459 protein-coding genes, 20 pseudogenes, 4 riboswitches and 5 other annotated features (2 of these 488 cut by a window edge) are annotated in these 461,373 nt (G+C 35.1%); of the genes and pseudogenes, 121 read left to right on the plus strand and 358 right to left on the minus strand.

The window, feature by feature from the left end:
- From PSR14_RS15065 to PSR14_RS15105, 9 genes are all read right to left on the minus strand, one after another.
- Positions 1 to 1,560: the 5' portion of an MMPL family transporter gene (locus PSR14_RS15065; protein WP_142328646.1), read on the minus strand. Its footprint begins 1,557 nt before the window's first position; the window shows 1,560 of its 3,117 coding nt (coding positions 1-1,560); the start codon lies at positions 1,558 to 1,560; its stop codon lies beyond the left edge, outside the window.
- A 253-nt stretch (positions 1,561 to 1,813) separates the two neighbouring features.
- Positions 1,814 to 2,380 (minus strand): TetR family transcriptional regulator, encoded by a 567-nt coding sequence (locus PSR14_RS15070; RefSeq protein WP_001107293.1) that lies wholly within the window; start codon positions 2,378 to 2,380, stop codon positions 1,814 to 1,816.
- Between the two features lie 229 nt (positions 2,381 to 2,609).
- Positions 2,610 to 3,767 (minus strand): enhanced intracellular survival protein Eis, encoded by a 1,158-nt coding sequence (gene eis / locus PSR14_RS15075; protein ID WP_001100974.1) that lies wholly within the window; start codon positions 3,765 to 3,767, stop codon positions 2,610 to 2,612.
- 134 nt (positions 3,768 to 3,901) lie between these two features.
- The gene (gene aroA / locus PSR14_RS15080) at positions 3,902 to 5,191 is read right to left on the minus strand and encodes a 3-phosphoshikimate 1-carboxyvinyltransferase (RefSeq protein ID WP_000664611.1); all 1,290 of its coding nucleotides are present in this window, start codon (positions 5,189 to 5,191) and stop codon (positions 3,902 to 3,904) included.
- Between the two features lie 16 nt (positions 5,192 to 5,207).
- Positions 5,208 to 6,308, minus strand: a complete 1,101-nt coding sequence (tyrA, locus tag PSR14_RS15085; RefSeq protein ID WP_061536117.1) for a prephenate dehydrogenase — start codon at positions 6,306 to 6,308, stop codon at positions 5,208 to 5,210.
- Complete coding sequence (hisC, locus tag PSR14_RS15090; RefSeq protein WP_098487212.1) at positions 6,301 to 7,401, minus strand: histidinol-phosphate transaminase; 1,101 nt, start codon at positions 7,399 to 7,401, stop codon at positions 6,301 to 6,303. The genes tyrA and hisC overlap by 8 nt, the downstream gene beginning before the upstream one ends.
- An 18-nt stretch (positions 7,402 to 7,419) precedes the next feature.
- A complete protein-coding gene (aroC, locus tag PSR14_RS15095) occupies positions 7,420 to 8,592 on the minus strand; it encodes a chorismate synthase (RefSeq protein WP_001269408.1) in 1,173 nt (390 codons plus the stop codon).
- Between the two features lie 53 nt (positions 8,593 to 8,645).
- Positions 8,646 to 8,865: a binding site (T-box leader), on the minus strand.
- A gap of 9 nt (positions 8,866 to 8,874) precedes the next feature.
- The gene (locus PSR14_RS15100; RefSeq protein WP_001273581.1) at positions 8,875 to 9,951 is read right to left on the minus strand and encodes a bifunctional 3-deoxy-7-phosphoheptulonate synthase/chorismate mutase; all 1,077 of its coding nucleotides are present in this window, start codon (positions 9,949 to 9,951) and stop codon (positions 8,875 to 8,877) included.
- A gap of 195 nt (positions 9,952 to 10,146) precedes the next feature.
- Positions 10,147 to 10,383, minus strand: a binding site (T-box leader).
- Positions 10,384 to 10,437: 54 nt separating this feature from the next.
- Positions 10,438 to 10,674, minus strand: a binding site (T-box leader).
- A 108-nt stretch (positions 10,675 to 10,782) separates the two neighbouring features.
- Positions 10,783 to 14,295 (minus strand): DUF4020 domain-containing protein, encoded by a 3,513-nt coding sequence (locus PSR14_RS15105; protein ID WP_406644024.1) that lies wholly within the window; start codon positions 14,293 to 14,295, stop codon positions 10,783 to 10,785.
- 150 nt (positions 14,296 to 14,445) lie between these two features.
- On the opposite strand from PSR14_RS15105, the gene PSR14_RS15110 reads away from it, so the two are divergent.
- A complete protein-coding gene (locus PSR14_RS15110) occupies positions 14,446 to 14,883 on the plus strand; it encodes a YndM family protein (protein WP_000997701.1) in 438 nt (145 codons plus the stop codon).
- A 168-nt stretch (positions 14,884 to 15,051) separates the two neighbouring features.
- Here the strand turns inward: PSR14_RS15110 and PSR14_RS15115 are convergent, their stop codons facing one another.
- From PSR14_RS15115 to PSR14_RS15125, 3 genes are read right to left on the minus strand one after another with little or no spacing between them, the layout of a single operon-like run.
- Positions 15,052 to 15,582, minus strand: coding sequence for a cysteine hydrolase family protein (locus PSR14_RS15115; RefSeq protein ID WP_073535833.1), 531 nt, complete (start codon positions 15,580 to 15,582; stop codon positions 15,052 to 15,054).
- A gap of 16 nt (positions 15,583 to 15,598) precedes the next feature.
- Entirely contained in the window at positions 15,599 to 16,132 is a 534-nt protein-coding gene (locus PSR14_RS15120; protein ID WP_061130973.1) for a GNAT family N-acetyltransferase, read from the minus strand.
- A 21-nt stretch (positions 16,133 to 16,153) separates the two neighbouring features.
- Positions 16,154 to 16,450 carry a YfzA family protein gene (locus tag PSR14_RS15125; protein ID WP_061130972.1) on the minus strand — a complete coding sequence of 99 codons (297 nt, stop codon included), beginning with the start codon at positions 16,448 to 16,450 and terminating at the stop codon, positions 16,154 to 16,156.
- 100 nt (positions 16,451 to 16,550) lie between these two features.
- On the opposite strand from PSR14_RS15125, the gene PSR14_RS15130 reads away from it, so the two are divergent.
- A complete protein-coding gene (locus PSR14_RS15130) occupies positions 16,551 to 17,066 on the plus strand; it encodes a kinase (protein ID WP_098487214.1) in 516 nt (171 codons plus the stop codon).
- Between the two features lie 51 nt (positions 17,067 to 17,117).
- On the opposite strand, the gene entB is transcribed toward PSR14_RS15130, so the two are convergent.
- Positions 17,118 to 18,908 (minus strand): cell wall-binding protein EntB, encoded by a 1,791-nt coding sequence (gene entB, locus PSR14_RS15135; protein WP_406644025.1) that lies wholly within the window; start codon positions 18,906 to 18,908, stop codon positions 17,118 to 17,120.
- A 479-nt stretch (positions 18,909 to 19,387) separates the two neighbouring features.
- Here entB and PSR14_RS15140 point away from each other — a divergent pair.
- Positions 19,388 to 19,486, plus strand: a pseudogene (locus PSR14_RS15140) (N-acetyltransferase); the annotation flags it as partial.
- A 56-nt stretch (positions 19,487 to 19,542) separates the two neighbouring features.
- Here the strand turns inward: PSR14_RS15140 and PSR14_RS15145 are convergent.
- From PSR14_RS15145 to PSR14_RS15155, 3 genes are all read right to left on the minus strand, one after another.
- Positions 19,543 to 21,078 (minus strand): MFS transporter, encoded by a 1,536-nt coding sequence (locus PSR14_RS15145; protein ID WP_098487275.1) that lies wholly within the window; start codon positions 21,076 to 21,078, stop codon positions 19,543 to 19,545.
- 20 nt (positions 21,079 to 21,098) lie between these two features.
- A complete protein-coding gene (locus PSR14_RS15150) occupies positions 21,099 to 21,674 on the minus strand; it encodes a TetR/AcrR family transcriptional regulator (protein WP_098487276.1) in 576 nt (191 codons plus the stop codon).
- A gap of 134 nt (positions 21,675 to 21,808) precedes the next feature.
- Entirely contained in the window at positions 21,809 to 22,855 is a 1,047-nt protein-coding gene (locus tag PSR14_RS15155; RefSeq protein WP_098487277.1) for a DUF2332 domain-containing protein, read from the minus strand.
- Between the two features lie 381 nt (positions 22,856 to 23,236).
- Here PSR14_RS15155 and PSR14_RS15160 point away from each other — a divergent pair, with 381 nt between their 5' ends.
- The gene (locus tag PSR14_RS15160; RefSeq protein WP_000069168.1) at positions 23,237 to 24,739 is read left to right on the plus strand and encodes a malate:quinone oxidoreductase; all 1,503 of its coding nucleotides are present in this window, start codon (positions 23,237 to 23,239) and stop codon (positions 24,737 to 24,739) included.
- 44 nt (positions 24,740 to 24,783) lie between these two features.
- On the opposite strand, the gene lsrB is transcribed toward PSR14_RS15160, so the two are convergent.
- From lsrB to PSR14_RS15180, 4 genes are read right to left on the minus strand one after another with little or no spacing between them, the layout of a single operon-like run.
- On the minus strand, positions 24,784 to 25,827 hold the full coding sequence (gene lsrB, locus PSR14_RS15165) for an autoinducer 2 ABC transporter substrate-binding protein LsrB (RefSeq protein WP_098487278.1): 1,044 nt from the start codon (positions 25,825 to 25,827) through the stop codon (positions 24,784 to 24,786).
- Complete coding sequence (locus PSR14_RS15170; RefSeq protein ID WP_113732524.1) at positions 25,824 to 26,813, minus strand: ABC transporter permease; 990 nt, start codon at positions 26,811 to 26,813, stop codon at positions 25,824 to 25,826. Before PSR14_RS15170 ends, lsrB begins: the two co-directional genes overlap by 4 nt.
- On the minus strand, positions 26,810 to 27,763 hold the full coding sequence (locus PSR14_RS15175) for an ABC transporter permease subunit (RefSeq protein ID WP_098487280.1): 954 nt from the start codon (positions 27,761 to 27,763) through the stop codon (positions 26,810 to 26,812). The genes PSR14_RS15170 and PSR14_RS15175 overlap by 4 nt, the downstream gene beginning before the upstream one ends.
- Positions 27,760 to 29,241, minus strand: coding sequence for a sugar ABC transporter ATP-binding protein (locus tag PSR14_RS15180; RefSeq protein ID WP_113732525.1), 1,482 nt, complete (start codon positions 29,239 to 29,241; stop codon positions 27,760 to 27,762). Before PSR14_RS15180 ends, PSR14_RS15175 begins: the two co-directional genes overlap by 4 nt.
- Positions 29,242 to 29,438: 197 nt before the next feature.
- On the opposite strand from PSR14_RS15180, the gene PSR14_RS15185 reads away from it, so the two are divergent.
- The 4 genes from PSR14_RS15185 to lsrF are packed head-to-tail and all read left to right on the plus strand — an operon-like array spanning position 29,439 to position 33,110.
- Complete coding sequence (locus PSR14_RS15185) at positions 29,439 to 30,371, plus strand: sugar-binding transcriptional regulator (protein WP_000192720.1); 933 nt, start codon at positions 29,439 to 29,441, stop codon at positions 30,369 to 30,371.
- Positions 30,371 to 31,933, plus strand: a complete 1,563-nt coding sequence (gene lsrK / locus PSR14_RS15190) for an autoinducer-2 kinase (RefSeq protein WP_142328652.1) — start codon at positions 30,371 to 30,373, stop codon at positions 31,931 to 31,933. The genes PSR14_RS15185 and lsrK overlap by 1 nt, the downstream gene beginning before the upstream one ends.
- 25 nt (positions 31,934 to 31,958) lie before the next feature.
- Positions 31,959 to 32,321 (plus strand): dimethylsulfonioproprionate lyase family protein, encoded by a 363-nt coding sequence (locus PSR14_RS15195; RefSeq protein WP_000909989.1) that lies wholly within the window; start codon positions 31,959 to 31,961, stop codon positions 32,319 to 32,321.
- A 6-nt stretch (positions 32,322 to 32,327) separates the two neighbouring features.
- Positions 32,328 to 33,110, plus strand: coding sequence for a 3-hydroxy-5-phosphonooxypentane-2,4-dione thiolase (lsrF, locus tag PSR14_RS15200; protein ID WP_000219760.1), 783 nt, complete (start codon positions 32,328 to 32,330; stop codon positions 33,108 to 33,110).
- Positions 33,111 to 33,209: 99 nt separating this feature from the next.
- Here the strand turns inward: lsrF and PSR14_RS15205 are convergent, their stop codons facing one another.
- The 5 genes and pseudogenes from PSR14_RS15205 to PSR14_RS15225 all read right to left on the minus strand — a co-directional run bounded on the left by PSR14_RS15205 (position 33,210) and on the right by PSR14_RS15225 (position 37,208).
- A complete protein-coding gene (locus PSR14_RS15205) occupies positions 33,210 to 33,713 on the minus strand; it encodes a GNAT family N-acetyltransferase (protein WP_000204931.1) in 504 nt (167 codons plus the stop codon).
- A gap of 284 nt (positions 33,714 to 33,997) precedes the next feature.
- Positions 33,998 to 34,381: pseudogene (locus PSR14_RS15210) on the minus strand (DNA polymerase subunit beta); the annotation flags it as partial.
- An 88-nt stretch (positions 34,382 to 34,469) separates the two neighbouring features.
- The gene (hmoA, locus tag PSR14_RS15215; RefSeq protein WP_000469503.1) at positions 34,470 to 34,796 is read right to left on the minus strand and encodes a heme-degrading monooxygenase HmoA; all 327 of its coding nucleotides are present in this window, start codon (positions 34,794 to 34,796) and stop codon (positions 34,470 to 34,472) included.
- 96 nt (positions 34,797 to 34,892) lie between these two features.
- Positions 34,893 to 36,113: an MFS transporter gene (locus PSR14_RS15220; RefSeq protein ID WP_098487282.1), complete on the minus strand. Its 1,221-nt coding sequence runs from the start codon at positions 36,111 to 36,113 to the stop codon at positions 34,893 to 34,895.
- 51 nt (positions 36,114 to 36,164) lie between these two features.
- Complete coding sequence (locus PSR14_RS15225; protein ID WP_098487283.1) at positions 36,165 to 37,208, minus strand: helix-turn-helix transcriptional regulator; 1,044 nt, start codon at positions 37,206 to 37,208, stop codon at positions 36,165 to 36,167.
- A 163-nt stretch (positions 37,209 to 37,371) separates the two neighbouring features.
- Here PSR14_RS15225 and PSR14_RS15230 point away from each other — a divergent pair, with 163 nt between their 5' ends.
- Positions 37,372 to 38,565 (plus strand): NupC/NupG family nucleoside CNT transporter, encoded by a 1,194-nt coding sequence (locus tag PSR14_RS15230; RefSeq protein ID WP_000273608.1) that lies wholly within the window; start codon positions 37,372 to 37,374, stop codon positions 38,563 to 38,565.
- Positions 38,566 to 38,614: 49 nt separating this feature from the next.
- Here the strand turns inward: PSR14_RS15230 and proA are convergent, their stop codons facing one another.
- Positions 38,615 to 39,862 carry a gamma-glutamyl phosphate reductase gene (gene proA / locus PSR14_RS15235; RefSeq protein ID WP_001006729.1) on the minus strand — a complete coding sequence of 416 codons (1,248 nt, stop codon included), beginning with the start codon at positions 39,860 to 39,862 and terminating at the stop codon, positions 38,615 to 38,617.
- A gap of 29 nt (positions 39,863 to 39,891) precedes the next feature.
- Positions 39,892 to 40,995 (minus strand): glutamate 5-kinase, encoded by a 1,104-nt coding sequence (gene proB / locus PSR14_RS15240; RefSeq protein WP_000744725.1) that lies wholly within the window; start codon positions 40,993 to 40,995, stop codon positions 39,892 to 39,894.
- A gap of 145 nt (positions 40,996 to 41,140) precedes the next feature.
- Positions 41,141 to 41,351 (minus strand) — a binding site (T-box leader).
- A 338-nt stretch (positions 41,352 to 41,689) separates the two neighbouring features.
- Between proB and proC the strand changes: the two genes are divergently transcribed.
- Positions 41,690 to 42,508, plus strand: coding sequence for a pyrroline-5-carboxylate reductase (gene proC / locus PSR14_RS15245; RefSeq protein WP_000360709.1), 819 nt, complete (start codon positions 41,690 to 41,692; stop codon positions 42,506 to 42,508).
- A gap of 142 nt (positions 42,509 to 42,650) precedes the next feature.
- On the opposite strand, the gene PSR14_RS15250 is transcribed toward proC, so the two are convergent.
- Together PSR14_RS15250 and PSR14_RS15255 are read right to left on the minus strand one after the other, a co-directional pair.
- Entirely contained in the window at positions 42,651 to 44,291 is a 1,641-nt protein-coding gene (locus tag PSR14_RS15250; protein ID WP_000049552.1) for a M20/M25/M40 family metallo-hydrolase, read from the minus strand.
- Between the two features lie 75 nt (positions 44,292 to 44,366).
- A complete protein-coding gene (locus PSR14_RS15255) occupies positions 44,367 to 45,116 on the minus strand; it encodes an IclR family transcriptional regulator (protein ID WP_000250772.1) in 750 nt (249 codons plus the stop codon).
- A gap of 267 nt (positions 45,117 to 45,383) precedes the next feature.
- Between PSR14_RS15255 and PSR14_RS15260 the strand changes: the two genes are divergently transcribed.
- On the plus strand, positions 45,384 to 46,808 hold the full coding sequence (locus PSR14_RS15260; RefSeq protein ID WP_061536125.1) for an amino acid permease: 1,425 nt from the start codon (positions 45,384 to 45,386) through the stop codon (positions 46,806 to 46,808).
- A 62-nt stretch (positions 46,809 to 46,870) separates the two neighbouring features.
- Here PSR14_RS15260 and PSR14_RS15265 read toward each other — a convergent pair whose 3' ends face one another.
- From PSR14_RS15265 to PSR14_RS15280, 4 genes are all read right to left on the minus strand, one after another.
- Positions 46,871 to 48,058, minus strand: a complete 1,188-nt coding sequence (locus PSR14_RS15265) for an RtcB family protein (RefSeq protein ID WP_098487284.1) — start codon at positions 48,056 to 48,058, stop codon at positions 46,871 to 46,873.
- 273 nt (positions 48,059 to 48,331) lie between these two features.
- Positions 48,332 to 49,363: a fatty acid desaturase gene (locus tag PSR14_RS15270; RefSeq protein WP_000171517.1), complete on the minus strand. Its 1,032-nt coding sequence runs from the start codon at positions 49,361 to 49,363 to the stop codon at positions 48,332 to 48,334.
- 293 nt (positions 49,364 to 49,656) lie between these two features.
- Positions 49,657 to 52,041: an immune inhibitor A domain-containing protein gene (locus PSR14_RS15275; RefSeq protein WP_098487285.1), complete on the minus strand. Its 2,385-nt coding sequence runs from the start codon at positions 52,039 to 52,041 to the stop codon at positions 49,657 to 49,659.
- A 258-nt stretch (positions 52,042 to 52,299) separates the two neighbouring features.
- Positions 52,300 to 53,973 (minus strand): alkaline phosphatase, encoded by a 1,674-nt coding sequence (locus PSR14_RS15280; protein WP_000497796.1) that lies wholly within the window; start codon positions 53,971 to 53,973, stop codon positions 52,300 to 52,302.
- Between the two features lie 267 nt (positions 53,974 to 54,240).
- Here PSR14_RS15280 and PSR14_RS15285 point away from each other — a divergent pair, with 267 nt between their 5' ends.
- Entirely contained in the window at positions 54,241 to 54,723 is a 483-nt protein-coding gene (locus tag PSR14_RS15285) for a DUF2975 domain-containing protein (RefSeq protein ID WP_000809098.1), read from the plus strand.
- A gap of 10 nt (positions 54,724 to 54,733) precedes the next feature.
- Complete coding sequence (locus PSR14_RS15290) at positions 54,734 to 54,949, plus strand: helix-turn-helix transcriptional regulator (protein WP_000974621.1); 216 nt, start codon at positions 54,734 to 54,736, stop codon at positions 54,947 to 54,949.
- Positions 54,950 to 54,989: 40 nt separating this feature from the next.
- Here the strand turns inward: PSR14_RS15290 and PSR14_RS15295 are convergent, their stop codons facing one another.
- The 8 genes from PSR14_RS15295 to PSR14_RS15330 form a co-directional block, all read right to left on the minus strand.
- Positions 54,990 to 55,301 (minus strand): hypothetical protein, encoded by a 312-nt coding sequence (locus PSR14_RS15295; RefSeq protein ID WP_000845529.1) that lies wholly within the window; start codon positions 55,299 to 55,301, stop codon positions 54,990 to 54,992.
- 106 nt (positions 55,302 to 55,407) lie between these two features.
- The gene (locus PSR14_RS15300; RefSeq protein ID WP_001230588.1) at positions 55,408 to 55,794 is read right to left on the minus strand and encodes a DUF3887 domain-containing protein; all 387 of its coding nucleotides are present in this window, start codon (positions 55,792 to 55,794) and stop codon (positions 55,408 to 55,410) included.
- Positions 55,791 to 56,474 (minus strand): YhfC family intramembrane metalloprotease, encoded by a 684-nt coding sequence (locus PSR14_RS15305; protein WP_001013699.1) that lies wholly within the window; start codon positions 56,472 to 56,474, stop codon positions 55,791 to 55,793. The genes PSR14_RS15300 and PSR14_RS15305 overlap by 4 nt, the downstream gene beginning before the upstream one ends.
- An 89-nt stretch (positions 56,475 to 56,563) precedes the next feature.
- Positions 56,564 to 57,880 carry a GHKL domain-containing protein gene (locus PSR14_RS15310; protein WP_000276085.1) on the minus strand — a complete coding sequence of 439 codons (1,317 nt, stop codon included), beginning with the start codon at positions 57,878 to 57,880 and terminating at the stop codon, positions 56,564 to 56,566.
- On the minus strand, positions 57,880 to 58,614 hold the full coding sequence (locus tag PSR14_RS15315) for a response regulator transcription factor (protein WP_000021630.1): 735 nt from the start codon (positions 58,612 to 58,614) through the stop codon (positions 57,880 to 57,882). The genes PSR14_RS15310 and PSR14_RS15315 overlap by 1 nt, the downstream gene beginning before the upstream one ends.
- Positions 58,615 to 58,776: 162 nt before the next feature.
- A complete protein-coding gene (locus tag PSR14_RS15320) occupies positions 58,777 to 59,358 on the minus strand; it encodes a kinase (protein ID WP_000107742.1) in 582 nt (193 codons plus the stop codon).
- Positions 59,358 to 59,900 carry a GNAT family N-acetyltransferase gene (locus PSR14_RS15325; protein ID WP_000506659.1) on the minus strand — a complete coding sequence of 181 codons (543 nt, stop codon included), beginning with the start codon at positions 59,898 to 59,900 and terminating at the stop codon, positions 59,358 to 59,360. Before PSR14_RS15325 ends, PSR14_RS15320 begins: the two co-directional genes overlap by 1 nt.
- A gap of 14 nt (positions 59,901 to 59,914) precedes the next feature.
- Positions 59,915 to 60,298, minus strand: a complete 384-nt coding sequence (locus PSR14_RS15330; RefSeq protein ID WP_001049851.1) for a VOC family protein — start codon at positions 60,296 to 60,298, stop codon at positions 59,915 to 59,917.
- 284 nt (positions 60,299 to 60,582) lie between these two features.
- On the opposite strand from PSR14_RS15330, the gene PSR14_RS15335 reads away from it, so the two are divergent.
- Positions 60,583 to 60,828 carry a hypothetical protein gene (locus PSR14_RS15335; protein WP_000433609.1) on the plus strand — a complete coding sequence of 82 codons (246 nt, stop codon included), beginning with the start codon at positions 60,583 to 60,585 and terminating at the stop codon, positions 60,826 to 60,828.
- Between the two features lie 336 nt (positions 60,829 to 61,164).
- On the opposite strand, the gene PSR14_RS15340 is transcribed toward PSR14_RS15335, so the two are convergent.
- On the minus strand, positions 61,165 to 61,701 hold the full coding sequence (locus PSR14_RS15340; RefSeq protein WP_000448685.1) for a DUF2812 domain-containing protein: 537 nt from the start codon (positions 61,699 to 61,701) through the stop codon (positions 61,165 to 61,167).
- A 7-nt stretch (positions 61,702 to 61,708) separates the two neighbouring features.
- On the minus strand, positions 61,709 to 62,026 hold the full coding sequence (locus tag PSR14_RS15345; RefSeq protein WP_001092642.1) for a PadR family transcriptional regulator: 318 nt from the start codon (positions 62,024 to 62,026) through the stop codon (positions 61,709 to 61,711).
- Positions 62,027 to 62,232: 206 nt separating this feature from the next.
- Between PSR14_RS15345 and PSR14_RS15350 the strand changes: the two genes are divergently transcribed.
- Genes PSR14_RS15350 through PSR14_RS15360 form a run of 3 tightly spaced genes read left to right on the plus strand, consistent with a single transcriptional unit; the run spans position 62,233 to position 65,406 of the window.
- Entirely contained in the window at positions 62,233 to 63,162 is a 930-nt protein-coding gene (locus PSR14_RS15350) for a MoxR family ATPase (protein ID WP_000608772.1), read from the plus strand.
- Positions 63,159 to 64,322 carry a DUF58 domain-containing protein gene (locus tag PSR14_RS15355; protein ID WP_001014371.1) on the plus strand — a complete coding sequence of 388 codons (1,164 nt, stop codon included), beginning with the start codon at positions 63,159 to 63,161 and terminating at the stop codon, positions 64,320 to 64,322. The genes PSR14_RS15350 and PSR14_RS15355 overlap by 4 nt, the downstream gene beginning before the upstream one ends.
- The gene (locus PSR14_RS15360; protein WP_000860526.1) at positions 64,297 to 65,406 is read left to right on the plus strand and encodes a DUF4018 domain-containing protein; all 1,110 of its coding nucleotides are present in this window, start codon (positions 64,297 to 64,299) and stop codon (positions 65,404 to 65,406) included. The genes PSR14_RS15355 and PSR14_RS15360 overlap by 26 nt, the downstream gene beginning before the upstream one ends.
- 56 nt (positions 65,407 to 65,462) lie before the next feature.
- Here the strand turns inward: PSR14_RS15360 and PSR14_RS15365 are convergent, their stop codons facing one another.
- Together PSR14_RS15365 and PSR14_RS15370 are read right to left on the minus strand one after the other, a co-directional pair.
- A complete protein-coding gene (locus PSR14_RS15365; protein WP_001186942.1) occupies positions 65,463 to 66,920 on the minus strand; it encodes an MFS transporter in 1,458 nt (485 codons plus the stop codon).
- Between the two features lie 238 nt (positions 66,921 to 67,158).
- Complete coding sequence (locus PSR14_RS15370) at positions 67,159 to 68,376, minus strand: aspartate aminotransferase family protein (RefSeq protein ID WP_001286491.1); 1,218 nt, start codon at positions 68,374 to 68,376, stop codon at positions 67,159 to 67,161.
- A gap of 272 nt (positions 68,377 to 68,648) precedes the next feature.
- Between PSR14_RS15370 and PSR14_RS15375 the strand changes: the two genes are divergently transcribed.
- Positions 68,649 to 70,025 (plus strand): catalase, encoded by a 1,377-nt coding sequence (locus PSR14_RS15375; RefSeq protein WP_098487287.1) that lies wholly within the window; start codon positions 68,649 to 68,651, stop codon positions 70,023 to 70,025.
- 81 nt (positions 70,026 to 70,106) lie between these two features.
- Here PSR14_RS15375 and PSR14_RS15380 read toward each other — a convergent pair whose 3' ends face one another.
- The 6 genes from PSR14_RS15380 to PSR14_RS15405 all read right to left on the minus strand — a co-directional run bounded on the left by PSR14_RS15380 (position 70,107) and on the right by PSR14_RS15405 (position 77,036).
- Complete coding sequence (locus PSR14_RS15380; protein WP_000114664.1) at positions 70,107 to 70,931, minus strand: ABC transporter permease; 825 nt, start codon at positions 70,929 to 70,931, stop codon at positions 70,107 to 70,109.
- 14 nt (positions 70,932 to 70,945) lie between these two features.
- Complete coding sequence (locus tag PSR14_RS15385; protein ID WP_000255350.1) at positions 70,946 to 71,725, minus strand: ABC transporter ATP-binding protein; 780 nt, start codon at positions 71,723 to 71,725, stop codon at positions 70,946 to 70,948.
- Between the two features lie 14 nt (positions 71,726 to 71,739).
- A complete protein-coding gene (locus PSR14_RS15390; RefSeq protein WP_000239838.1) occupies positions 71,740 to 72,762 on the minus strand; it encodes an ABC transporter substrate-binding protein in 1,023 nt (340 codons plus the stop codon).
- Positions 72,763 to 72,936: 174 nt separating this feature from the next.
- Positions 72,937 to 74,382: an aryl-sulfate sulfotransferase gene (locus tag PSR14_RS15395; RefSeq protein WP_046199287.1), complete on the minus strand. Its 1,446-nt coding sequence runs from the start codon at positions 74,380 to 74,382 to the stop codon at positions 72,937 to 72,939.
- An 89-nt stretch (positions 74,383 to 74,471) separates the two neighbouring features.
- Positions 74,472 to 74,951 carry a MarR family winged helix-turn-helix transcriptional regulator gene (locus PSR14_RS15400; protein ID WP_001044428.1) on the minus strand — a complete coding sequence of 160 codons (480 nt, stop codon included), beginning with the start codon at positions 74,949 to 74,951 and terminating at the stop codon, positions 74,472 to 74,474.
- Between the two features lie 336 nt (positions 74,952 to 75,287).
- Complete coding sequence (locus PSR14_RS15405) at positions 75,288 to 77,036, minus strand: adenine deaminase C-terminal domain-containing protein (RefSeq protein WP_000531397.1); 1,749 nt, start codon at positions 77,034 to 77,036, stop codon at positions 75,288 to 75,290.
- 218 nt (positions 77,037 to 77,254) lie between these two features.
- On the opposite strand from PSR14_RS15405, the gene PSR14_RS15410 reads away from it, so the two are divergent.
- Positions 77,255 to 77,593, plus strand: coding sequence for a DapH/DapD/GlmU-related protein (locus PSR14_RS15410; RefSeq protein WP_113732942.1), 339 nt, complete (start codon positions 77,255 to 77,257; stop codon positions 77,591 to 77,593).
- A 287-nt stretch (positions 77,594 to 77,880) separates the two neighbouring features.
- Here the strand turns inward: PSR14_RS15410 and PSR14_RS15415 are convergent, their stop codons facing one another.
- The 11 genes from PSR14_RS15415 to PSR14_RS15465 all read right to left on the minus strand — a co-directional run bounded on the left by PSR14_RS15415 (position 77,881) and on the right by PSR14_RS15465 (position 86,873).
- Entirely contained in the window at positions 77,881 to 78,519 is a 639-nt protein-coding gene (locus PSR14_RS15415) for a LysE family translocator (RefSeq protein ID WP_098487288.1), read from the minus strand.
- On the minus strand, positions 78,512 to 79,273 hold the full coding sequence (locus tag PSR14_RS15420) for a YqcI/YcgG family protein (RefSeq protein WP_001143350.1): 762 nt from the start codon (positions 79,271 to 79,273) through the stop codon (positions 78,512 to 78,514). Before PSR14_RS15420 ends, PSR14_RS15415 begins: the two co-directional genes overlap by 8 nt.
- Before the next feature lie 23 nt (positions 79,274 to 79,296).
- Positions 79,297 to 79,773 carry a YbaK/EbsC family protein gene (locus PSR14_RS15425; protein ID WP_000278064.1) on the minus strand — a complete coding sequence of 159 codons (477 nt, stop codon included), beginning with the start codon at positions 79,771 to 79,773 and terminating at the stop codon, positions 79,297 to 79,299.
- Between the two features lie 616 nt (positions 79,774 to 80,389).
- On the minus strand, positions 80,390 to 81,556 hold the full coding sequence (locus tag PSR14_RS15430) for a serine hydrolase (protein WP_000747151.1): 1,167 nt from the start codon (positions 81,554 to 81,556) through the stop codon (positions 80,390 to 80,392).
- A 258-nt stretch (positions 81,557 to 81,814) separates the two neighbouring features.
- The gene (locus PSR14_RS15435; protein ID WP_098487289.1) at positions 81,815 to 82,321 is read right to left on the minus strand and encodes a DUF3902 family protein; all 507 of its coding nucleotides are present in this window, start codon (positions 82,319 to 82,321) and stop codon (positions 81,815 to 81,817) included.
- Between the two features lie 194 nt (positions 82,322 to 82,515).
- On the minus strand, positions 82,516 to 83,250 hold the full coding sequence (locus tag PSR14_RS15440) for a hypothetical protein (protein WP_001284544.1): 735 nt from the start codon (positions 83,248 to 83,250) through the stop codon (positions 82,516 to 82,518).
- A gap of 15 nt (positions 83,251 to 83,265) precedes the next feature.
- Positions 83,266 to 84,375 carry a DUF58 domain-containing protein gene (locus PSR14_RS15445; RefSeq protein ID WP_098487290.1) on the minus strand — a complete coding sequence of 370 codons (1,110 nt, stop codon included), beginning with the start codon at positions 84,373 to 84,375 and terminating at the stop codon, positions 83,266 to 83,268.
- Positions 84,372 to 85,304 carry a MoxR family ATPase gene (locus PSR14_RS15450; protein ID WP_098487291.1) on the minus strand — a complete coding sequence of 311 codons (933 nt, stop codon included), beginning with the start codon at positions 85,302 to 85,304 and terminating at the stop codon, positions 84,372 to 84,374. Before PSR14_RS15450 ends, PSR14_RS15445 begins: the two co-directional genes overlap by 4 nt.
- A 143-nt stretch (positions 85,305 to 85,447) precedes the next feature.
- Positions 85,448 to 85,741 carry a putative quinol monooxygenase gene (locus PSR14_RS15455; protein WP_098487292.1) on the minus strand — a complete coding sequence of 98 codons (294 nt, stop codon included), beginning with the start codon at positions 85,739 to 85,741 and terminating at the stop codon, positions 85,448 to 85,450.
- 46 nt (positions 85,742 to 85,787) lie between these two features.
- Complete coding sequence (locus PSR14_RS15460) at positions 85,788 to 86,426, minus strand: nitroreductase family protein (protein ID WP_000185409.1); 639 nt, start codon at positions 86,424 to 86,426, stop codon at positions 85,788 to 85,790.
- Between the two features lie 18 nt (positions 86,427 to 86,444).
- Entirely contained in the window at positions 86,445 to 86,873 is a 429-nt protein-coding gene (locus PSR14_RS15465; protein ID WP_000204165.1) for a MarR family winged helix-turn-helix transcriptional regulator, read from the minus strand.
- Positions 86,874 to 87,138: 265 nt separating this feature from the next.
- Here PSR14_RS15465 and PSR14_RS15470 point away from each other — a divergent pair, with 265 nt between their 5' ends.
- Positions 87,139 to 89,082: a translation factor GTPase family protein gene (locus tag PSR14_RS15470; RefSeq protein ID WP_098487293.1), complete on the plus strand. Its 1,944-nt coding sequence runs from the start codon at positions 87,139 to 87,141 to the stop codon at positions 89,080 to 89,082.
- A 46-nt stretch (positions 89,083 to 89,128) separates the two neighbouring features.
- On the opposite strand, the gene PSR14_RS15475 is transcribed toward PSR14_RS15470, so the two are convergent.
- The 7 genes and pseudogenes from PSR14_RS15475 to PSR14_RS15505 all read right to left on the minus strand — a co-directional run.
- Complete coding sequence (locus tag PSR14_RS15475; protein WP_000679148.1) at positions 89,129 to 89,773, minus strand: alpha/beta family hydrolase; 645 nt, start codon at positions 89,771 to 89,773, stop codon at positions 89,129 to 89,131.
- Positions 89,774 to 89,794: 21 nt separating this feature from the next.
- Positions 89,795 to 90,262: an NUDIX hydrolase gene (locus tag PSR14_RS15480; protein ID WP_098487294.1), complete on the minus strand. Its 468-nt coding sequence runs from the start codon at positions 90,260 to 90,262 to the stop codon at positions 89,795 to 89,797.
- Between the two features lie 365 nt (positions 90,263 to 90,627).
- Positions 90,628 to 90,921, minus strand: a complete 294-nt coding sequence (locus tag PSR14_RS15485) for a YfzA family protein (RefSeq protein ID WP_000768433.1) — start codon at positions 90,919 to 90,921, stop codon at positions 90,628 to 90,630.
- A 29-nt stretch (positions 90,922 to 90,950) separates the two neighbouring features.
- Complete coding sequence (locus PSR14_RS15490; protein WP_000933347.1) at positions 90,951 to 91,568, minus strand: ABC-2 transporter permease; 618 nt, start codon at positions 91,566 to 91,568, stop codon at positions 90,951 to 90,953.
- Complete coding sequence (locus tag PSR14_RS15495) at positions 91,556 to 92,428, minus strand: ABC transporter ATP-binding protein (RefSeq protein WP_000432461.1); 873 nt, start codon at positions 92,426 to 92,428, stop codon at positions 91,556 to 91,558. Before PSR14_RS15495 ends, PSR14_RS15490 begins: the two co-directional genes overlap by 13 nt.
- Positions 92,416 to 92,805, minus strand: coding sequence for a GntR family transcriptional regulator (locus PSR14_RS15500; RefSeq protein ID WP_001167462.1), 390 nt, complete (start codon positions 92,803 to 92,805; stop codon positions 92,416 to 92,418). The genes PSR14_RS15495 and PSR14_RS15500 overlap by 13 nt, the downstream gene beginning before the upstream one ends.
- 478 nt (positions 92,806 to 93,283) lie before the next feature.
- Positions 93,284 to 93,766 (minus strand): annotated as a pseudogene (locus PSR14_RS15505) (NAD-dependent dehydratase); the annotation flags it as partial.
- Positions 93,767 to 94,120: 354 nt separating this feature from the next.
- Between PSR14_RS15505 and PSR14_RS15510 the strand changes: the two are divergent.
- The gene (locus PSR14_RS15510; protein ID WP_098487274.1) at positions 94,121 to 95,350 is read left to right on the plus strand and encodes an IS110 family transposase; all 1,230 of its coding nucleotides are present in this window, start codon (positions 94,121 to 94,123) and stop codon (positions 95,348 to 95,350) included.
- 146 nt (positions 95,351 to 95,496) lie between these two features.
- Here the strand turns inward: PSR14_RS15510 and PSR14_RS15515 are convergent.
- From PSR14_RS15515 to PSR14_RS15550, 8 genes and pseudogenes are all read right to left on the minus strand, one after another.
- Positions 95,497 to 96,039 (minus strand): annotated as a pseudogene (locus PSR14_RS15515) (NAD-dependent epimerase/dehydratase family protein); the annotation flags it as partial.
- A 161-nt stretch (positions 96,040 to 96,200) separates the two neighbouring features.
- A complete protein-coding gene (locus PSR14_RS15520) occupies positions 96,201 to 96,872 on the minus strand; it encodes an ABC transporter ATP-binding protein (RefSeq protein ID WP_098487296.1) in 672 nt (223 codons plus the stop codon).
- Positions 96,872 to 98,137 (minus strand): ABC transporter permease, encoded by a 1,266-nt coding sequence (locus PSR14_RS15525; protein WP_001237488.1) that lies wholly within the window; start codon positions 98,135 to 98,137, stop codon positions 96,872 to 96,874. The genes PSR14_RS15520 and PSR14_RS15525 overlap by 1 nt, the downstream gene beginning before the upstream one ends.
- Positions 98,138 to 98,142: 5 nt before the next feature.
- Positions 98,143 to 99,228 (minus strand): ABC transporter permease, encoded by a 1,086-nt coding sequence (locus PSR14_RS15530; protein ID WP_001048979.1) that lies wholly within the window; start codon positions 99,226 to 99,228, stop codon positions 98,143 to 98,145.
- Between the two features lie 342 nt (positions 99,229 to 99,570).
- Positions 99,571 to 100,515, minus strand: a complete 945-nt coding sequence (locus PSR14_RS15535) for a serine hydrolase (RefSeq protein WP_098487297.1) — start codon at positions 100,513 to 100,515, stop codon at positions 99,571 to 99,573.
- A 24-nt stretch (positions 100,516 to 100,539) separates the two neighbouring features.
- Entirely contained in the window at positions 100,540 to 101,430 is an 891-nt protein-coding gene (locus PSR14_RS15540) for a GyrI-like domain-containing protein (protein WP_073541991.1), read from the minus strand.
- A 48-nt stretch (positions 101,431 to 101,478) separates the two neighbouring features.
- Positions 101,479 to 101,949 (minus strand): GNAT family N-acetyltransferase, encoded by a 471-nt coding sequence (locus PSR14_RS15545; protein WP_001266048.1) that lies wholly within the window; start codon positions 101,947 to 101,949, stop codon positions 101,479 to 101,481.
- A gap of 17 nt (positions 101,950 to 101,966) precedes the next feature.
- A complete protein-coding gene (locus PSR14_RS15550) occupies positions 101,967 to 102,374 on the minus strand; it encodes a DUF3980 domain-containing protein (RefSeq protein ID WP_000610502.1) in 408 nt (135 codons plus the stop codon).
- 95 nt (positions 102,375 to 102,469) lie between these two features.
- Here PSR14_RS15550 and PSR14_RS15555 point away from each other — a divergent pair, with 95 nt between their 5' ends.
- A complete protein-coding gene (locus PSR14_RS15555; RefSeq protein WP_048557754.1) occupies positions 102,470 to 102,937 on the plus strand; it encodes an NUDIX hydrolase in 468 nt (155 codons plus the stop codon).
- 18 nt (positions 102,938 to 102,955) lie between these two features.
- Here PSR14_RS15555 and PSR14_RS15560 read toward each other — a convergent pair whose 3' ends face one another.
- Positions 102,956 to 103,867 (minus strand): DMT family transporter, encoded by a 912-nt coding sequence (locus PSR14_RS15560; RefSeq protein WP_000832953.1) that lies wholly within the window; start codon positions 103,865 to 103,867, stop codon positions 102,956 to 102,958.
- Between the two features lie 125 nt (positions 103,868 to 103,992).
- Here PSR14_RS15560 and PSR14_RS15565 point away from each other — a divergent pair, with 125 nt between their 5' ends.
- On the plus strand, positions 103,993 to 105,435 hold the full coding sequence (locus PSR14_RS15565; protein WP_098487298.1) for a PLP-dependent aminotransferase family protein: 1,443 nt from the start codon (positions 103,993 to 103,995) through the stop codon (positions 105,433 to 105,435).
- A gap of 92 nt (positions 105,436 to 105,527) precedes the next feature.
- Here the strand turns inward: PSR14_RS15565 and PSR14_RS15570 are convergent, their stop codons facing one another.
- Complete coding sequence (locus tag PSR14_RS15570; protein WP_098487299.1) at positions 105,528 to 106,313, minus strand: GNAT family N-acetyltransferase; 786 nt, start codon at positions 106,311 to 106,313, stop codon at positions 105,528 to 105,530.
- Between the two features lie 163 nt (positions 106,314 to 106,476).
- Here PSR14_RS15570 and PSR14_RS15575 point away from each other — a divergent pair, with 163 nt between their 5' ends.
- A complete protein-coding gene (locus PSR14_RS15575) occupies positions 106,477 to 106,917 on the plus strand; it encodes a YaiI/YqxD family protein (protein ID WP_000708753.1) in 441 nt (146 codons plus the stop codon).
- Between the two features lie 86 nt (positions 106,918 to 107,003).
- Here the strand turns inward: PSR14_RS15575 and PSR14_RS15580 are convergent, their stop codons facing one another.
- The 6 genes from PSR14_RS15580 to PSR14_RS15605 form a co-directional block, all read right to left on the minus strand.
- On the minus strand, positions 107,004 to 107,318 hold the full coding sequence (locus tag PSR14_RS15580) for a DUF3892 domain-containing protein (RefSeq protein WP_046199307.1): 315 nt from the start codon (positions 107,316 to 107,318) through the stop codon (positions 107,004 to 107,006).
- An 80-nt stretch (positions 107,319 to 107,398) separates the two neighbouring features.
- Entirely contained in the window at positions 107,399 to 108,223 is an 825-nt protein-coding gene (locus PSR14_RS15585) for a DUF2785 domain-containing protein (protein WP_061403031.1), read from the minus strand.
- 72 nt (positions 108,224 to 108,295) lie between these two features.
- On the minus strand, positions 108,296 to 108,487 hold the full coding sequence (locus PSR14_RS15590; RefSeq protein ID WP_098487300.1) for a uridine kinase: 192 nt from the start codon (positions 108,485 to 108,487) through the stop codon (positions 108,296 to 108,298).
- 173 nt (positions 108,488 to 108,660) lie between these two features.
- Complete coding sequence (locus PSR14_RS15595; protein ID WP_000410979.1) at positions 108,661 to 109,404, minus strand: metallophosphoesterase; 744 nt, start codon at positions 109,402 to 109,404, stop codon at positions 108,661 to 108,663.
- A gap of 13 nt (positions 109,405 to 109,417) precedes the next feature.
- Positions 109,418 to 110,344 carry an aminoglycoside phosphotransferase family protein gene (locus PSR14_RS15600; protein WP_071743091.1) on the minus strand — a complete coding sequence of 309 codons (927 nt, stop codon included), beginning with the start codon at positions 110,342 to 110,344 and terminating at the stop codon, positions 109,418 to 109,420.
- A 14-nt stretch (positions 110,345 to 110,358) separates the two neighbouring features.
- Positions 110,359 to 111,156 carry a VOC family protein gene (locus PSR14_RS15605; protein ID WP_000943359.1) on the minus strand — a complete coding sequence of 266 codons (798 nt, stop codon included), beginning with the start codon at positions 111,154 to 111,156 and terminating at the stop codon, positions 110,359 to 110,361.
- A gap of 206 nt (positions 111,157 to 111,362) precedes the next feature.
- Here PSR14_RS15605 and PSR14_RS15610 point away from each other — a divergent pair, with 206 nt between their 5' ends.
- Positions 111,363 to 112,265: a TSUP family transporter gene (locus PSR14_RS15610; protein ID WP_001170753.1), complete on the plus strand. Its 903-nt coding sequence runs from the start codon at positions 111,363 to 111,365 to the stop codon at positions 112,263 to 112,265.
- Positions 112,266 to 112,285: 20 nt separating this feature from the next.
- Here PSR14_RS15610 and PSR14_RS15615 read toward each other — a convergent pair whose 3' ends face one another.
- Positions 112,286 to 112,747: a GNAT family N-acetyltransferase gene (locus tag PSR14_RS15615; RefSeq protein ID WP_000764614.1), complete on the minus strand. Its 462-nt coding sequence runs from the start codon at positions 112,745 to 112,747 to the stop codon at positions 112,286 to 112,288.
- A 323-nt stretch (positions 112,748 to 113,070) separates the two neighbouring features.
- A riboswitch (Lysine riboswitch) is annotated at positions 113,071 to 113,263 on the plus strand.
- Positions 113,264 to 113,375: 112 nt separating this feature from the next.
- Between PSR14_RS15615 and PSR14_RS15620 the strand changes: the two genes are divergently transcribed.
- From PSR14_RS15620 to PSR14_RS15630, 3 genes are all read left to right on the plus strand, one after another.
- Positions 113,376 to 114,842, plus strand: coding sequence for an amino acid permease (locus tag PSR14_RS15620; protein ID WP_001083374.1), 1,467 nt, complete (start codon positions 113,376 to 113,378; stop codon positions 114,840 to 114,842).
- 265 nt (positions 114,843 to 115,107) lie between these two features.
- On the plus strand, positions 115,108 to 115,413 hold the full coding sequence (locus PSR14_RS15625) for an iron-sulfur cluster biosynthesis family protein (protein WP_001026161.1): 306 nt from the start codon (positions 115,108 to 115,110) through the stop codon (positions 115,411 to 115,413).
- A 32-nt stretch (positions 115,414 to 115,445) separates the two neighbouring features.
- Positions 115,446 to 116,216 (plus strand): DNA alkylation repair protein, encoded by a 771-nt coding sequence (locus PSR14_RS15630; RefSeq protein WP_000049974.1) that lies wholly within the window; start codon positions 115,446 to 115,448, stop codon positions 116,214 to 116,216.
- 169 nt (positions 116,217 to 116,385) lie between these two features.
- Here the strand turns inward: PSR14_RS15630 and PSR14_RS15635 are convergent, their stop codons facing one another.
- On the minus strand, positions 116,386 to 117,153 hold the full coding sequence (locus PSR14_RS15635; protein ID WP_001090706.1) for a MerR family transcriptional regulator: 768 nt from the start codon (positions 117,151 to 117,153) through the stop codon (positions 116,386 to 116,388).
- A 340-nt stretch (positions 117,154 to 117,493) separates the two neighbouring features.
- On the opposite strand from PSR14_RS15635, the gene PSR14_RS15640 reads away from it, so the two are divergent.
- Positions 117,494 to 118,255 carry a class I SAM-dependent methyltransferase gene (locus tag PSR14_RS15640; protein WP_000828025.1) on the plus strand — a complete coding sequence of 254 codons (762 nt, stop codon included), beginning with the start codon at positions 117,494 to 117,496 and terminating at the stop codon, positions 118,253 to 118,255.
- 84 nt (positions 118,256 to 118,339) lie between these two features.
- Here PSR14_RS15640 and PSR14_RS15645 read toward each other — a convergent pair whose 3' ends face one another.
- The 3 genes and pseudogenes from PSR14_RS15645 to PSR14_RS15655 form a co-directional block, all read right to left on the minus strand.
- Complete coding sequence (locus PSR14_RS15645) at positions 118,340 to 118,525, minus strand: antitoxin VbhA family protein (RefSeq protein ID WP_000143190.1); 186 nt, start codon at positions 118,523 to 118,525, stop codon at positions 118,340 to 118,342.
- Between the two features lie 30 nt (positions 118,526 to 118,555).
- Positions 118,556 to 119,632, minus strand: coding sequence for a hypothetical protein (locus tag PSR14_RS15650; RefSeq protein WP_001997760.1), 1,077 nt, complete (start codon positions 119,630 to 119,632; stop codon positions 118,556 to 118,558).
- Between the two features lie 119 nt (positions 119,633 to 119,751).
- Positions 119,752 to 120,264, minus strand: a pseudogene (locus PSR14_RS15655) (NUDIX hydrolase); the annotation flags it as partial.
- Between the two features lie 195 nt (positions 120,265 to 120,459).
- Here PSR14_RS15655 and PSR14_RS15660 point away from each other — a divergent pair.
- The gene (locus tag PSR14_RS15660) at positions 120,460 to 121,092 is read left to right on the plus strand and encodes a CmcI family methyltransferase (RefSeq protein WP_071713438.1); all 633 of its coding nucleotides are present in this window, start codon (positions 120,460 to 120,462) and stop codon (positions 121,090 to 121,092) included.
- Positions 121,093 to 121,125: 33 nt separating this feature from the next.
- On the opposite strand, the gene lepB (PSR14_RS15665) is transcribed toward PSR14_RS15660, so the two are convergent.
- Complete coding sequence (gene lepB, locus PSR14_RS15665; RefSeq protein ID WP_000806877.1) at positions 121,126 to 121,647, minus strand: signal peptidase I; 522 nt, start codon at positions 121,645 to 121,647, stop codon at positions 121,126 to 121,128.
- 81 nt (positions 121,648 to 121,728) lie between these two features.
- Positions 121,729 to 123,882: a penicillin-binding protein 2 gene (locus PSR14_RS15670; RefSeq protein WP_113732367.1), complete on the minus strand. Its 2,154-nt coding sequence runs from the start codon at positions 123,880 to 123,882 to the stop codon at positions 121,729 to 121,731.
- A gap of 289 nt (positions 123,883 to 124,171) precedes the next feature.
- Between PSR14_RS15670 and PSR14_RS15675 the strand changes: the two genes are divergently transcribed.
- Entirely contained in the window at positions 124,172 to 124,753 is a 582-nt protein-coding gene (locus tag PSR14_RS15675) for a hypothetical protein (protein WP_000132272.1), read from the plus strand.
- A gap of 55 nt (positions 124,754 to 124,808) precedes the next feature.
- On the opposite strand, the gene PSR14_RS15680 is transcribed toward PSR14_RS15675, so the two are convergent.
- The 12 genes from PSR14_RS15680 to PSR14_RS15735 all read right to left on the minus strand — a co-directional run bounded on the left by PSR14_RS15680 (position 124,809) and on the right by PSR14_RS15735 (position 134,945).
- A complete protein-coding gene (locus PSR14_RS15680; RefSeq protein ID WP_001183815.1) occupies positions 124,809 to 125,537 on the minus strand; it encodes an NAD-dependent protein deacylase in 729 nt (242 codons plus the stop codon).
- A 76-nt stretch (positions 125,538 to 125,613) separates the two neighbouring features.
- Positions 125,614 to 126,261 (minus strand): pyroglutamyl-peptidase I, encoded by a 648-nt coding sequence (gene pcp, locus PSR14_RS15685; RefSeq protein WP_000859733.1) that lies wholly within the window; start codon positions 126,259 to 126,261, stop codon positions 125,614 to 125,616.
- Positions 126,262 to 126,277: 16 nt separating this feature from the next.
- Positions 126,278 to 127,240, minus strand: a complete 963-nt coding sequence (locus PSR14_RS15690; RefSeq protein ID WP_048557745.1) for a DUF979 domain-containing protein — start codon at positions 127,238 to 127,240, stop codon at positions 126,278 to 126,280.
- Between the two features lies 1 nt (position 127,241).
- Positions 127,242 to 127,937, minus strand: a complete 696-nt coding sequence (locus PSR14_RS15695; RefSeq protein WP_000239804.1) for a DUF969 domain-containing protein — start codon at positions 127,935 to 127,937, stop codon at positions 127,242 to 127,244.
- Between the two features lie 23 nt (positions 127,938 to 127,960).
- Complete coding sequence (gene pxpA, locus PSR14_RS15700; protein WP_000207334.1) at positions 127,961 to 128,722, minus strand: 5-oxoprolinase subunit PxpA; 762 nt, start codon at positions 128,720 to 128,722, stop codon at positions 127,961 to 127,963.
- A 12-nt stretch (positions 128,723 to 128,734) separates the two neighbouring features.
- Complete coding sequence (locus tag PSR14_RS15705; RefSeq protein WP_098487301.1) at positions 128,735 to 129,730, minus strand: biotin-dependent carboxyltransferase family protein; 996 nt, start codon at positions 129,728 to 129,730, stop codon at positions 128,735 to 128,737.
- Positions 129,721 to 130,434, minus strand: a complete 714-nt coding sequence (gene pxpB / locus PSR14_RS15710; RefSeq protein ID WP_074543690.1) for a 5-oxoprolinase subunit PxpB — start codon at positions 130,432 to 130,434, stop codon at positions 129,721 to 129,723. The genes PSR14_RS15705 and pxpB overlap by 10 nt, the downstream gene beginning before the upstream one ends.
- A gap of 14 nt (positions 130,435 to 130,448) precedes the next feature.
- Positions 130,449 to 131,201, minus strand: coding sequence for an IclR family transcriptional regulator (locus PSR14_RS15715; RefSeq protein ID WP_000026387.1), 753 nt, complete (start codon positions 131,199 to 131,201; stop codon positions 130,449 to 130,451).
- 257 nt (positions 131,202 to 131,458) lie between these two features.
- Entirely contained in the window at positions 131,459 to 132,010 is a 552-nt protein-coding gene (gene lepB / locus PSR14_RS15720) for a signal peptidase I (RefSeq protein WP_000662493.1), read from the minus strand.
- Positions 132,011 to 132,033: 23 nt separating this feature from the next.
- Entirely contained in the window at positions 132,034 to 132,711 is a 678-nt protein-coding gene (locus tag PSR14_RS15725) for a copper homeostasis protein CutC (RefSeq protein ID WP_000895083.1), read from the minus strand.
- A 195-nt stretch (positions 132,712 to 132,906) separates the two neighbouring features.
- Positions 132,907 to 134,037, minus strand: a complete 1,131-nt coding sequence (gene spoIIP / locus PSR14_RS15730; protein ID WP_001045277.1) for a stage II sporulation protein P — start codon at positions 134,035 to 134,037, stop codon at positions 132,907 to 132,909.
- Between the two features lie 203 nt (positions 134,038 to 134,240).
- The gene (locus PSR14_RS15735; RefSeq protein ID WP_001103828.1) at positions 134,241 to 134,945 is read right to left on the minus strand and encodes a helix-turn-helix transcriptional regulator; all 705 of its coding nucleotides are present in this window, start codon (positions 134,943 to 134,945) and stop codon (positions 134,241 to 134,243) included.
- Between the two features lie 69 nt (positions 134,946 to 135,014).
- Between PSR14_RS15735 and PSR14_RS15740 the strand changes: the two genes are divergently transcribed.
- Positions 135,015 to 135,485 (plus strand): DinB family protein, encoded by a 471-nt coding sequence (locus PSR14_RS15740; RefSeq protein ID WP_000991268.1) that lies wholly within the window; start codon positions 135,015 to 135,017, stop codon positions 135,483 to 135,485.
- Between the two features lie 141 nt (positions 135,486 to 135,626).
- Entirely contained in the window at positions 135,627 to 135,986 is a 360-nt protein-coding gene (locus tag PSR14_RS15745; RefSeq protein ID WP_098487303.1) for a DUF4440 domain-containing protein, read from the plus strand.
- A 137-nt stretch (positions 135,987 to 136,123) separates the two neighbouring features.
- Here the strand turns inward: PSR14_RS15745 and PSR14_RS15750 are convergent, their stop codons facing one another.
- The 4 genes from PSR14_RS15750 to PSR14_RS15765 all read right to left on the minus strand — a co-directional run bounded on the left by PSR14_RS15750 (position 136,124) and on the right by PSR14_RS15765 (position 140,912).
- Positions 136,124 to 137,272 carry an acyl-CoA dehydrogenase family protein gene (locus PSR14_RS15750; protein WP_046199437.1) on the minus strand — a complete coding sequence of 383 codons (1,149 nt, stop codon included), beginning with the start codon at positions 137,270 to 137,272 and terminating at the stop codon, positions 136,124 to 136,126.
- A gap of 152 nt (positions 137,273 to 137,424) precedes the next feature.
- Positions 137,425 to 138,057: a YdcF family protein gene (locus tag PSR14_RS15755; RefSeq protein WP_000662214.1), complete on the minus strand. Its 633-nt coding sequence runs from the start codon at positions 138,055 to 138,057 to the stop codon at positions 137,425 to 137,427.
- 330 nt (positions 138,058 to 138,387) lie between these two features.
- Entirely contained in the window at positions 138,388 to 138,975 is a 588-nt protein-coding gene (locus PSR14_RS15760) for a GNAT family N-acetyltransferase (RefSeq protein ID WP_000402574.1), read from the minus strand.
- A 608-nt stretch (positions 138,976 to 139,583) separates the two neighbouring features.
- A complete protein-coding gene (locus PSR14_RS15765; RefSeq protein ID WP_001289404.1) occupies positions 139,584 to 140,912 on the minus strand; it encodes a YjiH family protein in 1,329 nt (442 codons plus the stop codon).
- A gap of 158 nt (positions 140,913 to 141,070) precedes the next feature.
- Here PSR14_RS15765 and PSR14_RS15770 point away from each other — a divergent pair, with 158 nt between their 5' ends.
- Positions 141,071 to 141,226: a hypothetical protein gene (locus PSR14_RS15770; protein ID WP_002170213.1), complete on the plus strand. Its 156-nt coding sequence runs from the start codon at positions 141,071 to 141,073 to the stop codon at positions 141,224 to 141,226.
- A gap of 44 nt (positions 141,227 to 141,270) precedes the next feature.
- Here PSR14_RS15770 and PSR14_RS15775 read toward each other — a convergent pair whose 3' ends face one another.
- Both PSR14_RS15775 and PSR14_RS15780 read right to left on the minus strand, forming a co-directional pair.
- Positions 141,271 to 141,768 carry a GNAT family N-acetyltransferase gene (locus tag PSR14_RS15775; RefSeq protein ID WP_000417624.1) on the minus strand — a complete coding sequence of 166 codons (498 nt, stop codon included), beginning with the start codon at positions 141,766 to 141,768 and terminating at the stop codon, positions 141,271 to 141,273.
- A 157-nt stretch (positions 141,769 to 141,925) separates the two neighbouring features.
- On the minus strand, positions 141,926 to 143,107 hold the full coding sequence (locus PSR14_RS15780) for a YhgE/Pip domain-containing protein (protein WP_098487305.1): 1,182 nt from the start codon (positions 143,105 to 143,107) through the stop codon (positions 141,926 to 141,928).
- A gap of 171 nt (positions 143,108 to 143,278) precedes the next feature.
- On the opposite strand from PSR14_RS15780, the gene PSR14_RS15785 reads away from it, so the two are divergent.
- Positions 143,279 to 143,896 carry a TetR/AcrR family transcriptional regulator gene (locus PSR14_RS15785; protein ID WP_001205689.1) on the plus strand — a complete coding sequence of 206 codons (618 nt, stop codon included), beginning with the start codon at positions 143,279 to 143,281 and terminating at the stop codon, positions 143,894 to 143,896.
- A 56-nt stretch (positions 143,897 to 143,952) separates the two neighbouring features.
- Here PSR14_RS15785 and ppsA read toward each other — a convergent pair whose 3' ends face one another.
- Complete coding sequence (ppsA, locus tag PSR14_RS15790) at positions 143,953 to 146,559, minus strand: phosphoenolpyruvate synthase (protein WP_098487306.1); 2,607 nt, start codon at positions 146,557 to 146,559, stop codon at positions 143,953 to 143,955.
- A gap of 446 nt (positions 146,560 to 147,005) precedes the next feature.
- Between ppsA and PSR14_RS15795 the strand changes: the two genes are divergently transcribed.
- Together PSR14_RS15795 and PSR14_RS15800 are read left to right on the plus strand one after the other, a co-directional pair.
- Positions 147,006 to 147,668 (plus strand): DUF1796 family putative cysteine peptidase, encoded by a 663-nt coding sequence (locus PSR14_RS15795; protein ID WP_098487307.1) that lies wholly within the window; start codon positions 147,006 to 147,008, stop codon positions 147,666 to 147,668.
- A gap of 193 nt (positions 147,669 to 147,861) precedes the next feature.
- Positions 147,862 to 148,719: an MBL fold metallo-hydrolase gene (locus PSR14_RS15800; RefSeq protein WP_098487308.1), complete on the plus strand. Its 858-nt coding sequence runs from the start codon at positions 147,862 to 147,864 to the stop codon at positions 148,717 to 148,719.
- A 475-nt stretch (positions 148,720 to 149,194) separates the two neighbouring features.
- On the opposite strand, the gene PSR14_RS15805 is transcribed toward PSR14_RS15800, so the two are convergent.
- From PSR14_RS15805 to cotF, 3 genes are all read right to left on the minus strand, one after another.
- Entirely contained in the window at positions 149,195 to 149,992 is a 798-nt protein-coding gene (locus PSR14_RS15805) for a cytochrome c oxidase assembly protein (RefSeq protein ID WP_073541528.1), read from the minus strand.
- Entirely contained in the window at positions 149,982 to 150,488 is a 507-nt protein-coding gene (locus tag PSR14_RS15810) for a DUF2243 domain-containing protein (protein ID WP_000247605.1), read from the minus strand. Before PSR14_RS15810 ends, PSR14_RS15805 begins: the two co-directional genes overlap by 11 nt.
- 344 nt (positions 150,489 to 150,832) lie before the next feature.
- A complete protein-coding gene (gene cotF, locus PSR14_RS15815) occupies positions 150,833 to 151,315 on the minus strand; it encodes a spore coat protein CotF (protein ID WP_000121380.1) in 483 nt (160 codons plus the stop codon).
- Positions 151,316 to 151,834: 519 nt separating this feature from the next.
- Here cotF and PSR14_RS15820 point away from each other — a divergent pair.
- Both PSR14_RS15820 and PSR14_RS15825 read left to right on the plus strand, forming a co-directional pair.
- Positions 151,835 to 152,593, plus strand: a complete 759-nt coding sequence (locus PSR14_RS15820) for a YqcI/YcgG family protein (protein ID WP_073541527.1) — start codon at positions 151,835 to 151,837, stop codon at positions 152,591 to 152,593.
- 91 nt (positions 152,594 to 152,684) lie between these two features.
- A complete protein-coding gene (locus PSR14_RS15825) occupies positions 152,685 to 153,311 on the plus strand; it encodes a LysE family transporter (RefSeq protein ID WP_000510853.1) in 627 nt (208 codons plus the stop codon).
- Between the two features lie 51 nt (positions 153,312 to 153,362).
- Here PSR14_RS15825 and PSR14_RS15830 read toward each other — a convergent pair whose 3' ends face one another.
- The 3 genes from PSR14_RS15830 to PSR14_RS15840 all read right to left on the minus strand — a co-directional run bounded on the left by PSR14_RS15830 (position 153,363) and on the right by PSR14_RS15840 (position 155,294).
- Positions 153,363 to 154,706: an amino acid permease gene (locus PSR14_RS15830; protein ID WP_098487309.1), complete on the minus strand. Its 1,344-nt coding sequence runs from the start codon at positions 154,704 to 154,706 to the stop codon at positions 153,363 to 153,365.
- 14 nt (positions 154,707 to 154,720) lie between these two features.
- The gene (locus tag PSR14_RS15835; protein WP_000872949.1) at positions 154,721 to 154,873 is read right to left on the minus strand and encodes a hypothetical protein; all 153 of its coding nucleotides are present in this window, start codon (positions 154,871 to 154,873) and stop codon (positions 154,721 to 154,723) included.
- A 208-nt stretch (positions 154,874 to 155,081) separates the two neighbouring features.
- On the minus strand, positions 155,082 to 155,294 hold the full coding sequence (locus tag PSR14_RS15840; RefSeq protein WP_000069660.1) for an alpha/beta-type small acid-soluble spore protein: 213 nt from the start codon (positions 155,292 to 155,294) through the stop codon (positions 155,082 to 155,084).
- 274 nt (positions 155,295 to 155,568) lie between these two features.
- Between PSR14_RS15840 and PSR14_RS15845 the strand changes: the two genes are divergently transcribed.
- Positions 155,569 to 156,045 carry a YndM family protein gene (locus tag PSR14_RS15845; RefSeq protein WP_070806423.1) on the plus strand — a complete coding sequence of 159 codons (477 nt, stop codon included), beginning with the start codon at positions 155,569 to 155,571 and terminating at the stop codon, positions 156,043 to 156,045.
- A 35-nt stretch (positions 156,046 to 156,080) separates the two neighbouring features.
- On the opposite strand, the gene PSR14_RS15850 is transcribed toward PSR14_RS15845, so the two are convergent.
- Together PSR14_RS15850 and sasP are read right to left on the minus strand one after the other, a co-directional pair.
- A complete protein-coding gene (locus tag PSR14_RS15850; RefSeq protein ID WP_000512122.1) occupies positions 156,081 to 156,596 on the minus strand; it encodes a DUF3231 family protein in 516 nt (171 codons plus the stop codon).
- A 292-nt stretch (positions 156,597 to 156,888) separates the two neighbouring features.
- A complete protein-coding gene (gene sasP, locus PSR14_RS15855) occupies positions 156,889 to 157,101 on the minus strand; it encodes a small acid-soluble spore protein, SasP family (protein WP_000002841.1) in 213 nt (70 codons plus the stop codon).
- A gap of 247 nt (positions 157,102 to 157,348) precedes the next feature.
- Between sasP and PSR14_RS15860 the strand changes: the two genes are divergently transcribed.
- Entirely contained in the window at positions 157,349 to 158,482 is a 1,134-nt protein-coding gene (locus PSR14_RS15860; RefSeq protein WP_071743135.1) for a zinc-dependent alcohol dehydrogenase, read from the plus strand.
- Positions 158,483 to 158,713: 231 nt separating this feature from the next.
- Positions 158,714 to 159,568 (plus strand): manganese catalase family protein, encoded by an 855-nt coding sequence (locus PSR14_RS15865; RefSeq protein WP_071743138.1) that lies wholly within the window; start codon positions 158,714 to 158,716, stop codon positions 159,566 to 159,568.
- A 718-nt stretch (positions 159,569 to 160,286) separates the two neighbouring features.
- Here PSR14_RS15865 and PSR14_RS15870 read toward each other — a convergent pair.
- Positions 160,287 to 162,029, minus strand: coding sequence for an alpha-keto acid decarboxylase family protein (locus PSR14_RS15870; protein ID WP_073541537.1), 1,743 nt, complete (start codon positions 162,027 to 162,029; stop codon positions 160,287 to 160,289).
- 663 nt (positions 162,030 to 162,692) lie between these two features.
- On the opposite strand from PSR14_RS15870, the gene PSR14_RS15875 reads away from it, so the two are divergent.
- Together PSR14_RS15875 and PSR14_RS15880 are read left to right on the plus strand one after the other, a co-directional pair.
- Positions 162,693 to 163,139: an N-acetyltransferase gene (locus tag PSR14_RS15875; protein WP_000725628.1), complete on the plus strand. Its 447-nt coding sequence runs from the start codon at positions 162,693 to 162,695 to the stop codon at positions 163,137 to 163,139.
- 494 nt (positions 163,140 to 163,633) lie between these two features.
- Positions 163,634 to 165,211: an FAD-dependent oxidoreductase gene (locus PSR14_RS15880; RefSeq protein ID WP_076868694.1), complete on the plus strand. Its 1,578-nt coding sequence runs from the start codon at positions 163,634 to 163,636 to the stop codon at positions 165,209 to 165,211.
- A 310-nt stretch (positions 165,212 to 165,521) separates the two neighbouring features.
- Here the strand turns inward: PSR14_RS15880 and PSR14_RS15885 are convergent, their stop codons facing one another.
- The 9 genes and pseudogenes from PSR14_RS15885 to PSR14_RS15925 all read right to left on the minus strand — a co-directional run bounded on the left by PSR14_RS15885 (position 165,522) and on the right by PSR14_RS15925 (position 178,619).
- The gene (locus tag PSR14_RS15885; RefSeq protein WP_218952603.1) at positions 165,522 to 166,850 is read right to left on the minus strand and encodes an MATE family efflux transporter; all 1,329 of its coding nucleotides are present in this window, start codon (positions 166,848 to 166,850) and stop codon (positions 165,522 to 165,524) included.
- A gap of 914 nt (positions 166,851 to 167,764) precedes the next feature.
- Positions 167,765 to 167,830, minus strand: a pseudogene (locus tag PSR14_RS15890) (spore protein); the annotation flags it as partial.
- Positions 167,831 to 168,739: 909 nt separating this feature from the next.
- Entirely contained in the window at positions 168,740 to 170,326 is a 1,587-nt protein-coding gene (locus PSR14_RS15895) for an APC family permease (protein WP_098487311.1), read from the minus strand.
- Between the two features lie 832 nt (positions 170,327 to 171,158).
- Positions 171,159 to 172,748, minus strand: coding sequence for a bifunctional UDP-sugar hydrolase/5'-nucleotidase (locus tag PSR14_RS15900; protein WP_073540898.1), 1,590 nt, complete (start codon positions 172,746 to 172,748; stop codon positions 171,159 to 171,161).
- 557 nt (positions 172,749 to 173,305) lie between these two features.
- Positions 173,306 to 174,945, minus strand: a pseudogene (locus PSR14_RS15905) (catalase).
- 350 nt (positions 174,946 to 175,295) lie between these two features.
- Entirely contained in the window at positions 175,296 to 176,246 is a 951-nt protein-coding gene (locus PSR14_RS15910; protein ID WP_074570875.1) for a magnesium transporter CorA family protein, read from the minus strand.
- Between the two features lie 457 nt (positions 176,247 to 176,703).
- Entirely contained in the window at positions 176,704 to 177,729 is a 1,026-nt protein-coding gene (locus PSR14_RS15915; RefSeq protein WP_098487313.1) for a ParM/StbA family protein, read from the minus strand.
- Between the two features lie 35 nt (positions 177,730 to 177,764).
- Entirely contained in the window at positions 177,765 to 178,157 is a 393-nt protein-coding gene (locus PSR14_RS15920; RefSeq protein WP_000683204.1) for a hypothetical protein, read from the minus strand.
- A gap of 75 nt (positions 178,158 to 178,232) precedes the next feature.
- Complete coding sequence (locus PSR14_RS15925; protein ID WP_098487314.1) at positions 178,233 to 178,619, minus strand: general stress protein; 387 nt, start codon at positions 178,617 to 178,619, stop codon at positions 178,233 to 178,235.
- Between the two features lie 119 nt (positions 178,620 to 178,738).
- On the opposite strand from PSR14_RS15925, the gene PSR14_RS15930 reads away from it, so the two are divergent.
- A complete protein-coding gene (locus PSR14_RS15930) occupies positions 178,739 to 178,858 on the plus strand; it encodes an acyl dehydratase (RefSeq protein WP_098487315.1) in 120 nt (39 codons plus the stop codon).
- 103 nt (positions 178,859 to 178,961) lie between these two features.
- Here PSR14_RS15930 and PSR14_RS15935 read toward each other — a convergent pair.
- The 4 genes and pseudogenes from PSR14_RS15935 to PSR14_RS15950 form a co-directional block, all read right to left on the minus strand.
- Positions 178,962 to 179,260 (minus strand): annotated as a pseudogene (locus tag PSR14_RS15935) (hydrolase); the annotation flags it as partial.
- A gap of 115 nt (positions 179,261 to 179,375) precedes the next feature.
- Positions 179,376 to 179,726 carry a hypothetical protein gene (locus PSR14_RS15940; protein ID WP_277561464.1) on the minus strand — a complete coding sequence of 117 codons (351 nt, stop codon included), beginning with the start codon at positions 179,724 to 179,726 and terminating at the stop codon, positions 179,376 to 179,378.
- Positions 179,727 to 180,326: 600 nt separating this feature from the next.
- Positions 180,327 to 180,491 carry a DUF2197 domain-containing protein gene (locus tag PSR14_RS15945; protein WP_069355893.1) on the minus strand — a complete coding sequence of 55 codons (165 nt, stop codon included), beginning with the start codon at positions 180,489 to 180,491 and terminating at the stop codon, positions 180,327 to 180,329.
- Between the two features lie 28 nt (positions 180,492 to 180,519).
- Positions 180,520 to 181,149 (minus strand): TetR/AcrR family transcriptional regulator, encoded by a 630-nt coding sequence (locus tag PSR14_RS15950; RefSeq protein WP_073540908.1) that lies wholly within the window; start codon positions 181,147 to 181,149, stop codon positions 180,520 to 180,522.
- A gap of 184 nt (positions 181,150 to 181,333) precedes the next feature.
- Here PSR14_RS15950 and PSR14_RS15955 point away from each other — a divergent pair, with 184 nt between their 5' ends.
- Entirely contained in the window at positions 181,334 to 182,764 is a 1,431-nt protein-coding gene (locus PSR14_RS15955; protein ID WP_109629801.1) for an IS4 family transposase, read from the plus strand.
- Positions 182,765 to 182,960: 196 nt separating this feature from the next.
- Here PSR14_RS15955 and PSR14_RS15960 read toward each other — a convergent pair whose 3' ends face one another.
- Positions 182,961 to 183,833 (minus strand): LysR family transcriptional regulator, encoded by an 873-nt coding sequence (locus PSR14_RS15960; RefSeq protein WP_048556953.1) that lies wholly within the window; start codon positions 183,831 to 183,833, stop codon positions 182,961 to 182,963.
- 120 nt (positions 183,834 to 183,953) lie between these two features.
- On the opposite strand from PSR14_RS15960, the gene PSR14_RS15965 reads away from it, so the two are divergent.
- Positions 183,954 to 184,850 carry a DMT family transporter gene (locus PSR14_RS15965; RefSeq protein ID WP_073540912.1) on the plus strand — a complete coding sequence of 299 codons (897 nt, stop codon included), beginning with the start codon at positions 183,954 to 183,956 and terminating at the stop codon, positions 184,848 to 184,850.
- A 137-nt stretch (positions 184,851 to 184,987) separates the two neighbouring features.
- On the opposite strand, the gene PSR14_RS15970 is transcribed toward PSR14_RS15965, so the two are convergent.
- The 3 genes from PSR14_RS15970 to PSR14_RS15980 all read right to left on the minus strand — a co-directional run bounded on the left by PSR14_RS15970 (position 184,988) and on the right by PSR14_RS15980 (position 186,292).
- Positions 184,988 to 185,203: a WYL domain-containing protein gene (locus PSR14_RS15970; protein ID WP_333563970.1), complete on the minus strand. Its 216-nt coding sequence runs from the start codon at positions 185,201 to 185,203 to the stop codon at positions 184,988 to 184,990.
- Positions 185,204 to 185,417: 214 nt separating this feature from the next.
- Positions 185,418 to 185,651, minus strand: a complete 234-nt coding sequence (locus PSR14_RS15975) for a transcriptional regulator (RefSeq protein ID WP_011181751.1) — start codon at positions 185,649 to 185,651, stop codon at positions 185,418 to 185,420.
- 11 nt (positions 185,652 to 185,662) lie between these two features.
- Positions 185,663 to 186,292: a DUF1349 domain-containing protein gene (locus PSR14_RS15980; RefSeq protein WP_073540991.1), complete on the minus strand. Its 630-nt coding sequence runs from the start codon at positions 186,290 to 186,292 to the stop codon at positions 185,663 to 185,665.
- 659 nt (positions 186,293 to 186,951) lie between these two features.
- Here PSR14_RS15980 and PSR14_RS15985 point away from each other — a divergent pair.
- Positions 186,952 to 187,317, plus strand: coding sequence for a YxeA family protein (locus PSR14_RS15985; protein WP_000714884.1), 366 nt, complete (start codon positions 186,952 to 186,954; stop codon positions 187,315 to 187,317).
- A gap of 87 nt (positions 187,318 to 187,404) precedes the next feature.
- Here the strand turns inward: PSR14_RS15985 and PSR14_RS15990 are convergent, their stop codons facing one another.
- From PSR14_RS15990 to PSR14_RS16025, 8 genes are all read right to left on the minus strand, one after another.
- Entirely contained in the window at positions 187,405 to 188,115 is a 711-nt protein-coding gene (locus PSR14_RS15990) for an alpha/beta hydrolase (RefSeq protein ID WP_073540914.1), read from the minus strand.
- Between the two features lie 103 nt (positions 188,116 to 188,218).
- Positions 188,219 to 188,731, minus strand: coding sequence for a carbonic anhydrase (locus PSR14_RS15995; protein WP_073540916.1), 513 nt, complete (start codon positions 188,729 to 188,731; stop codon positions 188,219 to 188,221).
- Between the two features lie 78 nt (positions 188,732 to 188,809).
- Complete coding sequence (locus PSR14_RS16000) at positions 188,810 to 191,434, minus strand: DUF2309 domain-containing protein (RefSeq protein ID WP_073540918.1); 2,625 nt, start codon at positions 191,432 to 191,434, stop codon at positions 188,810 to 188,812.
- Positions 191,434 to 192,966 (minus strand): NADH dehydrogenase subunit 5, encoded by a 1,533-nt coding sequence (locus tag PSR14_RS16005; protein WP_073540920.1) that lies wholly within the window; start codon positions 192,964 to 192,966, stop codon positions 191,434 to 191,436. Before PSR14_RS16005 ends, PSR14_RS16000 begins: the two co-directional genes overlap by 1 nt.
- A 642-nt stretch (positions 192,967 to 193,608) precedes the next feature.
- Positions 193,609 to 193,971 carry a DUF2294 domain-containing protein gene (locus PSR14_RS16010; RefSeq protein ID WP_000798157.1) on the minus strand — a complete coding sequence of 121 codons (363 nt, stop codon included), beginning with the start codon at positions 193,969 to 193,971 and terminating at the stop codon, positions 193,609 to 193,611.
- Positions 193,972 to 194,321: 350 nt separating this feature from the next.
- The gene (locus PSR14_RS16015; protein ID WP_003267067.1) at positions 194,322 to 195,410 is read right to left on the minus strand and encodes an endospore germination permease; all 1,089 of its coding nucleotides are present in this window, start codon (positions 195,408 to 195,410) and stop codon (positions 194,322 to 194,324) included.
- A 27-nt stretch (positions 195,411 to 195,437) separates the two neighbouring features.
- Positions 195,438 to 196,625, minus strand: a complete 1,188-nt coding sequence (locus PSR14_RS16020) for a Ger(x)C family spore germination protein (protein ID WP_073540922.1) — start codon at positions 196,623 to 196,625, stop codon at positions 195,438 to 195,440.
- A complete protein-coding gene (locus tag PSR14_RS16025) occupies positions 196,622 to 198,214 on the minus strand; it encodes a spore germination protein (protein ID WP_073540924.1) in 1,593 nt (530 codons plus the stop codon). Before PSR14_RS16025 ends, PSR14_RS16020 begins: the two co-directional genes overlap by 4 nt.
- Positions 198,215 to 198,860: 646 nt before the next feature.
- Between PSR14_RS16025 and satA the strand changes: the two genes are divergently transcribed.
- Positions 198,861 to 199,418 carry a streptothricin N-acetyltransferase SatA gene (gene satA / locus PSR14_RS16030; protein ID WP_073540926.1) on the plus strand — a complete coding sequence of 186 codons (558 nt, stop codon included), beginning with the start codon at positions 198,861 to 198,863 and terminating at the stop codon, positions 199,416 to 199,418.
- 78 nt (positions 199,419 to 199,496) lie between these two features.
- Here the strand turns inward: satA and menA are convergent, their stop codons facing one another.
- The 4 genes and pseudogenes from menA to PSR14_RS16050 all read right to left on the minus strand — a co-directional run bounded on the left by menA (position 199,497) and on the right by PSR14_RS16050 (position 203,196).
- Entirely contained in the window at positions 199,497 to 200,408 is a 912-nt protein-coding gene (gene menA / locus PSR14_RS16035) for a 1,4-dihydroxy-2-naphthoate polyprenyltransferase (RefSeq protein ID WP_073540928.1), read from the minus strand.
- A 297-nt stretch (positions 200,409 to 200,705) separates the two neighbouring features.
- Positions 200,706 to 201,701 carry a glycosyltransferase gene (locus tag PSR14_RS16040; RefSeq protein ID WP_073540930.1) on the minus strand — a complete coding sequence of 332 codons (996 nt, stop codon included), beginning with the start codon at positions 201,699 to 201,701 and terminating at the stop codon, positions 200,706 to 200,708.
- A 246-nt stretch (positions 201,702 to 201,947) separates the two neighbouring features.
- Positions 201,948 to 202,157, minus strand: a pseudogene (locus PSR14_RS16045) (DJ-1/PfpI family protein); the annotation flags it as partial.
- Positions 202,158 to 202,212: 55 nt separating this feature from the next.
- Complete coding sequence (locus tag PSR14_RS16050) at positions 202,213 to 203,196, minus strand: phosphotransferase (RefSeq protein ID WP_130776784.1); 984 nt, start codon at positions 203,194 to 203,196, stop codon at positions 202,213 to 202,215.
- Between the two features lie 147 nt (positions 203,197 to 203,343).
- Here PSR14_RS16050 and PSR14_RS16055 point away from each other — a divergent pair, with 147 nt between their 5' ends.
- Positions 203,344 to 203,826 (plus strand): hypothetical protein, encoded by a 483-nt coding sequence (locus PSR14_RS16055; protein WP_113732430.1) that lies wholly within the window; start codon positions 203,344 to 203,346, stop codon positions 203,824 to 203,826.
- Positions 203,827 to 203,916: 90 nt separating this feature from the next.
- On the opposite strand, the gene PSR14_RS16060 is transcribed toward PSR14_RS16055, so the two are convergent.
- From PSR14_RS16060 to PSR14_RS16085, 6 genes are all read right to left on the minus strand, one after another.
- Complete coding sequence (locus PSR14_RS16060; protein ID WP_073540936.1) at positions 203,917 to 204,750, minus strand: GNAT family N-acetyltransferase; 834 nt, start codon at positions 204,748 to 204,750, stop codon at positions 203,917 to 203,919.
- 153 nt (positions 204,751 to 204,903) lie between these two features.
- Positions 204,904 to 205,308, minus strand: a complete 405-nt coding sequence (gene arsC, locus PSR14_RS16065) for an arsenate reductase (thioredoxin) (protein ID WP_000428334.1) — start codon at positions 205,306 to 205,308, stop codon at positions 204,904 to 204,906.
- 25 nt (positions 205,309 to 205,333) lie between these two features.
- On the minus strand, positions 205,334 to 206,374 hold the full coding sequence (gene arsB, locus PSR14_RS16070; protein WP_073540938.1) for an ACR3 family arsenite efflux transporter: 1,041 nt from the start codon (positions 206,372 to 206,374) through the stop codon (positions 205,334 to 205,336).
- Positions 206,375 to 206,392: 18 nt separating this feature from the next.
- Positions 206,393 to 206,830, minus strand: a complete 438-nt coding sequence (locus PSR14_RS16075; protein WP_001271030.1) for an ArsI/CadI family heavy metal resistance metalloenzyme — start codon at positions 206,828 to 206,830, stop codon at positions 206,393 to 206,395.
- 60 nt (positions 206,831 to 206,890) lie between these two features.
- On the minus strand, positions 206,891 to 207,196 hold the full coding sequence (gene arsR / locus PSR14_RS16080; RefSeq protein ID WP_001982246.1) for an arsenical resistance operon transcriptional regulator ArsR: 306 nt from the start codon (positions 207,194 to 207,196) through the stop codon (positions 206,891 to 206,893).
- A gap of 514 nt (positions 207,197 to 207,710) precedes the next feature.
- Positions 207,711 to 208,220: a DinB family protein gene (locus PSR14_RS16085; RefSeq protein WP_001076313.1), complete on the minus strand. Its 510-nt coding sequence runs from the start codon at positions 208,218 to 208,220 to the stop codon at positions 207,711 to 207,713.
- A gap of 347 nt (positions 208,221 to 208,567) precedes the next feature.
- On the opposite strand from PSR14_RS16085, the gene PSR14_RS16090 reads away from it, so the two are divergent.
- Together PSR14_RS16090 and PSR14_RS16095 are read left to right on the plus strand one after the other, a co-directional pair.
- On the plus strand, positions 208,568 to 209,113 hold the full coding sequence (locus tag PSR14_RS16090) for a dihydrofolate reductase family protein (protein WP_046199563.1): 546 nt from the start codon (positions 208,568 to 208,570) through the stop codon (positions 209,111 to 209,113).
- 107 nt (positions 209,114 to 209,220) lie between these two features.
- A complete protein-coding gene (locus tag PSR14_RS16095; protein ID WP_001015238.1) occupies positions 209,221 to 209,388 on the plus strand; it encodes a hypothetical protein in 168 nt (55 codons plus the stop codon).
- 447 nt (positions 209,389 to 209,835) lie between these two features.
- Here PSR14_RS16095 and PSR14_RS16100 read toward each other — a convergent pair whose 3' ends face one another.
- The 5 genes and pseudogenes from PSR14_RS16100 to PSR14_RS16120 form a co-directional block, all read right to left on the minus strand.
- Positions 209,836 to 211,692, minus strand: coding sequence for an alpha/beta fold hydrolase (locus PSR14_RS16100; protein ID WP_098487318.1), 1,857 nt, complete (start codon positions 211,690 to 211,692; stop codon positions 209,836 to 209,838).
- Between the two features lie 58 nt (positions 211,693 to 211,750).
- Positions 211,751 to 212,317 (minus strand): TetR/AcrR family transcriptional regulator, encoded by a 567-nt coding sequence (locus PSR14_RS16105; RefSeq protein WP_130776785.1) that lies wholly within the window; start codon positions 212,315 to 212,317, stop codon positions 211,751 to 211,753.
- A gap of 418 nt (positions 212,318 to 212,735) precedes the next feature.
- Positions 212,736 to 215,618, minus strand: coding sequence for a collagenase ColA (gene colA / locus PSR14_RS16110; protein ID WP_073540944.1), 2,883 nt, complete (start codon positions 215,616 to 215,618; stop codon positions 212,736 to 212,738).
- Between the two features lie 415 nt (positions 215,619 to 216,033).
- A pseudogene (locus tag PSR14_RS16115) lies at positions 216,034 to 216,326 on the minus strand (cell filamentation protein Fic); the annotation flags it as partial.
- A 211-nt stretch (positions 216,327 to 216,537) separates the two neighbouring features.
- Positions 216,538 to 217,728 (minus strand): MFS transporter, encoded by a 1,191-nt coding sequence (locus PSR14_RS16120; protein WP_048556936.1) that lies wholly within the window; start codon positions 217,726 to 217,728, stop codon positions 216,538 to 216,540.
- Positions 217,729 to 218,090: 362 nt separating this feature from the next.
- Here PSR14_RS16120 and PSR14_RS16125 point away from each other — a divergent pair, with 362 nt between their 5' ends.
- Positions 218,091 to 218,666 carry a TetR/AcrR family transcriptional regulator gene (locus tag PSR14_RS16125; RefSeq protein WP_001190902.1) on the plus strand — a complete coding sequence of 192 codons (576 nt, stop codon included), beginning with the start codon at positions 218,091 to 218,093 and terminating at the stop codon, positions 218,664 to 218,666.
- 538 nt (positions 218,667 to 219,204) lie between these two features.
- On the opposite strand, the gene PSR14_RS16130 is transcribed toward PSR14_RS16125, so the two are convergent.
- Together PSR14_RS16130 and PSR14_RS16135 are read right to left on the minus strand one after the other, a co-directional pair.
- Entirely contained in the window at positions 219,205 to 219,642 is a 438-nt protein-coding gene (locus PSR14_RS16130; protein ID WP_048556935.1) for a MarR family winged helix-turn-helix transcriptional regulator, read from the minus strand.
- Between the two features lie 139 nt (positions 219,643 to 219,781).
- Positions 219,782 to 220,012, minus strand: a pseudogene (locus PSR14_RS16135) (CorA family divalent cation transporter); the annotation flags it as partial.
- On the opposite strand from PSR14_RS16135, the pseudogene PSR14_RS16140 reads away from it, so the two are divergent.
- Positions 220,012 to 220,137: pseudogene (locus PSR14_RS16140) on the plus strand (PadR family transcriptional regulator); the annotation flags it as partial. The pseudogenes PSR14_RS16135 and PSR14_RS16140 sit on opposite strands and share 1 nt — an antisense overlap.
- Positions 220,124 to 220,282 (plus strand): annotated as a pseudogene (locus PSR14_RS16145) (DUF2812 domain-containing protein); the annotation flags it as partial. The pseudogenes PSR14_RS16140 and PSR14_RS16145, both read left to right, overlap by 14 nt.
- A gap of 310 nt (positions 220,283 to 220,592) precedes the next feature.
- On the opposite strand, the gene PSR14_RS16150 reads toward PSR14_RS16145, so the two are convergent.
- From PSR14_RS16150 to PSR14_RS16160, 3 genes are all read right to left on the minus strand, one after another.
- Complete coding sequence (locus PSR14_RS16150; RefSeq protein ID WP_000577089.1) at positions 220,593 to 221,039, minus strand: hypothetical protein; 447 nt, start codon at positions 221,037 to 221,039, stop codon at positions 220,593 to 220,595.
- Positions 221,040 to 221,282: 243 nt separating this feature from the next.
- Positions 221,283 to 221,465, minus strand: a complete 183-nt coding sequence (locus PSR14_RS16155) for a hypothetical protein (RefSeq protein ID WP_001037653.1) — start codon at positions 221,463 to 221,465, stop codon at positions 221,283 to 221,285.
- Between the two features lie 439 nt (positions 221,466 to 221,904).
- Positions 221,905 to 222,669, minus strand: a complete 765-nt coding sequence (locus PSR14_RS16160) for an SDR family oxidoreductase (protein ID WP_113732428.1) — start codon at positions 222,667 to 222,669, stop codon at positions 221,905 to 221,907.
- 168 nt (positions 222,670 to 222,837) lie between these two features.
- Here PSR14_RS16160 and PSR14_RS16165 point away from each other — a divergent pair, with 168 nt between their 5' ends.
- Positions 222,838 to 223,278 carry an Lrp/AsnC family transcriptional regulator gene (locus tag PSR14_RS16165; protein ID WP_001178573.1) on the plus strand — a complete coding sequence of 147 codons (441 nt, stop codon included), beginning with the start codon at positions 222,838 to 222,840 and terminating at the stop codon, positions 223,276 to 223,278.
- A gap of 65 nt (positions 223,279 to 223,343) precedes the next feature.
- On the opposite strand, the gene PSR14_RS16170 is transcribed toward PSR14_RS16165, so the two are convergent.
- Positions 223,344 to 224,549, minus strand: a complete 1,206-nt coding sequence (locus PSR14_RS16170; protein WP_000501354.1) for a M20 family metallopeptidase — start codon at positions 224,547 to 224,549, stop codon at positions 223,344 to 223,346.
- An 88-nt stretch (positions 224,550 to 224,637) separates the two neighbouring features.
- Positions 224,638 to 224,739, minus strand: a riboswitch (SAM riboswitch).
- A gap of 75 nt (positions 224,740 to 224,814) precedes the next feature.
- On the minus strand, positions 224,815 to 227,124 hold the full coding sequence (locus tag PSR14_RS16175; protein WP_113732427.1) for an AAA domain-containing protein: 2,310 nt from the start codon (positions 227,122 to 227,124) through the stop codon (positions 224,815 to 224,817).
- 111 nt (positions 227,125 to 227,235) lie between these two features.
- Between PSR14_RS16175 and PSR14_RS16180 the strand changes: the two genes are divergently transcribed.
- The 5 genes and pseudogenes from PSR14_RS16180 to PSR14_RS16200 form a co-directional block, all read left to right on the plus strand.
- Positions 227,236 to 227,628, plus strand: a complete 393-nt coding sequence (locus tag PSR14_RS16180; protein ID WP_073540952.1) for a VOC family protein — start codon at positions 227,236 to 227,238, stop codon at positions 227,626 to 227,628.
- 69 nt (positions 227,629 to 227,697) lie between these two features.
- Positions 227,698 to 228,018 (plus strand): hypothetical protein, encoded by a 321-nt coding sequence (locus PSR14_RS16185; protein WP_130776786.1) that lies wholly within the window; start codon positions 227,698 to 227,700, stop codon positions 228,016 to 228,018.
- A 405-nt stretch (positions 228,019 to 228,423) separates the two neighbouring features.
- Entirely contained in the window at positions 228,424 to 229,455 is a 1,032-nt protein-coding gene (locus PSR14_RS16190) for a YdcF family protein (protein WP_048556930.1), read from the plus strand.
- A 223-nt stretch (positions 229,456 to 229,678) separates the two neighbouring features.
- The gene (locus PSR14_RS16195; protein ID WP_048556929.1) at positions 229,679 to 230,032 is read left to right on the plus strand and encodes a YxeA family protein; all 354 of its coding nucleotides are present in this window, start codon (positions 229,679 to 229,681) and stop codon (positions 230,030 to 230,032) included.
- Positions 230,033 to 230,235: 203 nt separating this feature from the next.
- Positions 230,236 to 231,112 (plus strand): annotated as a pseudogene (locus PSR14_RS16200) (IS4 family transposase); the annotation flags it as partial.
- 120 nt (positions 231,113 to 231,232) lie between these two features.
- Here the strand turns inward: PSR14_RS16200 and PSR14_RS16205 are convergent.
- Complete coding sequence (locus tag PSR14_RS16205) at positions 231,233 to 233,308, minus strand: serine hydrolase (RefSeq protein ID WP_098487319.1); 2,076 nt, start codon at positions 233,306 to 233,308, stop codon at positions 231,233 to 231,235.
- 476 nt (positions 233,309 to 233,784) lie between these two features.
- Here PSR14_RS16205 and PSR14_RS16210 point away from each other — a divergent pair, with 476 nt between their 5' ends.
- On the plus strand, positions 233,785 to 234,267 hold the full coding sequence (locus tag PSR14_RS16210) for a PRK06770 family protein (RefSeq protein ID WP_000758844.1): 483 nt from the start codon (positions 233,785 to 233,787) through the stop codon (positions 234,265 to 234,267).
- 448 nt (positions 234,268 to 234,715) lie between these two features.
- Here the strand turns inward: PSR14_RS16210 and PSR14_RS16215 are convergent, their stop codons facing one another.
- The 5 genes from PSR14_RS16215 to PSR14_RS16235 all read right to left on the minus strand — a co-directional run bounded on the left by PSR14_RS16215 (position 234,716) and on the right by PSR14_RS16235 (position 241,602).
- Positions 234,716 to 235,021 (minus strand): monooxygenase, encoded by a 306-nt coding sequence (locus PSR14_RS16215; protein ID WP_000323755.1) that lies wholly within the window; start codon positions 235,019 to 235,021, stop codon positions 234,716 to 234,718.
- 189 nt (positions 235,022 to 235,210) lie between these two features.
- Entirely contained in the window at positions 235,211 to 235,588 is a 378-nt protein-coding gene (locus PSR14_RS16220) for a DoxX family protein (protein ID WP_000284352.1), read from the minus strand.
- Positions 235,589 to 235,773: 185 nt separating this feature from the next.
- Complete coding sequence (locus tag PSR14_RS16225) at positions 235,774 to 236,193, minus strand: MarR family winged helix-turn-helix transcriptional regulator (protein ID WP_001048557.1); 420 nt, start codon at positions 236,191 to 236,193, stop codon at positions 235,774 to 235,776.
- Between the two features lie 282 nt (positions 236,194 to 236,475).
- Entirely contained in the window at positions 236,476 to 239,673 is a 3,198-nt protein-coding gene (gene cypD, locus PSR14_RS16230; RefSeq protein ID WP_000359067.1) for a bifunctional P-450/NADPH--P450 reductase, read from the minus strand.
- A gap of 450 nt (positions 239,674 to 240,123) precedes the next feature.
- Positions 240,124 to 241,602 (minus strand): DHA2 family efflux MFS transporter permease subunit, encoded by a 1,479-nt coding sequence (locus PSR14_RS16235; RefSeq protein ID WP_000005130.1) that lies wholly within the window; start codon positions 241,600 to 241,602, stop codon positions 240,124 to 240,126.
- A gap of 392 nt (positions 241,603 to 241,994) precedes the next feature.
- Here PSR14_RS16235 and PSR14_RS16240 point away from each other — a divergent pair, with 392 nt between their 5' ends.
- On the plus strand, positions 241,995 to 242,597 hold the full coding sequence (locus PSR14_RS16240) for a hypothetical protein (protein WP_000554439.1): 603 nt from the start codon (positions 241,995 to 241,997) through the stop codon (positions 242,595 to 242,597).
- Positions 242,598 to 242,860: 263 nt separating this feature from the next.
- Here PSR14_RS16240 and PSR14_RS16245 read toward each other — a convergent pair whose 3' ends face one another.
- From PSR14_RS16245 to PSR14_RS16285, 9 genes and pseudogenes are all read right to left on the minus strand, one after another.
- Positions 242,861 to 243,547 (minus strand): YwbE family protein, encoded by a 687-nt coding sequence (locus tag PSR14_RS16245; RefSeq protein ID WP_000038574.1) that lies wholly within the window; start codon positions 243,545 to 243,547, stop codon positions 242,861 to 242,863.
- A 391-nt stretch (positions 243,548 to 243,938) separates the two neighbouring features.
- Positions 243,939 to 244,016: pseudogene (locus PSR14_RS16250) on the minus strand (cytoplasmic protein); the annotation flags it as partial.
- Between the two features lie 253 nt (positions 244,017 to 244,269).
- On the minus strand, positions 244,270 to 244,809 hold the full coding sequence (locus PSR14_RS16255; RefSeq protein ID WP_406644031.1) for a hypothetical protein: 540 nt from the start codon (positions 244,807 to 244,809) through the stop codon (positions 244,270 to 244,272).
- Between the two features lie 551 nt (positions 244,810 to 245,360).
- Positions 245,361 to 246,653, minus strand: coding sequence for an acetyl-CoA carboxylase biotin carboxylase subunit family protein (locus PSR14_RS16260; protein ID WP_000549726.1), 1,293 nt, complete (start codon positions 246,651 to 246,653; stop codon positions 245,361 to 245,363).
- A gap of 14 nt (positions 246,654 to 246,667) precedes the next feature.
- Positions 246,668 to 247,912 carry an MFS transporter gene (locus tag PSR14_RS16265; RefSeq protein WP_000678801.1) on the minus strand — a complete coding sequence of 415 codons (1,245 nt, stop codon included), beginning with the start codon at positions 247,910 to 247,912 and terminating at the stop codon, positions 246,668 to 246,670.
- A 611-nt stretch (positions 247,913 to 248,523) separates the two neighbouring features.
- Positions 248,524 to 248,622, minus strand: a pseudogene (locus PSR14_RS16270) (LysE family transporter); the annotation flags it as partial.
- 109 nt (positions 248,623 to 248,731) lie between these two features.
- Positions 248,732 to 248,947, minus strand: coding sequence for a hypothetical protein (locus PSR14_RS16275; protein WP_001104097.1), 216 nt, complete (start codon positions 248,945 to 248,947; stop codon positions 248,732 to 248,734).
- Positions 248,948 to 249,316: 369 nt separating this feature from the next.
- A complete protein-coding gene (locus tag PSR14_RS16280; RefSeq protein ID WP_098487320.1) occupies positions 249,317 to 250,762 on the minus strand; it encodes a L,D-transpeptidase family protein in 1,446 nt (481 codons plus the stop codon).
- A gap of 912 nt (positions 250,763 to 251,674) precedes the next feature.
- Positions 251,675 to 252,097, minus strand: coding sequence for a hypothetical protein (locus tag PSR14_RS16285; protein ID WP_098487321.1), 423 nt, complete (start codon positions 252,095 to 252,097; stop codon positions 251,675 to 251,677).
- A 102-nt stretch (positions 252,098 to 252,199) separates the two neighbouring features.
- Here PSR14_RS16285 and PSR14_RS16290 point away from each other — a divergent pair, with 102 nt between their 5' ends.
- Positions 252,200 to 252,490: a hypothetical protein gene (locus tag PSR14_RS16290; protein WP_001176307.1), complete on the plus strand. Its 291-nt coding sequence runs from the start codon at positions 252,200 to 252,202 to the stop codon at positions 252,488 to 252,490.
- 169 nt (positions 252,491 to 252,659) lie between these two features.
- On the opposite strand, the gene PSR14_RS16295 is transcribed toward PSR14_RS16290, so the two are convergent.
- From PSR14_RS16295 to PSR14_RS16555, 53 genes are all read right to left on the minus strand, one after another.
- Positions 252,660 to 253,655, minus strand: coding sequence for a D-cysteine desulfhydrase (locus PSR14_RS16295; RefSeq protein WP_061536159.1), 996 nt, complete (start codon positions 253,653 to 253,655; stop codon positions 252,660 to 252,662).
- A 351-nt stretch (positions 253,656 to 254,006) separates the two neighbouring features.
- Positions 254,007 to 255,239, minus strand: a complete 1,233-nt coding sequence (locus PSR14_RS16300) for a DUF4073 domain-containing protein (RefSeq protein WP_000754280.1) — start codon at positions 255,237 to 255,239, stop codon at positions 254,007 to 254,009.
- A gap of 302 nt (positions 255,240 to 255,541) precedes the next feature.
- Complete coding sequence (locus tag PSR14_RS16305; protein WP_048556829.1) at positions 255,542 to 255,955, minus strand: DUF6892 domain-containing protein; 414 nt, start codon at positions 255,953 to 255,955, stop codon at positions 255,542 to 255,544.
- Between the two features lie 69 nt (positions 255,956 to 256,024).
- The gene (locus PSR14_RS16310; protein WP_000807031.1) at positions 256,025 to 257,137 is read right to left on the minus strand and encodes an aminopeptidase; all 1,113 of its coding nucleotides are present in this window, start codon (positions 257,135 to 257,137) and stop codon (positions 256,025 to 256,027) included.
- A 349-nt stretch (positions 257,138 to 257,486) separates the two neighbouring features.
- Positions 257,487 to 258,311 (minus strand): CPBP family intramembrane glutamic endopeptidase, encoded by an 825-nt coding sequence (locus tag PSR14_RS16315; RefSeq protein ID WP_061536160.1) that lies wholly within the window; start codon positions 258,309 to 258,311, stop codon positions 257,487 to 257,489.
- Between the two features lie 109 nt (positions 258,312 to 258,420).
- On the minus strand, positions 258,421 to 259,215 hold the full coding sequence (locus tag PSR14_RS16320; RefSeq protein ID WP_000288010.1) for a MerR family transcriptional regulator: 795 nt from the start codon (positions 259,213 to 259,215) through the stop codon (positions 258,421 to 258,423).
- Positions 259,216 to 259,360: 145 nt separating this feature from the next.
- The gene (locus tag PSR14_RS16325) at positions 259,361 to 260,242 is read right to left on the minus strand and encodes a class I SAM-dependent methyltransferase (RefSeq protein WP_262726966.1); all 882 of its coding nucleotides are present in this window, start codon (positions 260,240 to 260,242) and stop codon (positions 259,361 to 259,363) included.
- A gap of 188 nt (positions 260,243 to 260,430) precedes the next feature.
- Positions 260,431 to 261,225: a GH25 family lysozyme gene (locus PSR14_RS16330; protein WP_262726918.1), complete on the minus strand. Its 795-nt coding sequence runs from the start codon at positions 261,223 to 261,225 to the stop codon at positions 260,431 to 260,433.
- Positions 261,225 to 261,536 (minus strand): hypothetical protein, encoded by a 312-nt coding sequence (locus PSR14_RS16335; protein ID WP_392387638.1) that lies wholly within the window; start codon positions 261,534 to 261,536, stop codon positions 261,225 to 261,227. Before PSR14_RS16335 ends, PSR14_RS16330 begins: the two co-directional genes overlap by 1 nt.
- Before the next feature lie 61 nt (positions 261,537 to 261,597).
- Positions 261,598 to 262,167, minus strand: a complete 570-nt coding sequence (locus tag PSR14_RS16340; RefSeq protein ID WP_262726919.1) for a serine O-acetyltransferase — start codon at positions 262,165 to 262,167, stop codon at positions 261,598 to 261,600.
- 81 nt (positions 262,168 to 262,248) lie between these two features.
- On the minus strand, positions 262,249 to 264,477 hold the full coding sequence (locus PSR14_RS16345) for a BppU family phage baseplate upper protein (RefSeq protein WP_262726920.1): 2,229 nt from the start codon (positions 264,475 to 264,477) through the stop codon (positions 262,249 to 262,251).
- A 4-nt stretch (positions 264,478 to 264,481) separates the two neighbouring features.
- Positions 264,482 to 266,437: a phage tail spike protein gene (locus PSR14_RS16350; protein WP_262726921.1), complete on the minus strand. Its 1,956-nt coding sequence runs from the start codon at positions 266,435 to 266,437 to the stop codon at positions 264,482 to 264,484.
- Position 266,438: 1 nt separating this feature from the next.
- Complete coding sequence (locus tag PSR14_RS16355; protein ID WP_262726922.1) at positions 266,439 to 267,197, minus strand: phage tail domain-containing protein; 759 nt, start codon at positions 267,195 to 267,197, stop codon at positions 266,439 to 266,441.
- Positions 267,197 to 269,686 carry a phage tail tape measure protein gene (locus PSR14_RS16360; protein WP_262726923.1) on the minus strand — a complete coding sequence of 830 codons (2,490 nt, stop codon included), beginning with the start codon at positions 269,684 to 269,686 and terminating at the stop codon, positions 267,197 to 267,199. Before PSR14_RS16360 ends, PSR14_RS16355 begins: the two co-directional genes overlap by 1 nt.
- Positions 269,687 to 269,980 (minus strand): hypothetical protein, encoded by a 294-nt coding sequence (locus PSR14_RS16365; protein ID WP_262726924.1) that lies wholly within the window; start codon positions 269,978 to 269,980, stop codon positions 269,687 to 269,689.
- Positions 269,981 to 270,000: 20 nt separating this feature from the next.
- Positions 270,001 to 270,420, minus strand: coding sequence for a hypothetical protein (locus PSR14_RS16370; RefSeq protein WP_262726925.1), 420 nt, complete (start codon positions 270,418 to 270,420; stop codon positions 270,001 to 270,003).
- A gap of 317 nt (positions 270,421 to 270,737) precedes the next feature.
- Entirely contained in the window at positions 270,738 to 271,610 is an 873-nt protein-coding gene (locus PSR14_RS16375) for an Ig-like domain-containing protein (protein WP_262726926.1), read from the minus strand.
- Positions 271,611 to 271,628: 18 nt separating this feature from the next.
- Positions 271,629 to 272,039, minus strand: a complete 411-nt coding sequence (locus tag PSR14_RS16380; RefSeq protein WP_262726927.1) for a hypothetical protein — start codon at positions 272,037 to 272,039, stop codon at positions 271,629 to 271,631.
- On the minus strand, positions 272,036 to 272,458 hold the full coding sequence (locus tag PSR14_RS16385) for a hypothetical protein (RefSeq protein ID WP_262726928.1): 423 nt from the start codon (positions 272,456 to 272,458) through the stop codon (positions 272,036 to 272,038). Before PSR14_RS16385 ends, PSR14_RS16380 begins: the two co-directional genes overlap by 4 nt.
- Positions 272,455 to 272,685: a hypothetical protein gene (locus tag PSR14_RS16390; RefSeq protein ID WP_262726929.1), complete on the minus strand. Its 231-nt coding sequence runs from the start codon at positions 272,683 to 272,685 to the stop codon at positions 272,455 to 272,457. Before PSR14_RS16390 ends, PSR14_RS16385 begins: the two co-directional genes overlap by 4 nt.
- An 88-nt stretch (positions 272,686 to 272,773) precedes the next feature.
- The gene (locus tag PSR14_RS16395) at positions 272,774 to 273,157 is read right to left on the minus strand and encodes a hypothetical protein (protein ID WP_262726930.1); all 384 of its coding nucleotides are present in this window, start codon (positions 273,155 to 273,157) and stop codon (positions 272,774 to 272,776) included.
- Positions 273,158 to 273,196: 39 nt separating this feature from the next.
- Entirely contained in the window at positions 273,197 to 274,063 is an 867-nt protein-coding gene (locus PSR14_RS16400; RefSeq protein WP_262726931.1) for a hypothetical protein, read from the minus strand.
- Positions 274,064 to 274,140: 77 nt separating this feature from the next.
- Positions 274,141 to 274,713: a DUF4355 domain-containing protein gene (locus tag PSR14_RS16405; RefSeq protein ID WP_262726932.1), complete on the minus strand. Its 573-nt coding sequence runs from the start codon at positions 274,711 to 274,713 to the stop codon at positions 274,141 to 274,143.
- A 90-nt stretch (positions 274,714 to 274,803) separates the two neighbouring features.
- Positions 274,804 to 275,829, minus strand: a complete 1,026-nt coding sequence (locus PSR14_RS16410) for a minor capsid protein (protein WP_262726933.1) — start codon at positions 275,827 to 275,829, stop codon at positions 274,804 to 274,806.
- Entirely contained in the window at positions 275,816 to 277,306 is a 1,491-nt protein-coding gene (locus tag PSR14_RS16415) for a phage portal protein (RefSeq protein WP_262726934.1), read from the minus strand. Before PSR14_RS16415 ends, PSR14_RS16410 begins: the two co-directional genes overlap by 14 nt.
- Positions 277,307 to 277,353: 47 nt before the next feature.
- On the minus strand, positions 277,354 to 278,664 hold the full coding sequence (locus PSR14_RS16420; protein ID WP_262726935.1) for a PBSX family phage terminase large subunit: 1,311 nt from the start codon (positions 278,662 to 278,664) through the stop codon (positions 277,354 to 277,356).
- 80 nt (positions 278,665 to 278,744) lie between these two features.
- The gene (locus PSR14_RS16425) at positions 278,745 to 278,873 is read right to left on the minus strand and encodes a hypothetical protein (protein WP_262726936.1); all 129 of its coding nucleotides are present in this window, start codon (positions 278,871 to 278,873) and stop codon (positions 278,745 to 278,747) included.
- Positions 278,870 to 279,316 (minus strand): terminase small subunit, encoded by a 447-nt coding sequence (locus tag PSR14_RS16430; RefSeq protein WP_262726937.1) that lies wholly within the window; start codon positions 279,314 to 279,316, stop codon positions 278,870 to 278,872. The genes PSR14_RS16425 and PSR14_RS16430 overlap by 4 nt, the downstream gene beginning before the upstream one ends.
- A gap of 1,488 nt (positions 279,317 to 280,804) precedes the next feature.
- Positions 280,805 to 281,002, minus strand: coding sequence for a hypothetical protein (locus PSR14_RS16435; RefSeq protein WP_262726938.1), 198 nt, complete (start codon positions 281,000 to 281,002; stop codon positions 280,805 to 280,807).
- A 49-nt stretch (positions 281,003 to 281,051) separates the two neighbouring features.
- A complete protein-coding gene (locus PSR14_RS16440) occupies positions 281,052 to 281,240 on the minus strand; it encodes a hypothetical protein (RefSeq protein ID WP_262726939.1) in 189 nt (62 codons plus the stop codon).
- A gap of 303 nt (positions 281,241 to 281,543) precedes the next feature.
- Entirely contained in the window at positions 281,544 to 281,816 is a 273-nt protein-coding gene (locus PSR14_RS16445) for a hypothetical protein (RefSeq protein ID WP_262726940.1), read from the minus strand.
- Positions 281,817 to 281,958: 142 nt separating this feature from the next.
- The gene (locus tag PSR14_RS16450; protein WP_262726941.1) at positions 281,959 to 282,180 is read right to left on the minus strand and encodes a hypothetical protein; all 222 of its coding nucleotides are present in this window, start codon (positions 282,178 to 282,180) and stop codon (positions 281,959 to 281,961) included.
- 177 nt (positions 282,181 to 282,357) lie between these two features.
- Positions 282,358 to 282,531, minus strand: coding sequence for a hypothetical protein (locus PSR14_RS16455; RefSeq protein WP_406644032.1), 174 nt, complete (start codon positions 282,529 to 282,531; stop codon positions 282,358 to 282,360).
- The gene (locus PSR14_RS16460; protein ID WP_262726942.1) at positions 282,528 to 282,680 is read right to left on the minus strand and encodes a hypothetical protein; all 153 of its coding nucleotides are present in this window, start codon (positions 282,678 to 282,680) and stop codon (positions 282,528 to 282,530) included. Before PSR14_RS16460 ends, PSR14_RS16455 begins: the two co-directional genes overlap by 4 nt.
- Positions 282,680 to 283,282: a DUF1064 domain-containing protein gene (locus tag PSR14_RS16465; protein WP_262726968.1), complete on the minus strand. Its 603-nt coding sequence runs from the start codon at positions 283,280 to 283,282 to the stop codon at positions 282,680 to 282,682. Before PSR14_RS16465 ends, PSR14_RS16460 begins: the two co-directional genes overlap by 1 nt.
- On the minus strand, positions 283,282 to 283,524 hold the full coding sequence (locus PSR14_RS16470) for a hypothetical protein (protein ID WP_262726943.1): 243 nt from the start codon (positions 283,522 to 283,524) through the stop codon (positions 283,282 to 283,284). The genes PSR14_RS16465 and PSR14_RS16470 overlap by 1 nt, the downstream gene beginning before the upstream one ends.
- A 20-nt stretch (positions 283,525 to 283,544) precedes the next feature.
- Positions 283,545 to 283,730, minus strand: a complete 186-nt coding sequence (locus PSR14_RS16475; protein ID WP_262726944.1) for a hypothetical protein — start codon at positions 283,728 to 283,730, stop codon at positions 283,545 to 283,547.
- Between the two features lie 25 nt (positions 283,731 to 283,755).
- Positions 283,756 to 283,956: a hypothetical protein gene (locus PSR14_RS16480; protein WP_262726945.1), complete on the minus strand. Its 201-nt coding sequence runs from the start codon at positions 283,954 to 283,956 to the stop codon at positions 283,756 to 283,758.
- Positions 283,957 to 283,961: 5 nt separating this feature from the next.
- The gene (locus PSR14_RS16485) at positions 283,962 to 285,287 is read right to left on the minus strand and encodes a replicative DNA helicase (protein ID WP_262726946.1); all 1,326 of its coding nucleotides are present in this window, start codon (positions 285,285 to 285,287) and stop codon (positions 283,962 to 283,964) included.
- A gap of 297 nt (positions 285,288 to 285,584) precedes the next feature.
- Positions 285,585 to 286,460 carry a Rha family transcriptional regulator gene (locus PSR14_RS16490; RefSeq protein WP_262726947.1) on the minus strand — a complete coding sequence of 292 codons (876 nt, stop codon included), beginning with the start codon at positions 286,458 to 286,460 and terminating at the stop codon, positions 285,585 to 285,587.
- 65 nt (positions 286,461 to 286,525) lie between these two features.
- Positions 286,526 to 286,873: a hypothetical protein gene (locus PSR14_RS16495; protein WP_262726948.1), complete on the minus strand. Its 348-nt coding sequence runs from the start codon at positions 286,871 to 286,873 to the stop codon at positions 286,526 to 286,528.
- A gap of 39 nt (positions 286,874 to 286,912) precedes the next feature.
- A complete protein-coding gene (locus PSR14_RS16500) occupies positions 286,913 to 287,107 on the minus strand; it encodes a hypothetical protein (protein WP_262726949.1) in 195 nt (64 codons plus the stop codon).
- A 53-nt stretch (positions 287,108 to 287,160) separates the two neighbouring features.
- Positions 287,161 to 287,319, minus strand: a complete 159-nt coding sequence (locus PSR14_RS16505) for a hypothetical protein (protein ID WP_262726950.1) — start codon at positions 287,317 to 287,319, stop codon at positions 287,161 to 287,163.
- Positions 287,320 to 287,353: 34 nt separating this feature from the next.
- A complete protein-coding gene (locus PSR14_RS16510) occupies positions 287,354 to 288,127 on the minus strand; it encodes a hypothetical protein (RefSeq protein WP_270792660.1) in 774 nt (257 codons plus the stop codon).
- Complete coding sequence (locus PSR14_RS16515; protein ID WP_270792659.1) at positions 288,124 to 288,705, minus strand: hypothetical protein; 582 nt, start codon at positions 288,703 to 288,705, stop codon at positions 288,124 to 288,126. Before PSR14_RS16515 ends, PSR14_RS16510 begins: the two co-directional genes overlap by 4 nt.
- 1 nt (position 288,706) lies before the next feature.
- Positions 288,707 to 289,243 carry a hypothetical protein gene (locus PSR14_RS16520; RefSeq protein WP_262726953.1) on the minus strand — a complete coding sequence of 179 codons (537 nt, stop codon included), beginning with the start codon at positions 289,241 to 289,243 and terminating at the stop codon, positions 288,707 to 288,709.
- A 40-nt stretch (positions 289,244 to 289,283) separates the two neighbouring features.
- A complete protein-coding gene (locus PSR14_RS16525; RefSeq protein WP_262726954.1) occupies positions 289,284 to 289,592 on the minus strand; it encodes a hypothetical protein in 309 nt (102 codons plus the stop codon).
- Positions 289,592 to 290,263: an ERF family protein gene (locus tag PSR14_RS16530; RefSeq protein ID WP_262726955.1), complete on the minus strand. Its 672-nt coding sequence runs from the start codon at positions 290,261 to 290,263 to the stop codon at positions 289,592 to 289,594. Before PSR14_RS16530 ends, PSR14_RS16525 begins: the two co-directional genes overlap by 1 nt.
- Entirely contained in the window at positions 290,260 to 290,745 is a 486-nt protein-coding gene (locus tag PSR14_RS16535; protein ID WP_262726956.1) for a siphovirus Gp157 family protein, read from the minus strand. Before PSR14_RS16535 ends, PSR14_RS16530 begins: the two co-directional genes overlap by 4 nt.
- 12 nt (positions 290,746 to 290,757) lie before the next feature.
- Positions 290,758 to 290,958, minus strand: coding sequence for a hypothetical protein (locus PSR14_RS16540; protein ID WP_262726957.1), 201 nt, complete (start codon positions 290,956 to 290,958; stop codon positions 290,758 to 290,760).
- Complete coding sequence (locus PSR14_RS16545) at positions 290,955 to 291,167, minus strand: hypothetical protein (protein WP_262726958.1); 213 nt, start codon at positions 291,165 to 291,167, stop codon at positions 290,955 to 290,957. The genes PSR14_RS16540 and PSR14_RS16545 overlap by 4 nt, the downstream gene beginning before the upstream one ends.
- Positions 291,148 to 291,381 (minus strand): hypothetical protein, encoded by a 234-nt coding sequence (locus PSR14_RS16550; protein ID WP_262726959.1) that lies wholly within the window; start codon positions 291,379 to 291,381, stop codon positions 291,148 to 291,150. Before PSR14_RS16550 ends, PSR14_RS16545 begins: the two co-directional genes overlap by 20 nt.
- A 295-nt stretch (positions 291,382 to 291,676) precedes the next feature.
- Complete coding sequence (locus PSR14_RS16555; protein WP_262726960.1) at positions 291,677 to 291,934, minus strand: helix-turn-helix domain-containing protein; 258 nt, start codon at positions 291,932 to 291,934, stop codon at positions 291,677 to 291,679.
- Positions 291,935 to 292,293: 359 nt separating this feature from the next.
- Between PSR14_RS16555 and PSR14_RS16560 the strand changes: the two genes are divergently transcribed.
- Together PSR14_RS16560 and PSR14_RS16565 are read left to right on the plus strand one after the other, a co-directional pair.
- A complete protein-coding gene (locus tag PSR14_RS16560; protein WP_262726961.1) occupies positions 292,294 to 292,938 on the plus strand; it encodes a LexA family transcriptional regulator in 645 nt (214 codons plus the stop codon).
- Positions 292,939 to 292,958: 20 nt separating this feature from the next.
- On the plus strand, positions 292,959 to 294,332 hold the full coding sequence (locus PSR14_RS16565; protein WP_262726962.1) for a recombinase family protein: 1,374 nt from the start codon (positions 292,959 to 292,961) through the stop codon (positions 294,330 to 294,332).
- 25 nt (positions 294,333 to 294,357) lie between these two features.
- Here the strand turns inward: PSR14_RS16565 and PSR14_RS16570 are convergent.
- A pseudogene (locus PSR14_RS16570) lies at positions 294,358 to 294,423 on the minus strand (methyltransferase); the annotation flags it as partial.
- A 213-nt stretch (positions 294,424 to 294,636) separates the two neighbouring features.
- Here PSR14_RS16570 and PSR14_RS16575 point away from each other — a divergent pair.
- Both PSR14_RS16575 and PSR14_RS16580 read left to right on the plus strand, forming a co-directional pair.
- A complete protein-coding gene (locus PSR14_RS16575) occupies positions 294,637 to 295,218 on the plus strand; it encodes an ATP-binding protein (RefSeq protein WP_406644033.1) in 582 nt (193 codons plus the stop codon).
- 150 nt (positions 295,219 to 295,368) lie between these two features.
- Entirely contained in the window at positions 295,369 to 296,487 is a 1,119-nt protein-coding gene (locus PSR14_RS16580) for an LPXTG cell wall anchor domain-containing protein (RefSeq protein WP_074604395.1), read from the plus strand.
- Positions 296,488 to 296,552: 65 nt separating this feature from the next.
- On the opposite strand, the gene PSR14_RS16585 is transcribed toward PSR14_RS16580, so the two are convergent.
- Both PSR14_RS16585 and PSR14_RS16590 read right to left on the minus strand, forming a co-directional pair.
- Entirely contained in the window at positions 296,553 to 297,224 is a 672-nt protein-coding gene (locus tag PSR14_RS16585) for an ABC transporter ATP-binding protein (RefSeq protein WP_073540963.1), read from the minus strand.
- Positions 297,224 to 298,288, minus strand: a complete 1,065-nt coding sequence (locus PSR14_RS16590; RefSeq protein WP_098487323.1) for an ABC transporter permease — start codon at positions 298,286 to 298,288, stop codon at positions 297,224 to 297,226. The genes PSR14_RS16585 and PSR14_RS16590 overlap by 1 nt, the downstream gene beginning before the upstream one ends.
- Before the next feature lie 184 nt (positions 298,289 to 298,472).
- On the opposite strand from PSR14_RS16590, the gene PSR14_RS16595 reads away from it, so the two are divergent.
- Together PSR14_RS16595 and PSR14_RS16600 are read left to right on the plus strand one after the other, a co-directional pair.
- Positions 298,473 to 299,093, plus strand: a complete 621-nt coding sequence (locus PSR14_RS16595) for a winged helix-turn-helix domain-containing protein (RefSeq protein ID WP_073540965.1) — start codon at positions 298,473 to 298,475, stop codon at positions 299,091 to 299,093.
- A 220-nt stretch (positions 299,094 to 299,313) separates the two neighbouring features.
- Positions 299,314 to 300,573 (plus strand): MFS transporter, encoded by a 1,260-nt coding sequence (locus PSR14_RS16600; RefSeq protein ID WP_000353351.1) that lies wholly within the window; start codon positions 299,314 to 299,316, stop codon positions 300,571 to 300,573.
- 144 nt (positions 300,574 to 300,717) lie between these two features.
- Here the strand turns inward: PSR14_RS16600 and PSR14_RS16605 are convergent, their stop codons facing one another.
- The 4 genes from PSR14_RS16605 to PSR14_RS16620 form a co-directional block, all read right to left on the minus strand.
- Positions 300,718 to 301,188 carry a DinB family protein gene (locus tag PSR14_RS16605; RefSeq protein WP_073540966.1) on the minus strand — a complete coding sequence of 157 codons (471 nt, stop codon included), beginning with the start codon at positions 301,186 to 301,188 and terminating at the stop codon, positions 300,718 to 300,720.
- Positions 301,189 to 301,388: 200 nt separating this feature from the next.
- On the minus strand, positions 301,389 to 302,765 hold the full coding sequence (locus PSR14_RS16610; RefSeq protein WP_000839500.1) for a cell wall metabolism sensor histidine kinase WalK: 1,377 nt from the start codon (positions 302,763 to 302,765) through the stop codon (positions 301,389 to 301,391).
- A 1-nt stretch (position 302,766) separates the two neighbouring features.
- Positions 302,767 to 303,444, minus strand: a complete 678-nt coding sequence (locus PSR14_RS16615) for a response regulator transcription factor (RefSeq protein WP_073540967.1) — start codon at positions 303,442 to 303,444, stop codon at positions 302,767 to 302,769.
- 80 nt (positions 303,445 to 303,524) lie between these two features.
- Positions 303,525 to 304,190 (minus strand): YitT family protein, encoded by a 666-nt coding sequence (locus tag PSR14_RS16620; RefSeq protein ID WP_000873870.1) that lies wholly within the window; start codon positions 304,188 to 304,190, stop codon positions 303,525 to 303,527.
- Between the two features lie 114 nt (positions 304,191 to 304,304).
- Here PSR14_RS16620 and PSR14_RS16625 point away from each other — a divergent pair, with 114 nt between their 5' ends.
- From PSR14_RS16625 to paiB, 3 genes are read left to right on the plus strand one after another with little or no spacing between them, the layout of a single operon-like run.
- A complete protein-coding gene (locus tag PSR14_RS16625; protein WP_000658986.1) occupies positions 304,305 to 304,757 on the plus strand; it encodes a MarR family winged helix-turn-helix transcriptional regulator in 453 nt (150 codons plus the stop codon).
- 25 nt (positions 304,758 to 304,782) lie between these two features.
- Entirely contained in the window at positions 304,783 to 305,301 is a 519-nt protein-coding gene (locus PSR14_RS16630; RefSeq protein WP_000207282.1) for a GNAT family N-acetyltransferase, read from the plus strand.
- Positions 305,302 to 305,324: 23 nt separating this feature from the next.
- The gene (gene paiB, locus PSR14_RS16635) at positions 305,325 to 305,948 is read left to right on the plus strand and encodes a protease synthase/sporulation negative transcriptional regulator PaiB (RefSeq protein ID WP_073540969.1); all 624 of its coding nucleotides are present in this window, start codon (positions 305,325 to 305,327) and stop codon (positions 305,946 to 305,948) included.
- A gap of 196 nt (positions 305,949 to 306,144) precedes the next feature.
- Here the strand turns inward: paiB and PSR14_RS16640 are convergent, their stop codons facing one another.
- The 3 genes from PSR14_RS16640 to PSR14_RS16650 form a co-directional block, all read right to left on the minus strand.
- Positions 306,145 to 306,984 (minus strand): YitT family protein, encoded by an 840-nt coding sequence (locus PSR14_RS16640; RefSeq protein WP_000747496.1) that lies wholly within the window; start codon positions 306,982 to 306,984, stop codon positions 306,145 to 306,147.
- 337 nt (positions 306,985 to 307,321) lie between these two features.
- The gene (locus tag PSR14_RS16645; RefSeq protein ID WP_098487324.1) at positions 307,322 to 307,591 is read right to left on the minus strand and encodes a 2TM domain-containing protein; all 270 of its coding nucleotides are present in this window, start codon (positions 307,589 to 307,591) and stop codon (positions 307,322 to 307,324) included.
- A gap of 178 nt (positions 307,592 to 307,769) precedes the next feature.
- The gene (locus PSR14_RS16650) at positions 307,770 to 308,396 is read right to left on the minus strand and encodes an ATP F0F1 synthase subunit alpha (RefSeq protein WP_073540971.1); all 627 of its coding nucleotides are present in this window, start codon (positions 308,394 to 308,396) and stop codon (positions 307,770 to 307,772) included.
- 285 nt (positions 308,397 to 308,681) lie between these two features.
- Here PSR14_RS16650 and PSR14_RS16655 point away from each other — a divergent pair, with 285 nt between their 5' ends.
- Both PSR14_RS16655 and PSR14_RS16660 read left to right on the plus strand, forming a co-directional pair.
- A complete protein-coding gene (locus PSR14_RS16655; protein WP_073540973.1) occupies positions 308,682 to 309,713 on the plus strand; it encodes a S66 peptidase family protein in 1,032 nt (343 codons plus the stop codon).
- A 75-nt stretch (positions 309,714 to 309,788) separates the two neighbouring features.
- Positions 309,789 to 310,184, plus strand: coding sequence for a DUF3224 domain-containing protein (locus tag PSR14_RS16660; RefSeq protein ID WP_000454087.1), 396 nt, complete (start codon positions 309,789 to 309,791; stop codon positions 310,182 to 310,184).
- Between the two features lie 125 nt (positions 310,185 to 310,309).
- Here PSR14_RS16660 and PSR14_RS16665 read toward each other — a convergent pair whose 3' ends face one another.
- The 12 genes from PSR14_RS16665 to PSR14_RS16720 form a co-directional block, all read right to left on the minus strand.
- Complete coding sequence (locus PSR14_RS16665; RefSeq protein ID WP_073540975.1) at positions 310,310 to 311,557, minus strand: DUF1015 domain-containing protein; 1,248 nt, start codon at positions 311,555 to 311,557, stop codon at positions 310,310 to 310,312.
- A 13-nt stretch (positions 311,558 to 311,570) separates the two neighbouring features.
- Positions 311,571 to 312,743, minus strand: coding sequence for a 3-phosphoglycerate dehydrogenase family protein (locus tag PSR14_RS16670; RefSeq protein WP_073540977.1), 1,173 nt, complete (start codon positions 312,741 to 312,743; stop codon positions 311,571 to 311,573).
- Between the two features lie 12 nt (positions 312,744 to 312,755).
- Positions 312,756 to 313,838 (minus strand): 3-phosphoserine/phosphohydroxythreonine transaminase, encoded by a 1,083-nt coding sequence (gene serC, locus PSR14_RS16675; RefSeq protein WP_061130605.1) that lies wholly within the window; start codon positions 313,836 to 313,838, stop codon positions 312,756 to 312,758.
- 208 nt (positions 313,839 to 314,046) lie between these two features.
- Complete coding sequence (locus PSR14_RS16680) at positions 314,047 to 314,238, minus strand: DUF378 domain-containing protein (RefSeq protein ID WP_000670803.1); 192 nt, start codon at positions 314,236 to 314,238, stop codon at positions 314,047 to 314,049.
- An 89-nt stretch (positions 314,239 to 314,327) separates the two neighbouring features.
- Positions 314,328 to 315,395 carry a glycoside hydrolase family 113 gene (locus PSR14_RS16685; protein WP_141114581.1) on the minus strand — a complete coding sequence of 356 codons (1,068 nt, stop codon included), beginning with the start codon at positions 315,393 to 315,395 and terminating at the stop codon, positions 314,328 to 314,330.
- 200 nt (positions 315,396 to 315,595) lie between these two features.
- Positions 315,596 to 315,835 (minus strand): cupin domain-containing protein, encoded by a 240-nt coding sequence (locus tag PSR14_RS16690; protein WP_000997186.1) that lies wholly within the window; start codon positions 315,833 to 315,835, stop codon positions 315,596 to 315,598.
- A 293-nt stretch (positions 315,836 to 316,128) separates the two neighbouring features.
- Positions 316,129 to 316,956 (minus strand): AraC family transcriptional regulator, encoded by an 828-nt coding sequence (locus tag PSR14_RS16695; RefSeq protein ID WP_000762809.1) that lies wholly within the window; start codon positions 316,954 to 316,956, stop codon positions 316,129 to 316,131.
- A gap of 553 nt (positions 316,957 to 317,509) precedes the next feature.
- Positions 317,510 to 319,900 (minus strand): penicillin acylase family protein, encoded by a 2,391-nt coding sequence (locus PSR14_RS16700; RefSeq protein ID WP_000454348.1) that lies wholly within the window; start codon positions 319,898 to 319,900, stop codon positions 317,510 to 317,512.
- A 99-nt stretch (positions 319,901 to 319,999) separates the two neighbouring features.
- Positions 320,000 to 323,419 (minus strand): DUF4132 domain-containing protein, encoded by a 3,420-nt coding sequence (locus PSR14_RS16705; protein WP_073540981.1) that lies wholly within the window; start codon positions 323,417 to 323,419, stop codon positions 320,000 to 320,002.
- 109 nt (positions 323,420 to 323,528) lie between these two features.
- On the minus strand, positions 323,529 to 324,281 hold the full coding sequence (locus PSR14_RS16710; RefSeq protein ID WP_000312105.1) for a DnaD domain-containing protein: 753 nt from the start codon (positions 324,279 to 324,281) through the stop codon (positions 323,529 to 323,531).
- A gap of 290 nt (positions 324,282 to 324,571) precedes the next feature.
- Positions 324,572 to 326,347, minus strand: a complete 1,776-nt coding sequence (locus PSR14_RS16715) for an S-layer homology domain-containing protein (RefSeq protein WP_073540983.1) — start codon at positions 326,345 to 326,347, stop codon at positions 324,572 to 324,574.
- A 526-nt stretch (positions 326,348 to 326,873) separates the two neighbouring features.
- The gene (locus tag PSR14_RS16720) at positions 326,874 to 327,332 is read right to left on the minus strand and encodes a hypothetical protein (protein WP_000978300.1); all 459 of its coding nucleotides are present in this window, start codon (positions 327,330 to 327,332) and stop codon (positions 326,874 to 326,876) included.
- 305 nt (positions 327,333 to 327,637) lie between these two features.
- Between PSR14_RS16720 and PSR14_RS16725 the strand changes: the two genes are divergently transcribed.
- The gene (locus PSR14_RS16725) at positions 327,638 to 328,345 is read left to right on the plus strand and encodes a DNA alkylation repair protein (protein WP_000346346.1); all 708 of its coding nucleotides are present in this window, start codon (positions 327,638 to 327,640) and stop codon (positions 328,343 to 328,345) included.
- A gap of 99 nt (positions 328,346 to 328,444) precedes the next feature.
- On the opposite strand, the gene PSR14_RS16730 is transcribed toward PSR14_RS16725, so the two are convergent.
- A complete protein-coding gene (locus PSR14_RS16730) occupies positions 328,445 to 328,777 on the minus strand; it encodes a DUF3895 domain-containing protein (RefSeq protein WP_001071911.1) in 333 nt (110 codons plus the stop codon).
- 380 nt (positions 328,778 to 329,157) lie between these two features.
- Here PSR14_RS16730 and PSR14_RS16735 point away from each other — a divergent pair, with 380 nt between their 5' ends.
- The gene (locus PSR14_RS16735; protein WP_073540987.1) at positions 329,158 to 330,240 is read left to right on the plus strand and encodes an S-layer homology domain-containing protein; all 1,083 of its coding nucleotides are present in this window, start codon (positions 329,158 to 329,160) and stop codon (positions 330,238 to 330,240) included.
- A gap of 179 nt (positions 330,241 to 330,419) precedes the next feature.
- On the opposite strand, the gene PSR14_RS16740 is transcribed toward PSR14_RS16735, so the two are convergent.
- From PSR14_RS16740 to PSR14_RS16755, 4 genes are all read right to left on the minus strand, one after another.
- Complete coding sequence (locus tag PSR14_RS16740; RefSeq protein ID WP_000166303.1) at positions 330,420 to 330,620, minus strand: NETI motif-containing protein; 201 nt, start codon at positions 330,618 to 330,620, stop codon at positions 330,420 to 330,422.
- Positions 330,604 to 331,800 (minus strand): MFS transporter, encoded by a 1,197-nt coding sequence (locus tag PSR14_RS16745; protein WP_000027642.1) that lies wholly within the window; start codon positions 331,798 to 331,800, stop codon positions 330,604 to 330,606. The genes PSR14_RS16740 and PSR14_RS16745 overlap by 17 nt, the downstream gene beginning before the upstream one ends.
- Before the next feature lie 114 nt (positions 331,801 to 331,914).
- A complete protein-coding gene (locus PSR14_RS16750) occupies positions 331,915 to 332,142 on the minus strand; it encodes a hypothetical protein (protein ID WP_000546480.1) in 228 nt (75 codons plus the stop codon).
- Between the two features lie 60 nt (positions 332,143 to 332,202).
- Entirely contained in the window at positions 332,203 to 333,120 is a 918-nt protein-coding gene (locus tag PSR14_RS16755) for an alpha/beta fold hydrolase (protein ID WP_113732809.1), read from the minus strand.
- 175 nt (positions 333,121 to 333,295) lie between these two features.
- Here PSR14_RS16755 and PSR14_RS16760 point away from each other — a divergent pair, with 175 nt between their 5' ends.
- The 3 genes from PSR14_RS16760 to PSR14_RS16770 all read left to right on the plus strand — a co-directional run bounded on the left by PSR14_RS16760 (position 333,296) and on the right by PSR14_RS16770 (position 336,287).
- A complete protein-coding gene (locus PSR14_RS16760; protein ID WP_000343680.1) occupies positions 333,296 to 333,712 on the plus strand; it encodes a MarR family winged helix-turn-helix transcriptional regulator in 417 nt (138 codons plus the stop codon).
- Between the two features lie 15 nt (positions 333,713 to 333,727).
- Positions 333,728 to 334,927, plus strand: a complete 1,200-nt coding sequence (locus tag PSR14_RS16765) for an MFS transporter (RefSeq protein WP_406644036.1) — start codon at positions 333,728 to 333,730, stop codon at positions 334,925 to 334,927.
- 100 nt (positions 334,928 to 335,027) lie between these two features.
- The gene (locus PSR14_RS16770) at positions 335,028 to 336,287 is read left to right on the plus strand and encodes a serine hydrolase (RefSeq protein WP_098487325.1); all 1,260 of its coding nucleotides are present in this window, start codon (positions 335,028 to 335,030) and stop codon (positions 336,285 to 336,287) included.
- 420 nt (positions 336,288 to 336,707) lie between these two features.
- On the opposite strand, the gene PSR14_RS16775 is transcribed toward PSR14_RS16770, so the two are convergent.
- Genes PSR14_RS16775 through PSR14_RS16785 form a run of 3 tightly spaced genes read right to left on the minus strand, consistent with a single transcriptional unit; the run spans position 336,708 to position 338,634 of the window.
- The gene (locus PSR14_RS16775; protein ID WP_098487326.1) at positions 336,708 to 337,496 is read right to left on the minus strand and encodes an ABC transporter permease subunit; all 789 of its coding nucleotides are present in this window, start codon (positions 337,494 to 337,496) and stop codon (positions 336,708 to 336,710) included.
- On the minus strand, positions 337,493 to 338,398 hold the full coding sequence (locus PSR14_RS16780; RefSeq protein WP_098487327.1) for an ABC transporter ATP-binding protein: 906 nt from the start codon (positions 338,396 to 338,398) through the stop codon (positions 337,493 to 337,495). Before PSR14_RS16780 ends, PSR14_RS16775 begins: the two co-directional genes overlap by 4 nt.
- Positions 338,395 to 338,634: a PLD nuclease N-terminal domain-containing protein gene (locus PSR14_RS16785; protein ID WP_001175969.1), complete on the minus strand. Its 240-nt coding sequence runs from the start codon at positions 338,632 to 338,634 to the stop codon at positions 338,395 to 338,397. The genes PSR14_RS16780 and PSR14_RS16785 overlap by 4 nt, the downstream gene beginning before the upstream one ends.
- Positions 338,635 to 338,759: 125 nt before the next feature.
- Between PSR14_RS16785 and PSR14_RS16790 the strand changes: the two genes are divergently transcribed.
- Positions 338,760 to 339,302, plus strand: coding sequence for a transcriptional regulator (locus PSR14_RS16790; protein WP_000066860.1), 543 nt, complete (start codon positions 338,760 to 338,762; stop codon positions 339,300 to 339,302).
- A 161-nt stretch (positions 339,303 to 339,463) separates the two neighbouring features.
- Here the strand turns inward: PSR14_RS16790 and PSR14_RS16795 are convergent, their stop codons facing one another.
- The 6 genes from PSR14_RS16795 to PSR14_RS16820 form a co-directional block, all read right to left on the minus strand.
- Complete coding sequence (locus PSR14_RS16795; protein WP_001080894.1) at positions 339,464 to 339,883, minus strand: DUF5360 family protein; 420 nt, start codon at positions 339,881 to 339,883, stop codon at positions 339,464 to 339,466.
- Complete coding sequence (locus tag PSR14_RS16800; protein ID WP_001198606.1) at positions 339,880 to 340,242, minus strand: multidrug efflux SMR transporter; 363 nt, start codon at positions 340,240 to 340,242, stop codon at positions 339,880 to 339,882. Before PSR14_RS16800 ends, PSR14_RS16795 begins: the two co-directional genes overlap by 4 nt.
- Positions 340,243 to 340,256: 14 nt before the next feature.
- Positions 340,257 to 340,814, minus strand: a complete 558-nt coding sequence (locus tag PSR14_RS16805; protein ID WP_000813654.1) for a TetR/AcrR family transcriptional regulator — start codon at positions 340,812 to 340,814, stop codon at positions 340,257 to 340,259.
- Between the two features lie 384 nt (positions 340,815 to 341,198).
- A complete protein-coding gene (locus PSR14_RS16810) occupies positions 341,199 to 341,951 on the minus strand; it encodes a DUF6998 domain-containing protein (RefSeq protein WP_000158219.1) in 753 nt (250 codons plus the stop codon).
- 503 nt (positions 341,952 to 342,454) lie between these two features.
- Positions 342,455 to 343,861 carry an MFS transporter gene (locus PSR14_RS16815; RefSeq protein ID WP_000367359.1) on the minus strand — a complete coding sequence of 469 codons (1,407 nt, stop codon included), beginning with the start codon at positions 343,859 to 343,861 and terminating at the stop codon, positions 342,455 to 342,457.
- 506 nt (positions 343,862 to 344,367) lie between these two features.
- Complete coding sequence (locus tag PSR14_RS16820; RefSeq protein WP_000418191.1) at positions 344,368 to 344,793, minus strand: MarR family winged helix-turn-helix transcriptional regulator; 426 nt, start codon at positions 344,791 to 344,793, stop codon at positions 344,368 to 344,370.
- A 120-nt stretch (positions 344,794 to 344,913) separates the two neighbouring features.
- On the opposite strand from PSR14_RS16820, the pseudogene PSR14_RS16825 reads away from it, so the two are divergent.
- Positions 344,914 to 345,488, plus strand: a pseudogene (locus tag PSR14_RS16825) (transposase); the annotation flags it as partial.
- Between the two features lie 121 nt (positions 345,489 to 345,609).
- On the opposite strand, the gene alo reads toward PSR14_RS16825, so the two are convergent.
- Positions 345,610 to 347,148: an anthrolysin O/cereolysin O family cholesterol-dependent cytolysin Alo gene (gene alo, locus PSR14_RS16830; RefSeq protein ID WP_073541206.1), complete on the minus strand. Its 1,539-nt coding sequence runs from the start codon at positions 347,146 to 347,148 to the stop codon at positions 345,610 to 345,612.
- Between the two features lie 408 nt (positions 347,149 to 347,556).
- Here alo and PSR14_RS16835 point away from each other — a divergent pair.
- Positions 347,557 to 348,902: pseudogene (locus PSR14_RS16835) on the plus strand (short-chain fatty acid transporter).
- Positions 348,903 to 348,942: 40 nt separating this feature from the next.
- Here PSR14_RS16835 and PSR14_RS16840 read toward each other — a convergent pair.
- The 4 genes from PSR14_RS16840 to PSR14_RS16855 form a co-directional block, all read right to left on the minus strand.
- Complete coding sequence (locus tag PSR14_RS16840; protein ID WP_113732908.1) at positions 348,943 to 349,296, minus strand: group-specific protein; 354 nt, start codon at positions 349,294 to 349,296, stop codon at positions 348,943 to 348,945.
- Positions 349,293 to 349,868, minus strand: coding sequence for an NAD(P)H-dependent oxidoreductase (locus PSR14_RS16845; RefSeq protein ID WP_001101676.1), 576 nt, complete (start codon positions 349,866 to 349,868; stop codon positions 349,293 to 349,295). The genes PSR14_RS16840 and PSR14_RS16845 overlap by 4 nt, the downstream gene beginning before the upstream one ends.
- Positions 349,869 to 349,891: 23 nt before the next feature.
- Complete coding sequence (locus tag PSR14_RS16850; protein WP_001997853.1) at positions 349,892 to 350,329, minus strand: SWIM zinc finger domain-containing protein; 438 nt, start codon at positions 350,327 to 350,329, stop codon at positions 349,892 to 349,894.
- 203 nt (positions 350,330 to 350,532) lie between these two features.
- A complete protein-coding gene (locus PSR14_RS16855; RefSeq protein WP_000171478.1) occupies positions 350,533 to 350,790 on the minus strand; it encodes a hypothetical protein in 258 nt (85 codons plus the stop codon).
- Between the two features lie 100 nt (positions 350,791 to 350,890).
- A riboswitch (SAM riboswitch) is annotated at positions 350,891 to 350,989 on the minus strand.
- A gap of 122 nt (positions 350,990 to 351,111) precedes the next feature.
- Here PSR14_RS16855 and PSR14_RS16860 point away from each other — a divergent pair.
- Entirely contained in the window at positions 351,112 to 351,303 is a 192-nt protein-coding gene (locus tag PSR14_RS16860; protein ID WP_000545001.1) for a hypothetical protein, read from the plus strand.
- 32 nt (positions 351,304 to 351,335) lie between these two features.
- On the opposite strand, the gene PSR14_RS16865 is transcribed toward PSR14_RS16860, so the two are convergent.
- The 7 genes from PSR14_RS16865 to rraA form a co-directional block, all read right to left on the minus strand.
- Positions 351,336 to 352,058, minus strand: coding sequence for a YwiC-like family protein (locus PSR14_RS16865; RefSeq protein WP_000779951.1), 723 nt, complete (start codon positions 352,056 to 352,058; stop codon positions 351,336 to 351,338).
- 183 nt (positions 352,059 to 352,241) lie between these two features.
- Complete coding sequence (locus PSR14_RS16870) at positions 352,242 to 352,943, minus strand: ECF transporter S component (RefSeq protein ID WP_073541212.1); 702 nt, start codon at positions 352,941 to 352,943, stop codon at positions 352,242 to 352,244.
- Positions 352,916 to 354,577, minus strand: a complete 1,662-nt coding sequence (locus PSR14_RS16875; protein WP_033688067.1) for an ABC transporter ATP-binding protein — start codon at positions 354,575 to 354,577, stop codon at positions 352,916 to 352,918. Before PSR14_RS16875 ends, PSR14_RS16870 begins: the two co-directional genes overlap by 28 nt.
- Positions 354,550 to 355,428, minus strand: a complete 879-nt coding sequence (locus PSR14_RS16880) for an energy-coupling factor transporter transmembrane component T (protein WP_002163588.1) — start codon at positions 355,426 to 355,428, stop codon at positions 354,550 to 354,552. Before PSR14_RS16880 ends, PSR14_RS16875 begins: the two co-directional genes overlap by 28 nt.
- Positions 355,429 to 355,450: 22 nt before the next feature.
- A complete protein-coding gene (locus PSR14_RS16885) occupies positions 355,451 to 356,293 on the minus strand; it encodes a DUF4430 domain-containing protein (RefSeq protein ID WP_000041425.1) in 843 nt (280 codons plus the stop codon).
- 57 nt (positions 356,294 to 356,350) lie between these two features.
- Positions 356,351 to 358,156, minus strand: coding sequence for a DUF4430 domain-containing protein (locus PSR14_RS16890; protein ID WP_073541214.1), 1,806 nt, complete (start codon positions 358,154 to 358,156; stop codon positions 356,351 to 356,353).
- 338 nt (positions 358,157 to 358,494) lie between these two features.
- Positions 358,495 to 358,974 carry a ribonuclease E activity regulator RraA gene (gene rraA, locus PSR14_RS16895; RefSeq protein ID WP_000266062.1) on the minus strand — a complete coding sequence of 160 codons (480 nt, stop codon included), beginning with the start codon at positions 358,972 to 358,974 and terminating at the stop codon, positions 358,495 to 358,497.
- A gap of 200 nt (positions 358,975 to 359,174) precedes the next feature.
- On the opposite strand from rraA, the gene PSR14_RS16900 reads away from it, so the two are divergent.
- The gene (locus PSR14_RS16900; protein WP_001176951.1) at positions 359,175 to 360,605 is read left to right on the plus strand and encodes a YfcC family protein; all 1,431 of its coding nucleotides are present in this window, start codon (positions 359,175 to 359,177) and stop codon (positions 360,603 to 360,605) included.
- A gap of 100 nt (positions 360,606 to 360,705) precedes the next feature.
- Here the strand turns inward: PSR14_RS16900 and PSR14_RS16905 are convergent, their stop codons facing one another.
- The 3 genes and pseudogenes from PSR14_RS16905 to PSR14_RS16915 form a co-directional block, all read right to left on the minus strand.
- On the minus strand, positions 360,706 to 361,164 hold the full coding sequence (locus PSR14_RS16905; protein ID WP_000415684.1) for a DUF2262 domain-containing protein: 459 nt from the start codon (positions 361,162 to 361,164) through the stop codon (positions 360,706 to 360,708).
- Between the two features lie 267 nt (positions 361,165 to 361,431).
- Entirely contained in the window at positions 361,432 to 361,806 is a 375-nt protein-coding gene (locus PSR14_RS16910; protein WP_073541367.1) for a hypothetical protein, read from the minus strand.
- 128 nt (positions 361,807 to 361,934) lie between these two features.
- Positions 361,935 to 362,037, minus strand: a pseudogene (locus PSR14_RS16915) (TetR/AcrR family transcriptional regulator); the annotation flags it as partial.
- A 227-nt stretch (positions 362,038 to 362,264) separates the two neighbouring features.
- On the opposite strand from PSR14_RS16915, the gene PSR14_RS16920 reads away from it, so the two are divergent.
- The 3 genes from PSR14_RS16920 to PSR14_RS16930 all read left to right on the plus strand — a co-directional run bounded on the left by PSR14_RS16920 (position 362,265) and on the right by PSR14_RS16930 (position 363,901).
- The gene (locus tag PSR14_RS16920) at positions 362,265 to 362,408 is read left to right on the plus strand and encodes a hypothetical protein (RefSeq protein WP_000808927.1); all 144 of its coding nucleotides are present in this window, start codon (positions 362,265 to 362,267) and stop codon (positions 362,406 to 362,408) included.
- Positions 362,409 to 362,472: 64 nt separating this feature from the next.
- Positions 362,473 to 363,231 (plus strand): MerR family transcriptional regulator, encoded by a 759-nt coding sequence (locus PSR14_RS16925; RefSeq protein WP_000581351.1) that lies wholly within the window; start codon positions 362,473 to 362,475, stop codon positions 363,229 to 363,231.
- 13 nt (positions 363,232 to 363,244) lie between these two features.
- Complete coding sequence (locus tag PSR14_RS16930) at positions 363,245 to 363,901, plus strand: GAP family protein (protein WP_000536412.1); 657 nt, start codon at positions 363,245 to 363,247, stop codon at positions 363,899 to 363,901.
- Positions 363,902 to 363,987: 86 nt separating this feature from the next.
- On the opposite strand, the gene PSR14_RS16935 is transcribed toward PSR14_RS16930, so the two are convergent.
- The 4 genes from PSR14_RS16935 to ybaK form a co-directional block, all read right to left on the minus strand.
- Positions 363,988 to 365,004, minus strand: coding sequence for a S9 family peptidase (locus PSR14_RS16935; protein ID WP_073541216.1), 1,017 nt, complete (start codon positions 365,002 to 365,004; stop codon positions 363,988 to 363,990).
- A 12-nt stretch (positions 365,005 to 365,016) separates the two neighbouring features.
- Positions 365,017 to 366,141 carry a helix-turn-helix domain-containing protein gene (locus PSR14_RS16940; protein WP_000659036.1) on the minus strand — a complete coding sequence of 375 codons (1,125 nt, stop codon included), beginning with the start codon at positions 366,139 to 366,141 and terminating at the stop codon, positions 365,017 to 365,019.
- A gap of 358 nt (positions 366,142 to 366,499) precedes the next feature.
- Positions 366,500 to 367,171 (minus strand): hypothetical protein, encoded by a 672-nt coding sequence (locus PSR14_RS16945; protein ID WP_000579419.1) that lies wholly within the window; start codon positions 367,169 to 367,171, stop codon positions 366,500 to 366,502.
- Positions 367,172 to 367,862: 691 nt separating this feature from the next.
- A complete protein-coding gene (ybaK, locus tag PSR14_RS16950) occupies positions 367,863 to 368,339 on the minus strand; it encodes a Cys-tRNA(Pro) deacylase (RefSeq protein ID WP_000710876.1) in 477 nt (158 codons plus the stop codon).
- Positions 368,340 to 368,678: 339 nt separating this feature from the next.
- Here ybaK and PSR14_RS16955 point away from each other — a divergent pair, with 339 nt between their 5' ends.
- The 3 genes from PSR14_RS16955 to PSR14_RS16965 all read left to right on the plus strand — a co-directional run bounded on the left by PSR14_RS16955 (position 368,679) and on the right by PSR14_RS16965 (position 371,283).
- Positions 368,679 to 369,956, plus strand: coding sequence for a histidine--tRNA ligase (locus tag PSR14_RS16955; RefSeq protein ID WP_073541218.1), 1,278 nt, complete (start codon positions 368,679 to 368,681; stop codon positions 369,954 to 369,956).
- Positions 369,957 to 370,117: 161 nt separating this feature from the next.
- Entirely contained in the window at positions 370,118 to 370,429 is a 312-nt protein-coding gene (locus PSR14_RS16960) for a hypothetical protein (protein ID WP_000860710.1), read from the plus strand.
- A gap of 254 nt (positions 370,430 to 370,683) precedes the next feature.
- Positions 370,684 to 371,283 carry a hypothetical protein gene (locus PSR14_RS16965; RefSeq protein WP_000914519.1) on the plus strand — a complete coding sequence of 200 codons (600 nt, stop codon included), beginning with the start codon at positions 370,684 to 370,686 and terminating at the stop codon, positions 371,281 to 371,283.
- 49 nt (positions 371,284 to 371,332) lie between these two features.
- Here the strand turns inward: PSR14_RS16965 and PSR14_RS16970 are convergent, their stop codons facing one another.
- Positions 371,333 to 371,722: a helix-turn-helix domain-containing protein gene (locus PSR14_RS16970; protein WP_000340663.1), complete on the minus strand. Its 390-nt coding sequence runs from the start codon at positions 371,720 to 371,722 to the stop codon at positions 371,333 to 371,335.
- A gap of 336 nt (positions 371,723 to 372,058) precedes the next feature.
- Positions 372,059 to 373,414: an RNA-guided endonuclease TnpB family protein gene (locus PSR14_RS16975; protein ID WP_073541221.1), complete on the minus strand. Its 1,356-nt coding sequence runs from the start codon at positions 373,412 to 373,414 to the stop codon at positions 372,059 to 372,061.
- A gap of 359 nt (positions 373,415 to 373,773) precedes the next feature.
- On the opposite strand from PSR14_RS16975, the gene PSR14_RS16980 reads away from it, so the two are divergent.
- Positions 373,774 to 374,457, plus strand: coding sequence for an NAD(P)H-dependent oxidoreductase (locus tag PSR14_RS16980; protein ID WP_061536094.1), 684 nt, complete (start codon positions 373,774 to 373,776; stop codon positions 374,455 to 374,457).
- A gap of 147 nt (positions 374,458 to 374,604) precedes the next feature.
- The gene (locus tag PSR14_RS16985; RefSeq protein ID WP_001997837.1) at positions 374,605 to 374,886 is read left to right on the plus strand and encodes a DUF1292 domain-containing protein; all 282 of its coding nucleotides are present in this window, start codon (positions 374,605 to 374,607) and stop codon (positions 374,884 to 374,886) included.
- 47 nt (positions 374,887 to 374,933) lie between these two features.
- On the opposite strand, the gene PSR14_RS16990 is transcribed toward PSR14_RS16985, so the two are convergent.
- The 6 genes from PSR14_RS16990 to PSR14_RS17015 form a co-directional block, all read right to left on the minus strand.
- Positions 374,934 to 376,004 carry a pyruvate kinase gene (locus PSR14_RS16990; RefSeq protein ID WP_073536287.1) on the minus strand — a complete coding sequence of 357 codons (1,071 nt, stop codon included), beginning with the start codon at positions 376,002 to 376,004 and terminating at the stop codon, positions 374,934 to 374,936.
- Positions 376,005 to 376,085: 81 nt separating this feature from the next.
- On the minus strand, positions 376,086 to 376,790 hold the full coding sequence (locus PSR14_RS16995) for a hypothetical protein (protein WP_073541224.1): 705 nt from the start codon (positions 376,788 to 376,790) through the stop codon (positions 376,086 to 376,088).
- Between the two features lie 337 nt (positions 376,791 to 377,127).
- Complete coding sequence (locus tag PSR14_RS17000; protein WP_000716986.1) at positions 377,128 to 377,886, minus strand: SDR family oxidoreductase; 759 nt, start codon at positions 377,884 to 377,886, stop codon at positions 377,128 to 377,130.
- 56 nt (positions 377,887 to 377,942) lie between these two features.
- Positions 377,943 to 379,601, minus strand: coding sequence for a putative ABC transporter permease subunit (locus tag PSR14_RS17005; RefSeq protein ID WP_000036874.1), 1,659 nt, complete (start codon positions 379,599 to 379,601; stop codon positions 377,943 to 377,945).
- Positions 379,594 to 380,319, minus strand: a complete 726-nt coding sequence (locus tag PSR14_RS17010) for an ABC transporter ATP-binding protein (protein ID WP_000570055.1) — start codon at positions 380,317 to 380,319, stop codon at positions 379,594 to 379,596. The genes PSR14_RS17005 and PSR14_RS17010 overlap by 8 nt, the downstream gene beginning before the upstream one ends.
- Before the next feature lie 86 nt (positions 380,320 to 380,405).
- On the minus strand, positions 380,406 to 380,600 hold the full coding sequence (locus PSR14_RS17015) for a hypothetical protein (protein WP_000935861.1): 195 nt from the start codon (positions 380,598 to 380,600) through the stop codon (positions 380,406 to 380,408).
- A 179-nt stretch (positions 380,601 to 380,779) separates the two neighbouring features.
- Here PSR14_RS17015 and PSR14_RS17020 point away from each other — a divergent pair, with 179 nt between their 5' ends.
- Together PSR14_RS17020 and PSR14_RS17025 are read left to right on the plus strand one after the other, a co-directional pair.
- Entirely contained in the window at positions 380,780 to 381,139 is a 360-nt protein-coding gene (locus tag PSR14_RS17020; protein WP_000859221.1) for a DUF3796 domain-containing protein, read from the plus strand.
- On the plus strand, positions 381,127 to 381,330 hold the full coding sequence (locus tag PSR14_RS17025) for a helix-turn-helix transcriptional regulator (protein ID WP_000896292.1): 204 nt from the start codon (positions 381,127 to 381,129) through the stop codon (positions 381,328 to 381,330). Before PSR14_RS17020 ends, PSR14_RS17025 begins: the two co-directional genes overlap by 13 nt.
- Before the next feature lie 54 nt (positions 381,331 to 381,384).
- On the opposite strand, the gene PSR14_RS17030 is transcribed toward PSR14_RS17025, so the two are convergent.
- The 5 genes from PSR14_RS17030 to PSR14_RS17050 all read right to left on the minus strand — a co-directional run bounded on the left by PSR14_RS17030 (position 381,385) and on the right by PSR14_RS17050 (position 386,233).
- On the minus strand, positions 381,385 to 382,347 hold the full coding sequence (locus PSR14_RS17030; RefSeq protein WP_000955097.1) for a hypothetical protein: 963 nt from the start codon (positions 382,345 to 382,347) through the stop codon (positions 381,385 to 381,387).
- 172 nt (positions 382,348 to 382,519) lie between these two features.
- Complete coding sequence (locus PSR14_RS17035) at positions 382,520 to 383,230, minus strand: YjjG family noncanonical pyrimidine nucleotidase (protein ID WP_000875919.1); 711 nt, start codon at positions 383,228 to 383,230, stop codon at positions 382,520 to 382,522.
- Positions 383,231 to 383,274: 44 nt separating this feature from the next.
- Complete coding sequence (locus tag PSR14_RS17040; RefSeq protein WP_033670767.1) at positions 383,275 to 384,219, minus strand: phosphotransferase family protein; 945 nt, start codon at positions 384,217 to 384,219, stop codon at positions 383,275 to 383,277.
- An 89-nt stretch (positions 384,220 to 384,308) separates the two neighbouring features.
- Positions 384,309 to 385,331: a tyrosine-protein phosphatase gene (locus PSR14_RS17045; protein WP_061131005.1), complete on the minus strand. Its 1,023-nt coding sequence runs from the start codon at positions 385,329 to 385,331 to the stop codon at positions 384,309 to 384,311.
- Between the two features lie 179 nt (positions 385,332 to 385,510).
- On the minus strand, positions 385,511 to 386,233 hold the full coding sequence (locus tag PSR14_RS17050; protein WP_000207380.1) for an acetyltransferase: 723 nt from the start codon (positions 386,231 to 386,233) through the stop codon (positions 385,511 to 385,513).
- 123 nt (positions 386,234 to 386,356) lie between these two features.
- Here PSR14_RS17050 and PSR14_RS17055 point away from each other — a divergent pair, with 123 nt between their 5' ends.
- Positions 386,357 to 387,196: a DUF2785 domain-containing protein gene (locus PSR14_RS17055; RefSeq protein WP_000355462.1), complete on the plus strand. Its 840-nt coding sequence runs from the start codon at positions 386,357 to 386,359 to the stop codon at positions 387,194 to 387,196.
- A 17-nt stretch (positions 387,197 to 387,213) separates the two neighbouring features.
- The gene (locus PSR14_RS17060) at positions 387,214 to 387,675 is read left to right on the plus strand and encodes an NUDIX hydrolase (RefSeq protein ID WP_073541227.1); all 462 of its coding nucleotides are present in this window, start codon (positions 387,214 to 387,216) and stop codon (positions 387,673 to 387,675) included.
- A gap of 96 nt (positions 387,676 to 387,771) precedes the next feature.
- On the opposite strand, the gene PSR14_RS17065 is transcribed toward PSR14_RS17060, so the two are convergent.
- The 5 genes from PSR14_RS17065 to PSR14_RS17085 form a co-directional block, all read right to left on the minus strand.
- Positions 387,772 to 388,872: a low temperature requirement protein A gene (locus PSR14_RS17065; RefSeq protein ID WP_000920606.1), complete on the minus strand. Its 1,101-nt coding sequence runs from the start codon at positions 388,870 to 388,872 to the stop codon at positions 387,772 to 387,774.
- Positions 388,873 to 389,480: 608 nt separating this feature from the next.
- Positions 389,481 to 389,861 (minus strand): VOC family protein, encoded by a 381-nt coding sequence (locus tag PSR14_RS17070; protein WP_074532901.1) that lies wholly within the window; start codon positions 389,859 to 389,861, stop codon positions 389,481 to 389,483.
- Between the two features lie 61 nt (positions 389,862 to 389,922).
- Positions 389,923 to 390,951, minus strand: coding sequence for an ROK family protein (locus PSR14_RS17075; protein WP_130777041.1), 1,029 nt, complete (start codon positions 390,949 to 390,951; stop codon positions 389,923 to 389,925).
- A gap of 336 nt (positions 390,952 to 391,287) precedes the next feature.
- Positions 391,288 to 391,851 carry a maltose acetyltransferase domain-containing protein gene (locus PSR14_RS17080; RefSeq protein ID WP_000845609.1) on the minus strand — a complete coding sequence of 188 codons (564 nt, stop codon included), beginning with the start codon at positions 391,849 to 391,851 and terminating at the stop codon, positions 391,288 to 391,290.
- 210 nt (positions 391,852 to 392,061) lie between these two features.
- Positions 392,062 to 393,099, minus strand: coding sequence for a tryptophan--tRNA ligase (locus PSR14_RS17085; protein ID WP_113732980.1), 1,038 nt, complete (start codon positions 393,097 to 393,099; stop codon positions 392,062 to 392,064).
- Positions 393,100 to 393,104: 5 nt separating this feature from the next.
- Positions 393,105 to 393,310 (minus strand) — a binding site (T-box leader).
- A gap of 137 nt (positions 393,311 to 393,447) precedes the next feature.
- Between PSR14_RS17085 and PSR14_RS17090 the strand changes: the two genes are divergently transcribed.
- Positions 393,448 to 394,605 carry a 1-deoxy-D-xylulose-5-phosphate reductoisomerase gene (locus PSR14_RS17090; RefSeq protein ID WP_000241812.1) on the plus strand — a complete coding sequence of 386 codons (1,158 nt, stop codon included), beginning with the start codon at positions 393,448 to 393,450 and terminating at the stop codon, positions 394,603 to 394,605.
- Positions 394,606 to 394,634: 29 nt separating this feature from the next.
- On the opposite strand, the gene PSR14_RS17095 is transcribed toward PSR14_RS17090, so the two are convergent.
- Positions 394,635 to 395,756 (minus strand): AI-2E family transporter, encoded by a 1,122-nt coding sequence (locus tag PSR14_RS17095; protein WP_001992620.1) that lies wholly within the window; start codon positions 395,754 to 395,756, stop codon positions 394,635 to 394,637.
- A gap of 63 nt (positions 395,757 to 395,819) precedes the next feature.
- Complete coding sequence (locus PSR14_RS17100) at positions 395,820 to 396,068, minus strand: GlsB/YeaQ/YmgE family stress response membrane protein (protein ID WP_000539725.1); 249 nt, start codon at positions 396,066 to 396,068, stop codon at positions 395,820 to 395,822.
- Positions 396,069 to 396,204: 136 nt separating this feature from the next.
- Here PSR14_RS17100 and PSR14_RS17105 point away from each other — a divergent pair, with 136 nt between their 5' ends.
- Together PSR14_RS17105 and PSR14_RS17110 are read left to right on the plus strand one after the other, a co-directional pair.
- Entirely contained in the window at positions 396,205 to 396,663 is a 459-nt protein-coding gene (locus PSR14_RS17105) for a GNAT family N-acetyltransferase (RefSeq protein WP_073541230.1), read from the plus strand.
- A gap of 42 nt (positions 396,664 to 396,705) precedes the next feature.
- Positions 396,706 to 396,847, plus strand: a riboswitch (cyclic di-AMP (ydaO/yuaA leader).
- 97 nt (positions 396,848 to 396,944) lie between these two features.
- Positions 396,945 to 397,088 (plus strand): hypothetical protein, encoded by a 144-nt coding sequence (locus PSR14_RS17110; RefSeq protein ID WP_000945244.1) that lies wholly within the window; start codon positions 396,945 to 396,947, stop codon positions 397,086 to 397,088.
- A gap of 55 nt (positions 397,089 to 397,143) precedes the next feature.
- On the opposite strand, the gene PSR14_RS17115 is transcribed toward PSR14_RS17110, so the two are convergent.
- Both PSR14_RS17115 and PSR14_RS17120 read right to left on the minus strand, forming a co-directional pair.
- Entirely contained in the window at positions 397,144 to 397,899 is a 756-nt protein-coding gene (locus PSR14_RS17115) for a bifunctional 2-polyprenyl-6-hydroxyphenol methylase/3-demethylubiquinol 3-O-methyltransferase UbiG (protein ID WP_073541231.1), read from the minus strand.
- 40 nt (positions 397,900 to 397,939) lie between these two features.
- Positions 397,940 to 398,482 carry a CGNR zinc finger domain-containing protein gene (locus tag PSR14_RS17120; protein WP_000081062.1) on the minus strand — a complete coding sequence of 181 codons (543 nt, stop codon included), beginning with the start codon at positions 398,480 to 398,482 and terminating at the stop codon, positions 397,940 to 397,942.
- Between the two features lie 113 nt (positions 398,483 to 398,595).
- Between PSR14_RS17120 and PSR14_RS17125 the strand changes: the two genes are divergently transcribed.
- From PSR14_RS17125 to PSR14_RS17135, 3 genes are all read left to right on the plus strand, one after another.
- Entirely contained in the window at positions 398,596 to 399,795 is a 1,200-nt protein-coding gene (locus PSR14_RS17125) for an MFS transporter (RefSeq protein WP_073541235.1), read from the plus strand.
- 153 nt (positions 399,796 to 399,948) lie between these two features.
- Positions 399,949 to 400,326, plus strand: a complete 378-nt coding sequence (locus PSR14_RS17130) for a hypothetical protein (protein WP_000823782.1) — start codon at positions 399,949 to 399,951, stop codon at positions 400,324 to 400,326.
- A 76-nt stretch (positions 400,327 to 400,402) separates the two neighbouring features.
- Positions 400,403 to 400,642 carry a DUF3923 family protein gene (locus PSR14_RS17135; protein WP_000747691.1) on the plus strand — a complete coding sequence of 80 codons (240 nt, stop codon included), beginning with the start codon at positions 400,403 to 400,405 and terminating at the stop codon, positions 400,640 to 400,642.
- Positions 400,643 to 400,739: 97 nt separating this feature from the next.
- Here the strand turns inward: PSR14_RS17135 and PSR14_RS17140 are convergent, their stop codons facing one another.
- The 4 genes from PSR14_RS17140 to PSR14_RS17155 all read right to left on the minus strand — a co-directional run bounded on the left by PSR14_RS17140 (position 400,740) and on the right by PSR14_RS17155 (position 403,808).
- The gene (locus tag PSR14_RS17140) at positions 400,740 to 401,288 is read right to left on the minus strand and encodes a DUF2179 domain-containing protein (RefSeq protein ID WP_000938434.1); all 549 of its coding nucleotides are present in this window, start codon (positions 401,286 to 401,288) and stop codon (positions 400,740 to 400,742) included.
- Between the two features lie 198 nt (positions 401,289 to 401,486).
- Entirely contained in the window at positions 401,487 to 401,900 is a 414-nt protein-coding gene (locus tag PSR14_RS17145; protein WP_000616837.1) for an ATP synthase subunit I, read from the minus strand.
- 52 nt (positions 401,901 to 401,952) lie between these two features.
- Positions 401,953 to 403,281, minus strand: a complete 1,329-nt coding sequence (locus tag PSR14_RS17150; RefSeq protein ID WP_000402267.1) for a hemolysin family protein — start codon at positions 403,279 to 403,281, stop codon at positions 401,953 to 401,955.
- A gap of 119 nt (positions 403,282 to 403,400) precedes the next feature.
- Entirely contained in the window at positions 403,401 to 403,808 is a 408-nt protein-coding gene (locus PSR14_RS17155) for a MerR family transcriptional regulator (RefSeq protein WP_000285640.1), read from the minus strand.
- A gap of 276 nt (positions 403,809 to 404,084) precedes the next feature.
- Here PSR14_RS17155 and PSR14_RS17160 point away from each other — a divergent pair, with 276 nt between their 5' ends.
- From PSR14_RS17160 to PSR14_RS17180, 5 genes are all read left to right on the plus strand, one after another.
- A complete protein-coding gene (locus PSR14_RS17160; RefSeq protein WP_048557677.1) occupies positions 404,085 to 404,879 on the plus strand; it encodes a glycosyltransferase family 2 protein in 795 nt (264 codons plus the stop codon).
- A gap of 114 nt (positions 404,880 to 404,993) precedes the next feature.
- Positions 404,994 to 405,761: a glucose-1-phosphate cytidylyltransferase gene (gene rfbF / locus PSR14_RS17165; protein WP_098487329.1), complete on the plus strand. Its 768-nt coding sequence runs from the start codon at positions 404,994 to 404,996 to the stop codon at positions 405,759 to 405,761.
- 1 nt (position 405,762) lies between these two features.
- Positions 405,763 to 406,818: a CDP-glucose 4,6-dehydratase gene (gene rfbG / locus PSR14_RS17170; protein WP_061536103.1), complete on the plus strand. Its 1,056-nt coding sequence runs from the start codon at positions 405,763 to 405,765 to the stop codon at positions 406,816 to 406,818.
- A 12-nt stretch (positions 406,819 to 406,830) separates the two neighbouring features.
- Positions 406,831 to 408,054, plus strand: a complete 1,224-nt coding sequence (locus PSR14_RS17175; RefSeq protein WP_098487330.1) for a class I SAM-dependent methyltransferase — start codon at positions 406,831 to 406,833, stop codon at positions 408,052 to 408,054.
- A complete protein-coding gene (locus PSR14_RS17180) occupies positions 408,051 to 408,974 on the plus strand; it encodes an NAD(P)-dependent oxidoreductase (protein WP_113732824.1) in 924 nt (307 codons plus the stop codon). The genes PSR14_RS17175 and PSR14_RS17180 overlap by 4 nt, the downstream gene beginning before the upstream one ends.
- Here PSR14_RS17180 and PSR14_RS17185 read toward each other — a convergent pair.
- Together PSR14_RS17185 and PSR14_RS17190 are read right to left on the minus strand one after the other, a co-directional pair.
- On the minus strand, positions 408,943 to 409,740 hold the full coding sequence (locus PSR14_RS17185) for a glycosyltransferase family 2 protein (RefSeq protein ID WP_000797329.1): 798 nt from the start codon (positions 409,738 to 409,740) through the stop codon (positions 408,943 to 408,945). The two genes, PSR14_RS17180 and PSR14_RS17185, sit on opposite strands and share 32 nt — an antisense overlap.
- A gap of 63 nt (positions 409,741 to 409,803) precedes the next feature.
- A complete protein-coding gene (locus tag PSR14_RS17190) occupies positions 409,804 to 410,154 on the minus strand; it encodes an SH3 domain-containing protein (protein ID WP_000875277.1) in 351 nt (116 codons plus the stop codon).
- A gap of 202 nt (positions 410,155 to 410,356) precedes the next feature.
- Here PSR14_RS17190 and PSR14_RS17195 point away from each other — a divergent pair, with 202 nt between their 5' ends.
- Entirely contained in the window at positions 410,357 to 411,241 is an 885-nt protein-coding gene (locus PSR14_RS17195; protein WP_000814745.1) for a DMT family transporter, read from the plus strand.
- Between the two features lie 45 nt (positions 411,242 to 411,286).
- Here PSR14_RS17195 and PSR14_RS17200 read toward each other — a convergent pair whose 3' ends face one another.
- Positions 411,287 to 412,108, minus strand: a complete 822-nt coding sequence (locus tag PSR14_RS17200; protein WP_046198387.1) for a pentapeptide repeat-containing protein — start codon at positions 412,106 to 412,108, stop codon at positions 411,287 to 411,289.
- A 195-nt stretch (positions 412,109 to 412,303) separates the two neighbouring features.
- Here PSR14_RS17200 and PSR14_RS17205 point away from each other — a divergent pair, with 195 nt between their 5' ends.
- Entirely contained in the window at positions 412,304 to 412,480 is a 177-nt protein-coding gene (locus PSR14_RS17205) for a DUF1272 domain-containing protein (RefSeq protein WP_001207874.1), read from the plus strand.
- Between the two features lie 182 nt (positions 412,481 to 412,662).
- On the opposite strand, the gene PSR14_RS17210 is transcribed toward PSR14_RS17205, so the two are convergent.
- From PSR14_RS17210 to PSR14_RS17260, 11 genes are all read right to left on the minus strand, one after another.
- Positions 412,663 to 413,730, minus strand: coding sequence for a lactonase family protein (locus PSR14_RS17210; RefSeq protein WP_073541237.1), 1,068 nt, complete (start codon positions 413,728 to 413,730; stop codon positions 412,663 to 412,665).
- Positions 413,731 to 413,850: 120 nt separating this feature from the next.
- Positions 413,851 to 415,392 carry a gluconokinase gene (gene gntK / locus PSR14_RS17215; RefSeq protein WP_073541238.1) on the minus strand — a complete coding sequence of 514 codons (1,542 nt, stop codon included), beginning with the start codon at positions 415,390 to 415,392 and terminating at the stop codon, positions 413,851 to 413,853.
- A 55-nt stretch (positions 415,393 to 415,447) separates the two neighbouring features.
- The gene (gntP, locus tag PSR14_RS17220; protein WP_001057620.1) at positions 415,448 to 416,773 is read right to left on the minus strand and encodes a gluconate permease GntP; all 1,326 of its coding nucleotides are present in this window, start codon (positions 416,771 to 416,773) and stop codon (positions 415,448 to 415,450) included.
- 389 nt (positions 416,774 to 417,162) lie between these two features.
- Entirely contained in the window at positions 417,163 to 417,831 is a 669-nt protein-coding gene (gene fsa, locus PSR14_RS17225) for a fructose-6-phosphate aldolase (protein WP_000667676.1), read from the minus strand.
- Between the two features lie 51 nt (positions 417,832 to 417,882).
- Positions 417,883 to 418,776 carry a phosphogluconate dehydrogenase (NAD(+)-dependent, decarboxylating) gene (gene gnd / locus PSR14_RS17230; protein WP_001195906.1) on the minus strand — a complete coding sequence of 298 codons (894 nt, stop codon included), beginning with the start codon at positions 418,774 to 418,776 and terminating at the stop codon, positions 417,883 to 417,885.
- A gap of 104 nt (positions 418,777 to 418,880) precedes the next feature.
- The gene (gene tkt, locus PSR14_RS17235) at positions 418,881 to 420,875 is read right to left on the minus strand and encodes a transketolase (RefSeq protein WP_000193024.1); all 1,995 of its coding nucleotides are present in this window, start codon (positions 420,873 to 420,875) and stop codon (positions 418,881 to 418,883) included.
- A 39-nt stretch (positions 420,876 to 420,914) separates the two neighbouring features.
- On the minus strand, positions 420,915 to 422,399 hold the full coding sequence (zwf, locus tag PSR14_RS17240) for a glucose-6-phosphate dehydrogenase (protein ID WP_000445343.1): 1,485 nt from the start codon (positions 422,397 to 422,399) through the stop codon (positions 420,915 to 420,917).
- 349 nt (positions 422,400 to 422,748) lie between these two features.
- Positions 422,749 to 423,297: a glucose-6-phosphate dehydrogenase gene (locus PSR14_RS17245; RefSeq protein WP_074532883.1), complete on the minus strand. Its 549-nt coding sequence runs from the start codon at positions 423,295 to 423,297 to the stop codon at positions 422,749 to 422,751.
- Positions 423,298 to 423,386: 89 nt separating this feature from the next.
- Complete coding sequence (locus PSR14_RS17250; RefSeq protein ID WP_000643802.1) at positions 423,387 to 424,340, minus strand: NADP-dependent oxidoreductase; 954 nt, start codon at positions 424,338 to 424,340, stop codon at positions 423,387 to 423,389.
- 13 nt (positions 424,341 to 424,353) lie between these two features.
- Positions 424,354 to 425,307 (minus strand): LLM class oxidoreductase, encoded by a 954-nt coding sequence (locus PSR14_RS17255; RefSeq protein ID WP_000410338.1) that lies wholly within the window; start codon positions 425,305 to 425,307, stop codon positions 424,354 to 424,356.
- 134 nt (positions 425,308 to 425,441) lie between these two features.
- Positions 425,442 to 425,621: a hypothetical protein gene (locus PSR14_RS17260; RefSeq protein ID WP_000534221.1), complete on the minus strand. Its 180-nt coding sequence runs from the start codon at positions 425,619 to 425,621 to the stop codon at positions 425,442 to 425,444.
- A 105-nt stretch (positions 425,622 to 425,726) separates the two neighbouring features.
- Between PSR14_RS17260 and PSR14_RS17265 the strand changes: the two genes are divergently transcribed.
- Positions 425,727 to 426,722 (plus strand): zinc-dependent alcohol dehydrogenase family protein, encoded by a 996-nt coding sequence (locus PSR14_RS17265; RefSeq protein ID WP_000647245.1) that lies wholly within the window; start codon positions 425,727 to 425,729, stop codon positions 426,720 to 426,722.
- A gap of 254 nt (positions 426,723 to 426,976) precedes the next feature.
- On the opposite strand, the gene PSR14_RS17270 is transcribed toward PSR14_RS17265, so the two are convergent.
- Positions 426,977 to 427,771 (minus strand): SDR family NAD(P)-dependent oxidoreductase, encoded by a 795-nt coding sequence (locus PSR14_RS17270; RefSeq protein WP_000551090.1) that lies wholly within the window; start codon positions 427,769 to 427,771, stop codon positions 426,977 to 426,979.
- Between the two features lie 729 nt (positions 427,772 to 428,500).
- Between PSR14_RS17270 and PSR14_RS17275 the strand changes: the two genes are divergently transcribed.
- Positions 428,501 to 428,818 (plus strand): helix-turn-helix domain-containing protein, encoded by a 318-nt coding sequence (locus PSR14_RS17275; RefSeq protein WP_001064754.1) that lies wholly within the window; start codon positions 428,501 to 428,503, stop codon positions 428,816 to 428,818.
- Between the two features lie 175 nt (positions 428,819 to 428,993).
- Positions 428,994 to 429,629 carry an FMN-dependent NADH-azoreductase gene (locus tag PSR14_RS17280; protein WP_000002013.1) on the plus strand — a complete coding sequence of 212 codons (636 nt, stop codon included), beginning with the start codon at positions 428,994 to 428,996 and terminating at the stop codon, positions 429,627 to 429,629.
- Between the two features lie 346 nt (positions 429,630 to 429,975).
- Here PSR14_RS17280 and PSR14_RS17285 read toward each other — a convergent pair whose 3' ends face one another.
- Positions 429,976 to 431,430, minus strand: coding sequence for a GMC oxidoreductase (locus tag PSR14_RS17285; protein ID WP_001190592.1), 1,455 nt, complete (start codon positions 431,428 to 431,430; stop codon positions 429,976 to 429,978).
- A 410-nt stretch (positions 431,431 to 431,840) separates the two neighbouring features.
- Here PSR14_RS17285 and PSR14_RS17290 point away from each other — a divergent pair, with 410 nt between their 5' ends.
- Positions 431,841 to 432,698 (plus strand): GRP family sugar transporter, encoded by an 858-nt coding sequence (locus PSR14_RS17290; protein WP_000353538.1) that lies wholly within the window; start codon positions 431,841 to 431,843, stop codon positions 432,696 to 432,698.
- A 16-nt stretch (positions 432,699 to 432,714) separates the two neighbouring features.
- Positions 432,715 to 433,500 carry a glucose 1-dehydrogenase gene (gdh, locus tag PSR14_RS17295; RefSeq protein WP_098487331.1) on the plus strand — a complete coding sequence of 262 codons (786 nt, stop codon included), beginning with the start codon at positions 432,715 to 432,717 and terminating at the stop codon, positions 433,498 to 433,500.
- A 691-nt stretch (positions 433,501 to 434,191) separates the two neighbouring features.
- Here gdh (PSR14_RS17295) and PSR14_RS17300 read toward each other — a convergent pair.
- The 10 genes from PSR14_RS17300 to PSR14_RS17345 all read right to left on the minus strand — a co-directional run bounded on the left by PSR14_RS17300 (position 434,192) and on the right by PSR14_RS17345 (position 442,889).
- Positions 434,192 to 434,326, minus strand: a complete 135-nt coding sequence (locus PSR14_RS17300; protein WP_002163576.1) for a hypothetical protein — start codon at positions 434,324 to 434,326, stop codon at positions 434,192 to 434,194.
- A gap of 66 nt (positions 434,327 to 434,392) precedes the next feature.
- Positions 434,393 to 434,614, minus strand: a complete 222-nt coding sequence (locus PSR14_RS17305; protein ID WP_000407000.1) for a hypothetical protein — start codon at positions 434,612 to 434,614, stop codon at positions 434,393 to 434,395.
- 226 nt (positions 434,615 to 434,840) lie between these two features.
- Entirely contained in the window at positions 434,841 to 435,626 is a 786-nt protein-coding gene (gdh, locus tag PSR14_RS17310; protein ID WP_098487332.1) for a glucose 1-dehydrogenase, read from the minus strand.
- Between the two features lie 16 nt (positions 435,627 to 435,642).
- On the minus strand, positions 435,643 to 436,500 hold the full coding sequence (locus PSR14_RS17315) for a RhaT/GlcU family sugar-proton symporter (protein ID WP_000353541.1): 858 nt from the start codon (positions 436,498 to 436,500) through the stop codon (positions 435,643 to 435,645).
- A gap of 241 nt (positions 436,501 to 436,741) precedes the next feature.
- Complete coding sequence (locus PSR14_RS17320; RefSeq protein WP_000158931.1) at positions 436,742 to 437,341, minus strand: nitroreductase family protein; 600 nt, start codon at positions 437,339 to 437,341, stop codon at positions 436,742 to 436,744.
- A gap of 364 nt (positions 437,342 to 437,705) precedes the next feature.
- Positions 437,706 to 438,779, minus strand: coding sequence for a hypothetical protein (locus PSR14_RS17325; protein ID WP_061184475.1), 1,074 nt, complete (start codon positions 438,777 to 438,779; stop codon positions 437,706 to 437,708).
- A gap of 426 nt (positions 438,780 to 439,205) precedes the next feature.
- Positions 439,206 to 440,045 carry an aldo/keto reductase gene (locus tag PSR14_RS17330; protein WP_000793586.1) on the minus strand — a complete coding sequence of 280 codons (840 nt, stop codon included), beginning with the start codon at positions 440,043 to 440,045 and terminating at the stop codon, positions 439,206 to 439,208.
- Positions 440,046 to 440,061: 16 nt separating this feature from the next.
- A complete protein-coding gene (locus PSR14_RS17335; RefSeq protein ID WP_098487333.1) occupies positions 440,062 to 441,276 on the minus strand; it encodes an MFS transporter in 1,215 nt (404 codons plus the stop codon).
- 581 nt (positions 441,277 to 441,857) lie between these two features.
- Positions 441,858 to 442,331, minus strand: coding sequence for a tautomerase family protein (locus tag PSR14_RS17340; RefSeq protein ID WP_098487334.1), 474 nt, complete (start codon positions 442,329 to 442,331; stop codon positions 441,858 to 441,860).
- 42 nt (positions 442,332 to 442,373) lie between these two features.
- Positions 442,374 to 442,889, minus strand: coding sequence for a heme-degrading domain-containing protein (locus PSR14_RS17345; RefSeq protein ID WP_113732531.1), 516 nt, complete (start codon positions 442,887 to 442,889; stop codon positions 442,374 to 442,376).
- Positions 442,890 to 443,401: 512 nt separating this feature from the next.
- On the opposite strand from PSR14_RS17345, the gene PSR14_RS17350 reads away from it, so the two are divergent.
- Positions 443,402 to 443,884: a VOC family protein gene (locus tag PSR14_RS17350; RefSeq protein WP_061129150.1), complete on the plus strand. Its 483-nt coding sequence runs from the start codon at positions 443,402 to 443,404 to the stop codon at positions 443,882 to 443,884.
- 159 nt (positions 443,885 to 444,043) lie between these two features.
- On the opposite strand, the gene PSR14_RS17355 is transcribed toward PSR14_RS17350, so the two are convergent.
- The 6 genes from PSR14_RS17355 to spxA all read right to left on the minus strand — a co-directional run bounded on the left by PSR14_RS17355 (position 444,044) and on the right by spxA (position 448,363).
- Positions 444,044 to 445,363, minus strand: a complete 1,320-nt coding sequence (locus PSR14_RS17355; RefSeq protein ID WP_098487336.1) for an aromatic amino acid transport family protein — start codon at positions 445,361 to 445,363, stop codon at positions 444,044 to 444,046.
- Between the two features lie 1,149 nt (positions 445,364 to 446,512).
- Entirely contained in the window at positions 446,513 to 446,848 is a 336-nt protein-coding gene (locus PSR14_RS17360; RefSeq protein ID WP_000987468.1) for an IDEAL domain-containing protein, read from the minus strand.
- Between the two features lie 116 nt (positions 446,849 to 446,964).
- Positions 446,965 to 447,378, minus strand: a complete 414-nt coding sequence (gene saiR / locus PSR14_RS17365; protein WP_000093217.1) for an Rrf2-family transcriptional regulator SaiR — start codon at positions 447,376 to 447,378, stop codon at positions 446,965 to 446,967.
- A gap of 163 nt (positions 447,379 to 447,541) precedes the next feature.
- Positions 447,542 to 447,676 (minus strand): BA3454 family stress response protein, encoded by a 135-nt coding sequence (locus PSR14_RS17370; protein ID WP_000573531.1) that lies wholly within the window; start codon positions 447,674 to 447,676, stop codon positions 447,542 to 447,544.
- A gap of 109 nt (positions 447,677 to 447,785) precedes the next feature.
- A complete protein-coding gene (locus PSR14_RS17375) occupies positions 447,786 to 447,920 on the minus strand; it encodes a BA3454 family stress response protein (protein WP_000573519.1) in 135 nt (44 codons plus the stop codon).
- Between the two features lie 47 nt (positions 447,921 to 447,967).
- Entirely contained in the window at positions 447,968 to 448,363 is a 396-nt protein-coding gene (gene spxA, locus PSR14_RS17380) for a transcriptional regulator SpxA (RefSeq protein ID WP_000261180.1), read from the minus strand.
- A gap of 600 nt (positions 448,364 to 448,963) precedes the next feature.
- On the opposite strand from spxA, the gene PSR14_RS17385 reads away from it, so the two are divergent.
- Positions 448,964 to 449,308, plus strand: a complete 345-nt coding sequence (locus PSR14_RS17385) for a helix-turn-helix domain-containing protein (RefSeq protein ID WP_000860831.1) — start codon at positions 448,964 to 448,966, stop codon at positions 449,306 to 449,308.
- Positions 449,309 to 449,372: 64 nt separating this feature from the next.
- Here the strand turns inward: PSR14_RS17385 and PSR14_RS17390 are convergent, their stop codons facing one another.
- A complete protein-coding gene (locus PSR14_RS17390; RefSeq protein WP_098487338.1) occupies positions 449,373 to 450,110 on the minus strand; it encodes a GntR family transcriptional regulator in 738 nt (245 codons plus the stop codon).
- 369 nt (positions 450,111 to 450,479) lie between these two features.
- Here PSR14_RS17390 and PSR14_RS17395 point away from each other — a divergent pair, with 369 nt between their 5' ends.
- Positions 450,480 to 451,709: an IS110 family transposase gene (locus tag PSR14_RS17395; RefSeq protein ID WP_098487274.1), complete on the plus strand. Its 1,230-nt coding sequence runs from the start codon at positions 450,480 to 450,482 to the stop codon at positions 451,707 to 451,709.
- Between the two features lie 166 nt (positions 451,710 to 451,875).
- Here the strand turns inward: PSR14_RS17395 and PSR14_RS17400 are convergent, their stop codons facing one another.
- The 4 genes from PSR14_RS17400 to PSR14_RS17415 all read right to left on the minus strand — a co-directional run bounded on the left by PSR14_RS17400 (position 451,876) and on the right by PSR14_RS17415 (position 455,504).
- A complete protein-coding gene (locus tag PSR14_RS17400; RefSeq protein WP_000176610.1) occupies positions 451,876 to 452,937 on the minus strand; it encodes an oxidoreductase in 1,062 nt (353 codons plus the stop codon).
- 216 nt (positions 452,938 to 453,153) lie between these two features.
- Positions 453,154 to 454,326, minus strand: a complete 1,173-nt coding sequence (locus tag PSR14_RS17405) for a cyclopropane-fatty-acyl-phospholipid synthase (RefSeq protein WP_000229046.1) — start codon at positions 454,324 to 454,326, stop codon at positions 453,154 to 453,156.
- 320 nt (positions 454,327 to 454,646) lie between these two features.
- Positions 454,647 to 454,973: a helix-turn-helix domain-containing protein gene (locus tag PSR14_RS17410; RefSeq protein WP_000816333.1), complete on the minus strand. Its 327-nt coding sequence runs from the start codon at positions 454,971 to 454,973 to the stop codon at positions 454,647 to 454,649.
- Between the two features lie 189 nt (positions 454,974 to 455,162).
- Positions 455,163 to 455,504: a helix-turn-helix domain-containing protein gene (locus tag PSR14_RS17415; RefSeq protein ID WP_000860838.1), complete on the minus strand. Its 342-nt coding sequence runs from the start codon at positions 455,502 to 455,504 to the stop codon at positions 455,163 to 455,165.
- Between the two features lie 412 nt (positions 455,505 to 455,916).
- Between PSR14_RS17415 and PSR14_RS17420 the strand changes: the two genes are divergently transcribed.
- Both PSR14_RS17420 and PSR14_RS17425 read left to right on the plus strand, forming a co-directional pair.
- Positions 455,917 to 456,927: an aldo/keto reductase gene (locus tag PSR14_RS17420; RefSeq protein WP_000040518.1), complete on the plus strand. Its 1,011-nt coding sequence runs from the start codon at positions 455,917 to 455,919 to the stop codon at positions 456,925 to 456,927.
- A 78-nt stretch (positions 456,928 to 457,005) separates the two neighbouring features.
- The gene (locus PSR14_RS17425) at positions 457,006 to 457,422 is read left to right on the plus strand and encodes an SRPBCC family protein (RefSeq protein WP_000951517.1); all 417 of its coding nucleotides are present in this window, start codon (positions 457,006 to 457,008) and stop codon (positions 457,420 to 457,422) included.
- Between the two features lie 44 nt (positions 457,423 to 457,466).
- Here the strand turns inward: PSR14_RS17425 and PSR14_RS17430 are convergent, their stop codons facing one another.
- From PSR14_RS17430 to PSR14_RS17445, 4 genes are read right to left on the minus strand one after another with little or no spacing between them, the layout of a single operon-like run.
- Complete coding sequence (locus PSR14_RS17430) at positions 457,467 to 458,033, minus strand: SGNH/GDSL hydrolase family protein (protein ID WP_073541260.1); 567 nt, start codon at positions 458,031 to 458,033, stop codon at positions 457,467 to 457,469.
- A 16-nt stretch (positions 458,034 to 458,049) separates the two neighbouring features.
- Entirely contained in the window at positions 458,050 to 458,877 is an 828-nt protein-coding gene (locus tag PSR14_RS17435) for an MBL fold metallo-hydrolase (protein WP_001992904.1), read from the minus strand.
- A 25-nt stretch (positions 458,878 to 458,902) separates the two neighbouring features.
- A complete protein-coding gene (locus PSR14_RS17440; protein WP_001102937.1) occupies positions 458,903 to 459,460 on the minus strand; it encodes a DUF7010 family protein in 558 nt (185 codons plus the stop codon).
- 27 nt (positions 459,461 to 459,487) lie between these two features.
- Positions 459,488 to 460,336: an aminoglycoside phosphotransferase gene (locus PSR14_RS17445; protein ID WP_076868579.1), complete on the minus strand. Its 849-nt coding sequence runs from the start codon at positions 460,334 to 460,336 to the stop codon at positions 459,488 to 459,490.
- Between the two features lie 175 nt (positions 460,337 to 460,511).
- Here PSR14_RS17445 and PSR14_RS17450 point away from each other — a divergent pair, with 175 nt between their 5' ends.
- Complete coding sequence (locus PSR14_RS17450; RefSeq protein ID WP_000801653.1) at positions 460,512 to 460,721, plus strand: hypothetical protein; 210 nt, start codon at positions 460,512 to 460,514, stop codon at positions 460,719 to 460,721.
- A gap of 32 nt (positions 460,722 to 460,753) precedes the next feature.
- Here PSR14_RS17450 and PSR14_RS17455 read toward each other — a convergent pair whose 3' ends face one another.
- On the minus strand, positions 460,754 to 461,373 hold the 3' portion of the coding sequence (locus PSR14_RS17455; RefSeq protein WP_000849350.1) for a PhzF family phenazine biosynthesis protein. Its footprint extends 280 nt past the window's final position; 620 of the gene's 900 nt are visible here — the last part of the coding sequence; its start codon lies beyond the right edge, outside the window; it ends in the stop codon at positions 460,754 to 460,756.

Genomic DNA, 461,373 nt, shown 5'->3' on the forward strand with positions numbered 1-461,373 from the left:
TCCATCAATTAACTTTTGAACGTTTGCAAGACTATTTGAATCCTTACTACCCATTTTATCTTTCGCAGTAGTTAATCCATCATTAATTTCCTTTATACCACCATTGGCATCTCCTAAACCTGTATTTAGTTCACCCGCTTGTTTATTTATATATAGTTCTTGAATTCTTTCACCAGTTGGACGTGTCGGTGCATATACTTCTGAAACACCTTTCACTTTCAAAATCTTTTCAGTTAGTTCATCTAAAGTTTGAAGCGAACTCGCCTCATCTAACTTATTATTCGATTGAATGACTAACGTACTTGGTGAAGAAAAACCAGGTGGAAAATGTTCTTCTATTACGTTAATCCCCATTTTCGACTCATATTTATTGTCTACTTCAAATAAATCGTTGTAATTAAGTGTATTAGAATACTCTAATACGAAAGGAATCGATATCACGAATACAATAATTAAAGCGACAAACGGTCTTGCAACTGAATTTTTCGCAAAGAATCCCCATAGACGACTATCTTCATGGCCTTTAAATGTTTTAACTGGATAAAACATCCCTTTTCCTAGAAGCACCATGAAAAATGGATTTAACGTAGTTAATACGAGTAATAATACTGCAACACCAATTGCTACCGCTGAAGTAGATTGATATAATTTAAAGCTCGCTAAAGCAAGAGATGCAAAACCAATTAGTACTGCTATCCCGCTATATAAAACGGTTTTCCCTGCCGATTTAAATGTTTCTTTCGTAGCCAAAAATGAGTTTTCTTGTTTACTTAATTCTTCTTTAAATCTCGTAAATAATAAAATGTTATAGTCTGTTCCAACCCCAAACAGGACAACAACTACAAAGACTTGCGTAAAGTTTGAAAACGGGAAATTAAATTGATCTACAAGATGGGCAATAACCCCCATTGAAACTAAGTACGATACACCAACTGTAAGAAGTGAAATAATCGGAACAACAGGTGAACGGAATACAATGATTAATACTACAAGAATGAAAATGATAGAAATAACTTCAGTCTTTTTCACTCCCTCTTGAGAAGATGTAAGAAAATCACCTGCTACTAAGTCACTTCCTGTTAAGTACGTTTTTACCCCTTTCGTTTTCACTTTATTATGAAGATTATTTGAAACTTTCGATATTTCACCATGTTTTTTATCTATCGATATTTGCGTTAAAATAGTCGTATTATCTTTAGAAACGAATTGTTTCTCTAATTCTTTATTATCTAAATGTGAAACAACTTCTTTAATTCCTAATTGTTCTTTTTCATTTTGCAAAGCATTGATTGTTTTTGTTATTTCCTCTTTTTGTTCAGTCGTTAAAGCTGTTTTACTACCACTATTAAAAACTGCTATAATCTCATACTTTTCTGTCCCGTCTTTATTCATTTCTTTTATCATTTTGTCAGCAATACTACTTTGTTCTGTATTAGGAATCGTAATGTGCCCTTTTTCTTTCACTAATTTATCCATATTAGGCATCGTAACGATCATTGTAATGGTAATAACTATCCACAATAGAAAAGATAAACTTCTCCAATTTCTCAGCTTGCTCATTTTCATCATCTCCCACGATTAAAATTTTACGTTAGTTACGGAATGAATATTCATTCCTATTATTTTGAAAACACCCTTTCGGAATGAACGTTCATTCCTCTCGTTCTATTAATTTACTTTTTAGCTCTATTAAACTATGGATTTCGGAATGAATATTCATTCCTTTAATTGTACAGATTGATCATCTCCTACTTTTCTTTTTCACACCCTCATCGGAATGAATGTTCATTCCTATCCTTATAACGCTATAGAATCAAATGATTCTAATAGCATTCCAACAGCTTTCTTCCAGTTCTTTTACCAATTCTTCTGTATATTCTAATTGGCCTGTTTCCATTACTTTAATTAATTTTTCAATCGGTTGATATACAATGATAATTAACGCAATTGGTGGTAATGGACGGAGAAAACCTTTTTCGATTCCATCCTCAATCAAGTCCATAAAGAAACCCATAAAATCCTCGAATATTTCATTACTATGTTCATCGAGAAAATAACTATCACAGTGAGAATTCGTAAAAAGAAAAGCATCTGCATTTTGTCTTGCAAATTCAAATAAACGGTTGTATGTATGGCTAAACTGTTCACGAATATTTGCATTGACTGGAAAGTCGGTTTTTATTAACTCTGATAGCTGTAAAACACTTTTCGTAAATAAAGAATTAACAAGTGCTTCTTTATTTTCAAAATAACGATAAATGGTACCAGCACCTACTTTTGCTTTTTCAGCAATCATCGGAATTGTTGTACCATCATAACCTCGTTCTGCAAAAAGTTGTATTGCCGCATCAAAAATGTCTTCTTGTTTATTTTTAGCCATTTTTTCACCTCAATTTCAGGAATGAAAATTCATTCCGGTTTTAATTATAAATTACATCGGTTAAAAGTCAAGTGTGTGACAAGTATCATTGCGTTTTTAATCCCTTGTTTTGTGAAAAAATTTATATCAGCGATCTTCAAAATATATCGACTTACCGACAAAAACTGACAACATTTGAAGAAGCTATTCCAAATGAAATTTTAGAATAGCCCGATTTCAAATATGCAGATTAAAAGAAATCATAAATAAACGGCTTGTGCACTGGTACTACATTCTCAAACGCCCGTATTTCCTCTTCGCTTCCGCTAATTAATTCTAATTCATTTAGTTCTAATGGGCGTTTGTATCCAAGCAATATTGTAGATAGTGCATTTATATCTAGCTTGATCCCTTTATCCATCGTTTCTTCTATAATTGTTATTTCATAATTTGCAAGTCTCACTGATACATTATTCCACGGTGCAAATGAATCTGTAATGTGTAGAATGACTTCTTGTTGTACATTGTTCCAGTTTAACTCATACTGTTTTAAGAAATGCTCTACATCTACAATTCTTCCCATAAAATATGGTTTTATTTCTGTTTTCACACGTGGTTCTTGCAATGTATATAACAACTGTTCGTTTTCACTTACTGTCATTTCAAGTTCTTTAATCATAGAATCATGTTGGCAAATAAAGTTCCATAGACCATTTCGTGCTTCATTATGCAGTGGTACGAATTCTTCTACAGTCATTTTAGATTTTTCTATTTTATATAACATGTAACCTGCTGCAGTTTTATTTTCATCGTAGTAAATTGCTAATGTTAAATCCTCATAAACAGCTTGTAACCACCATTTTTCATTGCGAACAAGCATACCAGAAAAACGTTCTGCAAATGTTTCATAAAGCTTCTCGACTTCTTCTGGGTGATTTTCTTTATTGAAACGTTTCACAGTACCATTCACTTGTTTTTTCATAACTAAATCACTCTTTGTCAAATGACATACGAGAAGATTCGCACAAAGTTCCCAGCCGTATTTACGGTAAAATGTAACAGCAAATGGATGTAACATTGATACTGTATATCCGTCTTTTTTCATCGTTTGAAGAGAATGTTGAAGCAATTCTTTCACATATCCGCTTCTTCTGTATTCTGGATACGTCGCTACCCCTGCAACGCCACCCATTTTAAATTTTTCTTTTCCTATGTATATATGAAACGGAATAAGGTGTAGTTTTGCAGCTAAGTCATTACCTTCCATAATACCGTATACTTCATGACTTTCCTTCATTCTTGTAAGTTGCTGCTGCATTCGTTCTTCTTCAACTTTATATTGAAAAGCGTATTCTGATAAGCGTAATGCTTCTCTAAATTTATCTTCTTTTAATCGTATAACGTTCATAAATTTTCCCCCTTCTTTATTTGAATTGTACCATAATTTAAAATATTACAGTGCGGTGAATGAAATTATATAGACTTAACGACACAAATTCAATATAAAAAAGCAGATACATCCTGTATCTGCTTCTCATCCATTTATTTAGTTAACCTTTGAAGTTCTTCGAAGAATGTAGGGTATGATACGCCTACTGCTTCTGCGTCTTCAATTGTTGTTTTTCCTTCTGCTAGACAGCCGGCAATCGCAAGCATCATTCCGATGCGGTGATCACCATAACTATTAACTGTATTTCCTTTTAAAACTGATTTCCCGTAAATAATCATCCCGTCTTCAGTTGCTTCTATGCGAGCACCTAGTTTCGTTAATTCCGCTACGACTGTATCAATACGGTTTGTTTCTTTTACTTTTAATTCGTGTGCATCTTTAATTACTGTAATTCCTTCTGCTTGCGTTGCCGCTAATGCGATTACAGGAATTTCATCAATTAATCTAGGGATAATATCTCCGCCGATTTCGATTCCTTTTAATGAAGATGTTTCAATTGTAATGTTTGCAGCTGGTTCTGATGCTCCTTCGTTAATTGGCTCTACAGTGAACGTAGCACCCATTTTCTCTAAAACATCAATAATACCTGTACGTGTTGGATTCATACCTACGTTTTGTAATACTAGTTTACTATTTGGAATAATTGCACCTGCTACTAAGAAAAAGGCAGCTGATGATACGTCACCTGGTACTTGAACATCCGTCGCTGTTAACTTTTGTCCACCTGCTAGTTTCACTGTCTTTCCTTCGCGAGTTACTTTGACGCCAAATGCTTCAAGCATTCTTTCCGTATGATCGCGAGAAATATGTGGTTCTGTAACAGCTGTTACACCTTCTGCACGAAGTCCTGCAAGTAAAATAGCTGATTTCACTTGTGCGCTTGCTACCGGGGAAGTGTATTCAATTGCTTTTAAATCCCCACCACGTATTGTTAGCGGTGTAAACGTTCCTTCTTCGCGGCCATCAATGTTTGCACCCATTTGTTTTAATGGATTTGTTACACGTTTCATCGGTCTTTTTGCAATAGACGCATCACCTTGTACGCAAGAGAAAAATGGTGTATTTGCCAAAATTCCTGACATTAAACGTATAGTTGTACCAGAATTACCAACATCTAATACAGCTTTCGGTTCTTGTAAACCTTCTAATCCTTTACCAACTACAGTGACTTCATCACCGTTTTGTACGATGTCTACTCCCATTTCTTTAAAACAAGAAATCGTACTTAAACAGTCTGCACCAGGCAAGAAACCTTTAATTGTTGTTTTTCCTTCTGCAATCGCACCGAACATGACAGCGCGGTGAGAAATCGATTTATCTCCTGGAATTGTAATATTGCCATTTAATCCGTTATTAACAGGTTGTATTGTTCTTTCCTTCACGTTTTCACCTTCTCATTTAAATTGTTTCATACGTTTGGTATTTTTCTTCTCCAAGCGCTAGCTTTGCTTTCATACGATCTTCTTCTCTTTGGAAGCTAATACGTAATACCCCAAGCAATCCTTCACGTGCTTCTAATATTTGCAAGTTCGTAATACTAATTTCTTCGCGCGCTAAAATACTTGTAATGTGAGCCAATGCCCCTACTTTATCTAAAACATCGACGTATAAGTCGTGATAGGCAGGAATCGCCCCTCTCTTTCTTACCGGTAAAGAGTCACGGTATTCTTTCGCATCCGCAAAATAGTTTTGAATCTCGCCTGCATCTCCGCTAGAAACTGTATCATATAAATCTTCCATTTCAGAGATCCACTCTTTTAATAATACCATTAAATGCTCTCGATTTTGCTTAACAATATCACTCCACATTTTCGGACTACTAGATGCGATACGTGTAATGTCTTTGAAACCTCCAGCAGCTAGCTGATGAATAAGTGGATTATCTCCTGCATGTTTCTCCACTTGCTTTACTAATCCAGCGGCAATAAGATGCGGGAAATGACTAACGATCCCTGTTACATAATCATGTTCTTCTGTATTTAAAACAAGGAAATGTGACCCTGTTCCTTTTAACCAATCTTTTAACTCTTCCACAGGTTCATTTGGCACATGATTCATTGGCGTTAAAATATAAAATGCATTTTCAAATAAATGCGCTTTTACACTTTCAACTCCCGTTTTATGAGAACCTGCCATCGGATGTCCACCAATGAAAGAAATTTCCTTTGAAAATAAAGCTTCCGCTTCATTCATAATTGTTCCTTTTGTGCTACCAACATCGGTTACAATAACATCTTTTCGTAAACGAAATGACGCTAATTTGTGTAATAACTTCTTCGTTTCTTCAACTGGTGAAGCAAAAACAATTAAATGTGCCTCTTCACATGCATGTTGTAAATTTACTGCTATTTCATCTACTACGTGTAATTCTTTTGCACGCTCTACTTGTTCTTGAAATATATCATAACCTGTTATCGTTACATCGTGCTCTTTCTTAATTGCTAATGCGAGAGAGCCTCCGATTAAACCAGTTCCAATTAATACTACCTTCTTATGCATTTGCCTCATCTCGAGACTTTCTTTTTTTATTTTCAAAGTGTTGTTGTAACACTGAAATCACTCCTTTATTTTGCTCCCTTGTTCCGACTGTAATACGGACGCCATTTGGGAACGGACGAATAATAAATCCTGCGTGTGCACAAGCTTCATAAATCTCTCCAGCATTCTCAACTGGCAAAAAGATGAAATTTGTTTGCGATGGATAAAATGGAATATCATGTTCCTTACAAAAGCTCTCGTATTGTTGTAATCCCTCTGTATTTACACGAACTATTTCCTCAATAAACTCCTCATCACCAAAAGCAATCGTCGCTGCTTTTTGTGCTAATGAAGATACGTTAAATGGCAAACGTACGACATTTAATTTTTCGATTAACTCTTCATGTCCAACCGCATATCCAACGCGGAAAGAAGCTAATCCGTACGCTTTAGAAAACGTTCTAAGTACAAGAATATTTTTATGTTTTTCTAAAAGCGGTAATGTCTCTGGAAAATCTTTTGCTGTTACGTATTCATAGTACGCTTCATCAATGACAATTAACGTATTTTCACTAATGCCTTCAATAAATTGAGTCAATTTTCGGTCATTCACATATGTGCCTGTCGGGTTATTTGGATTACAAATCCATACGATTTTTGTATTGTTATCTACTACTGAAGAAATTTCGTCTAAGTCGTATACACCGTTATTTAACGCAACTTCCTTCACTTCGCAACCTTCTATAATTGCATGATGACGATACTGTGGGAATGTTGCTCCAGCCGTTACGATGTTATCACCTACTTTTAGTACTGCACGGCTTATTATTTGAATGACTTCATCTAAACCACTACCGCAAAGTACTTGTTCCATTTGCACATGTAACTTATTTGCAATTGTTTGACGGAGCGTTGTAGCACCTCCGTCAGGATATAAAGCATGATCCAACCACGATTTTTGCAACTCATCTAAAACTCGTGGTGAACAGCCGAATGGATTTTCATTCGATGCTAATTTAACAAACGAATGATCTCCGTACACTTCTTTCATTTGTTCAGGTGATTTACCTGGTTTATATGGTTGTAATGATGATAGTTGCTCTTTTACTTGCATGTTAAAACCACCTTTTTATTAAAATTCTTTTGCGTATTTATTATGTTGCGTAATGTTTTGTTGAATTAATTCCATACGATCTTTTCCGAATTGTTCGACTAGTGCATGTGCAAGTTCCCATGCTACAACAGATTCAGCTACTACACCTGCTGCTGGTACTGCACAGCTATCAGATCTTTCAATACTCGCTTGGAATGCTTCTTTCGTATCAATGTCAACGCTTGCTAACGGTTTGTATAATGTAGGTATTGGTTTCATTACACCTCTTACGACAATTGGCATTCCCGTTGTCATACCGCCTTCTAAACCGCCGGCATTATTCGTTTTTCTCGTGTATCCTTGTTCTTCATCCCATAAAATTTCATCATGCACTTTACTTCCTGGCTGTCTTGCCGCTTCAAAACCAACGCCAATTTCAGCACCTTTAAATGCATTAATACTCATAATCGCACCAGCAAGTTTTGCATCTAATTTACGATCGTAATGAACGTAACTACCGACGCCAATTGGCATACCTTCTGCAATAACTTCAACTATACCACCGATTGAATCTCCGCTACTTTTTGCGTTATCAATCGCATCCATCATCTCTTGTTCTACTGTTTTATCTAAACATCGAACTGGTGAATTTTCAGTAATTGTTTGAATTTCTTCAATTGACAAGTTTGAAATATGTTTTGCTTTTACTCCACCAATTTCAAGTACATGCCCTGCTATTTCTACGCCTAATTCTTTTAAAATTTGTTTCGCAACTGCACCAGCAGCTACACGAACTGTCGTTTCTCTTGCAGATGAGCGCTCTAGTACGTTTCTTATATCACGGTGACCGTATTTAATTGCCCCGTTTAAATCCGCATGTCCTGGACGTGGTTTCGTAATTGTACGTTTCATTTCTTTACTTTCTTTTTCCGAAATTGGCTCTGCACCCATTACTTTCGTCCAATGTTTGAAATCATCATTTTTTACGATTAACGTAATGGGTGAGCCAAGTGTCATCCCATGACGAACACCACTTACAATTTCAACTGTATCTGTTTCAATTTGCATACGTCTTCCGCGTCCGTGCCCTTTTTGTCTTCTTAATAATTCTTTATTAATATGTTCCGCCGCCAGCGTTAAACCTGCTGGTACACCTTCTAAAATAACTGTTAACTGCGGTCCATGTGATTCTCCAGCTGTAATGTATCTCATTTCTCTTGCCCCTTTACTATTTTTTTGTACAAAAAAGTCCCTACTGAGCGCTCAGTAGGGACGATGTTCATCGCGGTACCACCCTAGTTGTAGACTTCTTTCGTCTACCTCTCTTCTTCTTTAACGATCATTAGACCGTCTTTCCCATCAAAACTTGACGAAAAAGATGCTCCAAGGCTGTAATTCATGCTTACCTTTGTACTGATTCACACCAACCATCAGCTCTCTTTAACAGTGAGATAAGCACTACTGTTTCCTCTTCAGCGCATATATGATATGGAATTAAGATAATTTATTTTTGAATCCTTTTAACTCTTCCATGAATTTATGGAATTCTGGAATATCCATTTGTTGTGCAGAATCTGATAATGCAACTGCAGGGTCTGGATGTACTTCAGCCATTACTGCATCTGCGCCAATTGCAAGAGCCGCTTTCGCTGTTGGTAATAATAAATCTCTACGTCCAGTTGAATGCGTTACGTCAACAACAACTGGTAAATGTGTTTCTTTCTTTAAAATCGGTACTGCTGAAATGTCTAATGTGTTACGTGTTGCTCTTTCGTATGTGCGGATACCACGCTCACATAGAATAATTTGGTCGTTACCTTGTGCAATGATGTATTCTGCTGCATTAATGAACTCATCAATTGTTGCTGCTAATCCACGTTTTAATAATACTGGCTTGTTAACTTTACCTACAGCTCGTAGTAAATCGAAGTTTTGCATGTTACGTGCACCAACTTGAATTACATCAACGTAGTCTAATGCCATTTCAACATCATTTGGATTTAAAATTTCACTAATGATTGCTAAGTCGAATTCATCTGCTACTTGGCGTAAAATTTGTAATCCTTCTACTCCTAAACCTTGGAAATCGTATGGCGATGTTCTCGGTTTGAAAGCACCACCGCGCATTAATTTTAAGCCTTGGTCTTTCATCGCTTGCCCTACTTGGCGAACTTGTTCTAAGCTTTCTACCGCACAAGGTCCCATGATGAACGTTTGTGTGCCGTTACCAATCAATTCACCTTTTACATCAACGATTGTGTTTTCTTGTTTCTTTTTACGTGATACTAGTAATGCTTTACGGTTATCATCTTCTTGTAATTCTAAGCTAGCTTTGAAGATTGTTTTGAAAATATGTTGAACCGTTGACGTTTCGAATGGTCCTTCGTTATTCTCAGCGATCATATCAAGTACTTCACGCTCACGTACTGGATCAAAACGTTTCGTACCTTGTACTTGCTTTTGCTCCCCAATTTTTTGAACGATTTCACCACGTTTGTTTAAAAGGTGTAATAGTTGTAAGTTAATTTCATCTACCTGTTTACGTAATTGATCTAATTCATGATTTGCCATTTGGAAATCCTCCTCTAATGTTTTAAAAGTATAGTAAGAGAATGAAAAATTCTCTATTTTCTGAACTGGTCAATTATACAAATTTAAAGTGGAATCGATACCTCTTCTTATTTTAAACTAATCATTCGTACAAAGACACTCTCTACTAGTTAAAAACCCACTTTTTTTGTACAAAAAATCCCTACTGATGCAATCAGTAGGGACGATATTTATCGCGGTACCACCCTAGTTGTAGACTTCTTTCGTCTACCTCTCTTCATTGTTAACGATCATCTGACCGTCTTTCCCTTCATAAAGATATATACTATCTTTACTACGAAAAAGATGCTCTAGGACTGTAATTCGCTCTTGTTTTTGTACTGGTTCACACCGACCACCAGCTCTCTGTTACAGGGAAACAACAACTACTGCTTTTCCTTTCAACGCATACATATTTAATTTTCAAGTTGGGCCATTAAAACACAAAAAGTCCCTACTGAATAAATCAGTAGGGACGATATTTATCGCGGTACCACCCTAGTTGTAGACTAAATTTCTGTCTACCTCTCTTCACTGTTAACGATCAATTGACCGCTTTTTCTTCATAAAGACAATACTATCTTTACTACGAAAAAGATGCTCCAAGACTGTAATTCATGATTATCTCTGTACTGGTTCACACCAACCACCAGCTCTCTGTTACAGTAAGACTAACCACTACTGTGATCTCTTCATTGCACTTTGTTTATTCAAATGTTTTTTGAAATTGAATAAGTATGATTCGTATTATAGAACGCTTTTCAAAACACTGTCAACAACTTTTTATATATTTTTTTAAATTACATTTTTGCCCTACATTTCTTCTTGTAAATTCTCCAGAACAATTCCGATGCGAATTATCTCATTATCTATTGCATTTATTACACATTTTTCTACTCTATATCCAATTAATAATTCTTTTATTTGAATGATTTCCGTTTCAAGTAAATTAGCTTCCTGAAGCGTTTGCAGTAAAGTGAAAAATACGTTTGCATACAACTCTTTATACATTTTTATACTCTCTGTCTTCTCAAGTATTTCATGAAATAACTGTTTTAACTCCGTTTGATTCCCTTTTCCACCCACGTCCAAAAATGTTTTACAAATGATAGATAATCCTCTTTCTACTATTTCATCCATAAATAAAATAATACGTAAAAGCATTACATATTCTCTAGCTGTGATTCCCCCCATTTTCGGTCGCTCTCGCAAAAATATACTGAGCCAAGCTGCCCAAAATTTTTGTTGTTCTTTTGCACTTAACGTTTTGACATAATAGCATAAGAACTGCATAAATTTAATTTTATTTTCTTCATTTTCTCGTATAAGTAAAGGGTATAACCAGTCTGTTTTTTGTTCCCAATACAGTACACATTTAATAAATACAAAACTGAGCCATTTTAAGAAAGCTTCCCTCGTATGCGGATGTAATACTTTCAAATGTTCTACCGCATACTTAATAAAACGCTTCATTTCTGTAAATAAAGGTAAATTGATTTGTGTGTAACATAGGCCAGCCCATGCATATTTCGTAATCTCATTTTCCTTCTTTAACTCTAAGTACGGCAACAAATATTTTCGGCACCATTGCTTCTCAATATGATAAAGAAATGTAATATCTGCTACTAAACGAGCTATCATAAAATTTGTCCGTTCTGTACTAATTCTTACTTGTTCTTCAAACAAAAATAAATATTCATACACATTACGATCGTATAAATGATCATATGATAACAGTTTTAATAATACTGCTGTCATTTTCCCAACAGGATGCTGAATCGATTCATTGTAAAAATCTTGTTTTGCCAGCTTAAAATCCGTGTCACTTTTCATGACTTGAGGGAATACCGAAAAAGCAAACCGCTTTACATTGCGTATACTATTTTCCTCTAACTCTTCTAATCGATTACTAATTTCATATAGAAAGCTACTAATTAACCAGTGAAAAGCTGTATTTCTAACGAATTTCTGTAATAGAGGAATAACTTTTTGTATTTGTTCATTTGTCAGTCCTCGGTTATTTCGCCACTCCCTAATACAAACAAACCATACTTCATTACTTATTTCGTGCATTCCAACTAATTGATATGCAAATGAAATACTCCATTCTGTATTCAATTTACATGCTTTCGATAACATCTCTAAAAAATGACGTTGTTCAAAAACACCATCTTGAGAAAATTGCTGAACTTGCTTCATAATTTCATCGTCTTTTAGTTGCAATAATCCATCAGCTGTCACATTACAAGTAATACTTTGTTCTGCCGCCTCTTTCTTTTGTACACTGTATCGCTCAGAATGAAAATGAGGATGTTTTTGCTTCATTAACTCGTAACCTTTTGCCGTAGATGGACTATTCGAATCACAAGTGAATAATAAATCCAACACGAAACAAACATCAAATGCTCTTTCCTCCGCAAGGTCCTTTAATACAATTTGAATGACTTCTTCCTTTGTTTTTTCTAAAGAGAGTGCGTAATGATTTTTTATAAGTTGAAAAACTTCTTGTTTATACGTGACGTCTAAAAGAATTCCTTCCTGTAACAACCATTTCATTTTCTCATCGGCGCTAACAAATACATTTTTATTCATCGCATCAATTGCAATTCGATTTTGAAGTACGCTGTTTGCTTCTATCATTTCTGTAATATAATAATTTGCTTTTTTCTCATCGTTTTCACATAGATAGGTTAAACATTCTTTTACAATTTGAATTAAAAACGCTAGATCATTTTGCTGAAACTCTTTTTCCACATTTTCCTTATCCCTTTTTTTCAGTGCCGCTTGCCTTAGTGATAACATCCGCATCTTCTCTATTCCCATCATCATAATTGGAACGGCATAATAGGAAATATGCGGTTTCATCTTTTCATTCCAAATTTGCTCCACAAAAGAAAATGTCGACACGGGTAAACGACTCGATTCCTCAAGTTCTATTGATTCCCCGGTATCATTTCCCCACTTTCTTTCACGCTTCAACTTAAGTTTGCCGCCCAAAATAAACGTTAGTAATAATAAAGCGATTTCTTTATGCTCAGGAAAAGAACATTTTTGCAGTAAGTAAGAAATTGTTTCGATCGATTTACTATCTTTTTCAGCTGTTTCTAATAAAAGCAGTGTCCACCTTGCAAACAACAACGGGTCCATTTTCATTTTCGTTTCGTTTAAGTAGCTACAAATTGTTCTCCATAATAACGGAGATAGTTTAGAATGATTTTTAAAAATTAATTGAAATAATTCTTTTTGATGACTAAAAAGAAATTGTTCCACTAACCATTTTGCAAGTAATTCATCTACCTCATTATAGTTTGATTTAATTAAAAATAAATTTTGTAATTTCCCTTCCGCTTCAAGCCATTCCACCCATTCATAATCGTGAGCAAATTCAACGAAGTAGCGGACTGTTTCAATTTTTTTTATAGATTGTTTTATGTATGATAATTGTTCCTGCTCTACTGACGGCGGTACTGTTACTATGTCACGAATTCGCATTCGTTTTGTAATATAATTATCCCCCATTAACTCCGCCCATCGTTTTACTGCTTTAACGAGAGATTGATGATTATTACCTTTATTCGGATATACAATCGGCCGTATTCCTAAATGCTCCCAGTGGTACGTATTTTCCCCTTGTGCGACAAATGCATAACGTCTTGTACTTGGTGGTAAACCAGTTGCTAAATATTTCATTACTGGGTCATTATGGCTATATCCAACGAATAAAACGGTATAATTCGAGAATAAATCAACTAAAAACCTTCTTGCCCATCCTTCTGTCAAGTAAGCCCTTCCAAAATCACCATCTGTTAAAATTAACGCTTCTTTTTCTTGTTCTATATTGCCATGTATGTAAGCAAGTCCTTTAAACGCTCTACCTGTAGGTAACGCAGGTGCGTAATATACGTTTAATTCTCTATTCATTTCTTTTATCGCAGTTGTAAAATGTCGATCAAAATTTGTTGTTACAATGCGGACTTCTGTATCTAAAGGAAACAACCTCGGAATCGCATAATGAAGCGGATTCGGCTTTGACTTTTCAATATGAACTAAATCTCTTGCAACTTGGTGTACATCTTTTGTTTTCGCAATTTTACCAAGATAATAATCATGCGGTTCTGTAATTTCACGTTTTTCGACATATAACGTTTTTGCAATTTCATCAACTAAATCATCAAAATTCGGTAAGTTTGATTTCCCTTTCATAGAAACTCCCGCTCCAACAAATAGCACTAACTTTCCTTTTTCAAGATGATCAATTAACTCGTCTGGAATTTCTACTTCTGAAGTAATCCACACCGAGGATTCCCCCTTACCTAAAAATGTCATATACTCTCATTTTACTATAACATTTTCCCTTTGTTTTTTTAATATTTAGACAAATAATTGACATGAAAAAGTTTTATGTAAATATATCCGTTACAATGTATGAACTCCTATATTTATTGCAAAACTATGGATAAAACGGAGGTGTAAATTTTGAATGATTTCACAGTAGTGCTTATCAAGTTTATATCGTGCATTATCGCATTTAGTATCGGACTCGCTTTATTTTTCCCAGCAACGTTCGTCCAAATTATTTCGTTCAGTCTCTTTGTTACAATCGTATCTTATATGTTCGTTGATAAAATCATATTAAATCGAATCGGTAATACCGGTGCTATTATGTCGGATTTCTTACTAACGTATTTAAGCGTATGGATTTTCGGTAATATTTTATTAGACAACTACATGCAAATTGCATGGGGAAGCATCCTTTCCGCAATTGTCTTCACATTATCAGAAGTAATCGTTCATCGCTTCTCTAACTCTCACACAAAGCACCACAACGATAATATTCGTATTAATCGTCGCTTCGCATATGGTACGGAGTTTGCTGAAGAGCAAAATATATTGGATAAAGATAAAAAGAAGTAATATTTTGATGTAGGAGCGCCCTTTTTAATTTTGTGGTGCTCTTTTTTTGTGTTTTCATTATGGTACGTGAAATCATATAAACGATTTTTCAAATATATCAACGATTATTGCAATATATCGACTTACCGACATTATTTGACATGATTTCCTCTAATAAAAAACTGCCTCTTATTTAGAGACAGTTTCTTTCAAATCTTTTAACGTAACAACATTAGCAAACGCTCCAAACACTACGTTATGATGCTTCACAATGTCTTCAGCACGTAACACCTCTGTATCAAACGTACTATGTGCATCGCTCACTAACGTTACTTTATACCCTTCACTAAACGCTCTTCGCGTTGTCGTATCCACACAGTACTCCGTTTGCATTCCTGAAATGATAACATGATCGATTCCCTTGTCTTGCAATACTTCTTTTAGGTTCGTCTTGTGGAATGAATCTGGGGTCGTTTTTTCAACGATACTGTCCCCTTCTTGTGGTGCAATTTCCACATGGATCTTCCAGCCATCTGTACCTTTTTCTAACGGATGATCTTTTGGTCCGTTATGTTGTACATAAATAACCGGTATATCATTTAAACGGCATTCCCCAATAAGCTCTTGTAATGTCTCTAAAAACTTTTCCCCATTATGTACTGGCATTCCTGCTGTATACATACCTGCTTGTACATCGATTACTATTAATGCTTTTTTCATATCGCGCAGCTCCCTTTTATTTATATTCCATCATCCAACAATCTTCTAATACCCCTTCATGCAGTTCATGTTCCTTTAAAATCTTCACCTTTTTAAATCCACATTTTTCATAACACTTTATTGCACGTTCATTATTTACTTTCGGATCCATTGCGATTGCTTCTGCTCCTATTTCGCTCAAAATGTATGTAATTGCGGCCTTAACAAATTTTGTTCCAATTCCTTTTCCCCAATAAGTTGGTTCTCCAATAAATTGATCCATCCCCCATACATTTTGTGATGCTTCATAGCCATATAAAGTTTTCCACTCCGAATCAACTGGATACATTTGAATATAACCGATCGGCACACCATCAAACTCTATTAAGCATCTTTTTTCATGACTATTTGGATTATGTATAAAATGATCCAGTACCATTTCTACTGATTGCGGGTTATCTCGTCCTTCGTAATATTGAAGTACTTCTTGGTCTGTTAACCATTTTGAAATGATTGGTGCATCCTCTTCTACTACGTACCTAACCGATACATTATCTTTTTGAAATAGCATATAGTACCTCTTTTTAATTCTTTATATTTTTCTTGTAGTGAAATCTTTCATTGCACCTATTAGTGCGTATGGTAACAATGTAATCGCAAAAAATGCTGTAAACACATTAAAATGAGGAATTTCATATGGAGTGAACCATTCTGTGAAAAATTGAGAATTTAATACTCTATTAAAAAATTCTCCGCCAGGTCTAAAGTTTGGTGCCCATGCAGTTACTTCACAAATAATAAACAACAATTGTAAAATTATAAATACCCCAAGATAGCGAAACCATGTTCGTTTCCAAATTGGTTGCGCCTTATTTAAATTCGCTTCCATTTCGCCCCACCTTTTTTATTTACATCATATTAATTATACACTTTCTACGTTTCATTTGTTAAAATTTTCTATATAATCATTCACGTTGGGGGAATACATTATGTCTAATCCTATAAAATCAACATTAATCATCCTTAGAGGAAACTCCGCAAGTGGTAAAACAACAATCGCAAAGCAACTACAAGAACATTTCGGACAAGGCACACTTTTAGTATCACAGGATGTTGTACGTAGAGATATGCTTAGAGTACACGACACGATCGGTAATTTATCACACAATTTACTATTTGAAATTACAAAGTACGGAAAAGGGAAATGTGAGTTTGTTATTTTAGAAGGTATTTTAAACAGACGTAGATACGGTGATATGCTGAAAGAATTAATACATTTTTTTGAAGGAAACGCGTATACATATTACTTTGATTTATCGTTAAAAGAAACGATTCGACGACATAACACAAGGGAAAAGCGGCATGAATTTGGTGAGGACTCCCTACAAAAATGGTATAATCCGCACGATACAATTGAAGTTACTAGAGAAACTATTTTTACAGATAACTTCACACAAAAAGATATATTTGATGCAATTCTTAATGATGTGATGGTACGAAAATAAGACTGACAGAATATGTCAGTCTTATTTTCATTATGTTATATTCTAGATTTATTATAAAATCTTCACTTTAACTGTTTGTCTTCCCCAATTCATCGCTTTACTTTTTGAACCCATTAATACATCAATGCGATTACCTTTAATTGCACTTCCGGTATCTCCAGCGATTGCTTCTCCATAACCTTCTACCCATACTTTAGATCCTAATGGAATTACTTTCGGATCTACTGCGATAATTCTCATATTTGGATTAGCCGTTAAATCATGCCCCATCGCAGTTAAAACGCGTCCACCATATGTACCATTCTCACTCGGATCAGCAGTATATGCTGTCGCCACCACCCTTAATTCACGTTTAGCAGACTGCGCGTTATTTTTAGACTCTTCTTTTGCCTTTAGTGCTTCTCGTGCTTTTGCCTCTTCCTTGGCTTTGGCTATTTCTCGTGCTTTCGCTTCTTCCTTAGCCTTTGCTATTTCTCGTGCTTTCGCCTCTTCCTTAGCTTTGGCTATCTCTTGTGCTTTCGCCTCTTCCTTAGCTTTGGCTATTTCTTGCGCTTTTGCTTCTTCCTTAGCCTTTGCTATCTCTTGTGCCTTTGCTTCTTCCTTAGCTTTGGCTATCTCTTGCACTTTTGCTTCTTCCTTAGCTTTGGCTATCTCTTGCACTTTTGCTTCTTCCTTAGCTTTGGCTATCTCTTGCACTTTCACTTCTTCCTTAGGTTTCGCTACTTCTTGCACTTTCACTTCTTCCTTAGGTTTCGCTACTTCTTGCACTTTCACTTCTTCCTTAGGTCTCGCTACTTCTTGCACTTTCACTTCTTCCTTAGGTTTCGCTACTTCTTGCACTTTCACTTCTTCCTTAGGTTTCGCTACTTCTTGCACTTTCACTTCTTCCTTAGGTTTCGCTACTTCTTGCACTTTCACTTCTTCCTTAGGTTTCGCTACTTCTTGTACTTTCACTTCTTCCTTAGGTTTCGCTACTTCTTGCACTTTCACTTCTTCCTTAGGTTTCGCTACTTCTTGCACTTTCACTTCTTCCTTAGGTTTCGCTACTTCTTGCACTTTCACTTCTTCCTTAGGTTTCGCTACTTCTTGCACTTTCACTTCTTCCTTAGGTTTCGCTACTTCTTGTACTTTCACTTCTTCCTTAGGTTTCGCTACTTCTTGCACTTTCACTTCTTCCTTAGGTTTCGCTACTTCTTGCACTTTCACTTCTTCCTTAGGTTTCGCTACTTCTTGCACTTTCACTTCTTCCTTAGGTTTCGCTACTTCTTGCACTTTCACTTCTTCCTTAGGTTTTATTGTTTCTTTTGCCTTTGTTATCTTCTGTGTTTTAGCTTCTTCCTTAGCTTTCACCGATTTTTGTACTTTCGCTACTTGCTTCGTTTTCTCGTCAGCCTTTTTTTCAATTGGTGCTTTACTTGATAAGAAAGAAGCATTTACATAAGCTGTTTTTCCCTTATACTCAAATTGTAGCCATCCGTCTTTTACTTGCTTCGTTGATTCAATTACATCATCTTTTTTCAGTCTGCCAAGAATTTTTGATTCTGTGTTTGATTCAGAACGTACATTTAACAAATCTGCTGTTACATGGTAAATATCTTTCGTAAACTCCGAGCTTACAAATACTTCTTTACCATTTAACTCAATTTTTGACCAGCCATCTTCGGTATTGATGACTTTTAACTCTTCCCCGTTTTTTACTTTTTCGACCACTTTTGATTCTGTAGTCGGTTTTTCACGTACGTTGAGTACATCTGCTGTTACGATCGTTTCTGCAGTAGCAGTTGTAGTAAATGCTCCCAATCCGAAAACAGTTGCTGTTGCTGCGCCAATTACTTTTTTCATATTAACCTCCATTATATTTTTTGAATTCTATCAAATACTCCCATTAAAATAAGAGATTTAATGAAAGCATTCACAACAGATATATTAATACGACTTAATATACTGTTATTAAAACTCCTTACTCCAATACTATCAAATTCTTATTTCTAATTCTATATATTATAACTTTCTATATCCCCTATAAACGTTTTATCCCCTTCTTCATACTTAATAGTTTTCTTTCAATTACTAAAACATATATAAAACCAACCTATCCTCAATATAGCCAAAAATACATATATGACATGTTACGACTTAGTAATGAGCGTACCAATGAACTTTTAATACATTACAACATTCAGGGAATCTTACATTAGATGGAGCGTGTTTTACTGAAAACAACGGTTATGGTAGTGTAAGTAATAGTGTTAAAGACAATCTTTTCTGACGACCAAAAAAAATTTTAGTTTGGAGGAATACTATGCCAAAACTATATTGTAATTATTGGTCCGAACAACATCCCCTCGCGCAAAATTTTACTAAATATAAGTTTTACATCCAAGAAAATTTGTGAGGTTGATGGATTACCTGGGTTTTGATTAAATACATATCACTATAAAAAGGCTGTGCTCTATATGACGCACAGCCTTTTTCTTTATTCAAACGATCCTCTTCTTTTCTTCTCTAATAAGACTCTTCCTATATTAAAAATAAATGCGATAAAAAATATAGTTGCGCCCATTAAAAATGCTAAATTATAACTACGAATTATTCCTTGCTGATATTCCTCCTTTACTTGTTTGTAAATTTTTCGCTCTCCATCAGGTTTTAAGATGATTTGCTGTTTTTTATTTACCGCTTGCAGTACTTCCCCCCTTTCTAAATTTGACAAATCACTTTTTTTAATCACAGTTACTACTTCCCTATTTACCTTCTCTTTTTCAACTAACAATTGATGATTCAGAAACATCACAAGTATCGCAACCCCAACAATACTTCCAACTGTTCTTGAAATATTACAAATACTTGCAGCAACACCTGACTTTTCAATAGGCACACTTAAAACTGCCGTTGTTGTATATGGTGCTAATGTGCACCCAGTTCCAATTCCAACGATTATTAGCCTCCAAATATAATCCCATGTAGTAAAGTTTGAATCTATTTGACTAAATAAATATGACGCTACGATAAATGTTAATAGCCCTATACTACCTATTAATGAACTTCCCCGCTTTGCTGCAAGTGGTGTTACTATTGCTGTAACAAGCATCGAAACAATCGCTAGCGTGCTAATTATTAAACCTGACTGTAATTCAGACATACCTTCTACTTGAACAAAATAAAAAGCAAGTATAAATAAAAAGTTCATTAGTCCCATTCCAACAAAGAATAAAGAAAAATTCGAGATTGAGAACTCTTTATTTGTGAATATTCTTAATGGCAACATTGGATTTTCACTTTTCTTTTCAATGATAAAAAATAATATAAAACCTATGAATGAGAGCATAAAAAGAAGTATTAATCTTATCGTGCTTAAATGATTTGTATTTACTTGTATGAGTGCATATACGAGTAAGCATAGTGCAGATGCAGAAGTAATCATCCCTGCCCAATCTATTTTAGAGCTTGTAGCATGATCATACGATTCCTTAATACAAAGAATCACGAAGATGAAAGATAATATACCCACTGGTATATTAATAAAAAACACCCAACTCCAATTTAATTTGTCAGTTAAAACACCTCCAAGTGAAGGGCCAATTGCCGCTGCTAATCCCCCAAAAGCTCCCATGATGCCTCCTATCATACCTTGTTTCTCTTTCGGTACTAAATTAAGGCCTAATGGCATAGCAACTGGTACGATAACTGCGGCGGAAATTCCTTGTATTATCCTAAAAGCTACTAATATATGAAAAGAATTGGCTATACCACACATAAATGAACTAACAGAAAACCCCAATAAACCAATAATATACAGTTTCTTGCGACCAAACTGATCCGCCAGGCGTGCTGCAATTAATACAAACGATACAAAGGCAACATTATAACTATTAGCAACCCAAGAAATTGTATCAATTGAAGTATGAAATGTCTTTGTCATTTCTGGTAATACAATATTCACAATATTCGAATCTAAAATTGCCATAAAAAAACCTGCAATTAAAGCTATTAATGCAAATATATTCCTCATTTCTGCCACCCTTATTCGTTTTATTTATTTAAAATCCCATTCATAAATAAATTTACACATGTCTCTATATACTCTTCTAATTGAATTTCTTCTTCCGATATACTTCCATTCATAATGTATAAAAACAGTTGTCCATAAAACATATTCGCTATCAAACGGTAATTACAGTTGGAAATGTGTCCCTTCTCACCAAGTTGCTTTAAATATCTTTCTAAGTGATTCACTAGATGTGAATTCAACTCATGTAGTAATGCTTTCATTTCACTATTTTGTCTTGATTCTATTAACGCAGCCCAAATATAATTTAGCTTTGGTAAATTGGTTTGAATATATGTTTCCGCCACTTTCGTAAGGTCCTTATGTAAATCACCAGTAAATTGCTCTTCTATTTCCTCTAGCAAAGCAACTGGTGTCGTCCGTAAAATAATACTCTCCCTAAAAAGATTTTCCTTATTTTTAAAATTACGGAATATCGTTAATTCGCTTACTCCTGCTTTTTCTGCCACTTCACGAATGGTTGTCGCTGTATACCCCTTTTCCCCGAATAATAGCGTAGCAGCTTCCATAACTTTTTCTCGTGCTGTTAATTTCCCCATTTTTATTCCTCCATTCAATATGTAAGTAAGTAATTACTAACATATTATCACAAAAGAAAAATGAAAGTAACTAGTCACTTTCATTTTCTGGAATTTCATTATCTAATTTCTTGAAAATAAAAATTTCTCAAATATTAACAAAGCATCTCATTCCCAAGTTTCCAGCTAAACCATCTCCCATGCCCTTCCGTTTCTCCAACCGTTTCACGATATTCGTTTCCGTTAATATAATAATCAATATGAAGGTCCCGGTCCCACATGTTGTTATAAAGATGGAATACATCACGCTTTGCACCGATTTCTTGGATTTGTTTTTCCAGCTTACGTTTTACTTGTTCTGGTATTTGATTGGCGACGTGTGTATGGAAAATGCAGATAACAGCATCTTCACTTATTTGTTTAATAATAGATGGTAATAACTCTACACCGTCTCCTTCTATTAATTGAACAGATTTATTTTTTACTAAAGATGCAGCTTTGTCAAACAGTTCAAGCCTTTCTTTATGTTCTGGCCAAATGGGTGCACGTAGCCATAAATAATCTTCATCACTATGTAAATCGTTTACATGTAAATCTAGTCCAATTCTTTCTACGACAGGTGGACTTTCTTTTAATAAATGAGGCACATTCTCCCCTCTTATTTCAGAAGTTACATGTACATTCGAGTTTATATTTCCGTATGTTTCATCTGTACCGTACGAATAGCTATATTGGTCCCAAAATAATTGTAATCCAGAACTTGTCCCAATTTCTATTAACGCTAACGGTTTATTCACTTTGTTAAATATGTAACTGAAACTTGGATATAAGTACGCACATCGTCTTACTTCATTCGTTTGAACGAGTTTCGTTTGTAATAAATTAATCATTTCTTCTCTGTACATTTTACAGAAATCTTTAAAATGATTAAAAGCTTGATCTAAATCCGTATTAGCATGTTCAACTAAGCTACTATAATACGTTTTTACATGATGTTCTTTCCCTGCTAACAATAAATAATGTACTGCACCTAATAATAAGTTTGGGACTGGTTGACCTATCTGAGCATAGGACGATAGTGTAAGTACTTCCTCATCTTCAGCAATTTTCATTGATAAATATTCATATAAGTCACTTGACCCTTTACATTCCTTTATTGAAAAATTTCGAAATAAGTTTGCGATTTGTTCTTGTGTACGCATGTGTATCCCTCCTTTTAACTTTCAGAATAATCATACAATAGGTTTTGAAAAAAGTCCCATAAAAAAGGTATCCTTTCTACCCACTTTTGGATACGTAAGCTTTTTCGAGATAATTTCAAACTGTAATTTTTTTCTATTTATCACCTTAAAAGAGCTTGTTAAATAAGATTTTTGGCGAATAAAACGTTAAATAGTTTAAAATTATCAGATAACACTAGATATTTTAGTCTATTAATTATTATAATAGAGTATGAGATGGTTATATAATTGAGACAAAAAAGGTAAATACCTAGGTGGGGCCTAGGCGGTGTTTTCTTTTTACGGCTTAGACACAGTAAACACCTACTCTTTTTTGCCAATATAGGGGATGGAGAGATTATCATGAGCAACATGCAGCAAAAAACAGACGTTATCTTAATTGGTGCAGGAATTATGAGTGCAACGTTAGGCTCATTGCTAAAAGAATTAGCACCAGAATGGGAAATTAAAGTTTTTGAAAAACTCGCAAGTGCCGGGGAAGAAAGCTCTAATGAATGGAATAATGCAGGTACAGGGCATTCTGCGCTATGCGAACTGAACTATACTTCCGAAAAATCTGACGGATCTATAGATATTAGTAAGGCTGTAAAAGTGAATGAGCAATTCCAGCTTTCAAGACAATTTTGGGCATATCTTGTAAAAAGCAAATTAATTCGTAATCCACAAGATTTTATTATGCCTCTACCTCATATGAGTTTAGTACAAGGTGAAAAAAATGTGCAGTTTCTAAAAAACCGTTTTGAAGCGCTTTCAAAAAATCCGCTGTTTCAAGGAATGGAGTTTTCCGATTCTCCTGAAACATTAAAAAAATGGCTTCCACTCATTATGGAAGGTCGTACATCTAATGAGCCTATGGCGGCAACGAAAATTGACTCTGGAACAGATGTTAATTTTGGTGCATTAACACGAATGTTGTTTGATTACTTAAAAACGAAAAATGTCGAGCTAAACTACAAACATAGTGTCGAAAACATTAAACGCACGAAAAATGGTTTGTGGGAAGTGAAAGTACACGATATGAATAGTGGTAAAATTGAGCATCACACTGCTAAATTCGTCTTTATCGGCGGCGGTGGCGGTAGCCTACCCCTACTTCAAAAGACTGGTATCCCTGAATCAAAACATATTGGTGGATTCCCGGTAAGTGGACTATTTATGGTATGTAAAAACCAAAAAGTTGTAGAGCAACATCATGCGAAAGTATACGGTAAAGCTAAAGTTGGCGCTCCGCCAATGTCTGTACCTCATCTAGATACGAGATATATAGACAACAAAAAAGCTTTACTGTTCGGACCATTCGCAGGGTTCTCTCCTAAGTTCTTAAAAACTGGTTCAAACCTTGACTTAATTGGTTCTGTAAAACCAAATAACGTCTTAACGATGTTAGCTGCTGGTGTAAAAGAAATGGGACTAACAAAATACTTAATTCAGCAAGTTATGTTATCACACGAAAAACGTATGGAAGAATTACGCGAATTCATTCCGAACGCGAAAAGTGAAGATTGGGATATTGTAGTTGCTGGTCAGCGTGTACAAGTAATTAAAGATACTGATGCTGGCGGTAAAGGAACACTTCAATTCGGTACAGAAGTTGTTAGTGCGGCTGATGGATCAATCGCAGCATTACTAGGTGCTTCACCGGGTGCTTCTACTGCCGTTCATGTTATGCTTGAAGTATTAGAAAAATGTTTCCCAAGTCGAATGGTAGAATGGGAAGGAAAAATAAAAGAAATGATTCCTTCTTACGGCATTTCATTAACAGAAAATCCAAGATTATTCCAAGACCTTCACACTTCTACAGGTCGTACCCTTGGATTAAATGAAAAAGAAACAGTTCATAATTAATGAAGAAATAAAAACGTCCGATACATTCGGACGTTTTTTCGTTACTAGAAATTATATTTTTCAATATTATCCTTTGTAAATACAACTCGCTCTGGCAATACGATAATTCCGTTTCCTTCTGCCTCATAATCATATCCTTGAATGGAGTTTGGCTCTACTTTCACTTTTCCAATTCCTTTTACTTCGAAGCTATCCCCTACTTTTAACTTCTTCCCTTTTACAACAATTTCATTTGCTACATACGTTGCGAGTGCACCTTGTTGTTTTACGTCCCATAATCCGAATTGTTGTACAGTTCCTCGTTTTACGTAATCACGCATAACGTTTGGTGTAGAGAAGCCAGTTACGACAACCTTTTTATCCATTTTTAAATTTTCAGCTGCTTGTGCCATTGCCGGAAGTGCCGTTGCATCTGGACAAATGACCGCATTAATATCAGGGTACGTTTTTAAAATATTCTCCCCTACTGACAGAGACTTTTGCGCATTATTTTCACCGTACTGCGTCGTTACAATTTCCCAGTTCGGATATTTCTCTTTAATAATTTCTTTCGCTTTCGTTACCCATTGGTTTTGATCTGTTACTGTTGGGCTAGAATAAAAAAATGCTACTTTCCCTTTATCTCCAATTTGCTTGGAAGTCATTTCTATTAATAAATTAGCAAGTTGGTCTGGTGTTCCTTGGCTTATATAAAAGGAACGATCTTTCGGATTCACATCGGAATCCCATGTTAACACCGTCATTCCTTTTTTCTTAGCACGTTGTAGTGATTGCGATAAACCATCAACTGATGTAGAGGAAACCATAAGTGCATCATAGTTTTGGTTAATAAAATTATTTATATACTTTACTTGCCCTGATACGCTCGCTTCAGACGCTCCATCATACTTCACTTGCACGCCTAACTTATCTCCCATCTCTTTTGCCCCTTCACCACCCGATGTGAAGAAACCAACTCCTGTTAATTTCGGAATAAATGCAAATTTTACATCATCAGCCTTTTTCTTATCTGCCGTTTGGCTAGAACACGCAATTAAACCGATTAAACAAATACATACAATCAATACAATCCCTAGTTTTTTCTTCATGACATTTCCCCCTTATGCAAATTCCTTCTTTTCTCCGCTAAGAATTGATGTAATTTGAAATGTCTCATAATAACTGAAAGAATAAGGATAATACCTATTACTACATTGGATTGTTCATTTGTTAAACCCGTCATTTGCAAGCCATACTGCATGAGCCCAATAAAAACACTCGCTAGTACAGTACCAATAATACTTCCTTTTCCCCCCGTAATAAGTGTCCCGCCTAATACGACTGCTGTAATGATTGGTAAAATTGTTTCACTTCCCATATCAGCACGTGCGGAACCAAAATATGCGGTTAAGAAAGCACCTCCTAATCCACCTCCTAACCCGGAAAATATGTAAGCGATAATGACTACTTTTTTCGTTTTAATCCCGGTGTATTTTGCAGTATTCTCGTTCGCACCTGTTAATTTTACATGGCGCCCGTATATAGTTCGGTGAAATAATACAGTACATAAAACTGTTAATACGATCAGTAGCCATAATAAATTCGGTATTCCTATAAAACTACCGTTTGCCAGTTGTACAAATGTGTCAGGTAAACCGCTTATTCCTTCGTACCCAGAAGCACCTGCTCCTCCTGAAATAACGAGTGCAATTCCTCCGTATAAAAACATCGTTCCGAGTGTAACGACGAGTGGTTCTACATCTGTCATTTTTATAATGAGTCCGTTTATAGCGCCTGCTAAACAACTAATTATTAGGGCGATTATGACAGCAAACAAAATAGGTATTCCGTTCATCCAAAGTACACCGATCAAGATCGAAGTGAGCCCCATTATTGAGCCGACCGATACATCAATTCCTCCTGTTACAATAACAAAAGTCATTGGTATCGCCGCAATTGCGATAAATAGGAAATCATTTGTACTAAAAAGGAGATTACTAATATTTAAGAAATCACTATTGATTAAACTAAAGAGAATGAATTCTATAAGAAGCAATACAATTAGAACACCTTCCCATCTGTATACATACTTCATAGATTCATCCTCCTTTCTGCCTTCCACTTTTTCATAACGCTATCTAATATGACGATTAGCAATAATAAGAAACCTGAAATAGCATTATTCCAAAATGCTGGTATTTTTAAAAAGACGAGTGAACTGCTTATCGCCTCTAAAAATATCGCTCCTAATGCAGCTCCAACTATAGAACCTGTTCCTCCTTTTAAATGAACTCCCCCTAGTACAGCAGCTGCGATAACCTGTAGTTCTATCCCAGTTCCTGTTTGATTAGGAACGAATCCGATATTCATAACAAATATGCAACCAGCGAGCGCAGCACTTATGCCTGAAATCATAAACGCACATATTTTCACTTTATTAACAGGTATACCAATAAGTCTCGCGCCATCTTCATTATCACCTACCGCATAAAAGTATCTTCCAAATGGCACTTTCCTTAAAAAGAAATATAGTAGTAGTAAAATAATAAGAACGAACCATACAGTTATAGGTAAACCAAAACTGACGATAGATGACAGCTGCTTAAAATCGTTTGGAATATCTTCAATCCACTTCCCGCCTGTAAAAATTAACATGGCACCCCTAATAATTCCTAACATGCCTAATGTCATAATAATGGCTGGTACTCGAAACTTCGCAACGCCCATCCCGTTTACGAAACCGATAATAGCGCCAAGTGTAATAGCAGCAAGTATGGACAGAGATGCATGATATCCATCAGTTAACAACATTCCGCAAACTGCTGCACTTAACCCCATGCTTGAACCAACTGATACATCTATATTTTTCGTAAATAAGACGAACGACTGGCCAATTGCTAACACGACTAAAATAACGCTTGATTTCACCATTAAAGATAACGAGTTAAATTGAATAAAACTAGGATTTATCATTCCTACAATAGCTATATAAATTAGTAGTAACGTTATGATAGACGTTTCGTGCATTTTTAGCATGCGTTTCATTCCGCTACACCTCCGTATGCAAGGCGTGTAACTTCATTCACACTCAGTTGTTCTTTTTCCATATGAGAAACAAATCGTCCATTTCTCATTACATATACACGGTTTACTAATTGAACAATTTCTTCAACATCTGAAGAGATTAATAAAATTGCGAGTCCTTCCCTTTTCATTTTTTCGATCGTCTCATACACTTCAAGCCTTGCTTTCGCATCAATTCCACGAGTCGGCTCATCAAGAATAATAACTTTAGGATTACATGCGAGATACTTTGCAAGCACGACCTTCTGCTGATTACCTCCTGATAAAGATGCCAGTTCTTCATTCATATCCTGTACAACAATTCGGAACTGTTCTATAAACGAATTAACTAAAGCGCTTTCTTTTTCTTGATTTATAAAAAAGCGATTATTTTGCTGTAAACTTGCTGCTGCAATATTTTCTTTAACAGAAGCAATTGAGAAAATGCCATTCCTCGCCCTATCCTCCGGCACATAAACTAGTCCTTCGTCTAGCCTTTTATGCAAAGAACATGTATCAATTGATTTCCCATCTAATAAAATAGACCCTGTTTTTACAGTTTTCAATCCAAATATCGCTTCTGCTAATTCCGTTCTGCCCGATCCAACAATGCCAGCAATACCTACAATCTCACCAGCATGTACAGTGAATGAAATATTTTCGAATGCGTGACCATTTATATCAATTACTTCTAATATTTTTTTCATCCTTGTGTTCTCTTGAACTACTTCTATTTTCTCTTTCTGTTTATACCCTTTTGGCAATAGCCCCTCCATCAGCATGTCATATGTATAGTCACATACATCTCCTTGACTTACAATCATTCCATCACGTAGTATTGCTACTTTGTCGGCAATTTCAAAGATTTCTGGAAAACGATGCGTAATATAAATCATCCCTATTCCTTTTTCTTGTAAACTTTTCATCAACACAAAAAGACTCTTAATTTCGTGTGTTGTTAATGTCGATGTTGGTTCATCTAGAATAAGAATCTCAGCTTCTCTTATTAATCCTCTAACGATTTCTACTAACTGTTGTTGCGCAATCGATAATGATCCTCCTAGTTCATTAAGGTCAATATCCCACCCTAGACTGTTAATCAATTGCTCAATCTGTACTCTTAATTTCTTTTTCTTTTCTTTTAACCCGATACATATATTTTCTTCAATAGTCATATGCGGAAAAATGAGCGGTTCTTGCGGTATTAAATACATACCTTTTCGGTGTGCTTCTGACGGATTTGAAAACTGTTGCTTCGTTCCTTTTACATATATTTCTCCATCATCATACGAATATAACCCCGTTAATATTTTCATTAATGTTGATTTCCCAGCACCATTCCCTCCAACTAATGCGTATATATCTCCGCGCTCTACTTGAATGTTCACTTCTTTTAATACAAGTTGATTTAAAAACCCCTTACTCATTTTTTTTACTTGTAATAAAGGTACGTTCTCCACATGATGTCACCTGCCTTTATACAGAACATTTTTTGAGAAAATGATTATTTGTTCTACTTGTTTTGTAGCATTGTATATTCCTTTTTTTATATCTAGAACACTTTTTTCTACGTACTATTAATCGCTTCAACTGGAATAAACAAAATATATGGTACATATGTTTAAGCTGTGGTCAATTGTTGAAAGGGATGAAGAGTATGACTCAGCTGAACTTTGAAGAGAATTTATTAACGAAAGTAGCTTGGTACTATTATAAGGACCAATTAACACAACAGGAAATCGCTTCACTTCTTCATATTTCAAGAAATAAAGTCGTCCGGTTATTAGATAAGGCGCGGAGTGAAGGTATCGTTACATTTCACGTAAAAGGGACTGGTTTACACTGTTTAAGTATTGAGCGTGACTTAATGAAAAAGTTCTACTTAAAAGATGCTTTTATTATCCCGACCCCAGTAAACAATTATCACGATTCTCTCGGAAAAGCTGCTGCACAATATTTAGAAACTCAGCTCCAGCAAGGAGATTTACTCGGTATTGGCTGGGGAGAAACAATTAGCAAAATGCTAGAAAACATTCATTTCGAAAGTTCTATTAATCTCTCAATCGTAACGTTAACAGGCGGAGTAAATCACTATCTCCCGAGAAAACAAAACTATTTACATTACATGCAAGGTGATCTTCACATTATCCCTACGCCGTTTCTAGCGTCTACAACCGAAATGGCACAAAGTATTCTATCAGAACCGAGTGTAAAAGATATGCTTCATGTCGCTTCACTTGCTCATACGGCTGTTGTCGGTATTGGAGGACTATCTCAAGACGCTACGATTGTAAAAAAAGAAAAATTAACATTACGTGAGATGACATATATTCGTAGTCAAAACGGTGCTGGCGATATTTTAGGACAGTTTTATGATACAAATGGCAATTTATTAGAGCTCTCGCATCACAATCGTCTAATTGGCACGCCTCTCTCTATTTTGCGCAATATGAATCATGTCGTCGGTGTTGCTGGAGGTATAGAAAAGATAGATGCAATTTATGGTGCCTTAAAAGGAAAGTTTATTCATACATTAATTACCGATGAGGAAACTGCCCTCTCCTTATTACGAAAGGATGGTGATTGTTAATGTCCCATTTATTAGCTTTCGATGCTGGTACAGGAAGCATTCGAGCAGTTCTTTTTGATTTACATGGTAATCAAATTGCAGTAAGTCAAAAAGAATGGATTCATAAATCTGACCCTCGTTACCCAGGCTCTATGAATTTTGATGTAATAGAAAATTGGAAGCTAGTACAAGAATGCACGAAAGAGGTTCTTCAAAAAAGCAATACTCCTGCCTCTTCTATTCTTGCTATTAGCGCTACAAGTATGCGGGAAGGATTTGTTTTATACGATCAAGATGGGCAAGAAATATGGGCTTGTGCAAATGTTGATGGACGCGCATCTGCAGAGGTTAGTGAACTAAAAGAAATTCGGTCACATCTTGAAAAAGATTTATATACAAAGTCTGGTCAAACTTTTTCATTAGGTGCTTTACCTCGCCTACTTTGGATAAAAAAACATGAACCCGACGTCTATAATTCTATTCACTCTTTTACAATGTTAAACGATTGGATTTTATATAAACTAAGCGGCGTGCTGCAAATTGATCCTTCAAACGGTTGTACGTCTGGAATCTTTGATTTACAAAATAGAAATTGGGATAACGATGTAGCTAAAGAGTGTGGTATAACTTTACCATTTTCACCAAAAGTAAATGAAGCTGGCACTGTGATTGGTAATGTTACAAAAGAATGTGCAGCATTAACTGGATTACGTGAAGGAATTCCTGTTGTAGCCGGGGGCGGAGATGCTCAAATGGCATCACTCGGAACTGGAGTCGTGAAACCACATCAAACATTAATATGCGGAGGTAGTTTTTGGCAACAAGAAGTGAATGTTACTGAGCCAATACCAGATCCGCATGCTGCGATTCGTATAAATTGTCACGTCGTACGTAACCTATGGCAATATGAAACGATTGCCTTTTTCCCAGGCCTCGTTATGCGCTGGTTTCGAGACGCTTTTTGCCAAGAGGAAAAGAAACTTGCTGACAAACTCGGTGTAGATGCTTATGAATTATTAGAAGAACAAGCAAAAGACGTACCTGTCGGCTCACATGGCATTATCCCTACTTTTTCAAACGTTATGAACTACATTTCTTGGCGTCATGCCGCACCATCTTTTTTAAATTTAAGTTTAGACGCTGACAAATGTGGAAAAAAAGAACTGTTCCGTGCTATTGAAGAAAATGCCGCCTTCGTTACACTTGGAAACTTAAAATTAATAGAAAATCTCACAGGGACATTCCCTTCTGAAGTCGTTTTTGCTGGTGGTGCCGCTAAAGGAAAACTATGGCCACAAATTCTATCAGACGTCCTTGGTATTCCTGTAAAAGTACCTGTTGTGAAAGAAGCAGCTGCTTTAGGAACTGCGATTGCTGCAGGAGTTGGTGCTGGCATATATGCATCTATGGAAGAGACTGCCGAAGAGTTTGTACAGTGGGAGCAAACATTCGAACCAGTAACTGAAAATCACGAACTATATAAAGAGTTCTATGAAACATGGAAAACTGTATATGACAGTCAGCTCGCTTTAGCTGATAAAGGACTCACTTCACATATGTGGATTGCGCCTGGTGCACTGTAACACATTACATAAAGGAGTGGAATGTATGTTAAAAGCGAATGAAAATGACTTCTCCTATCGCTTCGGTGATAACGGGCCGAAATATTTAATACAAGGTCCGAATATTGATCTTGGCCTTGTTGTCATTCAGCCTGGGCAGGAGTTTCAAAACCATTATCATACGACGTGCGAAGAGGTCTTTTATGCATTAGAAGGTGAAATAGATTTCTATGTAAATAACGAAAGAGTTCCAATGAAACAAGGTGACGTCCTGCAAGTTCGTCCTCATGAATCTCACTATCTTATTAACCATTCTGACAAACCTTTTAAAGCGGTTTTTATAAAGTCACCACATTTACCAAATAAAGATACTGTTCAAACGGAAAATCCAACATTAACGAAGGAGTGATTTTGAATGACTTGGGGATTTAAAAATCGATTAAATACAATTTTACCTGATGGTAGAGCGGTTATGTTAGCGATAGATCACGGCTACTTTTTAGGACCAATTCACGGGCTTGAACAACCACTTGAAACAGTTAAAAACTTGCTTCCTTACACAGATTCCCTCTTTTTAACGCGAGGTGTACTTAACTCCTGCATTCCTGAAAATTGCAGTACACCGATGGTTATGCGCGTATCAGGCGGAGCTACTGTCGTCGGTAAAGACTTAGCGAATGAAACAATTGTTACCCCTGTAAAAGAAGCAGTAAAACAAAATGCAATTGGCGTCGGTGTATCTGTTTTCGTCGGATCAGACTATGAAACACAAACAGTTACAAATCTCGCAAATGTAGTTTCAGAAGCTCATGATTATGGTCTGCCAGTACTTGGCATTACCGCAGTTGCAAAAGAACTGCAAAAACGTGAAGCTCGCTTTTTAGCACTTGCTTCCCGTGTATGCGTTGAAATGGGTGCTGACATTATTAAAACGTATTACTGCGAAGGATTCGAAAAAATTACAAGCACTTGCCCTGCCCCAGTCGTCATCGCGGGCGGCCCAAAACTAGATTCAATTGAAGACGCATTAAACATTACGTATAACGCCCTGCAAGAAGGTGCAATCGGCGTAGATATGGGCCGCAACATATGGCAATCCGAACATCCAGCTGCGATGATTCAAGCGATACATGGGATTGTGAAAAATGGGTTGAATGTGAAAGAGGCACTCCAATTATATGAGGATGTAAAAAATTAAAACAAACTATTGCATTTAAAGGAAAAGCCCATATGCTAGATTACTGAGTAATCTAACATATGGGCTTTCTTTTACGTTTTTCATTGTTTTGAATTTAATCTATAGATCGCGCACATTCCAAACAATCTCACCGCGTTCGCCAAACGTACTATGATGTCGCGTAAATCCTAACTTCTCTAACACCCGAAAAGACGCAGTATTCCAAGCGCCTACAGTAGACCATAGTCTTTTGCGCCCCGTAGCAATCGCAGCCTCCAATACCGCTGATGCTGCCTCTGTCGCATAACCCATGCGATGAGCACTACGGAACAACTCGTATGCAATCTCCGGCTCTTCAAGCGTGGAACGACCGATAATTAAGCCACAGTAACCGATGAAATCGCCTTCGTCTCGTCTACGAATCGTGAGAAGAGAAATACCATTTTCAGCTGCTATCTTGCGCTTCTCAATAAGATCGTTACGAACAGATTCAACGGTTGGCATTTCAACTCCACGTTCACCAACTAGTTCTCTAAGCCAGACTGCATCGGATTCCTCCCACATATTCAGGTCGAGTCGTTCCGTTTTCAGCTGGAACGCCATATCTTTAAATACAGATGTCATAGCGGTAACCTCCTATTTATATCACTGTACTACTTATAATCGTTTCGTACTGTACCATATGGGAAACCTGCTAGATTCTCTAGTTTTTTTGCATTAAGATACATTATTGTTATTTTATGCATAAGCAATTCCTTTGCAAAATAGACCTTGTTATGAAACTTCATTTTAAAAATTTAACTAGATTACACTCTTTTAGTTGCTACTTATACAGTATATGAAATTTATATCAACGATTTTCTCGATATATCGACGATTCAACACAACATATCGATTTACCAACAATATTATTTATGAAGCACCCACTCAATTAACTCAATTGCTGCTTTAATACGGCCCTTCGTATCATCTAAAAATAGTTTATTAAGTAACGCATCTAAATGAATTGGCTTATTCGGTAACGTTTGAATATACTTCAAAACAGATCCAGCTGGAGGTACTGGCTTATTATTAATAGCCCATATTCCTTCTACCAATGTCCAAGTTGACGTATGAACTATGTATGAAGCTTTTAACTCATCATTTGCTTTCAAAGCAGATTGAATTTTAATAAGCGAACTATGCAACCAATGAGAAATGCCTTTCACTTTGTCGCTAGAAACACGATAGTTTTCAAATTCAGATATAGCTATTTCTTTTAGTTTTTTTAAGTCACCACTTTTATCAAATAAACATTTATCACATCCATATTTTACTATAAATCAAAAAAGAGGATATTTGTTTATTAATAAACAAATATCCTCTACCTTTACATATATATTACGACTGTTGATAAGCCGCTTTCGATGATTTTACATAATAAACTGCATGATCTACATTAATAATATGATCTGGTTTTGGTTTACCACGGCTCGCTCTATGACCTGCTAAATGCTCTTCACTTGTTTCCCAGTTTTTCCATGCTTCTTCAGATTCCCAGCGAATCATAACGACTACTTCTTCGTCGCCTCGTCTTACTTTTTTCACAAGAACACTCAAGTCGATAAAGCCTTCAAACTTTTCAATAATACCTTCTCCAGTAAAACGTTCTACAACTATATTTGATGTACCTTCTTTTACTGTAAATGTTTTCGTTTCGATAAACATATATCCCACTCCTTCATTGTAATACGAATACTACTATTCTTCTATTATAGTTGATTATGATAATTATTTTCAATTATAAAGTTTAGATTTTTCGAATTATGCTGTTTTCTCTTCAACTGCCCCATCTAAAAATTTGAAATATGGGAGTAAGATTCCGATTAAAGAAGTGACACATATAATTGAACCGATAATAAAGTATAGCGCTCTTACTCCCCACATTTCACTCAATATTCCCCCTACTAACACACCTAACGGCATAGCGGATCGTATGAAAAATAATCGCACTGAAAATACTTGTCCTATCATATTGTTCGGAACTGACTGTTGGCATATCGTTGTGTTATGAACATTGAAAAATGCAATACAAATCCCTGCTATTACTTCAACTATTATTGCAATGATAATACTATGATTGAACCCTAGCGAAATGTATGTGAGCCCCCCTATAAACAATCCTCCAAGCATAAGTATAGGCCGGCTTTTATATGTTACTTTTCCGACTAGTATAGATCCAACTACATAGCCAAGTGGGAATCCGGCCATAAAATAACCAAATTCCGCATATCCCGCTGATAGCTCATCTTTTATATAAGGAAGGTTTGTGACCATTGTTACTCCTACTCCAAATTGAACAAAAGTTAGAAATATACCGAGCCAAACGATGATTGGTTTTGTGAAAAAATATGTAAAACCGTGAAGAAACTGTTCTAGCCACGTTTTCCGGATAGGTTGCGACGTTCTATTTTCTTTTATATAAAGTAAGAAAGTGCCACTAACAAATAAACAAATGCATACGAAAGATAACGCAAGTTCTGTGCCAATCAAATGAATGACTACTCCACCTAATACTGGCGCAAGAAACATCATAAGACGAGTCATTCCATCAATGTACGCATTTGCATCTTGAAGTTGTTCTTTCCCTACAATGCTCGGTGTAATTGCTTGACTTGCAGGTGTATAAAGTGGTGTAATAAGTCCCACTACAATTTGAACAACATAAATGTGCCAAACTTCTAAACTACCGGAAACTAACATTATCAAAGGTAATAAGAATACGGACGCTCGTATCCATTGTGAAAAAATCATAATCCACTTCCGACTCCATTTATCAATAAATGGGCCACTGATTAATTGCAGTATGAGTGATGGGATGAAATATAATAGCCACATACTACTTAAAGCCATTTCCGATCCTGTTAACTCATATACTAGAATTGAATTACATAACGTTCCGAACCCCCCTCCTAATTCTGAGATTGCACTACCAATCCACATAAAAAAGAACGAACGATTTTTCAATACATTTTTCAATTTCACACACCAACTTTTCTTTTATATTCCTCCCTTTATGTACATTCTTGTTGTATATTATCTATTTAAAAACGCATCTAATTCTTTCGCTAACGATTGTACTGCTTTCTTTCTTAATACATATTTCCCATCATGTATATCCACTAACTTCGCTGCACGTAACAATTTCAAATGGTGGTGTACAGTCGATTTACCAAGTTGCAATCTTTCTGTAATTTCCTGCAATGTTCGTTCTTTTTCGAACAACATTTTTACAATGCGTAACCTCGCTTCATCTCCAAGAGCTTTATGTTTTTGAACTAAAAAATAGTTCGGTTCATATGGATCTTCAGGATGGATACTTTCGTTTGCAACTGGATAATGAAATACTTTCGTATCTTCAACATCCGCCTCAATATTCCACGGTCTGTACGTTATTTGCGGGATAAGAAGTACGTGATGAACACTTGGCTCTGGCATATAGTTCACGCCACCAGTGACCCACTCGACAAACTCTTCCGGTTTCATTTTTTTATTCATTTCATTCTTTGCTTCATAATCTCGTTTGAATATAGAAAGTATTTGTTCTTCCTCTCTTTTAATAACACTGTCGTACCACCCTGTCATAACAGCAATTAAATGGGATTTTAGCACTTGTACATCAACATCACATATAAAACGAATATAAGTAGAGAAAAACTGATGTTCTTGTGTCAGTTCCATTAGTTCATGTATTGCAGTTACGTTTCCACTTGCCGCTAAAATTCTTTTTTCTTGGTACTTCTCTCCTAAAAACGGTAAACATATATACTTCAAATCTTCTTCTGAAAGTAAATCGATTTTAGCGTGAAACTGCGATACATCCTGCATGTCTTCTTCATACAACAACTGAAGCAATGCTTTCCACGTATTATTTTCTTCGACAAATTGTAAATGCTCTCTCATTTCTTCTGTTAATGATTTCTTAATTTCTTCCCATTCATTTTGACTCTTTTCAAGTGTATCAATTAACCTCTTATGAGTAATTGCTGCAATGCCAAGCGCACATTCGAAAAGTATCGAATATTTCACTTGAACGTTATAAGTTTCCCTCTTTCTACTCGTTATGTGATAGACCTCCATTTTTATCCCTCCTTGTTTGCTATATATTAAATTCTATGTTTATCGAATTTTACCTTCTATATTTTTAGAATCAACAAAATTTTAGTTGAAATACATTCATTCTAAATTAAGGAGAATAGGAGCTTTTTTATATACAAATAATAAGCCTCAAGGAGTTGTTGACATGTATTTCATATTGAATATGTTAGGGATTTTCGTTGTCATATTAATTGTTTACTTATGTTCGCCTAATAAAAAACATATAAAATGGAGACCAATTGTAATTCTCATCATATTGGAGCTTTTTATTACGTGGTTTATGTTAGGCACAAAGCTAGGCAGTATTATCATTAATAAAATTGCTTCATTTTTCAGTTGGCTACTGGCATGTGCGAATGAAGGAATTCGATTTGCATTTCCTTCTGCTATGGAAAATCAAACAATTGATTTCTTCTTTAGCGCATTACTTCCTATCATTTTTGTTATCACGTTCTTTGATATTCTTTCTTACTTTGGAATCTTAACTTGGATTATTGATAAAGTTGGTGCAATTATTTCAAAGATTTCTCGTTTACCAAAGTTAGAAAGCTTCTTTTCGATTCAAATGATGTTTTTAGGGAACACCGAAGCGCTTGCTGTTGTTCGGGATCAATTATCTGTTTTAAAAGAAAATCGTCTGCTGACTTTTGGAATTATGAGTATGAGTAGCGTCAGCGGATCCATTCTTGGTGCTTATTTATCAATGGTTCCAGCAACATATATTTTCAGCGCAATCCCATTAAACTGTATTAACGCATTAATTTTAGCCAATGTATTAAATCCTGTGGAAGTTTCGAAAGAAGAAGATGTTGTTTATTCACCTTCCAAACATGAAAAAAAGGATTTCTTTTCTACTATTTCCAACAGTATGTTAGTCGGGATGAATATGGTTATCGTTATTTTAGCTATGGTAATTGGATATGTAGCTTTAACAGCATGTTTAAATGGGATTTTAGGATTTTTTGTAACGGGTTTAACAATTCAAAAAATCTTCTCTATTATCTTTAGTCCTTTCGCTTTTTTACTCGGTTTATCGGGCAGTGATGCCATGTATGTAGCTGAACTAATGGGGATCAAAATAACGACGAATGAATTTGTTGCAATGATGGATTTAAAATCAAACTTAAAGTCTTTACAACCGCATACGGTTGCGGTTGCCACAACATTTCTAGCTTCTTTTGCTAACTTTAGTACAGTAGGTATGATTTATGGAACTTACAATTCATTATTTGGCGGCGAAAAATCATCAGTCATCGGGAAAAATGTTTGGAAGCTTCTTGTGAGCGGAATGGCTGTTTCCTTATTAAGCGCTATGCTTGTTGGGCTTTTTGTATGGTAAATAATTTTTAAAATAAAAGACACCCAAACGAATTGAGTGTCTTTTATTTTTATTTTCGAATTTGTCCATTTCCACGAATGACGTATTTTGTGGAAGTTAATGCAGGAAGTCCCATTGGTCCCCTTACGTGTAGCTTTTGTGTACTGATGCCAATCTCAGCTCCGAATCCGAATTCAGATCCATCAGTAAAACGAGTTGATGCATTGTGATACAGCGCAGCAGCATCAACAGATACGAAAAATTTGCTGACGTTTTCCTCGTTTTCTGAAATAATCGCTTCAGAATGCATAGATCCATACGTATTTATGTGGTGAATCGCTTCTTCTATAGAAGAAACTAATTTAACTGCTAGCGTGAGAGATAAAAATTCTGTCCCCCAGTCTTCTTCTGAAGCAAGTACAATTGATGAATCAATTGCCAATGCTTTTTGATCACCACGTAGCTCCACGCCTCTTGCCTTCAAAGAAGAAAACAACTCGCTACCATATTGCTCTGCCCACTTCTCATGAAGTACAATCGTTTCAATCGCATTACATACAGATGGACGCTGCGTTTTTGCATTTATAATAATATCAAATGCCATTTGTTTACCCGCTGTTTCATCAATGAAAATATGACAATTCCCCGCACCTGTTTCAAGTACTGGAACAGACGCTTCCCTCACAACAGTATCGATTAATTGTTTGCCACCTCTTGGAATAAGAACGTCTAAATAATCATTCATTGTAAATAACTGCTTCGCGCTATCTCGCGTTGTATCTTCTATAAGCTGTACACTTTCTTCTGGTAAGCTTGTTTGTTTGAGCGCTCTGTGAATAACGGCAACAATGGCTTTATTAGAATGAATAGCAGAAGAACTACCACGTAATATGACTGCGTTTCCTGTCTTCAAACAAATAGTAGCAGCATCCACTGTTACATTCGGTCTTGCCTCGTAAATCATCCCAACAACACCAAGTGGTACACGCATTTCCTGAATAGATAGTCCATTTGGCCTTTCCCATGCACTTACACATTCTCCTACAGGATCACGTAATTCAATTAGCTGCTTAATCCCCTCTGTCATATCAATAATACGATTTTCAGTTAGCATAAGACGATCAAGGAGTGAATCCGAAAATCCTTTTGCCTTACCTTCTTCTATATCGCGTTTGTTTTCCTCTAAAATATAAGCTGTTTCACTTATTAATTGATTTGCAATTGCAGCAAGTGCTTCGTTTTTTTGATCCGTATTTTTAAGCACAAGTTCTCCAGCGATTTCTTTCGCTTTTTTTCCCTTTACTAACACTTCATTCATTTTTATTTCCTCCTTTTTGATCCCTCTTCTTAAAGTGAAACCCAATGATCTCTATGGATGACTTCATAACTATGCCTTTCGCCTCTTGCTTGAATATGTTGGCTTTGCATACCTTTTATCTCTCTTAATTCCTCTGCGCTATATGTGCATTGTCCTTTTCCAATTACGCGCCCTTGTTGCGTCATGACTTCTACAACATCGCCAACTTTGAAAAATCCTGACACATTTGTAACACCCGCAGGAAGAAGACTCTTGCCATGCTGAATGATAGCTGTAGTTGCTCCAGCGTCTATTTCAATTTGACCGCTAACAACCGAATGCAAGGCAATCCATTGCTTGTTCATCTTCATTTCTTTTTGAGGGGCATTTCCGACATACGTCCCGTCACCTTTCCCCTTTAAAACATCAACAAATTTCTCTTGTCCACGTCCTGTTCCGATAAATACACTTACTCCAAGAGAGAGTGCTGTCTTTGCAGCATCGATTTTTGATTTCATACCACCAGTCCCAAGTTTTGAGCCAGCATCTCCAGCAAGAGAAGCGATTTCTTCTGTAACTTCAGGAAGGAAATAATATTTTTTCGCATCCTCATTTTTTTGAGGATTTTTATCATATAAACCGTTCACATCTGTAAAAATCATCAGCATATCTGCCGAAACAAGTCCGCTTACTAAAGCTGACAGCATATCATTATCACCGAACGTTAACTCCTCTAAAGAGATGGAATCATTTTCATTAATGATTGGAAGAGCAGAACGGTTTAGTAACTCTCCTAACGTAGCGTATGCGTTACTATATTGTTCTTTTCTAGAAAAATCACTTCTCGTCAGCAAAAGTTGCGCAGTAACAATACCATATTTACGGAATTCCTCCGTGTACGCCTGCATTAACAAACTTTGTCCGACTGCCGCTGCAGCCTGTTTCCCTTTAATTGTTACAGGTCTGCTAGGGTATCCTAGAGCAGAAAAACCTGCAGCAACGGCCCCAGATGTAATTAACAACACTTCATGCCCTTCCTCTTTCAATCGAGCTAATGCGGCAACATGATCTGAAAGTTGTTCTTTAGAAATGCCTCCATGACTATCCGCCAAAGAACTGCTCCCAATCTTTACAACTATTCGCTGTTTCTTCACTTTTTTATCCCCCAAGTCTAAAATCAAAGTTTTTTATACATTACATTTCTATTCATACAGCTTGCAGCGATTTCTATTCTTATGAGTGCTGCACGTAGCCTATTTAAGAGCAAAATAAAAATGACCGCTTCGCCCTTCATAAAATAAAAAGGACGAAACGGTCATTGTTCCGCGGTACCACCTTAATTGATATACATAGATATCCACTTGGTGCCTATAACGCAGGCGAACGCCTAAACTTTCATTTAAGACTCAGGGATAGGTTCGATATATTCTATACGAGGAATCTTTCAGCCGGTGAATTCCACTCTCTTTCGCAAGAAGACATATGTACTATTTCCCTTCAACGATTTTCGGTTTAATTTTTTTATATTATGCGATATAGTTCGATTTAGTGTCAAGAGGTATTTTTAAAAATACATAGAGCTGCGAGTTACTTGTATGAAGTTATTGCCCTACTGAATGAAAATACAAATCAATATAAGTTCAACTCATATTTATAAACATAAACCTTACATTATAGTGTATACATTTACAAAATGTCGAATATAATTAATTTTTATCTTTTCATGTTGCAAAAAGGAATATATTCTCTTAGAATGTTTCTTTATATTGCACAGAGATGTTATTGTTATATTAAGATAATACTTTCGAAATGATATAATTTATTAAAAAGGAGCAAGATTGAATTATTATGGATAAACAAATTGGATTCATCGGATGCGGAAATATGGGGATGGCTATAATTGGCGGGATGCTAAACAAAAAGATAGTGTCTTCAAATAAAATCATGTGTTCAGATTTAAACACAACGAATTTAGAAAATGCTAGTACAAAGTACGGAATAACTATAACTACTGACAACAATGAAGTCGCTAAAAATGCTGATATTTTAATTTTATCAATTAAACCAGACTTATACTCATTAGTAATTAACGAAATTAAAGAAGTAATAAAAAACGATGCTATCATCGTTACGATCGCTGCTGGTAAAAGTATTGAAAGTACTGAAAATGCCTTTAATAAAAAAATAAAAGTTGTACGAGTAATGCCTAATACTCCTGCTCTTGTTGGAGAAGGAATGTCAGCATTATGTCCGAATGAAATGGTGACAGAAAAAGATTTAGAAGATGTGCTAAACATTTTCAATAGTTTTGGTCAATCAGAGATTGTAAGTGAAAAGTTAATGGATGTTGTAACATCTGTAAGTGGCTCTTCACCAGCATACGTATATATGATAATAGAAGCGATGGCAGATGCTGCTGTACTAGATGGTATGCCAAGAAATCAAGCATATAAATTCGCAGCTCAAGCTGTATTAGGATCTGCAAAGATGGTACTAGAAACAGGCATACATCCTGGTGAATTGAAAGATATGGTTTGTTCTCCTGGGGGAACAACGATAGAAGCTGTAGCTACATTAGAGGAAAAAGGTTTACGAACAGCTATCATTTCAGCTATGCAACGTTGTACACAAAAGTCTGTTGAACTATCTGGTCAAACGAAAAAGTAAAACTATAAAAGAGATCACATTAGTTATGAATTTAATTAGAAATGCACTACATGATAAACGGCCAAACTCGAATTTACTTGAGTTTGGCCGTTTTAGCTATTAATTATATTAAAATAATTTACCTTTTCTTTTCCCTTCCCTACTATACTTGTGTAATTTTATTAGAAACAAGTAATTTTTCAATGCAAATCGGTAACATATCTAATAGCGTTTCAAATGCGTAATTTACATCTAGACGTTCTGTCCATTGATGTGCATCTTTTCCTACCGGCCCCATATTTAATACTGGAACATCAAATTCTTCTAGTTCCTGAAGTGGAATTGAGTAACCTTTATCCCATAATGGCATATTGTCTACAAGTGAACTCATTGAATGTAATGGATTTTGTAAGCCCACGTAGCTTAAATCTGAAATTCCTCCAAAATAGTTTTGGTTTTCAAATGAAATATTATGATTGAAGTGTGCATACTTTTCCATCTCTCCAACTACCTCTTTAATTAACTGGTTGTTGCGTGAACTTACAGCTGGATAATATGGCGGAGCAAAGAAAAGCACAATCATCGGCGCCTTTTCTTTACATAAAATAGCTAGTTTATCTACTAAATCAATCGTTACCGCACGATCATCTTTACCTTCTCTATTTTTAATAATGCTAGATTGAATTTCATTTATTTTCTCTTGCCCATGTTGTTCAATTGCATAAGTGATAAGCTCTTCATACGTTAATACATTCACCTTCATATTAGGCGGTATAAACGGATTATATTTAGAAAAACGATATGCTTGCTTTTCATATTGCTCTTCTATTTTTTCTGCTACTTTCGTTACTTTTTGACGCAGCAATGAAACGACATCTGTCATTGATTTTTCTAGTAAAAACAAATTAAATAATGTGACTGCGCGATGCGGAATTTGTACAGAATACTCCTCCTTTAAGTCCCTTTGAAGTAAGTTAGTTGGCGGAGGACTCGCTTCCCCTTCTACAATATCACAAAGGTCTGTATTCAACTCTAATTCTGCTGTTATTAATGAAGCCATATAACTCCCATTTAAGCCTGCAAAAGGTTCACCTACATGGGTCTCTTTTCCGTAGCAAAGAAAACCAGGTAACACTTTACCAATAGAACCAGTATAAATATATTTCTTTTGATCACCAGGGTGCCTTGAAAACATAGGCTCTGAATTTAGTACCGTTTTATACTCTAAATCATGTTCTCTTGCTAAATCTAGTAATCTTGGGACAGCAGCTCTCATCCCTACAGAGTTTACTTCTTCATCTGGTACAGCCAATAAAAGAACATTCCCATCAAATCTTCCTTCACAAGCTTGCTCAATCATTGCCATTTGTAACGTGAGGCCGCATTTCATATCCATTGTTCCTCTACCAAACAGCCAATCTCCATGTTCTATATCTTCACGTACATGGTCTGGAAGCTCATCTTTATGAGAATAAAACATAGACGTTAACTTTTTAGGATTGAATGCATCTTCTTTCCACACTCCATAATCTTGTACATCTACAACATCAAAGTGACTTACTAAAATTACGGTATTTTTTGTACGATCGCTTTTCTTTACTAGTGCTGTAACAAAATATCGTCCGTCCCCAGTCGGATTTTTTTGCAAATGGTGCGGATTTTCTTTGAAGTACTGTAAATCAGATAATTGTTCCACAACGAAGTCTGGCAATATCACTTCAGCTTCTGTACCTGTAATACTAGGAATTTCAACAAGACTGCTTAATAATTGAATCAATTGTTCTTTTGATTGCCACTTTGACATATAAATCCCCCTATTTTTCCGCATTATGAAAATGAATTCCAGTATATGAATAAAAAATGACGACAGTTATCAAAATTATAGTTCTGATGTACTGCCGATTTTTATTGATATTTCATGTGCTGCTTGTTTTACCTTACTAATAAGAAAAGATAGTCGATCATCATTAATGCGATGACTAATTAACCCAACACTTAATGCTCCTACTACTTTATGATTAAATCCGATAATAGGTGCAGCTACTGAAGCTGTCCCTTCTGTTTTTTCTCCATAACTGACAGCATATCCTTCGTTTCTTATTTGCTTTATTTGATCAAGAAGAATTTGCTTTTGTTCTGGTAAAGCAGAAAGTAGTTGCTCAACAATATATTCCATTTCATTCTGTTTCATATTGGCAAGCATCGTTTTATTTGCAGCACCAATTGAAAGAGGAATCTGTTCCCCTAAGTTATCAATAACTCGAATTTTTAAAGGGCTATCCATTCTTTCAATAATAATAGAATGTGTTCCATTTGGAATGTTCAAATAAACACTTTCTTCCACTTCATAGGCCAATCGTTTCATTACTTCTCTTGCGACTGATCTGTAGTCTACCTTCTCCAATTGTCGTAATCCTATTTCCATCCACATTGGTCCAATTTTGTACTGTTTCGTCTCTGAAATTTGTGTAACTAGCCCATGCTCGATTAGAGAGTTAAGTAATCTATGTACTGTACTAACTGGGAGATGTGTTCTGTCCGCTATATCAGAAATGGCCCAATACTCTTTTTCATTAGTAGAATTTAATAACTTTATAATACTTATCGCTCGATCAATGGACTGTACCATAACTCACCTCTACTTCACTTGTAATATGTTAGCACGCTCAATTACCTATCAATTTAACAAACATTCGAAATGAAATCAATCTATTTATTCAATTTTCTAAAAATAAAAATATGTTGCGAACAATAATTTGAAAGCGCAAACAAAAAAATATTGACTTTTCTTTTTAATTATCTGAAAATTATAACAAGATTTCACATCACGGAATATATTCCACAATACGGAAAAACATCAAAATTTATGCTATCAACTACGAAAGTGAGGAAAACAATGGCGCAAGTAAATAATACAAACAATGAATTAAAACGTACGATGAAAAGTAGACACTTATTCATGATTGCACTCGGTGGCGTGATTGGAACGGGATTATTTAACGGATCTGGTTTTATTATAAGTCAGGCTGGACCTGGTGGATCCGTACTTGCCTTTATAGCCGGTGGATTATTAATGTATTTCGTTATGCTATGTCTTGGTGAACTCGCTGTAGCCATGCCTGTTTCGGGGTCTTTCCAGGAATATGCCACTAAGTTTATCAATCCTGCAACTGGCTTTACAATCGGATGGTTGTATTGGTTAAGCTGGGCGAATACGACCGGCCTTGAATTTACAACTGCTGGCATTACAATGCAGCGCTGGTTTCCTGATATTCCTGTTTGGGTTTGGTGTTTAATATTTGGAGTTACAATCTTCACGATTAACGCACTATCTGCTCGTAGTTATGCAGAAACAGAATTTTGGTTTTCAAGTATAAAAGTATCTGCCATTATCGCTTTTATTATTCTTGGTGGCGCCGCTATGTTCGGTTTTATTGATTTAAAAGGCGACGAACCAGCTCCGCTATTATCAAATTTCGTGAATCATGGTGGTTTATTTCCAAATGGACTTGCAGCTATTCTATTAACAATGGTTACAGTCAATTATTCCTTCCAAGGTACAGAACTTGTTGGAATCGCTGCAGGTGAAAGTGAAGATCCAGCAAAAACTTTACCTCGTTCTATTAGAAATATTATATGGCGTACGATGTTTTTCTTCGTCTTAGCAATCTTTGTTCTTGTTGCTTTAATTCCTTGGGAAGAAGCAGGATTAACAAAAAGCCCGTTCGTTGCCGTTTTTGATAATATCGGTATTCCCTATGCGGCTGATATTATGAACTTTGTTATTCTTACTGCTGTTCTTTCTGTCGCAAACTCAGGACTATACGCGGCAACTCGTATGCTTTGGTCATTATCCAAAAATGAAATGGCTCCAGCCTTTTTAAAGAAATTATCATCACGAGGAATACCTTTAAACGCTTTAATTATGACAATTGCTATTTCTGCTTTTTCTCTTTTAACAAGCGTTGTAGCTGCTGAAACGGTTTACTTATGGCTCATTTCCATTTCTGGAGTTATAACAATCATTGTTTGGATGTCAATTTGTGTCTCTCAATTCTTTTTCCGTAAACATTATGTAGCAGACGGCGGAAAATTAGAAGACTTAAAGTTCAAAACGCCACTTTATCCACTTGTACCAATACTTGGTTTTGGATTGTATGGCATTATATTAATCAGTCTAATCTTTATCCCAGAACAACGTCTAGGAATCTATTGCACTGTACCATTTATCATCTTTTGCTACACGTACTATCACTTTAAAGTTAAGAAAAGACTTGCTACTAACACTCGTAGTGAAAGTAAAATTAGCGAGACTATGTAATACTATACTTATATATAAAAGACCGCACATAGCTTTTACCTTATGTGCGGTCTTTTATCATTCTAATTCGCTTTAAAATTATATAACGGCTTAATAATATGCTTTATATCTATTGTCTCTTTCGTATTTTCGATAATTTCATTCATTGGCTTGTATACCATTGGTGCCTCATCAATTGTGCTCTCTGCTACCGATGTAGTCCAAACTTCTGTCATCGTATTTTGGAAGTCCTCTAGACTCAATAATTCTTTAGCCTTCTTACGACTCATGATACGTCCTGCCCCATGCGGACCAGAAAAATTCCAGTCTGGATTACCTTTACCAAATGCAATAATTGAACCATCTCTCATGTTAATTGGAATAATGACTCGTTCATCTTTCTGAGCTGAAATAGCACCTTTTCGTAGAATCATATTTTCTATGTCTATATAGTTATGTATTGTAGTAAATTGATCGGTTACTTTCCAGTCCATTTTCGTAACAATTTCATCAATCATTGCTTTACGATTTAACGCAGCATACTTTTGAGCAATATTCATGTCATTCATATAATCTTTGAATCCCTGTCCTTCTAAATAAGCTAATTCTTTTCGAATATTAGGCTTCTTTATTCCACGTAAAGTTTCTTGTATTTCTTTTTCTCTCCCCTCTTTCATTAATCTCTTAATAATCTCATCTTTCATTGATGTAACATCAATGAGTTGTTCATATGCGAAGTTTTGGTAATACTCTGCTATTTGTTTACCTAAATTACGAGAACCACTATGAATGACAATATATACATTCCCTTTATCGTCCTCATTCAATTCGACAAAATGATTTCCTCCCCCAAGTGTACCAATACTTTTTTGAGCGCGTTGTAATGTAAATGGAGCTCTCACACCATCAAAATCAATCATTTTTGAGAATCGATGTTCTTTATCTCGGATACGAAAACCACTTGGAACGAATTTACGAATTGTTTCATCTAAACAATCGAAATTAATTTCTTCTTTTTTCTTATCAATTACAACAACTTCCATACCACAACCAATGTCTACCCCTACAAGATTAGGAACAATTTTATCTTGTATTGTCATTGTTGTCCCAATCGTACACCCTGCTCCCGCATGTGTATCTGGCATAATACGAATTTGACTATCCTTTACAAATTCTTGGTTACAAAGATCAATAATCTGCCCTGTCGCAGTCTCATCAACGTTATTCGTAAATACTCTCGCTTCATTGTATTTTCCTTGTAATTTCAACATCTTTCATTTCCCCTTCCTTTTGAAAGAATTATTTTATTACGTTGTTTCTATTCTCATCATTACTCTCATCCACCTTCTGCTTTCCATTATATATGTATGATATCCTTCACAATAATAAAAAAAATGATGTTTTATATTGTTTACATAATATGATTATCATATCCTTGAATTTATACCTACATATGAGTATTCCACGTCCTCAATATCCGTTATATATAACAAAAACTCCCCTTAAATCGAAAATGATTAAGGGGAGTTTTATAGCCGATGAAATTATAATTCCGATTTCACCCGGACAGAAACATTATTTTTAATTATATTTTTGACTTCTTTAAAGCTAACAAAATTGTTACTTTTCTCATCCCACAGACGGAAACGTAGTGATTGTAAGCTTGTAGCAAGTGTAATTGTTGGTACATTTTTTAACGGAAGCGTATTATTGTGTGCCTCTTCTAGCTTATAATTAGGTACTCTTGGACTTAAATGGTGAACATGATGAAATCCAATATTACCAGTTAAGAATTGCAAGATTTTTGGAAGTTTATAAAATGAACTTCCTTCTACTGCCGCTTTTACATATTCCCAATCTTTATCCTCTTCAAAATAAGAATCCTCAAAAGTGTGCTGTACGTAAAACAGCCAAATCCCTACTGAACCTGCAATTAAGAATATCGTACCATGTACTAATAGAAACGATTGCCATCCTATTGCCCAGCAAAGTATAGCTACTACAGCAACGATAATAATATTCGTCAAATACGTATTCATACGTTCTTTCTGTCTTGCACCTTTTCGGTTAAATCTATTTTTAAGCAAGAAAACATAAATCGGACCTAATCCAAACATAACGAATGGATTGCGATATAAACGATATGCTAAACGAAGTCTAAATGGTGCAGCTACATATTCATCGACTGTAAGCGTCCAAATATCTCCTGTACCTCGCTTATCTAAATTACCACTTGTAGCGTGATGAATCGCATGCTCATGCCCCCATTGATCAAATGGGAATAACGTTAACACACCCATACATGTACCTACTATTCTATTTGCACGTCGACTTTTAAAGAATGAATAATGGGTACAATCATGAAAAATTATGAAAATTCGCGTCATAAAACCAGCAGCTAACAAAGATGGAACTAATGCTAACAGATAAGAAACAGACAAACTTTTATAAGCGAGATACCATAAAACAACAAATGGCACGACTGTGTTAATAAGTTGCCACACACTTTTTTTAATTGTTGATTTTTCATATGGAGCAACTTGTTTTTTTAAATTTTTAGTATTTTCTAATGTCATTTTACTAATTCCTTTCCTTTTTGTTGCTAATTCATATTATAGCATACTATTAGTATCAGGTGTTAAAAGTAGATGTAATAAATATTATTATATACTATAAAATTCTCTTTTTTCTTACTCAATACTTACAAATTACTTACGCTCAAAATAGCGCTATAATTGAACAGATTGAGCATTTTATTTATCAAATACATTTCCAATCTTTACAATTAAAACCGAGAACTTTTTACAAGCAGAAAAGAGCTGCCATAAGTCAGTTTCACCGGCTTATGGCAGCTCCTCTTCATTTCATTTTATCGATGGATCCAAACTGCACCTGCAGACTTGTCTTCAGCTTGACCTACTACTTCAAACTTCAATCCTAGTTTAGGTAACTTACGTCCCGCATCTGGAATAACGCTGTTGATGTATTGCTTAGAATCATCAAATTTTGCAACTCCTGGTAATCCTTTATAGTCAAAGATACCGCGAGTTGGTGAATTTACTTTCCATGCTGGCGTTTGATCAAATGAGAATGCCGCATCGGCAATTTGATAACGTGTACTGCTCTTCACAGTAGGTTGTCCGTTTAATGTTCCTACGATTGCCTCTGGATGAGAATCTACTACTCCAAGGAACCCTTCACCTGGATGAACGCCTACCCAGTTATCTGTAAAGCTTTGATCCGCATACCATACAACCATTCCTGTATTAAATACTGGACCACGTGCATATTGTAATGCAGTATCAGACCCAGCGTAATTACGCCACTCGATATAGTAGTTATGTTTCTTCTGTTCAAATCCGTTAGACACAGTAAATCCTTTTAATGTCATTGCTGGCTGGCCTTCTGCGTCATCAGAGAAAACAACTTTTCCATCTACAGTTAATGCTGCATTGTCTAACGCAAATCCTTTATATGCTACTGCAATATCTGTTACATACTCAAATTGCAGTTTTACTTTCTTTCCTTTGAATTGATTTAAATCATATGATTTATCAATCCACTTACCATCCGTTGTATCTATACCGCCTTTTACATCTTTTTCGCCCATTCGATCAATGCGTGTCTTCGTTCCATCTTCTGCAATCGCATATACGTCAAGGAAATCATACTTCGCTTCCAGTTCGTAAAATGCCTTATAATCGAACTTGGCATCCGTTGCAGTCGTTAAGTCAAATACTGGTGTCTCAAGTGTTGTATGAATGTCATTTCCTTTCGTGCTGTAATAAAACTTCTTACCAAATGCTGACTCAATATTTTTTATATCTTTGTCTGGCAAGTTAACACGAATGATTCCTGGTCGTTTTGATTTTGTCACACTTTGATCTAAATACGTTGCAGTACCTATTCCCGTGCGAAGTTTATCATAATCTACCTCAACAATATTCGCCCAGTTCCCCTTCATATTTTTTTGGAAAAACTCTTTATTTTGCGGTGAGAAACTTGTTGGCTCTGTACCTGCAATTTTTCCAGCCCAGCTACCGCCGCTCATTAGGGACCATGATTCAACTGGTTCACCTTGTCCTGAATACTTTGTATCATATTCATCTGGCAACCCTAAATCATGACCATACTCATGTGCAAACACACCAACCGCTCCGTCTTCAGGCTCGATTGTATAATCGTATGCTGCCATCTTTCCGCCCCAGTTCGAAACAGAAGATTTTGTCCCATCAATCGCATATGGCTTCGATCCTAGTTTTGAACGATGAGACCAAATCGCATCATCTTTCAATTTACCACCGCCAGCTTCTTGACCCACGCCTGCATGTACTACCATTAAATGATCAATGATTCCATCTGGCTCATTTTTATTTCCATCACCATCTTGATCGTATTGATCAAATTGATCATAATCAGCTAAATTAATGCCTTTTGCTACTGCTGCTTTCAATGCTTCTTTCACAAAATCTTTTGGGCCTAAAGGACCTTTGTTGTCATGACCAGTTCCCGCATCAGCACCATAATCTGACGCTTTTCCTGGAACAGTAAGCCATTCTGTTACAGTTCCATCAACTGTGTAGCTTCCGCCAGATTGTTCTTCATAATATTGTTTAAATGTATTAATCTTCGATCCATCAAATAACGTAAATGGCTCATCACCAAATAACATTTTTTGATAATGTTCACGATTAAAGTCCTTAGAATACATATACCCCGGTTCTTGATCGATATTATTATGCTTAAAATCGCTAAATTCTACGAGTAATACAAGTACTTTATCTTTTCGAACAGCCCCATTGTACTCAGCTTGCTTCGCTGGTGTAGTTGGTACTTTTCCATTTAATTTTCCTGGGTTCAATCCTGCACTTTGCCCAGCTACTGGTCCTACTTCGGGCTGCTGCGCTTGTTCATTTTCCTTCATTTTTGCATCTTTTACTTTTTTCATAAAATCTGAAGCTTCTTGCGTAAGATTATCTCCTGTCAAGATTTCTTTTCCAGGGTTTTCCCCTTTCTTTTTCTCAACATATTTTTCGACAGCCTTTGATGTCTCAGCTTGTGATGCAGATTGATCGATTACTCCCCGTTGCTTCAACGCTTCTGCCAAGCGTTCCTCTGGTATTAAATGCTCATCAATTGGTAGAGATGGTGGCGTATCAGCATACGCTGCATGACTTCCAAAAGCAAACGTACTACTTAGCACTGCTGCTGTTGTTAATACCGCTAAAGGTTTTAATTTCTTTTTCTTTCTCAATGTATTTCCTCCCCAGTGTCTGCAAATTATCGATTTTTGCCGATAGCAATATAATATTCGTTATAATACGAATATTCAATCTTTTTAAAGCGCTAAAATATTGAGAAATATTTTTTCTAGGATGAAAAACATAAAATAGGTAAATTCACAGGAAGTTCACTCTAGAATTTGTTGTTCTCTTTCCTCTTTTTTTCGAGTGAAATCTCATCTATACAAAAATGCCAATTCCTAAGTAGTAGCTAAGGAATTGGCATTTTTTTAACGAGAATGCTTTATGAATAAACGACTTGCTTCTTCTGGTACATAGAACTTACCATTGCTTTCTACAACAACACTTCCTAGTTCATAATCTTTATTCTTAATACGAATTATATTTTTGTTAACAAATAATTGAGCTGTTACATTATTATGTTTTACTATGAGTACAGGATTCGCTACATCAGTTTTATCTATTGTTACAGTTGCACCATTCTGCTTAAAAGCTAATTCACTCTCTACAAATAATTTGTTTGTTACTTCTTCTAAGTTAAAGCCCATCGCTTTCGCTATTGTCTTTGCAACGTCCGTGTTTTGAATCAAACCAACTGGCTTTTGAGGGCCGTATGAATATAAAAATACATCCTCACCAGTATGACCTCCTGTTGTAAAGCCTATGTTCGCACGGTTAGCCAATAATGTAGTGAAAATTGGACCTACGTCTATTTTCTTTTTAACCACTTTTAACCTTTCTTTTTCATCATAAGTTAAATTGTCCAACCCGTATAATTTAGCTACCTCTTCTACATTGGATAGATCAGATTTCAAATTATTGATAGCCCCTTCAAGTGTCATTTTCGCTTTTTTCAATGGATCAATATATGCAGAGACCGGCGTAGTATTATAACCTTTTGTCGTATTCATATTGCCAATAGAAATACCGCTATTACCATGGTCCGCTACGGCGATTAGCATCGTATTACCATCTTTTTTTGCAAATCTTAATGCTTCTGCAACTGCATGATCAAATGCTAACACATCACTAATCATCCCAATTGGATCATTCACATGTGCTGCCCAGTCTGGCTTGCTTCCCTCCACAAATAAAAAGAATCCGTCTTTATCTTTTGATAACGTTTCAATTGCTTTTTCCGTCATTTGCGAAAGCGTTGGTTGCTTTGGATTTGTTGCTTCTCGGTCCATATCAAACGCTAAGGCATTATGTGAAAAAGAGCCCCAAATTTTATTAGATTTAGATTTCAATAATGCCTCTTTCGTTTCCACAAATTCGTATCCTTTGTTTTGAATTACTTCTATTAAATCTTCACCATCTTTTCGAATTCCACTACTTTTCACAGGGAGAAGTGCCGCTTTTCCCCCGCCTAATACGACATCTATATTTTGATACACTTGCTGCTCCGCGATCACTTCAAAATTTTTACGATTCACATGATGAGCGGAGAATCCAGCAGGAGTAGCATGCTGAATTTCAGCTGTGGCAACAATTCCAGTAGCGCGACCAGTACGTTTGGCACCTTCTAAAACATTGGCAACTGGCCGTAACTTGTCCTCTTCTTTTATTGGTTTTAGGCCAGGTGAACTCACAATAGTAGGTAATACCCCTACATATCCTGAATTCGATTTATTCCCCGTTGCTAAAGCTGTAGCTGCTGGAGCTGAGTCTGTTATAGCTGATTCCGCCGAATATGTACGAACTCCTCCTGTTACAATTTCATCTAATGCAAGTGGTTTCCCTTTATACAAGCGAGCTAATGTGGTTGCTGAAGAACTCGTTCCGTCCATAACCATCATGATTACATTTTTCGGTTGTTGTTCTACTTTTTTCACTTTCGCTTCCACCGTATGATCATCCATCATACTTTCAGTACATAACATACTTAGTGTTATCGTTCCTACTAACAGTAACTTCTTCATCTTTAAACCCAATACAAACATGATTGCGCCTCCATTAGTTTCACATTCATTTACATACAAAATTCTGACTGCCTACATATGTTTTATTAGTTCCCAATTTTTCTAAAGCTAACAATAGGAACTTTCTTATTCATTACATCTCGGTATAGTTCATCTATCTTATAAAGAAGATTTTTCATTATTAACTTGTTAAACAATAAATCCCCAATTGAATTAAATAAAAATTTATTGTTTAACAATAAATTTCGTGGTAAATTAATAAGATATTAAATAAATGAGGTGCTTTTTATGAAACAAGGATCAACACTCTTCCTAAAGACAGCTGTGATTCTAATGGGTATCCCTGTTCTTGCTATGTGCATTTTTTTAGTTCCTAAAATAGGAAACTTCGCCGCAGAATTATATCCTGATATTGCATATATTAAATATCTTGTATTTATCAACTTATACGCAACAGCAATACCTTATTACTTTGCGCTGTATCAAACATTCAAACTTTTAAACTATATTGATAAAAACAACGCATTCTCAGAGTTGTCTGTTAAAGCTTTAAAAAATATTAAGTACAGCGCACTAGCCATTAGTGTATTATATGTATTAGGTATGCCACTTTTCTATCTTGTGGCAGAGAGAGATGACGCCCCTGGTATTATTGTTATTGGAATGATTATAATTTTTGCTTCAATGGTAATCGCGGTCTTTGCTGCCGTTCTCCAAAGACTATTAAAAGATGCGATAGATATAAAATCAGAAAATGATTTAACGGTCTGAGGTGAATAAAATGGCAATTATTATTAATATTGATGTAATGTTAGCGAAAAGAAAAATGAGTGTAACAGAGCTTTCGGAGAAGGTTGGAATTACAATGGCTAACCTTTCGATCTTGAAAAATGGTAAAGCAAAAGCAGTCCGTTTTTCAACTTTAGAAGCCATTTGTAAAGCATTAGAATGCCAACCTGGGGATATTTTAGAATATCAACCAGAAGAAAGCGAATAAAAAGAGTCCTTCATACGAGAAGGACTCTTTTTATTGCACATTACGGCGCAAAACTAATTTGACCAGTAAACAATAAAATAATTGCGATGATCCAAAATATAAAAAATGATGAGGACAGTATTAACGAAAGAATAGCAATCCCCTTCTTTTCAGTTTTTTTCGCCATTGTAATGACAGAAAGTATGATACCTGCAACTGTCAGGGCAACTGTAACATAATCTCCCACTATATTACCTGCATTCGCTATCCTTGTCGGTGTAATAAATACGAACAGAAAACATAAAATGCCGATGAGTAAACATATGTAGCTTATTATACTGTACTTCTTTTTAGGACCTATTTCAGTTTTCATACTAATCCCCCCTTCTATATAGCTATAAGTTCATAGTAGCACAAATAACCATAATTTGGTTAAAACAAAAAAAGAGATACAGCGGAACTTCCGCTGTATCTCTTTTTTATTTAATAAATAAACCTGCGATTTCTTCTTTGTCATTATAAGTAATAATAAAGGTACGTTGTTCTTTACTGTACTTCGCTACAAGAATAACCGTATATAAACCATCTTTTTCTTCAATCGATTGTTTTTCAATTTTTTCAAATGTACCAGCTTTCTCAATTACAGGTGTAAGATCTTTCATTTTTTCTTCTGGTAATCCAGCTTTCATTTTACTATCAAATTTCTCATGCACTTCTTTATATTTTGCCTCATTTAATAATGATACAATTCCTTCCGCTTTTGAAATAATTTTTTTAGACGTACTTTCATCTACTTTATTACCGGTACATGCTACAAGTACAAACACCGCGATAGCACTTATAATAATAAGTAACATTTTTCTCATTTGAATACACCCTTTCTTTTTAAAATGAAACTATAACTAAAAGTGAGTAACGCAAAAATTGCTATTGAAACTTCTGACATAATAATCCCGCTTTTCCCTGGCACATATAGCGATATAATGCCAGCTAATGCATTTACAGTCCCATGGATGAGAATTGCATATACAACATAACGAAATTTCTTTTGGACAACAGCTTGCAATACAATGAAAGAAAGCCCAACATGCAATACCATCGCAAAGATGCGTTCAATACCACCGAGATAATAACTGTCACCATTTTGAATGACTGTTTGTGATAATAATAGGGATATTACTGGGATACCGACTATCAACACCGCCTCAATACCACCATGCCCTGCTCCAAATAAAAAACCAGACTGCCAATCTCGTTGCTTCATAAAATAACGCATTGCGATAAAACGAGCTATCTCTTCAAAAATTCCAGCTGATATACTAAGCAAAACTGCAAATAGTATAGGCTGCATAACAGAAAACATTTGAAAATCTGTGCTAGTTCCATTTAAATAATTTAGCATTGGTATGCGAATCAATATTTGTGATACAACAAAAGCCAATATACCTAACATATATGGAATATAGCGTTTCTTCCAAAAAGCATATAAAAGTGCTATAAGCGGTAAACCAAAGCTAATCATTGTTGTAAAAATAAGACCATTCATCTCGCTTCACCTCTTACTTGAAGTGTATAAAATTGAGTGAAGAAAGTATGTAGTTATTTCTTATTCGGTTTCCTTTTCATCATAGATGGTCATTTCATCTCATTTAATATAAATGTTTGTGTGAAATAAGGACTTACATAAGTTGTTTCTAACGTCGCATTATTTGTTTTATTTATGATTCGTTTTAACGAAAATAGCCCGTACCCTCTAGCACCTTCTTTACTTGAATGGTTTTTCTCATAAATTTTTTGTAAATCAATCGCTTCACCCTTTGAACTATTACGCACGATAAAATATTGTCGTGAATCCATTTCAAAGAATGCGATTTGTAATATCTTTTCCTCACTACATACTGCTTCCTCAATTGCATTATCTACTAAAACTGAAATGATACGAATAAATGAAATAATCGTCATCGAAACACTTTCAATGTTCTCTGGTATATCAAGCATTACTTTTATTTGTTGCTGCTGAGCAGTGCTAACTTTTGCTCTTAATACGCTTCTTACTTCAGGAATTTGTATGCGAGATAATTTTGCGATATCAAGTTCATGATCATTTATTGTTTTTAATGTGGGAGCAATAACATCGTAGTACACTTGCTCAATTTCTTTCACATTTTTTGTACGTATTCCTTCTTCTAACGATAGTAATACATTCATATAATCATGACGAAAACTAGCAAGCTCATCATGCATATCCTCTAATTTTTCCACATAATCTAATAACTCTTTATCTAAACGTTTTTCATGCTCTTCTCGTAACTTTTCTTTCGATAAATGTGAGCTTATTAGTACGATGATTAGTAATAATAAAAAAATAATAATCGCTGAATTATAACTTACTTCACTGTATTGTTGATTTATTTTTGCTAAAAACTCAGTTGACGGCTGAGTTAAAATTAATTCAATAATAAACCCGATCATTAATAATATATAAGTTACATAGTATAACGGACTACTTACTATATATTGAGCGATTTTTTGAATTCTTTTTCGCGCTACTAAAATACCGATAAAAGTAAGGATTGATACGATAAGATGAATAATACTACCTGTCCATAAATATAAATTGAATGGCGTTAACATAAAGATTTTCATCCCTAAATCTAATAGCAACATTTTCACTAACGTTATAATCACCATACTCACCAGTGCAAAATATAAATTATGCTTAAATTTCAATTCATTTTGCATTAATCCTAAACTTATTAAAAATAACACAATCGTACTATTCAATTCTGGATATCTCGTTACTGTTACGACAATAGCAAGTAAAATAATGAATACCGTACTTAAAGCTATTAACATTCTAACTGACAATCTGTTGTATCGGATTAATTGTATATATAAAAACGTATGACACATACTAGTAAGCAGTATTGCAAATAAATCATAAATATACATTACATCTCACCCTTTAACATGTTACGTACTTTACTCACTAAACGCCGTGACACTGGAATGCGTTTCCCGCTTTTTAAAACTATCATTTTTTGTTTCGCATCGTAAGAAGACATTTGCTTCGTATTCACGATATATGACTGATGGCAACGAAATAAACGTTCATCTATTATTTCTATCTCCTTTAATGCTCCATAAAAATAAACGATTCGATCTAACGTCACTAATGCTAACCGGTGCGGTTCATCAGTCATAACATATTCAACTTCATGAAAAGGAACCCGCACAGTGGCATTACTATTTGCAACGATAAAGTCATCCGACGGAATAATATGCTTATTTCTTGCTTCATATTGAAGTAAACATTGTTCAAAAACTTTATATCTCTCCTCGTATGGCAACCCTTTATCAATAAAAGTTAAAGCTGATACCATGTATTGATATGAAATAGGTGCAAATTCAGAATGCGTCGTTACAAACACAATAATTCCTTGCGTATCATACTTTCGTATCTCTTGTGCTACTTGTAACCCTTTACGCTCTTCCCTTTTAATCTCTATATCTAAAAAATAGATTGGAACATACTTCGCCTTCGGAATATTAGTAATAATATTTTCACTTTTACTAGTCACCTCAATAAAATCAAAAGGCAACATATATTTCTCACAAATCTCTTCAACTAACCGCTTCATTTGCTGTGCTTGTATAACATCGTCTTCTAAAATGAAAATACTCATGTAATCACTCGCTTTATTGGAATCTTTTCATCTATAGATTTATCTATAAATATATAATTCAAATTATAATAATATTCTCCTTCTCATTAATTGAAATAATTAATCTGCTATTACATAGAGAAACCTCAACTTTTCAAACAAAAAGTTGAGGTTTTCTTCAAATCAATTTATAACTAAATCCGCCCAATCCTTCGGCAATTCCGTTTCTAAGTAATAATCCTCTGCTTTCCAATACCTATTCTCAAACTTTGAAAGGTTTTTCTGTGTTTTCTTACTCTCGCGTAGAAATCTTGTCTCTCTTGGACAATCCAAGTACACCATATAATGAAAGAAATCTCTCCATTCTTTTCGCTGTAGAAAAACACCTTCAATTACAATTACGCCTACTATGGGAATCTGTACTTTCTTCATTTCACATGAGTCTACCTCATCATTATAGAACGGTAATTTCAGTCTCGTTTCATTTTGTAACTTTTGAAAAAACTTTTGCCGAAGCCACTCAATATCCCATTGCAAATAATAATACTCATACCATTCTTCAAATCCGGTATCATAGCGTTTATTACGCTCCACTATATGATCATCAATATGAAAAATATGAAACGGAATGCTTTCCTGTTTCATATTTTCCTTTAAATTTGCAACAAATGTTGTTTTTCCTGAACGACTTAAACCATCTATACCTAAAATGAACCTATTTTCTTTATGCTTCTTCATAACATTTATCAATTCACTCGTACTCATTATTTCTTCCACTCTTCTTTTAATAAAGAATATAAAATCGTATCATGCGCAACTCCATTTTGAATCATATGTTTTCGAAGTAATCCTTCTTCTTGAAATCCTGCTTTACTTAATAATTTTTGAGAAGCTTTATTCTCTACATATACAACAGCAGCAATTCTTATAAGTTGCAACGTTTCAAACCCGTAAGCTAAAATCGCCTGTAACGCTTCCGAGGCGTATCCTTGTCCCCAATATGTATCGTCTAATTCATAACCAATTTCAGCTCGCTTATGATGATGGTTAATTAAATGAAAACCGCACGTTCCGATTAATTGGCCCGTCCCCTTTTTCTCTATTCCCCAGCGAAATACACTTCCCTCTTCATAACGATTTTTAAACGTTTGAATCGTTGTTTTCGCTTGCTCAATATTTTCGAAAGAATCCATTCCGAAATAACGTATTACAGATTCTTTTGAAAAATAATGGAACATCGTTTCTGCATCTAACAGTGTTAGTTCTCTTAATTGTAAACGTTCTGTTTCTAGTTTCGGAAATCCCATCTCTTTTTCTCCTTCTATTCTAATGAACTGCAAATTTCAATATAATTTCCATCTGGATCAGCAATATATGCAATGGTTTGCCCCCACGGCTTTACAATTGGTTCAACTAAAACCTTAATACCTTGTTCTCTAAGTTGCTCAATCGTTTCTTGTACATTTTTGACAACGAATCCTAATTCAAAATGAGAAGATTGTAACTCGCCTTCTGTAAGTGGTAATCCTGTTAATTCTTTCACATCTTGCCGCGTATTCATTGCTAATATTGTAGATCCCGTATTAAATTCAATATATGTACCGTGCTCTGATTTTATAGGTAACTGTAAAATATCTTTATAGAATTTTAAACATTCCTCAAACTTTTCTACATATAAAATGATGTACTTCATTTTCAAATTCATTTTACATCCCCCCTTTATATCCATCCCTAAAATTTCGACAAAAGTCTCATAAAAACCTTGTTTCCTATAGTAACGAGCACAAAAAAATGAGGCCGATTTCTCGGCCTCCCAGCTTATTGGCATAAAACAGGAGATTTGGTTTGGACATAACCAGTTCGTACTCTTATTATATTTTATTTTTTCTGAATTTTAAATACATTAAACACCTATTTATATTGAGAAAGTTTTTTCGCTTGCATAAAATTAATGAGTTTAAGAAATGCTACAAATGGAGGTGTATACATATGGAACCAATGCTATGTCCAAGTTGTAAAACGAACCGTACTCGCTTTAATATTCTTGAGCAACAAGTAAAACCAGTCAAATTAAATCCACAAACTGGTCAAGTAGAAGAAGAATATACAAATGAAACGATGAATGCTTTTCATATGGCCTATCAAGGACCTACTTACAGAGTCCAATGCGCTGTATGTGGGCTTGTTGAAAATCCTGAACAATTTATTAAACCTGCTCAAAATCAGTCTTTCTAATAAAAACATGATTATCCCTTGTAGAAATAGATTTTTCTATAAGGGATTTTTTCGTTTTATACTTTAATAAAAAACGTGTTTCTTCCTTATTATAAGTTACACCCCACATCTTTTTAGTCATCTTTTATTTTTTGATCCTCAATATGAATCTTTTTTCTTCATTTATTATTTTCAGGATAAATTGCGGCTTTGATATTGTTAATTTTATGCCTTCATATAGATTTTTATTATATAAAAAAGAGTGAGCAAAAATACGATTATATAGAAACAAAAGAAGTTGATTCCCATATTAATTACCTCTTTACAAAATCAACTTCTTTTCAACTCCACTTTTTATTATAATATTTCACTTTTTAATTTCTTGATTTTCCAAGAAAGTCTTATAAAGAAGTACATCCACATACCACCTGTAAGACCGGTCATAACTTTCGCCCACATTGGCACTCTTGATTCCATCGGGCTTAAAAACAGATTATACATTGATGGTAATAAACTTGCTGATATAATAACAAGGAATAACAATAATTCATTTAGTTTTTGTATCCTCGTCTCCTTTTCTGAGTAAATATCAGGCAATTCATTTACTTCTTCTACTTCTTTACAAAAATAATTCCATCTTGTGAAACTTGTTACGCGTTTCCAACCTGACATTTCGTATATTTCGAAATATTCTTGTTGTTGTTCTTTCGAATCTCTATAAACCAATCTAAAATCAGCTTTGTATATTACATCTTTTGGCTCCGTTTTCTGAAACGTATACATTAAATTATATTTTTGTAATGCCCAACCTTGCTGATGCATCTTTCGTAAAAAAGCTTCTTCTTTTTCTAAATTCCATGCCGTAAAAAACTTGAATACCCTTTTTGTCTCCATCTTCCATTCACTCCCCTAATATACTATTCCCATTCCTTACAGATCTCTGCAACCTGTTATACTCTAGCTCTAACACTTCTTTACCAAGTGGCGTTAACTCATAGCACTTCTTTCTATCTGTTGAGGCAACTTCAACAATTAATTTCTCTTTTAATAACTTCGTCGTATTCCCGTATAAAGTTCCAGGACCGAGCTTTACTTCTCCATTTGTCATCTCTTCTACCATTTGCATAATTCCATAACCGTGCATTGGTTTCACTAGTGATAACAGTATGTAATATGTCGCCTCAGTTAACGGAATATATTTTCTCGCTTTCGTATTCATTATAACCACCTCCGATACATCGCCTCATGATATATCGACTTGCGATACATCGTATACCGATATTATATATTCACACTCCAAAATATGCAAGAGTATAATTTAATAATTGAATATTTATTTCTTTGAATTGAAAAATCATATAAATTTTCTGAATAATTTGTTAAAATATAGAAATATCCGTTTATATTTTGAAAGGAATGATATATATGATAAATAAATTGAAGGAAAATATAGGATCAGTTTTTGTAGGTAAAGAAAATGTTATAGATCTATTAATTGTTTCCTTGCTTGCTGACGGACATGTGCTTCTTGAGGATGTACCTGGTACCGGGAAAACGTTACTTGCGAAAACACTTTCAAAAAGTATTGGTGGTAATTTTTCTCGCGTTCAATTTACACCGGATGTACTTCCGAGTGATGTGACAGGTATTGAATATTTCAATCCGAAAACGAGCGAATTCGAGTTAAGACTCGGACCAGTCGTGGCAAACATTCTACTGGCAGATGAAATTAACCGTGCAATGCCGAGAACACAGTCTAGTTTATTAGAAGCGATGGAAGAACGACAAGTGACGCTTGAAAAGCAGTCAACTCCTCTTCCAAAACCGTTCTTTGTTATTGCGACGCAAAATCCAATTGAATCACAAGGAACGTTCCCTCTTCCAGATGCACAGCTTGATCGCTTTTTAATGACAATTTCTATAGGTTATCCGAATTCTGAAGATGAACTACAAATGATGCGACGTTTTCGTAACGATGCACCACTAGAAAGTGTCACATCTGTTATTACTTTAGATGATATTTTAGAGGCACAGAAACAAGTAAAAGAGATTTTCGTATCAGAACCGTTAGAACATTACATTATTAAACTTGCTCATGCTACAAGAAATCATGATTATATCGCTAACGGTGTAAGTCCGCGTGCCACACTTGCTTTAGTACGTGCAGTTCAAGCGCTAGCCTTTTTACGCGGGAGAGAATATTGCACACCAGAAGATATACAATTGTTAGTTCCTTCTGTTTGGAATCACCGTATCATCTTATCAATGGAAGGCGCATTACGTACGACAAAAAATGAAATGATGCAAAAGATTTTAAAAGAGGTTGACGTACCAGTGGAGATTGAGCAAACATGAATGGACAGCGCGTTGTAACTGTACCTTTATTTTTTCAACTTCATATTATTCAACTATCTGTTCCAGGCGCGATACTATTTACATTTTTTATGCCGCAACGAATCATTATGTTTTTCTTTTTCTTCTACTATTTATTTGCGATTTTCATTTATAAATATGTCGCATATATAGAAAAACAGTTTCAAGTGCTAAACGAGAAACAAACAACTCGTTTATTTCCTAATGAATCTGGACAATTTTTTATTCATTTAAAAAACGGAGCAAACATACCACTCGTTAACGGTGTTTGTTATTTTCATTTAGACCCGTCCCTACTACCGAATAAAGATCAAGGAATTGAACAAATATCAAAAACACTATTCTCTTTCCCATTTTCACAACCTGCTCATTCAGCGCAAAAATGGGATTTATCATTAACTGCAACGAAGCGTGGCGTGTTTCAAATTGAACAGTTCGAATGTGTTTTGAAAGATCCTTTTCATTTATTATCTGTACATTTACCTGTATTTGATAAATTAAGAACTGAAATTATTGTGTATCCATCACCTAAAGAAGTAGCAGATTTGCAAGAACTTCAGCAACTTTTAAATGGATCTTATCGAACGAATTTTTCTTTTTACAATGATGAAACATCTATTATCGGTGTGAAACGGTACGAACGTGAGTCTTTCCGTTCCATTCATTGGAAAGCATCTGCCAAAATGCAGGAATTACAAGCAAAGCAATATGAGCCTGTTAAAAATTATAGTTGGACAATTTGTCTTTCATTAGCTGCTGATCGCGGGTTTGGTTGGAAAGATAATATAGAAGACCTTATTTCATTTGCAACATACATTTGTCAATATGCTACGAAGCATCAAATACCGTTTGAATTATTTATTAGTGTATTAGCTGAAGGTGGCCCTCTGCACTTACCATTAAATGAAGGACAAACACATTACGCAAAAGCTTTAGAGGAATTGGCACGTATTTCAGACGATAGCACACTAATTCCGAAACAAGGATTTCTCCATTATACAAATAGAAAAGGAGAACGATTGTCTACAATGATTTACATTGGCTTGCAGAAGAATGACCTCTCTCTTCTATCGCAACCTACGTTTCTCATAAATAACGAAGGGATGGTGGAAAAGCTTGAAAACTTGGCTCTATCACGTTAATGACTTTATTCTGCTGCTCCTCCTTTCGTTATTAACAGAAAGGGACGAACTTGTTGCTATTGCTATATTTTTAGCACTAAGCTATATTGGTGTATTTCTAATCCATACATTCACGAAGAAAAAAACGACTGGATTTGTCATACTGTTAATGACTCAAATAATCGGTTGTTCTATCTTTCTCCCGTTCTCTCTATTTGGCACAATTATGTTACCGCTTTTCTTCTTTATCGTACATGTAGTTGGACCAGGATACCCAGTTCAAAAATCGTTAGGTGGTATTGTTTGGTTTGGTGTTTCGGCTATATTTTATGCTCCCTTTCCACCACTCGGGAAACTATTACTATTAGTTATACACATTATGATTACATTTTGGTTAACTGGAGCAAATCGTAATCAACAGTTATTACGTTTCGCTTCTATTATTACGATTGGTGTAATGAGTATAGTACTTATTCAAGTGTTTCCTTTCATTCGGCTTGTTTTTTCATTTATCATAGAAGCAGTTGCATTAGGGTTCGGATACGCTATCAATCCATTATTTTCAGCAGCCGTGTTAAAAGAAACAGATGATTTTTGGTCGAATAAAGGAAATCTAAAAGACCCTACAATTAAGGATGATTTGGAGCCACGTTCTTTTGATCCAACTCTTATAAATAGCATTACCATATTAGTTTGTACACTCATTGCTATTTATGTCGTTTGGAAAATAATAAAAAAACGAAAACAATTCAGTTTACCAAATATACCTGTCTTTGAATCTACTATCATCACTGATAAAGAAGGAATGAGCCAAAAACGTTTGAAACGAAACAAACCGCCACATAACGAAATTCGAAAAGAGATTTTTAAGCTTGAAAGTAAGTTAACTCCCCCTTTAAATAGAAATCGAGGAGAAACTATTGAGGCATGGTTAGATAGAATAAATAGTGAAGAAGATGTAAATATTCAGAGTCATATTATTAGTAATGCTTATAATACAGTGCGTTATTCAAATGAGGAAAACATCGTACTTTTGCAGGAATTTAAGGATGAAATTCATAAGCTTTACATGTATCAGAAGGATTTAAAGAAAAGGAAAAAATAATACAACAAAAAGACTCCTATTTTCATAGGAGTCTTTTTATACTTCTACCTTACTTTTTAAATTGAGGCGTTTTTCCCTGCTTCAATCTCTAATGACTCTTCATGCCACCAAAGTGTTTCTTCAGGATCTTCTTTAGCAATTTGGTGTGCTTCTTTTTTCGATTCTACTGTAGGATATGAACCTTTTAGCGCACGTCCTGATGTTGTAACGAATAGTACACTAAATACAACTAATCCAATAATACTTACACCTGTTAAATAAAATGCCGGTGCAAGCGGGTTACCAGTTGCATGAACTAAGTATGAACATACAAGTGGTGTTGTACCACCAAATATCGATACAGAAATATTAAATGAGATTGAAAGTGCTCGATAACGTACATCAGTGAAAAAGAGTGATGGTAATAATGAAGGTAATGTTCCTTCATATACACTTAGGAAGAAACCTAATACGAAAATACCTGCAAATATAGCTGCAATATGCCCGTTACCTATTAGTAAAAATGCTGGAATTGCAAATACAGTTAAACCAAGTAAACCAATTTGCACGACGCGTTTATTACCAATTTTATCACTTAATTTACCGAAATATAGTGCTAGTGGAATCATAAGTGCCATCGTAATAGAAATAATTAGTAAGCCTGTTGTTTCTTCGACTTTAAGTACTTGAGTTAGATAAGAAGGAATATACGAAAGAATCATATAATTTGTAATATTAAAGAAGGCGACAATTACTGTGCTTAATAAGAAGTCTTTTTTGTGATATTTCATAATATCCATAAATGAAAATTGTTCATTGTCTTCAGATTCCTCTTGTGCTTTTTCCATCTCTTCAAAGATGGGAGATTCATCTAAATGACGGCGTAAGTATAAACCGACCAAACCAATTGGTGCAGCTATTAAGAAAGGAATACGCCAGCCCCAGCTGAGCATTTGTTCATCTGTTAACAATAACGTCAAAATGGTAACAATTACCGATGCAGCAATGTAACCTGAGAGTGTTCCAATTTCAAGACCACTACCGAGTATACCACGCTTTTTATCTGGAGAAGATTCTGCGATATAAACCATTGCTCCTGAATATTCGCCGCCTGTAGAGAAGCCTTGAATCATTCGGGCAACTAAAAGTAGTATTGGTGCCCATACACCAATTTGTTCATAGGTTGGTAGTAATGCGATGAATAATGTAGAAAGTGCCATTAAAATAATAGTAGTACTTAACACGATTTTTCGGCCGTACTTATCTCCTATTCTACCAAAGAATACACCTCCGATTGGTCGAACGAGGAAGGCCGCTGCAAATGTACCGAATGTAAGTACAAGTTGCAATCCACTATTATCAACACCTGAGAAGAATAATTGACTTAAAATTACCGCTAAATACGCGTATAATCCGAAGTCAAACCACTCCATTGCGTTCCCTATACCAGTAGCAACTACTGCTTTCCTGGCTTGTTTAGGATTAACAATATTAACGTCTTGAGGTTCAAAATTCAAATCATTATTTTGTTGCATATAATAAAACAGCTCCTTATTTAATTTAACTTCTTTAAGCACACCTTCTCTTATTGAATAAAATTAATTCGAAGCACTTAAGGAAAATTAACGTCTCCTTATCTGTTATTATTGTTTCACATAATTAATTATTTGTCCAATGAGATGCTCTCTAGGTTAAATAATTTACTATTTTAAAAAGCTGAAGAAGCCGCTAAAATAGCGACTTCTTCAGCTTTTTATATTTTTTTATATTTTTTTAAATACTTGCTGTAGCAGCTATGTTATGAATACAGGAAATAAACTCATAAATGAATGCGTCAATTTCTTCTTTCGTAATAATATACGGCGGAAGTAATCGAATAATATTCCCTTGTGTTACATCGACCAACATTCCTTTACTCATTAACTCAATCTGTAATTTCTTCACATTTTCATTCGTGTCATTCACACTTATCCCAAACATCATCCCCGCATGACGCACTTCCTGAATATAATAAGAATTTTCTTTCTGAATGTCTTGCAGTTTGTCATTCAAATATAGTGACGTTTCATATGCTTCTTGCATTAAACCATCGTCAAGTAATGTATTTAATACAGTTAAACCTAAAGCCGTTCCCATTGATGAATGAGCAAATGTTGTGCCGTGATCTCCTGGTGCAAATACATCACATAACCTTTCACCTACAATAATTCCGCCAAGTGGTATCCCGCCTCCTGCTCCTTTACCAATTTGAATAATATGTGGTGTAATATTGAAATTTTGATAAGCAAATAGTTTTCCTGTTCTTCCCATACCACTTTGAACTTCATCAACGATAAGTAGTACATTATATTTCTCACATAAGTTTTGAACACCATGTAAATATTCACCCGATAATGGATAAATCCCCCCACTTCCTAATACAGGTTCTAACATAATTGCAATTGGATTTTCATGAATTATTGTCTCTTCTAATTGCTCTATATTCTCGCGCTCAACTTCATATACTGGGATCGATGTTTTCGGGAAATTTTGATATACACTTTCTTGTCTCGTAAAATGAAGTGCCCCCAACGTACGCCCGTGGAAACTATTCTTCAACACTACAATTCCTTCACGTTCTTCATGCATAATAGCTCTATATTTATCAATTAATTTCAACGTCGTTTCTGTCGCTTCCGTACCAGAGTTTGTAAAAAAGACCTTTCCGTTTTTTAAAGAGCAATCAACTAATTTCTTTGCATATTCAATCGCAACTGGATTTAAAAAATGAAACGGTAAATGCAACGACTTCGTAACTTGATCCATTGTTGTTTGTACGATTTTCGGGTGATTGTATCCTAATACATTTACTCCGACACCAGAAAATAAGTCTATATACTCTTTACCATCCACATCATACAGTTTACACCCTGCTCCTCTTTCTATCGCAAGCTTTGTACGACAGTACGTTGACATCATATACTCTTTATCTAATTGAAACCAATCCGACATGTTACATTCCTCCTAGTTATTTTCCCTGTTTTATTTATGTTCATTTTCTATAAAGTCATGTATAAATTCATTTTTAAGATTGAAATTTTAATAGTAATGTTCTTCCCGATATTCATTTTTCCATAATTTCTTCTATTTCAACAGGTCCACTACATACGCGTTTTTCTCATCTAGCGGTCTGTAACTAGTTTGAACTTAGCGTGTTATACATAATCAAGGCTATAAAATCATATTTAGTAACAATGGACGAAAAAGATTTGGAGGCTATATTGATGAATGAACACTATGATAAACAGAGGCAATCTTTACTAGGGAAAGACTTTAATGAAAATGGAGAACGTAATGAACAAGCAATCCTTCACTCTCAAACAGTTGGTTCACGTGGACCTGTTCTAGAGCAAGATAGTGTGCTTCACGAGGCGTTACAACAATTTATTCACGAAAAAATTTTAGAAAGACCTGTTCATGTAAAAGGATTTGGTGCGTTCGGTTATTTTCAAACAATCTATCCAATGCCCGAACATACTAAACTAAATTTCCTACAAAATGCTAATGAGAAAGTTCCCGTTATGGTGCGATTTTCATTAGCTGTTAGCACGAAAGGAACACCTGATACTTCTAGAAATGTACGCGGTTTTTCTACAAAATTTTATACTAAAGAAGGTATTTTCGATCTATTATGTAATCACATTCCTGTCTTTTCTGTACGCGATCCGATGCGTTTCCCTGAAACCATTCAAGCGTTGTCACCTTCACCTAAAAATAACTTATTAGACTCTAATAGATTTTGGAGCTTTGTCGCTAGAGCACCTGAATCCATACATTTCGTTGTCCGTTTGTACTCTGATAATGGTACGGCCAAAAGCCTTCGCCACATCCCAGGACATAGTGTAAATACATATGTTTGGAGAAATGCAGAAGGCAATCGAAAGTATGTAAAGTATCATTGGTACCCATTTGAAGGTGTACAATTCATTACTAGCGAGGAAGCAAATAAACTGGCTGCCGAAAACCCTGATTATAGCGGCAAAGATTTATATGATGCAATTGCAAACGGTAAACCAGTGGAATATGGTTTATATGTCCAGCTCATGGACCCGAAAGATGAAGCGCATCTTTCTTACGACCCTTTAGATGATACAAAAATATGGGATGAAAAAGCGTATCCTCTTATACCAGTCGGCAAAATGGTATTAAATAAAAACCCTGAAAATTATATGGAACAAGTAGAAAAAGTCGTTTTCTCCCCTTCTAATTTACTTGACGGTGCTGAATTATCAGATGATAAAATGTTGCAAGGGCGAGCTAACATTTATAGTGATTCTCAAAGAAGAAGAATTGGTCCCGAATTTCGGAAATTAACGATTAACCAACAGCAAAATTGGACACCTGCTAATCAAATAACGAGCGGTGACGGAAGATACATTGAAGGTGAACTTGAAAGAACTTCAATAACGAAACAAGATGACTTTACGCAGGCTGGTGAATTTTATACGAAGTTAAAACCGATAGAAAAAGAACATCTTGCAGAAAACTTAGCTGGTGATTTGAAAGTTATATCTGATGATATTAGAAAGATAGTGTTAGAGTATTTTCATAACGTGTCAGCTGATTTGGTGAAGAGGATTGAAACCAAGATAGAAAAATAATAAGAAGTAAGAACGCATCGACTTTTTTCATAAAAAAGAGCCATTTATCTAACCTTTTTTAGTCAGCTAAATGGCTCTTTTTTATTTTTTCACCACATTATATCTTTTCAGAACTACACTTCCGAATTTATTAAATATCCGATCCATCAAGAAGCCCATCAATCCAAGAATAACAAGACCGACAAAAATCCAATCTGTTTTGAAATATAACCTTGCATTCCAAATCATATAACCAATTCCTTCATTAGCTGCAACCATTTCAGCTCCAACAATGGCCATAAATGAGGATCCCATTGCAAGCTTTGCCCCCGTATAAATATAAGGAAGTGCTGCTGGTATGATGACATGGAACATAATTTGCCATTCTGATGCTCCCATACTTCTCGCTGAGCGAATTTTATCTTCTTCAACAGCTTGCACACCGGTAATTGTGTTAATCGTCACAATAAAGAAAGTTGCATACATAATGAGAAAAATTTTAGATTGCTCTCCAATACCAAACCAAAGCATAAATAATGTTATAAAGGCAAGAGGTGGAATAAAGCGAATAAAATTGATAACTGGATCAAATAGCGCTCTTAACCATGGGATTCGGCCAATTAATAATCCTACCGGAATGGCTACAAGATTCCCTAAAATCCATCCAGCTATTACTCTTAAAAAACTAACTCCTATATATATAAATAAGGAACCATTTTGACTCAGTTCAATTGCTCCATACAAAACTGCTATCGGACTTGGCAAAAATTGCGGATCAGAAAAATTCGCTACAACACTCCATATCGTAAGGATAAGTATCCAAGCGATAATTCCACTTTGTAATAGCTTCTTTTGTAAACCAATCTTGAAATTATTTGTTTCATAAATAGTCTCTTTTCTTGCAATCTCATCTTTCAACACGCTCATATTTGGACCTCCTTTCAATCAAAGTGTGATTGAATCATTTGATAATAGTAATTAAATTCTTTATCTGTAAATGTTCTCGGATACGGTAGTGGAATATCGTAAATCTTTTCAATTTTTGAAGAAGGTCCTTTAGACATTACCCCTATTCTTTGCCCAAGTAATAGAGCTTCTTGAATATCATGAGTGACAAAAATAATCGTTTTGTTTGTTTCTTTCCAAATTCGAATTAACTCTATTTGCATTGTTCTTCTAGTCATTGCATCGAGTGCTCCAAATGGTTCATCCATTAATAAAAATTGCGAGTCATTGGCTAACACACGTGCTAATTGAACTCTTTGTTTCATTCCTCCAGAAAGTTCTCTTGGATATTTTCCTTCATGCCCATCTAGTCCAACAAGTTTTATATAGTGAGAGGATATATCATTTCGGGTCTGCTTTATCATTTTTTTCATTTTTAAACCAAATTCAATATTTTCTTTAATTGTTAGCCACGGAAAAAGCGCTGCGTCTGCTTGTTGAAATACGACGCCACGATTTCTATCAGGCTTAATTACCTCTTCATTATTGACTATTAGTTTCCCTGATGTCTTTTCAACAAATCCAGCAACCATACTTAATAACGTAGATTTTCCACATCCGCTTGGGCCAAGTAATATAAAAAATTCACCATTCCCAATTGTTAAATTTACATCTTCTAAAACAAATTGTTCGTTATTAAATGATTTAGATAACCCAGAAATAGAAATGGCCACAGGAGATTTCAATACTTCTTTTTCACTTACTGTACTCACCATACTTCACTCCTATTCTATTTATAAGTAACAGATTCAGGGAAAGCTTTTTTAAGTGCTTCAAGATTAATTTTATCTTTCAATTCATATTTATCTTTCAGTTTCCCTTTCTCTTCTAACCATACTTTCATATCTTCTAAATGTTTTGCGTCCTCCTCTGTAAATCCAAGAACATAGTTTTGTCTTTCAATATCTTTTAACGCATCTTTCTCTGGTAGTTTCAATTGCTCAAAAGCAAGCTTAGCGGTTTCTTTTTTATTGTTATCTACATATTTAATACCTTCAGATAAAGCCTTAAGTGTGTTTTCAACAGCTTTTGGATTCTTCTCGACGAATGATCTTTTTGCTAGTAAATAGCTGTCAATTGTAACGCCTGCACTTTCTAAATCACCTAATTTTGTTACACCTTTTATATTTTTAAATTTATCCTTTAATGCACCAGAACTCCAAACAGCATCTATATCACCATTTTTCATTCCTACAATAGCTTCGTCTGGTGTACTATATGGAACGAAGGTAATATCCTTTTCATTAATATGTTTCGCTGCCAAATATTTCGCCCAAACATACTCCGTTACAGTCCCTTTAGATACGCCTAACTTTTTACCTTTTAAATCATTTTCTGTTTTAATCCCCTCTCTAACTAGAAGCTCATTGTCTTTTGATGATTTTTCATTTCCTCGCGTAAGTGTTGAAATTACGACCATATCTCCTTTTCCTAACGAATTTAAAAGCGCATAATCAGCAGCAAGACCTGTATCAGCTTGTTCCGTTAATACCGCATTAACTGTATCAATTCCATAAGCAAAATTCGATAGTTGAGCTTTAATACTATTTTTCTCAAAATAGCCTTGTTTCTCGGCAGCTCTAAACTGAAAAGATCCGCCAGCAGCTGTATCTATAGCCATTTTCACCGCGGCCGTTTCTTTCCCATTACTTTTTGTCGTTCCCGCACTTTCTTTTGAAAAGTTTGAGCATCCTGCTACAGCTAAACTAGTAACCATTGATAAACTTAAAAATAAAGGCTTTAGTTTCACCATTTATCATTCCTCCATAACAATTTGTTCAAGCTTGAAGTAAGATTTGTTTAACCGAAATATTACGTTAAATTATTACAAATAAAGAAATGGAAACGTTTTGTCATATAACAAACCTATCAAGTTCATTTTAATAAGTGGGGGAAATGACTCTCCCCACACTTTAAATTACTAACGTTAATCTCGTATTTTATTTATTTCTTCCAATGTCGCTACACAGAAATCTCCGGTGCCGTAAGATATTGTTCCTTCGACTGTCACAACAGATTCCGTACCAGCTTCTGCAGCATTCGGGACTCTAAATGCTGCTATATCAAGAGGAGTAATTTCTTTCTCCTCTGGTTTTTCTAGTTGAGGTACCCACTCATACGGTACACGATACGCACGGTAAACCATATTGGAGTTTCTGTTATTTTTATAAGGTGAAATATATTCCCATACAAGCTCATGCTCACGAGTAACTTCAAAAATCCGACCATCTGCTCCTTCTGTAATCAATGTATTTCCGTTTGGTAGCCTTTGGGCAGAACTAATATATGGACTGTAAAATCGATACGAATCTAAAGGAGCTTGATATCCAGCTTCAGTTGGCGTATATTGCCACTCAATTTCTAAAGTTACTGGATTAATTTCTAGAATCCTCGAGTGATCACGAACAGCATTTTTGGAACCGTATGGAGATGCAGGGTTTGGAAGACCGTATCCTGCCCAACCACCATTATCAAATACAAGTAAATTCCCTTCTCCAGGCAATCCTTTCGGAATGATATGTGCATGATGTTGTCCAATGATCCATCCTAAATGCTTAACATCTGGGCTAGAATAATCAGGACCGAGTTTCCAAACTATATTTCCTGTCTTCTTGTCAATAATGGCAATTATATTTGACTCCCTAGCATCCCAAATAATATTTTCAGGATGAAAACGTTCATCTCCTTGGTCATAAAACTTATTCGGACCAATTGTAGACATAGAATTTATATGCATCCAATCTCCATCCGAATTACCACCAAAGGATCTAATATTAGGATTACAGAATAGTACATTTTTAGCACTTTCATCAAATCCAAGTTCTTCAAAATGATCACTGACAGCCCACTCCCATATAATATTCCCTTCCCAATCTACCTCAATAATGACATCATCTAATAACGGCTTATCGGATATATTCGGATTATGTACATTTTTGTGTGCTAAAATTAACGTATTTCCACCATCTGTTTTCGGTTCTAATTCTGGTGCATAGTAACCCACGGGATTTCCCTCACGCTGATAATCATGATGAGCTCTAGCCATCCACTGCGGATCATGGCCTGGGTCTTCAATGTGTTCCAGACGGTTAAATCTCCAGACTATGTTTCCTTCCCAATCTACTTGAACTAAATCTACTTCATCTTGAAAACCGTACTCAGGATCTCTTTGTGCTGTATGACCAAAAACATATCCGCCTGGTAATAACTTATTTGGAAATCCACGCAGTCCTTTCCATAAGTGTACTTCCTTTCCATTCATATCAATTAATAACGCACCATGATCTGCAGCTTGATAAATTGTATAACCACTCCAAGCTTTCCCGGGATTATATACTGTTGCCCCTGTTGGATAAATTGTTGGATGTCCCATTCTTTCCACTCCTATTCATATTATTAATAAGTCACCTTTTAACAGTTTGAATTTTCAGACCCAAATAACTAGAGTAATAGTATTCTTTGTTATTCCTCTGTATTCTCATTGCTTAGTTTCATAATTGTATCCGAAAGGTGTTCTAAATTATGGGCTAAGCGTTTAAAAACTTCGGTCTGCACTTGTAATTCTTCTGTTGAAAATCCATCGAATAAAACAGACATAAAACTTGTTCTTATTTTATTATTTCGCTTTATAAATTTCAGGCCATCTTCAGTAATATCAAGTAAAGTGATTCGTCTATCTTCCTGATGACGTTTCCGAATAGCCAAGCCTCTTTCTTCTAACTTATCGCATAATGCCGTAATCGCTCCTGATGTAAAATCCAGTTCTTCTGCTAAATCAGTTAGACGCTGCTCACCATCTCGAATAATTTTGTTTAATATTAAGATGCCCGGCAACATAATACCTTCAATCTTAATTTTGTCACGTTCCTTTACAAACTTACGGACCATTTTACGAAACAACCAATCTGTTTCTTCGATTAATGTTGGCATCGTTTTATTCATATCTCCTCCGCTCCTTGCTCTATGAATAATACAAAAAGGCACGAACACATTTCAAAATTATGAAATGTATACGTGCCTTTGGTTATCCAATCAGCTATTCAATTTGTTTTAGCATTAAAATAATGAGTGGTAAAATAAGTAATATCCACATATTAATCCATTAATTCCTATGCGTCAAGTATGTTTTAAAAATATATTTTCCTAATTTATCTATTTGTTCTCGTTTAAGGTTATTTTTGAGATTATTTATATGTAACCCTATTTATAACAATACATCTAAAATATAAAACTCCCCCACTTTACATAACTACTGTAGCGGAGGAGTTCTTTCTAATATTACTTTATCAAATTCACCGGCGAAGCAACTACCTTTCCACTTTTCACATCATATAGCCCTATAGGCGTTACCCGTATAAAAGGCAAGTGCGTCGCAGAAAAGAATAAAATTGTAAATGCTGGATCATCATACGCGTAGCCACGCTCTTGTAGTAATTTCACCATCTGTTTCTCTTCCTGTATTAATTCACTCATTTTTAAATTAGACATAATTCCGAGCAATGGTAATGCGATTTCATGTAATACTTCATTCTTCTCAGCTATTACCATTCCCCCGCCAAGCTCTTTTACTCTATGAAAAGCTATAAGCATATCTTCTTTTCTTTTTCCGATAAGAATGATGTCACCTGTACCAGAATAAGAGCTAGCAAGCCCACCTAGTTCTTTCGCAAAACCTTTCACAACTGTATTCACTCGCCAACTGCCATCACGAGCAATCATCATAAGGAAACATTCATCATGATCTGTGGACAATTCATTACATTCTATGTTGATTTTACTAGTATATGGTTTTGTAATAACGTTATTTAATAAGTGTATACCCGTTTTATTAGAGAAAATCATATCCTCTTTTTCTATGGACCAATCTAATGATAATGGAGTTACTTTACATTTACCCCAGTCTATATGTAATGCTTCATGCGTATTTACACCGTCACGCTTCACCCATTTCCCCTTTGCAATAACGCTCGCTGGTACTGGGTTTTCTTTACTTTCTAAAATATTGATATTTGCAATTCTCCCTGTCCCAATCGAACCATGTATATGCTCCATATTATAATAACGAGCAATATTATAACTTGCCATATGATATGCATCTATTACTGGAACACCTTGCTTTATAGCAGTAGTAATCATTACATTCGTCATTCCGTTTTCATAAAAGGACGGATGAGAACCATCTGTTGTGAAAAAGAATCTATCAAATTGCTTCACACCTAATTCCAGTAGTTCTTTTAATAAAACTTCTAAATCTGGTCGGATGGAAGAGTTTCGAAGAGAAACAGTGTAACCTTGCATAAGACGAGTTAACACTTCTTGCCCCGTCATTGCTTCATGATCACAGTCTGTACCTAACAGTTTTAATTTTACTAACGTTGCTTCAGATGCTCCTGGGAAATGTCCTTCTACTTTTTTCTGTAATCGCTTTGTTTCCTGCACCCAAGTTAGCATTTCATCATCGCCATGTAATAATTTTGGCCATGCTGTTAGCTCCCCTCCTTGAAGAACTGCTTCATGCTGTAGCCATTCTATTATTTCTTCACTATTAAATAAAGATTGCCCATTTTGCAATTCAGTTTGTCCATCAAAACGGCACCACCAATACATACTAGCTGGAAGCTTTTTAAATTTATCTAATAAATGAAATGATTCCTCACGCTTTAATGTGAAAAATAGAGTTAAATTATCATTAATAAAAGTTGTTGTCCCAAATTGCATCGCATGATTCGCTAACGTCTCTGGATTATATAATTGATATGGATGTGCATGCGGTTCTATGTAACTAGGAACGACATACTTTCCATCACAATCAATAACTTCACATTCATGTAGTTGCTCTGGTAGTTTTTCTCCTACATATATAATTCTGTCATCATAGATCCAAATATTTGCTTCCATCCATTCACGTATATAGGAATTTAAGTATGTTGCGTTCTTTAATAATTTATGAGGACTTCTTGTACCGTCTATTATTTCAACATGTTCTCGTAATTGCTCGTTACTCCATCTGAACTGATTTTGTCCCAATGTATTTCACTCCAATGCCATATTAGTTAAGACGAAAAATAATTAATTAACTAAACTATTTTCTATTTAAGTCCACTCAATATATATCACTATTATATTTAACAATCATAAAAATTACAATTTTCGGAATATAAATCGTTTTATTGTTCACTTCTTCCTCATTTGAACATGAACATTTCTGTGAAGTTGTTTTACTGGAACCTTTGAAAGAATAATGAATATTTTGTAAGGGCAAAAACGTATTTTTTAACAATGGATGTTCTTTTCAAGATAGAGATGGGATTCAAATAGGAGACAATTGTATAATCGGTATGAATGCTACAATTGCCACACTTAATCACGGGCTAACTTTAGAAACAAGAAACACGACATACGCCTCCCCTGTTACAATTGGTGAAAATGTATGGATCGGGTCTAGTGCAACCATACTTCCTGGTGTGACACTTGGAAACAATTCAGTTATTGCTACAGGGGCAGTTGTTACAAAGGATGCACCTGCAAACATTGTCGTTGCAGGAGTGCCCACAAAAGTTGTGAAAGTAATTCATAGCAATTAAAAACATTCTAGATTTTTCAAATGCAAACAAGCTACTTTTATTGAAATTTGCTTTACTGCTTATATATTTATTTTATCGTTCTTGTTAAGAATTTTATTTCTCTTTGTGAGAAGAGAATGTGCCTATATATTTTTCTATACAGCAATAAAAAGACTTATAGAATGATTCTATAAGTCTTTTACTATAAGGAATTAACCTATACTTATCAATTAACAAATTCAAAAACCAAAAGGTTCGCTATGAATAAAGTTCTAAAAAATAACTATCGACTCTAATTATCAATCATTTCATAATAGTCTATCAACCCCTCTTACTGCCTCATAGCCAAAATATATTCCAAACATAATTAAAACAATTCCTGCTACTATAGAAATCCATTTCATTACTGTATGATTAATAAATCTTCTACTAAAATGAATAGATGTAGCCATAAATATATCCCAAAGCATAATCCCAGCAAAAATGGCTGCACTATACCATAAAGCTTGTTCTTTTCCAATAGTATTCATAGCACTAGTTAGAACTGATCCGTATATCCCTATCCAAAAAATAATATTTAATGGATTAGAAATTGCGATAGCAAACCCCGATAGAAAAGATTTTAAAGGATGTTCTTTTTCACCTGATGAAATATATTGAACTTGTTTAGTAGCTTCTTTCATGCTTTCATAGCCTAAATAAATCATCGTTACAAAACCAAAAATCCAAATGCAGAGCTGGGCAACTGGAGTTGTTAAATAAGTCGAAATACCAAAGTAAATTAAAAACATCATTACAACATCTGCTGACATTGCTCCAACTCCTACTAACCATGCACTCAAAAAACCATTTTTTATTCCTTTATTTATTTGAGCAACATTAATCGGACCGACTGGTGCAGACAATGAAATCCCTAATAATATATAACTGAATATCATGCTAATCATTTTTCTTCAACCCCGTAATAGGACATCTCATTACACTTTCTTCATTTGTTTCTGGTAACATATATTGTTTCCATTCAAAGGTTTCTTTTATTCCGTAATCCCCTATATCTGGATGCATTGGAATATCATCATATGCTAACAAACGTTTTCTAATCACTTTCCGTACTTGTTTCCCTTGTTTTGTATCACCTGTAATATCATCTAGAGTACCTCGAGGTTGTAACGTAATTTCAAGGCCGGTTCCTGTATATCTACTTTTTCTCTCAGAATATATTGGAGCCCTACAAACGACAAATATAGGTTCACCACCAAAACAAAATTCCCATTTAGCGTTATAAGGATCTATTGGTATTTCTGCATTCCATGGCTCCGGATCATTTCTCATTAAAAATTGTAATACATTCCAAAATTGTTTTTTGTATTCTTCAGCCAGTAATTGTTTATTAGATGGTTTAAAAAATATTACTAAAGTAGTTCTCTTTGCAATTTGTTGATATGTTTTAATATATTCATAAATCCCATCTCTTAGTTTGAACAATTCATTTTCATCATAAGCCGATTCAGAAAATATATATCTAGACCAACCATGTTTCTCAGAATCTACTGCAAAATAACACGGAAATGGTTTAGATTGATCTAAAATGCTATCGTGAAAATTATTGAAAGATATAGTTTTCCACTCATCTAAAATCCCTTTATTTTGTTCTTCAATTATTCTCTTTTGATCGTATAAATACATTTTTGTAGTTGGCATTACTAAAATCCCCCCTAATATATTTATGATCTTTTCTCATATATTAAAATATTATTCTCAACAATATTTAAGATTTTATTTATACTTTTTGTAGGTATTTCAATTGTTATCTCAGGTATACCGGGAGATAACAAAAATTTATTATAGTTATAAATTTTTCGATCTATAATAAGTGTGATTTCATCTGAATAGCCAAATGGAGATACACACCCTGGAACACAAGAAGTTTTTTCTATTAACTCCTCGGCTGAACAAATAGAAATCTTTTTTCCAACCAAATCTTTCATAAGTTTTGAATCTAATTTTTCTCCTTCAACAGTTACAAATATGTAATAGTTATTTGATTTATCTTTTAAAAATAAACTTTTACTGGGTACACCTTCTAATTTAAACCTTTCTCTAATTTTTCTATCTGTTTCATAATCTAATATTGGCTCATGTGTATATTGTGTATACGATATAGCCGCTTCTTCTAACAGTTCTACTACTTGTTTATACATATTTATCCTTCCTTTGATTTCATTACAAAATTTGAAAAGATAGCCTTTTCTATTGCTGTTCCCGCTTCCTATTCTTTTTCACAATATATTCAATTATAGTTTACGACACAATTAAATTTGAAATAAAATACAAATTTGTAATATAAATGGAACCAAAATATAAAACTTATATTAATCATTATTTTCATAATAGTCAATCATTCTTACACAAATCATAATTATCTATTTTTGTATACTTAATTCTATTTGTTATTAATTCATACGATAAAAGTACCTTATTATGTAAATTACGGAAATACATTTAAATATTTTTCAACAAAAATCAGAATTCACTTATTATTAACCCCAAAATCTAGAACTACTTACCTTTGTATGTTGCAATATTTTAAAAATGTAAAAGTCACTATAAATAAGAAATATCAAATAAATATAATAGATTTATAGTAAAATGAAAAAATTTAAATACATCATTACTTTTCTTGTAACAGCACATAAAAAACCCGCATCATGGGAAGTAAATTGCTCATGATTCGGGATTTTTTAAGAGTATATTTTAATAACAATTAAATCACATACAAGTCCTTATATACCTCTATAGTAGAACTCTTTTCATCTATTATTTATTAAATTCAACTTGCATCATTTTATTAAACTGTGTAAGGATTTCAACCGGACCTAAAGAATTAGCATTGACAGCAAATGTATGCTTGCCTCCAATTACTCCACCAGCAAAAGTCATAAACCCAGGAATTGATCCTCCGTGCCCCCAAACTGAGACACCATTTGGAAGTTTCGTCTCATAGATTCCAAGGCCATATCCATCACCAACCCCTTTTCCTTCTATAGGAACTGTAGTAAGCATTTCTTTTAACTCGTGTTCCTTCAGTAACTTACCACCGAGTAAAGATGAAAAGAACTTGTTTAAATCATCCGCATTAGAAATCATATCTCCAGCTGCATTAGCTAAACTCGGATTATAATACGTAATGTCTTTCAACTCGCCTGTTTCGTCCATTTTCACATATCCACGAGCATGATTCTTTCCTGGAATGACGGGTGAATTTCCTGGTAAAAACGTATTTGGCAAGTCCAGAGGTTCAATAATTCGCTTTTCAATTTCTTCCGCATAACTATTACCAGTTATTTTTTCAATTAGCATTCCCAATATTACATATCCTGTGTTTGAATACAACCAGTCTTTGCCCGGCGAGAAATCTGGAGGTAGAGAAAGACCTATTTTCACTATTTCTTCAGCTGTATACGTTTTTTTCGAATTCATTATGTCAGCATCTTTTGACTTTAAGTATTCAGCGATACCACTTGTATGATTCAAAAGTTGGCGTATCGTAATTTGATTGCCATCATACCCATTTCCTTGAACGAGACCCGGTAACCACTTCTCAATTGAATCGTCAAGTTGTACGCGATTTTCTCCAACTAATTGAAGAACCGTCGTGGCGGTAAAAGTTTTCGTCACACTACCAATTCGAAAGCGATAATCTGATTTCACCGGTTTCTTTGTGCTTAAATCTGCTACGCCAGCAGTATAACTACTAATTTTCCCTTTATTAGACGTCTTAGCTAATACCCCTGGTGCTCCAATTTGGATTGTTTCCTGTAATACTTGTTTCCAGCCATTCCGATTCTTTTGATCATGTACTTTTGACGAATTAGAAATACTTTGAGTAGACTCTGCTTTCACAGTAAAACCAGGTGTAAATAGAGTAGTACCCGCTAATAAAACTGTCAAACTCGCTAACTTCATTGAATTACGTTTTTTCATAAGGATTTCTCTCCCCTATTCATATCGTATTGATTCAAGCTATACTTTCATCCTATATGATAAAACTGTCTTTTTTCTTATCCATTCCTTACGAAATACTTACGTTTAAATTTAAATAAAGTTAACTGAGGAAGAGTTATGCATGCAAATAAAAAGAGAACATGTTTTCATTTTTTATGTAAACATGTTCTCATAAACATTTAAAATTCTATATCAACTTGTCATCCTATTCTTTACACAACTAATCTAAATTCCTTTTTACCAGCCCGCACTAGCATTCATTCCATTTCCAATAATAGAAAGTAATAGTGGCCATAATACTGGTCCTAATGTAAGTAATACATTTAGAAGTATGAGTATTCTATATCCACCGGTGAAATTATGATTTTTACGATTAACAAATACGAGACTGACTAATGATAGTATGGTCGTTAAAAATAACACTAACATTACCAACCAATACCACACCATTAAACTGAGACTCCATGGTGTTAATAGCTCGTGTATAATACAAAATGAGATTCCTAATACCGCAAAACTAAAACTAGTCACCGCTGTTTTTATAAGCCATGTATTTATTTTTTTATCGTATGTATGTTTACAATATAAATCTATTAAAGTGAATAAAGATAAATATGCCATGAATACGCCTATCCAAGACAATAACCAGTCTCCGTCCCCTTTGAATAATAAGAACAGCAACCAACACATACCTACTGCAGAAAAAACAAAGGAAATAAGTATGCTTTTTAATACTGATTTCATTACATTTTCACACCCTTAAAAAACTTAAAAATTAATTATAATTTATAAAAATTAAGTATAGGTTAACATGTAATGAAGTATAAGTAAATAAAGTTAATTTACAGTTAATTTCTTTTTCTTATTTGAAGGCAGTTTTATATATGAAAATGATTCATGATAATCAAATTTCTCTACAAAAAAGTAAAGGTGGATATTTACATATCCACCTTCCCATCTCCCTCTACCCACTTCATTATTTTTTCCACATCTAACTCCGTATACGTCTTTTCACCATAACGAACAGACTCATATAACGAAGTAATATTTCTCGTTCTACTAATTCTTTTTAACCACTGTTGCATCGTTTCATAGGATCTTCTCTGTTCATGAAATGGTAATGTTCTTTCCCATTCAACTAACGTTTTTCTTATCGTATCTTTAGGTAATGGCTGTTCAAACTGATGCATCACTTTCTTGTTCTTTTCGGTTCTATCCGTATTTTCTTTTGTTATCGATTGTTTATCCTGTTCTATTTCTGATTTCGTTACCTTTTTCCTCATTAATTTATAAACAGCATATAAAATGACCACTGCAATAATTACATAAAAAATGACACTAATCCATGAATTTGAAAGAACAGAAAACACATCAGTCCATGAATTTTTTCGTACAAAAAGTGGAATTTCCCTATCTATTTTCGTTCTTGTATCTACAACTCCTGTTTCTTCATCTATAATTCTTTCAGATTCATCAAACTGTGCGTCTACACTAGTAAAATCATAATTTCTTTCTGATATTATCTCCGTCTTACTAGAAAAAAGCCCTTTTACTATGTCTTGTACATACACAACACCTTGTGATAACGTTATCGCACTAATCGCAAAGAAAAGTATGATTAAAGTTCTTACACCCCATAACTTCACTTTCATATGTCGCTTTTTATTCGCCATGACATAAGCCCGTTCTTATTCTTTCATTACAATCCATTTATTCGTTCTACTGTATTTCTTTGGTGAAGTACCAATAATTAAAGGAACCGCATCCAGTTCCTTACGACGAAAGCCTGCTGTGTAAAAATAAGAAGAAGATACAGGCGTATCTTGATCCGATATTGAGGCAAGTATTTTTAATACATTTTGCAAATGTTTCCGATTATCACCATTCTTTACATGTAGCAAACCGTTATCCTTTACACTATTAATCCATAATTCAAATGAACAGTTTTGCATAAGAAGTTGTTTACATATGCCTGCTGTTAATTCAATTAATTCTTCTATATCATTTCGCAATGAAACGCCACTTTTATTTTGCAAGTTGAGATAAATCGCGTATTTATCTGATTGCGTTCGCTCATACTTTTTCGCAGTTATCGTCCCTGTTTTCGCTGTTGCACTCCAGTGGATGGAACGAAAATCTTCATTTTCATAAGACTTCACTCCCATTACTTTCGTTTCATCATATAAGGGTGAAGACATCGCTTTTCGAAATCCTCGTGACCATTCTTGTAATTCAGGGACTTGCATTTTTGGAACAGCTGGTAAAACTAAATAGGACGGCGTATCGACTTGTTTATATGTTATATGATTCGTTATAAATCCAAAAGGATCCGTAATAACAATTTCAACTTCTTCCCATTTCGCAATTCCTCTTTTTAACGCTACAGCTTGTAAATGAAATGAAGCTGACTCTCCTCCTTTTAAATTAAAATTCATATAATAATTTGAACCTGTATTCGTATTTTTGTTTATTTCATCATGATTCCAAGTTAGCTTGTTTTCACATTTAAATCGAAATACGATATTGAAAATAGGAAATATCGACTTATTTGAAATTTTCATTTTGCACATATTCGTTTCACCTATAAAAACGTTTGAATTCCCTTGGCTATATTCCCATTCAACACGAGATACTTTACGTATGTATACATGCATAGCACCTATTAAAATTACATACAAAAATACGAGAGATAAAAACAGTAGATTGCTTGAAAATACGCATAAAATAACAGCTACAACTGACATAACTCCCATTACGAAAGGCTCCGCTAATGGTGTATACACAAGCTGTTGATTCATCGTATATTCTCCACTGGTACATTAATCGTATGAAGAATTTCTCTCATGATTTGTTCTTTCGTCGTTTTCATCTCCCCTTCAATCGTTAACGTTAAACGATGAGCACAAACGGATGCAGCAAGCGTCTTAATATCATCTGGCGTACAGTAATCTCTTTCATTTAATATAGCCCTTGCTTGAATCGCTCTCATAAATGCCAACGTCCCCCGCGGACTTACACCAATTTCAATTAGCTCATGCTTACGCGTTGCCTCAATAATTTCAAGAAGATAATCTTGCACATCATTTCCTACTAACACTTCTCTTGCACGTTTTTGCATCATAATAATTTCTTCACTTGAAATAATAGAGTGTAATGTTTCTAACGGATCATTCGTTTGAAACCGATTCATCATTTCCTTTTCAGCTTCTCTCGTAGGATAACCTTGGCGAATCGTAAGTAAAAATCGGTCTAATTGAGCATCAGGTAAAGGAAATGTACCCGCAGATTCAAGAGGATTTTGCGTTGCAATTACTAAAAAAGGTTCTGGTAATGAATGCGTCTGTTTCGCAATTGTAACAGTACGCTCTTCCATAACTTCGAGTAACGAAGATTGTGTTCTCGGTACAGCACGATTAATTTCATCCACTAATACTATATTTGCAAAAATAGGACCTAACCTCGTTTTAAAATCCGATTCCTTCACATTAAAATATTCAAGACCAATAACATCTCCGGGCAAAGTATCCGCTGTAAATTGTATTCTTTGAAATTTTGCGTCCACGCTTTTAGCCAAACTTTTCGCTAGTGTTGTTTTTCCTGTCCCCGGTACATCTTCTAATAAAATATGTCCTTTTGCTATTAGAGCAATGGCTGCAAGTTCTATGGATTCATCTTTTCCTATAATAACTTTCGAAATATTATTAGTGATTTTCTTTAATGTGTTCATCTATTTATCCCCCCATTTCCTTTTGTTCTGAAAATTAAGAATTATTATTTTCCAAATTATAACACATTACGATAAAAGTAAATATATTCCTGTCAAAATAAAAAAGATGACCTTAGCACTATAAGCTAAAGTCATCTTTCTCATTATTTTACTAACTCTCCATTATAAGCTTTTATATCAAGAGGAGCAGTTAACAACTGTTTTGCTTTGCTAACGAAAGATGTGAAGTGTTCACTCGTATTATGACTCGCAACTGCTACTTCATCTTTCCATACTTCTACCATCGTATACACATTTTCTTTTTCTGTATCTTTATAAAGATCATAAGACACATTTCCACTTTCTTCTCTTGAACTATGAATGAGTGGTTGAATTTCTTCTAAAAATGATTGTTGTTTCGCTGGATCTACTTGAAATATTGCGTGAATAATAATCATGGTGTTTCCCCTCTCATCTTTCACTTATTGAAGTTCTTTTATAAAATTATTTCCACTCTGCAACTTTTTCAATTGGAAGACGTACTGATTGGTAACCACTGTCAGCTGCTTTTCCGATTGAAATTAACATAACTGGTACGTAACGTTCTTTATCTAATCCGAACGCTTCAGCAATTTGGTCTTTTTCAAAACCACCAATTGGACAAGTATCATAGCCGTGAGCACGAGCTGCTAGCATAAATTGCATTGCTACAAGACCACCGTCAATAAGTACAGTATCTTTCATTACTTCTGGTGTAACCATTGAGAAGTAAGCTGAAAGTTTTTTCATTTGGTCTTCTTTTACTTCTGCTGGCATGAAACCACGCTCTACTGCTGTTCCGTAAATTTCTTCTGCGTTATCAAAGTTGTTTAAATCACCAAATAAAGCGATCATTGCTGAAGATGTTTCTACTTGAGATTGATTGAATTTCGCAAGTGGTGCAAGTGTTGCTTTCGCTTCGTCACTTTCAATCACTACGAATCTCCATGGCTGCATGTTTACTGAAGATGGTGCAAGTGTTGCTTCTGTAAGAATTTCTGTCATTTCTTCTTTGCTAATTTTCACTGATGAGTCGTATTTACGAATTGAACGACGTCCTGTTAAAATTTCGTTAAAATTATTTGTTTTTACTGAGTTAGTCATAGTTGTATTCTCCCTTTTTTAAAGTTCTTTTATGTTTTCTTGAATGTGAATTAACATATTTAAAAGATTATCGCGTTCTTCTTCACTTAATCCTTTAAATGCCGATGCTGCAAAACGTTCTTTTTCCTCTTGAAACGCCTGAATTTTATTTCGTCCCTCTTCAGTAAGAGAAACTAACGTAATTCTGTTATCGTCTGGATTTTTACGTCTTACAATCATTCCGTTTGCTTCTAGCTGTTTTAAATGCCTCGTTATCGCAGCGTTATCAATGTTCACTTCTTGCTGAAGTGCTTTTTGACTAATTTCACCTACTTCAAATAACTGAAGTATAAGCTCTAATCGAGACTGGCTCATACCCGTACACCCTTCAAATTTCGAACTTACTTCTTTATTTAGAAAGTGTAATTTATATAAAATAATCGCTTCTTTTGAGCATGAACTTGTCAAATTACCCCTCCTTTACAATCAAAACAAAAACGTTTGATGTATCAATAGTTGATATGTCAATTAATATAATCTATATCGATTTAGAATGCAAGCTTTTTGTTTTCATTTTTATTTTTTCCAAATTAAGGCGCTTTGTCGCGTTACAAAAAATGTAAATTACATTATAATAGTAATACTTTAAATGACTGGAGAGTGATTGTAATGCGGCAATACACAAATAGAAATGAGGAAATGAAAATGGAAAATGAAATGAGGATATTTATATATGACAACAATAAATATAGGGATTGTCGCGCACGTAGACGCTGGCAAGACGAGTTTGACTGAGCGTATTCTTTATGAAACGAATGTGATTAAAGAAGTTGGCCGAGTTGATAGTGGAAGCACGCAAACTGACTCAATGGAATTAGAAAGACAACGCGGCATTACGATTAAAGCATCTGTCGTGTCTTTCTTTATTGATGATATAAAAGTAAATGTCATTGATACACCTGGACACGCTGATTTTATCGCTGAAGTGGAGCGATCATTTCGCGTTTTGGACGGTGCGATTTTAGTTATTTCTGCCGTTGAGGGTGTGCAAGCACAAACGAAGATTTTAATGCGGACATTACAGAAACTCAACATACCGACTATTTTATTTGTTAATAAAATTGATCGTAGTGGTGCAAATACTGAAAAAGTTGTAAAGCATATAAAAACGATTCTTTCAAATGAAGCATTCCCCTTCTATTCTGTCCAAAACGAAGGAACAAAGGAAGCTCGTATTATTGAATATAAATCATATGACGATTGTATAGAACGATTAGCACCTTATAATGAATCATTACTTGAGTCATATGTAAATAACGAAATCGTAACGGACACATTATTAAGAGAAGAACTTGAAAAACAAATACAACAAGCAAATCTGTATCCGATCTTCTTCGGTTCAGCACTGACGGGTACAGGAGTAACTGAACTACTTGAAAATATTCCAGCGTTACTTCCAGCTAATAATTCGTCTCCAGATGAAGAACTGTCCGGTGTTGTTTTTAAAATTGAACGTGAACCTTCTGGAGAAAAGATTGCTTATGTAAGACTTTTTTCAGGTAGTTTACACATTAGAAAATATGTGGATATTCAGCGAAATGAGTCTCTACCACATAAGGAAAAGATTAAAAAAATGTGCATATTTCATAATGGAGATGCCGTTCAAACTTCTACCGTTCCTAATGGTGAATTTTGCAAAGTGTGGGGACTAAGTGATATTAAAATTGGTGATATTATCGGTGCACGGACTGATTATATAAAAGATATTCACTTTGCCGAACCACAAATGGAAGCTGCCATCGATGCAGTACCTAAAGAACGAATTCATGATTTATACACTGCTCTTATGGAACTATGTGAAGAAGATCCACTCATTCAAGTGTGGAAAGATGATGTTCATAATGAACTATACATTCGCCTTTTCGGTCAAGTACAAAAAGAAGTAATTGAAACGACTCTTTTTGAGAAATATAATTTGCAGGTTACTTTTTCAAATACGCGAGTTGTATGTATTGAGAAGCCAATTGGCATTGGGATTTCCGTTGAAGTAATGGGCGAAAAAACGAATCCATTTTACGCAACAGTTGGATTCAAAGTCGAACGTGGTGAACTTAATTCTGGCATAACATATACATTAGGCGTTGAACTTGGCTCACTACCTTTAGCATTTCATAAAGCGATTGAAGATACTGTATTTCAAACGTTAAAACAAGGTTTATACGGTTGGGAAGTTACGGATATTTCTGTCACGTTAACGCATACAGGTTATGCTAGTCCTGTTACAACAGCGAGTGACTTTAGAAACGTAACGCCACTCGTTTTAATGGATGCTTTAAAGAAAGCTGAAACATATGTATATGAACCAGTTAATGCGTTTGAATTAACTGTACCGGAGCAGGCAATTAGTACCGCAATGTATAAGCTCGCTGCTATTCCAGCAACTTTTAGCGAGCCGATATTCAATAATGACTCATACCATTTAACAGGATCGTTACCTGTTGCGAAAACAGAGAATTTTCAGCGAATGCTTCATTCATTCACTGAAGGAGAAGGCATATTTACAACGAAGCCAGCTGGTTTCACAAAACTGAAACCTCCCTTCCCTACTCGAAAACGTGTTGATTATAATCCGCTGAACCGGAAAGATTATTTGCTTCATGTGTTGAAGGCTTATTAAAATAAAAGAGGTGCAATTCGCACCTCTTTTTGCATGTATTGATAAGTTAGTTTTCCCTAACAATTTCTTTAAGCTTTTCTATTATTTTCGCTATCGCTTCAATTGAATTCTCTGTTTCAAATTCCCCAACATTTACAGAATGATTTGCATTTTTGATAACATCAATCGTTAAATTCGTTTTATATAACTGCTTAACTTGATCTGCATTATATTGATGATCTTTATCCCCAATAACTAAAAGCCCTTCGTGACTACTATGTAAAATAGAATCAAAAATAGATTCAAAAGTTAGTAAAGGTGTAAGCACTATCATTTTTGACTGCGTGAATTCTTCTCTCTTCATTAAATCATTCGCAATCGGAATTGTTCCGAGTGACTTCCCTAAAAACATCGATTTGCTGTATTGTTCATTTTTCAACACTTCATTTATTACGGGATTAATATCATCCATCATTACTTTCGTTAGTTCTTCTATTGGTTTATTCATTACCTGTTCATCGTAAGAGTAATGAATATGTACAACATCAATTTTATGTTCAAGCATAAGCATCGTCGCGTAATAAAATAACGGCTTATCGTAATTATATCCTGAACCTGAGAACATAAAGCAAACCTTACTAGAACCTTTTTCGATATGTGTGTAACGAATTACTTTGTCATTTATATGTACCTCTTTTTTAGTCCCCTTCATCGTTTCTCCCTCCGAATACATTTACTTTTGTAGTACGATATGTTCTGTGTGAACTGATACATCCTTTACTTTCTCTTTTATAAATGCAGGCTGTAAGTTATATGTATGCAGTTCTTCTACTGGCACCCATCTAAACAAATACGTTCTACCCTCTTCTTCCAAAATATATTGATCCGCTCCATTTGCAGGTAATTCATGTAGCTCTACTTCATAATAAAAACTAATCTCATGAAACCTTCGCTCAGAAAGTGTAAAGAAATTTTCTACTGACCATATTAATCTTTTCCTTTTAATAGGAACACCTATCTCTTCCGCAAGCTCTCGTTTTAATGCATCTTCTCTATTTTCTAGCATTTTCACTCTACCGCCTGGTACGTACCAAAAATCTTCACTGTCACCTTGCAGAATAAGTATTTTATTATCATGTTTACAAATTGCTCCGCCGCGGTAGTTAAAACATGTTTTCTCAACTTTGAACGTAAGATCCACAACGATTGTCCCCTATACTTCATTTAAAAATCGCTATAAAACTATTATGTATGTATCGTACAAATAAGATTACTAAATTTTTCTAGTTCGTTCAATAATTTTTCGAACTTTCCAAAAATTATACACATCATTTGTCATCACAAGTATAAATACATATGTCACAATTACTGCGCACACTTTGGAAGCAGTATGGGGGACGAATGCATCTATCTCTATCAATATACAAAATTGAAGAATCAAATAATTTTCAAGAAATCATTGTAAAAGATAAAGTGAAACATCAATAAGTGGAGTTTTTATCTTTTTCCTGTTGTTTTTAAATATAGTTAAGACATTATTAAAAAGACGCAAGGTCAACTTATGTGCTAATTAATTCTTTTTCTAGAAAAAGCGTCTTTTATTGCACTTGTTACTACATTTAGGAATAATAAAATAGCCATAACTGCCGTTAGTACATTAAATTGCTTTGTTTTATAAGGAGCGAACCATTCCGTAAAGAACTCTGAATTAACGAGACGATCCCCAACTCCTCCTTCCTTGAAGTTCGGTATCCACGAATTCATGTCAAGGATGATAAAAATTAGTTGCATAACGAAAAATGCTCCAATAGTTTTCAGCCAATTTCGTATTCGACTAGGACGCTCTTTTTTTAATTTCATTTAAACCATCCTCCTTTTAGAACTTGCTATTAAAGAGCCTTGTTCTGATAGATACGAATAGATAATATCCATGAAACCCCATAGCACCCCACTGCTATGACAGCAAATAAAAGAAATAATTTCAAATCTGAAATCTCTTTTAAAAAGGTCAGTACGCCATTAGCATATTTATTTAATAAATATGGAGTATTTTTCATTAAATATATAACTCCAATAGATAAAAATATAAAAACTGGTACAAGTGTTTTCACTTTAAATGCAACAAAAAATGGGATGTAAAATGCTGTTATCAGCATGACTGCCAAGAAGCCTAGTATGTAACTTTCTATGGAAAGTTGAAATTCCATGCTGTCTAAAATGAAATATTTTCCAACTAAACAAAATGGGATGATTACTATTGTAAAAAGTAAAGTTCCAACGTATTTTGAACTTATAATTTCCTTCCTAGTATACGGTAATGAGTTTACTAAAATATTAGCATTATCTTTATCATCAGATTGATATGTGTTAATTACAAAAACGGCACTACAAATGATTATGACATATGCTACATCCATGCCGGCCCACAAATAGGTAACTAGAAATAAGAGATAAGCAGGCAAGAAAGTTTTTTGTAAAATCAAATCCTTTTTAATTAAATTAAGCATCTTGAATCCCCCTTTTTCATGAAATACATAATATCCTCTAAACTCGGTTTTTCAATCACCACATCCTTATCAAATAAATTTTCGATAGAATGTGCATTTTCAATCAATCCCTCGAAACCTGTATTTGCCTTACGTACAGAAATAAATTCACGCTCAGTATCAAACTTTAACAAATCTAGTGGTCCTTTGACTAAAACATAATCCTCTGCAATGGCATAAATATCTTTTGTGAAAATATGCTTCCCATTTTGAATAAATGTAATATAATCGGCAATGCGGTCTAAATCCGTTGTAATATGTGATGAGAAAAAGATAGTTTTCTCTCCATCCTGCATAATATTTTGTAGAACATCCAATAATTCTCTTCTGAATACAGGATCAAGTCCAGATGTAGGTTCATCCATAATAATTAGTTCAGCATGATGTGAAAGGGCAATTGCGAGAGAGGCTTTCATTTTCATTCCTTTGGAGAATGTTTTCATTTTTTTGTTTAATGGTAATTCGAACAGCTCTTTATAATATGTAAATTGGTTAAAATCCCATTTTTTATAAGCAGGTGCAATAATTTTAGTAATTTCCTTTAATGTGAGTTCATCATAAAACACATTATCGTCATAAACGAAGCCAATTCTTTCTTTAATTCGTTTCGCATCAGTCGAATAGTTCATGCCAAATAAGGAGACGTTTCCACTATCCGGGTTTATTAGATTCATAATCATTTTAATTGTTGTAGATTTACCTGATCCATTTCCTCCAATAAAACCCGTAACAAATCCTTTTTTTACTTCCATCGAAAAATTGTTTATTTGAAACCCTTTAAAAGATTTACTGACATTTTGAAGTTCTATTACGTTTTCCAAAAGTTTTCCTCCTCATATAAAATTGTAAGCATTTCTTTTAGCTCATTTAAAGAAACATCCATTTGCTTAGCATTTTGAATCGCTTCACATAACTTTTCTTCAACTGTTTTTAATTTTTCTTCTTTCATAGTTTCAATGTTTTGTTCTGCTACAAAGGACCCTCTTCCGACAATTGAATTAATAAAACCGTCTTTTTCCAGTTCTTCATATGCTCTTTTCGTTGTAATAATACTTACTCGTAAATCTTTTGCTAACTGACGCATTGAAGGAAGAGCATCTCCTTGTTTTAAATCACCTAGTAAAATAAGCTTTTTTATTTGGGCACTAATTTGTTCATAAATAGGTTCCTTTGAAGTGTTCGTAATAGTGATTTGCATGCAAATACCTCTTTTTAAATATATTGTATATATACTTTATATACAATATATACTATCGCACATTTTAAATCAACAGAAAATTTCCAAAATATAGTTACAAACACATTCTAATAATGTAATTAATACAACTTATTTATACAGGCCTTCCTTATACTAGCCGGATTTTGAGGCGGCGGTCTTGCTACTAGCTAATACACGATAAAGACTTCGTTGTGTTTTACAGAAAAATTGGCACAACTGATAGTTTGAAAAAGAAAGAGTTTGAAATAGAAGAAAAATTTGAGGAAGTTGATATCAAGTTAGACTAGGATGAGGATGACGAAGAAGGACTGAAAAATATGTTTTCTAAGCTGCGGGAAATGTACGAGGAAGAACCAATTGAATTATAAATTCACATACGAAAAACACCTTGTTTCTTTAGTAACAAGGCGTTTTTTCTTAATACTAGGTTTAAATTGTTATTTTTCCGCTAAATTTATTAATACCATCTTTCTAACAATTCCTTCTCCCTTTCGCCTGAAATACCTGCTTTTAATTCCCATTCGTCTGTGCTCTTCATCCACTCATACACGTCTGTAACTGTCTCTTCTATTCTTCTAAAAGTAAGCCCTTCTTTCACAGCATTCTCGACACTAATAGAAAACCCGCCTTTCCACGGCTTCGTCTCACCATCTAATGGAAAAGTTTCCGGAATCCATAAAGGCATTTCTGTCCACGGCTGCACATTATGTTCACTCATAAACGATTCGTCTACCCAAACGAATTCAGCATCACTATGCGTAACCTTTTTACACGTATTTAATAGTTCTTCCATCGTCAAATCATAATTTGGACCTGTTACATTGAATATACCTGCATTTTTGTTTTCTGCCATGTTTAGTCCCCAATTTGCGACGTCTTTTATATCAACTATCTGCACTGGACGGTCTTTTCTTCCTGGAACTAACACCTTACCTCCTCGTATATTAATATTTAAGCCCTATTACAGGCTTAGATTTTCTTCTTAATAAGAGCCCTATAAATAAAAATACTTGGACGTCCCAAGATATTTCTAGATAATGATTTTAGGATCATTTGGGACAATTCTTTCACCTCCTGTGGATTTACCACATTTGAAGAGTGTTTCTCAGTGAACGTGCGGGACTCCCTACTCGCAGGCTGAGCAGCCTGACCCTCGAACCTAGATGATAGTAGCTCTAGGGCGGCTTTCGATTCAGGACTAGCTCTCATACACGAGGTTGTTGGTCGGCGTACACACTAGAGATATCTCGAGACGTCCAAGAAATGATTCTAATATAGAAGGGAGGTCTCTTACATGAGATTATTTGTTGGTTTAGATGTAAGTTCGTTTGATATGAAAGTTTGCTTTTTAAATGGTGATGGAGAAAAACTGGATTCTTTTTCGGTCAGTAATGACCTACCGGGAGCTACTACACTCAAAGAAAAATTATTACAGTGTGTTGCAGGTAAAGAGGTCGACATCCTTAAGATTGGTCTAGAATCCACCTCTGTTTACAGCTTTCATCCTTCTATGTTTCTTCACCATGATATAGATTTACAGCGTTTTGGAGCAAAAGTATTTCTCCTAAACCCAAAGCAAGTCGCAAATTTTAAGAAAAGTTATTCTGACATGAATAAAACCGATGAGATTGATGCCTTTGTCATTGCTGATTACTTACGATTTGGCCGTAATCAAATGTCTATCGTAAAAGAAAGCCAGTACGTGGCACTGCAGCAATTAACTCGATCACGATACCAACTTGTCAAAATGTTAACGAAAGAAAAACAACACTTTCTTCAACACCTAAGTTTTAAATGTAATACATTTTCACAAGAGGTGGATACTTCCGTATTCGGTAGCGCCATGACAGAACTATTTCTTGAAAAATTCAGCTTAGAGGAACTCGCTAATATGCCTTTAGAAGAACTCGCTGAGTTCCTACAGAAAAAAAGTCGAAACCGTTTTGGTGATCCAAAATGCGTAGCAGCATCCATTCACAAAGCTGTGAAAGTTTCTTATCGCTTGGATAAGGTTGTAGAAGATTCAATAGATGTCATCTTAGGTACATCCATCGCAGTCATTCGTACGTTTCAACAGCAAATCAAGGAATTAGAAAAGTCTATTAAAAAAATCATGGCTGGTTTGACCCAAACACTTGAATCTATTCCTGGAGTAGGCCCTGTTTTCGCTGCCGGTATCATTGCTGAAATTGGCCAAATCGAAAGATTTGACGATGAAACAAAAATAGCCAAATACGCTGGATTATACTGGCGAAAGCACCAATCCGGTCGTTTTACAGCCGAAGATACTTCATTATCCCGTACAGGTAATCATTACTTGCGTTATTACTTAGTTGAAGCCGCCAATTCAGTAAGAAAGCATGTATCAGATTATCAAGAGTATTACGTGAAAAAATATAATGAAGTACCAAAACATCAACACAAACGTGCACTCGTTCTAACCGCAAGAAAATTTGTGCGATTGGTGGATGCGCTACTACGTAGCCACCAACTTTTTACGCCTGGAAGGTGTGTGAAAGAATGACATAAAATTTTGTCATCGCTACCTTTCATTATTTTCCAGTAAATTACATTCGTTACTGGTTTAGTTTTGTGATGCCTTTTTTAAACAAATTGACCTTTGACAACTTTAAACTTTGTTATTTCTAAGTTGACATACTACCGCAGGTCTTTTGCTACACGCTGAATCCAGTATGGAAGACGATCTGTATAATCGAACATTCCTGAAAGAAGTCCTGCTCTTACGTGTAAAACACGCCGAGGCCAATACTCCTCTGCTTCTTTTTCACATAATACTTTCAGCGCACCGTAATACTCATAAGGAGATACTTCACCATTCTCTACAGCCTTTATTTGCTCTTCCGTCGGTTCAGGTTGTAATATATAGTCTTCTTTTATATGATGTGGAATCCAATCTTTATATGCGGAAAGGCTTGAGATGAATATATAGTGTTCAATATTATCTGTAAGCACTTCTCCAACATTTCTAATGTGATGTGGAGAAAACCCACACGTATCCACGACAACATCCCATTTTCGATTTTCTAAGCTTGATACACCACCATTTCTGTCACCGATTAACTGCTCCACTTCAGGAAAGAGTTCTTTGTTTGTTCCGCGGTTAAATAATGTAACTTCATGCCCTCTGTTCAAAGCCTCTTCTACAAATGCTCTGCCTAAAAATCGTGTACCACCTAGTATTAGAATTTTCATGGTTCTCCCCCATTCATCATTAAAAATCCTTTCTTTTGTTAAACGATTTTCTATCATAAAAAGTTACGGGGGATTTTTTATTTTAATCCTACAAATAAAAAGAATCCGTCTTGAAAAATTAATCAATACGGATTCTTAAATTAGATATAATTGTTAAATTACTAACTCCGCACAACTTCCCCATCAACTAACTCAATAATTCTATTACACTTATTCGCTACTTCCATATCATGCGTTACAATAATAATTGTTCGTCCTTCTTCATTCAGTTGTAACAGTAGATTCATAGTTTCTTCTCCTGTTTTTCTATCTAAATTTCCAGTCGGTTCATCCGCCAAAATTAATTCTGGTTCACCTACTAACGCTCTTGCAATTGCGACGCGCTGCTGTTGTCCACCTGATAGCTCGTCGGGTGTTTTATACATATGTTCTTTTAAACCTACTTTTTCTAAATAGAACTTCGCCTTATTTTCTCTTTCTCGTTGCTTTAGCTTTCTATATGTGAGTGGTAGCACTACATTATCCAGTACAGTATGTTCTTTTAACAATGCAAAATATTGAAAAATAAATCCGATCATTTCATTTCTTGTTTTATGAACTTTATTTGCTCTAATTTCAGTTAATGATTTTCCATTTAACGTATATTCACCCTCATTTGGCATATCAATTAACCCGATAACATTTAGTAATGTACTCTTCCCTGAGCCTGATCGCCCCATTACCGCTATAATTTCGCCCTTATATATCGTTAAGCTTATACCGTTTAACGCGAACGGATTATGGTTCTTGTTACTATACACCTTTTTAATATCTTTTAGCACAATCAAACTCATTATTCCATTCCTCCTATTAATGTTTTCGGTTCGAGCTTTCTAATAAATAAGAAGACAATGAGATTTGAAATAATGATGATCACTAGTAAGAATAGGAATACAAATAATAAAATAGGCATATTTAAATTTATTTCGCGTACGGACGCCGTATCAAAGTCCTTCGAAACTTGTAGATGATTCTCGTATCTCCATAAAAAGTAAACTATCGATAAAAACATACCAACTATCGCAATACATATGTTTTCTAATACAATTTGAATGAGCATCCCAAACTTACTTTCTCCAAGGACCATCTTAATACCAAATTCCCTCTTTCTCATTATGATGGAAACAATTGTCGTTACGACCATTCCCGCTATTATAAATAAAATAAATAGACTTCCTACTATAAGATCGATATTTTCCGTATCCATACTACTAGTAACGGCTTCATTTATTTCTTCTCCTAAATTTTTTAAGTATAACGTAACGTCGCTTCCCTTCAGTTGAATCATTTCTTGTAGTTTGTTTATATCTGCGTCTCTTTTTAAATTCATAATTGTACTTTGATGTAATCTTGAAAACATTATTTCATAGTTTTCATACCTATCAATTGGCATGGGTGATAACATAGCCTTGTCTAATTTCTGGTATATACTCACTCCGTTACCATCTATAATAAATTTATTTTCCGGTAAAAATCCAATAATCATATATTGATTATTGATTGTATCCCCTATTTGAAAATATTTCTTAAAGTAAGGACCTACCAAAACATTCGTTTTCTCTTCACTATTTTTGTGGAAGTCTCGATACGAAAAGCCTGCTCCAGTTTTTATGGGTATATTCAGTAATTTATAATAATCTTCATCTATTGTAATTATACGAATAGTAGGATTTTTATCGCGAAAAGTTTTGTTTTTCAATTCTTCTAACATACTTTCTTGGAGCGGTCGATTGCTGGATTCTAGTTCGATTATGCTCTCTTCGTATGTACCATACGAAATCACATCTTTATTTTGCTGCATTTTTTTATAAATTTCTTCGACTTGTCCTTTATTAAATTGATCTGCCTTCAACCTATCAGTAGTCATCCCATCATAAGTGATGAAATATGTACTTTCTAAATCTAGCAACGAGTTGGAACTGTTTTCAAGATAGTGAAAATTACAAAGCATATTAATGGAAAGGGTTATTGCTGCTAATCCAAACGTGAATTGTATTAAGAGAAAAATAGAAATGAGCAATCTATTTTTCAGGGCCATAAGAGCACTTTTTAGTCTCATCTTATTTACTCCTTTAACCCTTTAGCAGGTTCAATTTTAAGTATTTTGAAAAATGGTATTACAGCGGTGATGAACGAAATAAACAAGGAAATTACTACACTCATCACAACTTTAAAAACATCTATATGAATAGTAAAACCCATTACATGCACTATGCTTTTATTCATTGTACTTAAAATCCATTGCATACATATCGCACAAATAGCTGCAACGATTGCGCATATGAATAATTGGCTAAATATGAATACAAATAAATTCAAATTGCTTGCTCCCAACGTTTTCCTTAAGGAAATACTCTTCTTCTTCGTGTAAATCCAAAAATAACTCGCAATTATACAGTTCATTACAGCAATAAAAAGTAGATTGTACGGAAGAGTAAGTTGTGCTCTCATAGCTTTATTCGAGCTTTTTTCGTTCTCATAATTCTCCTTTTCATTTATCACTTTCACATTCGTATCAATTCTATTTTGCTTAATATACCGAATAAATGTATCTATTTCTTGTTTAGGATTTTCGTTAGACCTTACTATCATTTCAAATGTATTTTCATTTTGCATACGTCGTTTTATCTCATCAGGCATGTCACTTAAGCCGACAAAAACATTGGAATTATATGCGTATCCAGTATTCGCAGCGCTCACGCCTTTAACTCTATACTCTCTACTAAACAGTTTTATTGTTTCAGATTCTTTATAAATTCTCTTTCCAGCAATTACACTATTTTCTTCCCCATCTTCCATACGAGAACCTTTTATTAAAGGCGGAGACCAATTTTTATTTATAAGACCAACCATCGTTACTTCACCTATGCCGGGGATTCCCATTCTCATATTATTTGTAATAACACTTGAGTTCTTAAAACTAGTTCCTGTTACCTCTTGAATTGCTTTGAAATCCAATTCCCCAAAGCTAGTAAGCTGAACAGTATAGTAATATTTAAAATAACCATTTTTGTACTCATAAAATTTTTCATCGTAATAATCTCGAATCGACATCGCTATAAGTATGGGCAGAATTGTTAAAGTAAATCCGATAAATAACATAATGAATATTTTTCTGTTCACTGCTATTTCTTTTAATATTAGATTCATATACCCTCCAAACGTCAAAAAGGTAAATACCCTTTTTGACAAATTCCATATAAACGCTGTACTTATCAAAAAAACTTAAAATATTATTCTATTTCCTTAAGCCATCAAGAAATGCACATTAACTTTTAATTCGCCCCTTTCTTTAAAATGTTTTTAGTATGCGGATTCATTATACATAGAAAAATAAAGATTAAAATAAATAAATCAAAACCTTAACATTTTTTACACTATATTTATTTTTCGGTTAACTTAATGACATTAAGTTATTTTCCCATCTCCCTTTCATGTAAAATGCCATATATAAAGGCGGTATGAAATCTCATACCGCCTTATATCTTAAATTTAATTGTTTTGTATGTAAGGAAGAATATATTTCACAATCAATTCCCATCTATCCCCTGCATTCGGTATAATTTCAGACGCAATCACCACTACCAATTCCTTCTCTGGAATACAACAAATCATATTCCCACCATCACCCATTGCACAGTATGAAAAGATTCCATCTTCTTCTCGTAACCACCATAAGTAACCATATTGATTTTGGTTCATTGTTGTCGATTCTTTTATCCAGGATTTTGATAGAATTTGTTTTCCATTATGAATACCTTCATTCAAATACATCTGTCCAAACTTAGCCATATCTTTAACTGTTAACGTTAGTCCCCAGCCGCCTGTCGAAATACCATTTGGATCATGAACCCATCCTTTTACATCTTTTCCGAATAAGTCATCAAATCCAAACGCTTTCATATTGTAGTTTGGAATTTCTCTCATGTCGAGTGGCTGAAATAGCTGTTCATTCGCAAATTCACGCGCACTTTTTCCTGTTGCACTCGTGATAATTGCTGATAGTACATGCGCTCCTGCAGATGAATATTTAAAAGACCCAATCTCTCCGCCGTTCCCCATTCTATGAAGTGTATACTGTACCCAGTCTGGTTGTGTACATAATTCTTCTAACGGTTCCTGCCAGTCTACAAAAGGATATGGAGCTGTCATTGTAAGTAAGTGTCGCACTGTTATTTCAGATTCCTTACGTTTATATTCAGGAAAAAACTCTATTACTTTTTGATCAACGCTTTTTATATAGCCTTTATCTATACATATCCCAATTAGGACCGAGATTATCGTTTTTGTGACTGACGCTACATGAAATGCATCATCTGGACCATGCCCGTTATAATAGTTTTCAAAAATAACATTACCTTTCTGCACTACTAACATACCATTCATGTTTTTATATTCTTCTTGTATAATCTGATCTAACTTTTCAGCAGTTTTCATTATTCCTTCCCCTTTAACCTATAATTAAAAAGGTTCGATAGGTACATATATATCAACTATATGTTTATTTTCTGGGTGCTGCCTTGGGTCATTTTTATACATTTCAAAAGGATATGCATCTCTCGGTTTATATCCGCTATTTGGTAGCCATTCACCGTATAAAAAATCCCATGCTCTTTTATATTCATCTTGTTGTATTTCAAAATGACTTACCGCATACTTTCCAGAAGGTATTACCATTATTCCAATGTTGCTCGTTTCTACTGCGGATTCATCCGGAATTGTTATACATAAACTAGTCCTTAACTGATAGTCCTCTGTAAATTCATGATTATCGTGGTAAATGGTTAATACTTTCGTATCCTCAAATACATGATAGTTTTGCTCAACTGCGTAATGAAATAGTTTCTCTATCATTTTTGGAAAAGCTATAGTTAACTCTTCATATGTACCTGTATGTCTTATGTATGCGACGTTTATATCATCCACTGTTACAATTTCAACATTCCCTCGAACCTTCTTACATTCATTGTATTGAGAAGTTCTTCTTACGTCTTTGCAATTCTTGCTATTATAGTTTCGATATTGAGACGGGCTTACTCCGTAATAATTTTTAAATGTACGGGAGAAAACTGCCGAATCTGTGAAACCAAAATGGTAAGCGATGTCAGTAATCGTCATATCCGAACGGTATGTAAGAAGGTTTGTTGCCCTTTCCAGTTTCAATCGGTTTACATACCGAGATAATGGTTCATCTACTATCCCTTTAAAAATTCTATGAAAATGATACTTTGAAAATCCTGCTACATCGGCTAGTTCTTCAATAGATAGTGAACTATCTATGTTTGATTCTATATAATCTTGAACCTTATGTATGCGTCTTACATACTCATATCTACTTTGTTTATTCTCCATACTTCTATCCCCTCACAACAAAAAGGCTAACTTTTCGCTAGCCTACTTTTACACATGTTTCAAAAATAAAACTCTACTCCCGCCGTTCCCATCATAATTTGTATGTACCGATACACCCTCTACCTCATCATCCCCAGCCTCAATTCGAAAACCGATTTCTTGATGAAACTGTATCGATTTTTTATTAACTGGTGACGTAATTGCTTTTACAACTTTACGATTATTTGCACGTGCGACATCAAAGAAATACGAATACAATGTCGATGCAATTCCTCTTCTTCTATACTTCGGATTTACCCCGATAAAATGAACGTACGCTTCCTCTTTATGCGTTTGCGAAAAGAATCCGCATAAGAAACCTAACGTTTCGCCATCTTCTTCAATGATAAAACTCGTTTCTTGAAAGTGAACGAAAAACAATTTTGGCAACATAGCAGCCATGTCTCTCCCGCCCCACCAATCATTTAAAACAGAATGAATCTTTACATAATCTTCCCCTTGGATGTTTCTTACTCGCATACGTTTCTCCCTCTCACTCACTTCATTTTTTCATAAATTTTAATGACTGTTTCTACTAAAAGGATAAATACCCATATCCCGCAAAATACAAGAACTGACTGAAATATAGAACCTAACATAACAATACTTATTAAACCTAATTCCGATCCCGAAATAGATATTTCATCAAACCCAAGATTATATATAAATGGACCAGTTGAAAAAGCCATTAAAATTGATCCTATTAAATAAATCACACTCATTATTTTTAATATTTTTATAGAAAGATATGAAGTTTGTTTTTCTTCCACTTGTGATAATTCGATTTCCCCACTCGCAATTCCTTTTTGCAAACAGTCTTCACATAAAAATTCTTCCTTAATTTTTTTACCACCGTGCAATGTACCTGTAATTTCTTTACAGCGAGTACACTTTCGATTTATCATTTTGTTATCACTCCAATCTATTAAGATTGTACTTATATAATTCTAACCTTACCTTATTATTCCTTTTATGTATTTTATAGAGAGTTGACGTGTTTATGATATCTAAACTTACTTTTGGTTATAAAAAGCCTACTGAGCAATATGTATTACGCCCTAGTTGTTATGCAATTATTTTTAACTCTACTTCTTCAAAAATTGCTATTATCCAAAAAGGAGACCGTTATTTTTTACCTGGTGGCGGTATGGAAGGTACCGAAACAAAAGATGAATGCTTACATCGTGAACTACTAGAGGAATTAGGATGGGCAATTGAAATTAATCAATATATCGGTAATGCAATGCGATATTTTTATGCGGAAAAAGAAGATACTTATTATTTAAACGATGGGTTCTTTTATATTGCGAACATGGTGCAGAAACGAACTGGAAACTGTGAGGAGGATCATGTTTTAAGGTGGATGTCTCCATTACATGCTATAGAATATTTACTTCATGATCATCAAAAATGGGCTGTTGAACAAGCGCTTTTATTACGAAACAAAAAAGGATCTCCTTCTATATGAAAGAGATCCTTTTTACTGTTAGCTTACCTTTTTCAAATTGAGAGCTGGCTTTTTGATTCCACCTTTTTTTACAACATATAGACCCACAAAGATAATAAGTCCGCCAACCAGTTGCATCATATTGATTTGCTCCCCTATTGTTACTGCCGCAAAAATAACTGCGAACAACGGTACAAGATACATATATACCATTACTTTCGTTGAGCCTATTTGACTAATACCGACATACCACATCGCAAGTCCGAAGATTGTCGCGAAGACGATTGAATATGCTAGAGACCCCCAGCTTAGCATGTCTACTGGCCACGTTAATGTGTTTACGTTGAATAAACAATATATAACGAGAGGTACAATTCCAATTAAAGTAGACCAAGATGTGACTCTCATTGCGGAGTATTTTGTAATAAGAGGTTGTGCTAATATTGGATACCATCCCCAAGCAATTGCTGCGACTAATCCAATTACATTTCCAAGCCAAGCATACTCGTAAGTAGCTCCTCCTGTATGTCCTGTTAATAAAACGAATGCTGCACCAATAAACGCTACTATTGAACCAATTTGTACTTTCATCGAAAAACGTTCTTGTTTGTGTAATACTGCTAATATCCCTGTAAATATAGGTGACATCGCAATTAATAATGAGGCGTTCGTTGCTGAAGTATATTTCACAGATAGCATAAACATCGTTTGATACATTGTCGTTCCAACGATGCCGACTGCTATTAATCGTAGCCAATCTTTTCTTTCAATACGTAATGAGCGTTCCATCATAAAAGTAATAAGTAATAATACCGGTGATGCTACTAAAAATCGTAAACTATTAAATTGAATGGATGACATAAATGCCACACCATACTTTCCTATTGTATAATTTGCTCCCCATACTAATGCAACTGATACTAGGAGCCATTCCATTTGCCATCGTTTCATCCGAATCTCCCCTTCCCTATTTAGCATAGTAAAATTGGCTGGATAAAACACCGTCCAATTGGCTGTTTTTTTACCCAGCCAATTTGCTATACTGGATGTATATAAGAGATACGGAGGCGTTTTTTATGGAATGTAAGCTAGATAGTGACAGTAAAATCCCTATTTATCAGCAAGTTGTTGACTTTATTGAAAAACGTATTACATACGGAGAACTTCCTCCAGGTAGCTTCCTACCTTCCGAACGGAAATTAGCTACGCAGTTAAATGTAAACCGAAGTACAGTAACGACTGCTTATAATGAACTACGTGCTATGGGAATTGTAGAAAGTACGACTGGTAAAGGAACACGCGTGAGTACACATATGTGGGGTGTTTCTCCAACATTAACGCCGAACTGGAGAAATTTCGTAGAAGGCGGTACGTTCTTACCAAACTTGCCGTTACTTCGCCATATTCGGGCAGAAGTACAACAAAATGAAAACATTATTGATTTTGCAAACGGAGAACTCGGTTGTAATCTTTATCCTCACGATCAACTACAAACGATTTTACGGGAACAACCGTTAACACATTCATTAAGTTACGATCATCCGCAAGGCTATCTCCCGCTTAGACAAGCGGTAGTAAAATATATGAAAGAACATTTAAAAGTTGAAGCGACTGAGCAATCCATAATGATTACATCTGGTGCACAGCAAGCACTTCACCTTATCGTACAATGTTTATTAAATCCGGGTGATGCTGTTGCTTTCGAAAGTCCTTCACACTGTTATTCCTTACCTTTATTCCAATCAGCGGGTATTCGTATTTTCCCATTACCTGTTGATGAACACGGTATTAATCCAGATGATGTGCAAGAGCTATATCGAAAGCATCGTATTAAAATGATTTTTTTAAATCCAAACTTCCAAAATCCTACGGGCACAATGCTGCATCCAAATCGTAGAAAAAAACTACTATCCCTTTGTGCAGACTTACGTATTGCGATTGTGGAAGATGATCCGTCTAGTTTACTTACGCTTGAAAAGAAACAACCTTGCCCTACTTTGAAATCAATAGATGAAAATGGAACTGTCATCTATGTACATTCCTTATCAAAAATGATTGCACCAGGTTTACGAGTCGGCTGGCTCGTCGCTCCGCAATCGGTAGTAGAAAGGTTATCCGACGCAAGGCACCAAATGGAATTAGGTATGAGCATTTTCCCGCAGTGGCTTATGCAGCAGTTTTTCGAAACTGTGCCATTTCAGTCGCATATCGTACCGTTACGAAAACAGCTAGCAGAAAAAAGAGACGTTATCGTTCGAGCCCTAAACGAGAAACTTCATGATAAAATCTCTTTTTCAAACCCGACTGGTGGTATTTATATATGGGGAAAATTAAAAGAACCGATCAACGAAAAACAACTCATTATGCAAAGCTTAAAACAAGAAATTGCTTTTATGCCCGGTAGTATTTTCGGTGCGAAAGATGGTTATATACGTTTATCTTATGGAAAAGTGAATATTGATCAAATTGAGGAAGGTATTTCTCGTTTGCGGGAGGCTATTTTGGTTTGTGGAAAATAAGTAGTATCCTTGCATATCATCAATATAATTTAATTCATTTTTAACTAAGTACATAAACTAAAAAACACTTTAGTTTATGTACTTGTATTGGTTCATTTTTTTATTTCAATAAAATATGTATCATAAGATTCTTTCAAAGTATAGCCTAGCTTTTTTGCTAGTTCAACAGATTCAGAATTTGCTCCATCCCAACTAGGATATTTTCCTCTATCTAAACAATCTAATATAATTGCAGATGCTACAATCATAGCTAAGCCTTTTCTTCTATGTTCAGGATGACTCGCAATTTCAATCTCGATACCATCATCAAATATACTGAATGATGTTGCAGCAGAAACAACTTGTCCTTTATTTAAAATGGCGTACCCTACGCCCCTATCAATAAAATCATCGATTGAATCAAACTGACTAGTAAAATCTTCTGAGAGTGCATGAAATGAAGATGACTTTGCTATATCTTTATCAATTTTTTTCATTTCGTAATTTTGAGGTAATGTAGACAATATATCCCGTATGTATTCTTTATCTAAATCGCCGGGGTTTTTATTAAATCTAAACCTTTGAAACTTCTCAATTGATCCTTTGTGAACAGTCTCTATCCGTTTTTTCCATTCATCCGAATCAACAATGGCAAGAGTAAAATCAGGTAGATTATATAATAATTCTTCCGCCTCTTCTGCGTTTGGATTCCCGGCATAAAACACAAAAATTCCTACAGTTATTTGAGCAACAGTTGGATTTTCGAGATTGTCTACCCACGCATTTCCCATATGCCCTTGGAGATAGGAAAGTACAATCGTACTATCGAAATCATCAAACATCTCAACTAACTTTTGCCTTACATTGTTATTGTTATTGTTATCTGCTTTATAAATCATTCAATTCCCCATTTCTGAAAATTATTATTATTACACCAATTGTATATTAACATATATTTTTAAATACATACAATTTTTGTAAGTTAAAATACAAAATCCTCGTTTGACAAAACCTAAATCTACCATTATCATCAACACGAACCTAGTTATAGGAGTGATACCAATGAAAATCTATGTTGATGCAGATGCTTGTCCTGTAAAAGATGTAATTATTTTTGAAGCTACGAAGGCAGAAATTCCTGTTACCCTCGTTACAAGCTTTTCTCATTATTCTAATGCAGAGCAGCCAAAAGGCGTAGAAACAATTTATGTTGATTCTGGAGCAGATGCTGCGGATTACCGAATTATGCAGTTAGCCCAAAAAGAAGATTTAATCGTAACACAAGATTACGGTCTTGCTTCGCTTGCTTTAGCAAAAGGCTGTATCGTACTACACCATAAAGGCTATAAGTATACGAATGATAACATTGAACAATTGTTACAAACACGATATTTAAGTGCAATGGTTCGAAAAAGTGGTAAACGTACAAAGGGACCGAAACCATTTACAGCAGAAGATAAAGAAAAATTTAGAGCGCTCTTTAAAAGTTTTATCGCACGTTAAAAAAGAACCGTCTATTTGCAAGAAAAACTTCGTAAAATAAAGAAGAGAATATCCAAATGAACATTCTCTTCTTAAGACTTACCCGTTTAAAATGAAGGTAAATTATCTAAGTTATTTTCTTTTATTCCATCAGGTTCGCTACGTATAATATCTCTGCCATACTTATGAAATACGTCCACATGAGCTAACTTCCCTGATTTTGCTTCACTAAGAGCAGTCATATAATCTAACTCTCTCCCGCTACTTGTTTTAAACGCTATTAAATCCCCATCATCATTTTTACGAACGGCAACTATTTGTTCTGCTCCTGAATTGACTTCATGGCCTACTTCAAATTGAGCTTGTTCTTCTCCTTGATGTAAATAATCATTATACACTTTTTCAAAATCTTTTTTGTCCATTAAACTCACCTCCAACACATTTTATTAGTATGGTTGGGAGGTGTTGGTTTTATGTAATTTCCTTTTAGCAAAATGTATTTTTAATACCTACGCAAACCCTTCAAAGTCTCCAATATATCATCTGTAAAGGCTGTACTACCTTCTGTCTCTAAAACTCTGAAATAAAAACTTCTTAAGAAAGTTCTAATATTTTGTATTAAAATAGCATGCTGCGGATGTCGGATGTCTTCAACAGTGGCTATACTATGTAGCCAATTGCTCCACTCTTCTTCCGTTAAAAGATTTTGGTTACGTAATGACATAATTGGCTTTACTAATCTCTCATCCTCAAAGTGTACATATACGTAATCACTCAATCGAACCTTCTGACGAACAGCAGCTAATATTGCATATGAAAACTCACGATTTTGTATGGTACGTGCTAATGCATCGAGCGCATCCGCTGCATGTGCAGTAGAGTGTGCCCATCCTTTTCCTTCTACATAACCTCTTACATCTTCTTCTAAATATACATATTCCAGCACTTGTTCTGCTACGCTGTATAGTTGTTCTTCAGATAGCAACGGTTCTCTTTCATGAACAGATAAAATAAGTGGTGGAATTAAAACAGAGAACGCACGTTTAAAAACAGAGTCTGTTCCCTTTTCACCAATTTTATAAAATAAATAATCAGGACTAATTGCTTGTAGCATTAACCCTCGTAATTCTTTTTGTCTAAACACATCAGTTGTAATCCATGTATGAAGCGTACTATAAATTAAATCATCGCGTAATTCAGCATCTGGTGATCCGATATAATCTAGCATCCACTGCGCATATGGATAAGCATCTACGTCTTCTGGTACAGCATAATTATTATTTTTAATTTGTAGTAATTCTTCTTTTAATTCTAGTACTTCATTCATTCTATTTTTTCTCCCCTTTTTGCGTTTCTTATTGCCTTATCCCCCGTTTTTCACTTTCTAAAGCTAATATAATTATACGAGAATTATAACTATTAATAAAAGGCTATACATATACTTTTGATTGTGTATTTCTTCCGCTACTTCGTTTGCAAATGTTGTTTTTCCTGATGCTGTAATACCGCTTACTCCAACTCTTGTTGGGTGAGTTAAGTTTAATTTTAAAATATGATCTACAATTTCTTTAATTTGTTGTTTTCGGTTCATGATATTTCCCCCTTCATTTAGTTTACATAACAAAATTATAATTAACTTTATATGTCACTATTTGTCGGTAAGTCGATATCCTATGTCGAATCGTCGATAAATCGAAAAAATCGTTGATATATTTTAAGTTACGATAGATATATTTGAAAAATCGTTGATATATTTTGATTAGCTTACTTCCCCTTAAACCCTCGATATACAGCAGTCCGTAACTCTTGTTTGTATTCTTCAATTTCTGGCATATCGAGCTCTTCTGCCAGCCTGATAGCTAATTCAATATCGTACGGTACACGTACGAGTTGTATGGAAAAGCTCGCTGCTTCTTTTTCATTGTAAATCCCTTCGAATATTAAATAAGAAGCTTGTGTAATTTCAAGCGGATTTCCTACACTACCAGCATTACATAACGTTTTCCCTCTGAAATTTTGAACGAATGCTTGGTGAACGTCACCGTAGCAAACGACATCTGGTTTTCTTTCTCCTTCTATATTCTCCGTGAGCTCACTGTTTTCGAACATACTAATACGCTCTTCTCTTGAAGCGTGTGGTTGTATTCTTTCATATAAACTTCTCGGTGAAGCGTGAAACATTCGAATGAGTTTTCCACTCATATAAAACTCGATTGAAAATGGCAAGCTTCTTAAATAGTCATTTTGTTCTTCCGATAGTTGTTTTTGATGCCATTTTAATGCTTCAAATTCAGTCGGCTTTGTAATAAAATCATCCCAGTTTCCCATTACGACTACTTCACATTCTTTACGAATGATTTCAATTACTTCGCTAGAATGAGGACCTTTCCCTACTAAATCTCCAAGACAAATTATGCGTTTGATTCCTCTCAATTTAATGTCTTGTAGTACAGATTCTAAAGCTGGAATATTACCATGTATATCTGAAATTACTGCTATTTTTTCCATATAAATTCCTCCGTTATTTATTAAATTCACTTGATTGATACCATTTTGGAATATAGGATGAAAATTGATTATGATCTTCTAAAATTTGGTTCAATCTTTCCTTCATATTATCTACTAAATGCGGCGTGCTTCGGTTTGTCCATACGATATCAGCTGGGAATGTCATTGCTGCATATAATGAGTACAGTTTCCAAAAATGAAGTGATGGTTCCCCTCCGCAATAACCATGGACTTGTCCAACCGCAAATGGTTTGCTTATTCTTGTAGTAAAAATCGCTACGTTATAAAAATCGTGTATAGGATCGCCAAAATCATATCCACCAAAATCGATAACGATAAATTCCTTATTATGAATCATACTATTTGCTGGATGGAAGTCATCGTGTAAAAATGTGATTGGACGATTTTTTAATAAGTCTTTATGATTGTCTACAAAGGTTAATACTGGCTTCAAATCTAGAAAATTCACTTCGTAATTTGCTAATGCCTCTATGTATCTTTCGTATTTATTCCATCTAGATGTTTTCCATTTATTACTTGCACTTTCTTTTTCTATCGAGTGAATCCTCTTTAATACTTCTCCTGCTTTTCTTCCTGCATGATACTGTTCTTCCGCCGATAGCTTACTTAAGCCCTCTTCACCATTTACACCTTGGACCCATTCAAATACTTGAACACATTTATTTAATTCCTCAAGTTTTATGAAATGAATTAACTTCGGCGTTGGAATATGTAATAACTCTAATTGTTTCATATACGTATATTCTTCTTGTTTACGTTCAAAATAAACAGCATCACATACTTTTACAAAATATGTTACTCTATTTTCTAATTTTATTTTATATTTCTCTTCATGTGAAAAACCTTTTGAAATAGCTGTACACTTTACAATACGAGGCCATTCTAGTTTTCTCTCTATCTCTCTAAGTATTTCTTCCAAAGCGTTCACCTCTATCAATATATGTACAAACTACCTAACACTTCATACTCTCGTTTATTTTCCCCTTTAAATTCTACTGCAAATGGATATTCACCATAATTCTTTATGTATTCTTGTACTAGACCTTCTCCAATCGGTTCACAAAACTGTACTTGAATGTCACCAAACGATACACTTTGACACTCCGCATTCCATTCTTCATTTTTCATGACTGGAGTTGCAGTTAGCTCCATGACTGCTTTCCATTTCCATGCTGTTTCTCGAACATTTTTTACTGCGTAATGGATTGTTTCAATTTGTTGTACTTTGTTTTTATGTTCCGTGATTGTTCCAATGTTACGTAAATCTTTTCTTCTTTCTTCATCTGTTTCATTCCACTGTATAAAGAAAGGTAATTTCGGCCCATTCTCTTCTTGCTTTACAAATAACATTTTCCATTCTAAAAGGCGGCCATCTTTTCTCATACGTTTCCCTTCAAATGGTCCTATTGTTTGTAAACCGTATTTACTAAACTTATCTGCTAATTCTTCAATGGTATCTGTTCGAATTGCGATTTGCAGCATCCCTTCACCATCTTGTAATTTCACTACCGTTTCTTGTACTAACGGATTTTCTGCTTCTTTCGCTTTTTCTTCATGTTGAACTGCTAAAAATTCTATGTATGATAAATCAAAATAACTTAAACTATTCCAAGTACCCCAAGTAGTATGCTCTCCGCCTAGTGCCGTATGAAATCCAAGTTCCTGCATTTGTTTTGACGCTTCCTCCGGTGTGCCATGAACTGCGTGAACGAGATGATCAAATCGTAACATGTCTTTCTCCCCTTTCTCTCCATCCTTTTATTGTATATTTTATTTTTCTTTCATTCAATTCAAAAAACTTTAAAACCTAGTTGATTTATACGATTAATATGTATTATAATGAAACAAATTTCAATATTGCTGATTGGAAAAACCAAAGGCACTTTTCTCACACGGGAAAAGTGCCTTTTTCATTTACTATTACAGGGGGATTTTTTATGCAGAAATTAATTGTCTTTGCTATTATTGGATTTTTCGCTCAATTGATCGATGGAGCGCTTGGAATGGCGTACGGGGTAACGTCTACCTCACTTTTACTAATGTTTGGTATCGCACCGGCTGTAGCTTCCGCATCTGTTCATTTAGCTGAAGTTGTTACAACCGCCGCTTCTGGTGCATCTCACCTCAAATTTGGGAACGTTGATAAATACACCGTTTCCAGGCTTACATTACCAGGAGCAATTGGTGCATTTGTTGGCGCATGTTTTTTAAGTAATTTACCTGGCGATGTCATTAAACCGTACATTTCCTTATTTTTATTTACTTTAGGAGTTTATATTTTATTGCGATTCATTATTCAAAAACAGATTGTTACTTCAAATAAACGTATGTCAGCTAAACAACTTGTGCCACTTGGCTTATTCGCTGGATTCGTTGATTCAACTGGTGGCGGTGGCTGGGGACCGATTACGACACCTGTTCTTCTAGCAAGAGGAAATGAAGCGAGAAAAGTTATTGGATCTGTAGATACGAGTGAATTTCCTGTTTCACTCGCTGCAACAATTGGCTTCTTCATCTCACTTGGCTGGGAACAAGTAAGCTGGGTTTGGGTATTTGCGTTAATGCTTGGTGGTATTGTCGCAGCTCCAATTGCTGCATGGCTAGTACGCATCGTACCATCTCATTTACTTGGCGTATTAGTTGGTGGTCTTATTATCTTTACGAATATACGTACACTACTTACTACTTTTAAAGTGGATCCAACTATTATTTCACTTTCTTACGTGGTAATTGGTCTTGTCGTTATTATTTCTATTTTCATTGCTGTTCGCAATCATTCCAATCGTTCTAACACATCAACAGCCCAATATCCGAATGATCAAAAACAGATGCTACCTTAATTACTAAAAAACCGCTCAACTTACTTCGAGCGGTTTTTTTCTATTTTCCAATTCATCATTGTTTCTGTCGAATCTACTCTTTTCATATGTAACTTCTCTAACACACGAATCGAACCATAATTATCAAGGAGCGTCTCTGCAATAATCGTTTCTACCTCTCCTGTCTGAAAAGCCCAATCTATTAGTTCTTGTACAGCTTCTGTCGCATACCCTTTATTCCAGTATTTCTCAATAAATCCGTAACCAACTTCTACTGTATGTTCCTCATTTGGTTTCCCTTTAAAACCTATATCACCTAGAACGATGTCATCTTCTTTTCGAATGACATACCACGCGCCCCAAGGTAATAAATCCTTATCCTGTTTTACATTTTCTACATGCCCTACAATATGTGGGCCACTATTATATCCTTGCTCGTTAGCAACGTGAATACTCTCTTCTGTACACGGCACTATATAGAGCCTTTCTGTTTCTAATTTCATTTTGATTTCCCCTTTTTTACTTACACGTTACTCTAATTATATCAAAAAATATGACCTGATTATGAATGTCGAATTATATTTTCTGAATTTTCTTTTAATTTTTGAAGGGTTTTTCAATATTTTTTGCGAAACATTTGTATAACAATTTTTTCTTTGCTTATTGTTACATAATAGTAGGTTCGGGTGGAGTTTTGCAAGCGTTTCCTATACAATAACCGATATTTTTTGATTTTTTCCTACAAAATATCTTGCAATATATTCAGAAACTCATTACAATTGCCATATATTAAAAATCTTAGCAATATATCAAATCCTCATCAATCCGATGAGGTAGAGGTTGCGACTTTTAAGAGTAAAACGGACGAGACACAGAGAAAGTCACCGACTCCGTTTGAAAGGAAAAGTTGCCGAAGTTTATATTTCTTCTCTGGAAATATGAGCTGGGGCTGTCTCCGAAAGGAACAGAACTGTCACGTTTACAAAATTACCGTGTAAACGTGGGGTGCTATCTTAACGGAAGGGTATGATGGGGTGGTTATTTGTGAAACGTTCCGCCAAATTCCTTTGGCGGTTTTTTGTATTTTTCTCCCCCGCTCCTTCCTACCTTACAAGAAAAGGAGTGTTGAACATGAATAGCGCAACGAATCAAGCTACCTCTAAAACAGAAGCTACAAAAGGAAAAGGTGAATTAAGACGCGGTCTAAAATCAAGGCACCTTACGATGATTTCTCTCGGCGGTACAATTGGTACCGGACTATTTCTTGCCAGCGGTGGTGTCATCCATTCAGCTGGACCTGGCGGTGCATTAATTGCATACGCCGCAATTGGAATTATGGTTTACTTTTTAATGACAAGCTTAGCTGAACTCGCAGCTTACATGCCTGTTACTGGATCTTTTAGCACGTACGCAACAAAATTTGTTGATCCATCACTTGGCTTTGCACTTGGATGGAACTATTGGTATAACTGGGCCATTACGATTGCTGCTGAACTAGCTGCAGTAACATTAATTATGAAATTTTGGTTTCCTGATACCCCTTCTCTTATTTGGAGCGGATTATGTTTAGCTATTATTTTCCTTTTAAACTACTTATCTGTTAAAGGGTTTGGTGAATCTGAATATTGGTTCGCACTTATTAAAGTAGCTACAATTATTATCTTTTTAATTGTAGGGTTTATGATGATTTTCGGAATTATGGGCGGCGAAACGGTTGGATTTAAAAACTTCACTGTTGCAGATGCACCATTTAATGGCGGCATCATGGCAATTATCGGTGTATTTATGGCAGCTGGTTTCTCATTCCAAGGTACTGAATTATTAGGTGTAGCTGCTGGTGAAACATCTGATCCAGAGCGTAATATTCCAAAAGCAATTCGTTCGATCTTTTGGCGTATCCTTTTATTCTATATCCTTGCGATTCTCGTTATCGGTTTATTAATTCCTTATACAACTGAAAGTCTTGCCGCAAGTGATGTAACAGTAAGTCCATTTACACTTATTTTTGAAAAAGCGGGCGTTGCCTTCGCTGCTTCTGTTATGAACGCTGTTATTTTAACGGCAGTACTATCTGCTGGTAACTCTGGTATGTATGCATCAACTCGTATGCTTTGGGATTTAGCTCGCCAAGGGAAAGCACCGAAGTTTCTTGGTAAATTAGATAGCCGCGGCGTACCTGTTAACGCATTAATCGTAACATCGATTGTCGGTAGTATCGCTTTCATTGCTTCTTTATTCGGTGACGGTGTTGTATACATTTGGTTATTAAATGCATCAGGAATGTCTGGCTTTATCGCATGGGTTGGAATCGCAATTAGTCATTACCGTTTCCGTAAAGCATATATCGCACAAGGAAAAGATTTAAATGACTTACCTTATAGAGCAAAATGGTTCCCATTCGGACCAATCTTCGCATTTGCACTTTGCGTCATCGTAATTTTAGGTCAAAACTACGGCGCATTTATGGGTGAATCAATCGATTGGAACGGCGTACTCGTTTCTTACATCGGTTTACCACTCTTCTTAGTACTTTGGTTAGGATACAAATTTACGAAAAAAACAAAAGTCATTCCACTTGATAAATGTGAACTGAAATAAAGTGAAACTTTAATCCGTGGGGGTTTTCTTCATCCCCCACGGATTATTAGTTGAACCAATCGGACTTTTATGGGCAGTTGATCCCCCACCTAACTTCTTTTCTTTCGCTGCATTTTGAGGTGAGGATCTTACTGCCCATTAAAGTCGGATAAAGGGAGACGAGCAAACAAATTTGTTTGCTCGTTTTTTATTGCAAACCTCTTTGCTTCCCTATTTCTTCTGTTTTTGCAATAATAAAGGAAATATAAATAAAGGTTGGGATACAATGAACATTCGCATTACTGATGAAGCAATAGCAGCTATACATAGATTAGAACGTGAAGATAAAAAAATCATTCGCATTAGAGGGACAATGACAAACTCTTGTAGTATTTTCGTTGATGTCGATTTAATTTGGGATACATATGTTGCAGATGATGTTGTATATGAAGATGCAGACCTTATCGTACAAATGGATTCATTTACGAAAGACTACACTGGTGATACGGTGAAGCTTGATTATAAAACGACAGGTTTTAGTATTACGACTCCGAGTGAGACTTTAGTTTATGGATTGTCGATTAAAAAATAAAAATGCTTTTAACTGACCACCGAGGTGAAAAAATGAGTAAATATGTTCCATTAAAATTTTTATTTAACGAAGAATTGGCAGAAAAAATGGCTGATTCTATTTGTAAACACGATCCTACTTTCTCTAAAAGAAACTTTGTGTCTTCCGTAACATGTAAAGTTGAAAATTTAGAGTTAAAGCAGCGTATTGAAGTAATGGCAGATGAATTACACAATGCTTTACAAAAAGATTTTAATGAAGCAATACATATATTACTGAAAACATTAGGACCAGAAAATACAACAGAAGTAGGCACATTTACAAACGGATATATGTACATGCCTATTGCAAAATACGTTGAAAAATATGGGCTTAACGATTTTGAAACCTCATTCAACGCCATGTATGAAATAACGAAAAGGAATACTGCTGAATATGCCATTCGGCCTTTTCTTCAAACATACCATGAAGACACACTAAACATATTACAAAAGTGGATTCATGATGAAAACAGTCACATTAGAAGATTAGTTTCTGAAGGTACGAGACCTAGACTTCCTTGGGCTAAAAAAATAGGAGCTCTGAAAGGTGACTTTCAGTACAATTTACAGCTTCTTGAGCCTTTAATGAATGACCCTTCTAAATATGTTCAAAAATCTGTAGCCAATCATATTAACGATATTACGAAAGAAGATAAAGAATTCGTTTTTCAATGGTTGCAGCAATTACGTGATAAACAGCATCCAGTTAATCCTTGGATTATAAAACATGGGTTACGAACGGTGATTAAAAATGGTACTTTACCAAAAGATTTTTGTTTTTGAGTATTTTAAACAAAAACGCGTATGCTTCAAAAATAAAGCATACGCATTTCTTTCTTTTAAATACAGCAATAACAAACGTATTTTTCCAACATTCCACTTCTTCAATGAAAGGTCTATAGCATTATTTCGATAAAGCTAAACCACCTACCATTGCTCATAAAATCTATCCCTATTCCATTTCTACTTGCTTCATATAATATTCCATCGCTTCATTAAGCCATTTTTGTTCATCTTCTGCGAAAGGCGAAGGTATCATATTTTCAAGTTCTTGCATATCCAGTTCTTCCACACTAGTATTAGCTAACTTTTGTATCAGATCCTCATTAAGAAATGAAAAAGACTCTTCAATATATTCCTTAATCATCTCTTGTACTTTCGAATCCTCGACTGGTTTACCATATAATTGCTTAACCTTTTTAGACAAGTGAATAAACGTTTTATCCAAAGCAATTTTATCTTCTTCTGATTTCTTTGATATTTCTTCCACGATATCCGTTAACTTATGGCGTTCCGTCCATTCTTTGTGTGTATGTTCAGTATTCATACCGTAAATAAGACTAAATAATACAGTACTATCTACCTCTTCTTCCTCTTCGACTAACTTCATTACTCTTTTAATTACTTGCATTGATTGCTCAATTTGTTCTTGTTCTCTTTCTAACACTTGCAAATGGAGAGACAAGCTTTCATTCAGATCAACGCTAAAGCTTGATTCATGTAACAAATTAGCGACTTTATCTAGACTATAGCCTAGAAATTTTAAACTTATAATTTTTTGTAAGGTTATAATATCTTGATATTTATAAATGCGGTGCCCTGAAGAAGGATTCTTTTCTGGTTGTAACAATCCAATTTCATCATAGTAATGCAAAGTAGGAATTGGTATGCCCGTTTTTTTCGAGAATTCTCCAATAGAAAACTTTTTATCCGTATTCATGTAAATCCCCCTATTAAAAATATAAATTCATTATAAAACCTAAAGTAACTAGAGGTTCAAGAGGATAATTCAAGAAAATTCAAAAACGTTAAAATTCATGTAATCAATACGTATTGCACTATTTCATTTAATGGCCCAATTATTGAAGAGCATAACCTTCCCTCACAAATTCAAAGGACTTTCACTTACTTATCCCGAATATATAAATAACCATTCTCACAAGGAGCGAATTTATATGAATCTATTCGAGCACGAAACGTAAAACCGCTTCTCTTTCATAAGAGGTCCTCCTTTTTCTTTTTTCATCATATCATTCATTGAAAAATAGGAGGACATAATTATGAAACGTAATCTATTATTTTTAACTTTATTAGAAAGTGCAAATACACATTTTAGCGGTTGGGATTTTTCTTTTATTTCAGAAACGGGCCGAATGAAGAGCGAGCCTTTATCATGGTCGTACGGTAGCACTGCTTATCAGCTTATGCAACGTGCTAAAGCAATGCTCGATATGGGTACTGGCGGCGGAGAGTTTTTATCTATGTTACAATCGTTCCCACCAACTATTTATGCGACTGAGGGTTATGCACCAAACTTGCCAATTGCTCGGAAGAAATTAGAACCTTTAGGGGTTACAGTTGTGGCAGTAATTGATGATACTGCTTTACCATTTCAAGATGAACAATTTGATTTCATTATGAATCAACATGAATCCTATTCTGCTTCTGAGGTAAATAGAATACTTTCTCCTAATGGAATATTTCTTACACAACAAGTTGGTGGTCTCGATTGTGCGGAACTAAATGAGCAGTTTAACGCACCGCTAAATAACGAATTTGCAAGTTGGTCTCTTGAAACAGCATGTAGTGAGTTAAAGGAAAATGGATTTACTATTTTAGAAGCAAAAGAAGAGTTTCCTTTCCAACGCTTTTACGACATTGGTGCTATTGTCTATTATTTAAAAGCAATTCCGTGGCAAATCCCTAATTTTACTGTCGAAAGGTATTATGAGGAATTATATCGTATACATAAAGTCATCTTACAAAAAGGTTATTTTGATGTGACGCAACATCGTTTTCTGATTAAGGCGATTCGCAGTTAATCATGGAGCATATGAAAAAGAGATGGATCTACCATCTCTTTTTCCCCGTTTATTTTTAAAAATTTTGTGGTGGTTTCTAGATTGTTAAGTACGTCCACGTCTTGCAATCACATCAGCTAATGTAATAAGTTGCTCGTGCGTTATCTTTCCGGATACCTTTTCTTTTATAATTTTTTCCATTTCCTTTGTAACAGTCATGCCTTCTATTTCTAGACTCGCTTTGGCCGCCTCGAAAGCTTTATTTAGTTCTTCCTCGTTTTTGAATGTCATAATTTGAGTCACTCCCTTCAAATCATTTTTTTACTCTTTTAATACAAGAAAGGTAATATCATCCCATTTCCTCTCTAATTGTAAAGTAGTCTTTTCAATACTTCCTCCTGTTAACAAATCATATCCTTCAATCTCAGCTACCAATTGTTTCGTTTTACTCTTTGGATTCATATCTTTGTATAAGATGTATAACTTATTACCATGTACTTGTATATCCGAAATCCCTTTGTCCTCTCTAGCGATTTTTGTATCACTCTGCAGTGAATATGTACGTATGATATTCAAATTCTCATCTAACTCTTTTATTTTTTCATCATGATTTAAAACGTACACCTTATTATCATACACCTGCACTAAAACAGGTATGAATTGCTTGTCATTTAATACCGTTTCTTTTTCTACTACTTTAGTTTTCGGGTTTATCATCATTAATTTGGAAGGCAGCTTTTGATTTACATTATCACTTAATGCGAGTATTAGTTTATCTTTATACTTTTGAAAAATTACTTTTTGAGGAGTTGGTGCAAAATACACATTTTCATTAGGAATTTCAAATTCGTTTGTTTTTTTATTTGTGACCAAATCTATTTCTGAAATATATACTTTGTCTAGCGTTTGTGAAAATGCGTATATATGATTCTCAATAATATGCGCACCTTGAATCGTTCCCTTTAGTTCTACACTTTCTTGCCTTTTATCATTCTCTTTCCAATATACGAGTTCACTTGTATATCCTTTCTTTTCGTCTACCAGCCCAATGTTCACATCATAAAATTTATAACCTTGTTCTGCATGGATGAAATATGCCCCTGCGTTTACATCTTGTAATTGTTTCGGTCTACTGATTTCTTGCACCTTACCAGTCTTATCAATTGCATAATGATTGTTATTTCTATTTGATGAAAAGTAGTATCCCTTTTCATCTTTTGCATTGCTCATCATACTTTGACCATCTACTTCCATTTTACTAATCGTATTTCCTTTCTTATCATATGCATATATGTAACCACCATCTTTCATTGCATTTGAATAGGATACTAAATAGTCCGCTTGTTGAATGTTTTTAAGTTCTTTATCACTTTTAGAACAAGCTACCAAAAGGAACATCGTACATATAACGATTATGGCCATTCTGAAACATATCATCACCTCGCATATATAATGAAAGCAATCAACATACAAATGCTAATTGCTCTTTGAAATATTTTATTAACTTGAGTATGAAAGAGTTTTTTTACATATCGTGTGTTCGCATTATCATCTGTCAAAAATGAAGTTGTGTAATGAATAATATTCCCGTTATCGTACGTGAATATATGCTCTAACTTATTTTCTTCTGTTAATACTATTGGTAAGTATTTTGGTAAATTGCTAACTACACCTCTATTATCCTTATTTAATATCCAATCAATTTCTTTCCATTCTAATAATCCTTCCGTCGTACTTACTGGCGTGTCCATATGTACTCCATCTGGCAGGTCAGCAAGGAATACATACATTCCTTCACGCCCCTGAGACTCGTCCTTACTTTTAAAAACGACATTCCCTTTATACGTTACACTTGGAAGATCTATGCCTGTTTCTTCAAGCGTTTCTCTAATTATTCCTTCATATGGCGTTTCATTATCTTCAATTTTTCCGCCAACACCATTCCACATTCCCATATTCGGCTTTTTATTTCTATTCAATAAGAGTATTTTATTTCCTTTTCTAATGAAACAAATTGTGCACTTATACATACGTTTCTTTCCTTTCTTTTTCCCCTCATCTAAAAATTTAAACAGCATTTTGATTAGACTTGCTGCATAAAAAAATTCTTATTATACAAACAACTGTTTTTTTAATGAGGTATTTTGCTCATTTTTATTCAAAAACATTCTCCTTACAATCATATCTCACATAATATATTGTACAACTTTCGTTTCCAGAAAGGAGTGTTCAAAATCGATAACATAAGCAGCGAATTTTTAAAACAATTTTACGATAGTCGAGTCTGGTTATATGATACACATTGGCTTGGAGTCCCCATTCTCAAACTTCCTTCTGATCTTTTTTTGTATCAAGAAATGATTTACGAATTAAAACCCGATTTAATTATTGAATGTGGCACTTGTTATGGTGGTAGCGCACTGTATTTAGCTTCCATTTTAGATTTAATTGGAAAAGGTCATGTTCTTACTATTGATATATTTCCACAACCAAATCGTCCATCCCATGATCGTATTACGTATTTAACAGCTTCTTCTGTTTCAGTAACCGCTGTGCAAACAATATTAAGTATGCGCAAACCTAATGATGTAATTTTAGTTATTTTAGATTCTGATCATAGTAAAGAGCATGTAGCAAAAGAATTGTTGCTTTATAAATCTATCGTTACTAAAGGCAGTTATATTATAGTAGAAGATACATCTATTAATGGAAATCCTGTTTCTCCTGATTGGGGACCTGGCCCAATGGAAGCTGTTGAAGAGTTTTTAGCTACAAACAACAATTTCATAATCGATGAATCTAAGCATAAGTTTTTCATATCGTTTAACCCAAAAGGTTTTTTAAAGAAGATAAAGTGAAACGTTAATAAGTGGGGATAGAGAAACCCCCACTTATTCTATGATCTTCATTTTTGAAAAAGGATAATATACAAATTCCACTTTGCCTATTATATTATCTTCTTCAATATATCCTAAACCGTTTCGACTATCTCTACTAAGTTCACGATTATCTCCCATTACAAATAATTTATTTGGTGGGATTTTTGTCTTTTGAAAGTTATAAAACACTTGCGTATTATTGAATAAATCTTTATTTGTATACGGTTCTTCTTGTTTTTTATCATTCACATATACAGATCCATTCGTTATGTTAATTACATCACCAGGAAGCCCTATTACTCGTTTTACATAATATTTTGACTCATCCTCTTCCTTTATAATGACAATTTCTCCATGCTCTAAATCGGAAAAATGTACTGCTGCTTTATTTACAAATACGTAGTCTTCTTCATATAAAGTCGGTTGCATTGATTTCCCTTCCACTTTACATAAAGTAAAAGAATGATAGGCTATTACCAAAACAAACACGAAGAGTATGTATTTCCCCCAACCTCTTTTAATCTCCTGTTTCATATCCATTCCCACCTTATTCAAACGCTTTTTAAATCAAAAATATATCACTGCACCATATGTCTCAATGCAGTGATATTATTTTTACTGGGCCTTGTTCAGCTGCTCTACTGGGACTGGATTTCCACCTGCTCTTTTCGCTTTCAATTCAAAATACGCATCCAAAATCTCTTTACCAATCGCGGAATTAATTCCTGATTTGTCATCATTTACCCATGGTACAACAACTGAAAAAGCTACTTCCGGATCAGCATCATACGGCGCATAACCGGCAAGAGTTAAATTATAACATTTTTTTCGATTATTGTTTTCATCTCTTCCAATTTCACTTTCTCCACCATACACAGTTTCAGCTGTCCCTGTTTTTCCAGCTGGTTTATATGGTAATCCTTTAAACGTTGCAGTACCTGTTCCGTCATTCTCTTGAAAAACTCTTCTAAATCCTTCTTTTACATGATTAATGTATGAAGTGTTCATATCCACTCGATTTAAAATAACTGGTTCAATAGATCGAATAACTTTTCCAACATCCTCTGGTCTATGTGGTTGTTCTCTCACTTCTTGCACAATTTGCGGTTTCATTCTGTAACCACCGTTTGCAATGGTTGAAATATATTGAGCAAGTTGAAGCGGCGTATATGTATCGTACTGTCCAATCGCATAATCAAGTAAAAAACCAGGTACGTTATCCGTTCTACCCATTTGACCAATCGATTCATTCGGCAAGTCAATACCAGTCGGTACACCTAAACCAAATTGTCTAAAATAGTAGCGCATTTTATTAAATGTCTCTTGTTTAATATCTAATGGATTGTTTGGCACATAATTTATACCTGCCATCTTTAATGCTGTATTAAACATATATACGTTTGATGAAACTTGTAAAGCTCTTAAATCATCAATATCACCAAAGTCTTTCCACGATTTCTTCGGCTTAGAGCTTCCTTTAAAATACATAGGTGCATCAAAGAAATGTGTATACGGCTTAATTGTGTCAGTTTGATAGCCGGCTAATAATGTAGCCCCTTTCACAGTTGACCCTAACTCATAAGAACTTGTCATCGTCCCTAAAGCATAGTCCTCTATTTGCATCCCGCCATCTTTATTTACAATTTTCTTTCCTGCCATCGATAAAATTTGACCGTTTTTCGGATTCATCATTACAACGAATGCACGATCCATCATCGGCTCTGCAGAATGAAATGCTCGTAAATTCTTTTCAAGACTTTCCTCTACTTTTTTCTGTAACTCCATATCTACTGTTAACATTAAATTATTTCCACTTTTTCCTTCGGTCACTTTTTCTGTCCGGATTATATTTCCTGCTTTATCTGTAATGCTTCTAGATTGCTCTTTCGTTCCATGTAATGCGTCTTCATATTGCTTTTCGATGTAACTCTTACCAATGCGGTCATTTCGGTTATAATCACGCACTAAATAATAATCTAATTGTTCCCTTGGCAATCCTTCATTTTCAGTAGAAACGCTACCAAGAATAGAACGAAGTATTTTATCATTTGGGTATTCACGTTCCCAGTCTACTGTCGTATCTACTCCGGGCAAGCTTGCCAATCTTTCACTTACGACTGCATATTCATTTTGACTTACATCTTTTTTAACGATTTGCGGCGTCATTTTATATCCCGCATTCATTTTGCTTTTAATAGCTAGTACTTCTAGGTCTTCTTTTGAAAGTTCGCTTAATTCTTCTTGTGTAATTCTTTCCCTACGTAACTCTTCCACTTTTTTATCTAATTCTTTTCCTTCTATCTCCTGCTTCCTAAATTTACTCTCATCTTCTTTCGTTACTTTTTCTGCTGCCCGCTTTTCATTTAACTGCATCCAAAAATCCTTTTTATCTGTTTCTGTTAACTTGTCTATATCCTCTGGCGACATTTCAATTAACTGGGCTAACTGTCTTGCTACTTTTAAAACTTCTTTCGAATCTACTCCTTTCATTTTCGTATATGTAACGGTTCGTAGTGGTTTGTTATTTACAATCACCTGACCTTGTCGATCAAACATTTTCCCTCTAGGAACAGGTGTACTTACCGTTACATCTTCCTTTTTGTTCACTTCATTTCTATACGTTTCTCCATCAATGATTTGTACTTTACCTAATTGAATTATAATAGCTGAAAATAAAAGAAAGACGATAAAAAATAGTACATTTAACCGAAAAGGAATATGAGTCTTTTTCTTTTTCGATTGTTTCTTCTGCTCCTTTTTCTGTCTCATTTCGCTCCCTCGCTTCATTCTATTAACATTTCTACATGGAACCATTATGTATCAAATTTATTTATATGATATATATAGAATTTTATATTAATTATAAAAGAAATAAAAGATTTAATTTTCAGTTTTTTGATTTTATATCCTATTTATTACCATTCCCTTAATGCACAATAACATGAATATTATTCTAAAAGAAAAATGGTACAAATTTATTTTTATACCATTATTTTACATTTATTTGTATACTAAAGAAATAAATTCATAAAAGACATTACTTAAGGAGAGAACGAAAATGACAGATTCATTTACAATACATACTAATGCGCCCCATTGTTTAAACTTTATGATTTATATTCAAAATATTTATCTCAACCAAAAAGAGAAAAAGGAAAATTTAAAATTTCCTTACATAGCAAGACAATTCAATTTTTCTACTAACTTTGAAGCAAATTTCAAAGAATTATGGCATTCACTTCGCAAACAAATGGCTAATGACAAGTATGATTCGCAAATTTTTTATGATGAAAACCATATCTTTTATGAGAATCTTTTTGATAATCATTTATGTAATAAAGAATTATTCAAAGAATTAATATGTAGTTTTAAAGTATGGTGGACTAGCATAGCAGGTCAGCTTTCATTAGAATGGTCTGTAAGTGATTTTAGTAGACAACTTTACGAAGACTTAGTTTTATATATAAAACAACACCAAATAAAACCTTTACAACAGCTACATATTAGCTTACTTTATGACGATTGTGTATTCGTTAAAAATAATACTACTTCTTACTCTGCTATTTTACCTACGAAACACTTTTTTATTAATTATAGAGATGTTGTTACTACATTATCGACATGTTTTCACGCTGCTTAGTATAACGATTACTCAAATAAAAAACTGAGGCGGATACCTCAGTTTTTTCGATAACTTATTTCCTTGAAGACAATCCGTCAACAAATTCACCAATCTTATTTTGAAAAACATAATCAAAGTTATATTCCTGTCCTGTTAACTCTTCATTTACTAAAATCGTTGTTGCTCCTACTTCCCTCTTTGCAATTTGCGGGAATGAAGCGACAGGCTGTACTTTGAGTGACGTCCCCATTACGAGAAGTACATCTGTTTCATATAAACGTTTTATCGCGTTTTGATATTGTGGCAATGTATCTCCGTATAACACAACGTCTGGATTTAAAATGAAATTACACTTCTGACAGCGCGGCACCTCATGATCAATCATATACTGCAAATCATATCCCGTTTTACACTTCGGACAATGTGCTGTTTGCAGTGTGCCGTGTAAATCAATAACATGTTTACTACCACCTAATTGATGTAAACCATCAATATTTTGCGTTAAAATCGTAATATCTTTCCCTTGTTCTTCTAGTTCTGCTAAAAAGCGATGTCCACGATTTGGCTTATATTGATGAAACGTATTAATTTGAAATATTTCTTTATAATGCTTCCAAAATTCTTTCGGACTTCGGTTATAGTACCCTCTTGATAAGTACATCTCCACATTCGCATCAGCATACAATCCATTTGCTGAACGAAAATCTGGGATACCACTTTCCGTACTTGCACCAGCGCCTGTTAATACTGTCATTTTCTTCGCTTTTTCTAAAATTGAACGTACTTCTTCAAATTGTTGCACAACAATCACCTCTATGTATTTTCCTATACTATATTATACCAGCTGTTTACAGGAGGTGTCGTACAATTCATTCTACTTAATGCGTCGTGCCACCAACCTCTACAATATCCACCTCAACGGTCGTCGTTACCTCAACTGCCAACTCTATCCCTTTACGAATAGTAGAAAGTGACATACTCGGTTGCCCTGGATAATTACTCGCTTGCTCTGGTAAAAACGGAATATGAATAAATCCGCCTTTCATTTTTGTATCATGTTTTTCTAGTTCATGCATGAGACCATAGAATAAATGATTACAAACGAACGTACCTGCTGTTTGTGAAACGGAAGCCGGTATACCTTCTTCTTGAAGTTTTTTTACAATTGCTTTCATCGGAAGTGTAGACCAATAAGCAGCTGGTCCTTCTTCTACGACTGGTACATCTACCGGCTGGTTTCCTTCATTGTCAGCAATTCTTGCATCATCAATATTAATTGCGACACGCTCTATCGTAATATCTGGTCTACCTCCAGCTTGTCCAATGCATATAATGAATTCCGGTGCTAGTTCTTCTATATACTCTTTTAATACACTGATTGATTTATGAAATACAGTGGGTACTTGTTTACTAATAATCTTGTATTCTCCGATTGTTTTTTCATGCAAACTTTTTGCGACTTCCCAAGCTGGATTGATACTTTCTCCACCGAACGGATCAAATCCTGTTAATAATACTGTTTTCATAGTTTTCCCCTCCTAATTAGAAACGATATACTAGGCCGTACATGATAAACATATTTATGATGAAGATTGAAAGAGCGATTGGTACTTGCGCTTTAATAACGGCATTTTTATCTTTCAGTTCTAAAAGCATTGCCGGAACGATATTAAAGTTTGCTGCCATTGGCGTAAGTAGCGTTCCGCAATATCCCGCAAACATACCAAGCGCTGCCATAATCGCTGGGTTTCCGCCGTGCATTTGTACAATTAAAGGTAAACCAATTCCGCCAGTAATAACGGCAAACGCTGCGAAAGCATTTCCCATTACGACTGTGAAAAGCATCATTCCTAAACAATACGCCATAACAGCAACGAACGGATACTCTGTCGGTAACACTTGTCCGACTAAATCAGAAACGACTTGTCCAACGCCAGATTTCGCGAAAATACCACCAAGTGCCGCTAACATTTGTGGTAAAATAACAGCCCAGCCGACAGCTTGTAATAGTCTGCTTCCTTCTTGTACAGGCGTTGTTATTTTCGATTTTGTAATACGCATCGCCGCAACGAATGCAAGTAATGCTCCTAATGCTAATGCTACTAGCGTTACTTTATCTGGATCAACAAGGGAGACATTTCCCCATTTAATTTTTCCTAACGTTAACGTACCGATAATTGTAAAAATAGGTATTAATAGTGCAGGCATAAAGATTTTATTTTTTAATTTATCCGCATGTTTTACACGTTGTTGTACTGGAACTTCTTTCTCCTCTGATTTTGTTACTTTATTTAGTGAAGCTAACACAACCATAGCGAGTACAATACAACCAACGTAAAACGAAGGGATTACATTTCCGAATAAAAATGTAACGGCAAACAACGCCCAAAATAGACTAGAACCAAATCGATTTGGATGTTCACGATCGAATGCGATACGAACGGCGATAAAGGCAACGATTATACCTAATACATAGTAGATTGTATCCATTGTGATGATGTTCATTTTATATCGCCTCCTTCTCTTCTTTTTCTTTTGATGTCATCGTTTTTGCTATATATTTATCAAACCTTCTAAATCTGATCCAGCTTACGATAAGTGCAGATATTGCAGTTGGAATACCCCAAAGCGCCATATCCCATACTCCGACATGCATACCTACTGAATCGAAGAATCCTTTCATTAATAAAATAGCACCAGTTGCGATAAAAATATCTTCTCCGAAAAACCAAGCTGTATTTTCCGCAGCCGCTGCATTTGCTTTAATCTTTTCTCTTAATTTTTCAGGGAGCTTACCGTATTTACCTTGCGCAGCCCCTTCTGCCATCGGTGCAACGAGTGGTCTTACTGTTTGTGCATGACCACCAATATTAAGCCCTAGTGCTGCTGATGATTCTCTTATCGTAAAATATGACATTAATACTCTTCCAGTTGTTGCACCTTTTGATTTCGTTATAAGTGCTTCTGCTCTTTCTTTCAAACCGTAACGCTCTAAAATTCCGATTACCGGTAAAGTTAGTATGATAGGCATAGACATATATCTATTTTCTATGAAAAATTTACCGAACATGCTAATCACATCATAAAAGCTTAATCCTGAAACCATACCAGTAACAATACCTGCAACCATAACGACTAAAAGTGTATTTAATCTAAATAAAAAGCCCACTGCAACTAGTAATATACCGATTAATTTCACCAATTCCAACACTTCCCCACATTTTTTTATTTCGGTGCACAAATAGAAATACCATTATGTTCGAATGTTCTGTATATTCTTTTCGCAAATTGTACTGCTTTTTCTCCATCACCGTGTAAACAAATCGTCTGCGCCTGAACGGCTACTTTCTGGCCGTTCACCGAATTTACATAGCCTTCTTTCACCATTTGAAGCACTTGCTTTATCGCTTCTTCTTCATTTTTTATAAGCGCATTTTCTTCCGTACGACTCGTTAATGTTCCATCTTGCTTATACGTACGATCTGCGAAAGCTTCTTGTACGAGAGTTATATTGTATTTTTCTGCAGCCTGTATAAACGCCTCGCTATTTGCTAATCCGTAAAGTAATAGACTTGGATTTATATGATATATTGCCTTTGCAATTGCATCTGCAATTTCCGGATTAGTTGCCGCCATATTATATAGAGCACCGTGTGGTTTCACATGATGCATCTTCCCGCCAGCTGCTTTTACAAAACCGTCTAATGCACCAATTTGATATAGAACATAATCGTATACTTCACTTGCTGGAACGTTCATATTCCTTCTACCAAATCCAATTAAATCTGGAAATCCGGGGTGTGCCCCTATCGCAACGTTATGTTGCATTGCCTTTTCAACTGTTTGACGCATAACGGACGGATCACCTGCATGAAAACCGCAAGCAACGTTTATTGAGGAAACGAACGGGAGAATTTCATCATCATTCCCCATTTTATAAGCGCCAAAACTTTCTCCTAAATCACAATTTAAATCAATTGTAGTCACACTGTTTCCCTCCTAATTCCAGCTTCGTAAAGCAATGAATTTCTTTAATAGATTCATATTTACTTCTTGTTCTATGTACAATTGTTCCGCTTCTTCAAGCGAAATTTTCTCAAAAGAAACATAGTCCCCCGGCTTTAGCTGGGCAAGAAGAGGTAAATCTATTGAAATGATATTTCCCATTCTCGGATAGCCACCTGTCGTTTGCCTATCTGCCATTAATATAATCGGCTGTCCACCATTAGGAACTTGAATGGTTCCAAATGTAACAGGACTCGATAAAATCTCTTTTTCTTCCATCCTATTTAATACTTCTCCCTCAACCCTATAGCCCATACGGTCAGCATAATTAGATACCTTATACTCTTTCGTAAAAAATGCCTTTCTACTTTCTTCTGTAAATTGATTATATTCAAAGTCAACTATGACACGAAGCTTAGGATGTTTCTTATACTTTGGTAGTACGCTGTTGCTAATTGCCCATTTCGTTTTTATTCTCTCATCTTTTTGTAAGTCTTGAATGAAACGATTCGCCATTTCTGGTTGTACACCAATTTGGAAGTAGTCACCCTTTTTCACCATTCTTCCTTCTATACCTCCAATCGCAGCACGTATGTAAGTACTTTTGCTTCCCATCGTACGATCAATATGGATACCACCTGCAAAAGTCACATACGTTCTGCAACCACTTTTCACTTTTCCAAAGCAAAGCATACTACCTTCTTCCGCTAAAATGGGACGCCATAATGGTATACGCTCCCCATTCAGTAACGGTTCCATATCCGCACCGCCAATCGCAAGTAACGTCGTTTTCTTTATTAACAATTTCGGTCCCATAATCGTCATTTCGAGTGCCGCTTCATTCTCTTCATTACCAACTAACATATTGATCATCCGAAGTGCACTTTGATCCATCGCCCCGCCAACTGGCACACCGTATTGTTGATAATGAGATCGTCCTAAATCTTGGACTGTTGTAAACATTCCCGCATGCAAAACTTCTACATCCATTCTTTAGCCCCCTCAAGTGATACGTATTCTTCTTTCGTTATTGGGATAAATCGTAAATACATACCGCTTTGAATATAGGTTGGTGTTTCTTCTTCCGGATTAAATAACGAGATTGGTGTTCGGCCAATAATATTCCATCCACCCGGTGTTTCAAGCGGATAAATACCTGTTTGATTTCCGCCAATCCCTACCGAACCAGGAGAGATTTGTAACCGTGGTGTTTTTTTTCTAGGTGTTTCTAGTTCTTTTGATAGTCCTCCTAAATATGGGAACCCTGGTGTAAAGCCTAACATATATACAAAATACGTTGTTTCACTATGTATGCGAATGACATCTTCTACTTGTAAACCGTGATAATGTGCGACCTCTTCTAAATCAGGTCCATATTCTCCCCCGTAACAAACGGGTATAGAAATATGTTTCACATCTCGTTTCAGCTCTTCCTTATACGTATCTAACATTCCAGTTATATATTGGCATACGTAATCATATGATCTTATCTTTCTATCATTTCCCTTCCATACTTCATACAAATTGTAGTAAACGGCTAATGAAGTAAACGACGGAACACATTCAACCATCCCTACAAACGGATGTTGCTGCAACGCTTGAAATAGTCGTTGTACTTTTTCGTATACATCCATCCCGATTCCTTCACCAAATGTAACAATAATTGCTTGATCCCCTAACGCAGAAAATTTCATCCTACTCCCTCTTTCTATGCCAAAAAGCCAAGTTCTTTCGAAATGCGATTCGCTGTCTCTTTCACCTTCGCGATAAAATATGAAATGTTACTTTCGCTGTACTCAATTGCTAATCCTGAAATACTAATGCCTGCTACAACCGTTCCATCATTTGCGAAAATGGGCGCTGCTATAGCCGCTGTATGATTTTCTAACTCAGAATAGCTAATGGTGTGTCCTTCCTTTTTCGCCATTTGTAACACTTCTAGCAACTGTTTCTTATCTACGATTGTTCCATCTGCAAATTGTTTTAAATTCGTTTCCTCTATGTATTTCCGTTTCTTTTCCTCAGAAAAATACGATAGTAAAATTCTCGGACATGCACCGGCATAAAGTGGCGCTCTTCTTCCAACCGCCGTATACACACGTACAGGCTGAACGCCTTCCATCTTTTCCACATAAATCGCATCATTACCATCTTGAATAATTAAATTAACTGCCTGCCCTAAACTATCTCTAAGCTCTTTCATATATGGAATCGCAATATTTCTTACGGATAGTCTTTGTGAAACAAGTTGACCGAACCGTAAAAACACAACTCCTAAACGATATTTCCCCTTCTCATTTTTTTGTAAAAACTCCATTTCTTCTAACGAACCAATTAAACGATAAACAGATGTTTTCGGCATACTCGTAAGCTGAACCATCTCTGTTAAACTGAGCTCTTCATGCTCATAAAACAACTCTAAAATGTCCATTGTCTTAACTGCCGTTTTATTTATACTCATTCTATCTCCCTCTTGTTCCGAATTTCGGAACTTAAATTCCGTTTTTCGAAACAAACATATAATTTAAAATTATAAAATATTCTTTCAATTCTATCAATATATTTTTCAGCTACTTAACCTTTATGTAAGGTCAATACAAAATAAAATTTAGAAATAATGATGGTTCTCTTTCAAAACCTCAAGTTATAGCAGAACCAAACGTTTAAATAAATAGGCATAAAAAAAGTATGGAAGAATATTTCTCCCATACTTTTTCTTTATAACGCTCTTACTTGTTTCAACGGCCAGAAAACAGCTTGTCCTTTTCCGACAATTTCATCTTCTGAAATAAACCCAAACATACGACCGTCTTTAGAAACTTCACGATTATCCCCTAAAACAAATACTTGGCCTTCTGGCACTTTCGTTTTTCCTGTGATTTGTTCTAACGTAAAGTCTGGAGTTAATACACGGCCTGCTGCTTTTTCTTTAAACTCTTTTAAATATGGTTCTTCCATCGCTTTTCCGTTTACATATAAAACATCATTTTTATACTCAACTGTATCACCTGGTAAACCAATTACTCGTTTTACTAAATCGTATCCTTCTTTTCCATGAAAGACGATAATATCAAAACGTTCTAATCCACTTATACTGTAACCAATCTTGTTCACGAGAACTCGTTCGTTATTTTCTAAAGTGGGCATCATCGATTCGCCTTGTACTAATGACGGTGTAAATAAAACACCGCGAATAATTGCGATTAATACAAGGGTAAATCCTATCGTTTTCGCCCATGAGAATAATTCTTTCTTCGTATTTTCCTTCATCGTTTCTCCTCTTTCTTAATTGTTTATTGTATGATTTGAACTAATTCTTGTACGAAATTAGGATCAATTTCAGCAAAACATGATTTCCCTTCTCTTACCGCTGTACCGACATGAGCTTGCGAAATTCCAGTTTCATTTAGCAATTGCTTTATATTTTCTTTCGTTACACCAGCTCCAACTACAAGCTGAATTTGACCATCGCTTACCTTTTGCATATCTGTAAGCACCGGAATATTATCAACTATATTCCCTTGTCCACCTGAAGTTAAGACGTGAGTCACTTTATGAAACTTCTTTAACGTTCTCATCGCTTCTACTGGATTTTCCGTGTCGTCTATTGCACGGTGATATGTGACATTTATCCCATCTACCACAGATAATAAATTCGCTAGTTTCTCTTCATCCACTTCATTTCTTTCATTTAATACACCTAATACAACACCAGCTACTCCTAAATTCTGAGCAACTACAATATCTTCTTTCATCATTTCAATTTCTTCTTCCGTATATGTAAAAGACTTCGCATGCGGACGAATCATAACGTGAATTGGTATATGTACTGCTTCTACCGCTTTTTTTATAAATGCATAACTCGGCGTTAAACCGCCTTCTGTATAAGATGAAATTAATTCAATTCGCTTCCCGCCAGCTCGTTCAATTCGTTTCACGTCTTCTAAACATGTTGCAATAACCTCTAGCATGAGATAACCTCTTTTCGTGCTTTTTTCTTATTATACAGTAGGTGAAATAAGAAGCATAGCATTCTCCTATAAAACGATAAAAAGAAGAATGAAAAGAAAGATTTTTTAACTACTAACATCTATTGGTAATTTTATTTTCTACAAAAAAGGAGTAACCTCCTAGCACTTCCGACTAGGTGTCACTCCTTTTTTATTTTAGTTATTTTTCTTAGTTACTTCATTATAATAATGGCTAAATGCTTCTACTAATGCGTCTACGGAAGCATACAGTTCTTCTGGAGTATTATCTACCCCTCCCATTTCAATAAGTAATGCATTTGGAGAAAGATCTTGATTATATACTCCATTCCCGCTTTTACGATCTTTAATAAAAATGCCTCGGCTTAAACCGTAATACTTCTCGTCTAAATATGAATTGATTGCTGTTACTATTTTTTTATTTTTTTCATAGTTAGGATTTTCTCGACCTAAAATAAAATAGAGTCGTGCATAATCCTTTCCATTAATCGTTTTCTTCGTAATATTTTTTCGTGCATCGTCCCTATGAAGATCAATGGGAAACATAATATTTTTATCTTGTGCTAATTTTTCTTGTAATATTTGACGAGATCCTTTGTAAGATTGGGCCCAGTTTAAATTTTTATTTCGTAGAAAATCCCTCATATTTGTCGTATCATGTGAAACGCCTATTCCTTTTTCTTCTAACTTTTGTTTTAAATAATTTCCAACAAACGTAATATTCACTTCATTATTTGTACTAGAGGCATCATCAGGTTTAGTAGCACCTGGAATGAGAGGAATAAACGACTCCCAACTATGTGTATGATAAATAAAAACTTTATTTTCACCGTTATTTTGTGTATTTGAATTGTTTTCTTTCTCACTCTTTGGGTGTTTAACAGCAGTACCTTTATCTTGAATATTCTCTAAAGGAATGCTGGATTCTTCAGGAATGTTCGTATAATCTGTTCCTTCCCCGGCAATTAATATTTCTGAATAAAATTGATTCATATTTGGAAGTTCTCGAGTTAATAAGCTCCGGAGGTCATTTACATTAATATTTGTAGAAAGTGAAAGTAAAAAAGATTCCAAAGACGCTCGTCCTTTTTCTTTATGAAATTCTTCGGCAAAATAACGATTTTCACTGCCTATCATATACATAAGGCCTTTCGTAGAATTCGTTCCTAATAATTGATTAATATAATAAGATTTAAATACGTTTGAATTACTAGAAATGAAGAATGAAGTGAGAATACATATAATTGTGAATAAAAGACATATCATTACATACTTTATATTAAATACTTTCAGTTTCACTTTATTCATTTTATATCTCCCTTCATTTACTATATTCTTACGCATAATTTTCAATGAATATGATTACTAATTTAATAGAATCGTCTCAACTACTATTTTTTCAGCTAATCTCTTTCCGTAAAGCAAGTGAGGTTAATTTGTCGTGCGCAAATATCACTAAAGATTTTTAAAAGAAATGAAATAACCTGAGTCTACATTTGTATAGACTCAGGTTATTTCATTTCTTTATTTTCCATGTCAATGCCTAATTCGTCTTTCAAGAACTTCATACCTTTTCTTGTAAGATGGACAGCCCGATTCTTATCCGTTTTTGTAATCCATTCCTGTTCAAAAAATAGTTTTGCTATTGCAGATCCTAACCAACCAGAAATATGGTAGCGTCGTTCACTCCAATCAAGACAAGGTTTTGCAAATATTCTTCTCTTTATATTTGCCGTTTCAATATTTATTCCAAAATTCAGAAACCATCGCTTACCTTGTTCCGTTACAATGTATTCTCCTTTCTCTAAAATGATAAATTCCTTATCTAATAATTTTTCGGTTATCTCTACACCGAGTCTACCTGCAAGATGATCGTAACAAGTTCGAGCATAACGAATTTGTTTTAGTTGATCTGATTGTTTTAAAGACCGAACTTGAACTGTTGGTGCGATTGTTCCTAACTTTTCAAGAACCTCTGCTACCTCTTGATTAGCAAGTCGATAGTAACGATGTCTACCATGTTGTTCAACTTTAAGTAGATTCCCCTCTACTAATTTAGAAAGATGAGAACTAATTGTTGGATGTGACACCTTTGCCATATAAGCTAATTCGCTAGCAGGTAGTGCCTGATTATTCATTAAACACTCTAAGATAATTGCTCTTGTAGGTTCAGCAATAAGTTTAGCTATATATGAGATATTCGGATATACATTCATATTTCGATGATACCCTAACTATTAAATTGATACAATTATTTTAAATTTAACAGTAAAGGAGAATGTATTATGAATGCAATTGATCTTAGTATATTAAATTTGAAAGAAACGAGAAGGCGCTCAGAAAAATTATGGAATTCTCTTCCCGATAATTTTCTTAATTGGAAGCCTGATCACGAGGCTATGTCCTTTGGTGAAATGATTCGTCACGTATGGACCTCAACTTTTTACTATCATATGATTTTAAAAAACAACGGCTCAATAAACGACATACATATCCCGTATGATGACGAGCCAATTACTTGTGTTAAAAAAGAAATTGAATTAGCACAATCATGTTTTGCCGATTTCATAGAATATGTTCAATCAATAAGCATAGCAGAGCTAGATGCAAGACTTATTGATCGAAGCGATGTTGGCTATCAACGATATTTAGGCGATATGCTATTACGAATTGCCTATCATGATGCGGTCCATGCAGGTCAATTTTTACAATATTTACGCATGGTAGATTTGGAAAGACCTTTAATTTGGGATTAAATATAACAAATGTTTACAAAGCTTCCAAACTGGCATTATAATAATACGCAACCAATTATCTAACTAGTCAAAATTCTTTTCGTTAGTTAAAAAGAGCAGTTTTTAGTTGTTGTACGATAATTAATATATGGGGATGATCACGTGAAAAAGCACTCTGAATTAAAAAAGCATTTATGTGAACTGGAAGAAAAACTATCAGAACCTAAAACTCGTACAAATCCAGCAGAACTGGACAAATTACTTGCAGACGACTTTTTCGAGTTTGGAAGTTCGGGAAACGTTTGGTATAAGAAGGATTCTGTTGGTGGAGACGGACTTAGTGTGAGAGAAATGACTCTTTCTAATTTTGAAATATACCCTTTATCGAAGGATACTGTATTGGCAACATATCGTGTAAGAGATGAAACTAGAATGCAGAATACTTTGCGAAGCTCCATTTGGAAACTGATAGAGGGAAGATGGCAAATGTTTTTCCATCAAGGAACACTTACAAAATCATGATAACCATTTATATTAAAACGCGTGCTTTTTAAACTAGTATATCCAACGAATAAAAAGCACGCGTTCGATTACTAATCAAACACGTGCTTTCAAAACAACTATATTGTACTTAAATAATAAAGTTCAAGCTAAAAAAACTACGACCGAAACGCTGCATCCGCCAACATAGATAGTGTTGCATCATCCATCGGCGGATTGTGTAGTCCTGCTCTAACGTTTAAATAGTAACGATGAAGCGGATTTTTTTCTGATAAACTTTTTGCTCCTACGATGCGCATTGATTTATCCACTATCGATATCGCCGCATTTGTTACGGCGTATTTCACTGCCGCTAATTCTGCTTGCAGTGACAGTTTATCTTCTGCCTCATCGTATTTTTTCGCAATTTGATATAAAAAGACGCGAGCTTGCATAAGCTCGAGTTCTAATTCTCCAACTAATCTTCTAACATTCGGTAATAAACTAATAGAATGGTTTAAACTATTTGGTTTGTATGATCCCGCAAACTGAACTGCATAATTTCTTGCTGATTGTGCAATTCCTAAATAACATGCTGGTATATGTAGCAACCAGCCAATACCCTTTTGTTTCACTTTCCCGCCTTTTACATCCGTAAAAAAGCGGTTGTCTATCTCTACATTTTGTAAGACAAGGTCGTGGCTAGCAGTCCCTCGCATTGCAACGCTATCCCACGTTTCTTCAATGGATACACCGATTGTATTTCTTGGAATGACAAACTCACCAACTTCTTCTTTGCCCTCCATACTTGCTGAAATAATAAAATAATCAAGTACTGGCGCCATCGTTGTAAAAGTTTTCCTTCCATTTATAACCCACTTCTCGCCTTGTTGAACCGCTATTGTTTCTGGTTTACCACCACGCGTCGGGCTCCCTGTTTTCGGTTCTGTTGCTGCCCTATTAAAGAGCGCCCCATTTCGCACTTCTTCGCAAAACCATTTAAACATCTCATCATTCCAAGAGCGATTTTCCGCTAGTTCTTTCACAATGCCAAGATGCCAGCCAATCGATAATGCAGTAGCCCCGCAGCCTTCCGCAATTTTCTCTTGAAATAGAACGAAGTCATATAAAGAAATCGCACTACCACCAAATTCCTTCGGTAACGTTAATTTCGTATATCCGATATGTTTCAAATCATTTATATTTTCATACGGAAATGATCCTAATTCACTTAGTTGATGCTCCCTTTCCATGAACTTCGGAATCAATTTATTTATTTGTTCAATAATGAAAGATTGTTTTTCTGTTTCAACAAATGAGAGTGCCATACTATAATCTCCTTTATGTTCGATTCATAAACCGTTCATTTTGTCATTATGATTATATGAAGCTACCTCTCTATTGTTTCACTATTCCGATAAAAATACAATGTTTTTGACTAATAAGAAAAGTTCCTATTTAAAGATAGGTTCTTTTCTTATTAGTCTCCCTTCAATGCCTTTAATGGCAACGAGGTTACATATCCAATATACGAGAATAATTCTTTAAAGAAGAATGGTATTTCTGTATCTAACGTTTTATATGCTGATGTCGGCGTTGGTGAAGCATACGCTTCAATATTAATATGTTTTGCGATTCTCATTGCGCGTTTCATATGAAGTGGATCACTTACAATCGTGTATGTGCGTATGCCGTTCTCTACTCCAACTTCCTTCGCATTCTTTAAGTTTTCTTCAGTGAAAAGGGATTTTGTTTCAATTAAAATATCTTCGTCTTTTACACCTTGTTTCATTGCATATACTCTTGCAGTACGAGCTTCCTCAAGTTCGGCCTCGAACTTTGTACCACCTGTAAAAATAATCTTTTTAATATTTCCGTTCTTATATAAAGAAATCGCATGATTAATTCTTTCTTTAAATACAGGAGATGGTTTTCCGTTCCATGAAGCTGCTCCTAGTACAATACCAGCATCCGTTTTTACGTCATCATTTGCTTTAAAACGATAACTCCAAATATCGTAAGCTGCATAACTTACATATAAAATAGCAGAACAAATCATTAGTAAAAATACTTGAAAGATTCGCCTTTTCTTACTCTTCTTATTTTCTTTCATTTGTAATTGCCTCCGTACATCATCCATACTTCTATAAAAAAACATTTATATCAAATCGTTTTGTTTGAGTTTATTTAAAAGAAGGAACTTTACTTGTTATTTATGTATAAAAGGGTTTTCATTTAAAATTGAGGATTATCAATTCATTTTCATTTGCGGTTTTCATTACATGTTTTAAATTCATAAGTTTATTACCATACAACTACATTGTAACGAATTTTTTCTCAGAAGGGAACGATGAAACAAAAGGAATTAAAATAAAGTAGCATTTTGTAAGAAAAAAGGTATATTTTTCATGCCTTACGAACAATATACCTTTCAAAACACGAATTATAGCTTTTCTTTATACAACTCTAATTTTTCTAACAATTGTTCTTTCACGTCTGGCCATTCACTTGAGATAATACTGTACACAACTGCATCTCTCACATAACCATTCGGTAATTTTCTTTCATTTCTAAGCACACCCTCTTTTACTGCGCCTAACCTTTCAATTGCTCGTTGTGCTTTTTCATTTCTTGCATCCGTCTTAATTTGTACCCTGAGCATATGGAGTTTTTCAAAAGCATACTGGAGAAGCATATACTTACACTCTGTATTTATACTCGTACGCTGGACACTTGGATGATACCACGTTTGTCCTAACTCGACTGTTTTATCTTCTACCGAAATATTATATAGACGTGTACTTCCTACAATCTTATTCGTCTGTTGATCCACTACAACGAAAGGTATTTGCGTACCTTTTCCATAACCTTGTATCGCTTTTTGAACATATTGCTGCATATCTTGCACACTATCCATTTTAGAGATTAAATACGCCCAAATTTCCCGATTTCCTTCTACAATCGAAAACAAAGTTTCGACATCATTACCATCCATTAACCGTAGCTTTGCTCTTTCGTGAATGATTTCCATTTGTAAGCCCCCTTTTTCTTACTATATCACAGAAATAAACATTTAATTATATAGATATTAAAACATTAACACTAACTTTTAAATGCACTTAAAATTCAAGTTTTAATACCTTCTTACATAATAATCCGTAAAAGCCTGTAACAAATACCGTGTCCATCCCATTATATCAAGCTACATTTATATTGGTTTCATTTCATGTAAGGTTTTTCTTTTTCTAAAGGTCTAGTGTGCATTATTGAAAGATTTGCACACCAAAAACGCTATTATTTCTACAAAAAGATTATTTTTTCAATTTGGTAGTATGGATAATTCTGGATTACACCCGAAAAATACTATATAATAATAAAGTGAAAGTTTTACAGTTAATTCATATGGGTAAATGGGAGGATATAAAAATGCTAGATCAAATTACTTGGGGAACGCCAGGCAGCTTATTATGCTTAGGATTCTTTTTTGCAGGATTAGGAATTTTCTTAAGAAGTATTACGTCATATTCGAAAAACAAATAAAACATCAAAACAGTGTACATTTTAAAGTATTTACTTGATAAAAACACTAAACAAAAGAATCCTTTTATAAAAGGATTCTTTTTTATACTTTTCCCCTTTTTAAAGTAACAAATAAGCAATCGGCGTAATGATAAGCAACGTTAATATCGTTCTTTGTACGTACAGAATAATAAGTTCTGATACTTTTAACGGAATATCTGTCGATAAAATACATGGGATGGATGCTGAGAAAAACAATATAGATGATACCGAAACAACCGCAATGACAAACTTTGTCACAAGTGGTGCACTAACTACTAATAATGATGGTAAAAACATTTCCGCAATACCGACGGATGCCGCTTTAGCAGCTAAGTCTGCTTCTGGCAGTTGTAAAGCCCATGTAAAAGGATAAAAAATATAGCTGACCCAATCAAATATTGGTGTGAACTTCGCTAAGACAATACCAATTAACCCTACAGACATAATAGATGGTAAAATTCCCATCGTCATGATAAAACCGTCTTTTAAGTTCACTGCAATATTTTTTATAATACTCGGTGCAGATTTCGATACTTCTAGCGCATCTTCCCAAGCACGCTCTAGCATTTTCTCCTTATAAACGGGCTCTGGGAACCCTTCTTCTGTTACATATGTATCTGGTTTTCTACTAAGGGGTGGAAGTCTTACGGTGATAGCAGTTACGATGAATGTTACAACGAGAGTCGTCCAAAAATAAACATTCCATAAATGCATGATGTCTAATGTTTTTGCGATGATGATCATAAATGTTGCGGATACTGTAGAAAATCCTGTAGCGATAATGGCCGCTTCTTTTGTCGTATATTTTCCTTCTTTATATACGCGATTCGTAATTAATAAAGCCAGTGAATAACTTCCCACAAAGGATGCAACCGCATCAATTGCTGATCGTCCAGGTGTTTTCCATAACGGCCTCATAATCGGACGGCAAAACGTACCGATAAATTCAAGTAATCCATACCCGACTAATAATGCTAAAAAAGCCGAACCAATCGGAACGAGTAAACTTACCGATATTACTAGTTTCTCATACAAAAACGGCCCAACATCTGGCGCAAAGAACCAAGCTGGCCCTACTTTCAAACAATATAATACACCGAAAACGACGCCAACCACTTTTAAAATCGAAAAGCAAATATCTACGATAGATGTATTCCATTTTTTCGTATAAAACGGATAAATTGCACCCATTACCATAACGAGTAGTGCGTAATAAGGTACGGCGCTCGGGACCGAAGCTCTAATCCACGACACGATATGATCAATCATTATGGAAGAAGCACCGTTTATCGTAACCGGTACGAAAAACATAAACACCCCAACGAGACTAGCAAGTATAAACCGAAGAATGATGCTCTTCTCACTCCCTGTCTTAATTACATTCCTTTTTAATTCAATTTCACTCAAAATTCGACACCCCTATTTATCTAAATATTCTGTATAATTATATTGAATTCCTTCTTTCATATTCAAATATGTAAACAGATTTTAGACATCGATTGTTTTATCTGAATAAATCAATTAAAATAACCATAATAAGGATATTTCAAAGGGGCATATAAACTATGAAAAAAATAAATATTAATCATGAAAAAACATTGCTCAAAAAGAAAATTGTAAAAAAAACTCAACTGCAAGCTGCTAGAGGTCTTGGATATCTAGCTGCCCAAGTAGTTAACTTAAAAATAAATCAAGTTTTAAAAGACAGTGAGAAGAAATAAGAAAAAGCGTAGAAATTCCTACGCTTTTTCTTATTTCTTTTCAACTATATTATGCTCTTCTGAAACATACTATGTCCATCCGTACTACCGACATATTCAAAACCACATCGCTTATAGAAATCATTCAACGTAACATTATGCCCTACACAATCTAGTTTTAACAACTCTTTGTCATGTTGTACATTCTCTTCTATCCACCGTAACATCCATTCTCCGATTCCGTTCCCCTTATACTTCCGATTCACCGCAAATCTATGAATATATAATGAATTAGAAACTTCCTCTTTACCAAAAATATATTCATCCCATTCATTTTGTTTAGGAGATACTGTAACTGTACCGATAATTTCATCTTCTTTCGTAACCACATATGTATATTTCTCTCTTATACCTTCTAATATTTCAGCCGTAGCTTCTCCTCCTAAAAGGTACTGCCACTGGTCCACTTCTTTATGTTGTAGCCATTGTGCTACTTCTTTTAATAGAGTAATAATGTTATCGCTTTCCTCTTCAGTAGCGGTTCGAATTGTATATTTCTCCATATTTCCGTTCCCCTTTCCTATGCTTACTTCGCTCTTTATTAATTTTCATTTTATACATTATACCAAAATTAATTACTGCACTTTTAAATTTATCTATTTGATAACTTGTATCCATCACAAAAAAAACGCTTCACTCATAGTGAAACGTTTTTATCTTTTATGCCTGTAATTCCGTTTTATGTCCCCTTACTACACTACGTTTTAAAGCAGTCGCTAAAATAATAACGATACTTACCGCACCAATCCAAATAAGCACAATAACAGGTGTACTCCAGCTTAACCCTTTTCCGAAGAAGAATATTTCTCTAAGTCCTTCAATCATAAATCGCATCGGCAACCATGTATACACCCAGTCTTGGTAAAATGGAGACAACATTTCAGGCGCTAATGATAATAACGGTGCACCAAAGAATAGTAAGAGAGCAAATATACTGATTCCCTTTAGTCCGACTATTGAAAGTACCGCCGATATCATTAAGAAAAAACTAAAGGACGTAATAGTTAAAAACAGTGCCGTATCAGTGAAATTTGAAATATTTAGTCCTACCATTCCATCCGCAATCCATGTAATACCGAACCCAATGACAAATGCTGCGACAGCCCCTGTTATGATTTGTTTTAGTTTTAATATGAAGTTTTCTTTTCTTGTACCTACTGGCATTTTACTTATCGCAATAAAGATAATTGCTGCGCTCGCTAAACTTGCAATCCATAACGGTTGGAATAAAGAAATTGGCGAGTTACCGTTCGCACTGTTTTTGCCAATTTCATTTACATTCGTTACTTTCTTTGCAATCGGTGTGACTACATTTGAAACTTGATCTGCTGTTAACGTAACTCCTTTTTCTTTATATCCTTCTAATAGTTGCGCGCGAACAGTATTGTTCATATTATCAACTATACCATTTAACATTTGCCCTGCCATAGTTGATGCTGCTGTATTCATTCCTTGATTTATAAATATTTCTACCTCTGGCGAAGATGGCTGTGTTGTTCGTAATGATGATTGTTTTGCGCTAAAGTCTTTCGGAATGACTAATGCTGCGTAATACTCTTGATTATTTAAGCCTTTTTGAACTGCTTCTTTATTGTTCACTTCTATCCACTTCACCGCAGGTTCTTCTTCTGATTTTGATGTCTTTTTCATATTATCAACAATTGTTTGCCCCATATTCATCTTCGGTTGATCCGGAATTTCTACTCCTTGATCCTCATTTACAATTGCGATTGGCAAGTTTTTCGGCTGAGGTTGAACGGTTGGAAATAACGTTAATGAAAAAATAAAAACAACAAGTAGGGCAATAACTGGTGATAATAATAAAAGTTTATTTTTAAACATTTTCTTTTCTCCTCCTTACATTTGATTTATAATAACCAACAACGTGTTGTTTATTTATATTTTGAATTATATGTTCGAGTTGAACCTTATACAATAATCAAAAATCGTGAATGTGTCGGTTATAAGACACATTTTCTAAATGTGTTCAGTAAAATTAAGGAGGGACATGCTTTGCGCGATAGTAATTTAGATTTACGTGTTGTTCGTACGAAAACTGCCATACGAAATGCATTGGTGGAATTAATTGAGGACAAAGGTTTTGACGCCATTACAGTGAAAGATATTACAACGAAAGCAAACATTAATCGCGGTACTTTCTATACGCACTATCAAGATAAATTTGATTTAATGACAAAATGCCAAGAAGACATTATGTATGAGTTTTCTAGCATTGCAAAAAAGAGATTCCCAGAAGTGATTGCGGATCTCGGATCGAATCCTTCTCCAACAATGCCGTTTCTACTTATCACTTCTATTCTTGAATTTCTAAATGAAAATAGTGATTTTATGAAAGCTGTATTAAGCCCAAAAGGAGATTTATCTTTTCAAACAAAGTTGAAAGACTTTATGTGGAAAACATTATTTGAAGATACGAATGGTGCTCTCATTAATAAGGAAAATTTACTTGTTCCAAGCCAATATTTAGCTTCTTATATGGCATCTGCTCATATTGGTGTCATTCAGCAATGGTTAAATAGTGGCCAAAAAGAAACACCAGAGGAAATTGCTCGTATTTTATCAACAATCGCAGTTCATGGACCTTTTTATGCAGCTGGCTTAAAGAAGTGAGTTATTGCAAAATAAAAAGATCATCCACTATTTATAGCGGATGATCTTTTACTTCATTACAACACTTCAATATACCCTTCTGTTCCATGTACTCGTATTCGTTGCCCATCTTTTATTAATTTCGTAGCGTTCTCTACTCCAACGACTGCCGGTAATCCATATTCCCGTGCAATAACCGCCCCGTGAGTCATAAGTCCGCCGACTTCAGTGACTAGTCCTTTTATAGATACAAATAATGGTGTCCAGCCAGGGTCAGTAAACGCCGTAACTAATATATCTCCCTCTTCTAAATTCGCATCTTCCATGTTTAAAATAACGCGAGCTCTCCCCTCAACTAATCCAGAAGAAACAGGCAGACCTGCAATCGCGTCAGCTGGGAGGTTTTCTCGTTTATATTTACCTGTAATGATTTCTCCATCAGACGTCATTATACGAGGAGGCGTTAGTTTTTCATATAATTTATAATCATTTTTTTGTTTATGAATAAGCTCATAATTTAGTTTCTTCGTGCGAACAACTTCGTGAAGCTCTTCAAAAGTTAAATAGTATATATCATCAACTTCATGAATGACACCGCTCTGCACAAGTTGCTCAGCTTCTTTTAGTAACGCCTGCTTATATATGAAATAACGATTAATCATACCGTATTTCGGATATTCACGATAGCCGATAAAATTACGGATATTGCGAATCATTCGCTTCGTTTCTTCTACTTTTTGTTTTCCATCCGGCAATTGCTGCAATCGATCTACTAACTCTTCTTCTTTTTTCAAAGCTTCTTGCAGTCCTTCTTCAAATTTCCGTTTACTTGCACCATATTCAAAATCTCTTATATTATTTAAAATCATCGGGATAATGGTTGTTGGCTTCTCACTCCAGCGCGTTTTCGTAATGTCGATTTCTCCGCTACATCTCATTCCGTATTTATTTAGAAAAGCATCTATTGCCTCTCGAGCTTTTTCTCCGCCTTTAAACTGAACGAGTTCATCTAAAAAGCTATCATTTTCTACATGTTGTAAATACGCAATAACTTCTTCGTACGGCCGAATCACATCAGCAACTTCCATTAATGCTAAACCCATTTCCGACGTAATATTATTTTGCACCGATTGAGAAAGGGTGTCCGCTGCATTCTTTTCGCCCAGCCATTGCTCCATTTTTTCATTGATCCATGTTGAAGCATTCATACCTGCCATAATAACTGCTATACTTTGCGGATTAAACAATACTTTCTTTAATTGCTGAATATCTTCCAAAATAAAATCAAGTACGTCCACTCCTGATTTCAGTTGCATAGTTTCTTTTAACTCTTCAAGTGATGCTTCACTATTCTTTATTAATTCCGTAACGATTGCTGGATCATTTTCGATTTCTGGTCGCGAACTTACTGGTGGCTTACTTTTACTAGCACTCTTTTCCGTTTCTTCATCCGGTAACAATGTAATAAAATTATCTCGCTCGACTACAGTCGTTAATGCATCTCTTATGAGCGGATCTGATTTTCCTAACGTATTTATTAAGTAATCTCTGCTAGCAGGTGAAGCTAATTGTTGCGTAGCATCAACAAACAGCCGTCCTCCCGCTTTGCGCATTGGGGCACTTGTCGTTAACAGGAAAAAAGATAACCCTAATGGTTTCATCGCATCGGTCATCATTTGTTGGTGACCAACTGATATATATACATGATTTCCCCCATCATTTTCTTCCGGAATTGGATATAAAGTCGTTATCGGCCTGCTTTGAACAATATAAAATGTATTACGGGCTAAACACCATTCAATATCTTGCGGACAGCCAAAATAAGCTTCTATCTGTCTTCCGATCTGTTCTAGTTGTAATATTTGTCGTTCAGACAATGTTTGAATCTTTTGCTGAGCTGAATCAATTTGTTTCGTCTCTGTTCCGCCCTCTTTTACAGCATAAATAGCTAATTTTTTAGTCGCTATCATCGTTTCAGTAATTTTACCTTCTTTTACTTTATAATTATCGGCAGAGACCAGTCCTGATACTAACGCCTCACCAAGTCCAAAACTGGCATCAATTGATAGCACCTTTCGGTTAGAAGTAACCGGATCAGCCGTAAATAGAATGCCCGAAGCCTGCGGGAAAACCATTTTTTGAACGACAACACATATAGAAACTTGATTATGTTCAAAACCATTTTGCATACGGTACATGACTGCTCGCTCTGTAAATAAAGAAGCCCAGCACTTTCTTACATGCTGTAAAATCGCTTCTTTTCCGATAATATTTAAATACGTATCTTGTTGACCTGCAAACGAGGCATACGGTAAATCTTCAGCCGTAGCACTAGAACGCACGGCATACGCGTGTTCATTTCCAAAACGTGAGAGATACTGAGTTACTGCTTCCACTACATCAGTAGGGATTTGTACTGCCATAATGACTTCTCTAATTTCCTTACTCATTTCACCAATTTGAGCTCGGTCTTCAAGTTCCAACTTGGTCAGCTGCTGCAACAAAGTTGGAAGCTCTTCATTTTGCTCGATAGCTTTTTCATATCCTACCGTTGTCACACAAAATCCTTCTGGCACCTGTATACCTTGAATGTTAGATAACTCCCCTAAATTCAACCCTTTTCCGCCGACGAGTGAAAGCTGCCCCTTTTCTATTTCCTGAAAATCGAGAACGAAAGAACTCATATAACATCTCTCCTTACTATGCATGTGTTCTTGATTGTAGCAGAAGTAAATGAGAAGAAACAGTCTATTTCGAATTTGATTTACATGATATAATTAAGTTAGGAAGAGATTAAATAATGCCCTAGTTGCATAATGAAGCAACTAGGGCTTCTTATTTCCTCTCAATTTTAAATGACAATTTGTTCACAACTAACTTCAATGTATTTCTGTTTTCCCCCTTTATTATAGGAACGCCATGAATTATCACTCACAATTCTTACCTCAACAAATGGTACATAACTCGAAATACGCCTTAGTTTAACCTCCTGTGAGCCTTTTCACAGGAGGTTTTATACATACATATATTATTTATAATTAACTCGTTCTCCTATTTTTCAAAAGCATATTTTGTGTCATAATAACGCTTTTTAGAATTTATATATACCTTCTAATTTTTCTAAAAAAGGATGATTGTATTGGAAATGAAAAAGCTTCAAGGAATGTATGATGATGTTATTAGTTTAGGGGAAAATTGTTATACTGCTATTCATCTAAAAAAATATAAGCTGCGGAAATATTCAGGTCCTCTAGATTGGTTTGTATCACCGAATCTTTCTTCTATCAACACATTATTGAAAAATAATTTCGTAGACTTTATGGATTTAAAAAACATGCAATCAATGCCGGAGCAAAATATTGTGTTTAATGATGGCGTGATACAACCTGTTTTTTCTCATATTATAAAAGATACAAAATATAACGTAACATCTTATCATGATTTCCCTGTTATTCCGAATGAAGATTGGTTCATCACATACCATGATTTCAAACAAAAATTAGATCAAAGAATTGATAACCTTTACGCAAGAATGCATAATTCACAATCCATTTTATTTGTTAGATGGGGCGGAAGCTTGACTGAAGCGCTTGAATTACAAACCGTTTTATCAAATATTGTTAAAAATAATTTTAAGATCCTTTTACTCTATCCAACAGGACTTGAAAATGAAATAAACAAATTAGAATGGGCGCTTGATCATGTTTTTCCCGTTCAAGTTTCAAGTAATTATCAAAATAAAAGAACTTGGTATGTCCTCTTAAAAGATATACACTTAAACTCAAAAAAATAATATAAACTACGACTTTAAAATCAATATTCTTTGTTTACATTTTATATAAATTGACATATCTCTCCCTTAATTCTAAGACTAAGTTATTGTTTTTTGTAATCCCCCACTCATTCTTTTCTCAAATGCTCCAAAATGGATTTTCAAAATTAGGGAACTATAATGTCATATTGGAATAAGTTAAGGGGGAGAAAAATTGGACAATGAAATGAATTATGGAAGTGATTACAAGTTTATTCCGGCAACTTCAATTGAAAGTGGTCATGGCATTGAAGTATTGCCTGATTTATTTTGTTACACGATTCAAATCGTCAACATCTGTTTTGTTGGACATCCCAAGAGCAATGATTTTGTTTTAGTTGATGCTGGAATGCCTAAATGTGCAAATGAAATTATCTCTGTCACTGAGACGCGATTTGGTACAAATAGTCGCCCAAAAGCAATTATTTTAACTCACGGGCATTTTGATCATGTTGGTGGAATAATTGAACTCATTAAGTATTGGGATATTCCAGTCTATGCCCATCAAATGGAGATACCGTTCCTGACTGGACTACAAGGCTATCCTGAACCAGATCCAACAGTTGAAGGTGGTATGGTAGCGAAAATGTCGCCTCTGTTCCCTAATGAACCGATTGATTTAGGAAATAGCGTAAAAGTACTACCTGCAGATGGAACTGTTCCTCATATGCCAGAGTTTAGATGGGTGCATACACCAGGACACACTCCAGGTCATATTTCATTATTCCGAGAAAAAGACCGAACTTTAATTGCTGGGGACGCTTTTATTACAGTGAAGCAAGAATATCTATATAAGGTAATTACTCAGGAACAGGAAATAAGCGGTCCGCCTCGTTATTTAACAACAGACTGGAACGCTGCTAAAGAATCCGTTATTAAATTAGAAAAATTAAAGCCTCTAGTCACTGTTACTGGACATGGGATACCTATGTCAGGTGAATTGCTATCAACAAGCCTCAACACACTCGTTAAGGAATTTGATAAAATTGCTGTACCTGATTACGGAAAATATGTAGATAAAAAGGCACATTAAGCACAAAAACTTTGGTTTTTATATTAAAGAATTAACATATGATACAAAATTAACACGTCAAAAAATATTAAGTTTAATATGAAAATACACTGTACTTAATTAACATCTCTATCCTAAGAATAGAACTACCCTTTTGGAATAAAAATCGATCTTTTACACACACTATTTATAATAAAGTCTGCTTCTTACCCAGGCTTTATTTCTTACCATTAAAGAGCAGTTATAATAAATAACTGCTCTTTTTAATTTCATAGTATAAGCTTACATTTTTTGTTCATACTATATTTAACCATGATATAGTTATACTCCTTAAATTCATGGATGTAATTTTCTCGCTGCAGTTAGCTTTTGCTAGCTGCTTTTTATTTATAAATTTTAAAAATGAAAATAAAATACTGATTTTTATCAAAGTTTCTTTTAAGTACAGTATGACCAAATTGCATTTCAAAGTTTTTAATTTCAAAAAATCTAATAATTACCATGCACTTAATACATTATTACCTTTTGTTCTCGATCTGCTGCCCCTAGACCATTGCAAACAAAGTATAAAAATTAGAACAATATCAATGAAATCCCCACCATAATACATCAGCACGCCCCCGATTTCAGCTTGTTCAGTAACTACACCAGCAGGCGGATGAGCATATATGTATTTTGATAATATCCCATGACCAGCTGATGCAGCTATTAAAATTATTGACCGGTACATATAACTATATCTATGGGATATTGGATCAATATAAATTATTGATGTGGTAAACAGATATCCTGCAATAAAAACGTGGAAATGTATGAACAAATGAAGAAGTATACTTTTGTGCATCATCGAGTATAAATTAGTAGTATAGAGAATCCATAGCCCTCCTAGATTAAGCAAGGTTGCGATAATGGGATGAGTAAGGATTTGTAGCGGCTTACTCTTTAATACACTTGAAAGACGTCGCGCTGCTTTCACATTGAGCGTTCGTAAAAAAAGAGTCATCGGAGCTGCTAATGCTATAAAAATTGGAGCAAGCATCCCAAGGAGTAAATGCACAAGCATATGCACTGTGAAGTCATTATGAGCACGATAAGCTAATGGCCCAACAACTGCTATTGCCGCACAAATAAGTCCTAAAACCCAGAAGACACTTCGATATAACGGCCATCGTTTGTAATGGCGATTTGATAAAATCGTGGCTACTATATAAATGATTAACATAATTAAAATGAATACGAATAGTAAAATATCCAGTGCATTCCATATTTCATGATGAAGATGGTTATTGTTCATTTAAGCTTTTACCTCTCAATAATCTTTCATCAGTTCTTGTCTGAAAAACTAGCAGAATGCCAAATAAGAGCATTACAGTCGCAATTATATTCCATATTACATCGTAGATAAGAACATTCTCTACATATCGAATCTGGTGTATTTTCATTAGTTTATGTTGAATTATACCGTCATATAATTGAAACCCACCACTACCAAGCATTAATCCGCTCCACCACCTTTTCAACCAAAATGCATCTCTACGACGAAGATCAGCAACTATGAACAAGGAACCAATCGTTGCAAACCAACTAAAAGCATGAAAAAGACCATCTGAAATGAGTCCAATATCTGTTGTAGATTTATCATAGAAATGGTGCCAATGCAGCAGTTGATGAAAAATAGTTTCATCTATAAAAGCTACTAATCCTAGTCCAAACAAGATACCTGACCATAGATTACGGGTCAAATAAACAGAAGAGGTTAAATAGCTTGTATTTTCAGTTTTGTTTACCATTAAACCCCATCCTTTCCACTAATGTATATTATTATTTTCCCCAAAAGAAAAAAGTGCTAAACATACTTAGCGCCAAAGGAAACTAATGTTCAGTTAGAAATATTATATAGATACTTATTCTCTAAGCATATTTAATATTTGATGACAACTCACTAAAATAACTTTAAGGGGTTCACAGATTCTAAAGTAGCGTTAGTATAATTTCTTTAATATTTTCGAATCAATCTATATTTTTAGCTTTTAATCAATTTATTAACAATGGAAATTACCATTTAGTCTTAACTATTTGATTTTCTATAAATAAACTATAGTTTTCCTCTAAAGATAATTTCCATATCTTCATTTTAATATTGCATTTGTATTGCCTTTTGCACATTTTGAATATCATTTTTTAATAGTTGTTTTAAATCGTAAGCTGGATAGTAACCACGTTCGTACATAAAGTTAAAAACCTGCGCATGTAATTGTATAGCACCATTTATTTGACGAGTTAAAACTTCTCTCAGTCGGGGTGTTGCAGTTTCGGTAATCGCGATTGCATAATTTCGAACAGATGTCTTTGCTAATCCAAGTAAATCTCCAGCGTAAAATCCAGTGTCATCACGATGCTGCTGCGATTGAAATCCAGGAGCATACGGATAAAACTGTACTAACTCTTGCAGATTGTTTTGGATGACATTTATAGCTTTAATATATAACGATTGAAGTGCTTGATCAGGTACATTTCTAACTGACTTTTTTAATTTGATTAAGCCGTTCGCTTGGAATGCTACTAATTCATGTAAATCCAATGTTTCATGCCAAGCTAACTGATTAGGATAAGACATGTATGTTCCCCCTTAATATTCACTCATGCTACATTATGCAAAAAAATTCAAAAAGGGCCTATACTACATGAATTCATTTCAATCTAATTCATGATTACTTTGCATCCTTCTATGTTAATCACAATAAAGTATCCTTAATTCCTCTTCCCTAATTTTTTATATCCTTAATTTTGATTTTCAAAATGACTTCCTCGCCTTTACAATCTATAAATTTAATTTTTTCTTCCTTAAAAATCTCCATCATAATACATCCCTTCTTGTTTCGTTATAAACCATATTAGTTAGAAAATATAAATGTGAACATTGTACCTACATATTCCTTATATATTTTTCAAATTTTATAGCTACTTAAAATTTATACGTTATTAAAGATCAACTATTAAAGTAACTACATTGAAGGGGATTCTTTATTAAATCATTTTATTTTTATAGATTAAAAAATAATTATTCTATCCGTGTTAGTCACCTATTCTTAAATAATTAATAGGTTATATATTATGACCTAGGAGGGATAAAAAGATGACTATACTTTATGATAAAGACTCTTTACAAAAACATATTATTAACCTTCCACATTGGCAACAAGAAGCTTTCTGTTCTTTTAAATTAAAAATGACAGATAAAAATAAACCTTTTCCTTGTATCCCGGCTCAACACGGCTTTACAGCGAATCACCTCCGTTACGGATTCATTGGTGATCCTAGAGATACGAATACTAGCGAGGACTTTGCTACATTACTTAAAGAATATACTGAATGTTCTAGAGATACAGGTCAATATGCCTCACTTATTGTTTTTATTCATACACCAATAGATTTAATGAGAGAAACTACAGTTAAAGATTTTGAACATATGTATTGGTCTCTACTTAATACAACTAGTTGTTTGGACGAGATGGAATGGCCTACGCATATCCCCAATGACCCTATGGAAAATACTTGGGAATTTTGCTTTCATAATGAATCATATTTCGTCTACTGTGCTACACCTGCCCATGTCAATAGACAAAGTAGACATTTTTCATGTATGATGCTTGCTTTAACTCCTAGGTGGGTTTTACAGGGAATTATGAATTCTGAGAAACGCAGTAGAAAACTAAAAAACTTAATACGTCAACGTCTAGCCGCTTATGACAAAGCCCCTATTCACCCTTCTCTTAAAGATTATGGTGAAAAAGATAATTATGAATGGCAACAATATTTTTTACGTGATGATGAAACAATTCCATCCAAGTGTCCGTTTTCTCGAATCATAAAATACTTGCATAAAAATAAGTAATCCACTCTACTTTTTATTATTTAGTTGTACAAACTTTAACCACTGAATAGATTTAATATAGATTAAATTTAGTGGGAGGAGCATATCATACGTGGGCATATTTTTAAGCTATGTTTTTTTAGGTTTATCATTATCTGCTCCAATGGGACCTATAAATGCTGCGCAGCTAGAAAAAGGTATTAGGAGTGGTTTTTTTCATGCTTGGATCCTTGGTATAGGAGCCTTACTTGCAGATGTTATCTACATGGCACTTATTTATTTAGGTGTCATTCATTTCCTCGAAAAAGATATTATCAAACTTTTCTTATGGTCTTTCGGCGCTTTTGTTTTAATCTATACAGGCATTGAAAGTGTAAAAAATGCGAATCAAATTAGCATTAGTAATACTAGAAATGATGATTCAATTATTAAAAGCTTTTTTTCTGGTTTTTTTATGTCTTTATCGAATCCATTAACAATTCTATTTTGGCTTGGAATTTTCGGCTCTATATTAGCAAAAGCCGCTTCTTCCTATAATAAAGAGCAGCTTTTGTTATATAGCTTTGGTACTATTTTAGGTATTTTTATTTGGGATATTACGATGGCAAGTACTTCTAGTATATTTCGTAAAATTTTAAATACGCGTATATTATCTCTTATAACAGTAATATCTGGAATATCACTTATTATTTATGGATTATATTTTGGTTTTCAAACTTACCAAATCATTTTTCAATAACTTCTATTATTTTGTTCTGACATACTATTCATGGAGTAAAAGAAAGATACTTCATATAGCTGTATTCCTTTTTCTTGAGACAAAATGAACAATTATAGTAACGATAATAACTATTCCTAAAAACAACAAGCTCACAAGGAAACCAAAACGCGTTGTTTTTTGCAATAGTGTTCCACTAACAGCTAGTGCAATCATAATAAGACCAATAATACTTTTTATCTGCATCCAACCTTTTGGATTCATTAATCTCCAAAAGGAAAGAAGAATTAAACTCCATGTATACAACAACATTAATCCAGCTGCAGTTGTTACATATTCATATATATTTTTTGGTAGTAATAAAGCGCTAAGGATAGAAGCACCAAGCCCCATTATGATAAGAATTAAAGCTGGAAAAGAGATATTCTTCTTGTTTTTTTTCGCAAACATCGCAGGTGCATCACCCTCTTCAGCTAAGTTCATTAATACACTTGTCACCGCAAATAATGAACCAACTAACGTTGAAAAGCCCGCTAAAATTAATACTACATTTAAAATAAATGGCACATACGGTAAATTATAGTCTTGTAACGCTATTACAAAAGGACTTTCTTTCGTATTAAACTGGTTTAATGGTACCATCATAATTGCCAACCCTAAAGAGACTACGTAAATAATCGTTAAAATCATTAACATTACTCTTCCTGATTTTTGTGCATCTTTAGGGTCTTTCAGTCTTATTGTCATTAACCCCATAATTTCGATTCCTCCAAATGCATAAAATGCATAAATTAGAGAGGACCAAGTGCCTTTTAATCCATTTGGGAACCAGTCTTTAAAATTCCGAGGAATTTGTGCTTTATATAAACCACCCTTTATAAATCCTAAAATAATTAAAATGGCAATTACAATAAACCCTATAATAGCAGCGATTTTTATAATAGCCATCCATTTCTCTAAACGCTCGAATATCTTTACCCCTATAAAAATAATTAATATAGCCGCTACTCCATATATAGTAGCAAATATCCATAGTGGTATCTTAGGAAACCAGTAACGTGAAAAGATTCCTAACGCACTTAACTGGCTGCCCATAATAAGCAGTTCAGAACACCAATATGTCCATCCATGACTAAAACCCGCCCAATTTCCAAAAGCTTTTTTTGAGTATATACGAAAAGATCCTTTTTGCGGATCTTCTACAGCCATTTTTGCCAATGCTTCAAATACAATATAAGTAGTAAATCCAGTTAATATAAGAATAAGAATAATTGACGAACCACCTATTTTAATTCCTATACTGGATCCTAAAAAGAAACCGGTCCCTATTGTACAACCAATCCCAACAAGTGAGAGTTGCCACCATTTTAAATCTTTTTTTTCTTTCGTTTCGTTCTTAGCATCATGACAGGTCATATCACGATTCTCCTTTATTCATTTTGAGAATGCCCCTCATGATCACTTAAGTACTTCTCAGCAAGTTTTTCAACAACATCAGTGACATTATGAGCCTTTATTTTATGGTTTGCTACTAGTTCACTTCCTACAGAAATCTCAACTGTAAATAACGCTTCATATTTCATTTTCTCTGCCCCTTTCGCATCAAATATAATCTCTTATCTTTTATCCTTTATTTCACAAAAATTCATTATGTATGTAAAACCTCGAGAGTCTAAAAGTTAAACAAATAAAGTCGAAACGATTGTAACGCTACTAAGCTTATTTATTAAAAAAATGTATGAGAAAGGAGAGACGGCATGCCTCTCCTCTATATCCATTTCATATATAAAATTAACGAGTAACGCCACCGCCAAGTTGTTGCTCAGCTAATGATACAAGACGTTTCGTAATTTCACCACCAACAGATCCGTTTGCACGAGCTGTTGCATCTGCACCAAGTTGTACGCCAAATTCTTGAGCAATTTCATATTTCATTTGATCAAGAGCTTGTTCAGCGCCACGTACTAATAATTGATTACTGCTTCCACTGTTATTGTTTGACATGTTCATTCACCTCCTTCTTTCTTTAATATGTTAAATTACATGCTAAAATATATAGCTAATTAATTGGTAATTACGACCGTGAATTCAAAGGTATAGTTGATCTTCTTTAAACTAAAAATAATCATGTATAGGAGAACGAAATACATCTTACGTGCCATGGGATATCATAAATAGACCTCCATTACAACATAAAACGGGTTAAGCTATTTAACAGCATAACCCGTTTTTAATGAAATATTTTATTCCATATACGTTTAGACAATGGAGGAAAATAATGAAACATATTGTTGCTTTATTAATTAAATACACAGCGATAACTGCAGTATTACTTATCGTACTTGGTATCTTTCAAGGTATTTCCATTCCTAGAGTATTGCTTATTTCTCTCTTCCTAACAGGAGTTGCCTATTTAATTGGCGATCTTTTCATTTTACCTAAATACGGAAATATGATTGCTACAATGGCAGATTTTGGCTTAACCTTCTTCGGAATTTGGCTTTTAACATCTTTATTTACTAATTTAGATGCTACTCGTAATATTGGATTTTCTTCATTTATAGCCACATTAATTATTGGCGGAATAGAGATTTTCTTCCACATTTATATGAAGAGGTTAGTACTGCGTAACAACGATGAATTAAGAAATCACAATCATATTCACCATGATAAATACGCTATGGAAATGTCAGATGAATATATGGATTCTTCCACAATAAATAAATCCAAGCTTAAGGATACATCTAAAAAATAAAAAAGTGGCCAACGCCACTTTTTTATTTTTGTTTATTAAGCTTGATCAGAGTTTCTCACATGTAATGGAGGTGGAACCACCCATCCTTTTTTCTTACTTAAACGTAGCAAAGTTACACCTGCCTGCGCTTTTTTCATATGAAATTGTCCAAATAACATGCCTACATCTTCTCGAAGGCATTTTCCCATTACTTGACTACATGTGACAAGTCCAGCTGCTAATCCTGTAGAAACAGCTGCTGCAATTTCAACATCATTAATACGCGCTCCCGGAGGAATGTCTTCAATAGATGCTACTGGTCGTTCTGGAGGAGCAGGCGGTAAAGCAACCCCATTAACTTTTAAAAGTGCTTTTAATTCTTCTATTTCCGAGTTCATATCATTTTCAATTAAGCCTTCTAAAAACTTCTTCAAATCTTCATCACCTGTGTGATTCATAAATACTTGGTGGCTTGCAATCGCACCCTGCGCAGCAAGAAGATAACTCCAAATATCAAATACCTCTCCGTAGTGTAATGGTTCATTTTGAGGATTTCCACTTAATATACCCATTTTCAAATTCCTTCCTTTCGAAAATATCATAATAAATATTGATTTTAATATTAAAATCAAATTTTTAAGTATGCTTTTTCCTGCAAAAGATTTTCTACTATGCATGGAAAACACCTTTCCAACACCTTGTGTTTATTGTTTAGGAAAGTCGTTTACAAATTAAATACCCAAAGATTATGAAAGAAGATTATCAATAATCTTTGAGTGAGAATTCATTTACTATAAGGTTTTGTTTTTATACATACACAAAAGAAATTGATTTACATATCTACTATATTTTATGTCAATTCACTTAACGGTTCGCTCTACCACCAAGTTGTTGTTCAGCCATTGCTACTAAACGTTTTGTAATTTCACCACCAACAGATCCGTTTGAACGAGCTGTTGTATCCGCACCAAGTTGTACACCAAACTCTTGTGCAATTTCATATTTCATTTGATCAAGAGCTTGTTCAGCACCTCGAACTAACAATTCATTACGACTTCCACTATTATTGTTTGCCATATTATTTCACCTCCGATGTTTTTAATATGCTTCAAGTTATGAAATAATAATTATCCTTTTTATGGGAATTAGATCATGAATAAATATTGAGTTTCTTCTTAAAATAGGGCAGAAGACATAAGAAAGAAGAGTTACTATAACATACTGTCATAACAACACTATGTATAGATTCCTCTTTACTAAAGATTTCTGTGTTGCCAAGAGGATACATATAAATTATGAAAAATGATTCCTAAGGAGATATGAGATGAAAGCTGTAACCTATCAAGGACCAAACAAAGTACAAGTTAAACAAGTGGATGATGCAAAGTTAGAGAAAAAAGATGATATTATTGTAAAAATTACTTCAACCGCTATTTGCGGTTCTGATTTACATTTATATCAAGGCAACATGCCTTTACCTCCAGGGTACATTATTGGTCATGAACCAATGGGAATTGTTGAAGAAGTTGGTCCAGATGTTACTAAAGTAAAGAAAGGCGATCGTGTTGTTGTCCCTTTTAATGTTGCATGTGGACATTGTTTTTATTGCCAACATGAAATGGAAAGCCAATGTGATAACTCGAATCCTCATTTTGATTCTGGTGGATACTTTGGTTACACAGAGAAATTTGGTAACCATCCAGGTGGACAAGCTGAATATTTAAAAGTTCCTTTTGGAAATTTCACTCCATTTGTTATACCAGAATCATGCGAACTGGAAGATGAATCCCTACTCTTTTTATCTGATGTTTTGCCAACAGCCTATTGGAGTGTAAAAAATGCAGGTGTTAAGCGAGGCGATACTGTTATCGTACTTGGTTGTGGCCCTGTTGGATTAATGACACAAAAATTCGCTTGGATGCAAGGTGCTAAACGTGTAATTGCAGTGGATTACTTAGATTATCGAATACATTATGCAAAAAAGATTAACAATGTTGAGGTATTTGAGTTTACAAAATTTCCTGATATGGGAGAACATTTAAAGGAAATTACGCATGGCGGTGCGGATGTAGTTATTGATTGTGTAGGCATGGATGGGAAAAAATCTCCCCTAGAATTTCTGGAACAAAAATTAAAATTACAAGGTGGTACCCTCGGTCCTATTCAAATCGCTACGAAAGCTGTAAGAAAATATGGAACAGTTCAAATGACTGGTGTTTATGGCGGTAATTATAATGCCTTTCCACTCGGGGCATTTTGGGTTAGAAATATTAATCTAAAAATGGGACAAGCACCTGTCATCCATTTTATGCCGGAATTATTTAAGAAAATAACAAACAAAGAATTCGATCCAAAAGAGATTATTACACACAAAATCCCCCTTGAAGAAGCGAGCTACGGTTATCAAATTTTCAATAATCGTGAAGATGACTGTATAAAAGTCATTTTAAAGCCTTGACAATATAATTCATTATTCTTAATGAAAAGATAAGATTACATTTCGTAATCTTATCTTTTTTATTAAAACACTAAGTATCTCCCCCATTTTCATCTCACATCGAAAATAGTTATTTTCAAAAACTTTGTATTTTGAGGTAATAATCAATTGGTAAAAACATGAATTAAAGTATTAAGTAACCAAATAGCGGACACGATAACAATGTTAACTAACTTAAAAGAGGTGTACTTCATGTTTTATTATAAAGAAGAACTGATTAATATTATCAAGCCGGACAAACCAGATCCAGCTGCTGCAAAAGTTTTACAAGAAATATTAGGTGGGCATTACGGTGAAATGCGTACAATGATGCAATACTTTTTCCAAAGCTCAAATTTTAGAGGTAAAGAGAAGCAATATCGTGATTTACTTCGAGGTGTTTTTTTAGAGGAAATAAGCCATGTAGAACTTGTACAACATACAATTAATCAACTATTAACTGGATCTGGTGAACCTACGCCTGGAAATGCCGGTATTGACACAGCACCACTTGACGAAGCGGTTAAACATGCAAATCCTCATCACTTTATTGTAGGGGCACAAAGTTCATTACCTGTTGATGCAGCTGGCAACCCATGGAATGGATCTTGGGTATATAGTCATGGGAATTTAATTAGCGATTTATTAGATAACGTAGTACTTGAATCTACAGGTGTACTTCAAAAAACTAGAATTTATGAAATGAGTTCCAATCAAACTTTTAGAGAAACACTTGCATTTTTAATTGTACGTGATAATGCACATCAAAATGCTTTCGCAAAAGCTTTAGAGACATTGGGTGTTGAATGGGGGAAACTCTTCCCTGTGCCGAACTATGATATTAATAAATACCCAGAGTGCAGAAAGTATGTAGACATGGGATTTCATAACGCACAATTTAATTTTAGTTTAGATCCAACAAGAATGGGAGAAATATTCCAAGGTGAATCACCAAGTAGAAACAAAGGAACATTAGCAGTAACTGACCCGCCAAAAGGTTTTCCTGTACCAGAACTTCCTGAAATGCCAAATGAGCATAGTCCTGGATTAAAAGATATGGATCTTTAAGATTATTATGGCCAACTATTTATTCATGGTTGGCCATAAACCTTTATATGGATTCCAGCCATACTTAATCCAATCCTTAATCCTTTAGTCTTATTTAATGGCTTTATTTCAGCTACTGTTATGTAATTTTTATATAAACAGAATCAATAAATAAATCACCACTAAAAAATCCCAATTATTGTTAACATCTTTTAGAACATCATCTCTTCAAGTACATTTACACTAACACTCCTGATAAATTTGTCTATATTTCTTGGTCAACTAATAAAATTAAACAAAATTCTTATTTAAGAATTAAAGAGCGCTTTTAAAAGCGCTCTTTAATATAGACGATATTGAAACAGAATATTCATTAGTATATGTAATCTTTTTTATTGTGTTGCATAATCAAAAGTTTTTCCATTTGTTTTTAGAGGATATTACATTCTGCTCTATTTTTCCGTACAGATTAAACAATTGTTTAATAAGTGTAATTTTGGATGTTACCCAATACGAAAATAGTGCTGAAAAAATCCCTATTAGAACTCCTGTTACGCCATCGAAAGGATAATGAACTCCTACTCAGATACGAGAAATAGCTACACAGAATGTAAATATAGTCCATACGCATCCAGTCTTTTTCCGAACAAACAAAATGAAAAACAAATCCCAAAAATAGAATTGTATATTCGTGAGGAAACGAGTTATCTACTGCATAATTCCTATCCAAAAATTAGACTTATCTTCCCGGTCTATTCAAGACTATTGGCTGAGTACGCTGCATTTCCTGCTTTTCCATATAATTGCGCATCTTTTTCATATATCTAGATGCATCCATTGGATCTTTTACAATCATTTCAATAATACAAAGTTTTTCAGCACTTTCTATTTCAGCTTGTTTTATTGCCTGATCAAGCTCTCCATAGGTACGGACTGTAGCTGTAAGCGCATCGCCTCCAAAAACTTCCGCTAGCTTAGTATAAGACCATTGAGGAATTTTGTTGTACTTTTGATTTTTTGTTTTTACATTCAAATATTTTTCAATCGTATAACCATCATTGTTTAAGACAAAAATTATAGGCTTGCATCCATAATAAAGCATGGTGCTGATTTCTTGAGCTGTCAGTTGTAAGGCTCCATCCCCTGTAAACAGAAACACTCGGCGTTCAGGCACAGCCATAATAGCACCGAACGCCGAGGGGGTTGCGTAACCGATGGACTGCCAACCACCTTGCCCAATATATACTATATCGCTCGGTAGTCTCACCTCTGCCATTCCGTAATAGAATGTACCGGTCTCGACAACTACAATGTCTTCCTCTTTCAGCATCTGCTGAAAACGTGGATAATAGTTCGCTGCTATTAGAGGGGCATCGGTGTTAGTATTTAATTGGTCGTAAGGGAATGACATTTTTTCTACCAAACCTTGTCCCTTATAACCCACATTCTGTAGTGCGAGTAACATGTCAGTTGCAAAAACATTCAGATACTCTGCCTCAGCAATTTTAACCATATCCGGTTGAATATTGACGGTTATCAGCTGGTTTAGTTTTGCAGTAAAACTTGCAGTATTAGTATCCGCTAATACCATACCAATTGCGATGATACAATCTGCATTTTCTACCTTACTTTGAACTTCAGAATCTCCAAAAGATCCCAAGTACATTCCCACATAATTTGGATGGTTTTCGTCGAATCCTCCCTTTCCGTACATCATCGTTGCAACAGGAACATTCATGGTGTCTGCCAGTTGTTGAACAGCCGCTTGAAGACCGAAACGCATGGTTTTTACATCCACCAGTATAACTGGTCGATGTGCACGATCTAGTAGCTTATGGACATGATTGACCGCAGCATGAAGGGTTTTCAAATTAGATGTTGGGCGCTCTTGTGTTAGCTCTACACGATTTTTAATCGGCTTGGTCACTAAATCATCGGCCACAACAAGATATACAGGCTTTTTCTTTTCTTTAGCAATTTGAATTGCGGCTGGAATTTCAATTTTAGCGTTTTCAGGCGTAAGCACCGCGCTGTATGCAGTAATTTGCTCATACATGTTGCGAAAAACATCAAAATTCCCATCCATTAAAGTGTGATGCATCAGCTTATGCTCTTTTTGATCATTTTCGGGAGGCGCACCCACTATATGAATGATTGGTACATGCTCACTATTAGCCCCAGCTATAGCATTACAAGCGCTGAGTTCTCCAACTCCAAAAGTTGTAATAAGTGCGGACATCCCTTTAATTCTTGCATAGCCATCTGCAGAATAGCCCGCGTTTAGTTCGTTCCGCCCTTCTATAAAGCGGATACCTTTATAACACTCTAAAGTATCAAGAAGTGTAAAATTATAGTCCCCTGCAATACCAAAAATCTCGGTAATACCCTCCAATTTTAAACAATCGAATAAATATTGACCAACCGTTTTTTGAGAAGGTTGCCTTTGTAAACCAAAGTTATCCTCATTTATCATGTTTTTCACCACTTGTTCACCCCTTATCTATTTCTGAAATTGTTTTGTTTTATAGTATTCTTTTTGATAATACCCTTTAATTGAATCCATTATCCGTTGCACTGAGCCAAAGCAGTATATCAAACGCAATTAACTAATATAAAAACATGTTGCTATTAAAGATACATTTTTCATAATCCAAAACAATTTTAAGCTTGAGATAAGGTTTAAAAGTTAAAAAGAGCACTTTTTTGAAGAAACCTTAATCATTTTAAATGTGTCAAAATGTATCAAATATCGCTATATTAACAGTTATTTAGAATTATGATTGTACCTTATCTCCCCTTTTTGATGATATAAAGGGCATATTTATAATGAAAAAAACATCTTCTGATAGTGAAAGAGCAATTAAGGAACCGTTAAATGACAATAAACTATTCCGTTAAAGAGCCATTTAATGGAATAACCGTTACTAAGTTAACAGTGAAATTGGATATGGATAATAAGGTCTTCAAAAAAATATAGAGGAAAGAATATAATTATATTGAGTATAGTGTTTTTAACTATACCTTTAAGGAGGCGTTGTCGATGAGAAATTATTTCTATTTGATTGGGCGAAAAAATAAGGGGATAACGTTCCAATAGCCCATAAACTACGTGGTTCCCCTTTAATATTAGAAGGAGAGTATCAGATTGAAAAAAATTTATTTAAAGCCAATTGACAAAAATAATTGGGAAGAAGCAATTAGATTATCTGTTAAAAAAGAACAACAAACATTGATTGCATCCAACCTTTATTCTATCGCAGAAGTTCAATTTCTAGATGATTTCTATGCAAAAGGTATTTATCTTGATGAAACAATGATAGGATTTACTATGTTTGGGATAGATTCTGATGATAATAATTATTGGATTTATAGACTTATGATTGATAAAAAATTTCAAGGGAAAGGTATAGGTAAGCAAGCTATACATCTAGTTATTGATGAGATAAGAAGAAATAATAACGCAAACATTTCTATAATAATGATTGGATATGCTCCTGAAAACTTTACAGCTAAATTTTTATATAAAAAAGTAGGATTTATTGAAACTGAATTATCATCTTGGGGTGAACAGTTAGCTAAGTATTCTTTATGAGCATTTGAATTCTCCACATTAACTTTTAAACTTATTAAAGAAAAGAATCTAATAGTGTAGTCATGCAGATAGGAAATGATCAAACTTTTTTATAAAAGAATAAAACAACTGAAAGTATTAAGAGCGTGTTTTGATTTACCTTTTTCAAAACACACTCTTTTCTATGATTGTTTATCAAGATTATGTAGTATGAATTGGATTAAACTTTATTTAAGGGCAACACAATGTCTAGAATAGAGAAGAAATACCCTCCGAGTTATAAAGCAAACACAAGAATTATCTTGTTTCACCATGTAGATCTTCTACTTTTTATCCTTCTGAACATGATAATTAATTAAAGATATTTGCTATAGACAAATTACTTTTATTCACACAAAATTACATCTAAATTGAACATGCCATCCAACCACAATTTGCTGTTTTCTAAACTCAAAGTTTACCTCTCTAATAAATGGAAATAATAGATCTATAAACCATTGGATGGAGGATTTATATTGACAAATAACAATAATTACGATGGAATATTACCCCATAATGTCGAATCTTATTGGACGAGCAGTATCGATTTACCAAAATACCCTTCCTTAGAAAATGACATGCAGGTCGATGTTATTATTGTAGGAGGAGGAATTACTGGCATTACTTCTGCCTATCTTTTAGTAAATGAAGGTCTAAAAGTCGCTGTTATAGAGGCAGACAAATTATTAAATGGAACGACTGGACATACGACAGCTAAAATTACTGCTCAACATGATATGATTTATGAAGAGCTTATCAAATATACCGGAAGAACTACCGCAAGATTGTATTACGAAGCAAACATCGATGCTTTAAAATTCATTCAAACTACAATTAATAAACATCAAATCGATTGCGATTTCACTCAACAAGATGCTTATCTGTATGCCACAACAGAAGAATATGCATATAAGTTAGAAAAAGAAGCAGAAGCTTATAAAGAGCTTCATATTGAAGGCGAGCTTGTAAACAAACTTCCTATTGATTTAAAAATACATAATGCACTTGTTATGAGAAATCAGGCACAATTCCATCCACTTAAATATTTAGCCCATCTTTCAAATATAATTACAGAAAAAGGTGGATACATCTTTGAAAATACCACAGCAGTAAATATAAAAACAGGCGAGCAACCTGTGGTTCTTACCCGTGGAGGAGCTCAAATTACAGGGAAGTATATTCTCTCTTGTTCCCATTTCCCTTTTTATGAAGGTGCAGGACTTTACTCTACAAGAATGCATGCAGACCGATCTTATATAATTGCTGCTAAGACAAGAACAAATTATCCAGGTGGTATGTATATTAGTGTAGATGAACCGACACGTTCTCTCCGTTCCACAACAATTAATGGAGAAGAATTCATTCTTATCTCTGGAGAAAGTCATAAAACGGGACAAGGCGGCGAAACATTAAAACATTATGAAGCACTAGAAATATTCGGACAACAAGTTTTCGGCCTTGAAAATATCCCATATCGTTGGTCAGCACAAGATTTAATTACACTAGACAAAATTCCTTATATCGGTGAAATCACATCTGATCAAAAAAACATATTAATTGCCACTGGATACAGAAAATGGGGTATGACTAATGGAACTGCAGCTGCTCTTTTATTCCGAGATATCATATTAAAAGAAAAGAACAAATTTCGGGAATTATATACTCCCTCCCGTTTCCATATGAATCCAAGTTTAAAGAACTTCTTAGTCGAAAATGCCAATGTTGTTGGTCACTTAATTAAAGGAAAGTTAGAGATTCCACAAAAATGTATTCGTGATTTATCTAACGATGAAGGGGCTGTCGTTGATATTGATGGACATAGAAAAGGAGCTTATAAAGATGCAGAAGGTAAGCTTCATATTGTAGATACAACTTGTACCCATATTGGATGTGAAGTTGAATGGAACAATGGAGAACGTTCTTGGGATTGTCCGTGCCATGGTTCGCGATTCTCATATACAGGAGAAGTACTTGAAGGGCCTGCTGAGAAACCATTACAAAAATACGATTATAAAATGATAGATAACCTTACTTCAGAAGACTCTGGTTACTAATTAAATTTATGTAAGCCAAAACAGCTACATAGCATGTAGCTGTTTTGACTTTTTTAACTCCTTATTGTCCGTAATCTCAAATCGAAATATAATCTGTCCTATTCCTATTAATTCAAGAAATATATTCTTCCCCAACATGAAAAATTGAGTTGAACTTCTAAAGATAACTATGAAAGGATGAAATTGAATTTACAATTACAACCAACATACTCCCGTTTGAGGGTAACTCGGTTTTATTCGTTTGATGATGTTATAGTCATACTCCTAAAACTGACAACTTATAAGAGAATATCATTTTTCACCTTCCATTCTAACTAACAAGTCTTGAAATTCGTTTCTTCTTCCATGAAAGTTTATAATATCCATATTGCAAAAGTAAACTTGCAATAAATGCTGCTGGATATCCAATCCATATTCCTTTTATACCAAGATTTGTATGATAAGAAAGATAATAAGCAACAGGGACTTCTACAAGCCATATTGATACGACACCGATAATAGTGGGCCATAATACAGTTCCACTTGCTCGCATTGTCGCACCAATAATTTGAGCATGACCGAAAATTAAGTAACTCCAAAGTGTAATCATCACCAAACTATGCGCAATTTCAACTGTATTCGTGTTCGTTAAGAATAATGATAAGATTTCTCTTGAAAACAAGTAAATAAAAGCAATTAATATACCACCAATTATATAATTCATAATAATTCCAGCACGAATAACTTCCTCTAATCGGTTAAATTGTTTCCCACCAATAGATTGCGCAGCAAAAATAGATACCGTAATTCCAAGACTAACCGCAGGCATCTGAACATAACTTGCAACCTGGTTTACAACCCCATATGCAGCAGTCGCATCAGAACCGAAACGATTCACAAATGCGATTACCGCAATCTCAGATAACGAAACGAGAATCATATTAATACTCGCTGGAATTCCAAGGCGTAATAATAGTTTTAATAAATCCCAATCCATACGAAGATATTTCCGTACAGTCTCATCTAATTGCAGTGGATGATTCTTCTTCTTCAAATACATAAGCATAACAATAAATGTTACAACGGTCGAGATAACAGAAGCATAGGCAGCTCCGTACACACCAAGTTTGGGTATTCCTAGCCAACCAAAAATTAGAATAGGTAATAGAATTATATTTAAGACTGTACTAACAATTAAGAAATAAAACGGTGTCTTAGAATCTCCTGTACCTCGTATAAACGTTGTATAGGAGAAATATAGAAATAAAACTGGCATAGAAATAAATAAAATACGCGCATAATGCACACTCATATCAATTATATTCTCTGGCGTACCCATAAAACGCATAATGTTCAGAGCAAATACATTTCCCGCTATTGCCAAAATAACGCCTATTATAAAGGTAAATGTTAACGTCGTACCAACAATGGCTTTTAAACGATCTTCATTACGGGCTCCAAATGCCTGACCAATTAAAATCGAACTACCCGATCCAATCCCAATTACAAACGAAACAAGTAAAAAGAATAATGGAAAAAATGCTGAAATGGCAGCTAATTCATTCACACCAAGCCATCGTCCAACTACCACCATACCAAATAATTGTCCAACTGATTGTAATATGTTACTTAAAAGCAAGGGAACTAGAAACATAGACATTGATTTCCATGTTGCTCTCTCTCCCTTTTCTTGATTTTTTAATTTTTTACTTTTTTGAATACTATCTATCGATGATTTCACATTTGATTTCCCCTTTTATTTGGAGGAATTATGTTATTCCGAGAATAATACGTTAAAAATAAAAAAAGAAATTTTTAAATTAACGTTATTATCTTATCCATAGATTTCCCCCTACGTAATAATGATTTTTGAGAATTTGTTTATCTATTCATTCTTTCTACCATTTATCTCTTTCCCCCAAAAATTTTGATATAAACGAAATGAAGCTTTTCCCTTATAAAAACCTATTCTGATATTTCTTCTAAGCAATAGTAAACAGCTTCCCTACCCCTTCAAGTTAACTCTTCAACATCTACGGCAGTTAAATTAATTTGCGTTGCATCATTTATTTTAATAAAATTATTTATATTATTAAATGTAATAAACAATTAGGAAGCGAAATTGGTATAAAACATGTCTTTTGTTATGTTTTTAACATCGTGAATACTTAATAATTAATATTAGACCCTTTTTGCTTTATTTGTTAGAGCAATTAACATAGATTACTGTTTTCACTTATGTTGTATATTTTTTTAAAGATGTGTCCAAAATATAACTAACCTGTTTTAGAACAAATTGGTTACCGAGTAGTTAGCTTTTGCTAACTACTTTTTATTATTAAATATGTTCTTATCAAAATAATGAATTTCTAACTATTAGCTCAGTTCTTCCTATCCAGAAGAGTAGTTTGTACTTTTACTTAAAATTTCTTGAAAACCATTTGAGCATAGATTTTTCCCAATAAAAAAGGAGAGATTATAATCCCTCCTTCTAATCCATACACTATATAATTAGCGAGTGAATCGACCATCAAGTTATATATTGAAGTTTTGTGCGATTTTATATTTCATTTAATCGATTGCACTTTCAGCATCACGAACTAATAATTCGTTACGGCTTCCACTATTATTGTTTGCTATTATTACGTATACTCATTAAATTCCATGTCCATACTATTTAGCAACGGTAGTCCATGCCATTCGGATTGACCTCCAGCACATGATAAATTTATAACCGTTCCTATAATTAGGAACGGTTATATTTCATTTAACTGTCCTTTTTAGTTAAATGAACTGTTTTTGTATAAGTATTACACTATATAGTGTCTTCTGTTCAAGATATATTTTCATTTAATTTACCTTCACTATTTAATACATACTTTTCACGTAATAGTTTTTGGGATTCATTCATACCATTAACCCATAATTTTTATTTCAAATTCCGTTAAAGTACTTGAAGCGCTAATAAAGTGAAACTTTAATCAGTGGGGATTTTCTTCATCCCCCACTGATTATTAGTTGAACCAATCGGACTTTAATGGGCAGCCCAATCCCCACCTAAATTCTTTGCTTTCGCTGCATTTTCAGGTGGGGGTTTTACTGTCCATTAAAGCGGGATAAACGTTTGTTCAGAAAGTTGTCTAGATTTTTTGGGATTCATTCACTCTTTCTTCCAACAGAGCTACATCGCTCATCCCATGTAATATAGAATTTCATGCATTTTCTCTATAAATAAAACGCAACATTCTGTTAGTAATGCAAATACAGTTTTTGTTTTCCCTTCTTACTCAAAGGCTTAGCAATTAACTTTTATTAGCTACTCTTTTATGTTTCATACAAATATGACCCACGTTTTCTCGATACTATATAAGACTTTTAAAAGTCAGCTTTGAATATTTTCCCAACTCTAGCTCCCTTGGTCGAGAGTTGAGCAGTTAGCCTTTGCTAGCTGCTCCTGTTACTTAAAGAAATCATTTAACTATACTTTCTAAATAAATACAAATTCTTTATTCCTCAAATAAATCATTTTTTCTAATTTATGTATATTATTCAACTAATTCTACCATTAATCTTCTGTGCTACCTGTAGATCTTTTGTTTTAAATCCACTATTTATAGCCCATCTATAAAATAGAAATGAAACAATTGAAATAAGTACCATATCCCATCCATAAGTTATAATATTTAACCCACCAAATTTTTCACTTCCAATGTACGATATACAAATCATAAATAATAAATACCCTACAATCCATAATCCAGCTAAAAAATTCTTCTTAAATCCAACCCATTTTGTTTTTAATTGATAATAAAAATATATAGGTAAGCCCATAAGTATAATAAACATTACTTCTCCTGTTAACGGCCACCTTGCCCAATATAATGTTAATGATGCAAAAATGAACCCTAAAGGTGCGATAATGTTTAATCCTTTTATATAGAAAGAACGATGAAAATTAGGTGCAGTTTTTCTCAGGGTCATTACTGTTATTGGTCCAGTAACATATGAAATTAATGTAGCCACTGAAATCACTTCAGCTAAAACACCCCATCCTTTAAATAAAAATAAAAAAACAAAACAAATCATTAAATTAAACATCATGGCAAATCTAGGCACACCATATATAGGATGTAATTTCCCAAAAACTTTAGGGAAATATCCATTCTTCTCCATTCCGTACAGCATGCGTGATGTGGTTGCCATATAAGTAGTACCTGTACCCGAAGGAGATACAAAAGCATCTAAATATAATACAATAACTAACCAATTAATATTTAGTGCTATCGCTAAATCAGCAAATGGTGAATTAAAATTTAAATTCGACCATCCATTAATTATCATATCGGGATTTACAGCACCGATAAAAGCAATTTGTAATAATGCATATATTATAGTTGAAATTAAAATGGATCCTACAACTGCCCGAGGAATGGATTTTCCTGGGTTCTTTGCTTCACCAGCCATATTAATGGGACTCTGAAAACCATTGAATGCAAAAATAACACCGGATGTTGCCATAGCAGTTAATACATTTGACCAATTAGATACATGAAAGTCCTGATGACTAGTAAAGTTTTCTCCATGAAATCCAACAAATAGCAATGCACCAATTGTAAGACCAGGAATTATGATTTTGAATATAGTAATTAAAGAATTTATTTTTGCAAATAGACTAACAGTCCAATAGTTTAAAAAGAAATATATAATAATAAGTAAAGAAGCAGCTGCAAGACCTTTTGAAGTCAACATCCCATTGTCTACTAAATCCTTGGCCCAACTTGCCCACTCCCAAGGCCATGAACTCATATATTGTATTGAGGCTATAGCCTCAACTGGAATAACTGAGACGATGGCTATCCAATTCGCCCATGCAGCAATAAATCCTACGAAATCTCCATGTGAGTATTGGGTATATTTTACCATTCCGCCAGCCTCCGGAATCATAGCTCCTAACTCGCTATATGGTAAGGCAATAAATAATATTACAATCATTCCTAAGAGCCAAGAAAAGATAGCGGCCCCTCCTGATATTTTAGCAGCCTTCCATGCACCAAATAACCAGCCAGACCCTAAAATCGAGCCAATCCCAGTCATTGTGAGTGCAAAGGTTCCTAGCTTGCGTTTCATATTTTTCATTTTCCACACGCCCCTCGTTTACAAAATAAATAGGATTTTTTTATTTATTAACCATTTATTCATGTATACTAACCCCCTTTTTATTTAAAGTAAGAATACAAATTTTATAGACTCATTCACCATAAAATTTGCTGTAATTTGAAACCATAAAATTCATCTCCAATCAACTCTTTATATTGTATGTATACCCTTTATAATTCTCTCTAAACCTGAAATTTTTAACTATATTTGTTACGGAAAAACATCATAATCTAGTATGCCTCTATATTAAGAATATTTCAGTTCTAATAGACGAAAGTTCATCTTATCTATGGTCTTAATTTGATAGGCGATACTACTCCCAGATGCACTCAAGCTAGATAAGGAACTGAAGGAAACTATTATAGAAATTTCTACATTTCTTTCGAAACATATGGCTCCCTTCTTACCAAAAACTCAACTCTAATTTAGTGAATTGATTAAGTGTATTGGGAGACTTTTATTGAGATAAATCTTCGGCAAATAATGAAACCCCTTGTTTTTTATGCATATTCCTAAAAAGTATGTCACTCTTTCCCATTAATTAAGAAAATGCTAACGTGCTTTTAATCTCTAGAATAGTCCCAACTCTTAAGTTGATGGATGTGTGGCCGTACTCCATTGCTATCAAACAAAACAATGATAGTTACGGATGAATTAGCAATTATACGAATTTCATTTTTTTCGGCATTCTGCATCTAGACGGTATACCTATTAGCCACGGTAAAACTCTATTTCAAATCAAAAAAATAGATTACCTGCACACGAAAAAGTATAGTGCATAGGTAATCTATTTTTTGAGATTAATAAAAACCTAATTTATTTTTTGAATTCTTCCATCAATAATAGACTGAATTGGTTCTTTTGATTTTTTTATGTAATCTACTAATGCTTCAAAATCAGTTGGTCCTGTTTCAGCATCTTTACCGTTTTTAAAGGATACAAATCCATCTCCACCTGAAGCTAGAAATGCGTTTGCAACGACGCTGTAAGTTTTAGAAGAAATAATTTCTTCTCCATTAGTTAGGCGCATATTTGTTACTTTTTCTCCATTAGGTTTGTTTGCATCCCAAGTGTATTGGATCCCTGAAATTTGAAGCATTCTTGTTATATCTTTTTGCCATTGTTGATTTAAAATATCACAAATATCTTGACCCGTTAAATTTACTTTTATTAATTGATTTCCGAATGGTTGAATACCATATATCTCTCCCCATGTAATATCACCAGCATCTAAGTCATTACGAATACCACCAGGATTCATAAGTGCAATTTGAGATTGCATTGTTGCACGCTGGGCATCAGCAACTAAATTTCCAAGAGTAGATTCACCAGCCGTATTTAGTTTACGATCTAGCGGAGCAATAGACTTACCTACAACTTCATTAACAAGAGGTGCGATTTTTGCTTGATATTTCTCCATCTTCTTCTTTATTTTTTTATCAGGCTCCATGCCTTCATGGTAAGTTGTAACAATTTCTGCTTTTTTCTCAACAATATCTTGTGTTTTACGATCAATCTTTACATCAACATCAGCAAAAGCCATACCGTAAGAATTTGCTTGTACGACAAGTTTATTATTAACAGTTCCATTTACATAAGTGTGGCTATGCCCACCAAAAATAACATCGACTTCTGGATCAGTCTCATTTGCTAATCGGACGATATCACCATTTGTTACGCCGTTCCCATCTGTTGTCCCCCCGTTATGTGCAAGAACAACGATAGATTTAACACCTAGTTTTTTTAATTGCTTTACGGATTTGTTAATAGCTTCAACTTCATCTGTAATTTCTACATTTTTTAGCATAGTAGGCATAACAAGATTAGGCACATCCGTTGTTACGACTCCGATAAATCCAACAGGAACTCCTTGTACCTTTTTTATAGTGAATGGTGGTAAAAATAAACGACCGGTGGATTTATTATAGAAATTTGCGGCAACATATGGGAATTTTGCTCCTTTAAATTTCCCTGTTTTCTCATGGTATCCACCATAAATAAGGCGGTTCATTTCTTCAACACCTTCATCAAATTCATGATTTCCTATCGTTCCAACATCGAATTTTAAATCATTTAGAAATTCAATGGTAGGTTCGTCTTGTAATAATGCTGAAACAGGAGTACTTGCTCCAACAACATCGCCAGCATGTACTTTTAATGTATTCGGATTTTGTTTTTCACGATCGCGTAAATAAGCCCCTAAGTACTCGATTCCCCCTGCATCTTTATTGTTAATTTTTTTTACTGTGTCTAGTTGCCCATGAAAATCGTTAATACCGAGCATTTGCACATCTATGTAGCGGTTTGGTTCTGTACTTGCTTGGGCTGAAGGCACAGCGAATACACTAGTAAAAGTAACTGTACTTAATGCTAAAGCAACTGGAATGATTTTTTTCAACATAAAATTTCTCTCCCCTAATAATTAAAATCTTACATAACATGATGTTATTTTAATATATTAAGAGGATTATTTCTATAAAAATTCTACTAATTATAAAAATTAATAAGATTTTATCGTTTTCTGACAAAAACATTTCTTTATTTTGAGGATTATTCAAAATATTATCTTGATAGTAATATAGCAATCCACCTAAGAGACAAAAAAACTCTAATCCATAAATTTTAGCCGTTAAGAAAAATATTCAACTCGAAACTAATAGAGATTTATCAACCTAACATTTCAATATCAACATTTAAAAATGAGCAAAAATTTCGTTATAGAAGATTTCGATTCTTTAAATTGGTTACAGTGGTGCACTACGCCGCATTCAAAAAGATGCTCCTGGATTTATCCAAGAGCATCTTTTATAAAGCTTTATTTTTCACTTGTTTCTCAACTATCTTATGATATTTAATACCCCTCATATTTTTAAACAAAACTACTTAGTAATCGTATGAAAGGCTGCCTAACCGTTTTAACGGCACCTCTAAGTATAAGCCTATTGTGCTTACGTCTAATTAATAAGGATCTGATTCATGGCTTTTCTTTACTGCATCTTTTGTTGCTTCGTTTGCAGCTAATGAACCTTGGCCATATTTTGATTTACTTACTTCGCGGCCTGGAAGTTTGTTTTCCGTTTTAGCTTCTTTCATTTTCTTTTCAATACCTTCTTTAACACGACGGCCATAATCTTCATCAGCTTGTGTGAAGTGTTCAATCATCGCATTCTGAATTCTTTTGTCACATACTGCAAGTGCTTCAGATAGATTTTTAACCAACTCATTTCGTTCCCACTCCTCAAAACTACGATACGTGTGACCTGCTTGACCATAATTATTAGGACGATCGATTGGTGCACTCATAGCAGCCGCATTGTAAGTTGGTTGGTGTGGATGGTGCTTTTCTTGTTTTGCATCTTTATAACCACCCAGCATAGATGGCTCATAGTTAATATGCGGATTTTCTCCAGACTCTTTCGGATTACGCATATCCATTTGACCACGATGTTGATTTGTACGAACAGGTGCTTTAGGTGCATTAACAGGTAATTGTAGATAGTTTGCACCAACGCGGTAACGTTGCGTATCTGAATAAGAGAAAGTACGACCTTGTAGCATTTTATCGTCTGAGAAGTCCATGCCATCAACAAGTACTCCTGTACCAAAAGCAGCTTGTTCAATCTCTGAATGGTAATCAACTGGATTACGATCAAGAACCATACGTCCTACTGGTAACCAGGGGAACTGCTCCTCTGGCCAAAGCTTCGTATCATCAAGAGGATCAAAATCGAGTTCTGGATGATAATCATCCTCCATAATTTGTACAAATAGCTCCCACTCTGGATAATCTTTGCGCTCAATTGCTTCATATAAATCTTGTGTTGCATGACTAACATTCATTGCTTGAATACTGTTTGCATCTTCTTGTGTTAAATTTCGAATTCCCTGCTTCGGCTCCCAGTGATATTTCACCAATACCGCTTCGCCTTTTTCATTTACCCATTTATAAGTGTTTACACCAGATCCCTGCATATGGCGATATGTTGCTGGAATACCCCATGGAGAAAATAAAAATGTAATCATATGCGTTGCCTCCGGGGTACGAGAAACAAAATCAAACATTCTCTGAGGATTCGCCACATTCGAAACCGGATCAACCTTAAACGCATGAATCATATCTGGGAACTTCATCGCATCACGAATAAAGAAAATTTTCAAATTATTCCCTACTAAATCCCAGTTACCATCTTCCGTATACATTTTCACTGCAAAGCCTCGTGGATCCCTTGCTGTTTCTGGTGAGTCCTTAGCTCCAGCTACTGTAGAAAAACGAACCATTAACGGTGTTTTTTGCCAGCCCCCGAAAACACTTTCGCACGAGTATATTTTTCTACCGGCTCATCTCCAACTTTTCCATACGTTTCAAAATACCCAAATGCTCCAGCTCCTCGCGCATGTACTACACGTTCTGGAACCTCTTCTCGATCAAAATGAGAAATTTTTTCGATGAAATGATAATTTTCAAGTGTTGCTGGACCACGATTCCCAATTGTTCGGATATTTTGATTATCCTTCACAGGGTGCCCCTGTCGTGTTGTCAATGTCTCACGTTTCTCGTCTTGTTCATCTAGAGAATTCATGTCCTGGTTTTCTTCCATAATTGAAAACCTCCTCAAAATTATTCACCTTTAGGTATTTCCATTTATTAGAAAAAATATGATGGAATTGCAAATTATTTATCATGTATCAATTAACAATGATATAGTTGTAATCAGTCCTTTAAGAATAATAGGAGTGCTTCATGTGTTAATTTCCCACTATATTCAAATGATACAGTTGCATCTGAAGCATCATCAATAACAAGGGTAGGTATATTAATCTTGGCTAAATCGCCTCTGAAGTCTGTTTTGCTGAAAGCAGCGATATCCCTATTGTAAAGTCGAAATGACACTACCCCAATTAATAAATATTACTAACCATATATCTATCATATATTTTATAAACAAGATTAATTAGATTTAAAAAAAGATTTCTTTTTCTTTACTCGTAATAAGTCACCTGTCCATCCTTTCACTCTCATATACAAATACATACCACCTGTTGTAAAAATGATAAATAAGAGAGCGATTAAATAGCTATATTTCCATTCTAGTTCAGGCATATATTTAAAATTCATCCCCCACAATGCTCCTAAGGCCGTCAAAGGCGTACTTACAGCAGTTAATACAGTAAGAGCTTTCATAATCTCATTCCCACGATGTGAAGAAACAACTTCTTGTAAATGAATCATCGTGTCCAATTCTTCTTGGTACTCTTTAACAAGTTGTAATCCACGCTCTAATTTTACGTTTGTTTGTTTATAACAAAGAGTGTTTGTTAAGTTTTCTAACCAAGCTTCTTTCAGGCCTTGTAACACTTCTTGTATTAAGCGAAACACATGTGTGTTCATAAATAGTTCATGACGAATATGATAAATTCTTTCTAAAACTGCTATGTTATTATGATGATAAAAATCCCATAATACATTTCTGAAATTGTTTTCAAAGTAGTCAACCTTTCGCAAATAGTGAGATATAAACATTGATAAGATAGCACATAATCCTTCAGCGGAACTATTACAATTTTTTGCACTAAAAGAGGCATTATGTATTAATTTCTGAAAGTCCCCTTCCTCTTTTTCCTGGACCGTTATCAGTATTCCATGAGCTACGAAATAATGAAGAAATTTTTGAATTTTGGCGTCCTTTTTATCTTGATCATATAAAAACGAACCATATACACAAGTTTGACTTGGTGATAACGTATAAACATATAATCCATTTTCACAAGGAGAACTTATTTTCTTTATAAATTGAGAGAAATAAGATGTTACATCACGAGGGATTATAGAAGAAAGTTTTTCAAGCTCACTAGTTTTCACATGATACCAACTCCATTTCGTCATTTTTATGCATTCCATATTATTCTTCCTTTCTAAATAGTTTTATGTTTAATCGAATCATATCCGTAATATGAAATTTGTATGTAGGTATTCATGTCTTGGAGGAAAAGTTTTTAGATCAACTAAATTACAAAATAAAGTGAAACTTTAATCAGTGGGGTTTTTCTTCATGCCCCACTGATTATTAGCCCTCACCAATCGGACTTTTATGGGAGCCCGACCCCCACCTAAATTCTTTGCTTTCGCTGAATTTTGAGGTGGGGGTCTTACTGCCCATTAAAGCGGGATAAATGGCATAGGAGGTCTTATTCTATTAAAAGGAAGACCCCCTATATATTAGTTATTTTTATTCGCAATTTTAAACATTTCCTCTATATAAGCACTTTTTATCTTTTCTTATAAAGCATTTTTTATATGTGGAAAAGAAGCTACATAATTTGGCACGTCTATTCAAAGAACTCCATTTCGGTCGTTATTATAACTTAGATTCATATACAGATTGATTAGTGATGTCGTCAAATACTTGACTTCCAATCATATAATATCCATGAAGTGCAGCCTCTTTCGAAGCGTCTACCATACGGAAAGAAGAAATTTCACCTTGTATTTTTTCAATTCGTTTTTTGTGGAGATCTACTATTCCTCCTGTCCAAATAATAGTATCGTACTGTTCTAATTTAAATTGTTCTTGTAATACACGCATAACGTCTTGGAAGTGTGCATCCAACTCTTTTTGAATTAAAGTATGAACCTGACTTGTCTGAGGATCTTCTTCTCGACCTCCATATCCTTTTTCTAATATGTTTGGCATATCGTTAATATGCAATTGATTACTTTCCCCCGCATGATTCTGCACGATATTCTTAATATTTTTCAAAGGCTTGCTACATCCTAGCTCTGTCTCATAATGATTTAAAATGACATTCTGTTTCATATCTGTCATTTCTAATGTACGAAATCCACCATCAATAATTAAAATACGATCTCGCTCCTGAATGATTCCCTCTTTTAAGAAATAAGCATGTAAAGCGACCGGTTGCTGAAGAATCAAAGCATTTTCCACCGTAATAGTAATAAATTTTCCATCAATTTGCACAGAAGTTTCTTTTTTTAGTGCACGTTGTAATTGCTCATGCTGACTACCAAAATAAGTGACAGGAAGCCCGGTAACAACTAAAGGTAACACGACATTTTCTTTATAATCCTTTGCAATGCAACCAAATATTTGTTGTTTAAACCGTTCGCTTTCATAATAATTTTCTATTTCTTCGTCAAATGGAGGAAGCAATGAAGCGTCAGATTGATGCGCTTCATTTCCCATATAGTATGCAAAGTCTAAATCTATAAAACTTACCTTTGTTAAATCTTCACTTTCATCATGATTAGGTACAGGGGCTAGTGTGGAAGCTTCACTCTTAATCGTCACCTCAGAATCTACATCCTGTCGATATGCCCGCTTAGTAAAACCAATTCCTACATCAATTGCATACAGAGATTTCATACTTTCTTCCTCACTTTCTCTTTTTAGAATTAAATTTAAGCACTCTCTTCTTTCATATATTTCTTTTCATTTTTCGTTTTTTCTCCGTCTATGTCCTTACTGTTTTGATTTATTTCGTTATCCTTTTCATCTGTTTTCTTTTTGTTCGTTTCGTTTTCTGTTAAGTCTTTAATGGTAGAAATGACAACTGGTGTGGCTGTAAGCAGTTGTGGTAATGTTTGTTTTGCAACATTAGCTGCAGTTACAGAGAATTGTTTACTTGTTTCGGTTACCTTCTCCAATGTTTCCTTTATGTTTCCTTCTTGCAATTTTTCTTTTACGCTTTTTCCTTTTGTTTGTATCGCTTTCCGATTTTCCTTTTTTAATAAGGAGACTATAACTCCAGTCGTAATCCCAATCATAGCGTATTTAAATATTGTATGTTTCATTTTTTCTCACCCTTCTCCACTTTTATTTTCTTCCATGCTACAAGCTAAAATAATTACCTTACCTATTGCAATCTATTAGAGAGAATGATAGTTTTGCGGTTGCCTATCACTCGCCGTTGGTGTTTCAGCTGTTACTAGGAGTAAGATTCTCCCTTGATCTAGTTTTTCTTCATATAAGTTAGCTTCCTCCTTCGACAACCCCATTTCCTCCATTTGATTTCGGAGTTCTTCCCCTTTTTTGGAGAAAAAGTTGATAATACTTGTGCCCAATCCTTGTTCTTTTACTCCAATCGTATTTATATTTGTATCATCCGCAATCTTTTTTGTTAGATGTTTTTCATGTGTTAAGACGTAAATGTCATCTTGGTGAATCCCTTGTAATTCTAGCTCTTTTACTTTCATAACTACTTCATGTTCATTATCATATTCATGAACCACCGGTTTTCTTTCATTCTTATGCATTGTATTTTTCCTCCTTTAGATTTTTTATTTTCTTATTTAGTTGTTATGTAATATGTAATACACCTATTTTAAAGATGTTAAACCTAAATTTTCAAAAAACTTCACACGATAGATTATTAATGTTTTTGAATATTAAAGAGATGTCACGAGCACTTTCCTTTGATAGCAGTGTTACAAATAACGATTTGTTTGGAAGGCAAGCCCTTTATTTTATAGAAAATTTCTATTTGGAAAAATAAAAAAACACTCCTTTTCAAAGAGTGTTTTAAAAAAATATATAACATAATAGTAATGTTTCTATTTTAATCGCAGAAAGAAAGTCTTTATTAAAACATATGGTTGCTAATTTAATTGCAATCTTCCTTGCACCCAAGCAGCAATATCATTTATAACATACTCGGGGATATTAGCATGACATAATATTCATCTGGTTTACTTATTTCCCCATCACCCTCTGTAAAGAAATGATTTAACTTTGGATATAGTCGATAATCAACGTTACCTCGTTCTTTTAGTTGTTCTTTCCAAAGAGGGATTTCGATTTTCGATTGAACTTGATAGTCTCGTTCTCCTTGAATAATAAAAAGCGGTGTCTTTTGTTCTTTTGACATTTCCACTGCTTTCATTTTACGTATAGAATCCTTACTTCACAGGATTTTTTTGCTGTTTTCATTATATCCTTACTATACAAATGAAAATATACAATCATACTAAATATACAAACTTTGCATAAAAAAATGATTTTATAGTATCTTTTTAATATCCATGTCCGCCTTGCCAACCACCGTGTCCGCCTTGCCAACCGCCGTGTCCGCCTTGCCAACCACCGTGTCCGCCCGGCCAACCACCATGTCCGCCCGGCCAACCACCGTGTCCGCCTTGCCAACCACCGTGTCCACCTTGCCAACCACCATGTCCGCCCGGCCAACCACCGTGTCCGCCTTGCCAACCACCGTGTCCACCTTGCCAACCGCCGTGTCCACCTTGCCAACCGCCTTGTCCACCTTGCCAACCGCCGTGTCCACCTTGCCAACCGCCTTGTCCACCCGGCCAACCACCGTGTCCGCCTTGCCACCAGCCTGCATAGCCTTGTCTCTGTGAGTTCATTCCTTCGCATCCCTTCTTATTAAAAGTTCAAATACTGTAACTGGGTATTCTCTAAATATAATTATGTATCCCAAAAATAAATGTATCCGCAAACATCCCGATTCTTGGTAAAGTAATTATCTAATGAAAAAACATTTATTATTGCAAATCTAAGCTCTATAGTTGGGCTTTAGTTATACAAAGAAAAACGATACTTCACTATTGAAGTATCGCAAAAAAACTATTTACTTACATTATTATGATTATAACCCATCGCCATCAAGCTAAAATTTTATAGTACCCACCAGAATGAAAATTTGTGCTAACTTGTAACAAAAAGCTCATTTTTTCGTTTTGGGGTAATTCTGGATTCTTAGGTTGATGGGTATGTGGAGCTACCCCACATCCATCAACTTAAGGATTCGGTATAGCTTTAAAATAAAGATTGATTAAAGATCCTTATTTAACAACAAATAAAAAACTCCATTTTGTCAAAAGATTGATTAAAATGGAGTTTTCCTTTATGAATATATAAACAATATTTATAAAAAAATTTAATCATTTTAAGATGAATGATGTTAGACATTATAAACTAGCAAAAATAAAAAGTAGATAGTGACCCTATCTAAAAAAATTTTTAATTGCTTCAAGTCTTATTTTATGACTGCATTCGTCACAGCAATATTTCCCTTTTGGATTTTCCTTGAACTGCTTATATTTTTCAGTTCCTTCATTTACTCGAAATACACTTTTACAGCAAAAACAAATAACCTCATAAAATATCATGACCTTCCCCCCTCATCAGGGTGATATGTTACTTTTGAGTTGTCCGCTCAAAGATTGTAATAAGTTCTTTTGTGTAATCTTTAACGTTTAGATCGGGGTTCCTCATTAGCTCGAGGCTAAATCCGTCTATGGCATGCCTGATTGTTAACGCCATCACCCTTAAGGCCGTTTCGGAAAATTCTCGAAACACCCCCTCTTGCATCCCTAAACGTAGAATATTTTTAATGGGAAGAAAAATAGTTTCATCATGGTCTGCTGCAAACCGAAGTTTTCCTTCATCTGTTCTTTCATTTGAAACAATTTCTATAACAGCAAATACATGCTTTCGATGTTTATCTATAAATTTCAGATTCGATTCAATATATGTTTGGAGCATTCCTTCTGGGGTCGTTTGAGCTTCAATTTGCGGACAACTAAAGGACTGACAGGCTATATAATAATCGATTATAACTTGCTCTAGAAGTTCCTCTTTGTTTGTAAAGTAATAAGAAATAACCCCCTTACTTATTTTTGCACGTTTAGCGATTTGTCCTAAAGAGGCTTTTACATAACCTACTTCAGCAAGTGTTTCAATTGCACATTCCATAATTTGAGCCCTCCGGGCTTTTTCGATAAATGACTTTTCTTTTTGATTGTTCGTTTTATTTTTTGTGTTCATGTTTATATTTTAGCACGACTGTTCAAAATAATACAATTAAAACCATTTTTAATTCATCTTTTCAAACGGTAGGACTTTTTTATAAACAGTACAACTTTATTTCAAATCGACATTCGGACTATTCTTGAAATTAAAAGCGCGTTACTATTTTCTTATATTAATGAGAAAGGGTGGCGTGCTTTTTATGAATATGCATCAAAAACAAGAGTTGTCTTTATTTGCCGAAGAGTTATATCGATATATGTCTCCCGCTACACTTAATCAATTAGCTATAGAAGCTGGCGGAATGAGGCGAAAACGTAAGTGCCATGGGCACCATTTTTTATCTTTGTGTGTATGGTTAAATCAACAAATCGCTACTACCTCTCTTACTCAACTTTGTAGTCAATTAGAAACCTCAACAGGAATTTTATTAAGTCCGGAGGGACTTAATCGACGCTTTAACTCAGCTTCTGTAGCTTTCTTTCGAACTGTATTTACTACACTTCTACAAGCTAAAATTGGAGGGTTATCTAAAATTTCTCATTCTCTTTCTGCTTACTTTGAACGCATTCGCATCCTTGATTCTACAACCTTTCAAGTTCCAGATCGATTCGCATCTACTTATCCTGGTGCCGGAGGGTGTAGTCATAGAGCTGGTGTAAAAATTCAATTAGAGTATGACTTATTGAGTGGAGAATTTTCTGATGTAAAAATTGAACCAGGAAAGCGAAGTGATCAGGCGTATGGTGCGACTCGAACAGGCATGATACAAAAGAATGAACTATATATTCGTGACTTAGGATATTTTCGTTTACAAGACTTTAAATCTATCCAAGATAAGCAAGGATATTATTTATCACGTCTTAAATTACCAACTAAAATATATAGAAAAGAATTCGAAACATTGGTATTTAAAACAAAACCCGCTCAATTGAGACCGGTATATATACAAATTCATTTGGAAGACATCATGAAACAATTACAACCTGGCCAAGTGTACGAGTTACATGATGTATATGTAGGGAGCAAGGACAAACTGCCTACTCGTATTGTGGTTTATAGATGTACGGAGGAACAAAAACAGAAACGCCTACATGATCGGGCTATTCGTGAAAAGAAAAAAGGGATTACATATACAGATCGTACAAAGCTTTTACAAGGAATTACGGTATATATGACAAACATTCCTACGGAATGGGTACCAAAAGAGAAAATCTATGATTTATATTCACTGCGTTGGCAAATTGAGCTGTTATTTAAAATATGGAAATCTTGGTTTCAAATTCAGCGTTTTAAATCTATTAAACAAGAGCGGCTAGAATGTCATCTTTATGGAAAACTCATTGGTATCCTATTATGTTCTTCTACTATGTTTAAAATGAGGGAGCTCCTGTTACGTAAGAAACAGAAAGAACTAAGTGAATATAAAGCGATGTACATGATTAAAGACTATTTCTTACATTTTCATCAAGCATTACTTAAGAACATCCAAGAATTATCAAAGGTTCTCCTTCGTCTGTTTAACCTCCTACAGCGCAACGGACGAAAATCCCACAGATATGAGAAAAAAACAGTCTTTGATATTTTGGGTGTTGTTTATGATTATACCGATTCCATTCATCAGGTAGCATAGTTATAGTAAAAAATTGAAACTCGCTAGGGTTTATTTGATATGTCTACTTTTATGATATCTATAAAAGATAATAAAAAACTACATGAAAAAATCAGTCTTTGTATAAACATATACTTTAAGTTGATGGATGTGTGGAGCTACCTCTATATGGCCTGAAAATCATTGACTGTTGATTTTGTTTTGATTGCCGATATATTCAATCACCATCTAACCATTTTTGAGTATATTCGATAAACCGTTTTGTTGCTGGTAATGCGTGTTTAATTGAAGTAAGTGACAGCCCAAGTGATCGTACAGGTTTATCTTCCAACTCCACAATCGTAACATTTTCGCTTTGTCCTTGTAATGCGAGTTCAGACATGACACTGATTCCCAGCCCGTTCTCCACCATCGCGACAATCACATGATCATCACCGGTTTCGAATTGGATATCGAGCTGAACCCTAGCCGCTTCTAATACTTTCCTAACATCGTAACCGCATGAAGAAGCAGGCATAATAAAAGGCTCTTTCTCGAGCTGATCATACTGAATTATGGATTGTTTACTTAATGAGTGATTTTTAGGAAGGATGCATAACATTCGATCTTTTCTTAGTGGAATAGATTCTAGATGGCCCGATGATGGTAGTGACATAAAACCTAAGTCAATCACCCCTTGTTGAATCCACGTTTCAATCATTCCATAATCACCTTCCATTAATTTGATTTCAATTCGAGGATGCTCCAAGCGAAAGCGATGGATGATTGTAGGCAGCCAGTGGATAGACACGCTTGTAAAGGTACCAATGCGCAAAGTTCCTGCCACTATGCCATTAATATCTGCAACAGTTTGCTTTAATCGCTCATTATGATTTACTACTTCACGAACATGCGTTAAAACACGCTCACCATTTTCCGTTAATCGAACACCTGTTTTATTCCGGAGTAACAATTGAAAACCATACTCCAATTCAAGACTTCTAATCGCATGGCTGACACCTGACTGAGTCAAATTCAGTGCTTCGGCCGCTCTTGATAAGTTCCCCATTTCAACCGTCTTCAGAAAGATTTCTAACTTAGTCAGACTCATCGATTCTCCTACTTTCTCATGTATGAATTTTATTCAAGTATATCATTACATATATTCGTTTTACTAATACTTGAATCACAATTAAACTAAGTACATAAAAATTTTAAAGGAGAACTAAAAATGAAACCAATAAAGGCTAATCTTATGATCTTACTTGTTACAATGACCTGGGGTACTTCCTATCTTTTTATGAAAATCGGATTGGAAACTGTCCCTTCATTTTCTCTTGTTGCATTGCGCTTTGGTATTGCTTTTTTGGTTTGTGCTGCTGTTTTTTTTAAACAATTTCGTTCAATTCATTTTGTCACTCTAAAATACGGCTTTATTCTAGGATTTTTACTTTTCGTTGTATCTGCTTCAGTCATCTTAGGTTTAAAAACGACATCAGCTTCAAATGCTGGTTTTCTAGCCAGTTTGACCGTAATCTTTATCCCTTTATTATCTATCGTTCTGTTCAAGGATCGACTGAGTTACAGACTGATCATTAGTTCCCTTGTTGCAATGACTGGAATTGGTTTACTGACTTTGAATAATCAATTAACACTCAATTCTGGAGATTTACTTTGTATACTCGCTGCTCTCTTTTATGCTTTTCATATTATTGTCACCGGAAGAGCGGCTAAAGTTGCCAATACATTGCAGCTTGGGATTCTTCAGTTGGGATTTGCAGGAGGGTTTGGCGTACTCTCTGCCCTGATTTTCGAAGAGCCGCAACTTCCATCCACTAAAGAGAGTTGGATCGCTGTACTGGTGTTAAGTATTTTCTGCAGTGCTTTTGCCTACATCATTCAGGCGATGGCACAGAAATACACAACACCGACACATACAGGACTCATTTTTTCATTAGAACCTGTATTTTCTGCACTGTTTGCATACCTGTTCATGAACGAATTATTGTCAATCCAAGGGTATATCGGAGCATTACTTATTCTAAGCGGTGTTATACTTGCTGAGATAAAGATAAAACGAAAATCTACATTTAAAGCAAAAAAGAGAGAGATGGAATGCACAGAGTAGTACTATAAATCCTAATTTATATATAGTTTTCCTAATTACAATAAAATTCTAATACAAGTAAGTAAACTTTTTTAATTGATATTTTCAGGATACGCCTTTTTTATTAGCCAACTGCCATCCTCAAGTGGTAAAAGCACTTAAATATCAAACCATTCTTCTGCCAAATGGCGAGCTTCATCTTGGAAACGTAGGAGAACTTCTGGTACATTGGATGGCTTAGATTTACTCTCGCTTTTGATATGCTTCTGAATAGTAGCATCCCGACGAATGAAGATTCTTTCACGATTTATCACAACCTCTTTCATTCTTTTTAGTTTAAAAAGACGGATCGTTTCTTTCTCTAGGCAATAAATTTGTTAATACTATTCTCTTCCTTTGAGAATGAGCATATGTAGCTCTACTATTCGCTTGTAAACTTCACCTTTTGCATCTGAATAGGTGAAGTTTACTAATACATAGCCATCTAACGCTTCGTCTAATACTTTTAGTTTCGGTCGAAAATACCAAATACCATCCCAAGAAGAATAATTGATTAGTACGCGGTTTGTTTTATTTTGAAATTCTTCTTCATATGATGGCTATATAATAACTATGTATTTTTTCTACTAGACGTCGGTATTGCTCTCTACCATATGAAGTGGAGATACTACGGAGAGCGGTAACGATAGCAGCAAGCTCATCATTTATTAGAACATTTCGATCCAGACGATAACCTTCTGGCAAACCAACGCCACTATTTATTCCTTGATAGATGACAATTGGAATGCCAGCTGCATTGATTGCATCAATATGATACCTCAAAACGTTCCACTTTAATAAACTTTTGTATTATCATCTATATTTTCAATCTTAATAAATTCAAACTCTGCTTCATACCCATCTCCTTGTGGACTGCAAGCATAAATGCCAACTTTCATGCAATCTTTTTCTTCAAAAAGGTGAACCATTCTTATTTGTTTCCATAAATCCCCGTCTAATGAATAATCAACGTAGTAATTATTTCCCCTTCTTGTTATACGATAATAAAGAGAATTTAAATCTCCAAAAAACTCCTGACTAGACCAATCAGAATATCCATTCTTTGTTACAACAACACCTAATTTACTATTGTCATCAGGTATATACTCAACCGATGTCTTTAACCAAGTATCTTTTGAAAATCGAACCATTAAACCTGCTTGATCATATCTATTCGCTGGTTTAGATTTTACTTTCGTGATCAATCTAAAGTCTCCATTTAGTTCATAGTATAAAAAATGTCCATTATCAACTTGAAATTCATAATGTGTTTTTTGCCAGAAATCTGTCTCTTTATCCGGTTTGACTATTAACTTCGATTTATTGCTATTAACCTCCCAATCTTTAGGGGGAGAAAACCACTTTAAACTTTTATCAAATTCCGCATTATTAAATTCTTCTATTAATTTATATTGATTATCAATGAACAATATCCCCTTAATCTTTTATATTTTATTAATGAAGGAACTAACCTTTCTCAAATTTGCATTTTAACTAGATAAAATACAAAAAACTCCCGTTCCTATAAAAGGGACGAAAGCTAATCCGCGTTGCCACTCTAGTTAAAAACGTAAAAATATACGCCCTCCACTTAAATTATTAACTGCTTGTAGGTGGAAACGATTACGCACTTCACATTGAATTGTTCCTCATTTCCCTCAAGGACGGATTCACAAGTTCCTTCTATCAGTTTACACCACCCACCGGCTCTCCAAAAAAACTACTTGTACTATTTCCCTTTATCGCTTTCAAACAATATATATTTTAATTATCATCACTTTACAATAATTCTGTGTATTTATCAAGGGATGTTTTTCAAAATAAAATATATTCATAATTAATTTACGAAATTACATTTCCTAATATATAAGGAGTTTATATTTTATCTAGAAATATTGTATTTTGCATAAAAGCCACGAAGATATAAATAAAAAATAATACGATTTGTACGAAAGAATAACCATACAATGTTATCCCTCCTTAAAACATCTATTTAAGAAAAACTTAAGAAATTCACTTCTAAATTCATAAGAATTTTTTCCTATACTTAAAAATAAGTAATTTAACAAGAGGAGAAACGATCATGAAAAAATTTGTAATTTGCATAATAGGAATAGGTCTTCCTATATACTTACTACCTTTCATATTACGCGGTGATTTAGACAGATTTAATCCGATTGCTGAAGAAAAAAATGTATACGCCGTTGCGCAGGGGTATGGCATTCCAGATTATCATTATAAAGGCCGGGCTATTTACTCACTAAAAGGTGTCGATGAATTAAGCAATGAGAAAGAATATAAAGTGGGAACGAACACCCCTAATGATTTTATAAGAAAAACTTACTTGAAAATTCATGTAAAAGGAAAGTATGTGTATTCTTACGATCTTATCGCTGAAAAGGATATTCCGGAGAAAATAAGGGGACAATTGGAGATGGCAAATAAATAAAAGAGCCAATTCGTACGAGTTGGCTCTTTATTATCTCTCCCACCTATCGTTTAGAGAATTCTTTCGGTAGATTTATTAAATTCGTTATCATTGTTTCAATAGCCATTCTTCCATTACTTTCACTGTTTCATCTCGTTGTGCTTTTGACGTAATTAAGCTCGCATTATCACCTTTTTGCTCACCGTACATGCCAAAATGAGCATGGTTTCCGCCTTTTATCATGTGCATAGTTGTATTCTTTGACATAAACTTTTTATTGTCCTCTATTTTTTCTACAGTTGCTAACGCATCTACTTCTCCATAAATTGATAACATCGGGATCGATTTCGTAGAAAAGTCATCTGCAGGATACGAACCTAAGAAAATAATCCCGTCTACCTTTTCTTCATGTTGAAAGGCATACTTAGAAATCATAGCTCCGCCCATTGAATGCCCTGCAACATACCATTTTTGAACTTCCGGATACTTTTCAATTACACTATCTACCTCATTGATTCCAAGTATCGCTAAGTTTAATGGTAACTTAGGCATTACTACAAAATGTCCATCTTTTGCAAGTGCTTCCCCTAAGTAACTATAAGCCTCCGCTTCTACTTTCGCTCCTTGATAAAAAATAACCCCTATTTTAGCATCTTTCTCTCCAAAAACTATATAATCTTCATCTTTTTTATCATCCACTAATGACAACGCCTCTTTCGTCGGTTTATAACTAAACTGAGACCACACAAAAAAACTAATACTTCCTATAAGTAAAATACCTAGTAAAGAGTACAGAACAATTTTCATCCACTTCTTCACATATATGCCCTCCCTAAGATGTGTATATTCTATACTTTAGATTATCATTAATAAACATAAAAACTCGAGCATTTTTATTATGCTCAAGTTTTTATTTACGTTTTTAATTTATGCATTCAGCTACTTTATTAACAGAAACTTTAACAACTGTTTCTTTTTCACCTGTTTTATCAATCATGAACCCCTGAACTTTAACATTAGAAGGCACTAATGGATGATGACGAATCATATCTATACTCTTCTCAATATTTTCACTAACATTTCCTTTTCCACTTAGCCATTCCTCAAGGCTACCACTTGAAAATTCAGGCATGCAATTTTCAAAGAGATAATCTAGTTCCTTGTTATTTTTTATGGAATCACGTTGAATTTGTAAATTAACTACATCTGTTTTTTTATCCTCTATTCCGACAACAAAAATTTCTTCCACATTTTCTTCATAAATAGCAATAATAATAGATCTCATTATATCTCCAAAAGGATGTACAATTACGGAATCGTAGCTGTGTATAGTCAACATGTTTTCTTGTTGAATGTTAGTTACTTGTTGGATAATAGGCTCTATTCCTTGTTCCATCTCTGTTAACAATAAAACCTTTTTATGCTTTGAACTCATATATAGCACTCCTTCTTCATGATTGTATTTATGAAACTTTTAAGCTAGTAACAATAGTTGATATGCATTACATGATTGCTACCAGTTTTTCCAGCGTCCCTCTGAATCAACACTTGCAAGTCTGACCCATCCATTTTGAACTTTTTCTCGAAATGTGAAATCATTATTTAGCAAACGTTCTATATATTTAGTAGGCGCTTGAATTACAATGAGTAAACGAAGTGGTGAGTGATACGTTTCACTATCTGACTGCATAACGGATTGCCAAGGTAAGCCTGATAACAAATCACTTGCATTTCCTTGCATAACACCGAGACCTGCCGTAACGGTTTGTGTTGTTTTGTTTCCACTACCATAATAATGAGGAGCTACAGTTGAAGCGTAATATTGTAGATTGATCCACTGCGCTACTGTTCCTGGTCCCGCTATGATGCTAGCTAATATATCGCCATTTTCATCCTGTTTCCAATCATAATTATGAAGGAAAGCCCTACCTTCTAAGTCACAATCCTGAGTCAATTCACGCTGCCCGATAATAAAAGATGCATTACGAGCTAATCCCCATTCTGGACGTATTTCACTCCAATCTTCTGCAAATCGATGTGCCTCTTTACTCGGATTTTTTATTTTCGTTTTAAAATTAGGTAATTTCATTAAACGCTCTTTATTTGCCTCTTGGCTCACATTTGGCATAATCGACTCAATACAATCAAATGCTTCTTGCGCAGCTTCCGAAAGTTTTGGGACGTAAATCCATTCCAATTCATCCACTGTTGTTTTATGTTCAGCTGCTACAAAAATGGTGTCCTCAGGAATTTTAATGCCTTCAGCAGACAATGCCTCTCTTACTTCTGGAAGATTACATAAAGTAGCGAAAACTCTTGCATTGAATCCTCCTGCTGCTCCGCCACAAGCACCACACTCAAGCGCTGCAGCATAAGGGTTGTTCGTACTTTGACTACTATGTCCGCACATTACAACTAACGGCGCAAATTTTTCTGTCAATCCCACCATTTTTAAAGCTTGACGCACATAGTTCACTTTTTCTTCTTTCGTAAAACCGATCGGTATCTCACATTTTGTATCATGAACATGATTAAGTGAGAATGTTGTATCAGGTTTTTGTAACATCGTTTTACGAAGGTTACGAATGAAACTGCCTACTCTTCTTGGCACAAAACTTCTTGTCACCATTTGTAAGCCAAGTAAAGGGCCACTTACCTCAGGTAGCAACATACTTGTCAATACATTTTGTTTCATCGTCTTAAACGTATAACTTACTGAGCTGTCTATCTTCTTGCGTTGTTTATAATTTTTAAATTCCTTTTCATCCGCGAGTTCTTTTATTTGATGTTTCGGTTTTAATATAACTGGCAAAGAAGGATGGCTGTTATTACTGCCTAGTTCAGTAGTCGCAATTGGTAACCCAAAGAAACCAGCTATTCCAAACGTTTCAAACGGACCTAATTTTTCAAGGTGGCGGCGAAACGGTTCTGAACGTACATCAATACAAAATGCTAATTGAGCTACTACATGCTTTTTATCATTCGTTGCACTTTGTTTAGAAGCAATCTTCTCCCTTAATTGCTCTGCATGCGTCTGTTCCCAAGCTTCTAGCCAAAGTTTCTTGCGAGTATTTTCATCAAAGCGATAAGCGAATGCTAATAATTCACTTTGTTCAGTTGCAGACATTTGTAACCATTTCTCTACTGAAATATCCCCCCAATAGATCCAAGAAGCTATAAGTGGGACGATCGAAACTTTTTTCTCAACCTTTTGATTTTTCAAAGGTAAATACGGTTTTACAATGGCTAGCTCCATAGAAATTCGAACTGCTAAATATTGTATGAGAAGTTCCTGTTCCTCAATTGATTGTTGCGAGCGCCATCGTATCATTCCTGCCCATCCAGGCAAAGAAAGTAAGTGCCCTTCAAGGTAAGCTTGCCTATTAGATTCAGAAATTCCTAGTTCAGATAATGCTTTTGTTAAAGCTCCCTGGGCATCCTGTGGCCAATCTTTTAAAACTTTACGTTCAGTTTTACTAAGCGCTGGATCAAATGTAATAAGGTGATGCCACGCACGATACAAACCTTTCTCTCGGTTTGGCATCGTCCAACTTGATCCGGAGTCATCAAGATATAATTTACACCATTTAATAATATGGTAATTAAGAACATCTGATAGGTTGTCACCCTTTTGATTCTCTATAAGTGAACTGATTGGTTGCATAGAAGAGTCTTCCATACTCCCTGTATTTATATAACTTATTTCTTCTGCTAATTTATTTAATTCTGGCGATGATAACAGACTAGAAGGTAATCTCTCTAACTTTAAAGCTTCTTGGCAAAAACGCTCTGCTGTCTCTCGCGGAATATGAAAAGATTGTGAATCAAGCCAACGAGACAAGCCTATTTGTAAAAATGATTCCTCAATCTCCCCTTTCACCTTTGCCGAATGAATCATGGAGGCACTAGGATATATATCTACATTACGAGCTTCTTTTAACCAATCTGCAACTTGTTCAAATGATTGTTTTTCAAGTCCCATCCAAGGGTGATGAGCTGCAAAGGTTGAGATAGGCCAAAGTGGTGCAATCACTCGGCTAGCAGATTCAACTAAATCATTCATATTCTTTTCTTGTATTTCAATTTTTGTATCTTTCTTTTTTAAAGTTTCTTTCGTTACGATTGACTGTATGCTCATCACTGATTACCTCCCTTTGATACATCATGTTTCAGATAGCTTGGATGACTTTCTACTGACTTTTGTCTCGCTTCACCTACTCGAACGAACCAAAGATACATTACAGCAAATATTGTAGAAGATTGATTACGAGTAACGAGAGTACTAATAACACTACCAAATAATAAGAGACTTATAACAAAAATAACTGCTGGAGCTGAAGGTTGAACATTTTGATACATGTCAGTATGCAACCATTTATAAAGAGAGTTATGAACGGTAAAGTAAATGAGAGAAAATCCACTCAAAACAATTAAGCCAGCAATTCTTCCCATTCTTCCCTCTCCAAAAACAACAAGCTGTTTCCATGAAACGTATAATGACCAACCTAAGATGAACGCACTAACGAATTGATACCCCTCTCCAGAAGTCATAAACCAGAAAGCAATTGCTATAAATAATCCGAAAACACGTCCGACTATCATCCATAAATTGGACATCTTTTCATTAGATTGCTTCACTCCCTCAAAACGTTGTACGGAAGAACCAGCTTGTAAAAACAGTGTGGCTTTAAATAAACCGTGTAAAATTAAATGAATAACAGCTGCTAAATACGCTCCTAATGCGCATTGAATCAGCATAAACCCCATTTGTGCAATAGTGGATCCTACTAGCTGACGTTTATAATCAACTTGGACTAAACTAATTCCTGTTCCTATTAAGACAGAAATACTAGAGAAAATGAGTAAAATGATTTGTGCAATATCATCATGAAAAAGAGGTGAAAATCTAGTTAACATGATACCACCAGCATTTACTAAACCCGCATGCATAATAGCAGAAACAGGAGTTGGAGCAACAGCTGATTCAATTAACCATCTTTGAAAAGGCCATTGTGCTGCTGGAATCATCACAGCTACTATAATCAATAAGTTAATTCCTGTTTTCTCCAATGTTCCAAATTGAGCTACATTTTCATTCGTTACAACTGATGTTAACTGCCACTGTCCAGTTATTTGAAACAGCCAGATGATAGCTGCTAGCAAGGCAATCCAACTTATTGTAAATAAATAGCCTGAGATTTTTGTTGCTTCACTAACTACCTTCCACCCTTTATTTAGCCCGATGAGTAAAACCAATCCTATAAGTGTTGCACCCCAACACATAATCATGAAACGAAGATCATTACTTAACCATGCAACTGAAGATACACCTGTAGTAAATGTAAAAAGTGCAAAGTATTTTCGATATGAGCGATCTCCCATTAAGTAACGTACAGAGAAACGCTGAATGATTAAACCAATTGTAAGAACGAAGAAAGCCATGAACCAAGCTAAAGTATCTAGATGCCAAGGCCCCACAACTCTATCTCCATTGTGATTAACAAGTGCAAGTAAAGAAACCAATGAAGGCAAAGCAGCGATACCAATATGGATATGAACAAAACGTAAAGGCATCCTTGCATGTAAAAACAATAATCCACTTAGCCAAGAAGCACTAAGCGCGATAAAAAATAATGTTAACAGTGTTGATGAACTTAGCGAAATTAACATGTAAAATACTCCCTTCCAAACGAAAATAACCTATAAAAATTCCTTTTCATTACGATAGTTTTTTTAATTTCAATTTTTATTCACTCTTTTTCGTACATCGTTTTTTCCATAAAAAAAACCGACAACTTCCATAATTCAATGATTTTATATCATCATTGAATTATGGAGATTGTCGGTTTCACTTCAACTAACTTCAATAAAGTTTTTTGAAGAGCTCCCATTTTATAGAGGATAGTAATATATGTATTACTCCTATGAAAAATAACAGTATATCTCTGATCTCCTAGATTATGCAATCAATATATCAATTTATGTTATGCGCTATCTTTTAATTAAGAAACTTTTTCATTTAGTCAATATTACATATTAAAAAAATGCTAAAGCCTTAATTATAGCAAACAGTTAAAATAAGCATCTATTAATTTTTAAAACAATTATAAGATAAACCATATTAAGCAGTTTGTCAATTTATTTATTCATTTTTCGAATCAAAATTCATTATACATAAATAATTTCAAGTTTTCTTGTTTTCTAATTATCACCATACTAATAAAATCAAATAAAGTGCACAACTTGTAAGTGTCTTAATTATCTCACTGCATTTTTAATTTATCTTCCACTAACCCTAAGTTGTTTTTTATTTTAAAACTTTTCCTCAAGATTATGAAACAATTTAAAAATCATTACTCGTTCACCAGTACGAGAACTTATATCCGTATGAAAACTTTTTACTTCTTCTCCAGTTAATTCTAGTATAATCTCTTTCAAATCGTCAATTCCAGATTCAACTAGCTCCGAACGATTTTTCTTTATCGTTAGCATACCGTCTTTCGTTTCGCAAACAGTATACTCAGCCGGTGTTAAAATACCTTGTAAATTTACGATAATCATATCTCGTAATATATCTGTCTTAACGGATATAGACCCGCGTCCTAGGTAGTCCTTTTCCCAGTGCGTAATTGCTTTACTTATCTCTGACTCAATAGAGCCTTTTGAGTTTTTCATTTATGTATCCTCCTTCAATAAAATAAATTTACAATAACAATATAATAATCTGGATTGATTTTATTTTCAATTATTGAGAACAATTTATAGGAATCGTTGTAGGGTATCCTTTAGGATTAAACTAAGTTTTTATATTGCAATATACGTTTTTTTGATTATCCCAAATAAGCTACTCTTACTATAAGGACTCTGTTGCATACATTTCTAAAAAGGACATTCCGGAGAAAATAAGATATCTCTTATAACGTAATATACAAATAAAAAGCCTACACTGGTGAGTAGGCTCGTTCTCTTTTTATTTTAGTCAAAAAGCTATGCATACCTTCATTCAAACATATTCCCAATTGGTTTTATGCATATTTCCTTCGAATTTTACCAACCACCAATAATAGTAAAGGAATTCCTAGCTCATAGACAGGAAATGCAATTGGAATTACAAAAAATATGTAGTAATAATGGGTAAATGTTTGGATATTTTTAACTGATACAGCTATGATGAACGAAATAGGAGCAAGAACTAAAGCTACTTTTCGCCAATCCTTTAAATGAAATATTTGTGCTGTTCCATAACAAGCGATAAACATGTATAACGCCAGTTTAACAAAAATACTAAAAAACCAAATAATCACTATCAAAATATCTACATTTTGAATGAACTCCATGACGGATATGTACCGGCTCAAATCGTAAACCGGATACAAAAAACTTGAAGATAGATTCGGACCGAATGTTAAAATGACGGCTAATGTTCCGATCGTTACCATAAAAACGGCCAGTCCTACTCCCCACATCGCCCGCGATGACGCTTGTTCTGGTTTGTCCATAAAGAAAACGAACATCATCATCATGACAGCCTCCCCGAAAAATGCAGCTACAGGAGTATAGGAGCCTTTAAGTATCGGAAGCCATCCAGAATCATGATAAATAGGCCGCATATAATCCCAATTCATATTGCCAATATTCAAAATGATTACAAACGTTATCATTAAAAGTACAATTGGCCCTATAATTTCACTTAAACGTCCAATCCCCTCCACCCCGCCTTGGTAAATAATAAAAATAAGCAATAACATCGCAGTCAAGACAATAACCCACAAAGGTGTATTATGAAACAAAGCGATAATAATGAACTCACCAAATTCACGGACGGTTATCCAAATTATCATGTACCATCCAAAGAAGTAAGGAATCAGCAGCAGCTTTCCTAGCCATTTACCAAGAATGGTTTGACTAAATTCAATTAGCGTTTGTTTCGGATAGAGCGAACCAAGTGTAGTTGCCAAAAAAGTAAGAACAACCCCTATCCCCCCTGCAATCAAGATCGAAATCCACGCATCTTGTTTGGCAGTGCGAATCGTCGCTGGAATAACTAGAAGGAGTGATTGTCCCACTTCAAATGTGAACATCATCCAAAAGATTTGCCTGCCAGAGATTTTCATTGAATGTCTCACACTCTATATTCCTCCTTATTTTTTCATTTCATTTTTCTTTAACTGCAACGGTGGTCCAGTCAGTCCTACTCGCCGAATAGTAAGCTTTGTATGAACAGAAACTTGCACTTTTCGAAATTGTTTACTCCAATTCTTTTTTAGCCCTTTCCATTCGGATGGATATTTTCGATGAATGGCTTCCCCAAATCCAAAGATATCGGTTCCGTATTGTTTTTGAACCTTTTTAATAGTTTGGAGAGCTTGCTTTTCAGATTGTTTTTCCAATACATGTTCTAAAAGAGTGATATTTTTTGGCTGCGTAAGATCTAAATTCGTATTATTTTCCTGAATTGTTCCTTCACCAGAAAAAACAATATCACACTTAATTGTGTTCCCTTGTATAGTAGGTATAATTTTTCTATTGATTTTTGTCATATATAAACTTGCACTACCATTTCCTTTAGAGGCGCTTGCTGTAACCGTCTGTTTACTTAAACGATTCACTATCCAAAGAGTAGTTAACCATTCCTGCATGTTTAAATACCCTATCAATTTGAAATCGTTGTTAAATATAGCACCGCCTACAATTTGAAACCCTTTGACCTCAGTTTTTCCTTTTTTATGAGACACATTTAGTTTAATCACGGGTAAAATCGGAGTGATTCCATCACTCGTACTAGCAATAAGAAAATGTAATAAAGACATATCTCCTAACGCCTCTATTTGCATATGCTCTTTCAGTGCCCCAAGTGCCGGGATAGATTCTAAGGGGATGGATGCTTTCAAAAACTCTTTTGCAGTATGCCCCTTTATTACAAACGTATCTGCTCGTAATCGAATATCAGGATCGCGGCTATATGCATCTAAAACTGAAGCGAGGCCATTTTTAGCCATTTTTTCTCCAATCAATATTACACGCTGGTGCCCTCGAAAGATTTCTCTCGACATTTTTGTTTGCATCATTTGTACAGCTTCATGTGTATCCTTTCCAATTCCTGATTCTATAAAAACCGATTTTCCTGCATTACTTCTTCCGCTCTGTCCCATTCCCATTTTTGATGGGATAATAAACTGCGCACTAATTTCAACCTTATTATTCTTCGCTTGATCAAGTCCCCACCCTAATTCAATTGCCAGATCATTTAGCTCCGTACGATCCCAACATCCCGTCAAAAAGCATAATGAAACGACCAGTATCATAGAGAGCGCCTTGTGCAGACTCATTCTGTTTCCCCTCCCCGTTTCTCATCTGGCTTTTGTCCATCTGGAAAACGAACTTTCTCTTCACCAGATACCATTATTGGGCGGTGTGTCATATTCCAACGAGGCGTTCGGAGAAAAACATCCTTTAAATCACGCGGAGTCTGAGGCGCAACTGGACTTAAATACGGAATACCAAAAGAACGAATATTAGTTAAATGAATCAAAATCGCAAGGGTACTTATTGCTATACCGTATAGCCCAAGCATCCCTGCCAATAACAGCATAGGAAAGCGTAACATCCGGTAAGCTGTTCCTAAGTTGTAGCGCGGGAACGCAAATGACGCAATACCGGTTGTCGCCACAACAATAACTAAAGGTGCGGAAATAATACCTGCTTGCACAGCAGCTTGCCCGATAACAAGTGCCCCCACAATACTAACTGCTGATCCAACGGGTTTTGGTAACCGAACGCCCGCTTCCCTCAAACCTTCAAATAAAAATTCCATCATTAGCGCTTCTATAACAGCAGGAAAAGGAATACCTTCTCGCGCAGCTGCAATACTAATAAGCAAATTTGTCGGAATTAATTTCGGATGAAACGTTGTAATAGCAACATAGAGAGACGGAAGAAATAATGAAATATTAATTAATATTAAACGTATCCATCGAACAAAAGTCGTGTAGATAGAGCGCTCATAATAATCCTCCGCTGCTTGCAAACCCGTCCAAAATGTCATAGGAACGATTAAAACGAAAGGTGTATTATCGACTAAAATGGCGACTTTCCCTTCTAATAAACTTGCACAAACCGCGTCTGGTCGCTCGGTATTTTGAATTTGCGGAAAGGGAGAAAAGGGTTGATCCTCGATAAACTCTTCAATAAAAGCTGACTCCAACACCCCATCAATTTGAATTCGCTTTACCCTTTGGCGAACTTCATCCAAAACCGAATCGGGTGCAATGCCCTCAATATAGGCAATTACCACATCTGTCTGTGATAATTCCCCAATCGAATACGGTTCCATTTTTAGTCTTTGACTCCGAATCCTTCGGCGAATTAGGCTCGTATTCACCCTTAACGTTTCGGTAAATCCGTCCCGAGGGCCACGAACAGAAATCTCGGCAGCCGGTTCTTCAATACCTCGTTTTTCAAACCCTTTTAAATCAGCGACTAGCGCTTGACTCTCTCCTTCTGTTAAAATGACGATATTCGCTTTCAATATCGCTTCTATAACCTCATGAACTTTTGAAATCGTCTTTACTTGAGAAACCGCAACAAGCTGTTTTTGTATAATTTCTCCTACCGAATCCTCACTCTTTACTCCACTAGGCAAACCTTCAAACATCATTGGTTTGAAAACAACTTGTTCCACAATCTTAGTGTCAACTAATCCATCTATATAAATAAAAAGAATTTTAGTTTGACTATTTATGAGAAGTGGACGAAATACAATATCGGAACAATTTTCAAAAACTTGTCTCAAAACTTCTTCATTCGCACATACATTCTGCTTGAGTTCACACTTTTGATCATGTTGGATCTGCATACTTGCACTCTCAAGTTCCTGAATATCTTTTCTCAAACGATTTCTACTAAGTTTTTTCATCATACTACCCCATTTATCGAATGGTTTATGTTTTTATACTTGAACTTTAGTGTTAGTGATTTCTTGACAGAAAAGCTTTAGAAACCGTTCCACCACATGGTTTTTGGGTCAGTAATCATTTGGCTAGAAAACAACAGGAAAATATCCCCTCTATATCCTTCTTAAAATCTCCTTACACATGAAAATTATTCAATTTTTTCTATAAGTTAGTTATTCTAAAATGTGGTATCCAAAAAGTAACTTGTAACTGATGAGTTGTTAAATTGGTACTAATACACTTATGGAAACGAGCCCAAAAAGCATGCTCTGAAGAAAGATAAATCAGAACATGCTCTGAATTGATTTAATGGAATCACTCTTTTAGAAAAAACTAGGATCATTTCTTTAATCCTTCTTTCACTAAAATACTCTTTAATGAAATCGTCTCATTTTTTAGTAACCCTGTTGATACTATAGACGTTGATTTTTCTGGAAGTTTAATTGAAAATAATCCGCTTCATTTCAAACAATATTTTCATACTAGCATGCTAGTATAAAGATAAAATACAGAGATAGCCTTACCATTGAAATTCTATTATAATTTTGTAATCGCAATTCATTTGAATCAAATAAAAAATCAGAAGAAATAATATTATTGGGAGGTACTCCGATGAACCTTTTAATTAGAAATTTAGAAAAAAATGATGTAGGCAATTTCCCGGAGATTGATGATAGTTTTATAGTGAATGCTCGGTTAATTCTTTCTCTTTCCAAAGTAAATAGACGCATAGAATATACAGTAGAAGACGTTCCAAGTTATGAAAAAAGTTATTTACAAAATCAATGTGATAATGAAGCACTTGCTTACAATGACTATATAAATAAACCGAATCAAGTAATTTACATAGCACTGTTACATAACCAAATCATCGGATTCATAGTATTGAAAAAGAATTGGAATCACTATGCTTACATAGAAGATATAACAGTGGATAAAAAATATCGTACACTCGGAGTTGGTAAAAGATTAATTGACCAAGCAAAGAAGTGGGCAAAAGAAGGCAATATGCCCGGGATCATGCTTGAAACGCAAAATAATAATGTCGCAGCATGTAAATTTTATGAAAAATGTGGATTTGTAATTGGTGGATTTGATTTTCTTATTTATAAAGGTTTGGATATGAAAAATGATGAAGTTGCAATGTATTGGTATTTTCATTTCAAATGAAACTGTTTTTAACATGAAGCAAAGTCAAAATAAAACCCCCAGTTTCTAAATTAAAATTGAGAAACTGGGGGTTTTTATTTAAAACAAATAACTAATTAATAATCCTGCTGATAATAAAAAGCCGAAAATCGTATTTGTCATCGCTGTTGATTTCATGGCGATGCGCATATATCCGGGATCCTTTGCCCCTTTTTGGAAGCTTTGAATGGCAGAGATTGGTTTTCTCAAACCTAGGAACATCACTAATGCCCAAGGGCTTATATAACCCATCAATACAATTACCGCGATCCAGAAATAAGCAACGAAAAAGGCTACAGCTAGTGTTACTATTGCTTTTTCTCTCCCAAGGAGGATTACTAATGTCTTTCTTCCACCTTTAATATCTTCTTCGATATCTCGGATGTTATTTGACATGTTGATTGCACCGACTAAAATTCCAATTGGAATGGAAATTAATACACTTTCAGTCGTTATCGTATTCGTTTGAATAAAGAAAGCAATAAGTACAAAGCATGTCCCCATTAACAATCCAGAAACTAATTCTCCAAACGGAGTGTATGCAATTGGTAATGGACCACCTGTATATAAATAGCCAACCGCCATTCCGATTAAACCGATGACGACTAACCACCAGCTACTATTCATACAAATATAAATTCCGATAAGTGCAGCTACTACATACAATAAAAGTGCGACTGTTAACACATTTTTTGGTTTCAATCCATGACGGACAATTCCGCCACCAATTCCAACAGAATCAGCTGTATCTAATCCACGTTTGAAATCATAGTACTCATTAAATAAGTTCGTCGCTATTTGCAATGCTAAACATGCAGCCATCATCGCAATAAATAAAAGCCAATCAATTTTGGCAACATAAAGTGATGCCACTGTTCCTAAAATTACAGGAGAAAACGTCGCCGTTAACGTATGCGGGCGCGTCATCTTCCATATTAATTTAGCGGAACTAATTTCTTTTTCTGTCCCCATAACTCTGTTCAATCTCCCAACATTTAAGTATAAATTCCTAGCAGTATCTTTCTATCTGTTTTCTGCCACGCATCTATTATACCCAAAAATGAATTGGTGATAGAACTGTAATGCTCTTGCTTATCTCTCTTAGATTCAGTTTTTCAAAAGAAAATCCGTTGCTCAAATGCGAACAACGGACCTTTTTATATGAACCAATTTAAAACGTCCTCAGCAATCTCTTCTGGTCTATCCCAGTGCATTAAATGCTTATCTTCAAGTATAATCGATGCTATTTCATGTAAGTTAATGACTAGATTACACCTTCACGCCCCTCAAATTAATATAGTTTAATAATTGTATGATTCGTTTATCATATGTGTGATGTTTCAAAGTTCTATCCAGCCCATTTTTTGCTATACGTTTTCTTTCTTGTACATGTTCCAAATAATACTCTGCTTTTTGTATAAACTCCGATGCACTATTAAAAGTTTCTATTTCAACACCTGGTATGTAATGTTTTGCTACATCTGGACGTATATCAGTTAATTGAAAAGAACCTACGGCATTAATTTCAAACGTCCTATTATTTACGGAATACGCTTGAATATTTGCAGAGTTACAATTCAATTCCTGATCAATTAGTGAACGATGCAAATTTATATTGATTTTAGTAGATACGTAAAAATGTAACGCATCTTCATACTTTGCAAGTGGCAAGATTTGTATTTTATCCTTTAACCTTTCATAACTCTTTAAATTCTCCCAACCGAAACCTACAATTTTTATATTTTTTTCTGCTAAATACTCTGAAATAGAATCAACAAAGTGAATTCTATTTTCAAATGCGGTTCCTATAAAACTAAGATCATACTTATATGTATCTTCTTTAAGAGAAGGTTTAAACACATCTTGATTTGCTGCTAACGGGAGATGAAATACATTCTTACATCCTATCCCTCTATAAAACTTGATACAATTTAAATCTTGCGTAAATATGTAATCATAATACGGCACAAGATGTTGTGTTACATCCGTATAATAAGGATCATCTGTCAGCCAAAGTCCAGTAGTAAACCCTGCCTTTTTTAAGAATGGCATAATATGATTAAATTCTTCACTTAAACCGCTTAATACCAAAATAAAATCTGGTTTCATTTTTAACGCGGTTTTTATAGCTTTTTCTGGACTCACCATACTTGTATCGCTGTTTATCTTTTGTAAACTATTCAAAATTGCTGCTTCGATCATTGGATAATAAAAAGGAATTCCTGATTGAATAAATAAAATTTTCTTAGGAGTATTGTCTTTCATGTCCTTCCTCCTATACATATTTTCTCATCCTCAAAAAAGCACTTTATATTCTGGGTTTAGCTAAGGCCTTTTTTATGTAGGCTCTGCAATCTTTATTCATTTTCATAACATCCTACTTTATATTTATAAGCATCGTTTATGTCCATTATGTGGAACTTTCCTTATTTTATAGGCTGATGGGATTTGGGGAGGTGTCACAAAGGGAATAAAGTTAGGTTATATTCAGCCAAATTATTAAACATAGAAAATGAACATATCTGGACGATTATCCATTCGTAAAAATTCATGTGATTGAACCGTAACCCCAAACGAAGTAGTAACTTCTTGTTTTAGTTCACTTAAAACGAATTCAACTGTAAACGGAGCCCCTTCTTCTATCGCTCTTTTCAGTACCTCAAAAGGTGCAAAGGAGACAAGTTCTCCAAAACCGTCAAACAATACAATTTGTATTTTCATTTTTAGAACACCTCCTATGGTTTCTTATTTGAATCCCAAATTAGGAGAATACATGTTATGTACAAATTAATAATGAAGATAGTCTTTCTCCCCTCACTCTATAAACTTCCAAATGTTCTTCTAATTCCCTCTCACCACTTATTACACTTAGTGTTTTCTTCACAAAATTCCAATTTAAACTACCGGATAACCATAGTAACGAAGAAAGTCTTTTGTAATCATTTGATGTAACAATATTATGAGCCTTATACCCTTCTAAAAATGCACTAGCAACACTTGAACATACTTCATGCGAATGTATTCCTTCTGTTCGAGAATACCACTTTAGTAAAAAGGCTAGTCCTTCAATACGATCAACATATCCAATCGATTCGACATCTACAATTCCTTTTACCTGCTCACTTGAGTCCCATAAAACATTCAAAGGATTTAAATCTGTCTGTACGATAAACTTTAATTCACTCGTATATGCACACTCTATATGATATGTAGCTAGCTTTATATACTCCCGTAATTCTTTGCATGCGCTTGCCTTACTTTCTAACATATGAATAAACTGGGCATACCCATCCAAATGTGATTTCTTTTGAAAAATCGAGCTTTGAAATGCGCAAGATATGTCATGAATCTTTCTTGATTCCTTTCCAAAGGCTTTTGCGATAGCTTCTGTACAATGTGTAATATGTTCTCCCTCAATCCAATTAGACAAGACAAATCTGTATTGTTCCTCATTCCAAGCGACAAGTGTAAATGGCTCTCCTGCCCTATTCTTATTTATCTGCATAAAAGGAATTCCATGTTCGCGTACATAATACGTAAACCGTACTTGCTCTATCAGTTGTTCGTTTGATAACGCTCCAAAAGCTGGATTGATTGTTCGCTTGCTATTTATAAATCTTGCGGAATACCGCTTTCCATTTACGATGATTTTATAGTGTAAATCTGTATGCCAACTATTATTATGTAATTCTTCTTCCACTGCTAGTGAATGAATTTCTTTAAAATAATTCATTACTACATTTCTTATTATGTGTTTCACCCCATTCTCTCCTTTCATACAAAAAATTAGGGTACGTGTAATTCATTACGCTTCCCATAATAAAATTTATTTCACTTAATTAAGCATAGCTAGGATATTTCAAATAGGAAATAGAATTATAGACAATAGTAGATGGGAGGCATATTATTGAAGATCTTAAAATTCGGTATAATTGGAGCATTAAGTATCACTTTATTAATTGGATGTACAAGTAATTCAAATGAAACGAAAGCTTCCAACAAAGAAGCATCCACAGCAGTGAAAGAAAAAGAAATTGTATATGAAAACGTTATGTTTGAACAAAAAGAAGTGAGAAAACTTGAGATTAGTCCTGTAAATTCAAAAAGTAGTAATCAAGTATTAAATACAGAAAATATAAAAACAATTTTCACAAGTATGGAAAGCGCAGAGAAAAAAACACTCCTTCTAGATCAAGAGGCCAAAAACTATATACATTCAAAAATGAAGGTTACTTATCAAGATAATTCTATACAAGAATTCTTTGTTTGGATAGAGTCTGATGGTGACATCGTAATAGCAAAAGCGAGCGATGAAACACACGGTGAAGGCTATGATCTACGTGAAGATAATTCTAAAAAAATCATTCAGTTTTTTGAAAAAGAATTCTAAAACGAATTACGACACAAATAAAAAAGCCGCATTTGCGGCTCGTAAACTTATAGAACTAACTCATGTCTATCGTTTCATCGCATCAACAAATTATTCATCAAATAGAAAATAATATCCTACATAGTTACATACATTTATAAACCCTACATTTTCCACAACTGCGATAGAAGACTTGTTCAATTCCATACAGTCCCAATATGGAGTAATGTCATTCTCCAAACAATCTTTCACAAAACTATGAGCTATCGTTTGAGCTAATTTTCTCCCCTGGTGCTCTTCTATTGTTTCAATATCTATACAGTGTATATTTTCAAATACAAATCCTGAAAAACAAACACTCACAATTAGATCACCATAAACAATGCAATAACCGATTCCTTCATTGAAAAAACAATCTGGTGAAGACCAAAACTCTAAAATTTTTGATTGTAAAAAATCAATGTTCTTAAATGCGTTATTATTATTTTCATAGAGAGCTTTACTCATTTTTAGCACAGTATATCCCTGTTCAAATTTAGGCTCATGATGATTTTCATAATCCTCTTTTCTTAGCATATACACTCTTTGATTCCAACTCTTTAAGTTACGGTGCCGAAATATTCTTTCAATTGTTTTGTTCCACTTTGAATGATTACCGATTCCTTCAAAACAATTTAGTCCAACCTTTTTCGCCTCAGGTTTTATTACATTATTAATAAGATGATTCATTTCTTTATTAAACTCTTCATTTTCAGCATTTCCAATAAAAAAGAAGCCATCATTATTGCCTAACCAAATAAGCCCCGAATTAGGGGAAGATATGTTATCTACAAATATACGACCAGGATTCACCCCTGCAATTACAGCTTTGACTTCTAATTGACCTCGTTCATTTATTAAACTACTACATTTATAAAAATCATTCTTGCTTAATTCAGAAATCATAAGTTAAACCACCTTTTTGAAATCGCTTTATTATAACTTTAACACCATGACAGAATATTCTATATTCTTTTTAATAGTTGTTTTAAATCAATGAAATATATAATAAAAAAGAGCCAATCTCCAACACAATAGAAGATTGACTCTTTCCTTTATTTATTCCCCTGTTTCAGAAAATCGTTTTATACGTTCACCAATTTCATCACGAACTCGTTGAAATTCAGACCATTCTTTTCCTGCTGGATCATCAAATCCCCAGTGAACACGATTCACATGTGGCGGAGTAGATGGACAAACCGAATCCGCATGACTACAAAGCGTAACGACTAAATCAGCACGATTTAAAATGTTTGCATCAATTATATCTGATGTTTGATTTGTTATGTCGATATTTACTTCGTTCATTGCTTTAATTGCGTTTGGATTTACTCCATGTGCTTCGATTCCTGCAGAATACACATTCCACTTATCTCCTAAATATTTCTTTCCCCATGCTTCTGCCATTTGGCTTCGGCATGAATTTCCTGTACATAAGAAATAGATTGTCTTTTTATTTTCCATGTTGTTTTCCGCCTTTATTTTTAAATTATACTGGTTGGTCATTAAAATATTTACGCTTAAACCAAAAAGCGACGTTTACAAGTGCAATCATGACAGGTACTTCAACTAAAGGACCGATAACAGCTGCAAATGCTGCGCCTGAATGAATACCAAACACACCAACTGCTACAGCAATCGCTAACTCGAAATTATTGCTACCTGCTGTAAATGCTAATGTTGTAGTCACCGGATAGTTTGCACCAATCTTTCTTCCCATAAAGAAAGAAACAAAAAACATTACAATAAAATAAATGAGTAATGGAATTGCTATTCTTACTACATCTAGTGGTACGCTAACAATCATCTCTCCTTTTAAAGAAAACATAATAATGATCGTAAATAGCAATGCAATCAATGTAAGTGGACTAATCTTAGGTATAAACACCTTTTCATACCACTGTCTTCCTTTTAACTTCACGAGTACAAAGCGCGTCAACATACCTGCTATAAAAGGAATTCCCAAATAGATAAACACTGATTTTGCTACTTCTATCATTGTAATATCGACAATAGCACCTTCAATTCCTAACCATTCTGGAATTACGGTTACAAACACGTATGCATAAACCGAGAAGAATAACATTTGGAATACCGAATTAAAAGCAACTAAACCTGCCGCATATTCTTTATCACCATCAGCTAGATCATTCCAAACAATTACCATTGCAATGCAACGTGCTAATCCAATCATAATGAGACCAACCATGTATTCTGGTTTATCAGGAAGAAAAATAATTGCTAAAACAAACATAAGTACCGGACCAATAATCCAGTTTTGTACTAAAGATAGAACTAACACTTTTACATCTTTAAATACTCGTCCCATTTCCTCGTAGCGAACCTTCGCCAATGGTGGATACATCATTACAATTAAACCAACAGCAAGCGGAATAGACGTCGTGCCAACTTGTAATGTATTCAGTCCGTCTACTACACTAGGGAACACAAACCCTAAACCAATCCCAATAGCCATCGCTAGAAAAATCCATAGTGTTAAATATCGGTCTAGAAAAGATAAGCGTTTCATTTTATTTTCCATCTCCTATTAACAACAAGAATTTTTAGCTACTTCATTAGAAGTCGTACAACAAGATGACTCTTCAATTTTGTGAACATCACTATGTGCTTTCGTATAAAAGAATTCCCACTCATTCCCATCAGGATCCGTTACCCAAAACTTATCTTGTACTGCATAGCAACAAGTCGTATCCATCTCATCACGCGCGAAGAAACCTTCTTTTTCTAATCTTTCTTTATGTAATGTAATTTCTTCAGCTGTATCCACTTGGAAACCGAAATGATTTACCTGATTTCCCTTCACTTCATCTCGCACGTTCAGCGTGAAATTAAGTCTTGGCGTCTCTAATAGAAATTTTGCATAATCCGTTTTCACTTTAACTGGTGATACACCAAATACTTTTTCATAAAATTCAATGGACTTCTCTAAATTCGTAACGTTTATACCGACGTGAACATATCTCATACCTTATTCCTCCTCTTTACATATCATTAATCAAGTTTTTTTGATTAATAAATTAAAATTTTAACAGCAGCTACCTTTACCTGTTTTTCTAAAGATACAGCACAATTCTTCTGATAATAAATTATTCACTTCCGTATCATTTAAATCATAATAACTCCACGTACCTTTTGTTTCTTTTACAATTAAACCTGCGTCTAATAAAATCTTTAAATGATAGGACAACTTAGATTGTGTCATTTCAAAAATCTCTGTTAAATCACATACACACGTCTGGCCTCGCTGACAAAGTTCATACATGATTTCTAGACGTTTCTGATCCGCCAACGCTTTAAACTTTTTCTCATAGAGCTGAAAATCTTGTACCACTGTAGTTCACTTCCCTTCATCAACTTTTTTTGATGTTTATAGTATATATGTAGATGAGTTCTATATGCAACTTATTAATCAAGTTTTTTTGATTTATCAAAAAAACTTCCTCGCATCATCACTTTGCTACAACTAAAAAAGACCATAGCCTTTTCAAAAATGAAAAACTATGGTTCTTTTTACAACTTAATAGTTACAACATTTCCGAGAAATGGAGTCTCTATAACTATTTTTAATTTTAATTTGATCATTATAGAGTAGTGCCCCGTCACCCTCAATCTAAGAAAAACAAATACCCCAAAATGAGAAAAATCAATATAACTCTTGTTTTTGGTGCATATTCATAAAAAGCACGTTACCCTTTCTCATTAACATAAGAGAATAGTAACGTGCTTTTTATTTCAAAAATAGTCTAAATCCTTAAGTTGATGGTTGTGGGGCGGGACCCTAATAAGAACGGTATCTAAGGTTGTATGAGTGGTGTTCGTTCCATTCCAAAGGCCTCTGCCGACGATTAACTCAAGTACCGGTTTCGGATAACCCCCATGTGATGAAGCTCGTGTCCTGCAATGCTGTACGCGAGGGCGCGCGCCGTAATGCTTAGGTTGTTGGCTGTGCCCTTGCGGATCCACGCCTCCGCTGGTAGCCCGCGCAGTAATGTAATCGTTGATTGCCGTACGGCCCGGTAGTCTTCGGCCAATTGCGCGGTTGTCCAGCTTCCGAAAGGAGGTATGAATAATTCCTGATCGAAACCGGTCAAAGGCGTCTGGTCCCCTCTTGCGAACCGGAGCAGGCGGTAGGTCATGACGCGTTCCGCGTCTGTAATGTGGCCCACAACTTCTTTCAGTGTCCATTTTCCTTCCGCATACCGATATGCGGCCTGGCTTTCGGTCAACGATGCCAGGAGTTCGGTCATTTGCTTTTCCTGAGCAAGTAAAATGTCGATGATGTTACCGTCTGGCACCAAACGGATATATTCGCCGGAGCTCCCAGCGTATTCTTCTTCTGACGGTCTTTGATTCATGCGTAGTCACCTCTTTATGTATATATAGAAAATTATAGCACTCGTCTATGTCTAATCAATTCGCGAAATAATAAAACTTCCCTTCTAATAATTGAGGATAAGCAACTATTTAGTCGGTCGCCACACTATCCTGATTCGTTAGCACAATAAGCAATGCTAATCAATAATGCATAAAAATTAGAAGTTATACAATATTTCAAAGTTATGAATATATATTAGTTTATTCCAAAACATACATAAATACATTTTGTCGAAACTATTAAAAAGGTAAATTTTCTCTAGCTGGAGAATTAATAATTGTTTTACCAATATGTAAACATCTCAATTTAAAACTAAAGGAGAACAAAATGGGAAAAATAATTGTATCGATGTACCTCTCACTAGATGGTGTCATGGAGGAACCAGCTTGGACTGCTCCATACTTCAATGAAGAAGTAGCAAAGTTTCAATCCAATTTACTGTTTGAAAGTGAAGCTCTTCTACTAGGGCGAGTAACCTATCAAGGTTTTGCAGCTGCCTGGCCTTCTATGACTGATGAAGAAGGTTTTGCTGATAAGATGAACAGCATTCCTAAATTTGTTGCTTCAACAACTTTAGAAAAAACCGAATGGAATGCAAATCTTATCAAGGATAATGTTATAGAAGAAATATCGAAACTGAAGGAACAGCCCGGTCAGAACCTTTTAATCTATGGCAGTGGTGATCTTACACAAACATTAATGCAACATGACCTCATTGATGAATACCACTTTATAGTCAATCCCGTTATCGTAGGAAGCGGAAAGCGTCTCTTTAAAGACCAGAGCAATACAAAAGCATTAAAACTTATAGAAACAAGAACGACCAGTTCAGGTGTCGTTATTCTTTCCTATCAGCCGGAGAAAAAAGAATAATTATTGATAAATTATATAAACAAAAAAACTCATCAGAATAAATCCTGTTGAGTGTTTTCAAACAATGGACAAAACTTTTTTACATCCTGGCTCACTAGGATGTAACCATGAACCATTTCGCTCAACACGGTATTGTTAATTTTGATGCTGGGCAATTCTCTGTTGAATTGAAAAAAGTACCATATGATAACGAAAACTTTATAAATCAATACTTAAAGTTACAAATTCCAGATTATAAAACCATTTTAAAGATTTTTTATGGGAAGAACATATAATCTAATTAAACTAGTAGCTCTATTGACTTCCGAGTTTAATGATTATATAAGAGGAACTAAGATTTTGCACTATCTATAAAACAAAAAAGACGTTATCCTTCCTGTAGAATTATAGGAAAGAATAACGTCTTTTATTCATTTTAATGTTTCACATTATTTTACATAAATGATATCAAATTTGATAGGGCAAGACAAGAATTCGTTCTTTTTTGAGTCACTCACAAAAAACCAAGGTAAATCCAATCATTTTGTCGAGTTTTCCTTGGTTTTTAATTAATGAAAAATTTTATATCTCTACTGTTACTCATAAGAATTCAGGTCATTTTTTTCGTTTTGGGGTATTTGCTTTTCTTAGCTTGATAGCGATGGGGTAGGACCCCAAAACAGTACGATTTTATTTCAAAGACACAACAATCTTACTACACACTTTTTATTTATCCCACACTCTCATCTGCTAGTATTACTATTTTTTATTACTAATGTTGCCGTTTCACTCGGATGGCTAAGAGGAAAATGATGGCCATATGGAACACAATCAACCTTACCAAGATGCGATGGAGCAGCATAAGCTCTGTCATAATCCCCCCAAATAATGTGAAGATTATACTTTGTTACTTCATTGAAATCACCTTGATCGTTTTTCAGTAATAAACTGTTAAGCTGAACCGTAGTATTTAAAATTCTCGGAGAAGTAAAACTTTTACTTATTTTTTCAATATAATTCTCAGGAATACTCTCCATACTTTCAAACAAACCATTACTTAATAAATAACGCCCTATCAAATTAGTAGTTGCTAATTTTAATGTCCATTTGTTCATAAATTGAGGAACATTTAGCGATTTAGCATTTTTTTTAGCAACAGGTGGCTGAAGTAAAGTGATTGCATACTTCTTATCTATGTACTCTTGTACCAATGCTTCCAGAAGAAGAAACGCACCGAATGAATGTCCAATTAGATGTGCACCATTCGTAGCTTTCTCCAATAACTTTTTCACTACATTCAAATAGATATCTAGAAGATTTTTCTCTCGTTTAAAAGGAGAACGTCCCAAACCTGGAAGATCCAAAATCCATACAGGTTGACCAGTTTTTTCATGAAGCTCTTGTGCTAAAGGAAATAAATCCTCTCCATCACTCAATAAACCATGTAATAATATAAACGGTTGACCCTCTCCTTGTAATTGGTAAAGGGTATTGTTATCGCATAATGTTTGTTTAAATAAATGATTATGCTGGCCATTTTGATACATCATTCGATAATCCAGATCAGCTACTACGGCAGGGAGAAATTTCATTACACTCGTCTTCTTAAACCAATCTCCTCCCATAATTTTTTTCGCTGAAACATTTGAAAATTTTTGTTTTGTAATAAAATTCAGTCCATCAGAAGGAATTTTTGTTATTTTACTTACTCCACTATTCATAATTGCTTTCATAAGTGGCATCGGGACAGAGATTTTTGGTGCCCTCATATTCATACTTTCCGACATAATACTTAATAATTCAGCAATGTTTTGATCGTGCTGTTTGTCTTCAACAAGTGTATATGTTTGAATAGTCGGTTGCTCCAATCTGAAAACCTGCACAATAAACTTCGCAAGCTCATCGTTTGAAATAAGTGGTAACCTATATCCCTTACCTCCAGGAATCACTGGCATGAGCCCTCTTCGCATACTCATCACAAGCAAACCTAATCCTGCTATCTGCTCTGTACTCCCTGTTTTACTACTACCGACTACAGTTGGCGGATTAATTACAGAAAGCGGATAACCTACTGTTGATGCCTGCTGACGGATATAAAGATCTGCTAAAAATTTTGTTCTCTCATATGGATTTTTTATTTTTAAATAATTGTTTCCTTCTTTAAACACATCAATTGCAATCTTGCTATTTTTATCATCAAAGGGACTCATATAACCTACAACATGAATAAATTGTTGCAAACCCTTCAATTGATGAATACTTTTAGCTAATTCACTAATATGTTTGGCGCCATTTAAAAATACGGAAGCTGCCTCTTTACTTGTCGCTTGAATATCCATGGGGCCTCCTGCGTGAATAATCACATCCGTTTTCAATACCCTCTCCTTATCTTCACCACTTAGACCTAAATCTATTTTCGTCAAATCACCTTCAATAAAGTGCATAACATCCTTTTTTAAGATGGCTCTTTCTTGAAAAATGCTTGTTGCTTTACTTTTCGACCTCACTAAAAGAAGAATTTTAACATCCTCTTTGGCTAATTCTTTCACTAATTGCTTTCCAATAAAGCCTGTTCCACCAGTTAAAAATACTGTTCTCATATAAGATCCCCTTTTTAGTACTACTTAGTACTAATTTGATGTAAAAAAAATGCTTCTTTTATCGAAGCAATTTTAAAAAATGATCTGCTGTTTTCGTGATTACAGTTGCATCCTTCAATGTTTCTGAAATAAATAACGCCCCTTCAAGATTTGTAATAAAAAGGGATGCAACCTCATCAATATGAATCGTATTTCTGAATTCTCCATTCTCTACCCCTTGTTTAAGTAATAGAGACATTTTCTTTTGTAATCCTGTAAAAAAAAGACCTATTTTTTCTTTTATTTGCGTGGCCTGTGTAGGACTTTGAATATAAAGAGTAATAAATGGACAGCTCCCCTTATACTCTCTCGACTGAACTCCTTGTGATAATTGCTTTAAAAACAGTTGGATACGATCTTCAACTAAAAATTGGTTCTGAGAAATTACGTCATCAATTGCAGATTGATACATTTCAATCCAATAATCAACGACCGCTTCTAATAATACTTCCTTATTAGAAAAGTGATAATACACATTAGACTTTGAAACTTTGCTTACACGTACCAATTCATCCATACTTGTATAAGCAAACCCTTTTTCTAAAAATAATGTTGCAGCTACTTCAATCACACGTTTTTGATTCATTAATTTTACCTTTGTCATAATTAGAACTATATAGTACTAATTTAAATATTGCAAGTATTTATGTTAATTTTTAAAAAAGTTTGATTAAAAAAGTTCCACTAACATTGATTTTACTGCAAAAAATCTTATTTTGAATAAAGTTGAACTGAACCCCGAAATTGTTCATTCACTATTGTCTAATAGAGGTCACCATACATACCCATCACAACTTTAGAAAAAGAAATACCCCCAAAACAAAAAATGAACGGCTTCTCAGAATAATTATCTGTAGAGAAAGAAAATTTTAATTTAGGGGGATATGAAAGTATTAGCTTGATGGTGATGTGCTGCTCTCCCAATATGTAAATAAAAAGTAGGAGGAGCCTATATTAACAGACTCCTCTTTAAAATAGCCATTCTATACATGTTAGAAATAAATTCATTTTATTAATAATGAATATTCACCGTTTTTATCATCGAATTTATATACATTTAAATAATATTTACCTGGTTTCGCTGCGAATTTCCCCTTTATAACATTTCCTTCATCTTCACCACAAGCTACATAATTTTGCATGTCTGATTCATGATAAAGCACCCATGTCATCCCAATATTTTGTTCATTTACCACAGAAATATCTACTTCTTTTGGATCTGTAACATTAAACGTATAAACATCTGTTTGATCAGGAGTAATCAGATTTCCTTTTACAAGCGTATTAAACGGGAGTACCTTCTCCTCTTCATAAGATTCACCTGTTTGCGGATCTTGTTTTACAGTAACTTTTGTTTGTTCTTTGCTTTCTTTTCCTCTACTATCTTTTACCGTTAGTTCCACAGTGTATGTTCCTTTTTCTCCATATACATGGGTAGGATTTGCTTCTGTACTTGTAGTACCATCTCCAAAGTTCCATAGATAAGAAATGACTTTTCCATTTTCACTTTTTGTACCATCGCTATGAAATTGAATCTCTTCATTTACTATCCCGCTGTATGGTCCATTCATATTTACTGTAGTAGTTGTTTTTTCCTTTTCCTCTGTTGCAACACCATGAAAAACAATATCATATTCAAACTGGTTAGCTGCATTCACACGATAGTTTACGAAATAGGCTGTAACTGTTTTATAACCACTCCAACCTTTTTGGGATAACTGCTCTAAAGTTTGGTTTACTTGTTTACTCATCGCTTTCCAATCTTCAGACTCACCTTTTGATGTACCACCTGTGTACTTGCCTTCCACGGTAAATGTATTAAAGAATTGCGACTCATATTTTGTAATTTTGGCATCTTTTATATTTGCTACATCCACAATTTCGTTTTTCACTTCAGCTAGCGGCTTTGGTGCGTGTTGAATTAAATAATCATTTGTTACTTGCGGTACATTATATTTTTCTTGATTATCAATCAACTGCTGCATATACGCTTGATATTCTGCATTCAATTGTGTATTGTTGCTCAATGATTCACGATATGAGTCATAATTTTTCACATCGTTTGTACGGATTAAATCTTGAAGCTTATCAAATGTTTCAAATTGATGATTATACAAATATGACTGTAGTGCAAAGGAATACTTATAAAAGTCCCATGATCCATATTTTGAGAACAAAGTTTGCTTTGCTGTATAACGGCTTGCTGGATCAGATGATAAGCCACTTATCATACTTTTACGCGGAACAACATTATTTGTACGTGTAGATCCTGCAAAAAATTCTGCATTTCCTTCTTGGAACCAAGTTAATCGTTCATTTTGATATATTTCTCCGCTTCCAAATAAACCAGGAACCTCATACCTTCCTTGTAAATAATGAGTGAATTCATGACGGAATAACTCTTCTAAACTATAAATACTCTGCTTTGGCGTACGCTCATATGTAAAGAAGGTCCCCTTCTCTTCAATATAAATTCCACCGTTGTTTGTTTCATATCCATATAATTGTCTATTTAATTGATATTCATCTGGATTATTATAAATTACTATTGTTAGTACATCATCAGCGTTACCTGGTTCTAGCGCTTTATCATTACCAATTACACGGTGATATTGTGCTTTTACTTCTTTGGCTGCCCAATATAATTTCTTAATTTTTTCTTCTGTTACTTTATCTCCCGTCTTGAAGACAATTGATCCGTCATCAAATGTATATGTTTTAGGTAAGTATTGTCGTTTCCCTTCTTCACGTATTTTCTGTAGATCTACTGCATTTCCACTATAATCTTTTCCACCATAGTTTGTTTTCATTTGTTCTACTGCTACAAAATAAGGTCCACTTAGACGAGGATACAAGCTCATCGCTTGTGTAATAACTTCCAATCCTTTGTATGGATTACTATGAAATTTCCCTAAACGACCTGCATAATAAATGCCATTATTAATTAGCCAACTATTTTCATTTGTTATATTCCCCACCAGAGCAATTCTATTAACCTCATTTATAAAGTTATCAATCTTTCCATACCACATTGTTTCATTAGGCTGTTTATTCGTATCCTGCAAATAAGACTGTATATCATAATCAATTCCTTTTACAATTTCATATACGGCTTGTCCTTTCGCATAATCGCTTACATACGTAGAAAGATTATCATTATATTGTTTTAAAACATTTATCACATACTGTACTGTTTCAGTATCACTAGAGGCATTACCAATTAATTTTCCATACGCAGTTACGACTCTATCTTGCTCAGCTGTACCTAATTTGAAGTTTGGATTTTTCGCAATCGCTTTCAATGCGGGTAAACACTTGTCATGGAAGCTTCTCTCTTTTAAGTAACTTAATTCATTATTATAATATCCCACATAAAAAGCAGAACGTAATACTTCAACAAATGTTTCAATGCCCTTTGAATTTTCTTTCGTAAACGTCCTTCCTCGTTGTCCTAATTCATTAATGATAACGTTCATGCGTTCTTTATTCTGATAAAATGCTTTCGTATCTTGATTGAATTGAAATAAATCCGTAATTTGATTCCAAGAAATTTTTGATAATGTATCAATGAGTTCGCTATTAGGCATTTTATTCAGTTCTGCCAAAGTATAGCTTTGCTTTAATTGAATTTCATCACGTTTCATAACCGGAGTAGGACGTTGTGAAAAATCTCCTATTTTTAAACGCTCTTCAAAAGTCAAAGTTTCGTCCGCTTTTGTAGCATGTACAATTTCATCTTTTGAAGTTTCTGTCCCCATTGGTTTCATCTGTAAGATATTATAGGGTGCTGTTTCTTCTGCTGATACCTGTGTTTGAATACTTCCAAATGATAATGCCATTGTACTAATCCCAATCATCATTTGGGTGAATTTTAAATTCTTGTTCATTACATTTCCTCCATTTATATATTCCATCCAAAAATATAACATTTTATCTTAATAAATCATTATAATATGTATTATTTCATATTTAATTACATGAATTTCCCTATAAACTGATATTAAATAAAACATTATAGAATTTTTTTCTTTTTTCGTTCTTACTCATGAATTGGGTATATCTTTTGTTTGAAATTTACGGGTTCATCGCAAGAAACCAAACTCTCTCACAAGATTTCGTAAGATATTTGGCGATAAAAATCTTTGAATTTCTTAAGTAAATAGTTGTAATTCATCGGATACAGAAATAGACATACAAAAACGTCATCCTTTCTTATTAATTTTACAAAAAGAATAACGTATTTTTTCATAAAAAATACTCGTCAAAGTGTAAAACAAAAAGGCTATCTCAGCCCTTTTTGTTTTATAAATCCTCTATATTATATTCGGTATATCCCTCATGATAGTAAATAATATTAATACTTTTCATGAATATTTCATGACTATTTATTTCGTCTACTAATGCATTTTGGAGTAAATGCTTAATTTCAATATCTTTAATTGGGCTGCGTTCCATTGCAGTAAATAATCTTCTTTATCAATTTTATTGCAGTCGACCACCTGATGAAGTTCATTTTTAAAGATTAAATCTAGCCATATTCTATTCTCTCTACCGTTTCCTTCTCTAAAGTGGTGGCTATATATATTCATTTCAACTTAAAGAGAGTCTGTGTTTTGGCACAAGCTCTTTTTTATTGCATTTCAAATATATTCAACAAGGTGAGTCTTTTTCAATTACAGCAATATAGAAAAAAAGTCTGGTTCTGATATAAAAACTTCAAAATAACCGCAATTAATCTATAAAACTCGGACATACTAATGAAGAAGCATTCAAACGAATCTGGGCTGTTTAAATTTGATTATAAAACTATTTTTCTCTAGCAAAATAAAGCAAGGCTATGGTCGGAAAAGCGATTCCTATCCATAATGTTAGATTCCATCCTCCTAAGGCATATGCCCATCCTCCAATAAAGGATCCAACAGCACCTCCTAAAAAGAAAATAGCCATAAATAGCCCATTTAATCGACTACGAATTTCTGGACTCAACGAGAAAATTAAACGTTGGCTAAGCACAAGGTTTGCAGATACTCCCATGTCCAACAGAATTGCAGCAATTACTAAAACAGCTATTCCAAAGGGCGAGCTACTTTGAATAAAAAGTGGGAGTATTAAAGAAATAATAACAACAGTGAGAGCTATCCCAGTGGCGGGTCGTGTCCAGCCAAGATCAGCTAGACGACCACCTATTGGAGCGGCTATTGCACCTGTAATTCCGACAAGTGCATATAATGCTATGGCAGTCTGAGAAAAATGAAAAGCAGGACTAGATAATAATAATGGAACAGTGGTCCAGAATAAACTAAAAGCCCCAAATACACAAGCATGATAAATGGCGCGACGGCGTAAAATTGGAGTAGTACGTAGCAGTTGCCACATTGAATTAAGTAAGGCTATATAATTTGTTTTTGCCTTTGGTTTCCTAGTAGGGAGTACTTTCGATAATACAAACGCTAAAACAATAATTACAGTAGCAGATAAAGCAAATATTGCATTCCATCCCCACATATCGGCTACTAGACTAGAGATCGGTCGCGCAAGCATAATACCTAATAACAGACCACTCATGACATTGCCAACTACGCGACCGCGTGCATTCTCAGATGAAAGATATGATACAAGAGGTACGAGCACTTGCGCTGCGACCGAACCCAGTCCGATAAAGAATGAAGCAATTAACAACAAGGTTGCGCTTTTTACAAAAACCATAGAAATGAGTGCAAATGCACTTAAAAATAACAATATAAGTATCAATTTTTTATTCTCAACAATATCCCCCAAAGGCACAAGAAATAATAAGCCAACAACATATCCAATTTGAGTTAGCGTTACAATTAATCCAGCGCTACTATTAGAAAGCCCAATTTCATTACTAATTAGCCCAATTAAAGGCTGTGCATAATAAAGATTAGCCACAATAATACCACATGCAGTTGCTAAAAGAATGATTAAACCTGATGAAATGTCCTTATCAATTGCTTTATTTTTAAAATTAGACATAAGTATTTCCTCCCATACTTTTATTTCAAAATTACTAAATCACTTTGGCAAGTACTACTGCGATGCCATTTTTTATTGTAATAAATTAAGTCTGAGCTAATTTCCATTCTGCTTTTAAAAGGTCCAATTTCCTCTCTCCCCCCCCTTTTCTAAATGTTTTTTAGCAATGTAATTTGTGATTTTTGGAACCTAAATATATCCATACCATTACAAGATGTTAGTTAATTAATAAACTGAACGTACAGTTCATTAATTAACTAAAATATATACTAAACGTTCAGTTTTGTAAATAGGCTATTTCGTTTTTTGTTCGTATTAAGTATACTAAACGTATAGTTTATGTTTTGAAAGGAATGATTAATGTGCAAAGTAAAAGAGGTCGACCACGTAATATTGAAACCCAAAAGGCCATCCTTTCTGCGTCCTATGAGTTATTATTGGAAAGTGGCTTTAAAGCAGTCACAGTCGATAAAATTGCAGAACGTGCTAAAGTCAGCAAAGCTACGATTTATAAATGGTGGCCAAATAAGGCTGCTGTGGTAATGGATGGTTTTCTTTCTGCTGCTGCCAGATTGCCTGTACCTGACACAGGTTCAGCGTTGAATGATATTTTAATTCACGCCACAAGTTTAGCCAATTTTTTAATCAGTCGAGAAGGAACCATTATCAATGAGTTAGTTGGCGAAGGACAATTTGATTCGAAACTAGCAGAGGAATATCGCGTTCGATACTTCCAGCCACGTCGACTGCAAGCAAAGCAACTTCTGGAGAAGGGAATTAAAAGAGGAGAATTAAAAGAAAACCTTGATATTGAATTAAGCATCGATCTCATTTACGGACCAATTTTTTATCGTTTGCTAGTAACTGGTGAAAAGTTGGATGATTCCTATGTACATGATTTGGTTATAAACGCCTTCGAAGGGATACGTTTGAGGTAATTAACATATAAACAAAGATTTAGATTTCCACTGTTTCCTATACTGATGTAACTAGTATTAACTTGGTAAATAAAGTATCTAATGTTTTAAAACTGATGTATATGGGGTTTTCCCCCATATGCATCAGTTTTAAAACAGGCTTATTTTGATAACGTAGTATTAACACATCCAAGCTTTATTTAATACCGTTTTTATCATTAGCAAAAACCCTGATTTTTGCTAACACACTTAAGTCTTATTGCCGTTCTTGTTCCATTACTACAAAGTCCCAAGTTCCGCTATGATATATTGGAATGAAGTGAAAGATAACATGTTTGTAATAAATTTGTGTACAATGCTAGGATTACCAAAATTGACATTCTATCTTTTGAAAACACAGCGTAAGGATCTACAACAAAATAATGAATCTTGCAATAAAGATGTATCTTATTATGCGATATTACGATTTATTATCGTGAATACATCATAAAACCTAACAGATGTAGAACAGTTCATGAAAAATCAAACTACATACACTTTAAAGCTCTCTCAAGTCTTGTTACTCTTTCTCTGGTTTCCCGCATATTATCGCCCTTAACTTTTCAAGTAATTGTAATAATTTCTCTTTCTCTTGAAATTCTAAAAGGGATAAGTATTTAGCAATATGCTCATTACGAGCGATAATAGTTTCTTCAACTACAGATTCTCCTTTTTTTGTTAGTTCAATGATAACGGCGCGGCGATCTTCTCTATCGTGATAACGATTGACTAATCCTTGTTCAATTAATCGATTAATTGTAACTGTAATTGTACTTGGCTTTACATTCATTTCTCTCGCCAGCTCACTTGCTCTTAATGCACCGTAATAGTTTATAATTTTTAAAATATAAAACTGTGATGTTGTAAGTTTTGGTACTGGTATTTGCTCAAATAACTCCATTTGCATTTTCTTTCCAATGGAAATTACCATTGCTTGAATTTTATCAAGATTATTCATTTTATTACCTCTTTATTTTAATCAGTCAATTTTTAATAAAGTTAAATATTTAACACGCGTAATTTCTTACCTATAAAAAAATCGTCAATCCTTACGTAAAAAGGTTTGCTGATGCTCATACTTTTGAAGTTGTAATAAATTAGAATATTTTCCTTCTCCATAACGCCAGCGCTATCCATATAATAAAAATTATTGATAAAACAATTGTTTCCCCCCATGAAGTTTGAGGTATAGAGACATTCATTCCAAAAAAACTAAATACAAGTGTTGGAACAGTTAAAAAAACGGTGAATAAAGTGAGAGTTTTCATGATATTATTCATCTCATTTGAGATTACCGATGAATATGAATCAGTTATACTGTCCAAGAGAGTCAGGTCGGAGAAAAGTTTATATGATAACTGCGGAAGGAAGTGCCATTTTGAAAATGGAGCAAAATAGGCTATTACATATTTTATCCCTGTACGAAGGAAGTGAATCGAATGAAGAAAGCTAAGATATTTTTTGATATAGAAAAAGAGGAGCAATGGCTGAATGAGCAATTACAAAAAGGCTATCGTTGTACAAATATTAGTGGATTAGGAATATACACTTTCGAAAAAACCGGCAAGAGATATGTGATGCGACTGGATTATCAAGATTGCAAGTTCTTCTAAAAATACAGGTGTAATATATCGTTGTAATTCTTCCGCAAATGGTTGTAGTTCTTCTTGAAGCGAGAGATTCATAAGAAAATGTCATCCTTTCTAGTCTAGCTTTTTTAGAAAGAATAACGTTTTTTTACACTTAAGGGTAGTGAAAATTCTTAAGTTGATGGGTATAGGGTATCGCCAGTATTTTTGAAAAAACCACGCTAAGCAAAATATTAGTAACATTAAGTTATGACACCGTTTGTTATAAAAAAATCCCCAAAAGCCGATTTCTAAATTAGGAAACCGACTTTAAGACATCTTATTCAATATTTAATAATCGTTTATATCTTTCTATTCTTTCCTTTGCTACCCTTAATCTTTCGTTTTTTAATAAACTCTCATGCCTCTGTTGTGATGAAAAACCAGTCACTTCGAGAATATTTATTTCAACATTAAAATTCCAATCATTTATTTTATAATCAATGGGATACTCAATTTGACCAATATCCTGTTCAGCGTCTACTGCTATATATTTACCATCTTTTAAAAAGAACTTATAGCTTAACCCAATTGTATATATCCCTAACAATTCTCCTAATTCAGAATGCGTTATCTTTAATACCTCTCCACGCACTTCAATGTCCTCATTGTTAATTAAATTATTTGCAAATGATTTTTTATCTTTAACAAGATAAAAATAATCAGTGTTACCTACAACTATAGTTTGATCTAATTCATACCAACTTGGTTTCCAGTTAAAAATCATAATACAACACCTCTAAAAAGTGATTATTCAACTACTTAGGGGACTGGTGGCAAAACGCGGATTTTATACGCTAAGATAGTTACTAAAAGTAAAATGTAATATTTACTACTGTAAAAAATAAATAGTCCCACGCAAAAGATGTTAATTGACGTAAAATTCGTTATAGGAAACTAATTTTTAATATTAAAGCAAACTCTTCCCCGAACAGAGAGGAGTTTGCTTTTTTCAACACTATAAAAACAATTAAATTGCTTGTTTCTTATACTCATTAATGTATCTGAACAATAAGGTTGTACCCGCTATATTAGATACAATGCTCACTCCTAACATTACAGCCCATGTAACATTCTGAATGTTCATTGTCAAAGTTAACATGAAAAAGCACATACCAACCGCAACAAACAAGAAACCTAAAAGCTTATTCATTATCTTACACCTCCTCTTTCATTTTAACATTATAATTAAACGATATCTCGCGTGATTTTGAGTGTATATGGTATTCATGTTAAGTCAACATAATGTCTCATTATTGTTAGCAAGGAAAAATGAGGAACCCTACTCTAACAAGGGAAGCTCCTTTTGTGTTCTATCTACCTATATAATTTTTATACATCCCTATTATAGTGCAGTTTTAGGTTCCTTGTTTGTTACTGAATCAATCAAAAAACTGTATAAAATCGTTCATAATCTTAACGTGGAGGTTTTTCAAAATACTGGAGGTATTCTTTTGATTATAAAACAAAAGTATCAATTGAATAGGCTTCTTTAGCATCCCTACCTTTCTATACATCACCAGATATGAAACGAGGGTCGTCTCATATCTAGTAATTTACTTGGTTAGCTTAATAGGTATGGAGTAGTGCCCCTACAAACAAAACCCACCAGAAACATCTATATTCTGCCCCGTTACCCAGCGGCTATCAGAAGAAGCAAGAAATGCTACTGCATCTGCAATATCTTCAACTTGCCCAATTCGTCCGAACACAGATGAATTCGTAGCAAAATTTCGTATTTCCGGATCATCTAGCAATTTTGCATTGATATCTGTCTTCGTATATCCAGGCATAATTGTATTCACTGTTATACCTCTTTCTCCAAGATGTTTAGCTAGAGGCAGTGTCATCGTATTTAAAGCACCTTTACTTAAGCCGTATGCAATGGACCCTGTAAAACCAAGTCGTACTTCAGCTGATGAAATGTTAATAATGCGCCCCTCTGCTCGTAGTAACGGTAATGTTTGCTGAATTAAAAAGAATGGTGCTTTCATATTTACGGCCATAATTTCATCAAAAACTTCTTCTGTCGTATTTTCAATCGTCCCTTGTGTACCTATCCCTGCATTGTTTACTAAAATATCAATCTCTGATGTACCAACTCTTATTTGTAATTCACTCTTTAATTGTTCTACTAGCTTTTTGACACCATCAATTGATTTGAGATCTGCTTCAATTAAGAACGCCTTTCCTCCATTAGATTCAATCTCACAAATTGTTTCATCTGCAGCTGACTTATTTCGGCCGTAGTGAATCGCAACTAATGCACCGTCGTTTGCCAATCTCATCGCAGTCGCGCGACCAATTCCTCGACTCGCCCCTGTTACTAACGCTACTTTCCCATCAAGATTCTTCATTTTTTCCATCCTTCCTAAATTTACGTTTGATAAAAACCTATACTTATATTTTTATGTAAAAACCAATTATTTTAAATATAGATTTATAGGTAATTCAGTTCGTTCACTTATGATATTATAGTTATAGTTTGTGATTCACTTTAAAAAATAAAATAAGGAGGCTACACAATGCAAAATGCAGTAAAACTAGATGAAATTGACCATAAAATAATGAACTTGTTGTATGAAAATGCAAGAATTTCTGTTTCAGAAATAGGACGAATTATATCCATGACGCAACCTGCTGTAAAGGAGCGTATGAATAAACTTGAAGATCAAGGCGTTATAGCGGCTTACCGAACGAAATTTGAGCCTTCTAAAATTAATAAAAACATTCAAGCATTCATCATGTTTAAAACGAGCCAATGCTCTGATTTTATCCAATATTGTAATGCCGCTCCTGAAGTAACTGATTTATATCGAATTAGCGGGGAATTTAATTATATGATGAAGGTCATGAGCGATTCGATGGATTCTCTCGCTGCATTTTTAGACTCTTTAATGCAATTCGGCTTATCGTCTCCTTTAATTGTTTTAAAGAGTGAGTTTGAGGAGAAATTGTCGTTCTAATAAAGTGATAGGCACCAGCTTTCCAAAAAAGAAAAAGGAGTGGATCATCCACTCCTTTCAATCACCTATCCCTGATTTCTCTGCGCCTCTCTAAACTCCTCCTTCACCTTCTCTAACAACCCTTCTTCCGTAATTAATCGATACGCCGTATTTGCTAATGCTTTTGCGGATGTAATTAATGCTTTATCCCCTAATTCTGAACGTGCCGCTTCTCTAAATTCATTCGTATGTGCAATTAAATCATCCGGACCAATTTTAATGTACGGGTGGATTGTCGGTACGACTTGGCTAACGTTTCCTGCATCGGTTGAACCAATACCAAATCTTTCTTTACGATTTACGTCTTCCCCTAGCAATTCTAGTTCTTCCGCTACGACGTCGTTATATGTTTTTGTTACGAGTAGTTCATCGATTTCATTTTGGAATTGATGGATTTTTACTTTTGTGCCTGTTGCTAGTGCTGCCCCTTGTGCGATATTTTTTACTTTTTCTGTTACTTCCGCACATCTTTTTCTCGTTGCTGCACGGATGAAGAATCTTGCTGCGGCGTAGTCGGGAATAATGTTAGGTGCTTTTCCGCCTTCTGTAATAACGCCATGAATTTTCACGTCTGACGGAAGTTGTTGGCGAAGTGCGTTAATACTGTTGTACAGCTGAATCACCGCATCTAATGCGTTAATTCCTTCTTCAGGTGAAGCTGCAGCATGAGCTGTTTTTCCGTAAAAATGAAAATCAAGTGGATCGACTGCTAGTGAAGGACTCGTTGTTGCTGTCTTTCCGCTCGGATGAATCATAAGCGCCGCATCAATATTTTTAAATAAGCCTGCCTTTACATAACTCGATTTTGCGCTACCGTTCGGTCCTCCTTCTTCAGCTGGTGTTCCGAAAACGACAACTTCCCCGCCAATTTCTTCAAGCGTTTCTGATAACGCGATTGCTGCTGCAACGCTAATGGTGCCGATTAAATTGTGACCACACGCATGGCCAAGTCCTGGTAAAGCGTCATACTCCGCTAAAAATGCGATTGCTGGTCCTTGTTTTCCTGAACTTTTTCGCGCAATAAATCCCGTTTCATGTCCAGCTATATTGTGCTGCAACTGAAATCCTGCACTACCTAGTAATAAACTTAACGTTCTAGATGCATAAAACTCTTGGTTACCGATCTCCGGATTCGCATGAATATCATGACTTGTTTCTATGTACTTTTCCTTATTTCTTTCGATACTCTCTTCAATTGTTTTTCTTTGTGACGCTACTCCTGTCGCTCCCATTTTTCTTCCTCCTTTTATTTTCACGTAAAAAAGCCTCTTTCTAAAAGATAGAAAGAGGCTTCTGTATATACAGTCAAAATGAGCTTCTTTCTTATCTTTCAAGTTACCTTGCTGGAATTGGCACAGTATTCATAACGAATCCGCTGCCGAGGTATCATAGGGCCAGTCCCTCCACCTCTCGTGATAAGAATTTTCATAAAATTATATTAAATTATATTCATTCTAAGTTCATTTCAAATAAAAGTCAAGGAATTCCTATCCGAATTTACCGAATATCTAAAAATCCTTTTAATACACCAATTGTCTCAGGTGCTTGCAGTCTTGCACATACGTACGGAAATTCCGTACTCCCTTCAAATATCATTTGAGATGTGAGCGGTGCGCCTGCCCAGAAGATTTCATCATCAATTACGATAAACGGGAAAGCTTTATTTTGTCTTTGTAACTTTACATTTTTCAGTGGAACTGGTCCGTCACTATACACTGTTATCTGTGCATTTGTACGCATTAACGCTTGCCATACTCGCTTATCCACTTGTTTTGTACTTGGAAGCGAAATAATAATTTTTCGTTTTGCTGCTAAAATATCTTTTAATAGCCCTTTCGTTTCCTCAAGATTCATTTCCATAAACCAACGTAATCGTTTCGATATTTTTCGTTCCCACAATTGTCTTGATGTCGTGCGATCATACACATCTCCGTGATGTTCTATATGAGCTGTTAATTGTGACAACGCTTGTTTTCTCGAAAGATTTTTACGCATATAATGGCAATCTGATAATTGAATAAACTTCCCTCTCGCTCTTGTCACTGCTACATTGACGAGGCGATGGTTTTTATGGTCAAAGAATAATACGCCAGGTCGTTCTTGCGGATAACTATCTACTGTATCAAAAATCATCATATCTCTTTCAGATCCTTGGAACTTATGAACTGTCGCTGCTAAAACAGGCATGTTTTGGTATTTCGTTCTCTGTAACATTTCTCTAATACACGTTGATAAAAAGCGAGACTGCGCCCTGTAAGGCGTCACAACACCAATGGATTGCACACCATCTAACAGTCCAATTAACATCATTTGCATTGCTACTAAACCAGACATAATGTTAAAACGAGATCCTGAAGCAGCGTCTTTTAACGAAAAAGCTCCCATTTGGCTCGTATCAAATAAAACACTTGCTTCATTTGCGAACGGCTGCAATTGCGCAAGTTCTTTACGTTCTGAAACAGACGGATGGTCGTATACTCTATTTTTATAAATAAATGAGTTTGTAAACTTAGATATATCCGCATGCATACGTCTTTGTTCCTGCAACATAAACAGGTTCGGATGTGCTTCTGATTTATTAACAGACTCCACAATCCCGGCATGGTAAAACATATCTTCGCCAAGCCATTTGCGAACGAGTTCATGATTTGCCATCGCAATTGGAGGTAACTGTAAAAAGTCACCACAAACGACGATACGTTTTCCAAGTGAAGCAGCTAATGCAATTTGCGGAACAAACGCCATACTTACTTCATCTACGACAACTAAATCAAATGTACGCTCATAAATAAGTGAATCAATAGCACATTTCGATAAAGTTGCGCCGATTACTTTCGCATTTTCAATGTATTCTTTTTCTACTTCTTTAATTTTTGCCTTTTGCTTTCGAAGGTCACTTTCAATCTCTTGTATACGCTTCTTATCAGCAGATGTCGCTTTATATGATAAAATCTTTTCACGAAGATCTTGTCGTGTCTCTTCTAAATAGAGTCTCTCCTCACCCCAAGACCCGTTCGTCGTTTCAACTAACTTCGACGCAAGTAACGTTTCATGATTTCGTATATGTTCGTGTTGACTATAACCGTAACGAACAATTTCACCAGGCGTCCATTTCTTTTTCTTCTCAATTTGTTTCGTTACTTCACTCATTAATACGTCCACTGCTGCATTACTATGAGCTAACACAAGTACCGACTTTCCTTTTTGATAATGAGCCGAAATAATACGTGATAAATTGTAAGACTTCCCTGTTCCAGGTGGTCCCCATACGTACGTTGTCGGATTATAAAACGAGCGATACGCCAATTCATTTTTCGGATTTTTCATCTTCTCAATATGTTTCGGACTACTCGTCCCATCAACAAGACGCTTTATACGATTACGTTTCAGCTTATCTTTACGCGCTTCCTTCAACCTCTCTTGCAGTTGCTCTAAAAGCTGCCACGGTTCACTGTATAAAACAGCTTCTCGTATTTCACCTTGTATATAATCATTTAATTTCAGTTCTATTTCTAATCCATGTACAGATAATACTTCCCCTGTCGCTTCCTCACCATCGAACTCAATTCGAATCGGTGAACCTTCAGGCAAGCTTACTTCCGAAATAAGCTGAAATACATATACTGTACTTTCATAATCTGTATATAAAAAACGACCGTTCATGATAGAAATTTTACTACCACCTATCGTTTTCCAATGTTTAATTTCATATGCTAATGCATAATGCCACTCTTTCATCGTTTCCGATAATGAAGGAGTTTGAGTAGGTGTATTCATCGTATAATCTCCTTCCTTCTCCCCAAACATACTTTCTCACTATACCATATAACACGCTAAAATTTGTAAGGTTTTTATCTTGCTTATTTTCTTAATTTTCAATAACATATTGTATATAATTTTCAGAAAGAAGGAATCTACATGCCAGTTAGAAGAATCGAACACGTTGGACTTATGGTTGCAAACCTAGAAACATCTATCGCATTTTATGAAGAAGTAGTTGGCTTACAACTCATTAAGAGAATGGGACACCCGAATCCAAACTTAAAACTCGCTTTTTTAGGTGTAGAAGAATCAAAGGAAACGATACTGGAACTCATTGAAGGCTACAACTCTTCCCTTCCGGCAGAAGGAAAGGTACATCACATTTGCTTTAAGGTAGATTCGTTAGAAGAAGAAATCGCAAGACTCAAAAAACACGGCGTAACATTTTTACTAGGAGAAGAAATCGAAACATTACCGGATGGAACACGTTACATATTCTTCGCGGGTCCTGATGGGGAATGGATTGAGTTTTTTGAGACGGAGAGATAAAACGAAGCTTTAGTCAGCCCACAATTAACGGGATTATAACTTTATGATCCACATAAGGAGTAGAAACTGATGAATACAGTTTTTATTATCGTTTTTTGGGTACTTATACTATTTCCACTTCTTTATATAATACTGATAAAGAAGTGGAATATAAAAGTAGCTGCTTTATTTGTTGGAAGGATTCTATTAAGCATTGTCTATTTCATAAATGGAATGATGTTAGGACTGCAACGAAATTGGGTAGAACCTCCCTATGAAACAGAATGGGATTTCTTTGTAAAGTCTTTACTAAACGGAAAAACTGATGCACTTATGCACTTGTTACTTCTCATTATTATCATTACCTTGGACTTGATCATTACGTTTTATTATATTAATAAAAAGAAATAGGATATCCACTCCTATTTCTTTTTTAATGGGTAGCGCCAAATCGCTATCAACCTAATAAAGGAAAATACCCCCAAAACGAGAAAGTTGGCATCTCCAGGTGAAAATATACATTTTTTGTTTTGGGGCAACTAGTTTCATTAGCTTGATGGGCATGGGGTCCCGCCTACCGAATGACATAAAACCCAAGTTAATACGTTTTTTGAAAGCTGAATCCTTAAATTTAGTGCACTAAGATTCTTCTAAGCTATAAAAAGATAATAAATCTAAAAATTTATTTCTTTTTTGTTTTAAATCAATTTTATATTTATGAAATATAAAATTGATTTAATTTAATAAATATGGGATATTATAAAAGTTGTTTTAAAGTATCTGTATAATATCAATTTATTGAGGTGTTAAAATTTTATGTTTTACGCGTTTATTCCAATCATGTTACTCGTTCTTTTTCTAGGTTTTTATTTAACTGATCCTAGAAGGATAATAAACGGTTTTTTATTTAACCTGTTTATAATTTCAATAATTATTGCAAGTGCGTATTTCTCTATGATTACAGGGAATCAGTATTTACTGTTCATCGCTTTAATTCCTGCTGTGATTGTTTTCTTTATGTTGAATTTCGGCGTAGTAGCCTTAATAGTGGGGCTGTTTCTAAATGCTAAAATTCTTATGAGCAAAGAAAGCCGACGTTTTGCAAATAGTTTAACTTTCGTTTTAGGTATATTTCTTTCTTTCTTTTTAGTAATTTCTTTAGTTGAACCAATTAACTTCTTCCCTGAAGCAATTCGAACACTTTACTGGGGAGCAGTTCTCATTTCTCTATATTTATTTATAGATTTATCTAATTTCCTAACGGCCTATTTCCTATACCAGTTCAATAGACCAAAATACAATCAGGATTTTATCATTGTTCTTGGTAGTGGTTTAATTAATGATAAGGTTCCGCCACTTTTAGCTAGCAGAATAAATAGAGCTATTGAATTTTATAAGAAACAAGAAGCAGTTTCCTCACCACCTAAAATTATTTTCTCTGGTGGACAAGGATCAGATGAAAATATTTCTGAAGCGGAAGCTATGCAGGAGTATGCTGTGAATAATGGGATTCCTTTGGAGAATACAATAAAAGAGGACCGTTCTACTACAACATATCAAAATATGCTTTTTTCAAAGGAAATTATAGAATCATTAAAAGGAACACAATATAACTGTATTTTTTCTACAAACAACTTTCATGTGTTTCGGGCAGGATTATACGCTAAAATAGTAGGATTAAATAGCCAAGGAATTGGCTCAAAAACAGCCTTCTATTATTGGCCAAATGCGATGATCCGAGAGTATATTGCAATCTTCGTTATGAATCGTGTACGTCACAGTATTGTAATAGCAATTATTATGGGATTCTCTATCTTAGCAACTGTAGTAAATTATTTATTTTTTTAAGAATGTTGTACAACTTATGTTTTGGGAGTCATCTTAGGATGACTCCTCTTTTTGTGTTTAAATGAAGCAAGTGATTGTGATGATGTTGATTAGGAAGATAGTTGTTATAGTCGTCTTTTTATTATCTTACAAAAGTGTAATCTTCATGTCATGTTAATGAATTTCTTCTCAAACGAAGAGGGTTTATGATAAAAGCATAATAAAAACACATGAGGTGATTGACATGAAGAGATATATTACACTTTTTAGTATTTTAGTTGTATTTGCGACAATGTTAGTTGGTTGCGATGTGAATCGTATGGGAAAAGATGAATACTATGTTCAAATTACAACTGATGCGAAAATAGAATCAGGGGTATCTAAAGAAGGTAATAAATACAAAGATTATAATTATGAATTACAAGGGTTTGATGAAAATGGTAATGAAAAAACAATAAAATTTAATGGATTGAAAGAACTTCGTAAAGAAGCATTCTTACGTGTGTTCCACTCTGATAAAAAAGGTGTAACTGCTTGGGAAGAGGTGAAGAAAGACGAGCTTCCTGCGAAGGTGAAAGAAAAATTAGACGTGAAATAAATGATCTATAATGGCGAACCCACATATTCGAAGGGCTCGCCTTTTTTTGTGGGGTAATTTTGCCCAAATCCCCGAAAAGGGAGAATAAGCTAAATTAAGTAGGTATACCACCATATCGCCATAAAACTAAGATTTTGAACTATCCATAAAGCCAAAAAGACGTTATTCTTACTGTAGAATTATAGGAAAGGATGGCGTTTTTTATGTTTAATTCTGTATCTGACGACTTACAATTATTTGCACAGGAGATTAAGAGTCTTTTATCACCAAATACCTTACAGAATCTAGCTAGAGATGTTGGATTTGTACAGCGGACAAGTAAGTATCGAGCACAAGATTTAATAGTTTATGTGTATGGATAAGCCAAAGTGTAGCAAAAACGTCCTTAAACCAGTTATGTAGTTATTTAGAAGCATCAACAGAAGGACTGAATCAACGATTTAACGCTGCAGCTGTGCAGTTTCTACAGAAAGTATTAGCCAAACTTCTCAGCCAAAAGTTATCTTCAGCTAAGCTGCTCTCTTCTCCATACACTTCTATTTTCAAGCGTATTCGCATCCTAGATTCAACTGCATTTCAACTTCCAGATCCTTTTTCGTTCGTTTATCCAGGTGCAGGAAGATGCAGCCATACAGCGGGAAAAAGATTCAGCTTGAGTATGATTTATTAAGTGGACAGTTCCTTCATATCCATACAGGTCCAGGTAAACAACATGATCGAACCTATGGTTCCATGTGTGTCCCAACTGTAACAGCGAATGATTTATGTATCCGAGATTTAGGTTATTTTCATTTGAAAGATCTTCAACATATACAAGATAAAAAGGCTTATTATATCTCACGTATCAAATCGAATATACGTATTTATCAAAAAAATCCTAACCCTGATTATTTTCAAGATGGCCGAATCAAGAAAGGTACAGAGTATATCCGGATAGATATGGAGGTTGTAATGAACTCTCTTCAACTAGGACAAACATGTGAAATATCCAACGCTTATGTAAGAATGACTGATAAAGTTCCAACTCGTGTGATTGTTCATCGACTAACAAAAGAACAACAACAAAAACGATTACAGGATTAAACTGTAAGAGAAAAAAGAAACGAGAACTGAGTGAATATAAGACAATATATATGATTAAAGATTACTTTCTTCTTTTCCAAGTAATACTGTTTTATTAAAGTCTATCCCGAGTTGTAACTAGTTCAATGCGACTGTAAATTCTGAGTTCGGTGCGCCAGCAAATACAACGGTTCCGTTCTCTGGTAGTTTTACTTTGTTATTGTCACTAACAACAGTAAAATTGACGCATACTCCTTTCTCATCATACACCGCGAATGAACTTCCTGATGGCAACTCCACAGTCATCGTTTTCCCTGCTGCCTCTTGCGGAATCGTAAACCATTTCGCATGTCCATTTTTTTGCAGCGTAACTTTCGATAATTGACCTGTATCAAGGGATTTTACGTTAGATTCACTGACGTATAAAAAGCTGGCCATCTCCATATATTCAGTACCATCCTCTGTATAGAAATGAGCTTCCTTTGTATCCCGCCCATTCATCACAGGAATTTGAATTTGATGCGTCGCCGTATTCGGACCTGTAATTTTTTTGCCGTCCCAATACCCATCCTTGATCGTAATTTTTGTGTTAAGAGGCATTAGTTGTCCTAGATAGTTCATAGAATTAAATTTTTCGTTAACGAGGTAGAACTTGCCACCCTCACGCTTCGCCCATGTAGCAGCTGTTTTCTTCGGTAACACATTGTTTTCTAATTTCTGGGCTAAATAGTGAGTCAGCACACTTTGCCCCAATCCCGGTGATAATTCATATGTGCTCTCTCTCAAATAAACTTTTCCATTCTTCTCAGTGACAAAGTTAAGCTTGGAAGTACCCTTCTCATTTATAAAGCTTCCATCCGCCGTATATACATATTTTTCTTCCGGTTTAGTTGGTAAAAACAGTTCTCCCTTCTTCGTAATTTCTATTTTGAAATTGCTGTAGCTATTTCCATAAAATCCTGCTTTTTTTACCACGTCTTGGGGCACTTTAGCCTTGACTGGCTTGCCGAAGGATTTATCTGGTTTTATATCCTTAATTGTCCCTTTCTCTTTAAGCCTAGCTAGCAGTAATTTGTTTGCCAACAGTTGATTTGTCATGCTGCTGCCGCCGGAGGACAATACAGCTGCTGCCATCTTTTGTTCTGGAAGCACGACCAATGTAGCATGTTGCAGTATCGTATCCCCACCCTTAGTCAACGCTTTTATCCCATATTCACTAAATGGGTATAGTTTCACACTATCCCAGCCAAGACCATAGTTGACCACATTTTCGCTATCTCCCGGCCACATTCCTTTTTTATACTCTTCTTGTTCCATCGCCTTGACTGCTTTATTAGAGAGAATTTCTTTTCCCTGTCCCATAAATATTTGTGAGAATCGCGCCACATCTTCTGCAGTAGAAGAGATTCCTCCCGTACCAATCACATTTACCATTTCACTAGGAAGCTGTCCCTGGTATGTCGGAGAATACAGTCCAGCCCGCTTTTCGTCTTCCCATTTGTCTTGCGATGTTATCGTATGATTCAGTTTTAATGGCTCTGTAAACTTTTGATGTAGAAATTCAGTAAAATTCATACCGCTGATTCTTTCTACCAAGATCTCAGCCAGCGTAAAACCGTCATTACAATACACTGAGAACGCGCCAGGATCTGCCTTCAAGTTTTGGTTGGACAATTGTTGCAACAAGATATCATGGGCATAAGTATCATTATCTTTAAATAAAAATGAATTATTGAACGTCGAACCTTGCAAACCCGAGGAGTGATTCAACAGCATACGCGATGTAATATGCTTATATCGTTTATCTTTCATTTTGAAATCAGGAATATAGCGGGCAACAGGAGCATCCAAATCAACTTTTCCTTCGTCTACTAGTTTCATAACAGCCGCAGCCGTATATACCTTACTGGTTGAGCCAATTCCGTATAGAGTATCTTTGGTTAGTGGTTCTTTCCCTTCTATGTCGTTCTTACCTGTCTGCCCCGACAAAATAAGTTTACCATTATCAATCAGCGCATACTGTACGCTAGTCGTCTCATAGGACTTCGTGAGCAGTGCAGCATTCTCTGCAGCAATCTTCTCCAAATCTTTGCTAGCAACTTCTTGGCTAGATACAACCGGAGTCTTACTGCTAGAAGACGCTATTGCTCCTGTTGGTAAGCTCATCGTTAGAGCCAAAGTAGCGGCTAACACCCCAGATAATTTATTTTCCATAAAAAAATGCCCCCTTAGATAAATGATCAATTTTATCTTTTATTTGTTCAATTACAAACATCACATAAACTACTATTCTGGTTTTATCCATACTGTCGTAACAAACGGTAAAACCTCTCTTTTTCACATGTACGTTAGTACCATAAATGATTTTTTATTTAGAATGCGCTTATTACTAGTTTGGTTTTCGTATAAATAAATCCTATTTATCCTCCCTCTTTTGTGCTTCCCTATATTTGTATCCTACACAATAAAAATTTCTTTTTTCTTATGCATTTCTTACAATTTCCTTACGTTCAAATCACTTCTATAATTAGATAGGTTTTATTTTAAAATCTCCAGGATAATAAATGCTTATATAATCGCACGTTATGCATCATTGATTACTGATAATGCTGCTTTATGTAAATCATACAGACAGATGGAAGTATATAGCTCTTCTTTTATGGTACACTTCAATAAAAGGGGGACAAATTTTGAAAAAGTGGATTAAAATCACATCAAGCTTAGTTATTGCTATAGCAGTTGGTATTTTTACTGGTTACAAAGTCGGTACATATGCAGGTTCAGACGTTAAGGAAAAGCAGACTGAAAGAATTAAAGGGGAAGATGTAATACTTGACCTCAATTCTGATCGTCATATAATCAATGCAATGCACAAAATGACTCATCAAAAAGTCTTATCTCACGAAAAACAAGGATTTATTAAAATGACTCCAGAAAACATCGAAACAGTACGTCGAGTAATTGATGAAAGTAATAGTGGAACCTTACAACATAAAGAACAGTACCTCAAGATTTTGGTTCGTTGGTATGAAGGCGATTTCTCTCAATCGGTTGAGGAGCATAATTTATTATGGGAATGGGACAATAACAGCACTGGTAAAGCATACGAATTAGCGACACCGGAACAAGAAGAAGCATACATTCTAGAACAAGCGAAGTCTGAAAAACAATAACAAAAACGGACCTGTTATCAGGTCTTTTCTCACATTTTCTCTGTTATAACCCTTTAAAAACAGCTTAATTCATCCAATCTTCGTTATCTTTAGTTACTAATCAACAGATATGTTCACATTTTTGTAACATGTATAGACAAGCGTACGTGTTATAATCAACTTAGCAAATTACAAATAAATTTGCATTTCCTGTGACCCTTACCTCCCAGTAAGGGTCTTACTCTTTTATAAATAATTATTTCAGTCCAATTTTCACAACGACACTTTCACAAATGTAAGAATTCTCATATATTAGACTTCATACAACCTTTTCCAAGGAACAATATACCGATACACAAATCCCTATTTATATAGGGATTTTTTTGTACGAGTTCCTCACCATCAATGTAAGAATAAAAAAAAGAAGGGGATTATCCCCCTCCTTTTACGCTTGCTCCGACTGCCGGAATTATTTCGTATACCCACGATTCAGTTCCGTTAACTTTTCATTGATGTTAAAAATTCTTACTCTAATATCTTTTACACCAGCTGCTTCAAGTCTGTTCTTGTGCATTTCAGCGTATTTTTCAGCATCTTGTTTTTCTTCAAATACATAGATACCTCCAGCTTCTTTTGTTTCTTCATTCTCTGTCCATATTTTCCAGTGGAATCCTTCTTCTTCGTTAATACTTTTTGCTAAATCCCAAAATCCTTTTTCCATTTCTTCACCAAAAGGACCTTCAAACGGAAAATCAACTTGTAATAAATATGCCATCTTTACTCACTCCTATTTTTAATATAAAATTCTTACCATTTCTTTTACTAATTATAATTTTTTTGATTCTAACGATGATACTGTTTACATTCGTATTGCTATTATTCCACCACTAATTTGAAAATCATACTATTTATAAAATACCCACAAAACGGTAGCAATTTGAACGCAAACAGTTTTAAGTTATGTTTAAAAAATATGATACAAACTTATCCCTAAACTAAGAACAAACAAAACAAGCGCAGGTATTGCTTTCTTAAAGGGATCTCTCGCTAGTACAATTAGAGTTAATGCAGCTGCCAGCATCGTACCCCCTAACAACAATCCTGCTAATAAAGCTACTGTTGGAATCCAAATTCCTATTAACATTCCAATCGCTCCTACAATCTCAAAAGCTCCAGTTAAGAAATTAAAAAACGAAGGTAAACCAAATCGCTTGAACTCGTCTGCCATTTTCCCAGAAATAATTTTCGTACCTGTCATTAAAAAGAACAGAAATAATACAACTTTTACTACATTGATTAATATTAAAATAGCAATCACATCTTTCTTATTTATTTGATACATTTACATGCTATAGCATATACAATACAAAATTTTGACTGGTACTAGGAAAAACGTGATCCTGAATCGAATCTCATACAAAATAAAGATATCTCCAACATTCCTTAAAACAAAATTATATGCTATAGCATATATAATACATAAAATAAAGTTTGTTCCTTATGAATAGCATCAATAAGGAACAAGTATTAATAGCGTGTATCATACAATTTGTTTAATAATGATTGTAATACTTTAATCTCTTCTTCGCTCAAATTACTCGTAACGAAATGGTGAGCGTCTGTCACTACAGGCAAGATTGTTTTCTTTAACTCGTCACCTTTTTCAGTTAAAAACAGGTTGTGTGAACGTCGATCTTGCTCATTCAAATCCTTCTTTACAATCCCTTTTCTCACCATTGACTGTATCATTCTTACGACAGTAGTTTGATCTTTATCAATCGCTTCTGCTAACTCTTTTTGAGTAGTGGCTCTTTGGCTACAAAGAACACTAATAATCCCCCACTGCTCTGGCGTAACTCCAAAAGGCTTTAATTTCTTCGTAAAATAATTCGTCATTTTCACATCAGTACGATGAACAAGATAGCCTATTAAATCATGTAAGTTCATATATCACCTCTATAAATTAATATATAAAAGAGTATAGCATACCAGTCAATTATTCACAGTGAATGTATTCATTTTATTAATTATATGCTATGGCATATATATATTATAGTAGGTCATTTTAATTGTCAAATGAATTACCTATTTCTCTACAGTATCAGTCCAACTTACTAAAAAAAAACAAAATCCCGCATTCAATGAAAATACGGGATTTTTATAAATGAGTTATTCACTTATTCGAAAGAAGGTCATTCGTTACATATTACTTATTTAATTAAGAAACATTCATATACCAGCCCAAACATCTTTTCCATATCGCCCTTCATCTTGCAAACGATCCAACCAATTCCTTGCTTCTTGTTCACTGACTTCATGAATTTCTTGATAGGCTTGACAAAGGGTGTCTTCTACGTCAGGAGCCATTTTACTTCCATCACCACATATATAAAGATGGGCCCCATTATCTAATAACGAAATTAAATGGATTCTATCTTCTTTTATTACATGCTGTACATATGTTTTAGGATGTCCTTCTAAGCGAGAGAAAGCTGTGTGTAAAGAGATTAATCCATCTCTTTCATCATTTTCTAGTTCTGTACGATAGAGATAATCCTTTTCAGGATGACGACAACCAAAGTATAGATGTGCTTCTCCTACCTTCATACCTTTTTGCTTTTGAACGCGACGCGCTTGTAAGAATCCACGGAATGGTGCAATTCCAGTACCTGGTCCAACCATGATAATTGGTGTTTCTGGATTTTCAGGTAATTGAAAGTTTGATTGTGGCGTTCGAATGAAACAGATAATCTCATCTTTATTATGACGCTGAGCTAAATAATTAGAAGCGACTCCTTCATATGTCCCTTCCCCGCTCCATGCAGGCGCATTTACAACACCAACCGTAATGCTTAGACGATCCTGGGCAACGAGTGGAGAACTTGAGATAGAATAGTAACGCGGTTTGAGCGCCGGAAGAAGTTCTAAAAATCGTTCAAATCGGATTTCACAAGCCTCATACTTTTCAAGAAGATCTAACATTGAAATACGTTTCTTTAATATTTGTTCTTGATAAACTCCCTCTTCCAATAATGATTCCAATTCCTTTTTATGAGGAGGGCATACTGTGAATGTCACCATTTCTCGTATTTGTGCTCGAGTGGCTGCTTCTTGCACTTCGACACTATAACTAAGAAGGTCAAATAAACGAACAGGACTGTCTAAAGGTATGTGATTTACACTGCGCCCACTTGCGCTTAATATGACTTGATCCTTCCCGTTTAATCCAAAGCGTTTTAAAATTCGGTTGACATTTTTCTCACTATTAATTGGTAGTACCCCAAGGTGGTCTCCTTCTTTATATGTAGCCCCTTCTGGCAAGGATATTTCAATATGTCGCGTGCTTCTTTCACTGCTAGATGATTGAAGTTCACGATTTTCTAATATAGATGCATAAACTGCTTCATATGTTCGCGCAAGAGGAGATCCTCCAAGACGGCTGACAAATTGTAGGCTCAAAGTACTGCGTTCTTTCTCCATGTTTTTGTTAAGTTCCAATCCAAATGCCTTCATCGCATCAGACCACATACTTTGTTTCCATTGCTCGAGCTGTTCCTCGAAATCACCACTTGCATCTGCTTCTCCGCGTTTAGAAAATCTTGTTGCTCCTTTTTGAGCCATTTGCTCATCAATGTATCTTGGAATTCGCTGATAAGTACTAGCCCAATTATGATCTCCACAACCAAAAACTGCGTATTGAACACCTTTTAGCTCATCTGGTTTTAATTCCTCCAGCCACTGCACAAACTGCCCTGCATTACTTGGCGGTTTTCCATTATAAGAAGAAGTTACAATAAGAACCGCTCCTTCTTTCGGCAAACTTCCAATTCGATCGTTAAGAGCTGCCACTTCCGTTTGAACACCTTCTAAACTAGCTGTATCTGCTAGTTCTCTTGCAATGCCCTCTGCTACCCCTGTATCCGATCCATACAGAACAAGAAGCGAAAGATTATCGGCTCCAATAATGGAAGGAGTTTTCTGAACTTGCTGCTTGGTTTCATCGTTTTTCAGTTTCTCCTCTGTAGGCGCAAGAACAGTAGTATGGCTAATAGTTTCATTTCGAGGTACAATCCTAATCTTAAAATCACCAGGCTTTAGCGTTAATGTTTGTTTTACGTCCAGCTGATAGTCTTCATAATCGATGAATTCAAAATGTTGAAGAAGCATTCCCATCACGAGTGTCGCTTCATGAAGTGCAAACTGCATACCGATACATGCTCGCTGACCATTTCCAAATGGCTTATAAGCATGGTGAGGAACCTTATCCAGCTCTTCAAATCGTTCAGGTTGGAATTCTTCCACATTGTCTCCCCACGCATCTTTATCCCTATGTAGCTGTGGAATAAGAACAGAGATACGATCTTCACCTTTCTTAATTGGGTATTTTCCACCAATTACTGTATCTTCTTTTGCATAGAGACTGAATGCTGGAGCAGTCGGCCATAGACGTAGTGATTCATTTAAAATCATCCGTATATACTTAAGCTTCATAACTTGTTGGTATGTTGGAGTGGGATCTGTCAAAACACGGTCTACTTCTTCATAGGCTTTTTTCAATTTATCCGGATTCTTTAATAAAAAATAGATTGCAAAAGATAACAATCCACTTGTTGTTTCATGCCCAGCTATTAAAAAAGTGATAATTTGAAAACGAATATTTTCATCATCTAATTTTTCACCCGTTTCCGGATCCTGCACATGTAACATACGGGAAAGTAAATCATTTTCTTCCTGATTTCCACTACTTTTACGTTCAGCAATAATATTATCTACTAAAGAAAACATAGATTGAATATCATGCTGAAATTGACGTTTCGTTCTCCACATGAGTTTATCTTCTATATCCAGCCGCTGCAATTGGTGCATCGCCTCATCTAGCGCACGGGTCATGCTAGTGATAAAAGGATGAGAGGTCTCACGATAAAAGCTATTGAATCGGTAATTAAAACCACATAGACCAATTGTATCTAATGTAAGGCGAGTCATATCCCCTGGAACATCTACGTTTTCATTCGGATTCAGTCGTGCCCATTTTTGAACGAGTTGTACAGCAATATCGACCATCATGGCATGGTAATCTTTCATTGCCCGTTGACTGAATGTAGGCATCAAAATATTATGAGCTTTTTTCCAGTTCGGTTCGTGAGTCTCGCTTGTAAATAATCCGTCTCCAGCAAAGGCACGAACCTTTGCTAAAGCACCCTCTATACTTTTATCAAATCTTGTTTCATCACAAACTTCCGCTACCAGTTCATGTCCAGAAACGACAATGATCGTATCACTTAAAGTTTGAATTTGAAAAATAGGACCATACTCTTCTGCCAGCTTAATAAACGATAGAGTCGGTTTATCTTTATCGATTAATGGGAGATTCCCTAGCGGTCCATATGTTTTCGGCTGAGGAATGGCAGATACTTTTTTATCCATTACAAACACCCTTTCAAAAAGCATGAAATAAAATATCCCATTCAATAAAAAGAAGATAGCAATGAATCGCATGGGACAAAAGATATGTAATTGATTACCTTATTTTATCTTTTCCATAACTATTCACGATTATGATATTGCTTATAAGGTTGGTAATCTAAACCGTCTATTGACATTAGATTTATACCTTGCAGAAAAAATAATATATTACAATGAAGCGTATTATTATAATGTTTATTAGAAATTGAGAGCTAAAGGTTGTAGTATTAGGAAAACCAGTAGTTTCTCATGTCAATTCAAACAAATACGATAAGCAATATACTCTGTTGCTAATGAAAAAGGATTTGATATTCATATCAAATCCTTTTTCATTCTGTGTAATTATTTCACTTTTTCTTTCATCTCTTTTCCCCTTTTAGTAGAAATCATCATCTCGATTTTTATTTCGCTCTATCGATTTAACCTCTCGACAGCTTCCGCGCTTGTATCTACACGTTTAACGAAAAAAACTAATAGTAGCGCAACAACATTCATGCCAAGCGCTACATAGAATGAATGCTGAATTCCGGATAACAAAGCCTTCTGCATTACCATTGCCTTCGTAGCTTCTGTGAAGGTTGTTGGATCTACATGAGCCATTAAACTTTCAGCTTTTGTTTTTGTTACAGAATTCATAATCGTAACAAGAATAGCAGTACCAATTGAACCGGACACTTGTTGAGCTGTATTATTAACAGCTGTACCGTGCGGATTTAAGCGAGTTGGCAATTGATTAAGGCCATTTGTCATAAGTGGCATCATCACCATCGCCATCCCAAACATCCGCAATGTGTAAATAAGGATAATATGTGTGTGACTAGAATCGATTTGCAGATTTGCCAACATATAAGTTGAAACAGCTGTAATGGAAAGTCCTACTATACCAAGAAGCCGAGGGCCATACTTATCAAATAGTTTACCTGTAATGGGTGACATAACTCCCATTATTACCGCACCTGGAAGCATCATCAGCCCAGAGCTCAGCGGCGAAATACCACGGACATTTTGTACATAAGCTGGTGTTAAAATCATACCCGAAAACATGGCCACTGCGTTGACAATTGCAATTACAGACGCAAGTGCAAACATTGGGTACTTATAAACACGTAAATCCAATAACGGTTCATTCATTTTTAATTGACGAATAATGAATGCAATTAGGGCAATAGCGCCTATGATTAAGGTTATTACGACAACTTTATTTGTCCAACCATCGGAGCTTGCAGAACTAAATCCATATAACAGACCGCCAAAGCCGACAGAAGATAATAGTAATGAGAGATAATCAAGTTTTGCATTTTTGTTTTGTCTCATGACATTTTCCGATTTCCAAATCCCTAACAGTAAGCTAATGATTGCTAGCGGTAAAATCATTTCAAAAAGCAAACGCCAGTCATAATACTCTACAATATAACCTGATAGTGTCGGTCCAATTGCTGGAGCTGTAATCATAACTAACCCAAAAATCCCCATTGCTGTTCCCCTTTTTTCTCTCGGAAAGCTTACTAGCATAATATTCATTAACAAAGGTCCCATCACTGAAGAACCTGCTGCTTGAACCATCCGACCAGTAAGTAATAAACCGAAGTTCGGTGCTACAGCCGCTAAAGCCGTACCAAGGATAAAAATCAACATGGATGTAATAAATAAACTCCTATTGGAGAAGCGGGTTATTAAAAATGCTGATGCCGGAATTAATATACCACTTACAAGCATATATCCTGTAGAAAGCCACTGGATCGTTGAATAATCTTGAATTTCTAAATCCTTCATTATTGATGGCAAGGCCACATTTAAAAGCGAGTTATTTAGAAATGAAACAAATGCCCCAATAAAAAGGATTACAAGCATTACATATGGTGGTTTTCTTTTATGTAACGTTTCACTCATAGATTGATTTACCCCTTCATTATCAATTCCATTGATTAATTTAACTCGTTTGCATATTTGCACGAGAATTTATTACCCTTGCAGTATTTTGCCAAACTCTTCGAATGGATATTCTCTTTTTAGCAATTCTACTTACCCAGCTTAAAATTTTGAATGAATATGTAAACACGTTTGTTAACCGAAATTACATTAGGCTAAAATAAACAAAAAGAGCTAATGAAAATACCCTTCTAAAATAAAGCGAAACTTTAATCCATGTTTTTTTACTGACAGCCCACACACCCATTCCTTTAAATACAGGCTTGGAAATCTAGTTATGTAACCATCCATAAAAAGAAATATTACATAGGCTAAGTCTAACATTACATTTTTAAAGTAAGGGGAATAAGCTTATGCACCAATATTGGTATGTGAATTCAAAGGAAAACGAGGAACAATATAATAACCAAAATTCAATGTCATCATTATATTCACAGCCCCAAATAAATAAAGCTGACGAAATGAGTGGTTTGAAGATTTGTGAGGATTGGAGTTGTCGCTTCTATCCAATTGGTTCGGATTCACCAGCCAATTATATGACTTTCACTCCCGATCCTCCTCCCTTCTCTTTTGGTCAGCCAATCCATTATGCAGGGATGATGCCACAAGGACATCCTGCTAATTGGACCCCATTACCAAGCCATGCAGGTTTTAATTATCAAAAACCTCCCATCCCCTGGGCTCAACCATTCAACCATACAGGGATGTTCGCACAAGGTCATCTTGCCGCCTTACTCTCACCGCCAGCTAAAGCTTTTAAATTCAGTAACAATAACTGGGGTATTTTCGGAAACTCTCCAGGATGGGGCGGACAGATAAGTCCCATGGGATGGGGGAATAACGGAGGTTACGGTCAGCCAGGAATGCTTGGAAACTTACTTACAGTAGGAAAAGGCACTATGAATGGAATTGGAATGCTTAGTAGTCTAATGGGTATGGGGAAGTTCTTTTTTTAGTGGATTAGAACGAGAGGATAGGTCCATAGCCCAGACTTAAAAACCAGTTCCTTTTCTCCATTGATTTCATCTTCTTAAACATGCTTCTAATACTCCCTCCAAGTTCGTTTCCTCGTCTTTCAAATTATAAAAACATCTATTTTGTATCTGATAAATCAATAGAGGTGTAGTAGCACCAACAAAATGCAAAACCCGGTTCCTTTACGAAAGAACCGGGTTTTTTAATTTTAATTTATTTGAAAAGTAGTCAAATTTTTTTTTCATTATTTAACACTTTGAACACGGCCAATTTGTCCATCTTGTAAGCGAACTTTAATGCCGTATGTATGTGTTTCACTATGTGTCAAAATATCTTTCACAACGCCACTTACAGTTTTACTATAGTCATTATCCAATTGAATAACTACATGTGAACCAACTGAAATTTGTGATCTTGTTGGTTTCCCACCTGTTGCTTGTGTCGGTTTTTCTTGTTTTTGTGTTCTCTCCTGTTGTGTAGATTGCTGTTGCTGAGCCTTCTTCTCTTCTTGCTTGCGTTTTTCTTCAGCGACTCTTTGTTGCTCTTCTTGCTTACGTTTTTCTTCTTCTACTCTTTGCTGCTCTTCTTGTTTACGTTTCTCTTCTTCTGCTTTTTGTTGCTCTTCTTGTTTACGTTTTTCTTCTTCTACTCTTTGCTGCTCTTCTTGCTTACGTTTTTCTTCTTCTACTCTTTGCTGCTCTTCTTGTTTACGTTTCTCTTCTTCTGCTCTTTGTTGCTCTTCTTGTTTACGTTTTTCTTCTTCTGCTTTTTGTTGCTCTTCTTGTTTACGTTTTTCTTCTTCTACTTTTTTGTCTTCATCCACTTTTTGCTCATTTGGCGCGCCCTTTAACTTTTCTTCATTACCTTTACAAGCACTTAAAGCAATTACACATAAACTCATAAGTGCAAATAATAACAATTTCTTTGACATTTAAAAATCCTCCTATATACACATTACAAATCAATAACTTTCATAGCATAACAAAAATACAATCCTTTCTTTGTCAAAATTTGTCGTATATATTTATTTTCTACTAAACACTGATACTACAATAAAAATGGAGATTATTATGTCGATTCTTGCAAAAAATACGTTCGTCTGCTAGTCAAGTAAACCTAATTCATAAAAATCTTCATCTTATGTATGAAAGAACTTGAAGTAAAAAATGGAAAGAGGCTGTCTCAAGCATTTAGTGAAACCATTGAAAAAGCATTAATAATCCGAGATATTTTAATTAGCATAATCTATTACTTACGAATAATAGGAAAGGATCTTCCATCGAAAGATCCTTTCCTATTGCTCATCTAACTTAATAAATAAGTTAATTGCATAACGCTCTTCTAACTTTCCTTGCGAAGCTTAGTGGATCATCAACGTCTTCAATATTAACGTAAATCAACATACCTTCGCCGTGGATTAATTATTAACCCATAAGCTTGCCATAAATGCTGTTGGTTTGTAATAAAGTTTGATCAAAAGCATGCTACAAAAATTGATTTTTCAATATAAAAAAACCAAATATTCCGAAAGAAAACTCGATCAAAATGCTTGGTTTTTTTGTTGTTAGTGAATCATTTTTCATAAAAAAGTTTAATCATTTTTCTACCTGTGTTTGCTCAACAATCGCGCCCAATTGCGATATTATTAAATTGCTACCCTTTTTTCCTTTTCGGCCAAATAAAATTGCTTATGGCAATCAAAAGAGCGATACCCAACACAAGTGTCCATACTTTTAGAAAGCCAGCCAACACTTCTGTTCGCGAAGAATCGTTAATTAAATAGATTAAGACAAATAAAATTCCGGCACCTATTAGAAAAGCAAGCACATGTTGTCCCCAGCTTTTAAAGTAGTGTTTTGCATAATCCATGCCAAATCTTTTAACTGGTTTCGCTCCTTGTTTCATCACATAATATTGAAAGCGTATATCTGCCCACTCAATCATACTCCTACCGAATGCGATTGAGATTCCAATATAAACAGCAGCTATTGCATGCACTTGGGTAGCAGTCGCACCACGATACAAGTCCACACCCGTAACAACTAATAAAATTAAATCAATAACAGGTGTTAAAGCTAGGAAAAACAATCCTAATTTATTTTTCTTAAGGATATATCGTGTGAGCAGACCTAAAGTTATAACAACCCAAAACCCTATTTCACAAGCAACGATCAACCACGCAATTACATTCACCCCAACACCCCCTTGTACAACGCAATTACTCGCTTTTCCTTAACAGTACCACAATATGGCCCTTTAATGGAGTAACTTTATTGCATAGGATGGTTAATTATTTTGCGTAGTTTTAGTACTTTCAGGGAATTCATAAGATGTAGAGATTGAGCCACTTAAATGAATGGCAGAAGGATAATTTTATTATTTATATTACAATACCTTAAGAGCTATGGAACAAATTCTTCAACTAAGCAGCTAATAGAAGCCTGGAGATTTTCCACAATCAGTAGCTCGTCGCTATCAAACTAAAATTTCATTTTAGGGAAGAATGTATTTCTTTACATGATAGCAATGGGATTTCTCCAGTATTTCGAACAAAAACCACACTAAGCACATTTTCATACAAAAAAGCCAATTTTTGTCCTACTAAGGATAAACCGGCTCATTGTAATTGATCTTGAAGGACTCGTTATATAAACTCGTCATTTTCATCAAAAAACATGGATCTAGCTAATACATTTTTATTCGATTTTTGGTTAATAGAGACATGTGATTTAAATTATCCTTTGTTATATAGACCAGTCATTTGCCACATTTCTTTTTACATATATTTTTTTAAAAGAAGGTTTCCATTCTGAGAAATCCTCATAAACAAACGTTATGTTGTTACATATTTCCTCTGCAACTTCATACATATGTTTTATATCATTAGCCATAAATAATATAGCCCCTTTGCGTTGCGTGCTATCTATAATAGTTGGTATGGTATCGCCCTCTTTTACTACTAGATCAATTAATACGACCTCGGATATGTTAGTTAGCCCTTTATACTTGATTTCTTTTAAGCAACCTGGTTTTGGAATCAAGCTTAAAGACATAGCATGACATTTTGAAGGTACACATCTAAATTCATCTATAGTCTCAGTATTTAGCGCATCATAATAGTATCCAAATTGAGATATGCCAGTTGTTAGTTCCACCATCTTCCAGATGTTGCCCCCACCTATTCTAACTTGAGACTCTATAATTATTGGCTTATTTTGTTTGTCTAACTTTATTTCTGTATGAGTAATGCCATTTTCCATTTGCATGTCGTTCAAAAACATCATTACTTTCTCCATAATTAATTGTTTTTGAGATTCATCTATAGGTGCCGGCATAATCGTATAGTTTATTAGAAATGTATCTTCTTTACATACTTCAGCTGATATAGCAAGTATAGAATGTTTTTTGTTATAAGAAACGGTTTCAACCGTATAAACTATATCACCTGCAATATACTCTTCCACTAAAACAGGTAGTTGAATACCATTTTCTTCAATAAATACCCCTACGTCATCTCCCGAGTCTAGCTTACATACTCCTTTACCCCCTGCCCCAATCGGCGGCTTTATTATAACACTATCTTTTTTATTCAAAAATTCATTAATGTCTTCAGTATTATTACAAACTGTCGAATCTATCGAAAAGTCTTTACCTGCTAGAATTTCACGCATCATGTCTTTATTACGAGTTATCATATTAGCATTGTAAGAAGGTCCTTTAACATTAAAAATCTTTGCAATTATACAAGCCGTATCTAATGCTGTTTCGTTGAAAGATACAACCACATCAAAAGGTTTCTCTTTAAATAATTCTTCAGCATAGTATATAGATAAGGGTATGTTTGTTGTATCTATTTCTTTTTTATAGAAACATTTTTCTAAGATAAATCCATCAAAATATATGTGTCTAGCGTAAGATCCTATATAGGAAACAGTGTACCCACTGTCTAATGCATCTTGTATAGGCTTTGTCCATCCCCCTATAAATAAAATATGTGGTTTATTTTCTATGTCAGTTCCTTTTAATACCTTATGCATCAATATCAGCTCCCCTAAAATGAACTCGTATATTCAATGTCAGTTCCTTTTAATATGCCTCGTCTTAACAACGCCACTAAACACAATGTTGTTCCAAATCCCCCTATAAATAATGTAATTTGAAGCCCGAATATAGAAATTAAAAGTGCACTAGCAAAACTTCCCAATGCCCAAGCTCCCCAATTAAGCGTGCGCTGTACAGCATTTACTCGGCCCAGCATGTGATTTGGTGAGGCAAGTTGTCGTATAGTTGCGGCGTAAGGGCCAAATACACCTTCTCCCATACCATGTATAATACTTGCGGCTACTATACCGTAAATTGTTCCCATATATCCCATTATCGGTATAAAAGCCAAACCGGTAACTGATACAGTAGCGCTATAAATAAGCATTTTTGTATTATTAATTTGTTGACTTTTTTTCATGAGAACCGTATTACCTATTAAAAATCCGACCGCTGCTGAACCTACAACAAACCCTATTTCAATTTCAGATAGACCCATTACCTTATAAAGGAATATTACTAAAATACTATTTAGTATGTATTTAAAAAAACCGTAAACAGCACCACATGTCACAATTGGCTCTAATACAGGGTGTTTTTTGAAATATATCAGACCTTCATATATGTTTTGGTATATGGATTTTATATTTACGTCTTTTAAAGAACCCTCTGTATGCGGTTTAAACTTTGAAATAAATAATACAAACATAAAACAAACAAAATACGTTACTGCGTCAACAGTGAATGAACCTGTTAATCCAACTAGAGTAATGACGATTCCAGCTAGCATAGGACCAATTACTATAGAAAGAGACTCTGAAAGTGCTAGTTGAGCATTTCCTTTTTTTAAGTTGTCTTTATCTGTTACTATTTCCGGTAAGAAAGAAGGAATAGCGATGTTGTAAAATGTGGTGAATATTCCATTTAAAAACATGACAACTACCAATAAGGGGAACGTTATAATATTTGTTACAGTCAGTATGAATACTGATAAAAACAATACTCCTTGACATATACTACAAATTAGCAAAATATTTTTCCTATGAAAAATGTCTATTAAAGCACCGGCTACTAACCCAAAAATTAGATAAGGGACGAATATAACCCCACGAAGTATAGCAGCATTTGCTTCACTTGTTTGTAACACCTCTAATGCAAAAAGCGGCAAAGCTACTATTGTAAACTGAGTACCTAATAAACTTATAGACTGTCCTAACCAAAGCTTGTGAAAATTAAAATGATTGCTACCTTTCATAATATCCCCCCGTCAAATCCAGCTTTATAAATTATCAAGTTTGCGATATAAGTCAAAGCAGGCGAAACCTACCTTTCAACTAATGTCTGTACCACATAAAAATTCGAAACCTAATATAAAAACGATTTTAGTTTCAAATGATGACTAGATGTTTAAAAATCTTCTAGCTAATGAAAAGCTCATCTTCCGAAAGATACTTCCACATTCGTTTATAAACCAAATGGTATACTGATGGAATTCACTTGTAAGAATCTGATTGTGAATTAGTTTGTTTCGAATTCATTTTCCAATCGTATGTCACTTTGAATCACCTCCAGCATCAGTATAACCTTGAAGGCACGCTATTGTACGCATTTTGGAATGTAATAGCAAGATAACGAAGCTACGATGACGAAATGAATGGATTTAACCTTGTCATTGGAGGACATATTCACATGACAATTGATTAAAATAGATCATTCACTATAAAATAAATTTTTAGATAAACCAAAATAACATGCAAAAAAACCCCTTCAAAATTTGAAGGGGTTTTTTAATATATAGAAATTAGCTTAAAGCAAAGATAACAACTCTTGAAGGGGGCATTTTTTTCTTATTCATGTTTATTGAGGAGCCTTTGTATCTATAAACTGCGGCAGAAACGCAATAAAGAATAAAGAGACTTTTGGATTCGTAAGACTTGTTAAGAGTCCTTGTAAATATATCTTTCTTTTGATTTACAACCGATAAAACTGATGGGGTGTACCATTCGTATCACGGAGCCAAAACTTACTATTGAATAAATAAAACCCCAGAAATCCAAAGGTCTCTGGGGCTTCCTTATATATTTAGCTCTTTTTGCTTTTTGTTTTGTTTATGTCTATACAGTAATTTTCGACTTATGAGAGAAATCAGTAATAAGATCAATATTAGTACGAAAAGTTGCATAAATGACAAATCAAAATATTTAGCACCTGTAACGATTAACAGTGTAGAAATTGTGCCTTTTACAATGAAAAAAATAATAACCCATAATCCGCCTTTTTTCCAATTCATTTTATATTATCCTTTCCTACGTTTAAGTTCTTAAAAGATTTAGTAATAGTTCTTGAATGTGATACCTTAATAGAAATCTATTATATGAATATAAGAAATAGAATTTTTCACGAAAATCATGTCCAATTACATACGACGATTCCATCATAAATGAAAATGATATTCAGTGTCAATTTTATTGACTATTTGAAAACCTGTTTCTTCATCTGAATCTCTCTCCACTTTACTTCTTATAAGCAATAAACTCTTGTATTCAAACAAAAACACCTCCATTGCATTTGCACACTTAGTATGCGAATGCAAGAGGTGTTTTTTCATGTACCATCAGGTGCTTTATTTATTTTTAAGTTCTTAATACGTACCTATTTTCTAGTACACGATAACTGGATCATACGTATTCAAACTATCATACACAGTTTTTGCAACGTTAGGAAGAAGGTTTACACAACCGCCTGATCCTCCTGTTAAATAAGCATTACTTCCCCAGTCTTTTCGCCAGCCAGCATCGTGGAATCCTTGACCGCTATTTGTGAATGGAACCCAGTAATCTACTTTCACTGCATAATCAGCTTTCCCTACTGCGCTACCTCTTAGCGTATATGGTGTTCGTTTGTATAGAACGTACCACACACCTGGTGATGTATCTTCACCTGTGCTATGTTTACCCGTTACTACATTTGTTGTGAGGACTAATTTCCCAGCTTTGTAAATCCAAATTTGTTGATCTGCAATTGAAACTTCTGCATATGTGTCTCCGATACCATTATTCGATGTTGTTTTATAACCGATCCCTTCTTTCTCCCAACCATTCCCGTGAATGTTAGAAGCAGAAAGTGATTTTTCGCCTTTTTCAAAGGCTTGCCCAACTTGTTTTGTCTCTTTTTCCACATCTAGTGCCCAGCCGTATCCTTGTCCTTTTACTGATATAACCGAACCAGAATGTGTTTTAAAAGCGAAGTCTTTATGTAATGTAGATTTAGCCTTATTAATTTCAGCAACCTTATTCTTAATATCGCTCGCATCGATTGTCACTTTCATATCCTTTGACATAGTGGCATTTTGAATTAAATCTTTTGCTTTTAATGAATACACTTCATTTTGCACTTTATAATCAACAGACTGCGTAAGAAGATTCTGTAATGCTTTCTCTTCTTTTTTAATAATCGGATCGTTTTCTTTAATAGGCTGTATGTATGCAGACTTTAAATGAATTTCGCTTTTATGCTTCTGCTTATCGTAATCTTTTAGTAAACTCGTAACGTCGTACTGTTTTCCATCAACGCTCTTCGAAATAACAATTTTTCCTTGTTCAAGCTTTGCCATAGCATCTTGAGGTGCCTTTAATTTTTCATTCATAGACATGAGCTTTTCTTCTACAAGTTTTTTCATCGTTTCACTACGATACTGCTCTGCCTTTTTTGGTAGCAATGAATAATCTTTTTCCTTTGAAGAAGGGAAAAATGTCCACTGGCTTTTTAATAGTTTCTTAACTTGCGGCAAATCTTTTTCCGTCAGTTCCGTTTTTGTCTCTTTTTCATCTAAAATTTGTTGTTGATCAATATAAACTTTGTTTGCTAGTCCAGATGTTTTTAATTTCTGTATTGCCTCATCAGCGCTCATACCACCGACTTTTGTATCATTAATCGTAACATTAGAATTGAAGTGAGTTGCCTGATAATAACTCATTCCCCCAAGGAGAAGTGCAAGTACACCGCCACCTGCTGCGATAAGCTTCCAATTTGTAAAACGTTTTTTTGATCTTACCCGTTTTTTCTCAACTTCTTCAACAGATTCATTTACTGTATTGTTGTTCATCAATCTTTCCCCCGTATACATTAACGTCAATTGATTTTAAACCAAAACCATTGAATAGTGTACCTTATTTTTCCTGAAATTTCATTGTTTTTAACTAGGTTTTATCTCATTTAATCTATTAAAGTTAGATTTTTTAATAGAAAGATATATAAAGATAGTAAATAACGCGAAAAAGGACCACATCAATCGAGTTATTATGGGACCCACCGCATTTTGAAGGATGATACTCTATAAACATTTTAACCTAGTAAAGTAATTTTTAGAAGGTCCAAGTTAGAGACAGGTAGCATAGAATATCTCTTGTTTATGAAAAATATCCACAAAAAATGACCTACATGTAGACTCTTTTTTGTGAATATTTTAATGCCGCATATTTTATTAATTTAAATGCGAACCATGCTTCCTGCTTGTCACCAGGTTTCACAACCTCTAATCTGCCTAACTAATTTCACCTTATGATATCTTTATCATCAACAATTTCAAGTTTCTTGAAAACTATTATATATGTTTATACCACGCTTTATTGATACGTTTAATCTTTACAGGTGTTGAATTTTTAGACTCATCCTTTGTTGTAACCCTATTATTAGAACATCCTGCAATAGTGAGACAGCATGTAGCCAATAAAACTAATACTATTAATTTCTTCAAATAGCCACTCCTATATAAGAGAAATATTATATTAAGAAAACTAAACATAACATCGAATCTTTATAAAAACAATATATTTCCTAGTTTTATTATCCGTTGGCAGATTAAAGCACACCTTAAGGAGCATGAATCCAATGTCTAATTTCCATTTTATCCGATTCTCAATGTTTATTCCAACATAAAAAGATAGCTATTATTGTTGAAAACTAATTATCTCTCAAAATGAAAAATATGAACTGAATCCCTATAATCCAATATAGTTTACCCAGCTAACTTTTCCCCTGTAACAATCCGAAACAAAATAGCTGCATTTTTTTCTTCTAATTGAGCGTACCGATTACCACCCGAGATGATTTCCACTGTATCCTTATTAGGGCTTATCCAAATTTGATACAACACAGCTTTCGCCTCTATTTTCGGATTTTTAAATTGAAAAATAAAATGATAATCAGCTGGACGAGACATTTCCACTTTTTTATTTTCAAAAGTAGTATCCTTTAATATTTTCTTTACTTGCATCACTTCATTATTATCTGTCACTACCTTAAAATCTTCATATTCATTATCACCAATATCTTTTTGCACTTCAATTCTTTGCTCTTCATTTCCTAGTATATTTGAACAGCCGATTATTATGAATATACAGATACTAATCATAACTAGAGGCCAATTTCTAACTTTCATATTAATACCCTCTTTTCAATACAAAATATTTTATTTTGTAAAATAAAGGTAATTGATTTAGACTTAAAAATATAAATAATAAAGAGAAAGGAGTATCGTTCCATGCAGTTAAAAACATACACTTGGAAAAGCTATACGTTTCTCTTTGCAAGTATATTCGTTACTATTAATCTCTTTCTTTTCACACCTATTTTAGACAGAGTTGGAGTAGAATATATCGTGCCTTTCGCCTACTTCATATTAGCTTCCGCTGTCATAGCGATCCTATTAGCGGTCATCTCTTTTTGTAGCCGAGCTGAGAAAAAAATTTTAGCCATCATCGGTTTATGTTTTACTCTATTTAATACAGCAATTATTTTATTCTTCCTTTGGTTCGGTTACCATTTCACTTAAGTGAAATATAAATAAACTCCATAAGCTACAAATAAAATTAATAAAATAAAAATACCGAGTATCGTGTATATCATCCATTTTAAGTTTGAACTCATATACTCCCCCTTCTGGCCTCCTAATAATTCCAGTATATAACAAAAAGCATTGGATACCCAATGCTTTTTCATACTTACGCGAATAAAGATGTATTCGCATATAAAGCTGGTGAACCACCTGAATGTACGAATAAAATGTTGTCCTCTTTATTAAATGTACCTTTTCTAATTAAGTCGATTAATCCCGCTACTGCTTTACCTGTGTATACTGGATCAAGTAAAATACCTTCAGTTTTTGCTAACAGCTGCACTGCTTCCACCATTTCTGGCGTTGGTAACGCGTAACCTGGCCCTACATATTCATCAAAGCATGTAACAGCTTCGCGCGGGATAAAGTTTGGAATACCAACGTGAGCTGAAGTTTCATCTACAAGTTTTGCTACTTTCTCTTCTTGCTCTGCTTTTCCTCTACTTACGTTAATTCCGATTACTGGGATGTTACTTTGTGTTCCAGCAAAACCTGTAATTAACCCAGCGTGCATGCCGCCGCTACCGCTTACGCAAATGACTGAACTGAAATCAATTCCTTGATCGAATGATTGCGCCATAATTTCTTGCGCACAAGCAACGTATCCCATTGCGCCAGTAGGATTTGATCCACCAACTGGAATGACATATGGTGTATTCCCTTTTTCACTTACTTCTTTCGCAACCTTATGCATCTCTTCCATAAGATCTGCTCCGTTTCGTACAACAATGACATTTTCAGCACCTAGTAAATGATATAAGAAATAGTTTCCATTAAAGTCTCGCTTCTCTTCTGGCTCAAGCCCTTCTTCTAATACAAGAATACATTTCATTTTCTCTTTCACCGCAGCTGCCAGTGTTAGGCGGCAATGATTTGACTGAATACCACCAGCTGTAATTAACGTATCTGCACCCTTCGCCTGTGCATCCGCAACTAGAAATTCTAACTTTCTCGTCTTATTACCACCAGCTGTTAAACCAAGTAAATCATCTCGTTTAAAATAAATAGTCGGTCCACCAAGTGCTTCAGAAAAATTGTTTAATTTTTCAATTGGTGTATATGATTCTGTATATTTTTTTCTCGGGAATTTAGCTAAATTCATGAATAACGCTCCTTTGTACTTCTTTCACAATGTATGTAACGTTACTATTATTGCATGTAAAAATGATGAAGTCATCTTTCTGGGGGAAAAATGTGTTGGAATTCGGCTTTGGCGAATGGAATTGTATTAAAGGTTTTATCTTCAATACGGTACATGAAATTATAATAATGATTTTAACCATATTACGGTACATGAAATTTATATCGACGATTTTTAAAATATATCGTTCATAACTTGAAATATATCAACGATTTTTTCAATATATCGACGATTCGACATGAGATATCGACTTACCGACAAAAATCGACAACACAAAAAGGCCCACTCTTTAAAAAGCAGGCCCTCTTCCAATCACTTATTTGCCGAAAAACGAAGTAGCTGTGTTAATCCTGGTTCTAAATTCATTTCGCCTTTATGGCGTACGTATACAACCTTGTTCCCCTCAAATTTCGGAGGATTCCCTGGATTATACGTCAGCCACTCGTTCGTTCCTTCTACAGAGTACTCCATATACTCCGTTGCACCGACGATTATATTTTTACTATCATCAGCCGTTACATTTGGTGCCATTTGTGCAATTTTCGAATCACTAATTAATAATTTCTTTATTTCCTTATCACGTTTGTAATCGTAAGCTGTCACCATTACATCGCTACCATATGCTTTCACTTGCAACCCTTGTTTAAATGAATAACCATCAGGAGCAGTCTTCTCTCCTCCATTTGGTCCAGCCGACATCCAGCCTGTTTCAATACCACCTGTATTTACAACAGTAAATCCTTTTCTATCTCCGCCTGCAATTTTCTTTTTACCAGCCCAGTCTGGCAAGTTTAAATCCCAGTGCGTGTGACTCGTAAAGAAAACAACTTGTGGATAGTCTTTTAATATATCATACAACTTATCGACATTTAAATAATCTTGTAAGTACGGTGATTGTCTTGATCCAGACACCGTATCGGGTAAAACGTGATGAGAAAAAATGAAAATCGGCTTGTTTTTATCTTTTTGACTGTACTCTTCTAAATTTTGTTTTAACCAACCTAATTGTTCATCACTCATATATACTTCATCCCACATTTTTGAATCGTGGTATTTCATATATTTTTCCGTTCCTAAAAATAGAAGCGGATAACCATCTAATTCTTTTTTATGATATACATTTTCTTGTCCACTAAATTTCAGATAACGGTTAAATAAAGTTTCCTCAGTTACACCATTTGGCCATGTACTTTGAGATAACTTCCCATCAGCTGTCCATTTACCAGCATAAAACTCATGATTCCCAACAGTTGACCATACATTTTCCGGATGCTTATTTTTGTTTAACACACGCTTCACATCATCATATTGTGACTGTTGTCCAGTTGGCGTTATATCCCCATTCATAATAAGCGCTCTAGAAAGTGGCGTCACTTTGTTCATATCTTTTAACACGTGATCAAAGTCTCCTAAATCCCCTTGAATATCACTAATAACATTAAAAGTTGTAGCTGATTTTCGAACTTGCTCTTTCCCTTCCGCATGTGCTGAAAATGTCGGTAATAATGCCGCCATAACTGCTAACGAAGCAACTGTCTTTTTCATACAAATTCTCCCCCTAATAATAGAATGTACAAACTGACATGTTTTGCTTTCTCTTAGGTGCTTGTCCAATTCACATTATAAAGAGGGATTGTAAAGATAGATGGAGTAAAAATTTAAGTGTTTTTTAAGAGATTTTGTCTTTTTTACACGCCCCATTCAACAATTAACACTAATTTTTCTATTAACCTACTAATATTAACTGAATGTAAATTTATACGATAAATCACTTCGTTTAATCTGTTGTGTTTTAATTTTCTTTACACAATTTCAATAAGGTACTTTACCATTTTAAATTCTCTTCATTAATCCTCAATTTCTATTCCAGCTTGTTTTAATGGTTCTAATACTTTCGGGTAACACATTGAAATATACTCCACTGTTTTTAAATTTTTTAGATTTTGAAATCCTTCAACAGATATAACATCAAATAAACTGTCTTCACCGTCCCAATCAGGCTTTAAAATATGATAAATTTCATTCCCGCCATCAAAGCAAAGGGATTCAATCTTTTCCAAATCACTTGTTTCCAAAATTAACTCTTCTAAAAAATCTCTGATTTCAACAATTGGTCCAGCTCCTGCATACCATTCGAAATTATTCGTATACTTATCTATTAAGTCTTTCAATTCCTTTTGAAATAGTGGCTCTTTATCTAATAAAGCTTCAATTATCACTAATTTAAAGTTAAAATCCTGAAACATTTCACTCTTTCCCATTTTAACTTCCTCCTATATTGCCCCTGTCCTAGGGTTTTAATCTCCTTTACACAACTTCCAAAAAGCACTTTACCTTTTTAAATTCTTTTCATTTAATCCTAACAGCTCTGGTAAAATAAAACCCCCATCTTTTCTAATCAGTACATCATCAAACCAAATTTCACCACCGCCGTACTCTGGCCTTTGAATGTTTACTAAATCCCAATGTATCGCTGATGTATTCCCATTATCTGCACCTTGCAACGAATCTCCAATCGCTAGATGAAAACTACCATATATTTTTTCATCAAATAACGTATTATTCATCGGATGTAGTATGTAAGGGTTAAAAGCTAGCGCGAACTCTCCAACATATCTTGCTCCCTCATCCGTATCAAGAATGCGATTCATTCGCTCTGTATCATTTGCATATGCCTCTATTATTTTCCCATGTTTAACATGTAACTTTATATTTTGAAACGCATAACCTTGTTGAATGGAAGCTGTGTTAAATGTTATTACTCCATTTACAGAATCTTTAACAGGTGCTGTATATATTTCGCCATCCGGGATATTATCCGTACCATCCCCCTTTAAAACGCCTATTCCTTCAATGGAAAACTCCAAATCTGTTCCTTCTCCAATTATCCTCACTCGTTTTGTCTTTTCCATTAATTCTTTTAATGGCTCCATCGCTTTCGACATATTGTTGTAATCTAGCGTACATACATCATAATAGAATTTTTCATAAGCCTCCGTGCTCATATTTGCTTCTTGTGCAGAAGCCGCATTCGGAATGCGAGTTGTCACCCATCTCTTTTTATACACCGCTTCACTATGAGCTTTTCCGAATATCTTTTGATATAACTTCATTTTTTCTGCTGGTACATCTGCTAATTCATATGCATTTCTGGGACTACGGAGATTAATATACACTTGCATTTTACTTAGTCGATAACATTCCCAATCTGCTAATAACTTAAATTGTTCTTCAGATCCTGATAAAATCAATTGCCTCGTAACAGAAACGTCACGCATTGATACATGTGCATATCCACCTGCTTTTTCCACTGACTTTATAATTTCACGAACTACTATAGGATCTATTTCCGTAACACTTTGAATTAACACTTGGTCACCAGGCTGTACTTTCGTAGAATGGTTGACTAGTATATCTGCTAATTTAGATAATTCTTGTTTCATTATACTCCTCATCCTTCCCTTTCAAAAACTTAGTAAAATAAATCATTCAAGATAGAATATATAAATTCCATAACGTAGATATCGCAGCTACACTCAAATAAAAAGTTCTTGGTAACAACCAAATGCCGTAAAAAATCATAAAAGTTTTTCTCCTAATAACTGCTAGAAAAGAAGGGAGTAAGGGCATGAAAAATACAGTAATATATACTTCCTTATCGGGCATTTTTCTGCTATGCGGGTTGAAATATAGAAAAACAATTGAAAGGATTAAAATGATTATAGCAACGACTAATCCTTTATAAATACTTATATAATTTTCATAATTCCTCGCCTTCCAATAGCAATATACTTAATACTTTCGATTGCTACTATTTATATTTTCCGCTCCATACAAAACTCTCTTTGGATTTATAACAATCATTACAACTGCTACCACTAAATAAAATATCGCGTTATACATGATTAGATTTATTAAATTTCCGTTTATAATACCAATAAAAAAATTAAAGAATTGATGGATAATGATTGGAATAATTAAATTCTGATTCAAGTTGTAAAATGCAGTCATGACGATTTTTATACATATGATAGAGATCATAAAAAATAGAATATATTTCATTAGGTCCATGCCAACAAATCCTGTAGTAAACCAAATAGGTAGATGCCACATCCCCCACCAAAATCCAATGATTATTGAAGCCTTTAATGGTGAATACTTCTTTTGAAGCTCAATTTGTGCAAATCCTCTCCATCCTAGTTCTTCTCCCAATGGCCCCGCAAGAAAATTTTTAACAAAGAAATAGATTAGTATTCCCCATGAAGATACAGTAAAAATAGAGTCTACTTTACTATTTTTAGATATTAGAAACAAAATCAATAAAAATATAAAAGCCTGAATCATATTTGCAGTAAGAATCACAGATAATTTAAGTTTAGTCCTGAATTTATCTTTTACAAATTGTATAACGCTCTGCCCCGGATAAATTTTTTTAAATAGCATTACAAAAGCAAAAGTTGAAGACCAAGACGATATACAAAACATTACATCAAAAACCCATACAGGGAACCCCAACATACTTGTAGCTCCTACAAGTAAAAAAAGTGGCAGAAAAATAATATTGGTTAGTACAATAAAACTAGCTACTGGCTTTTTTAATTTCTTTTCTCTATTCATGCACAATCCCCATTTCAAACTATGTATTTCGCAAATATAATAGTATTTATATTTACAGATACTCCTAACTTAAACCTGGGGGTTACTCACAGGTCAATACATGTCTGCATTATTTTACAGGTGCATAAATTTCTAAAAATATACGCTCAAGTTCATCTTCATACGTGGTAAGTAATATGTTTATATACACTAGCCCCAAAAGCTCATGCCCTTGTTCTATTGCTGCTTTTCTTAAACTGGATCCCACGATATGATCAATACTATTCCCACCAGTCGACCACCTTCCATCTTCAATAACTGTATACATACATTTTGGATGTGATAGAATTTCCCCTTCTAATTCTTTGTCAAAGTCCTCTACTTTTCTTACAATTATAAATTTATCTTCTATAATACCTTCTTCATTAAAACTTATAACTCTTCGTAGAGATGTTAAAGTAACTGCCTTTTTTAAACGATCCGTATTCTTTTTCAAAGATTCATATTTATCATACGCAGTAAAATGCTCTATTTCTCCATTTACTTCTAAAGGCTTCATTTCTTTTACTACGTATTTCCCTAAGAATTGCTTTATTTTTTCGCAATCTTCTTTTGCAATTTGAAGCTTTTTTAAAAGAAGTTTTTTATACTCTATCTCCTCTAAAACTTCTTTTTCTTTCTCTTCTAACAATGCTTTTATTCCCTCTACGCTCTTACTTTTTCTTAATTCCTGAATTTTTTTTATTTCGATATCCATTTCCCTATAGAAATTGACCGTTGTTATATCATATATATCAAAATGATTATATTTCCTATACCCATTCTCAACACTTTGCTTTGGCTTGACCAAATCTTTTTCCTCATAAAACTTCAAAGTATCTCTAGATACATCTAAAAATTTTGCAACTTGTCCAATTGTGTACATTCTGTTCTCCTTTAGCATCACTACTTAATTTGTTACATTCATACTTCATATTCTTTAAATTATCGAATTTCCCTTCCTATTAATGTTTCCCACTTGTTCTCCCATAAAAAAGACACAGAGATTCCTCTCCATGCCTAATAATCCTCTACCTCTTTACCGCATGCACATAATGCACCGTCTCAAAAGCTTCTAAATAATCATTTCGTCCTTCAAAATATAATGTATTTATGTCTTCTGGCGATAAATGCTCATAAATGAGTAAGCCCGCCTTCTCTAACAGTGCTTCCATTTCGGTATAAGAAAAACATGATTTCATCGGTTCTCCGCCTACCGCCGCCATTTTCACCATATTTTCCACTCGATTGGACAGTCCCTTTTCTGTAAATAAGTTTTCATCTGGATAATCGAAAACGATAGAGCTCCCTTCTGGAACCATCGCAAATAGACATTCTATTAAACTAGAAAGTTCCTCTTTCGTTAAATAGTACGTTACACCTAATAGACTAAAGAACGTCTTTTTATTTTCAAATCCTTCATTCCGTAACTGTTCATAGGAAAATCCTTTCGTGAAATCCATCGAAATAAAATGAAGATTATTTGGAACTTCAAGTTCTGCTTCTTTTATTCTCTCCTTCTTAAACCCTTGTGTAGAAGGATGATCCACTTCAAATATTTCTATATTACTCTCTAATTCTCGGTGTCTAAAACTAAATGTATCTAATCCCGCACCGAGTATAACGTATTGTTTCGTTCCCAGCGTAATCTCGTGTAGTAATAATCTTTCACAATATGCCGCACGCGCTAAAGGTGTTGGTGATAATTGCACTTGTGTAATCCATTTTAATATTTCTTGTGGATTATCTTGAAACTGCTGTGCAATGTCTGTATTGAAAAAATGTATTCCTTGAACCATATTCATTTCAATGTCGTTACGTTCTTTTTGAGAAATGAACTCTTTAGCTACATAATCATCAAAGATTTTCGGATTATCAAATTCACTAGTTAATGTTTTATTAACCCAAAATATTTAAATTGCTATTTGTAAGATTTCCTCCTTATCTGCTATGCTATTAGCGGAATATACCTAAGGAGAAAATACTTTGAAGAAATATTTATTATTAGCCACTTCTCTTCTAAGATATAAAGCTACTAGCGCAAAAAATAATTAATTGGTAAAAGAAAGAACCCAACCGACGAGGGAGGGTTCTTTTTCTATTATACATAGTCATAATGCCAATTGCGCTCATCGAGCCAAGATGTCAGTTTATCAAGTTCAGAACCGATAACACGATCAGTTCGAATCCAAAATATACCGTCATTTTTCCCTGATGTTTCGATACCTGCCTTGTAACCTAATGTGTTTAGCTTGTCCATAACTTCGCCTAGATTAGTATAACCAATTCCGCCAGTTACTACACATTTGTAATCAGGAGCAACATTTGCGTTTTCGTTAGTAAACCATGACAAGTCTTTATCACCAATTAACTTGTTAAGGTCACACTTTCCGATTCCTGCAACGTTTCCTGTTTCGGTATATTGCCATAAGTCGCAAGGGTATGCGGGTTTATTACCGCCATAACGCGGGATCCATACAAAGTCACTTTTTACATTCGCCATACCGAAAGGCTCATACATATGGTGACCGACATATAATCCAACTTTCTTTGCACCTAGTCGGCGTAATTCATCGATGAAAGCTTGTGTACCGGCTTTCATGTCATCCATTGTTTTAACCTCTACATCAGCAACCCAAACCGTAGCACTCTTGTCGCCACGATCCCAGAAGTCTTGCGCTTCTTTCTTCGCATCATTAATCGATACAAATCGGCAGAAAGCATAATTTCCAAAAGGAATGTTGCGAGCCTTCATTGCAGATACATAAGATTTGTATACCGGATCAAGATAGTTAGAGCCGTCTTGCACACGAGCGATGACGAAATCTAAATGTTTTGCGGCTGCATCCCAATCAGGGCTACCATTCCATTTAGACATATCTACAATATATCCCATTACCCTTCAACCCCTTCGCTTGTTTTAATTTTAAGGATAGCTTTAATTTCCTTGATGTCGCCGATAGAATCCGCTTGCTTCCTCATAATCTCTTGATTCTCCCTGATAATTTCTTGGTTATCTTTAATTACACCTTGGAGAACAATCTCGCGCTCTACCCCGCGTTTAACCTCATCTTTATACCCTTCTTCACGTTTTTCACTATTTTCAATTTGTTTCTCCATGCGTTGGAGGAAATAACGTAGCAAAGTAAAGAATGCAATTCCGAATATTCCGATATTTAAAGCTTGTTTCATAATCATTTCATCCAAATTCTTAACCTCTTTTCTTATCAAAAGGGAGATCGTGAAATATCTCCCTTTTTGTTTTAATTTAAACAATGTTATTGATATAACACTGTGTAGCATTTTCCTTTTCGATAATACTTGCTGGATTCCCGATTACAATTGAGTTGTCAGGAACATCAAAATTAACGTATGAATTAGGTGCTATTAAAACGTTATCACCAATTTTTATGCCACCTACCACAGTTGCGTTAGCTCCTATCCAAACTTTATTACCGATTGTAGGAACGCCTTTATTTTTACCTCTATTAGTTTGCCCTATTGTTACACCTTTTGTAAGGTTAACATTTTCACCTATAGTTGCTCTGTGATTTATGGTTATGCCACCTAAATGATTGACATAAAAACCTTTCCCTATATTAGTCGTTTCTGGTATTTCATATCCAAATTTGTATTTGTACCTTCTTAAAAGAATTTTATAAAATAAATACTGTAGGGTAAATGCCTTTTTATTACGATATCGTTGGCACTTTCTTAATAAATAAGTATATTTAAATCCTTCATTTGTAATTAAGTTCTTTACAAAAACTTTATAAGAAGTATCCCCCTGATATCTAAATAAGTCTGCTTTAATTATTTCTTTGATTTTATTTGTCATATTTTTCTCCTCTTTAATTATATAAGATATTACTATTTTACAATAAAAAGGCATTAAAATATAATATTTTTGCACTTTGAATCATTTTGCTATCCATCCAGTGTTACCTGATCCAATTTCCTTTAAATATCTTGCAGTTCCAGTACCGCCATCGACCCTAAAAAATTCACTGCCTATCGGCGCTGTGTATACCCCTTCCGGAGAGCCGATGCCATATAACTTTTTGATAGCGTATTTGGAATTAAAAATTGAATTATCTCTTTCGTCTATACAATCATAAATACTGACTTTACCAGTACTCCCACTCCACTCGAATCTAGCAAAACTCCCTCTAGACAAACAATTCTTAAACATAGATTCCCCTTGAGGGTGAGTATAACTGAACGTTGCTATATCAACATTTGCATCAAATATACAATCGTAATATCTTGTAACATTTTTTCTATGGGACATTGGGTCGTTACTAGGTGTAGATTTAAAGACGAAATGACAATTGTAAAATTCTAATAACGAAACCGAGTAACCATCCATATTAAAAATACCCGCTCCATCATCACTTATTATGTCACTAAATTTAATATGAGATGCCTTAATATGCTTTAAACTATTTGAGATTATTAACCTTGTAGATAATCTATCTACCACCCCATTATCTACAGTTATTTCTCCATTCGGAGAATCTAGAGCGGCAAAAAGTGTTCCGCCTCCCGTTACCTCAAAATTAGAAGCTCTAATCTTTCCATCATTCAATATTCCGAATATATTTTTACTAGCATTCCCTTTGTCTATTTTAAGTTTAAAATTAGACGCCACAACTTCTGATTTTCTTTCTGCAGCAATGAATCCTCCTATATTTTCTCCTGTTATATTTTCAAAATATAAGTTTGTAGATGGAGAAACAGCACTATCATCCTTGGCGTCTATCGCATATCCATTCCCACCTATGAAAATTAAGTCTATGATTGACAAATGACTCGTTCCATTATTTATATAGACATGATGATCTAAACTATTCTTCATTCCCGTTCTGTCAAATATAACATCCTTCCCTTTTATATATTTACAATTGGAAAAGTATAGAGGCTGATATGTTCCCGATGCCGATAAATTTTTGAAGTGTATCCCCCTTCCGTTAACGTCGACTTTTATCCCAAATTCACAGTTCTCGAAATACACATCTTCTATCGTGATATTTTTTACGTTAGACAATTGTATTGCGGAAATATTTGAACCACTTTGTCCCCTTCCGTTAGCTCTCTCTTTTTCATTTGATGATATAAAGTTAAAATTTTTTATCGCAATATTTTCGTCATAACTTCTCATATCTGATTTGAAAATACTTTTATTGGTTTCAGAAGGAGTGATAAAGAGTTTTGTGTTTTGTCCTATTATCCGAATATTGCTAGGGATAACTATCTCACCTTGAATGATTTTACATCCGTTCTTCGTGTATGGTATTAAAACAACACCTCCTCCTAACGAAGAAACATGGTTTATAGTTTTTTGTATAGGTTGAGTATCGTCATCTTCCCCGTTTAATTTGGCGCCGAATCTCCTCACGTCAAATTTAATGTATCCGATTTGCTTCATAACCTCTTCGTAATCATAATTAAGTCTCTGATTTAAAGATTCATGATGATTCCCATTAACATCTTTTCTTGATTCGTTTATTTCTTTTGAAAGCTTTTTATAATTCTTATCATTATCATCTAAACGATCTTTTAAATCCTTAAAGTAAATCCCTTCAGCGTTTTCTCTCGCTCTAATTACTTCAGTAATACTTGCGCCACCATCTAAAACTTCTTTAAGTGTTTCATCCAAGTCCTTAATTGTCTGTTTAACTCTTTCGGCTTCTTTGAGTAACTTCTCAAATTCAGAAACGTAATTTTCTGATGGTTTTCCATCCTCTTTAAAATCACAATCGATAACCATTTTAAGAGTAGGTGTCGAGATACGAAGCCCTTCAGGCGTTTCTAATGCGAAATAGTAACAAGCGATACCACTTTTATTAATAACTTCATCCGTTAGATAATAAGTGAACGTGTATAGTGGAAATTTTCCTGTTGTGTCACGTTTAATTTCCCAATTACCCCGATCTTCATCCCTCTTAAATGTCTTATCACGGAAGATACATTCGAATACCGGTTTAAACTGATCACCCATTTCTCTTTCTAAGTCAATCTCTCGACCATTATTAGTTAATCTAAAGGTGATTTTTTGTACCTTGTTGTCGTTTAAACGGAATTTGACAACGGGATGTCTACCTTCTCTAGTTAAGTCTAATGTAAATACCGTTTCCTTTATCGCCATATCGTCACCCTTCCATCCATATAGATTCTTTCCTCCAATAAACCCACTTAGTATTATCGTTTGTTTTGAACTCTACGTTAAACTGTCTGAATCGACCTGTAGGAATACCTAAATCAATTGTTATATTTCTTGGTTCACCAACATCATCAACAGCATCATCATTACCAATACCGTTATATATTTTTGTTGAATATATCGTCTTTCCAGTTTCAGTTTCTGTAATTCGTAAATCACCACCACTATTACCATTCTGTAACCCTACAGAAGCTTTCATTCTTAGATAACGCGATTCATGTTTTAGTCCAAATAAACAACCAGCATCAACCCATTCTGTATATTTGCCTCTAAACCACATCCAATATTGTTCAACATCTTGCGCGCGGAACGGTGGAACATGCTCTGTAACTGCAAGCGCAAAAGTGGGAATACCATTTTGTACCCACTCGTATCCATCGGGGCGGATAACTGAAATAGCTCCATCTTTAATCGTCAGTTTATCGTTAGATAGATCGATACTCATCTTTCCATTCTTACCACGGATAACACCTGCTTTTAGAAGGTCTGCATCTAAAGTTCCTGATCTGATGAAATCGGCTATAAATATACCGTCCACAGTCCAAGCGGTTTCGAACTTACCGTTGATTCCTGTTTTAGAAAATCCTATACCTTCTTTATTCATCCTTAAAACTTGTTTAGCTGTATTAAGATTGTCCGTATCCATAATGAAGATTTCTTGCGGGTTTAGTTTCGGATGTAAGACAACGTGACCGCCGTCATTACCCGTTATCTTTTCTGTTACGATATCAACGACTTTCTCCCAGCTGCTACGTTCTTTCTCAACGCGATCAATAACATCAACGCTGTTTTTGTGTGTCTCACTTGAGATGGTTGTTGCAAAGTCTCCCAATTCGATTTCGATGTAGTGTTCCTCGATTGGATCGTAAATCGTTTTAACTACCCTCGCGCTCATATCGGCCGTAATTCGTGGGTGAGATACTTTTACCTTGTCACCCATCTGTAACCGCTCGATGTTGACAAAATCTTCGTAACCGTGAATCTCCCATAAAGGTATGAATTGAACTTTCACATTAACTTTTGGGATATCTCTTTTGTTCCGAGTGAAGAAACCCTTCGCTTTACTTCGTAGTTGTTCAACTGTTTCAACACCATCAAACTCAACCGGTTCCATTAATGGTCGCTCATATTCATTAATATACGGACTGTCTACGAATCTCTCAGGTAAGTAGATGAATTCTTTTTCATCTTTACCGCCACTATCGGCATTCTCATTTTTATTAGCCCATGGGACAATACGGGTTATTACACCATCCGTATCGATATCGACATCAAGACCTGTCATATTCTTTTCGGCTGCAATAACTATATCTGTATCTCGTCCTCTTCTTCTGTTATATCTAATATGGAATGTATCGCGAGATATTTCCCCGCCATAACGTTGTAGTAAAGAACCTTCTGTACCTTGTATTAAGTCACCTAACCCTTTAAAAAGTGATTCGAATTGAGTTACAGTTTCTAAATCAGTTGATAATCTGAATGGGTGATTAGTAGGTTCTATTTTCGATGTCACCTCTTGCAAAGCGCCAATGAATGAAGCTTCATGTTTTATAATTGATGACACGTAATACTTACTTGCATCAAAAGTAACGTGTTTCGCATATATTTCAATACTGAAATCATCAAGTTTTGTAATTTTATAGATTCGGAATGGTTGACCTCGATCGAAATCGTTAGCTTTAGCCAAGATAATATCTCTTTCTAATGGCATCGGTGTTGCGTTAATCAGATCACCGCCGAAACCATCCTCGTTATAGATAACCATTTCTAACTCGTACATTCCATTTAATTCTTCTGTAACTTCACACTTGGAGACATTGGCGATTACACCAAGCCCCAATGTGTTAAAGTTTGTTTCGTTACTAGCAAATAATATCGGTTGCATACTATCTCGACCTCCATCTAGGGACAATTTCAATCAAGCTTACATTTCCAGTCCACGAGATGTTGTTGTCTCCTTCTTTCAAATTCGGGAACCAACGGGTCGTGTAGTTAGACGCTTCATTGATGATAATTCCTTGGTTATTTCGGTAGACAGACATTGTTTCCGAATCAATCTCAATCCAACCGTTTTTTATAGTGAAGGCGTACGTATTATTATTGATGTGTAAATCAACTTTGCCGCTTCCTTCAATTAGTATATAAGGGTATGACCATACTTTACGTTGATTTACTAATGTAAAAGGCTTGTCCTCGCGAATGAAATCGAAACTATCATAGAAATAGTGGTAAGGTTTAGTTTCGAATGTAATGTCAACCCTTGCGATTTGTTCACTAATCATCACAGCTTTAATCTCGTCATTAATCATAACTTTGTAAATCGATTCATCATCATAACTCAGCACGAAATCTCTGAACCCTTCTACATCGGTAAGCCAATTCCGAATGTCTCTCATTTTGTTATGCAACTCTCTCCAATCCTCAACGATCAAGTTACATTCAAATGTTCTCTGAATATTGTTGTAACCTTTTGAGCGTTTAGGGATAAGACCGTCTTTCCCTAAAATTCTCACCATTTCAACATCACGACCAGCACCACTGAAATCGCGCTCACCTACAACGATTAAACCGTAATCCAACGAACTAACTCCATCGAATGTAAAATAATCCATACAGCTTAAATCGTAATTTGAACAACAAGTCATTACACTCTCACCTCCCTACCTCTTTGGAATCCTAGTTCTCTATTTATCTCTTGACCAGCCGCTTTCGCTATCTGTCTACCATTTAAGATGATTGGTTGTGGTTTAATAATGATTGTTTCACTACCTCCACCGCCATTCATTGTCGCTGCGATCCTATCGCCGATTTTACCTAGTGTACTGTTATTCAACGGCAATACTGCTTCGTCGTAACTCTTAGCGTCACCAATTTTAATCATTCGTTCTTGGTTAGGCTTGAAGATACCACCTGAAGCAAATCCGTTTACCGGTGCTGCGGCTGCTCGTGCGGGACCACTTACGAGACCGCCGACAAAACCACCAACAGCACTAGCACCTTCTTTAACTTTACCTAGAATGCCACTGATACCATCCCATGCTTTTGTAATCCATCCAACAACCTTTTCTACCGCTTTCCAAGCTAACTCGAATGGTTCGGAAATTAACTTTGTTACAGGTTTGAAAATCGTCCCTAGACCCGGAACGAATTTGGAAACAAGTCCAGTTATCTTACCTGTCCATAATCCAACAATCCCCCACATAGCATCCCAAGCGCCTGAAAGAATTTGCTTAATGCCTTCCCACGCGCCACGCCAATCTCCAGTCAATACGGATGCGAATACTTTAATGAGTCCCATAATGATGTTTAACGCACCATTTATCACTGACTTAATAGATTCCCAGGTGCTAGATATGATGAATGATATAATAGGCATTACAGCCGAAATCACTGATTGAATGAAGCTGAAAGCTACAGATACCGCTTGAGAAATCTGTGTTCCGTTATCTCTCCAAAAAGCCGCTATTTGATCTAATGCACCTTTTGTAAATGAAGAAATTGATTGGATAGCTGATGTTATATAAGGGAGCATTATTGCGAACACTCCGGAAATAAAACTCCAAATGTTACCGATAATACTCATAACAACCGGTGCAAATGCTGCTAAACCGTTTTTAATACCTTCTATCACATTATTCACAGCACCGTAGATACTAGCTGTTAGCATAATCAGTTGTTCAGTTGTTTCAGGACTTATCCCTAACTTCTCACCTATACCTCTAGCCATGCCCCAATCACCGGCAACAAGCGCTTTAAGCATATCTATCCCATTTCGAATGTTATAGATGACACTCATAGCCATTTCTTGCATTTCGGGAGATAGCCCCATCGCCGTCATAAGATCAACAGCTTGGATACCTGATTGCGAATCACCGCCAGCGGTTCTCCACATTAAATCAAGTGCATTGGTGATACTCAGGATACCAGTCATCATTGAATCTAGAGGGATAAACGATTGTATGAATTTATCGACGCCAACAACCGCCGCTTCCGCCCCCGCCAGTACCCCAACTAATGCAGGTGCTAGACGTTCGAAAATAGTGATCGCTAAACCTTCTAATTTAGATTTAAAACTATCCCATTTACCGATAAGGTTGTCGTTCATCGTGTCAGCCATTTCTTTTGCAGCACCGTCTGAATCTTTCAGTGCTTGAGTATTCTCTCTAAGTTTGTCGCTACCAGTTTTAAGTAACGCCGCCCAGTTTTTGAATGCTTCCGCACCAAAGATTGTTTGTAACGTGGCTGTCTTTTGTTGCTCGGTCATCCCGCCCATACCTTTCTCTAATTCGCCTATGATATCAGGTAAAGGTTTGATTTTACCTTGTTGGTCAAAGAACGATAGATTCAGTCCATCGATAACCTTCTTGGCTTCACCAGTAGGTTTAGCCAATCTACCGAGAGATGTAGCGAATGCTTGACCTGCGACAGAACCTTGTAAACCAACGTCAGCCATCGACATCATAGCGGCGGTTGTTTCTTCTAAACCTAGACCGATTGTAGAAGCTGTACCGGATGCGTATTTCATCGCTTCCCCTAATTGCTCAACGCTCGTATTCGAGTTTGAAGCGGCGAACGCTAGAACGTCTGAAGCGTGTCCTGCTTGACCTGCATCAATACTGAAACCTGCCATAATATTCGAAGCAATATCAGCGGCTCGACCTAAATCTAAGCTACCCGCTGCAGCTAGGTTTAACATACCGGGCATAGCTTTCATAATGTCGTTAGTTTTGAAACCTGCCATACCTAAGAACGCCATACCTTCAGCAGCTTGAGAAGCGCTAAATTTCGTGTCAGCACCTAATGCCTTGGCTTGTTTCGTCATAGCTGCCATTTGTTCGTCAGTCGCTCCGGTCATTGCTTTAACGCTAGATAATGTTTTCTCGAAGTTAGCCCCAGCTGAAACAGTTCCAGCAAGTGCCGCACCTACACCGACGGTTATTCCTGCCATACCCATCATCGATGCACCGAAACCACCGGCAGCAATACCCATACCACTAAACATTGATCCAGTATTCTTGAAACCTTTATTGATAGAGTTAGATGCGCGTTGCCCTTGTTGCTCCGCACGACTCAATCCTGTTCGATACTCGTTATCTCTCAATCCGAGGGTACCGAATATCTTAAATACTTCCATCTAATCACCCTTTCTTTTAGGTGGCGGCATAAGCTTTTTAGCCCTCTCCACCATTTCTTTAGCGCTCATTTTCGGGCGCTCTATTTTTTGCTCCTGTTTATTATTTGTTACCTTGTTATAATCAGTAGCATCTAAATACTCGCTGAAAGACATTTCGATAAATGGGTTGTTAACATATCTCTCCCATCTTCTTTCAACCTCTATCGCCTTGTTAGTAGCCTTAGAATACAAGTTAACCAGTATCTGCCAAGGCATTGTCATAATATATTCAAGAGAACCATAACGAGACGCCATTACATCTATTATTTCGTAGATTAATTGTTCAGACTCATTACGGTTTTCGTAAAAGCTGCAACCCCTCCGATTTCTTTAAATGCATTGAAGATAGAGTCGAAATCTTGTTCAGGTAGATTTTCAATGTCACTTTGTTTGATTCCACTAACCGAAGATAGAAGCCCGAAGAATGCTTTTTGTTCAGCAGAAATAAGAAGTAGTAAATTACTGTTAAGAACTGAAGCGAATTCGAACGCAATCTTCTTATCTTCCGTATTCCATTCTTCTTGTGGTTTCTTCTCAACCTGTGCGAACTTCTCTAATAAATCAGGGTCGAAAGTCTTCATAAAGTTTTGTCGACCTACCATACCAGCAACAGTCATGCGGTCAAGTGCGTTCAACGATCTCATCGTGTGTTCTGTTTCATTAATCGTAAAAGTAGATGTAATAGTGTTTGTCATAGTTAATCCCTCTTTCTAAGTATTAGAGGGGCGAACCCCTCGTATTTATTCTCTCGCTTGTACAATTGTTGTTACTGGGTCTGACTGATGTTCTTCATCAAGTTCATGGATTCGTTGTCTGACACTAATCTCTTCGCCAGCAATTAACTTCATTTTGTTTTGTGTTTTCCATTTACCGTCTCCGTCGACTTCTGCTAATTCAAATCCCGATCCCTTGACCGTTACAGCAACCCAATACCCAGCGACACCAGTTCCAGTAATGTAAACTTGATCACCTTCGATAACAGGTTCATCTATAGTCGGTTTAGGAATCGGATTTACTTTCCCTGAACAGTTACCTCGACAGGGTCAGAAGGGTCTTTACCTTCTTCTGTTTGTGTTACCGTCACCTTTTGGTTTTCTGTAAGTGCATCAACAACTACCTCGAATTTATCGCCTTCTCCAACGACACCTTCTTTCGGTTGACCGCCATTCACTTGTACAGAAATCTTAGCTCCTTTAACACCTTTACCAGTTACTTTCGTGTCTTCAGCAGTCAGTACATCTACCTCAGGTTTCGCCGACTTCTCTTTCTCAGGTGGCTTAACTGGGCATTTCTCTTCCGGTGAGAAGATTTCGATTTCAAACGGTGGTGTCATCGGGTCTTGTGGGTCGTTATAGCCCGTGAATTCAACTTCAGCCGCAACCTCAGCGTCACCAAACACGACCTCTAATCCTGACGTTGGTAACGCGTTGAATAGAGTGATTCGATATGTTTCACAGTTATTGTTTTGCCCAATGATTGTGATATCCGTTAAGTAAGGGTCACCGCCGCAGCAATCGATTAAAGACTCATTCGCACGGATGATCGCTCCTTTACCTTTAACCTTCCCGTTTGAACCGTCGTTCTCGTATTTTGTAACCGTCGCATTTAATAGGAAGTTCTTAATTAAATCAGGGTCTAAGAACTCTAAGAACGAAGCTTTCACTTTCGATTCAGAACCCGTTACGTACGTTAATCCTTTCACGTTCCCTCGAACTCCACGCGGTTTGATGTTCTCGAATTCAGGAACATAACTGAAAGTACAGTCACCTTGTGTAGCGCCGACATCAATCATCTTTTCTTCACCTAATGTCCAGTTGAAGAATAATGCCGTACCAGCACCTAAAACGATTTTCTCAGGGTTAAACTTGTTAATTAATGGTTTCAAGTGTTTCACCTCTCATGTTTAATGGATACGTCCAGTGTCGTACCCTTGTTGTCTGTAATAAGAGACTCGGAATCGAACCTCTTTACATCTCAAACGTTGATCTTCGTTTGGGATGTCTAATCTCGATAGAAACGCCGTATTAATAACCAACGGTTTGCAGCAATCTATCAATGTTCTACCTGTCACGCATTCCATAATTCTCTCTGTCGCTTCATCTAGTAATCCATAGTGTTCATCTATTCCCCATATAGAAACGGTGAATACGAACTCTTCACGGTACTTTGTTGGCATATCAGATTGAGAGTTATAGACTAGGTAGGGTAGTTTAATAGTTTCCTCATCAGCTTCTCGATAGAAAACATCTATGTTTAATGGCGTCCCGACGCAATCAATAAGCATCTCGTGAACACCTTGGATAAGCTTCTTCATCCGCCAAGACCACCTCTCATTGTTTGTTGAATGATACGGATAATGTCTGCCTTATGTTGCTCCCCAGCGTTTCGTAAGGCACGTGTACCTTTCTTACCTTGTGTACGGTAGTACTTGCCTGTTCTCTTGTCGAAATACACCCATTTATCCTTACGACCATTACCCTTTTCAGCATAAATACCGGTCCCGAACTCTTCATACATGACATTGTCTTGGTTACTACCAACAACGCCAACAACTTGGTTACCTAACATCTTCGTTTGGGCGGTTATACTTCTTTTGGTATCACCTGACCTAGAACGAGAGTAAGTTTGTGCCATACCTTTAACGTAATTCGCGGCGGCTAACATTGCGACTTGTTCCAATACCTTTGTACGTTGTTCAACTTCACGCCTTCTAGAAACGAATCCCTCACTCATCCCCAATGCTCCAATAAACATTCGATATGGTCATCAGCGTTATAGGGATTAGAAACTTTCATCACGCGGTACTCTTTGTCGCGTTGTACCACTTTATCGCCTGTGCGGATATCGATCACTTTGCAGTAAAGAACGGCGTCAATCATATCCGAAATACGATCTTGTCCGAAACGACCTTGACCGCCTTGTGTATCCTCATCGACGATAGCTTGTAGTGTATGTTTCAATTCGAATTCTCCACGCTTGTACGGGTCTTTCTTGCTGTTCTCTAGCTTGCGATAAACTGATGTCTCTCTTCCGAATCGGTTGATTAGATTATTTATCCTCATAATCACCACGTCCTTTAGGTTGGCGTCCTCGGATTCGTGAAGATGGTGTTCTCATTCGTCTATGCAATCCTTTTAACAGATGCTCAGGGTATACGCCGTTTTGACCGTAAGTCACACTGTAATTACCCATTGTTTCACTCACTACGTCACCATCTTGTGATGTTAGGTGGTAAGTAATTAAACGAGTTGCAACAATCTCATATGCCGCCGGAAACTCACGTCCTTCAGCTTCGAAATCAACTCCCGTGTAACCGATGATGAACTCAGTGACAATCGGGATAATGATTTCTGTAATCAATTGTTGTTGTGATTCGTTATATTCTTTTTGCGTCATCATTTTGAAACGCTCAAATGTAGTAATCATTTTCATATCAATACCTCCCGCAAGGGAAGAGAGCCGAAGCCCTCATTATTTAGCAGCAGTTTTAGCAACGGCTTTTGCTGGTGCTTCCCCACCGCCGCTAGCTGGTTTACCTTTGAAAGCGTAGATAGCGTTTTTCTTTTGATCTAATACGAATGCATCGAAGTAAACGCGTCCTTCAGCTAAAGTACCAGAGATACCCGGAGGGTCTTGATGTAAACGGTAGTCAGCTAGTTTAATAGGAGCAACCGTAGCAGCAGCGTGAGCAATAATGAAACCGTAGTCACCTAAACGTTTCTTAGGAACTTTAACAACAGGCATTCCATCCAACTCACCAACTTGACCCATAATAGATACACGTTGCATACCTAAGTCAGATTGTTTAACGTATTGATCACTTAATTTAAGGAACTTGTGAACCTCAGGTGTAGCGAAAATAACACGGTTTGACGGGATTTCGTTGTCATCTAAGAACTCTGTGCCTTCTAATACAGCTTTATAGATTTCTTTTTCATCAATAGTACCCTCAGCTTGTTTACCGGCTTTTGTACCCATGATTTTAAAACGGTAAGTATCAACGTGAGGTACTACGACTTCACGGATTTGACGTGCTAATGAACGTGCAGCCTGTAATTTCGTTTCATCTTCATTCATTTTGTCAAGCGTGAAAGCGAAAGCTTTATCTTGCGTTAACGTCATCTCTTGAATTTCGTTAGATAATTCAGTAGCAGTACCGAAACGAGACATACCGTCACGAGTGTAGTCAGTTAATGCAACTGTTGGTACAGACGTTACCTTGATTGTTTTAGCGCCTTCCCATGAGTAGTTTTGGTTTACACCCGGCGTTGATAGAGCATCTAGTACAAAACGCTCATCGATTAAGTCAGCATACTTAGTAGTTAGTTCTAAAGCCATTAAAAATCATCTCTCTTTCGGATTATATTAAATAGATTCGGATTGCAGTTTATAGACATGCTCCGAAGGTCGAGTGTTTAATTGTTGAATTCTTTTAAGAAAGCAGCTGTTTCAGGGTCTAAGTTAGCCGTGTTTACAGATGTATCAGCTTTCTTAGGTGTTTCCGTTGCAATCTCAGATTTAACACGAGCAGACCACACACGGTCAAATTGATTCTTGAAAGCGGCAAGCTTCTCAGATGTTTCCTCTTCATTACCACCGATAACGAAGTCAGCGAATGCAGGGTCAATACCCATCTCACGTAGATTCTTAGCAGAGTAGTCACGTAATTTCGAACGTTGCGCGACTGACTTAGCAGCTTCTAACTCGGCTTTCATTTCCTTCATTTCTTCCATCATGCGTTCTTCTTTGCTCATATTTTGAAGCTTTAATTCTTTCATCGCGGCTTCATGAGCTTTCGCAGACTCTTGTTTACGAATCTTAGCAACAACCTTATTAAGTTCTTCTTGTGAGAATAGCTTTTGATCAGGCGTCTTCTTCTCAACTTCTTCCGTCTGTTCTTCATTCTGTTCAATCTCCTCTTCAGAGAAGTATTGCAGACCGTTTTTAACATCAGATAAACGTAATGCTGGTTTAAATTGTTTCTTCATAATTACCTCCACGTTTTAAGACCGAGTAGTCTATTGATTCCATGTGTTTAACGTCCACAAGTACGACGATAGTTGTGTAAAAATTACATACTAACCAAGAAATTGTTTCTCGTATTGTTTGTAACTCATATTCGCTTCCTCAACCTTCACACTCTTATCTTTGTTGTCACGCACCCATCTGTACTTGGGCCCGCTCAATCCTTCGAAGTGCGGTATCGATAACGTACGACAACGAGGATGTAAAGGAGGGTAGTTTGTACCAACACTAACTTCATCGCGTCTATACACTTTGCTAGAATCCAATGCACGACACTTAGGAGATGTACGACGATCATAAGTAACATGCAACTTATAACTTTCAATTCCAGCTTCTTCATAACTGTCTAACGCTCCCTTATTGTAGAAATACGCCGTTTCTGTATGAACTAGAGTGATAGCGTCTCTTAAACTGACATTCATCTTATCTTTCAGCCTGTCAGCAACATCATCAGCATGTAACCCTTGGATAACGCCTTGTGTTAACTCCTGTCTCAGCACCTTGAGTAACTTCTGTTTGTTATCCCATATACGATTGGAGAAGTTATCACCACTCCACGGGTATGTTAGGATATCTTCAATCAGTTTCTCGTTGATACGATAAGTAGGCGTGTTAATCTTCATCCTCATAAACTCGTATTTGTCCAATAGAAGCGTTTGAGTGTAAACCTTAGACATTTGCTCACGTATCTCTTTATCTTCGTCTAGCGCCTTTTCACCGAGTCTCACAAGCATCTCGGAAGAGATAGCATCCAATCGCGTCAACTTCTTCATATCAAGATGCACATTCACATCCTGTACGATGCGTTTCGCAATGTTGGTATCCATGTTCTTCAGTTCAGATAAGAACTCTAGCAATGATAGTTTTCGTTCGTTACGTTCAACAGAATCAAGCGACATCATCAGTTCGTTGTAGTCGAATCCTTTTCGTGTCAGATACACTCGTAAGTCACGGTTAACCTCTTGAAACGCCCGACGATAGGAAGCTTTCAATCTAGCATCTAGTTTCTTAGCTTCCTTGTTCCATCGTTCTTCGAGTTGTTCAGATCGTTTAGTCCAATAGTCATCAATTGTCGGCATTTACTTTTCCTTCTTGCTTATTGGTGTTATCATCACGAACCCGTCTATCGTCTCCTGAAGAACCTTCGTCTTCCCGTTGGTTCTCACTATTCTCCCCACCGAAAGCACCTTGATAGCCATCACTGAACATCTCCTTTTCTTGAGACTTCTTCATTTCTAGAATGTGTTCTACATCTTGAACGTCAGATAACTTAGCATACACATACTCGTCAGGTAATCCCGCGGCACGTAGCTTCGTAACTAAATCAGCTTCTTCTAAGAAGTTAGGAGGTAGGTTAGGCGTGAATTGTAACTTAATGTCCTTCAATTCGAATGATTTACCACTAGGTTTCGTTCTATCTAAGTACCCTTTGATGATTGCTAATTGATCGGTAAGAGCCTTGTTAAACATGCGCTCTTTCTGTCCTCTGACTTGCTCTAATGCCAGTAGCTTGTACTTAATTGCAACGCCTGATAGATTACCGCCAAACTCTTTGTCGTTCATATTAGGAACAAACGTGTACTTGTGAATATCGGCTTCTAATCGGTCTTTAACGTTATTCACGAATGTATCGTTAACCTGTTTAATCAACCAATCAGCATCGCCGTTCTCATCTAACATCAGGATTTTCTCTTTCTTCAGTGCTTCGATGTCATCCATATTCGTTTCATTCATGTTGACTAGCTTCAAGAACGCATCCGTGAAGTCTGATAAGTCCTCCATATTACCTGACACTAAGTCGTTATAAGCATCGATAAGAGCCGAATGAGGTTCGTAGTCTCCTAATTCGAACTTATTATTCTTAAACTTGATGATTGGTAGTTTTGGATTACCTTCTTCATCAGTAATGTTATGAGTTTCCGTGTTAACAACCTTGTAAGGTATCTCAACATCAGCTGAATTAAATCCGCTTTCCGATGTTTTAAACCATTCCATCTTCGCTTCAAAGTAGTATTCAACCATTTGTTTGTTGTCGTATACAAACATGCGTACATCAACGTTATTATTCGCGTTTAGATTCTCAGAGAAGTAAATAGCATCTGTTAGAGACTCTTTAACCTTCCCGTCATCGATAACAATCGTGTTCTTAGGGTCTAAGTCCTTATAATTCAACTCGCCCTTCTCGTCGATATAGAACAGTCTATAAGCACGTCCATAAATCGACATATCAAGTGCGTTATCGTAATCGACTGTTTGCCCGTCGTTGTCATCCATGATGTCCAGCGCCGGTTCAATTGCGTCTTTATCTTCACTAATGTAAGTAACAGGCATTCCCATGAAATAGCCTGTCGAGATCGTTGACACGTATTGAGGATAGTTATGCACCACTCGGTACGTCTTGTACCCTTCACCACGTCCGGGCTTCTCGCATATCGCATGATGTCCCATGTAATACTCGTATAATCGTTGTAAGCGTCTGAATCCCTTGTTCTCTTCCGTTGCATTTGTTGTCTTGAATCGGAAGTACAGGTTTCTTGCTTGTTCGAATGTTAGCATCGTGTCACTCCTTTCGTTTTATTCCGAATAAGTTTAATAGAATCGGACTATAATCCAAGTTTAGACTTACTCATCGTTCTAATCTTGCCACCCTTCTTCATATCCTCTTCCATCGCATAACGCACCATATCAATTGTATGGTTATCCTTATCCTGTAGACGAGGTTTAGGGTTTCCATCTCTATCAGTTTCATAATCTATATTCTCGAACTCTCTCGCTGTGTTAGGGCATCTTACTGGGTCAATGACGATGAAGTCCAAATCAGCAAGCCACTTTTCACCGTACTCAACACTTCCTTGACCCTTCTTCGCACCTCTGAAACGTCGTATTCCGTGTTCAATGCGCATCTCATCAATCGACTTTGGTTCAGATGAGTCGGCTGTAATGTAGACATCGTCATATCCTTTCCGTTTAATGAAATCCGCAAGTTCTCTATTAGACTTTTGAACTCCATAATATTCATCAAAGATATATATTCCTCTTCTAGTTTTGTCGTACTGGATACGACCAAAAGAGACAGGATCGACTCCATATCCCCAGTCAACTCCTGATCTAATGTTATCAAAACGCTTGATTTCATCGTCAGTTATCTCCCTTATATTCAGATTGTCAAACGGAACAACACCAGCCCCAATCGCTTCGCCCATGTACTCCCATCGATACTTTAATTCATTCCTCTTCTTAACGTTCTCAGCTTCAATATAGAAGGCTTCTGTTAAATGAGGGTTGTCCAAGTATGTCGAGTGGTCTACAAACGTGTTATCGTCAATGAAAGCACTATTGTACTTCTTGTTGAGCCAGTGACCACGGCGTTTAGGAGGGTTGTAAGAGTAATAGAAGGAATACGAGAAGAACCTACCTTTCCTTTGTTCTGATTCAATGCGCATCTCGCCACGTAACACCGAGTTCTCAATCGTTGTAACTTCATCCTCAGTCTTGAACTCAGCTAATTCCTCAATCCATAATCCCATGATAGGGAAATCAGCGTCCTTCAATGACTTCAGTTTGTTTGGATCGTCAGCGCCCGAGAAATATATCTTGTTCCCACGCGGCTTGTACTCAATCAACAGTCGAGAAGGGATGAACCTAAATAGATGCGATATCTTCATGATGTTAGCGGCGGCTTTAATCTGTTCAAATACCGACTTAGTAATCGTATGTTGTACCTTACGAACCACTAGATAACTAATCGGATACTCAATAATGTCAGACAGTATCCTAAATGGAATGTGATACGATTTACCGCTACCTCGACCACCTTTCAGCACGTAACGAAGGTGTTCTTTCATCCTCGATACTACCCAAAAGTCACGGAAGTGAGGAGATATAACATTTGATATCTTTACAACGTTAGTCATTGCCTACACTCCGAAATAAGGATAAATGACATTCCCGATAGTATAGTAAGACTTACCTGATTTAGTAACCTTGTATTCTCTCATTTATAATCACCACGCATCACCTTTTTAATAGCTACAAAAGTCATGAAAGCAAAAGCGATTGCACCCGTTAAAAAGATTGAAGCTATACTAAATAACGCAATGTTATATGCTATCTCTTGCATCACTCATCATCCTCCACATCATCAACGATCGTTACGCCAACATTCGCGTTCAAGTCCACTTGTTCAGTGAATAATCGATGTCGTTTCCCTAGTAATTCAGCGGCTTTCGTTCGTTCTGTTACTGTCGGTGTGATATCCTCAATAATTTGAGAACCCATACCTTCGCCGATTACAACACTTCCTACCGCTTTACCTTCCATAACAGAGGTAAGATATGCTAAAACCTCTTCAGCACTTGCTACACGCTTCTCGGACATCTTAGAGAGCATTCCGTTGATATATGCTTTTACACGAACATTTCTCAACAGACGAGAAGAAGCGGTTTCTACCGTCCGTTTGTTCTTACATTCGTACCCAGCTTGTCGATAAGCCTCACTAGCGTTTCCTAGTTCCAAATACAAATCAGCAAACCGAAGTTGTCGTTCATTTAACCCGTGTTCATTCATTTATTCCACCTCTCTTTATTTTACATATACCCCTATTAGGTATTATACCATAAAAAAGTTTAATACAATTTAACTTTTGTTTCAAAAGAAAAAGAGTGTTTCCACTCAGTTTCTCGCCTTGTAACTATAAAAGAAAAGCCGTGTATTGGATTTGAACCAATAACTTCAGGTCTGTTTTAACAGCGCGCTCCCTGTCCTCTTTCCGTTGGAGGTAACACAGCATAATGTGGTGGGAAGACGAGGACTCGAACCTCATAGCACGCGTTTGTGTTCAACCGTTACACCACTTCCCACGATACGGGAGAATTAGCTCCCAATCGATTTATACTCCGTAGAGTCGATTCTAATTTAGATCTTTATCATCCGTTTCGAATCATTTTGGCTCGTTATCAATTATCATGTTTATTTCGCAACAGTTCTCGTTGCTCGATTTTATGATAGCAATACAAAAAGTGTTTGATAATAACCTTTGTATTGTATTTCCCTTTACGTTGTGGATTAACGGAGTTTTCCTTCAAGATATACTCATCTTACCTCGGAATACCTCTTCCAGCCTACAAGGAGAAAAGGAGGACGACGGATATGCCCAACCGCCGCTGATAATGTTTCCGTGCATTATCACAAAAACTCCTTATAGACTCAAAGAGATAGGGGATAAACTCCCCACACCCTTATATGTGTGATCGGTTACCAGTATAGGTACTGAAGGTGATTGGAATGGGAATTCCATAAGTAATAAAAACATCGCCTTTACTCACTCTTAATAAGTAGAATCCAATGTTTTATTTTGGCGCTATCTTCACATTCTCCGTTAAGATACTGTGTTATTCACACCTTTAAATATATAGGCGGTAGGAATCGAACCTACTTTGCTAATACTTAATCCCGCCACCGGAACCACGAAAGGGTAGAGGAGTTGAACCTCTTAATTCACCAGCACCTATATCCTTAAAGGAAGGAACAACCTTCCCTATAATGAGCGTAGATAAATAAAACACATTTTTTTATTTGCTGTTTCAATTATAGAGTGATGTTATTCACATCTTTAAAGGTAGCATTTCGGCACTAAGACTTTTCGTAGTTTACTACCCTTAAAGAGAGGAACAACCTCTCCCGATTCATGTAATCAGCGTGTCCACTGACCCGTTTGAACCGACCTATACATATACAACGTTTTAGAATTTTAAAGAAATCGAGATAAACATACAGGACGCAATCTGTAGTTTAAGTTCGTGAGCAAAAACTAGAATTAATCCGGTAGGTACGTATCGTTTGAGTTACGGAACAGAAGAATATCCACAAATCCGCTTTGAATACAAATACGAATTTATTTAATTCACCTTTTCCGAGGTGGTAAGTTTGATGTTATCTCCCTTACATTTATTATTATATACCACTCCGAATCTACTTAACAAGATTTACCCAACATTCCAGTTGACTTCCTCAGAATAGGTTAAAAAAGTTTCAGACAATATAAAAAGAGAGTCGTTAGACTCCCTCATGTAACACTCTTCCTTCGCTATCTGTATTCACATATCCCTTCGTCGCTAGTGTGATAACATAGTCAACCTTATTATACGTATCTAGCACCTTCGACAATTCCCTCTGTACGCTCTCGATGTCCTCTCCGTCCGCTAACATCTCTTTCGTGAAATCAACCAGTGGAGTTATCGCCGTCATGTCCATATATCCACCTCTTATCAGATTTAGTTTAATAGAATCGGATTAAAGTGTATTAGATCGTCATGTTTTTACCTGTAGCTAACACATAACAATATCTAATTTCTGTTTCTGTATAGTTCATTCCAGTTAACATTATATCTATCATTAGTTGTGATTGTTTATCGTCTATACCTTCTTCTCTGTATAACTCTCTATTCTCTCTTATGATCTTTATAGCTAGTTCCATATCACTATTAGTCATACACTATTTATCTCCTTTAGTTGTTCATCTTCGATATTCATTCCTCTTATCTATCTATAAACCTTGATTCTATGCATTCCGACATATTGTCGTTATCGATACCGTCATTTTGTCCTCATTATTTATCCTAAAAATAATAGACTTGTCCTTAAATCCAAAAGCGTTAAAACATATTTTGTTTTTCTCTTCTTTTCCAAAACCTAAACATCAAGTTCAACACCTTAATTATGTTTTACCATATAGGTTATTTGTCAAGCAAGTATTTCGACTCAAATTGGATAAACTTTTTTAAATAGATTCGGATTAAATAAAATCACTCCACGACATCCCGACTAAATGCAAGTAACACGTTCCATTGCAAGTACCCCAACGTCTGTGATAGTCATTAAATATAGTTAACTCTTTCCCACATTCTTCACACGGTTCTAAGTAAGCATCTCGCTTCGTCCACGCATAACGTTTCTTACCTTTCTTAAATTCATTCTTCCAATCCCTCTCTTTACCAATCCGATAGTTGTGTTCTTTTCTAGGACACTTAGTATAATCTTTCTCTAACTCTACTTTAATTTGTCTCATCTTAAAATACACCCTCCGCCTGTCTCATTGCTATGAATGAACCACTCAAAAGGGTCGTTCATATCGTATAACCTTCCACACGATTCACAACGTGTTTTTTGATTTTTAGTGAAATAACGTTTAATTCTCTTTTTGCGGCTCATTATTTATTCCTCCCAAATTGGTTTAATAACTGATCAACGTAATTTACCTTCTTTTTGTATCGCCCGATTACTTTCATTGCGCAACTGTCTCTATCTTTTAACAACTCTACCGATTGAATAGAGGTAACAATCCCGGGGCCGTCATCAAATAGAATCTCGTCACCTTTCTTAATTGATCCAAAAGGTTTAATGAACATGAATGGTATAGTTTCTGTTTTCATCGTTTCCATATCTCCTTATTCGCTTTAGTTTTAGTCTTCACTTTGTTCTCGCCGTGATACTCCCGCCGAAACTGTTCAAACGTCGTCGCCAAGTCCCAGCCCTCTATCTCGTCCCTCCTTCTCCATCCTAAACGATCAACGAGGTAAGCTTTCATGTGCATCATGTGGCGTTCGTCTTCATAACTCATCCCGATTACCGACCTCTATAATGTGCCATTCTCCACATCGTTTACATTCCCATATCTCTAAGTCTTTCTCTCTTCCTAAGGCGCTGTAAAACAATCCAGTACATTGGTATTTGTGGTTCTTATACCAATGTTTACATATAAAACGTTTAATAGTTTCAATCACCGTACTTCCTCCACACTTATGATTCTCAACGGTTTATACGTCAACATCACATGCGCTATAACCGTCAATTCGTTCCGCCCTAAAACCTCGATTGTTTTAACATCAGCATCTTGCGTTACATATTCTACTTCCCAAATTAACTCGCTCATTATGATAACTCCCATTCGTCTGTCTTCTTTTTGTAAACAGCCACAACCAACTCGATTCCGTACTGTTGCTCAAACATGTGCTTCCTCAATGAAAAGTCACGTGGGATAGCTAACTTCGAACCCTTAACCTCGAACGCTACAACACCCGTACCCTCGATATGACAAACGAAATCAGGTGTATACACTTTAGGTCTAACTTTCTTCGTCCCTTTCTTATTGACGATGCTAGGTAACTCATACCCGTCTAGTAGATGAAACGTCTTTTGTAGCTCGATGTTACTGACTAACTTTGTGTTTAATAGATAGATATAAAAGTCACGCTCGGTCATAGAATCAAACTCATGCCCGTCATACTCCACCTTCACGGCGTTCACTTTCTTTCGTGGCGCTCTTTTAGTCTTGAATTGCCCTTCAATATGCGGGTTCAACTCTTTCAAGTGTCTCCTTGCCGTTTCCTTGCTCTTATACCCTTTAGCTACATGTAACTCTTTACCGTCCCTTACAATAGCCCACTCGTAATGTAAAACGTTCTTTTCCCTCCTTTCTCTAATTTCGTATATAATTCCGGCGGTTGTGTTTGCCCATGTTTTATTTAGTTTCATCACTGAAAACCATCCTCCATTTCGAGACAAACCATTTCTTTTACTTCTGTATCAACTTCCAATTTAATGCCCATAAACTTCAAATCTTGAATATCTTCGTAAGTAATGCATAGTACATATTCGTTTTCGTTTTTCATATCGTAAAACGTCCCTACTCCCAACTTTATTTTTGTGATGCTTTTATTGTTTTTGTAAGCTTCATGGATCATGACTTGTAACATTTTGCTTGTTCTGAATTTCATTCCGTATCCCTCCGAAACATTTAAATAGATTCGGACAACTCGACATAAATTTGCCCGAGCCGTCCTTTAATCTCGCTAATTTTCACGCCTGTATTTCGCTTCTCACTCTTCAATCCCACCATGTGATATTGTAACTTGTGTAATTCATCTTCCAACTTATCGCGTTCCATCTCTAGTTGTATTAGAGTTTGCTCGCTTTTCTTCATTCATCAATCCCCTTTGATTCAATTTTCACGCTACATAACCTCTCTTCATAAATTCTTTTTGTATGAGCCGATTCCATTTATCGCCGTTCTCGTTCATGTATGATGTAAGAACGCTAGAATCGTCTTTCCACTTAATCTTTCCGTGTTGCAATAACAAGTCTATGATAACGATCAAAGACATCAATTCGTCTTGTTTCGCGCTCATGTAAACATCTTTAACCGTCACCTCTTTTACTCCTTATCGTGGAACGTATTTGTCACCGAGTCGAAAATCATGTGATATGTACCAGCACGACCGTTTCTGTATTTATCAACGATAATCTCCATTTCTTGATAACGCTCGCCTTTTGTCTCGTTATCGTAATAATTTTCTCTGTGCGGCATGATAATCATATCGGCGACCTGTTCAATTTCCCCACACGCTCTTATATCAGCCATTGTAGGGCGTTTGTCTTCCCTATTGGTGTTACCCCTGTTTAACTGTACGAGAAGTATGATAGGTACATCTAATTGTACAGCCGTATGTTTTAACTCACGAACAACTTCAGCGAACCGCACGAGGTCTTCCGTCATTCCATCTACGTTGATATGAGAAATATGGTCTATCATGAATACGTGTTTCTTATCAGGATTGTTTTTAACCTCTTTACGCATATCAGCCTTAATCATTCGTAAATCTTTCTCTTCGCTGATTTCTAAAGGTAACTCACTCATCTTACCTACAGCTATTTGATACTTAGCAAACGCCGTACCTGGTTGTAAGCCCGCACTCTTATCATATAAAGGTAGGAATCTATTAGGATTCTTCATACATGCTACAGGTAACATCGACTGTCCGGCTATCCATCGGTCAATACATTGTCCCTCGGGCATCTCGGCCGAGTAGTATTTTCCTCTGTACGTCCCGTTCAAATCTCGTTCCGCACCTCTACGCATACTATCCAATGTCCAAGCTGTTTTACCCATGCCTGGGCGACCACCAACGATGATTAAGTCTCCAGCTTGCCAACCGTCGGTGAAGTTGTTGAATTTATCCCAACCAGTGTCTACGCCTGACATACCATCGACTTTCATATTTGCGTGTTTATCAACGCGGTTTAATAGCTTCTGTTGGAATGTTTCCTTACTTACTACCTTTTCCTCGCTAGTTTTCAAAACTCTGTTTATAAATCGTTCTGAAGCGTCTGAAGTGTTCTTCTGTTCCGTTTCAGTTAAGAACCTCGCCGCAAGTTTTCTTATTTCCTCTATTTCTATGAAATCAAACATCTTGCGTTGATAGAAATCAAAGTTAGATGTAAGAGATCCGTGTGACATCACCTTCATGACATCTTGAATTTCTAAATCGCTATGACCGATAATCATTTGTGGATTAATATCGATTTCCTTGTCGTGAAGTTCGCAAATAGTTTTGTATAACTCCTTGTGCTTACTGTCTGTAAAGTGTTTCTGACTCAGCCGACACTCATCGATAAGATAGTTATCTTCTAACATCGCTTCTAACACGCTTATTTCCATCTCTGTGTGGTTCTGAAACTTATCTAATGTATTTGTACTCATTTCGGTTAAACCCTTTCAAGAAACGTTTTTATTAAAGTGTCGATTTCTTTTGCTGTGCAAGTCATACAATCCATTTTTCTTCTATATTTAATATAGATGCTAGATTTCGAGTTTTTATATTTCTTGTTGCAAGTTCCACACCTTCTATGCCCTTTTGTGAAAATGTATCTCTTCTTCATTCTATTCCCTCCTATAAATAAACAATCGCTACACTAATTACATACCCCGCCCCGTAAAGAAACGCCGCCATCCCACTACCGACTATCAACGCCTGTTTTAAGTCTTTGTTCATGACTCTCATACTAATTGAGGTCTCCAACCTTTAGTGAAGTTCATAGCTTCCTCGAAATCCTTTGCCGCAATATCTCGGTAACTACCTACAGCGAATACTCGTTTTAATTCTTTACCGAAATGAGCGTACAATTTGCGTTTAGTATCATGAACCGTCTTACCTTCTAGTTCATCCCAAAGTTTTTCGACTCTTTGTTTCTTTGCGTTTTCTATTGCTAATTGTTGCCCGTAGTCGATAGTCATCGTATTTTGTAACTTCTCGACGCTATCCTCAATTACTTCAACTCTTTCTTTTAACTCAACTGTGCCTTCTAGCAATAATTGTTGAATCTGATCTAATGCCGTCTTTGGTTTTTCTTGACTTCTGATATAGTCTTCCATTCTATTGAACTCGTTAATAAAGTTAGCTCTGAACACCAACGCTTCTTTTCCTGTGAACCCCATGACTAGCATTGAAAATCCATCTCTAGTCATTACAACCTTTTTGTAGTTCCTTCCGTTTTCAGCTTCATAAGTGCATGGCGCAAAATTGCGCTCTCCAACAATTCCAGCACCATTTAACGTATCGACTATATTTCTAATAGCTTTCAAAACGTCCTTGTGGTTCTTATTGAAATGATCAGCCACCATCAAACTATCTGTTACTACCTCGTTGTTATTGTTTACGAATACTAATTCTTTCATATTAATTACCTCTTTCTTTTTATTTGATGAATCATGATTGTTAACACCTTTCCCCCAACACTTATATCTACACGGAATGTACAAGAATTCTACAGGTTCATGGTCAATGCCGCTATCACCTGTGTAGTCATACCAATACTCCGGGAACCACCTGACTATGAGTAACCCTGTTTCATCTTGCGAATAACCTTCTTTCATGTTTTTCCGCCTTTCTCCGGTTAAGTTAAATAAATTCGGATTAATGTGTAAAATAACGCTTTTGTTTAACTTTTATTCTGTTCCTTGTATATATCTAGCATCATCATAATTTGTTCATCCGATATCCTTTTCACATCTATCTTAGACACCATAATTTCAGCTTTTCTTCTCCAGATATGATTTCTAATCTCTTCTGTCACCTCGTGGATGTAAGAATAAATATTTCCGCGAACACTACCATCTGGATTAATTACAGTGCCCTGTTCTAAATTAAATCTGCCTGAAGGCGTAATCTTAACAATCTTATAAATAGACCATTGAGTATGAGCAAATCTACCATTTCTTATTGCTACTTCGTCACCGACCTTAAGAGTTTTAATCCACTCTTCCCGTTCTTTCTTATTATCAAACATCTACTCGACCTCCAGTTTTTATAAAAAATAACGCTTTTGTTAAGAAACTACTTTACTTCGATTTCCTTCAACTTCCACAATCAACTCTCCCTTTTTATTCCATTGCAGATGTTTTATTTTCGTGATTTTAATTACATACTCAGTTTTGGTTAAAGGTGAATTTGTATATAATTCCTCCCCTACATTCGGCAACGTTGCCCCGTTTTCTACTAGCACTGTAAATAACCCTTTCATCTTCATCCCTCGTTTTCTTATAAAATTCAAATTGCATGCCATTAACTCTTTTGCTACAAACTCTCTTTAATTTCTTCTTTCATTTCCTTCATGTTTTTAATAAAGTCTTCATATTCGTCTAACGTTGCGAACGAAATAATGATTCCATTCCCTAAATGCAACAATATTTCTTTGTCTTCCTCATCGATTGAAAAGCATAACTTGTAACGCATTTTCTCCACCCACTTTTTCTATAAATTTCAAATTTTAGAATAAAGCTAACTTTTCAACATTCTTCTCTTTCTTAGCATCCATTCTCCGGTACTCTAGATACCTCTCATCGTTTAGAAATCCTTCTAGCATCTTGATGTATTCCATGCCAGTATTCTTCTGTCTACACTCATTTGCGTAGCTCTCAACACCATACAGGATAACTTCATGTGGATGATGTTTTGCTAATGCTTCTTTATACCGCTGATATGCTTTTGGTTTGTTTCTCTTCTTCGGATAAATACTCCATAGTTGTTCAAACTCTTCACTATAGGTATTCTTCTTCGGTTTTCGTTTCTTGATAACATCATCAGCTTTAGCTGCATCTTTGCACATAGTAGTCTTATTTGTAATCTCTTGTGTAGTCTCTGGTATTGTTCCCGTCATTTTGTCGGTATCAGATTCCGCCACTTTGTCGGAATGAGAACCCGTCAACTTGTCGGAATGCATACCGACACTTTGGAGATAATCGTAGTTAATCGAATACCACTTTGTACGGTCGAATGATAGCTTGTTATAGTTGCCGACAATCAATATATTTTCGTCTTCTAGCTTCTTGAATATCCTCTCAAGTGTTCGTTTGCTCCAAAACGGGAATTGCTCACACCACTTGTCCAATGAGTTGAATACCCACTTCTTACCGTCATAATCGTGATTAGAACGTTCCAACCAGTAATGAACCTGTTGAACAACGATAGCTTCATTGATCCCTATTTTTACAGCAAGTTTCGGCTTGAGTAGGATTGTGTTGGAATCCATTAATAAACTCATGATTTCCTCCCATTTACACTAGATATAAATTTAAACCCCTTAGTGTATCTTCTATACGTGTTCGGACTCCCATAATAGAATTCTATTACCCCTTCTCTTTCGAGTTTAAGAAGAGCCAATCTAATGCCGTTCTCGTCGATCACGCCGTTCGTCATCGTGTACAACAACCTAACTAACTTGGATTCTTGTTTTTCTTTGTCAGATAAACTCTCGAATACCCTGTCAACAATATCGTGAATGTACTTTCTTTTCGTTCCGTTAGTTACGAAATATTCTTGTCTGATATACGAATCAGATGGTAACTGTTCGCCCTTGAATTTAAATTTAGCTCTGTTACCTCTATTACCCCTCGTGTATTCGCCGTATCCTTCCTCTTGGAGTCTCAATAGAGCCGTTCTCATGTTAACGAAACTGATATGAAAATCAGGTGGAAAGTGTTCAAATAACAACTCGTAATCAATTTCAGATACATCATTTTCATCAGCTAACCACTGTAATTCTTCGTATATAACCGCGACAAGAATAGAATTTACTTTTGACGCTACACTCGAATTAAATTTAATGCTGTTATCTACCATTTCAGACTCCCTCCACTAATTTAAATACAATCCTTCTCCCGCACGTTCCATCTCCGCGGCTTTCTTTCGTTACATCTTTCTTCAGTAACTCACCTTTCCGCACCATATCATTCAACGCCGCGTTAGCTGCATCCTTGGTGAATATTCCGTCAGACGCAAGTCCCACCTCAACGGAATTCATCCAACCGCCATGCTCTTTCAATATGGTTTTTATCAACATTCTTTTTGGAGAAAATTGACCCTTGCACGGAAACTTCAACATGTTATTATCGGCTTCAGGTGGATTTTTCAAAAGTGTTATGTTGAATTCTGATTTCTTTGGACTCCATTTGTATTTTATGAATCCGTACTCCTTTACCCTCCTTAAAGCCGCTTCCGTCGAAATTTGTTTGATTCCGAATGTATCCTTGAAATCTTCAGTTTTTATAACGACTTGCTCACTTTCCTCAAGTTCGCAAGTATCCCTTATATACTCCACTAATAAAGCCAGTGTAATATCAGTTTCCTTGCACAAATCTGTATTGAAATACAATTCCATTCCGCACACCTCCGGTTTAGTTCAATAGATTCGGACTAAATTAGTTTACTTTAACCATCATACATTCATAATAGATGAGTTCTTTAAGAAGCCTCGTCCTTACACCGACATCACCATTGTTTGTCTTTGATGGTTTTAATGATCTGTTACTTAATCCAACGTTTTCATTTCTTCTAGTTTCTATAACTTTATAAATCTTCGTTTTAAAGTCGTAGCCACGTCCTCTTAACGCGTCAGTTTTGACTATCAGTTGCGTGATTGTCTCTCCGGTAACAGGAATCGCTTTACTTTTATCATTAGAGTAACTTAATTTCCCTTTAAGTGAATAACTTCTCACTACAGTTTCCATTAGTAACCACCATCCGCAAGTAGTTTTTTAGCTTGTTCTAATAACGATGGGTCTTTAGTGAAACTTGTCCATCCTACGATACTTCCTGATAACATAGCGTCGATTTCGTCGAGAGATTTATTTAACGCTTTCGATGCTGCGAACTTCTTAGCGCGAACAGCTTTTTGTAACTTATCTACGTCTACCCCACCAGTATTAGCATTGCTGTTATGCACTTGATTTCCGCCATTACCTTTAGGTGGTTTATTTGCTGGTCTGTAATCTGCGTCGTCTTCATCAGTTGGGACACCGAAGAACTTTAATAAGAAGTAACGCTCTGAATAAGTTAACGCTGATCCGAATGCTTTCGAAGCATCATCTTGTTGACCAAAGAATTTCCATGGTACTTCTTCGCGTTCTTCGGGTTTGTCCGAATTAATCCACACGTAAGAGCCTTCAGATTCGATTACAAAGTCTTTTACATCTTTACCCTTACCATTCTTATACTCGTGAACCCAATTCTTATGAGAACCCATGCGAGGGCTTAAAATAACACCTAACTCGTCCATCTTTTGTTTGATTTTGTGTAACACCTGCGAACCCGTTACATACGTGTATCCATATGACTTACCGTCTTTCGAAAATACATCAATATCTTTTCTGATTTCAACTAGCTTCTGCCATAAATTCATCGAATCGACACCCCTTTAGTTTGTCGCAACGAAACCCCTTCAATCTGAATACCCCTTTTAACCGCGTCTAACAGTTCTTTACGTTGCAATGTTGGTTCGGAATGCTTATAATACATCGCTGGAATTTGTGCACTTTCTTCTATATATAAGGACGGTGCATTGTTTCGGATGCTAACTGTCATCGTCGGTGTTTTGATATTCTGTTTTTCCGCCAACTCAAGTGAATGTTGCAAGTATTCTTTTAATCTAGCGTTACTATTGTTATAAGACTTCAAACGAGCGTCTAAGCGCTTTTTCTCTTCTTTGATTGCATTGATACTAACTTCGTTGTTCTTGATGACATGAGCGACACTTACCGCCTTATGTTCGATAGCTTCCTCAATAGCTTCGAGTGTATCTGTTAATACTTCAGCTTCTGCACCCTCGTCAATCATTTCTTGAATTTGTAACCATTGTCCAGTTAATGTGTGTAAGTTTGCCATACTACTTCCTCCTTAGAATTCAATCCATTTATTTTCTTTTCCAGTGATAGTTGATAGAACCAAACAAAGATTAACTTCTTCTACCTTGCATAAATCCTTATCGTTGTGAATAACTCTAGCTCTTTCGATGTATTCCAAACGTTGTTTTATTTGACGTTCAGCTAAATCAAGACGCGCTTGCATACATTCTTTTTCGAAATCTTTGTTCATCATTTCCATACCACCTCGACTACTTTTTCGGGTATTCCGATTTCTCTCATTCTCCGCACGACTACTCCTGTACGTTCATGTTGTTGTTTCTTGAAGTAAAGATCGGATAATTGTTTCTTTGCATCACGTTCAGCTAATAGCCATTCGACCATTTCTTTGATGCATTCGATTGCCCAAGCGTGATTCCCGTTCTTACGATGCCAGCGTGCCATCAGTTGAACGTGCTTTTGATTTAGCTTGTAATTTCGGATTTTGTTCGATAGTGATTTCGCCAACTCCAAGTCCTGCAGTAATACCTGCTGTTCTAACTTCATTCCGTTCACCTCCGGTATTTTTAAATAGATTCGGATTTTGTTGTATAAATTTAATGATAGGCGCCAAAAACCTTTGTTCTTGTTCTGCCGTCATGCCTAACTTATTAGCCATTCAATAACACCCTTTCTAAAAATCATTACTGTGAAAACAACATTTCGATATACCACCCACACTAACAATCGGATTTTACACCGGATTTGTTAAATAAATTCGGATAAATAACATTAAAAAAATGACCTGTATATGCTATTTAATTACAATATTCTATCGAACGCCGGTACAACCGACGACGACCAATCTGGCGAGTTCGATGTATGCTGTGATGAATTGGTCTTTCAAGTTATTCACCTCTTCTTAGATGTATGGTCTTCTGATGTTTCGCGTGTTGGTTTCTCGTCAAATGTTGTTAACTGATTCCCCTTAGCATTCTAGACTCCCGATACTCTCGCTTTACCTTTTCGATAAATTCGGATTCACTACCGTAGTAAATATCATATGGGCTAATGCAATAGATATCTGCTAGCTGGTGCGCCATATCGTTTGATATTTTACTAGAATCCTTTTCAAATTTAGCGATAGTTACAGGACTACAAGGAACTAAAGTCGCCACTTCCTCCTGTGAAAATCCTACCCTTTGTCGTGCTAAACGAAGAGTTAACTCCATTAAAATAACCTCCTATTAACTTGTAAAACCCTGTTATATCAAGGGTTTATGTATTTGATTGTAAAACATAGAAACGTAACAAATTATCGAAACTGAAAAAGTGCATAGGTATATCTTGATGCCGAGACATAACTATAAAGTATGTCCGATAATACAAATATATCCCATTGAAACCTTTTCTATTTGTTCCAAATAATACTTTTATTTGGTGATTGTTTCCTGCCCTACATTGATTATTATAGTATAGAAAGTATCGGAAATCAACAGAAAAAATCCGATTTTATTTAAAAAACTGTTGATTTTCTACAACGCGTATGTATATAATAAGGAAGCGACATACCACAAGGGAGAGAAAAAATATGCCAAGAAAATTCAAAACTGCAAAAGAAGAACAAGATGCTATCAAAATAGCTGAAAATATTAAGAAAATCATGAAAAAGAAAAAGATGAGACAAACTGACTTATCAGTATTAACTGGCATCGCTAGGAGTACATTATCCGATTACGTTAATGGAAAAACTACTATTCCTATGGTTGCATTACAGAAAATATCGGAAGCTTTAGGAACAACTAAATCTAAGCTCGTCGATCTTAATTCCGAAGTTATTGAACTATCCGGAGTCGAGAAGTTACCTATTTACGGTGAAGTTTGTTGTGGTAACGGACTATTAGCGTTACAAGATATCAAAGGATACTTAGATACACCTTCTAGTTGGATAAATGGTGGAGATCACTTCTACTTATTAGCTAAAGGAGACTCTATGATTAATGCCGGAGTCGTTGACGGAAGTTTACTATTAATTAGACGACAAGCTATCGTTGAAAACGGTGAAATTGCTGCTGTAATGGTTAATGATGAAGCAATGTTGAAACGTGTATATCGCGAAGGGAATATAATTAAATTAGTTTCTGAAAATCCTAATTTTGAAGATATTATTTTAGACGAGAGAAAAGACGTAGTTTCTATAATCGGTAAGTTAAAGAAGAATATCGGCGAACATTAAATCTAAGGAGGGTATACTAGATGAAATGTGTTATATATAGAAGGGTTTCGACGGATGAACAAGCTGAAAAAGGCTTCTCTCTTGAGAATCAAAAATTAAGATTAGAATCATTCGCGACTTCTCAAGGCTGGGAAGTCGTTGGCGATTATGTTGATGATGGTTATAGCGGCAAAGATATGAATCGCCCTGCATTAAAGAAAATGTTTAGTAATGTTGATGAATTCGATGTAATACTAGTTTATAAATTAGATAGATTCACTAGATCTGTTAAAGACTTAAATGAAATGTTAGAAACAATTAAAGAACATGATATAGCTTTTAAAAGTGCTACAGAATCCATAGATACCACTTCTGCAACAGGTAGAATGATACTAAATATGATGGGAACAACCGCGCAATGGGAACGCGAGACGATTTCAGAACGAATAAAAGATGTATTTGGAAAAATGAGAGAAAACGGGATTTTTTCAACAGGTCATCCACCATACGGTTATAGATACCGCGAAAATAAATCAATTGAAATAGTCGAAGAACGAGCGGAAGTAGTACGCTATATATTCGAACTGTCCAAGACTATTGGACTGCTTAAGATTTCCTTAGAATTGAAAAAGATGGGCATTAAAACAAGACGGAATAATAATTTTGGACAGTCGGCGGTAAAAAGAATACTACACAACCCTTTCTATTGCGGATATATGACGGTTAATAACAAATGGGTACCAATCAAGAATGATGGTTACATACCTATAATAAGCGAAGAAGAATTTAAGACAACTCAAAAAATATTAACGAAACGGAATAACGCACAGACAAGATCGAGAAGCGAATCTTATTACCCGTTTAGTGGGGTTGCGCTTTGCCCCGAATGTCAACGGGCGATGAGTGGCGATAGAGCTAAATATGGCGATTTTTATTATCGTTACTATCGTTGTAATTATGGACGAGAAAACGATAATTGCACTAACAGAAAGCGAATTAGAGCCGAACAAGTTGATATAGCTTTTGCTAAATACATTTCAGGGTCTTTTGAGAATACTACAATAAAACTAGAATCCGGAGATATTAAAAGTGATATAGAGCATAAACTGAAACACTTGGACAGTAAGATAGAAAGATTGAGTGATTTATATATCGAAGGAGATATTACTAAAAGTAAATACAATGAAAAAATGAACTCACTTCTTAACGAAAAAGAGCAATTAAAAAGTGAGTTGACATCATATAAGGAAAGTGCTTCTGCTGATTTTATTCAGGATAAAATAAGACAATTGGAAAGTGTTTGGCACTTAATAGACGACAAAACAAAGTCTGAATCTATACGAAGTGTTTTTGATACTATAACAATAAAACAAGAAAAGGATAAGGTAATCATTATAGATCATACCCTACTCTAATTTGGGTTAATGTTTCATTTCTTCTATGATATGCCCTTCCGAAAGCTGATACTAACGACGTTACACTTGCTTCACCTTTTTTCACGCACATACACTCCTTCATTTTCACAACAAAATAGGGTTCCCCTGGCCAGGAGAACCCTATTATACACTTTATTTTTATATTGGTAAATTATAGCGTAAATAAGTTTTTTTGTCAAGTTTTTAGCCTACTATCACTCCGACACTTTGTATATTCTCTAGCAGGAAAATTGTCGATTCACACAGAATATTCCAGACTATAACAATACACATGGAGGCCAATATGAAACGATTCGTCATTATTACAGTAGGAAAAACACACAGCGGAAAAACTACATTTGCAAAAGCTTTAGAAAAAGAGTTACCCCACTCTTTCGTTATGGATCAAGATAACCAAGCTGAATTTATTAACACGCATTACGAAAAATTACAGCCGGCTGAAGGCCCTAATACATTTAAGCACGGTCTTTCGAAATTCATTGTTGATTATGCAAAAGAACATACAAATTTACACCTTATTATTATTAACTCCAATCGCAGTAAAAACGGAAGGTTATATTTACTAAACGAATTATTTCCACAAAATGAATATGTACGTATACTCGTTCATTTTGACATTCCAGATGATGTACTTTATGAAAGAGTGGCTCGAAGCACGCGAAGTACAAATATTTTTAGAGGTGGATATGCTAGTTTCAAAGAAGTACTTGATCGACAACAAACTGAATCACTTCACGATGATGTCGTAGATCCTGTAGAAAACGAGGCTGATTATTTGTTTGTTATTCGCAATAGTAAAGATGTAAGCTTTACTATTGAAGAAATTGTTCATCTTGCTAAAGATTTGTCCCCTACTCCAAAATAAGAGACTATAAGAATTACATAATGATAGATTATTATGCAAATCCTTCCTCTAAGCGCCTAACATAGTATATAATGATAAGATAATCTACTTCTATATGCTCATTTTTACACAAAACAGTTCATGCATATGAAAGAAAAGAGGTACAAAAATATGAAAACAAAACAAACAATCGCTGCGTCTACACTAGCTTTAGCAATGATTGCTGGCGCAAACTCTACTCATGCGGAAGTAACTGATGCTACTCCTCAGCAAAGTACGGGAGATCGATTAGCTGAAATTAAACAACATAAACAAGAGTTAGATGCGAAATTGCAGCAACACAAAGAAAACGTGGATCAAACATTGAATGAACTTAACAAAGTTAAGGAAAATGTTGATACGAAGGTGAATGAACTACACGAGCGTAAACAAGTTGCCGATGAAAAAATTAACGAAATTAAGCAACGTAAAGAAGAGTTCGATGCAAAACTTCAGCAAGACAAGCAAATCGCCGAAGATAAAATCGCTGAAATAAAAGAGCATAAAAAACAAGTAGAAGATAAAGTTGCTGAAGTGAAAAAACATAAGCAAAATATCGATAATAAGGTTAATGAGATTAAAGAACATAAACAAACTGTCGATGAAAAAGTGAATGAAATTAAGCAGCATAAAGAGAACATTGATCAAAAGGTTAATGAACTTAAGGAAGTTAAAAAACAAGTCGATGAAAAGTTAGCTGAGTTAAAGAAAGCGAAACAAACTGCTGAGGACAAACTTGCTGAGCTAAAAGAAAACAAACCGAATACTGGTAACACGTTAGAGGAACTTAAGAAAATTAAAGGTAATTTAGATAGCCTTTCCGCTAACTTAGAACTAGCTAAACAAGATGTAAAAAACAAACTTGCTGCATTACAAGAAGCTAGACAAAATTTAATCAATAAAATTAACGAGATTAAGCAATCGAAACAAACTGTTTCAGACGATTTATCAAAGAAAAAACAAGACTTAGATATTAAAATCAACGACTTTAAACATACTGAGAAAAAAATTGATGACAAATTAGCTGAGTTACACACAACAAAGCAAAATGTAGATAACAAGATCAACGAAGTATCTCAATCGAAACAAACAGAAACAAAGACTGGTACTACAAATGCAAACAATAATGCTAGAGAACTCCCTAACGCTGGTAGTGAGCAATCAAATAATATGGCTTTAGGTATGTTATCTGTTTTAGGCGGCGTTTTATTAGTTGCGCGCAATAAAATTAAAACGTTATTCTCAAAATAAAGCCATTATACTTATTAGAAATAATTATACAAAGGCCAACCGCATGTACGGTTGGCCCTTTTTCTTTATATTAATTGTCCATCTCTTAGCGTCAATATACGATCACATACATCAAGCATTCTTTCATCATGTGTAATCATAATTGCTGCTTTTTGGCTCTCTTTCACTTCACGTTTCATCATTTCCACAACTTCACGTGCGCGTTTTGAGTCTAAGCTTGCCGTTGGCTCATCCGCTAATATTAAATCTGGGTTGTTCATGAACGCACGAGCAATTGCTACCCTTTGTTTTTCCCCACCAGATAGTTGATTTGGATAATGATTTTTTCTTTCTCCTAATCCAAATGCCGCTAATAAATGATTCGCACGCTTTTCTGATTCTTGTTTACTTTCTTTTTTCAGCTTAGCAATGTAAAGTAACTGTTCCTTCACATTTAAATATGGAACAAGGTTTGCAAACTGGAAAATGAAGCCGATTTTTTTCAAACGAATGTCTGTCATTTCCTTTTCTGATAACTTCGTAATATTTTGCTCACGAATGTAAATATCCCCTTTTGACGGTGATAATAGTGCACCCGCGATTGATAATAACGTACTTTTCCCTGATCCAGAAGGACCGACGATTCCGATAAATTCTCCAGCTTTTACATCAAGCGATATCGGATGAAGGGCTGTTACTTCCGTATTCCCTTCCCCGTACACTTTACTTACTTTGTCTAGTTTTAATAATGAAGTCATTACATCCCGCCTCCAATTGCTTCTAGCGCATCAACTTTTAATACTTGGTATAACGAAATAAGTGTTCCTAAAATACTAATGACGATAAAGATTGCTGCATATTGTGCAATCATCGGTGTTGTTAATAAGAACGGCATACCTGTTGGTAAAATTTGTTCTAATCCTTGTACAAGAACGATGCTAATTATCATCGCAACGACTGATAAGAATAACGCCTGCACGACTAAGCTATTTGCTAAATACGAGTTCTTTGTACCGATTGCTTTTAATACACCTAATTGCTGTGTTTTTTGCAGTGTAATGACGTAGAAGAATACACCGATTAATAAAGCAGCGATTACAAGTAAGAATGCAATGATCATCGTTAACGTTCCTTGCTCTTCTTTAAACCCTGGAATACTTTGCAGTACTTCTTCTTTATCAATAACGTGAGTATTTTTAATTTCTTTATCTGTATTCAGCGCAATTGCACTATAATCTTTTTGGTTCGGTTGTGAAATAGACCCCCATACGTCTTCATTTACATAAACGACTGGTGTATGGCTAAACATTTGATCTTTCGTAAATCCGACGATTTTAAATTCTTTCTTTGAAACAGGATCGATAATTGTATCCCCAATATCGATTCCTTTTTCTTTAATTGATTCGTCAGCAACCATTTCGTTATTTGCTGTACTTAATTTCTCACCTTTTATAATGTTCGGTTCTAAAAATGTATCGCGTTCACTTGAGAAAATAGCGATATCAACCTTTTTCGAACTATCTTTCTTTTCATATGTTGAAACTTTCACACGAAACGGAACAGCCTCTTTCTCGCCTACTTGACTTACTACGTTATCTACATCGTCTTTCTTAATTTGTGAACGAAGTAATTTATTTTCCGCATCATCTGCTAAAACGAACTTATTTGCCTCCATATTTTGAATCGATGAAGCATTATCATATGATAATCCATTTGCTAATCCTGAAATAACCAGGACTAAAAATGATAATAAAACCATGATAAGTCCGATTAATCCGTATCTTAATTTTGATTGTTTCAATTCACGCAGAGCTAAAAACATTTCGCTCGCTCCTTCCTCTTTCTTTCTATGCACTTATCATAAAAAAGAAATATGAACGGAATATGAACAGAAGATTACAGAGGAAAGATTAAATTTTCAGAAAGTATTGAAAATAAATAGAATCCTTGATACAATTCAGTCAAATAATATTGACCGAGTAATTTTATTCAAGGAGTTGATCATTTTGAAGCCCATGTTCACACTAACTACTTATAGCCAACTAAAAGCAATGAGCGATCCACTACGTGTCGAAATGATGATGCGTCTATGTGAACGTCCTTATACAGGACAACTACTATCTGAAAAATTCGGCATTTCAAGGGCGAAAATTCATTATCATTTAAAAGAATTAGAGAAAAATGGCTTTATAGAAATCGTATATACAGAAGAAAAAAATGGCATCGTTCAAAAATTTTATCAATCTGTCGCTAGAGGCTTTACCCCTGCTGCCGAACTATTACCTCATTTAGAAATAGTAAGTGAATCAGGTCGCCAAATCTTTTTACAAATGACGGAAAGAACGAAAAGTCATATTCTTGCTGCACCCGAAGAAGCTTTTACATTAAGAAAAGAAAGTGAAGACCCGGCTGAGTGGAATTACGTTTCATCTTGCTGGGAGTTTGATGCTACGCCAGAACAATTTCAAGTGTGGGTAAAAAAGTTTTATGAATTAATGTCTGAATTAAACGAAATCACAAAAGGTGCAGATAAAGATCCGAATAGTAAACCTTATTATATTTCTACTACTGCACTTCAAATCGCAGAGAGAACAATGCAGCAATTTATTAAAGAAGAAAAATCGTAATACGATTTTTTTTACATAAAGTGAAACTTTAATCAGTGGGGTTTTGTTCATCCCCCACCGATTATTAGTTGAACCAATCGGGCTTTTACGGGCAGCCCGACCCCCACCTAATTTCTTTGCTTTCGCTGAATTTTGAGATGGAGGTCTTACTGCCCGTTAATGCGGGATAAACGGTCAAATTTATTTTACCGAATAAATTTATTATAAAGGAGTAGATAAAGTGGACATATTAAAAAACCGGAATTTCCTCTTATTATTTTTAGGGAGAATTTTCACCAACATAGGAGATAGCTTATATTACGTAGCAGCAATGTGGCTCGTATATAAGCTAAGTGGTAATCCTTTTTATTCTGGATTGGCTGGTTTCCTTACGTTACTACCTTCTGCATTACAATTTCTTACCGGCCCATTCGTTGATAGATGGCCAATTAAAAACACTCTCGTCATCACACAAGTTTTGCAATGCATTCTTATATTAATCATTCCTATTACACACTACTTCGACCTATTAACAGTCCAACTACTACTCATCATCATGCCCATCGTAGCCTTTATCGAACAATTCGCCTATCCTGCACAGTCAAAAGCTTTACCACTTCTACTGCATAAAACACAATTATTAAAAGGAAACTCACTCTTCTCATTTGCGTATCAAGGCATCGATTTAATTTGTACGACTCTTTCTGGAATATTAGTAGCACTACTTGGCGCAATCTCTTTATATGTAATTGACTCTTTCACATTCGCGATTACTGCCCTTTTGTTCTTTTCATTGAAAATGCCACAGCAAACTGCAGCAAACACATCACTTTCAACTAAACAATATTTCTCTGATTTAAAAGAAGGTTTTTCAATCGTCTTTCGTTCCTTAATGAGCGTATTCTTAATCGGTTCAGTTGTTGCCAATTTTTCTATCGGTATGACGATGGCCATACTCCCTTCTTTCGCTGATTCTTTAGGAGGCGTGAAATCATACGGATTCTTCTTAGCTGCTATATCAGCAGGTAGTCTGATTGGTGCTTTATTCAGTTCATGGGTTGGCAAACGTAACGTTGGCCGCGCATCTATTATTAGCTTTGCGACTGGTGCTATCTTTTGGTTTCTCTCTACGGTTGTACCGTTTCAATGGTTATCTATTTTCTTATTCGGCCTATCTTGGATTCCAATTGGTGCAACCAACATATTATTTGCGACAATTAGTCAAATTTTAATTCCAAATCGATATATTGGACGCATCAACTCAGTTATGCGAAGTATGGGCACAATTGCTATGCCGTTCGGTTCTTTAATTGGCGGATATGCTGCAAATGTATTTAGTAGCCAACTCATTTTTGCATTCGCTAGCATCGGGATTTTATTTATTTCTCTCGTATGGCTACTCCATCCGAAATTACGAGCATTGCCGAAAGCTGATGAAATTACAGCGGATACTTTTGGTGTTCGGTTTAAGGAAGAGCGCGGGAAAGGTGCGGCTTTATAGCAGGAACAAATATAACCCCGTTCTAAATTGAGGACGGGGTTAAAAATATAATTATTTCATTTTGGATGTAAAATACTTCACTAAAAATAAAGTCATTTGAATATCTAAATTTTATTCAACAATAACACCAACTAAAACGTTCAGTTAACGCTTTGATGGCCAAGACCCTTGCATTTTCCTTAATTGAATAATTTGTCCTGTATGATAAGCATCATGAAGCAAGATGTCCAGTAATTTTCCTTCTAGTGAATTTTGCTCAAGCTCTCTTTCGGAAATTGCACTTAATACTTGTCTTAAATTATGTTGAGCATCTTCAGAACGTTCAACGACTTTCTTCCATTCCATATCATCATTAGATTGCTTAGTAAGATAAAAAGTGTCATTACCGTCAAGATTATTTGTCCATTCCCGGCCTTCCAAATTTGCAGCAAGCCTCTCTTTATAGTAAATAAGATGATTAACGTTCTCCCAAATGGTATTCGTTTCCTCACTAGGTGGTTTCCACATAGCCTGTTCGGCTGTAAGTCCTTCTATAGCATGTTTAAACGGTGCATACCAACTCTCTTTATCGAATGTTGAATCTAATGTGTTTAATAACAAGTCAATTCGTTTCAAAGTAATTTCCTCCCTACACAGTTCAAGTTTTAATACACTCTCTATAACTCTGTAGAGATTCTACATTTTCAAATAAATTCCCTCCTAGTCTCACTCCACAAACTCGTCCGATTATGTAATTAAAATGACTCACATTTTTTCATTTTACATGTACACTAGCAACAAAAAAGAAGAGGCCGTTCCCAAACAGCCTCTTCCCTCTATTTTGGAAGCTCCACCCGAACAGTCGTCCCTTCCCCTTTCGTGCTATAAACTGAAACAGTTCCGTTATGCAGTTCAACAATCTTCTGCACAATCGACAATCCTAAACCGCTACCTTCTACGTTTCTTGCCCTTGCTGTATCCACCTTATAAAAACGATCAAAAATACGATCCATTTCTTCTTTTTCCATGCCGATTCCGTTATCGGATATCGAGATTATAACGCTAGACTCTAACTCTTCGACAAAAAACTCAATGGTCCCACCGTCGTTTGAAAATTTAATGCTATTCGTAAAGATATTACTCCATACTTGATGAAGTAAGTTTTCATCACCTTTTATAGTGATATCTGGCACATCAAATTCAACGGCGATATCTTTCTCACGCCATTTCCATTCGAGCATAAAAATGACGTCTTTAATTTGCTTCTGCAAATTGAATTCTTTTATTTGTAAAACTTTCTCTTCTTTATCTAATGACGCTAGCGTAAGTAACTGTTTACATAAACTAGACATTCGCTTACTTTCGCCCTCAATAATTTGTAAGTAATGGTTTCTTTCTTCCACGCTCATCTTTTCTGTTTGTAATGTCTTCGAAAATCCTTGTATGGAAGAAAGCGGTGACTGGAATTCATGTGAAACGTTCGAAACGAATTCTTGTCTCATTTCATCGAGTTCTTTAATACTTTTCGTCATCTTTTGGAAGCTTGTAGATAACGTTCCTATTTCATCTTTTCGTTTTACATCTAATTCAATTTCATATTCCCCACTCGCAATTTTTTGCGTAGCATTCGTAAATTTACGAATGGGACGAACGATGTAACCTGCTGCAATCGCTATAAAGATAATACTTAATAGTACGATAAACCCAAGTAATACCGCTAAGAAAATTCGCATCTCGCCAAATTGGTTTTGAATGTCAGGACGAATAAATAATGCGTACTGTTTATCACCGTGCTTTACCGGTACACCGACACTATTTATTAATTCATTATCGAAAAAACCAGTAATAAATAGACGAGTCGGATATGTAGAAACACCATTAAACGTTTCCCCTTGCAATACTTTATGAACGGTATCATCACTAATAGACGTCTTACGAAACGCATTGCCGATACGCTTTCCATTCTTTTGATCATCGACAATATAAATTTCATACCCTAGCTTCGCAATAGATTGTAAGTACGCCTCTTGATTTTCTTCGCTTTGCTTTTCATATAACGATTTAACTTCTTCCGCATACTTTAAAATCTTTTCACTATTATACGGTTTTAACTTCACTTGATAATATACGTTCGTTAATAAAAAGCCGATAATACTACTGAGTAGCATAATACCGACTGTCATAAATACAAATCTAGAATATAGTGATTTCATCTTATTTCAGCTCCAACTTATAACCGAGTCCGCGCACTGTTGTAATTTGAAAATCATCCGTTCGTTTTGAGAAACGATCTCGGAGCCTTTTCACATGAACGTCAACCGTTCGTTCATCCCCTTCAAAATCCATTCCCCATACTAGCTCAATTAACTCTTCTCTTGAAAATGTTCTCCCAGGATAACTAGCTAATTGTGATAATAATTCAAATTCCTTTAATGGAAGCAAAATCGTCTGCCCGTTACACTTTACTTCAACACCTTTACGATCAATTGTCGTCCCGTGAAGTGTAATTATGTCCGCACTCAGCATTTGATAACGGCGCAATAAAGCTTTCATACGGAAAATGACTTCAGCTGGTTCAAATGGTTTTACGATATAATCGTCTGTACCAGAAATAAATCCTCTTTCTTTATCGACTAACTGATCCTTTGCTGTTAATAAAATAACAGGAATATCATGATACTTACGAATTTCTTCACATAACGTATAGCCATCAACGAACGGCATCATAATGTCTACGATCGCAAGATGAATATTTTCCTTCTCTAATACTTCTTGCGCTACCTTTCCATCTTCTGCTTCAAAAACTGTAAACCCCTCTTTTTGTAAATGATAACGTAACAACTCTCTAATATGCTTATCATCATCAGCTAATAAAATATGTATCATCTTCATTAAACCCTCTCTTATTCATCCTTCTACATCACTACATTAAGAAACAATTGGATTTTTTGCAAGAAAAAGAAAAGGATTCCTTAGAAGATACTCTTGTTATCATTGTGGTCAGCTGCTTTATTACTCTTATAACTTGGTGATGTACTCTGGTGTACGAATAAGTGATCTAATACTTTTTTAGTAAGTGGCATAAAGAAATTCAGTAATAGCCCACCTAAACAAACGGTTAATATAGTTCCAATACCAATTGGTCCATGTAAAATCGTTGCCATTATTAAGAATATAAGGTAAATACATGTTCGCGATATAAAGATATTCGTTCTCGTTAATTCTTGTATGATTAAAGTTAATCGGTCAATTGGAATGGGAGCAAAATTTGTTTGTAAATATATCGCAGTTCCTAATCCTGTAATAACTAAGCCAATTCCAAAATAAATCATTTTACTGTACCATATTTCTGGTGTAATTAAATTGCGTAATAAAAATAGCCACACATCAATACCAATACCCGTGATGAATGCTGTTAACAACCCTATTATCTCTGGTCTATGTCTTTTTAAAATTGAGTTACAACATATTAATAATAAAGCTATTATTATTTCCCAGCTTCCCACAGTAAGTCCCACATTTAAAGAAAGTCCTACTAAAAGTGCATCAAAAGGTGACGTTCCAAGATCTGATTGTATTGTAAAAGAAATACCAAGGGTTAATATTAAAATTCCTAATACATAAAAAATATACTTCATTTTAATCAACCTCTTCATCGTTATTTTTGTTGCATTTACAATAAAAATATTTTATATTAAATGTAACTTCGAATTGTTGCATTTGCAACAAAAATAAAAGATAAGGAGTTCATTATGAAAGAAATTCTTCGTGAAATTGGCATGATTGCAAGGGCGTTAGATTCTATCAGTAATATAGAATTTAAAGAATATGAGCTTACAAAAGGTCAGTATTTGTATCTTGTGCGAATATGTGAAAACCCAGGAATCATTCAAGAAAAGCTATCTGAGATGATAAAAGTAGATCGTACAACCGCAGCCCGTGCTATCAAAAAGCTTGAAATCAATGGATTTATCGAAAAGAAAGAAGATGAATCTAACAAGAAAATCAAAAAACTTTTCCCAACAGAAAAAGGGAAAAACGTCTATCCTTTTATTAAAAGAGAAAACGATTATTCAAATACTGTTGCATTAGAGGGATTTTCGGAAACAGAAGCGGAAACTATTTCTAACCTCCTTCAAAGAGTAAGAAAAAATATAGAAAAAGATTGGGAATTTGTAAAAAAGGGAAATAAGAGAAATTATTGATTATATAAAGGAGCGAACTATTCAAATGACTACACATACAGAAAAGTGCACCCTTAAAGATATACACAGACTTCAAGAAATTAGTTATGAAACATTTAATGAGACTTTTAAACATCAGAATTCACCCGAAAATATGAATCACTATTTGGAAAAGGCATTTAACTTAAAACAATTAGAAAAAGAATTATCCAATGTCTCTTCTCAATTCTTTTTTGTCTACTTTAACGATGAAATTGCTGGATATTTAAAGGTCAATATTGATGATGCTCAGTCTGAAGAAATGGGCAATGAATCACTTGAAGTAGAGAGAATTTATATAAAGAGCTCCTTTCAAAAACATGGTCTTGGTAAATATCTACTAAATAATGCTATTGAAATTGCAATAGAACATAATAAAAAGAATATTTGGCTAGGCGTATGGGAGAAAAATGAAAATGCTATTGCTTTTTATAAGAAGTTAGGTTTTGTACAAGCTGGCTCTCATTCCTTTTACATGGGCGATGACGAACAAGTTGACCTTATCATGATTAAAACACTCATATAACTTTTTTTGAAAGGTGGGCTATTATGTATATTCCAAAGTATTTTAAAGTCACAAATGTTGATGAAATTTGGGATTTTGTTCAAAAAAACTCTTTTGGAACAATCGTCACAACAAAAAAAGAAAAACCAATCGCAACTCATTTGCCTTTTGGATTAACTAAAAAAGGTGATGACTATTTTATTACTGGACATATGGCTTATGGGAATCCTCAGTGGAGAACATTTGAAACTTGTGAAGATGTTCTTGTAATATTTCAAGGACCACACTCTTACATCTCTTCTTCTTGGTATGAACATGCAGAAGTTCCAACATGGAATTATCAAGCCGTCCATATATATGGTAAAGCAAGTATTTTACATAAAGAGGAATTAATAGATGAATTAACCACAATGCTGAAAAAATATGAAGAGCATCGTGAAAATCCAGTATTATGGGATAAACTTTCCCCCACTCTCTTAGAAAATGAACTGAAGGGCATAGTTGGGTTTAAAATTAAAGTAGGAGACATTCAGGCTGCATATAAATTAAGTCAAAATCGAAATGAGACGGATTATATTAATATTATTGAAAAATTGTACGATGAAGAAAATCCAGATGCAAAACAAATGGCGGAACTCATGGGGAGTAGATTAAACAATCACATATAATCCATTGTAATTCAACTCTCACATTTCAAAATTAAAAAACAGACTGGAGCGCTTTATCGGCCGTTTCCATTAGAACGCAAAAAGTTGAACTAAAAGTGAATGGCGTTTAATTAAAAAAGAATCTATTTTGAAAAAAGATTATTCAAAATAGATTCTCACGTTTTAGTATTAAGATTATTTTAAGCAAAAATAATTTCTAAGCTTTCGAAATATCAACAAATCCTTCTCCGAATACGTCACGAACATCATGTATAGCAATGAACGCAGCTGGATCTGTAGTTTGAACAATCCTCTTTAGCTTCACTACTTCTTGCTTATTAATAACAACGTAAAGAATGTCCTTCGGCGTTTTCGTGTAATAGCCATGACCTGAATACACGGTAACTCCTCTGCCCATTAAGGTTGTTACCTTCCCTGCAATTTCATCTGGTTTATCCGAAATAATCGTAATGGCCTTTTTCGGATTTAAACCTTCAATTACAAATTCCATTACTTTCGTTCCTACATATAACATAATAATTGTCAGCATCAGTTTTTCTGCACCAATGATGAAATAAGATGAAAACGCAACGATTAAATCGAAGAACAGTAGACCATAGCTAATGCTCCATCCTAAATATTTATGCGTCATCCGTGCTAAGATGGTAGTACCTGCTGTCGTTCCACCAACGCGAATGATGAGACCAATCCCGCACCCGATAAATATTCCACCGAAAATGGCATTTACGAGCATTTCATCAGAAGCAATCGTCCATCCTTCTGTTAGATGAAGAAATAGCGAGTTCGTAACTACAGCGATAATCGTATAAATCGTTGTGATTTTATTCAAAAATTTATAGCCGACTATTAACAAAATCGCATTTAAAATTAAATTCACTAAACCTGGTGACCACTCAAATAAGTAGTACGTAATAATCGTAATACCTGTTACCCCGCCCTCACCAAACTCGTTCGGGATAACAAACAAATTGACACCTAACGCAAAAAGAAATGCACCGATAATAATAAAAATAATGTCTGTCGTTCTTTTTTTCATACAGTACCTCACTTCTTATGTAAATATTTATTCTGTCATAAACTCTCACCATTATATCGTGGAATATTCAAATCGAACAGTGCTTTATTTTTATTTTCATATAGGATGATAAATCAACTTTATTCTATATCCACATGTAATTTAAAAAGGGTAACAACTGTATTTATTATGTACTACAAGTAAAGTTTTGATTTCACATGCTATTCATGCTAAAAACCGAATAGGAACACGTACTCGCATGAACTTCGAGTACAAAACAAATAGGCGAAGCTATAGAATAGGCTTCGCATTAAGCATTTGATTGTAGAGATTTATATTCATACATTCCAAAATAAATTTACTTACCTTTCTCCATATACTCTTTAATCTTTCGTTCTTCCCACTCTTTTCCGAATATCCCGAATGAAAAAGTTGTCAAACCATGTATAACGATACCAATCCCCCAGCCTGCAAGTGGATATAAAAACCATAATTTACTTGAATCAGAGCTTATATTTATAAAAAAAAGCATTAAGTTAACTAGTATATATAATGCTAAATGAATATAAAACGCTTTTAAATTCTCCACTCTTTTTTTAGCTCGTAAATAATTCTCATCTCGCTCCATATATAAACACCTCTTTCATTATTGTATTTTTTAAATTTACTCCGATTTAAACATCATATTCTAGTCAGGAATACCTTATTCTCAAAAAATACAAAACAAAAAAGTACCTAGCAAATGGTCATGTGTATGACCATTTGCTAGGTACTGAATAATCCATTTATTATTTACAGAAATCTAATTAAGACCAAATCCAAACATCGTCATTATTTTCAACGTTGTTTTTTACTTCATGCACTTTTTCGATATGATCAACTGTGTTCCAATTAATAGAACTTCCACCCCAGCCCACATAATTCATATCAATTTTCACTTTCTCACCCACATGAAATACTTGTCCCTTTGTTAAGAAAACATCAATAATATCTTTCTTCCCGTTTAACGGTGGATACCCCACTACGACATATTTAGTAGCACCGTCTGTTCCTACTTTTGATACTTCACCAATTACATAATCAGGTGAGCCATCTTCTTTCATGTGCATGCTTAACTTGTTTGTTGTATTTTCAATTGCAGTTGCAACCATATATTCTGTAAAATTACGCATCATAGATCCAGTAGCTTTAACCTCATCTCCTACTTTCACATTTGAGAAAGTATCCATGTATACACTAACAGGTCCTTCGTATTGCTTAGATTTTACGACAATTACACCGTTATCTACTTCTACTACTCGTCCTTCTAACGTCGAGAAATTCGATTCAATAGAAGCTGCACTCGCTTTTGTTACTTCTAGTCCTGGTACATTCGTTCCTGATAATGCTGCGATTCCTAAAGCACCTGCTAAAATTATTTTTTTCATACCCATTATGAAACATCTCCATTCATGATGATTTTTTTGATTGGATACGACCAACCTGTAACTATTATAGTTACAGGTTGTAAAAAATAGCAACCCTCTTTCTCATGCAATGATGCATACTGTACTTTTTAAATATAAAGCGTTTTTCCCTATATTCAATACTACTGCTAAATTCTTGTACACCAGCAGGTAAACGAATTGATGATGAAGAAACTAATGTCATGCATCATATTTTTCAATACTACAGTTTGATAATCGTAGTCCATTACATTATGTAGGAGCGGAGTTAACATGTTAATAAAACCAAAGAGATTACAGGCAGGAGATGTTGTGGCAACAGTAAGTCCTTCATGGGGAGGAGCAGGTGATCCTGAAATAAGATGGCGATATGAGCAAGGGGTAAAGAGGTTAGAAGAAGTTTTCGGTCTTACCATTATCCCAATGCCAAATAGTTTAAAAGGTAGCGAATTCATTTATAACAACCCACAGGCTCGTGCGGAAGATTTAATGACAGCATTTAAAGATACGCGCGTGAAAGCAATTATTGCGAATATTGGCGGTCAAGATAGCATTCGCTTACTTCCTCATATAGATTTTAATGTAATACGTGAAAATCCGAAAATTTTTATGGGATACTCTGACGTTACTATTTCACATTTATTTTGTCATAAAGCAGGTCTTTCCTCTTTATACGGTCCGGCAATTTTGACCGACTTTGCTGAAAATGTAGAGATAGATCCATATACGGTTGAAATGGTAAATCGAACTCTCTTTTCCAATGAAGTGATTGGCGAAATTCAACCAGCTCCTGAATGGACGAGTGAACGTTTAGAATGGATAGAGATAAATAAGGATACAAGACGGACGATGCAGCAAAACAATGGATATGAGGTACTTCAAGGTTCTACTACTGTACAAGGGCGTTTAATTGGCGGATGTATAGAAGTACTGGAATTTGCAAAAGGAACGGAACTTTGGCCTGAGAAAAAACATTGGGAGGATAGTATTCTCTTCTTTGAAACTTCTGAAGATCATCCAGAACCAAGTTATATAAAGTATTGGTTACGAAATTATGCAGCGCAAGGCATTCTGCAAAAAGCAAAAGGTATCATTTTCGGTAAACCGAAAGATGAACAATACTATGAAGAATATAAAGATGAAATACTGAAAGTTATGAGAGAATATAACTTAGAAGATTTGCCGATTCTTTATAATTTTAATTTTGGCCATACTGAACCGAAGTTTATTTTACCTTACGGCGCAATGGCAGAAATTGATTGTGAAAATGTATCTTTTTCTATTTTAGAGAGTGGCGTGGAATGAATAAAAACACTCCTATGAGATATGTCTGTGAATTGGTACTTTTTAAAAGTATATAATTGGAGGGAGATTACGTGTATGGAAGTAACATTTACAGTAAGTAAATGGGATGAAAAACCAATTGATGATAATAAAAAAGATTTCCCTATTAATATTGCTCATGTTGAATATGATATTGATGGGGAATTAAAAGGAAAGGCTTTTGTTGAATACTTATTATATTATTTAGACTCAAATATAAATGATGGTCACTTGGCTACTGCTAAAATTTCTGGATTTTTACACTTTGAAGGGATTTATAAGGGGCAACAAGGGACATTTACAGCTATAGAGCAAGGAATATTTGATAAAGGAAATTTAGATTCCCCAGGAACAATTATTAAAGCTACCGGTAACTTAGAAAACCTACGAGGATTCTATAATTATCAGTTTACAGGTCAAACTAGTAAACTAGTTTTAGAGTTTAAATTTTAGCAAAACATCCTATAAATTAGTGGAAAGGACATTTCTTGTAATACTAGGAATGTCCTTAACTCTTTTAAAATAAGAAAAACCGAAACTAAAATCATTTCGGTTTTTCAAACTAATGAAGTCTATCATTATTTTAAAGAATGTACAAATAACCCACTACGCAGTTTCGGTTCAAACCACGTTGATTTTGGCGGCATAACTTCTCCAGCGTCTGCGATTGCTAATAAAGATTCCATTGATGTCGGATATAGCGAGAACGCCGCTTTATATTCACCGCTATTTACAAGGCGTTCTAGTTCTTCTAATCCGCGGATTCCTCCGACAAAGTCGATACGTGAATCAGATCGCGGATCATGTATTTCAAGTACTTGGCTTAATAAGTGATCTTGCAGAATAGATACATCTAAACCTTTCACAAGATCATTCGCATCAAACGTTTCCTCTTTCACTGTGAGCTTATACCACTTCTCGTTCACATACATGCCAAATGTTTTTGGTTCATTTGGTTTATACGGAGATACAGATGCTTCTTCTACATAAAAGTACTGCGTAATTTGATTTAAAAACTGTTCCTCTGAAAAGCCATTTAAATCTTTCACAACTCGGTTATAGTCCCAAATTGATAATTCATCGTGAGGGAATAGCACGGATAAAAAGAAATTAAACTCTTCTTCTCCTGTGTAATTCGGATATTGCTCTCTTCGCATGAGCCCTACTTTTGCAGCTGATGCCGAGCGGTGATGTCCATCTGCAATATAAAGATTAGGAATATCTTCAAATAAGTTTACTAAACTTGCAATTACTTCTTCATCATCTATTTTCCAAGCAATATGCCTAACGCCGTCTTCCGCTGTAAATGTATAGATTGGCGTATGTTCTGCTTTCCAGTTTGCGATGAAACGTTTCACTTCTTCTTTTGTACGATATGTTAAAAAGATAGGACCTGTATTTGCGTCACACACATCTACGTGGCGAATACGATCAAGTTCTTTTTCATGGCGCGTTCTTTCATGTTTTTTAATTGTATCGTCTTCATACTCATCAATAGATGTACAAACGACAAGACCGGACTGCGTTCTTCCTTGCATCGTCAGTTCATAAATGTATAACGCTGGCTCTTCGTCTTGAATGAACACTTCTTCTCGTATCAATCGATTTAAATTTTCACCCGCTTTTTCATATACGCGATCATCGTACTGTGAAAGCGCTGGGTCTAAATCAATTTCTGCTTTATCAACGTGTAAGAAAGAATACGGATTCCCTTTTACAACCTCTCTTGCTTCTTCACTATTTAATACGTCATATGGTAAAGCTGCAACTTGTGCTGCTTTTTCTTCTACTGGACGAATGGCCCGAAACGGTCGGATTTTTGCCAATTCCCTCTCTCCTTTACACAATCATTCGAACGGCTACAACACCTGTAATTTTGCTTATATTTTCCACAATGTTCTCTTTTATTATATCATCAATTCCGTTATCAATATCAATCATCGTGTACGCCCAAGAATGTTTACTACGATTAATCATATCCGCAATATTTATATGATGTTCTGCTAAACATCCTGTAATTTGTCCTACCATGTTCGGAACGTTTTGATGCATGATTGTAATACGTTTCTTTCCGATATACGGCAACTCAACATTTGGATAGTTGACTGAATTACGAATATTTCCTGTCTCTAAATATTCACGTAATTGACGAGCTGCCATGATCGCACAATTTTCTTCTGATTCAGATGTAGATGCACCAAGGTGAGGCGTCGCAGTTACATTTTTCATCTTTATCACATTTTCATTTGGGAAGTCCGTTACGTAATGTGCAATAACATCTTCTTCTAACGCTTTTTGAAGAACCTTTTCATCTACAAGTTCACCTCTAGAAAAATTGAATAGACGCATCCCTTTTTTCATCTTCTCTACAGCGTGTTCACCAATAATCCCCTTCGTTTGATTCGTAAGAGGAATATGCAGTGTAATATAATCACACGTTGCAAAAATTTCATCTAAACTAAATGCTCTTTGCACATGTGTAGAAAGGCGCCAAGCTGTTTCAACTGAAATGTAAGGGTCATATCCGACAACGTCCATCCCTAAAGCTAACGCATCGTTCGCAACTAAAGCACCTATTGCACCAAGCCCGATAACTCCTAGACGTTTTCCCGCAATTTCAGATCCAACAAATTGTTTTTTTCCTGATTCAACAAGCTGCGGTACTTCTTCACCTTCTAAATTTTTCGTCCAGCTTACTCCGTTAATAATGTTACGTGAAGACATAATAAGACTGGCGATAATAAGTTCCTTTACTGCATTAGCATTCGCCCCTGGCGTATTAAAGACTACAATCCCTTTTTCTGTACACCGCTCGACAGGAATATTATTTACACCAGCACCAGCTCTGGCAATCGCCTTTAAATCTTTTGAAAATTCTTCTTGATGTAAAGAATAGCTGCGAAGTAAAATACCGTCTGGGTGGTCCATTCTCTCCCCTACTTCATAGCGCTCTCCGCTAAGCACTTGCAAACCTTTTTCTGCAATTTGATTTAACGTTTGAACACGAAACATATCCCCATCTCCCTATCTATTCTCAAGCTCAAATTCCTTCATATAATTTACTAATTGCTGTACGCCGTGTGCTGGCATCGCATTGTAAATACTTGCGCGCATACCACCGACTGAACGATGTCCTTTTAGTGTAACAAGTCCTCGTTCTTTCGCTTTTTGTAAAAACTCACTGTTCAGCTCTTCTGACGGTGTTGTAAACGGAATGTTCATAAGTGATCGATACGTAGGATCAACTGGTGAAGTAAACAATTTTGATTCATCTAAGAAATTGTAAAGAAGTGAAGATTTTATTTTATTTTGTTCTTCAATCGCAGATACTCCGCCTTGCTCTTTCAGCCACTCTAGTACAAGTTTTGTTACGTAAATACTAAAGGACGGCGGTGTATTATATAAGGAGTTATTTTTGCTGTATGTTTCATAGTTTAACATTGTAGGACAAGAGCGATCTGCTCCCCCAATTAAATCTCTTTTTATAATTGCAATCGTTAAGCCTGCTGGCCCTAAATTCTTTTGCGCTCCCGCATATATAAGACCAAACTTCGAAACATCATATCGTTCTGATAAAATATTTGAGGACATATCCGCAACGAGCGGTACTTTATCTACATGTGGAATGTCCACATACTTCGTTCCCTCAATTGTATTGTTCGTTGTAATATGTACATAATCTAGTTTTTCATCGCCTAGTAAACCATCCAGTTTAGGAATTGTAGTAAACTTCTCATTTTCAGAAGAAGCAATCACTTGCACTTCTCCTACTTTTTCAGCTTCTTGCATCGCCTTTTTAGACCATGAGCCAGTCAATATATATCCTGCTTTTTTATACGTATTCATTACATTCAGCGGTATCATAGAAAATTGTAATGACGCACCGCCTTGTAAAAACAATACTTCATACTCATCAGGAATGTTCATTAATTCACGAAGTAAGCTACTCGCTTCCTCTATAATACTTTGAAAATAAGAAGATCGATGACTCATTTCCATAATAGACATGCCTGTCCCGTTATAATTTACTAGCTCCTTTTGCACTTTCTCTAAAACTGGCAAAGGGAGTATTGATGGTCCTGCTGAAAAATTATACACTCTTTCCATCACCCGGATGACCTCCCTATTTCTCATTTTGGTATTTTTTAAACTTTCTGAATTATAACCCACAATACAAGACATGGTCAATTTGTTTTCTATTATTACGGCGTAAGACGCAATGGAATCGCTTGCAAGTGCCAATGTTTTTATAAACACATAAAAAAGTGTTAAGTACATAATCGTACTTAACACTCTAGTAATAAAAGAATAATAGCTAATTATCCGTAAAGAACCGATCAAAAATTTGATAAATTGCAGAAAGACCAATGAGCCAATAAATAGTGTCCACAAGCGCCGGCATAGAACCAAACCATTTCTCAACTACATTGTAATCTAACGCTACAAATAACCAATTCAAACCGCCAAGAATCACCAAAATTACTGTAAGGTAAGACAAAAATTTCATTATGATTGCCCCCTAGGTGATAAGATGGTGAAAGGCCTTTCACTAGAAATATATGTGCCAAACTTTAAAACTTACCTATTTTATAAAAATTATTTTCGGTACCAGCCGTTAATAACTGTCGCCGTTTCTTGACTATGTATTTGATACGCATGCGTACTATCATTAGAACCAATAAACCAAATTGAAAAACCTTTAAAATATGGCTTTGGTTCTAATACGTCACGGTAAGCGCGCCATCCGTTTAATTGTACGTTTTTTGAAAACACATTAGAAACATCTGGATTCCACGGATTTTGCAAGCCTAGTTCACGCGCTGGAACGTTAAATCCACCAAAGTAAACTGGCTTTCCTGTTGCTTTATGTAATTGTTCTAGTTGCTGAACAACATTCTGTCCACGATTATATACTGTCGTCGCAAATAAACTTTGCTTCACTTCTTCGTATGATGGATTTCTTTTTTCCGAAACTTCAAACCAACTATCGATACTAACAATGTCTACCTTCTTTAAATACGGACGATTTATTTTCTCAACAAACTTCGCTTCATATGAAGGATCCCAGCTTGCTGTTAACCACCAATTCATTTGATACAAAACATTTCCTTTATACTGCTGGCGAACAAAATCAATCGTATCGCTCCAATATCCTTCTGCATATTCCATATTCACGAAATTAGAAGCAATCTTGAGCCCATACACATTGTATTTACTTGTAATCGAGTTAAAGATGTCTTGCAAAATAACCGTTTTCCAATTCCAGAAGAAATCATTAATATTACTTGGATTCCATTCCGTTTCTCCAACATTTCCTTGTTGAATATATGGGAACGGTTCTACTATAACTTGAATATTACGCTTTAATAATTCTTGAATTAAAATAATAGCCTGTTGCTTTTGCGCTTGATTAATTACCATGTTCGTAGAAGTCACATTCGGAATATCTACCTGAATTGGTACATTTACTGTATTTAAATTTAAGCGCTCTACATCAGCTAACACTTTCGCTACATTTCCAACTTCCCATACCGTTACATTTCCTGATTTAATTTTTCCAGATTGAACAGTATTTACATCTGCCTGTACATTTCCTTGAAAACAAAAAGAAAACAGCATAATAAACACTCCTAAAAAACTTATTAAACTCTTATTTTTCTTCACAACTTTCCCCCTGTAATTTTTGGCTTTCTTGATTATTTTATACAACGTTTCATATATATTCCACAAAAAAACCAATAAATTTTTATTGATAAAATGCTATTCATCCCTTATTCACATTTTATTCACAATAAGTTTCCAAAAATAGTAAGATAAATAAAAAAGGAACGGATTTCCGCTCCTTTTTTATCTTTTTACGATTATCAATCCATTTCCCTTTTAGGCTCTACCAACATAATGTGGGATTCCTTTTCAGTGAACGGTTTATGCTCAACGCCCCTCGGGACAATAAACATCTCGCCTTTAGAAATTTTCACCTGTCCATCACGAAAATTGATGAACATCTCCCCTTCAAGCACAATAAATAGCTTATCTGTATTAGGATGCTCATGCCATATAAAATCTCCATTAGCTTTAAAAAGCTGAATTTGATCGTCATTCATTTCACTAATCACTTGTGGATACCAATAATCGTTAATTTTAGATAACTCGTCATTTAGTTTAATAGGTTGGTAATGGATAATGATCCCTCCTCATTTTCAACTTCCACTATATTACAGTAATCTAAGTAAAAAAGTCGTTATTACGCTTAAAAAGAAAATGCTCAGGCCAGAACTTTTCATTCAGATAGTACAAAGGAGTGATTTCAATGAAAGTACTTTCAATCTAATGTTTCCTTTAACTCTCCATAAGTATAGAACAGTGATTTTCAAATAAGAATGGACCTCTGTTGACATTAGTATGGATTATTGATGAACTTCTCGCGATATTTAGTAGGCGAAATGCCAACTCGCTTCTTGAAAACTCTACTAAAATAAAAAGGGTCTGCGATTCCAACAGCCTGCGCAATTTGTTGTACAGGCACACCACTTGTACATAACATTTTTTGAGCCATCTTTATACGATAGTTCAATAAATATTCTGCTGGCCCCATACCTGCATGCTTTCTAAACACGTAAGAAAGACGATTTCGATTAACATTATTTTGTTCTGTAAGCGTATTTATTGTAATATCTTTATAATAGTATTTATGAACATAACTAGATATTCGTTCGAATAAAGTATGCGATTCATAGTTGTTTTCTCTATTGACAACACTTAATAAAGCTTCATTCAACGCTTCGCGAAACAGCATTTCAGTCTGAAACATCGAAATGCCTCCTCGCTGATTATACACATCCCAAAGACGCATAAGTAATTCGACAAGACGAGGAGATTGCCCTGTTAACAATTCAAAATGCTGATGAGTAAAGCCAGAGTCTTCTCGTTCTGAATTGCTTATCCGATATAAAACAAGAATATATTCCCAGTTTATTTCACCAAGCATTTTATGGGCTAATGTCATTTTTGCACCCCCATGTATAACTTTTCCTGGGGAAAGGATATACGGCGTACCATTAAATTGAAATTGCGTCTTCCCTGTAAGTGGAAATACAAATCCTGGGAAAGAATCTGTAGACTCAGCACAAGGCACACCTGGATTTTTAGCATAACGATATACTCCTTCTACTCGGAAAGGAGTATTGGCAAGATACTCTGCTAACTCATTCACGTCCAACTTCACAATGCAAGCCTCATTTCAATTATAGTTTTCTTGTAATTCGTGAGATTAATTGGTGTACATTCTGGGCAACGCTAAACTAAAAATAGTACATACGACTTAACAACATCTAGTTATTAACCTATAAATATATTGTTTTTCATTTATTGACAAAAATATCCTCCCTATATTATTGATAATGATTTTCATTGTAGTTTGATAAAAAAACATTTGTCAAGTTGGATGGCCTAGAAAAATGATGAAACAAGGGGTACAGAGGAACAGTTCTGTTGCAAATAATATCTGGTCTTTGTTAACTAATTCCCCTTAAAACTGGAATGATCATGTTAATAGTTGTAATGGCTTTATTAGTTACAGCACTTGCAGCATGTAGAAATAATCGTAATCCTGAAGAAGTTGCTACAGCGTATTTCGAAGATGGAAACAGCCTACTATCCAATTAAATGATAGTAGGCTGGCTGTTAAAATGATTTAAGAACTGGGTTATGTTCTAAATGATAAGATTTCATTATCAAAAAGATTATTACTAGTCCTCTCCACAAACAAAAACACTCTATCACTTCGGCTCCAAATTTAACACCTTCCCTTCTATCCCCTCCGTATTCAATGTAGTCGTATGATACGTGCCATTTACCCAATCATCTATTTGATCATGATACCAATCACTTCTAAAATGTCCTGATTGTCCTGGTCCTACAATATGATAACCGTTTGACATATCTTTCGTATCAATAACGAATCGCCAAGAAGCTCCGTGATTGACAATACCGTTATCTCCGTAACTCGCCGCTTGAACGGTAACTTGACTTCCGCCAATTGGAACTGGTTTCTCACGATTAAATGCAAGTAGTGCTAACATACTAGATGATTTTGAAATTGGATGTGTAAAAGCAAGTTGATGGTAATCGCCCCACTTCCACTCTGTAACATCGGGTCCATATTCCTTCTGTAATTTCTTTATTACATTCTCGTACGATGTATGCACAACTTTTGTGAAGCCCCCGTATTTCTTAAACCAAGCGCTATTTTCTCCTGCTACTTCTTTTCGAATCAATTCATCCACGACTTGTGACTTCCCTTCAAATAACTCCATCACATCTTTCGGAATTTCTTTTGAAAATAACGTATTTGAAATCTCTTTCATTAATAGATGGAATATTAACGGTGCCGATTCATCTTTACTATCGTAAAAATTCCACTTCGTTAATTGTTTTACGCCCTCTTTCTCTACTTCATTTAAAGATGCTTTATTTAACTCTTTTAAAAATATAGGAGCAAACTCTTTCCCGTATAAATTTTTTTGATCCATCTGTAACTCTTCTAAATCTTTCACTGTATATTTTTCCTTCTCTTGTAAAAACTCTTGAATACGCATTTGCCTATATGGCTGCGCCCACGTATTACTAATATGGTACGGATAATTATCATCTACAATTTTATTATTCGCAGTTGAAATAAACCCTTGTTTTGGATTGATTACTTTTGGAAGTTGATCATACGGGATATACCCTTCCCATTCATATTCATCTGTCCATCCTGGCACAGGCAGACTACCATCACCTTTTTTACGCACTGGTATATTTCCATTTGCTTTATAAGCAATTGTGCCGTCGTTTGATGCAAATACAAAATTTTGAGTTGGTGTATGAAAATCTTGCAGTGCCGTTTCAAACTCATTCCAGTCTTTCGCCTTATTCATATTTAATACAGCCTTTAATTCAGCGGAAGGCTCCAAAGCAGTCCATTTCAAAGAAAATACTGTTTTCGTCTTCTCTTTTCCTTTATCCGCAAACTCTGAAATGACTGGGCCATGCCTCGTAACTGTAACATTATACGGAATTGTTTTCCCGCCTTTTACTTTAATAGATTCATCCACAACGGTAGCTTTTTCCCACTTATCGTTATACAGAAATTCATTTTCATTATTAGGATTTCTCTTCTCAATATATAAATCTTGCACATCAGGACCTGTATTCGTAACGCCCCATGCTATTTTGTCATTGTGCCCTAATATAACCCCTGGTACGCCAGCGAAAATAACGCCACTTACGTGTAAATCTTTCATTTCAAGTTTCGATTGATACCAAATAGAAGGTGTCGCAAGAGATAAATGAGGATCATCCGCTAAAATCGGCTTACCAGACGCACTCTTCTCACCGCTTATAACCCAGTTATTACTACCATTAAACTCTGGTGGAATGATTGCTTTTGCAAAACTTTGTGCAACATTCACATTTGTATTCTCGAGTTCAGCTAGCAATCTAGGCGCATCTTTCGGATATGTAGGAAATAACTCATTTGCTTGCTCTTTCGGCAAATTTTTCAGCGCCCAATATCGAAATGCCTGTCCATGCCAATGTCCGCCTAAATCAAACGCCATATACTTTCCAATTGTTAATGTATCAACAATAGACCATTCAGCAGGTTCGTAGCCTAATATAGTAAACTCAACCGGCAATTTCTTTTCCTCTTTTGCCTCGCGTATAAAAGCGTTCACCCCATCAGCAAATGACTGCAGAGCAAATTTTGCTTCTCCATCATATTGGCTAACAGACGCTTCGGCTGCTCGCCGTAAACCGAGTGTTCGAAACAACTTATCTCGGTCAACAGCTGCTTCCCCCACAACTTCACTTAACATCCCAGAAGCTTGCCTTCTACTTAAATCCATTTGAAATAATCGATCTTGCGCTTGTACATACCCTTGCGAAAAATATAAATCATGTGCATTTTCCGCTTTAATATGTGGTACTCCTTTACTATCTCGCTTTACCGTAACAGCACGTTGTAAATCCTCTAGTTTTATCGTTCCATCTATCTTTGGCACAGATTTCAGCGTATATATGTTCAAAAAAATCGCTGTACATATAACTAACAAAAGGACGATACTACTAGACCAAATGAAAATTTTCTTACCCCTAGTTCGTTTCTTTTTTATAACAACTTCCATATAACCCCTCCTTTCTCAAACTATTCGCTTCTATTTTGAAAGAACCTTTTTGAAAAGTTGAAAACCCCCTTCATTTTCCTACAAATGAAGGGGGAATTTTTATCGTTTATTACGCCAGCTTTCATTATGACCAAGATTTGAATCGGTCGCTAATTGTACATCATATAATATTTCACTAAAGAAATACTTATCTACTTCTTTTGGCACAATGCGTCTTTTATCATCAATTTCATCGTATTCATATGAACCACGATTCACTGTACCTGCTTTATAAAATTCAATATCATACACACATATATCTTCTTCATCTTCATAGCCAATCGGCGCTCCGCTAAATGACAGTTGTGCCCCTAATCCAGTGCGAGTATCTTCTTTATAAAACGTATAATACACACCGCCATCTTGAACTGATCCGCGAATCCATCCAAGTTTCGTCATCTTACCGAATAACGAGCGACCATTTAATAAAATACCACCAAACCTCTCAACAGTAACCTTATCATTTTCCTCTACTACAAACACTGGACGTTCCATTTGTAAGAACGGCTGGACAATCTTAGAATGTTCCAGTTGCTCTTTCCACAATTCCTTTTCCGTTTCGGATAATTCTAACGGATGAATGAAACCAATCACGGTTCCAGACGAAAATTCATGATTCTCTCCTATCACCGAATAAAACATACCATCCTCCGCATAACGGAACATTTCCAGTAACTTTCCTTCCGTATATTCACCCCAAATAAGTGAAGTTGCAAATTGCTTCATAATTGGATTCTCCAGAAATAGCGCCTTCCACGAATCGTATGACCAATAGCGCTTTCTTGATAGAGCAGCTTCCAAACGTTGTTTCTGCATGGAAAGAGCACTTCGAAGCTCTTTCTTTAAAGTGGATACCTCTCTCTTAGCTAATTCAGCTTTTTCTATATCATCTTTTGCATTCGGCTTTGGAAGTGACTTCATACGTTTCCCTTCTTCTGTCTCTAATTCAATTTTTGACTCTGCAGTTAATATGGCCGTAAAACACCTATTCCCAAAATCAATCTCCTTCTCACCACGTATATTGAAACCAAGATTTGGTACCAGTTGATCTTCCAGCTCCTCTTCCGTTATACTACGTGTTTTTGCAGCGAGACTTAGTGCTTCTTTTGCCGCATTACGCACTTGTTTATGTTTATATTTAAAGGCCATTGCATGAATAGACATAAGTGCAAGCTTAGATGAGGACAAGCCTAAAGCCCGAACAGCATCAGCTGCAATTTTCCCTCGCATATCGAGCACCCATTCATCGATTTGCTTTTTCAGTATGCCGACCATTTTGTCATCACTATATATTCCATATAACGAAAGAATACCGCGTTTCTTCACATCTGCATCTTGAGAAATCCATGTTTGATATATTTCTTGCACACATTCTTTCAAGTCCTGTTCATTTAAAGTACTCCCAATCGCTTCAACTTCTTCTTTCTTCTCGATAACAGAATCTGAAATGTACTGCCGCAAATAAGCTAATGGAATTGTAGCATCGGCAATTTCATTAGAATGACGAAGACGGATTTGTGGTTCATCCCCAATCAATTGCAGAAGTGAATTTCTTTTTTGTTCCGTTACGATACGGCCACAAAGTTCTTCTATATTTTCTGCGCTTCTCCCCACTTCAAGTAATGGAGCAAATTTCTCGGCCAAAGAGGCATTCTTCTTATCTTGCAAAGCTTCCTGTACAAGTTCTGTATATTTTTCGATCTTATACCCTATAAGCAGTTTCATCACATTTTCACGAACAATTTTCTTTTTATTATGAAGTTCCAGCGCTACATCCTCCGCAGCTTCTACATCTCTTGAAAGAAGTTTAATTACAGACTCACGCATTTTTTTAGATGAATCCCCTAAAGTTTTAATTAAAATGGGACGCATTTTAATCATGTTATCCTTTGCTAACTCTTCTAAAATATATGCTTTGGCAACAGCAGAATACTCATCAAACTGTTCAATTATATACGCTTGTTCTTTTACAATGACATGAACAAGCGCTTCCTTCGCCTCATTTCTCTCTTCACTGTAGCATGCAGCTTGTTCAACTGCATAGGCAATCAGCTTTTCCTTACTTAGCCCATACGAAAGAAGTTCTTCTAATACTTGTTTCGGTTCTATCCCTCTGACAGAGCATTCGTAAAGAAGTTCATATAAATTAACACTATATACATCTCCAAATTGCAAGGTAAGTGCCGCTTCTCTTTTTGCTACATCATCTATATCCCAAAGAAGTACAACTTCTAAAACTGGCATATCCCAATACATATTTCTATATTTCGGGTTTGTAAGTATTTGCTTCATTTCATCAAATGACAATTTCCCGAGTAAATAATCACGATACGTATCCCGCACCGTAGACAACTTAAGTTGCAAAGCAGCGATAAAAAATTCTTCTCGCATTCTCCCTCTATTTAACTCATGTCCTTTTTCAGCTAACGTTCGTGCGATTATGAGGTAATTACTTTTACTTATATACTGCAAAGTACGTTGAACAAATTCAGGATTTTCTTCCGCCACGGAGCATAACATTTCATATTCATACGCTTTACAAAATTCTTCATTATTTAAATCATGTTGCCTCAGGCGGTGCGCAAAGAATCTTTCCTCAGAAATCCAAAACTGTTTACAAAAACTTTGAATTTCATTATAGGTTTTCTTATTTACACTCCCTGTTCGTTTATAGTTTTGGGGCTGATTGAGAGTTTGACACACGTAACACGTAGCATGATTTATAAACCCCCACACGTTTTTCTTTGCTAATATTTCCACATATCGCCTCGCAACGTTTGAATACTTATGGACATGAAATAACAGTCGCCAAATATAGTCCGGTAAATTTCCACCTAAAAATAATTCCCTATCACTTTCATCTTTTATATATCTTTCAGTTGCTTCAATCTTTTCCTTTTCCCCATTCAAATTCAAAATAAATTCAGCATGTTCTTTTAATCTCTCTTCCAATAAAGAGCTATACGTATGGAACCTCTCATAATCTACTTCAAACATTACGAGAAGTAGTGATAGTTGTTGCTTATTTAGTAAAGTATGTAATTGTCTCTCTATATAGTTCGGATTCTCTTTTGTTAACTCTTTCAGAAAACTATACGCCTCATTCACATAACTAGAGATATTAGTTAAATATTTACATGCAATGACTACAAGTTGATCCAATGGAAGTGCACTTTTTTCTAAATAAACCTTCATATTAGAAAAATCTACATATTTAAACCTTATTATAAGAACATTTAACAACTGCTCCCCTAACAAGTAATAGAATAATCGTAAGAAAGCTGGATCTTGCTTATGCACTTTCCTAAAATCATTTATAAACCGCTCAGCAAAATCGCCTCTTCTTTGATCTCGAATTGTCGTTAATTGAATATCTTTCAAAATCTCTTCTTCTTTTGTTTGTAAATATAGCAGTGATAATTGTTCCTGTTTTTCTGTCATATGAATATATTGAAATAACCGAGTTGTATTTGTAGTCAAACTTTGTTCCCCCGCATCTTTTATCCATTATAAAAACATCCTTATTTAATGGTAGTATAGCATAAAATCTACCAAAACGAACATGTATTCTATATTAAATTAATGTAAATTAAAACACACTACTCAAAACACTTCTCCTTCTCTCTAAACTACCCATTACACACTTCTCTCCACCATATTCGATACACCAATTCCTCAAAATCCCCTTCACATAAGCAAACGTTCGCTTATTCTGTTCAAACGCAATTTTAAGTGCCTCTAGTACGGTATTTCCTGAAACTTTTCGTATCCACCCCTTCAATTCCTCCACAATATATGGAGATAGACTACTTATATTTTGTTCGTAAAATTTGTAAACTTCACTATGTTGAGTATCCTCTTCTACTTCCATATCTTCTATTTTTTCAACAACTTCTTGTAAACTACTAGTATCCTCTTCCTCTGGCATACCAAAATGTTGCAACAACAATGGAATCTTCCATTCTTCTTCCAGACATTTACGTAAAAACATATGTATGAATTCTTTATTTTTTACAGTCTTTAACTCACGTAACACACATTTTTCTACATTCGTATTTAAAATAGGGTTATAGTGTAACCAATTTAGTATGTATAACTCTTTCGTTTCCGCATCGTATAAAATTTTCCCATATGCAACAAACCTATTTAACAGCTTCTCAACAGTCTCCATACTGTAGCCTGTTTCCAGTTCTGCTAAACGTTTCGGTAATACGTAAATTCCACATTGCTTCGTTTTCGTACCAGTTAACAAATATATGTAAAAATAACGCTCCTCTGGCGTTAAATCTAATATGAATTCATCTTGCCAAAAGTTCACTTGCACATTACGGTACACCGCCATATGTTTACCTCCCCCTCGCACTTATAAAAAGGCAGATTTCAATCCTTCAATATACATATAGGAGTGAGGGATTGGTTTTTGCAGTTGAATTCCAAATTTTTTTAACTACTACAACGACGGTTTTATTTTTTCGCGCTTTTTTGTTCTTGTAGTTGTTTTTGTTTTGTTTTTTCTTAGTGATTTATTACTTGGTAGGTGCTTATAAGGGGCTTGCAAGGGGCTTAATAAGGGCTTATATAAAAAGGAGCTGTTCCAAATTCTCATTTTGGATAGCTCCTTTATCATTCTTTCTATTTTTGACTTGCATCTAACATCTTTACTAAAAAGGCAGCTGCTTCACCACGGGTTGCTGTCCCTTTCGGATTAAACACATTATTTCCAACACCTGTAACTACCTTTAAACTGTATAATCGTTGAACATGTTGTTTGTATGTGATTAGATGTTGATCTGTAAATGGTAATGCGACTAGTTTACCTGTAACACCTTTATACTGTAATGCGTTGTCAATCATGATCGATGCTTCTTCACGAGTGATAGATGCGGTAGGATCAAAAATCCCGCCGCCACGACCGTTAATAATTCCTGCACTTGCACTACGTTTAATGCCGCTATGAAGTGATGGATGCGCTTTGTTAATATCTACAAATGACTTATTTCCTTCTGGTAGCTTTAGAGCATTTGAGATTAATGTTGCAAACTCAGCTCTCGTAACATTACGATAAGGCGCAAATACACCATTTCCTTCACCGTTCATAATTCCTAGGCTATTCAACTTACGAATGTTCCCTTCAAACCATCCACCTGTAATATCATCTTTTGGTTTTTGTACTTCTTTATGTGGTATATTATAGTTTATTTTAATCCAACTTGGGTTATAGAAAATCCACTCATCGTTACCTACTTTATACCAACCATTTTTAACTGCTAACACTTTGTAACGATCTCCGTTTGAAGCTTTACGAACGATATGATGTTCAAGTCCCGAACCACTACGTACGTTTATACCATCACCATTCACTACAAGCTCCATATTAGGTTCAGCTGGATTATATTCATTTGAATCAAATAGCTCATTTCTTTCTTGTAAAGGCGAATCAATTTGTGCGTTAACATTTGCATACCATTGAATCCCTTGTACGAAGCCAGTCCAATTCCCACGAGAAATTAAAATATCAGGACAGTTTTTCCCGCTCCATTGTTGATGCCTATAAATGTGGTCCGCACTAATACCTTCTTTGTTCATTAAATAACCTGCAAGTCTCTTTGCATTCTCTAGCGCTTTATTGTAATCTCCATCTTGGTTAACCGCAATCTCGATACCGATTGATTCTCTATTTCCGGAACCATCGCCATCTCCTGCATGCCAACCGTTTTCATTTGTTGGTAAGTGTTGATAAATTTGTTTATCGTCTACAGTAAAATGCCATGAAGCTGTTCGGAACGTACCTTCCGTTGCTTGTTTATACAAATATTTAGCATGATTTTCAGCATTTGCACCACGGGCAGTGTTTGCAGTCTCGTGAATTGTAATGTAGCGTGCTTTCATCGGATTTGCAGGGCGAATATCAGGATTTCCTGCTGGAACAATCCACTCTACAAACGGGACACCTGCAAGTGTTCCATATTTCTTCGTAGTCATCGATGCGCTATACTGAATAGCTCTTCGCTTTTCAACCGGCTTCATTTCGCGAGTAGAACCATCATTTCGACCGTCTACATGTTCAAATGCCTTTTCAATATTTGAAATGGCTTCATCTTCTGCTACTTCACCTTTTTTCGCTTCTTTCATTTTATGTAACTCTTCTGTTTCATCATGTTTATGCTTATATTCTTCTAGAAGAATTTCCTCGTTCTCTGATACTTCTGCTTCATTAATTTGCATGTGATCTGGAGTTTCTAGATTGAAATCAGAATAACGTAATCCGCTCGTTCCACGCTCCCCTTGTGCAATACGAAGCTGGTCAGTATGAGATTTATTTATCTCTTCTGCTGATATTGATAAAGGTGCACTCCCTAACATTACTAGACTTGTTGCTAGTGCGATTACTCGTTTTTTTATATTCATTGCTGTAATCGATACCTACACTATCCGTGTAAATATCTCAACCTCCCTTTATTTTCTCATTCGTAAAAGACTATGAATCTACTATGTATGAAAATATGTTTATTCCACCTTTTCATTTTATCCCCAGAAGGCGAATTATATTTTCTAGAAAATCCCTTAACAGACATTATTTTATAACCAATTGCTATTGCCGTCAAAAGAACTTGTCCCCTTTTGCACACTACTACTTCTCAAAAAATAGATTAGGATACCTTTTACTGTTTTGCTTCAACAAGAAGGATGTTTATAATTTTTCATAACTATCAAGTCTCTATTAAATAAATGCTGTTTCCTTATACTTTTCTCTTTGAAAATATTAACATTTTTACATTCTTGCGATAATATAGATGTAACCTTTTACATTGAAATGAGTTTTATTTGGAAAGACAACTTACAAAAAAGATAATTAATAAAGTCGATTTCTTATCTCCATAAGAAATCGACTTTATTAATAGTAAATTTAAATATTTTTTCATTTTAGCTTCTATTACAAATTCCCTTTAACATTTTCGACAATCTCGTTTATCGTATTTCGATCAAACTTATCACTAATTTCGTATGGCTCACGATCTCCTACTAATTGTACACCTACAATATCATTGCGGTCCTTACCATATTGCACTTCAATAATCGATCCACGCTCTATTTGCTTCCAAACAAGACCTGCTTCATCTTTATTATCTAACACAATACAGTCCTCAATATTTTCGTCAATCCCAATTAACTTGTTATCATCCATATATCCAACCTCGTATTGTTGACGTTCTTTCGCTTTTCCGCTTACTACTATACCTTTGCTTCCATATGAGTAATCCGTATAATCCTTTTTCTCCGATTGTATCGCTTTCGGCTCTTTTGCTTCAGTTTTTTCAGTATTTTCACAACCCATAATCATACTAATTGGCATCACTGCAGTTAATACTATTCTCGTAAATGTCTTCATCATTTATAACCAACCTCACATGTTTAACTTTACATTCCATTTATCCCCTTACCAAATAATAACATGATAATACCGAGAAAGAGTCAAAGTTAAAGTGAAATTTTAATCATTAGTTTTTTTTTTGCTAAAACTCTATGTAAAAAGCTAAATTTTCAAAATCACTAACTGAATTATCAACAAATGATAGAAAGTAGACATCCTACTCACATAAGATTTAAAATTAGGAAGTATGGAAAACATGATAAAAAATATAGGTTAGTTGTTCGCAATTAAAATGGTTTTTACATGAAGAAAGGAAGTGCACAGCTTTGGATTTTAAAACAGTTATGCAAGAGCTTGAAGCTCTAGGCAAGGAACGAACGAAAAAAATATACATATCTAACGGTGCGCAGGAACCAGTTTTCGGCGTAGCTACAGGTGCTATGAAACCAATCGCAAAAAAAGTAAAAATAAACCAAGAGTTAGCAGAAGAACTTTATGCCACAGGCAACTACGATGCTATGTATTTTGCAGGCATTATTGCGGACCCGAAAGCTATGAGGGAGTCTGATTTTGATCGATGGATAGACGGAGCGTATTTTTATATGTTGTCTGATTATGTGGTGGCAGTTACTTTATCCGAATCAAATATCGCTCAAGAAGTTGCTGATAAATGGATTGCAAGTGGTGAAGAGCTTAAAATGTCTGCAGGCTGGAGTTGCTACTGCTGGCTTTTAGGAAATCGCAAAGACGATGAGTTTTCTGAAAGCAAACTTTCCGATATGCTTGAAATGGTGAAAAAGACAATCCATGATTCGCCAGAACGAACTAAATCCGCTATGAATAATTTTCTAAACACTGTAGCAATTTCCTATGTACCACTACACGAAAAAGCAGTCGAGATTGCAAAAGAAGTTGGTATAGTTGAAATAAAACGTGATAATAAAAAAAGTAGTTTGCTAAATGCTGCAGAGAGTATTCAGAAAGAACTTGATAGAGGAAGACTTGGTTTCAAACGTAAATATGTAAGATGTTAAAAAAGAAAAAGGTGGTAGCAATCTTTCGTGATTGATACCACCTTTTTCTTTGACTACTGAACTCTCTTCTTAGAAAACATTCGTTTGCTTCTGGACAACTTATATGTTAGAAGCTTCTTCATTCAATTTATAAACTCTATCTCTTTTCTCATCGTCTTTAATAAAAATAAGCTTTCCTTCTTTAACAAATCCTTCTAATAGTAAGCATACTTCTCCATATGCTTTCGGCTTATTCGTTGTGAATCTTTCATCTGATATTTTTCCAGCTCGTATTAATTGTTCACACAGCTCAAGTGCACTTATTTCTTCAGAATCCATTAATTCCAATATATCTCTTTGCAATGGTGATAAAGGTACTGGTATTTCAGCTACCTCCACCTTTTCTTTCGCGTTTTCTTCTTCAAATAAATCTTCAAATGAAATTTGATTCATTACTTCTTTTCCTTTCTAACGATTGATTTGTATAAAGCGTAGTTATTGTTATGTAGTACGTACCTTAATACATACATGTCAAACTCATGTACATCGTTTCATATAGTATATTTCGATTATACCAAATATACGTTCTGTTTTCTATCGTAGAATGGAAAACAGAACATTTTACTGTATGTATCATCATTAAATAACGCTGAATATCAATTATCCACATTTTTGGTTATATTATCAAAATTCCATCCACATTACGGAAATAAATGACAAATAATTATAACTTACATGTTACAATTACGATGCATGCATTTAGTTGTATTAAATGCATGCATCGTAATGAGTATATTTAATAAAGTTAAATGAAACCGGGGAGGCTTGCGCAAATGGGGAAGAAAACAAGCAAAGCTAAAAATTTTTTCGGATTCGTAATCACTGCAGCACTAGTAACTACAACGATGGTAGGCACAGCTAATGCACAAACAACTACGAATAGCTATAAGGTAGCTAGTAATACGAACACTGTATTTACAGATGTACCAAAGGACCACTGGTCAAAAGATGCTATTGATTACTTAGCAGCAGCAGGGATTTATAAGGGGTATGGAAATGGGAAATTTGGTTTTGGCGACAATGTTACTAGAGGACAGGTAGCTTCTTTAGTCAATCGACATTTAGGTTTAAAAGTAGACGATAAACAAGGAAATATGTTTAGTGATATTGCAAATCATATGTTTGAAAAAGATATTAAAGCCATTGCGCAAGCTGGAATTATGACAGGTGATGGAACAGGTACATTTCGTCCAGATGATGTATTAACTCGATATGAGATGGCAGTAATATTACAAAAAGCATTTCATTTAGAATCAAAAGAACAAGGAAAATTTAAAGACGTATCAAAAGGTCATTGGGCTTATGAAGCTGTAAATACACTGCGTAGTAACCGTATAGCACAAGGTGACGAGTCAGGTAATTTTAACGGAAACACATTTGTGAAGCGTGAGCAGTATGCACAATTTTTCTATAATGCAATAGCAAAAAACAGAAATTATAATTTCAACATCAATTCAAAAGAAGAACTGAAACAAATGTTAACAACCGCTTTACAGAATGGAACGTTTGGTCCATTTACATTAAATTCATTGCGTAAAGATATATCTGAAGTAAAAAAAGAATATGGAGTGCCTGATGTTTTGAAAAAAGCACCATGTACAGAATGTGATGCACCTAATATAGCGGTATACGGCGATTATAATATTGATATGTACCCTTGGGACGCTAGATATATATGGGTGAAAATGGATATTTCTATCGATGAATTAAAAGAGTGGTTTGGTGAGCCCGATTTAATCGGAGAGGATATGACTAGCGAAGGCTTTATATATAATCGAGGAAGCTATTCTCTTTATTTCAGCTTCTCTGATGGTTATATTCAACGCGCTGAAATATCTAAACGTGAAGATCGTTAATAAGTTACAAACAAGAAAAAGATCCTTCCATTTACTTTTACATGCAGTTAATCCCTCTCCATACTACCTTTACAAATGAAGATCATTTAGCCTAGTCTTTCATTGGTCAGTATAAAAAAATCCACCCAACTCAAATGAATTGGATGGCTCTATACTATAAAGAGAATTTGCTATTTGTATTACTTCAATTTTCCCTCAAAAACAATCTTTCTACCGCACGGTTCTACTACTGTTTTGCCGTCTTTCTTCACCTCATGAAAGATTGGCTCTTCCATGCGGCGAGACGGTGCATAGCCTTCTTGTTCCATACGTGCTAAGCAGTCTGTAATTGTTTCGTTTTCAAGTACTTCAAATTTCTTTTTATTAGGTTGTTTTGTCATGCCCTAACCTACTTTCTATTTTTCTTGATGCGAATTGATTCTTCATGTAGATCATATATAACATTGCGAGAATTCCTATTATAATCATAACCGCAATAAAAAAGCTTGTATACTGTATTTTTTCTATAAATACGCCTCCTAATACAGGACCCAGTATACTTCCTAAACTAAAGGCAATTCCAGATAATATATTACCTGCTGGCAATAAGTGTCTCGGTAATAAATCTGTCATAAATCCAAGTCCTAACGAGAAGCACGATCCAATGACCATACCCGCTAACAACATGCAGGCAAAGACGATCCAGTAATATTGATCAAATACGGCTGCAAGCAAGAAAATGCCCGTACTTATGCAGAACGTCCACGTTAAAATACGATCCCTTCCGTATTTGTCACTTAATATACCGAGCGGAATTTGTGTAATAATGCCCCCAACTGCAAATGCTGGTAATAAGAAGGATACTTCTGAAACGGACCATCCTTTTCGAAGCGCGTATACTGGTAAGTTACTGTTTAACATTGCTTCCAGTACGCCATATGCAAGTGGTCCCAGCAGTGCAATCCATCCTAATCCAACAACTTGTTTATAACGAGAAAATGATGATTCACTCTTCACTTCTCTTTCATCTTGCGCCGGGAATGCATTTTTTGTTGGTAATAATAACAGCCAACCTATTAGACAAAGTATAGTAGATATAATAAATGGCGTTGCAAGACCGTACTGAACTGTGCTTGCTAAATACGGACCGACGGCAAAACCAATTCCGAAAAATACACCGTATATCGATACTTGTCTACCTATTTTACTCGGATCCGATGTTGTCGTAATCCATGTTTGTGTTCCGACATGTAGCATATGATCTCCCACGCCAACTAGAAATCTAAGGATAAACCATACCCAAAACGAAAATGTTTGTGTAAAAAAGAATAATGAAATAATAACGAGAAACCCACCAATCACGATAATTGGCTTCATTCCAAACTTTTGCATTGGTTTTTCAAGAAACGGTGAGATCACTAATATCCCAATGTATAGTGCTGTCGCATGAATACCGTTAATACTTGAACTAACCCCTTCTTGTTCAAAAATCATTGCAATGGCCGGTAAAAGCATTCCTTGTGACAAACCCGAGATTGCTACAATCCCAACCATAATCCAAAAAGTAAAACGTATCGACATTCCCTTTCCCTCTCCTTCTCACGCTTTCCACTTCTCATTATAAACTGTTTCTGCAAATGCGTGTACGAATATTCGCAATAAAAAAGAAGCTAAAAGAATGAATCTTTTAGCTTCTTATCCTTCCCAAACTTGTGCTTTCACATTGTTATGGAATTGCTTGAAATACGGATGTTTATAAAAAGCAGTTTCATACAAATAATGATGCGAATGAACAATTGGTGGCTGTTGTATTTGTAACGGAACTACAACTGGTGAAACTTGCATATACAGCGGAGCTATCATCATTTTTGTATACACATGATGATTATATGGAGAATGCGCAATGAAGAACGGATGATGCATGGATAATCTCCCCTTTTACTTACAATGTTATAGTATATGCAATACCTTTCATTTCGGGGATTATTTCTGTTCTAACCAATCCTCTACATGCTTTATAAATACATCTAAACAATCAATAAACGGCGAATGACCGCAATCTTCTAATACCTTCAACTCTGCATTTGGCAAATGTTTTGCTAACTCCTCACCGACTACTTGTGGTACGACATAATCTCTGTCACCTTGTATGACGAGTGTTGGCGCTTTAATATGATGAATTTGCTTACTTCCCTCTACAACCCCATTATGTTCATCTGAAATATTAAATGTAATGAGCGCATAATTCACATCTACGAAATTACGTTGCGTTAACATATCGTCTAAATACTTTTCATAACGGTCTGGTTCAGGTTGATTATGTGTATATATTAATAAATTCCATACTGTACGGTAATATAATTTATTCATATTTTTTATCGCATCTAACACTGGTGCAATCTGTACGGGATCTTGTGCAATTTCTTCTTTCGTCTTTACTAAGCTTGATACGATTGGTTGCCCGTTTATATCCTTTTTAAAAATCGGATACCCTTTCATGCCCACTGATTCTACTAAAATTAACTTTTCTACAAAAGTTGGGTGACTCGCTGTAAATTGCATTGCAACACCACCGCCCATTGACCAGCCCATTAATGAAAATTTCTTTAGTTTTAACCCGTCGATAAATAATTTTACATCTTCTGCAAAGTCTTGTATTGAATCTATCGCTTTATTATACGTTGATTGACCAAATCCCCTTAAATCGAGAGCGTAAATATGGTATTGATCTTGCAGCTTTTCAATAACTAAATCAAAGTGTTGTGACGATGTCATGTTCCCGTGAATAAGTACAAGAATATCTGTATTTTGCCTTCCAACTTCCTGATACGCAATCGTTTCTCCGTTCGATAGTGAAACAAACTTCATTGTTGCAGGCTTAATCATCACAAGTTCCCCCATTCTATTTAAATAGAAAGAAAATTCTTTACTTACTTAAAGAATAGCACGTAGAATATACGTTCGCAACATAAAACCTATAAGAATTTTTTACATAAATCAACATGTCTATTACTAGACAATTATAATAAAAAAGTATATAGTTAGCTAGGTAACTAATTTGAAAGGATCAACATACATGGACGAAAAACAACATTTTTTTCACATTGTCAGCCAGACTTCTCGCAAGTTTACGAAGAAATTTAATGAACGCGTATCTCCCACTGGGTTATTTAGTGCGCAATGGGCTGTAATTTTCCGTATTAATCAAACTGGTTCTTGTACGCAAACAGAATTATGTCAGTATTTAAATGTTGAATCACCAACGATGACTCGTACGTTAACACGTATGGAAACGATGGGATGGATTATTCGTACTGAAGGAAAAGATCGCCGTGAGAAGCTCATTTCTTTATCAGAAACAGCGATAAAAATGATTCCGGTATGGCAAGAAGAAGTTGATACTTTTGAAGAAAAGACGCTAGAAGGTATTAACGAAGATGATTTACATCAAGCATTTCAAGTGTTACAACAAATTATTAAAAACTTAGATTAACTTGGAGGGATGACCATGCAAAGTGAGAAACTTTGGACGAAGGATTTCCTCGGAACTTGTTTTAGTAGTCTATTTCTCTTCTTAACATTTTATATGCTTATGACTACTTTACCCGTCTATGTAATAGACGGCCTAAAAGGAAAACCTGAGGAAATTGGTTTAGTTGCAACTGTTTTTCTTATTTCATCTGTTTTATGTCGACCATTCACAGGAAAATGGCTCGATGATTTAGGAAGAAAGAAAATATTATTTATTTCACTTTCACTATTTTTAGCCGCTACCGTTATGTATTTCGGTGCACAAAGTTTATTTTTATTACTAGCCCTTCGCTTCTTACATGGTATTGGGTTCGGTATGGCAACAACTGCAACTGGTACGATTGTCACAGATGTTGCGCCAGCTCATAGACGAGGCGAAGCACTTGCCTATTTCGGCGTATTTATGAGTCTGCCGATGGTAATTGGTCCTTTTTTAGGTTTAACAATTATTTCTCATTTTTCGTTTACTGTATTATTTATCGTTTGTTCCGTATTTTCATTACTTGCATTTTTATTAGGACTACTTGTCAATATTCCGCATGAAGCACCTGTAAGCAAACAAAAACGAGAAAAAATGAAATGGAAAGACTTACTTGAACCATCTTCTATTCCAATCGCTCTTACAGGATTTGTTTTAGCCTTTTCTTATAGTGGTATTTTATCCTTTATTCCTATTTATGCAAAAGAGCTCGGTTTAGCTGATATTGCAAGTTACTTCTTTATTTTATATGTACTTGTTGTTGTCATTTCTCGTCCATTTACAGGTAAGATTTTTGATCGCTTCGGTGAAAACGTACTTGTTTATCCAGCTATTATTATTTTCACAATTGGGATGTTCATTTTAAGCCAAGCACAAACTTCATTTTGGTTCCTTGGCGCAGGTATGTTAATCGGTTTAGGTTATGGAACATTAATTCCTAGCTTCCAAACGATTGCGATTTCTGCTGCTCCAAACCATCGACGTGGTTCTGCGACAGCTACGTACTTCTCATTCTTTGATAGTGGTATTGGCTTTGGTTCTTTCATTTTAGGTATCGTCGCAGCGAAATCAAGCTATCATAATATGTATTTTATCGCAGCTATTATCGTTGCGTTCACTTTACTTTTATACTATGGATTACACGGGCGAAAACAAAAATTCAAGAAACAACGTACAGACGGACAAATATCCGCTTAACGTAAATAAGGAAAGTAAACTTCCCCGTTTACTTTCCTTATTTTGTATTTCTTTCAATAGACGCGTATACTAATAGTAGAAATAAAAAGGAGGGACCGATATGAAACTAAAAAAATCTCCCCTACTCTTACTCATAATCACATTCATATTTGTAATTACAGGGCTCGGTTTTACATACTTCAAACACAATAAAACAATTCCATCGAAAAATAACGTGACGAAAAAAAATTGGCTAGATGATCCCTACTTACGTTGGTCGTATACACATATGAAAGAATTCACTTTAATTAACGAGGTGAAAAATAACCCGGATCACGTTTTTCACTTCTCTACCGCATTGCAAAACTTAGACGATTTTGCTGTAGAGCGTAGATTTGGAAATACAACTCCTCTAAAAAAACTTTTAGATGATAACAAAACAGATGCGTTTGTCGTTGTACACAATGGACAACTTGTTTATGAACGATATTTCAATGGATATAACGAGAGCGAACCGCATGGTATGGCGTCATTAGCAAAGGTATTTACCGGAGCAATAATACAATCTCTCGCTGAAGAAAACCGTATTGATTTAGAAAAAACAGCTGACACATATATAAAAGAATTAAAAAATACACCGTTCGGAAAAGCAACACTGCAGCAATTAATGGACATGCAAGTTTCTGTGGAATACCCCACTCACGGCTATGAACACCCAGCGTTAGAAAATCAAGATGCACAACTATACTTGGCAAGCAATATTTTACCTCGAGGTAAAAATTACGATGGTCCCATGAAAATTTATGATATGTTACAAGAAGCAGAAGAAACTGCACCGCCTGGTTCCGATTTTTCTTACGATAACGGATCAGCAGAAACACTCGCTTGGATTATTCGAACGATCACTGGTAAATCATTAGCTGAAAACGTTAGTGAGCGCATATGGTCTCAAATTGGTATGGAAGAAAACGCGTATTACGTAACAGATGAAACAAAAGTTGAACAAGCAAGCGCTGGTTTAAATGCAACTGCTAGGGATATGGCGAGATTCGGACAATTATTATTAAATAACGGGGAATATAACGGAAAACAAAATCTCCCTTCTTCTATTACTGAAGATATAAAAAATGTTCAAGAAGGTGAACTTGCAGTTGGCCCTGGAGCTTCCATTTCTTATCATAATCAATGGTGGATTCCGCACAATGAACAAGGTGCTTTTGAAGTGTTAGGTAGTTACGGACAAACACTTTACATCGATCCGAAAGCGAATATGGTAATTGTCCACTTCTCTTCTAACGCTACGCCAAGTAATGAAATCCACTCCGTTTACTCTAATATGTATATTGATATTGCACATCATTTAGAGAAGCTTCCACAGTAGTGGAAGCAGGAGTTTAAACCTTACATGTATGACTATTTAATTGAACACACAATCTGTTGTGTTGAAACATAAATATATCTAAAAAAGGAGCTCTCTTCATAAAGAGAGCTCCTTTTTTTATTTCTTCTTCTTTTCTGTCGGTTGACTTTGTTTAGCGAAATTAGATGAATCATCGAAATTTGGTTGCTTTTTACCAGCATTATTACTTCTACCTTTTCCCATATGTAATACACCTCCCCTCCTCCTTACTATTCCCAATAAAAAAATCCTCTTGCATCCAGAATTTTTTTATTGTCCCTTATTCATATGGCACTACTGTTCTCGTAGTACTTCCAACACTTTCAGTTAGAGAAACTTCCACAGTAGTGGAAGCTTTTTCTTGTTGGGGTGTTTTACTTAAAACCATTACCCTCATAACGGTTATTCATCATTAAATTTTTTATTAGCAATCCAATAATACGTTACGAAGAGTGTCAATAAGATCCAAACTATAGTTAGTACTCCTGTAATTATTGCGTTTGAATGTACGCCCCCCGTAACTAACGTTTCCATTGCATACTTACTCATACTTGCTGGATTAAGCAAATCCATTATTGGATTCAAACCGACGATTACTCTACAGGCTAAAAGGAAAACAATTGAAATTAATGCAATCATACCTTGACTGTGAAAAATAGTACTTATCATTGTTGTGAAAGATACGATAAAAAGAGTCCAAATTAGATACAATAGTAATCCAGTAATTAGGTGCGCAAATGGAACGGCAGTAAAAAGAGAATTTACATATAGATAAGAAGTAACGTATCCAATTGTTACACTACAAACTACCATTAAATAGTTGGCCACTATTTTCCCACCTACATATGAAGTAACAGTAACGGGTCTTGTTAAAATAAAAGCCAACATACCATTGGCTTTATCTGTTTGAATAGTACCCATCATAGATATCACTAGAATCATAAGTCCGAGCTGATCAAACTGGGATCCCAAAGTACTTGCTAATACTTCGCCTCCTTTTTGTGTTGCCATATTTGGATCAATGATAATTCCCTGCCCTCCACCTAATGCTTCTAGAATTGATGGTAAATAATGAGTTACTATCGGTTGTGTCGCGCCTAAAAATATAAAAACAATTGGTAGCCAAATGATCTTAAAATCACGTAACATTTGAACATATTCTTTTTTTATCAATACCATTGTGTTATTCATTTTTGCACCACCAATTTCAAAAAAATTTCTTCTAAAGTATCGTTGCTCATTTCAAATTTAACGATGTTCACTTTATGTTCGAGTGCATTTTGCAGTAACATATTTTTATTTATTTCAATACTTTCAACCTTTACTTTGATTTTAAGCCCAACCACTTCTACGTCCTTCACATACGGTAATTTTTTTACAACTTCAATCCACTTTTGATCTTTAGTTGTTATTTCAATAATCAATTTATTTTTACTATTACGGTGTAAAAGTTCGGTAATCGTTGTGTCTTCTATTTTTGTTCCATCTTTTATAATGACAAATCGTTCACAGATTTCTTCTGCATCGCTTAAGATGTGGGTTGATAATAAAATGGTTGTATCTTTTTTTATTTCTTCAATCAGATTCAATACTTCTCGCCGGCCGATTGGATCTAATGCGGATACCGGTTCATCCATGACAATAAGCGAAGGTTTATGCAATAATGCTTGTACAATACCAAGTCGTTGTTTCATTCCACCAGAAAATGTACTAACCTTTTCGTTTTCTTCCCCTTTTAGTCCAACTTTCTCTAAAATTTCTGGAATTGACTTTGACAATTCTACTTTATTCAATCCCGAAAGTTGGCCCATAAACATAAGCGTTTCTCTCGCTGTCATCCAATGAAAAAAATTAGGATATTGAGGTAGATAACCAATTTCACTTTTCATTTTTGATATTTTTATCCCATTCAATAAAACTTCACCAGCAGTTGGATTAGTAATATCCGAAATTACTTTTATTAATGTAGATTTTCCTGCTCCGTTTGGTCCAATTAATCCGACGCATTCCCCCGCTTGCAGTTCCATCGAGAAATTATTGACAGCAGTTTTTCCTTTAAATGATTTTGTTACATTTTTAATCTCTAGTTTCATAATTTCTCACTGTCCTTTCTCCCTATAACGAAGTAGAAAATAGGTCCCAATACATTAACGAAAAGAATAATGAACGTCCATACAAGTACATTTTTTCTTGTTTTTCTATGTCGGTATAAATCAATGAATGCAATAAAAACTAAAAGTGCCCCCACTGCAATAACTGGCAATATAATAGGTAGAAAAGTCATAATATCAATGTCTTTAAGATCATTCAATCCATAATGTAGTTGCATTATTGTCATTCCTCCCTAAATTCATTCTCATTATTGATAATGATAAATCATAAACGAATGAATTGCAAACATTATTCTCATTATTTATAATGAGAATAAAAATATATGATAAATAAGGTGAGCGAATGAGTAATAAAGTTGAAATTTTAATGCATCCGGTAAGAATGAAAATTTGCCAAGTGTTAATGAGAAATAAGGAAAATGGGCTAACACCATTAGAAATGGTAAAAATCATTAAAAATGTACCACAAGCCACACTATATAGACAGCTACAAACTATGGTTGATTCTGGTATCGTCCATGTAATTAAAGAAAAAAAGGTAAAATCTGTTTCTGAAAAATATTACGCAATCAATGAAGAAGATGCAAAAATTGAAGGAAGTGAGTGGAAAAAATTATCTAATGATGAAAAGTTAAACTACATTTCCTATTATCAGTTATCACTTATGACACAATATCAAAGTTACCTTAAGAAATTAGAGGAACAAAACAGTCAAGAAGATACTGCTACTTTTTCTGTAGTGGAATTAAAGCTAGATGAAGAACGCTTTGGAAAATTTCAAAGCGAACTTAACGAATTAATGATTAAATACTACAATAGCCAAAATAAAGATGAAATAGAGGCTCCGGTTCGGACCATCGCTATTACAATTATTCCAGAAACGTGAACTCACTCAACATACATAATACAAGCCGATGATTCCTTACCGTAGGAATCATCGGCTATCTTCATTTTGACTTTTGCTGTATGGCTGGCGAAAAAAACGGATCTAGAAACTGAAATGTTTTAAAATCTAGAATTCGAATGTGCTTAAAGTTGCTATCTATATTACATGAATTCTTTTCTCGTGTTAATCTCATACGATCCACACTCTCTCCAAAAACTTTTAAAAAAGAAGCATGGGTAAACTAACAAATATAAATTAGGGATCCACCAAGACATATCAAAATCTAAACGAATTGTCCAAAATGCTAGAGCTTGTAACCCTGAGCAAAAAGTTAAAATTAATGATAGAAATGCAAAGTGGCTCCAAGTATGTTTTTGTTTAGAATGCAAATACAAACTTAAAAATCCCGTTAACGAGATTAACAAATCTAGAGGCAGGAAAGACCAATTCCACGCTACTAAAATAGGATCTTCATAATCTTTAAACAAATATTCTTGCGGAATCATATGAAAAATTGTTATGAGCCAATATATAACAAACCCAAAATCAGTAATAAAGAAAAAATACTTTAATCGATTCAATGTATACGTTCCTCCACCATTTCTTTTTTCTTCGCTTCATGTGCCGTACTATTAAAATTTAATATTACGACTCCAACTAAAATAAAAAGAATTGCTAGTATCTTAATTATATTGATACTTTCTCCAAAATAAATAAAACCAATTGTTGTAATCGTTACAATTCCCATACCTGACCACACCGCATATGCTACGGACATTTCCATCCCTTTTAATGCAAATGACAGAAATGCAAAACTTACTACATAAAATACAAAAATAAGAATGCTTGGTACAAGTTTCGTTAATCCATCAGATAGTTTCATTGCAGTTGTACCTGCTACCTCAAATAAAATTGCTAAGCATAAATAAATCCACTGCACTACTCTCCCACCTTCTATTTCGAATTAGAAATGCCATATAGTAACATGTCCATAATCGATTCAAGCATACTTCCCAATGTATAATCACTCTTTTCAATAAACATAGGATCATATATGCGATTCAGTGCCCCTAAATACACTTCAATAAAAAACGGAATTTGAATTTTTCTTATGCTACCTTCTCTCATTCCCTCTTCTATTAAACCAATTACAGTAGACCAGCCTTCACGTAAAAACTCATCTAATTTTAACCATTGGTAATAATGATGTTTTTTTAGTTCTACTAATAAACGTGCATCCATGAATGTAAATTGTTGTGGAATGCAAATTAAGATGAGTCTTATTTTTTCAACTATTTGTAACGTATCATCTTCAGCGATATTTTTTTCCTTTTCTTGAATACTTTCTATTACATTACGAATAACTTCATCTACTATTTCATCTTTTGAAGAAAAGTGCTCATAGATTGTCCTCTTACTGACAGCTAATTGTTTTGCTAAATCACTAATTGTAAATGTAAACCCCTTCGTTTGAATTTGATGAATGGTTTCTGTTACTATTCTTTGTTTCATAATCCGCCCCCTAAACCTTTGGTACCAATTTAGTTTTTTTGGTACCATTTCATTTTACAATATTTAACACAATGTATACAACTAACATTTCAAATTTTCTAAATTTTATCTCAAAACAGATAAACATGAGAGCAATGAGGAACATTCCTGCATATTCAACAATCAAGTGAATGTATAGAACCACACTGATGCATGAAGCCTTAAAAAAGTTACATGCAGCTCTATAAGAATATGTTAGTATATGTTCTTTTTTAGCTTGATGGGGCTGGATAGAAAATATTAGTCACTGCGCACTAATATTTTTTATTTCATATGATTCCTATAACAATTACAAAGCTGAATAATCATCGTTGGAGCTGCTTACTTCTGCAAAAAAAGACACCCTTATACGAGTGTCTTTTCTACTCTCTTTAAAGAATGTATATCAACCTCATAAGTATTCCCATATGGTCTAAGTGATGGAATCTCTTCCTTTGGCCCATAAAATATTACTTTCAAATCATCATCTTTATACTGAACTACGAAGAAGTCATCGAATTGGTCAAATGTATTTTGATTGATTGTGATAAACCCTTTTTCTTGGGCAGTTGTTTTAACACTTATTCTTCTTCCATCTTTAATGACATCATATCCATGCTGATTCGTCACTTTGGATAGCTCACCATTCGTGTAAAGGACACAAAAAAATTCACCTAGACGTCCTATAAGATGTCTTAATTCAGTCGCCTTACAACCAAGAATATTCATTTCAAATCTTAACATTTCAAAGTATTTTTCATATAACTTTTTAATTTGTGAGATTCCTATTTGATCCTTATCCTTATAGAAAAGAAGTTTCCCAGTATCCCACTCACCTACAACAGATTCAAACTCTGCCCCTTTAGGCTTGTGAAAAACTAATCCAGTATAAGGATAATTTTCACCTACATATCTATAAGTTTTTTTGTTTATATATATAAACAGATTTTTATTAACATCTCTTCCTTTGTTATAACGGTTATAACAATAATCAGCAGGATTCATACTCCCCGGTTTCGTATTAAATTTTGTTGTTAATCTGTCCTTTATCTCTGCAGATGTTACAATATCGCCTATTTTTTCTTGAAGTGCCTCTATAAATTGCTCATAAATAGTCAATGTAATCCTCTCCTCGTGTTTCTAAATCGTTTTAGACATAGTAAAGCTTTCACTCTATCATTTGGCCTAATTGTAGAATAATATATCTAGAGTTCCTTATAAATTTATATAATCTTCTATATAGATTTTACATTTAATTACTTAAATTTCATAGGCTGTTGGTAGTAGCGTCACATGCCTATCAAGCTAAAAAATGGTATCCAAAAAAAACGCTATTCTTTTTGTAGAAATATACAGAAAGGATGGCGTTTTTATATGAATCTATTGATTCAAGATGAGTTTCATTTATTCGCTAAAGAGAACTAAAACGATACCTATATCCACATGTTCTTCAACGCCTCGCACAGAAGACAAGATTGTATGTGATGGTATCCCAGTCCTAACCCATTAGAATTATTAGAAACTGGATTAATTTTTTAAACTTCAAGTCTATTTTTTAAAGCACCTAAGCCGAAGCGCCAAACCTTAATATTATGCATTTCTATTTCTGGTCTCATCGAACATCATTTCGATATGGATAAATCGTCCTCAGAGGCTAATTTCTCCTTATTTATACGAAAGGATATCGACAAACTCAGAATGACGAAAAACAATTGAAGGGACAAAGCCAATAGAATTCCCGTTAACAATCCAAAATTTAGCGATTGGCTAACGGCAATGAAAGCACCGCCAATTCCTATACTTAGACCTGGACTGAATGCGTCTGTAAATTGAAGGCTGGCAGATATCTCTCCTTCTTCCCCTGCATTCGCATGCTGCAATGCAATAGCTCCGGTGGTTGGATGTGCTAACCCTATACCAAATCCGATGAAAATTTGCGAAATCACTGCAAATATGATTCCCCCTCCTGGCCAACCTACAGCTAGCATAACAGCGGCAACACCAATGACCATAAAACAAATACCAGCCGTTACCCGTTTGTTTCGACCTGTCCCGTGGTCTTTGGCATCAAGCTTCGACTGAATCCAAGCTGCCATTGACCAACTTAATGCACCCGCGGCTACAATTAACCCAGCCAAATCTGCGGGCATTTTTTTCACTTCTGTCAATGCTAGGACAACATAACTTTCGGTGGCAGTATAACAAGCTACAAACAAACCTCTTGACGCAATAGTCGCAGGCAAACCTTTCCTTGCACTAAAAGTACCTCCAGGCAGCAACTTTCGCAAAGGTTGAATCATGAAAAACACCCCCACCACTGAAAGCGCCATACCCTTCCAATCAGTTATAGAACCAAGGCCCATCATCAATAAGCCCGTTCCAATGGTCAGCACCACCGCATATCCTTCTTTCCGGATATTTTTAGAAGTTTCTTTTTCCTTCACCGAAAATTTGCGATAAGCGGGAAGCGTCAGTACTACAGCCAAACCAATAAAAGGAAGCACCAGCCAAAAAACAACTCTCCAGGAGAAAAACTCAGCTAAAAGTCCAGCGATATAGGGTCCAATTAAGGCAGGTAAAATATAAGCACTTGAAAACACGGCAAGTATTTTCGTTCTCAGCTTATCGGGATAACCTAAAGTAATGCTATAATATACGCACGTAATGATTGCTCCTGCTCCAAACCCCTGAAACACTCTCCCTACGATTAGCATAACCATGTTCACGGAGGTAGCCGCAATAACAATGCCAATCACGAAAAATAGGATTGAAGCTACAAACGATGTAAAAACGCCGTTTTTGTTAATTCGCTGACCTATAATCATGGTTCCGACGATTTGTGCCAAAAGAAAAGAACTGAATATCCAGCCATACAAATGAAGGGCATGCAAATTTTGCGCTAATTTTGGAGCAATAGTGGTAATCGCCAGTCCTTCAAATGCCACGGTAGTCACAGCAAGTATGATTCCTATGGTCAGAGCTCTATACTTAGCGTCAAAAATCCCGATACTTTTATCTAACATATCCATCCTGTATCCTCCTCATTATCATTGTCATAGCAATACTTGACACGACAAGTATTTAATCTATTAATATATTTTCTATAAAAAATCAAAGAAATAGTAGTCTTGATTATAATGGTCGCAGCAACTATATATCCCATCTATTAACACTTACTAGTCCGACTCATCGATTCTATAAAGTTCCTTTTAAAACACCTTAATATAACGACACCGAAATCATGGTGCAAGCCTTTGAATTCGATTAATTTTTCCGATTTTTAATCAGAGTGAGAAAAACACTCAAATGAGGGGAACCGTTTACTTTCATCTACCTTCAGAATAAATTCTAATCGCGGTATCCAATTATTTTTCTCTCCCTCAATGAGATGTTCAATCACTTCACGGACATTATAGGTTTCTTCAACTTCATTGCCACTCTCGGATAAAAAATACTCCAATGTTTGTGGTGTGCGCTCCAGTACCTCCCCCCCTTCTTTTAAGATTGAAATGCATTCATTTACTCTTCTCTCTGATTATAAATCCTTTACATTGTTATACATTACAGAAAGAATTCTCCTAAATGTTTCTACTTCCTCTTCAGACAAACCCTTGATGGTGTTCTTATACGCCTCTATGGATGGAGAAAGAATTTCATCTTTACTTTCGCGGCCTTTAGGAGTCAAATATACACGTAAAGACCTTCGATCCGTTTCATGGACTACACGATAAATAAATTCTTTCTTCTCCAGTTTGAAAAGCATTCGTGCAACGTTTGTCTGATCCTTGTGCAGTCTTTCAGCAAGCTCTTTTTGGGTAATCCCTTCTTTTTCCCAAAGAACGACCAATATTTCCCACTGATCCACCGTAATATCAAAAGGATTCACCACTTTTTGATAATAGTTATTCAGCTTAAGAGCCGCACGCTGTACATTAACACCCATATATTTTTCTAATTCCATGGTCGGCCCCCTTTATAATAGACATGACTATAGTTGCTACGATTATTATATTCGCGTCTCTTTCCATTGTCAATTTTCCAAAATAAGGTATAGTCACATTGCTATCAGCCTAAAATAAATTTGTATCCATTGCCTGATCAATTCGCCACTGACTATCAAGGTTCAGGCGGATATAGTAATAAGGCAGGCATGAAAATTCAATTGGAATATGATTTACTTAGTGGTTAATTCCTTAACATGCAGCTTGGCCAGGAAAGAATCATGATAAAACATACGGTACTATCTATCTTGAAACCGTAGAAGCAGGCGATTTGTGTTCACGCGATCTTGGTTACTTCGATGTAAGAGATTTACAAACCATTCATGATAAAAAGGCTTACTATATCTCACGGTTGAAGTTGAATACTCGCATTTATATCAAGAACTCTGCTCCACAATACTTCAATAATGATACGTTAAAAACGCAAACAGAATACATCTAGCTTGATATGACACAAATGATGTCTGGTCTAATCCCCGGTGAAACATTGGAAATCACCGAGGCATATATTGGTCAAAAGCAGAAATTTCCAACACGTGTCATGATCCATCGTTTAACAGATGATCAAACACAAACACGTCTGAAAAACCAAACAATACGTGAAAAGAAGAAAGGCATTGTCATAAAGGATAAAAGTAAACATTTAATGGGCATGTGACAGTCCCTCTATTAGAGTAAAATATAAATTGGGTAGGAACCACAGATATATTTTAGAAACGCCAATCACTTTCACCTAAGTAAAAAAGCGCCCTATAAACAGGGCGCTTTGCTCCAACCTAATGACTAATACTAGCCGTCGGATATAATGTTGTTCCTCCAATTGAAACCTTTATTTCATTTGTTAATGGAACATTTTGTTCATTAATAATGGTTCTCCACCATTCCCATGCAAGACCTGTACATTCTCTTGCTACGATTTTTATATTTTTTGAATTTGGTGGAAGAGGGATTACTGTAGAGTAATGGGCTGTTTTGTCTTTGCCACTACCTTCCCATGTTTTATGTGTTAGTACTTCTTTCCCATTTTGATCAAATGTGAATTCATCCCAAGATACATCAAATTGTGCAACGTAAGCACCGTAATGATCAAGTGTCATTTTTGCACTTGAATATTCTGTAGTTGTCGTCTCGATATAATCTGTATTGTTATGAACAGCAGCAGTTGCATTATCTTTTAAGAACGTGCTTGTATATGAAATTGGATATGCTGGATTTTTAAAACTTAATTCAGCATTATCTTTAATGATATTTCGGATTTCATTGAAATCTTTTGTAACAACCTTGTTATGCTCTTTCGCATCTCCACCTAATACGACAGCAGTAAAGGTACTTTCTTCAAAAATATCTTTGTACTGTCCACTCGTTTCGACGCTGTTATTCTTCAGTAAAGCTTTAAAAGCAGCTTGTACATCTTTACTCTTAGATGTTGTTTCTAATTTTACATAAACCGTTCTACCATAAGCTACATTTGAAACCATAACAGGTGGAGCCGAATTACTTACTCCTTTACGAGTTAGCTCATCAAAAGTAACACTATTATCAAAGAGATCAGATGGATTATTAGGTAGTTCAGCACTTACAGTATAAAATATTTGTTTATATGCCGCCACCATCACTTTCTTTTCTCCATTTGCAACTGCATTAAAGTCAATATTTAGACTGTTATCAAGATATTTAGCATTAACATTAAGAGCACTTGCGATTTGTGATTTACTATAAACCATAGATTCTGTATACTGCATTCTTGCAGGTAACGTATGTGTTGCGGAATACTTTTCATTCCAAGTAGATACTAAATCATCTACTGCTCCAGCTACATTACCATATGTCGGATTTTGGACAGTGATTGTATTTTCTTTTCTCATACCAGGTAAGTCTATACTAATATTCAAAGGCTTTCTCTTAGCCACTAATAAACTCGGTTGATTGTCTGCAAAAGCTTTATTGGCAAGTTGTACAGCTCCTGGATACGTACGATTCGCTACAGAATCAATAATCGAAATATCGACTGGTGACGTTGTAAGTGATTTTTTCTCACGTTCCACTACTACAAATTTACCATTTGAATTGATACTTTCTTTCGGAACAAAACTCTCTATTTTATCACCATTTACAGCTAAAACCTCTTGATTATTATATGTAAGATTCCCTATACCAGTATCAATGCTACTAGCATTTTTATTTATATCATTTGCATGACCGATTTGTGTTTCTGCGAAAGAAATAGATGAATAATTAAGAGTGCATAGACTAACTAATACACATGTAAGGAACTTTCTTTTCTTGGTATTTTTCTTAATCTTCAGAAAAATCACCCCATTCTTTTTTTAGTAAGATATAATAATGATAGATATATGATAGCTAACGAATAAACTTACATAAACGCTTTTAAAAGTTCTTGAACTAAAGGAATTACTCCACCTAAAAATTTTAAAACTGCCATTGCGATTTCCATATTCCTTCCTCCTCTTTGCTGTATTAAGATGTGTTGTATATTTATGCTTTCATTATAATAAGCTTTTACATTTGCATCAATTCATTTTTATATGCAATATTTCATATTAGGGAAAAAGCAACTTTTTCTGTCAGGGTGATGATGCTACCACTCTTCTTGAACATATTTCAATCCTTCTAAAAATATCAGAATTTTCTACTTTTAAGAGGTTATGAACGAAACAACCTCGAATAATTGTAATACATATACATAAGGAGGTTGATCTATTTTGTTTCGTTCTTTTACTAATGGTTGCGTCGCCTTAGTGCAACGCTTCTTGCCAGAACCGTTTATTTTATCATGTTTATTAACTGTTTTCGTTATCTTCTTTGGTATGTTTGCAACGCATCAAACACCTGTGGAAATGATTAATCACTGGGGTAATGGCATTTGGGGACTTCTCGCCTTTTCTATGCAAATGGCACTTGTACTCGTGACAGGATCTGCTTTAGCAAACGCCCCTCTTATTAAAAAAGGATTAACGAAAGCGGCAAGACTACCGAAAACGAATGGACAAGGTATTATTGCCATTTCAATCGTAAGTTTACTAGGGGCGTACATAAACTGGGGATTTGGTATTGTTGTATCTGTTTTATATGCAAAAGAAGTAGCAAGACAGCTGGAAGGATTAGATTATAGACTGGCAATTGCTTCTCTTACTCTGGATTTCTCATTTGGCATGCGGGGCTTTCTGCTTCTATCCCTCTTACGTTAGCAACAGGCGGAGAAACGTTAATTAAAACGACAGCTGGAAGTATTAAAGAAGCGATTCCAATCACTGAAACGTTATTCTCACCATACGCCCTCGTTCCAGTTATTATCTTTTTAGTTACGATGCCTCTCATTAATAAGGCGATGCATCCAGATGAAAAACATACGATTACAGTAGACCCTAGCGTGTTTCATGAAGAAGCTGCCGCTCAAGAGGTAGGGAAAAATACGTTCGCTGAGAAAATGGAAAATAGTATCATTATTACACTTTGCGTTGGATTGTTAGGTCTCATTTATATTTTCAACTACTTTTATACGAAAGGCTTTAACCTTACGCTAGACATCGTTATTTTTATGTTATTAATTGCTGGACTCGTTTTCCACCGTACTCCGATTCAATATATTCGCGCTTTTTCAGACTCTACGAAAAGCGCTTCTGGCATTCTACTTCAATTTCCGTTTTACGCAGGAATTATGGGGATGATGATTGGAGCAAATAGTGAAGGCCTTTCACTTGGAGGAGCTATTTCGAATTTCTTTATTAGCATTTCAAACGAAACGACTTTCCCGCTCTTTACTTTTTTAAGTGCTGGCATCGTTAATATTTTCGTTCCATCTGGTGGCGGTCAATGGGCTGTGCAAGCACCCATTATGATTCCAGCTGGCGCTGAACTTGGTGTACCTGCTGCAAAAACAGCAATGGCCATTGCGTGGGGCGATGCTTGGACAAATTTAATTCAACCTTTCTGGGCATTACCAGCATTAGCGATAGCTGGTTTAGGTGCTCGTGATATTATGGGATTTTGCGTTGTGAACTTACTATATGCAGGTTTTATCATTAGTCTATGTTTCTTATTTATTTAAACGAAAAGCTAGTTTTATACTAGCTTTTTTACATAATAAATCATTTATTTCCCACGCAATTTATTATGGTCTTCCACTCTATCTCCGTAAGATGTAATGCCTCAAATACAAAAAAATCTTCACATACTTTTTCAATTAAATGTGGATTGTTCTTAAGGAAATCCCACTGTAATGCTTTAGGAAGAAAATATGTATCATATTCTTTACTTCCCCTTACTACTTCATCCACTTCTCTTTCACAAATTCCTCTTATCAAGTAGTCATTTCTTAATTGTATTTGAATTTGCTGAAATGTTTCGCTACATTTCTTCAATTGAAGTAAACATGTAATATACGTTCGAAAAAGTTCGTTATCATACCCACAACAGTTTATAATTCGATCGATTTCATTCATAATGTACGAGCCTTTTCTTCTATTTGTAATAACCACTTTTCCCGCTTCTCTCGTTTACTCGTTTTCACAGATTGAAATACTGACCGTTTTATATCGCGAATGCCGCAAAAACGTAAGACACCTCTCTTCATTATAATCCAATCTGCTGATCGATATAATAGTGCGACGTACCATAACGGTGAATCTAGCGTATTAATCACCCACGCCTTCTTCCCTTTCAATAACCCTTTAGGCAGAGCACCTTCATATTTATAAGCAAATCCAGCAACGAAAATACGATCAATAAATCCTTTTAAAATAGCTGGCATCCCCCACCACCATATCGGATAGATGAATAGAAGCATATCCGCTTCTTCTACTAATGTCCTGTACCGAGCTGTTTCTTCTTCATTTACTAAGTCACGTCTTTTCTTCTCTTCATTAAATACAAGGACTGGATCAAATTGCTCCTTATATAAATCAAGTACGGTAACTGAATGATTTGTTTCCTGTAGTCCTTTTTGCACATGATTTAAAATTGCCGCGTTAAAACTTGAAGGACTAGGATGAGCGTATACAATAAGTACATTCACTACAAAACAACTCCCTTTATAAGTTAAAGTTTCCCCTTCTTTAACATCTTCTCTACAATTTGCACGTTTTTTGAACTCTGTAACAAGCGATGTAGTACCGTTAATAACTCTTCCTTTTCTAACTCTTTTAGTTTCTCTTTCACTGCACTCTCACCAGCACTTTGAATATCATAAACAACTGCCGCCATATGTTTGCAAAGATTCTCATACGGACACTCGCAGCTACTTTCTGTAAAATCTTCAAGATCAATAATCACTTCATAGTCTCCTGCATTTCCAGTAACGAAAGCAAATATTTTCTTGTCTTGTATTTCAACATCTTCTACATGTCCTTCTTCATAATATTCATACCCTTTATCCATAATGTACTTAGGAATCCATTTTGTTATATCATGTAACAAATAAGCGTACATAACAACACCTCTTCCTTTAATTCCCTTTTGACTTCCAAACCTGTGCATGTTATTCTAATAACTGTCAAATAGCAAGTCTATATGACAAAACGACTGACACCTATTCGGCGAAGGTGTCTCTTTTCATTTGCAGCCGATATGAAGTGCCTCTTTCAGGCACATTCAATCTTTGACACTACACACTCAACACCATTCCCTGTATCAGGCTGCTTAAGCAGTCTTTTACTCTACATACTTCAAAAAAAGAGAGCTTAGCTCCCTTTTCTCGCCTTATAAAATACCCCTTTTTCAGTATAGAGATATTCATCAGCTAATGTAATTTTCCCATCCAGTTTCAGTTCATCTAATAGTCTTGATAAATAAAATTGATGTAACATCTTTTTCGTGAATTTTCCTTCATGATGCGAAACGATATGTTCTTGAATATCTAACAATGATATCGGCTTATCTTGCTCTATCATATATTCATAAACTGTACTACGCAGTTTTACGTATTTTTCGAGTGTCACAGTAACGCGCAACCCCTTTCTTCTTAATATAAATTTTCGTAATCGTTTTTTTTGCAATAAAAAAACCTCTCCGATAAGAAGAAGTTACGTATATATCTTCGTCTTATCTCCCAGAACAAATTTGTTCTGCTGGAATTAGCACCTGCATCGCGGTTGCTGGGTTTCATCGGGCCAGTCCCTCCACCTCTCTGGATAAGAAAATATTCACTTAATTCTTACTATACGTAATTTCATTTCAATTGTCAAACAAATATAACAAATTATATTTTCTTCTTTACTGTTCATACTATACATATATGAGTATGCAAGGAGGATTATGAAATGCACGAAAATGCCCGCGGATATGTCCAAGACTCTTTTCAATCATTACAAGAAGCAAAACAATGTTTAGAAGCAGCATTACAGACTGTTGAAAAAGATTTTAATCGCGCTCGTATTGAGCAATCTCTTTATGCGATCGAACAAGCTATTCAACGCTGCGACTACACCGTTCACATTTTAGAACAAGATTGAAAAAACTTCCCATCATAAGGTGGGAAGCTTTTTCAAATGGCATACTTCATAATTATTGCCGTTATGATTAAAAAATATACAGAATTCACAATTTCTAAAATCCCTACTTTTATAATAGAAATTTTTTTGCCATACAATATAATGGCTCGAATGACACTTGGTATAAAAATAAGGGAGCACCACGGATTAATAGCAAATACGATGACCGTTAACATGATATGATAACCCCAAGATATATAACGATACTTCGGATTATTTTTCTCACGTATCATCGTTTTCACATAAAACGTACTTCCTAAAAAATATAAAAATGAAATAAGCGCAATAAATAATGCTGTTTTATCTATCAATTTCATTGAAAAATAATAACTAACTAAACCACCTATACAGAAAACAATAATTGCACTAACGTCATTTAATAATGCTCTTTCATTTTTTTGACGAGCGTAATACATATTTACTATAAAGAATGGAATCATGACTATTACGAATAAAAGAATGCGCCATTCATATAATAGAGAAATCATCCCAAATATGAACGCAATAATAAAATATACAATTGAAGCATGTAAATACTCTTTTTTCCGTTTTTGTTTTATGTACATAAGAAATGGATACGTAGCTAAATAGATAAAGAACCAAGCTAAAAACAATGGAATATGATACATAGTAGGTTTCCCAAGTATGACACTTAATAGAAATGGTATAATAAGCATCGCCCATGCACCATGTTGCTTCGGAATAACTAACTTCATTAACTATACACCTCCCTTTTGAAAATAATTCTCACCTACTATTATACAAATAATTTTATATAGTAACGGATATATATTGGACTATTTTTTGACAATAAAAAATGCTCCTTACAATATGTAAGAAGCATGAAAGAGGCAAACGAATATGTAAGTCGCGACCCTACCTTATATGAGTATGCTTTTCTATACCATGTTATGCTTATCCAATATGCCATATTTCTTTTTAAATCTTGTAAGAATCGTAATCCAAGACGTACTAAATAATAGTAAGAAAACAACATTCGAAATTGCATGGCTCAAATCGAAATAAAAACTTGCGATATAATACGAAATGACTGTTTCCCACGTTGCCTCTCGTATAAAACCGAGAAGTCCCCAGAAATTCATGATCCAGCCAAATAAAAATCCAACAAACAATCCGTATAGTAGTCTTCCCCATAGCTTTTTCATTAAGAACGTATTACGTAATAATCCAGCTATAAAACCAATCATACCCCATGAAAACATTTGCCACGGCGTCCACGGACCTTGTCCTAAAAAGATATTAGACACAATCGCCGCTGTTGCCCCGATCATAAATCCAGTTTCACTTCCAAACACGATTGCAGAAACGATAATAACAAAAGAAGTCGGTTGTACACTCGGTAAAATAGAAAATGGTACGCGGCTAACTGCTGCAATTGCTGCTAACACGGCAACGAGAACAATTTCACGTGAAACAAACGCCTTTCTTTCAAAGCGGATATAGAAAGGTAACATAATAACGACTAATAAAAACAAACTACTTAACATGTAATACCCATCCATGATAAATGTAGTAAAGAGTAATGTGCCTATTATTACTGCAAAAATACATATTATGAATGCAACATATCGTTTGGACACGCTTCGTACACATCCTCCCACGTTAATGCATATGGCAATTCTTTTCGAATGAATCGATTGATAGATGTTGTATAAAAGAAGTTGCCACTAAAAAATTCTTTCGGTGCATCATTCATAATGACTGCTCCATCAAATAACATCATACATTGATCCACGTATTTCGCTGCAAACTCAATATCATGCGTTGCCATTACAATTGTTGTACCTTCTTTTTGCAGTTTCCTAAATAACTCTCCTACTCTCTCTTTCTTCCATGGATCGAGTCCCTTTGTCGGTTCATCCAGTAATAATAAAGTCGGCTTTGATAATAACGTTGTACATAATGCAAGTAGTTGTTGCTCTCCCCCGCTACAATCATGTGGATGGCGTTCTTTAAGTGCATATAGCCAAAACTTTTTAAGCTGATGTTCTGCTATTTCGTTTCCTTGTTCTCCATATAATTCACGCGCTCGTTCATACACTTCGTCCCACACTGTATCAAATGTAAAATGATAATACGGATGCTGTGATACATACCCAATACTTTTAAATCGTTCTTTCGAATCAACTTTATGTATCACTTTCCCATTCCACTTTACTTTCCCTCTTCTCGCTTTTTGCAATCCAGCTAAAAGCGTTAACAGTGTAGACTTCCCTGTCCCATTCTTTCCAACGAGAGCTACCCATTTTCCTTTTTCAATCGATACTGTTAAATCTCGTAAAATGAGCGGACTATTTTTTTCATATTGGAATGAAATATGCTCGGCACTTAAAATGACTTCTTGCTTTTCACTTTGTGCTATTGGCTCACTTACATATGACATCGCTGAAAAATCATTCATTTTCATTTGCGCTTCTCGCACTGTAAACGGAATATCTTTCGTATTCCACTCTAAAAACAATCTTGGAATTTGCGGAATAAATGGCCGGAACTTTTCTACTTCCCACATATTTGCTACAACCGTTTTCGGACTACCGTCATACACGATTTGGCCGTTACTCATACAAATAACGCGCGTTGCAAGTGGTATTACTTCATCTAAACGATGTTCACTTAAAACGATCGTAATTCCAAGTTCTTCATTAATACGCTTTAACAATCCTAAAAACTCTTTTGCGGCAATTGGATCTAACTGCGCTGTCGGTTCATCTAATAATAATAATTTCGGTTGCATTACTAATACGGCAGCTAAATTAACAAGTTGCTTCTGTCCGCCAGATAACGTATGAACAGATTGATGCAATAAATCTTGAAATCCTAAGAAACTAATAAGCTCTGCTATTCTTTTTTGAATAATATGTGATGGTAATCCAATATTTTCTAAAGAAAACGCTAATTCTTGAATTACTGTATCCATTACGAGTTGATTTTCTGGATTTTGAAATACCATACCAATTTCTTGAGCAGATAACAAATCCGGTACATTTTCTAATAAAGTACCATCATAATATGTATCCCCAGTACGCTTACCGATTGGAAGTAATTCCTTTTTAAAATGTTTTAATAAAGTCGTCTTTCCAGATCCTGATCCTCCAGCAAGTGCAATAAACTCTCCTTTTTGAACAGAAAGAGAAATATGCTGTAACGCTTCTTCGTTTTCATCAGCATATACAAATGATAAATTGTTTATTTCTGCATGCGCCACCATATCCATTCCCTTCCTTCCATTATGATTGGTAAACTAATAAACATCGTAAATACAACAAACATCATCCCATCATATTGCTGAAATAAAATAGATTCAACTTTCGGATAAATGATTAACTTTCCCCCACCATACGTACTACATATAATAGCAACTATAAATAGAATACTTAAATAACTGAGCGTATACCAATCTCGTTTTTCCATTCTATAGCGAATATATGTCGTACGTTTCGTTACACCAAATCCACGAGCTTGCATAGAATCTGCCGTTTGCAGTGCATCTTCCAATGAACAAATTAATAATACTTGCAATAGTTGCATACCATTTTTCACACGTTCCACAATGGAACCTGCATCTACCTGTACACCTTTCGTCTTTTGGACGAGTGTTATTTTCTGTAATCTTCTCATAAACAAAGGAACAAATCTCACTGTAATCATCGTTAACAATGCTACTTTCGGTGAAATTCTAGAAAACAAATATAAAAATTTATGACTTGAAATAATATCATTATACGAAGCAAACGTAAACATAATCGCCACTAGTAATAACCCCATTACTACTCCAAACATAATTGCCTCAAGTTTAATACGGCTATCACCTAACCAAAATAACGTAGTTCGTCCTCTATGCGTTAATAGCGAATTAAATAAAATGACCATAAAAAAGAAAACGATTGTGCTCGGTAACATCTTTCTTACCTTTTCGCTATTCCCTTGCATCACATTTAAAATAACAATTAATAGTATTGCTCCAATTAAAAAAAGAGGATGAAGACACATCATACATAGTATCATCACCCCGATATAATAGAAAAAATTCACAAAAGGATGTAAAGAAGAAAAACTTATTTTCATAGTCCTTTACCGAATGCCTTTTTTATTTTAATACAAACACCCACTCGATTGTATCGCCTGGTTTTACTGTAACTACACCTGCACTATGGTTTGGAAACGCACCGTTCACACGATATTTCCATCCGCTAGTAGCGGTAATATCTTTTTCATATAAATCATTAATACCTTTTACATAAACTCCATCTTTAGAGCCCATTGCATCCACATCTAATCCTGTACGCTGCAATACTTTATAAACTGTATCGCCTTCTTGTACATCCACCTTTTTTGCACCTAATAAATATCCTTCATTACCTTTTACTGAGATCGTAACTTGTTTTGGTTTTGGTATTACTGGATCTGGCACTGGCGGTACTGGATCTGGTACCGGTGTTGGTGGAGTTGGTACACTATTGTTCTCTTCTGGTTTTTTCTTTTGCTCCTGTTTCGGTGTTTCCTTCGGCTGATTCACAACCTTTGCTTCTTCTTTTACTTCTTGCGCTTTCGGTTGTTGCTCTTGTTGTTTCTCTTGTTGTTTCTCTTCTTGTGCTTTTTGTTGTTCTGGTTGCTTAGTAGCGACAGGCTGTTCCTGCGTTTTTTCTTCTTTCTTTACTTCCGGTTGTGCTTGTGGCTTTTCTTCTTTCGGCTTCTCTTCTACTTTTTGCTCTTGCTTTTCTTTCTGTTCGTCTTGCTTATTTTGCTCTTGTTCAGCTTGTTTTTCCTCCGGTTTTTCTTCCGGCTTCGCTTCATCTTTTTTCTCTTCTTGTTTTGCTACTTCTTCTTGCTTCGGTTCTACTTTCTTCTCAGGCTTTACCGCTGCCTCTTCACATCCGGCAAGTAGCCCAAGTGAAAGCAGTAAAGAAATAAACCATTTCATCTTACTCATGTTGCCTCTCACCTTTCATATTAAAAATTAGGAGCAAATGATTGCTCCTAATTTTTGTTAAGCTGCTTTACGTCTCCATAATACATATGCAGAAGCAATACATAATACACCCATACCTACTTCTGTCGCTGCACTATGAGAAGATGCTCCTGTTTTCGGTAATGTGCTACCGTTTCCGGATTTTTTATTTTTAACCGGTTCGTTATCCACAACAACTTTTAAAGTGTCATCTTTCGTTTCTTGTTGCACTTGTTTTTGTTCTTCTGGTTGTTCAGTAACTTCTTTTTCCACCACAACATTTTCTGAATCTACATTTGGTTTTGGATTAATTTCAGTAACAGATTCAGTTGACCAGTCATAAATCGATTTTCCAAGGTCTCTAAACTGAAGTAAAGCTAATAATGCTTGCTCTGTTGCCATTCCGCTACCGGTTTGATCGCCTGGTAACCATTTAAATTCACCATTTGGAAGTTGATATGACAATAGATTTTGCACTGCCTTATGAAGACGGTTTTGATCTACATCTTTCACAAGGGATAATCCAATAATAGCTTGCGCAGCACTATTAGAATTCTCTTGTCCATCAGCAGAGAAACCGCCATTTTCTAGTTGTTCATTATATAAGTATGCGACAGCCTTTTGCACTGCTGGTTTCACATCTGCTCGGTCTTGATAAGGAGCTAATGCTGATAAAACCATACCTGTTACATCAACGCTACTAGCACTATCTTTACTGCTTGCGCTATCATAAGTCCAGCCGCCATCTGTATGTTGCGCGTTTAAAAGTGCATCTACTAAAGCAACTCGATTCCATTTTGAATCTACTGGAATTTCATATTTTTTCGTATCAAATGCAAGTAAAGCAAATGTATAACCTGTAACAGAATTCACTTTATCTGATTCGTACAATTTTTGAACTAAATTATGTTCGCCTACCATTTTTGGGTCTGCATTCATTGCATTCATCATAATAATCGTTCTAGCTAAATCTGTCGCTGAAAAACGATTAACGCGCTTTTCTACCTTTTCAGTTACAGTCTTAACATAATTTAATTTCGCCTCGATTGGTATATTCTTTCCAGAACGAGAAAGACCTAGCGCTACCCAATCACTTTCAATTCCATCTTGTAACATCTTTTCAGACGTCTTAGAGATCGCGTCATTTACTTGTGCTACTGGAATTTGAATGTTCTCTTGCTTTGGTTGTTCTGGTTTTTCTTGTTTTGGATCATCCGTCTTCGGTTCTTCTGGCTTTTCTTGTTTTGGATCATCCGTTTTTGGTTCTTCTGGCTTTTCTTGTTTTGGATCATCCGTCTTTGGTTCTTCTGGTTTCTCTTGCTTTGGATCATCCGTCTTTGGTTCTTCTGGTTTTTCTTGTTTTGGATCATCTGTTTTTGGTTCTTCTACAGTTTTACAAGTACCAAATTTATCTAATGTTTGTTGTAATGTTTCTTGACTCATATTGTTCCAGTCTGAAACAAAGCGGAAAACAACAACATCTCCAGATTTTAATTTATAACTATCCGCTCCAACTTCTGCAGATTTATCATTTACATCATACAGCCAGCCACTTGTAGCCCCGGCCATTAGCCCATCAATGCCTTTTACATACGTTCCAAACGACATCGTTTCAGCTTCTACTTTGTCCCCCATGACTTTTTGTAGCAAGCTTAAAGCTGTTTCCCCATCTTTAATTTGCTCTTCTTTCGGACATAACATAATGCCCTTTTGTGATTCACCAATAATTGCAAGTTTTGCTGTATTTCCTTCAGCAAACGTAATATGTACTGTATTCGCAAAAGAAACAAATACAAGTGTAACTGCCATTAACGACGTAAGCAGCCATTTTTTTAACATTGCCATCCCAAAATTTCCTCCCTTACTACTATTCACACAAAAAAAGGCCCTTCAAGGGCGTGCAATTGACACTCTTTTTTTGTAAGTGTCGAACAAACTGTGCAACACCTCCTACCCGCATCATTCGCGGCTATATTTGTATAGGAAAAATAATTTTGTTCATGAACGTATCATTGTGATAACATTCACTTTTCTAGGCACAACTTACTTCCATTTAAGTTATCGTAAAACGATAAACCTATACATTCTGTTAATTTTAAATTTCTGTATTATTTTACTATTGACAAAGAATTTTGTCCATGCTTTATCGGATTTATTTTCTAAGAATAGTAACTTACTAACCTTTAACGATGCAAACTCTTTTCACTAATAATGACGCCATCTTCATCCACATACACATATTCATCCGGCTTCCATTCTACTTGCCCAAATTGCAATGAAATATTTCGTTCTCCTTTCCCTTCTTTTACACTTCTATTCGGCATTGTCCCTAACGCTAAAATACCTATATTTATATTCTTTAGTTCACTAGAATCACGAACGTATCCATATACAATAATTCCTGCCAGCTTTCTTTCCTCCGCAATAGCTGCCAAATTATCACCGAGTAACGCACAATTCGTAGAGGCTCCACCGTCAACAACTAATACCGTTCCTTCTGGTAATGTTTGCAACCCTTCCTTCACTAGTACATTATCATCCTTCACTTTTACCGTTGCAATTTTCCCGTGGAATTGTTCTTTCTTCCCAAAAGATCGAAAAGACTGGCGACATATTTGTAATTCATTTTCAAACTCATCACATAGATCCGTAGTTTTCCACATCTTTTTCCCTCTTTTCCTTTTACTTTCTATTTAACATATTCTTGGATTATTTTCGTTTCCCTGTCTAATGTTGCAAGAATTTGTATGTGCGGGAAAAGGACAGAAAAACTATTGCCTTACGAAGCCACCTTTATTATAATCTATTTCACAGATAAATTTCAGAATATTAAAAATTAATCAAGTGAAAAAGGAGGGGTTTTATGCAATTACAAACTGAAGTAAAAAAACAACCTAGTAAACGAAAGTTTAAAATGCCTGATGCGTATGTACTACTATTTTTTATTGCTTTACTATGTGCAATAGCTACTTATTTCGTTCCTGCTGGAGAATTTAAAAGAGTTACAAACGGGACTGTTACAACGACAATACCAGGAAGTTATCATTCTGTTCCACAATCGCCAGTAGGATTTGTTTCTTTTTTTACCGCTATTGAAAAAGGAATGACACTTGCTGCTCCGATCATCTTCTTAATTTTATTTACGGGTGGCGCTATTGCTATTCTTGAAAAAACAGGTGCTCTTGACGGTTTAATCTATCATGTTATTAACAAATTTCGTAATCAGCAATTACTTTTCATATGTATTGTCGCCGCACTCTTTTCCATTCTCGGAACGACTGGCATTATCGTTAACTCAGTTATCGGCTTTATCCCTATCGGCATCATCGTTGCCCGCACATTAAAATGGGACGCTATCGTCGGCGTAGCCATTATTTATTTAGGTACTTATGCTGGTTTTAATGCTACTATATTATCTCCTTCACCTTTAGGCATTTCACAAAAAATCGCGGAACTCCCAATGTTTTCAGGAATTGGTTTACGCACAGCAATTTATATCTCTTTTTTACTTGCTACCATTCTATATATTAATTGGTACGTAAAACGCTTAAAAAAATCGAATAAAGGAAGCATACTCGGCGACAACTGGTTTCCAAGTAATGCTCTTTCAAGTGGAAAAGAGGCACAGAAAACAGAAGTTCCTTGGACAATACGTCATAAATTAATTTTACTCGTTGCAGCTTTATCATTAATTGCATTTTTAATAGGCGCTTTTCGTCTACATTGGACAGACGCAGAAATGACCGCTACTTTTATTTTCATCGCAATTACAGCTGGAATAATAGGTGGTATGAAAGCAAACGATATCGCTTCTACTTTTCTAGCAGGCTGCCAAAATCTCATATACGGTGCTTTGATCGTCGGAATGGCTCGTTGTATTTCAGTCATTTTAGAACAAGGAAAATTACTTGATACAATCGTTAACCAACTCGCACAGTCTCTCGAAGGACAAAGCCCGGTATTTGGCGTTATCGGTATGTATGTAAGTAGTGCCGCATTACATTTCCTTATTTCATCCGGTACAGGTGAATCTGTTATTTTCATTCCGATATTAGCTCCGTTAGCTGATTTCATGCACATTACACGCCAAGTTACAGTACAAGCTGTTATGCTCGGCGAAGGTGTAGTGAACTGCCTCAATCCAACTTCCGGTGTTTTAATGGGCGTTCTCGCAGCGAGCGGCATTTCTTACGGAAAATGGATTCGATTTATGGCTCCTCTTGCATTCATTTGGTTTATTATTGGACTGATTTTTCTTATTGTTGGGGTTAATATTGAGTGGGGACCGTATTAAAACTATGAAACTTTCTCCCTATTATTTCACCGTTATCTTATAATAATGAAAAAAAGGATTGATTATAGTAATCAATCCTTTTCACTTGCATCTCTCAAAGCTAAATCTCTGCAGCTAATAAATTGTACTCATTGTCAAAAGAAGCATGGATTCTATGGCCACCAAATACATCTCCATCATTGTATTCGCAATATATATCATTTTCTCTCATTACAATGTCCATAAGAGTAATAGATTGCTCAAATGTTTCTTTCGTCATATCATATTCTCCTGCATCTACAGCATCCCAATCTAAATGTTCATCATTCTCATCATATTCAGGCCAAACATCATTTTTATACTCTATTAATTCTTCTGCTATAGCAAGCTTAGCTTTTTTATCAAATTCCTCTAAACATACATAAAGCTTTTCTGCTCTTTTCAGCATTTCATGTACTTGTACATGCTCATTTCTAACATCCAATTCCCAATGTACTTTTCCTTCGTTTTGTTCATATGTATGTAAAGTTTCATTAAAGATAAACATTCCAATTAATTCACTTTTTATTGATTTTTCCATGATTTCATTTCCTTTCTATCTCTGAAAAAGAAACTTTAATTAGTTTGATAGACATGGGACTGAACTCCTAATGCTTTATTTTTATGCTGACTTTTTTCATGAAATAAAACTCAGTTATCAGTCTAAACCATTTTTTAGATTTAACAATAATATGTGTACATTTGTAAAATTCCAATTAAGTTTGTTAAAAATGAAAAATTCTGAAGTTAGTATTTTATTAAATTTTATTTCAACCCAATAGCATTTTTATCCTTCAAATAGCCCCTTTCATTCTAATTTCTGCATTTCTTTCAGCCGTTCTATATCCTTTTCTGAAGCCTTTTCTATTTTATACAATTCATAGCTACCCTTTATCTCATTTATCACTACAAATTCGATTTCATTCCGAACATAGCTTTTCGTTTTTCCTTTTTTATAACCAATAACATTATCTAATATAGTTTCCCCACTATCTTTTTTATATAAATTATAGCTAACAGGTGGACGACCAATTACATACTTATTATCAGAAAATCCGACTATACCATCCCTTCCTAATCCTGTCGAAGCACTCCAGACAAACATAATCTGAAATATAGAATAAACAACAATACCGCATAAGAAAAAAAATAGGATTGATTTAAAAAATAACTTTACAGGCATGCTTCTCAAAAGACATTCCCTCCCATTTCACCTCAGGATAGCAAGAACAATACGTGAATTTTGTATGCTAAGGCACCAAAGTTTTTATAATGTTCCACAGCTAGTTTAAATAGTGCATCCTTACCTCAAAAACTATCGTAGAGAGTAGCTCGGCTTATGACCTTTCTCCCAAAATAAATACATAGCTTTATTTAAAGCTTGCTCTTTATTAAAACTAATCTTTCTACCCATTAACCACACCCCCGTATTATATATTTTAGTATAAATATTTTGGAACGATAAGCCCGCAAAATATTTTGAAATTAATTCTTCCGTTAGAGGGCGCTTTAAAGGTTTATATAACTGTATTAATAATAATCAAAAACACTTGAAGTTGACGTTGGGTCATTTTATATACTGTTAAGTAGCTACTATTTCGCAATTTCATAAAAGAAATTAGAAAAATAGGAGGTTTTCATATGAAACAGGGCGATATTATTATTTATGGATGTGTCATTATAGGTGCAGGTATTGGACTGTTACTGGATCATGGATTTCCTGGTGCACTAATTGGATTAGGAGCAGGCTACTTACTTAAAAATCTTCTTAGTAAAGAAGGTTAGAAGCGAAATAAGAAAATAATCGTTAAAGATAAAATCTTAACGTACAGAAAGGTAGGTTTATCAGTTGATACACATTAATAAAGTTGCAGAACTGACAGGCGTTACAGTAAGAACACTGCGTTATTACGATAAAATCGGATTATTAAAACCAGCATCCAAAACAGAGGGTGGCCATCGTTTATATACAAATGAAGAAATAAAAAAACTTCAGCAAGTTCAATTTTTAAAAAAGGTTGGATTTCCGTTACAAGAGATTAAACATATGCTCGACTTCAATGAGTGGGATTGGTCGGATAGTTTAAAGAGCCAATTATCTTATGTAATAAATGAGCAGGAACATTTAAAGAAAATAGAATTATCCTTACGAGAAATGATAAATGGAATTGCGTTAGAGGGAGAAGAAAGCTGGATCGCGATTCAAAAAATCATGCAATTATCCAGCAAAGATAAAGAAATACAACAGTATTATCGCGAATCTATATTTAAAGAAAAAGAAATAAAACTATTAGAAAAGGTTCCTAAGATGGCAAGTGACTGTTCTGATTCACTCGAATGGATTGCTCTCATCGGCCAGTTAAAGCGTTATATGAAGGATGGCCCAAAAGCAACGAAAGTTCAAAATATCATAAGACGAATGGAGGAAAAACGCTTAGAAGAATTTGAAGGTGAGGATGAATTTCTAAATAAGCTTTGGGAGATAAGGATGGCTCCCGAACAATCAGAGAAACTTAGTTTATATCCAATCGATCAAGATGTGCTTCAGTTTATGAACGAGGCATATGCCATTTTTATGACTAAAAAAAATAATCCTGAGCCGGAATAAGGGGGAAAGCACAATGGGTACAGAGCAACTTCTCCTAATAGGCGGATTAGCTATATTAGACACGCTAAGCCCTACTACAATAGGAGTAACAATATATCTACTTTTAACAGATAAAGAACGTCTCACGAAACGTTTATTCGTTTATTTATTGACGGTAGCAGGATTTTATTTTGCTGTTGGCGTTTCACTCATGTTAGGATTAGATTTTTTGTTTAAGTTTATTTCTGGCTTATTTCAAAACCGAATCGTAAGCTGGTCGTTCTTCATTATTGGTGTCATATTATTCATTGCAAGCTTCTATATTCCACCAAAGAAAAATTCAGAGATCCCCTCACCAAAATCAAAAAGCATTTTTTCAATGATCGCGCTAGGATTCACTACTACATTAATTGAAGTGGGTACTGCATTTCCTTATTTTGCGGCAATTGGTATACTTACTACTTCTAATCTATCCTTGATACAATGGTCTTCTATTTTAGCGGGATACAACTTGATCATGGTACTGCCCTCTCTCCTGCTGTTTCTCTTCTATCTCCTATTTGGTCGGTGGATGCAAAAACCTCTCGAGAGGCTTCGAATGAAAATTGCTAATAGTACAGGATCAGCCCTATCATGGATTATGTGTATAGTTGGCTTCCTCCTAATATTAAATAGCCTGGATTATTTATAGGGTATTTATAGAACCTACACTCAGGGGAATATGTTTGAAACTACAGAAGTACTTACACCTACCATTCCCCCACACCAGTTTGTCTTTTACAGGCAGTTACTCTCCCTTCCATCTTCCTCATATTCACCTAATTTTGATGTAAGAGTCCTACTACCTGGGATAAAATATGATGCCATCCAATTCACAATTATTTCTTCCAACTCTGGATGAAGTGGCTTTCTTGCTCCTTCTTCATAATTCTTTTTAAAATCTAATGCTTTAAACTCACCTTCAAAAACTTTCAAACTATGATCCATATTTTTTATTACATATACTTCAGAATCACCTTTCACATAATCACTGATCCGCTTAGCTCTTTCAGGGTCAGCCTGAATATCTTTATCACCAGCGATAGCTAGCACTGGACATGTTACTTGTTGTAAGTCTTTATAAATGTCATGCTGAAAATGCTCTCTAAACCATTTTGCGTTCATCGGTTTAAAACCAACTTTAATCGTATCTTTTTCTGTATTCATCATTTTCTCTTTTATTTTTTCCATCTGCTTTTCTCCACGTTTCTCCACATTGAGAAGGCGCATTAGTTTTCCCTTTATTCCTTTTTGTTCTTTTAATTCTTTATAAGCAATTTCTCTTTGTCTTTTCGTAGCCTCTTCTAATGATTCCGCAGCTCCTGTAAGAAGGATAAGCCCATTTACTGGTGTTCTTGCGTTTACTACAGTTGCCAACATACATCCTTCACTATGACCAGCCAAAATGATATTTTCTGGATCAACAAATGGTTGTTCTTTTAAATACGTAATCGTAGACTCTATATCACTAACTAAATCCCACATTCCAGTCTTCAGAAATTCTCCGTCACTCTTTCCTACTCCGCGTTTATCAAAGCGGAGCGTCACTACCCCAAGTCTCGCCATTACATGCGCTAAATCTTTATATATGTTCGCCTCAAGCTTTAGCGGTACGATCATTCCATCACGATCAATCTCTCCAGATCCCGCGATAATGACAACAGCCGCATACTTCCCATCAGCTTTTGGTTTAGTGAGTGTACCTTGCAAAGTAAACTCACTATTGATCGCTACTTCATATTCATCAAAAGTCATCATTTTGTCCCCCTATTCTTTTATATCCAATTTAAATTTCAAACTCGTTATTATATTTTTATACTCTCTTACATCTTTCATTGGAGCAAAAACTGGATTCTCTGCAATACTTTGTAACATGCTTCGCTTTATAATCTCTTCATTTCTAACTGTTTTAGCGCCGAGCGGAAACTCTGCAAACCATCCGTCAATCGCATCAAAATAGGAATCGCCATGTAAATGCAGACTATTTACTGTGAAGCTTGCCGCACAAACTGCTGCATATTTCCGTAACATTTCTAATGCTCTTTCAAAATTGCCTTGCATACAATATACTTGCGCAGCAGCATAGTATACTTTTAAAGTCATATTAGGATGTAATGTTTCTATTTCATATATATCTATTAACATAAAAGCTCTATTCAAAATCACCTCTACTTTTTCAACGCTTGAGGCATTTACTACTACATAATTCGGTATTGTCGCAACGAGTTGTATTAAATGTTGGTACATACTAATTTGCATTATTTCATTCGCCTTTTTAGTATTTCCAAGCATTTGATACGCCTGTGCGATTAAATCTTCCTCTGGAACGTTAGGACGTATCGTTTCACCAAGCAATTGCAATACTTCATTCGGTTTATTGAGTATAAGATAGCAAGTTGCCTGAAACGATACCGCCTCTTTCACAAGAGAAACATCGTCACTTTCTTCCTGCACTCTGCTAAAGAGATACATTGCCTCTTCTAAAATTTCAATTCTTTTATCCGTATCCTCTGTTAACATATGGTGATTAATAAAAAGTAGTCCCATTTGAAGTAATAACGGAAAACAAGAATAATATTTTTTGATTATTTCTCTGCACTCCATCATTACTTCATCAAATGGTTTTTCACTAAAAGCTTCCGCTAGTCTATGATATAAATCCTTAATATCTTCCTGTTCCATTTGCGGTGTATAACAGATTAGTTCGTCTATACTTATATTAAAGTACGATGCTAGCAGTGGTAAAAATGTAATATCCGGATAACTCTGCCCCGTCTCCCATTTGGAAACAGACGCCTTCGTAATACCGATATACGCCGCTAACTCTTCCTGTGTAATTCCCTTTTCTTTTCTCTTATCCGCAATTACTTTATGAATGTTTATCTCCTTCACATCATCACCTCATACTTTTATTATATGCTTTTATTTCACACAAAATATGGATTTAAAGTCGACTTTCGTTAACAAAATCAACCGTTAGGAAACATGTCTCTAAAATCAAAGGCAGGGACATATTTGATATGTCCCTGCCTTTTTATTGTGGGGTACCGATACATAGCCATCTAGCTAAGAGTTTGAAGTGCCTCAAAATCAAACATTTCATCTCACCATAGTTTTCTATGGGAATCCATTGAACAGCTTATTTACATAACTTTCGTTATTGGAAGTTGGATAACTTTGCCCATCCCCCGAAAAAGGGGAATAATACAGGTTTGACTATTTCTATCTTTTTTATTAACTTTAAATTTATTTAAATAAATCGTTTTAAATATTCGCCAAATATTTTATTCATAACTTTGGGGGTGTTTTCTAAATAAACATTAATTTGTTCAATGTTCGATTCAAATTTATCAGAGCTACTTTCATCTGTTGGAAAATCAGATATTCCTTTTATAATAATACACTCAACATCATTCTTCTTACAGATATAAGCAATTGCGCCCGCTTCTGTATCGGCTATTATTATTTCGTTTTCTTTAAGTTCTAAATAGTCCTTCCACATAACTACTGCTTTATCAGCGGTGCCAATTGTTCCAGTATAAAATTCATTTCCATATTTCGATAAATCAATATCGACTATGAAGGATTGTTTAATAAAAGGCTCAATTTCTTTTACTGTACAATCATATTGAACAGCTTTATCGGGTACAAAAATATCCAAATTATTGAACTTATTATCTATTCCTGCACATGTTCCAACAACGATTACTTTAGTTAAATTAAATTTGGAAATCATATACTGATTACCACCAACACCATTTACTTTTCTTACACCGGTACTATAAAAAACAAGTTTAGTATTATTAATTGTTCTCATGAAATACTCGCCATAAGGATAACCAAAACATTCGCTGTCTTTTATGCTAAAGTATTCCAATGTCGCTTCATATTCCCACTTGGTTGCTATACTTATTCCTATCATCGACTTATCACCCTACAATATTCTAAATTAAGCTCAATACCTTCCATAGCTTTATTCCCCTTTTTTTTTGGGAGGAATGGGCAAAGAAACTCATATAGCATTATTCTTTTTTTGATTTATAAAGTCCTTTTCTTATTGAACTATCTTTCCAGTTAGTCGAATAAGAACTATCTCATTTTTCGGGTGAATATCGTATACATGTAAAGTTAACATAACGTCTCATTATCAGTAGCAATGAAAAAAGGATAACCCTGCTCTCACAAGAGAATCTTCTTTTTTAGTTCTATAAATCTATACATTTTTTATACATTCCTATCCTAACGCGGTTTTAGTGTTCGTGTATGTTACTGGATTAGCAAAAAAAACTGTATAACATCTTGCAAACTCTTAGCGTAAGATTCCCCCAAAATATTGGACCCCAATACGTGCTTTCTTATGGGTATTTCTTGCCCCCATTAAACAATCTTCTGTCACTTGTCTATCTTTAAGGGTAACGCACCGAGCCTTTGTCCTCCTCCCAAATCCAAACAAATGATTCATATTACAGTCTATTTCAAACTGAATATTCAATCTTTATTCATTTTAATATAGGTATGTAAATAAAAGGGATAATCAGCCCCATAATGGACTAACTATCCTATAAATCTTTATCTAAAGTTAATAAAACTAGAACTTCTTTCCCTATGTATATTTACTTCGTTACCTCACCAAACTGCGCTCTCGTCACTTTCGCCAAGTCATCCACTTTCAGCTCAATTTGTATACCTATTTTTCCGCCGCTTACTATCATCGTTTCAAGTAATTGGGCACTCGCATCAATACATGTAGAAAATAACTTCTTCATTCCGACTGGTGAACAGCCGCCGCGAATATATCCTGAAACTTTCGTAATATCTTTAACAGGAATCATTTCAATTTTCTTTTCACTTACTGCTTTTGCGGCAGCTTTTAAATTTAGTTCCTCATCTACCGGGATGATAAACACATGATAATTTTTACTATTCCCTTGAGCGATTAACGTTTTATATACTTCTCTCACTTCTCGTCCAATTTTCTCGGCTACTGATACGCCATCAATTTTCCCATCGTCTGGATTATATGACATCATCGAATATTCAATTTTCTCTTTATCTAATATTCGCATCGCATTTGTTTTATCTTTTTTCATAGTGATCTCCTTAAACGGTTATTTCATATTATTAAGTTTTATTATACACCCTTTTCCATTTCTCCTACATAACTTCACGTATTTTTCAAAACTAAAAATATTGATAATTCAAAAATCATCTGATATAATTTGGAAAAACTTATGTTAAGGAGAGATTTGTAATGCAAAATTTTAATACTTCTTTCCAACTTCATCATCATACGTAACGCCGTGTATCCGAAGAAAAATTTTTCTTCGTGGGTACAGGGCTTTTCCTGTTGACCCACGAAGCGTTCATAAAGCTATGTGGGTATTTTTATACCTGCATAGCTTTTTTTAATTTAAAAAGGAGTGATTACAATGGAAATGAGAAATGTAAAAGGAACGAAAGACTATTTACCAGAGGAACAAGTACTACGAAATAAAATTAAAAGAGCGTGCGAAGACACGTTTGAACGATACGGATGTAAACCGTTAGAAACGCCGACATTAAATATGTATGAGCTTATGTCTTACAAGTACGGCGGTGGTGATGAAATATTAAAAGAAATATATACACTTCAGGATCAAGGAAAACGCGCACTTGCCTTACGTTACGATTTGACAATTCCATTCGCAAAAGTTGTGGCAATGAATCCAAACATACGCCTTCCTTTTAAACGGTATGAAATTGGGAAAGTATTTCGAGATGGCCCTATTAAACAAGGGAGATTTCGTGAGTTTATACAATGTGACGTTGATATTGTCGGTGTTGAATCTGTCATGGCAGAAGCGGAACTTATGAGCATGGCGTTTGAACTGTTCCGAACGTTAAACTTAGAAGTAACGATCCAATATAATAACCGCAAATTGTTAAATGGTATTCTTCAGGCCATTAACATCCCTACTGAATTAACAAGTGACGTCATTTTATCATTAGACAAAATCGAAAAGATTGGGATTGATGGCGTACAAAAAGATGTATTAGAGCGCGGAATTTCTGAAGAAATGGCTGATACGATATGTAATACCGTATTATCTTGTCTACAGCTTTCAATTGCTGACTTTAAAGAAGCTTTCAATAATCCACTCGTTGCCGATGGAGTAAACGAATTACAACAATTACAGCAATATTTAATCGCACTTGGAATAAATGAAAATGCTATATTTAATCCGTTTTTAGCGCGAGGACTCACAATGTATACAGGTACCGTATATGAAATCTTTTTAAAAGATGGATCAATTACATCTAGCATCGGTAGCGGTGGTCGTTACGATAATATTATTGGAGCATTCCGTGGTGATGATATGAACTATCCAACAGTCGGTATTTCATTCGGTTTAGACGTTATTTATACAGCACTATCACAGAAAGAAACAGTATCATCTACAGCGGATGTATTTATCATCCCGCTCGGAACAGAATTACAATGCTTACAAATCGCCCAGCAATTACGTTCTACCACTTCCTTAAAAGTCGAACTTGAACTAGCAGGACGCAAATTAAAACGCGCCCTTAATTATGCAAATAAAGAGAATATCCCTTATGTGCTTATTATTGGGGAAGAAGAACTTAGTACAGAAACTGTTGTGCTGCGGAATATGAAGGAAGGTAGTGAAGTGAAGGTTCCACTTTCTTCTTTAAGTAATTATTTGTAATACGAACCACCCTCGTTTGGGTGGTTTTTCTATTTTATAAATAACTCATAATTAGTTAACATAAAAAAATTACATTCTACTAAAATCTACAAATATATAATATCCAATTACCTATTATTTTTGGTAATATATAGATATGAATTATTTTAGGAGGATTCACTTTGAAAACCTACATCCAAGCACTAAAGTGGACTACAGGGATCTATCATCTTTTATTACTTCCTTGTTATTATTTATTTCTAAGTCACGTTAACCTATATGGGATACCTTTACTTCTATTGATTGTGTTGCATATCACTACTATTTTATTAGCTAAAAAAGTAGACATGAATACGTACCCTCATTACATCGGCATTATCGTTACTCTAGTTGCCTTCTTTCCTTATATAGTAATCGTTCTACATATTATAGCAGCCATTTTCCTTTTATTAGATGCGGCTTCTATGAATGCAAAAGAAGTGTATGATTCATAACAGGATAAAATGAAACTTTAATCAGTAGAGTTTTGAAGTCAGTTAGCAAATTGCAAAATTTACATAATAACATTATTGCTAACACCCAAAAAGGATTTACTTTTTAAGTAAATCCTTTTTCAAATTACCCTCCTTACCCCAGACCAATAAAAGAATATTCTGTTTAATTTTATGAATTTCTAAATATTTATAAAATATTCAAATTAACATACATTTTAGTTATATAAAAAACTAAGTGTAAAGGAGATGAATTCATGCTAAAAAAAATGATAGTAGGTGCAGTGGTAGCCATTTCATCATTAACTGTAGGGTTAGGATCAGTATCAGCTAGTACCGAAAAGGGTTATTCGATTACCTCTTTTGAATATGTAACTGTAGATGAAAAGACTGTAGATTCGTTTAACAAATTGGATGCTCCATCAAAGGAAGACATAAAAATAACTTTAGTTCTACCGAAACAAAATCAAAATGGAAACTGGTTATCTTATGGATTTTCGACCAAAGAAAGTTTAGAGTCTTTTATTAAAAAAGATAAACAAAGGTTGAATCATACAATCACTCCTCTTGGTGTCGGAGGAAGCGGACCTAATAATACAGATTTCTATGAACATGCAAATAAAGGTGGCGAGTATTTTTCTCTTAGTAGCGGTTTTAAAAATTTGCCTCTTAGTTGGCAAAATAGAATTTCTTCTGTAAGTACAGCATCCCCTACTGCTAGCTATTCAACAACGCTATGGGAACATACTTCAACTGAAGGATATGGAAAAGGTGTTGTTTTTAAACACGCTGATTGGTATGGCAAAACTGTAAACTTGCATGACTTCGCAATTTCAGCAGTTGATGTTAAAAAGTAAAAACATGAAAATAAAAGGTGTCTTCACATATGGAAAACACCTTTTATTTCTACAACTCTTTCCTATTATTTTTCGTATTCCTACTCTCCAAAACTTTCTCCATATTATGAGTCGCCCACTCCATCATTAATAGAATCATTGGACGAAGCGATTCACCAAGCTCCGTTAACGAATATTCTACTTTTGGAGGTACTTCACGGTACACTTCACGATGTATGATGCCATCTGCTTCAAGTTCTCTCAGCTGTAATGTTAACATTCTTTGTGTGATATTAGGTTTTAATCTTTTTAATTCATTAAACCTCTTTGTCCCATCTAATAGATGATACAAAATAACCCCTTTCCATTTCCCTCCAATGACCTCAACCATCGCTTCAACTGGACAAGAATATTTATTTAAAAATGGGTAATTTACATTATTTTCGTTTGAACAATCCATAATAAATTCCTTCTCTTAACATTAGTATCTTTTTTGATACTATACCACGTCAACTACCTCCACTGAGATAAAGCCTTTCAGTGGGGGCTTGAGTTAGAACACTAGGTCTTTTCGTCTATTACTAGACAGTTTGACGCTCTAGCACCCATGCCGCCCTATGGTAACACCCCAAGTATGTTTTTGGTTGGTACTGGCAACGAACGATTGTTTTCCCACTTGCACCACCCTTTCGAAAAAGAGCAGTTCTTCCTTGTGGAAGAAGCCACCACTCAGATGACTCCGGCGTGTGCTACAAGCCCCGACAAGTCGCGTACACATGGATGGTTGACGCACCCACTAAGCTATGCGTGAGGCAACAGCCTTACGTTTTTGTACTTCTAATAGAATCGGCGTTTTCACTTTCAGATTGTCATCCAATTCTACAACTTTTGATTTTTTCAATGTATTCAGGGCACCATTAATATCAGCATGGATACATGTTCCTGCTTTACTTTGGTAAAGACCACGCGTGATCCGTTTGCCACTAAAGCGATACTGCGTCCTATCGTCCTTAGAGCAAACTGGAACCGGATCTTTATCCAGAAAACTAGCTTTTGAAGTATAGCTTTCTTCTTGTTTTAAAAAGCGGATACCTTCTTTTACACATTTATTCTCAATTGCTGCCATCAGTTTATGGAACGGGATTTGCACAAATGTTTGATTATTCTTTTTCCCCATATGAGATTTTTGTTTCCAACCAGCGTTATACCCTACGACAATCGTATCTATATCAAATTCTTTCACCTTTTTGAACAACAAGCCTACCGTTTGTGCAATGTAACCGTTTATTTGTCGGTCCCGTTTATGCCAAATTGCAGCGATTTTGTTCGTTACAACTCGTTTGGAAAGTCCATTCTTCATATTTTTCTGCTGGAGGTTACCTATCATTTTGTTGAAGTATTGATTTATGGATTTAAGTTTTTTTCCATCAATTAAGAAGGTATCACCTGTATTGGTCACGCAACTTACTAATCTATCTACACCTAAATCGCAACCTAAAGCGTTACTCGTAGTCGTGGATGGTTTCTTCATTTGAGACACATGCACTTCATATGTGTAATGCACCTCAAAGAACCGACCTTTTTGCTTCGGTACAATCTCAATGTAGGAAATTTTTTTATTTATTAAGTTTTTCGGCATACGTATTTTAATGGAACCGAATTTTTGTCTAAATGCCACATTCATCGGAATAATCCAATATCCGTTCTCATCCACTTTTGGAACTTGATAGATTTCAATAATTCGTTTGTCAGTGGAACGAGAATAATTTGGAAACTTAGGACGATCTGTGAACTTCTCAGGATGTTTCTTCCACTGTTCCATTGCTTTAAAAAAGCTCTTCACTTCTGTAAATAAGGCTCTACGAATCGCTTGAACAGAGTTTGATTGAACGCCCGAGTAGTTCATATCAGCCTGCATGGCATTGTCCACTTCTTTTACAGTAGCCATTTTATTATCGTTCAAATAACTTTGTTTTATCGTGTACAACCCAACATTTCGCAACGCTTTTGAACTATGCGACATGCGCTGCAGTAAGCGAAATTCTTTAGCTGTGAGGCAAGCTCGTCCGATATGCTGTTTCTGCGTGAATCGTTGCATAGTTTCTCTTTTCTTTTGTTTCCGCAATACTTTCACTGCTTTCTTTCTAGCCATCGTTTTCACCACCTTTCTTAGAAAGTTCATTAAGCGTATTCATTACTTTTGGCTTAAGTAGCTGAGTGATAATCATTATCCTATTTCGTCGTCTTACAATTTATTTCCTTCTTATCTACATTATATTGTAAGACAAAAAGAAACAAACATTCGCCCTAGGAAAATTATTAGGAGCGAAACAAAAGAGTGCAGCCTACCTGCTAACGGCAATTCATCTCCACCTGAATTATTGGGCTTCACCCGTAACACAAATCAGATAGAGTCTTCTTGCCGGAAAGGATAAATGTGCGTACTTGTTTCTATGTTACTTTAAAAATATAATTTGGTTACAAAATAAATTAATGAAAAGAGGAACTTTTATGACAAATACAAATCAAATTACAAAAGAAAAAATTATGGAAGCTTTTCATTTCAGACATGCATGTAAAGCGTTCGATCCTATGCACAAAATTTCAGAAGAAGATTTTAAATTCATTTTAGAAACAGGCAGATTATCCCCTTCTTCTTTCGGATATGAACCTTGGAAATTTGTTGTCGTACAAAATAAAGAATTAAGAGAAAAACTACAACCATATTCATGGGGCGCTGGTGGGCAACTTGCAACAGCTAGCCACTTTGTCATTGTTCTTTCAAGAAATATTAAAGATATGCATTATGATGCAGATTATATTAAACATATGATGAATGATATTATTGAATTACCTGAAGACGCGCAAAAAATTAGATATGAATTCTTCAAAAAGTTCCAGGAAACAGATTTTAACTTATTACAATCTGATCGTGCTGTATTTGATTGGGCATCTAAGCAAACTTATATTGCTTTAGGGAATATGATGACGAGCGCAGCTCAAATCGGGATTGATTCTTGTCCAATAGAAGGATTTGATAAAGAGAAAGTAGATTCTTTACTTCGTCAAGAAGGCATTATCAATGGAGATAACTTTGAAGTATCTGTTATGGTTGCCTTTGGTTACCGTAAAGAAGAGCCAAAACGTGATAAAACAAGACAGACTATGGATGCAATTGTTGAATGGATTGAATAAGATAACATGCGCTCCTTATAGCTGTATACTCATACGAAAAAAGTAGAATTTCATTTCTCTTATGTATGAAATTGGTTTTTCATGGAAAGATATATTAGTATGTATGCAGTTTAAACACTCTATTTATTAGAGTTGGGCAGGAGGAGAATGAATATGTCTGATATTGAAGTTGGCGAAGTGTTTACTCTTAGTGATGAGAATAACGAAGAGCAAGAAGTAGAAGTGCTTGGAGCGATGGATGTCGAAGGCGCTGAATATATTGCAGTTGCCTTTGTTGAAGATATCCAAACAGAAACCGAGGAAGACATTGATATTTTCTTTTTAAAAGTAGAAGAAGATAGTGAATTCTCATACATTGAGAATGACGAGGAATTTGAAAAAGTATCTGCTGCGTTTGAAAAGATTTTGGATGAGCAAGAGCAAGAATAGAATGACACACATGAGGACGGATACATATCCGCCCTCTTTTTTATTCATCACTCATCCAAAGACTTATGCAGCAATTCCAGTACATCTTTCATCACAAAAGGACCGTCTTTTTTTACATGCTCAGCAAATTCAGAAACGAGACGTAGTGTACTCACACTTTCAACCGGATGCTCTCCTGAAGCACTTTCAGCAGAAAGCATAACAGCATTCGTTCCGTCCAGTACAGCTTGAAACACATCAGTTACCTCTGCCCTTGTTGGAATAGAATGATCTACCATAGATTGAAGCATTTGTGTTGCTGTAATAACATATGTATTCGTTCGATTACATTCCTGAATCATCATTTTTTGCAAGAGCGGAATAAATTGAAACGGTAACTCAACTCCTAAATCTCCCCTTGCAATCATAATTCCATCTGCTTCTTTACATATATCTTGAAAATTTTCAATCGCTTCCATCGTTTCTATTTTGGCAATTAAATTAGGTGACGTTTCTTTATATTGTTGTATGAAATCTCGTATTTCTTTTATATGACTAGGTTTTCTTACGAAAGAACATGCGATAAAATCAACACCTTCTTCTAAAAGAAACTGAATATCTTTTTTATCTTTCTCTGTAATAGCTGGTAAACGAACGATTGCGCCTGGTAAGTTCACCCCTTTATGAGAGGAGATATTACCACCTGTTTTCACCTTCGTTTCTATTTTATCCGTACTTACTTTCTCAACGATTAACTCAACTTCACCATCATTAACTAAAATTCTACTTCCGACTTTCACATCATTCGCGATTCCTTCATAATCAACACTTGCTTCCGTACTACTCCCTGTAACTGGTTGCGTATGCAAAATAAAAGAATCTCCCGCCTGAAGTGTAATTTGTTCTCCTTTCATTTCACCTAACCTTATTTTAGGACCTTGTACATCGCCTAAAATTTTAATAGAATCATCTAACGATTTCACTAAACGAATGATATCTTTATGACTTTCATGCGTCCCATGTGATAAATTTAGCCGAACAATTTTCATACCATTGCTTATTAACTGCGCTAACGTTTCTTTATTATTACTTGCTGGCCCAATTGTACAAATTCGATCGATTGTCATTTTTATCACCATCCTTTTTCATTATGATTCCCATAAACTTTCATTACACTCTCAACATAAAAAAAGCCTACTCCCACAAGTAGGCTTTTAAAACTACGAAAGTTTTGTTAATAATTGATTTAAATCTTTTTTCGTTTTCGTCGTTAATGACTTCATTTTAGTAATATCTATCTTTTCTTTCTCCGCCCCTACAATTAACGGATACATACTTTGTCCAATTGTTTTATATTCAGCTGGGTGTGATGTTTCTAACTCTTTCTCAATTACATCCCACTTTGCATTAATTTGTTTTCCAAGTTTATTTACTGTTTCTAATTTCGGATTAGCAGCTAATTGCTTGTCTAAGCTATCAATTAATGCCGCAACTTCTTTTACATTTGTTTTCACCGCTACGTTTTTCTTCGGATCTTTCGTTGTTTTTCCGTCTGAGTTTGTACTTTGATCTGTTGTTTTCCCGCTAGTCGTTTGATCATTCGTTTTTCCTGTCGTCTCTTTTTCTTTTGTTTTTACATTCTCGTTTTGAGTTGACGTTTTACCGTTACTTTCTGTTCCTAATGATTCTTTCGTGTTTTTTGCATCTTTATCTGTTTTTTCGTTGGAAGAAGTATTTGTTTCTTTGTCAGTATCTTTCGTTGTTTTTGACGCTTCATCTGCACTTGTCGTTTTTGATTCTCCTTCATTTTGCGCTGTTACTTGCTCTTTCTTTTCTGTTTCTTTATCTGCTGACGGACTACAAGCTGCCATAGTAAGCATTGTACCAATTGTTATCGATGCGATAGCGACCTTTTTCATTTTCATATAAATCCCCCTATGTTTACGTTTTTATCCTCCCCTTTACGATTCGATTTCCCCTTAAAAAATCCCTTTTCATACGAATTACCATTTTTCCGACAGTAATCTTCATAATAATACGTACAAAAACTGATAAATCAATTTGAATATTCGAGTTTCTTCTACTTCATTTTTCTTCTCTTTACTAAAAGAAAAAGAGTATATTGTCACATGAAGAATTACGATCTTCATATGACGATATACTCTTCTATCAAATTTTTATCTTTCTTGACATTTTATTTATACAAAAAAATAAAATTTTCTTTCGTTTTTTTGTTTCTCAACAATTGTTAACATAATATATTTATGAGTAACCACCATTCGAATGAATAACTTGCCCAGTAATCCATTTCGCTTCTTCACTTACTAAAAAAGATATTAAGCGCGCAGCATCCACCGGCTCTCCTACTTTACCTTGCGGGAACTTCCATACTAAATGATGCTTCAGCTCCTCTGTAATCCATCCTGTATTCGTCGGTCCTGGATCAACAGCATTTACTGTAATCCCCTTCTCCATCGCAACTGGTGCTACTGATTTTGTAAATGCTTCAATTGCTCCTTTCGTTGCTGCGTATGCTAATTCATCAGGCATCGGCCCTAGTGACTGTCCTGAAGTAAGGTTAATAATACTTCCACTCGCCTTGCTTGCATACTGTTTTATAAATAATGAACTTAATAACATAGTAGCCCGAACATTAACCGTATAATGTTTATCTAACTGTTCTACATTTAATTCCTCAATTCTCGTATGAGTAGCATACGCTGCATTATTAATTAAAATAGATGGATCACCTAACCGTTCTGATACCATATAAAACAAACGATTGGGCGAATACGACTGCGATAAGTTGATTTCTGCCATTTCACATCGAACACCGTAACTTTCAATCTCCTCTTTCAACAAAAAGGGCTCTTTGTCATGCATTCCCCACGGCATCGCTTTATCATACTGAGACCAGTACGTGAAAAAAATGTCTATTCCTTTTTGAGCAAGCACCTTGCATACAACTGCACCAATTCCATTCAGACGAGTGGCCCCTGTTACAATTGCTATTTTCTTCACCTTTTCTCCTCCACCTATGGATAAATCCTCTGCACGAATACAGAGGATCTATCTTTTTATTCAATATTTGACAATATACGTTCTGCACCTAATTTTAAAATTTTAATAAAGATATAATTTACAATCGTAAACATTACAAATAAAACGATAAACATAACCCACAGTCCCACTTGAAGGAAGAAGTATAATAGACTTACTCCCGCTACAATAACTAAAGCTATTAAAATATTAGCTAAAAAATTCCACAAAGTTGTATAGCGACTCTTAAATAATTTCTGCTCTGTATCCCAATGTATATCTGCAGTTTGTGCATCCCAGCGTGTGCCGATTAAATTAATTAACAATAAACCGTTCGCACTTAATAAGAACCAAAGAACCATAAATACTGGAGAAATTCCCGCTACAACTGCCATCGTAATACCGAACACTGCTAAAATAATTACATTAATTAACCAAGCAGTGATCGCTTTCGCAAAAAAGATATCCGAAGCTTTTACTGGTAAATAACGATTCACAAACCAAGAGCTTCCATCACGTGAGAATGAAGTTGTTGCGATGACGTTACTTCCCATTAAAAATAGAGAGGCACAAAGGCCAACACCAATTGCAAGTCCTGCTGATTTTGGATTATCAATATATCCCGTGATCCATTTTAAATTCCCATCTTGCACGAATAAAATGAAGAATAACATAATCGGCATAACGAAAGTTTGTACGATACAATTTAAGAAGAATTGTGGTGTACGGAATAACGTTTTAAATTCTTTTTTCACATATGCTTTCAAATGTGAACTTTGTACCGTAGATTTCTGTAAGCCTTCTGCTGAAATGACTTCTTTTTTTGCTGTACTCGTTGAAAGTCCAATAACCCCTTTTAAATATGTACGCTCTGCAATGTAATAAAACAACACAAAAAATACAAATGAAATAACTGCAAAGATTATTACGTATAAAGGACCCTTCCAATTTGCATTTTCTACTAATGCTACTGCTCCAAAATATGTAGTTGGAAAATAGTTTGTCATTTGTACTAAAAGAGAAGACTGGTTGTTTGCAAGGTAATCCGCAATTGCATCTTCAGAAAACGAACTTTTATTTTTCCACTGCAAAAATACGTTAATTCCTACAATAAATAGTATACTTACGATTCCAATAAATATATTTCCTCGGTCTTTATTTTTCGCTATATTTGTATACCTCATAATAACTGTCATCAGTAACGAAGCTAGTACTAACGGCACAATTGGGAAGAGTAAGTAAATAAAAATCATATATATGTAATATGTAATAAACGCGCCACTTTTTAAACCGTACGTAATAAAGATTGGTAATAAAATAAATGAACTCATTACGTATTGTGTAATTAATACCGTTAAAAATTTGGCTGAAATAATTTGCGCTGGTTTTAATGGTAATGGTAATAACATTTCAATGTCATTGCTGTAGTAAAATACAGTTAAAATGTTCGTAATACTCATTAAAAATACCCATATACTCGCAATCGCAAGTCCCATTGCGATAATCATTCCTGGATCTTGCCCTAAATGTATCATTCCCTCATACATTGCATGCGTGATAGAACCAAACAGTAAAAAGCCGACAAATAAAATAGCTGCAAATGAAAATACATACGCCCATCGCTTCTTCTTATCTGTTATAAAATCTGCATAATTTAATTTCAATAATACTTTCGTTAACGTCCAAATTTTACTCATTGCCCGTCATCTCCAAGAACATTTTTTCAAGTGATTCATTGGATTTAAAATGATCTCTCATTTCATCTAAATTCCCTTTGAACTGAAGGTTTCCCTTATTAATAATCGCGACGCGGTCACATAATTTTTCTGCCACTTCTAATACGTGTGTAGAGAAGAATACAATCTTTCCTTTATCCGCATGTTCTCTCATCATTTCTTTTAAAATATATGCAGATTTCGGATCAAGCCCCGTTAACGGTTCATCTAAAATCCATACATCTGGCTCATGCACGAGCACACCAATAATAACAATCTTTTGTCTCATACCGTGCGAGTAACTTTGAATTTGATCTGATAAAGCATTATAAAGATCAAATTTCTTCGCTAAGGACTCAATTCGTTCTTGGCGTACTTCTTTCGGCACTTCATACATATCTGCCATAAAGTTTAAATATTCAATTCCCTTTAATCGTAAAAACATATCTGGACTATCTGGGACATAACCAAACGTCTTTTTCGCTTCCATCGGATTTTTCATAATATCTATACCGTTAATCGTAATCGTCCCTTTGTCCACCCCATGGATACCAGTAATCATCTTAATTGTCGTTGATTTACCGGCACCATTTGGCCCTAAAAATCCAAAGATTTCTCCGCTAGGCACAGATAAACTTAAATCTTTTACTGCATAGGTAGAACCATTATAACTTTTTGACACATTCATAATTTCAATCATTCCATCCAATCCTTTCCTTAATTACCAAATAACTATATTAACATTATAGCATACTTATATTTTTATATTTTTGTATTTTTCAGTTTTTAACCTTTAAAATAAATATACAGACCTAACCCAACGATTAAAACGACAGCTAGTATAATATAAATCATCGTAAGCCTTCTAATATTCCCCTTTGTCGCTTTACTATAATTTGCATCACCCTTTCGCCCAATTAACACCGTCGCGACTACAGTAATGACTACAAGTAATACAACGATCATGATCCAATTTAGCATACCTTCCTCCCCCTCCTTACAACCATTTTACAATATTATCCTCTTTATTTCGCAGTATATTTCCTCTTTTTACTATTATTATGAAGCAAACTAAAAAACTATTATTACCATTCCTATCCATATGTGATATATTTATAACATAAAGTGATTTATTTCTAACATGATAAGGAGGAACTATCATAAAAACAACTTGGATAAAATATTTAGGATTTCTCGGTTTCTTCGGTTTTCTTGGCTTTTTTTATGAAAAAGGATTGTTTACTATGTTTTGTTTCTTCTCCTTTTTCACCTCATATAGAACGGTTCAACACGATGAACTGTTTGAACAAATCGTCAATAAATCGTGCCGCAATGCCTTTATCGTTACGTTACTAACTACCGCTATCATTATGTTCATTGAAATGTTATTTCCAAACCCGGTGCTACAAGAGATTGATATCGCTCTTATTTTCGGCACACTCATTCTTACGTTTGGTTTTTCTATGTTCTTTTACGATAAACCTGTTGACGAAATGGAAGATGCACCATGGCGTTCGTAACGAAAATAAAAGAATACCGCGCCAAATTGAATATGACGCAAGAAGATTTAGCGAAACAAGTTGGTGTACGTCGTGAAACAATTAACCATCTCGAAAAAGGAAAATATAATCCTTCCTTGCAGCTTGCTCACGATATTGCGAGGGCACTTCATAGTACGATTGATGAAGTTTTTATTTTTGAGGATAAATAAAAATACCGGCATTCTTTTCACAAAGAATACCGGTATTTTTCATTTATACAACGATCACCCATACAAAACCGCATGAAATACGCCCAACAGTAAATATTGGTCTTCTATATAATCTTCATCGTATACATTCATCTCGATGTGATACATATCTTCCTCAAGACGAATATTCCAATCTGCAATTACATAGCCTTTTCGTAATAATTTTCCCATCCCAAAAGTAGTTTTATGAACAACAAATTCTTCTCTCTTATATGTAAAGGTAAATAAGAAATTTGCATCCAATAACTTTCCGTCACATACAAGTATTTCATGCTCTGCATCATGATTATCTTTATATGTTACTAAAATTCTTCTTTGACGCTGCCTACTTACATCCTTTGCAATGACGCGAATATTGTCCTTACTATCCTTTATTTCATAAATAATATTACTACCGACTTTCGGAATGAAATCTAGCACTCTCATCAACGTATTTTTATAATATCCCCGTACTGTGCCTACTCTGTCGCTTTCATTGTAAACCTCAATAGGCACCGTATCCGCTTTACTATCACACAGTCGTTTGTAAGAAAGCTGCATCACCCGCTCTCCTCTTAAGTACTGATCAAACGTCACAGGATATTCTAACGCGCGCAGTTCTTTATTTAACTCATATAAATAACGCTGAACACTCTCCACTAATGCTGTAGTAGAAATACATTCCTGAACCTCAAATTGTTGCCAACTGGAAGAAACTCTCCATTGATTGTCCTCTTCATAGAAGAAACTAAGAATTGTCTCATCACGGTCAGGCGTTTCATAATTCATATGTACATTCTGCCCGTGCTGCACTTGCTCCATCCACTGCCCTAAATAAATGCCAAGCTCTGCGACCTTCATGCATGACTTTTGAAAAAGCACGCTGTCACTCACGCGAATCGTTACATCCCCTTCGATAAAGCCCTTTGAATAAGCATCATACCGCCGTTCATCTTTCTGTGGGATATTCTTGTCTAACTCAAATAAAAATGTTAACATCTTTCACTCACCTCTAGTTATTACACCGATCGTACCTATAAAATGAACGCAACTCAAATTATATCGACGATTTTGCCAATATATCTACCGTAACTTAAAATATATCAACGATTTTTTCGATATATCGACGATTCGACAAAGAATATCGACTTATCAACAAATATCGACACGATTAAAATGAAACTACCTTTTCTTCCGCCACTTCTACAAGTTCTAAAATTTGCAGCAGACTCTTCACTTCATAAGTCGGCTTAACACTTGCCTTATTCTCTTTCAAACTCGGATTATACCAACACGTATCAATGCCGTAATCTTCTCCGCCTTTCATATCAGAAGTGAGCGAATCTCCAACCATTAGTACACTTGATTTATCCGTAATCCCAAACTTTTCAAATGCATAATCAAAAATCTCACGTGCTGGTTTTTGATGACCAACCTCTTCTGAAATAATAATATGATCAAAGAAATTACATAAAGGCGAATTTCCGATTCTAGATTGTTGCACCTTCGTATATCCATTCGTAATGATGCCTAGCTTGCAATCTTGTAGATTCTCACATAATTGCACTGCACCTTCTATAAGATGTACTTCTTTCCCTAAGTTTTCAAGATATACATCACTAAATTGCTGTGCATCTACTTCTATATTATGAAGTGCAAATAATTGTCTAAATCGATCTACCGCTAATTCACTTAACGTAATCATTTTATTTTCTAAATCTCTCCATAACCCATTACTAATCTCTTTATAACTTGCAAGATAATCAGTATACCCTGTAGGCATACCAAACTGTACAAACGCATTATGTAATGCGTGTCTTTCCGTTTCAGGGAAATCTAATAATGTATCATCTACGTCGAATAATATAACTTTGTATTTCATGATGTTCTCCTTAGTTCCTATTTTAAAAGCTTCGTTCTCATTGCTTATAAGTTTTTATATATTTCTTGATGAAGCGCTTTAACCCGCTCTTTATAGAATACACCTTTATCTTTTATTTTCAAATGTGCTATAAATAAGTTTGCTAGCATGACAGCTGTATCTAGTCTATAAAATAAACTAACGATATGAGGGGTAACATTAAAGATACTATCATTCTTATATCCATCTTTAAATTCATCCCAACTAATCTCATTAGTTTCAGCTATTCTCATTAACTCCAGCAATGGATGACCAATTAAAGCGTTATCCCAATCAACTATTGCTTTAACTTCTCCATTATACCCGATTAAATTGGCTGGTCGAATGTCCATATGTAATAAGCATTTTACATGATCTGCTGTACTAAGAATATGTTCAATTGTTTTTGTATCTGGAAGTTTAATTCCACAGTTCGTAATTGTATTAAACCCTTCTATCCGTTTCACAATTCTTTCTGCTATATACTTACTAATCGGCTCTTTAATATTTTTCTCGTAATGCAAACCATCAATTGGCATGCTATGAAGCTTGCTCACTAACTCTCCTATTTTGTGCGCAGAAATTGGCATATGATCAGTATACACACAATCCGAAATTAAAAAATCAAGTTCGACAGAAAGATGCAATCCGTGTATCTTTGGCACCGAAATACCTTTTGAATGACAATACTTAGAAAGCTCTGCTTCCTTTTTCAATGAAATCCGACTATTAAATAAATCTTCATTTATATTTTCTACTTCTCTTTCCCACGGCACTCGAAATGCCAAAGACCCCTTTTCTGAATCTCCTCGAAAAACAATATTTTGCACTCCCGTTCCAATCACCTTTAAATCCTGAACAGCTAATTCCTTATAATCTTGACTTAGTATTGTTGCTAGCTTTTCTCTTAACCCCTCTGCTTTTCCACGTGTATGAATCATTTTATCCCCCGATTCGTAAGTTCTTTTCATTCATTCTCTCTTCGTTGCACAACATTCTCATTAGCAAAATTATAACAACAATAAGAAAAGGAGGCTAATCCAATCAGCCTCCCTCCGCTTTATTTATCTTCTAACAATAAAACTTTCATTTGTTCTAACGACTCTTTCGTAAAGCCAAGTGCTTTTTCAGCATACGCTTCAACTGAACCATATTGCTTTTTCACTTCATCAATCGCAGCTTGTAAATACTCAGCACGTGCTTCGAACATCGCACCTAATATCGCTCTACTCTCATCGTTTTGTAGTTTTGCACCTAAAAAGGCCATCATTTTCTCGTTTAACTTTTCACGGAAACCGTTACTTAGTAAATAATCTTCCATTACTGTTTTCTCTGGTACACCTAGTAAAAGTAATAATAATGCTGATCCAAATCCAGTACGGTCTTTCCCAGCTGTACAATGGTTTACTAACGGTAAGTTTTCCGGGTTTTGCGCTAAGTTTAAGAAGCTTACGAACGCCTCGTTACCACTTACGAAATCTTGATTCATTTTCACAAGGTATTCGCCTGGTTTGCCTAACATAGAAAGGTCACCAACTTGGAAAAACTCATTTATGTTCAAGTCTTTTGCTAAGTCTTGCATAACTGGTAAACACACTTGACGAGCTCCTGTAATCTCAGGGTTTGGCTTATGCTTCACTTCAAAGTCTGTACGGTAATCGCAAATTAACTTTAAGCCAGACTTTTGTAAATACGCAATATCCCACTCTGTTAATCCTGCTAATTCTTCAGAACGGTATAATTTACCCCATTTTACTTTACGGCCTTCTGTCGTTTCATATCCTCCCATATCACGGAAGTTAAACGCGCCTTGTAATGGCAGTCTACGCTCAGCTACTGTTACTGCTTGTCCATTACTACCTACTAGTCTAAAATATGGACGCTCATTTTCGCTCAGGTTTTCAATTGTATATGATGATTCTCCATTTACCGTTGCAAGTAATTCTCCATTTTCTTCAATATGATCTGGCGAAGTACTCCAGTAAATGCGAACTTCCTCTATATTATTTTCCCACTTTATTTGTAACGTATTATCTTCATTTCTTTCTACAGTTGCTTGTAACCAATGTCTTTGCTGCCCCATTCTTTCACCAACGCTTTCTCTTATAATCAAATCTTACTCTATTTTATTATAGGAATATCTAATTTGTCGTTCTCATTTTTCTTTTTATCTTACAAACAGGCAAAAAGTTCTTTTACTTGTTCATAAGTTGTACATGGATTCCCTCGAAATGAGTTCAAGAGAGTACATCGTTCATCCTCCTAAAACTTCCACACATACCGCTCAGTAGAACTAAGCAGCTGACATCCGTTATTTTCAAAAATATCCTTCATCCACTCATTTTGTACATTTGTCTCACCGATATAATAAGATGCTCCTATTTCTTTTAATACAAACATCGCTCCTGTAAAGAATGCTGCTTCGTATCCTTTATTTCGCATATTTGGAGCGACTGCGAAATACATAAGTTTTCCTTCTTCTAACGTCCCCTTTTCAATATATGGGATTACAATTCCGATCTGCTCTTCATTAATACTCGCAGTTAAACAATGTTCTTTCCATTGCTCTCCAATTTCTTGTAGCATCATATTTACAAATTGATCATAAGTGACTTGTTCTTCCGTCATCTCGTTCCAAAGTGAATAAAAAGCATCTTCTCCTACTTCTTCAATCAACTTAAAATCAATTTCACTTTCTACATCTTCCACTTCATATATATCCTTACATACAATGATGTTTTCAGTAACATATTCAAAAGAATACGCTTCGAAACATTTCTTATACACATCATAATTTGGGCTTTTTGAAGAAACTTCAAAAAGTAAGTTTTCAATTCCCTCTTTTTCAGCCTCAGCAACACAATATTGCATGATTCCCTTTAATTGCTCTTCTGTAAAAATCTCTGCATTATTTTCTTTTATCATGATAGAAGAAGCATTTCTTCTTATTTTAAAATGTTTTTCTAACTGTTCTATCGTCGTCATATTCTTCCCTCATCTATGTCATACTTGAATTTCTACTTGTTCTCCTTGCATGAGCAGGATTGTCCTTGAATATATAGAATACTAGAAAACATCGCATCTTTAAAGTGCGGAGGAGGTTCTCCATTGGATATTACAGCGCTGCAACAACAGTTAGAGCTTATACAACAAAATGACTATACGCAACTGCGATATATAGATATAAATGAATTAACGCTCCATATGCTTCAGTATATCGGAACGACTGATAGTTACGTTCGTTATCAACTTATCTATAAATGTTTTGTGCATTTTATTCATCATGAATTCCTTATGGATGATCAACTGAAATTACTGTTGCAAACTTGTTTAAGTGATGAATATTTATATTGTGACATATACTCCCCGCATTCAGATGGGGTTTTCACACGTTCTTACACTGTTTCGTTAATTGCGTTAATACTCCAATTCGCTAATTCGCACTACTTTTGTACGGAGGAGGATATTGAAGAAATAAAAAACAAACTCATTACATACACAAACTTAGAAACAGATTTCCGAGGCTATATTGAAAATAAAGGATGGGCTCATTGTCTTGCTCACGTATCTGATGCCTTTACGGAAATTGTTCATAATACGTATACAACTTTTGAATGGTACGAAGAGTTAATTCATTGTTTATTAAATAAAATCTTCATTCCATCTGACCTTTTTCATAATAACGAAGATGAACGCATCGTTACTCCTTTACTAGCGATGTTGTATCATGACTTTCCGCAAGACGAGTTAATTTCTATTATTCATAAAAAAATAAAAAGGCTTCCTCAAATTAGAAAACGCCTTTCACTTAATGAGTATTGTATTTTATGTGCCAACATTAAAACCTTTTTACGCACATTATTTTTCAGAACGAAAGATGATCATAACTTAGCCTTTACAGCACGTAAAACAGAAAGAATGTTAAAAGAACTTCCTAATTACTATTAAAAACAAGGAGTCAAAATATGGGTTATATTGAAGACATGAGAAATTTAGTAGGAAATCATCCACTTATTTTAATAGGTTCGCACGCCATTATAGTAAATGAAAAAGGTGAAGTATTACTGCAGCTCCGCACAGACTTTAACCGCTGGGGCATTATTGGCGGCGCTTTAGAATATAACGAAACATTAGAAGACGCTTTAAAGCGAGAAGTATATGAAGAAACTGGACTGATTATTAAAAATCCAGAACTATTCCGTACATACTCTGGACCAGATTACTTTCAAATCTATCCAAACGGCGATCAAGTACACGGTGTACTCGTTGTTTATATTTGCCGCGAATTTCACGGTGAGCTTGTATGCGACCATACGGAATCGAAAGAACTACGCTTCTTTTCACTGGATGAGTTACCGAGTAATCTTCCTCCTATTATTGAGAGGATTATTAAGGAGTTTCAACAATCCAATTTATACGTGAAATAAAAAAGAAGCTATTTCGTGATGAAATAGCTTCTTTTTCTTTGAAAACCTCTGCTTTCCCAAGAAAGTAATAAGAGGATTCATTATTAGTTCCTATATTTAAGTAGTTGTTACTTTAGCATAAATAATAAAAAATAAGGTTAATTCTCCTATTATTACAATACTAGGAGTGGGTACTATCAAATTAAAAATAAAAAACATTGCTAATATACCTAAAAATAACCATAAATGATAAAATGTTAAACGGTTTTGTTTATACCTGTACTGATGAAAAACAATTGAAGTTGCAAAGAAGTAGAGTAATACAGAACCGAATACCAAATATAAAATAAATGAATAATGGACCTCGTTTAAAAATAGTAGTTTGATAGATACAGCAATCATACTCAAAGACATTAAAATAAATAGATGACCATAGATAATAGATTGACCAGCCGTTTTGATAGATTTATCTACTTTTTTTTCTACGTTATCAAAATATTGCCACCACATGGAAATAATGAGAATAAATGAAACGATTGAAAATAAGATCGAATGCCAATCTCCTTTTTGTGGCTGTAATACAGCAAGAGTACTGACGACAGATTCCCCAAAAAGAATTAATGTCAATAAAGCAAAGCGTTCTAATAAATGAGCTGTATTGATCGGGGCTTTCACTAAATATTTTCGTCCCCAAAATGGCACAATAATATCAAAAAGAATTCCTGCGTATAACACAACATATCGAATCCATGATTCAAAAAAGATAGACGTAAATGAGATGGTAATCCCAATCCAAAAATGTGTTCCTAAATACCAAGCAACTTTTTTTTCATACCCTTTTTCTAACTTCACAACAACAAGATATTGGATTGCAGTTAGTACCCTTAGTCCAATATAGCCAATTAGAAAAGAGTGATAGTATTGATCAAAATTAACTGATAAGCTGGATATCATAATAAGGACAAATACCATTTGAAGAATCATAAAAATACGTTGATGTAAAAAATCTTGTCCAAATCGATTAATAAACATTGTTTGTCCGGTCCAAGCCCACCATATTGGGATAAATATTAGAATAAACTTCAGTATATATTCCGGATGAATATACCCTTTTTCTGTATGATGTAACACCTCAGTGGCAGTTGCCACTGCCGCAACAAATAGTAAGTCATAAAATAATTCTAACCACGTAACCTTCTTTTCTTCCGTTTTTAACACCCCTTTAAAGTATGATAATAGATAATTTCAAACCAGACGCAGTTTGTATAAACTTATGATACTTTGTTAATATTCCGAAAAATAAATCGCATTATACTGTTGAGTGTGAATTCTATAATGAATAAGACAAGTGTGATGGAAAGCTCATCATAATAAAAAACTCGGATTCTCATGAATGATGTCGTGTTTTATATTGATTGTCATAACAAAACAACTGTACAAGCTTCAAAAAATGAAATTACTATTGTAATTAAATTATACCATAATAAAAAAATACAGAGTATGTATATTCTCATTTAAGGGGTAGTAATAGGGTTGCTGTCATAGACCGCAGAGTAGCTTTTTGAAATATAAACTTTAAAGCCTGAAAGAAGAGCTATATTTATTCTTCAATTTTTCACGAGGAATCCTCCAATAAAAAGATGCTTCAGTTGGTGTCATGTATTAATCAATTTAAAAAAGAAAAATTTTCGTTTAGAGGCTACTTTAAAATCTTAAGTTAATATGCATGTGTTATGTCCCCTTTCTGAAGAAATAATAGATTTCTTATAAGCGTTTTGGGGAACAACAAAGTTTTGTAGGTTTATTCGTTTTTAGCAAATAAAATGTTAGATCGTTATCTCAATCTGATTTCCTTCAGGATCACTTACTACACTTTCATAGTAACCATCCCCTGTAGTTCGTGGGCCGTTTAACACAGGGTACCCTGCTTCTCTTAATGTATTCGTTAATTCGTTCACCTTTTCTTTACTACCTACAGAAAAAGCAATATGTGCATATCCTATCGTCTGTGTTTGTGTATTATCATCTATACCTACCTGCTTCATAAGTTCTAGACGCGCACCACCTTCAAAAGTTATAAAATAAGATTTAAATTGCTTTTTCGGATTATGATATAAGCTATTTTCTTCGCCACCGAAGTACTGTTTATAGAAATCACGCATTCCTTCTAAATCATTCACCCAAATTGCTACATGTTCAATTTTCATAATTGACACCTTTTCTTTTATGTTATTCAACTGGCAATTGGATGCTTCATTGCCAGCACATTTAATTTTCTTTATTTGTTCTCGTAATCATAAGATCAAGTCCTAGACTTTTTAATCCATATAAATAATCTTCTTTCCAATTGCTCACTGTTATTTTCGGAATATGTTCCGCCGGAATATACTGCGGACAACTTTTTACAATTTGCTCTATAACAAATTGATTCACTTCATCATCACAGAAGATAAAGGCATGCGGGTTAATAATAGCTATACATGTAGCTATTAAACGAGTAATAGCATCTATATTATATTCCTCTGGATTATTCGAATCTTCACTTCTCAAAGCTTGCAAGAAATTTTTATTATTATACTGCGGGACGAAAGATATCTCTCCTGAGAAAAATGTGCTTCCGCGTACGACATCTCCATTTACCATAATACCTGCACCTGGACCATTTTGACCGGAATACAAATATACAAGAGAGGAATTATCATAGTTTCCAGTGTTTTTATAATAACCAAGCACAGCAGCATTCATATCATTTTCTATTACTACTGGTATAGAAAACTGTTCCTCCAAATGACTTTTCAAATTAAAATTTTGGAACTTTTCATATCCAGGAATATAAAAAATACGACCATTATCAACCGAACCAGGCACACCAATTGATATAGAGCTTATTTTCGGGAATGTAGCGATAAGCCTTTCAATATGTTTAGATAATACATTTACGCCCGTATCAATTAACATACTTGAAGTACTCCCCTGTTCTTTTACTTCCCCTAAACAGTTGAAAATTGTATAGTTTGTTTCATTTTTTTCTAAAAATATCGCTAAACCTAACATATATTCTGGATTATATTCATATCGTTTCGCTCTTCTTCCACCACTTGAATCATCTAAACCAGCTAAAGTGACTTCACCGTCTTGTTTCATTTTTTCTATAAATTTACTTATCGTTGGAAAACTAATTTCTAATGTATTACTAAGCTCAACTTTCGTTGCACTACCTCGCTCTAAAAGAACTTTACGAATGCCGCGAAGGATTGTCTCTTTAATCGATTTTTGAGTAACAAATTGTTCACTCAAATCGCTCACCACCTTAATCAACATACTTATTAAACACTTTTAATAAGTTGCGTTGACAATATATCATACATCATTTTCTAAAGCAATAAAGATGATATATTTCTACTAGCAGTATTCCGAATGCTTCCCCTATTATACTTAAAAATTGTGTATAACCTATGAGAGAAAATTACAGCAAACGAGAAAACCAGCAAAACAAATAAGAAAAAGAGCGTTTCAAGAAGTAAGTAATGTCTTCGTACGATTTTCCGCACTATTTTTCTTTATATGAAACACCTTTCACATTTTCTATACGATACAACATCCGTTTATTCATGCACTCATAAAAAACGATTTCTATAAGTCTATCGTTTTAATAACTTTAGCTGGGTTACCACCAACTACTACATTATTGGGTACATCTTTTGTCACAACTGCCCCTGAAGCAATTACAGCGTTATCTCCAATTGAAATACCAGGGTTAATAATAGCTCCCCCGCCTACCCAAACATTGTTACCAATCTTTACAGGCTTTCCATATTCTTTACCAGAATTCCGCTCTACCGGGTGTAAAGGATGAGTAGCAGTATAAATGTGAACACCAGGTGCAAACATACAATTATCCCCAATTCGCACTTCACAAACGTCTAAAATCACACAATTGAAATTGGAGAAAAAATTCTTTCCAATATGGATATTGTAACCATAATCACAACGAAAAGTAGGTTTAATATGTGATGCCCCGTCAGCTGAAGAACCTAAAAGCTGATTTAATAATGTAAAACGCCTCTCATCTCCTGTCTCCATTGCCTCGTTATAAAGACGTGTTAAACGTTTTGCCTCCACCCTATCAGCTACTAATTCTTCGTCATCCGCAATATACATTTCTCCCGCTAACATCTTTTCTTTTTCTGTTTTCATACAATCATCTCCTTTGTAATCAAATGAACCCTACTTATTAAACATCTTTATTAAGTGACTTTCATTATACTTATTAAACATGTTTAATAAGCAACCCTATAGTAGCATACTTTTTAATATATGCAACTAATAAGTTTCAAAAGAATATGCGAACTCCTTGCTTTACTCATCGATATGACGAATAAGTTATAGGGAAAAAAGAGGGAACGCTCAGTGCTCCCTCTCAAATCCAATCCGTTTCTTAATTTCTGTTAAATTTACCTTCGCAATAGTCCGCGCCCGCTCAGCACCTTTTTCCAACGCTTCATATAATAAATTCGGTTCATTCATATACATAGCATATTTCTCACGTGGCCCAGCTAATTCACGTTCTACAACGCGAAACAACTCTTTTTTCACATCGCCCCATCCAATGCCAGTTTCATATTTTTCACGCATTGACTGCATTTCATCTTCCGTTGCAAATTCTTTATAAATTGTAAATAACGTTTCTAGTTCTTTCGGTTCATTTGGAAGTGAAGAATCTGTTTTGATTTTAAATATTAACTTTCGTAGTTTTTCTTGCTCCGCGAATAACGGGATCACATTCCCGTAACTTTTACTCATCTTTCTTCCATCAAGCCCTGGTAATATTGCACCCTCTTCTTGTATGACATACTCCGGAAGCGTAAATGTCATGCCGAATGTATGATTAAAATACGTCGCGATATCACGCGCAATTTCGATATGCTGAATTTGATCTTTTCCAACGGGTACATGCGTAGCCTGGAATAGCAATATGTCAGCTGCCATTAAGATTGGATACGTATATAATCCCATATTCACTCCTGCATCGACCTCTAAACCCGCTTCTTTATTTTGCTCTACTTTCGCTTTATACGCATGAGCACGGTTCATAAGCCCTTTCGGAGTTAGGCAAGCTAATATCCAAGCTAATTCTAGAATCTCCGGCACTTCTGTTTGCCTATAAAAAATAACATCTTCTCCAAGTCCAAGCGATAACCAAGTAGCTGCTACCTCTTTCGTATAACTACTAAACTGGCTCGGATCATGCACAGCATTTAACGCGTGATAATCTGCTATAAAATACAATGCTTTCCCTTCATTCTTCTTTGACATTTGCAACGCAGGTTTAATTGCACCAATATAATTTCCTAAATGCGGATAACCTGTCGGCTTAATTCCTGTTAACATTATTTTCTCACTCATCCTAACTCCTCCTTTCTCAAAACAAAAAGAGCCCCTCATCCTTAAAAAAGGACGAGAGACTCCCGCGGTACCACCTTAATTAGCTATTGTTAGCTCACTTCAACTTCTTAACGTGAAGCAACCGTCTTTACCTACTCATTTCAGTTAGAAGCTCCAGAGCCCATTCCATATTCATCCCTTACTGATTTCCACCACATATCAGCTCTCTGAAAAGTTTCGAATATGTACTCTTCTCTTTCATCGCTTTTCGTTATTTTTTACAGTTTATCACATTTCACTTCTAAACAAACCAAAATTTTCTATTTTATTTAGCAGGAATTTCCACTTCAATTGTCTAATATTATATAGGTTTGCAGAAATACTCGAAACAACTTTGGAGGTTTTTTCATGGTAAAATATATATCCATTTTAGGTTCAACAGGATCTATCGGCACGTCTGCATTAGATGTCGTTTCAGCTCATCCCGAACATTTTAAAATCGTCGGTTTAACCGCAAATTATAATATCGAGCTTCTTGAGCAACAAATCAAAACGTTTCAACCTCGCATTGTAAGCGTCGCGACAAAAGAATTAGCAGACACGCTTCGTACGCGTATTTCAACCAACGTAAAAATTACATACGGAACAGATGGCTTAATTGCGGTAGCTACTCACCCTGATTCAAATCTTGTATTAAGTTCCGTCGTTGGTGTTTCAGGATTACTCCCAACAATTGAAGCATTAAAAGCGAAGAAAGATATTGCCATCGCTAATAAAGAAACGTTAGTTGCAGCTGGTCATATTGTAACTGAACTGGCCAAACAAAACGGATGTCGTTTAATTCCAGTCGATAGCGAACATTCAGCTATTTTCCAATGTTTAAACGGAGAAAATAATAAAGAAATTGACAAATTAATCGTTACAGCTTCTGGCGGTGCATTCCGTGATAAAACACGTGAAGAAATGAACACTCTACAAGCAAAAGATGCTTTAAAGCACCCAAACTGGTTAATGGGGGCAAAATTAACGATTGATTCTGCCACATTAATGAATAAAGGATTCGAAGTAATGGAAGCAAGATGGCTATTTGATATTCCTTATGAAAAAATTGATGTAATGATTCATAAAGAAAGTATTATTCATTCTTTAGTAGAGTTTATTGATGGATCAGTTATAGCGCAGCTCGGTGCTCCTGATATGAGGATGCCGATTCAATATGCGTTTCACTACCCTACTCGGCTACCTTCTTCCTATGAAAAATTAAATTTATTAGAAATCGGTAGTTTACATTTTGAAAAACCAGATTTAGAGAAGTTTCCTTGTCTACAATACGCATATGAATGTGGCAAAATTGGTGGTACTACTCCTGCTGTATTAAACGCAGCAAATGAAATTGCGAATGCACTATTCTTAAAAAATGAAATTGCCTTTTTCGATATTGAAAAAACAATTTACAAAACAGTTGAAGCCCATCATAACGTAAAAAATCCTTCACTAGATGCTATATTAGAAGCGGATCAATGGGCACGCCAATATGCACATCAATTGTTAATAAAAAAGAGCTAAAACAGATAATACTGTTTTAGCTCTTTTTCCTACGTATTCAACTTAACAAATCGATAACCATGCGTTACTAACACCTTTAATATCGCATACCCTGGAATTGCTAAAATAATCCCCATAATTCCAAATAAGTTTCCGGCAGTTAAAATAATGAAGATGATAGTAATCGGATGAATATCTAGCTTTTTTCCCATGACTTGCGGAGAAATAAACTTACCTTCTGCTAATTGTACGACCATCATTACGATAATTACCTTTAAAACCATTGCTGGCGAGTCAATAAATGCGATAATTAAAGCTGGTGTAATTGCAATGATTGGGCCTACGTACGGAACGATATTTACAATCATCGCTAAAATAGCGAGTAGTACCGCATATTTAATACCGATAATAAGGTAACCAATTAATAGCATAATACCGATAAATAAGCTAACAATAATTTGTCCTCTAATATACGAGCTAATCGCATAATGCATATCGTCTAGTATTCTCATCGCTGCTGGTCGTCTTTGTTCTGAAATAAACTTTAAAAAGTGATTTGGTAATTGCTCACCATCTTTTAAAAGATAGAACAATATAAACGGAACCATTACAAACGTTAAAACGACCTCTGTAATAGTACTTAAAAATCCAGTTACATTTCCTGTTACTGATGATAAAGATTTCGTAAAATCAACTGTATAGTCCTTTACCATACTCGCTACATCAATATTTAAATTCTCCTGAATTTTTCCTAGTAAATTACTTTCCCCAAATCTACGTGCTGCTCGTTCAATTTCATGACCGAAATACGGTAAGTTATCTATTAATGCATCAATTTGATCTTTAATAATTGGAATAACCGTTAAAACTAAAAACACAAATAATCCAATTACGATTAAGTATATCGAGGCTATTGATACGATTCTTGAAACACCTTTCTTTTCTAAAAGCGAAACGAATGGATGCAAAATGTAAAATAGTACGCCCGCTAATAATACCGGGAAGAAAATTGTTTTTAAAAAGACGATAAATGGTGTAAAAACAAATGATATTTTTGTTAGTAATAAAATATTAATGAACAATAGTGCAAACCCAAGTAACACTGCTAGATAATTGTGTTCTCTAAAAAACTTTTTCAGCTTATCTCTTTTTCTTATATTTATTTTCTCCAACGAAACCACCTCTTCGAATGATGAAAAGCCCTTATTCAGGGCTTTTCATCATAATCTATATATCTATTTCTTTGCAGCTTTCACTACAAATGATACAATAAAAATTAACACGATTGCTCCTAATAATGCTGGCACGACATGAATCCCACCAAATGATGGCCCAAAGGACCCAAATAACTTACCACCTAACGAAGCACCTAATAAACCTGCAATTATATTACCGAACATACCACCTGGGAAATTTTTACCCGTTATAGAACTAGCAATTGCACCTATAATAGCCCCAACTATTAATGTGATAATCCATCCCATCTTTAGTCCTCCATTTCTATTATAGTGTAATTCTTTTTCATACTAAATGATTATGTAACTATTATAATTATTATATCCAAAAAAGAAAAATGTTGTCAAATCTATGAAAAGAAAGTCTAAAAGGAGGTTTTACCCTATGATTCAAAAATTAGTAACAACTTCTCACAGAACCGCTACTTCTATTTTAAACATTCAAATACCCGCTTATGAAATCGAGGCAAAATATATAAATAGTACAGCTATCCCTCGCCTTTATGATACTGTAGCCGATATTCAATCATGTGATGAAATTTTCTACGGCTATTTTTATGAAGATACACTTGCTGGTTTTATTTCTTTTAAAATAGATGAAGAAGAAGTGGATATTCATCGTTTAGTAGTATCCCCTGATCATTTCCATAAAGGAATTGCGACGAAGCTATTACTATATATATTTGACATGTTCTCCTCTTCGAAAACATATATTGTACAAACAGGGAAAGAAAATACACCTGCTTTGTCTTTATATAAAAAACATGGCTTTATCGAAGTACAAAATATCGTATTGCCTGATGGTGTGATTTTAACCTCGTTAAAAAAAGACAGAAAACAATAAATAGTTTGACTGAACTGATTATTTATGTTATCTTTTACTCTATAAAACCTTTTGCTGAGTCCAAATTTTGGAGCGGGGGAACCACTTTTGTAGCTATGCTACTTGGGGCGAATCTTTTTTAAGTAGGGAACTCTCACTTCCCGAGTCCGACAGCTAACCTCGTAAGCGTAATGGGAGAGGAAGGTGCTTTTTGCCTATGTTACACATTTTGCCTCCTTAGTTATAAATATGGGATCGATAACAAATAGTCACCTATATTTATAGAAAAGGAGAAATGCACTATGTTACGTTTATCTGATCACGCAATCAAAATGATGGAGCAAAGACTTCGACTCGAGCAACATCGCACATATCAAGCAAATAAAATTGTAGATAACTTACATCACAAATACTTCTTTCAACATATTTTTCAACCGAAGAGATAAGTACTAACCTTTAATAAAATACAGCGTACGCTTTTTTCAGTGTACGCTGTATTTTTCATTTTCTTGCCTTAATAATAAAAGTAGTCGGCACCATTCTAGCTTTATATAAAGAATAATATTTCGTAGACGGCTCAGCTAGTTCTTCATCAAACAAGCTCGATGGTTCAGGCTCTTCTATTCTCTCAATTGTAAATCCTGCTCTATTTAACTCATTTATGTACGTACTTATTTTTCTCTTATATAATGTCGCTTGTACATCCTCCCCCTTAAATGTTTCAAACGTAATAGGAGTTTCTTCATGATAAGACGAGCTGAAAGCAATCTCCTCTGTTCCATACATTAAGTTTGAATATACGGGATGCTCCCAGCTAAAAATAAAGCTTCCTCCTGGCTTTACATATGAATATATTAGTTCCAACGTTTTTCTTAAATCTGAAGTCCAACCTAATGCATAAATGGAATATACAATATCAAAATACCCTTTCGGAATATCCACTTCCTCTTCCATTGCTCCACATATTAACTTCGGATTCCACGACTGTAACGTTTTATGTGCCGTTTCAATTTGTGTGCTCGAAAGATCAAGTCCCCACAATTCTTCTGCGCCATGTTCCGCCATATATTGCAACGAATGCCCACTTCCACATCCAATATCAAGAACCTTTTTACTTTTAATTGAATCAAACAAATGAATTTCATCTTCAGACGCTGTATATGGGCCATATTTCGGTAAACAATCCACTTGAAAGAAATAAGGTGCAACTGTATCCCAACACTTTTTATTTAATGCTATCATTTGTGTACCTTTCATATGCTACATTCTCCCATCCATTTTCTTCCCCTACTATTAATTACACATTATAACCCGTTCTTCCTTTTCTCTTTGCTCGGTAATTTTTCACTTTTGCAATTGTACCGCATGCTCTGCCTCCTTCTTCACCAGCATACATACCGCACCATCTTTTGCTTCCATTTCGCGAATGATCGTAAAATACCCAACGGCAATCTGGACATGCTTTTAACCTTCCCCACAAATTTTCTTGAATCGAGATAAACACAATGCTTAATATTTTTGTATACACATTCTCTTCGTATACTGGTTCATATGTAATACCTTTCATATCTTCCTTTATATGTACATGAAATGGGTATTTCTCTAACCATTTTTGCAATGATCCTTCACCTTCAATTGCCGCCCGAATATCTTCTCGAAAACTTTTTAATTCCTCTATCGTATGAAATAGAAGCTCTTCATGAAAAGATTCTTTCATAAATTTCTTTATATCCTCTTCTGTTTGCAGCAAATCAATTGGCTCTCTCGTATCGTTTGGTATTCTCCATGTATTTAAAAATTCTCGAATATACTCTAATTCGTTTGGTGCGTTTTGACTCAACTCTATTCACCTTCTTCTTAAAATTTACTTTTTTCTGACTTTATGTATAATTATAATATAAAATAGTTAACCACTAAAAAAAATTTACTGGTTACAATATTAGGAGGAGTTCTATGAAAAGTTTCTCAACACCGATACGTTTCATGCTTATTTCTTCATTTTTTATGTCTTTTGGTTATTTTGCAGTATACGCATTTTTAGCTATTTATCTATTAACCTTTCTCCATTTTTCAGCTTTTCAAGTAGGAACAGTGTTGACGGTTATAATAATTACATCACGAGTTATCCCTTTATTCTCAGGATTAATTGCTGACAAAATAGGCTATATCATTATGATGATAGCCGGATTATTTTTGAGAGGAATCGGATTTATCGCTTTAGGAATATGCTCTGATTTCTATACAATTTCTATTTCTTCTGCACTTATTGGCTTCGGAACTGCATTTTACGAACCTGCCGCTCGCGCTATATTTGGCTCACAGCCAGCTCATTTGAGAAAAAATTTATTTACATATTTAAACCTTAGCTTTAATTGCGGTGCAATAATCGGACCAATTGCAGGAGGGTTTTTACTCTTACTCGATCCAATCTATGCTTTCTCTCTAACAGGATCTCTTATGCTGATATTTGCTTTAATCTTTTACTTACTTAAAAATCACTTCCAAGTCACTACTGAAAACACGTCTATTACATTAGGAATACAGGCCATCTTACAAAACAAGTCTTTTCTTCTGTTTTCCTTTATCATGATCTTCTTCTATATTATGTTTACTCAGCTTACTGTCGCACTTCCACTTCATATGAAAAACATTAGTAATAGCAATCAACTTGCTACACTCGTTATTACGATAAATGCAATAACAGGCGTCATATTTATGGTATTATTCCGAAAATTATTCCACAAATACAACACACTTTCGATTATTAAATACGGTGTTTTATTAATGAGTATTTCCTTTTTACTCATTCCTTTATTTCAACACCCATATTGGCTCTTTATTTGTGTAATTTTATTTACAATCGGTGAAACACTCGTATTACCTAACGCTGATATCGCTATTGCAAATTACAGTAATGAATCATATACAGCCACTTTCTTTGGATTTTATCAACTATCACTCGCATTTGGTTTTATCATCGGTAATTATACTGGTACATCTTTTACATCCAAGTTAAGCGGAGTGTATACACCATGGCTTATTTTTGGCGGAATAGGACTTATTGGTTTTATTTCATTACATATTTTAAATACGAAAAAGGGTTTCCTAAAGAAGATATATGCCTACTGTAAAAATACTAATTTACAGCAATAAGTAAACTTTCAATCTCCTTTAAATTGGAGATACAGCCTGCATCATTTTACATATTATGGTACAATCAAAAAGAATGCTCACTAAACGTTTACATAAAACACTAGCAATCTAACAATGCCAAAATCAGAAATCACATAGAATCGGGGGGATGTTATGAAAAGGAAATTACTTGTTCTTCTATTCACCGGAATCATACTATCAGGATGTTCAACTATAGCAGAAAATTCTTTAGAAACCGGAAACGCCAGTATGGAATTATTAACACCAACGATTACAACAAAAGATAATGAATTAGAAATTAAGACTGAAGGTATTGATGAAAATAAAGTGACTTTTATTTATGTTGCTAATAAAAAAGTGTTGGAACAAAAGCTAAAGAATGGTGAATCCTACAAGCTTAACATTAAAGATATCGAACACGCTCATCGGACAGACTACAAACCAAAAGTTCAACTTTTGCAAACGAAAGATAATAATGATGATGGAGAAATAGTCACCTTCAAACAAGTTAGATATACAGTTAAAAACTAATTTTAAAGTTGTTTCATTATAAATGTAACGAACGAAAATATACTTTTAACAGTAGATACATGTAAGGGGTGCTAACATGAAAAAACGATGGATTTCTTGGTGGATTGGTAACCTATTTTGGATTATCGTTTTTGGAATATGGGCTGCTATTATTTGGCTACGAGATGTGGATGGTGCTGGTGTCATTCAAACACCCGAAATTAAATCCATATCACTTATCGTTATATTAATCGCGTTTATCATACCTGTATTTTTTCAAGTTATATGGCTAATCATTAATTTGAGGATGAGTAAAAAAAATAATTATACGATTTAGTTTTTCAATTAACAATAAAAAAGAGAGGAATCTATTTTAATGTAGATTCCTCTCTTTTACATATGGGAACTTTTAAAACGGCACTACTCCCTTTTCTTTACGACGCATGATGATCTTTCTTCTTCATTAACGCTCTTTTCTTCATCGCCTTCGTTAAATATCCGCCTTTAAATGAACGAATTTCATAAGAAGACATAAACGCTTTCGGTGCAATTTCATTAATGATTTCTAATAGTTCTTTTTCTCTAGAACGTTTTGCAACGATATCTAAGCGATAACGTATCGAATTAATACCTTCACCTTCAAATACTGTAACGCCAAATCCAGAGTGACGTAACTCATCTACTAATTCATTACAACGGTCTAGTAAACTAACTTGATACGTAATATAACCAATTGCTAATTTATTCTCTATATAACCGCCTAATAACAGTCCCGCACTAAAGCCAATGACATAGGCAACGATGTTCATCCAATTTGATAAATCTTGAAACACAATACCTAAACTGACAATGTAAATAGCTCCTTCTAACAATCCAACAGCAGCAGCGGATCTTGTTTGATTCTTTACAAGCAAAATCGTACGGATTGTTAAAATGGGAACGTAAATAATTTGAAGCACAAAAATAAGTAGCGCTTGTAACATTGGTATCCACCTCTTTCAAAAAGTCTTTTGTCATGATAACATACATAACCTTTAGAAATCGATGGGTTTTTAAATTTTTTTTTATTATTTTTCATACTATTGAAAAACGCAAAAAAGAAGCGTATTATATTTGTCGTTAATTTAATTACTTGTATCATATCGCTAAACTAAAAAAGGAACCCCATTAGGTCCCTCTCATCATAGCTCTATGTTTTTCGAAGCATGTTCCCTTTTCTTCTCTTCTTCTTTCACTACCTGCATATTTGCATAAGCTAAATTCGCAATCATTAAAAAGTGACCACCTAAAATGCCTGTACCAAATGCCCACATTTCCATTTCATGCTCAATTTCATACATGATAATAGCTCCTAAAATGGCCGCTGCAAATCGGTTTAGAACTCCTAATCCCGGAGCCTTTTCCTTCATTACAATACTTTTCCCAAGTTTCTCCACTCTGCGAGCTAATAACCAAAGGCAATATGCACTTACAGCTAATCCGATCCCAAACCCTGTTACTTGTTTTCCAAACGGAGTAATCGTCCACATAAGTAGTAAACCACTAAAGATCACATACAATTGTAATCGATATACACGTAAGGCTACTTGAATCAAAATATCCGCTCCTAATTTCTCATTTTTTATACTTTAGAAGAAAAGCAGCAACTTACACAGTTGCTGCTTTTTCTTCTTCTTGTTCCTCTTCCATCTTACGAATTTCAACACGTTTAATTTGGTAAGCGTCTTTTTCTAACACTTTAAATTCATAGCCTTCCGCCTCAACGTGTTGTCCTTCTTCGATTTCATGATTTTGCATCATAATCCATCCACCGATTGTATCCACATCATCTTCTTCAATGTGTAATCCAAATAAATCTTTCACTTCTGAGATAAGCACTTTTCCATCAACAATGATATGTTGCTCGTTCACATGTTGAATTGGTGGTGCTTCATCTTCATCATATTCATCACGAATTTCGCCGACGATTTCCTCCAAGATGTCCTCAAGTGTTACAATTCCAGCTGTTCCTCCGTACTCATCATATAAAACAGCCATCGGAATTCGCTTCTTCTGCATTTGAAGTAATAAATCGTGAATTGGAGTCGTTTCCATCACTTCAATAATCGGACGCATATACGAGCGAATGGATGATAAATCTTTTTGATCCTCGGTCATATATCGAATAAAGAAATCTTTTACGTTGACCATACCGATAATATCATCTTTATCTTCTCCAAAAATCGGATAACGTGTGTATCGCTCATTTTGGATTACTTTCATGTGTTCTTCTACTGAATCTTCCAGGTAGAAACCAACGATTTCTGTTCGCGGTACCATAATCTCTTTTGCAATACGATTATCAAATTCAAAAATGTTATTTACATACTTGTATTCAGCCTGATTAATTTCGCCACTTTCATAGCTATCTGAAAGGATAAGGCGTAATTCTTCCTCTGTATGAGCTACTTCATGTTCTGAAGCTGGTTTTAAACCGAATAAGCCAGTTACAACACGAGCTGAACCGTTCAATACCCAAATAAATGGATACATTACTTTATAGAACATCATTAATGGACCTGCCAATAATAACGTTACCTTTTCAGCCTTTTGAATTGCCATCGTTTTCGGAGCTAATTCTCCTACTACAACGTGTAAATACGTCATAATCATAAAAGCAAGACCAAATGTTAATACTGATGAAATAGAAGGGTTTAAGTTCCATTTCTCAAATAACGGGTGTAATAACTTTTCAATTGTCGGTTCACCTAACCAACCTAATCCCATAGCTGTAACTGTAATACCTAATTGACAAGCAGATAAATATTCATCTAAATTTGTTGTTACTTTTTTCGCTGCTAAAGCACCGCGTTTTCCTTCTGCAACAAGCTGATCAATACGACTTGAACGTACTTTTACAATCGCAAACTCAGCTGCTACGAAAAATCCAGTAAATGCGATTAAAATCGCAACCATGACTAAATTAAATATTTCCAATGAATCCCCTTAGTTAAAAAACTAAGGTGTCCACCTCCTGTATACTATAATGTTTTCTTATTTCTTTCTTAGAAAACATAGCCCGATACAAAAATTAAAGAGGTCGGATTTCACTTGTTCTATAATAATAGAGCAAGTGTCTGTATTAAAGCTGTCGTTTGACCAGATAAAGATTTCGATATTTTTTCACGTTGTGAATCAGTCAATCCATCTAAAAGCGGCTTTAATTCCGTTAGCTCTACTTCTAATCGATGAATATGGTCTGTCACTTCATTCACTTGTTTCGAAACGTGTTCATTGATACCGAGCAGCTTCTTCTTCTCCTCGATTTTCTCTTTAATCTCACAAAGCGGCATATGCATTTCTTTGCACTTCTCAATAAATTGTAATGTCTCAAATGCTGTTTCGTCGTAATAGCGATAATTAGATTGAGATCGCTCCGCTTTTAAGATACCTAGATTCGTATAATAATCAATCGTTCGTTTCGACACGTGAGCCATGAGAGCCAACTGTCCGATTCGATACACCTTCCCAACGATCTTCCCCCCTTGTTTATATTACTAACATCATACAATACATAAACTGTACAGTCAAACGTGACGGTTTATTATTCATAATTTATACACAATTCCACTTACCATTTTATCATTTTGTAAATTAACAATACATTACTTAATTCTTATAATCGAATTATTTTTCCCATACTACATTACTATGAAAATATCATCATAGAATCGCATATTCCTTTCAACCTTTTTTAATACAAAACATATGATAATAATATTTAATTAAAATTATTATTCATGCTATTGGAGGAGATTGAAATTACTAAAACTATTATCTCTCACTTTTATAACGAGGAGTATTTATTACCATGGTGGCTTATGCATCATACAAAAATATTTGATCACGGTATATTAATTAATAGAGGTTCTACAGATCGTTCCGTTGAAATTTGTAAATTATTTGCTCCCCACTGGGAAGTACGAGATTCAAGATTCCTTGAATTCGATCCCACTAATACTGATATTGAGGTAATGGAAATTGAAAGAGAAGTTTCAGGTTGGAAGATGGTATTAAATACTACAGAATTTCTTTGCTGTAACAATGTAGAAGAATTTTTCTCATCACTTCATACGTTAGGTCAAAATATGTATGCGATTAGAATGATTGTCATGATTGATAAGCATGATTACAATTATTCAAAACTAAGATATTCCATTCCTTTAGTAGAACAACGATATCATGGGCTTTTTCCTTATAACCCAGAAATCGGCTGTGCCTGGAGATTTATACACAACCATCTTGATGGCGCATATTTACCTGGTAGACATTTTACCCGGCATCAACATGTCGTTTATAACTCCCCTTCATTCATTGTTAAATTTTACTTTAGTCCTTGGAACGAACATACAAAGGCAAGAAAATTACAAATTACACCCACCCTTTCAAAAAAGGGCGTTCGAATGGGACTTCAAACACATTATGGTCAGTCCTCTGATCAACTCGAAACTCGATTTTTAGAGCTTAGTAGCATAACCCAAGATCTTCGTAACCACCCTGAATATCAACAATTATTCCCTAAATTTAAACCTTAATATTTCTCACACCATCATTTTCCACACATTTTTACGCACTTAGTCAAAAACAAAACCATTTGCATACAATATGAATACTGTATATATTATAAATTTTTATTTTAGGAGGAAAAAATGAAAGCTGTTATTCTTGCTGGTGGATACGGGACAAGGATTGGGGAAGAAACACATTTAAAACCAAAACCTATGATTGAAATTGGAACAAAACCTATTCTATGGCACATTATGAGTTTGTATAGCCATTACGGCATTACAGAGTTTATTATTTGCTTAGGGTATAAAGGATATGCAATTAAAGAGTTCTTTCTAAATTACAACTTACACATGTCAGATTTCACGATACATTTAAGCGATAATACAATTACTAGCCATTCTCAACGTGTAGAACCGTGGAAAGTTACACTAATCGATACTGGTGTAAATACCGAAACGGGAGGACGAGTGAAAAAGATTCAAAATTTTGTTGGCGACGAACCTTTCTGCCTCACTTATGGCGATGGATTAAGCAACGTAAATATAAAAGAACTTATTGCATTTCATAAAAAACATGGAAAAATGACAACTGTTACCGCCGTACAACCTCCTGGTAGATTCGGTTCTCTCATATTAAATAAACAGTCTGTAACATCTTTTCAAGAGAAGCCACTCGGGGATGGCGGATGGGTTAACGGTGGATTTTTCGTTTTAAACCCTGAAGTTTTCAATTACATTAGTGGAGATAAGTCTGTTTTTGAAACAGACACTTTAGTTCAGTTAGTAAACAAAAACGAACTATCAGCATATCAACATACTGGTTTTTGGCATCCGATGGATACATTGCGCGATAAAAATAAATTAGTCGAGCTATGGGAAAGTAATAACGCTCCGTGGAAGGTTTGGTAATATGGCTTCTTCATCTTTTTGGAATAAGAAAAAAGTATTTATTACGGGACATACTGGATTTAAAGGCTCTTGGCTCACCCTTTTCTTAACTTCTTTAGGTGCAGAAGTAGTTGGCTTTTCTTCTCATCCCCCATCGATTCCTAATCTTTTTGAACAATGTAACGTAGCAAAAGAGTGCATAACAATTAAAGGCGACATTACAGATTACGATTCTTTATTACACGCCCTAAAACATCATAACCCTGACATACTATTTCATTTAGCTGCCCAGCCAATCGTCACCACTTCATACAAAGATCCTATCGAAACATTTAAAACGAATGTTTTAGGCACTGTTCACGTATTGGAAGCTGCAAAACATACAGAAAGTATACGTGGCATCATTAATGTTACAAGTGATAAATGTTATGAAAATGACGGGAGCGGTAACCGGGCATTCGTGGAAATTGACCGGCTAGGAGGTATCGACCCTTATAGTGCTAGTAAAGCTTGTGCTGAAATAGTGGCAACATCCTATCAAAAATCATTCTTCCACACTAATACTCAGAAACTCGCCTCAGTAAGAGCAGGTAACGTCATCGGTGGTGGTGATTGGGCCGAAGACCGATTATTCCCAGATGTCATTCGTGCATATTTACAAGATGGTACATTAACGATTAGAAACAAAAAGGCTATTCGCCCGTGGCAACACGTATTAGATCCTTTACACGGCTATATCCTTTTAGCTGAAAAACTTTGGACAGACGCTGCATATGCAGAAGCATGGAATTTCGGCCCGTTGAACGAACCTAACAAAACCGTTCATGATGTCATTCAATCTGTAATAAAATTATGGAATAAACAACTAACAATCACTTCCCCCTCTACAAACACTCCTTATGAATCGCCTGTTTTAACACTCGATAGTACAAAAGCAGTAACTAAACTCGGCTGGACTCCTAAGTTATCAACAGATAAGGCTATCACTTGGACTGTTGATTGGTACAAAAAATATGCATCTGGTGAAAATATCGAATCTTTCACGCGACAACAAATCGATGCATTCAAAAATTTATAAGGGGGCTATAAAATGGAACAGAAAAAATGCCGTTTTTGCCACTCATTACTCAGCAACACTTTTTTAGATTTAGGTGTTTCTCCTCTCGCTAACTCATTTGTTTCTGCAGAAAACTCATATAAAATGGAACCATTTTATCCATTGCACACATTTGTTTGTCACTCTTGTTTACTCGTACAATTAGATGAATTTGAATCTCCGCACAATATTTTTCATGACTATTTATACTTTAGCTCTTACTCATCAAGCTGGCTACTGCATGCTAAACAATATGTAGAAATGGCGATTAAGCGCTTCCGCTTAAAGAAACATTCAAAGGTGGTTGAAATCGCGAGTAACGATGGGTACTTATTACAATACTTTCAAAAAGAACATATTGAAACGTTAGGAATTGAACCAGCAAAAAATGTAGCAGAAATCGCTATCCAAAAAGGAATTCCTACTGAAGTGAATTTTTTCAGCAACGACTTAGCAAAAAAATTACCGCAAGCAGATTTAATCATTGCTAATAACGTATTAGCACACGTTCCGAACTTACATGATTTTGTGGCAGGTTTAAAAACGTTATTAAAACAAGACGGAACAATAACAATTGAATTCCCGCACTTATTAAATCTCATATCCTTTAAACAGTTTGATACGATATACCATGAGCACTTCTCCTATTTCTCACTTATAAGCCTGCAAAAAGTTTTATCTCACCATCATTTACAAATTGTCGATGTAGAAGAACTTGCAACGCACGGTGGTTCCTTACGTATTTTTGTAAAACATCATAGTGACGAATCAACTATCCATTCTAGTGTTACAAAATTAATTCAAAAAGAAGTGGATCACGGGCTAAATACATTAGACTGTTATCTCCTTTTTTCTAAACGCATCGAACAATTGAAAATAAATATTTTACAGTTTTTTATCGAAGTGAAAGCTTTAAACAAACAAATTATCGGTTACGGTGCGCCAGCTAAAGGAAACACCCTTTTAAATTATTGCGGGATAGGAAAAGAATTTCTAGCTTATACAGTAGATAAAAACCCTCATAAACAAAATATCCTTCTACCAGGAACCCGCATTCCAATAAAATCTCCAGAAGAAATAAAACGTACAAAACCTGATTACATTCTTATACTTCCTTGGAATTTAAAAGACGAGATTATGAAAGAATGCTCTTTCATTCGTGAGTGGGGCGGCAAATTTTTAGTAACAATACCAGAAGTTGAGGTAATTGAGCCATGAAAAAAATCCTTGTAACAGGCGGTAGCGGATGGATTGGTAAATATGTTGTACATTCTCTTATTCAAAAGGGCTATGAAGTGCACGCCACTTACAATACAAATAAGCCTTCCCATCTTTCTTGCCATTGGCATAAAGTCAACTTACTTTGCGATGAAGAAGTAAAAAAACTCATTTACGACATGAAGCCTAGTCATCTCATTCATTTAGCTTGGGAAGCAGTGCCGCCAGCGTGTTATGTATCTATCAATAATTACTATTGGCTTACGTCTAGTATCTCATTGATTCAACACTTCACAACATGCGGCGGAAAGCGAGTCGTCGTTGCCGGGACTGGCGCAGAGTATGAATGGTTTAACGGTGTATTATTTGAAGATTCACCGCTTCTTTCTTATAAAACCCCGTATTCATTATGTAAAAATGCACTACACTCCTGGCTCCAAACGTACACCAAGCAAACCGGTCTCAGCATGTGTTGGGGCCGCATTTTTCATATGTATGGCCCTCACGAACAAGGGAATCGACTCGTTTCTAACATCATCACTTCTTTATTAAAAAATGAGGAAGCACTATGTACACATGGAAAACAATCAAGAGATTTCCTCCATGTGAGCGACGTCGCTGATGCTCTCATAACAGTATTAGAACATGGCGTTACAGACACAATCAATATCGCTTCTGGTCAATCTGTACAAATTAAAGAGTTAGCTTCTATCATCGCTAAAAAGATAGGAAAAGAACATCTAATTAAACTGGGTGCAATACCTTTCTCTAAAGATGAACCTTTATTTGTCGGCGTTAATGTAGAACGTTTAAAAACTGAAGTAAACTGGAAACCGACATACGATCTAAATACAGGAATCGAAGAAACAATTTCATGGTGGGAATCATTTATACAAAAACATAACGGTACGCATCACTAAAACGTAAATCCTTCGTTCCTCTCGCTAATTCCTTATACCATTCTTCTAATCTTTCCGGCGTAATAATATGATGCGTCCCCATTCCCCCATGCTTACTAGCTTCAGAAAGAGTCGGACCAATTTGTAACTTTCTCTTTCTCATCGCATCGTTCCACGGACTAAATCCAAACCATAATATACAAGCAAGAGGCGGATAAATCATAGATTCATGCGCGGATAAATGTCTTCCAACTGTATAACTTCCGTGTTCATGATTATGAATAAATCTACCTCTTCTCCACAACGGCCAATCTTCTGGTAAATAACCATGAAATCGCTGTTTCATTAAAGGGAGTCCAAAGTTAAGGTCCGGATAACTGTAGTTAGGATCATCAACCATAATAAGCCCTTCTAGCCAATACATCCTCCCTCCCAATTCATTTAGTGATTTCCAAAACTGATTTTTATCTTGCACACAAAGAAACTCAGTCGTATTTAAAATCATTTTCCATCCTTGTATTTCTTGTTCTACCCTCATCACTTCATGATCCGTCGCATATGCATCAAACTCTGGATTTACAGAATTTCGCACTTCCCAATGCGGTGCGAATTTCTTACAAATCTCCACCGAACGATCTGTTGAGCCTTTATTAATTAAAATACCATGATCAAACAGTTTCGTATGATGAGCAAGCCACCACGGTAATAAATACTCTTCATTATAAAAATGAGAAATAACGGTTGTAGTTATAATAATCTCCTCTTTCTCTATTAATCTATTTTTCATCCTACAACCAATATACTCATAAACTAAAAATATGTTTCCTATATTAATAACCAAATCGTATTACTAATATTTTTGTAAGTTTTCCTTTGGTACCCAGCCATCCTCACCACCTGTTTTTTCACACCAAACCCATCCATTCAATTCTTCTAACCCAATCAATCTTTCTCCAATACTTACATTTAATTCTTTGGCAGTATATTGTTTCGTAATGATTCCTACATCAGTTATATTTTTCATTATAATTTGCTCCGGAACCCACCCTTTCCGGTCATATTTCTCTTCGTGACAAAACATCCAGTTTTCCCAATTTTCAGGACCATCGTAACTCTCTATCATTTTCACTACATCCCCCTCTTCTAAGCGAATTGGATCAGGATAATTGCTAACATGTGATTTTATAACGATATATTTCATAACAACCTCCAATAATCAGAAAATTAAGTTATAATATCATTATAACTTAAGAAGGAGGAATACACATGTACTACAACACTTCATTCGAAAACGATCAACCTGTAGGCCGTCTATAAACTAAGACGGGCATTCATATAACACGTGCACTATGCCTCGTCTTAGGGAACTCATCATACCCTAAAAATAGACGGAGGTACTTTACATGAAACAAACCATTTTAGGAGCTATATGTTTATCACTAGCAGCTAGTATATGGGGCGGTATGTATGTTGTTAGCAAATATGTACTCGACTTTATCCCACCACTCACACTCGTTTGGCTACGCTTTATCATTGCTTTTGTTGTTTTGTATATGATTTTAAAAATTACTGAGAAAAAGCAAAAGAAAACAGTAACCATTCGTAAAAAAGATTGGCTATTATTCGCTTGGATTGGATTTATCGGATATTTCATTTCGATCACTTGTCAATTTATCGGAACAAAATTATCCGACGCTCATACAGGATCTTTAGTAACATCAGCTACACCTGCATTTATGGTTATATTTGCAGCGATCATTTTAAAAGAAAAACTAACCGCTCGTAGATTACTATCTACCATCATAGCGACAATCGGTGTCATTATCGTAATCGGATGGGATATTGAAATTGGCTCCTATTTTATCGGTACAATCATATTAGTCGGGGCAGCTATTACGTGGGCTTTACTATCTATTTATGTAAAAATTGCTTCAGCTCGATTTTCATCTTTAGTGATTACAACGTACGCTATATTCTTTTCACTCTTTTTTATTACACCTTTTATGGTATGGGAATTTCAATCAAACCCTATTGAACATATGAACCTATATGTAGTATTAGGCGTACTTTATTTAGGAATCGTCTCAACGGCAGGTGCCTTTTTCCTTTGGAATAAAGGATTAGAATTAATGGACGCTAGCATCGGTTCGTTATTTTTCTTCTTCCAACCTATCGTCGGATCGTTGCTTGGTTGGTTACTCTTAAACGAAACATTGAGTAGTAACTTTTTTATTGGTGGTATTCTTATTATATGTAGTGTTTTTATTACTACTTTTGAAAAGAAATGAAAAATAGGCAGAGATACTTAATCTCTGCCTGTTCGTATACACTCTTTACACACTCCAATGCGATGGACGAGACAACAATTTCGGTAATTTCGTATGTTTGTCCCCTCTTGCCGCATTAACTTGAACTTGCGTCAGAAAAATACTATTTGTAAAATCAGCCCCACGAATATCTGCATCTCGTAAATCTGCTCCAATGAGATCCGCCCCTCGTAAGTCTGCACCATTTAAGTTTGCCGCAATTAAATATGCTCCTCTTAAATTCGCCCCTTGTAAATTTTTCTTTTTCAGGTTTGCTCCCATAAGATCTGCGCCGCGGTGTATGATTCGTTTCCTACGCGCAGTATTCATTTCTTTCCATACTAGTTCGCTCGTTTCTAAAAGTAAAATATTCACTTCTGCACGATGTAATGGGATATTTACTTTCATTAACTCGTCCGCATTTAAATTCGAAAGTCGCTCCGTCTCTTCAATTGCTTTACTTAATTCTTTATGGATCGATTGTGTCGCCTTTAATAAAATAGCCTCATTTAAATACCAAAGCATTTCATGGAGCTGATGCATAACTGGAAAAGCATCATACATTTTTCTCGCATGCTTAGCATCTTTCCGCCAATCCATCCCGTTAAAAGTAACTTGAGAAATTTTCTGTCCAGCGCCAAAACATTCAAATACTGTACAGCCTTTATAACCTTTTCCTCTAAGATTTTTATGTATACTGCATTTAAAATCTGATTGTAAATTGGAACATGGTTTACCACCATCTTTATTCACTGCAAAATCTACCGATGCTGCAAACGGTAACGCCACACAACATAAACCGAAGCATTTTTCGCAGTTTGCTTTTAAATGATCGTTATGATTAGTCAAAATGTATACCCCCTGTTGTCTTTTGACTATTTCATAATATTCTAACTGCATGAAATAATCAATTTAAAAATAAACGAGCGCCTTTCATTTCAAATCATAACTTTATCATTCTATTTCCTTTCAATTGAAAAGGACTAACTCTGCTCATTGAATTATAATTAAATTACAAATATTCAAACTAAAAGGAGAGTTACTATGGCACTACAAATGAAAACAAACTGTCAAATTTGCGATCAATCGCTAGAACAAGATTCTGAAGCATACATTTGCGTATATGAATGTACATTTTGCGCACCATGTACAGAAGAAAGACATAACGTTTGCCCAAACTGCGGCGGCGAGTTAGTACGTAGACCGAAAAAGAAACAGTAAAAAGCAAAGCGATATCGCTTTGCTTTTTTTAGGCATATGAAATTATATCAACGATTTTCCAAATATATCGAACACAAATTCAATTATATCAACGATTTTTTCAATATATCGACGTTTCGACAAAGGATATCGACTTACCGACAAATAACGACACCTCTGCATGCATTCAGCTTCAACACAACTTAAACATTTAAAAACTTAACACAAACAGGCTCCGGCACAACAACATCAGATTGTAAAAGTGTTAACTTCCCTGTCGTTTCATTTCTTGAAAATAATACAAGATTATGCGACTTTTCATTTGAAGCAATAAGGAACTTTTCAGTAGGATCTAATACAAAGTCTCTTGGCCAATTTCCTTCTGTAGATGTGTGTTCCACAAATGTAAGCTCACCTGAGTTTTGATCCACACTGAAAACAGCGATACTATTATGACCACGATTGCCTGCATATACAAACTGGCCGTCAGAAGAAATATGAATCGCACTTCCTTGATTATTTTCATCAAACGCGGCAGGAATAGTAGAAATATACTGTACTTCTGTAAAAGCTCCTTCTGCCGGATTATATGTTAACACAATAACCTCTGAACTAAGCTCCGTCATCACATACGCATACTTTCCATTCGGATGAAAAGTAATATGTCTCGGACCACTTCCTGGATTTACAGCCAAGCTATTCACTTCTTTTAATACACTATCTTTTATTTCATACGTAATTATTTTATCTATCCCTAAATCAACACCTACCACATATTTTTCATCAGGCGTATATCCTGCGTAATGCGCATGTGGTTTCTCTTGGTTTTCTTTATTCAGACCTGAACCTTTATGCGTTATAATAGAGGTCGCAGGATTTACAGATCCATCTTCTTCATTTACTGCGAAAGACTCAATCGTTCCTTTATGATAATTTGCTGTAACTACCGTGTGAGTCCCACTATCAACACTCACATGACAAGGAGAAGCCCCTTCTACCACTTGTCTATTTTTCTCCTTTAGCTCTCCAGTTTTACTATCAATCGAATGCGCAGCTACACCACCAGATTCTCCTTCCTTAACAACGGAATAGAGATATTCATTCTTTCGGTTAATCGTTACATATGTAGGATTATCCAGCTTGGCCGCAAGTGTTACATTACTAATTTTCTTTGCTTCCGTGTCTAAAATAAACTTATATATTCCTGCACTTTTTTCTTTCGTGTAAGTTCCAACATATCCAATAAACTCTTTATTATCCTTCATTTTCATAACCCTCTCTCCCTATATTTTTCATTCATCTTACTTCCTATAATGTTTTATGTTGAAAGAGTATCCTAAAAAATTAGAGTACCTCTTTATACGTTACCATATTTTCTTGTTAAATAGCTTTTAAACCCACTTTTTTTGGTACGCTGCTATACTTTCATATTCTTCCTCCAATTGACGGGACAGACGAATATAAATCGGTGTTAAATCTTTATATTTTTCCACACTTTCCATGTTTGGTTCATGGTGGAAATTCGCACCTACCATTTCAGATACTACGCATAATGTATCTATTTCACCTAAACTATATAAACCGAGGATTGCAGCTCCTAGGCAAGAGCTTTCGAAACTTTCTGGAACATATACGTCTTGATGGAAAATATCCGCCATCATCTGTCTCCAAAGTTCCGATCTTGCAAAACCACCTGTCGCTTGAATTTTTTTCGGTTCACCAATGAGTTCTTTTAAAGCGAGAAGAACGGTGTATAAATTATAAATTACTCCTTCTAAAACAGCACGGATAAGATGTTCTTTCTTATGATGCAATCCAAGTCCAAAGAAAGATCCTCGCGCATTTGCATTCCATAAAGGCGCTCTTTCTCCTGCTAAATACGGGTGAAATAATAAACCGTCGGACCCCGGACTCACTTTTGCTGCTATTTCAGTAAGCACTTCATATGGATCTTTTCCTAAACGCTTCGCAAGCTCAATCTCTGAAGTACCTAATTGATCACGAGCCCATCTGAAAATCATACCACCGTTATTAACCGGTCCACCAATTACCCAATGGTCTTCAGTTAAGGCGTAACAAAAAATTCTACCTTTTGGATCTGTTACAGGACGATTTGTTACAGCACGTATCGCACCGCTTGTACCAATTGTCACAGCAACAACGCCAGGATCTATTGCATTTACACCTAAATTGGATAGGACTCCATCACTCGCTCCTACTACAAATGGAGTAGAAACAAGTACATTCATTTCTTTGGCAAGCTCTTCATCTAATCCTGTTAAGCTGTGCGTCGTTGGAACAAGTTTAGAAAGCTTATCATCTGTAATGCCCGCTACACGTAAAGCCCCTTCATCCCATTTTAAAGATTTCAAATTGAACATTCCTGTCGCTGATGCTATAGAATAATCAATTACATACTCCTTATATAACTTATAAAAAACATACTCTTTAATAGAAATAAATTTATAACTTTTTGCGAACAATTCTGCCTGTTCATTCTGTAACCAAACTAATTTCGAAAGTGGTGACATCGGATGAATTGGTGTCCCAGTCCGCAAATAAATTTCATGACCATTCATATCATTCTTTATTTTCTCTGCCCAGCTTGCACTTCTATTATCTGCCCAAGTAATACATCTCGTTAACGGCTTTCCCTTCTCATCTACAGCAATGATACTATGCATTGCCGAACTAAAAGAAACACAAAGAATATCATGCGGCTGTACACTACTTGTCTGTACAGTTTCTTTAATCGTATGTATTACTGCACGAAAAATTTCTTCTGGGTCTTGTTCTGCTGTTTCCGGCGTAGGAGAATATAAAGGATATTCAATTCCATGACTTGCAATAACAGATCCATCCGTAGAAAATAGAACTGATTTTGTACTAGTTGTCCCAATGTCTACACCAATCATATATTTTGAACTCACCATTTCTTCCTCCTAACAAAAAATTACTACAGTATCCCACTATAAAAACATCCTTATTTTAAACAAACATATCGAGTAGTAAAACTCCTCCAAAAGCGATAAATGAAAGTAATGTTTCTAATACTGTCCATGTTTTAAATGTTTCTTTCACTGTTAAACCTAGGTATTCTTTTACCATCCAGAACCCAGCATCGTTTACGTGAGAAAACATTAATGCTCCTGCACCCGTTGCAATGACGAGTAATTCTAAATTCACACCTGTCGTATTTTCAACGATTGGCGAAACGATACCCGCTGCTGTTGTTAAGGCGACTGTCGCTGACCCTGTCGCAATTCGAATTAATCCAGCTACCATAAATGCTAATACAATTGGAGATAGTGCTAAATGCTCAGACATTTGAGCAATAGCATTCCCTACACCACTATCGATAAGAATTTGCTTAAATCCCCCGCCGGCACCAATAATCGCAACGATTGAACCGATTGGTAATAAGCTATCTTCTGTTACCTTCTTAATAGCCTTTTTATCGATACCTTGACGAAATCCAAGAAAATAAAACGCTGCAAAACATGCAATCAAAAGTGCAATGATAGGACTACCGATTAAGGTGACCATCTTCATCAAAGTAGTAGAAAGCGGAACATAAGGAGCTGCTGCCGCTAACACCATTAACATTACAGGTAACAATATAACTAAAAACGAAACTCCTATTCCTGGTAATTTCGTTGATTTTGTATTTACACGAATCAATTCTGGCTCATTTTCAGGAATTACACGTTTGTGAATCCATTTAGCGAATATAGGACCTGCAATAATCGCTGCAAAAAATGTAATAATGAGTGAATACAATAATACCTTCCCAAGATTCGCTTTATAAATACCTATTGCAACGATTGCCCCTGGATGCGGAGGAACAAGGCCGTGTACGACAGATAACCCAGCAATTGCTGGTAATGCTATCAATAAAATATTTTGTTTCGTTGTTTTATGAATAGAAATTACTAACGGCAATAATATTAAAATGCCTACTTCAAAAAATACTGGAATTCCAATAATAAAACCTGCAATTAACATCGCCCATGGTAAGTTTTTTATTCCGAAGGATTTAATAAAGAACTCTGCCACCTGCATTCCAGCACCTGACTCTGCCATCATTTTCCCTAAAATTGTACCTAATACTAAAATACCTACTAAATGCCCAAGAACACTTCCGACTCCCGTTTCATAAGCACTCACTATTTTATCCATTGGCATTCCAGACATAATTGCTAAAAATAAACTTGCAATCGTTAAACTAATAAACGCGTGCCATCTCCACCACGATACCCCTAAAATAACAATTACAATTGATAATAATGTAATCATTAAAAGGTACATATTCATACGCAATTCCACCCCTTTATGTAAACCCTTTCAAAAATGATATACAATGAAAAGAACCTATATAGTTCTTTTTTGAGTAAAAATTTATATATCGATATACAACTCATCTTCACAACATAATAATTTATATAAAAAGAATCTCCCTTATCAGAGATATACTTTAACTCATCTCTCTGATAAGGGGATTTCTCTTTCATAATTGTAATGTTATTGTGATAAACACTTCGCGTAAGCAAATTTTCCTTTTTTAAAAGTGAATGACGCTTTCTTCTCTTGCTGTTTTCACATAGTAAGACTACAAACTCGGGATCCCGTTTAAACGATGAAGTTACTTAGGATTTGTCCTCTCATGAAAAGCAATTTTCGGAAAGCTCCTTCACTTTTATGCATTATAATTTAGGAGCTTTCGCCCAGTCCGCAGCAAACTTCTCAATACCTTGATCTGTTAATGGGTGCATAGCAAGTTGTTCAATTACTTTATAAGGGATTGTTGCAATGTGAGCACCTGCCATCGCTACACGAGTTACATGATCTGGATGTCTAACAGAAGCCGCAATAATTTGTGTATCTAATTGGTGAACATCGAATAATTCAGCAATTTTAGCAACTAATAATACGCCATCTTCAGAAATATCATCTAAACGTCCTAAAAATGGAGAAACATACGTTGCACCTGCTCTGGCAGCTAAAAGTGCTTGGTTCACAGTGAAAATAAGTGTAACGTTCGTTTTCACACCTTTTTCAGTAAGATAGCGACAAGCTTCTAATCCTGCTAGCGTCATTGGAAGTTTTATTGTAACTTTCTCATCGCCGCCGTTAATCTTAATCAACTCTTCTGCTTGAGCAATCATTTCTTCAGCCGTCACAGCATCTGGCGTTACTTCTGCCGAAACAGATTCAACTTTAGGAACTGCCTGACAAATTTCTGCGATACGGTCTTCAAATTTAATGCCCTCTTTTGCTACTAAAGAAGGATTCGTTGTAACACCAGCTAAAACTCCAAGTTTATATGCTTTTTTTATGTCCTCAAGATTTGCAGTATCAATAAAAAATTTCATGATTAATTCCCTCCATTTTTTAAACGTCAATGAGTTAAATTTTTAAGATGTTTATTTCTTTTCTACTGCATGTCCGCCAAATTCATTGCGCAGAGCTGCTACTACTTTTCCTGTAAATGTATCATTGTCTAATGAGCGGTAGCGCATTAATAGAGACATTGCGATAACAGGAGTTGCTGTTTGAAGGTCTAATGCTGTTTCTACTGTCCATTTTCCTTCACCAGAAGAATGCATAACACCCTTAATTTCATCTAGTTTTGCATCTTTAGAAAATGCATTTTCTGTTAATTCCATTAACCATGAACGGATTACTGAACCGTTGTTCCATACTCTTGATACTTTTTCATAATCGTAGTCAAATTCACTTTTCTCTAGAATCTCAAATCCTTCACCAATAGCAGCCATCATACCGTATTCAATTCCGTTGTGAACCATTTTTAAGAAGTGACCACTACCAGCTTTTCCAGCATATAAGTATCCATTTTCTACAGCAGTATCTCGGAAGATAGGTTCAACGATATCCCAAGCTTCTTGATCTCCTCCGATCATGTAACAAGCACCATTACGAGCGCCTTCCATTCCGCCAGAAGTTCCTGCATCCATAAAGTGAATGCCATCTTTCTTTAGTTGCTCATATCGGCGAATAGACTCTTTATAATGTGAATTACCCGCTTCAATTAAAATATCTCCTTTTGATAAAAGTGGTGTAACCTCATCGATAACAGAATCTACAACAGCGTGTGGTACCATAACCCAAAGAACTCTTGGTGATTGTAATGACTGAACAAGTTCATTTAAACTAGATGCACCTGTTGCCCCGTACTCTTTCATTTCTTCCACTGCACTTGCATTCAAATCAAATGCTGCTACTTCATGTTTATGATCGATTAAATTTTTCCCTAAGTTTAATCCCATTTTACCTAAGCCAATTAATCCTACTTGCATAATATAATTCCTCCTCAAATCATCTTTTATTAAAAATTCATATCACTACAATCTGGAATACCTTGCAGCACTGATATGTACGGAAAGGTATTCACAGTCATAGCTTAAGAATTCAATACATTTTTTGTAATTTGAACAACATTTTCTGTCGTAAATCCAAATAGATTCATGACTTCCGCACCAGTTCCTGAAGCTCCAAATGTTTCAATTGATAGTACTTTTCCTTCTTGTCCTACATAACGCTCCCACCCGAGAGATACACCCATCTCAAGAGATACTCGTTTCGTTACAGAAGACGGAAGAACGGATTCTTTATATTCATTCGATTGACGATCGAATAACTCCCAGCTTGGCATTGCAACGATGCGAACAGAGACATTGTCTTCTTCTAATTTCGCTTTCGCACTAGCAGCTAAGGATACTTCAGAACCTGTCGCAATTAAAATTACATCCGGATTTTCATTCGTTTGTGTTAATACGTAAGCCCCTTTAGAAAGATTCTCTATGTTTGCTTTCGTTTCATGAAACACCGGTAAATTTTGACGGCTCAGTACTAAAACGACTGGACCATCCGTTTGCTGTAAAGCATACGCCCACGCACTTGCTGTTTCATTTGCATCTGACGGACGGATAACTGTTAAACCAGGAATTGCCCGAAGAGCTGCTAAATGTTCAATAGGTTCATGCGTTGGACCATCTTCTCCTACAGCAATCGAATCATGTGTAAATACGTACGTAACAGGTAACTTTTGCAATGCAGCCAGTCGAATAGATGGACGAAGATAGTCATTAAATACAAAGAATGTACTCACGAACGGTTTTACTCCTCCATGAAGAGCCAGTCCATTCGCTGCTGCGCCCATTGCATGTTCACGTACACCGAAGTATATATTTCGGCCAGCATACGATTCTACCGCATACACTGCTTCACCTTTTATATCTGTCATCGTAGAATGAGAAAGATCTGCACTTCCACCGAAAATAGAAGGAATCGATTTCACATAATGATTAATAGCTTCCCCACTTGCAACACGAGTTGAAATCGTTTTTTCAGTATCGAAGGATAAAATGTCTTTCGCTTCGATTAAAACTTCACCTGTAATCGCTTTTTCTAATTCATCTGCTAGTGCAGGGTTTGACTCTCTGTATAAGTTGAACTGCTCATTCCAGCCATTTTCTTTTTCAATACCTTTTTGTTTCAGTTCATTAAAATGAGCTGTTACTTCTTCAGGTACAAAGAAGTCTTCTTCATAATGCCAACCATACACTTGTTTTGTCGCTGTCGCTTCTTCTACTCCAAGCGGGTTACCATGTGCTTTGTTCGTTCCAGCAACTTTTGGACTTCCGTAACCTATAATGGTTCTAATTTCTATAAGAGTAGGTTGGTCCGTATTATCTTTCGCTAATTGAATCGCTTTTGTAATCGCATCAACATCGTTTCCATCTTCAACTCTTACATATTGCCAATGTGCAGATTCTACTCTTTTCTGCATATCTTCAGAGAAAGCAATGTTTAATTCACCATCAAGTGAAATTTCATTTGAATCATACAGCACAATTAACTTGCCAAGTTTCATATGTCCTGCCATTGACATCGCTTCATAAGCGACACCTTCCATTAAATCACCGTCTCCAACTAAAGCGTACGTATTGTGATCAATAATAGAGTGACCATCCTTATTGAACTTCGCCGCTAAATGCGCTTCTGCCATTGCCATTCCGACAGCATTCGCAATCCCTTGTCCTAACGGTCCTGTCGTCGCTTCAACTCCAGAAGTGTGACCAAACTCAGGATGACCTGGTGTTTTACTATTTAACTTTCTGAAGTTTTTCAAGTCATCAATTGAAACGTCATATCCAGCTAAATGAAGTAGGCTATATAATAAGCTAGATCCATGTCCCGCCGATAAAACGAAGCGATCACGGTTAAACCATTTTGGATGATTAGGATTATGATTTAAATGATTCGCCCATAATGCATAAGCCATTGGCGCTGCTCCCATCGGAAGACCTGGATGACCTGAATTTGCCGCATTAATAGCATCAATTGATAACGTACGAATTGTATTCACTGCTAATTGATTTATGTTTTGTGTCATAGTAATCGTCCCCCTACATGCTTTCATGAAAGAAAGTACTTATTTTTTCGTTTCTTGATCTAACCACCATTTAAATCCACTTTCTTGCAATAATTCATTAGATGCCTCTGGACCATATGAACCAGACTCATATTCATGAAGTGGTAATAAGTTTTCCTCGAATGCTTCAAGAATTGGTTGTACCCATTCCCATGACAATTCAACTTCTCTCCAATGTGCAAAGAATGTAGCGTCTCCACTCACAGCATCGTGAATGAGTCTTTCATACGCTTCAGGTACTCCCACATCCGCTTGCTCACAAGTAAAGTTAATACGGATCGGTTCAATTTCTCCATTTTTCAATGGGTTTTTACTATTTAACTGTAATGAAACGTTCTCACCTGGGCTAATTTCAATTATTAACAAGTTAGGTGCTGCATTTGGATTACTATCTTGATATTGCTGTTTTAACGTATTTTTAAATTCGATTACAATACGAGTAGACTTTTCTTTCATTCGTTTGCCTGTTCGTATATAAAAGGGAACGCCAGTCCAAAATGGATTATCGATCCACAAGCGAGCAGCGACAAATGTGTCTATATTAGAAGAAGGATTTACTCCTGGCTCCTCTTTATATGCTACAACTTGCCCGCCATTTATCTCACCTGCACCATATTGTCCGCGAATGATATGGTTTTGAACGTCTTCTTTTTTCACTTTACGAAGCGCCTCCATTACCTTTCGCTTTTCCTCTCGAATTTCACATGCATTAACCTTTTCCGGCAAATTCATAGCAGTCATCATTAATATTTGTAACATATGATTTTGAACCATATCTCGAATGGCTCCTGCCTGATCATAATATCCTGCCCTTTCTTCAACCCCAACTGTTTCACTCGCTGTGATTTGTACATTCGCTATATGTTCTTTATTCCAAATCGATTGTAAAACAGGATTTGCAAACTCTAGTGCTTCAAGGTTTTGAATCATCGGCTTACCTAAATAATGATCAATACGATATATCTCGTCTTCTTCAAACGTGCGACTAAGCTTATCATTCAGCTCACGAGCAGATGTAAGGTCGTGCCCGAACGGTTTCTCAATCATTAGGCGTTTCCATCCATCCGTTTTATCAAGTCCGCTTTCCTTAATATTTAAAGCGATTGTCTCAAAAAATTCAGGAGCAACGGAAAGATAGAACATTCTATTCCCTTTTATATGTAGTTCTTCTTCCCTTTCACGAACGACTTGTAATAATCTCTCATAGTCTTCCGGCTTACTCACATCTAATGGACAATAGCGAAAATTATCTAAAAAACCTTCGAGTTCTGGAGTACCTTCTTCTCTATGACGAGAAAACGTCTCTATTGATTCTTTTATTCTTTTTTGAAAATCTACATGAGATACTTCACGTCTCCCAAGCCCGATAACGGATATTTGCTTTGGAAGCTTTTGATCTCTATATAAGTTATATAGTGCGGGGTAAATTTTGCGTTTCGCTAGGTCCCCTGTCGCTCCAAATAAAACAAAGGTCATTGATTCCAATTTCAGTCCCCCTCTTGTTGTATAATCCTGGTCAATATATTAAAAATGAATTGTACAGAAGCTCATGTTTTTATAAAAACAAAGAGTTATCAAATTCCAATTCTTTTTATACCTTTCGCTTTCTAATTGTCCCCAATATTAATAGTGGCAATTCAAAGCGTTTCTACCACGACTTACTTATTTATAATACTTTACGAAATAACATATATTTAATTACTTTTAGTAATTAAATAATCTTATGTCTAGTATATTAACCACATATATTATTATCGTCAATAAAAATGTCTTAAATTACATACTACTTATTTCGTATTACTTTTCTAAGTTTATCCTTAGTTACCACTCATTTTCAAAGATAATGATCGATATAAAAAATATCAGTTTCATCAAAATCTTCAATTAATTTTTCGTTAAACTCGTGAGCAGACGTTACATGATGACCAAAAGGCTTCTCTATAATAAGACGGTTCAATCCTTTTGTAGCCCACAATCCAATTTCCTTAATATTTAAAGCAATGACATCAAATACTTCTGGTATAACAGATAGGTAAAACATGCGGTCTTCAGGAATGTTTAATTCTGTTTCACGTCTCTTTACAAGACTCAACAAATCTTGATAGTCCTCTATATTCGCTGTATTTAATTGACAATAACGAAATGTGCTAATAAATTCTTCTACTCCTAATTCGTCATCAGCAGATCTTCTAGAAAATGTAGCAAGGGATTGTTCTACCTTTGTTTGAAATTCCACATCTGACATTACCTTTCTACCAATACCGATAATAGAAATAGATTGCGGTATATTCCCATTACTAAATAATTTGTATAAAGCAGGGTAAATTTTGCGTTTCGCTAAATCCCCTGTCGCTCCAAATAAAAGAAATGTCATTGAATCCATTTGTTCTCTCCCTTTTAAAACAATTGCTAGAATAGAATATATAAACTCATTTGCTACTTAGCACAATACTGTCTCTAAAACCTCATACTTTACCAATGTTTCTTCAATACTATTTTGCCACGAGCACGCTCTGACTCACTTATGTGGTGTGCTTTTTTTACACCTTCTACATGTAAAGGCAACACATGCGTTACAACGGGTTTAATCTTCCCGTCCTCAATTAATTCTGTAATAAGAGAAAGTTCATATCCGTTAGGTTCAGTAAATATATGGTCACTCTCAATATTTTTCTCTCTTGATATCTCGGTTTGCGGAATTTCCATACCTTTCGGACCATAAATAGACGCTAACTTTCCATTTGGTGCAAGCACTTTATAACTATCCTTTAGTACATCTCCGCCTAACACATCAAAAACAATATTGTAATTATGCAAAAGCGAAGAAAAGTCTTCTGTTTTGTAATCGACGACAGTATCAGCGCCTAGATCCTTTACAAACTGCATGTTTTTCGTACTAGTCGTAGTTGCAACATGTGCACCGAAACTTTTCGCTAGCTGAATAGCAAACGTACCAATTCCGCCAGATCCAGCATGAATTAAAACCTTATTACCTTTTTGAACATTTGCGAACTTCACTAAGCTTTGCCAACTTGTCAAACCTACAAGAGGGATTGATGCCGCCTCTTCAAAAGATAAATTCCTCGGTTTTTTCGCCACATATTTCTCATCTACAGCCACGTACTCTGCATAAGCACCGTTTCGTTCAATATCCGGACGACTATATACTTCATCCCCCACTTTACATGCTGTTACGTTTGGCCCTATAGCAGCAACTACACCTGCAACATCCCATCCTAAAACGAGCGGGAAGTCATAAGAAATTACGTCTTGCAGTAAACCTTCACGTATTTTCCAATCCACGGGATTTATACCAGCTGCATATACTTCAATTAGTACATCGGTGTCTCCTAATAGCGGTGTCTGCATTTCAATCTCTTGTAGTACGCTTTTATCTCCATATTGCATAAGTCCTATCGCTTTCATTCTTTTCACTCCTTTACAATGCTGGGAAATGAGGTAGTACTTCTTCTCCTAGCTCATCCAATACTTCGTCAGCTGGACGTTGACCATCAAATAGAGCAAGGAATAAATGATTCACACCAATACTTTTATATATATCAAGTAATTCAATTAGTGCCTTACGCCCTGTACGGTAACCTAAACGTATCGGTGTAGGACGTTCATTTGGATCTTCAGATAAGTCTAAATGCATCGGTTGGATAAATGGTTTAAATACATCTGGATGATAATCCTCTACTAGTTCTCTCCATTGTCCAATTGCTGCTGCCTGATGCACTGGACTACGTGGGTAGTACATCCATCCATCACCATGTTCAGCGAACCAATCCATATTTTGCTGACTAAAACCTGTAATAAAGGTTGGAACACGTTTAGACGGTTTTGGAACCAAATTCGCTCCATTCACTTCTCCTAGTGTCGACTGGATAGACGGGAAGTTTTTATACAAAATCTCTTCCAAGTAAGCAAACGCTTCTCTAAACTTTTCACCTCGTGTTTCATGACTAACACCTAGCGCTTTGAAATCGGCACGTCTGTCACCGGATGAAACGCCAAGCATAATTCTTTCTGGAAATAGTTGATCTAATGTAGCAATTTCTTTTGCTACACGCAATGGATGACGAAGTGACAATACGGTTGCCGACGTTCCAAATGCGATTTTCTCTGTTTTACTTGCTAAATACGTTAAATAAATCATCATATCGTAAATTTGACCTGTTGCAGGATCACCAAAGTCAGGGTCTTGCAGTAAAACATCGCGAAGCCATACACCTGTAAAACCATATTGTTCTGCTTTTTGTACTAACTCTACTTGTTTTTCCATCGTTGGAGCATGAAACTGATAATTTTCAATCGGAATGTGAACTCCTAATGTAAGCTGATCTTTCGCAAACATACGATTATATCCAAAATGATTCGCAAACTTTTCCATTTGTTTCACTCACTTTCCTTTATTTATATAAATCTATACTTTTCATATTTCTTCTCAAAATTCATAAGCAATACTGCAACACCACATTGTTGCCGATTGTCATCGTCATAACTTTCTTTGTGCTACGAGTGTTATTATAAATCGGCCATAACATGAATAACAGTACGTACTTTAAAGTGATGTAGGCACTTAAAAGTACCTATACTAAGTAAGTAGTAATAAACATAATGAATAAATCGTGCTGCAAAAATAACATCTATCCTTTCTTCAAAAAACTTTACAGTTGCTTTTGCAAGTACGTTACATGATCCCACGTACTTGCCTCTTCTTTATATAAAATGCTCACTAACCAAATTCAAAATATTATACTTATTTTTCGTACTTTGCTATGCTATAACCATAAACAGGAGGTATAAACTATGAAAGCACAAATTATCCATTCTTTTGGGGATTCATCTGTATTTCAATTAGAAGAAGTTTCAAAACCAAAACTTTTACCAGGTCATGTTCTAATCGATGTAAAAGCAACAAGTGTAAATCCAATCGATACGAAAATGCGTAGTGGTGCCGTTTCAGCAGTCGCTCCTGAGTTTCCAGCTATATTACATGGCGATGTAGCTGGTATTGTTATTGAAGTAGGAGAAGGTGTTTCGAAATTCAAAGCTGGCGATGAAGTATACGGATGTGCCGGAGGTTTTAAAGAAACTGGTGGTGCACTTGCAGAGTTTATGCTTGCTGATACGCGATTAATTGCTCACAAACCTAACAATATAACAATGGAAGAAGCAGCTGCTCTACCATTAGTGGCAATTACAGCTTGGGAATCTTTATTTGATCGTGCAAATATTAAACCTGGTCAAAATGTTCTCATTCATGGAGCTACTGGTGGCGTAGGACACGTAGCCATTCAACTAGCTAAATGGGCTGGTGCTAAAGTTTTTACAACCGCTTCTCAGCAAAGCAAAATAGAAATAGCCCATCGTCTCGGAGCTGACGTAGCTATTAACTATAAAGAAGAATCTGTTCAAGAATATGTGCAAAAACATACGAATGGCAACGGATTTGAAGTTATATTTGATACAGTAGGTGGCAAAAATCTCGATAACTCTTTCGAAGCTGCTGCAATCAACGGAACTGTCGTAACAATTGCAGCTCGTTCAACCCATGACCTCTCTCCTTTACACGCAAAAGGACTCTCTCTGCACGTTACTTTTATGGCGTTAAAAATATTACATACAGATAAACGTGACGCTTGTGGGGAAATTTTAAATAAACTAACGCAAATAGTAGAAGAAGGAAAACTTCGCCCATTGCTAGATTCGAAAACTTTTACGTTTGATGAAATTGCACAAGCACATGAATATTTGGAATCAAATAAAGCAATAGGGAAAATAGTGTTGAAAAACGTTTGGTAACTTTCACTAAATAATACAAATAACAGCAGGATCACTTCGCCTTATCTTTGTCTTAAGAGGCGTGCCACAACCTTAAAAGCTTCCCATCCTTTACAACAAATAAAAAAATAACAGCCGAATTTTTCTTATAGTAGAAAATCCGGCTGTTTTCATATCACAATTTGCTATATATATATTTCTGTTAATAAGTAAAATACAACTCATTTGCCTTACCATCTTTACCTTCAACAGCATATTATATTGTTTTAAATTTATTAAAATACACTACGTACTAATCCCCCGTCTATTCGCAACGCGGAACCATTAATCGCTGAAGATAGTGGGCTGCTTAAGAAAGTGACAAGATTGGCAATTTCTTCTGGTCGAATAAGTCTTTGAATAATAGAGGTTGGTCGATTTTCTTTCATAAATCGCTTCTCAGCTTCTTCTATTGTCAATTGCTCATTAGGATAAAGACTATTTAACATAGTCTCCACTCCTTCCGTTAAAGTCGAACCAGGCATGATAGTATTAACAGTCACATTCGTTCCTGTCGTCAGCTCAGCTAAACTACGAGAAAGTGAGAGTTGCATCGTTTTAGTCGCACTATAATGAGCCATTTCTTGAGATGGCATAATAGCTGCTTCGCTAGCAATAAAGATAACTCTTCCTTCTTTTCTTTCAATCATTTTTTTCAAGTACGAGCGAGTAAGTCGAACACCACTCATAATATTGACTTCAAACAATTTAAACCAATCTTCATCAGGGATATCAAAATATTCTACAGGTTCAAAAATGCCTAAGTTGTTAATAAGAATGTCTACTTCAGGGTACTTTTCAATCACATTTTGGCACCCTTGTTCTGTTCCTAAATCAGCTACTACGGGTTGAAGGATAGCATCTGGATACTGCATTCGAATTTCTTTTATCGTTTGATTAACATTTTCTTCACGGCGTCCATTAATAAGTACAGTAGCTCCTTCCGCTACTAATGAAGTGGCAATTGCTTTTCCAATGCCTGCCGTAGATCCAGTAACCAGTGCTGTTTTCCCTTTTAATTGCATATGCATATAGATCCCTCCAAATTCATGTGCTACATGATTGACTTACGTTGGAATAAATAATTACGTTTATATTGTGGTTCATTTCTCTTATCTTTAACAGAAAATAAGCTGATCCACCCTTTTTTCAAAAGAGTATAAACGAAAATTATGTAGCTATTGCACTCTGTACGGAATTAAAAAATCACATCAACAGCAGAGTAAAGCTAAAACCAACTAATAAATACCATTATGATATATATTAACGATAAAGAAAATTACGCACTTTAAAGTTCCATAGGAACAAAAAAGTGCCCTATAAACTATAATTTCTAACTCTTTATATTTACTAACGTAGTATCCTTTTCTATCATAGAAAAGAGTGTAAAATTATATATTCTTACATACAGTTATAGGATTATTTTTATCCTAATTAACTACAAATTATATAACACATCTATAAGATAACGTTCAAAAAACCTCGCAGAAAAATTCGAGGCCACTGAAAAATCTCCATCTCTAACTACTTTTCTTGATAATTGTAAATTTTGTATATTAATTAGATATAATACGGAGAAACCTTCACATTATAAAAAAATATTATTAAAATAGAAACACGCAGATTGCTTTCCCCCGCTAATTATTTATAATTCCCTACATAAATAACGGAATTATCCTATTTGTTTGATATAATTTATATGGTTACAATACATATATAGAAACACACAATTACAATTTATTGGCACGGAGGTGTGAGAAATGAATAATCAACGAGACATAGAACCTAAAATAGAAAGAAGCTTTGAATTAATAGGAAAAAGATGGACGGGATTAATTATTTATGTACTAATGAGTGGTCCTAAACGTTTTAGCGAGATTCATACAATAATTCCAGATTTAAGTAAACGTATGCTCACAGAAAGAATGAAAGAACTTGAGGATAACGATATAGTGGTAAGACATGTACTCGCAGAACGCCCTGTAAGAATAGAATATTCACTTACCAAAAAAGGCGCAGCATTAGGGGAAATTCTGGGACCAATTAGTCAATGGGCAGAAAGCTGGATGAAAGAATAAATGTAGATCTCCTTTCATATTCACAAGCGAAATAACTCTCAAACAAAGACAAATTATAATTCACTAAAAATTATACTTAATAAGTTCAATAAATGGACAATTTATCTTATAAAATTTACACTGTTTAATATTCAAGTAATAACTGACCTCATTTTAGAAAGGCTGGAATAAATATATGGCAAATCTTCTTTATATTACAGCCCATCCATTTGATGATACTCAATCATACAGTATGGCGGTTGGAAAAGAATTTATTAAATCTTATAAAAAACTAAACCCTAATGATGAAATCGTTCATCTTGATTTATATAAGGCTGATATTCCATATCTGGATGCTGATGTCTTTAACGGATGGAATAAACTTAGATCCGGGACCCCATTGAACGAATTAAAACCTATTGAAATTTCAAAAGTCGGACGTCTAGCTGAATTAGGTGGGCAGTTTGTCTTAGCTGATAAATATGTATTTGTTACTCCTATGTGGAATTTCTCCATCCCTGCCATTTTAAAAACATATCTAGATGCTGTAGCTGTATCTGGAAAAACATTCAAATATACAAAAGAAGGATCAGTTGGATTATTAACAGGTAAAAAAGCATTGCACATTCAAGCGAGTGGCGATATTTATATTGACGGACCAGAAGCATCAAAAGAAATGGGGCACCGCTATTTAAAAGTTATGATGGAGTTTTTTGGAACTTCATCTTTTGAGGGTATCTTTATCGAGGGGCATAACAAGTTTCCTGAAAAAGCATTAGAAATTAAGGAAAATGCTATTCTTAAAGCGAAAGAAATTGCTAAATATTTTTAAATACGAAACTCTAAAGAATAAGGTAATTTCAAAATCAGATCCTTGCAGTCTACAATTAGCTGCTGATTCAAATAATATGTACTCGCTATTTTGCACTATAGATAAACATAAAAAAGCTATCAATTCCTGATAGCTTTTTTATGTTTATTTAATTCCGATAACCTAACTATCTCGTGCAACTTGGGATATCTTCAGCATTTAGAAAAAACACGATACGCAAAAAAATAGCCCCCACAAAAGAGGGTATTTGAAGTGAAATCCGAAAGTGGCAGTTAATATGCTGTGTACAAAATTTCTTTGTACGTTCCATTATGTATTGAAATTTATATAAGTAAATCACCCCATATTACCCTAGTTGTCGGATAATGTAATCAGCCGTACGAATAGACAATGCAATTGTAGTTAGAGTAGGATTAGCTGCTCCAATGGAGGGAAGTACACTATTATCAGCTACATAAAGACCCGGAATGCCATGAATTTGACCAAATTGATTGGTTGCAGAAGTTAAAGGATCATCACCCATACGGCATGTACCTGACTCATGATAATCATTTCCAGGAGACATTAGAGAGATTGGAGGCCTATTCTCTTGTGAAGTCAAGGATAATTTCATTGCTGAGGTAGCTTGTATCTTAGCTTGTGCCATTTGTTGGATGATCATATTGTCTCTTTCACTGTAGGAAAAACTGACTTGAATCTGTGGTATACCATATTCATCACGTTCGGTAGGGTCTAAGTAAACACTATTTTCAAATCGGGATTCTACTTTACCGAAGGTATTTAACGCAATTTTCACTTCCTCAAGAAATGGTTTTTCCTCAAAAGGCTGATAAGCATAGTATTTTTCCGATCCGAGCATTTGAATTTGAAAAGGAGATTGTTTTGTTTGAGGGATATTTATTACTAAGTTTCCTAGTTCCTCTGAAAAGTTTCTACGGTTTATTTGCCCTATAGCTCTAAGAAGGGAATGATTCGTCAAATAATGGCCAATTGCTGGTCCTTGAATTCCTGAGTAAAGCAAAATTCGAGGTGTTTCTAGAGCACCCGTTGATAATACAACTGTTTTTGCTCTAATGAAATAGGACTTTTTATCAGGAGAAATCACGTGAACTCCGACTGTTCTTCCTTGATCGATTACTACTTGAACGACACGAGAATTGACTGCTAAATCAAAAGCCCTCCAATTCAAGGCATAGGCTAAAAAATGGATTGAGCTAAAAAAAACATCGGAACCAATTTGTCCTTGTTGTGTTCCTTTAAGATTAACAGCCATTGGTAAGTCTATAGCTTCCGGAAATCCATTTTTCTTAAGACGCTCTAACATGATGTTTTGCATAGATGATCCTCGGGCGAAAAACGGAGTGACATTCATTACTTTTTCTGCGATAACATAATAGAATTTCATCTCGTTTGCTGTCACAGGCCATTTTTCCATTTCAAAAGTAGGCATTCGGGGAGATGCCGTACTCCAAAACAAGGTTCTACCTCCAAGAGCAAAAACCAGTGTTGCTTCCGAATATTGAGGCAACCGCTTCCCAATAGGGGTTGCGACTTTAGGAAAATAATTGTTTAAAAGCCGATCAATATTCATTGTGGGAAGATTTTGCCCATGAGTTGGTAAAAGCAAATCCCCTGCTTCCAGAAGACCAATTTGTTTTTTTTTATTTTTCCATTGTTCACATAATCTCCATAGAACCGCCCCGCCTCCTGCTCCACTGCCAACAATCAAAACGTCATATTCTTTATTAGTCATTTGCTCCAACGGTATAACCGAAATCCATTCGTTTGGATGTGATTGCACAGTCTCACTTCCTTTAGAATTTTTACGCATTTATATAACTGTATTACTTTTCTCTTTTATTTATCTTGAATTGAGAATTTTTTTTACTGGGAAGTATATTTAAATCATTCAAAAATTGAAATTCGTAATAAACAAGTCCATTTTATTAGACTTGCTTATTACGAATTTTTTTATTTACCCTTTTAAAATCGAAAATTAATTCTTGACATAAAATTATTGTGTAGTTATTATTGGTTACATAAAGTAACCTGTTAACAAAAATATATTTAATATAAATTAATTTTAAAACATATTTTTAAATAGGTGCTTATTTTTAATAAAAGGGGGACGTAATTAGATACCAAACAAACTAAGCTTGCTGTCTCTTATATGAATTCAGCTAAATAAATATGTTTTAGGAAGGTTAAAAAATGGATATTTTATTAGCGATTTTACCAGCATTATTTTGGGGAAGTATTGTACTCTTCAACGTTAAACTAGGTGGTGGACCCTACAGTCAAATACTAGGAACTACCCTTGGCGCTCTAGTTTTTTCTATCGGTGTTTATATTTTTATGAAGCCCGTTTTGACGCCAATGGTTATAATCATCGGGATTATTTCAGGCCTATTTTGGGCAGTAGGACAAGCCAATCAATTGAAAAGTGTTGATTTAATAGGGGTTTCTAAAACAATGCCTATTTCAACAGGAATGCAATTAGTGTCAGCTACTTTATTTGGAGTAATCGTATTTCATGAATGGTCCACAACAACGTCTGTTGTATTAGGTGTTCTGGCACTTATTTGTATCATTGTTGGAATCGTTCTCACATCTCTTCAAAGCAACGAGGAGAAAAACGAAGAACAAACAGGAAATTTCAAAAAAGGGATTGTGATGTTATTCATCTCAACTCTTGGTTACTTAGTGTATGTAGTAATTATCCGCTTATTCGATATAGACGGATGGTCGGCGTTATTGCCGCAAGCGATCGGCATGGTGTTAGGTGGACTGATGCTAACATTTAAGCATCAACCATTTAATAAATATGCCATTCGCAATATTATTCCTGGCTTAATTTGGGCAGCCGGAAATATGTTTTTATTTATTTCACAGCCACGTGTAGGGGTAGCTACAAGCTTCTCCCTTTCCCAAATGGGGATTGTAATCTCAACTTTAGGTGGCATTTTTATTTTAGGTGAAAAGAAAACAAAACGTCAGTTTAATGCGATTATCATTGGGATTATCTTTATTGTCGCAGCTGGAGTTATGTTAGGAATTGCAAAAGGATAAAGAGGAGGAAAAAATTATGTATACAGATTTAAAAGGAAAAGTAGTTGTTATTACAGGTGGTGCAACTGGTCTTGGAAGAGCGATGGCAATTCGTTTTGGAGAAGAACAAGCGAAAGTTGTAATTAATTATTATTCAAACGAATCAGAGGCAAATGAAGTAGTACAAGCAGTTAAGCAAGCTGATGGAGAGGCCATTGCTGTACAAGGAGATGTCAGAGTTGAATCAGATATGATTAATCTAATTCAATCTGCTGTGAAAGAATTTGGTACGCTGAATGTAATGATTAATAATGCAGGTATCGAAAATCCGGTACCTTCACATGAAATGCCATTAAGTGATTGGAATAGAGTAATTGATACGAATTTAACAGGCGCTTTCTTAGGAAGCCGCGAAGCAATTAAATATTTTGTAGAGAACGATATTAAAGGGTCAGTTATTAACATGTCAAGCGTTCACGAGCAAATTCCATGGCCATTATTTGTTCACTATGCAGCAAGTAAAGGTGGTGTTAAGCTAATGACAGAAACATTAGCACTAGAATATGCACCAAAAGGAATTCGTGTAAACAATATTGGACCAGGTGCTATCAATACGCCAATTAATGCTGAGAAATTTGCAGATCCAGAAAAACGTGCCGATGTTGAAAGTATGGTTCCAATGGGATATATCGGAGAACCAAAAGAAATTGCAGCGGTAGCAGCATGGCTTGCTTCTTCACAAGCGAGTTATGTAACAGGTATTACACTGTTTGCTGATGGCGGCATGACTCTATATCCATCCTTCCAAGCTGGACGTGGTTGATTAATCAATAATTGAGTTGTTTGGTTTTAATAAGTTTAAATGAAGCAGTTAGCCTTCGCTAACTGCTTTTGTATTGAATAATTTTTTAAATACATGGTAATACTATAGATACACCAAGGTCGAATACGAATAACCATTGTGTTCTTCTTATTCACGAAGCAGTTAGCTTTTACTAACTGCTTTTCCTTTAAAAAAATAAATGAATTTTTATTAGATTCATTTCCGTATAACATTTTCATTCTCATTACACTATAACTGTAGCTTTATGTTCCACCTCTATTACAGGCAGGGCCTAATTTTCGTTTTTATAAACATATACTCTAATGAAATTAGGTATTTATTAGCGATTTATGCATCTTCTTAATCAAAGCCTCAGTAAATCACATGTATACTACAAATACTTCTGAAAACTGACACGAACATAAATTATTAATGGTATTTACACTTTAGCTTCTAATGTCGAAGTACTTAACCTCCCCCATGTAATCTTTTACAAATCATAACTCTGAATTCCTTAACAATAGTTATTACCTTCCAACCTTGTTCTTTTGGAATATGTTTAGTAATTGCTTTTTCCTTTGTTCAATCATCTACGTAAGTACGCTAGCGCAAGGTGTCATTACTGATGCCGTTCTCTTCTATTTTTTCAATTCTCTTTGAGATTAAAATAACGTTTTTATTCATGTTTTCTCTATTCATTTACTTCACGATTAAACCATTTATCTCTAGTTAACTTATCGAGAAGAAAATAATAATTCTCCGCTGTTACAAGCTCATAATTATTATTTTCCCAATAAATTTCTTTTAAATTATCTTCTGTAACCATTTCAACTAAATCCCCAGCTCATCGGGTTCTAATGCAAGATGCCCATATTATACAGAAACAAGCTCCTTAAAAGTAAAAAAACATAAAATATATAGATTCTTTATAAAGGAGCTGATAATTCAATGTACCCTTCCCATTATGTACCTTGGGGACAATGGCATCAACACCACCCTCATCAAACATGGCAACAATGGCATCATACAATGTGGCCACATTATATGAATTGGAATCAATGGCATCAACATTATCCTCATCAAACATGGCAACAATGGCATCAACAATTTCCAATACCTTACCATCGTTAAAAATAAAAACTATAAAACAAAGGGTACCCTCTAATTGGATGCCCTTTTGTTTTAATATAAGAATTTTATATAAAAATTAATCCATATTTTTTGCATGATTTTTTATATGAGATTCATTATATCCGTCACTCTGAAAGATATTCCTAAAGTAAAAAATCACTTTAAAGACTGATTCTATAATCTCTGAAAAAATCCTGTTATACAATTACTCATCCGCGTCCAGCTTGGAAGGATGGATATAGAGTCATGCCGCCATCAGCAAACAGTGTAATACCTGTTACATAACTCGCTTGCGAAGAAGCAAGCCATACCGCTACAGCTGCAATTTCTTTTGGTTCTCCGATATATCCCATTGGAACCATACTTTCAACATCCGCACGTTTTTCTGGATCTGCAAATTTCTCAGCATTAATTGGCGTATTGATAGCACCCGGTCCAATATTATTTACACGAATTCCTTTTGGTGCATACTCTAGTGCTAATGTTTCTGTCATTAGCTTAATACCACCTTTACTTGCTGCATAGTGAACAAATAATGGCCATGGAATTTGCTCGTGAACGCTTGACATATTAATAACTGACCCTTTAATATCGTTCTCTACGAAATATTTAATTGCTTCGCGGCTTCCTAAGAAAGCGCCTGTTAAATTCGTATTAATTACTCTATTCCAATCACGTAATGGCATTTCATGTGAAGGTACCGGATTTTCGATACCTGCATTATTAATCATGACATCTAGTGTACCAAATTCTTTCACTGCTGACTGCACGAGATTGATAACATCCGATTCGACTGTTACATCTCCTTTTATCGCAATAGCTTCCCCCCCTACTTTTTTAATCTCGTCTACTAATTCATTCGCTTCCGATTCATCAGATCGATAATTTACTACAACCTTTGCTTGTTCTTCTCCAAAACGAACTGCCATTGCTCTTCCAAGACCTTTTGCAGCACCTGTAATAACAACTACTTTTCCTTTTAAATCTGTATACATAATTTTTTCCTCCTCTTTATCCTTTTGCAATTCCTAACATAACTCCAGCTGCGACAATAAAAATAATTCCAATGATAATCGCATTAAACTGACGTTTTGTTTTCTTTTCACCTAAAATAAAAATGCCACCTAAAGTTGAGATTACAATCCCCATTTGGGAAAGGGAGAAGCTTGTAGCTACCCCTACACGCGGCTGTGATATAAATAAAAACATATTTCCGGCTGCCCAAATTAAGCCAGGAATAATATTACGAATGGCATATTTATTGAATGGTCGATGCTTAAATGTTAGCAGGATTCCACCTAACACCATGCCGATTGCTTGCGGCAATAATGCTGACCATCCGTCTATATTAAATAATCGTATTACGACTACATAAACTAAATAGCCAAAAGTAGATACCAATAAAATTAAAATCCCTCTTTTTAAGTTCCCTGCTTGTGCTTGTTGTTTCTCTTCTGAATTTGGGAGTGATGTAAGAACGATTCCGATTATGATACAAATAAGTGCCAGAACACCTAATATAACAGACGTTGTTGTGGACCATTCATGAAATACGATTACTCCAAATAAAGTAGCTGACACTAATTGCATCCCGGTTGAAATAGGCATTGTTTTAGAAACTCCAATTAAATCAATACTTTTTAATTGATTAGCTTGTCCCAATGCCCAAAATAACCCTGATACAATTCCTACTCCAATTACCATTGGCGTTAACACTGGTTTTACAAAAATATAAATACCTATTGAGAAAAGAAGTGCACCAAAAGTTGTTCCAAGTACTTGACTATAGGGTCCTCCGCCCAATTTAACGTTAAAGAGTACAATACTCCCCCAAAATAACGCTGGTAAAATCGCTAATAAAATATCCATTTTTTCATCACCCCTATCCCTCCTACATAGTTACTATTACACCCCGTCCCCAAAAATTATTGTTTCTCTCCTATATAAAATATATACATCTTAAAGAATTACTAATTAATTTATAAATACGAATATTTTCCTATTACCTAAAAAAGAATCCATTTTGAAAATGGATTCTTTTTTCACAAAAATATTTGTATGTATCCTAATTAGGATATGAATTTTAAATTATCCTTTAGAGAACAGTTAATTATTTATGAAATTTCACACGCTCTTCAAGCGGTTGGAATTCTTTTTCTCCTGGTGCAGCTGTTGGATTACCAAATGGCATTTGTGCAATGAGTTTCCAATTAGAAGGAACATTCCATTCTTGTTTTACCTCATCGTCGATTAATGGATTATAATGTTGTAAAGATGCCCCTAATCCCTCTGCTTCTAAACCTGTCCACACGACTAGTTGGTGCATACCTGATGCTTGGTGTGACCAAATTGGGAAGTTTTCAGCATATGCAGCAAATTTTTCTTGAAGCGATTTCACTATTGCCTCATCTTCAAAGAATAGTACTGTTCCATAACCAGCTTTAAACGAATCCATTTTTTGTTGCGTTCCTGAAAAATCTCCATCTCCTACTACTTTTCTTAATGTTTCAGTTGTAATATCCCATAGTTTATCATGAGCTTCACCAAATAATACAACTAATCGCGCAGTTTGAGAATTGAAAGCAGATGGAGTATATTTCACAGCAAACTCCACGATTTCTTTAATTTTTTCATCCGATACTTTTACCTCTTTATTAATCCCATAGTAAGTACGTCTTTCTTTCAGTGCAGTATAGAAATCTTTTGTCATAATTCAATTCCTCCTGAGTTTTAATATTCTTCAAAATCATACATCTCATAGATAATATGCGTTTAAAAGAGTTCATTTTTAAATCATTGAACTTCTTAACACCCATTGCCAGTCATTCTAAATCTAAACACACTGCTTTCTTCAGTTTCCCTAAAAAGCCTTATAACATTATTCGGTACTATTTTACCCATTCTCCATTCAGATATTCTACGTGTTTCATATTTACACAAATATGAAAATAACCTTAAATTGATAGTCAAAAAAGCCAGGTAACACGAATAACGCATTACCTAGCTTTTTACATTTTCAAATTCAATTCAAATAACCATACTTAATGAATAGTTGTAAAAATTATACTCATTACTTATTTAATAATTAACATCTCATAAGGATGTTGTTCCATAAATCTGTTCTCCCATGGAATATCTAATGACGTCCAATTTGAACCGCCATCTACCGACTTATAAACCCCTTTATTACTAAATAAATAGAACGTTCCATCACTTGTTGCCTTTAATACTGGTATGATTGTGCCTTTAGGAGTTGGTAAACCTGCATTCATTTCTGCCCAAGGCTGATCTTTTTCTTTCTTATAAATAAATGATTCACAATTTCCATTATTGTAATCATGCGCTACGTGTGGATTTGAAGATGTCGCGATAATAATATTTTCTGGATCATTTGGGTTAACTGCCATTTGATATGCGTAATGATGTTTTAGCCCACTACACATATAGTTCCAAGTCTTACCTCCATCATTACTCTCCGCATACTCGTGACCTGGTTCTTTCAAGAATGAATCACCTAACACCCCGTATAAGCGATTCGGTGCATTGCGATGTGATGTAAGAATGTGAATATCTTGAGGATAGTTCCCCTCTTTTTCCTCAGTCCATGTCATACCGCCATCTACACTTTTAATTAATCCCCCAACCTCAATCGTTGTATATATAGTTTCTGGATTATTAGCATCAATTTCAATATGTTTTACGTGGTGCGTATATGTTCGTTGAGGAAAGAACCATGATGAATACGATGGCATTTGTCGATAATCCGTTAGCAGTTCAAAACTGTCTCCTCCATTTTTAGATACAAACATGGCGCTCGGTTCAGTTCCTACATATACGATACCGTTACCGTCATCACCCTTCACTGAAGATACAGAAACCGCTGTAATAGCTCTCATATGAATAGCATTAGCTGGGAACACTTCACCAAAAGAAGGTAAAGTTCCAATCGCTTCCCATGAACTTCCTCCATCTTTACTTCTCCATAATCCCCTATCAAAAGTACCACAATACATTCTTTCTGAATCGTATGGATCTAAAGCTAACGCAACTGGATTCGCACCTACAAACTGTGATTGGACACTCCATGTTGAGTCTTTTTTTTCTGCAATTACAAGCTCTCTATCAAACGCTAATATAAATTTTTCCATAACTAAAATCTCCTCGTTTCATAATATATCTACTGTATTATTTAAATTTTCGCCATTACAATTTAAGAGGCGAATTTTATATGCTATAGCATATAAAAGTTAAAATTTATAATCAATATGTGATTAAAAACTTACATTATATATTTTGTTAATTTCACATCAGTGCGATGAACAAGATACCCTGTTCACTCATATAAGTCCATATGCCACCTCCAAATAACTTGCAATATACATGCTATAGCATACATATTATAGAATGCATGATTACATGTCAAACTTTAATACTGTCTTAGAGTAAGTTCTCTACATAGCCAAAAGCAATTCAACAGCCATAATATAAACGCTAATCAAATAAACAGAAACATTTTATTGAATAGAAAATAAAAAAGAGTGCAACTTTGCACTCTTTTTACTCATTCTTTAATCTTAGAAATCAAAGTTATCAGGGTCTGGACCAACGCGGTGATTTTGGTTTAACGCATCGATTTTTTCCATATCTTCTTTCGTTAATTCAAAGTTAAATACATCAGCGTTTGCAATAATACGGTGTTCTTTCGTTGATTTTGGAATTGTAATTACTCCATTTTGAAGATCCCAACGTAAAATCACTTGTGCTGTTGTTTTACCGTATTTCTCAGCAATTGCCTGTAATGTTTCATTATCTAATAATTGACCTTGCATTAGTGGTGACCATGCTTCCATTTGAATACCTTGTTCTTTACAGAAAGCTTGTAATTCTTTTTGTGTTAAACGAGGATGGTATTCTACTTGGTTGATCATTGGCTTAATTTCTGCATCTTTTATTACATCTTGCAGGTGATGAATTTGGAAGTTACTTACGCCAATTGCACGTACACGCTTTTCTTTATAAAGCGTTTCTAACGCTCTCCACGTATCTTTATATTTCCCTTCTACAGGCCAGTGAACAAGATATAAATCTAAATAATCTAGTTGTAATTTTTTTAAACTCTCTTCATATGCAGCAATTGTTTCTTCGTATCCTTGGTCTGCGTTCCATACTTTTGAAGTGATAAATAATTCTTCTCTTGAAATTCCAGTCGCTTCAATACCAGCGCGAATTCCTTCACCTACAGCTGCTTCATTTCCATAAATCGCAGCTGTATCGATGCTACGGTATCCTGCCTTAATTGCTGATTTAATTGCTTCTACAAGCTCTGGTCCTTCTTCTACTTTAAATACACCTAAACCAAACCAAGGCATTTCTACACCGTTATGCAATGTTGTTGTACTTTGTAAGTTTTTCATTATATTTTCTCTCCTTTTATTTTACTTGATCTCGTTTTTCTAATGACATGCTCCATGCTGTTAAAATAACAGCACCTACTACCATAATGCCGCCTACCCAAGCAGTATGAATTAACCCTAACGAATTCGTTACAATACCACCTAAATAAGCACCAAGAGCAATCCCGGCGTTAAACGCCGCAATATTAATTGCCGATGCAACATCGACAGCACTCGGTACAAATCGTTCAGCTAACATTACGACATATACTTGTAACCCTGGAACATTCATAAATGCGAATAGTCCCATAAAAATAATTGTGATTAACCCCGCTACCTTAAATGGTGCTGTAAATGTTAAAACAAATAATATAATCGCTTGAATAAAGAACATGTAAAATAGCGCTCGAATCGGATTATGATTCGATAATTTCCCGCCAATCACATTCCCTATTGCAATGGCGATTCCATACACTAATAAAATGATAGTAACCGTATTAGCTTTAAATCCTGTTACTTCTTGTAATAACGGAGATAAATACGTAAATGTTACGAATGTTCCCCCATATCCTAATGCAGTAATGATGAAAACTAGTAACAGTCTTCCGTTTGTAATTAATTTAAACTGATCGCGGAATGATACAGACGCACCTTTTTTCATATTAGATGGAATGAGAATACTATTTGCGATTAAGGCAATAATTCCAATTACTACAATTGCTAAAAATGATGTTCTCCAGCCAAATTGTTGACCAATAAATGTTCCAATTGGTGCTCCTGTAATAGTTGCAACTGTTACACCAGTAAACATAATGGCAATGGCGCTAGCACGTTTATTTTCTGGTACAAGTGCCGCAGCAATCGTTGAACCAATTGACATAAACACACCATGCGAAAGTGCAGAAACAATTCGCGCAATAAGTAATACAGTGAAACTTGTTGCGACAGCTGCAATTCCGTTACCAATAATGAAAATAATCATAATCCACATTAATAACGTTTTTCGTGACATATTAGCTGTTAACGACGTTAATACTGGAGCACCAAATGCTACGCCTAACGCATATAAAGAAACTGTTAAACCAGCTGTTGTCACCGACACATGTAAATCTTCCGAAATAGATGGTAATAAACCGACACTAACAAATTCAGTTGTCCCAATCCCGAACGCACTAATTGCTAGCGCTAATAACGCAAATATACTTCTTCGATTCGTCTGAACTTTTGAAGACGATGCTGTATATGAATTCAATTGATTTCCCCTCTTCCCTATAATTCCTATCATAATAGTGCGATAAAAAGGCCTTTTTATCTTTCAAAACATATATTTAATCTCTACAAACGCTATTATGAATGGTTTCATTCTCTTTTTAAAGAACGCACTTTAAAGTACGATAGATACTTTTTAGTACCGTAAAGCTTGTCTCTCTCCTACATGTACTATTATGAAATATATTTAACATAATGAATAGTACGCACTTTAAAGTGCTGTAGGTACTAAAAAGTAACATAGTTAATTACTAGTACCATAAAGCTTGTTTCCCTCTCACATGTGCTATTATGAATCATATTTAACATAATAAAAAGTACGTACTTTAAAGTACTATAGGTACTAAAAAGTAACATTTATATAACCTAGCTTATTTTGCTCCAAAATTAACATCTACATTCAACGAAGAAAGGTTTCATATGGAGAAATACTCTCTTCCTAGAGAGGCGACTTTAGAGGCTATTACTTGAAAATGTAAAGGATCATGTTCATTATCACAAACAAATAATAAAAAAGGCAAAAACGAACAGAAATATGTTCATTTTTGCCTTTTTATTAATTCATTAAAATGTACGACTTTTGGAAAGGAAATCTTTATCGGCTCCCGTTACACCACTTTGCCCCCAGTTTCCTGGAATCATTTCACGAATAAGAATTAGCACTTTATCTAAAGGTGCATGCGTATATTTAGAGGTTAATTGTGTAAGCTCATTTACCCACTTATCCTTCGTCTCTTGATCAAATGTATTCCATATATCAATCTTAATAATAGCCATTCCATCAACGTTACCAGACGATGTATCGTAGGACTCTTTTGTCTCCCAATTGGACACCCTACTTTTCTCAGCAAAGGTAGCATCACTTGCTACAGCCCCAGCTTTCCCCCAATTTTCTTTTTCAAGTTCCGTTATCAACACTTGAATTTTGTCAGGGACAATTTTTAATCGTTTTATTGTAAGTTCGGTTACTTCATAAATGAATTCCTTTTTTTCTTCTGTTGACATCGTTGGCCAAGTATTTAGTTCAATTAATGGCATAGTATTGCCCCCTAAAATTAATTATCTATTCACTAGCTACAGCTATTGATTCAAATGATTTTTAACTGCTCTTATTACCAATTCGTGATCGTCTTCTGGCGGCAATCCTGAAACTGTTATCATTCCAATAACCCCTACGTTTTTTATTCTGATAGGAAAGCATCCACCAAACGCAGCATATTCCGAAGTGTCTAAAAGATATTTTTCATTATATGAGATTCCAGTTATTTCACTTTGTATCTGCATATAATACGAGCTACGATCATGCAGAGAAACAACTCGTTTTTTACGCTCAATCCACTTCGCATTTTCCTCATTTGTCCCTGTCATCTTAAAATGAAATAATTGCACACCGTTTTTTGTTATATCAACAGCAATTAATTTTCCTTCTCGCTTTGCTGTTTCCACGATAAATAAACCTAGTTGCAACGCATCTTCATTTGTAAAAGAGGAAAATTGAAGTGTTTCCTCCTCTTTTAAAATTTGTTTACTTATTTCATTCAAATTTGAAGAACTCATATTTTTAACCTCCATAATTGTTTTATGCCACACCGACATTTTTTTGAAATTATTAGGCCATATCGTACAACCTTTTAAACAATCTGAATCTAAATAAACTGTTATAACCTCATTAGTAACTAGTACCGAAAAGCTTGTTTTCTTCTTACTGGTGCTATTATGAATGATATTCAAAATTATAAAAAGTACGCACTTTAAAGTGCTATAGGTACTTTAAAGTACTATTTTACTTATCCCTATCTTACAGAGACTATTATGAAATATATTTAACATCTTAAAAATGTATGTACTAAAGAATAATATTTTTCATATCAAACTTTTTTGCTCAATGGCTGTAATGCAAGCCCATCAAATTTTTGTATAAAAACAAACGAAAAATAAGAGAACCTAGCCGATACTAGATTCTTTTCTTATCTAAAAAATACTCTTATATTTCTTTTGAGTTGTTACAAACGAATTAGAATAGAACTTCAACTAAAGGCTCATTTTAATTACAGTAAAAGATTGGTGAAATGATACATTACACCACCTAAAAATAGGAGGTAACAAAAATGAGTGAAAAAACAGCAGGCTTTTCACAAGTAAATCACGTCGGAATTACAGTAAGCAATTTAGAAAAATCTATCGTTTTTTATGAAGCATTAACAGGTAAGAAAGTATCAAACATCGATGAAATTGGCGGGAAACGAATGGCGCAAACACAAGGGCTTGAAGATACTCGTATTAAATATGCCAATCTACACTTAGACAATTTGAACATCGACATTCTAGAATACGTTGTCCCTAAATCAGATAAAGCATCTTACTCAAATGATCAAATTAGTGCGATGCATCTTTGTTTTGAAGTAGAAGATATTGATGCCGCTGTAGAACGTCTAAAAGCAATTGGGGTAGAACCAGATGGAGAGCCAATTATCTTCCAAGAAGAAGACGGCTTGAAATCTGGATTTGGTACAGGCGTTGCCTACTTCCGTGATCCAGATGGTACTAATTTAGAGCTCATTGCTCCAAAAGGCCCATTTAGACGTGAATAGTAAAAATAAATTAATACCGAAACAGCCACCTTATCTCTGAAAAGGTGGCTGTTTGTTGATAGATTAAATAAAAAGGACAAACTCTCCAACGTGAGAAGTTTGTCCCAAAATAGATATTTCATATTCCACTACTTTGACACTAAAATCAAAAATCGTGAATTAGAATAATGAATTAATACTTGCTAAAACAGTAAGTACACCTACAATAATAACAAATACGTTACTCATTTTCCCTTTGTACTTAGCTAATACCGGTACTTTTTGAATCGCATACATCGGTAATAGACATAAGATAGCAGCAACTAATGGACCGCTTAGAGAATCAATAAGTCCAAGAATACTTGGATTTGTATAAGCAACAAACCAGCATGATAATACAACAAAAGTAAGGATTATTGTCTTAATTGTTTTTTCTTCAATATCTTTTCCACGTGATTTACCAAACTTAATAATCATGTCACGCATTACTTCAAATGCTCCGATATAATGGCCAAGGAATGACTTTGTAATAGCCACAAAAGCAATAATTGGAGCTGCAATCGTGATTACAGGCGAATTAAGCTCATTCGCAAGATATGAAAGAATTGATAAGTTTTGTTCTTTTGCCATTTTTATATCCTCTGGAGTCAAGCTCAATGCGCTACTCCAAACGAAGAACATAACAACAGCGAATGTCATGATATAACAAACCTTTTGTATTTGCGCACATTTCGCATCAGTGGCTTCGATTCCATACGTAGCTCTCTGTTTCACAACAAATGATGAAATCATAGGTGAATGATTAAATGAGAATACGATGATTGGTAGAATCATCAATATCGTCCCAAAATAGCCTGTTCCTGTTGAAGCAGTTGAAACAGCTGAAAAACTAAGCATTGACGTATTCCACTGTGGAATTAAAGATATTGCGATAAACAGTAGAGAAACGATGAAAGGATACACTAACATACTCATTACCTTTACAGTAATATCTTGACCAAAATTTAGTATAGCGATAAGACCAAGAACTAATACAAGTGATAAAATTGCTCTTGGAGGTTCTGGCATGTGCAATTGATGCACGATAAAACTACTTGCAGTGTTTGTAAGCGCAACCGAATACATTAGTACGATTGTATAAATTGAACCGAAATATACGATGTTAAAAATGATACTCGCTTTATTTCCAAAATACTCTCTAATTGTACCTGTGATCCCCTCATCAGCAGAATTAGAAGCATATATCATTTTAGCAAGCGCCCTATGTGAGTAGTACATAACTGGATATGCAAGCAATGTAATTAGCAGTAAAGATAATAAACCACCTGAACCTGCATTAATCGGTAAAAAGAGCACCCCTGCTCCAATTGCAGTTCCAAATAGACTGAGTGCCCATGTAGTATCCTGCTTATGCCACTTTTTCGGATCTGCATATTGCTCATTGTTTAGTGCGGTATTTTCAGCTTGAACTTCTATTTTCTTTGCAGTATTCCCGTTCATATAATAACTCCCCCTTGTATCTATTCCTGCATCTCTCTTTGCATCTAACAAATATTCCCTTTCCGGAAAATGAATTCCTTACAAGTTGCCCCACATTGTATGTCCTTCATCATAATGAATCCAAATTGAAACATTCGCTAATTAGCGTCCTAATATAATTGTTAGCGTTCACAAAAAAGTTTACTCGTAATATCCGCTCTTTATATAAAGACCCCTTAAGAGAACAATATAGAATAGACTTCATAAATACGTTGCAACATTTCTAATAACAGTGTATTACTTTCATGGTTTCTCTTTTTTACTTTTAACAGTAATTTTAGCTAAACCGGCCTCTCTTCATTTGCGAGGCATTTCTTTCTCAATTCTATACATTAACTTTCATAACTTCGGTAGCACTGATAATATTGCTTACACAAGCCACTGAAGCACATTACATTCATTTCGCCTCTAATCACACACCTTTCTTACTAATAATCGCATTTTTTATATTTTCTCCAGAGATAATAAAATTTCTCTCGACGCCCTCATTATAACGTGTATATTTATAAAATTAATATTTTTATATTTTCAGAAATATTAATTGGATATAATTTTACATAGATAACATTTTACAGTTCGCATGCAACCCTTGTTCCTATCGCTTAAAACTGAATGAATTAGCATAAAACACAGTCACATATTATTTATCCAAGTTACTTATTATAAAGATACTTATATTCTTCTTTGTCAAAAAAATTTATTTTAATTTAAAAAGATATTCTAATAAATAATTAATGTGGTTAAAAAGAAATATCTTTTTGAATATACCAACCAATTTTCAGGATATATATTATCGACATTGCATTCATATACATTTTTAGGAAGCTACCTTTTACTTGATGGCAATAAGAGGACCGCTAACATTTTACAAAAACCTACGCTAAACGCAAAAATACAATAAGCTGCCCATATCGGGCAGCTTATTTACATAACAATTGTTATCAGAGGTGTGCAAACAACTGAATGCAATGTAATCTTAATTCGAGTTTTTTCAACTCTTCTTCAGGAATATTTCTATATTTATAATGAATCGTTTTTATATCATTTCCTTAGAGATGATATTATTGATTATTGCACAATTCAACCTATTAAAAGCAAATCATGTAATCTTTAAAATCCTTCGTTAACTAGCTCTTTTATTGAGTTTAATTTTGAAGAAAGCTCGATAAACCATTCTTCGTCTCCTGTTAATAATGCAAGGTCTATCAGATAAAGGATTTGCTCCTTATTGATTACCTTTGATTCAGGAAGTTTGTTAACATGTTTACTAAAGAGTAAAATCGCTTCGTTTATTGTGTACTTGTCGTCACGTTTCACAATACTAACTGTAACTATATCTTCCGCTTCATCAAGTGATACAATGTAACCAACTATGAATTCGCCCTCATTTGATATTCCACGAACCCAATCTCCTACTTTTAAAACTTGATTATTATTTGACATCATACTTTTTCACCTTCTTATAAATATTTTTTGTGACGATAAAAACGAAATTAAACTGTAATATTTTCCATTACATTTCAATGGTAAGAACTTACGGCTCTATATAACAAGTAAGCCGCTTAACGTTCTTGATTGATAAGATCAACAACTTCTTTCATTGTGTAATTCTTTAAGTATTCACCTAGATGTTCTTCCGCACCTAAGAAAATAGTGAACAGCACTTTTCGCATGTTTGAACCTACAATACACTGATCATTTGATTCTGGGCACTTAGGCTGCAATGCACCTTCAGAGGTTATTTGATAAATATGCCAAAGATTAACTTCATCTAAATCTCGGGCGAAAATAAAACCGCCACCAGTCCCCTCTTTCGATTGTATAAACTTATGTTTTTTTAATAAACTTAGTACTTTGCGAATACGTACTGGGTGAACACCTGCACTTTCTGAAATCGCATTACTTGTTGACATCCGGTCTGGCTGTAAAGCTAAATAAGTTAAACTGTGTATGGCCAAAGTAAAGTCGCTGCTCATTGTTTTCCTCCTACGATCAAAAATATTGTTTCTCCTATATTAACATACTGTAGCCATAAATATTACAGATAGGTTAGTCAAACGTTAAAATATATAAGAACCACTCTTAGCATAAAGAAATAGATTCCATAACTCCCTTTAGCTTTTTAAGTTAAACATACATTTAAAGACTCCATTGTTTCTTCACTTGCTCTTCTGCCAACTGTTTAATTTTTGTCCATATCGTATCTTTGCTTACAATAACATTTGTTTGATAATTTCTATCGTTATAATTGACTGTAACACATACTTCTATCATTTCCTGCTTCCTCCTTTCAAACAAATTTCTTATCTATATTTAAGTCCTGAAAAGTCTTGGGTTTAGTTATAATCTCTAACCTATAACTTCATTTTTTTGATAATCATATTTAAAAATCCCACTGTTTTTTGACTTGTTCTTCTGCCAATTGTTTAATTTTTGTCCACACCGTATCTTTGCTTACAATAACATTTGTTTGATAGTTTCTATCTTTATAATTCACTGTAACGCATACTTCTATCACCTTCAGTTTCCTCCTTTCAAAAAATTTCTCTCTCATACCATTACTTATTAATTAGCCAACTTTTGCAGTTCAATATTTAAAAATGTTCGAACGCTACGTGGTAAAAATTTACGAATTTCTTCGTCATTAAAACCAATCTGTAATCTTTTCTCGTCCAGCATAATTGGGCGACGCAACATTAGCGGATGCTCAATTATTAATTTATAAAATTCATTCAGCGAAAGCTCATCTATATTTATATTTAAGTCTTGAAAAGTTTTGGATCTAGTTGAAATAATTTCAGTAGCACCCTCTTCAGTTAAACGAAGAATGGATTTAAGTTCATCCACTGTCATAGAATTGGATACGATATTTTTTTCAGTATAATCAATTTGATTCTCCTCCAGCCATGCTTTCGCTTTTCGGCATGAACCACAGCTTGCTGTTGTATATAAAACCACCATATTTCACTCACTCCTTTAATGTTCTTTATAAAATGTACACTTTAAATATCGTTTGTTGAAATGTATTAAAAAAAATTACAGTTTAGAATCAAATTCACGTAATGTTAGTTATTCGGCAATGTTTCGTTTATTTTTTACTACTCAGTTCTTTGCATGCTTCTTTTATAAAATAGTTGAAACTACATTTTACAGATGATGACAACTCACTTCTTAAATCTATACTGTAATTTTAAACCTTACAGTTCTATTAATCAAATGTTAAGTCTTGGATTAATTAATCATTTTTTGTGAATGTCCCCATAGTGTTATGCCGACCCATTCCAAATGCACTTCAAAGTACATTTTATTCATTTCTTACTTACATGTGTTAGTATGAACGATATTTCGCATAATAAAAAGTACGTACTTTAAAGTGTTATAGGTACTAAAAAGTAACATATAAACTTTCTAGTGCAGTTCTACATCGGTTATTATAAACGATATTTCGTACAATAAATAGTGCGCACTTTAAAGTGTTATAGGCACTAAAAAGAAATAATTTTATTATTAAAGCGTATGTAAGTCCAAAACTGTAATCTACATTCATCAAAGGGGTTTTTTATGAAGACATACAATATTCCTGTAGAAGCGACTTTAGAAGTTATTGGCGGAAAGTGGAAGGTTGTTATCCTTTGCCATTTAAAAAAAGGAACAAAAAGAACGAGTGAATTAAAACGTTTAATGCCTGGTATTACACAAAAAATGTTAACACAACAATTACGGGAACTAGAAGAAGATGGTGTAATCCAAAGGAAGGTATATGACCAAGTGCCACCGAAAGTAGAGTACTCTTTAACGGATTACGGTTCGTCTTTAGGAGCTATACTCGATTCCCTCTGTTCCTGGGGAGAAGTTCATCTTGAAAAAACCGGGAACACATCCATGCTGATTACAGCAGATGAATAATAGCTGTTCCTACTATATTGAAAACAGAAAATAGGTTGAGGCAATACGTGCCCCAACCTATTTTTTATACCTCTTTATAACTTTTTGCAGTAATAACTGTTTCGAATTCAAAGGTTTCCGGCAAATGATCGGCGTAAGAGTATTCAAAAGTGCGTCCATCCGTTAAGTAGGCCACCTGTTCCACTCTCATTAGGAAATCTTGATTTGTTAAGTTCATAAACTGCTTTTCTTTATCATCCGGGCGAATTCCTTTAACCCTAACAACGGATGTTCCCACTTGAAGACCTAGTTTATTTTGAATGTGGGAGTAGATTGATTCCTCTAAAACAGAAACATCAACACCTGGAATGACCGAAATCGGCATCCATGTATGCTCCATAATCGTTGGAATACTGTGAATGATGCGGAGGCGGATGATTTTATATACAAAATCCCCTACTGAAATACCCAATTTTTCAGCAATGACTTCATCGGCACCGACAACCGTAAACTCAATAATTTTACTTTCTACCTCACTGCCATAAACAGCTTTTGTACCTGTTAAAGTTTGAATCATTCGCGCCTTTTCTTGCTGACGCCAATCTTGAACGACCGTTCCACTTCCGCGCCGGCGAATGATGTAGCCGTCTCTAACTAACAGATCCAGCGCCTTTTTTATAGTAAGGACAGAAACATCAAATTCTTCAGCAAGGACGGGGCTACTTGGAATTTTTTCTTTAATCTTATATTCGCCGTCTAAAATTTGCTGTTTCATTTTTTGATAAATGCCGAGGTATTTTACTTGTGTGGATCCGCTTGCCATTTCCATACCTCCTCGTATATTAATATTTAAGCCCTATTACAGGCTTAGATTTTCTTCTTAATAAGAGCCCTATAAATAAAAATACTTGGACGTCCCAAGATATTTCTAGATAATGATTTTAGGATCATTTGGGACAATTCTTTCACCTCCTGTGGATTTACCACATTTGAAGAGTGTTTCTCAGTGAACGTGCGGGACTCCCTACTCGCAGGCTGAGCAGCCTGACCCTCGAACCTAGATGATAGTAGCTCTAGGGCGGCTTTCGATTCAGGACTAGCTCTCATACACGAGGTTGTTGGTCGGCGTACACACTAGAGATATCTCGAGACGTCCAAGAAATGATTCTAATATAGAAGGGAGGTCTCTTACATGAGATTATTTGTTGGTTTAGATGTAAGTTCGTTTGATATGAAAGTTTGCTTTTTAAATGGTGATGGAGAAAAACTGGATTCTTTTTCGGTCAGTAATGACCTACCGGGAGCTACTACACTCAAAGAAAAATTATTACAGTGTGTTGCAGGTAAAGAGGTCGACATCCTTAAGATTGGTCTAGAATCCACCTCTGTTTACAGCTTTCATCCTTCTATGTTTCTTCACCATGATATAGATTTACAGCGTTTTGGAGCAAAAGTATTTCTCCTAAACCCAAAGCAAGTCGCAAATTTTAAGAAAAGTTATTCTGACATGAATAAAACCGATGAGATTGATGCCTTTGTCATTGCTGATTACTTACGATTTGGCCGTAATCAAATGTCTATCGTAAAAGAAAGCCAGTACGTGGCACTGCAGCAATTAACTCGATCACGATACCAACTTGTCAAAATGTTAACGAAAGAAAAACAACACTTTCTTCAACACCTAAGTTTTAAATGTAATACATTTTCACAAGAGGTGGATACTTCCGTATTCGGTAGCGCCATGACAGAACTATTTCTTGAAAAATTCAGCTTAGAGGAACTCGCTAATATGCCTTTAGAAGAACTCGCTGAGTTCCTACAGAAAAAAAGTCGAAACCGTTTTGGTGATCCAAAATGCGTAGCAGCATCCATTCACAAAGCTGTGAAAGTTTCTTATCGCTTGGATAAGGTTGTAGAAGATTCAATAGATGTCATCTTAGGTACATCCATCGCAGTCATTCGTACGTTTCAACAGCAAATCAAGGAATTAGAAAAGTCTATTAAAAAAATCATGGCTGGTTTGACCCAAACACTTGAATCTATTCCTGGAGTAGGCCCTGTTTTCGCTGCCGGTATCATTGCTGAAATTGGCCAAATCGAAAGATTTGACGATGAAACAAAAATAGCCAAATACGCTGGATTATACTGGCGAAAGCACCAATCCGGTCGTTTTACAGCCGAAGATACTTCATTATCCCGTACAGGTAATCATTACTTGCGTTATTACTTAGTTGAAGCCGCCAATTCAGTAAGAAAGCATGTATCAGATTATCAAGAGTATTACGTGAAAAAATATAATGAAGTACCAAAACATCAACACAAACGTGCACTCGTTCTAACCGCAAGAAAATTTGTGCGATTGGTGGATGCGCTACTACGTAGCCACCAACTTTTTACGCCTGGAAGGTGTGTGAAAGAATGACATAAAATTTTGTCATCGCTACCTTTCATTATTTTCCAGTAAATTACATTCGTTACTGGTTTAGTTTTGTGATGCCTTTTTTAAACAAATTGACCTTTGACAACTTTAAACTTTGTTATTTCTAAGTTGACATACTACCGCAGGTCTTTATGCTGTATTCCCTCTTCTATTCATTTAAGTTTAAAGCCTCAAGTTTGTAAACGGAAGGTGATGGCGCAGCAAATCCGTTTTCTAAGATTTCAATATTCGTTACCGCTTCTTCGTCTTTCACAAGCTTTGGTGCACCATTTACAATTGTTTCATACGCTGCATCATAAAAACGACCGTAATCACCAAGTGGCGTTTTAATTTGTTTTTCAATCCAATCACCGTTTGCGTTGCGATATTTCGCAATTCCATAGTACATCGGTGAATCTTCACCAAATCCTGCACTCTCAGGCATAATACCCGCTTTCAAATCATTTTCCTGCTGATCTTCACCATATTTAATAAACGATCCATTTGTTCCATGAACGATAAAGCGCGGATAATCTTTCGCTACAACATGGTTCGTTTTCAGTTTAATTTTCAACTTATTTCCGTAATGTAGACCAACATCGAAATAATTATCAACCGCACCTTCCACTTCATTATTACGAATATCGTATGTCACCGTATCTGGACGGCCAAACAGTGAAATCATACGGTCCATCGTATGAATACCTAAACTGTAAAATGAACCTTCTTCTTTCGGACCTTCGTGAGTGATTGAACCAGGACGGAAATAATCAATATGTGATTCAACCTCAACAATATCACCAAGGAATCCTTGTTCCACAACTTGCTTCACCGCTAAGAAATCACCATCAAAACGGCGGTTTTGATAAGGCATAACTACTACACCTTTTTCTCGTCCTAAAGCTAATAATTCTTTCGCATGTTCCACTGTATCGCAAAATGGTTTTTCAACGATAACTGATTTTCCAGCAAGTATAACTTTTTTCGCTAATTCGTAATGCGTATGTGCTGGCGTACAGATTGTCACTACTTGGATTTCTTTATCATTCAACAATTCGTTCAAATCAGTAGTGAAACTAACACCTTTTTCCTTATATGGAGCCGCTAATTCTTCATTAATTTGGCGAGCAAAAATCGTTTTTACTTTTATATTTTTACGTATATTCACATACGGTAAGTGATAGCGGTTAGCTGATTTTCCAAATCCAATAAAGCCCATTGTTAATGTCATATTCTTCAACTTCCTTGCTCATAAATTTTTGATTCTATTTTTATTATATATTTTTATTGTTAAAAGTATATAGTTTTGTTTTTAAAATTATATACAAAAAGTCGAGATCGGAATCATTTTCTGATTCCGATCTCGACTTTAAGTTATAGACTTATGTCCTACCATCATTTTATTTACACTCGATGAGTAGTTACAGAGCTGCTTCATTACATGCTCTTATTCATACATATAAGAACGTGTCATCGGAATTGTATCGTTAATACCTTTTGTAAATACAAATTGATGTAAATCAATATTACCTGTAAAGAACGAAGCTGCACATGCATTTAAATATAAGCGCCACATACGAATGAATCGCTCATCTTTCGTTTTGCGAACTTCCTCCAGTACATTTTCAAAATTCCGAGCCCAATGTTGTAATGTTTTCCCGTAATGTCTACGTAAGCTTTCCACATCAACAATGTAAAATTGTTCGTTTGTCATGTTCGTGATTAATTCGTTAACAGCAGGAACATATCCGCCAGGGAATATATATTTTTCAATCCAACCATTCGTAGCACCACCATTGGCCGGAGAAGTAATACAATGAAGTAGCGAAATCCCACCATCATTTAGTAGTGCATTCACTGTCTCAAAGTATTGTGTAATGTTGTCTTTTCCTACATGTTCAATCATACCTACACTAACAATTTTATCAAATTTACGATTCTTAATATCACGGTAATCAAGTAAAGATACTTCAACTAAATCCGTAAGTCCCTCTTGTTTAATTCGTTCGGAAGTCTTAGCATATTGTTCCTCACTTAACGTTACTCCCATCGCTTTCACACCGTACTGCTTAGCGGCAGCTGTAATGAGCTCACCCCACCCGCAACCAATATCTAATAGCGTATCACCTTTTTGAAGGTTCAACTTTTTCAAAATATGATTCACTTTATTATGCTGAGCTGTCGTTAAAGAATCTTGCTCATTTTGGAAATACGCACAAGAATATGTCATTGTTTCATCAAGCCATAATTTATAGAAATCGTTCCCAATATCATAATGATGAGCAATATCATCTTTATTTTTTTGTTTTGAGAAATTCCATTTACTTTTGAAATATTGCAACTTACTATCACCTAAAAAGCTATCCTGCCTTTTATAAATAGATTGAATTGCTTTTTCAAGATTCCCTTCTATTTCAAGATCTCCATTCATATATGCTTCACCGAATGCGATAGAAGGATCCTTAGCAATCTCTTTTTTTGAAAGCGGCTTATGAAATGTTACATGGAATTGAGGTTCCCCTTCTCCATATTGTATTGTTTCTCCATTCCAAAGTGTAATTTGAACTGGATCTGAAAAAAGATTTTTAAGTATTTTTTTATAAAAAAGTTCTTCAACCATATAAACATCTCCTACTAAAGAAATTGAACAAAAAACTATACTAGTTAATAAGTCTTTTTGAACATAGCTTAAAACCGTTATGACTTCTTGCTACGAGTGTCATTATAAAACGGTTATATTATGAAGCATAGTACGTACTTTAAAGTGATGAAGGCACTTTTAAGTACCTATGAAAACTTTAATCCATTATTCATCACGGCTAAAACAACTGCTATTCTGGTATAGATCCCTACTTTTCACCGTAGTAACTTTCTAAAGTTTTATACTGAAAAAACACCACCTCATCAATAGGTGGCGTTTCAATATTACATATATAGATTTCACTTAACTTTACTATTTTTTCTATCTATGCATCGTTCTCCCCATACGGTCAATTGATTTAATACATTTTGCAAAGACCACCCATAATCAGTTAAGGAGTATTCTACTCGGGGTGGAATTTCTTTATAGATTTCACGTGTAATCACACCATCATCTTCTAGCTCACGTAATTGTTGCGTCAACATTCTAACAGAAATTTCAGGAATTAGACGCTGCAACTCGCTCGTTCGCTTCGTTCCTTTCGTTAAGTGACATAAAATGACGACTTTCCACTTTCCCCCGATAATTTCTAAAGTTGCTTCTATCGGTATATTGTATTGTTTCACGCGATCTCCCTCCTTTTTTCTAAATTTCTTCTCTATTGTTACGTAAAAATAAATAATTTTCTATACGGCACATTTTAGTTCCTACAGCACAAAAAAGTACCTATATTACCAAAAAGTAATTATGCCGTTTAAAAATATTCCTATATACAAAAAGAAAAACGAACGTATTCTCGTTCGTTTTTTTCTTGTTTATTCTGCTGTAATGAGCATAGACGTGTTGCCATTCTTTTCAAGATGATGTTCTCCCCAGTTACAAAGAGAATCGAGTATAGCATCTAAAGAATGACCGTATTCCGTTAACGAATACTCTACTTTTGGCGGCACTTGGTTATACACTTTTCTCTCGATTACACCATCTTCTTCTAATTCACGTAATTGTTGCGTTAACATCTTTTGTGTAATACCAGACATTAATTGTTTTAATTCGCACGTTCTCTTTTTATCTTTCTTTAAATGACAAAGGATCACTACTTTCCACTTCCCACCGATAACCTGTAAAGTCGCCTCTACAGGAATATTGTATGTTTTCATATAAAAATCTCCTTTAATAATGTGATAAGGCAAGTAAGCTAAAGATTTAAATATTACTTTTAAGTATCTATAGCACCTTAAAGTACGTACTTTTTATCCTATTAAACATGTTTCATAATAGCATACGTAAACAGCAGATGAGTAGTACGGCACTAAAAAGTACCTGTATTACTTTTTAGTATCTATATCACTTTAAAGTACGTACTTTTCATTATGTAAAATACATTTCATAATAGCATTTGTAAGAGTTGAGTGAGTCATGCAGTATTAGAAATTACATTCTTGTCCCGGTACTTTAAAGTGAGTATTTTTATCATACATTTTGTCCGACGATGAAATGACATATTTTCATTTTCACATCCATTCACAATGATGAATTAATTTTCAAATACATTTTAGGAGGATATTAATAATGAGTAAATTACTAAAAGAAAAAATTGGTTTTGGTACAGCACCACTAGGAAATATGTACCGTAATATTCCAGAAGAAGAAGCAATCGCTACAGTGGATGCTGCTTGGGATAATGGCGTTCGTTACTTTGATACAGCTCCACTTTATGGATCTGGCTTAGCGGAGATTCGCCTTGGCGAAGCACTATCAAAAAGAAATCGTGATGATTATTTTTTAAGCACAAAAGTCGGTCGAACGATTTCAGATGAACTAGAAGATCCATCTGCACGTGATTTAGGTGAAAAAGGCGGACTTTTCGAATTTGGCCGCAAAAATAAAATGATCAATGACTATAGTGCAGATGCAACACTTCGTTCTATTGAGCAAAGTTTAAAACGTTTAAAAACAGATCGTCTAGACTTTGTTTTCATTCATGATTTAGCTCAAGACTTTTATGGTGATGAGTGGATTTCACAATTTGAAACAGCTCGAACAGGAGCATTCCGTGCACTAACACGTTTACGTGAAGAAGGCGTTATTAAAGGCTGGGGACTTGGAGTAAACAAAGTAGAATCAATTGAACTGATGCTTGATTTAGAAGAAGCGCAGCCAAATATATCCTTACTAGCTGGTCGTTATTCATTACTAGACCACGAGCGTGCATTGCAACGAGTAATGCCTGCAGCTGTTAAGCATAATATGGATATTGTTGTTGGTGGCCCATATAGCTCAGGTATTCTTGCTGGGGGTGCTCACTTCGAATATCAAAAAGCATCACCAGAAATCATTGCAAAAGTTGAGAAAATCAAAGCTCTTGCAGATCGTCACGAAATCAGTATCAAAGCTGCTGCATTACAATTTTCACTAGCGAATCCAGCAGTTGCTGCCGTTGTTCCTGGTGCAAGTAAACCGGAACGAATTGTAGAAGACCAAAACGCCTTAAATACAGTAATTCCAGCAGCATTCTGGGAAGAAATGCGCGAACAAAAACTAGTAGCACCTAATGCACCACTACCAATCAACGTAAAATAAATTGAAACCTTAATCAGTGGGGCAATCCCCACTGATTATTTACCCGCAAATACCGGGATGAAAAGGAGCGTAATGAACATGGCACATACTACTACATCTATGGAAATTTTCGGTTCACCTGAACAAGTATGGCAATTAATCGGAGGTTTCAACTCCCTTCCAGACTGGTTACCTTATATACCTAACAGTAAATTAACGGAAGGCGGTCGTGTACGTCACCTAGCTAATCCAGATGGTGACACGATTATAGAACGATTAGAAGTATTCAATGAGAAAGAACGATACTACACGTATTCAATCATGAATGCACCATTCCCAGTCACTAATTATTTATCTACAATCCAGGTGAAAGAAGGTACTGAAAGTAACACATCGGTAGTAGAGTGGTCTGGTACGTTCACTCCTGTTGAAGTTAGTGATGAAGAGGCAATAAACCTTTTTCATAGTATTTACAGTGATGGACTGAAAGCATTGCAACAAGCATTTCTAGATTGAGCTATTAAAAACAATGAAAAGCAAAGCGATATCGCTTTGCTTTTTTATAAAATCCCTTTTAACTTTTCACCAATTAACTTCGCTACATACTCATAGCCTTCTGGTCCAAAGTGTAGCCCATCTCTTTCATCATTTTCTACAAACCTTTTATAATTCCGTTCTTGAATCATTTCAGCATACAAATTTAGAAAATAGCTTCCTGTTTCTTTCGCCACTTCCTCTACCACGTCTGCATACTGACCGAGTACTTCATTTGTTCTATTATGCTGTCTTTCTTCATCAACTGGGGCAGGACTAATAAGCAGTATTTTACCTGAAGAAATATGGTTCACAATCTTCTCTAAATTTTCTTTGTATGCTTGTAATAACCCTTGCGAAAAAGAGACTGCATCATTCGTGCCAAGAAAAACTGTTACGAAATCTGGTTTATGTGATAATACATCTTCTTTAATCCTTTTTAACGCATCAAACGTATTATCACCTGGAACACCTGCATTCACTACGTTCCAATTCGGAAATATCTCTCGCAAACGTGGTGTTAACCTCGGCGTTCCATTGAAAAACATTTCATCAGCTGTAATACTATCCCCAAAGCATACTAACGTTTTCATAAAACTAACTCTCCTTTTACGTATGAAACAACTTTCCTTCTACCGCCTTAATATATCTTTCAGCAGAACGTTCCACTGCCTCATTTGCATGTTCTTTTACTACTCGATGAAAAGCGTTGTATAACCGATTAAACTGTAACGGCTTCACTCGATTCACCATTTCTTCCACTTTTCTCGCTGGTAATGGAATTAAGTTTGGATAGCTGTACATAAAGCTTACCCATCGTTCATCCGCTACAACTTGAATAATATCACCTGTTAACAAAATTCCTTTCCCATCATTACCTTCTTCCCAATGTAAGACAGATCCACCTTTAAAATGACCACCTAAACGATGAATAACCAATCCATCCGCTAATTGTAAAGACTCACCAGACCAATAAATAATACGACTACTCGGGCGCATCACCCACTCTTTATCATCTTCGTGTATATAAATTGGTACATCAAATGTCTCTGCCCATTCTACTTGTGTTGAATAATAATGAGGATGAGACAAGGCAATTGCATCTAGTCCACCAAGCTCTTTTATTTTCGCAATTGTCGTTTCATCTAAATAAGTAATACAGTCCCATAGTAAACGATATGATTCTGTTTTCACTACATATGCCGTTTGACCAATCGCAAATCCTGGTTTTGTTGTAATACTAAAAAGCCCATTTTCCTCTTCGATTATTTCATTTTTATATGTATCACTTGTTTGTAAGCTTTCTAGCGTCGTCCAAGACTGCCCTTTCGGATTCACATATTGTCTCTCTTCATCACAAATATGACAACTCACTGGTTCTTCTACACCCGCTGCATACTGCACGCCACACGTTGTACAAACGAAATTTTTCATCATAATTTCCCCTATCCCTCTATTTTTATTAAGCTGATTTTTGTTGATAATGATCTGCTTTTTTATTTTCAATTAATAAACTGATAAAAGTAAGTAAATAAACACCTGTAACAGATAATGGAATGACAGTAAATCCTTTTTCTGCAAAAAGAATCCCGCAAACTGACGTTACGAATACAGTCCCTACGGATAATAAACCATAACTTTTGCTTTCATAAATCCATACGTACGGGATAAAATGAACACCTATTAACATCGCTACTACAAAAGGTAACCATTCTGGAAATTGAAAATAGGCAAGTAATACAAGCGGAATATTCAATACATTTATCCCACCAATTAATCCTGCCAAAACCCCTAACGGGTTTCCTTTCGCAAACATATCAATTTTCAATATAGCAGCTATCATTAATCCAAAAGGAAACACACATCCCATACCGATTAAATATACCCACACCACTTGTTTTTCAGAAAGAACAAAGCCCATTATACTCATAACTATCCAAAATAAAACACCAGCTAATATAATCGGTAATCCTCGCTTCGTTTTGATTGCTAAATCCTTTTTCGCTTCTGAAACATTCATTTCACGATCCCCCCAAAAATATTTGTACTATAAAGTCACCTCAACCTCGTCCATCCAATAACGCCAAGCTACTAAATAATCTTCTAAATCTTTCGGGTGACGTCTTAAACACGTATCTATACGCAAATATAATCCTATAACTATTTCTTCATATAAATCACGTTCTTTTTTATGAAATACACATTGTTTCATCGCATAATCAATCGTTTCTTTCGTTACATCTTCCGGGGTTGAACAGAACGCATAAATTAAATCGTATATAGGATCTCCTAACACTGGTAGGGGATCAATTACACCATGCAACTCATTTCCTTGAAATATAAAATTATGAAATCCAAGATCACCATGCAGTAAAAATGGATGATTTATTCCAGTCCCTCTATTTGGGCTATTTGCTAACTTAAGAACTGTTCTATACTCTTCCTCACTTATGTAACGTCTTACATTTTCATAAGCTTCCATCACATTTTTCGTTAAAAATGCACTCCAAGATTGAACCGGACTTTCTTTCCATCCCCAGCCATCTATACGTGAAACTATTTCATACTTATTAATAACTTCTTTTACAAGGGTACTAAGCGTAATTCTTTTTTGTCCTCGTCCGCACGAAGTACTACCTTCAAGGAAAGAATACACAATATATGTATGTAAAGGTTCCTTATACAAAAGATTTGCAAACAAAGTATTCCTTTCATAAAAAGAAAGAAAAATAGCTTCTTCACGTATTACTTCCGCTTCATTAAGTTTTACAACGTATTTTTCATCCAACAAATATACAGTACTTGTCGTTCCCCCGTTCAGCACTTTTACGCTAGTTGGATAATGTGAAATCACTTTCTCCTTAACTAGTTGTGCAGCGATTGTTGAAATGTCCATTCCCTCACCCTTTAATCCCGAAGATTTCTTCAATTCAAAAGACAACTTTACTATTATTTGACAAACAAATAGTAAATACCTTCCAAAATCATAATATAACAAAAATTCATTCACTTTTACATTTCAAAAATAAGGAAATACTAACAATAACGTTACATACATATAGGAGGACAATATGAAACCTGAATTTTTAAAAGCTGTACATGATGCCATCGGAAATGTCGAACACATTCATATAGAGGAAAGCGGTGCTGACAGCTTACTCATCCATCATGATGATGCACAGCAGTTACAACAAGTCGCTAAAACGTTAGAAAATAACAATTTCCGCTCTGCTTTAAGAACAACTGGAGATGCTTCGTATATTGAAGTATTGAACAGATAGTGAAAGTCCGGATGTATGCCGGGCTTTCTTTTTTATAGTAAAACTTCAAACTCTTTCACATACACAGCTGTACCAGCAATATCTATTTGTAACTTCTCATTTTCTACATCTTTCGTTACATATACCGTTACACGACCATCTTTATGTATTTCTTGCCCTTGTTCAACGATTAACTCCATTTCATGGTCAAAATCTTTCTCCACATACGTCGCATAATATGCTCCCATTACACCTGAAGCTGTTCCTGTCACAGGATCTTCAATCGTTCCAGCATAAGCTGATGAGAAATGACGCCCATGCATATGTACCTTTTCGTCATAAGTTTCTAGACAAATTGGGTGAATAGAAGCGTTAGGTATTTCTTTTAATACCGATGGAAACACCTCATTGTTAGGTTTCATTCTCTCACATACATCTAGATTTTTAACCGGTACAATTACGGTCCAGTTCCCCGTACTTCCATATACAATCGGTAAACTTACATCTAAATCATTTACTTCTAAACCGATACTATGAGCTAATTCTTCTTTTGAACCTGTAAATTCTTTAAACTGAGGTGCTGCCTGCCTCATTTTAATAAAGGTTTCTCCATTTTCATTTACACCTATTTGTATCGGTAAAATCCCGGCCTTCGTTTCAATCGTAAGGCTTG

Origin of the sequence: Bacillus sp. A01H (assembly GCF_045277205.1) — a bacterium.
Classification (GTDB): Bacteria; Bacillota; Bacilli; order Bacillales; family Bacillaceae_G; genus Bacillus_A; species Bacillus_A paranthracis.

Bases quoted from the DNA above. Each gene is read 5' to 3' on its own strand.
- PSR14_RS15070 (WP_001107293.1), bottom strand. From the start codon at position 2,380: ATGGCTAAAAATAAACAAGAAGACATTTTTGATGCGGCAATACAACTT.
- eis (WP_001100974.1), bottom strand. From the start codon at position 3,767: ATGAACGTTATACGATTAAAAGAAGATAAATTTAGAGAAGCATTACGC.
- tyrA (WP_061536117.1), bottom strand. From the start codon at position 6,308: ATGCATAAGAAGGTAGTATTAATTGGAACTGGTTTAATCGGAGGCTCT.
- hisC (WP_098487212.1), bottom strand. From the start codon at position 7,401: ATGCAAGTAAAAGAGCAACTATCATCATTACAACCATATAAACCAGGT.
- aroC (WP_001269408.1), bottom strand. From the start codon at position 8,592: ATGAGATACATTACAGCTGGAGAATCACATGGACCGCAGTTAACAGTT.
- PSR14_RS15100 (WP_001273581.1), bottom strand. From the start codon at position 9,951: ATGGCAAATCATGAATTAGATCAATTACGTAAACAGGTAGATGAAATT.
- PSR14_RS15105 (WP_406644024.1), bottom strand. From the start codon at position 14,295: ATGACATTTTTAGGTAAGGGGGAATCCTCGGTGTGGATTACTTCAGAA.
- PSR14_RS15115 (WP_073535833.1), bottom strand. From the start codon at position 15,582: ATGAAAAAAGCATTAATAGTAATCGATGTACAAGCAGGTATGTATACA.
- PSR14_RS15120 (WP_061130973.1), bottom strand. From the start codon at position 16,132: ATGCTATTTCAAAAAGATAATGTATCGGTTAGGTACGTAGTAGAAGAG.
- PSR14_RS15125 (WP_061130972.1), bottom strand. From the start codon at position 16,450: ATGGAAGCGAATTTAAATAAGGCGCAACCAATTTGGAAACGAACATGG.
- PSR14_RS15130 (WP_098487214.1), top strand. From the start codon at position 16,551: ATGTCTAATCCTATAAAATCAACATTAATCATCCTTAGAGGAAACTCC.
- entB (WP_406644025.1), bottom strand. From the start codon at position 18,908: ATGAAAAAAGTAATTGGCGCAGCAACAGCAACTGTTTTCGGATTGGGA.
- PSR14_RS15145 (WP_098487275.1), bottom strand. From the start codon at position 21,078: ATGAGGAATATATTTGCATTAATAGCTTTAATTGCAGGTTTTTTTATG.
- PSR14_RS15150 (WP_098487276.1), bottom strand. From the start codon at position 21,674: ATGGGGAAATTAACAGCACGAGAAAAAGTTATGGAAGCTGCTACGCTA.
- PSR14_RS15155 (WP_098487277.1), bottom strand. From the start codon at position 22,855: ATGCGTACACAAGAACAAATCGCAAACTTATTTCGAAATTTTTCAATA.
- PSR14_RS15160 (WP_000069168.1), top strand. From the start codon at position 23,237: ATGAGCAACATGCAGCAAAAAACAGACGTTATCTTAATTGGTGCAGGA.
- lsrB (WP_098487278.1), bottom strand. From the start codon at position 25,827: ATGAAGAAAAAACTAGGGATTGTATTGATTGTATGTATTTGTTTAATC.
- PSR14_RS15170 (WP_113732524.1), bottom strand. From the start codon at position 26,813: ATGAAGTATGTATACAGATGGGAAGGTGTTCTAATTGTATTGCTTCTT.
- PSR14_RS15175 (WP_098487280.1), bottom strand. From the start codon at position 27,763: ATGAAACGCATGCTAAAAATGCACGAAACGTCTATCATAACGTTACTA.
- PSR14_RS15185 (WP_000192720.1), top strand. From the start codon at position 29,439: ATGACTCAGCTGAACTTTGAAGAGAATTTATTAACGAAAGTAGCTTGG.
- lsrK (WP_142328652.1), top strand. From the start codon at position 30,371: ATGTCCCATTTATTAGCTTTCGATGCTGGTACAGGAAGCATTCGAGCA.
- PSR14_RS15195 (WP_000909989.1), top strand. From the start codon at position 31,959: ATGTTAAAAGCGAATGAAAATGACTTCTCCTATCGCTTCGGTGATAAC.
- lsrF (WP_000219760.1), top strand. From the start codon at position 32,328: ATGACTTGGGGATTTAAAAATCGATTAAATACAATTTTACCTGATGGT.
- PSR14_RS15205 (WP_000204931.1), bottom strand. From the start codon at position 33,713: ATGACATCTGTATTTAAAGATATGGCGTTCCAGCTGAAAACGGAACGA.
- hmoA (WP_000469503.1), bottom strand. From the start codon at position 34,796: ATGTTTATCGAAACGAAAACATTTACAGTAAAAGAAGGTACATCAAAT.
- PSR14_RS15225 (WP_098487283.1), bottom strand. From the start codon at position 37,208: ATGGAGGTCTATCACATAACGAGTAGAAAGAGGGAAACTTATAACGTT.
- PSR14_RS15230 (WP_000273608.1), top strand. From the start codon at position 37,372: ATGTATTTCATATTGAATATGTTAGGGATTTTCGTTGTCATATTAATT.
- proA (WP_001006729.1), bottom strand. From the start codon at position 39,862: ATGAATGAAGTGTTAGTAAAGGGAAAAAAAGCGAAAGAAATCGCTGGA.
- proC (WP_000360709.1), top strand. From the start codon at position 41,690: ATGGATAAACAAATTGGATTCATCGGATGCGGAAATATGGGGATGGCT.
- PSR14_RS15250 (WP_000049552.1), bottom strand. From the start codon at position 44,291: ATGTCAAAGTGGCAATCAAAAGAACAATTGATTCAATTATTAAGCAGT.
- PSR14_RS15255 (WP_000250772.1), bottom strand. From the start codon at position 45,116: ATGGTACAGTCCATTGATCGAGCGATAAGTATTATAAAGTTATTAAAT.
- PSR14_RS15260 (WP_061536125.1), top strand. From the start codon at position 45,384: ATGGCGCAAGTAAATAATACAAACAATGAATTAAAACGTACGATGAAA.
- PSR14_RS15265 (WP_098487284.1), bottom strand. From the start codon at position 48,058: ATGTTGAAATTACAAGGAAAATACAATGAAGCGAGAGTATTTACGAAT.
- PSR14_RS15270 (WP_000171517.1), bottom strand. From the start codon at position 49,363: ATGACATTAGAAAATACTAAAAATTTAAAAAAACAAGTTGCTCCATAT.
- PSR14_RS15280 (WP_000497796.1), bottom strand. From the start codon at position 53,973: ATGTTTGTATTGGGTTTAAAGATGAAGAAGTTACTGTTAGTAGGAACG.
- PSR14_RS15285 (WP_000809098.1), top strand. From the start codon at position 54,241: ATGAAACAAGGATCAACACTCTTCCTAAAGACAGCTGTGATTCTAATG.
- PSR14_RS15290 (WP_000974621.1), top strand. From the start codon at position 54,734: ATGGCAATTATTATTAATATTGATGTAATGTTAGCGAAAAGAAAAATG.
- PSR14_RS15295 (WP_000845529.1), bottom strand. From the start codon at position 55,301: ATGAAAACTGAAATAGGTCCTAAAAAGAAGTACAGTATAATAAGCTAC.
- PSR14_RS15300 (WP_001230588.1), bottom strand. From the start codon at position 55,794: ATGAGAAAAATGTTACTTATTATTATAAGTGCTATCGCGGTGTTTGTA.
- PSR14_RS15305 (WP_001013699.1), bottom strand. From the start codon at position 56,474: ATGAATGGTCTTATTTTTACAACAATGATTAGCTTTGGTTTACCGCTT.
- PSR14_RS15310 (WP_000276085.1), bottom strand. From the start codon at position 57,880: ATGTATATTTATGATTTATTTGCAATACTGCTTACTAGTATGTGTCAT.
- PSR14_RS15315 (WP_000021630.1), bottom strand. From the start codon at position 58,614: ATGAGTATTTTCATTTTAGAAGACGATGTTATACAAGCACAGCAAATG.
- PSR14_RS15320 (WP_000107742.1), bottom strand. From the start codon at position 59,358: ATGAGTACGAGTGAATTGATAAATGTTATGAAGAAGCATAAAGAAAAT.
- PSR14_RS15325 (WP_000506659.1), bottom strand. From the start codon at position 59,900: ATGGGATTTCCGAAACTAGAAACAGAACGTTTACAATTAAGAGAACTA.
- PSR14_RS15330 (WP_001049851.1), bottom strand. From the start codon at position 60,298: ATGAATTTGAAAATGAAGTACATCATTTTATATGTAGAAAAGTTTGAG.
- PSR14_RS15335 (WP_000433609.1), top strand. From the start codon at position 60,583: ATGGAACCAATGCTATGTCCAAGTTGTAAAACGAACCGTACTCGCTTT.
- PSR14_RS15340 (WP_000448685.1), bottom strand. From the start codon at position 61,701: ATGGAGACAAAAAGGGTATTCAAGTTTTTTACGGCATGGAATTTAGAA.
- PSR14_RS15345 (WP_001092642.1), bottom strand. From the start codon at position 62,026: ATGAATACGAAAGCGAGAAAATATATTCCGTTAACTGAGGCGACATAT.
- PSR14_RS15350 (WP_000608772.1), top strand. From the start codon at position 62,233: ATGATAAATAAATTGAAGGAAAATATAGGATCAGTTTTTGTAGGTAAA.
- PSR14_RS15355 (WP_001014371.1), top strand. From the start codon at position 63,159: ATGAATGGACAGCGCGTTGTAACTGTACCTTTATTTTTTCAACTTCAT.
- PSR14_RS15365 (WP_001186942.1), bottom strand. From the start codon at position 66,920: ATGCAACAAAATAATGATTTGAATTTTGAACCTCAAGACGTTAATATT.
- PSR14_RS15370 (WP_001286491.1), bottom strand. From the start codon at position 68,376: ATGTCGGATTGGTTTCAATTAGATAAAGAGTATATGATGTCAACGTAC.
- PSR14_RS15375 (WP_098487287.1), top strand. From the start codon at position 68,649: ATGAATGAACACTATGATAAACAGAGGCAATCTTTACTAGGGAAAGAC.
- PSR14_RS15380 (WP_000114664.1), bottom strand. From the start codon at position 70,931: ATGAGCGTGTTGAAAGATGAGATTGCAAGAAAAGAGACTATTTATGAA.
- PSR14_RS15385 (WP_000255350.1), bottom strand. From the start codon at position 71,725: ATGGTGAGTACAGTAAGTGAAAAAGAAGTATTGAAATCTCCTGTGGCC.
- PSR14_RS15390 (WP_000239838.1), bottom strand. From the start codon at position 72,762: ATGGTGAAACTAAAGCCTTTATTTTTAAGTTTATCAATGGTTACTAGT.
- PSR14_RS15395 (WP_046199287.1), bottom strand. From the start codon at position 74,382: ATGGGACATCCAACAATTTATCCAACAGGGGCAACAGTATATAATCCC.
- PSR14_RS15400 (WP_001044428.1), bottom strand. From the start codon at position 74,951: ATGAATAAAACGATGCCAACATTAATCGAAGAAACAGATTGGTTGTTT.
- PSR14_RS15415 (WP_098487288.1), bottom strand. From the start codon at position 78,519: ATGATTAGCATGATATTCAGTTATATATTATTAGGGATTTCATTGTCT.
- PSR14_RS15420 (WP_001143350.1), bottom strand. From the start codon at position 79,273: ATGCCAACTACAAAAATGTATTTATACGATCAAAAGAGAATAATTGAA.
- PSR14_RS15425 (WP_000278064.1), bottom strand. From the start codon at position 79,773: ATGTATAAACAAGTAGTAGAACTGTTAGAAGAAGCGGCTATATCGTAT.
- PSR14_RS15430 (WP_000747151.1), bottom strand. From the start codon at position 81,556: ATGAAAAAACGTAATTCAATGAAGTTAGCGAGTTTGACAGTTTTATTA.
- PSR14_RS15435 (WP_098487289.1), bottom strand. From the start codon at position 82,321: ATGAAATCAGTATTAAAAAGCATACTTATTTCCTTTGTTTTTTCTGCA.
- PSR14_RS15440 (WP_001284544.1), bottom strand. From the start codon at position 83,250: ATGGCGAATAAAAAGCGACATATGAAAGTGAAGTTATGGGGTGTAAGA.
- PSR14_RS15445 (WP_098487290.1), bottom strand. From the start codon at position 84,375: ATGAATCAACAGCTTGTGTATACACCATTAGCGGAGCCTTTCGTAATG.
- PSR14_RS15450 (WP_098487291.1), bottom strand. From the start codon at position 85,304: ATGAACACATTAAAGAAAATCACTAATAATATTTCGAAAGTTATTATA.
- PSR14_RS15455 (WP_098487292.1), bottom strand. From the start codon at position 85,741: ATGATTATTATTCACGCAATATTTCAAGTAGATCCAGCGAAACAACAA.
- PSR14_RS15460 (WP_000185409.1), bottom strand. From the start codon at position 86,426: ATGACTAACTCAGTAAAAACAAATAATTTTAACGAAATTTTAACAGGA.
- PSR14_RS15470 (WP_098487293.1), top strand. From the start codon at position 87,139: ATGACAACAATAAATATAGGGATTGTCGCGCACGTAGACGCTGGCAAG.
- PSR14_RS15475 (WP_000679148.1), bottom strand. From the start codon at position 89,773: ATGAAGGGGACTAAAAAAGAGGTACATATAAATGACAAAGTAATTCGT.
- PSR14_RS15485 (WP_000768433.1), bottom strand. From the start codon at position 90,921: ATGAAATTAAAAAAAGAGCGTCCTAGTCGAATACGAAATTGGCTGAAA.
- PSR14_RS15490 (WP_000933347.1), bottom strand. From the start codon at position 91,568: ATGCTTAATTTAATTAAAAAGGATTTGATTTTACAAAAAACTTTCTTG.
- PSR14_RS15500 (WP_001167462.1), bottom strand. From the start codon at position 92,805: ATGCAAATCACTATTACGAACACTTCAAAGGAACCTATTTATGAACAA.
- PSR14_RS15510 (WP_098487274.1), top strand. From the start codon at position 94,121: ATGAGATTATTTGTTGGTTTAGATGTAAGTTCGTTTGATATGAAAGTT.
- PSR14_RS15520 (WP_098487296.1), bottom strand. From the start codon at position 96,872: ATGAGTTTGATTGTGCTAAAAGATATTAAAAAGGTGTATAGTAACAAG.
- PSR14_RS15525 (WP_001237488.1), bottom strand. From the start codon at position 98,137: ATGAGACTAAAAAGTGCTCTTATGGCCCTGAAAAATAGATTGCTCATT.
- PSR14_RS15530 (WP_001048979.1), bottom strand. From the start codon at position 99,228: ATGAATCTAATATTAAAAGAAATAGCAGTGAACAGAAAAATATTCATT.
- PSR14_RS15535 (WP_098487297.1), bottom strand. From the start codon at position 100,515: ATGAAAACTGCTGAAAAGTTAGATCAGATTATACAAGAAGAATATAAA.
- PSR14_RS15540 (WP_073541991.1), bottom strand. From the start codon at position 101,430: ATGGAGAATAAACAAAGTAGATATGAGTATGTAAGACGCATACATAAG.
- PSR14_RS15545 (WP_001266048.1), bottom strand. From the start codon at position 101,949: ATGCGAGTAAGAAACATCCAAGGGGAAGATTATGTAAAGATTCATTCT.
- PSR14_RS15550 (WP_000610502.1), bottom strand. From the start codon at position 102,374: ATGATAAATCGAAAGTGTACTCGCTGTAAAGAAATTACAGGTACATTG.
- PSR14_RS15555 (WP_048557754.1), top strand. From the start codon at position 102,470: ATGATATCTAAACTTACTTTTGGTTATAAAAAGCCTACTGAGCAATAT.
- PSR14_RS15560 (WP_000832953.1), bottom strand. From the start codon at position 103,867: ATGAAACGATGGCAAATGGAATGGCTCCTAGTATCAGTTGCATTAGTA.
- PSR14_RS15565 (WP_098487298.1), top strand. From the start codon at position 103,993: ATGGAATGTAAGCTAGATAGTGACAGTAAAATCCCTATTTATCAGCAA.
- PSR14_RS15570 (WP_098487299.1), bottom strand. From the start codon at position 106,313: ATGATTTATAAAGCAGATAACAATAACAATAACAATGTAAGGCAAAAG.
- PSR14_RS15575 (WP_000708753.1), top strand. From the start codon at position 106,477: ATGAAAATCTATGTTGATGCAGATGCTTGTCCTGTAAAAGATGTAATT.
- PSR14_RS15580 (WP_046199307.1), bottom strand. From the start codon at position 107,318: ATGGACAAAAAAGATTTTGAAAAAGTGTATAATGATTATTTACATCAA.
- PSR14_RS15585 (WP_061403031.1), bottom strand. From the start codon at position 108,223: ATGAATGAAGTACTAGAATTAAAAGAAGAATTACTACAAATTAAAAAT.
- PSR14_RS15590 (WP_098487300.1), bottom strand. From the start codon at position 108,487: ATGAACCGAAAACAACAAATTAAAGAAATTGTAGATCATATTTTAAAA.
- PSR14_RS15595 (WP_000410979.1), bottom strand. From the start codon at position 109,404: ATGGAAAAAATAGCAGTAATTTCAGATATACATGGTAATATTCCAGCT.
- PSR14_RS15605 (WP_000943359.1), bottom strand. From the start codon at position 111,156: ATGTTACGATTTGATCATCTCGTTCACGCAGTTCATGGCACACCGGAG.
- PSR14_RS15610 (WP_001170753.1), top strand. From the start codon at position 111,363: ATGCAGAAATTAATTGTCTTTGCTATTATTGGATTTTTCGCTCAATTG.
- PSR14_RS15615 (WP_000764614.1), bottom strand. From the start codon at position 112,747: ATGAAATTAGAAACAGAAAGGCTCTATATAGTGCCGTGTACAGAAGAG.
- PSR14_RS15620 (WP_001083374.1), top strand. From the start codon at position 113,376: ATGAATAGCGCAACGAATCAAGCTACCTCTAAAACAGAAGCTACAAAA.
- PSR14_RS15625 (WP_001026161.1), top strand. From the start codon at position 115,108: ATGAACATTCGCATTACTGATGAAGCAATAGCAGCTATACATAGATTA.
- PSR14_RS15630 (WP_000049974.1), top strand. From the start codon at position 115,446: ATGAGTAAATATGTTCCATTAAAATTTTTATTTAACGAAGAATTGGCA.
- PSR14_RS15635 (WP_001090706.1), bottom strand. From the start codon at position 117,153: ATGAATACGGATAAAAAGTTTTCTATTGGAGAATTCTCGAAAAAAACG.
- PSR14_RS15640 (WP_000828025.1), top strand. From the start codon at position 117,494: ATGAAACGTAATCTATTATTTTTAACTTTATTAGAAAGTGCAAATACA.
- PSR14_RS15645 (WP_000143190.1), bottom strand. From the start codon at position 118,525: ATGACATTCAAAAACGAGGAAGAACTAAATAAAGCTTTCGAGGCGGCC.
- PSR14_RS15650 (WP_001997760.1), bottom strand. From the start codon at position 119,632: ATGTTCCTTTTGGTAGCTTGTTCTAAAAGTGATAAAGAACTTAAAAAC.
- lepB (WP_000806877.1), bottom strand. From the start codon at position 121,647: ATGAAACAGGAGATTAAAAGAGGTTGGGGGAAATACATACTCTTCGTG.
- PSR14_RS15670 (WP_113732367.1), bottom strand. From the start codon at position 123,882: ATGAGACAGAAAAAGGAGCAGAAGAAACAATCGAAAAAGAAAAAGACT.
- PSR14_RS15675 (WP_000132272.1), top strand. From the start codon at position 124,172: ATGACAGATTCATTTACAATACATACTAATGCGCCCCATTGTTTAAAC.
- pcp (WP_000859733.1), bottom strand. From the start codon at position 126,261: ATGAAAACAGTATTATTAACAGGATTTGATCCGTTCGGTGGAGAAAGT.
- PSR14_RS15690 (WP_048557745.1), bottom strand. From the start codon at position 127,240: ATGAACATCATCACAATGGATACAATCTACTATGTATTAGGTATAATC.
- PSR14_RS15705 (WP_098487301.1), bottom strand. From the start codon at position 129,730: ATGGATGTAGAAGTTTTGCATGCGGGAATGTTTACAACAGTCCAAGAT.
- pxpB (WP_074543690.1), bottom strand. From the start codon at position 130,434: ATGAAATTTTCTGCGTTAGGGGATCAAGCAATTATTGTTACATTTGGT.
- PSR14_RS15715 (WP_000026387.1), bottom strand. From the start codon at position 131,201: ATGAGTATAAATAAAACGGCAGTTAAGACAATGGACATTTTAGAGTTG.
- lepB (WP_000662493.1), bottom strand. From the start codon at position 132,010: ATGAAGGAAAATACGAAGAAAGAATTATTCTCATGGGCGAAAACGATA.
- PSR14_RS15725 (WP_000895083.1), bottom strand. From the start codon at position 132,711: ATGCTAGAGGTTATTGCAACATGTTTAGAAGACGTGAAACGAATTGAA.
- spoIIP (WP_001045277.1), bottom strand. From the start codon at position 134,037: ATGAATAAAGTGAAACTGAAAGTATTTAATATAAAGTATGTAATGATA.
- PSR14_RS15735 (WP_001103828.1), bottom strand. From the start codon at position 134,945: ATGAATGTATATCCGAATATCTCATATATAGCTAAACTTATTGCTGAA.
- PSR14_RS15740 (WP_000991268.1), top strand. From the start codon at position 135,015: ATGAATGCAATTGATCTTAGTATATTAAATTTGAAAGAAACGAGAAGG.
- PSR14_RS15750 (WP_046199437.1), bottom strand. From the start codon at position 137,272: ATGGCACTCTCATTTGTTGAAACAGAAAAACAATCTTTCATTATTGAA.
- PSR14_RS15755 (WP_000662214.1), bottom strand. From the start codon at position 138,057: ATGAAAGAAAATAAGAAGAGTAAGAAAAGGCGAATCTTTCAAGTATTT.
- PSR14_RS15760 (WP_000402574.1), bottom strand. From the start codon at position 138,975: ATGGAAATCATTCACGAAAGAGCAAAGCTACGGTTAATGGATGGTAAT.
- PSR14_RS15770 (WP_002170213.1), top strand. From the start codon at position 141,071: ATGAAAAAAATAAATATTAATCATGAAAAAACATTGCTCAAAAAGAAA.
- PSR14_RS15775 (WP_000417624.1), bottom strand. From the start codon at position 141,768: ATGGAGAAATATACAATTCGAACCGCTACTGAAGAGGAAAGCGATAAC.
- PSR14_RS15780 (WP_098487305.1), bottom strand. From the start codon at position 143,107: ATGTTTAAAAATAAACTTTTATTATTATCACCAGTTATTGCCCTACTT.
- ppsA (WP_098487306.1), bottom strand. From the start codon at position 146,559: ATGAGTTCTTTCGTTCTCGATTTTCAGGAAATAGAAAAGGGGCAGCTT.
- PSR14_RS15795 (WP_098487307.1), top strand. From the start codon at position 147,006: ATGATTGTATTGGAAATGAAAAAGCTTCAAGGAATGTATGATGATGTT.
- PSR14_RS15805 (WP_073541528.1), bottom strand. From the start codon at position 149,992: ATGAACAATAACCATCTTCATCATGAAATATGGAATGCACTGGATATT.
- PSR14_RS15810 (WP_000247605.1), bottom strand. From the start codon at position 150,488: ATGGTAAACAAAACTGAAAATACAAGCTATTTAACCTCTTCTGTTTAT.
- cotF (WP_000121380.1), bottom strand. From the start codon at position 151,315: ATGTCTTATCCTAATCAGTTAGCTTGGCATGAAACATTGGATTTACAT.
- PSR14_RS15820 (WP_073541527.1), top strand. From the start codon at position 151,835: ATGACTATACTTTATGATAAAGACTCTTTACAAAAACATATTATTAAC.
- PSR14_RS15830 (WP_098487309.1), bottom strand. From the start codon at position 154,706: ATGACCTGTCATGATGCTAAGAACGAAACGAAAGAAAAAAAAGATTTA.
- PSR14_RS15835 (WP_000872949.1), bottom strand. From the start codon at position 154,873: ATGAAATATGAAGCGTTATTTACAGTTGAGATTTCTGTAGGAAGTGAA.
- PSR14_RS15840 (WP_000069660.1), bottom strand. From the start codon at position 155,294: ATGTCAAACAATAACAGTGGAAGCAGTAATCAATTATTAGTACGTGGC.
- PSR14_RS15845 (WP_070806423.1), top strand. From the start codon at position 155,569: ATGAAACATATTGTTGCTTTATTAATTAAATACACAGCGATAACTGCA.
- PSR14_RS15850 (WP_000512122.1), bottom strand. From the start codon at position 156,596: ATGGGTATATTAAGTGGAAATCCTCAAAATGAACCATTACACTACGGA.
- sasP (WP_000002841.1), bottom strand. From the start codon at position 157,101: ATGGCAAACAATAATAGTGGAAGTCGTAATGAATTGTTAGTTCGAGGT.
- PSR14_RS15860 (WP_071743135.1), top strand. From the start codon at position 157,349: ATGAAAGCTGTAACCTATCAAGGACCAAACAAAGTACAAGTTAAACAA.
- PSR14_RS15865 (WP_071743138.1), top strand. From the start codon at position 158,714: ATGTTTTATTATAAAGAAGAACTGATTAATATTATCAAGCCGGACAAA.
- PSR14_RS15885 (WP_218952603.1), bottom strand. From the start codon at position 166,850: ATGTCTATGTTTCTAGTTCCCTTGCTTTTAAGTAACATATTACAATCA.
- PSR14_RS15895 (WP_098487311.1), bottom strand. From the start codon at position 170,326: ATGAAAAATATGAAACGCAAGCTAGGAACCTTTGCACTCACAATGACT.
- PSR14_RS15900 (WP_073540898.1), bottom strand. From the start codon at position 172,748: ATGTTGAAAAAAATCATTCCAGTTGCTTTAGCATTAAGTACAGTTACT.
- PSR14_RS15910 (WP_074570875.1), bottom strand. From the start codon at position 176,246: ATGGAATGCATAAAAATGACGAAATGGAGTTGGTATCATGTGAAAACT.
- PSR14_RS15915 (WP_098487313.1), bottom strand. From the start codon at position 177,729: ATGAAATCTCTGTATGCAATTGATGTAGGAATTGGTTTTACTAAGCGG.
- PSR14_RS15920 (WP_000683204.1), bottom strand. From the start codon at position 178,157: ATGAAACATACAATATTTAAATACGCTATGATTGGGATTACGACTGGA.
- PSR14_RS15925 (WP_098487314.1), bottom strand. From the start codon at position 178,619: ATGCATAAGAATGAAAGAAAACCGGTGGTTCATGAATATGATAATGAA.
- PSR14_RS15930 (WP_098487315.1), top strand. From the start codon at position 178,739: ATGTTTTTGAATATTAAAGAGATGTCACGAGCACTTTCCTTTGATAGC.
- PSR14_RS15940 (WP_277561464.1), bottom strand. From the start codon at position 179,726: ATGAACTCACAGAGACAAGGCTATGCAGGCTGGTGGCAAGGCGGACAC.
- PSR14_RS15945 (WP_069355893.1), bottom strand. From the start codon at position 180,491: ATGATATTTTATGAGGTTATTTGTTTTTGCTGTAAAAGTGTATTTCGA.
- PSR14_RS15950 (WP_073540908.1), bottom strand. From the start codon at position 181,149: ATGAACACAAAAAATAAAACGAACAATCAAAAAGAAAAGTCATTTATC.
- PSR14_RS15955 (WP_109629801.1), top strand. From the start codon at position 181,334: ATGAATATGCATCAAAAACAAGAGTTGTCTTTATTTGCCGAAGAGTTA.
- PSR14_RS15960 (WP_048556953.1), bottom strand. From the start codon at position 183,833: ATGAGTCTGACTAAGTTAGAAATCTTTCTGAAGACGGTTGAAATGGGG.
- PSR14_RS15965 (WP_073540912.1), top strand. From the start codon at position 183,954: ATGAAACCAATAAAGGCTAATCTTATGATCTTACTTGTTACAATGACC.
- PSR14_RS15985 (WP_000714884.1), top strand. From the start codon at position 186,952: ATGAAAAAATTTGTAATTTGCATAATAGGAATAGGTCTTCCTATATAC.
- PSR14_RS15995 (WP_073540916.1), bottom strand. From the start codon at position 188,731: ATGAGTTCAAAGCATAAAAAGGTTTTATTGTTAACAGAGATGGAACAA.
- PSR14_RS16000 (WP_073540918.1), bottom strand. From the start codon at position 191,434: ATGAGCATACAGTCAATCGTAACGAAAGAAACTTTAAAAAAGAAAGAT.
- PSR14_RS16005 (WP_073540920.1), bottom strand. From the start codon at position 192,966: ATGTTAATTTCGCTAAGTTCATCAACACTGTTAACATTATTTTTTATC.
- PSR14_RS16010 (WP_000798157.1), bottom strand. From the start codon at position 193,971: ATGAAAAACTCAAAAGGCTCTATTGAGTCAGAGATAAGTAAAGCAATT.
- PSR14_RS16015 (WP_003267067.1), bottom strand. From the start codon at position 195,410: ATGAAAATCTCTGGCAGGCAAATCTTTTGGATGATGTTCACATTTGAA.
- PSR14_RS16020 (WP_073540922.1), bottom strand. From the start codon at position 196,625: ATGAGTCTGCACAAGGCGCTCTCTATGATACTGGTCGTTTCATTATGC.
- PSR14_RS16025 (WP_073540924.1), bottom strand. From the start codon at position 198,214: ATGATGAAAAAACTTAGTAGAAATCGTTTGAGAAAAGATATTCAGGAA.
- satA (WP_073540926.1), top strand. From the start codon at position 198,861: ATGAACCTTTTAATTAGAAATTTAGAAAAAAATGATGTAGGCAATTTC.
- menA (WP_073540928.1), bottom strand. From the start codon at position 200,408: ATGGGGACAGAAAAAGAAATTAGTTCCGCTAAATTAATATGGAAGATG.
- PSR14_RS16040 (WP_073540930.1), bottom strand. From the start codon at position 201,701: ATGAAAGACAATACTCCTAAGAAAATTTTATTTATTCAATCAGGAATT.
- PSR14_RS16060 (WP_073540936.1), bottom strand. From the start codon at position 204,750: ATGATTTCTGAATTAAGCAAGAATGATTTTTATAAATGTAGTAGTTTA.
- arsC (WP_000428334.1), bottom strand. From the start codon at position 205,308: ATGGAAAATAAAAAGACAATCTATTTCTTATGTACAGGAAATTCATGC.
- arsB (WP_073540938.1), bottom strand. From the start codon at position 206,374: ATGAAACGCTTATCTTTTCTAGACCGATATTTAACACTATGGATTTTT.
- PSR14_RS16075 (WP_001271030.1), bottom strand. From the start codon at position 206,830: ATGAGATATGTTCACGTCGGTATAAACGTTACGAATTTAGAGAAGTCC.
- PSR14_RS16085 (WP_001076313.1), bottom strand. From the start codon at position 208,220: ATGAATCAAAGACCGTCAGAAGAAGAATACGCTGGGAGCTCCGGCGAA.
- PSR14_RS16090 (WP_046199563.1), top strand. From the start codon at position 208,568: ATGGGAAAAATAATTGTATCGATGTACCTCTCACTAGATGGTGTCATG.
- PSR14_RS16095 (WP_001015238.1), top strand. From the start codon at position 209,221: ATGAACCATTTCGCTCAACACGGTATTGTTAATTTTGATGCTGGGCAA.
- PSR14_RS16100 (WP_098487318.1), bottom strand. From the start codon at position 211,692: ATGAGAACAGTATTTTTAACTGGTGGAACAGGCTTTATTGGAAAGCAA.
- PSR14_RS16105 (WP_130776785.1), bottom strand. From the start codon at position 212,317: ATGAATCAAAAACGTGTGATTGAAGTAGCTGCAACATTATTTTTAGAA.
- colA (WP_073540944.1), bottom strand. From the start codon at position 215,618: ATGAACAAGAATTTAAAATTCACCCAAATGATGATTGGGATTAGTACA.
- PSR14_RS16120 (WP_048556936.1), bottom strand. From the start codon at position 217,728: ATGTCTAATTTTAAAAATAAAGCAATTGATAAGGACATTTCATCAGGT.
- PSR14_RS16130 (WP_048556935.1), bottom strand. From the start codon at position 219,642: ATGAATAATCTTGATAAAATTCAAGCAATGGTAATTTCCATTGGAAAG.
- PSR14_RS16150 (WP_000577089.1), bottom strand. From the start codon at position 221,039: ATGATTTTTAACTGGAAACCAAGTTGGTATGAATTAGATCAAACTATA.
- PSR14_RS16155 (WP_001037653.1), bottom strand. From the start codon at position 221,465: ATGAATAAGCTTTTAGGTTTCTTGTTTGTTGCGGTTGGTATGTGCTTT.
- PSR14_RS16160 (WP_113732428.1), bottom strand. From the start codon at position 222,669: ATGAAGAATCTTGATGGGAAAGTAGCGTTAGTAACAGGGGCGAGTCGA.
- PSR14_RS16165 (WP_001178573.1), top strand. From the start codon at position 222,838: ATGCAAAATGCAGTAAAACTAGATGAAATTGACCATAAAATAATGAAC.
- PSR14_RS16170 (WP_000501354.1), bottom strand. From the start codon at position 224,549: ATGGGAGCGACAGGAGTAGCGTCACAAAGAAAAACAATTGAAGAGAGT.
- PSR14_RS16175 (WP_113732427.1), bottom strand. From the start codon at position 227,124: ATGTTTGGGGAGAAGGAAGGAGATTATACGATGAATACACCTACTCAA.
- PSR14_RS16180 (WP_073540952.1), top strand. From the start codon at position 227,236: ATGCCAGTTAGAAGAATCGAACACGTTGGACTTATGGTTGCAAACCTA.
- PSR14_RS16185 (WP_130776786.1), top strand. From the start codon at position 227,698: ATGAATACAGTTTTTATTATCGTTTTTTGGGTACTTATACTATTTCCA.
- PSR14_RS16190 (WP_048556930.1), top strand. From the start codon at position 228,424: ATGTTTTACGCGTTTATTCCAATCATGTTACTCGTTCTTTTTCTAGGT.
- PSR14_RS16195 (WP_048556929.1), top strand. From the start codon at position 229,679: ATGAAGAGATATATTACACTTTTTAGTATTTTAGTTGTATTTGCGACA.
- PSR14_RS16205 (WP_098487319.1), bottom strand. From the start codon at position 233,308: ATGGAAAATAAATTATCTGGGGTGTTAGCCGCTACTTTGGCTCTAACG.
- PSR14_RS16215 (WP_000323755.1), bottom strand. From the start codon at position 235,021: ATGGCATATTTATTACAAGTTGATTTTCCGTTTGAAGGTCCTTTTGGT.
- PSR14_RS16220 (WP_000284352.1), bottom strand. From the start codon at position 235,588: ATGTATCAAATAAATAAGAAAGATGTGATTGCTATTTTAATATTAATC.
- PSR14_RS16225 (WP_001048557.1), bottom strand. From the start codon at position 236,193: ATGAACTTACATGATTTAATAGGCTATCTTGTTCATCGTACTGATGTG.
- cypD (WP_000359067.1), bottom strand. From the start codon at position 239,673: ATGGATAAAAAAGTATCTGCCATTCCTCAGCCGAAAACATATGGACCG.
- PSR14_RS16235 (WP_000005130.1), bottom strand. From the start codon at position 241,602: ATGAGTGAAACGTTACATAAAAGAAAACCACCATATGTAATGCTTGTA.
- PSR14_RS16240 (WP_000554439.1), top strand. From the start codon at position 241,995: ATGCACCAATATTGGTATGTGAATTCAAAGGAAAACGAGGAACAATAT.
- PSR14_RS16245 (WP_000038574.1), bottom strand. From the start codon at position 243,547: ATGTCAAAGAAATTGTTATTATTTGCACTTATGAGTTTATGTGTAATT.
- PSR14_RS16260 (WP_000549726.1), bottom strand. From the start codon at position 246,653: ATGCATAAGGTATTAAAAGGAACTGACATAGAAAATAAACCACATATT.
- PSR14_RS16265 (WP_000678801.1), bottom strand. From the start codon at position 247,912: ATGAAAGGTAGCAATCATTTTAATTTTCACAAGCTTTGGTTAGGACAG.
- PSR14_RS16275 (WP_001104097.1), bottom strand. From the start codon at position 248,947: ATGAATTGGAAAAAAGGCGGATTATGGGTTATTATTTTTTTCATTGTA.
- PSR14_RS16280 (WP_098487320.1), bottom strand. From the start codon at position 250,762: ATGAACAACAATACAGTAAATGAATCTGTTGAAGAAGTTGAGAAAAAA.
- PSR14_RS16285 (WP_098487321.1), bottom strand. From the start codon at position 252,097: ATGAAAGTTAGAAATTGGCCTCTAGTTATGATTAGTATCTGTATATTC.
- PSR14_RS16290 (WP_001176307.1), top strand. From the start codon at position 252,200: ATGCAGTTAAAAACATACACTTGGAAAAGCTATACGTTTCTCTTTGCA.
- PSR14_RS16295 (WP_061536159.1), bottom strand. From the start codon at position 253,655: ATGAATTTAGCTAAATTCCCGAGAAAAAAATATACAGAATCATATACA.
- PSR14_RS16300 (WP_000754280.1), bottom strand. From the start codon at position 255,239: ATGAAAAAGACAGTTGCTTCGTTAGCAGTTATGGCGGCATTATTACCG.
- PSR14_RS16305 (WP_048556829.1), bottom strand. From the start codon at position 255,955: ATGGGAAAGAGTGAAATGTTTCAGGATTTTAACTTTAAATTAGTGATA.
- PSR14_RS16310 (WP_000807031.1), bottom strand. From the start codon at position 257,137: ATGAAACAAGAATTATCTAAATTAGCAGATATACTAGTCAACCATTCT.
- PSR14_RS16315 (WP_061536160.1), bottom strand. From the start codon at position 258,311: ATGAATAGAGAAAAGAAATTAAAAAAGCCAGTAGCTAGTTTTATTGTA.
- PSR14_RS16320 (WP_000288010.1), bottom strand. From the start codon at position 259,215: ATGTACACAATTGGACAAGTTGCAAAATTTTTAGATGTATCTAGAGAT.
- PSR14_RS16330 (WP_262726918.1), bottom strand. From the start codon at position 261,225: ATGGGATATATTGTAGATATGTCTAAATGGAATGGTAGCCCTGATTGG.
- PSR14_RS16340 (WP_262726919.1), bottom strand. From the start codon at position 262,167: ATGACAAATAAAATCAAAGAAATAATTAAAGCAGACTTATTTAGATAT.
- PSR14_RS16345 (WP_262726920.1), bottom strand. From the start codon at position 264,477: ATGGCGATAAAGGAAACGGTATTTACATTAGACTTAACTAGAGAAGGT.
- PSR14_RS16350 (WP_262726921.1), bottom strand. From the start codon at position 266,437: ATGCAACCGATATTATTTGCTAGTAACGAAACAAACTTTAACACATTG.
- PSR14_RS16355 (WP_262726922.1), bottom strand. From the start codon at position 267,197: ATGACTTGTTGTTCAAATTACGATTTAAGCTGTATGGATTATTTTACA.
- PSR14_RS16360 (WP_262726923.1), bottom strand. From the start codon at position 269,686: ATGGAAGTATTTAAGATATTCGGTACCCTCGGATTGAGAGATAACGAG.
- PSR14_RS16365 (WP_262726924.1), bottom strand. From the start codon at position 269,980: ATGGCGTCTCGTTATGGTTCTCTTGAATATATTATGACAATGCCTTGG.
- PSR14_RS16370 (WP_262726925.1), bottom strand. From the start codon at position 270,420: ATGACAAACACTATTACATCTACTTTTACGATTAATGAAACAGAACAC.
- PSR14_RS16380 (WP_262726927.1), bottom strand. From the start codon at position 272,039: ATGAAGAAGCTTATCCAAGGTGTTCACGAGATGCTTATTGATTGCGTC.
- PSR14_RS16385 (WP_262726928.1), bottom strand. From the start codon at position 272,458: ATGAGTGAGGGATTCGTTTCTAGAAGGCGTGAAGTTGAACAACGTACA.
- PSR14_RS16395 (WP_262726930.1), bottom strand. From the start codon at position 273,157: ATGAAAATGATTACTACATTTGAGCGTTTCAAAATGATGACGCAAAAA.
- PSR14_RS16400 (WP_262726931.1), bottom strand. From the start codon at position 274,063: ATGGCTTTAGAACTAACTACTAAGTATGCTGACTTAATCGATGAGCGT.
- PSR14_RS16405 (WP_262726932.1), bottom strand. From the start codon at position 274,713: ATGAAGAAACAATTTAAACCAGCATTACGTTTATCTGATGTTAAAAAC.
- PSR14_RS16410 (WP_262726933.1), bottom strand. From the start codon at position 275,829: ATGCCGACAATTGATGACTATTGGACTAAACGATCTGAACAACTCGAA.
- PSR14_RS16415 (WP_262726934.1), bottom strand. From the start codon at position 277,306: ATGCTAACATTCGAACAAGCAAGAAACCTGTACTTCCGATTCAAGACA.
- PSR14_RS16420 (WP_262726935.1), bottom strand. From the start codon at position 278,664: ATGACTAACGTTGTAAAGATATCAAATGTTATATCTCCTCACTTCCGT.
- PSR14_RS16430 (WP_262726937.1), bottom strand. From the start codon at position 279,316: ATGAATGAACACGGGTTAAATGAACGACAACTTCGGTTTGCTGATTTG.
- PSR14_RS16435 (WP_262726938.1), bottom strand. From the start codon at position 281,002: ATGGACATGACGGCGATAACTCCACTGGTTGATTTCACGAAAGAGATG.
- PSR14_RS16440 (WP_262726939.1), bottom strand. From the start codon at position 281,240: ATGACTAATAGTGATATGGAACTAGCTATAAAGATCATAAGAGAGAAT.
- PSR14_RS16445 (WP_262726940.1), bottom strand. From the start codon at position 281,816: ATGAGACAAATTAAAGTAGAGTTAGAGAAAGATTATACTAAGTGTCCT.
- PSR14_RS16450 (WP_262726941.1), bottom strand. From the start codon at position 282,180: ATGAAAACAGAAACTATACCATTCATGTTCATTAAACCTTTTGGATCA.
- PSR14_RS16460 (WP_262726942.1), bottom strand. From the start codon at position 282,680: ATGAGCGAGTTAATTTGGGAAGTAGAATATGTAACGCAAGATGCTGAT.
- PSR14_RS16465 (WP_262726968.1), bottom strand. From the start codon at position 283,282: ATGAAACTAAATAAAACATGGGCAAACACAACCGCCGGAATTATATAC.
- PSR14_RS16470 (WP_262726943.1), bottom strand. From the start codon at position 283,524: ATGAAATTCAGAACAAGCAAAATGTTACAAGTCATGATCCATGAAGCT.
- PSR14_RS16475 (WP_262726944.1), bottom strand. From the start codon at position 283,730: ATGAAGAAAAGCGAGCAAACTCTAATACAACTAGAGATGGAACGCGAT.
- PSR14_RS16485 (WP_262726946.1), bottom strand. From the start codon at position 285,287: ATGAGTACAAATACATTAGATAAGTTTCAGAACCACACAGAGATGGAA.
- PSR14_RS16490 (WP_262726947.1), bottom strand. From the start codon at position 286,460: ATGAAAGAAGGTTATTCGCAAGATGAAACAGGGTTACTCATAGTCAGG.
- PSR14_RS16495 (WP_262726948.1), bottom strand. From the start codon at position 286,873: ATGTTTGATAATAAGAAAGAACGGGAAGAGTGGATTAAAACTCTTAAG.
- PSR14_RS16500 (WP_262726949.1), bottom strand. From the start codon at position 287,107: ATGAAAGGGTTATTTACAGTGCTAGTAGAAAACGGGGCAACGTTGCCG.
- PSR14_RS16505 (WP_262726950.1), bottom strand. From the start codon at position 287,319: ATGCGTTACAAGTTATGCTTTTCAATCGATGAGGAAGACAAAGAAATA.
- PSR14_RS16510 (WP_270792660.1), bottom strand. From the start codon at position 288,127: ATGAGTTTATTAATGGATTCCAACACAATCCTACTCAAGCCGAAACTT.
- PSR14_RS16515 (WP_270792659.1), bottom strand. From the start codon at position 288,705: ATGGTAGATAACAGCATTAAATTTAATTCGAGTGTAGCGTCAAAAGTA.
- PSR14_RS16520 (WP_262726953.1), bottom strand. From the start codon at position 289,243: ATGGAATTGTATTTCAATACAGATTTGTGCAAGGAAACTGATATTACA.
- PSR14_RS16525 (WP_262726954.1), bottom strand. From the start codon at position 289,592: ATGGAAACTGTAGTGAGAAGTTATTCACTTAAAGGGAAATTAAGTTAC.
- PSR14_RS16530 (WP_262726955.1), bottom strand. From the start codon at position 290,263: ATGAATTTATGGCAGAAGCTAGTTGAAATCAGAAAAGATATTGATGTA.
- PSR14_RS16535 (WP_262726956.1), bottom strand. From the start codon at position 290,745: ATGGCAAACTTACACACATTAACTGGACAATGGTTACAAATTCAAGAA.
- PSR14_RS16540 (WP_262726957.1), bottom strand. From the start codon at position 290,958: ATGATGAACAAAGATTTCGAAAAAGAATGTATGCAAGCGCGTCTTGAT.
- PSR14_RS16545 (WP_262726958.1), bottom strand. From the start codon at position 291,167: ATGGCACGCTGGCATCGTAAGAACGGGAATCACGCTTGGGCAATCGAA.
- PSR14_RS16550 (WP_262726959.1), bottom strand. From the start codon at position 291,381: ATGGCTAATAAGTTAGGCATGACGGCAGAACAAGAACAAAGGTTTTTG.
- PSR14_RS16555 (WP_262726960.1), bottom strand. From the start codon at position 291,934: ATGGAGTTAACTCTTCGTTTAGCACGACAAAGGGTAGGATTTTCACAG.
- PSR14_RS16560 (WP_262726961.1), top strand. From the start codon at position 292,294: ATGCCAAGAAAATTCAAAACTGCAAAAGAAGAACAAGATGCTATCAAA.
- PSR14_RS16565 (WP_262726962.1), top strand. From the start codon at position 292,959: ATGAAATGTGTTATATATAGAAGGGTTTCGACGGATGAACAAGCTGAA.
- PSR14_RS16575 (WP_406644033.1), top strand. From the start codon at position 294,637: ATGAAACGATTCGTCATTATTACAGTAGGAAAAACACACAGCGGAAAA.
- PSR14_RS16580 (WP_074604395.1), top strand. From the start codon at position 295,369: ATGAAAACAAAACAAACAATCGCTGCGTCTACACTAGCTTTAGCAATG.
- PSR14_RS16585 (WP_073540963.1), bottom strand. From the start codon at position 297,224: ATGACTTCATTATTAAAACTAGACAAAGTAAGTAAAGTGTACGGGGAA.
- PSR14_RS16590 (WP_098487323.1), bottom strand. From the start codon at position 298,288: ATGTTTTTAGCTCTGCGTGAATTGAAACAATCAAAATTAAGATACGGA.
- PSR14_RS16610 (WP_000839500.1), bottom strand. From the start codon at position 302,765: ATGAAATCACTATATTCTAGATTTGTATTTATGACAGTCGGTATTATG.
- PSR14_RS16615 (WP_073540967.1), bottom strand. From the start codon at position 303,444: ATGAAGATGATACATATTTTATTAGCTGATGATGATAAGCATATTAGA.
- PSR14_RS16620 (WP_000873870.1), bottom strand. From the start codon at position 304,190: ATGAAGTATATTTTTTATGTATTAGGAATTTTAATATTAACCCTTGGT.
- PSR14_RS16625 (WP_000658986.1), top strand. From the start codon at position 304,305: ATGAAAGAAATTCTTCGTGAAATTGGCATGATTGCAAGGGCGTTAGAT.
- PSR14_RS16630 (WP_000207282.1), top strand. From the start codon at position 304,783: ATGACTACACATACAGAAAAGTGCACCCTTAAAGATATACACAGACTT.
- paiB (WP_073540969.1), top strand. From the start codon at position 305,325: ATGTATATTCCAAAGTATTTTAAAGTCACAAATGTTGATGAAATTTGG.
- PSR14_RS16640 (WP_000747496.1), bottom strand. From the start codon at position 306,984: ATGAAAAAAAGAACGACAGACATTATTTTTATTATTATCGGTGCATTT.
- PSR14_RS16645 (WP_098487324.1), bottom strand. From the start codon at position 307,591: ATGGAGCGAGATGAGAATTATTTACGAGCTAAAAAAAGAGTGGAGAAT.
- PSR14_RS16650 (WP_073540971.1), bottom strand. From the start codon at position 308,396: ATGGGTATGAAAAAAATAATTTTAGCAGGTGCTTTAGGAATCGCAGCA.
- PSR14_RS16655 (WP_073540973.1), top strand. From the start codon at position 308,682: ATGTTAATAAAACCAAAGAGATTACAGGCAGGAGATGTTGTGGCAACA.
- PSR14_RS16660 (WP_000454087.1), top strand. From the start codon at position 309,789: ATGGAAGTAACATTTACAGTAAGTAAATGGGATGAAAAACCAATTGAT.
- PSR14_RS16670 (WP_073540977.1), bottom strand. From the start codon at position 312,743: ATGTTTCGTGTTCAAACGTTAAATCAAATTGCAGAAAAAGGTTTGCAA.
- serC (WP_061130605.1), bottom strand. From the start codon at position 313,838: ATGGAAAGAGTGTATAATTTTTCAGCAGGACCATCAATACTCCCTTTG.
- PSR14_RS16680 (WP_000670803.1), bottom strand. From the start codon at position 314,238: ATGAAATTTTTGTCTTACCTTACAGTAATTTTGGTGATTCTTGGCGGT.
- PSR14_RS16690 (WP_000997186.1), bottom strand. From the start codon at position 315,835: ATGAATGACGATCAAATTCAGCTTTTTAAAGCTAATGGAGATTTTATA.
- PSR14_RS16700 (WP_000454348.1), bottom strand. From the start codon at position 319,900: ATGGAAGTTGTTATAAAAAAGAAACGAACTAGGGGTAAGAAAATTTTC.
- PSR14_RS16710 (WP_000312105.1), bottom strand. From the start codon at position 324,281: ATGGCGGTGTACCGTAATGTGCAAGTGAACTTTTGGCAAGATGAATTC.
- PSR14_RS16715 (WP_073540983.1), bottom strand. From the start codon at position 326,347: ATGAATATAAAAAAACGAGTAATCGCACTAGCAACAAGTCTAGTAATG.
- PSR14_RS16720 (WP_000978300.1), bottom strand. From the start codon at position 327,332: ATGATGAAGACATTTACGAGAATAGTATTAACTGCAGTGATGCCAATT.
- PSR14_RS16730 (WP_001071911.1), bottom strand. From the start codon at position 328,777: ATGAATCAAATTTCATTTGAAGATTTATTTGAAGAAGAAAACGCGAAA.
- PSR14_RS16735 (WP_073540987.1), top strand. From the start codon at position 329,158: ATGGGGAAGAAAACAAGCAAAGCTAAAAATTTTTTCGGATTCGTAATC.
- PSR14_RS16740 (WP_000166303.1), bottom strand. From the start codon at position 330,620: ATGACAAAACAACCTAATAAAAAGAAATTTGAAGTACTTGAAAACGAA.
- PSR14_RS16745 (WP_000027642.1), bottom strand. From the start codon at position 331,800: ATGTCGATACGTTTTACTTTTTGGATTATGGTTGGGATTGTAGCAATC.
- PSR14_RS16750 (WP_000546480.1), bottom strand. From the start codon at position 332,142: ATGCATCATCCGTTCTTCATTGCGCATTCTCCATATAATCATCATGTG.
- PSR14_RS16755 (WP_113732809.1), bottom strand. From the start codon at position 333,120: ATGGGGGAACTTGTGATGATTAAGCCTGCAACAATGAAGTTTGTTTCA.
- PSR14_RS16760 (WP_000343680.1), top strand. From the start codon at position 333,296: ATGGACGAAAAACAACATTTTTTTCACATTGTCAGCCAGACTTCTCGC.
- PSR14_RS16765 (WP_406644036.1), top strand. From the start codon at position 333,728: ATGCAAAGTGAGAAACTTTGGACGAAGGATTTCCTCGGAACTTGTTTT.
- PSR14_RS16770 (WP_098487325.1), top strand. From the start codon at position 335,028: ATGAAACTAAAAAAATCTCCCCTACTCTTACTCATAATCACATTCATA.
- PSR14_RS16775 (WP_098487326.1), bottom strand. From the start codon at position 337,496: ATGAATAACACAATGGTATTGATAAAAAAAGAATATGTTCAAATGTTA.
- PSR14_RS16780 (WP_098487327.1), bottom strand. From the start codon at position 338,398: ATGAAACTAGAGATTAAAAATGTAACAAAATCATTTAAAGGAAAAACT.
- PSR14_RS16785 (WP_001175969.1), bottom strand. From the start codon at position 338,634: ATGCAACTACATTATGGATTGAATGATCTTAAAGACATTGATATTATG.
- PSR14_RS16790 (WP_000066860.1), top strand. From the start codon at position 338,760: ATGAGTAATAAAGTTGAAATTTTAATGCATCCGGTAAGAATGAAAATT.
- PSR14_RS16805 (WP_000813654.1), bottom strand. From the start codon at position 340,814: ATGAAACAAAGAATAGTAACAGAAACCATTCATCAAATTCAAACGAAG.
- PSR14_RS16815 (WP_000367359.1), bottom strand. From the start codon at position 343,861: ATGGATATGTTAGATAAAAGTATCGGGATTTTTGACGCTAAGTATAGA.
- PSR14_RS16820 (WP_000418191.1), bottom strand. From the start codon at position 344,793: ATGGAATTAGAAAAATATATGGGTGTTAATGTACAGCGTGCGGCTCTT.
- PSR14_RS16840 (WP_113732908.1), bottom strand. From the start codon at position 349,296: ATGAATGAAATCGATCGAATTATAAACTGTTGTGGGTATGATAACGAA.
- PSR14_RS16850 (WP_001997853.1), bottom strand. From the start codon at position 350,329: ATGCACAGGTTTGGAAGTCAAAAGGGAATTAAAGGAAGAGGTGTTGTT.
- PSR14_RS16860 (WP_000545001.1), top strand. From the start codon at position 351,112: ATGCACGAAAATGCCCGCGGATATGTCCAAGACTCTTTTCAATCATTA.
- PSR14_RS16865 (WP_000779951.1), bottom strand. From the start codon at position 352,058: ATGAAGTTAGTTATTCCGAAGCAACATGGTGCATGGGCGATGCTTATT.
- PSR14_RS16875 (WP_033688067.1), bottom strand. From the start codon at position 354,577: ATGGATATGGTGGCGCATGCAGAAATAAACAATTTATCATTTGTATAT.
- PSR14_RS16880 (WP_002163588.1), bottom strand. From the start codon at position 355,428: ATGAAAATAAGTTTTTCTTCTTTACATCCTTTTGTGAATTTTTTCTAT.
- PSR14_RS16885 (WP_000041425.1), bottom strand. From the start codon at position 356,293: ATGAGTAAGATGAAATGGTTTATTTCTTTACTGCTTTCACTTGGGCTA.
- PSR14_RS16890 (WP_073541214.1), bottom strand. From the start codon at position 358,156: ATGGCAATGTTAAAAAAATGGCTGCTTACGTCGTTAATGGCAGTTACA.
- rraA (WP_000266062.1), bottom strand. From the start codon at position 358,974: ATGTGGAAAACTACGGATCTATGTGATGAGTTTGAAAATGAATTACAA.
- PSR14_RS16900 (WP_001176951.1), top strand. From the start codon at position 359,175: ATGCAATTACAAACTGAAGTAAAAAAACAACCTAGTAAACGAAAGTTT.
- PSR14_RS16905 (WP_000415684.1), bottom strand. From the start codon at position 361,164: ATGGAAAAATCAATAAAAAGTGAATTAATTGGAATGTTTATCTTTAAT.
- PSR14_RS16910 (WP_073541367.1), bottom strand. From the start codon at position 361,806: ATGCCTGTAAAGTTATTTTTTAAATCAATCCTATTTTTTTTCTTATGC.
- PSR14_RS16920 (WP_000808927.1), top strand. From the start codon at position 362,265: ATGAAACAGGGCGATATTATTATTTATGGATGTGTCATTATAGGTGCA.
- PSR14_RS16930 (WP_000536412.1), top strand. From the start codon at position 363,245: ATGGGTACAGAGCAACTTCTCCTAATAGGCGGATTAGCTATATTAGAC.
- PSR14_RS16935 (WP_073541216.1), bottom strand. From the start codon at position 365,004: ATGACTTTTGATGAATATGAAGTAGCGATCAATAGTGAGTTTACTTTG.
- PSR14_RS16945 (WP_000579419.1), bottom strand. From the start codon at position 367,171: ATGATAGGAATAAGTATAGCAACCAAGTGGGAATATGAAGCGACATTG.
- ybaK (WP_000710876.1), bottom strand. From the start codon at position 368,339: ATGAAAAAAGATAAAACAAATGCGATGCGAATATTAGATAAAGAGAAA.
- PSR14_RS16955 (WP_073541218.1), top strand. From the start codon at position 368,679: ATGGAAATGAGAAATGTAAAAGGAACGAAAGACTATTTACCAGAGGAA.
- PSR14_RS16965 (WP_000914519.1), top strand. From the start codon at position 370,684: ATGCTAAAAAAAATGATAGTAGGTGCAGTGGTAGCCATTTCATCATTA.
- PSR14_RS16970 (WP_000340663.1), bottom strand. From the start codon at position 371,722: ATGGATTGTTCAAACGAAAATAATGTAAATTACCCATTTTTAAATAAA.
- PSR14_RS16975 (WP_073541221.1), bottom strand. From the start codon at position 373,414: ATGGCTAGAAAGAAAGCAGTGAAAGTATTGCGGAAACAAAAGAAAAGA.
- PSR14_RS16980 (WP_061536094.1), top strand. From the start codon at position 373,774: ATGACAAATACAAATCAAATTACAAAAGAAAAAATTATGGAAGCTTTT.
- PSR14_RS16985 (WP_001997837.1), top strand. From the start codon at position 374,605: ATGAATATGTCTGATATTGAAGTTGGCGAAGTGTTTACTCTTAGTGAT.
- PSR14_RS16990 (WP_073536287.1), bottom strand. From the start codon at position 376,004: ATGGTGATAAAAATGACAATCGATCGAATTTGTACAATTGGGCCAGCA.
- PSR14_RS16995 (WP_073541224.1), bottom strand. From the start codon at position 376,790: ATGAAAATGAAAAAGGTCGCTATCGCATCGATAACAATTGGTACAATG.
- PSR14_RS17005 (WP_000036874.1), bottom strand. From the start codon at position 379,601: ATGAGTAAAATTTGGACGTTAACGAAAGTATTATTGAAATTAAATTAT.
- PSR14_RS17010 (WP_000570055.1), bottom strand. From the start codon at position 380,319: ATGATTGAAATTATGAATGTGTCAAAAAGTTATAATGGTTCTACCTAT.
- PSR14_RS17015 (WP_000935861.1), bottom strand. From the start codon at position 380,600: ATGCTAAATTGGATCATGATCGTTGTATTACTTGTAGTCATTACTGTA.
- PSR14_RS17025 (WP_000896292.1), top strand. From the start codon at position 381,127: ATGGCGTTCGTAACGAAAATAAAAGAATACCGCGCCAAATTGAATATG.
- PSR14_RS17030 (WP_000955097.1), bottom strand. From the start codon at position 382,347: ATGTTAACATTTTTATTTGAGTTAGACAAGAATATCCCACAGAAAGAT.
- PSR14_RS17035 (WP_000875919.1), bottom strand. From the start codon at position 383,230: ATGAAATACAAAGTTATATTATTCGACGTAGATGATACATTATTAGAT.
- PSR14_RS17040 (WP_033670767.1), bottom strand. From the start codon at position 384,219: ATGAAAAGAACTTACGAATCGGGGGATAAAATGATTCATACACGTGGA.
- PSR14_RS17045 (WP_061131005.1), bottom strand. From the start codon at position 385,331: ATGGGGCAGCAAAGACATTGGTTACAAGCAACTGTAGAAAGAAATGAA.
- PSR14_RS17050 (WP_000207380.1), bottom strand. From the start codon at position 386,233: ATGACGACGATAGAACAGTTAGAAAAACATTTTAAAATAAGAAGAAAT.
- PSR14_RS17060 (WP_073541227.1), top strand. From the start codon at position 387,214: ATGGGTTATATTGAAGACATGAGAAATTTAGTAGGAAATCATCCACTT.
- PSR14_RS17070 (WP_074532901.1), bottom strand. From the start codon at position 389,861: ATGAAAATTGAACATGTAGCAATTTGGGTGAATGATTTAGAAGGAATG.
- PSR14_RS17080 (WP_000845609.1), bottom strand. From the start codon at position 391,851: ATGAAAACAGAAAAAGAAAAGATGTTAGCGGGAGAAATGTATATTGCG.
- PSR14_RS17085 (WP_113732980.1), bottom strand. From the start codon at position 393,099: ATGAGGGGCTCTTTTTGTTTTGAGAAAGGAGGAGTTAGGATGAGTGAG.
- PSR14_RS17090 (WP_000241812.1), top strand. From the start codon at position 393,448: ATGGTAAAATATATATCCATTTTAGGTTCAACAGGATCTATCGGCACG.
- PSR14_RS17100 (WP_000539725.1), bottom strand. From the start codon at position 396,068: ATGGGATGGATTATCACATTAATAGTTGGGGCTATTATAGGTGCAATT.
- PSR14_RS17105 (WP_073541230.1), top strand. From the start codon at position 396,205: ATGATTCAAAAATTAGTAACAACTTCTCACAGAACCGCTACTTCTATT.
- PSR14_RS17110 (WP_000945244.1), top strand. From the start codon at position 396,945: ATGTTACGTTTATCTGATCACGCAATCAAAATGATGGAGCAAAGACTT.
- PSR14_RS17115 (WP_073541231.1), bottom strand. From the start codon at position 397,899: ATGAAAGGTACACAAATGATAGCATTAAATAAAAAGTGTTGGGATACA.
- PSR14_RS17125 (WP_073541235.1), top strand. From the start codon at position 398,596: ATGAAAAGTTTCTCAACACCGATACGTTTCATGCTTATTTCTTCATTT.
- PSR14_RS17130 (WP_000823782.1), top strand. From the start codon at position 399,949: ATGAAAAGGAAATTACTTGTTCTTCTATTCACCGGAATCATACTATCA.
- PSR14_RS17135 (WP_000747691.1), top strand. From the start codon at position 400,403: ATGAAAAAACGATGGATTTCTTGGTGGATTGGTAACCTATTTTGGATT.
- PSR14_RS17140 (WP_000938434.1), bottom strand. From the start codon at position 401,288: ATGTTACAAGCGCTACTTATTTTTGTGCTTCAAATTATTTACGTTCCC.
- PSR14_RS17160 (WP_048557677.1), top strand. From the start codon at position 404,085: ATGCTATTGGAGGAGATTGAAATTACTAAAACTATTATCTCTCACTTT.
- rfbF (WP_098487329.1), top strand. From the start codon at position 404,994: ATGAAAGCTGTTATTCTTGCTGGTGGATACGGGACAAGGATTGGGGAA.
- rfbG (WP_061536103.1), top strand. From the start codon at position 405,763: ATGGCTTCTTCATCTTTTTGGAATAAGAAAAAAGTATTTATTACGGGA.
- PSR14_RS17175 (WP_098487330.1), top strand. From the start codon at position 406,831: ATGGAACAGAAAAAATGCCGTTTTTGCCACTCATTACTCAGCAACACT.
- PSR14_RS17180 (WP_113732824.1), top strand. From the start codon at position 408,051: ATGAAAAAAATCCTTGTAACAGGCGGTAGCGGATGGATTGGTAAATAT.
- PSR14_RS17185 (WP_000797329.1), bottom strand. From the start codon at position 409,740: ATGAAAAATAGATTAATAGAGAAAGAGGAGATTATTATAACTACAACC.
- PSR14_RS17190 (WP_000875277.1), bottom strand. From the start codon at position 410,154: ATGAAATATATCGTTATAAAATCACATGTTAGCAATTATCCTGATCCA.
- PSR14_RS17195 (WP_000814745.1), top strand. From the start codon at position 410,357: ATGAAACAAACCATTTTAGGAGCTATATGTTTATCACTAGCAGCTAGT.
- PSR14_RS17205 (WP_001207874.1), top strand. From the start codon at position 412,304: ATGGCACTACAAATGAAAACAAACTGTCAAATTTGCGATCAATCGCTA.
- PSR14_RS17210 (WP_073541237.1), bottom strand. From the start codon at position 413,730: ATGAAAATGAAGGATAATAAAGAGTTTATTGGATATGTTGGAACTTAC.
- gntK (WP_073541238.1), bottom strand. From the start codon at position 415,392: ATGGTGAGTTCAAAATATATGATTGGTGTAGACATTGGGACAACTAGT.
- gntP (WP_001057620.1), bottom strand. From the start codon at position 416,773: ATGAATATGTACCTTTTAATGATTACATTATTATCAATTGTAATTGTT.
- fsa (WP_000667676.1), bottom strand. From the start codon at position 417,831: ATGAAATTTTTTATTGATACTGCAAATCTTGAGGACATAAAAAAAGCA.
- gnd (WP_001195906.1), bottom strand. From the start codon at position 418,776: ATGCAAGTAGGATTAATTGGCTTAGGTAAAATGGGATTAAACTTAGGG.
- tkt (WP_000193024.1), bottom strand. From the start codon at position 420,875: ATGACACAAAACATAAATCAATTAGCAGTGAATACAATTCGTACGTTA.
- PSR14_RS17245 (WP_074532883.1), bottom strand. From the start codon at position 423,297: ATGGATTCAATGACATTTCTTTTATTTGGAGCGACAGGGGATTTAGCG.
- PSR14_RS17250 (WP_000643802.1), bottom strand. From the start codon at position 424,340: ATGAAAGCGATAGGACTTATGCAATATGGAGATAAAAGCGTACTACAA.
- PSR14_RS17255 (WP_000410338.1), bottom strand. From the start codon at position 425,307: ATGGAAAAGTTTGCGAATCATTTTGGATATAATCGTATGTTTGCGAAA.
- PSR14_RS17265 (WP_000647245.1), top strand. From the start codon at position 425,727: ATGAAAGCACAAATTATCCATTCTTTTGGGGATTCATCTGTATTTCAA.
- PSR14_RS17270 (WP_000551090.1), bottom strand. From the start codon at position 427,771: ATGCATATGCAATTAAAAGGGAAAACAGCACTGGTTACTGGATCTACG.
- PSR14_RS17275 (WP_001064754.1), top strand. From the start codon at position 428,501: ATGAATAATCAACGAGACATAGAACCTAAAATAGAAAGAAGCTTTGAA.
- PSR14_RS17280 (WP_000002013.1), top strand. From the start codon at position 428,994: ATGGCAAATCTTCTTTATATTACAGCCCATCCATTTGATGATACTCAA.
- PSR14_RS17290 (WP_000353538.1), top strand. From the start codon at position 431,841: ATGGATATTTTATTAGCGATTTTACCAGCATTATTTTGGGGAAGTATT.
- gdh (WP_098487331.1), top strand. From the start codon at position 432,715: ATGTATACAGATTTAAAAGGAAAAGTAGTTGTTATTACAGGTGGTGCA.
- PSR14_RS17300 (WP_002163576.1), bottom strand. From the start codon at position 434,326: ATGGTTACAGAAGATAATTTAAAAGAAATTTATTGGGAAAATAATAAT.
- gdh (WP_098487332.1), bottom strand. From the start codon at position 435,626: ATGTATACAGATTTAAAAGGAAAAGTAGTTGTTATTACAGGTGCTGCA.
- PSR14_RS17315 (WP_000353541.1), bottom strand. From the start codon at position 436,500: ATGGATATTTTATTAGCGATTTTACCAGCGTTATTTTGGGGGAGTATT.
- PSR14_RS17320 (WP_000158931.1), bottom strand. From the start codon at position 437,341: ATGACAAAAGATTTCTATACTGCACTGAAAGAAAGACGTACTTACTAT.
- PSR14_RS17325 (WP_061184475.1), bottom strand. From the start codon at position 438,779: ATGGAAAAATTTATATTAGCGTTTGATAGAGAGCTTGTAATTGCAGAA.
- PSR14_RS17330 (WP_000793586.1), bottom strand. From the start codon at position 440,045: ATGAAAAACTTACAAAGTACAACAACATTGCATAACGGTGTAGAAATG.
- PSR14_RS17340 (WP_098487334.1), bottom strand. From the start codon at position 442,331: ATGCCATTAATTGAACTAAATACTTGGCCAACGATGTCAACAGAAGAA.
- PSR14_RS17345 (WP_113732531.1), bottom strand. From the start codon at position 442,889: ATGTCGGTGTGGCATAAAACAATTATGGAGGTTAAAAATATGAGTTCT.
- PSR14_RS17350 (WP_061129150.1), top strand. From the start codon at position 443,402: ATGAGTGAAAAAACAGCAGGCTTTTCACAAGTAAATCACGTCGGAATT.
- PSR14_RS17355 (WP_098487336.1), bottom strand. From the start codon at position 445,363: ATGAACGGGAATACTGCAAAGAAAATAGAAGTTCAAGCTGAAAATACC.
- PSR14_RS17360 (WP_000987468.1), bottom strand. From the start codon at position 446,848: ATGATGTCAAATAATAATCAAGTTTTAAAAGTAGGAGATTGGGTTCGT.
- saiR (WP_000093217.1), bottom strand. From the start codon at position 447,378: ATGAGCAGCGACTTTACTTTGGCCATACACAGTTTAACTTATTTAGCT.
- PSR14_RS17370 (WP_000573531.1), bottom strand. From the start codon at position 447,676: ATGATAGAAGTATGTGTTACAGTCAATTATAACGATAGAAATTATCAA.
- spxA (WP_000261180.1), bottom strand. From the start codon at position 448,363: ATGGTGGTTTTATATACAACAGCAAGCTGTGGTTCATGCCGAAAAGCG.
- PSR14_RS17385 (WP_000860831.1), top strand. From the start codon at position 448,964: ATGAAGACATACAATATTCCTGTAGAAGCGACTTTAGAAGTTATTGGC.
- PSR14_RS17390 (WP_098487338.1), bottom strand. From the start codon at position 450,110: ATGGCAAGCGGATCCACACAAGTAAAATACCTCGGCATTTATCAAAAA.
- PSR14_RS17395 (WP_098487274.1), top strand. From the start codon at position 450,480: ATGAGATTATTTGTTGGTTTAGATGTAAGTTCGTTTGATATGAAAGTT.
- PSR14_RS17400 (WP_000176610.1), bottom strand. From the start codon at position 452,937: ATGACATTAACAATGGGCTTTATTGGATTTGGAAAATCAGCTAACCGC.
- PSR14_RS17405 (WP_000229046.1), bottom strand. From the start codon at position 454,326: ATGGTTGAAGAACTTTTTTATAAAAAAATACTTAAAAATCTTTTTTCA.
- PSR14_RS17415 (WP_000860838.1), bottom strand. From the start codon at position 455,504: ATGAAAACATACAATATTCCTGTAGAGGCGACTTTACAGGTTATCGGT.
- PSR14_RS17420 (WP_000040518.1), top strand. From the start codon at position 455,917: ATGAGTAAATTACTAAAAGAAAAAATTGGTTTTGGTACAGCACCACTA.
- PSR14_RS17425 (WP_000951517.1), top strand. From the start codon at position 457,006: ATGGCACATACTACTACATCTATGGAAATTTTCGGTTCACCTGAACAA.
- PSR14_RS17430 (WP_073541260.1), bottom strand. From the start codon at position 458,033: ATGAAAACGTTAGTATGCTTTGGGGATAGTATTACAGCTGATGAAATG.
- PSR14_RS17435 (WP_001992904.1), bottom strand. From the start codon at position 458,877: ATGATGAAAAATTTCGTTTGTACAACGTGTGGCGTGCAGTATGCAGCG.
- PSR14_RS17440 (WP_001102937.1), bottom strand. From the start codon at position 459,460: ATGAATGTTTCAGAAGCGAAAAAGGATTTAGCAATCAAAACGAAGCGA.
- PSR14_RS17445 (WP_076868579.1), bottom strand. From the start codon at position 460,336: ATGGACATTTCAACAATCGCTGCACAACTAGTTAAGGAGAAAGTGATT.
- PSR14_RS17450 (WP_000801653.1), top strand. From the start codon at position 460,512: ATGAAACCTGAATTTTTAAAAGCTGTACATGATGCCATCGGAAATGTC.